General features: G+C 46.0%; 420 protein-coding genes, 11 tRNA genes, 2 rRNA genes, 2 other RNA genes and 6 pseudogenes (1 of these 441 only partly in view). 243 read left to right on the top strand and 198 right to left on the bottom strand.

What is annotated here, in order from left to right:
* The 4 genes from F905_RS07820 to F905_RS07810 form a co-directional block, all read left to right on the top strand.
* On the top strand, positions 1 to 531 hold the 3' portion of the coding sequence (locus tag F905_RS07820) for an NAD(P)H-quinone oxidoreductase (RefSeq protein ID WP_005179333.1). 462 nt of this gene lie to the left of the window's left edge; the window shows 531 of its 993 coding nt (coding positions 463-993); its start codon lies off the left edge, out of view; it ends in the stop codon at positions 529 to 531.
* A 224-nt stretch (positions 532 to 755) separates the two neighbouring features.
* Positions 756 to 926: a hypothetical protein gene (locus tag F905_RS15510; protein ID WP_005179332.1), complete on the top strand. Its 171-nt coding sequence runs from the start codon at positions 756 to 758 to the stop codon at positions 924 to 926.
* A gap of 168 nt (positions 927 to 1,094) precedes the next feature.
* Positions 1,095 to 1,991 (top strand): helix-turn-helix transcriptional regulator, encoded by an 897-nt coding sequence (locus tag F905_RS07815; protein WP_005179331.1) that lies wholly within the window; start codon positions 1,095 to 1,097, stop codon positions 1,989 to 1,991.
* 140 nt (positions 1,992 to 2,131) lie between these two features.
* Positions 2,132 to 2,638 carry a hypothetical protein gene (locus F905_RS07810; RefSeq protein ID WP_005179330.1) on the top strand — a complete coding sequence of 169 codons (507 nt, stop codon included), beginning with the start codon at positions 2,132 to 2,134 and terminating at the stop codon, positions 2,636 to 2,638.
* A gap of 74 nt (positions 2,639 to 2,712) precedes the next feature.
* Here the strand turns inward: F905_RS07810 and F905_RS07805 are convergent, their stop codons facing one another.
* Together F905_RS07805 and F905_RS07800 are read right to left on the bottom strand one after the other, a co-directional pair.
* Positions 2,713 to 4,029: a polyamine export protein PaeA gene (locus F905_RS07805; RefSeq protein ID WP_005179329.1), complete on the bottom strand. Its 1,317-nt coding sequence runs from the start codon at positions 4,027 to 4,029 to the stop codon at positions 2,713 to 2,715.
* Between the two features lie 124 nt (positions 4,030 to 4,153).
* Complete coding sequence (locus tag F905_RS07800) at positions 4,154 to 5,143, bottom strand: LysR family transcriptional regulator (RefSeq protein WP_005179328.1); 990 nt, start codon at positions 5,141 to 5,143, stop codon at positions 4,154 to 4,156.
* Positions 5,144 to 5,780: 637 nt separating this feature from the next.
* Here F905_RS07800 and F905_RS07795 point away from each other — a divergent pair.
* Positions 5,781 to 7,382 (top strand): isocitrate lyase, encoded by a 1,602-nt coding sequence (locus tag F905_RS07795; RefSeq protein WP_005179327.1) that lies wholly within the window; start codon positions 5,781 to 5,783, stop codon positions 7,380 to 7,382.
* Between the two features lie 143 nt (positions 7,383 to 7,525).
* Here the strand turns inward: F905_RS07795 and F905_RS07790 are convergent, their stop codons facing one another.
* Both F905_RS07790 and F905_RS07785 read right to left on the bottom strand, forming a co-directional pair.
* Positions 7,526 to 8,290 carry a copper resistance protein NlpE N-terminal domain-containing protein gene (locus F905_RS07790; protein ID WP_005179324.1) on the bottom strand — a complete coding sequence of 255 codons (765 nt, stop codon included), beginning with the start codon at positions 8,288 to 8,290 and terminating at the stop codon, positions 7,526 to 7,528.
* 178 nt (positions 8,291 to 8,468) lie between these two features.
* Positions 8,469 to 8,933 carry a copper resistance protein NlpE gene (locus F905_RS07785; RefSeq protein WP_005179322.1) on the bottom strand — a complete coding sequence of 155 codons (465 nt, stop codon included), beginning with the start codon at positions 8,931 to 8,933 and terminating at the stop codon, positions 8,469 to 8,471.
* Positions 8,934 to 9,197: 264 nt separating this feature from the next.
* Here F905_RS07785 and F905_RS07780 point away from each other — a divergent pair, with 264 nt between their 5' ends.
* Positions 9,198 to 9,788, top strand: coding sequence for a 1-acyl-sn-glycerol-3-phosphate acyltransferase (locus tag F905_RS07780; protein WP_081401165.1), 591 nt, complete (start codon positions 9,198 to 9,200; stop codon positions 9,786 to 9,788).
* A gap of 151 nt (positions 9,789 to 9,939) precedes the next feature.
* On the opposite strand, the gene F905_RS07775 is transcribed toward F905_RS07780, so the two are convergent.
* Positions 9,940 to 10,272 (bottom strand): hypothetical protein, encoded by a 333-nt coding sequence (locus tag F905_RS07775; protein ID WP_005179319.1) that lies wholly within the window; start codon positions 10,270 to 10,272, stop codon positions 9,940 to 9,942.
* 124 nt (positions 10,273 to 10,396) lie between these two features.
* Positions 10,397 to 11,158 carry a 3-oxoacyl-ACP reductase gene (locus tag F905_RS07770; RefSeq protein ID WP_005179318.1) on the bottom strand — a complete coding sequence of 254 codons (762 nt, stop codon included), beginning with the start codon at positions 11,156 to 11,158 and terminating at the stop codon, positions 10,397 to 10,399.
* A gap of 143 nt (positions 11,159 to 11,301) precedes the next feature.
* Between F905_RS07770 and F905_RS07765 the strand changes: the two genes are divergently transcribed.
* The 9 genes from F905_RS07765 (at position 11,302) to F905_RS07725 (ending at position 18,328) form a co-directional block, all read left to right on the top strand.
* Positions 11,302 to 12,177: an urease accessory protein UreD gene (locus F905_RS07765; RefSeq protein ID WP_005179317.1), complete on the top strand. Its 876-nt coding sequence runs from the start codon at positions 11,302 to 11,304 to the stop codon at positions 12,175 to 12,177.
* A 155-nt stretch (positions 12,178 to 12,332) separates the two neighbouring features.
* Positions 12,333 to 12,635, top strand: a complete 303-nt coding sequence (gene ureA, locus F905_RS07760) for an urease subunit gamma (protein WP_005179314.1) — start codon at positions 12,333 to 12,335, stop codon at positions 12,633 to 12,635.
* A 9-nt stretch (positions 12,636 to 12,644) separates the two neighbouring features.
* Complete coding sequence (locus F905_RS07755; RefSeq protein WP_005179311.1) at positions 12,645 to 12,953, top strand: urease subunit beta; 309 nt, start codon at positions 12,645 to 12,647, stop codon at positions 12,951 to 12,953.
* Between the two features lie 12 nt (positions 12,954 to 12,965).
* Positions 12,966 to 14,666 carry an urease subunit alpha gene (ureC, locus tag F905_RS07750; protein ID WP_005179309.1) on the top strand — a complete coding sequence of 567 codons (1,701 nt, stop codon included), beginning with the start codon at positions 12,966 to 12,968 and terminating at the stop codon, positions 14,664 to 14,666.
* Positions 14,667 to 14,715: 49 nt separating this feature from the next.
* Positions 14,716 to 15,507 (top strand): DUF2971 domain-containing protein, encoded by a 792-nt coding sequence (locus F905_RS07745; protein ID WP_005179306.1) that lies wholly within the window; start codon positions 14,716 to 14,718, stop codon positions 15,505 to 15,507.
* A gap of 153 nt (positions 15,508 to 15,660) precedes the next feature.
* Complete coding sequence (gene ureE, locus F905_RS07740) at positions 15,661 to 16,146, top strand: urease accessory protein UreE (RefSeq protein ID WP_005179303.1); 486 nt, start codon at positions 15,661 to 15,663, stop codon at positions 16,144 to 16,146.
* Entirely contained in the window at positions 16,133 to 16,798 is a 666-nt protein-coding gene (locus tag F905_RS07735; RefSeq protein WP_005179301.1) for an urease accessory protein UreF, read from the top strand. The genes ureE and F905_RS07735 overlap by 14 nt, the downstream gene beginning before the upstream one ends.
* A gap of 145 nt (positions 16,799 to 16,943) precedes the next feature.
* Positions 16,944 to 17,558: an urease accessory protein UreG gene (gene ureG / locus F905_RS07730; protein ID WP_005179298.1), complete on the top strand. Its 615-nt coding sequence runs from the start codon at positions 16,944 to 16,946 to the stop codon at positions 17,556 to 17,558.
* Between the two features lie 338 nt (positions 17,559 to 17,896).
* Complete coding sequence (locus F905_RS07725; RefSeq protein ID WP_005179297.1) at positions 17,897 to 18,328, top strand: hypothetical protein; 432 nt, start codon at positions 17,897 to 17,899, stop codon at positions 18,326 to 18,328.
* A gap of 52 nt (positions 18,329 to 18,380) precedes the next feature.
* Here the strand turns inward: F905_RS07725 and rsmD are convergent, their stop codons facing one another.
* A complete protein-coding gene (gene rsmD / locus F905_RS07720) occupies positions 18,381 to 18,935 on the bottom strand; it encodes a 16S rRNA (guanine(966)-N(2))-methyltransferase RsmD (RefSeq protein ID WP_005179294.1) in 555 nt (184 codons plus the stop codon).
* Between the two features lie 3 nt (positions 18,936 to 18,938).
* A complete protein-coding gene (mrdA, locus tag F905_RS07715; protein ID WP_005179291.1) occupies positions 18,939 to 20,951 on the bottom strand; it encodes a penicillin-binding protein 2 in 2,013 nt (670 codons plus the stop codon).
* A 239-nt stretch (positions 20,952 to 21,190) separates the two neighbouring features.
* Here mrdA and F905_RS07710 point away from each other — a divergent pair, with 239 nt between their 5' ends.
* From F905_RS07710 to F905_RS07695, 4 genes are all read left to right on the top strand, one after another.
* The gene (locus F905_RS07710) at positions 21,191 to 21,709 is read left to right on the top strand and encodes a hypothetical protein (protein ID WP_005179290.1); all 519 of its coding nucleotides are present in this window, start codon (positions 21,191 to 21,193) and stop codon (positions 21,707 to 21,709) included.
* Between the two features lie 62 nt (positions 21,710 to 21,771).
* The gene (locus F905_RS07705) at positions 21,772 to 23,088 is read left to right on the top strand and encodes a DUF445 domain-containing protein (protein WP_005179289.1); all 1,317 of its coding nucleotides are present in this window, start codon (positions 21,772 to 21,774) and stop codon (positions 23,086 to 23,088) included.
* Between the two features lie 82 nt (positions 23,089 to 23,170).
* Positions 23,171 to 23,830: an adenylate kinase gene (gene adk, locus F905_RS07700; RefSeq protein ID WP_005179287.1), complete on the top strand. Its 660-nt coding sequence runs from the start codon at positions 23,171 to 23,173 to the stop codon at positions 23,828 to 23,830.
* Between the two features lie 88 nt (positions 23,831 to 23,918).
* Positions 23,919 to 24,125: a hypothetical protein gene (locus F905_RS07695; protein ID WP_005179286.1), complete on the top strand. Its 207-nt coding sequence runs from the start codon at positions 23,919 to 23,921 to the stop codon at positions 24,123 to 24,125.
* Between the two features lie 93 nt (positions 24,126 to 24,218).
* Here the strand turns inward: F905_RS07695 and nth are convergent, their stop codons facing one another.
* Both nth and F905_RS07685 read right to left on the bottom strand, forming a co-directional pair.
* Complete coding sequence (gene nth, locus F905_RS07690) at positions 24,219 to 24,929, bottom strand: endonuclease III (protein ID WP_005179284.1); 711 nt, start codon at positions 24,927 to 24,929, stop codon at positions 24,219 to 24,221.
* Positions 24,930 to 24,932: 3 nt separating this feature from the next.
* On the bottom strand, positions 24,933 to 25,730 hold the full coding sequence (locus F905_RS07685; RefSeq protein ID WP_005179281.1) for an RnfABCDGE type electron transport complex subunit B: 798 nt from the start codon (positions 25,728 to 25,730) through the stop codon (positions 24,933 to 24,935).
* A 341-nt stretch (positions 25,731 to 26,071) separates the two neighbouring features.
* Between F905_RS07685 and gdhA the strand changes: the two genes are divergently transcribed.
* Positions 26,072 to 27,415 carry an NADP-specific glutamate dehydrogenase gene (gdhA, locus tag F905_RS07680; RefSeq protein WP_005179279.1) on the top strand — a complete coding sequence of 448 codons (1,344 nt, stop codon included), beginning with the start codon at positions 26,072 to 26,074 and terminating at the stop codon, positions 27,413 to 27,415.
* A gap of 78 nt (positions 27,416 to 27,493) precedes the next feature.
* Here the strand turns inward: gdhA and F905_RS07675 are convergent, their stop codons facing one another.
* From F905_RS07675 to rlmH, 3 genes are all read right to left on the bottom strand, one after another.
* Positions 27,494 to 28,255, bottom strand: a complete 762-nt coding sequence (locus F905_RS07675; protein ID WP_005179277.1) for an META and DUF4377 domain-containing protein — start codon at positions 28,253 to 28,255, stop codon at positions 27,494 to 27,496.
* Between the two features lie 155 nt (positions 28,256 to 28,410).
* Entirely contained in the window at positions 28,411 to 29,187 is a 777-nt protein-coding gene (locus tag F905_RS07670) for a dioxygenase family protein (RefSeq protein ID WP_005179275.1), read from the bottom strand.
* Between the two features lie 112 nt (positions 29,188 to 29,299).
* Entirely contained in the window at positions 29,300 to 29,782 is a 483-nt protein-coding gene (gene rlmH, locus F905_RS07665; protein ID WP_005179274.1) for a 23S rRNA (pseudouridine(1915)-N(3))-methyltransferase RlmH, read from the bottom strand.
* Between the two features lie 152 nt (positions 29,783 to 29,934).
* Here rlmH and F905_RS07660 point away from each other — a divergent pair, with 152 nt between their 5' ends.
* Complete coding sequence (locus tag F905_RS07660) at positions 29,935 to 30,897, top strand: M28 family peptidase (protein ID WP_005179272.1); 963 nt, start codon at positions 29,935 to 29,937, stop codon at positions 30,895 to 30,897.
* Positions 30,898 to 31,133: 236 nt separating this feature from the next.
* Here the strand turns inward: F905_RS07660 and lon are convergent, their stop codons facing one another.
* Complete coding sequence (gene lon, locus F905_RS07655) at positions 31,134 to 33,560, bottom strand: endopeptidase La (protein WP_005179271.1); 2,427 nt, start codon at positions 33,558 to 33,560, stop codon at positions 31,134 to 31,136.
* A 126-nt stretch (positions 33,561 to 33,686) separates the two neighbouring features.
* The gene (locus tag F905_RS07650; RefSeq protein WP_005179269.1) at positions 33,687 to 34,307 is read right to left on the bottom strand and encodes a 5-formyltetrahydrofolate cyclo-ligase; all 621 of its coding nucleotides are present in this window, start codon (positions 34,305 to 34,307) and stop codon (positions 33,687 to 33,689) included.
* Between the two features lie 262 nt (positions 34,308 to 34,569).
* Between F905_RS07650 and F905_RS07645 the strand changes: the two genes are divergently transcribed.
* The 8 genes from F905_RS07645 to F905_RS07610 all read left to right on the top strand — a co-directional run bounded on the left by F905_RS07645 (position 34,570) and on the right by F905_RS07610 (position 46,033).
* Positions 34,570 to 35,820 (top strand): YncE family protein, encoded by a 1,251-nt coding sequence (locus F905_RS07645; protein ID WP_005179265.1) that lies wholly within the window; start codon positions 34,570 to 34,572, stop codon positions 35,818 to 35,820.
* A 97-nt stretch (positions 35,821 to 35,917) separates the two neighbouring features.
* Entirely contained in the window at positions 35,918 to 36,427 is a 510-nt protein-coding gene (locus tag F905_RS07640; protein WP_005179264.1) for a hypothetical protein, read from the top strand.
* A gap of 513 nt (positions 36,428 to 36,940) precedes the next feature.
* Positions 36,941 to 38,611, top strand: a complete 1,671-nt coding sequence (gene lldP, locus F905_RS07635) for an L-lactate permease (RefSeq protein WP_171065088.1) — start codon at positions 36,941 to 36,943, stop codon at positions 38,609 to 38,611.
* A gap of 24 nt (positions 38,612 to 38,635) precedes the next feature.
* Complete coding sequence (lldR, locus tag F905_RS07630; RefSeq protein WP_005179260.1) at positions 38,636 to 39,385, top strand: transcriptional regulator LldR; 750 nt, start codon at positions 38,636 to 38,638, stop codon at positions 39,383 to 39,385.
* Complete coding sequence (lldD, locus tag F905_RS07625) at positions 39,382 to 40,536, top strand: FMN-dependent L-lactate dehydrogenase LldD (RefSeq protein WP_005179256.1); 1,155 nt, start codon at positions 39,382 to 39,384, stop codon at positions 40,534 to 40,536. Before lldR ends, lldD begins: the two co-directional genes overlap by 4 nt.
* 95 nt (positions 40,537 to 40,631) lie before the next feature.
* A complete protein-coding gene (dld, locus tag F905_RS07620) occupies positions 40,632 to 42,347 on the top strand; it encodes a D-lactate dehydrogenase (RefSeq protein WP_005179253.1) in 1,716 nt (571 codons plus the stop codon).
* A 48-nt stretch (positions 42,348 to 42,395) separates the two neighbouring features.
* Positions 42,396 to 43,295: a LysR family transcriptional regulator gene (locus tag F905_RS07615; RefSeq protein ID WP_005179251.1), complete on the top strand. Its 900-nt coding sequence runs from the start codon at positions 42,396 to 42,398 to the stop codon at positions 43,293 to 43,295.
* Between the two features lie 1,154 nt (positions 43,296 to 44,449).
* Positions 44,450 to 46,033 (top strand): sensor domain-containing diguanylate cyclase, encoded by a 1,584-nt coding sequence (locus tag F905_RS07610; protein ID WP_034598178.1) that lies wholly within the window; start codon positions 44,450 to 44,452, stop codon positions 46,031 to 46,033.
* Positions 46,034 to 46,242: 209 nt separating this feature from the next.
* Here the strand turns inward: F905_RS07610 and ssrS are convergent.
* From ssrS to F905_RS07600, 3 genes are all read right to left on the bottom strand, one after another.
* A non-coding RNA gene (gene ssrS / locus F905_RS15155) (6S RNA) lies at positions 46,243 to 46,426 on the bottom strand.
* Between the two features lie 97 nt (positions 46,427 to 46,523).
* Positions 46,524 to 46,811: a cell division protein ZapA gene (locus F905_RS07605; RefSeq protein ID WP_005179243.1), complete on the bottom strand. Its 288-nt coding sequence runs from the start codon at positions 46,809 to 46,811 to the stop codon at positions 46,524 to 46,526.
* A 2-nt stretch (positions 46,812 to 46,813) separates the two neighbouring features.
* Complete coding sequence (locus F905_RS07600) at positions 46,814 to 47,365, bottom strand: hypothetical protein (protein ID WP_005179239.1); 552 nt, start codon at positions 47,363 to 47,365, stop codon at positions 46,814 to 46,816.
* Between the two features lie 64 nt (positions 47,366 to 47,429).
* Here F905_RS07600 and F905_RS07595 point away from each other — a divergent pair, with 64 nt between their 5' ends.
* The 5 genes from F905_RS07595 (at position 47,430) to F905_RS07575 (ending at position 53,105) form a co-directional block, all read left to right on the top strand.
* Positions 47,430 to 48,059 carry a UPF0149 family protein gene (locus tag F905_RS07595; protein WP_005179236.1) on the top strand — a complete coding sequence of 210 codons (630 nt, stop codon included), beginning with the start codon at positions 47,430 to 47,432 and terminating at the stop codon, positions 48,057 to 48,059.
* A 47-nt stretch (positions 48,060 to 48,106) separates the two neighbouring features.
* Positions 48,107 to 49,435 (top strand): Xaa-Pro aminopeptidase, encoded by a 1,329-nt coding sequence (pepP, locus tag F905_RS07590; protein WP_005179234.1) that lies wholly within the window; start codon positions 48,107 to 48,109, stop codon positions 49,433 to 49,435.
* A 798-nt stretch (positions 49,436 to 50,233) separates the two neighbouring features.
* The gene (ubiH, locus tag F905_RS07585) at positions 50,234 to 51,442 is read left to right on the top strand and encodes a 2-octaprenyl-6-methoxyphenyl hydroxylase (RefSeq protein WP_005179231.1); all 1,209 of its coding nucleotides are present in this window, start codon (positions 50,234 to 50,236) and stop codon (positions 51,440 to 51,442) included.
* Complete coding sequence (locus tag F905_RS07580; RefSeq protein WP_005179229.1) at positions 51,439 to 52,680, top strand: FAD-dependent monooxygenase; 1,242 nt, start codon at positions 51,439 to 51,441, stop codon at positions 52,678 to 52,680. Before ubiH ends, F905_RS07580 begins: the two co-directional genes overlap by 4 nt.
* 176 nt (positions 52,681 to 52,856) lie before the next feature.
* Complete coding sequence (locus tag F905_RS07575) at positions 52,857 to 53,105, top strand: hypothetical protein (protein ID WP_005179228.1); 249 nt, start codon at positions 52,857 to 52,859, stop codon at positions 53,103 to 53,105.
* A gap of 53 nt (positions 53,106 to 53,158) precedes the next feature.
* Here the strand turns inward: F905_RS07575 and rsmI are convergent, their stop codons facing one another.
* Positions 53,159 to 54,004: a 16S rRNA (cytidine(1402)-2'-O)-methyltransferase gene (rsmI, locus tag F905_RS07570; protein ID WP_005179227.1), complete on the bottom strand. Its 846-nt coding sequence runs from the start codon at positions 54,002 to 54,004 to the stop codon at positions 53,159 to 53,161.
* Between the two features lie 11 nt (positions 54,005 to 54,015).
* Here rsmI and F905_RS07565 point away from each other — a divergent pair, with 11 nt between their 5' ends.
* The 4 genes from F905_RS07565 (at position 54,016) to F905_RS07550 (ending at position 57,026) form a co-directional block, all read left to right on the top strand.
* Positions 54,016 to 54,984 (top strand): penicillin-binding protein activator, encoded by a 969-nt coding sequence (locus F905_RS07565; protein WP_005179226.1) that lies wholly within the window; start codon positions 54,016 to 54,018, stop codon positions 54,982 to 54,984.
* Complete coding sequence (locus F905_RS07560) at positions 54,985 to 55,407, top strand: YraN family protein (RefSeq protein ID WP_005179223.1); 423 nt, start codon at positions 54,985 to 54,987, stop codon at positions 55,405 to 55,407.
* A gap of 61 nt (positions 55,408 to 55,468) precedes the next feature.
* Positions 55,469 to 56,152, top strand: a complete 684-nt coding sequence (locus F905_RS07555; RefSeq protein ID WP_005179220.1) for a BON domain-containing protein — start codon at positions 55,469 to 55,471, stop codon at positions 56,150 to 56,152.
* Positions 56,142 to 57,026 (top strand): alpha/beta hydrolase, encoded by an 885-nt coding sequence (locus tag F905_RS07550; protein ID WP_005179219.1) that lies wholly within the window; start codon positions 56,142 to 56,144, stop codon positions 57,024 to 57,026. The genes F905_RS07555 and F905_RS07550 overlap by 11 nt, the downstream gene beginning before the upstream one ends.
* An 11-nt stretch (positions 57,027 to 57,037) precedes the next feature.
* On the opposite strand, the gene nudC is transcribed toward F905_RS07550, so the two are convergent.
* From nudC to dnaQ, 3 genes are all read right to left on the bottom strand, one after another.
* The gene (gene nudC / locus F905_RS07545; protein ID WP_005179218.1) at positions 57,038 to 57,805 is read right to left on the bottom strand and encodes an NAD(+) diphosphatase; all 768 of its coding nucleotides are present in this window, start codon (positions 57,803 to 57,805) and stop codon (positions 57,038 to 57,040) included.
* A complete protein-coding gene (locus F905_RS07540) occupies positions 57,805 to 59,448 on the bottom strand; it encodes a hypothetical protein (RefSeq protein ID WP_005179216.1) in 1,644 nt (547 codons plus the stop codon). Before F905_RS07540 ends, nudC begins: the two co-directional genes overlap by 1 nt.
* 126 nt (positions 59,449 to 59,574) lie before the next feature.
* Positions 59,575 to 61,062 carry a DNA polymerase III subunit epsilon gene (gene dnaQ / locus F905_RS07535; protein WP_005179215.1) on the bottom strand — a complete coding sequence of 496 codons (1,488 nt, stop codon included), beginning with the start codon at positions 61,060 to 61,062 and terminating at the stop codon, positions 59,575 to 59,577.
* A gap of 206 nt (positions 61,063 to 61,268) precedes the next feature.
* Between dnaQ and F905_RS07530 the strand changes: the two genes are divergently transcribed.
* The 6 genes from F905_RS07530 (at position 61,269) to F905_RS07505 (ending at position 71,363) form a co-directional block, all read left to right on the top strand.
* A complete protein-coding gene (locus F905_RS07530) occupies positions 61,269 to 64,478 on the top strand; it encodes a lytic transglycosylase (protein ID WP_005179214.1) in 3,210 nt (1,069 codons plus the stop codon).
* A gap of 27 nt (positions 64,479 to 64,505) precedes the next feature.
* On the top strand, positions 64,506 to 66,344 hold the full coding sequence (locus F905_RS07525) for an extracellular solute-binding protein (protein ID WP_005179213.1): 1,839 nt from the start codon (positions 64,506 to 64,508) through the stop codon (positions 66,342 to 66,344).
* Between the two features lie 29 nt (positions 66,345 to 66,373).
* A complete protein-coding gene (locus F905_RS07520; RefSeq protein WP_005179212.1) occupies positions 66,374 to 67,444 on the top strand; it encodes a microcin C ABC transporter permease YejB in 1,071 nt (356 codons plus the stop codon).
* Positions 67,444 to 68,457, top strand: coding sequence for an ABC transporter permease (locus tag F905_RS07515; RefSeq protein ID WP_005179211.1), 1,014 nt, complete (start codon positions 67,444 to 67,446; stop codon positions 68,455 to 68,457). Before F905_RS07520 ends, F905_RS07515 begins: the two co-directional genes overlap by 1 nt.
* Positions 68,432 to 70,018, top strand: coding sequence for an ABC transporter ATP-binding protein (locus F905_RS07510; RefSeq protein WP_005179210.1), 1,587 nt, complete (start codon positions 68,432 to 68,434; stop codon positions 70,016 to 70,018). Before F905_RS07515 ends, F905_RS07510 begins: the two co-directional genes overlap by 26 nt.
* 100 nt (positions 70,019 to 70,118) lie before the next feature.
* Positions 70,119 to 71,363 carry an NADH:flavin oxidoreductase/NADH oxidase family protein gene (locus F905_RS07505; protein ID WP_005179208.1) on the top strand — a complete coding sequence of 415 codons (1,245 nt, stop codon included), beginning with the start codon at positions 70,119 to 70,121 and terminating at the stop codon, positions 71,361 to 71,363.
* A gap of 256 nt (positions 71,364 to 71,619) precedes the next feature.
* Here the strand turns inward: F905_RS07505 and F905_RS07500 are convergent.
* The 4 genes and pseudogenes from F905_RS07500 to F905_RS07485 all read right to left on the bottom strand — a co-directional run bounded on the left by F905_RS07500 (position 71,620) and on the right by F905_RS07485 (position 72,953).
* Positions 71,620 to 71,695: transfer RNA gene (locus F905_RS07500), tRNA-Glu, on the bottom strand.
* 44 nt (positions 71,696 to 71,739) lie between these two features.
* Positions 71,740 to 71,815, bottom strand: a tRNA-Glu gene (locus F905_RS07495).
* A 24-nt stretch (positions 71,816 to 71,839) separates the two neighbouring features.
* Positions 71,840 to 71,915: transfer RNA gene (locus F905_RS07490), tRNA-Glu, on the bottom strand.
* 133 nt (positions 71,916 to 72,048) lie between these two features.
* Positions 72,049 to 72,953: pseudogene (locus F905_RS07485) on the bottom strand (alpha/beta hydrolase).
* 165 nt (positions 72,954 to 73,118) lie between these two features.
* On the opposite strand from F905_RS07485, the gene F905_RS07480 reads away from it, so the two are divergent.
* Entirely contained in the window at positions 73,119 to 74,270 is a 1,152-nt protein-coding gene (locus F905_RS07480) for an IS4-like element ISAbe18 family transposase (RefSeq protein ID WP_005176703.1), read from the top strand.
* 50 nt (positions 74,271 to 74,320) lie between these two features.
* Here the strand turns inward: F905_RS07480 and F905_RS07475 are convergent, their stop codons facing one another.
* From F905_RS07475 to pyrC, 7 genes are all read right to left on the bottom strand, one after another.
* Entirely contained in the window at positions 74,321 to 75,739 is a 1,419-nt protein-coding gene (locus tag F905_RS07475) for an amino acid permease (RefSeq protein WP_005179201.1), read from the bottom strand.
* A gap of 113 nt (positions 75,740 to 75,852) precedes the next feature.
* A tRNA-Glu gene (locus F905_RS07470) sits at positions 75,853 to 75,928 on the bottom strand.
* 229 nt (positions 75,929 to 76,157) lie between these two features.
* Positions 76,158 to 76,316, bottom strand: a complete 159-nt coding sequence (locus tag F905_RS15505) for a hypothetical protein (protein ID WP_005179197.1) — start codon at positions 76,314 to 76,316, stop codon at positions 76,158 to 76,160.
* An 83-nt stretch (positions 76,317 to 76,399) separates the two neighbouring features.
* The gene (locus F905_RS07465) at positions 76,400 to 78,925 is read right to left on the bottom strand and encodes a TonB-dependent receptor plug domain-containing protein (RefSeq protein WP_228127897.1); all 2,526 of its coding nucleotides are present in this window, start codon (positions 78,923 to 78,925) and stop codon (positions 76,400 to 76,402) included.
* Between the two features lie 125 nt (positions 78,926 to 79,050).
* Positions 79,051 to 79,126: transfer RNA gene (locus F905_RS07460), tRNA-Glu, on the bottom strand.
* Positions 79,127 to 79,146: 20 nt separating this feature from the next.
* Complete coding sequence (gene rnt, locus F905_RS07455; protein ID WP_075167718.1) at positions 79,147 to 79,806, bottom strand: ribonuclease T; 660 nt, start codon at positions 79,804 to 79,806, stop codon at positions 79,147 to 79,149.
* Positions 79,791 to 80,825 carry a dihydroorotase gene (gene pyrC / locus F905_RS07450; protein WP_034597856.1) on the bottom strand — a complete coding sequence of 345 codons (1,035 nt, stop codon included), beginning with the start codon at positions 80,823 to 80,825 and terminating at the stop codon, positions 79,791 to 79,793. Before pyrC ends, rnt begins: the two co-directional genes overlap by 16 nt.
* A 148-nt stretch (positions 80,826 to 80,973) precedes the next feature.
* Here pyrC and F905_RS07445 point away from each other — a divergent pair, with 148 nt between their 5' ends.
* The gene (locus F905_RS07445; protein WP_005179187.1) at positions 80,974 to 82,245 is read left to right on the top strand and encodes a GGDEF domain-containing protein; all 1,272 of its coding nucleotides are present in this window, start codon (positions 80,974 to 80,976) and stop codon (positions 82,243 to 82,245) included.
* Positions 82,246 to 82,303: 58 nt separating this feature from the next.
* Here F905_RS07445 and argG read toward each other — a convergent pair whose 3' ends face one another.
* The gene (gene argG / locus F905_RS07440; RefSeq protein WP_005179184.1) at positions 82,304 to 83,644 is read right to left on the bottom strand and encodes an argininosuccinate synthase; all 1,341 of its coding nucleotides are present in this window, start codon (positions 83,642 to 83,644) and stop codon (positions 82,304 to 82,306) included.
* Between the two features lie 221 nt (positions 83,645 to 83,865).
* On the opposite strand from argG, the gene F905_RS07435 reads away from it, so the two are divergent.
* The 5 genes and pseudogenes from F905_RS07435 to F905_RS15415 all read left to right on the top strand — a co-directional run.
* Complete coding sequence (locus F905_RS07435) at positions 83,866 to 84,219, top strand: hypothetical protein (protein WP_005179182.1); 354 nt, start codon at positions 83,866 to 83,868, stop codon at positions 84,217 to 84,219.
* 104 nt (positions 84,220 to 84,323) lie between these two features.
* Positions 84,324 to 86,360: an NADPH-dependent 2,4-dienoyl-CoA reductase gene (locus tag F905_RS07430; protein ID WP_171065087.1), complete on the top strand. Its 2,037-nt coding sequence runs from the start codon at positions 84,324 to 84,326 to the stop codon at positions 86,358 to 86,360.
* A gap of 87 nt (positions 86,361 to 86,447) precedes the next feature.
* Positions 86,448 to 86,537: transfer RNA gene (locus tag F905_RS07425), tRNA-Ser, on the top strand.
* Positions 86,538 to 86,710: 173 nt separating this feature from the next.
* On the top strand, positions 86,711 to 86,848 hold the full coding sequence (locus F905_RS15420) for an Arm DNA-binding domain-containing protein (protein ID WP_155756626.1): 138 nt from the start codon (positions 86,711 to 86,713) through the stop codon (positions 86,846 to 86,848).
* A gap of 83 nt (positions 86,849 to 86,931) precedes the next feature.
* Positions 86,932 to 87,081 (top strand): annotated as a pseudogene (locus F905_RS15415) (IS5/IS1182 family transposase); the annotation flags it as partial.
* Positions 87,082 to 87,237: 156 nt separating this feature from the next.
* Here the strand turns inward: F905_RS15415 and F905_RS07420 are convergent.
* The gene (locus tag F905_RS07420) at positions 87,238 to 87,432 is read right to left on the bottom strand and encodes a heavy-metal-associated domain-containing protein (protein WP_005179178.1); all 195 of its coding nucleotides are present in this window, start codon (positions 87,430 to 87,432) and stop codon (positions 87,238 to 87,240) included.
* A gap of 152 nt (positions 87,433 to 87,584) precedes the next feature.
* Between F905_RS07420 and F905_RS07415 the strand changes: the two genes are divergently transcribed.
* Together F905_RS07415 and cueR are read left to right on the top strand one after the other, a co-directional pair.
* On the top strand, positions 87,585 to 90,053 hold the full coding sequence (locus F905_RS07415) for a heavy metal translocating P-type ATPase (protein ID WP_005179175.1): 2,469 nt from the start codon (positions 87,585 to 87,587) through the stop codon (positions 90,051 to 90,053).
* Positions 90,054 to 90,125: 72 nt separating this feature from the next.
* On the top strand, positions 90,126 to 90,518 hold the full coding sequence (cueR, locus tag F905_RS07410) for a Cu(I)-responsive transcriptional regulator (protein ID WP_005179173.1): 393 nt from the start codon (positions 90,126 to 90,128) through the stop codon (positions 90,516 to 90,518).
* A gap of 69 nt (positions 90,519 to 90,587) precedes the next feature.
* Here cueR and F905_RS07405 read toward each other — a convergent pair whose 3' ends face one another.
* A complete protein-coding gene (locus tag F905_RS07405; RefSeq protein WP_005179171.1) occupies positions 90,588 to 91,220 on the bottom strand; it encodes a class I SAM-dependent methyltransferase in 633 nt (210 codons plus the stop codon).
* 233 nt (positions 91,221 to 91,453) lie between these two features.
* On the opposite strand from F905_RS07405, the gene F905_RS07400 reads away from it, so the two are divergent.
* Together F905_RS07400 and epmA are read left to right on the top strand one after the other, a co-directional pair.
* Positions 91,454 to 92,521 (top strand): 4-phosphoerythronate dehydrogenase, encoded by a 1,068-nt coding sequence (locus F905_RS07400; protein WP_005179168.1) that lies wholly within the window; start codon positions 91,454 to 91,456, stop codon positions 92,519 to 92,521.
* On the top strand, positions 92,518 to 93,492 hold the full coding sequence (gene epmA / locus F905_RS07395; protein ID WP_005179165.1) for an EF-P lysine aminoacylase EpmA: 975 nt from the start codon (positions 92,518 to 92,520) through the stop codon (positions 93,490 to 93,492). The genes F905_RS07400 and epmA overlap by 4 nt, the downstream gene beginning before the upstream one ends.
* A 96-nt stretch (positions 93,493 to 93,588) precedes the next feature.
* On the opposite strand, the gene F905_RS07390 is transcribed toward epmA, so the two are convergent.
* The 7 genes and pseudogenes from F905_RS07390 to F905_RS07355 all read right to left on the bottom strand — a co-directional run bounded on the left by F905_RS07390 (position 93,589) and on the right by F905_RS07355 (position 104,261).
* Positions 93,589 to 94,821 (bottom strand): multifunctional CCA addition/repair protein, encoded by a 1,233-nt coding sequence (locus F905_RS07390; protein WP_005179163.1) that lies wholly within the window; start codon positions 94,819 to 94,821, stop codon positions 93,589 to 93,591.
* Between the two features lie 89 nt (positions 94,822 to 94,910).
* On the bottom strand, positions 94,911 to 97,190 hold the full coding sequence (locus F905_RS07385) for an NADP-dependent malic enzyme (RefSeq protein WP_005179160.1): 2,280 nt from the start codon (positions 97,188 to 97,190) through the stop codon (positions 94,911 to 94,913).
* A gap of 135 nt (positions 97,191 to 97,325) precedes the next feature.
* Positions 97,326 to 100,190 carry an EAL domain-containing protein gene (locus F905_RS07380; RefSeq protein ID WP_034597855.1) on the bottom strand — a complete coding sequence of 955 codons (2,865 nt, stop codon included), beginning with the start codon at positions 100,188 to 100,190 and terminating at the stop codon, positions 97,326 to 97,328.
* Positions 100,191 to 100,350: 160 nt separating this feature from the next.
* Complete coding sequence (locus tag F905_RS07375; RefSeq protein ID WP_005179155.1) at positions 100,351 to 101,067, bottom strand: 16S rRNA (uracil(1498)-N(3))-methyltransferase; 717 nt, start codon at positions 101,065 to 101,067, stop codon at positions 100,351 to 100,353.
* 24 nt (positions 101,068 to 101,091) lie between these two features.
* Positions 101,092 to 101,842: pseudogene (locus F905_RS07370) on the bottom strand (methylenetetrahydrofolate reductase).
* A gap of 190 nt (positions 101,843 to 102,032) precedes the next feature.
* Positions 102,033 to 103,415: an adenosylhomocysteinase gene (ahcY, locus tag F905_RS07365; protein ID WP_005179150.1), complete on the bottom strand. Its 1,383-nt coding sequence runs from the start codon at positions 103,413 to 103,415 to the stop codon at positions 102,033 to 102,035.
* Positions 103,416 to 103,748: 333 nt separating this feature from the next.
* The gene (locus F905_RS07355) at positions 103,749 to 104,261 is read right to left on the bottom strand and encodes a tetratricopeptide repeat protein (protein WP_005179148.1); all 513 of its coding nucleotides are present in this window, start codon (positions 104,259 to 104,261) and stop codon (positions 103,749 to 103,751) included.
* Positions 104,262 to 104,496: 235 nt separating this feature from the next.
* Here F905_RS07355 and F905_RS07350 point away from each other — a divergent pair, with 235 nt between their 5' ends.
* Together F905_RS07350 and F905_RS07345 are read left to right on the top strand one after the other, a co-directional pair.
* A complete protein-coding gene (locus F905_RS07350; RefSeq protein WP_005179145.1) occupies positions 104,497 to 105,840 on the top strand; it encodes an amidohydrolase in 1,344 nt (447 codons plus the stop codon).
* A gap of 432 nt (positions 105,841 to 106,272) precedes the next feature.
* Entirely contained in the window at positions 106,273 to 106,533 is a 261-nt protein-coding gene (locus F905_RS07345) for a hypothetical protein (protein WP_005179143.1), read from the top strand.
* A gap of 14 nt (positions 106,534 to 106,547) precedes the next feature.
* Here F905_RS07345 and F905_RS07340 read toward each other — a convergent pair whose 3' ends face one another.
* The 3 genes from F905_RS07340 to lipA form a co-directional block, all read right to left on the bottom strand.
* Positions 106,548 to 106,934 carry a carboxymuconolactone decarboxylase family protein gene (locus F905_RS07340; protein WP_005179142.1) on the bottom strand — a complete coding sequence of 129 codons (387 nt, stop codon included), beginning with the start codon at positions 106,932 to 106,934 and terminating at the stop codon, positions 106,548 to 106,550.
* Positions 106,935 to 107,085: 151 nt separating this feature from the next.
* Positions 107,086 to 109,659 carry an acyl-CoA dehydrogenase gene (locus F905_RS07335; RefSeq protein WP_005179141.1) on the bottom strand — a complete coding sequence of 858 codons (2,574 nt, stop codon included), beginning with the start codon at positions 109,657 to 109,659 and terminating at the stop codon, positions 107,086 to 107,088.
* A gap of 454 nt (positions 109,660 to 110,113) precedes the next feature.
* Positions 110,114 to 111,127 (bottom strand): lipoyl synthase, encoded by a 1,014-nt coding sequence (gene lipA / locus F905_RS07330; protein ID WP_005179140.1) that lies wholly within the window; start codon positions 111,125 to 111,127, stop codon positions 110,114 to 110,116.
* Between the two features lie 213 nt (positions 111,128 to 111,340).
* On the opposite strand from lipA, the gene sthA reads away from it, so the two are divergent.
* Positions 111,341 to 112,756 (top strand): Si-specific NAD(P)(+) transhydrogenase, encoded by a 1,416-nt coding sequence (gene sthA / locus F905_RS07325; protein ID WP_005179136.1) that lies wholly within the window; start codon positions 111,341 to 111,343, stop codon positions 112,754 to 112,756.
* 132 nt (positions 112,757 to 112,888) lie between these two features.
* Here sthA and F905_RS07320 read toward each other — a convergent pair.
* The 5 genes and pseudogenes from F905_RS07320 to map all read right to left on the bottom strand — a co-directional run bounded on the left by F905_RS07320 (position 112,889) and on the right by map (position 117,788).
* Positions 112,889 to 113,854 (bottom strand): annotated as a pseudogene (locus F905_RS07320) (TauD/TfdA dioxygenase family protein).
* A gap of 205 nt (positions 113,855 to 114,059) precedes the next feature.
* The gene (locus tag F905_RS15710) at positions 114,060 to 114,194 is read right to left on the bottom strand and encodes a hypothetical protein (RefSeq protein WP_005179131.1); all 135 of its coding nucleotides are present in this window, start codon (positions 114,192 to 114,194) and stop codon (positions 114,060 to 114,062) included.
* Positions 114,187 to 115,401, bottom strand: a complete 1,215-nt coding sequence (locus F905_RS07310) for an MFS transporter (RefSeq protein ID WP_005179128.1) — start codon at positions 115,399 to 115,401, stop codon at positions 114,187 to 114,189. The genes F905_RS15710 and F905_RS07310 overlap by 8 nt, the downstream gene beginning before the upstream one ends.
* A gap of 154 nt (positions 115,402 to 115,555) precedes the next feature.
* Complete coding sequence (locus tag F905_RS07305; protein WP_005179125.1) at positions 115,556 to 116,647, bottom strand: OmpW/AlkL family protein; 1,092 nt, start codon at positions 116,645 to 116,647, stop codon at positions 115,556 to 115,558.
* 313 nt (positions 116,648 to 116,960) lie between these two features.
* Entirely contained in the window at positions 116,961 to 117,788 is an 828-nt protein-coding gene (gene map / locus F905_RS07300; RefSeq protein WP_005179123.1) for a type I methionyl aminopeptidase, read from the bottom strand.
* A gap of 207 nt (positions 117,789 to 117,995) precedes the next feature.
* On the opposite strand from map, the gene rpsB reads away from it, so the two are divergent.
* From rpsB to F905_RS07285, 3 genes are all read left to right on the top strand, one after another.
* The gene (gene rpsB, locus F905_RS07295) at positions 117,996 to 118,742 is read left to right on the top strand and encodes a 30S ribosomal protein S2 (RefSeq protein ID WP_005179120.1); all 747 of its coding nucleotides are present in this window, start codon (positions 117,996 to 117,998) and stop codon (positions 118,740 to 118,742) included.
* 142 nt (positions 118,743 to 118,884) lie between these two features.
* Entirely contained in the window at positions 118,885 to 119,760 is an 876-nt protein-coding gene (tsf, locus tag F905_RS07290) for a translation elongation factor Ts (RefSeq protein WP_005179118.1), read from the top strand.
* 65 nt (positions 119,761 to 119,825) lie between these two features.
* Positions 119,826 to 120,308, top strand: a complete 483-nt coding sequence (locus F905_RS07285) for a DUF3465 domain-containing protein (protein ID WP_005179115.1) — start codon at positions 119,826 to 119,828, stop codon at positions 120,306 to 120,308.
* 45 nt (positions 120,309 to 120,353) lie between these two features.
* Here the strand turns inward: F905_RS07285 and F905_RS07280 are convergent, their stop codons facing one another.
* From F905_RS07280 to F905_RS07250, 7 genes are all read right to left on the bottom strand, one after another.
* Entirely contained in the window at positions 120,354 to 120,815 is a 462-nt protein-coding gene (locus F905_RS07280) for an Mpo1 family 2-hydroxy fatty acid dioxygenase (protein WP_005179114.1), read from the bottom strand.
* A 410-nt stretch (positions 120,816 to 121,225) separates the two neighbouring features.
* Positions 121,226 to 121,837 (bottom strand): septal ring lytic transglycosylase RlpA family protein, encoded by a 612-nt coding sequence (locus tag F905_RS07275; protein WP_005179113.1) that lies wholly within the window; start codon positions 121,835 to 121,837, stop codon positions 121,226 to 121,228.
* A 292-nt stretch (positions 121,838 to 122,129) separates the two neighbouring features.
* Positions 122,130 to 123,131, bottom strand: a complete 1,002-nt coding sequence (gene mltB, locus F905_RS07270) for a lytic murein transglycosylase B (protein WP_005179112.1) — start codon at positions 123,129 to 123,131, stop codon at positions 122,130 to 122,132.
* A gap of 305 nt (positions 123,132 to 123,436) precedes the next feature.
* The gene (locus tag F905_RS07265; RefSeq protein WP_005179111.1) at positions 123,437 to 124,087 is read right to left on the bottom strand and encodes a hypothetical protein; all 651 of its coding nucleotides are present in this window, start codon (positions 124,085 to 124,087) and stop codon (positions 123,437 to 123,439) included.
* Between the two features lie 20 nt (positions 124,088 to 124,107).
* A complete protein-coding gene (gene queF, locus F905_RS07260) occupies positions 124,108 to 124,923 on the bottom strand; it encodes an NADPH-dependent 7-cyano-7-deazaguanine reductase QueF (RefSeq protein WP_005179110.1) in 816 nt (271 codons plus the stop codon).
* Positions 124,923 to 125,696, bottom strand: coding sequence for an ABC transporter permease (locus F905_RS07255; RefSeq protein ID WP_005179108.1), 774 nt, complete (start codon positions 125,694 to 125,696; stop codon positions 124,923 to 124,925). The genes queF and F905_RS07255 overlap by 1 nt, the downstream gene beginning before the upstream one ends.
* Positions 125,693 to 126,628, bottom strand: coding sequence for an ABC transporter ATP-binding protein (locus F905_RS07250; RefSeq protein ID WP_005179107.1), 936 nt, complete (start codon positions 126,626 to 126,628; stop codon positions 125,693 to 125,695). Before F905_RS07250 ends, F905_RS07255 begins: the two co-directional genes overlap by 4 nt.
* Positions 126,629 to 126,808: 180 nt before the next feature.
* On the opposite strand from F905_RS07250, the gene F905_RS07245 reads away from it, so the two are divergent.
* Positions 126,809 to 126,885, top strand: a tRNA-Arg gene (locus F905_RS07245).
* Between the two features lie 549 nt (positions 126,886 to 127,434).
* Positions 127,435 to 127,653, top strand: a complete 219-nt coding sequence (locus F905_RS07240; RefSeq protein ID WP_005179105.1) for a hypothetical protein — start codon at positions 127,435 to 127,437, stop codon at positions 127,651 to 127,653.
* A 100-nt stretch (positions 127,654 to 127,753) separates the two neighbouring features.
* Here F905_RS07240 and F905_RS07235 read toward each other — a convergent pair whose 3' ends face one another.
* On the bottom strand, positions 127,754 to 127,936 hold the full coding sequence (locus F905_RS07235; RefSeq protein WP_005179103.1) for a hypothetical protein: 183 nt from the start codon (positions 127,934 to 127,936) through the stop codon (positions 127,754 to 127,756).
* Between the two features lie 659 nt (positions 127,937 to 128,595).
* Here F905_RS07235 and F905_RS07230 point away from each other — a divergent pair.
* Positions 128,596 to 128,814, top strand: coding sequence for a hypothetical protein (locus F905_RS07230; RefSeq protein ID WP_005179101.1), 219 nt, complete (start codon positions 128,596 to 128,598; stop codon positions 128,812 to 128,814).
* Between the two features lie 42 nt (positions 128,815 to 128,856).
* On the opposite strand, the gene F905_RS07225 is transcribed toward F905_RS07230, so the two are convergent.
* The 4 genes from F905_RS07225 to F905_RS07210 form a co-directional block, all read right to left on the bottom strand.
* Complete coding sequence (locus tag F905_RS07225) at positions 128,857 to 129,147, bottom strand: hypothetical protein (protein WP_005179099.1); 291 nt, start codon at positions 129,145 to 129,147, stop codon at positions 128,857 to 128,859.
* A gap of 132 nt (positions 129,148 to 129,279) precedes the next feature.
* Positions 129,280 to 129,630 (bottom strand): hypothetical protein, encoded by a 351-nt coding sequence (locus F905_RS07220; protein WP_005179098.1) that lies wholly within the window; start codon positions 129,628 to 129,630, stop codon positions 129,280 to 129,282.
* A gap of 216 nt (positions 129,631 to 129,846) precedes the next feature.
* A complete protein-coding gene (locus tag F905_RS07215) occupies positions 129,847 to 130,542 on the bottom strand; it encodes a hypothetical protein (protein ID WP_005179095.1) in 696 nt (231 codons plus the stop codon).
* 86 nt (positions 130,543 to 130,628) lie between these two features.
* Positions 130,629 to 131,327 carry a putative quorum-sensing-regulated virulence factor gene (locus F905_RS07210; protein ID WP_005179094.1) on the bottom strand — a complete coding sequence of 233 codons (699 nt, stop codon included), beginning with the start codon at positions 131,325 to 131,327 and terminating at the stop codon, positions 130,629 to 130,631.
* 251 nt (positions 131,328 to 131,578) lie between these two features.
* Here F905_RS07210 and F905_RS07205 point away from each other — a divergent pair, with 251 nt between their 5' ends.
* From F905_RS07205 to ahpF (F905_RS07175), 7 genes are all read left to right on the top strand, one after another.
* On the top strand, positions 131,579 to 132,838 hold the full coding sequence (locus tag F905_RS07205) for an alpha/beta hydrolase (RefSeq protein WP_005179093.1): 1,260 nt from the start codon (positions 131,579 to 131,581) through the stop codon (positions 132,836 to 132,838).
* Positions 132,839 to 133,013: 175 nt separating this feature from the next.
* A complete protein-coding gene (gene glyA / locus F905_RS07200) occupies positions 133,014 to 134,267 on the top strand; it encodes a serine hydroxymethyltransferase (protein WP_005179092.1) in 1,254 nt (417 codons plus the stop codon).
* 166 nt (positions 134,268 to 134,433) lie between these two features.
* A complete protein-coding gene (gene rnk, locus F905_RS07195) occupies positions 134,434 to 134,838 on the top strand; it encodes a nucleoside diphosphate kinase regulator (protein ID WP_005179090.1) in 405 nt (134 codons plus the stop codon).
* Positions 134,839 to 135,069: 231 nt separating this feature from the next.
* Entirely contained in the window at positions 135,070 to 135,858 is a 789-nt protein-coding gene (locus F905_RS07190; protein WP_005179089.1) for a hypothetical protein, read from the top strand.
* A 20-nt stretch (positions 135,859 to 135,878) separates the two neighbouring features.
* Positions 135,879 to 137,012, top strand: a complete 1,134-nt coding sequence (locus F905_RS07185) for a toxic anion resistance protein (protein ID WP_005179088.1) — start codon at positions 135,879 to 135,881, stop codon at positions 137,010 to 137,012.
* Positions 137,013 to 137,055: 43 nt separating this feature from the next.
* Complete coding sequence (locus tag F905_RS07180) at positions 137,056 to 137,970, top strand: hypothetical protein (protein WP_005179085.1); 915 nt, start codon at positions 137,056 to 137,058, stop codon at positions 137,968 to 137,970.
* A 200-nt stretch (positions 137,971 to 138,170) separates the two neighbouring features.
* Positions 138,171 to 139,736: an alkyl hydroperoxide reductase subunit F gene (ahpF, locus tag F905_RS07175; protein WP_005179083.1), complete on the top strand. Its 1,566-nt coding sequence runs from the start codon at positions 138,171 to 138,173 to the stop codon at positions 139,734 to 139,736.
* A gap of 135 nt (positions 139,737 to 139,871) precedes the next feature.
* On the opposite strand, the gene F905_RS07170 is transcribed toward ahpF (F905_RS07175), so the two are convergent.
* From F905_RS07170 to arsC, 3 genes are all read right to left on the bottom strand, one after another.
* A complete protein-coding gene (locus tag F905_RS07170) occupies positions 139,872 to 140,126 on the bottom strand; it encodes a YfhL family 4Fe-4S dicluster ferredoxin (RefSeq protein WP_005179080.1) in 255 nt (84 codons plus the stop codon).
* A 3-nt stretch (positions 140,127 to 140,129) separates the two neighbouring features.
* Positions 140,130 to 141,521, bottom strand: coding sequence for a prephenate-dependent tRNA uridine(34) hydroxylase TrhP (gene yegQ / locus F905_RS07165; protein WP_005179078.1), 1,392 nt, complete (start codon positions 141,519 to 141,521; stop codon positions 140,130 to 140,132).
* A gap of 144 nt (positions 141,522 to 141,665) precedes the next feature.
* Positions 141,666 to 142,094, bottom strand: coding sequence for an arsenate reductase (glutaredoxin) (arsC, locus tag F905_RS07160; protein ID WP_005179075.1), 429 nt, complete (start codon positions 142,092 to 142,094; stop codon positions 141,666 to 141,668).
* Positions 142,095 to 142,178: 84 nt separating this feature from the next.
* Here arsC and F905_RS07155 point away from each other — a divergent pair, with 84 nt between their 5' ends.
* Genes F905_RS07155 through arsH form a run of 4 tightly spaced genes read left to right on the top strand, consistent with a single transcriptional unit; the run spans position 142,179 to position 144,731 of the window.
* Complete coding sequence (locus F905_RS07155) at positions 142,179 to 142,496, top strand: ArsR/SmtB family transcription factor (protein WP_005179068.1); 318 nt, start codon at positions 142,179 to 142,181, stop codon at positions 142,494 to 142,496.
* 4 nt (positions 142,497 to 142,500) lie between these two features.
* A complete protein-coding gene (locus F905_RS07150; RefSeq protein ID WP_005179065.1) occupies positions 142,501 to 142,974 on the top strand; it encodes an arsenate reductase ArsC in 474 nt (157 codons plus the stop codon).
* A gap of 3 nt (positions 142,975 to 142,977) precedes the next feature.
* Entirely contained in the window at positions 142,978 to 144,027 is a 1,050-nt protein-coding gene (gene arsB, locus F905_RS07145; protein WP_005179062.1) for an ACR3 family arsenite efflux transporter, read from the top strand.
* Complete coding sequence (gene arsH / locus F905_RS07140; protein ID WP_034598177.1) at positions 144,027 to 144,731, top strand: arsenical resistance protein ArsH; 705 nt, start codon at positions 144,027 to 144,029, stop codon at positions 144,729 to 144,731. The genes arsB and arsH overlap by 1 nt, the downstream gene beginning before the upstream one ends.
* Here the strand turns inward: arsH and F905_RS07135 are convergent.
* Complete coding sequence (locus tag F905_RS07135) at positions 144,712 to 145,137, bottom strand: MerR family DNA-binding protein (protein ID WP_005179057.1); 426 nt, start codon at positions 145,135 to 145,137, stop codon at positions 144,712 to 144,714. The genes arsH and F905_RS07135 overlap by 20 nt on opposite strands.
* 74 nt (positions 145,138 to 145,211) lie before the next feature.
* Between F905_RS07135 and F905_RS07130 the strand changes: the two genes are divergently transcribed.
* Positions 145,212 to 145,838, top strand: a complete 627-nt coding sequence (locus tag F905_RS07130) for a cation efflux transmembrane domain-containing protein (protein WP_005179055.1) — start codon at positions 145,212 to 145,214, stop codon at positions 145,836 to 145,838.
* Positions 145,839 to 145,941: 103 nt separating this feature from the next.
* Here F905_RS07130 and F905_RS07125 read toward each other — a convergent pair whose 3' ends face one another.
* Positions 145,942 to 146,721 (bottom strand): ferredoxin--NADP reductase, encoded by a 780-nt coding sequence (locus F905_RS07125; RefSeq protein WP_005179053.1) that lies wholly within the window; start codon positions 146,719 to 146,721, stop codon positions 145,942 to 145,944.
* A gap of 105 nt (positions 146,722 to 146,826) precedes the next feature.
* Between F905_RS07125 and tsaA the strand changes: the two genes are divergently transcribed.
* On the top strand, positions 146,827 to 147,546 hold the full coding sequence (gene tsaA / locus F905_RS07120; RefSeq protein WP_005179050.1) for a tRNA (N6-threonylcarbamoyladenosine(37)-N6)-methyltransferase TrmO: 720 nt from the start codon (positions 146,827 to 146,829) through the stop codon (positions 147,544 to 147,546).
* Here tsaA and F905_RS07115 read toward each other — a convergent pair.
* Positions 147,533 to 148,798 (bottom strand): MgtC/SapB family protein, encoded by a 1,266-nt coding sequence (locus tag F905_RS07115; RefSeq protein WP_171065085.1) that lies wholly within the window; start codon positions 148,796 to 148,798, stop codon positions 147,533 to 147,535. The genes tsaA and F905_RS07115 overlap by 14 nt on opposite strands.
* 191 nt (positions 148,799 to 148,989) lie before the next feature.
* Here F905_RS07115 and F905_RS07110 point away from each other — a divergent pair, with 191 nt between their 5' ends.
* The 4 genes from F905_RS07110 (at position 148,990) to F905_RS07095 (ending at position 153,340) form a co-directional block, all read left to right on the top strand.
* Entirely contained in the window at positions 148,990 to 150,747 is a 1,758-nt protein-coding gene (locus F905_RS07110) for a type IV pilus assembly ATPase TfpB (protein ID WP_005179045.1), read from the top strand.
* A 111-nt stretch (positions 150,748 to 150,858) separates the two neighbouring features.
* A complete protein-coding gene (locus F905_RS07105) occupies positions 150,859 to 151,215 on the top strand; it encodes a NirD/YgiW/YdeI family stress tolerance protein (protein WP_005179042.1) in 357 nt (118 codons plus the stop codon).
* A 118-nt stretch (positions 151,216 to 151,333) separates the two neighbouring features.
* On the top strand, positions 151,334 to 151,999 hold the full coding sequence (locus F905_RS07100; RefSeq protein WP_005179040.1) for a response regulator transcription factor: 666 nt from the start codon (positions 151,334 to 151,336) through the stop codon (positions 151,997 to 151,999).
* Positions 152,000 to 153,340: a sensor histidine kinase gene (locus F905_RS07095; protein WP_005179038.1), complete on the top strand. Its 1,341-nt coding sequence runs from the start codon at positions 152,000 to 152,002 to the stop codon at positions 153,338 to 153,340. It begins immediately after the preceding gene.
* Positions 153,341 to 153,457: 117 nt separating this feature from the next.
* Here the strand turns inward: F905_RS07095 and hemP are convergent, their stop codons facing one another.
* On the bottom strand, positions 153,458 to 153,628 hold the full coding sequence (hemP, locus tag F905_RS07090; protein WP_005179034.1) for a hemin uptake protein HemP: 171 nt from the start codon (positions 153,626 to 153,628) through the stop codon (positions 153,458 to 153,460).
* A gap of 138 nt (positions 153,629 to 153,766) precedes the next feature.
* Here hemP and F905_RS07085 point away from each other — a divergent pair, with 138 nt between their 5' ends.
* Positions 153,767 to 154,690 carry a thiamine phosphate synthase gene (locus tag F905_RS07085; protein ID WP_005179031.1) on the top strand — a complete coding sequence of 308 codons (924 nt, stop codon included), beginning with the start codon at positions 153,767 to 153,769 and terminating at the stop codon, positions 154,688 to 154,690.
* Here the strand turns inward: F905_RS07085 and F905_RS07080 are convergent.
* The gene (locus F905_RS07080) at positions 154,687 to 155,241 is read right to left on the bottom strand and encodes a hypothetical protein (RefSeq protein ID WP_005179025.1); all 555 of its coding nucleotides are present in this window, start codon (positions 155,239 to 155,241) and stop codon (positions 154,687 to 154,689) included. The two genes, F905_RS07085 and F905_RS07080, sit on opposite strands and share 4 nt — an antisense overlap.
* Before the next feature lie 16 nt (positions 155,242 to 155,257).
* On the bottom strand, positions 155,258 to 157,660 hold the full coding sequence (gene mrcB, locus F905_RS07075; protein WP_005179022.1) for a penicillin-binding protein 1B: 2,403 nt from the start codon (positions 157,658 to 157,660) through the stop codon (positions 155,258 to 155,260).
* A gap of 189 nt (positions 157,661 to 157,849) precedes the next feature.
* Between mrcB and F905_RS07070 the strand changes: the two genes are divergently transcribed.
* Entirely contained in the window at positions 157,850 to 158,758 is a 909-nt protein-coding gene (locus tag F905_RS07070; RefSeq protein ID WP_005179018.1) for an NAD(+) kinase, read from the top strand.
* A complete protein-coding gene (locus F905_RS07065; RefSeq protein WP_005179016.1) occupies positions 158,758 to 159,027 on the top strand; it encodes a YeaC family protein in 270 nt (89 codons plus the stop codon). Before F905_RS07070 ends, F905_RS07065 begins: the two co-directional genes overlap by 1 nt.
* Before the next feature lie 72 nt (positions 159,028 to 159,099).
* On the opposite strand, the gene F905_RS07060 is transcribed toward F905_RS07065, so the two are convergent.
* The gene (locus tag F905_RS07060) at positions 159,100 to 160,101 is read right to left on the bottom strand and encodes a glycosyl transferase family protein (RefSeq protein WP_005179013.1); all 1,002 of its coding nucleotides are present in this window, start codon (positions 160,099 to 160,101) and stop codon (positions 159,100 to 159,102) included.
* Positions 160,102 to 160,529: 428 nt separating this feature from the next.
* On the opposite strand from F905_RS07060, the gene F905_RS07055 reads away from it, so the two are divergent.
* Both F905_RS07055 and F905_RS07050 read left to right on the top strand, forming a co-directional pair.
* Positions 160,530 to 161,879, top strand: coding sequence for a dicarboxylate/amino acid:cation symporter (locus F905_RS07055; protein ID WP_005179011.1), 1,350 nt, complete (start codon positions 160,530 to 160,532; stop codon positions 161,877 to 161,879).
* A 151-nt stretch (positions 161,880 to 162,030) separates the two neighbouring features.
* Positions 162,031 to 163,173: an acyl-CoA dehydrogenase family protein gene (locus tag F905_RS07050; RefSeq protein WP_005179008.1), complete on the top strand. Its 1,143-nt coding sequence runs from the start codon at positions 162,031 to 162,033 to the stop codon at positions 163,171 to 163,173.
* An 85-nt stretch (positions 163,174 to 163,258) separates the two neighbouring features.
* On the opposite strand, the gene F905_RS07045 is transcribed toward F905_RS07050, so the two are convergent.
* A complete protein-coding gene (locus tag F905_RS07045; RefSeq protein WP_005179007.1) occupies positions 163,259 to 163,780 on the bottom strand; it encodes a type 1 glutamine amidotransferase domain-containing protein in 522 nt (173 codons plus the stop codon).
* A gap of 486 nt (positions 163,781 to 164,266) precedes the next feature.
* Here F905_RS07045 and pheA point away from each other — a divergent pair, with 486 nt between their 5' ends.
* From pheA to F905_RS07020, 4 genes are all read left to right on the top strand, one after another.
* Positions 164,267 to 165,376 (top strand): prephenate dehydratase, encoded by a 1,110-nt coding sequence (gene pheA / locus F905_RS07035; protein ID WP_005179005.1) that lies wholly within the window; start codon positions 164,267 to 164,269, stop codon positions 165,374 to 165,376.
* Between the two features lie 64 nt (positions 165,377 to 165,440).
* Positions 165,441 to 166,532, top strand: a complete 1,092-nt coding sequence (gene hisC / locus F905_RS07030; RefSeq protein ID WP_005179004.1) for a histidinol-phosphate transaminase — start codon at positions 165,441 to 165,443, stop codon at positions 166,530 to 166,532.
* A gap of 3 nt (positions 166,533 to 166,535) precedes the next feature.
* The gene (locus tag F905_RS07025; protein WP_005179002.1) at positions 166,536 to 168,782 is read left to right on the top strand and encodes a bifunctional prephenate dehydrogenase/3-phosphoshikimate 1-carboxyvinyltransferase; all 2,247 of its coding nucleotides are present in this window, start codon (positions 166,536 to 166,538) and stop codon (positions 168,780 to 168,782) included.
* 96 nt (positions 168,783 to 168,878) lie between these two features.
* The gene (locus tag F905_RS07020; protein WP_005179001.1) at positions 168,879 to 169,244 is read left to right on the top strand and encodes a hypothetical protein; all 366 of its coding nucleotides are present in this window, start codon (positions 168,879 to 168,881) and stop codon (positions 169,242 to 169,244) included.
* Between the two features lie 114 nt (positions 169,245 to 169,358).
* On the opposite strand, the gene F905_RS07015 is transcribed toward F905_RS07020, so the two are convergent.
* The gene (locus tag F905_RS07015) at positions 169,359 to 169,991 is read right to left on the bottom strand and encodes an alpha/beta hydrolase (protein WP_005178998.1); all 633 of its coding nucleotides are present in this window, start codon (positions 169,989 to 169,991) and stop codon (positions 169,359 to 169,361) included.
* A 135-nt stretch (positions 169,992 to 170,126) separates the two neighbouring features.
* Between F905_RS07015 and yaaA the strand changes: the two genes are divergently transcribed.
* Both yaaA and F905_RS07005 read left to right on the top strand, forming a co-directional pair.
* Complete coding sequence (yaaA, locus tag F905_RS07010) at positions 170,127 to 170,906, top strand: peroxide stress protein YaaA (protein WP_005178997.1); 780 nt, start codon at positions 170,127 to 170,129, stop codon at positions 170,904 to 170,906.
* A 17-nt stretch (positions 170,907 to 170,923) separates the two neighbouring features.
* A complete protein-coding gene (locus F905_RS07005) occupies positions 170,924 to 171,568 on the top strand; it encodes an HD domain-containing protein (RefSeq protein ID WP_005178993.1) in 645 nt (214 codons plus the stop codon).
* A gap of 76 nt (positions 171,569 to 171,644) precedes the next feature.
* On the opposite strand, the gene slyD is transcribed toward F905_RS07005, so the two are convergent.
* The 3 genes from slyD to F905_RS06990 all read right to left on the bottom strand — a co-directional run bounded on the left by slyD (position 171,645) and on the right by F905_RS06990 (position 174,987).
* On the bottom strand, positions 171,645 to 172,127 hold the full coding sequence (slyD, locus tag F905_RS07000; protein ID WP_005178991.1) for a peptidylprolyl isomerase: 483 nt from the start codon (positions 172,125 to 172,127) through the stop codon (positions 171,645 to 171,647).
* Positions 172,128 to 172,261: 134 nt separating this feature from the next.
* Positions 172,262 to 173,548 carry an NAD(P)/FAD-dependent oxidoreductase gene (locus F905_RS06995; protein ID WP_005178987.1) on the bottom strand — a complete coding sequence of 429 codons (1,287 nt, stop codon included), beginning with the start codon at positions 173,546 to 173,548 and terminating at the stop codon, positions 172,262 to 172,264.
* 128 nt (positions 173,549 to 173,676) lie between these two features.
* Positions 173,677 to 174,987 (bottom strand): D-alanyl-D-alanine carboxypeptidase family protein, encoded by a 1,311-nt coding sequence (locus F905_RS06990; RefSeq protein WP_034598176.1) that lies wholly within the window; start codon positions 174,985 to 174,987, stop codon positions 173,677 to 173,679.
* Positions 174,988 to 175,166: 179 nt separating this feature from the next.
* Between F905_RS06990 and F905_RS06985 the strand changes: the two genes are divergently transcribed.
* Positions 175,167 to 176,870 (top strand): M61 family metallopeptidase, encoded by a 1,704-nt coding sequence (locus F905_RS06985; RefSeq protein ID WP_005178975.1) that lies wholly within the window; start codon positions 175,167 to 175,169, stop codon positions 176,868 to 176,870.
* 95 nt (positions 176,871 to 176,965) lie between these two features.
* Here the strand turns inward: F905_RS06985 and paaI are convergent, their stop codons facing one another.
* Positions 176,966 to 177,358, bottom strand: coding sequence for a hydroxyphenylacetyl-CoA thioesterase PaaI (gene paaI, locus F905_RS06980; protein ID WP_005178971.1), 393 nt, complete (start codon positions 177,356 to 177,358; stop codon positions 176,966 to 176,968).
* Between the two features lie 177 nt (positions 177,359 to 177,535).
* The gene (locus tag F905_RS06975) at positions 177,536 to 178,321 is read right to left on the bottom strand and encodes an rRNA large subunit pseudouridine synthase E (protein WP_005178968.1); all 786 of its coding nucleotides are present in this window, start codon (positions 178,319 to 178,321) and stop codon (positions 177,536 to 177,538) included.
* A gap of 406 nt (positions 178,322 to 178,727) precedes the next feature.
* Between F905_RS06975 and icd the strand changes: the two genes are divergently transcribed.
* The 3 genes from icd (at position 178,728) to F905_RS06965 (ending at position 181,231) form a co-directional block, all read left to right on the top strand.
* Positions 178,728 to 179,984: an NADP-dependent isocitrate dehydrogenase gene (gene icd / locus F905_RS06970; RefSeq protein ID WP_005178966.1), complete on the top strand. Its 1,257-nt coding sequence runs from the start codon at positions 178,728 to 178,730 to the stop codon at positions 179,982 to 179,984.
* A gap of 285 nt (positions 179,985 to 180,269) precedes the next feature.
* On the top strand, positions 180,270 to 180,413 hold the full coding sequence (locus F905_RS15500) for a hypothetical protein (RefSeq protein ID WP_005178964.1): 144 nt from the start codon (positions 180,270 to 180,272) through the stop codon (positions 180,411 to 180,413).
* Positions 180,414 to 180,661: 248 nt separating this feature from the next.
* Positions 180,662 to 181,231, top strand: coding sequence for a M23 family metallopeptidase (locus tag F905_RS06965; RefSeq protein WP_005178963.1), 570 nt, complete (start codon positions 180,662 to 180,664; stop codon positions 181,229 to 181,231).
* A gap of 6 nt (positions 181,232 to 181,237) precedes the next feature.
* On the opposite strand, the gene F905_RS06960 is transcribed toward F905_RS06965, so the two are convergent.
* Positions 181,238 to 182,416 (bottom strand): YbfB/YjiJ family MFS transporter, encoded by a 1,179-nt coding sequence (locus tag F905_RS06960; RefSeq protein ID WP_005178962.1) that lies wholly within the window; start codon positions 182,414 to 182,416, stop codon positions 181,238 to 181,240.
* Positions 182,417 to 182,523: 107 nt separating this feature from the next.
* On the bottom strand, positions 182,524 to 183,102 hold the full coding sequence (locus F905_RS06955; RefSeq protein ID WP_005178960.1) for a flavin reductase family protein: 579 nt from the start codon (positions 183,100 to 183,102) through the stop codon (positions 182,524 to 182,526).
* Between the two features lie 135 nt (positions 183,103 to 183,237).
* Between F905_RS06955 and F905_RS06950 the strand changes: the two genes are divergently transcribed.
* Entirely contained in the window at positions 183,238 to 184,065 is an 828-nt protein-coding gene (locus F905_RS06950) for a PhzF family phenazine biosynthesis protein (RefSeq protein ID WP_005178958.1), read from the top strand.
* Positions 184,066 to 184,186: 121 nt separating this feature from the next.
* Positions 184,187 to 186,949, top strand: coding sequence for a M16 family metallopeptidase (locus tag F905_RS06945; RefSeq protein WP_034598175.1), 2,763 nt, complete (start codon positions 184,187 to 184,189; stop codon positions 186,947 to 186,949).
* 141 nt (positions 186,950 to 187,090) lie between these two features.
* Here F905_RS06945 and F905_RS06940 read toward each other — a convergent pair whose 3' ends face one another.
* Both F905_RS06940 and F905_RS06935 read right to left on the bottom strand, forming a co-directional pair.
* Positions 187,091 to 188,158: an amidohydrolase family protein gene (locus tag F905_RS06940; RefSeq protein WP_005178955.1), complete on the bottom strand. Its 1,068-nt coding sequence runs from the start codon at positions 188,156 to 188,158 to the stop codon at positions 187,091 to 187,093.
* 124 nt (positions 188,159 to 188,282) lie between these two features.
* Complete coding sequence (locus F905_RS06935; RefSeq protein WP_005178954.1) at positions 188,283 to 188,678, bottom strand: DUF3144 domain-containing protein; 396 nt, start codon at positions 188,676 to 188,678, stop codon at positions 188,283 to 188,285.
* A gap of 108 nt (positions 188,679 to 188,786) precedes the next feature.
* Between F905_RS06935 and F905_RS06930 the strand changes: the two genes are divergently transcribed.
* Positions 188,787 to 189,419: a hypothetical protein gene (locus F905_RS06930; protein ID WP_005178953.1), complete on the top strand. Its 633-nt coding sequence runs from the start codon at positions 188,787 to 188,789 to the stop codon at positions 189,417 to 189,419.
* A gap of 22 nt (positions 189,420 to 189,441) precedes the next feature.
* Here the strand turns inward: F905_RS06930 and F905_RS06925 are convergent, their stop codons facing one another.
* Both F905_RS06925 and F905_RS06920 read right to left on the bottom strand, forming a co-directional pair.
* Positions 189,442 to 190,917, bottom strand: a complete 1,476-nt coding sequence (locus F905_RS06925) for a CYTH and CHAD domain-containing protein (protein WP_005178952.1) — start codon at positions 190,915 to 190,917, stop codon at positions 189,442 to 189,444.
* Between the two features lie 113 nt (positions 190,918 to 191,030).
* Positions 191,031 to 192,488, bottom strand: coding sequence for a CYTH domain-containing protein (locus F905_RS06920; RefSeq protein WP_005178951.1), 1,458 nt, complete (start codon positions 192,486 to 192,488; stop codon positions 191,031 to 191,033).
* 236 nt (positions 192,489 to 192,724) lie between these two features.
* On the opposite strand from F905_RS06920, the gene F905_RS06915 reads away from it, so the two are divergent.
* The 11 genes from F905_RS06915 (at position 192,725) to F905_RS06865 (ending at position 203,528) form a co-directional block, all read left to right on the top strand.
* Entirely contained in the window at positions 192,725 to 193,108 is a 384-nt protein-coding gene (locus tag F905_RS06915; RefSeq protein ID WP_005178948.1) for an Mpo1-like protein, read from the top strand.
* Between the two features lie 537 nt (positions 193,109 to 193,645).
* Complete coding sequence (thiE, locus tag F905_RS06910) at positions 193,646 to 194,266, top strand: thiamine phosphate synthase (protein WP_005178946.1); 621 nt, start codon at positions 193,646 to 193,648, stop codon at positions 194,264 to 194,266.
* 42 nt (positions 194,267 to 194,308) lie between these two features.
* Positions 194,309 to 195,610, top strand: coding sequence for a glutamate-1-semialdehyde 2,1-aminomutase (gene hemL / locus F905_RS06905; protein ID WP_005178944.1), 1,302 nt, complete (start codon positions 194,309 to 194,311; stop codon positions 195,608 to 195,610).
* Positions 195,611 to 195,747: 137 nt separating this feature from the next.
* Entirely contained in the window at positions 195,748 to 196,164 is a 417-nt protein-coding gene (locus F905_RS06900; protein WP_005178941.1) for a GlcG/HbpS family heme-binding protein, read from the top strand.
* 103 nt (positions 196,165 to 196,267) lie between these two features.
* Positions 196,268 to 197,152 carry a hypothetical protein gene (locus F905_RS06895; protein ID WP_155756625.1) on the top strand — a complete coding sequence of 295 codons (885 nt, stop codon included), beginning with the start codon at positions 196,268 to 196,270 and terminating at the stop codon, positions 197,150 to 197,152.
* Positions 197,153 to 197,186: 34 nt separating this feature from the next.
* Positions 197,187 to 197,540 carry a hypothetical protein gene (locus F905_RS06890; RefSeq protein WP_005178934.1) on the top strand — a complete coding sequence of 118 codons (354 nt, stop codon included), beginning with the start codon at positions 197,187 to 197,189 and terminating at the stop codon, positions 197,538 to 197,540.
* A gap of 164 nt (positions 197,541 to 197,704) precedes the next feature.
* Positions 197,705 to 198,403 carry a phosphopantetheine-binding protein gene (locus F905_RS06885; RefSeq protein ID WP_005178923.1) on the top strand — a complete coding sequence of 233 codons (699 nt, stop codon included), beginning with the start codon at positions 197,705 to 197,707 and terminating at the stop codon, positions 198,401 to 198,403.
* 141 nt (positions 198,404 to 198,544) lie between these two features.
* Positions 198,545 to 199,189 (top strand): RluA family pseudouridine synthase, encoded by a 645-nt coding sequence (locus F905_RS06880; RefSeq protein ID WP_034597840.1) that lies wholly within the window; start codon positions 198,545 to 198,547, stop codon positions 199,187 to 199,189.
* 139 nt (positions 199,190 to 199,328) lie between these two features.
* Positions 199,329 to 202,166, top strand: coding sequence for an RNA polymerase-associated protein RapA (gene rapA, locus F905_RS06875; protein WP_034597838.1), 2,838 nt, complete (start codon positions 199,329 to 199,331; stop codon positions 202,164 to 202,166).
* 185 nt (positions 202,167 to 202,351) lie between these two features.
* Entirely contained in the window at positions 202,352 to 202,618 is a 267-nt protein-coding gene (locus F905_RS06870) for a PAAR domain-containing protein (protein ID WP_005178913.1), read from the top strand.
* 109 nt (positions 202,619 to 202,727) lie between these two features.
* The gene (locus F905_RS06865) at positions 202,728 to 203,528 is read left to right on the top strand and encodes an alpha/beta hydrolase (RefSeq protein WP_005178910.1); all 801 of its coding nucleotides are present in this window, start codon (positions 202,728 to 202,730) and stop codon (positions 203,526 to 203,528) included.
* A 20-nt stretch (positions 203,529 to 203,548) separates the two neighbouring features.
* Here the strand turns inward: F905_RS06865 and fabR are convergent, their stop codons facing one another.
* Entirely contained in the window at positions 203,549 to 204,175 is a 627-nt protein-coding gene (gene fabR / locus F905_RS06860; protein WP_228151050.1) for an HTH-type transcriptional repressor FabR, read from the bottom strand.
* A 207-nt stretch (positions 204,176 to 204,382) separates the two neighbouring features.
* Here fabR and F905_RS06855 point away from each other — a divergent pair, with 207 nt between their 5' ends.
* The 7 genes from F905_RS06855 (at position 204,383) to F905_RS06825 (ending at position 210,765) form a co-directional block, all read left to right on the top strand.
* The gene (locus tag F905_RS06855) at positions 204,383 to 205,453 is read left to right on the top strand and encodes a ferredoxin reductase (protein WP_005178905.1); all 1,071 of its coding nucleotides are present in this window, start codon (positions 204,383 to 204,385) and stop codon (positions 205,451 to 205,453) included.
* A 15-nt stretch (positions 205,454 to 205,468) separates the two neighbouring features.
* The gene (locus F905_RS06850) at positions 205,469 to 206,563 is read left to right on the top strand and encodes a fatty acid desaturase family protein (RefSeq protein WP_005178901.1); all 1,095 of its coding nucleotides are present in this window, start codon (positions 205,469 to 205,471) and stop codon (positions 206,561 to 206,563) included.
* A 513-nt stretch (positions 206,564 to 207,076) separates the two neighbouring features.
* Complete coding sequence (locus F905_RS06845) at positions 207,077 to 207,541, top strand: type IV pilin protein (RefSeq protein WP_005178899.1); 465 nt, start codon at positions 207,077 to 207,079, stop codon at positions 207,539 to 207,541.
* Positions 207,535 to 207,984 (top strand): pilus assembly FimT family protein, encoded by a 450-nt coding sequence (locus F905_RS06840; RefSeq protein WP_005178896.1) that lies wholly within the window; start codon positions 207,535 to 207,537, stop codon positions 207,982 to 207,984. Before F905_RS06845 ends, F905_RS06840 begins: the two co-directional genes overlap by 7 nt.
* Entirely contained in the window at positions 207,965 to 208,402 is a 438-nt protein-coding gene (locus tag F905_RS14965; protein WP_005178894.1) for a PulJ/GspJ family protein, read from the top strand. Before F905_RS06840 ends, F905_RS14965 begins: the two co-directional genes overlap by 20 nt.
* Positions 208,403 to 208,416: 14 nt before the next feature.
* On the top strand, positions 208,417 to 209,136 hold the full coding sequence (locus F905_RS06830; protein ID WP_005178891.1) for a type II secretion system protein: 720 nt from the start codon (positions 208,417 to 208,419) through the stop codon (positions 209,134 to 209,136).
* A 12-nt stretch (positions 209,137 to 209,148) separates the two neighbouring features.
* Positions 209,149 to 210,765: a hypothetical protein gene (locus tag F905_RS06825; protein WP_005178889.1), complete on the top strand. Its 1,617-nt coding sequence runs from the start codon at positions 209,149 to 209,151 to the stop codon at positions 210,763 to 210,765.
* 54 nt (positions 210,766 to 210,819) lie between these two features.
* On the opposite strand, the gene F905_RS06820 is transcribed toward F905_RS06825, so the two are convergent.
* Both F905_RS06820 and F905_RS06815 read right to left on the bottom strand, forming a co-directional pair.
* A complete protein-coding gene (locus F905_RS06820; protein ID WP_373366851.1) occupies positions 210,820 to 211,476 on the bottom strand; it encodes an HAD-IB family phosphatase in 657 nt (218 codons plus the stop codon).
* On the bottom strand, positions 211,434 to 212,639 hold the full coding sequence (locus tag F905_RS06815; RefSeq protein WP_005178885.1) for a DUF1615 domain-containing protein: 1,206 nt from the start codon (positions 212,637 to 212,639) through the stop codon (positions 211,434 to 211,436). Before F905_RS06815 ends, F905_RS06820 begins: the two co-directional genes overlap by 43 nt.
* 439 nt (positions 212,640 to 213,078) lie before the next feature.
* On the opposite strand from F905_RS06815, the gene F905_RS06810 reads away from it, so the two are divergent.
* From F905_RS06810 to F905_RS06790, 5 genes are all read left to right on the top strand, one after another.
* Positions 213,079 to 213,155, top strand: a tRNA-Met gene (locus F905_RS06810).
* A gap of 175 nt (positions 213,156 to 213,330) precedes the next feature.
* Positions 213,331 to 213,552, top strand: coding sequence for a hypothetical protein (locus tag F905_RS06805; RefSeq protein WP_005178882.1), 222 nt, complete (start codon positions 213,331 to 213,333; stop codon positions 213,550 to 213,552).
* 200 nt (positions 213,553 to 213,752) lie between these two features.
* On the top strand, positions 213,753 to 213,962 hold the full coding sequence (locus F905_RS06800; RefSeq protein ID WP_005178879.1) for a cold-shock protein: 210 nt from the start codon (positions 213,753 to 213,755) through the stop codon (positions 213,960 to 213,962).
* A gap of 231 nt (positions 213,963 to 214,193) precedes the next feature.
* Positions 214,194 to 215,213, top strand: a complete 1,020-nt coding sequence (gene dusB, locus F905_RS06795; protein ID WP_265596405.1) for a tRNA dihydrouridine synthase DusB — start codon at positions 214,194 to 214,196, stop codon at positions 215,211 to 215,213.
* A gap of 222 nt (positions 215,214 to 215,435) precedes the next feature.
* A complete protein-coding gene (locus F905_RS06790; protein ID WP_005178874.1) occupies positions 215,436 to 216,026 on the top strand; it encodes a hypothetical protein in 591 nt (196 codons plus the stop codon).
* 69 nt (positions 216,027 to 216,095) lie between these two features.
* Here F905_RS06790 and F905_RS06785 read toward each other — a convergent pair whose 3' ends face one another.
* Positions 216,096 to 217,139 carry an NAD(P)H-dependent flavin oxidoreductase gene (locus F905_RS06785; protein ID WP_005178872.1) on the bottom strand — a complete coding sequence of 348 codons (1,044 nt, stop codon included), beginning with the start codon at positions 217,137 to 217,139 and terminating at the stop codon, positions 216,096 to 216,098.
* 209 nt (positions 217,140 to 217,348) lie between these two features.
* Here F905_RS06785 and F905_RS06780 point away from each other — a divergent pair, with 209 nt between their 5' ends.
* The 3 genes from F905_RS06780 (at position 217,349) to F905_RS06770 (ending at position 219,968) form a co-directional block, all read left to right on the top strand.
* The gene (locus tag F905_RS06780; protein WP_005178869.1) at positions 217,349 to 218,608 is read left to right on the top strand and encodes a putative DNA modification/repair radical SAM protein; all 1,260 of its coding nucleotides are present in this window, start codon (positions 217,349 to 217,351) and stop codon (positions 218,606 to 218,608) included.
* Positions 218,608 to 219,387 (top strand): TIGR03915 family putative DNA repair protein, encoded by a 780-nt coding sequence (locus F905_RS06775; protein ID WP_005178860.1) that lies wholly within the window; start codon positions 218,608 to 218,610, stop codon positions 219,385 to 219,387. Before F905_RS06780 ends, F905_RS06775 begins: the two co-directional genes overlap by 1 nt.
* A 62-nt stretch (positions 219,388 to 219,449) precedes the next feature.
* The gene (locus F905_RS06770) at positions 219,450 to 219,968 is read left to right on the top strand and encodes a hypothetical protein (RefSeq protein WP_005178855.1); all 519 of its coding nucleotides are present in this window, start codon (positions 219,450 to 219,452) and stop codon (positions 219,966 to 219,968) included.
* A 47-nt stretch (positions 219,969 to 220,015) separates the two neighbouring features.
* Here F905_RS06770 and F905_RS06765 read toward each other — a convergent pair whose 3' ends face one another.
* From F905_RS06765 to ahpF (F905_RS06745), 5 genes are all read right to left on the bottom strand, one after another.
* Entirely contained in the window at positions 220,016 to 220,717 is a 702-nt protein-coding gene (locus F905_RS06765; protein WP_005178853.1) for a VIT1/CCC1 transporter family protein, read from the bottom strand.
* Positions 220,718 to 220,809: 92 nt separating this feature from the next.
* Entirely contained in the window at positions 220,810 to 222,021 is a 1,212-nt protein-coding gene (locus tag F905_RS06760; RefSeq protein WP_005178851.1) for a YeeE/YedE family protein, read from the bottom strand.
* A 147-nt stretch (positions 222,022 to 222,168) separates the two neighbouring features.
* Positions 222,169 to 222,915: an IS5 family transposase gene (locus F905_RS06755; RefSeq protein ID WP_005178848.1), complete on the bottom strand. Its 747-nt coding sequence runs from the start codon at positions 222,913 to 222,915 to the stop codon at positions 222,169 to 222,171.
* Positions 222,916 to 223,052: 137 nt separating this feature from the next.
* Entirely contained in the window at positions 223,053 to 223,397 is a 345-nt protein-coding gene (locus F905_RS06750) for a hypothetical protein (protein WP_005178845.1), read from the bottom strand.
* Between the two features lie 193 nt (positions 223,398 to 223,590).
* A complete protein-coding gene (ahpF, locus tag F905_RS06745; RefSeq protein ID WP_005178843.1) occupies positions 223,591 to 225,156 on the bottom strand; it encodes an alkyl hydroperoxide reductase subunit F in 1,566 nt (521 codons plus the stop codon).
* Positions 225,157 to 225,452: 296 nt separating this feature from the next.
* On the opposite strand from ahpF (F905_RS06745), the gene F905_RS06740 reads away from it, so the two are divergent.
* Entirely contained in the window at positions 225,453 to 225,674 is a 222-nt protein-coding gene (locus F905_RS06740) for a DUF1653 domain-containing protein (RefSeq protein WP_005178842.1), read from the top strand.
* Between the two features lie 24 nt (positions 225,675 to 225,698).
* Here the strand turns inward: F905_RS06740 and F905_RS06735 are convergent, their stop codons facing one another.
* Positions 225,699 to 225,908, bottom strand: a complete 210-nt coding sequence (locus F905_RS06735; protein ID WP_005178841.1) for a KTSC domain-containing protein — start codon at positions 225,906 to 225,908, stop codon at positions 225,699 to 225,701.
* 281 nt (positions 225,909 to 226,189) lie between these two features.
* Between F905_RS06735 and F905_RS06730 the strand changes: the two genes are divergently transcribed.
* The gene (locus F905_RS06730; RefSeq protein WP_005178839.1) at positions 226,190 to 227,290 is read left to right on the top strand and encodes a zinc-binding metallopeptidase family protein; all 1,101 of its coding nucleotides are present in this window, start codon (positions 226,190 to 226,192) and stop codon (positions 227,288 to 227,290) included.
* 47 nt (positions 227,291 to 227,337) lie between these two features.
* On the opposite strand, the gene F905_RS06725 is transcribed toward F905_RS06730, so the two are convergent.
* Together F905_RS06725 and ahpC are read right to left on the bottom strand one after the other, a co-directional pair.
* On the bottom strand, positions 227,338 to 227,814 hold the full coding sequence (locus F905_RS06725) for a hypothetical protein (RefSeq protein WP_005178836.1): 477 nt from the start codon (positions 227,812 to 227,814) through the stop codon (positions 227,338 to 227,340).
* Positions 227,815 to 227,970: 156 nt separating this feature from the next.
* A complete protein-coding gene (ahpC, locus tag F905_RS06720) occupies positions 227,971 to 228,534 on the bottom strand; it encodes an alkyl hydroperoxide reductase subunit C (protein WP_005178834.1) in 564 nt (187 codons plus the stop codon).
* 467 nt (positions 228,535 to 229,001) lie between these two features.
* Between ahpC and hrpA the strand changes: the two genes are divergently transcribed.
* The 16 genes from hrpA (at position 229,002) to F905_RS06640 (ending at position 247,528) form a co-directional block, all read left to right on the top strand.
* Positions 229,002 to 232,919, top strand: coding sequence for an ATP-dependent RNA helicase HrpA (gene hrpA, locus F905_RS06715; RefSeq protein WP_005178832.1), 3,918 nt, complete (start codon positions 229,002 to 229,004; stop codon positions 232,917 to 232,919).
* 30 nt (positions 232,920 to 232,949) lie between these two features.
* Complete coding sequence (locus tag F905_RS06710; protein ID WP_005178828.1) at positions 232,950 to 234,065, top strand: beta-ketoacyl-ACP synthase III; 1,116 nt, start codon at positions 232,950 to 232,952, stop codon at positions 234,063 to 234,065.
* A gap of 10 nt (positions 234,066 to 234,075) precedes the next feature.
* Positions 234,076 to 234,837 carry a lysophospholipid acyltransferase family protein gene (locus F905_RS06705; RefSeq protein ID WP_005178826.1) on the top strand — a complete coding sequence of 254 codons (762 nt, stop codon included), beginning with the start codon at positions 234,076 to 234,078 and terminating at the stop codon, positions 234,835 to 234,837.
* Positions 234,838 to 234,964: 127 nt separating this feature from the next.
* Positions 234,965 to 236,386 (top strand): cysteine--tRNA ligase, encoded by a 1,422-nt coding sequence (gene cysS / locus F905_RS06700; protein WP_005178825.1) that lies wholly within the window; start codon positions 234,965 to 234,967, stop codon positions 236,384 to 236,386.
* A 65-nt stretch (positions 236,387 to 236,451) separates the two neighbouring features.
* A tRNA-Gly gene (locus F905_RS06695) sits at positions 236,452 to 236,527 on the top strand.
* Between the two features lie 309 nt (positions 236,528 to 236,836).
* Positions 236,837 to 237,814 carry a KpsF/GutQ family sugar-phosphate isomerase gene (locus F905_RS06690; RefSeq protein WP_005178820.1) on the top strand — a complete coding sequence of 326 codons (978 nt, stop codon included), beginning with the start codon at positions 236,837 to 236,839 and terminating at the stop codon, positions 237,812 to 237,814.
* A 3-nt stretch (positions 237,815 to 237,817) separates the two neighbouring features.
* Entirely contained in the window at positions 237,818 to 238,357 is a 540-nt protein-coding gene (locus F905_RS06685) for a KdsC family phosphatase (RefSeq protein ID WP_005178818.1), read from the top strand.
* A gap of 40 nt (positions 238,358 to 238,397) precedes the next feature.
* Positions 238,398 to 238,940, top strand: a complete 543-nt coding sequence (gene lptC, locus F905_RS06680) for an LPS export ABC transporter periplasmic protein LptC (protein WP_005178816.1) — start codon at positions 238,398 to 238,400, stop codon at positions 238,938 to 238,940.
* The gene (lptA, locus tag F905_RS06675) at positions 238,930 to 239,496 is read left to right on the top strand and encodes a lipopolysaccharide transport periplasmic protein LptA (RefSeq protein WP_005178815.1); all 567 of its coding nucleotides are present in this window, start codon (positions 238,930 to 238,932) and stop codon (positions 239,494 to 239,496) included. Before lptC ends, lptA begins: the two co-directional genes overlap by 11 nt.
* Complete coding sequence (lptB, locus tag F905_RS06670) at positions 239,496 to 240,239, top strand: LPS export ABC transporter ATP-binding protein (RefSeq protein WP_005178814.1); 744 nt, start codon at positions 239,496 to 239,498, stop codon at positions 240,237 to 240,239. Before lptA ends, lptB begins: the two co-directional genes overlap by 1 nt.
* A gap of 142 nt (positions 240,240 to 240,381) precedes the next feature.
* Positions 240,382 to 241,923, top strand: a complete 1,542-nt coding sequence (locus F905_RS06665) for a TolC family outer membrane protein (RefSeq protein ID WP_005178813.1) — start codon at positions 240,382 to 240,384, stop codon at positions 241,921 to 241,923.
* Complete coding sequence (locus tag F905_RS06660; RefSeq protein WP_005178812.1) at positions 241,920 to 244,058, top strand: type I secretion system permease/ATPase; 2,139 nt, start codon at positions 241,920 to 241,922, stop codon at positions 244,056 to 244,058. The genes F905_RS06665 and F905_RS06660 overlap by 4 nt, the downstream gene beginning before the upstream one ends.
* Positions 244,055 to 245,239 (top strand): beta-barrel domain-containing protein, encoded by a 1,185-nt coding sequence (locus F905_RS06655; RefSeq protein ID WP_005178811.1) that lies wholly within the window; start codon positions 244,055 to 244,057, stop codon positions 245,237 to 245,239. The genes F905_RS06660 and F905_RS06655 overlap by 4 nt, the downstream gene beginning before the upstream one ends.
* 100 nt (positions 245,240 to 245,339) lie before the next feature.
* Positions 245,340 to 245,939 (top strand): IMPACT family protein, encoded by a 600-nt coding sequence (locus tag F905_RS06650; protein WP_005178810.1) that lies wholly within the window; start codon positions 245,340 to 245,342, stop codon positions 245,937 to 245,939.
* Positions 245,932 to 246,549, top strand: coding sequence for an acyltransferase (locus F905_RS06645; protein WP_005178809.1), 618 nt, complete (start codon positions 245,932 to 245,934; stop codon positions 246,547 to 246,549). The genes F905_RS06650 and F905_RS06645 overlap by 8 nt, the downstream gene beginning before the upstream one ends.
* A gap of 136 nt (positions 246,550 to 246,685) precedes the next feature.
* A complete protein-coding gene (locus F905_RS06640) occupies positions 246,686 to 247,528 on the top strand; it encodes a universal stress protein (RefSeq protein WP_005178808.1) in 843 nt (280 codons plus the stop codon).
* A gap of 142 nt (positions 247,529 to 247,670) precedes the next feature.
* Here the strand turns inward: F905_RS06640 and F905_RS06635 are convergent, their stop codons facing one another.
* From F905_RS06635 to mutS, 4 genes are all read right to left on the bottom strand, one after another.
* Entirely contained in the window at positions 247,671 to 248,336 is a 666-nt protein-coding gene (locus F905_RS06635) for an O-methyltransferase (protein WP_005178807.1), read from the bottom strand.
* Between the two features lie 132 nt (positions 248,337 to 248,468).
* Positions 248,469 to 249,191, bottom strand: coding sequence for a D-Ala-D-Ala carboxypeptidase family metallohydrolase (locus F905_RS06630; RefSeq protein ID WP_005178806.1), 723 nt, complete (start codon positions 249,189 to 249,191; stop codon positions 248,469 to 248,471).
* 130 nt (positions 249,192 to 249,321) lie between these two features.
* Positions 249,322 to 249,645 carry a ferredoxin FdxA gene (fdxA, locus tag F905_RS06625; RefSeq protein WP_005178805.1) on the bottom strand — a complete coding sequence of 108 codons (324 nt, stop codon included), beginning with the start codon at positions 249,643 to 249,645 and terminating at the stop codon, positions 249,322 to 249,324.
* Positions 249,646 to 249,850: 205 nt separating this feature from the next.
* Positions 249,851 to 252,484 carry a DNA mismatch repair protein MutS gene (mutS, locus tag F905_RS06620; protein ID WP_034597830.1) on the bottom strand — a complete coding sequence of 878 codons (2,634 nt, stop codon included), beginning with the start codon at positions 252,482 to 252,484 and terminating at the stop codon, positions 249,851 to 249,853.
* A 207-nt stretch (positions 252,485 to 252,691) separates the two neighbouring features.
* Here mutS and F905_RS15410 point away from each other — a divergent pair, with 207 nt between their 5' ends.
* Both F905_RS15410 and F905_RS06615 read left to right on the top strand, forming a co-directional pair.
* Positions 252,692 to 252,844 carry a hypothetical protein gene (locus tag F905_RS15410; protein ID WP_155756624.1) on the top strand — a complete coding sequence of 51 codons (153 nt, stop codon included), beginning with the start codon at positions 252,692 to 252,694 and terminating at the stop codon, positions 252,842 to 252,844.
* Positions 252,844 to 253,917 (top strand): maleylacetate reductase, encoded by a 1,074-nt coding sequence (locus F905_RS06615; protein ID WP_005178803.1) that lies wholly within the window; start codon positions 252,844 to 252,846, stop codon positions 253,915 to 253,917. Before F905_RS15410 ends, F905_RS06615 begins: the two co-directional genes overlap by 1 nt.
* Positions 253,918 to 253,992: 75 nt before the next feature.
* On the opposite strand, the gene F905_RS06610 is transcribed toward F905_RS06615, so the two are convergent.
* The 17 genes from F905_RS06610 to F905_RS06530 all read right to left on the bottom strand — a co-directional run bounded on the left by F905_RS06610 (position 253,993) and on the right by F905_RS06530 (position 274,607).
* Entirely contained in the window at positions 253,993 to 255,996 is a 2,004-nt protein-coding gene (locus F905_RS06610) for an esterase/lipase family protein (RefSeq protein WP_005178802.1), read from the bottom strand.
* Between the two features lie 113 nt (positions 255,997 to 256,109).
* Positions 256,110 to 257,018 (bottom strand): ABUW_2363 family tetratricopeptide repeat lipoprotein, encoded by a 909-nt coding sequence (locus tag F905_RS06605; protein WP_005178801.1) that lies wholly within the window; start codon positions 257,016 to 257,018, stop codon positions 256,110 to 256,112.
* A 107-nt stretch (positions 257,019 to 257,125) separates the two neighbouring features.
* Positions 257,126 to 257,935 (bottom strand): serine O-acetyltransferase, encoded by an 810-nt coding sequence (gene cysE, locus F905_RS06600; protein ID WP_005178800.1) that lies wholly within the window; start codon positions 257,933 to 257,935, stop codon positions 257,126 to 257,128.
* Positions 257,928 to 258,782 (bottom strand): RNA methyltransferase, encoded by an 855-nt coding sequence (locus tag F905_RS06595; protein WP_005178798.1) that lies wholly within the window; start codon positions 258,780 to 258,782, stop codon positions 257,928 to 257,930. The genes cysE and F905_RS06595 overlap by 8 nt, the downstream gene beginning before the upstream one ends.
* A 29-nt stretch (positions 258,783 to 258,811) precedes the next feature.
* A complete protein-coding gene (gene dnaE / locus F905_RS06590) occupies positions 258,812 to 262,378 on the bottom strand; it encodes a DNA polymerase III subunit alpha (RefSeq protein ID WP_005178797.1) in 3,567 nt (1,188 codons plus the stop codon).
* A gap of 267 nt (positions 262,379 to 262,645) precedes the next feature.
* A complete protein-coding gene (locus tag F905_RS06585) occupies positions 262,646 to 263,341 on the bottom strand; it encodes a methionine ABC transporter permease (protein ID WP_005178793.1) in 696 nt (231 codons plus the stop codon).
* Positions 263,338 to 264,363 carry a methionine ABC transporter ATP-binding protein gene (locus F905_RS06580; protein ID WP_005178790.1) on the bottom strand — a complete coding sequence of 342 codons (1,026 nt, stop codon included), beginning with the start codon at positions 264,361 to 264,363 and terminating at the stop codon, positions 263,338 to 263,340. The genes F905_RS06585 and F905_RS06580 overlap by 4 nt, the downstream gene beginning before the upstream one ends.
* A 75-nt stretch (positions 264,364 to 264,438) precedes the next feature.
* The gene (locus tag F905_RS06575; RefSeq protein WP_005178787.1) at positions 264,439 to 265,308 is read right to left on the bottom strand and encodes a MetQ/NlpA family ABC transporter substrate-binding protein; all 870 of its coding nucleotides are present in this window, start codon (positions 265,306 to 265,308) and stop codon (positions 264,439 to 264,441) included.
* 506 nt (positions 265,309 to 265,814) lie between these two features.
* Positions 265,815 to 266,366, bottom strand: a complete 552-nt coding sequence (locus F905_RS06570; protein ID WP_034598172.1) for a GNAT family N-acetyltransferase — start codon at positions 266,364 to 266,366, stop codon at positions 265,815 to 265,817.
* Positions 266,367 to 266,584: 218 nt separating this feature from the next.
* Positions 266,585 to 267,868 (bottom strand): phosphoribosylamine--glycine ligase, encoded by a 1,284-nt coding sequence (purD, locus tag F905_RS06565; RefSeq protein ID WP_005178779.1) that lies wholly within the window; start codon positions 267,866 to 267,868, stop codon positions 266,585 to 266,587.
* Between the two features lie 155 nt (positions 267,869 to 268,023).
* Positions 268,024 to 269,598, bottom strand: coding sequence for a bifunctional phosphoribosylaminoimidazolecarboxamide formyltransferase/IMP cyclohydrolase (gene purH / locus F905_RS06560; protein WP_005178775.1), 1,575 nt, complete (start codon positions 269,596 to 269,598; stop codon positions 268,024 to 268,026).
* 91 nt (positions 269,599 to 269,689) lie between these two features.
* Positions 269,690 to 269,959 carry a DNA-binding transcriptional regulator Fis gene (gene fis, locus F905_RS06555; protein ID WP_001086304.1) on the bottom strand — a complete coding sequence of 90 codons (270 nt, stop codon included), beginning with the start codon at positions 269,957 to 269,959 and terminating at the stop codon, positions 269,690 to 269,692.
* 368 nt (positions 269,960 to 270,327) lie between these two features.
* Positions 270,328 to 271,197: a DUF3426 domain-containing protein gene (locus F905_RS06550; RefSeq protein WP_005178772.1), complete on the bottom strand. Its 870-nt coding sequence runs from the start codon at positions 271,195 to 271,197 to the stop codon at positions 270,328 to 270,330.
* Between the two features lie 18 nt (positions 271,198 to 271,215).
* Positions 271,216 to 272,118 (bottom strand): 50S ribosomal protein L11 methyltransferase, encoded by a 903-nt coding sequence (gene prmA, locus F905_RS06545; RefSeq protein WP_005178769.1) that lies wholly within the window; start codon positions 272,116 to 272,118, stop codon positions 271,216 to 271,218.
* Between the two features lie 117 nt (positions 272,119 to 272,235).
* A complete protein-coding gene (locus F905_RS06540; RefSeq protein WP_005178768.1) occupies positions 272,236 to 273,123 on the bottom strand; it encodes a bile acid:sodium symporter family protein in 888 nt (295 codons plus the stop codon).
* A 77-nt stretch (positions 273,124 to 273,200) separates the two neighbouring features.
* A complete protein-coding gene (locus F905_RS06535) occupies positions 273,201 to 274,085 on the bottom strand; it encodes a bile acid:sodium symporter family protein (RefSeq protein WP_005178767.1) in 885 nt (294 codons plus the stop codon).
* A gap of 162 nt (positions 274,086 to 274,247) precedes the next feature.
* On the bottom strand, positions 274,248 to 274,607 hold the full coding sequence (locus F905_RS06530; protein ID WP_005178766.1) for a hypothetical protein: 360 nt from the start codon (positions 274,605 to 274,607) through the stop codon (positions 274,248 to 274,250).
* Positions 274,608 to 274,868: 261 nt separating this feature from the next.
* Here F905_RS06530 and mnmG point away from each other — a divergent pair, with 261 nt between their 5' ends.
* Positions 274,869 to 276,749 carry a tRNA uridine-5-carboxymethylaminomethyl(34) synthesis enzyme MnmG gene (mnmG, locus tag F905_RS06525; protein WP_005178764.1) on the top strand — a complete coding sequence of 627 codons (1,881 nt, stop codon included), beginning with the start codon at positions 274,869 to 274,871 and terminating at the stop codon, positions 276,747 to 276,749.
* Positions 276,750 to 277,075: 326 nt separating this feature from the next.
* Here the strand turns inward: mnmG and F905_RS06520 are convergent, their stop codons facing one another.
* Positions 277,076 to 278,074 (bottom strand): helix-turn-helix transcriptional regulator, encoded by a 999-nt coding sequence (locus F905_RS06520; protein WP_005178762.1) that lies wholly within the window; start codon positions 278,072 to 278,074, stop codon positions 277,076 to 277,078.
* 245 nt (positions 278,075 to 278,319) lie between these two features.
* Between F905_RS06520 and F905_RS06515 the strand changes: the two genes are divergently transcribed.
* The 5 genes from F905_RS06515 (at position 278,320) to F905_RS06495 (ending at position 282,565) form a co-directional block, all read left to right on the top strand.
* Positions 278,320 to 279,870, top strand: a complete 1,551-nt coding sequence (locus F905_RS06515; RefSeq protein ID WP_005178759.1) for a circularly permuted type 2 ATP-grasp protein — start codon at positions 278,320 to 278,322, stop codon at positions 279,868 to 279,870.
* Positions 279,871 to 279,890: 20 nt separating this feature from the next.
* Positions 279,891 to 280,493 carry an alpha-E domain-containing protein gene (locus tag F905_RS06510; RefSeq protein ID WP_005178757.1) on the top strand — a complete coding sequence of 201 codons (603 nt, stop codon included), beginning with the start codon at positions 279,891 to 279,893 and terminating at the stop codon, positions 280,491 to 280,493.
* Positions 280,490 to 281,269 (top strand): transglutaminase family protein, encoded by a 780-nt coding sequence (locus F905_RS06505; protein WP_005178754.1) that lies wholly within the window; start codon positions 280,490 to 280,492, stop codon positions 281,267 to 281,269. Before F905_RS06510 ends, F905_RS06505 begins: the two co-directional genes overlap by 4 nt.
* 30 nt (positions 281,270 to 281,299) lie before the next feature.
* Positions 281,300 to 282,034 carry a proteasome-type protease gene (locus tag F905_RS06500; RefSeq protein WP_005178750.1) on the top strand — a complete coding sequence of 245 codons (735 nt, stop codon included), beginning with the start codon at positions 281,300 to 281,302 and terminating at the stop codon, positions 282,032 to 282,034.
* A 96-nt stretch (positions 282,035 to 282,130) separates the two neighbouring features.
* Entirely contained in the window at positions 282,131 to 282,565 is a 435-nt protein-coding gene (locus F905_RS06495; RefSeq protein WP_005178747.1) for a BLUF domain-containing protein, read from the top strand.
* Positions 282,566 to 282,633: 68 nt separating this feature from the next.
* On the opposite strand, the gene alr is transcribed toward F905_RS06495, so the two are convergent.
* The 12 genes from alr to ppsA form a co-directional block, all read right to left on the bottom strand.
* Positions 282,634 to 283,704: an alanine racemase gene (gene alr / locus F905_RS06490; protein ID WP_005178746.1), complete on the bottom strand. Its 1,071-nt coding sequence runs from the start codon at positions 283,702 to 283,704 to the stop codon at positions 282,634 to 282,636.
* Between the two features lie 45 nt (positions 283,705 to 283,749).
* Positions 283,750 to 285,195 carry a replicative DNA helicase gene (dnaB, locus tag F905_RS06485; RefSeq protein WP_005178744.1) on the bottom strand — a complete coding sequence of 482 codons (1,446 nt, stop codon included), beginning with the start codon at positions 285,193 to 285,195 and terminating at the stop codon, positions 283,750 to 283,752.
* A 209-nt stretch (positions 285,196 to 285,404) separates the two neighbouring features.
* The gene (gene rplI / locus F905_RS06480) at positions 285,405 to 285,851 is read right to left on the bottom strand and encodes a 50S ribosomal protein L9 (RefSeq protein ID WP_005178742.1); all 447 of its coding nucleotides are present in this window, start codon (positions 285,849 to 285,851) and stop codon (positions 285,405 to 285,407) included.
* Between the two features lie 9 nt (positions 285,852 to 285,860).
* Positions 285,861 to 286,088, bottom strand: a complete 228-nt coding sequence (rpsR, locus tag F905_RS06475) for a 30S ribosomal protein S18 (protein ID WP_004719336.1) — start codon at positions 286,086 to 286,088, stop codon at positions 285,861 to 285,863.
* A gap of 11 nt (positions 286,089 to 286,099) precedes the next feature.
* Positions 286,100 to 286,489, bottom strand: a complete 390-nt coding sequence (rpsF, locus tag F905_RS06470) for a 30S ribosomal protein S6 (protein WP_005178734.1) — start codon at positions 286,487 to 286,489, stop codon at positions 286,100 to 286,102.
* Between the two features lie 298 nt (positions 286,490 to 286,787).
* The gene (gene cyoE / locus F905_RS06465; protein ID WP_005178733.1) at positions 286,788 to 287,666 is read right to left on the bottom strand and encodes a heme o synthase; all 879 of its coding nucleotides are present in this window, start codon (positions 287,664 to 287,666) and stop codon (positions 286,788 to 286,790) included.
* A 10-nt stretch (positions 287,667 to 287,676) separates the two neighbouring features.
* Positions 287,677 to 288,006 (bottom strand): cytochrome o ubiquinol oxidase subunit IV, encoded by a 330-nt coding sequence (locus F905_RS06460; RefSeq protein WP_171065104.1) that lies wholly within the window; start codon positions 288,004 to 288,006, stop codon positions 287,677 to 287,679.
* On the bottom strand, positions 288,003 to 288,623 hold the full coding sequence (gene cyoC, locus F905_RS06455; RefSeq protein WP_005178726.1) for a cytochrome o ubiquinol oxidase subunit III: 621 nt from the start codon (positions 288,621 to 288,623) through the stop codon (positions 288,003 to 288,005). The genes F905_RS06460 and cyoC overlap by 4 nt, the downstream gene beginning before the upstream one ends.
* Positions 288,624 to 288,627: 4 nt before the next feature.
* The gene (cyoB, locus tag F905_RS06450; RefSeq protein WP_005178725.1) at positions 288,628 to 290,610 is read right to left on the bottom strand and encodes a cytochrome o ubiquinol oxidase subunit I; all 1,983 of its coding nucleotides are present in this window, start codon (positions 290,608 to 290,610) and stop codon (positions 288,628 to 288,630) included.
* A gap of 3 nt (positions 290,611 to 290,613) precedes the next feature.
* Complete coding sequence (gene cyoA, locus F905_RS06445; RefSeq protein ID WP_005178724.1) at positions 290,614 to 291,690, bottom strand: ubiquinol oxidase subunit II; 1,077 nt, start codon at positions 291,688 to 291,690, stop codon at positions 290,614 to 290,616.
* 297 nt (positions 291,691 to 291,987) lie between these two features.
* Positions 291,988 to 292,782 (bottom strand): RDD family protein, encoded by a 795-nt coding sequence (locus tag F905_RS06440; protein WP_005178723.1) that lies wholly within the window; start codon positions 292,780 to 292,782, stop codon positions 291,988 to 291,990.
* A 66-nt stretch (positions 292,783 to 292,848) separates the two neighbouring features.
* Entirely contained in the window at positions 292,849 to 295,227 is a 2,379-nt protein-coding gene (gene ppsA / locus F905_RS06435) for a phosphoenolpyruvate synthase (RefSeq protein WP_005178721.1), read from the bottom strand.
* Between the two features lie 155 nt (positions 295,228 to 295,382).
* On the opposite strand from ppsA, the gene F905_RS06430 reads away from it, so the two are divergent.
* Positions 295,383 to 296,219 carry a posphoenolpyruvate synthetase regulatory kinase/phosphorylase PpsR gene (locus F905_RS06430; protein ID WP_005178719.1) on the top strand — a complete coding sequence of 279 codons (837 nt, stop codon included), beginning with the start codon at positions 295,383 to 295,385 and terminating at the stop codon, positions 296,217 to 296,219.
* Between the two features lie 183 nt (positions 296,220 to 296,402).
* On the opposite strand, the gene F905_RS06425 is transcribed toward F905_RS06430, so the two are convergent.
* The 4 genes from F905_RS06425 to F905_RS06410 all read right to left on the bottom strand — a co-directional run bounded on the left by F905_RS06425 (position 296,403) and on the right by F905_RS06410 (position 299,487).
* The gene (locus F905_RS06425) at positions 296,403 to 296,972 is read right to left on the bottom strand and encodes an NAD(P)/FAD-dependent oxidoreductase (protein ID WP_005178717.1); all 570 of its coding nucleotides are present in this window, start codon (positions 296,970 to 296,972) and stop codon (positions 296,403 to 296,405) included.
* Positions 296,973 to 297,192: 220 nt separating this feature from the next.
* On the bottom strand, positions 297,193 to 298,188 hold the full coding sequence (locus F905_RS06420; RefSeq protein ID WP_005178716.1) for an LLM class flavin-dependent oxidoreductase: 996 nt from the start codon (positions 298,186 to 298,188) through the stop codon (positions 297,193 to 297,195).
* A 150-nt stretch (positions 298,189 to 298,338) separates the two neighbouring features.
* Positions 298,339 to 298,842 carry a glycine zipper domain-containing protein gene (locus F905_RS06415; protein ID WP_005178715.1) on the bottom strand — a complete coding sequence of 168 codons (504 nt, stop codon included), beginning with the start codon at positions 298,840 to 298,842 and terminating at the stop codon, positions 298,339 to 298,341.
* Between the two features lie 222 nt (positions 298,843 to 299,064).
* The gene (locus F905_RS06410; RefSeq protein ID WP_005178713.1) at positions 299,065 to 299,487 is read right to left on the bottom strand and encodes a glycine zipper domain-containing protein; all 423 of its coding nucleotides are present in this window, start codon (positions 299,485 to 299,487) and stop codon (positions 299,065 to 299,067) included.
* 358 nt (positions 299,488 to 299,845) lie between these two features.
* On the opposite strand from F905_RS06410, the gene prfA reads away from it, so the two are divergent.
* Together prfA and prmC are read left to right on the top strand one after the other, a co-directional pair.
* A complete protein-coding gene (prfA, locus tag F905_RS06405) occupies positions 299,846 to 300,934 on the top strand; it encodes a peptide chain release factor 1 (protein ID WP_005178710.1) in 1,089 nt (362 codons plus the stop codon).
* On the top strand, positions 300,934 to 301,761 hold the full coding sequence (prmC, locus tag F905_RS06400) for a peptide chain release factor N(5)-glutamine methyltransferase (protein WP_005178709.1): 828 nt from the start codon (positions 300,934 to 300,936) through the stop codon (positions 301,759 to 301,761). Before prfA ends, prmC begins: the two co-directional genes overlap by 1 nt.
* On the opposite strand, the gene F905_RS06395 is transcribed toward prmC, so the two are convergent.
* From F905_RS06395 to F905_RS06385, 3 genes are all read right to left on the bottom strand, one after another.
* Positions 301,758 to 302,669, bottom strand: a complete 912-nt coding sequence (locus F905_RS06395) for a bestrophin family protein (RefSeq protein WP_005178708.1) — start codon at positions 302,667 to 302,669, stop codon at positions 301,758 to 301,760. The two genes, prmC and F905_RS06395, sit on opposite strands and share 4 nt — an antisense overlap.
* Positions 302,670 to 302,818: 149 nt before the next feature.
* Positions 302,819 to 303,169 carry a hypothetical protein gene (locus F905_RS06390; protein ID WP_005178707.1) on the bottom strand — a complete coding sequence of 117 codons (351 nt, stop codon included), beginning with the start codon at positions 303,167 to 303,169 and terminating at the stop codon, positions 302,819 to 302,821.
* A gap of 223 nt (positions 303,170 to 303,392) precedes the next feature.
* Positions 303,393 to 304,412, bottom strand: coding sequence for an AraC family transcriptional regulator (locus F905_RS06385; protein ID WP_005178705.1), 1,020 nt, complete (start codon positions 304,410 to 304,412; stop codon positions 303,393 to 303,395).
* Between the two features lie 159 nt (positions 304,413 to 304,571).
* Between F905_RS06385 and F905_RS06380 the strand changes: the two genes are divergently transcribed.
* The 3 genes from F905_RS06380 (at position 304,572) to F905_RS06370 (ending at position 308,596) form a co-directional block, all read left to right on the top strand.
* Positions 304,572 to 305,342, top strand: coding sequence for a 3-hydroxyacyl-CoA dehydrogenase (locus F905_RS06380; protein ID WP_005178702.1), 771 nt, complete (start codon positions 304,572 to 304,574; stop codon positions 305,340 to 305,342).
* Positions 305,343 to 305,520: 178 nt separating this feature from the next.
* Positions 305,521 to 306,657: an acyl-CoA dehydrogenase family protein gene (locus F905_RS06375; RefSeq protein WP_005178699.1), complete on the top strand. Its 1,137-nt coding sequence runs from the start codon at positions 305,521 to 305,523 to the stop codon at positions 306,655 to 306,657.
* 298 nt (positions 306,658 to 306,955) lie between these two features.
* On the top strand, positions 306,956 to 308,596 hold the full coding sequence (locus F905_RS06370) for an AMP-binding protein (protein WP_005178696.1): 1,641 nt from the start codon (positions 306,956 to 306,958) through the stop codon (positions 308,594 to 308,596).
* A 182-nt stretch (positions 308,597 to 308,778) separates the two neighbouring features.
* Here the strand turns inward: F905_RS06370 and F905_RS06365 are convergent, their stop codons facing one another.
* A complete protein-coding gene (locus F905_RS06365) occupies positions 308,779 to 309,279 on the bottom strand; it encodes a pyridoxamine 5'-phosphate oxidase family protein (RefSeq protein ID WP_005178694.1) in 501 nt (166 codons plus the stop codon).
* A gap of 24 nt (positions 309,280 to 309,303) precedes the next feature.
* On the opposite strand from F905_RS06365, the gene F905_RS06360 reads away from it, so the two are divergent.
* The 5 genes from F905_RS06360 to F905_RS06340 all read left to right on the top strand — a co-directional run bounded on the left by F905_RS06360 (position 309,304) and on the right by F905_RS06340 (position 312,596).
* Positions 309,304 to 309,579: a hypothetical protein gene (locus F905_RS06360; protein WP_034597819.1), complete on the top strand. Its 276-nt coding sequence runs from the start codon at positions 309,304 to 309,306 to the stop codon at positions 309,577 to 309,579.
* Entirely contained in the window at positions 309,573 to 310,346 is a 774-nt protein-coding gene (locus F905_RS06355; RefSeq protein ID WP_005178689.1) for a HesA/MoeB/ThiF family protein, read from the top strand. The genes F905_RS06360 and F905_RS06355 overlap by 7 nt, the downstream gene beginning before the upstream one ends.
* A 59-nt stretch (positions 310,347 to 310,405) precedes the next feature.
* Positions 310,406 to 311,704, top strand: coding sequence for an ABC1 kinase family protein (locus F905_RS06350; protein WP_005178687.1), 1,299 nt, complete (start codon positions 310,406 to 310,408; stop codon positions 311,702 to 311,704).
* Between the two features lie 117 nt (positions 311,705 to 311,821).
* The gene (gene folB / locus F905_RS06345) at positions 311,822 to 312,202 is read left to right on the top strand and encodes a dihydroneopterin aldolase (RefSeq protein ID WP_005178686.1); all 381 of its coding nucleotides are present in this window, start codon (positions 311,822 to 311,824) and stop codon (positions 312,200 to 312,202) included.
* Positions 312,159 to 312,596, top strand: a complete 438-nt coding sequence (locus F905_RS06340; protein ID WP_005178682.1) for a 2-amino-4-hydroxy-6-hydroxymethyldihydropteridine diphosphokinase — start codon at positions 312,159 to 312,161, stop codon at positions 312,594 to 312,596. Before folB ends, F905_RS06340 begins: the two co-directional genes overlap by 44 nt.
* A 168-nt stretch (positions 312,597 to 312,764) precedes the next feature.
* Here the strand turns inward: F905_RS06340 and coq7 are convergent, their stop codons facing one another.
* The gene (gene coq7 / locus F905_RS06335) at positions 312,765 to 313,400 is read right to left on the bottom strand and encodes a 2-polyprenyl-3-methyl-6-methoxy-1,4-benzoquinone monooxygenase (protein WP_005178679.1); all 636 of its coding nucleotides are present in this window, start codon (positions 313,398 to 313,400) and stop codon (positions 312,765 to 312,767) included.
* A gap of 4 nt (positions 313,401 to 313,404) precedes the next feature.
* Positions 313,405 to 314,724 (bottom strand): MFS transporter, encoded by a 1,320-nt coding sequence (locus F905_RS06330; protein ID WP_005178676.1) that lies wholly within the window; start codon positions 314,722 to 314,724, stop codon positions 313,405 to 313,407.
* 177 nt (positions 314,725 to 314,901) lie between these two features.
* Between F905_RS06330 and F905_RS06325 the strand changes: the two genes are divergently transcribed.
* From F905_RS06325 to F905_RS06280, 10 genes are all read left to right on the top strand, one after another.
* Positions 314,902 to 317,652 carry an autotransporter assembly complex protein TamA gene (locus F905_RS06325; RefSeq protein ID WP_005178673.1) on the top strand — a complete coding sequence of 917 codons (2,751 nt, stop codon included), beginning with the start codon at positions 314,902 to 314,904 and terminating at the stop codon, positions 317,650 to 317,652.
* 21 nt (positions 317,653 to 317,673) lie between these two features.
* Positions 317,674 to 322,185 (top strand): translocation/assembly module TamB domain-containing protein, encoded by a 4,512-nt coding sequence (locus tag F905_RS06320; protein WP_005178669.1) that lies wholly within the window; start codon positions 317,674 to 317,676, stop codon positions 322,183 to 322,185.
* 107 nt (positions 322,186 to 322,292) lie between these two features.
* Positions 322,293 to 322,652: a hypothetical protein gene (locus tag F905_RS06315; RefSeq protein WP_005178666.1), complete on the top strand. Its 360-nt coding sequence runs from the start codon at positions 322,293 to 322,295 to the stop codon at positions 322,650 to 322,652.
* 271 nt (positions 322,653 to 322,923) lie between these two features.
* Positions 322,924 to 323,193: a hypothetical protein gene (locus F905_RS06310; RefSeq protein WP_005178664.1), complete on the top strand. Its 270-nt coding sequence runs from the start codon at positions 322,924 to 322,926 to the stop codon at positions 323,191 to 323,193.
* Between the two features lie 295 nt (positions 323,194 to 323,488).
* Entirely contained in the window at positions 323,489 to 326,128 is a 2,640-nt protein-coding gene (locus tag F905_RS06305; RefSeq protein WP_005178661.1) for a bifunctional aconitate hydratase 2/2-methylisocitrate dehydratase, read from the top strand.
* Positions 326,129 to 326,199: 71 nt separating this feature from the next.
* Positions 326,200 to 327,573 carry a hypothetical protein gene (locus F905_RS06300; RefSeq protein ID WP_005178658.1) on the top strand — a complete coding sequence of 458 codons (1,374 nt, stop codon included), beginning with the start codon at positions 326,200 to 326,202 and terminating at the stop codon, positions 327,571 to 327,573.
* Positions 327,574 to 327,605: 32 nt separating this feature from the next.
* Positions 327,606 to 327,827, top strand: a complete 222-nt coding sequence (locus F905_RS06295) for a hypothetical protein (protein ID WP_005178653.1) — start codon at positions 327,606 to 327,608, stop codon at positions 327,825 to 327,827.
* Positions 327,828 to 327,951: 124 nt separating this feature from the next.
* Positions 327,952 to 329,175: a sodium/glutamate symporter gene (gene gltS / locus F905_RS06290; protein WP_005178651.1), complete on the top strand. Its 1,224-nt coding sequence runs from the start codon at positions 327,952 to 327,954 to the stop codon at positions 329,173 to 329,175.
* 589 nt (positions 329,176 to 329,764) lie between these two features.
* Entirely contained in the window at positions 329,765 to 331,987 is a 2,223-nt protein-coding gene (locus F905_RS06285) for a DUF6351 family protein (protein ID WP_005178649.1), read from the top strand.
* A 395-nt stretch (positions 331,988 to 332,382) separates the two neighbouring features.
* On the top strand, positions 332,383 to 333,120 hold the full coding sequence (locus tag F905_RS06280; RefSeq protein WP_005178643.1) for a hypothetical protein: 738 nt from the start codon (positions 332,383 to 332,385) through the stop codon (positions 333,118 to 333,120).
* Here F905_RS06280 and thiM read toward each other — a convergent pair.
* The 3 genes from thiM to F905_RS06265 all read right to left on the bottom strand — a co-directional run bounded on the left by thiM (position 333,117) and on the right by F905_RS06265 (position 335,611).
* The gene (gene thiM, locus F905_RS06275) at positions 333,117 to 333,980 is read right to left on the bottom strand and encodes a hydroxyethylthiazole kinase (RefSeq protein ID WP_005178641.1); all 864 of its coding nucleotides are present in this window, start codon (positions 333,978 to 333,980) and stop codon (positions 333,117 to 333,119) included. The genes F905_RS06280 and thiM overlap by 4 nt on opposite strands.
* 11 nt (positions 333,981 to 333,991) lie before the next feature.
* Positions 333,992 to 335,158: a hypothetical protein gene (locus F905_RS06270; protein WP_005178640.1), complete on the bottom strand. Its 1,167-nt coding sequence runs from the start codon at positions 335,156 to 335,158 to the stop codon at positions 333,992 to 333,994.
* Positions 335,159 to 335,353: 195 nt separating this feature from the next.
* Positions 335,354 to 335,611, bottom strand: coding sequence for a hypothetical protein (locus tag F905_RS06265; RefSeq protein ID WP_005178638.1), 258 nt, complete (start codon positions 335,609 to 335,611; stop codon positions 335,354 to 335,356).
* 664 nt (positions 335,612 to 336,275) lie between these two features.
* Between F905_RS06265 and pepN the strand changes: the two genes are divergently transcribed.
* A complete protein-coding gene (gene pepN / locus F905_RS06255) occupies positions 336,276 to 338,882 on the top strand; it encodes an aminopeptidase N (protein WP_005178633.1) in 2,607 nt (868 codons plus the stop codon).
* Between the two features lie 240 nt (positions 338,883 to 339,122).
* Positions 339,123 to 339,338, top strand: a complete 216-nt coding sequence (locus F905_RS06250; RefSeq protein WP_005178631.1) for a hypothetical protein — start codon at positions 339,123 to 339,125, stop codon at positions 339,336 to 339,338.
* Between the two features lie 70 nt (positions 339,339 to 339,408).
* Here the strand turns inward: F905_RS06250 and F905_RS06245 are convergent, their stop codons facing one another.
* Both F905_RS06245 and F905_RS06240 read right to left on the bottom strand, forming a co-directional pair.
* A complete protein-coding gene (locus F905_RS06245; protein WP_005178630.1) occupies positions 339,409 to 339,855 on the bottom strand; it encodes a universal stress protein in 447 nt (148 codons plus the stop codon).
* 106 nt (positions 339,856 to 339,961) lie between these two features.
* Positions 339,962 to 340,405 (bottom strand): universal stress protein, encoded by a 444-nt coding sequence (locus F905_RS06240; protein ID WP_005178628.1) that lies wholly within the window; start codon positions 340,403 to 340,405, stop codon positions 339,962 to 339,964.
* Between the two features lie 284 nt (positions 340,406 to 340,689).
* Here F905_RS06240 and F905_RS06235 point away from each other — a divergent pair, with 284 nt between their 5' ends.
* Positions 340,690 to 341,709 (top strand): alpha/beta hydrolase, encoded by a 1,020-nt coding sequence (locus F905_RS06235; RefSeq protein ID WP_005178627.1) that lies wholly within the window; start codon positions 340,690 to 340,692, stop codon positions 341,707 to 341,709.
* A 25-nt stretch (positions 341,710 to 341,734) separates the two neighbouring features.
* On the opposite strand, the gene F905_RS06230 is transcribed toward F905_RS06235, so the two are convergent.
* The 4 genes from F905_RS06230 to F905_RS06215 all read right to left on the bottom strand — a co-directional run bounded on the left by F905_RS06230 (position 341,735) and on the right by F905_RS06215 (position 345,736).
* A complete protein-coding gene (locus tag F905_RS06230) occupies positions 341,735 to 342,913 on the bottom strand; it encodes a benzoate/H(+) symporter BenE family transporter (protein ID WP_005178626.1) in 1,179 nt (392 codons plus the stop codon).
* Positions 342,914 to 343,021: 108 nt separating this feature from the next.
* Entirely contained in the window at positions 343,022 to 343,675 is a 654-nt protein-coding gene (leuE, locus tag F905_RS06225) for a leucine efflux protein LeuE (protein ID WP_005178625.1), read from the bottom strand.
* 91 nt (positions 343,676 to 343,766) lie between these two features.
* The gene (gene tal / locus F905_RS06220) at positions 343,767 to 344,750 is read right to left on the bottom strand and encodes a transaldolase (RefSeq protein WP_005178624.1); all 984 of its coding nucleotides are present in this window, start codon (positions 344,748 to 344,750) and stop codon (positions 343,767 to 343,769) included.
* A 95-nt stretch (positions 344,751 to 344,845) separates the two neighbouring features.
* The gene (locus F905_RS06215; protein WP_005178622.1) at positions 344,846 to 345,736 is read right to left on the bottom strand and encodes an HTH-type transcriptional regulator AceR; all 891 of its coding nucleotides are present in this window, start codon (positions 345,734 to 345,736) and stop codon (positions 344,846 to 344,848) included.
* Between the two features lie 98 nt (positions 345,737 to 345,834).
* On the opposite strand from F905_RS06215, the gene aceI reads away from it, so the two are divergent.
* Positions 345,835 to 346,269, top strand: a complete 435-nt coding sequence (aceI, locus tag F905_RS06210) for a chlorhexidine efflux PACE transporter AceI (protein WP_005178621.1) — start codon at positions 345,835 to 345,837, stop codon at positions 346,267 to 346,269.
* 104 nt (positions 346,270 to 346,373) lie between these two features.
* Here aceI and F905_RS06205 read toward each other — a convergent pair whose 3' ends face one another.
* Positions 346,374 to 347,885, bottom strand: coding sequence for an acetyl-CoA C-acetyltransferase (locus F905_RS06205; protein ID WP_005178620.1), 1,512 nt, complete (start codon positions 347,883 to 347,885; stop codon positions 346,374 to 346,376).
* A 242-nt stretch (positions 347,886 to 348,127) separates the two neighbouring features.
* Between F905_RS06205 and F905_RS06200 the strand changes: the two genes are divergently transcribed.
* The 5 genes from F905_RS06200 (at position 348,128) to dnaX (ending at position 354,647) form a co-directional block, all read left to right on the top strand.
* Positions 348,128 to 349,519, top strand: a complete 1,392-nt coding sequence (locus tag F905_RS06200) for a 3-oxoacyl-ACP reductase (RefSeq protein WP_005178618.1) — start codon at positions 348,128 to 348,130, stop codon at positions 349,517 to 349,519.
* A 165-nt stretch (positions 349,520 to 349,684) separates the two neighbouring features.
* Positions 349,685 to 350,539 (top strand): MaoC family dehydratase, encoded by an 855-nt coding sequence (locus F905_RS06195; RefSeq protein WP_005178615.1) that lies wholly within the window; start codon positions 349,685 to 349,687, stop codon positions 350,537 to 350,539.
* Positions 350,540 to 350,608: 69 nt separating this feature from the next.
* On the top strand, positions 350,609 to 351,874 hold the full coding sequence (locus tag F905_RS06190; RefSeq protein WP_005178612.1) for a serine hydrolase domain-containing protein: 1,266 nt from the start codon (positions 350,609 to 350,611) through the stop codon (positions 351,872 to 351,874).
* Positions 351,875 to 351,945: 71 nt separating this feature from the next.
* Entirely contained in the window at positions 351,946 to 352,389 is a 444-nt protein-coding gene (locus F905_RS06185; RefSeq protein ID WP_005178609.1) for a copper resistance protein NlpE N-terminal domain-containing protein, read from the top strand.
* A gap of 146 nt (positions 352,390 to 352,535) precedes the next feature.
* Positions 352,536 to 354,647: a DNA polymerase III subunit gamma/tau gene (dnaX, locus tag F905_RS06180; RefSeq protein WP_005178607.1), complete on the top strand. Its 2,112-nt coding sequence runs from the start codon at positions 352,536 to 352,538 to the stop codon at positions 354,645 to 354,647.
* A gap of 24 nt (positions 354,648 to 354,671) precedes the next feature.
* On the opposite strand, the gene F905_RS06175 is transcribed toward dnaX, so the two are convergent.
* Both F905_RS06175 and F905_RS06170 read right to left on the bottom strand, forming a co-directional pair.
* Entirely contained in the window at positions 354,672 to 355,109 is a 438-nt protein-coding gene (locus F905_RS06175) for an acyl-CoA thioesterase (RefSeq protein WP_005178605.1), read from the bottom strand.
* Positions 355,110 to 355,181: 72 nt separating this feature from the next.
* Positions 355,182 to 356,342, bottom strand: a complete 1,161-nt coding sequence (locus tag F905_RS06170; RefSeq protein WP_005178603.1) for an iron-containing alcohol dehydrogenase — start codon at positions 356,340 to 356,342, stop codon at positions 355,182 to 355,184.
* Positions 356,343 to 356,460: 118 nt separating this feature from the next.
* Here F905_RS06170 and F905_RS06165 point away from each other — a divergent pair, with 118 nt between their 5' ends.
* Genes F905_RS06165 through F905_RS06150 form a run of 4 tightly spaced genes read left to right on the top strand, consistent with a single transcriptional unit; the run spans position 356,461 to position 360,206 of the window.
* Positions 356,461 to 356,967: a low molecular weight protein-tyrosine-phosphatase gene (locus F905_RS06165; protein ID WP_005178601.1), complete on the top strand. Its 507-nt coding sequence runs from the start codon at positions 356,461 to 356,463 to the stop codon at positions 356,965 to 356,967.
* A 15-nt stretch (positions 356,968 to 356,982) separates the two neighbouring features.
* Positions 356,983 to 358,020: a UDP-N-acetylmuramate dehydrogenase gene (murB, locus tag F905_RS06160; RefSeq protein WP_005178600.1), complete on the top strand. Its 1,038-nt coding sequence runs from the start codon at positions 356,983 to 356,985 to the stop codon at positions 358,018 to 358,020.
* 15 nt (positions 358,021 to 358,035) lie between these two features.
* Positions 358,036 to 359,163 carry a YdcF family protein gene (locus F905_RS06155; RefSeq protein WP_005178598.1) on the top strand — a complete coding sequence of 376 codons (1,128 nt, stop codon included), beginning with the start codon at positions 358,036 to 358,038 and terminating at the stop codon, positions 359,161 to 359,163.
* Positions 359,163 to 360,206 (top strand): alpha/beta hydrolase, encoded by a 1,044-nt coding sequence (locus F905_RS06150; RefSeq protein WP_005178596.1) that lies wholly within the window; start codon positions 359,163 to 359,165, stop codon positions 360,204 to 360,206. Before F905_RS06155 ends, F905_RS06150 begins: the two co-directional genes overlap by 1 nt.
* Positions 360,207 to 360,247: 41 nt before the next feature.
* On the opposite strand, the gene F905_RS06145 is transcribed toward F905_RS06150, so the two are convergent.
* Positions 360,248 to 361,918: an FMN-binding glutamate synthase family protein gene (locus F905_RS06145; protein ID WP_005178590.1), complete on the bottom strand. Its 1,671-nt coding sequence runs from the start codon at positions 361,916 to 361,918 to the stop codon at positions 360,248 to 360,250.
* Positions 361,919 to 362,180: 262 nt separating this feature from the next.
* Between F905_RS06145 and F905_RS06140 the strand changes: the two genes are divergently transcribed.
* Both F905_RS06140 and F905_RS06135 read left to right on the top strand, forming a co-directional pair.
* Positions 362,181 to 362,867, top strand: a complete 687-nt coding sequence (locus tag F905_RS06140; RefSeq protein WP_005178588.1) for a response regulator — start codon at positions 362,181 to 362,183, stop codon at positions 362,865 to 362,867.
* Complete coding sequence (locus tag F905_RS06135; RefSeq protein ID WP_051065019.1) at positions 362,864 to 364,753, top strand: sensor histidine kinase; 1,890 nt, start codon at positions 362,864 to 362,866, stop codon at positions 364,751 to 364,753. Before F905_RS06140 ends, F905_RS06135 begins: the two co-directional genes overlap by 4 nt.
* Before the next feature lie 4 nt (positions 364,754 to 364,757).
* Here the strand turns inward: F905_RS06135 and F905_RS06130 are convergent, their stop codons facing one another.
* The 3 genes from F905_RS06130 to F905_RS06120 all read right to left on the bottom strand — a co-directional run bounded on the left by F905_RS06130 (position 364,758) and on the right by F905_RS06120 (position 367,082).
* Positions 364,758 to 365,939, bottom strand: coding sequence for a ribosomal protein uL16 3-hydroxylase (locus tag F905_RS06130; RefSeq protein ID WP_005178584.1), 1,182 nt, complete (start codon positions 365,937 to 365,939; stop codon positions 364,758 to 364,760).
* Positions 365,940 to 366,108: 169 nt separating this feature from the next.
* Positions 366,109 to 366,699 carry a Maf family protein gene (locus F905_RS06125; protein WP_005178582.1) on the bottom strand — a complete coding sequence of 197 codons (591 nt, stop codon included), beginning with the start codon at positions 366,697 to 366,699 and terminating at the stop codon, positions 366,109 to 366,111.
* Positions 366,699 to 367,082: a DUF2237 family protein gene (locus tag F905_RS06120; protein ID WP_034597805.1), complete on the bottom strand. Its 384-nt coding sequence runs from the start codon at positions 367,080 to 367,082 to the stop codon at positions 366,699 to 366,701. The genes F905_RS06125 and F905_RS06120 overlap by 1 nt, the downstream gene beginning before the upstream one ends.
* Positions 367,083 to 367,225: 143 nt before the next feature.
* Here F905_RS06120 and F905_RS06115 point away from each other — a divergent pair, with 143 nt between their 5' ends.
* From F905_RS06115 to F905_RS06100, 4 genes are all read left to right on the top strand, one after another.
* The gene (locus tag F905_RS06115) at positions 367,226 to 368,413 is read left to right on the top strand and encodes a phosphoglycerate kinase (RefSeq protein WP_005178578.1); all 1,188 of its coding nucleotides are present in this window, start codon (positions 367,226 to 367,228) and stop codon (positions 368,411 to 368,413) included.
* A 132-nt stretch (positions 368,414 to 368,545) separates the two neighbouring features.
* Positions 368,546 to 368,821, top strand: a complete 276-nt coding sequence (locus F905_RS06110; protein WP_005178577.1) for a hypothetical protein — start codon at positions 368,546 to 368,548, stop codon at positions 368,819 to 368,821.
* Between the two features lie 137 nt (positions 368,822 to 368,958).
* A complete protein-coding gene (fba, locus tag F905_RS06105) occupies positions 368,959 to 369,996 on the top strand; it encodes a class II fructose-bisphosphate aldolase (protein ID WP_005178575.1) in 1,038 nt (345 codons plus the stop codon).
* 111 nt (positions 369,997 to 370,107) lie between these two features.
* Positions 370,108 to 370,962: a DMT family transporter gene (locus tag F905_RS06100; protein WP_005178572.1), complete on the top strand. Its 855-nt coding sequence runs from the start codon at positions 370,108 to 370,110 to the stop codon at positions 370,960 to 370,962.
* Here F905_RS06100 and F905_RS06095 read toward each other — a convergent pair.
* Complete coding sequence (locus F905_RS06095) at positions 370,925 to 371,158, bottom strand: hypothetical protein (protein ID WP_005178570.1); 234 nt, start codon at positions 371,156 to 371,158, stop codon at positions 370,925 to 370,927. The genes F905_RS06100 and F905_RS06095 overlap by 38 nt on opposite strands.
* A gap of 97 nt (positions 371,159 to 371,255) precedes the next feature.
* The gene (nfsB, locus tag F905_RS06090; protein ID WP_005178567.1) at positions 371,256 to 371,909 is read right to left on the bottom strand and encodes an oxygen-insensitive NAD(P)H nitroreductase; all 654 of its coding nucleotides are present in this window, start codon (positions 371,907 to 371,909) and stop codon (positions 371,256 to 371,258) included.
* 248 nt (positions 371,910 to 372,157) lie between these two features.
* Here nfsB and hpaI point away from each other — a divergent pair, with 248 nt between their 5' ends.
* Positions 372,158 to 372,952: a 4-hydroxy-2-oxoheptanedioate aldolase gene (hpaI, locus tag F905_RS06085; RefSeq protein ID WP_005178565.1), complete on the top strand. Its 795-nt coding sequence runs from the start codon at positions 372,158 to 372,160 to the stop codon at positions 372,950 to 372,952.
* Between the two features lie 63 nt (positions 372,953 to 373,015).
* Here hpaI and F905_RS06080 read toward each other — a convergent pair whose 3' ends face one another.
* Positions 373,016 to 373,735 carry a UDP-2,3-diacylglucosamine diphosphatase gene (locus tag F905_RS06080; protein ID WP_005178563.1) on the bottom strand — a complete coding sequence of 240 codons (720 nt, stop codon included), beginning with the start codon at positions 373,733 to 373,735 and terminating at the stop codon, positions 373,016 to 373,018.
* 57 nt (positions 373,736 to 373,792) lie between these two features.
* Positions 373,793 to 374,302: a peptidylprolyl isomerase gene (locus F905_RS06075; protein ID WP_005178561.1), complete on the bottom strand. Its 510-nt coding sequence runs from the start codon at positions 374,300 to 374,302 to the stop codon at positions 373,793 to 373,795.
* A gap of 166 nt (positions 374,303 to 374,468) precedes the next feature.
* Here F905_RS06075 and F905_RS06070 point away from each other — a divergent pair, with 166 nt between their 5' ends.
* Positions 374,469 to 376,193, top strand: a complete 1,725-nt coding sequence (locus F905_RS06070; RefSeq protein WP_005178559.1) for a glutamine--tRNA ligase/YqeY domain fusion protein — start codon at positions 374,469 to 374,471, stop codon at positions 376,191 to 376,193.
* A gap of 140 nt (positions 376,194 to 376,333) precedes the next feature.
* On the opposite strand, the gene F905_RS06065 is transcribed toward F905_RS06070, so the two are convergent.
* Complete coding sequence (locus tag F905_RS06065; protein WP_005178558.1) at positions 376,334 to 376,864, bottom strand: lecithin retinol acyltransferase family protein; 531 nt, start codon at positions 376,862 to 376,864, stop codon at positions 376,334 to 376,336.
* Between the two features lie 84 nt (positions 376,865 to 376,948).
* Between F905_RS06065 and F905_RS06060 the strand changes: the two genes are divergently transcribed.
* Positions 376,949 to 377,797, top strand: coding sequence for a phosphodiester glycosidase family protein (locus F905_RS06060; protein WP_005178556.1), 849 nt, complete (start codon positions 376,949 to 376,951; stop codon positions 377,795 to 377,797).
* Here the strand turns inward: F905_RS06060 and F905_RS06055 are convergent.
* The 4 genes from F905_RS06055 to putA form a co-directional block, all read right to left on the bottom strand.
* Positions 377,784 to 378,038 (bottom strand): hypothetical protein, encoded by a 255-nt coding sequence (locus F905_RS06055; RefSeq protein ID WP_005178555.1) that lies wholly within the window; start codon positions 378,036 to 378,038, stop codon positions 377,784 to 377,786. The genes F905_RS06060 and F905_RS06055 overlap by 14 nt on opposite strands.
* A gap of 166 nt (positions 378,039 to 378,204) precedes the next feature.
* Positions 378,205 to 378,429 carry a hypothetical protein gene (locus F905_RS06050; RefSeq protein ID WP_005178553.1) on the bottom strand — a complete coding sequence of 75 codons (225 nt, stop codon included), beginning with the start codon at positions 378,427 to 378,429 and terminating at the stop codon, positions 378,205 to 378,207.
* Between the two features lie 243 nt (positions 378,430 to 378,672).
* Positions 378,673 to 379,755, bottom strand: coding sequence for a tRNA (uridine(54)-C5)-methyltransferase TrmA (trmA, locus tag F905_RS06045; protein WP_005178550.1), 1,083 nt, complete (start codon positions 379,753 to 379,755; stop codon positions 378,673 to 378,675).
* A gap of 252 nt (positions 379,756 to 380,007) precedes the next feature.
* The gene (putA, locus tag F905_RS06040; protein ID WP_005178548.1) at positions 380,008 to 383,760 is read right to left on the bottom strand and encodes a trifunctional transcriptional regulator/proline dehydrogenase/L-glutamate gamma-semialdehyde dehydrogenase; all 3,753 of its coding nucleotides are present in this window, start codon (positions 383,758 to 383,760) and stop codon (positions 380,008 to 380,010) included.
* Between the two features lie 129 nt (positions 383,761 to 383,889).
* Between putA and F905_RS06035 the strand changes: the two genes are divergently transcribed.
* Positions 383,890 to 384,372, top strand: a complete 483-nt coding sequence (locus F905_RS06035; protein WP_005178547.1) for an Lrp/AsnC ligand binding domain-containing protein — start codon at positions 383,890 to 383,892, stop codon at positions 384,370 to 384,372.
* Positions 384,373 to 384,465: 93 nt separating this feature from the next.
* On the opposite strand, the gene putP is transcribed toward F905_RS06035, so the two are convergent.
* A complete protein-coding gene (putP, locus tag F905_RS06030) occupies positions 384,466 to 385,974 on the bottom strand; it encodes a sodium/proline symporter PutP (protein WP_005178545.1) in 1,509 nt (502 codons plus the stop codon).
* Between the two features lie 424 nt (positions 385,975 to 386,398).
* Here putP and aspA point away from each other — a divergent pair, with 424 nt between their 5' ends.
* A complete protein-coding gene (gene aspA / locus F905_RS06025) occupies positions 386,399 to 387,847 on the top strand; it encodes an aspartate ammonia-lyase (RefSeq protein ID WP_005178542.1) in 1,449 nt (482 codons plus the stop codon).
* Positions 387,848 to 387,936: 89 nt separating this feature from the next.
* On the opposite strand, the gene F905_RS06020 is transcribed toward aspA, so the two are convergent.
* Together F905_RS06020 and F905_RS06015 are read right to left on the bottom strand one after the other, a co-directional pair.
* On the bottom strand, positions 387,937 to 388,641 hold the full coding sequence (locus F905_RS06020) for an SIR2 family NAD-dependent protein deacylase (RefSeq protein WP_005178540.1): 705 nt from the start codon (positions 388,639 to 388,641) through the stop codon (positions 387,937 to 387,939).
* Positions 388,634 to 389,593 (bottom strand): LysR substrate-binding domain-containing protein, encoded by a 960-nt coding sequence (locus tag F905_RS06015; RefSeq protein WP_005178537.1) that lies wholly within the window; start codon positions 389,591 to 389,593, stop codon positions 388,634 to 388,636. Before F905_RS06015 ends, F905_RS06020 begins: the two co-directional genes overlap by 8 nt.
* Positions 389,594 to 389,840: 247 nt before the next feature.
* Here F905_RS06015 and F905_RS06010 point away from each other — a divergent pair, with 247 nt between their 5' ends.
* The 4 genes and pseudogenes from F905_RS06010 to F905_RS05995 all read left to right on the top strand — a co-directional run.
* Positions 389,841 to 391,064: an acyl-CoA dehydrogenase gene (locus F905_RS06010; protein ID WP_005178535.1), complete on the top strand. Its 1,224-nt coding sequence runs from the start codon at positions 389,841 to 389,843 to the stop codon at positions 391,062 to 391,064.
* 388 nt (positions 391,065 to 391,452) lie between these two features.
* Complete coding sequence (locus F905_RS06005) at positions 391,453 to 392,199, top strand: IS5 family transposase (RefSeq protein ID WP_005178533.1); 747 nt, start codon at positions 391,453 to 391,455, stop codon at positions 392,197 to 392,199.
* A gap of 1 nt (position 392,200) precedes the next feature.
* Positions 392,201 to 392,401, top strand: a pseudogene (locus F905_RS06000) (MFS transporter); the annotation flags it as partial.
* Positions 392,388 to 393,056 (top strand): annotated as a pseudogene (locus F905_RS05995) (CaiB/BaiF CoA transferase family protein); the annotation flags it as partial. The pseudogenes F905_RS06000 and F905_RS05995, both read left to right, overlap by 14 nt.
* Before the next feature lie 93 nt (positions 393,057 to 393,149).
* On the opposite strand, the gene F905_RS05990 reads toward F905_RS05995, so the two are convergent.
* Positions 393,150 to 394,058 (bottom strand): alpha/beta fold hydrolase, encoded by a 909-nt coding sequence (locus F905_RS05990; protein ID WP_005178526.1) that lies wholly within the window; start codon positions 394,056 to 394,058, stop codon positions 393,150 to 393,152.
* A 21-nt stretch (positions 394,059 to 394,079) separates the two neighbouring features.
* The gene (locus tag F905_RS05985; RefSeq protein WP_005178523.1) at positions 394,080 to 394,625 is read right to left on the bottom strand and encodes a PadR family transcriptional regulator; all 546 of its coding nucleotides are present in this window, start codon (positions 394,623 to 394,625) and stop codon (positions 394,080 to 394,082) included.
* A gap of 134 nt (positions 394,626 to 394,759) precedes the next feature.
* Between F905_RS05985 and F905_RS05980 the strand changes: the two genes are divergently transcribed.
* The 3 genes from F905_RS05980 (at position 394,760) to F905_RS05970 (ending at position 398,664) form a co-directional block, all read left to right on the top strand.
* Positions 394,760 to 396,784, top strand: coding sequence for an NADPH-dependent 2,4-dienoyl-CoA reductase (locus F905_RS05980; protein WP_005178520.1), 2,025 nt, complete (start codon positions 394,760 to 394,762; stop codon positions 396,782 to 396,784).
* 277 nt (positions 396,785 to 397,061) lie between these two features.
* On the top strand, positions 397,062 to 397,469 hold the full coding sequence (locus F905_RS05975; protein WP_005178515.1) for a nuclear transport factor 2 family protein: 408 nt from the start codon (positions 397,062 to 397,064) through the stop codon (positions 397,467 to 397,469).
* An 82-nt stretch (positions 397,470 to 397,551) separates the two neighbouring features.
* The gene (locus F905_RS05970) at positions 397,552 to 398,664 is read left to right on the top strand and encodes a YheT family hydrolase (RefSeq protein ID WP_005178513.1); all 1,113 of its coding nucleotides are present in this window, start codon (positions 397,552 to 397,554) and stop codon (positions 398,662 to 398,664) included.
* An 83-nt stretch (positions 398,665 to 398,747) separates the two neighbouring features.
* Here the strand turns inward: F905_RS05970 and F905_RS05965 are convergent, their stop codons facing one another.
* On the bottom strand, positions 398,748 to 399,164 hold the full coding sequence (locus tag F905_RS05965; RefSeq protein ID WP_005178512.1) for a hypothetical protein: 417 nt from the start codon (positions 399,162 to 399,164) through the stop codon (positions 398,748 to 398,750).
* Positions 399,165 to 399,389: 225 nt separating this feature from the next.
* On the opposite strand from F905_RS05965, the gene F905_RS05960 reads away from it, so the two are divergent.
* The 6 genes from F905_RS05960 to rodA all read left to right on the top strand — a co-directional run bounded on the left by F905_RS05960 (position 399,390) and on the right by rodA (position 405,598).
* Positions 399,390 to 401,027 carry a CTP synthase gene (locus F905_RS05960; RefSeq protein WP_005178510.1) on the top strand — a complete coding sequence of 546 codons (1,638 nt, stop codon included), beginning with the start codon at positions 399,390 to 399,392 and terminating at the stop codon, positions 401,025 to 401,027.
* Positions 401,028 to 401,057: 30 nt separating this feature from the next.
* Positions 401,058 to 401,915, top strand: a complete 858-nt coding sequence (kdsA, locus tag F905_RS05955) for a 3-deoxy-8-phosphooctulonate synthase (RefSeq protein WP_005178509.1) — start codon at positions 401,058 to 401,060, stop codon at positions 401,913 to 401,915.
* Positions 401,916 to 401,959: 44 nt separating this feature from the next.
* Complete coding sequence (gene eno, locus F905_RS05950) at positions 401,960 to 403,249, top strand: phosphopyruvate hydratase (RefSeq protein ID WP_005178507.1); 1,290 nt, start codon at positions 401,960 to 401,962, stop codon at positions 403,247 to 403,249.
* Between the two features lie 7 nt (positions 403,250 to 403,256).
* Positions 403,257 to 403,658, top strand: coding sequence for a septum formation initiator family protein (locus F905_RS05945; RefSeq protein ID WP_075167982.1), 402 nt, complete (start codon positions 403,257 to 403,259; stop codon positions 403,656 to 403,658).
* Complete coding sequence (gene ispD / locus F905_RS05940) at positions 403,618 to 404,355, top strand: 2-C-methyl-D-erythritol 4-phosphate cytidylyltransferase (RefSeq protein WP_005178503.1); 738 nt, start codon at positions 403,618 to 403,620, stop codon at positions 404,353 to 404,355. Before F905_RS05945 ends, ispD begins: the two co-directional genes overlap by 41 nt.
* Before the next feature lie 106 nt (positions 404,356 to 404,461).
* Positions 404,462 to 405,598, top strand: coding sequence for a rod shape-determining protein RodA (gene rodA, locus F905_RS05935; protein ID WP_005178500.1), 1,137 nt, complete (start codon positions 404,462 to 404,464; stop codon positions 405,596 to 405,598).
* Between the two features lie 46 nt (positions 405,599 to 405,644).
* Here rodA and F905_RS05930 read toward each other — a convergent pair whose 3' ends face one another.
* Positions 405,645 to 406,499, bottom strand: a complete 855-nt coding sequence (locus F905_RS05930) for a YbgF trimerization domain-containing protein (RefSeq protein ID WP_005178498.1) — start codon at positions 406,497 to 406,499, stop codon at positions 405,645 to 405,647.
* Between the two features lie 291 nt (positions 406,500 to 406,790).
* On the opposite strand from F905_RS05930, the gene ffs reads away from it, so the two are divergent.
* An RNA gene (gene ffs / locus F905_RS15145) (signal recognition particle sRNA small type) lies at positions 406,791 to 406,887 on the top strand.
* A gap of 138 nt (positions 406,888 to 407,025) precedes the next feature.
* On the opposite strand, the gene F905_RS05925 is transcribed toward ffs, so the two are convergent.
* The 4 genes from F905_RS05925 to F905_RS05910 form a co-directional block, all read right to left on the bottom strand.
* Entirely contained in the window at positions 407,026 to 407,637 is a 612-nt protein-coding gene (locus F905_RS05925) for a regulatory protein RecX (protein WP_005178497.1), read from the bottom strand.
* 89 nt (positions 407,638 to 407,726) lie between these two features.
* Entirely contained in the window at positions 407,727 to 408,770 is a 1,044-nt protein-coding gene (gene recA, locus F905_RS05920) for a recombinase RecA (protein WP_005178495.1), read from the bottom strand.
* Positions 408,771 to 408,915: 145 nt separating this feature from the next.
* A complete protein-coding gene (locus F905_RS05915) occupies positions 408,916 to 409,356 on the bottom strand; it encodes an RNA-binding S4 domain-containing protein (RefSeq protein WP_005178493.1) in 441 nt (146 codons plus the stop codon).
* A complete protein-coding gene (locus F905_RS05910) occupies positions 409,349 to 410,035 on the bottom strand; it encodes an HAD-IA family hydrolase (RefSeq protein WP_005178491.1) in 687 nt (228 codons plus the stop codon). Before F905_RS05910 ends, F905_RS05915 begins: the two co-directional genes overlap by 8 nt.
* A 12-nt stretch (positions 410,036 to 410,047) precedes the next feature.
* On the opposite strand from F905_RS05910, the gene F905_RS05905 reads away from it, so the two are divergent.
* The 3 genes from F905_RS05905 (at position 410,048) to F905_RS05895 (ending at position 414,736) form a co-directional block, all read left to right on the top strand.
* Positions 410,048 to 410,905 carry a 3'(2'),5'-bisphosphate nucleotidase CysQ family protein gene (locus F905_RS05905; RefSeq protein ID WP_005178490.1) on the top strand — a complete coding sequence of 286 codons (858 nt, stop codon included), beginning with the start codon at positions 410,048 to 410,050 and terminating at the stop codon, positions 410,903 to 410,905.
* Between the two features lie 55 nt (positions 410,906 to 410,960).
* Positions 410,961 to 411,695, top strand: coding sequence for a histidine phosphatase family protein (locus tag F905_RS05900; RefSeq protein WP_005178488.1), 735 nt, complete (start codon positions 410,961 to 410,963; stop codon positions 411,693 to 411,695).
* Between the two features lie 362 nt (positions 411,696 to 412,057).
* Positions 412,058 to 414,736, top strand: coding sequence for a M66 family metalloprotease (locus F905_RS05895; protein ID WP_373366857.1), 2,679 nt, complete (start codon positions 412,058 to 412,060; stop codon positions 414,734 to 414,736).
* Positions 414,737 to 415,018: 282 nt separating this feature from the next.
* Here the strand turns inward: F905_RS05895 and rpsT are convergent, their stop codons facing one another.
* Entirely contained in the window at positions 415,019 to 415,288 is a 270-nt protein-coding gene (gene rpsT / locus F905_RS05890) for a 30S ribosomal protein S20 (RefSeq protein ID WP_005178484.1), read from the bottom strand.
* 212 nt (positions 415,289 to 415,500) lie between these two features.
* On the opposite strand from rpsT, the gene F905_RS05885 reads away from it, so the two are divergent.
* From F905_RS05885 to F905_RS05855, 7 genes are all read left to right on the top strand, one after another.
* A complete protein-coding gene (locus tag F905_RS05885) occupies positions 415,501 to 416,166 on the top strand; it encodes an NAD(P)H-binding protein (RefSeq protein WP_005178483.1) in 666 nt (221 codons plus the stop codon).
* An 11-nt stretch (positions 416,167 to 416,177) separates the two neighbouring features.
* Positions 416,178 to 416,690 carry a ribonuclease E activity regulator RraA gene (gene rraA, locus F905_RS05880; protein WP_005178481.1) on the top strand — a complete coding sequence of 171 codons (513 nt, stop codon included), beginning with the start codon at positions 416,178 to 416,180 and terminating at the stop codon, positions 416,688 to 416,690.
* A 54-nt stretch (positions 416,691 to 416,744) separates the two neighbouring features.
* Positions 416,745 to 417,521, top strand: a complete 777-nt coding sequence (locus tag F905_RS05875; protein WP_034597779.1) for a glutathione S-transferase N-terminal domain-containing protein — start codon at positions 416,745 to 416,747, stop codon at positions 417,519 to 417,521.
* Between the two features lie 123 nt (positions 417,522 to 417,644).
* Complete coding sequence (locus F905_RS05870) at positions 417,645 to 418,001, top strand: hypothetical protein (RefSeq protein ID WP_005178476.1); 357 nt, start codon at positions 417,645 to 417,647, stop codon at positions 417,999 to 418,001.
* 129 nt (positions 418,002 to 418,130) lie between these two features.
* The gene (mfd, locus tag F905_RS05865) at positions 418,131 to 421,592 is read left to right on the top strand and encodes a transcription-repair coupling factor (protein WP_005178472.1); all 3,462 of its coding nucleotides are present in this window, start codon (positions 418,131 to 418,133) and stop codon (positions 421,590 to 421,592) included.
* Between the two features lie 218 nt (positions 421,593 to 421,810).
* Positions 421,811 to 422,245, top strand: coding sequence for an HIT domain-containing protein (locus F905_RS05860; RefSeq protein WP_005178471.1), 435 nt, complete (start codon positions 421,811 to 421,813; stop codon positions 422,243 to 422,245).
* Between the two features lie 83 nt (positions 422,246 to 422,328).
* A complete protein-coding gene (locus F905_RS05855) occupies positions 422,329 to 423,786 on the top strand; it encodes an adenylate/guanylate cyclase domain-containing protein (protein ID WP_171525163.1) in 1,458 nt (485 codons plus the stop codon).
* A 95-nt stretch (positions 423,787 to 423,881) separates the two neighbouring features.
* On the opposite strand, the gene fdx is transcribed toward F905_RS05855, so the two are convergent.
* The 8 genes from fdx to F905_RS05815 form a co-directional block, all read right to left on the bottom strand.
* Positions 423,882 to 424,220, bottom strand: a complete 339-nt coding sequence (gene fdx, locus F905_RS05850) for an ISC system 2Fe-2S type ferredoxin (protein WP_005178469.1) — start codon at positions 424,218 to 424,220, stop codon at positions 423,882 to 423,884.
* A 15-nt stretch (positions 424,221 to 424,235) separates the two neighbouring features.
* Positions 424,236 to 426,095 (bottom strand): Fe-S protein assembly chaperone HscA, encoded by a 1,860-nt coding sequence (gene hscA, locus F905_RS05845; RefSeq protein ID WP_005178467.1) that lies wholly within the window; start codon positions 426,093 to 426,095, stop codon positions 424,236 to 424,238.
* A gap of 39 nt (positions 426,096 to 426,134) precedes the next feature.
* A complete protein-coding gene (hscB, locus tag F905_RS05840; protein WP_005178465.1) occupies positions 426,135 to 426,650 on the bottom strand; it encodes a Fe-S protein assembly co-chaperone HscB in 516 nt (171 codons plus the stop codon).
* A gap of 104 nt (positions 426,651 to 426,754) precedes the next feature.
* Positions 426,755 to 427,075, bottom strand: coding sequence for an iron-sulfur cluster assembly protein IscA (iscA, locus tag F905_RS05835; RefSeq protein WP_005178462.1), 321 nt, complete (start codon positions 427,073 to 427,075; stop codon positions 426,755 to 426,757).
* 37 nt (positions 427,076 to 427,112) lie between these two features.
* Positions 427,113 to 427,499: a Fe-S cluster assembly scaffold IscU gene (gene iscU, locus F905_RS05830; RefSeq protein ID WP_005178460.1), complete on the bottom strand. Its 387-nt coding sequence runs from the start codon at positions 427,497 to 427,499 to the stop codon at positions 427,113 to 427,115.
* Positions 427,500 to 427,601: 102 nt separating this feature from the next.
* A complete protein-coding gene (locus F905_RS05825) occupies positions 427,602 to 428,819 on the bottom strand; it encodes an IscS subfamily cysteine desulfurase (RefSeq protein WP_005178458.1) in 1,218 nt (405 codons plus the stop codon).
* Between the two features lies 1 nt (position 428,820).
* Positions 428,821 to 429,294, bottom strand: coding sequence for an Rrf2 family transcriptional regulator (locus F905_RS05820; protein WP_005178455.1), 474 nt, complete (start codon positions 429,292 to 429,294; stop codon positions 428,821 to 428,823).
* Between the two features lie 111 nt (positions 429,295 to 429,405).
* Positions 429,406 to 430,053 (bottom strand): hypothetical protein, encoded by a 648-nt coding sequence (locus tag F905_RS05815; RefSeq protein ID WP_005178449.1) that lies wholly within the window; start codon positions 430,051 to 430,053, stop codon positions 429,406 to 429,408.
* Positions 430,054 to 430,239: 186 nt separating this feature from the next.
* Here F905_RS05815 and F905_RS05810 point away from each other — a divergent pair, with 186 nt between their 5' ends.
* The 3 genes from F905_RS05810 (at position 430,240) to F905_RS05800 (ending at position 433,149) form a co-directional block, all read left to right on the top strand.
* Complete coding sequence (locus F905_RS05810; protein ID WP_005178447.1) at positions 430,240 to 430,707, top strand: phasin family protein; 468 nt, start codon at positions 430,240 to 430,242, stop codon at positions 430,705 to 430,707.
* A 168-nt stretch (positions 430,708 to 430,875) separates the two neighbouring features.
* Positions 430,876 to 431,148: an HU family DNA-binding protein gene (locus F905_RS05805; protein ID WP_005178445.1), complete on the top strand. Its 273-nt coding sequence runs from the start codon at positions 430,876 to 430,878 to the stop codon at positions 431,146 to 431,148.
* Between the two features lie 129 nt (positions 431,149 to 431,277).
* The gene (locus tag F905_RS05800; RefSeq protein ID WP_005178442.1) at positions 431,278 to 433,149 is read left to right on the top strand and encodes a SurA N-terminal domain-containing protein; all 1,872 of its coding nucleotides are present in this window, start codon (positions 431,278 to 431,280) and stop codon (positions 433,147 to 433,149) included.
* Between the two features lie 70 nt (positions 433,150 to 433,219).
* Here the strand turns inward: F905_RS05800 and F905_RS05795 are convergent, their stop codons facing one another.
* On the bottom strand, positions 433,220 to 434,092 hold the full coding sequence (locus F905_RS05795) for a DUF2797 domain-containing protein (RefSeq protein ID WP_005178440.1): 873 nt from the start codon (positions 434,090 to 434,092) through the stop codon (positions 433,220 to 433,222).
* Between the two features lie 35 nt (positions 434,093 to 434,127).
* Between F905_RS05795 and F905_RS05790 the strand changes: the two genes are divergently transcribed.
* Positions 434,128 to 434,598: a DUF6231 family protein gene (locus F905_RS05790; protein WP_005178437.1), complete on the top strand. Its 471-nt coding sequence runs from the start codon at positions 434,128 to 434,130 to the stop codon at positions 434,596 to 434,598.
* A gap of 107 nt (positions 434,599 to 434,705) precedes the next feature.
* A complete protein-coding gene (locus F905_RS05785; protein WP_005178435.1) occupies positions 434,706 to 435,317 on the top strand; it encodes a YidB family protein in 612 nt (203 codons plus the stop codon).
* 110 nt (positions 435,318 to 435,427) lie between these two features.
* Here F905_RS05785 and F905_RS05780 read toward each other — a convergent pair whose 3' ends face one another.
* The 5 genes from F905_RS05780 to F905_RS05760 form a co-directional block, all read right to left on the bottom strand.
* Positions 435,428 to 436,468, bottom strand: coding sequence for a porin (locus F905_RS05780; protein WP_005178434.1), 1,041 nt, complete (start codon positions 436,466 to 436,468; stop codon positions 435,428 to 435,430).
* A 346-nt stretch (positions 436,469 to 436,814) separates the two neighbouring features.
* Entirely contained in the window at positions 436,815 to 437,228 is a 414-nt protein-coding gene (locus tag F905_RS05775) for an HIT family protein (RefSeq protein WP_005178433.1), read from the bottom strand.
* A gap of 27 nt (positions 437,229 to 437,255) precedes the next feature.
* On the bottom strand, positions 437,256 to 437,531 hold the full coding sequence (locus F905_RS05770) for a YARHG domain-containing protein (protein WP_005178432.1): 276 nt from the start codon (positions 437,529 to 437,531) through the stop codon (positions 437,256 to 437,258).
* Positions 437,532 to 437,613: 82 nt separating this feature from the next.
* Positions 437,614 to 438,486: an NAD(P)-dependent oxidoreductase gene (locus F905_RS05765; protein WP_005178431.1), complete on the bottom strand. Its 873-nt coding sequence runs from the start codon at positions 438,484 to 438,486 to the stop codon at positions 437,614 to 437,616.
* Complete coding sequence (locus F905_RS05760) at positions 438,483 to 439,589, bottom strand: alpha/beta fold hydrolase (RefSeq protein WP_034597772.1); 1,107 nt, start codon at positions 439,587 to 439,589, stop codon at positions 438,483 to 438,485. Before F905_RS05760 ends, F905_RS05765 begins: the two co-directional genes overlap by 4 nt.
* A 137-nt stretch (positions 439,590 to 439,726) precedes the next feature.
* Here F905_RS05760 and F905_RS05755 point away from each other — a divergent pair, with 137 nt between their 5' ends.
* The 9 genes from F905_RS05755 (at position 439,727) to trpB (ending at position 447,465) form a co-directional block, all read left to right on the top strand.
* On the top strand, positions 439,727 to 440,914 hold the full coding sequence (locus F905_RS05755; RefSeq protein ID WP_005178426.1) for an O-succinylhomoserine sulfhydrylase: 1,188 nt from the start codon (positions 439,727 to 439,729) through the stop codon (positions 440,912 to 440,914).
* 80 nt (positions 440,915 to 440,994) lie between these two features.
* Complete coding sequence (locus F905_RS05750; RefSeq protein ID WP_005178423.1) at positions 440,995 to 441,324, top strand: YbaB/EbfC family nucleoid-associated protein; 330 nt, start codon at positions 440,995 to 440,997, stop codon at positions 441,322 to 441,324.
* A gap of 12 nt (positions 441,325 to 441,336) precedes the next feature.
* Positions 441,337 to 441,933: a recombination mediator RecR gene (gene recR / locus F905_RS05745; RefSeq protein ID WP_005178420.1), complete on the top strand. Its 597-nt coding sequence runs from the start codon at positions 441,337 to 441,339 to the stop codon at positions 441,931 to 441,933.
* Between the two features lie 219 nt (positions 441,934 to 442,152).
* Positions 442,153 to 443,295 (top strand): ribonuclease D, encoded by a 1,143-nt coding sequence (locus tag F905_RS05740; RefSeq protein WP_005178419.1) that lies wholly within the window; start codon positions 442,153 to 442,155, stop codon positions 443,293 to 443,295.
* Positions 443,296 to 443,424: 129 nt separating this feature from the next.
* Complete coding sequence (locus F905_RS05735) at positions 443,425 to 443,733, top strand: YcgL domain-containing protein (protein WP_005178417.1); 309 nt, start codon at positions 443,425 to 443,427, stop codon at positions 443,731 to 443,733.
* A gap of 21 nt (positions 443,734 to 443,754) precedes the next feature.
* Positions 443,755 to 444,138 carry a hypothetical protein gene (locus F905_RS05730; protein WP_005178416.1) on the top strand — a complete coding sequence of 128 codons (384 nt, stop codon included), beginning with the start codon at positions 443,755 to 443,757 and terminating at the stop codon, positions 444,136 to 444,138.
* Positions 444,139 to 444,175: 37 nt separating this feature from the next.
* Positions 444,176 to 445,027: an AAA family ATPase gene (locus F905_RS05725; protein ID WP_005178415.1), complete on the top strand. Its 852-nt coding sequence runs from the start codon at positions 444,176 to 444,178 to the stop codon at positions 445,025 to 445,027.
* A 15-nt stretch (positions 445,028 to 445,042) separates the two neighbouring features.
* Positions 445,043 to 446,230 (top strand): vWA domain-containing protein, encoded by a 1,188-nt coding sequence (locus tag F905_RS05720; protein ID WP_005178414.1) that lies wholly within the window; start codon positions 445,043 to 445,045, stop codon positions 446,228 to 446,230.
* 26 nt (positions 446,231 to 446,256) lie between these two features.
* Positions 446,257 to 447,465, top strand: coding sequence for a tryptophan synthase subunit beta (gene trpB / locus F905_RS05715; RefSeq protein WP_005178412.1), 1,209 nt, complete (start codon positions 446,257 to 446,259; stop codon positions 447,463 to 447,465).
* 102 nt (positions 447,466 to 447,567) lie between these two features.
* Here the strand turns inward: trpB and F905_RS05710 are convergent, their stop codons facing one another.
* From F905_RS05710 to F905_RS05700, 3 genes are all read right to left on the bottom strand, one after another.
* Entirely contained in the window at positions 447,568 to 447,999 is a 432-nt protein-coding gene (locus F905_RS05710; protein ID WP_005178410.1) for a CBS domain-containing protein, read from the bottom strand.
* 145 nt (positions 448,000 to 448,144) lie between these two features.
* Positions 448,145 to 448,519, bottom strand: a complete 375-nt coding sequence (locus F905_RS05705; RefSeq protein ID WP_005178408.1) for a DUF2750 domain-containing protein — start codon at positions 448,517 to 448,519, stop codon at positions 448,145 to 448,147.
* 136 nt (positions 448,520 to 448,655) lie between these two features.
* Positions 448,656 to 448,889: an SEL1-like repeat protein gene (locus F905_RS05700; RefSeq protein WP_005178404.1), complete on the bottom strand. Its 234-nt coding sequence runs from the start codon at positions 448,887 to 448,889 to the stop codon at positions 448,656 to 448,658.
* A gap of 224 nt (positions 448,890 to 449,113) precedes the next feature.
* Here F905_RS05700 and F905_RS05695 point away from each other — a divergent pair, with 224 nt between their 5' ends.
* Positions 449,114 to 449,473, top strand: coding sequence for a hypothetical protein (locus F905_RS05695; RefSeq protein WP_005178401.1), 360 nt, complete (start codon positions 449,114 to 449,116; stop codon positions 449,471 to 449,473).
* Between the two features lie 102 nt (positions 449,474 to 449,575).
* Positions 449,576 to 449,911, top strand: a complete 336-nt coding sequence (locus F905_RS15140; RefSeq protein ID WP_005178398.1) for a hypothetical protein — start codon at positions 449,576 to 449,578, stop codon at positions 449,909 to 449,911.
* Here the strand turns inward: F905_RS15140 and F905_RS05690 are convergent.
* Both F905_RS05690 and F905_RS05685 read right to left on the bottom strand, forming a co-directional pair.
* Positions 449,835 to 451,418: a M16 family metallopeptidase gene (locus tag F905_RS05690; protein WP_005178395.1), complete on the bottom strand. Its 1,584-nt coding sequence runs from the start codon at positions 451,416 to 451,418 to the stop codon at positions 449,835 to 449,837. The genes F905_RS15140 and F905_RS05690 overlap by 77 nt on opposite strands.
* A gap of 11 nt (positions 451,419 to 451,429) precedes the next feature.
* Complete coding sequence (locus F905_RS05685) at positions 451,430 to 452,824, bottom strand: M16 family metallopeptidase (RefSeq protein ID WP_005178392.1); 1,395 nt, start codon at positions 452,822 to 452,824, stop codon at positions 451,430 to 451,432.
* A gap of 176 nt (positions 452,825 to 453,000) precedes the next feature.
* Between F905_RS05685 and ftsY the strand changes: the two genes are divergently transcribed.
* From ftsY to F905_RS05650, 7 genes are all read left to right on the top strand, one after another.
* Positions 453,001 to 454,101 carry a signal recognition particle-docking protein FtsY gene (gene ftsY, locus F905_RS05680; protein WP_005178389.1) on the top strand — a complete coding sequence of 367 codons (1,101 nt, stop codon included), beginning with the start codon at positions 453,001 to 453,003 and terminating at the stop codon, positions 454,099 to 454,101.
* Positions 454,102 to 454,378: 277 nt separating this feature from the next.
* Entirely contained in the window at positions 454,379 to 454,972 is a 594-nt protein-coding gene (locus F905_RS05675) for a nitroreductase family protein (protein WP_005178387.1), read from the top strand.
* A 162-nt stretch (positions 454,973 to 455,134) separates the two neighbouring features.
* Positions 455,135 to 455,794 (top strand): DUF2057 domain-containing protein, encoded by a 660-nt coding sequence (locus F905_RS05670; protein ID WP_005178385.1) that lies wholly within the window; start codon positions 455,135 to 455,137, stop codon positions 455,792 to 455,794.
* A gap of 491 nt (positions 455,795 to 456,285) precedes the next feature.
* A 16S ribosomal RNA gene (locus tag F905_RS05665) occupies positions 456,286 to 457,823 on the top strand.
* 61 nt (positions 457,824 to 457,884) lie between these two features.
* Positions 457,885 to 457,961 (top strand) — tRNA-Ile (locus F905_RS05660).
* Positions 457,962 to 458,031: 70 nt separating this feature from the next.
* Positions 458,032 to 458,107: transfer RNA gene (locus tag F905_RS05655), tRNA-Ala, on the top strand.
* Positions 458,108 to 458,592: 485 nt separating this feature from the next.
* Positions 458,593 to 461,373 (top strand): 23S ribosomal RNA (locus F905_RS05650); the annotation flags it as partial.

The following is a 461,373-nucleotide window of genomic DNA, read 5'->3' as shown; positions in this document are numbered from 1 at the left end:
AGCGGTATTGGTACCACAGCGCTGATGTTATGTAATGCGCTGGGCATGAAAACCTTTGCCACTGTCGGTTCAGATGAAAAAGTACAGGCTATTTCCCATCTGACCACCGCCATTAACTACAAGACACAAGATTTTGAGCAGGTGATTAATGAGCAGACTGACAATGGCGGCGTCGATGTTATTTTAGATATCGTTGGCGCACCTTATCTGGAACGTAACCTGAACCTGTTACGCCGTGATGGTCGTCTGGTTTATATCGCGTTCTTGGGCGGTGCCAAAGCCAAAGATGTGAAACTTGGCCCGATTATGATGAAGCGCCTGACCATTACCGGTTCGACCATGCGTGCGCGTAATACTGCAGAAAAAGCTGAAATTGCCCAAGGCTTGCAAGACACAGTGTGGCCATTATTGAGCAAAGGTGAATGTCTGCCGATGATTTTTAAAACCTTTAAATTTGATCAGATCCAGGAAGCGCATGCGGCCATGGATACCGGTGATCATATTGGCAAGGTTGTGGTAGAAATTATTTAATTCGGCATCTAAAAAAGACCGGCTATAGCCGGTCTTTTTTATGCTCATCTCAAGTTAGTACATTGATGTTTATTACTTAAACTGTACAAGTTTTACTAAAAATTAAAACATATGTGATGTATTTGACACAACCTGTCGAAACTGTGTTGTACATTAGCCCACATCCAAAACAGACATCATAAAAATAAACTGGATATTTCAATGAAGAGACAGAGGGCAGAATCATGAGAATTTCATCTACAGCATATACCACCACCCAGAATATACGTGCTTTAAGGCGCATTCATCGGGCCATTATCCGTCAAAAAATAGGTCTGGCAGATATCCACCGGGTGTATAGTGCCATGCTGCATTTAGAGCGTTATGTTGATCGCCTAGATCAGAATAAGCCTTAAGTGTAAGCTGAATGCAGTATTGCGATACGGATTCTGATTTACTTTTAACGTAAATGTATTTAAAGTTTTGGTCTAATTATTTATATGATTTTTATTTAATAAATTTTAATTTACGGTTGTTTAATTGATAGAAAAAACAGTGCCTTAAAACAGCACCATGAGGGTATCATGAAGTGTGTTACTTCAACACATGAACGACTGGCTGAACGGCTGGTCAGTATTTTAACCAAACTCAATGTGGGGCATCAGCTGAGTATTCCGGAACTGGCCCAGGAATTTAAAGTCAGCACCCGCACCATTGAACGTGACTTTGATCGGCTGAATGCCTATCTACCTTTATTGCAGGACAAACGCAGCAAAAAATACTATCTTGATGCTTCCTATTTAGGACGGTTTAAACTTCAGGATATCCAGAACTTTGCCCAGTTGTCGGGCATTAGCGATCTTTATCCCTCGCTGGATATTTCGTTCCTACGTGAGCTGATGGATCATCGTGCCAATCTGGTGTTTTCCGCCAAAGGTTATGATTATGAAGACAGTAGCCAATATGCCGAACATTTTAAAACCCTGACCCAAGCCATTCAGCAGCGTCAGTACATTGGCTTTGTCTATAAAAACAAGTCCCGTCGGGTGCAGCCTTATCGCCTGATTCATCATCATGGCAATTGGTATCTGGCTGCGGTGCATTCGGACACTTTAAAAGTGTATCGTCTGAGCCTGATTGAGCAGATTGAACTCAGCTATGAACTGGACCCGTTTGAGCATGATCCGGCTATTCTGCAACAGTTGGAAGATGAAGAAGGTATCTGGTTTGGTCATGAACAGCAGGAAGTGCATTTATCGGTTGCGGCAGATGCCGCGCTGTATTTTAAACAGCGCCGGCTGTTTCCAAAGCAGCAGATTCTGGAAGAAAAGCCGTGTGGCAGCCTGTTGATTTCCTGCCAGATTCGCCATCATATTCAGCTTTATCCGCTGGTACGCTACTGGATTCCCTATGTCAAAATTGTAGCGCCGCTGCATTTACAAACCGAGCTGGAGCAGAGCCTTAGCCATTATCTGCATTAATTCGTATTGTGGGTATGCATTTGAGTTTTGATGACCATTAAGACTGGCCTCTTATTCCTGTCATAATTGCTACGGAATCTGTCGAGCTTTAAGCGAAATTATGCGAAAATAGTCTTTTACTTTTTGCCCAAGGCTATTTCATGATTGACCAGTCTCCTGAATCTTTAAGCGATATTGAAATTATAGACATCCTTCAGAGTATGAAGAATGATGTGCTCAATAACGAAGCCAAAGAGATTATCCGCAAAGGTGGAAAAGTGGGACGTCAGGAAGCGCATAAACAGGCCTTGGTGGCATTGCATCAATCTTTTGAAGAAAAATTTGTTGAAGCGGTGACGCTGGCATTGAGCCTAAATGAAGCCCAAGCCAAAAAAATCCGCTATAAAAAAGACCGGATTCGTATTTTAAAAGCCCGTCAGATTGATTATCTGGCCATTGATGGCGCAGAAACCGCCCAGGTACTGGCACAAATTGCACAAGCTATTGTCCGTGAAGATGCGATTGTGACCCATGACCTGCACAATATTTTCCCGTTCTGGAAAGAAGGCTGGCCAATGGTGCAGTTCGACAGCGCCTATAAAATTCTGGAAGATGACATTGCCATTCACTATCAGGCGGTGCTGGATGAATTGCTGCGTCAGTTTTAAGTGAATTGCTGCATGAAAAAAACTTTCTAGAGTCTAGAAAGTTTTTTTATCGCTCTTGATTAGAGAAAGATAGATTATTCCTGTTCCGGCGGTTGGTTATTTTCCAGTAAACGTGTCACCAACAGCTGGTCAATTTTAAAATGATCGACATCGACCACTTCAAATTTATAACCGCCATATAACACGGTATCGGCTGGACGCGGAATCTTGCGCAGTTGATACATCATAAAACCGGCCAGAGTTTCATAGTTTTCTTCATCGGGCATCTCTTCAATTTCAAGCGCATGTTTCATGTCTTCAATTGGAGTACTGCCATCAATCAGCCATGAATTATTATCACGTTTAATAATCTGCTGTTCTTCTTCAATAGGGGTTACCCAGTCGCCCATTACGGTAATCATAATATCGGACAGGGTAATGACGCCGACCACCAGTGCATATTCATTAATCACCACCGCAAATTTTTCTTTGGTCGAGCGGAAGCGGTCCAGCACTTCAGACAGAGTCAGGGTATCGGGGATGGTGAGTACATTACGAATGGTTGATTCATTCAGCTGGTTAATTTTCTGGTTATTCAGAATCCGCACCAGAATGTCTTTGGCATCGACATAGCCAATCACCTGATCAATATTTTCATTACAGACCAGAAATTTGGAATAGGGAAATTCGGCCAGTTTCTGGCGAATGCTGTCTTCGGCTTCATTTAGGGTAAAGTACACCACATTTTCACGCGTGGTCATGCTGGATGGGACATTACGTTCTTCCAGTTCAAACACGTTTTCAATAAAGTGATGTTCCTGTTTTTGCAACACACCCGCTTGGGCGCCGGCATCCATCACTGCGGAAATATCATCAAAGGTAATATTGTCATCGCGGATGGTATTGACCTTAAACAGCCGGAACAGCATATTGGCGATGGCATTAATAAACCAGGCCAGCGGTTTGCAGACGGTAATAAATACCTGTACTGGATTGATCACGGAAATAGAAATTTTCTCTGGTGCAATCATGGCCAGGCGTTTCGGCATCAGGTCGGCGAACAGAATAAATAAAGAGGTGACTAAGGTAAAAGACAGCGCGAAGCTGAGGGTTTCGGCCCACGGTCCGGTATAGAAGCGGGTGACAAAATCGTAGAAATACGGGCGAAAAGCACCTTCACCTAAAATACCGCCTAAAATGGCAATCGCATTCAAGCCAATTTGCGAGGCGGCAAAAAAGTCTGCCGAGTTTTCCTGTAAATCCAGCACTTTTTGCGCACGTTCATCTCCGGCTTCAGCCAGAATTTTTAATTTGACCTTACGCGCACCGGCCAGGGCGATCTCGGTCAGTGATAAAAAACCTGCTCCTGCAATCAGTATGAAAATAATAACAATGTTCTGGAAGAGGCTCACGAATCCACCTGCGGATTTTTATTCTGAATATTTTTAACGTCAAAAACATCGAGTAGTGCACCGGGCACTACTCATGTTCATCTTAGTATAAGGTTTAAAAAGAGAGATTTATGAGCATTTTTTGTCAAAATTGAGAAAATTGTGAGTTATTCATTAAAAACTCACGGTTTTCTTCTTCAATCATTTGACGGGCCACATACAGAATCAGCTGGCGTAACCAGCGATGCGCCGGATGATGATGCAGTAACGGACACCAGGCCATCTTCAATTCAAATTCCGGAATATAAAACGGCGGGTCTTTAATCAGCAGATTCTGGCTTTTGGCCTGTAAACGGGCAATTCGGGTCGGTAAGGTGGCCACCAGATCCACATTGGATGCCAATAGTGCCGGCATCTGATAATGACGGGTAAAGACTGAAATCTTGCGTTTTTGACCAATCCGCTCCAGCGCCTGATCAATCCAGCCTAATCCGGCCTGTTTTTCCGGATTAACGCCAAAGCCAACGCCCATACCGGTTTTAGAGACCCAGATATGCTGTGCATCTAAATAGCTTTTTAGGTTCAGGTTGCCGGCCGCCGGGTGTTTCTGATTGAGTAGACAGGAAAAACTGTCACGCCAGACCAGTACCTGGTGGAAACTTTGCGGAATTTCATTAAAGCGGTTGATGGCTAGGTCTACCTTGCCTTGTTCCATGTCACGATAGGAGACATCACTTGGGGTCAGAAAGTCGAGCACCACATTTGGCGCTTCAGAACGCAAGGCTTTGACCAGACGCGGCACCAGAGTGGCTTCGGCATAGTCTGAAGTCATAATCCGGAATACGCGATTAGAGGTATACGGGCGGAACTCGGTACGGGGTTCCAGAATCATGGATAAATCGGACAGGGCATCACGAATACGTGGTTGTAATTCAAGTGCGCGTTCGGTCGGGGTCATCCCTTCAGATGAACGGATGAGCAGGGGATCATTAAATAAGTTACGTAGACGACGTAAAATGTTACTCATGGCGGGTTGGGTAACGCCCAATTGTTCAGCTGCTCGAGTGACATTTTTTTCGCGAAGTAATACGTCCAGGTAAATTAGTAGGTTGAGATCGACCCGCTCCAGATTCATAAAAAAAATACCGAAAATAAACCCAAGAAATTATTTGGATTATGCCATAAGCCTGAAGGCTTGGGTAGAACAATTACCGAAAAAGCCTGTTCCCTGATCGGATCAATTCCTGCATATTTACCGGGTTTTTCGGCCCAATTCGCGCGGGGTTTAAGCGGCTTAAATCAGCGCGTGTCGGGTTGATTCAAACCTCATCGCATCCACCTGCAGAAATGCTTGAGTTGAGCGACTCAACACAAGCATGGTCTTCTTCTATTCACTGTCAGGTTGGCTCTACCAGGCTAAAAATAAGCCGGATATTGCCTTGATTTTGTACGGAAAAAGCCGTACCCGACTTAAGTATAATGAATATAAAAAAAGCAAATGGTGTGTTTTTTAATCGGTTATTTGAATTGTAAAATAAAATTTATTTAATAAAAATCAAATATTTGTTTTGTAATATAAATTTTCGGATACGACTTTGATCTACATATTTTTTAAATAAATAGTGAAGATTCTTTGAGGATATTGGATTAATTTTCTAACTCACTCTAATCTGTACTCAACACGACGAAGTGCTCTAAATCTGAACACATCCAGAGGTATGATTTTAGTCATTTCGTTGGAGAAAATCCTAAAATTAATACAGGAAAATATCATGACTACATACCAAACAGCGATTGATGCAATCCGCGAATTGAAAGCGAAATTCGGTAACACTTGGGCAGACATCAGTCCTGAAGATGCTGCGCGTATGCAGATGCAAAACCGTTTCAAAACTGGTTTAGACATTGCTAAATATACAGCTGCGATTATGCGTCGTGATATGGCTGAATACGATGCAGACAGCAGCAAGTATACTCAATCATTAGGTTGCTGGCACGGTTTCGTTGCGCAACAAAAAATGATTGCGAACAAAAAATACTTCGGTACAACCTCTAAGCGTTATATCTACCTGTCTGGCTGGATGGTTGCTGCACTTCGTTCAGAATTCGGTCCACTTCCTGACCAATCTATGCACGAAAAAACTTCTGTTCCTGCATTGATCGAAGAAATCTACACTTTCTTACGTCAAGCTGACGCAAAAGAATTAAACGATTTGTTCCGTGCACTGAAAAAAGCACAAGACGCAGGTGACACTGCTAAAGCAGCTGAAATCACTGCTCAAATCGACAATTTTGAAACTCACGTTGTGCCAATTATTGCCGACATCGACGCTGGTTTCGGTAATGAAGAAGCAACTTACTTACTTGCGAAGAAAATGATCGAAGCGGGTGCTTGTGCACTGCAAATCGAAAACCAGGTTTCTGATGCGAAACAATGTGGTCACCAAGCAGGTAAAGTAACTGTTCCACACGAAGACTTCATCGCGAAAATCCACGCGCTTCGCTATGCGTTCCTAGAAATGGGTCTTGACGACGGTATCATCGTTGCACGTACTGACTCTGAAGGCGCTGACTTGACTCAAAAAATCCCAGTGGTTAAAGAGCCAGGCGACATCGCTTCTCAATACATCAGCTACTTAGACACTCAAGAAATTGACATCTCTGAAGCGAAAGAAGACGAAATCCTGATCAAGCGTGATGGTAAATTACACCGTCCTAAGCGTTTAGCATCTGGCCTGTACCAGTTCCGTGAAGGCACTCAAATTGACCGCGTTGTACTTGACTGTGTAACCAGCTTACAAAACGGTGCTGACCTGCTTTGGATCGAAACTGCAACGCCTAACGTTGAAGAAATCGCTCACATGGTGAACCGTGTACGTGAAGTTGTGCCAAATGCGAAGCTTGTTTATAACAACTCTCCATCGTTCAACTGGACTTTAAACTTCCGTCAACAAGCGTACGACCGTTGGGTTGCTGAAGGTAAAGATGTATCTGCATACGACCGTGCTAAGTTAATGAGTGCTGAGTACGACAACACTGAATTAGCTGCTGAAGCTGACGAAAAAGTACGTACATTCCAAGCAGATGCTTCTCGTGAAGCGGGTGTATTCCATCACTTAATCACACTTCCGACTTACCACACAGCTGCTCTGTCTACTCACGAGCTTGCTCAAGGTTACTTCGGTTCTGAAGGTATGTTGGCTTATGTTGCTGGCGTACAACGTAAAGAAATCCGTGGCGGTATCGCTTGTGTGAAACACCAAGCAATGGCGGGTTCTGATATCGGTGATGACCACAAAGAAATCTTCGCTGGTGACAACGCGCTTAAAGCGGGTGACGATGCGAAAAACACAATGAACCAGTTCAACGGCTAATCGTTAGACGGTTTACAAAAAACCCTGCATCTGCAGGGTTTTTTTATGCTTGAATAAAAAGAATAAATAAGAAAGAAAAAAGAAGATCAGTACAGCAAGATAAAAAGAAACGGCAGAATAGAAAATGAAAGAAAAAAGAAAAGCTATTTCACCTTAATATAGTCCGCCACCGCATTGTCCGGATAATTAAAGCTGATTTTATTGTAGCGGGTTTGCTGGGCCGGAATAGGTTCTAAAAAGCTTTCATCAACCAGCGCGTTATATTCCTGATAGTTTTGATCGACCAGAATAATATCGCTGACTTTCAGTTTTAGCGGCTGATCTGACTGGTTATGAATACGCATATAGTAGTCATGCGCTTTGACGGTATCGGTAATATCGCGAAAGCTTAAGCTATCAATATGTTCGGCCTGAATGTCGGCATGTTTCAGCGCATTGCTGACTTCAATGGTCGCAACACGTTCCAGTTTTAGTGCTGGCTGTTTGGATGAGGCATCTACAAGTTCCAGCCCGTTTGCTGTGGGCTGCAATTGTTGAATCTGTTGATCAGTACTGATTAATTGGGCAGTCTGTTCATTGGTATAGCTGACCTGACCTTGTGTATTCTGGCTACGCTGACGGCGAGCATAGATACGGGTATCTTGCAGGCTGTAGCTCTGATCCGGATGAATCTTTAACTCAAGAATACGCTGCTGGCAATCATCACAGTCAAGGATGGTTTTGTAGTGACCGGCCAGCGGCTCCGGCTGTGGTGCTGCTGTTTCAGCAGCAGGCATTAGGCTGTCTTGCGGTTGGGTTTCAGTTTGGGCCTGGGCATTGCTCATGGTACTGCTTTTTTCAGCTTGCCCACCGCAACCACTTAAACACAAGGACAAGGTGCTAATTGCAAGAAGAGGACGAGATAACATGGCAACAGATCAATCTTTGGATAAGGTATTAAACATAAACTTTTCGGGCATATTCGCCTAGAGCAGAGGGCTAAATTGAGCCGCTGTTTTGTAGCAAATTTTATCGCGGGTAAAAAACCGTTTTGAAACAAGAAAAGCCACCAAAGTGGTGACTTTTAGCGATGCTAGATCTTGTGCTTTATTGCAGGTCTTTTTGCAGACGATAATTCTGGCTGGCATCAATATTGTCGCCATTGTTGACATCGCGCGCTTCAATAAAGTTTTCACCGACAAAGAATTTACGGTTATTGGCAGCCTGATCCAGAATAATAACGGCAGGATCATTCGGGTCAAATTCAAACGTACCGGTAATTTTGGACTCCTGACCATTGGCACGACCCAGGAATTCTTCACTCAGCTCATAGGTTTTATCCATTTTTAGCTCAAGCTCGGTTTCAATGCCCTGGCAGTCGCTACACGGCAAGACCCCTTTATATTCTCCCGGCCAGTCCAGTGCGGTGGCGGCTGTATCATTGGCGCTCATGTCAGTGGCTGCGGCAGGCGAGGTGGTTTCTGCATCGCGGGCGGTTTCAGGGGTTTTATTGTTATCACAGGCGGCCAGTAACAGCGCCGTGAGGGCAAGGCTCAAAATTTTTATTTTCACCGATCAATCTCCTGACAGGACAGATAGGGTCAGCATAGCCTGATTGTAAAAATTGCCCTGTTGGGTTTCTGTGAGTATTTATTTTCAGTTCCTCGCATCCGGTTTATCTACGAAAAAAATGAAAGATTGGCAGGAATGGCGATTGACGGTTTGGCTAATTGTATACATTTATATATTAATTGCTTAAATATTCAGCAATCTGCTCTTTTTTAAATCTGTTGAGTTGTTAAACTTCGCGCAATTTTTATTGTGTGGATTGTGCTTGTGTTTGAGAAGTTGGCAGAACAGAGCTTGGGGTTGATGGGCTGGGAAATTGACAATCACTGGCCGCTGGATTTGGACCAGTGTGTAATGATTGCCGCGCCGCATACCAGTAACTGGGATGCACTATATGCACGTTTGGCGCTTAAAGCCTTGGGCGTGAATGTTCGCCTGACCATTAAAGACAGTTATATGAAGTTTCCGTTTGGGCCTTTTGTCCGTGCAATGGGCGGAATTGGCATTGACCGTCGTCCGAAGGCAGCCGGTGAGCAGCGTCCGAGCATGGTGCAGCTGATGAGTGATTTGTTCAAGCAGCATCCCAAGCTGGTGATGCTGGTTACGCCAGAAGGTACACGTGCCAAACAGGAACAGTGGAAAACCGGTTTTTACCATGTGGCAGTAACGGCTGGCGTGCCGATTGCATTGGCCTATATGGACTACGCCCAGAAAAAATGTGGGGTGGGTAAAATTGTCTATCCATCGGGAGATATGGAAAAAGACATGGCAGAAATCATGGCGTTTTATGCCAGCATTGCCGCCAAATTCCCGGAACAGTTTAGTGTCGATACCCGTTACTATGCAGAGGCTGAATAATCGTTCATCGTTAAAAAAAGAAGACAGGGCATCGGCCCTGTCTTCTTATTTATATGCTTTCAATATCGCAATTGGCAGTACATCAAGATGCGAGATGCAATCTCTGATCCGTTGTTTCGCTTGATCAAACTTCTAAATATTTGATTTTGATTTAAGGCTGTTCTGCTTTGGGAAAAATCCCACCCAACGATTGGCAGGCTGCGGTATAAAGCTGATATTGCTGCTGCACAATTTCATCCACCGCCAGGCTAGATTGCTGTTCACCTTCCCGATACTGTTCCACATAACGGCTGGCTTTTTGCCGAGCGGCAACCAGCGCATGTTCGTGATAGCTGTTAATGGCACTATGTGTCATCAGTGCGGTTTCAATATTATGGCATTCAAATTGCGCCAGCAATTGTTCAGCGCGTTTTAATTCTTGGGAGTTACCGAACATACAGGCACTTAGCAGGGTGCAGCAGGCCAAAGCAAACAGGGGTTTCATGTTAGCAAAATAGTGAAGAGAGGATGGGCCATAGTCTAGCGAATTCAGCCCACCTCTAGCATGACAAACCGGTTTAACTGCTTAAAAATTAGTTTATTGTGATAAAAGTCACACAAAACTGCAGTTAACCTTTGACCAGACCGCCATCAACAATCAGGTTTTGCCCGGTGACTGCACGCGAATACGGTGACAGGAACATCATAATAGCAGCAGCAAATTCTTCCGGGGTGGTAACGCGGCGTAGTGGCGTCGAGGCAGCAATTAAATCAAATACCGCATCTGGCGTGGCTTTGCTGGCATCGGTGGTTTGGAGCAGACCGCCAGACAACATATTCACGTTAATACCATATTGGCCCAGATCATGCGCTGCAGTACGGGTAAAGGCTAATAGTGCCGCTTTGGCGGTGGTGTAGTCATGATAAGGCACCACCGGATTCTGCACGAGGTTGGTACCAATATTCACAATACGGCCAAATCCGGCAGTTTTCATATCCTCAAGCGCTGCTTGGGTGGTATTGAGGGCAGCCACAACTGCACCATCAAACTGTTGCTGCATGATGGCCGGCGTCAGGTCTTCGACTTTGGGACGGGCATCACCATTAAACTCAAAGTTAATTAAGGCATTGTTGATGACACTATGAATGGCCTGACCAAAACGGGCCTTGGCTGCGGCAAAGAGTGCCTGCACCTGGGCTTTGTCAGTGACATCGGCCTGATAGGCAAAGACCTGCTCAGGATACTGTTGCACCAGCTGCTCGGCAGCAGTGGCACTGTTTAAATAATTTACCACTACACGCGCCCCTTCCGCCAATAAGGTCCGGGTAATGGCCAGGCCTAAACCGCGTGCGCCGCCAGTTACTAAAACAATTTGATCACGAATTTGCATATTGCTCACATCCTCATTCCCTATGCAGATGCACCATAGCAAGAAATGGCAGCCAGCCAAAGCGAAATCTGCGCCGATAGAAATTGGTGCAGTTATTGCTTAATGCCAGGGCATAGACTTAACAAAGATACGAATTGAGCAAAATGAATCAGCTGGTGGCAACAGAAGTAAAGCCTGCGGTGCAATATTGGTTTGCACAGCTCGAACTTGGCTTTAAAGGCGCAGAAAATCGCACCGTATTGGAACATCGTAAACATCATGGTCCTGTTCGGGTGCAAAAAATGCTGTGGCCGGAAAAAACCGGGGTGTGCCACGCCATTATTGTGCATCCACCGGCAGGCATTGCCGGGGGTGATCATTTAACCTTTCAGATGTCGGCAGAGCAGGGCGCACATGCCTTGGTGACCACGCCGGGTGCAGGAAAATGGTACAAGACCAATCAAAAACAGGCTTTCCAACATATTGATATTACAGTTAAAGATACCTCTATTTTTGAATGGCTACCACAAGAAACCATGCTCTTTAATGGTGCGCATGCCAATTCTGAAACCAGAGTTGTGCTGGAGGATTCCGCCAGTTTTATTGGTTGGGATATGCTGGTACTGGGCCGTCAGGCGCGCCATGAAACATTTACCGAAGGCAGTTATCAAAATCGATTCCAGCTGTACCGGAATAATAAATTACTGATTACCGACCGTTTGAGTTTTAGCGGCAATGACCGCTGGCTCAGCTCCTGTTTGGGAATGAGCGGTCATGCAGTCATGGCTAGCTTTTGGGCGGTGCCGCCAGAAAAATTCCGCTCAAAATTCTATTTAGATCAGCAGATTGATCAAATCCGTGAGCTGATCATGCGCATGGATATTAAGGTGACGTTAACCTTGCTGGATGAGGTGGTCACAGCACGTTATCTGGGCGATGACGTGCGTCAATGCCATGATGCCTTTGCCGCAATACGCGCCAAGCTACGCTGCTACTGGTTTGATTTAGATGAAGAATTTCCGAGGATTTGGCGGACATAAAGACCATTCTCCCTCCCTATGGGAGGGAGTTAGAGGGAGGGCTAATACATTGGGTTTATTACCTCTCCCTAACCCTCTCCTGAAAGGAGAGGGAATTTAATTTTTTGAGCACACATTTTGCATTACACCCTTTAGAACAAACTTAGGAACGAGATATGGAACTCAATCCCACTGAAAAAGACAAAATGCTAATTTTTACTGCGGGCTTGGTGGCCGAACGCCGTAAAGCACGTGGGCTAAAACTGAACTATCCCGAGGCGATTGCCTATATTTCTGCCGCGTTGTTAGAAGGCGCGCGTGATGGCATGAGCGTGAGTGAGCTGATGCATTACGGTACCACGTTATTAAAACGTGAAGATGTGATGGAAGGTATACCGGAAATGATTGCCGAAGTTCAGGTTGAAGCGACTTTTCCAGATGGCTCAAAACTGGTCACTGTACATCAACCGATTGTCTAGGAGTCAAACATGATACCCGGAGAAGTGATTACCCCAGACTCAGACATTGAAATGAATGTCGGACGTCAGACCTTAAAAATGACCGTCAGTAATATCGGAGATCGTCCGATTCAAGTCGGTTCACATTTTCATTTTTATGAGGCCAATGATGCTTTGCAATTTAACCGTGAAGCAGCGCGAGGCTATCGTCTAAATATTGCAGCAGGGACTGCGGTACGTTTTGAGCCAGGTCAAAGCCGGGATATTGAACTGGTCGCTTTGGCAGGTAAACGGGAAGTGTACGGTTTTGCAGGTCGTGTCATGGGTCCATTGGATTAAGGAAAAATTAAAATGAAAATGTCACGCCGCGCCTATGCGGAAATGTTTGGTCCAACGGTGGGTGATCGGGTTCGTTTGGCCGATACCGAACTATTTATTGAAGTCGAGCAAGACCTGACCACCTATGGCGAAGAGGTGAAATTTGGTGGCGGTAAAGTCATCCGAGATGGCATGGGGCAGTCACAACTTTTGGCTGATGATGTTGCCGATACCGTCATTACCAATGCTTTAATTGTAGATTGGTGGGGCATTGTTAAAGCTGATGTCGGTTTAAAGAACGGACGTATCTGGAAAATTGGTAAAGCCGGCAACCCTGATATTCAGCCGGATATTACCATTCCACTTGGTGCTGCTACTGAAGTGATTGCAGGTGAAGGACAAATTTTAACAGCAGGTGGTGTGGATACCCATATTCATTGGATTTGCCCACAACAAGTGGAAACTGCACTCATGTCAGGCGTCACCACCATGATTGGTGGCGGTACAGGTCCTGCAGCAGGCACATCGGCAACGACGGTGACTCCGGGTCCTTGGCATATTTCCACCATGCTGCAAGCCATTGACGATTTACCCATGAATATTGGTTTATTGGGTAAAGGTAACCTCAGTCAGCCTGAACCGATTGCCGAGCAAATTCGTGCAGGTGTAGTGGGTTTAAAACTGCATGAAGATTGGGGCTCGACACCTGCAGCGATTGATAACTGTTTGACTGTGGCAGATGAATTTGATGTACAAGTGGCGATTCATACCGACACTTTAAATGAAAGTGGGTTCTTGGAAGAAACCTTGGCAGCCTTTAAAAACCGGACCATTCACACCTATCATACTGAAGGTGCCGGTGGTGGACATGCGCCTGATATTTTAAAAGCCATTGGTCAGCCGAATGTATTGCCATCATCCACCAATCCAACGCGTCCTTATACCATCAACACCATTGATGAACATTTGGATATGTTGATGGTCTGTCACCATTTAGATCCTGCCATTTCGGAAGATGTGGCGTTTGCGGAAAGTCGTATTCGCCGTGAAACCATTGCTGCGGAAGATATTTTGCAGGATTTAGGTGCAATTGCCATGATGTCATCGGATTCGCAAGCGATGGGACGTGTTGGTGAAGTGGTAATTCGTACTTGGCAAACGGCACATAAAATGAAAGTGCAACGGGGTCCTTTAGAGGGTGACAATGCCACGCATGACAATAATCGGGTAAAACGTTATATCGCCAAATATACGATTAACCCTGCCATTACGCATGGTTTAAGCCATGAAATTGGTTCGGTGGAAGTCGGTAAACTTGCTGATTTAGTGCTGTGGAAACCAGCCTTTTTTGGTGTAAAACCATCGATGATTATTAAAGGTGGCATGATTGCAGCAGCGCCAATGGGTGATATTAATGCTTCAATTCCAACCCCACAGCCTGTGCATTATCGTCCGATGTTTGGTGCCAATGCTAGAGGAGTGCATAACACTTGTATTACTTTCTTGTCGCAAGTGGCAATAGAGGCTGGTGTGCATGAAAAGCTCGGTTTGAAAAAGTTGATTAGTCCATGTAAAGGTACACGGGATATTCAGAAGAAAGATATGAAGCTGAATACCTACTGTCCAGTAATGGAAGTTGACCCAGAAATTTATGAAGTTCGGGCGGATGGGAAATTGCTGACTTGTGAACCTGCGGAAGTTTTGCCAATGGCGCAGCGGTATTTCTTGTTTTGAGATATTTTGTGATATTAGTGATCAATCATTAATATCACATTTATAAGCTATGCCAATTACTGAAAATTTTATTGATTTAGAGAAAAGGGAATTTTATTTATACAAACATTGTGATGATTCAGAAGGTGCATTGAATATCTTTAAGGATGGTACATTAAAATTTACTCAACCTAAAAACTTTAATGATCCTTTTGATAGTTATGCGTTTATTGATCCAAGTTTTTTGATAGCTGCGAAGGAACAAACTAAATTTAGTCATTTACATTTTGCAGACAATCTAAATGAAATTGCTCAAAAAATTTTATGTCCTAAAGAGAATACAAAATTATTAGATTCTGTAAGGAATAAAGCTTTTATTTTTTGTTTAAATTCGAATCCTCTTAGTCATTTAATGTGGTCACATTATGCTAGGTTTCATCGCGGATTTATGATCGAGTTTAAATTTCCAGCAAATGTTAATTCTATGCAAGACGATAACTTCCATCCACTAGAAGTCGATTATGTTGAAGAATATCCAAAAATTGGTAGAGATGTATTTGACAATGTAGGAGATACAATTCGAACAATATTCTTGCAGAAGTCTAAAGAATGGGAGTATGAGAATGAATATAGAGTTATTCGTTATGGTACTTTCGAGAGTGAGTTTCAAAGTTATGACCGAGAGAAGTATCTCAGTAATGTAATAGCAGGAATGAACTGTAGTGATGAATACTATGAAAAGTTAAAAATAACTATAAACAATATGAATGATCAACTAGGGACAAGTGTGAAGTTATATCGTGCTGAAAAAATACCAAATCATTATGCAATTACAGTTCCTAATCATCCCCGTTTAAATTGATTAGCCAAGTCAAAAAAGAAAGAATAACGCACCAAGAAAACTCATAATTGGCATAAAAACTGCTTACTTTTGATGCGTAAATTTACAGATGTTTTGCTTTGAAATTGAAAAACATAAGCCAAAGCAAAACATCTTCGTGACAAAAGGAACAGCATGAACATCTACACTCAACGAATAGAACACATTTCAGAGGGAAGCACTTTTGAAACCGTCGAACTCAGTTTTGACACCCGCCAAAAGAGCCGATTTCGTGCAACATTAAAATCAGGCGCCGATATTGGTGCAGACCTGCCGCGTACCGGCATTTTGCGTAGCGGCTCATTTATTGCCACTGAACAAGGCGATGTACTCCGGGTCGATGCGAAACCTGAACACCTGATGCAAGTGGTCGCCCAAACCGATTTCGATTTATTGAAAGCGGCGTATCACCTCGGCAACCGCCATGTACCGCTGATGCTCACGCCAACTGCACTGTATTTTGAACCAGATCATGTGCTGGCTGAAATGGTCATTGGGCTGGGCCTGACTGTGAATGAAGTCGAGCATCCCTTTGAACCGGAAAGCGGGGCATATGCACAGCACAATCATGATCATCGTTTAAGCCCGATCAAGGCTATTCACGCCCATGCCCATCACTAATGCAGCGCAACTGCTCAAGCTGCTGACTCTGTCTTCGACAGCGTTACCGGTCGGAGCGTATTGCTATTCGCAAGGGGTAGAAAGTGCGATTGATCAGGGCCTGATTCAAGATGAAAGCAGTAGCATCGCCTACTTTGAAGAAGTCTTGGAGATGCTACTGGTACGTTTTGAACTACCCGTCTTAAAACGGCTGATGCAATTTTATGATGATGACACACAGTTTGATCATTGGGCGCAGATTTATCGTGCCAGTCGGGAAAGCCGTGAACTTTTAGCAGAATCACAGCAGCTGGCATTTTCTCTTAATGCATGGATTAAAGATGTGCTGAAAATGCCGGTGACGGTGAAAAAACAGCTGGGTTTTGTGCCGGTTTATGCCCAGCTCTGCGGCCAGTTGGGTCTCAATGACGCAGATGTATTAACCGCTTATACCTTTACTGTGCTGGAAAATCAGGTGCTGGCGGCTGTGAAAACTGTCCCGCTCGGGCAGATGAGTGGGCAACGGATTTTATGGTATTTACATGAGCAGGTTCCGGCAGCCATCGAAAAAGCCTTAACGCTGGAAGATGAGCAGCTCAGTAGCGCCTTACCCAATTACGCCATGCTGAGTATGGCGCATGAAACTCAGTATTCACGCTTATTTCGTTCTTAAAGTCTTCCTTTTTAAAGGGAGATTGAGAGGGCTCAAAAATTTAATCAATATTCTCTCTCCCTTTGGGAGAAGGAAATCACCTCACCTTAGCGCAGTATGACTGCTTATCTCCTAAGAGGAGAGGGACAAGAAAAGGAAAATCAACATGACAGAACGTTCTCCATTACGTGTCGGCATCGGTGGTCCAGTCGGTTCAGGTAAAACTGCACTTACTCTCAATTTATGTCAGGCCTTGCGCCAGCGCTATAACATGGCGGTGGTCACCAATGACATTTATACCAAGGAAGACTCCAACTTTCTTACCCGCAACGAAGCCATGAGCCCAGACCGGATTGTCGGTGTCGAAACAGGTGGCTGTCCGCACACTGCCATCCGTGAAGATGCTTCGATTAACCTGGCAGCGATTGACGACTTGTGTGAAAAGTTCGATGGCTTGGAATTGATCATTATTGAAAGTGGTGGCGATAACTTGGCGGCAACCTTTAGTCCGGAATTATCCGATCTGACTTTATATGTGATTGATGTGGCCGGTGGTGAAAAAATTCCACGTAAAGGTGGGCCGGGCATTACCAAATCTGATTTGCTGATTATTAACAAAACCGATTTAGCCCCGATGGTCGGCGCTAGTCTGGAAGTAATGGATCAGGATGCCAAGCGCATGCGTGGTGATAAACCATTTTTATTTTCCAATATGAAAACCAAAGATGGTTTGGAGCAGATTATTGAGTTTATTGAAAAACAGGGCCTGTTTAAAAACTAAATAGCCTAAGCAATATCTCTATTTTTCCCTGATTCTAAAAAGATGGCTATGGCTGTCTTTTTTCTTGTGAGCATTTAACATTTGCACTGCTTAAATATCGAGTCAAAAGCTCATCTTTCTGAACCAATTTTGATCTCCACTTGCAAATAGTAGATCAGGCAGGGCAGATAAAACCTTAACTCGGCAGAAACTTGGCCAGTCTTTTCTTTTATCCACCAGAAAAATAGCCTAGATATGGATGAAATATGAACTTGCACATACAGGAACGCAACAAAAAATTGCCAGTAAATTCATGCTGATTGCTGAAAATGCAGCCATCTGAACAGGGGATAAATTGCATGAAAAAGCTGGCTTTTGTGTCGCTGGTGGCGGTGGCACTTACCGGGTGTGTGGTCACGCCGTATGAGAATGGTCCACGACATAGCGTCTATACCGGATATGATCGAGGCTATTCAAGCTATCCATATACCGTGTCGCGTTGGGAACATGAACGCCGTCCGGTGTATATTCAGCAGCGTCCATCGGTTAAGCCAGTGAATCGACCGCATGCTCAACGTCCGCATGGGCAAAAACCGGGTCAGGCCAATCGTCCTGCACATAAACCGACACAGAGTAAACCTGCACAAAGCAAACCGGTAAAGCCAAATCGTCCAGTGGCCAACAAGCCGCCCGTGAAGAAGCCACAGGTGAGTAATCCAGCTAAGGCCAAACCAGTGACGGCTTTGCCGCCGACTTCTCGAGTGCAGCGTCCATTACGACCGGGCGTATAAATCAAAAAGGATTCCATCTGGAATCCTTTTTTTATAACCGTTCAATCAAACGTTAAAGTGATTTCTGATACAGTCCGGCGCGGACCGTACCGGCTTTGGTTTCCTTGATTTTCTGCCAGGAGGCCGGCAGTTTTAGCTGTTTTAGATCACGGTCGGCTTCGACATAAATCAGGCCTTTATCCTGAATTAATGGATCAGCCAGTTGTGCCAGCTGTTCCCATAAATCCAGACTATAAGGTGGATCAAGAAACACCAGATCATAGCTGTCTTTCAGACTGGCCAGCGCCTGCTGTGCAGTACTTATTTTTAACTGGGCCCGGGCTTTGGTAACTTTTAACAGTTCTAGGTTCTGGGTCAGGAACTGGGCTTGAGTGCGGTCCGGTTCAATCATGGTGACCTGTGCAGCACCACGTGATAGCGCTTCAAAGGAAAGCGCCCCCGAGCCGGCACACAGGTCCAGTACCTTGGCATTTTGCACATCCCACATTAGCCAGTTAAACAGGGTTTCACGCACCCGGTCTGGCGTCGGGCGTAAACCGTCAATACTGGCAAAGGCCAACTGGCGACGTTTCCAGTCTCCACCAATAATTCGTAGCTGGTTTTTCATGGTTTAGTCACTCTCTATTGTGGCAGATGGGGCAGCGGCCGGTGTTACTGGCGCAGATGCAGCGGTGTCCTGAGCCGGAGTAGTGGTGCTACGAGCGCCTTCGGCACTTGGCAGTTCACTTGGTTTCAGGCCGGCGGTCATCAGGCCACCACTAATTTGGGCCGCAGATGGACGAATCGGATTCTTGTCTTTGTTGAGTAGCCAGTAATCCAGAATTGGACGGGCCAGGGCAGTGGCGGCACTCCCGCCACGGCCATTTTCCAGAATCACCGCAATGGCAATTTCAGGTTTTTCTGCCGGAGCAAAGCCGACAAATAAACCATGGTCAAGCTGACGGTCGGTGAGCAGTGCTTCATTATAGCGTTTGCCCTGGGCAATACTTTTGACCTGCGCGGTTCCGGTTTTTCCGGCAATTGAATATTGCAGGCCGCTTTTAATACCTTTACCGGTGCCTGATTGAATGACATCCACCATGGCATCGCGCATTTTAATCCAGTCTTCGTCGGTCCCGTTAAATTCAATGCGGCCATTGGTACCATTATGCACCTTAAATGGCCGTGCACCGCGGCTTTCACGCAGCACGTGTGGCGTGACTTTAAAGCCCTGGTTGGCGGTAATGGCCGTGGCCATGGCTAGTTGTAATGGCGTCGCGGTGAAGGCACCCTGACCAATACTGACCGAAATGGTCTCACCGCGCATCCATTTGGCATTGCGGGTACGCATCTTCCATTCCGGACTTGGATATAGGCCGGTGCTTTCACTTGGTAAATCGACGCCAGTGCGTTCACTAAAACCAAACTGGCGCATCCAGTCATTCATCTTTTCAATGCCCATCCGGTAGGACAGTACATAGAAATAGGTATCACAGGACACCACCTGAGCGGTGTGCATATTGACAATGCCATGCCCTGATTTTTTATGGTCACGGAAACGGTGGCTATCGCCCGGTAAGGTGAAATAGCCATAATCCTGAATCGCGGTGCTCCAGTCGACCAGACCATAATGAATCCCGCCTAAACCAAACATCGGCTTAATGGTCGAGCCGGGCGGATACACCCCTTGCACGGCACGGTTATACAGCGGCTGGTCAATATTGTCACGCAGGGCGGCATAGTTGGTATGGCTGATGCCGGTGACAAAGAGGTTCGGGTTAAAGCTGGGGCTCGACACCAGCGCCAGAATTTCCCCGGTACGTGGATCAAGCGCGACAATCGCACCACGGCGGCCAGCCAGCTGTTCAGAGGCCACCACTTGCAGGCCATAATCTAAGGACAGGTATAGATCATTACCGCGAACCGGATCTTTACGGCCCAAATGACGCAGTACATTACCGTGTGCATCGGCCTCGACCGATTCATTACCCGGTACGCCGTGCAGTAAATGCTCATATGATTTTTCTACGCCAATTTTACCAATCAGGTTGGTGCCGGCGTAGGCATCTTTATCAATCTCTTTCAGCTCTTTGTCATTGATCCGGCCCACATAACCAATCACATGCGCAAACAGCTCACCATGTGGATAGTAACGGGTCATCTGGGTTTCAATATTCACCCCGGGAAACTGGAATTTTACTTCACTGAAACGGGCAATATCGGTTTCATTCAGATTCAGTTTAATGGACACCCGTTCGGTTTTACGCGCGGTTTTAATCCGGCTCTGGAAGCGTTCAATATCTTCTTCAGTCAGTTCCAGAATCGGGGTCAGCCGTTCGATGGTGGCATCAATATCTTCGACATCGGCCCGGCTTAAGGTCGCGGTAAAGACCGGATAGTTATCGGCCAGCAACACCCCATTACGGTCATAGATATAACCACGTGCGGGCGCTAAGGGTTGCAGGCGAATCCGGTTTTTGTCAGATGCGGTGGCAAACTCATCAAAGCTGCTGATTTGCAGATAGGCATAACGTACCACCAGCAGCAGTAAAAAGAAACTGACCAGCCCGATAGAGATGAATACCCGATTGCGAAAAATGCGCTTTTCTTGCTGAACGTTTTTTAAAGGAAAGTGCTGTTTCATATGCAATCGGCTTAAACAGATCAAGGAGATGAGAATAGGGCTGTTATTCTAGCCGATAACACAGCGCTTTGCGTATGCCTGCATGACCGATTCGACACAAATAATGTGATTTAGGTTTTTGACCTTTGCGACAATAAAAAGATCGGCTGCTGTATATAAGAATCTGGGTAAATCTGCTACAGTCAAAAAAATAAAACAGGATTGTTTTACAATTAGAATTAAGGAACTTGGTGAAAATAATGAAAAAAGTATATTCCTTAGTGGCATGTATTGCACTGTGCAATGTGGCCTATGCCGAAGAATCTTCTTTTTTCCCACAGGCAAAATTGACCGGGGAAGATACAAAAACCTGGAATGTCGGGGCAGGAATTACACAAAAATTACTTCATTTAAATGCAGAATGGGTCAATCCCTACGGCATTGCCTATGCCAAAGCTGGGGCATTTTTAAATGGGGATCATGAACCGGGTGGACAAATTGGCTTTCGCTTGCCATATCATTTCACCGGTAAAGATAAAAATGGTTATTATATCGGAGCTTATGCGGGTCATCTTGAATCCAAAGTGGTCGACCAGAAAGAGAAAGCACGTCTGGGCGCTGGTGTAGATCTTGCTTATGTCTTGCTGAGCCGTGAACGGATCAGTACCTTTAGTGTGGGGATTGGTGCAGGTGAAAAACTGGAAGATCGGGCCGGTCGGGTGATTGCAGAAACCGAGCCAAAACTACAATTTTCCTATACTTTAAGTGTGGGTTTATAGCCAGAATAGCGAGTTAAATGCTTTTAGAATCCGGTAATTAGAAATAAATATGGAAAATATGCATGCTTGAGTACATCAATCAGTTGTGGCAAACCTTTTTGAATCGCCCGGATTTTTGGGCTGTGCTCAGCATTATCCCTGTCACCGCTTTTGTGACCTGGGCCCATGTGTGGATGGCACTGAAAATGGTGTTCTATCCCATTAATTTCTGGGGCTTCCATCTGGGGCCGTTGCCGGTAGGCTGGCAGGGGATTGTGCCGAGAAAAGCCGGGCGTATTTCAGGCATTATTACCGACAATACCTTGTCTAAACTGGGCTCATTGCGCGAATTTCTGGATGCCATGGACCCGGAAGATATGGCACGGATTATTGGCGAGCAGGTCGGTTTCGAGCTGGAGCATTTAATTGATGAGGTGATGATCGATCGCAATGCTGTGCTGTGGGAGAACCTGCCGTATTCAATTAAACGCCGCATTTATGCCCAGGCACATAAACAGCTGCCTGCGGTGCTACGTGAACTGGTCACTGAACTGACTTTGAATGTCGAGTCACTGGTGGATATGCGCGAAATGGTGGTACGCCAGATGGAAGGCGACCGCCGTTTAATGGTGCGCATGTTCCTGAAAGTGGGCCAGAAAGAAATTAACTTTATCTGGCATATCAGTGCGTTAATCGGGATGTTCTTTGGTATATTCCAGATGATTGTCTGGTTTATTGTGCCGTGGCACTGGACCGTACCATTCTGGGCCGCCATCTGGGGCTTTTTAACCAACTGGATTGCGATCTGGATGGTGTTCAACCCGATTGAACCGCATTATGTGAAGTATCCACAATTTTTTACGCGAACACAGAGTCGCAAATTTCCGTGGATTAAACCTGTTATTCCGCGCATTGGCACCTATAATGTTCAGGGTGCCTTTATGAAGCGCCAGGAAGAGGTGTCTGATGTATTTGCCAGTGTGGTCACCGAAGATTTAATTACTTTAAAATCCATTATGACCGAAATGATGTATGGCAGTAAAAAAGACAAGACCCGTCGGATTGTTAAACGCCATATTAATGAAATTATGGAAACCCCACTGGTCAGAACCTCTTTACAATTGTCTTTAGGGCCAAAAGAATACGCAAAACTCAAGACAGACTTGATCGATCGCTCAATTGAAATTACGATGGTGCCTGTATGCGACCCAGCCTTTAATGCGAGCCGTGCACAGAAAATCTATCAAATGTTTAGAGAACGTATTCTTGAACTTACACCAAGAGAGTTTCAAAATTTATTGCGTCCTGCCTTTCAGGAAGATGAATGGATCTTGATTGTATTGGGAGGGGTAACCGGTTTTATTGCTGGTTTAATACATTTGTTTGTCGCTTTCTTATAATTGGATGCTGGACAGCATGTCGAACCTGAGTTCGTCATGAACAAAGTGTCATGTACATTGTTAAAAATGAGGATGTTTTTTTATGCGCATTATCTTACTCGGACCACCTGGAGCAGGTAAAGGTACACAAGCTCAGTTGATCTGTAAGCGCTACAATATCCCACAAATTTCAACCGGTGATATGCTCCGTGCTGCGATTCGTGAAGGTACTGAATTAGGTCTACAGGCTAAAAACGTAATGGAAAGCGGTGGTCTGGTTTCAGATGAATTGATCATCGGTTTAGTGAAAGAGCGTATTGCTCAACCTGATTGTGCCAATGGATGCATTTTTGATGGTTTCCCGCGTACCATTCCACAAGCGGAAGCGCTGGAAAAAGAAGGCATCAACATTGATCACGTGATTGAAATTGATGTACCGGACGAAGAAATCGTACAGCGTCTGTCTGGTCGCCGTCAGCACCCGGCTTCTGGTCGTGTTTATCACATCGTTTACAATCCGCCAAAAGTGGAAGGTAAAGATGATGAAACGGGTGAAGATCTGGTACAACGTCCAGATGACCAGGAAGAAACCATTCGTAAGCGTTTAGCGTCTTACCACACTGAAACTGAGCAACTGGTTGGTTTCTACCAAGGCCGCGCAGCGACAGGTGAAAATGCACCGACGTATGACAAACTTAACGGTCTACGTCCAATTGAAGATGTACAAGCGGATCTGTTCGCAATTTTAGATCAGGCAAAATAATCATCCGCTGATTGTTTTGACTTTAAGGGAGTCCTCGGTCATAGTAGGGCTCCTTTTTTATTTGCGTGCGTATAAGGAAACTGCCTCGGTGAAAATTGGTATGTTAATTTTAATGGTGCTGTTCCTGGCCATGTTGGTGGGTCTGTTTTATATCAGCTATAAAATGCTGCTAAAAGTGCGTCAGGAAGAACGTGCTGCAAATGCCAACCAGCCACAGCAGCGTCAATTGCATCCTAAATTGCAGGCACAATTAGAGCAGCAGAAAAAAGCACAGGATAAAGACGCACAAGACTAAGCGGGTTTTTATCGCCCGACTTACATCAGCATTATTGAATGATCTACCTCGAATATGCAGCGCAGGTCATCTTCAAGTATAAAAAAGCTGAATTCAGGATTCAGCTTCAATATTTTTGACTGCAATCTGGCGCGCAGCTCCAAACTCAAACCGGTCTGGCCAGTTACAGACATCGGCCACTACACATTCATAGCATTTAGGCTTGCGGGCAATACAGCAATAGCGGCCATGCAGAATTAGCCAGTGATGTGCATCAACGATAAATTCTTTGGGAATCACCTTCACCAGACGGTGTTCCACTTCCAGCACATTTTTACCCACGGCTAAACCGGTCCGGTTGCCGACACGGAAAATATGGGTATCAACTGCCATGGTCGGTTGACCAAACGCCGTGTTCAGCACCACATTGGCTGTTTTACGTCCGACACCTGGCAAGGCCTCCAGATCGGCCCGATTTTCCGGTACCTGGCTGTTGTGCTTTTCAATCAGGATTTTACAGGCCTTAATCACATTTTCCGCTTTGGAGTTATACAGGCCAATGGTCTTGATATAGTCCTTTAGCCCATCGACTCCCAGTGCATAAATCGCTTCCGGAGTATTCGCTACTGGAAATAATTTGTCTGTGGCTTTGTTCACGCTAACATCGGTGGCCTGCGCCGATAAGGTCACTGCCACCAGCAATTCAAACGGTGAGGAGAAATTCAGTTCGGTGGTTGGATGCGGACGCTGTTCACGCAAGCGCTCAAAAAAGGTATAGACCTGCTTTCGGGTCAAGTTTTTTACCGGTTTGACTGCGCTGCTCATGAATTAGGCCTCTCCCTGTAAGTGCTGTAATTGTTGCTGAAGCTGCGCCAGTTGCGCGCGCTTGTTGGCATCTTCACGCACACTCAGCTGTTTTTCTAATTTTTTGATCTGGGTTCTGAGCTTGGCCAGCTCGATGGTGGTTTTGGCATCGTGGGTGACAGCCGGATGATCGGCTTTTTCAACCATCTGGATTTCCGGTACGGCATCGGTCTGCTGCGAGAACTGGGCGAACAGCGCGGTATCAATCTCAGCACGCACTACCGGCCCTTTGCGGTGCAGGCGGCGCAGCTCTTCACGCTGAATGTGCGCATAATAGCGCTGGCGTAAATCCTTCTGCTCGCTCATCCGTTCCGCGTCTGTGGGTACGGGTTTGACATCTTCAACCAGATCAATACAGTCCACCGGGCAGGGTGGAATACACAGTTCACAGCCGGTACACAGGTCGGTCAGAATGCTGTGCATCAGTTTGCCGGAACCTAAAATGGCATCGACCGGGCAGGCATTAATACATTTGGTACAGCCAATACATTCATCTTCACGAATCACCGCTTTCATACGCTGCGGACGGCCATCGGACTGAATGGGCCAGACACTGGCTTCGGCGGTTAAGCGTTCTCTGCCCAGCAGTTTGGCCAGCGCATCGGCAACCGGTTGACCGCCCGGTACACATTTATTGGCGGCTTCACCTTCGGCAATCGACTTTGCATAGGGTAAACATCCATCCCGATGTCCACATAAACCGCATTGGGTTTGAGGAAGCAGGGTATCAATATTCTGGATGAGAGCAATTTGCGAATTCATGTAAAAACCACGGCTGCGAAGGGCGCAGAGAAAGCGAACAATAAACCTGAGCCGCAGATTCTAGCATGTTTTCAAGCATTAAGCTTGTGTACAAAGTTGGACCATAATCTGCTTTATTTTTGGGCAAAATGGTCAATTTTAAATACATATTTGCTTACAAAAAATGGAATAATTTTTCAATTTTGATCAATCTAATTTATTGAAAATATGGATTAAATAAAGTTTTTTGAAAAAAACTATTGTAGATTGTTAACAAAAGATATTTAATATTTTGCGCCAAAATAAATCATTGATTGAAATTTTGCCCAATTTTGATCCAACATTCTGCTGAGGATTAAGCGTTGAAATATAACAGCCTTAACGATTTCCTAGATTACGTTAAAACACGTGATGCCTATCAACCAGAGTTTCTACAAGCAGTAGAAGAGGTGATGACCAGCCTGTGGCCATTCATTGAAAAGAATCCTCAATACGCTGCACATGGTCTGTTAGAGCGTTTAGTCGAGCCAGAACGTGCGATCCAGTTCCGCGTTTCCTGGGTAGATGATCAGGGTCAAACTCATGTGAACCGTGCGTTCCGTGTTCAATACAACTCGGCAATTGGTCCATTCAAAGGTGGTATGCGTTTCCACCCGTCAGTGAACCTGTCTATCCTGAAATTCTTAGGTTTTGAACAGACTTTCAAAAATGCCTTAACTACTTTGCCAATGGGCGGCGGTAAAGGCGGTTCAGACTTTGACCCTAAAGGTAAATCTGAAGGCGAAATCATGCGTTTCTGCCAGGCGTTAATGATCGAGCTTTATCGTCATTTGGGTTCAGACACAGATATCCCGGCGGGTGATATTGGTGTAGGTGGCCGTGAAGTTGGCTATATGGCCGGTATGATGAAAAAGCTGAGCAATGACACTTCATGTGTGTTCACGGGCAAAGGCTTAACATTCGGTGGTTCTTTGGCACGTCCAGAAGCAACAGGTTACGGTACAGTTTATTTCGCTGAGGAAATGCTGAAAACTCGTGGCGACAGCTTCAAAGACAAAGTCGTAGCAATCTCTGGTTCAGGTAACGTCGCGCAATACGCTGCTGAAAAAGCCATGTTCCTGGGCGCGAAAGTGGTTTCACTGTCTGACTCTAACGGTACTGTGTATGTGAAAGATGGTTTCACAGACGAATTGCTGAAAGAAGTGATGGATCTGAAAAACATCAAACGTGGCCGTATCTCTGAATTTGCGTCTAAACACGGTTTTGAATACTTGGAAGGCAAACGTCCTTGGGGTATCAAGTGTGACATCGCGCTGCCATGTGCAACTCAAAACGAGTTAAACGGTGAAGATGCTGAGGTATTACTGGCTAACGGTGCAATCTGTGTGGCTGAAGGTGCCAACATGCCGTCTACTTTAGACGCAGTTGAGAAATTCGTTGAGGCGAAAATTCTGTATGCACCAGGTAAAGCATCAAATGCTGGTGGTGTAGCGACTTCTGGTCTGGAAATGTCTCAAAACGCATTACGTTTGGGCTGGACGTTTGAAGAAGTAGATGAGCGTTTACACGCAATCATGAAAGAAATTCACCGTAACTGCGTGAAATACGGTACTCAGGAAGATGGTACTGTTAACTACGTAGACGGCGCAAACATTGCAGGCTTCGTAAAAGTTGCTGATGCAATGCTGGCTCAAGGCGTATACTAAGTTTTAACTGCGTATAAGCTGAAAAAACCGAGGCACTGACCTCGGTTTTTTTATGGGTTATTTTTTTAAGATCTGCTGTTAATTGATCCGGCCAGTTTCAACCGTCATATCGTGTACATAGGCATATTTGGATTGATCAGCCGCCGGGTTTTTCAGTTCATAACGCTTGACCCGAATAATCTGGCGTTCATTCGGATTGTGCTGAAAGCCTTCAATTTGGTCATAGAATAAAGTCCAGTCCTGATCAACTTGGGTTTTCAGACCCTGTTCATTGTATTTGACTTCGCGTACCTGCAAGCAGGTTTGTGGAGCAACGCCGGTACAGGCTTTGGTTTCCGGGGAAATTTCCAGGAAGATGGTTTCACCGGCCGACTGGTATTTGGTTTCCGGCGTCATTTTGCCCTGAAAAGTATGTTGCTGGCCATCTGCAGCGGTCAAGATTAAGCTCGGTTGTTGCGTATTTTTCATGTCCAGCTGCACGCTGACAGGTTTTTGGAACAGGACAGCGGCAAAACGTTCCTGCTGCATGGCGCTGGCTTCACAGGCCATTTCGGTACTGATTAACATACCCACCTGTAACTGGTTGTTGTTAATCTGCCAGTTACCACCCATCTGGTTACAGCTGGTGCCAATACTTAAACGGCCATTGTCATTAAAATTCAGGGTCAGGGGTTTGGCTGCACCGGTATCTAAAGACCATTGGTAAGCGCTGACAATCTTATCGGCATTTTGTTGTTGTAATACAGACACTGCAATATCTCCCGCACGTTGCAGATCACTACTCTGGCAAGCGGCCAAGCTTAAAGGGAAAAGTAAAATAGCTAAATATTTGAGTTTCATTTTATAAATAAAGCACTTATCGGAAATTTATCAGAATATAACCGATTTGCTATTTAAAAAAATGGATACATTTGCCCCTTTCCGGTTGCAAAATGTATCCATAAATAATTTTTTGTTAATAAATAATAAAAAGTTATGTTTGGTCGCGCTAGATTTTAGTCAAAGCGGTAAATATCCATACCCAGTGCGCCCATGGTAAAGCTGCTATGCACAATACTAAAACGATGCCCGGTGCCCATGCTAAAAAACAGGGGGGCCAGATGTTCGATGGTTGGATGGTTGCGATGCACATAAGGAATAGTCGGCCAGTCCAGTACCGCATCATAGTCCTGATGCGCCAGTTTGCTGACCACATAATTACGGAAAGTCGAAGCCCATTCTGGCACCACGCTGTGCTGGTTGTCCCAAGATAACTCTCTTAAATTATGGGTAATACTGCCTGAACCAATCAGCAGAATTTGGCGTTCTCGTAACACTGCCAAAGTCTGGCCAATCTTGTACAGATCTGCAGCCTGCAGATGCATCGGCAACGACACTTCAATTACCGGAATGTCCGCTTCAGGATACATATGCAGCAATGGCATCCACACTCCATGATCGCGCGGGCGGGTGCTGTTGGCATGCGCATTAAAACCGGCATTGGCCAGCAGCTGTAATACCTCTTCGGCCAGCTCAGGTTGTCCCGGCGCCGGATAGCGAATCTGGTACAGCTCTTCCGGGAAGCCGCGGAAATCATGCCAGGTTTCTGGACGAATACCGGTGTTGACTTCAAGACTGCGACTTTCCCAATGCGCAGACATCACCACAATCGCCTGCGGTTTCGGCAGATTGGTGCTTAAACGGGCAAGTGCCGGCCCGACCTGTTCAGGATTGAGCGCGAGCATAGGCGAACCATGCGATATAAATAAGCCGGGAAGGGTCTGTAAATTCATAATGAAAGCCTATGTCACGATTCTGATCCTATCATGTCAAAGCGACATGCTTTATTAAACCGGGTCGGGTTCAACAGAATGTTCTAAATACGAAACAATGGGTAGGGTTTTCTTAACCCGCCCGATGATAAGGATGATTATGGTTAATGCTCATGGCCCGATACAGCTGTTCAATCAGCATCACTCGCACCAGTGGATGCGGCAGGGTCAGTTTAGATAAAGACCAGTGCCATGCTGCAGCTTTGCGCACCGCTTCAGAATGACCATCCGGGCCGCCAATCGCCAAGGCAATATCATTGCCTTCCAGCATCCAGCCTTTCATGGTTTCAGCCAGTTTTTCGGTGCTGAATTCACGCCCACCCACTTCTAGTGCAATCAGGGTTTCATTGGCTTTCAGGGCATTTAAGATGCTGTCACCTTCAATCTGCCGGTATTTTAAAATATCGGCTTCTGAATCATTTTTGCCGCGTTTGGCCATCGGCAATTCAATAATCTGGGTTTGTACAAAAGGCTGTATACGTTTGAAATAATCTTCAAAACCAGTCAGTACCCAAGCCGGCATTTTTTGACCAATGGTCAGAATACGAATTTTCATAATAAAACAGGCAAGAAAATGAAAAGTAATTATAACCTTGAAAGCCGCTTGTGCAGGAGAAAAGACACAATTTGAAATTGTAATCTGTATGCTGCTGTTGCTTTAATGAGCCACAGGACAATAAAACCTGCTTTTGTATGGAACAATAATAAATGTGGTTATTTCAACAGATTAAAAACGGTTTAGGGATATTGGGTTGTACTTTGCTGCTGGGCTGGATGCAGCCGCTATCCGCCGCCATTTCATTATATGAACCGGCTGATCCGCAAAATTTGAAAGTCTATTTGCAGCAGATTATCGGGCCGCCGGGCGTGTACCGTAATCATAAAAATATTGAAGAATTGAACCGGGTTTCGGCCTGGATTAAAGAGCAGATGCGTTTATTCGGCATTCCATGCCAGTACCAGACTTATCCGGTGAATGGAAAAAGTTATCGCAATGTGGTCTGTCATTTAAAGGTTGGCCGTTCAGATCGGGTGATTTTAGGTGCGCATTATGATGTGCATGGCAACCAGAAGGGCGCTGATGACAATGCTTCCGGTGTGGCCGGATTAATTGAAATAGCGCGTATTTTAAGCCAGGAAAAAACCAAGCTGCCGCATAATGTCGAGTTTGTTTTTTATACCCTGCAAGAAGCACCGTATTATCAGACCGAGTTTATGGGCAGTCAGGTACATGCCAAATCTATTCTGGCCGAAAAAGAGCATATTCAGGCAGTCTATGTGCTGGAAATGATTGGCTACTATGATTCGCGTTTAATCCAGCAGTATCCGATGGGGTTAAAATGGATTTATCCAAGTCATGGCAATTATATTGCCGCGATCAGTAATTTTCAGTCCAATGCGCTGGGTGAGCAATACTGTCAGCAGATGCGCCTGTTAGATAAATTGCAGTGTGAACGGCTGGTGATGCCGGCGTTTGTCAGTGCAGCCGGGTTTTCGGATCATCGCAGTTATTGGCAGCATGATATTCCAGCACTTCTGATTACCGATACTTCGCATTATCGTAATCCGAATTATCATACCGAAAAGGATACGCTGGATACTTTAAATGTCACCAAAATGGGCCAGGTGATTGATGGGCTGATTCATCAACTGCTCGGGGCAACGCCATAAGCGGCCATAAAAAACGCAGCCCTGAAATAGAGTAGGACTGCGGTCAAACAGGCCATTCATCTGGAGTTTGAATGGCCATACGATGAGCAGGAATAAAGAAAGAAACTTACAGCAATATGCTCTGTATTATTATAGATGGAGATGAACGGAAATTTTTCAAGTGGAACATTTCATCACCCGAAAACAACAAAAGAGAGCCGAAGCTCTCTTTTGTGGAGAAGATATGAAGGCTCCACTTAGTGACGTGCAGCCTTACCTTCTTCTACCGGTTTTACAATTGGTGCTTTCACCAGTGGTTTTGGCATTGAGGTTAATGCCAGCGGTAAAATCTCATCAATGGATTTCACTGCTTTAATTTCCAGACCGTCTTTAACGTTATCCGGAATTTCCGCTAGGTCACGGACGTTTTCCTGGGGAATAAACACCAGTTTAATACCACCACGGTGTGCGGCTAACAGCTTCTCTTTTAAGCCACCAATGCGCATAGCACGGCCACGCAAGCTGGTTTCACCGGTCATAGCAATATCCGGACGGATTGGAATGCCGGTAAAGGCTGATACCAGCGCGGTAGTCAGTGCCAGACCTGCCGATGGACCATCTTTTGGTGTAGCACCTTCAGGTAAATGCACGTGTACATCAGTTTCAGCAAAGACTGAAGATTCAATGCCCAGAGAGTCGGCACGGGTACGCACCACAGTCATGGCTGCTTTAATCGACTCCTGCATGACATCACCGAGTGAACCGGTGGTAATGAAAGTGCCTTTACCTTTCATGGTCGCCACTTCAATAGTCAGTAATTCACCGCCCACAGAGGTCCAGGCTAAACCATTCACGCGACCCACTTCTGCTTCTTCTTCCGCCATGCCGAAGTCGAATTTGTGTGGACCCAAGTAGTCTGGCAAGTTGCCCGCGTTGACCTCAACCTGCAGGTTTTTGGCTTTTTTGCTGACCGCTTCTTTGACCACTTTACGTGCAATTTTGGACACTTCACGTTCCAGGCTACGCACACCGGCTTCACGGGTATAACGACGTACGATGTCACGAATTGCTTCTTCATGTACGGTCAGTTCTTTGCCACGTAAACCGTTATTCTTGATGGCTTTTGGCACCAGATAACGATCGGCAATATTCACTTTTTCTTCTTCGGTATAACCCGGAAGACGAATCACTTCCATACGATCCAGAAGTGCTTCAGGAATATTCATGCTGTTGGCGGTACAGATAAACATCACTTCAGACAGGTCCAGGTCCAGATCTAAATAGTGATCATTGAACTTGTTGTTTTGTGATGGATCGAGTACTTCCAGCATCGCCGAGGCAGGATCGCCACGGTAGTCTTGCGCCATCTTGTCAATTTCGTCGAGCAGGAACAGCGGGTTCTTGACGCCAACTTTGGTTAAAGACTGCACAATTTTACCCGGCATTGCACCAATATAGGTACGACGGTGACCACGGATTTCCGCTTCATCACGGACCCCGCCTAGCGCCATGCGCACAAATTCACGGCCAGTGGCTTTGGCAATTGATTCACCTAAAGAGGTTTTACCAACACCCGGAGGACCCACCAGACACAGAATCGGGCCACGCAGTTTTTTCACGCGTGATTGAACTGCCAGATATTCCACAATGCGTTCTTTGACTTCGTCCAGACCATAGTGATCGGCATCCAGAATTTCCTGCGCTTTATTCAGGTTGATGCTGACTTTGCTGGCCTTGTTCCACGGCGTATCCAGAATTACTTCAAGATAGTTACGGACCACCGCCGCTTCACTCGACGCCGGTTGCATGGCTTTTAACTTGCGCAGTTCAGATTCGGCTTTTTTACGCACGTGTTCTGGTAAATCAGCTTCGGCCAAACGTTTTTCAATTTCCGCAACGTCATCTTCCGCACCGCCATTCATATCGGAAAGTTCGCGCTGAATGACTTTCATTTTTTCATTCAGGAAGTATTCGCGCTGGTTTTTTTCCATCTGGCGTTTGACAGAATCATGCAGGGTTTGCTCAATCTGCTGTTCTTCAGACTGTTGCAGCAAATAGGTCATGAGTTCCTGTAAATGTGCTTCAAACTCGTCGTATTCCAGGAATTTCTGTTTCACTTCGATATTCAGTGGAACGCGGGTCGCCACAAAAAACAGCAATTGCAGCAGGTCATCAATTTTGTTGACCGCAGCAATCAGTTCACGCGCATTACGTAATTTTGCTTCGGCATATTGTGCAAACAGGGCACGCAATTCGAGCACACGTGTGGCCTGAACCTCACTGTCTACCGCAACCGTCATTGGGCTTAACTGATGTTCTGCTTTTAGATGGTCCTCTTCTTCGATAATTTCGACCAGCTTCGAGCGATGTAGACCTTCAATCAGGACTTTGATGCAGTTCTCATCATTTTCGTGATTCACAACTTGCACAATCTTCGCGACAGTACCGTATTGATATAAATTGTCGTGATCAATTTCTTCTGTAAGCGAATCTTTTTGCGCAACTACAAATACTAGATTGTCACTGTTACGAGCCACATCAACTGCATTGATCGATTTTTCACGACCTACAAATAGCGCAATTTGCATGTGCGGATAAACCACCACGTCACGTAGCGCTAAAAGCGGTAATACACTTGGAACCTGAGGCTCTAAGGTTTGTTCATTCATAATAATTTCAGACATGGGCACTCCTAATGAGTGACAACGGTGTTGCCATGTTTTTTATAGTGATGGGTAATTTAAAAATTACAAGGGCCGAAGCCTATAAATTGTTGGAAATTTAGCTAAGTTGATGATTTTAATTCATTGTTAATGATTATAAATCGCAAACTTGCGCTGAAAAGAATACTGGAAATGTGGACTGATCAGGGCATCTAACGGCTGATCCCAGGCCTCACGCGCCAAAGGGACATCCACAATCTGGAAATCATGACACAGCCCGACCCGCAGCGGTGTGGTCGGGGCGCTGGCCAGCGTTTTATCATAATAGCCGCCACCCATCCCAATCCGGGTTCCGTGCCGGTCACAGGCCAGTAAAGGCATCAAGAGCAGATCAAGTTCGGAGACATGCTGGCCACGACTGGCCATCGGTTCCTGCATACCCAAACGATGGTAGGCAAAGCGTTTATTACGATATTGACCTTGCTGGATACGCACCCAGACCAGCCGGTCATTCATATTACAGATCATTGGTAAATACACCTGTTTACCTTGGGCAAAACAGAGTTCAATGATTTTAGTGGTATGAATTTCACCAAAGGCATGTAAATACACGCCAATTTTCTGAGCCTGTCGATACGCCGGCCAAGCACGTAACCGCTGCAATACCTGCTGTTCAGCCTGACGCTGCTGAAAGCGGTTTAACTGGCGGCGTTGTTTGCGCAGCTGTTTACGGAGCTGGATCAGGTCGTGGGTCACAGAGCGGAGCATAAAAATGAGTGGTGCCCGCAGTTTAATCCTTTCTGCATGACTTGCAAAGGGAGCAGGACCGTTACAGATTTTCACTAATAAGATGTATTGCAAAAACCGGAGCTTATTGATGCTCAATTTGCAAGATCAAATGGGCTTCCGTCGGATTTTACAGCAAGCGGATAGATTTCTAGGGCCTGTTGTCTTTATGCTGATGCAGTGTTGATACGTGAGTATGACAAGAACAAATTAAAAATGAACACATGGTTAGGAAAACAATAACATGGACTATAAAAATACCCTGCGTAAATATCTGCTGCCGGCCGTTTGTGCCGTCACGGCATTCAGCGCCAGCGTTGCTCAGGCAGCCTCTACAGAAATGCCTGCACCAGCCAATTCCAAACAGGTTTTCTTTGTTGGCAATAACTGGGATGGAACGGTCACAGTGATTCGTCCTTCCGGTGATTTTGGCAAGATTGGGGTGGTGAATATGATTCCGGACCGCAAAGAACGCTTATTAGAAATTCATTTAAATCCAGTGAAATTAATTGCCTACACTTACATTCAACAAACTGCAGGTGAGGGCAATGACCAGTTGGTGGATGATATGTATTCCACCCCAGATGGACAATCCATTGTAGCTTCACGTCCAAGTTTTGCCGATGTGGTATCCATCAACATTAAAACGGGCAAAATTAATTGGCGTACGCCAGTCGAAGGTTTCCGTGCAGACCACATGGCGGTTTCACCAGATGGGCAGCGTGTTGCTGTGTCGGCATCTTCAGGTAATGTGGTGCATGTCTTAGATATTCATACAGGTAAAGAATTGGGGCGTTTTGCAACAGGGGATAAACCGCACGAAAATATTTACTTTGCAGGTGGAACGAAAATCTTAAACTCTGCGATTGGTAACGTAGAAACCTCAATGGATGCACAGTGGCAAGACTTCACCAAAGGTAAGCGCTTTATTACCATTGCCGATGCCAACAATTATAAAGTTCTGAAAAAAATTGATTTCCGACCTGCTTTAGATGCCTTTGGACGTAAAGATTTATCCAATTCAGTACGTCCTATGGTGTTAAGTAAAGATGAAAGCAAACTTTATGCACAGGTTTCATTTTTTAATGGTTTGGTGGAATATGACTTAAAAACCGATAAAGTCACCCGTATTGGACAATTACCGGGCAGCAGTACAATTCCAAAAGACCGCAGCAAATGGGTAAATGATTCACGTCATCATGGTTTATCCATTAGTGCCGATGGCGAAAAACTCTGTGTGGCAGGTACGATGGATGATTACGCGACCATTGTAGACCGTCAGAGTTTAAAAGCTGGCAAACTGATTCCTGCAGGTAAACCATATTGGGCAACCCGTAGTCCAGATGGAAAAAGCTGTGTGATTTCAGAAAGTGAAACCGATGTGGTCACGGTGATTGACTTCGCTACAGGAGAAAAAGTCCGCAGTGTGCCAGTAGGGAATCACCCACAGCGAGTACGTTTGGGTTATGCACCAAGCGATTGGTCGACGCCGTAATTTTTAAGCCGATCATAACAGGCAAAACATACTAAAGCGCTCAAGATGATATTTGAAATGAGCGCATTTTAGAATGGTTTACCTATGGAGCATGCACATGAAAGGGACTCGATGGCTCGGTATTGGCTTTTTTGTTTTGGCTGTCGCGGTGTTGTTTACCGTGGTGTATATGTTTCAACCGCCGAATAAGACTGTTTCGGAAACAGTATGGGTGAAACCGAACGCAGCTTCCACAGAGATAGAAACAACGCAAAGTCTATTTTCAGATGAATCTGAAAATGTAATTGAAACAAACGCTATGCTAGAGCGTGCTGCGGTATCTGCAGTTGAAATGCAGCAATTAATCCAGCAACGTGATCAGTTGTATTTAGGCTTTGAGCAAATTAGTACAGGGTTAAGCCAAGGGCAAAAACCTGATTTAAACCGTGTACAAAGTATGTTGCTACAGCAGGAACAATTGGTACAAGCAGGCGTATTAAGAGCAGAAGATGCAATGAACTATAGCCAGTTCTTAAAGCAAATTTTACCTGAAATTGCAGGGCAAATTGATTTGCATATTTCGCGTTTAAAACGTCTAAACGTGGGGGGTGACAGGCTAAGCCCATAGATAAGCTTATGATCTGCTGTTATAAATACACGATAATGCCATTGTTGCAGTCAACAATGGCATTATTTTTTTGTCTAAAATATTCTTTAACCAACATGTTTTCTAAACCGAATAGCGGCCACTTGAGCTGAATTTATCTACGATTCATTTTATCAAGCGTTCAATTCATCTTAGGAGAAAGCACACTGATTCCATTGTATTGGACTAAAGTTGTATAAAGCTGTGCGAAATAAATTTGGTTTTTCCCTCCTTTTAAAAACTACAGAAAAAACAAAGTTTAAATTTTTCTTCACCGCATTTTTTATGCTGCAAACATAGATCATCTTAATTTAAATTGGTATGACCATTTAAATAAATAATCAGACCAATATTGACATTTATTTGTATAAAACTATTATCTGTTGCGAATATTGAGGGTATTTTGATTTTTATTTCAATATTGGTCAGACCAAAATTAGAATTTTACCTCTATGCTTAGACCTATGTTTACATTTGAGTGAGCATTTCAAGGAGATGACAATGCTTCAACATTGGCAACAGATCTATGATCCAATGGCAAATATTTGGATTTCGAGTCTTATTGCATCAATCCCGATTATTTTTTTCTTTTTGGCACTAGCTGTATTTCGCTTAAAGGGAAGTGTTGCGGGAACAATTACGGTGATTTTGGCGTTATTAGTGTCTTTATTTGCCTATGGCATGCCTGCACCAATGGCTTTTGCTTCATTGATCTATGGATTTTTCTACGGTTTGTGGCCAATCGCATGGATTATTATTGGCGCATTATTCTTATATAAAATCTCTGTAAAAACAGGGCAATTTAACATTATTCGCTCATCTATTCTTTCGATTACAGAAGATCAGCGTCTCCAGATGCTATTAGTCGGCTTTGCGTTTGGGACATTTTTAGAAGGTGCAGCGGGCTTTGGGGCGCCAGTGGCAATTACTGCAGCTTTATTGGTGGGTTTGGGCTTTAAGCCTTTATACGCTGCGGGTTTATGTCTGATTGTGAACACCGCACCTGTTGCGTTTGGCGCAATGGGGATTCCAATTATTGTGGCGAGTCAGGTTTCGGGTGTAGAAACCATGGAAATTAGCCAGATGGTTGGACGTCAGTTGCCATTTATGGTGCCTATTGTGCTGTTCTGGATTATGGCAATTATGGATGGCTGGCGCGGTGTGAAAGAAACTTGGCCTGCAGTGTTGGTGGGTGGTGGTGCTTTTGCGATTGCACAATACTTGACCTCTAACTTTGTTGGGCCAGAGTTGCCAGATATTACCGCTGCAATTGCATCGTTGGTGAGCTTAACCGTACTGTTTAAATTCTGGCAGCCTAAACATATTTTCCGTTTTAGCGATGCAGACACAAAAGTGGATGCCAACTTAGTTGCAGAACAACAGCAAAAATACAGCATCGGTCAGATTGTCAAAGCATGGTCACCCTTTGCAATTTTAACGGTGATGGTTACGATTTGGAGCATCAAACCGTTTAAAGATTTATTTGCTAAAGATGGTGCAATGCATGACTGGGTCATTTCCATCAAAGTGCCATTTTTACATCAACTGGTACAAAAAATGCCGCCTGTGGTGGCAGACGTCAAAGACTACGATGCCATCTTTAAGTTTGACTGGCTGAGTGCCACGGGTACTGCAATTATGATTGCGGCTTTCATCACCATCATTTATTTAAAAATGAAACCACGTGAAGCTGTCAAAACCTTTGCAGAAACCATCAATGAATTAAAAACACCGATTTATTCCATTGGTATGGTGCTGGCCTTTGCTTTTATCGCCAATTATTCAGGTATGTCTGCGACCTTGGCATTGGCTTTGGCTCATACAGGTAATGCATTTACTTTCTTCTCGCCATTTTTAGGCTGGATTGGAGTATTCCTGACTGGTTCAGACACATCAGCCAATGCGTTATTCGCAGCCTTACAAGCCACAACTGCACAGCAAATTGGTGTGCCAGAAGTGTTACTTGTTGCTGCCAATACCAGTGGTGGTGTTACAGGCAAAATGATTTCGCCGCAATCGATTGCAATTGCCTGTGCGGCAGTCGGTTTAGTCGGTAAAGAATCGGATTTATTCCGCTTTACCGTGAAACACAGTATCACGTTCACCGTAATGATCGGTATTATTATCACTCTACAAGCTTATGTGTTCCCATGGATGATTCCATAACCACATGCACAAGAGGATAGCCGCATGAAAGTTTCCGACAAAGTTGTTCAAGACCTGCGCACACTGGTTGAAAAAAATCAGATGCAAGTCGGAGACCGATTGCCTGCCGAAAGAAAGTTGTGTGAACAACTCGGGGTTTCCCGTTCCTCTTTGCGTGAGGCTATTCAGCAATTGACCAGTCAGGGCATGCTGGTCAGCAAAGTTGGAGCGGGTACTTTTTTGCAACAGCTGCCAACCAATTGGTCGCAATATCAAATTGTGCAACCTTTAAGTAACCTGATTGATGAAGATCCTGCTTATCGTTTTGATGTGCAGGAAGCCCGAATGGTGCTTGAAGGTGGTACTGCATGGTATGCCGCACAGCGGGCAACTGCTGAGGATTTGAAAAAAATCCGTGCCTGTTATGAGCAAATCGCCCATTTTCAAATTTTGGGTGATGACGATCAGGCGGCAATTGCCGATGCCAAGTTTCATTTGGCAATTGCCGAGGCATCGCACAATTTGGTGCTTATTCAAATGATGCGCGGCTTATTTGATTTGTTGCAATACAACGTGGTTTTGGGACGACGTAAAGTTTATACCGAAGCCCACCGTTTCGATCAGTTGCATGATCAGCATTTTCAAGTGATGGATGCAATTGAACGTCAGGATCCAGAAGCTGCCCGTGCGGCAGTGTGTGGACATATTGAATTTGTAGTTCAACAAGTACGCATGATAGACGAGGAAGATGCGCGTCGTCAGCGTGCGAGTCGATTAAACAGGATAGCGCCATGATTATTTCTTCTGCGAATGATTACCGCGAAGCAGCCAAACGCCGTTTACCGCCATTTTTATTTCACTATATAGATGGAGGTGCGTATGCGGAACAAACGCTAAAAAGAAATGTAGAAGACCTTTCACAAATTGCCTTGCGCCAACGTGTATTAAATGACATGTCGGCTTTAAGTTTAGAAACCACGTTATTTAATGAAACTTTGTCGATGCCTGTGGCTTTGGCGCCAGTCGGTTTAACAGGCATGTATGCGCGCCGTGGTGAAGTACAGGCTGCTGTAGCAGCAGACAAAAAGGGTATTCCGTTTACATTATCTACCGTGTCGGTGTGTCCAATTGAAGAAGTGGTGCCTGCCATTTCTCGCCCAATGTGGTTTCAGCTTTATGTGTTACGTGACCGTGGTTTTATGCGTAATGCTTTGGAACGTGCCAAAGCAGCCGGCTGTTCAACACTGGTTTTTACAGTAGATATGCCTGTGCCTGGCGCACGTTATCGTGATGCACACTCGGGCATGAGTGGGCCAAATGCGGCCATGCGTCGTTATATGCAAGCAGTGATGCATCCAAATTGGGCGTGGGATGTGGGCTTACTCGGCCGCCCGCATGATTTGGGCAATATTTCCAAATACTTGGGCAAGCCGACTGGACTGGAAGATTATATTGGTTGGTTGGGCAATAACTTTGATCCATCCATTTCATGGAAAGACCTAGAGTGGATTCGTGAATTTTGGGATGGCCCGATGGTGATTAAAGGCATTTTAGACCCTGAAGATGCCAAAGATGCAGTCCGCTTTGGTGCCGATGGTATTGTGGTATCGAATCACGGTGGGCGTCAGTTAGATGGTGTGCTCTCGACTGCACGTGCTTTACCGCCAATTGCTGATGCCGTCAAAGGCGATTTAAAAATTCTGGTGGATTCAGGCATTCGTAACGGTTTAGATGTAGTGCGTATGCTGGCTATGGGTGCCGATACTTGTATGCTCGGACGTGCCTTTATTTATGCATTGGGTGCAGCAGGTGGGGCAGGGGTGAGTAATTTACTTGAACTGATGGATAAAGAAATGCGGGTGGCAATGACCTTAACAGGTGCTAAGAATATTCAGGCCATTACTTCAGATTGTCTGGTACGACTTGAGCATGAGCTGAAAGGCTAATTTGCCAACATGGGTGATGAATCCATAACTTTAAAAGTTTGGCTTGATTGCTCAATTGTATTTTCTTCACCATTGGAATTCAGGACATGCACACCATGCCACAGACTAACTCATCAACAGCAGAATTTGATGCTGCAGCGACACTCAAAAATTTGGTTGATATTGTGGGGAAATCCAATGTATTGACCCATGAGTTGGATACCCGCTTATATCGTCAAGGGCGACGTTTTGGTGAGGGGAAGGTTTTTGCTGTAGTAACACCTGGCTCGCTGTTGCAGCAGTGGCAAGTGTTGCAAGTGGCAGTGGCGGCTGATTGCATTATTATTATGCAGGCCGCCAATACAGGACTTACTGGTGGTTCGACCCCTTTTGGTGATGATTATGACCGTCCTGTTATTCTGATTAATACACAGCGTTTAAAAGGCATTCAGCTGATTAATGATGCCAAGCAAGTGATTTGTTTGCCTGGTGCAACGCTAGATGCTTTGGAACAACAACTGGCACCGCATCAACGTGAACCACATTCAGTCATTGGTTCATCTTGTATTGGTGCTTCGGTGTTGGGTGGGGTGTGCAATAATTCAGGCGGTGCATTGGTCAGACGCGGCCCTGCCTATACTGAGCTGGCCTTATATGCACAAGTCAATGCATTGGGCGAATTGCAACTCATCAACCATTTAGGGGTGAATTTAGGAAGCTCGCCAGAAGAAATTTTAACCAAACTTGAGCAACAACAATATCGCCCTGAAGATATTGAATATTCAGAACATTGCTGTGCTTCAGATCAGCGTTATGTGCATGATGTTGCCCAAGTCGATGCCGATACTCCTGCACGTTTCAATGCAGACCCGAGTCGTTTGTTTGAAGCTTCGGGTTCGGCAGGTAAAGTTTGTGTGTTTGCGGTGCGTTTGGATACGTTTGAGAAAATTCCGAGTCAGGTGTTTTATATCGGGAGCAATCAGCAGGATGATTTAACCGCAATCCGCCGTTTTTTATTGCGTGGTTTGCCGCGTATACCGATTGCAGGCGAGTATATTCATCGAGATGCCTATGACATTGGTGCAGAATACGGCAAAGACAGTTTCTTGTTTATTGAGAAATTTGGCACCAGTAAAGTACCTGCCGCATTTGCCATGAAAGACAAAGTCGATGGTTATCTGACCCGTTGGGGCATGCGTGGCTTGTCAGATAAAATTTTGCAAATGTTCACGAAACTGTTGCCAAATCATTTACCTGAACGCATGAACCAATTTCGTGATTTGTATGAACATCATTTAATTTTGCGCATTGAGCAGCAAGATGTTCCGGCAGTACAGCAGTTTTTAATGGATTATTTTATCACGCGCAATTCCGGCAGTTTTTTTCTATGTAATGAAGATGAAGGTCGCAAGGCTTTTTTGCATCGCTTTGCAGTGGCAGGTGCTGCAATCCGTTATCGTGATACACATCGAAATGAAGTGGAAGACATTGTTGCTTTAGATATTGCGTTAAGACGTAATGATCAGCAATGGGTTGAAACTTTGCCCGAAGAGTTGGAGCAGGCGATTATACATAAGTTGTATTATGGTCATTTTTTATGTCATGTCTTTCATCAGGACTATATTATTAAAAAAGGTCTAGACCCATTGGCAATGGAACATCAAATGTGGTCATTGCTAGATGCACGTGGGGCAGAGTATCCTGCAGAACATAATGTTGGGCATTTATATGTGGCGAAGCCTGCCCTGAAGCAGCATTATCAAAAATTGGACCCGACCAATTGTTTTAATGTGGGCATTGGACATAGCTCAAAATTAAAAGGTTGGCGTTAAATAGGGATGAAAACTGAGCAGTGAAACTGATTCTAAGGATAGATGGATATGTTTAAGTTAGATAGCAGACTGCTACAGATTTTTTATTATGTGTATAAATTAAAAAATGTGTCTGCTGCCGCAGATGCGTTGGGCATGAGTCAGCCTGCGGTTAGTAACTGTTTAAATAAGATTCGTCAGCATTTTAATGACCCATTATTTTTAAGGGTGGGCAATGAAATGTTGCCAACAGAGTTGGCGAAACAGATTTTTTCACCGATTAGTGAAATTCTTAATAAAATTGAAACGGTTTATAACTTTAAAGTCGATTTTGATCCGACCCATTCCGATCAATTATTTACCTTGGCAATGACCGATGTTTCGCATTTGGTTCTATTGCCAAAGTTGACAAAGTTTTTAAAAGAATATGCGCCTTCGGTACGGATTAAAATTCGTCCTATTAGCCGTGAAACCAGTTATCAAATGGCAAATGGTGAAATTGATTTTGCGATTGGATTTTTACCTGAATTAGAACAGGGTTTTTATCAGCAGCAATTATTTTTACAATATTATGTGGTGATTAGTCGTAAAGATCATCCACGTATTAGTGAAAAAAGTTTAGATGTTGAAGCTTATATTCGTGAATCGCATGTCGATGTGGATACCAGTATAGGTCACTACCATATTGAAAATGAACTAAGCAATCGCGGTTTAAGACGCAATATTTTAATGAGTATTCCAAGTTATTTGGGCGTTGGTTTAATTGTGCAAGAAACCGATATGATTGCGACAGTACCTTATTATTTAAGTGAGGTATTGTTGGCACGTGGGAATTTACAAGTAGTAAGTGCGCCGTTGAATTTTCCAACTTATCCTGTACGACAGTATTGGCATACGTCTTGTCATCACCAAACCAGTCATCAGTGGTTAAGAAAAGTGATTTTTGATTTGTTTAGCCAGCATCCTTAATTAATGGTGTTTAAATTTTTTATACGTTGTTTTTAAATCATCATTCACTAATTCCCTCATCTTTAAATGAAAAGACTAGGTTAATCGGATGAGTGATTTTTATTTGTAATGCAATAAAATTGAATTTCTGACCACGATTTAGATTGCTGCTATTCATTTTCATTTTTCGATATAAATGTCTAAACATTCGCCTGTATCAGCACTACGAATACACTGACCATCGAGATACCATTTTGGTTTCTTTGTCCATTACAATTATAAGCTTCGGCATCATCGCATAATCTTGTTTCTGTTTTCCTGCCACATCTAGGCATTTGCCTTGCACGGTAATGTTTTGATCAGGATGGAAAATAAAATGCGGATGAGTAGCATCATGATAATGCGAAGTCTGAAAGCTAAGTTGATTTCTATGACTAAAATCGACGCAGCGGCAATCATAGGTTTTAATTTTGAGTTTTTTGTTGCCATGTTTGTGTAGGATAAGGCATAGGTGTAGGCACATAAATGGTTTTTGAGCAGGGTGTTCTAGAGGTGTACTGGGTGGAATTTGAGGTTGAATGACGATAGTGGGAATCTGCCCTGATGCTAATGCGTCCACAACAAGAAAGACTAATAAAAAATGAGCAACCGCTTAAATTAAAATAGTGATTAAATAGACCTCTTGCGAAAGTATAGTTTTATCTAATTTTTGAATTGGCTAAAACCTTATAAAATATAGCTTTTTACTGCTTAAAATTTGACTAACGCAAGAAGTCTAATATATGAAAAAAACCTATTTATTAAGTGGTTATATAAATTTTAAGCATGAAAAGATATTTATTTTTTGTAATTTTATGAGTAATTGACCCTAAAAAATTTATCGAATAGACACGGTTTTTAGCAAAAAAATAAGTACGAAAAAACTCAAGTTGTCATTATTTGTTATTAGTCAGTGCATTCTGAGGAAGTGTGTGATAGAAATTGTATTTAGAGGATATATTTCTGATTTAGGGGGTGGTCAGCAACAAACGAACTATCTAATTTATGCAATTGAACATCAAAAATAGACAACTAAAATTCAACTGTATTGCTTTCAAATATGTGATTGAGTTGTAAAATTATGTGTTAAAATTACAATTTGTCGCAGTTTTTTGAATTTTTTGGGGTGGGAACTGTTGAAACATTTTTTACTACGACTCGGATTGGATCTGCGTAAACTTATTTTAATTTCTACAATTTTAAGTGTATCAGGCTTATTTGTCGTAAGTGTTTTTATTTTAAATTATGTAATTAAGCAACAATTAATTCAAAACTCACTTTCTGTGAACGAAAGATATGCAGAGAAAATTGCCACCAGTACTAATCAGCATTTTGCTGATATGTTAAAAGAATTAGAATATAGCGCTAAAGTATTAGAGAAAAATTTTTATAATATAGATTTAAGAAAATCAGAAGTAGAGCGTTTAAAGAATCAGTCTGATAACTTTAATAGTGTTTTACTTGTGGGGGAAAATAAGCATGTTTTTGCATTTTCACCCAGTAGTTTGAATTTTAATTTTGGTCAAGCTTATAATTCATTGGGTATAGTAGAGTCAACTGAAAAAAAGAAAACTTATATTTCTACACCCTACTGGTCTGTAAAAAACAATCTTTTGGTCATGATGTCTCAGCCTATTTATAATGGCAAAGATAATTATTTAGGGATGATCAGTGGTTCGATTTATTTACAACGGAAAAATTTATTAAATACAATGCTTAATACGCAATATGACTATAAAAAAAGTTATATGTATGTGATTGATCAACATAACCGTATTATTTTCCATCCAGATAAAAATCGCATCGGTGAAAAAATTATCAACAATACGGGTTTAGACTTTATTAATCAGCATAAAAATGGCTCAATCCGTTTAAAAAATAGTTTAGGTATAGATAATTTGGCAGGTTTTGCCCATATTCCCAGTGTCAACTGGATCGTGATTTCACAGCAACCAACAGATGCCTTGCTGGCACAAGCGCATACTTTACTGTTCAAAGTATCGGTGGGCATTTTTATTTTCTATCTGTTTATCTTTTTGCTGGTCTGGTGGATTTCCAACTTTATTTCATCGCCTTTAAACCGCTTGGCCAAAATGGCCAGTATGCTGAATCAGCATGATATTCAGGATAAAATTAAAAAAGTCGATCCCTGGTATTTTGAGGTCTTAAAATTCAGAACCTCGTTATTACTTAGCTCGGAAAATTTTAGAAACCGGATTACGGAGCTGAAACAGCATGTCAATACCGACCCCTTGACCGGTTTATATAATCGCCGTGGTATGGAGGTGTTTTTAAAGGAGCTGGTCAATACCCAGACCGCATTTGCGGCCTTGGTCATTGATATTGATTTTTTTAAGAAAATTAATGATCAGTATGGGCATGATCAAGGTGACGTGGTACTAAAAACGCTCGCGCAAATAATGCAAACTAATTTTAGGGAACATGATATTTGCTGTCGTAGTGGTGGCGAAGAATTTTTGGTACTGATGACCACGGCAGATCCGCTTGTAGCACATAAAGCCGCTGAACGACTCAGACTAGCCATGCAAGACAACCAGATTAACCAGATGGGACAAATCACGATTTCTATTGGCATCGCGTTCTGGCCAAAAGATGCCGTCGATGTGGCTGCAGTACTAAAAATTGCAGATAATAAACTTTATGAAGCAAAACATAGTGGGCGGAATTGCATCCGTTCTACAGTCAAGTCGTCTGCTTAAAAATTTTGCTGAACTGCAATCTTGTGAAGATGTTAATCAAATCGATCTTACTGATTTAATTCGGGATGGCGTTCTTTTAAGATGGGTTGTATCTACAAGAGGGCTGAACGGTTAGTTGGAAGCTTTAAAAGATTAGAGCGAGAGAATCATTACTTATAAAAAAGAGGAAATATAGAAATTCTGAGGACTGAATAGAGGATAAATCAGCTAAACCCTCCGACGGTGCCGCTGCATGTGTCGTTACCCTGAACCCGATGAGTTCAAGGTGGACGCGACGTATACTTGCTGGGCTTCCCACTCAGGGTGGGCATGCACTCTAAATATACAGAACGCAATCCATAAGTTTAAGTATCGGCAGGGGAATAGACCTGCTGGCGAACACCTCAGAGTTAGACTCAGTATAAAGGATTCAGCTTTAGACGCAAACCTATCGGCCTACAGAACTGTAAATTTAAGTGTCATTTGCACAGGCTTTATGCAAGTCAAAGCCTTATTCGGTCAGTGTTTCGACTTCTTCCAGAATTGTGGCCAGCAAGCGTTCACAATGGGCATATTCCTGCAGGGACTTGTTCATCGACAGCACTTCCTGCATCAGCTCTAAGGCCACCATAATAATCAGCTTGCTTGGTTCCATACGTGGTGCTTTACGACGGAATTCATCATATTTTTCATTCAGTAATTCTGCTGCACGTTCCAGATCCGCCCGTTTTTCAAGAGTCGTGGCCAGCTTGAAACTGTGTCCTAAAACACGTAAATCTACAGGAATTTGTTCACTCATGCTTAAGCTTCCTCGCTGACATCAGTTGGATGGGCCAATTGCTGAATTTCCTGGGCATTCTGGTCTTGTGCAGTTCCTAAAATGGCCAGACGCTGAATAATTGCCTCGACTTTGGCTTTGGCATGCTCATTCTTCTGCAATAAACGCTCACGTTCTTGCTGCAAAGATTGCACATTCTGCAAAGTCTGACGCTGTTCATTCTGCAGTTTTTCTTTAATGACGCGTAGCTCGTTACGTTCGGCCAGCAATTCCTGAAAGCGGTTTTTGAGATCGGTGCAGCTTTTTTCCAGACGGCTATAACGGTCCGCCAATGCGGTCGCATCCTGATTTAACTGCTGAAATTGGGCCTGACTGGTGCTGAGCTGTTCACTTAAAGACTCAATTTCTTCTTGTTTTTGGGTAATCACCCCATTTCTTTGCACAATTTGTGCATGATGCTGCTCTTCAGCCTGTTGCTTGGCTTCAGCTAAAGATTGAGTTTCACTCTCATAATGCGCAAGTCGTGTTTTTAAAACACCAATATGCGCCTGTAGACGCTGTAATTCTTCTAACATATCGTGGTCGCACAGTCTTGCAAACAAAGGTAATATATACGAAGTATAGAGATTGGATAAGCGAATGCAAGACGATATTTCAGGTTGGTCCGAATGGTACCGCAATTTTTCTATGATTGAAGAAATTTCAAGTCCAAGTGAGTTACATGGTTTACTGACCGGTATAGTTTGTGTGACAAATGCACCAACTGAAGCCGAGTGGCAACAGATTCTGGCAACCCTGAATGTGCCCGAACTCAGCCCGGAAGCGCTGGATATTTTAACCGGTGAAGCGGAAGATGTAGCGCATGCTTTATCTGAAGATGAACTGGATTATCTGCCCCTGTTACCGGATGATGAACACGTATTACAAGAGCGGGTACAGGCGCTGGCTGACTGGTGTGCTGGCGTGGTACTGGGCTTTGGCCTGGCGTCTGGACATATCCGCAGTGATGAGCTGGAGCTGATTGAACATCTGCAAGATGTGGCAGCAGTCGAGTTTGAAGACTCGGACAATGACGAAGAAGGCGAAGACAGCTATCAGGAATTATATGAATTTGTCCGCCTGATTCCGGTCAGCCTGTCGGTTGGCCGCAAGAAAATAGCGGTTGATGAAAGTTCTTTGTTACAAAACGTACATGCCAAGTCACGTCAGGTGGCTGCGCCAGAAAGCGGCAGTATTGTTGAAATGTTTACCCCACATCGTCCGAGCTGATTCGGGCGATACCATCCTCCCTTTATTTAGGCTGCGAAGAAAAATTAATGAAGAAACTGACCCAGGTAGAATTTAAAGAACGTCGTGACCGTCTGGCTGAACTGATGGGACCACACAGTATTGCCATTATTGCCACCAGTCCGGTGGCCATGCGTAACCGGGATGCTGACTATAAATATCGAACGGACAGCAGTTTCTTCTACTTGACCGGCTTTGCAGAACCTGAAGCGGTCGCGGTCATTGAAACCTATGAATCTATAGATGAAGGCTATACCTATAGCCTGTTTTGCCGCGAACGTAACCGGGAGATGGAAATCTGGAATGGCTATCGTGCTGGTATTGATGGTGCCATTGAACAGTATGAGGCCGATGAAGCCTATGCCATTGACCTGCTCGATGAAGAAATTCTGGAAAAACTGCTGGATAAAGACCAGCTCTTTTACCGTATTGGACAGAATGCCGAATTTGATGCGCGGGTGGCCAAATGGATTGCAGCTGCCAATGGCGAAAGCCGCCGTGGCACCTCGGCACCAGCGCAGGTGGTGCAGCTCGACCGTCTGCTCGATGAAATGCGTTTGCACAAAGACACCAAAGAGCTGGAACTGATGCAAATTGCGGCAGATATTTCTGCCGAAGCGCATACCCGGGCCATGCAAACGGTACGCCCCGGCATGATGGAATATGCGCTGGAAGCCGAACTGAATTATGTGTTTGGCCGAAATGGCTGTGTTCCATCTTATAACAGTATTGTTGGCGGCGGTGAAAATGCCTGCATTCTGCACTATGTAGAGAACGACAAAGAACTGAAAGATGGCGATTTGGTGTTAATTGATGCCGCCTGTGAATATCAGTTCTATGCTTCAGATATTACCCGGACCTTTCCGGTGAATGGCAAATTCAGCCTCGAGCAAAAAGCGCTGTATAACCTTGTACTAGATGCTCAGCTTGCAGCAATTAATGCCGTACAGATTGGCAACTCCTATAAAGAACCGCATTATGTTGCGGTACGTATTCTGGTGCAGGGCCTGCTTGATTTAGGCATTATGCAGGGTGATCTGGACGAGATTATTGCGTCAGAAAGCTATCGTCAGTTCTATATGCATGGCACAGGCCACTGGCTGGGTATGGATGTGCATGATGTCGGAACTTATAAAGTTGATGGCGAATGGCGTGCTTATGAAGCCGGTATGGTGGTCACGGTTGAGCCGGGCCTATACATTGCCCCGGATGATGAAACAGTAGATCCAAAATGGCGTGGCATTGGCATCCGGATTGAAGATGATATTGTCGCGACCAAAAATGGTCCACTGAACTTAACTGCGAAAGTGGTGAAAACTGTGGAAGAGATTGAAGCGTTGATGGCTGCGGCCCAATAAAAGCCGTACAGGTCAAAAGCCGGTCAGAAGATCGGCTTTTTTGATTTTGAATCAGCGTTAATGGGTTAAATAGAGATAGACATCCAGACTAATTAACGAAAATATGCCAAACCCATTTAAAAATATTGCCAACGCTATGAGGAAATACATAGCCTAAAACAAAACAGCAAATGACTGTAAAAATTACAATATGGGCTGAGCTTATTGTAAGACTGAGATAGAGGGAGGAAAAAATTGCTAACCCTAAACCCAAAAAAATCCCGGCGACAGCGTAGTAAAATGCTGTAATAAAACGTTCAGTATAATCCATTTATTATCCTAACATTCTAATTATTTTAAGAAATTATAGTATAGCTTTTAGATTGAATAATAGAAGACTTAACTTGCGGCCGGAAAGCCATGAAACATCCATTGTATGCCCCACAACAGAACCAAGATTAAAACGACTAAAAAGATAAGTTCTAATTTCTTCATGTTTTAAATTTTCTACAATGAATAGCATACAGCTGATACGAATTCTTTAATTTATTTTATCTACGTTAGGGCTGTCGCTTGCTCAGCTTAAGTCTAGCGCTCCAGGCTTTGTATAGATGTTATATTGCATACCATTCCAGTGTCATCTTATGGAATAACATCTTTTAAACGGGATTTATGGTCAGAACACGCAAGCGCTGAAGCTCGGAAATTCCAGCCATCCACACGAATCATTATAAAAATCCAATCCCTTGATGTAATATAAAATCAATCATGATTAAGATGTATCTAAACTTTTGAGATACCACAAATAAGGATTCAAGCATGCAACAAGAAGTCATCATCGTGGGCGGCGGTATGGTGGGGCTGAGTTTGGCGCTCATGTTGGCCAAATCCAATATTGCGGTCAAACTGCTCGAAGCAATTCAATACCCGAATTATGATGATGCCAATCTTGCCCCGTATCACTCCAGTTTTGATGCACGAAACAGTGCGCTGTCGCGTCGTAGCGTACAGATTTATCAGGAACTGGGCCTATGGGATGCCTTGCAGGAACATGCTGTCCCGATTCTGGAAGTGCACATTACCGAGCAGGGCAGTTTTGGGAAAGCGCGTCTGCAAGCCGAACAGGAAAAAGTCGAAAGTTTTGGACAGGTGATTGAAAATGCCTGGTTAGGCCGGGTGTTGCTGACTCAGGTGCGCGCAGAGCCTTTAATTGAACTGATTGATGGGGTAAAAGTCACCTCGCTGAACCAAGATGCAGATCTGGCTTATCTGGAAGCGCAGCGTGGAAGTGAAGTCTTAAAACTGCAATCCAAACTGGTGATTGCTGCTGATGGCCGCGATTCATTCTGCCGTAAAGCCCTAGGCATTGGGGTCGATGAACATGATTATGATCAGGTCGCCATTGTGACCACCGTACAAACTTCTAAACCACACAATCATGTTGGTTTTGAGCGTTTCAGTCCTTTAGGTCCGCTGGCGTTATTGCCTTTGCCGGGCGAATATCGTCGTTCGGTGGTCTGGCCGGTGAAAAAAGGCACGGAACATGAATGGGTGGGGGAAGACAATGACCAGCATTTCCTTAATGCCTTGCAGCAGACTTATGGCGATCGGGCTGGAAAATTCCAGAAAACCGGACGCCGTTTTAGCTTCCCGCTTTCGCAGGTGCTGGCAGAAAAACAGGCAGTGGGCCGAGTAGTACTGATGGGCAATGCGGCACATACCATTCACCCGGTGGCCGGACAGGGCTTTAACCTGTGTATGCGCGATGCTTATGTGTTGGTGCGTTATTTAAAAGAACAGCTGGCTCAACAGGCCGATTTGGGCGATGCCGCCATGCTGCAAGATTATGAAAAATCCCGTCTGACCGATCAGCAGCGCGTGATCAAATTCTGTGATAGCGTGGTGCGTGGCTTTAGTAACCAGAATCCGGTGCTGAAACTGCTCAGAAATACCGGTCTGATTGCCTTTGATACCATTCCGGGAATTAAACCACTTGTTGCCAACTATGCCATGGGACTAAAAGCATGAACCAGACAGCACACGTATTAGATGCCGTTATTGTGGGTGGTGGTTTGGTCGGTGGCTTAACTGCATTATTACTGGCCCAAGGTGGGGTACAGGCCACTGTGCTGGATGCCGCACCAATTCTGGATACAGAAAAAACCTTAAGCGTGGCCAATCCGCGCGTACTGGCTTTAAGCCAAGCCACCATCCACCTGCTAAAAAATGTGGGTGTTTGGGATAAACTGGCGCGTCAGCAACCTTATACCGGCATGCAGGTCTGGAATAAAAATGGCTATGGCGAAATCAATTTTGGTCAGCCGGCAGAAAAAACACCAGGAGTGGATCAGGCGCTGGGTTCGATGGTGGAACCCAGCATTTTAAATCTGGCCATTCAGCAAACCATGCTGACGCAGATTCAGGATTATCGTACCCAGGTCAAAGTCACCCGGATTGAGCAGGGCATTGGCGTCTGGCATATTTTCCTGGCCGATGGCACGAAGCTCAGCACCAAATTGTTAATTGGCGCAGATGGGGCCAATTCCTTTGTCCGCGAACAGGCCTTTATTGATCTGGATGTGCTGGATTATCAGCAGGCAGGTATCAGTTGTGCTATTCGAACTGTCCAGCCGCATCAGCATGTGGCGCGTCAGATTTTTCTGGAAACCGGTCCACTGGCATACCTGCCAATGAGCAGCCTCAAGCCTGAACAGGATGGCCATTGGCAATCTATTGTCTGGACGCTACCAGAGGATTATGCAGAAGAATATGCCGCGTTATCCGATCAGGAATTTACCCAGCTGTTGACCCGTGAAAGCCATCATATGTTGGGTCAAGTACTGGAAGCTACACCACGTGCCCGTTTCCCTTTAAAAGCCCGTGCTGCGCAGCACTATGTCGAGCCGGGACTGGCACTCATTGGCGATGCGGCGCATGTGATTCATCCACTGGCCGGGCAGGGCGTCAATATTGGCTGTCTGGATGCCGCAGTCTTGTGTGATGTTCTGCTGCATGACCGGGCACGTGGGGTCTGGGCGCATGAGCAGACCTTGAAGCGTTATGAGCATCGTCGTAAAGGTCAAAATGATGCAATGATGCACAGCATGTCTGCAATAGGCTGGCTGGAAACCACCCAGTTATTCCCGCTGGTCTGGGGACGTAATTTTGGCTTGAAGCAGGTTGAACAGCTGCCGGTGTTAAAGGATGCTTTTATGGCGCAGGCCAATGGTTTGCATCTGCTGAAAGACACGCGGTATGCGGTCTAGCTAGAAATAGTTATTTTTTAAACATTCATTAATACATGATTACGAATTTGGTTAAAAAAGACACGATTTTTTCGTCTTTACCTCTAGGCGAAAGGCGCAGAGATTGATAAATTTCTTCCTAATTGCATGACAACGTTCACCAGGACTCAATTGAGGTCATTTGCGGGGAGATTAAAATGACGGATATGAACGATTATGATGATGTAGAAGATACCACCGTCGATGACGATGAGGCAAAAGCGGCTGAAAAAGGTGCACTGGACAGCGAAGATGCCGTAAACGATGGTGATGTGGCGGAAGCAGAAACCTTAACCGTAACCGCTAAACAGAAGCAACGCCAAGCGTTAGAAGATGAAATTGCGGCCTTCTTGGCACGTGGGGGAAAAATTACTGAAGTCCCACCAGATGAGGCTGCACGCCAATAAGAAAAAAGCATCACTCCGGTGATGCTTTTTTTATTGCGAATCAACAGCCAGAATCAGTCATCATTGTTCTGGTTCAGTTCCAGCGCACGCTGATAGGCCACTTTTTTCTTGATCCCGGTTAAATCGGCGGCCAGCTGTGACGCGGCTTTCACCGATAAATCCTGCAATAGTCGGGTCAGCAGCTGATCCAGCTTTTCCTGCTCCAGATCTTTTTCCGCGGTTGCACCACCCACCACCAGTACAATTTCACCTTTTTGCTGATGATGATCAGCTTCAATAAAACTGACCAGCTCACCCAGCGTCATCTTCTTGATGGTTTCAAAGGTTTTGGTAATTTCACGGGCAAAACCGACCGGGCGCTCGGCGCCAAAAATACTGGCCATATCTTTAACGCTGTCCAGAATCCGGTGTGGCGCTTCATAAAAAATCAGGGTCGCAGTCTGGTCTTTAAGTTTTTCCAGACTCAAGATACGCTGTGACTGTTTTGACGGTAAAAAGCCTTCAAAGCTAAAGCGGTCACTCGGTAAACCAACCGCACTCAGCGCTGCAATTGCGGCACAGGCTCCCGGAACTGGAATCACCCGGATATTATGTTCTTGTGCGGCGCGGACCAGTTTAAAACCGGGGTCGCTAATTAGCGGGGTACCGGCATCACTAATCAGGGCCATATTTTCGCCGTTCAGCAGGCGCTGAACCAATATATCAATTTTGTTACTTTCATTGTGTTCATGGCACGCCGTTAACGGAGTTGATATATTATAGTGCTTTAATAATTGAGCAGAGGTCCGTGTATCCTCTGCCGCAATAATGTTTACAGACTTTAGAACATCAATCGCCCGATAGGTCATGTCGTCTAAGTGCCCAATTGGGGTGGCTACAACAAATAACTGAGCACTCATTAGGTTTCTCCATGTTTAGGCAAATTATTAATAACAATAAAAGACAGCTTCAAAAAGCAATTATCACCACGGCGCTGTTGGGCGCAGGACTTTCAGTCGCCCAGGCCGAGATTCTGGTCATTCTACCTGAATCGGGTCCTATGGCGCGAGCCGGTTTCAGTATTCAGCAGGGTTTTATGCACGCTTATCAGGCATCGGGTGAGAAGATGCCGGTTAAATTGATTAATTCCGAGCAGCGCAAAATTGGACCTTTGTTACGTCAGCATGTTAATGCTAGAACCCGGGTGGTGATTGGACCTTTGGCACGTGCCGATGTGGAACAGTTAATTGCGCTGCGGCCCAAAGTGCGTACACTGGCCTTAAACGAGGTGATCCAGCAGCATCCACGGGTGCTACAGTTTAGCCTGTCAAAAAAAGATGATGCGCAGACCTTAAAGCAGCTGTTCCAGAAAGATCAGATCAATCATTTGTATATTCTGCGTGAACCCGGCACCGAAGCTGAACACGAACTGTTATTGATGTCTTTGGTGTCGCAGCTGGACTATCCGGTGGAAGTGGTGGACAGTCTGCCGAGATGGCTGAAACGTCAGCAAGGGGTGTTATTGCTGGGTTCAAATGGCTGGATCAATCGCCAGAACAGGTTGCCCAAAAAGCGCTTATACAGTCTGGCCAATGCCGTCGAGTCACAGCAGCAGTTACCGCAAGGCCTGCAGTTTTGTGATGCGCCGGCTTTATATCAGTCCCGATGGGCAGATGTACAGGCCGGAATTCAGGCGGCCAAGGCGGAACACTTTTCTTTTCAGCGGCTGGTGGCCTTTGGTGGAGATGCCTGGCAGATCGCCAATTATTATCTGAAACAGCCACAATTAAACCGCATCGAGTTTGAAGGGCGAACCGGTTTAATCCGGATTCAGGACAACCAGATTCAGCGTATTCCAAAATGCTATGTGCAGCAGAAACAGCTGATGCAGATCCTGTAAATGGTCAGTCAGCGCGCGCGTTTGGGGCAGTGGGCTGAGCAGCAGGCCGCAGTATTATTAGAGCAGCAGGGCTATCAGATTCTGGCGGCCAATTACCATTGCCGTTATGGTGAAATCGACCTGATTGCCCGGCAGGATCAGCAATTAGTCTTTGTGGAGGTAAAGGCACGATCTTTTAGCGATTATGGCCGGGCGGTGGAGGTGGTTTCCATCTCCAAGCAGCAAAAGCTGATTAAAACTGCGCTGACCTATTTGAGCAATTCTGCACAATTACAGGATTTTTATTGTCGATTTGATGTGATTTGTTTTGATTTTACTGAACAAATTGCAAAAACAGTACAGCAAGATTTTTCCAATTTCACGTATGATCTGCAATGGATTGAAAATGCTTTTACTTTTGATTCAGAGTTCATTAATCTTTGAAGAGAATTGAAGCAAAGATGCTTGAAAACAGAAATGAATAAGTAATGAGGAGTCTTGCTGAGTGTTAAATCGTATCGCAATCACAGTGCTGTGTGTGGCAAGTTTATCCGGCTGTGCAAGCTTTATTTCCAGTGGTACGGGTTCTGCACCTGTAGGAACGGAAAGTGGCGCACGCTCACTTGGCCAGGTCTTTATTGATAACTCCATTGAACGTACAGCAAAAATTAATTTATATAAGCTGGATGCCCGTTTTAAACAGTCACGCGTTAATATTGAAAGTTTCCACGGCAATGTATTGCTGACCGGTCAGGTGCCAGATGCACATCTGAAGCAGTTGGCGGAAGACAATGTACGCGCCATGAGCGATGTCAAAACCGTACACAACTATATTACCGTGGGCAACCAGATTGATTATAGCACCATCATGCAGGACACCACCGTGACCGCCAATACCCGTGGCCTGATTATGAAAGCGCCGGTGGTTTCTGACAGTAAAGTGCGAATTCACACCGAAGATGGCGTGCTGTATGTGATGGGCCGTTTGAATAATGCGGAAATCGCCGATTTAAATCAGGTGTTACAGCAGGTTGGTAATGTCACCAAAATTGTGACCTTAATTGACAATATTGAAGCCTCACAGGCCACATCTTCTGGTTTTGCCAGCCCGATGATGAATGTACAGCCGGATGTACAAACCCCGGTCGCCATTGATCCGGACCAGATCGAGCCAACGAATGCGCTCTAAGTTGTTCCAGTTTAAAACGCAGCTGCAATATCGTCTGGTTCAGGCCAAAAGTGTATATCAGGAATTCCGCCTGTATGATTTTGGCAGTTATGCCCTGAACCGGTTGACCCCACGCCAGGGCTATACCGTAGAGAACGATCTGGCTTATGGAACGAATGAACGCCATCAGCTGGACTTGTACCGGACTGCCCAGCCACGTCCCCAGCAGCCGTTAATTGTTTTTGTTCATGGTGGTGCCTGGTCACGGGGCGATAAAAAAGACTACCGCTTTGTTGGCGAAGCTTTTGCCCAGCAGGGTTTTGATGTTGCCGTCATTAATTATCAACTGGCGCCGCAGAATATTTTTCCGGTCTATATTGATGACCTGACTTTGGCACTAAACTATATGCATGATCAGCAGGCAGAGTTAAGGATTAACACTGATCAGATTATCCTGATGGGGCACTCGGCCGGTGCATTTAATATCATGTCGGTGCTGTATCATCCGCAGCCTTATGCGCTGAACTGCCGAGACAATATTCGGGCTGCGATTGGCTTGGCTGGTCCCTATCATTTTGACTATAAAGATGATCCGCTTTGTGCCGATGCATTTGATCAGACCATTCCTTATCATGATGTGATGCCGTATTACTTTGTGGAAAGTAATCACATTCGTCACTATTTGCTGGTGGCTGAGAATGACCAGATTGTGCATTTGAGTAATGCGGTTGATTTTGATCATGTGCTAAACAAGCATGGCAATCATAGTCAGCTGATCACCATTCCACGCACCGGGCATGTCAGTATTATGGGCTCGGTATCGAGTCTGTTTAGCCGTTATTTTAAGACCAAGCACACGATTATGCAGGTGCTGGAAGAAACACTAAGTTCCTGAGTAGCGTCTCTTTAGAGCCAGGCTTTGCTGTCGTCTGCGACGGCAGAGCCTTCGGTCACGTGTTTGATCATGGCATGGGCAATACTGCCTTTGAACGGAATATTCGGCAGTTGATCAAATTTAAAGAATTGCGCATCGCTGATTTCTTCTTCCTGTAACTGCAGTTCACCACCGGCATATTCGGCTTTAAAGGCAATCATCAGGTTGCTTGGAAAAGGCCAGGGCTGACTGGCCAGATACTGAATATTCTTTAGCTGGATACCGACTTCTTCCGCGGTTTCACGGCGTACCGCTTCTTCCAAGGTTTCTCCCACCTCAACAAAACCGGCAATCAGGCCATACATATTGGTGGTGTTTCGCGCATTTTTGGCCAGCAGAATTTCATCTTCACCGCGGGTAATGACGGTAATGACACAGGGTTGTACACGTGGATATTGGCGATACTGGCAGACCGGGCAAACCATGGCATATTCGGTGGCATGCGCTTCGGTTGGATGGCCGCAGTGGCTGCAAAAACGGTGATTACGACGCCATTCTAGCAACTGGATTGCACGGCTGGCCTGTTCAAATTCGGCACTGTTCCAGAACTGTAACAGCTGGCGAATTGGCAATAATTGATAGCCTTCAGGAATGGGCTCATCGGGGAGTAAGTCGCGGGCAATCACCTGATTGCCCGTAGACAGGTCACTTGCTAATTTTTCAACTCGGGGCAGTTGAAACTGTTTATCGACCAGCAGTTGCTGTTGGTGAAAAATATAGGCAAGTGAGAGTTCAGACATTAGGCTACAGCTTTCAGTTTTTCGCTACTTGCCAATGCTACATCAAACATCGACTGTAAAACAGGCTGTTTGTTTTTTAAATTGTCAATCAGCATGTCGGCACCGGCCAAGGTGTCTAACACGGCATTCAGCTCGTCACTACTGAGCGTTTCACCGGCTTCGCATTTACGATAGATAAAGTCAGCGGCAGTCAGCAGCGCCTGCTGGCCTTTTTCTTCATTCAGGAACAGCAGGGCACCGGCCACTTCACGCAGCTGGGTACAGGTGTTTTCCAATAAACGCACATCCTGATCCTGAACGTGCTGCACCAGAATCTGCTGAGCTAGATCAATTAAGGTTTTGGTTTCGCTCAGCAATACTTCATGCGCTTCATCTAAACGGTCCAGCGAAATGTGCATGTTGTTAACGCGCAGCTGTAAACGGCTAGAGGTATGATGACGCTCCAGTACCCCAATCGAGTTCATCGCTGATAAAATGGTGTTCATCAGCTGCTGGGCAAAGCTTTCTTCTTTGAGCACTTCGGCCTGACTCAAGGCGTCGGCCTGAACCAGCAGATCACGGTGGGCTTCATTCAGGTTCAGTACTTTAAAGATGTTGGCCAGATCTTTGAGCTTGGCTTGCAACTCCTGGGTTTTTTCAGGGGTCATGTTCTGGTAGTTGTATTCGATGTCATTGCGAATCTGCGCCATTTCGCTGGTCGCCAGAGCACTGATGGTCTGCATGGTTTCAAAATCCGGACCATACAGATGACGGCTGAAGACCTGTAACTGGGTGTCAGTCAGCAGGTCTTCACCAATATTCAGCTGTTCGCGGATATGCTGGGCCACCTGATCTTCCTGGCTAATGCACAGGCTCAGGATGTTGGCCAGATCACTTAACTGGGCCTGGAAGCTGTCTGGTGCGGCAAAGTATTGACGCATATTCAGTTCAATACTGATTAAGGTGCGTAAACGTGGTTCATTCAGCAGCAGGTTATCAATCTGGTTTAACGCCACATAGACCAGATTCCAGTATTGTTGGCTTGGATGCTGGGCGGATAGACCGGCTAAATAGGTGCCGACCAGTTTCATGGCTTGCAGATCCAGCTCGGATTCTTCCTGCTTCAGCAGTTTGTACAGTGACAGTTTATACAGCTGATGCACATAGCCTGATTTTTCCAGACCGGGTGCTTGTGGCAATTTGAATTCCGGGTGAATACAGTCCAGCAGAGATTCAATATGCTGGCCTTCCTGGGTGAGTGGTTTACCCAAGGCACGTTCCAGACGGTTTAAGGTATCGAGCAGGAACTGTGGAATTTTAACTTCGCGCAGACAAATAAATTCGATGTAGCGCTTGAGCATGGTGGTGCCTTCACTTAAGGCAATCACGTCTTCAGTTTTAATTTGCGCCGGATTCCCCATAATCTTGCGCATTAATTCTGCTGAATATTGGGCAATTTTTGCCAGGCTCGACATATCAATCAGGGCCAGTACCTGGGCACATTGCTCAAACTGGTTAAGGGCATCATCAATCCCGAAAGGTAAAGTCTGATCTTCTGCCAAGGTGCTGACTGCGGATTCCACCAATTTGATTGAATTATCAACCTCATTTTTTATTATCAGTAACGCAGTCGGATCAAAATGAATAGAGGTTTGGTAAGACATGTATCTGCACCTTTCCTAGTGTTTTATCTGTTTATGGGCCTGCTGCAAAAACAGCAGACCTGTTTATCTTAACTATAACTGAACTAGGAACAGATTAAATACAAAAAATTACAATCGTCGGTTTTTTTATTTGGCAAAAAAGCAGGGCTGTCCATGCTTTTCTTCAAATTGTTTGACCCAATTCTCATGTGCCTCCAGCTCTGCGGCGGAAGGCAGAATCACCGGCAATTCCACTTCAATGCTGCGACGACCCGATTCACCGCTTTGTTCTTCATGATGAGCTGACAGGGCATCCATATCAAAGGATACCTGGCCACCGGTCATGGCCAGATAGACATCGGCCAAAATTTCAGCATCGAGCAAGGCGCCGTGGAAGGTACGGTCACGCGCCGGAATTTCATAACGCTTCACTAAGGCATCGAGCGAGTTCTTTTGTCCCGGATGCTTGTTTTTGGCCATTACCAGGGTATCGGTGACTTCACACACCGCCGATAAATCGCCTAGACCACAGCGGTTAAACTCCATATCCAGGAAGTTCATATCGAAGGTGGCGTTATGTGCAATAATTTCCGCGCCTTTTAAATAGTCATACAGCACTGCAGCAATTTCGGCATACTTCGGCTTGTCTTTTAAAAACTCATCCGAAATACCGTGCACCACTTCCGATTCACCGACCGGTTTTTCCGGGTTGATATAAATATGAATCGAGCTGCCGGTCAGTTTGCGGTTGACCATTTCAATCGCGCCGACTTCAATAATCCGGTCACCATCCTGATAATAAAAACCGGTGGTTTCCGTATCCAGAATCAGCTGGCGTGGACCATAAGCCTGAACCGTGGCCGGGGTAATCACAATATGGGGATGCGATGACGTGTTTGCTGGCGCTGTTGCACTCTGGTTCTGGGTTTCATCTTGGATCAGGACTTCGTTCTGATTCGGGCTGTCATTTTGACTGAGGGTTTGCGTCACGGTAATGCTGTGCTGGGTCAGACTGAGATGATCCTCCTGCACCATTAGCAGTTCTTCTTCGACTTCAACGTCTAGTTGGCTGTCGTCTAGATCGAAGCCAAAAGGGTCGTCGAGCAACCAGTCAGATTCTGCTTTTTTTTTAGCCGTGCCCGGCGGGATGACTTCAGACTCAGCGCTTTTATCTTCAGTAATGATTTGTACCGGCGTCACTTTGACCTGCTGTGCAAATACCAGATCGGCCCCTTTGTTGGCCAGCTGATCGGCCATTTCATTGCCAGCATGGCCAGCGTGACCTTTAATCCAGTGCCATTCAATTTCACGACCCTGACAGATGGCATCCAGTTTTTGCCATAGGTCCGGATTTTTCACATCTTTCCAGTTTTTCTTTTTCCAGCCGGCAATCCATTCGGTCATGCCGCGTTTGACATAGTTGGAATCGGTCCAGAGAATCAGTTTGGCCTCTGCCGGGCAGAACTGAATGCCTTCAATGGCTGCCGTCAGCTCCATACGGTTGTTGGTGGTTTCCAGTTCCCCGCCATAGAGTTTGTGCTGCTGGGTTTCTGTAATGACATATGCACCCCAACCGCCCAAGCCAGGGTTTCCACGACAAGCACCATCCACATATAGTGTGATTGTTTGAGACATAAGCCAGATCCAAAGAGAGCCAAATAAAAACCGAGCCGCTATTGTATAACGCAATTGCAGATCAGAAACGCCGAAGACGTCAATTTTTTAATTTCTTGTAACATTTATATTAGAATCGCGCTAGAGTAAAACCTTGTGTCGTAGTGATGCTTCACTACAATGTCAAATCTAAAAAATAATTTATAGACGAGTTGTTTGGATTTCCTATGTATAAACCAACCACACGCATGTGGCAGCCTATGGTCCCGGCACTATTTAAAATTACAGTTTTGGGTTCAGCGCTGGCCGCGCTCGGCATCAGCACCGGCTGTACCTCTACACAAAGTGCCAGCAAAGCGTCAACGTCGAGTCAGGTTGGTTCAGGTTATCTGGACGCCAGCAGTTTAGATTCACTGGAAGATTTATTGTCGGCCACCGACATGCGCGCGGTAGAAGGCGACCGTTTACTGATTTTAAAACACGGTGATGTCTGGAAGCGTATGACCGTAGGTTTCAAAATGGATCTGGAACACTGGAATCCGCGTATTGAAGCGCAGCGCGGCTGGTTTATTTCACGTCAGCCGTATATTGACCGTTTAAGTGCGCGTGCTTCACGTTATCTGTATCACACAGTTAAAGAAGCCGAGCGCCGTGGCATGCCGACCGAACTGGCATTATTACCAGTCATTGAAAGTTCGTACGACCCGGCAGCAACCAGTAGTGCTGCTGCAGCCGGTTTATGGCAGTTTATTCCAAGTACCGGACGTATTTATGGTCTGAAACAGACCCCGCTGTATGATGGCCGCCGTGATGTGGTCGAATCGACCCGTGCTGCCTATGAATTCCTCGGTAGCCTGTATAACCAGTTTGGTTCCTGGGAGTTGGCTCTGGCCGCTTATAATGCCGGACCGGGCCGTATTCAGCAGGCGATTAACCGTAACAAGGCTGCCGGTTTACCGACTGATTACTGGTCACTGAAATTGCCACAGGAAACCATGAACTATGTGCCGCGTTTCCTGGCAGTGGCGCAAATTATTAAAAATCCAGGTGCCTACGGGGTGCGTTTGCCGCCAATTGCCAACCGTCCCCATTTCCGTGAAGTGACGGTCGGAGCGGTGAATTTAAATGATGTGGCCAATATTACTGGTCTTAGCCGTGCCGAGTTATATGCACTGAACCCGGGCCATCGTACTGACCGAATTGACAGTGCCAGCCCGATGCGGATTCTGATTCCAGCCGATTTAAGCCCAACAGTCGATGAACGTCTGAAAAACCTGCAAGGTGGTGGATTGCTGGCCAGCAACACTCGTCCTAGTGTGACGACGCAGACCACGACCAGTGCCCCAGCTACAAAAACCACCACACCCGCTTTGACGGCCAGTGTGACTCAGCGTACTGCTACGACTACACCAGCGAGCACAGCCAAAACTGCTAGCAGCACGACTACAACCAGCACCAAACGGATCAGTACGCCACGCGGTTCATCGGCTTTGGCCTCTTTTGCGGCCAATTCAGATATTCCAAGTGCTCCACGTATTCCGGTGGCCATTACCCCGGCACAGAATATTCAGCCGGTGAAGGTCGAACCGCCAATTTCAGCAGCAGAACGTGAACAGATTTTGGCGGCAGTGAAAACTGAAGACCAGAACAAAACGGTAGAAGAGGTGTTGCAGCCGGTGGCCTCTCAGGCTGAACAGGCGCAGGTGGTGGCCGAGTTAAAAGAAATTGCACCACAAGGCACTGAAATTGTCGATCCTTATGATGGCAAGATTAAGCTGACTGCAATTCAGACCAGTCTGTCGGTGGCCGAGCAGCAAGGTAAAGAGCTGACCAAAGGCTTTGCTTACCCGAAAAGTGTTGCGGATAGCACCCGTCCAGATTCAGACGAAGCCCAGCGGAACCAGGGCAAGAACGTAATCAAGACCGACACCGAAGTGGTGGTGGTGCCACCAAAAGGCAAGCGCAGTACCTATACGGTACAGGCCGGCGACACCCTAGTGCTGATTGCCATGAAAAATGGGGTGAATTGGCGTGATGTGGCGAAATGGAACCAGATTGATCCAAACTCGACCCTGTATGCTGGTACCACCATCTATTTATATGATGCCAAGCCACAAGCTGCCGCGCCAGCCAAAGCCAAAGAGCAGCCGGAATCCTATGTGGTTAAAGCTAACGATACCTTAACCGGGGTAGCCAATCAGTTTGGTTTATCGGTCAAGCAACTGGCGGATTATAATAATCTGAACACAAGCAGTGGCCTGTTTGTCGGCCAGAAGCTGAATCTGCAAGAAACAGCAGAGATGCGTGCCAAGGCAGCTGAGCAGAAAGCGGCTGAAACCAAAGTGGCCACGCAAAGCTATACGGTGAAACGCGGTGAATATCTGAAACTGATTGCGGACCGTCATAGCCTGTCCAATGCAGAACTGGCAGCCTTAACTCCGGGTCTGACTGCTGGCAGCAGTTTGCTGGTTGGACAGCGGATTAATGTGCCTGTGAGTGACTCAAAAGCCGAAGCAAAAACTGAAACGGCCGCAGAGAGTCGTCGTGCAGCGCCAAGTACGTCAACTGCTGAGATTAAAACAGAAAACTATACTGTCCAGCGTGGTGACACCTTATCGAGCGTGGCTGCGCAAAGCAAAATGAGTCTGGCTGATCTGGCCGCCTTAAACCAGATTTCGACCAATACCGGCCTGCGAATTGGGCAAACTTTAAAAATTCCCGCCGGTTCGACCATCCCGGATAGTTATACAGTACAGTCGGGAGATACCTTAACTGCCATTGCCAACCGCTATAACCTGAGTCTGGAGCAGATTGCCAGTTTAAATGGCATCAGCCGGACTGCCGGTTTACGTACCGGCCAGCGCCTGAAACTCAGCGGTGAGCCAGCGCTAGTGGAAGAAAGTAAGGTCAGCACAACTGCGGCAAACTCTGATATTCATATTGTAAAATCGGGTGAGACCTTAAATAGTATTGCGCGTAAATATCATTTGCAGCTGAACTATCTGGCCGCACTAAATGATCTGCCACGTACTGCTGCACTGCGGATTGGCCAGCGTTTAAAAATTGAAGGTGATCTGGACAGCAGTAGCAACCGTGCCGCGGAAAGTGTAGCGGTGAGCAGCGCCAGCACGGGTAAAGCAACCGAAGCCTATACCGTTAAAGCCGGTGAGTCCTTAAATGCCATTGCCAGCCGTACCGGTATTTCGGTCGCTGAACTGGCGGCCTTGAATGACCTGAGTCCGCGTGCCGGTTTAAGAGTGGGACAAACCCTGCAATTGCCAAAAACCATGACAGAATATAAGGTCAAGCGCGGTGATACCCTGATTGGGCTGGCCAGCCGTTATGGTCTGGAAACCAGTGAACTGGCTGATATGAACGAGATTAAACCGAATACGCAGCTGCGTATTGGAGAGATCATCAAGGTTCCGAACCTGTAATTGCCGGGCACAAGGAGTCGTGACCGCATGAACAGATCTTTATATGGCTTGAGTGCTGTGGCAACAGCACTGGCCTTGACCTCAAGCTGGAGTTGGGCTGCGCTGCAGACCACGCCGTATATCGCGCTGCACAGCAGCCCGAAATACAGCCAGCTTGCGGCCATGCCCTATGCCAATCCGCAAGCACCGAAAGGTGGCATACTGAGTCAGTCCAGCAATGGCACTTTTGACAACCTGAACAGCATGAACGGTAAGGGCAGTGCGACCGATGGGGTGAATTATCTGTTTGATTCGCTCATGACCAGCTCGCTAGATGAGCCGGGGGTGATGTACCCACTGCTGGCAGAAAAAGTGACTTATGATCCGAAGCAGACCAAGTTTGTCATTTTTCATCTGAATCCAAAAGCACGTTTTAGTGATGGCACACCGGTCACCGCGGCTGATGTCAAATTCAGTTTTGATACCTTCCAGAGCAAATCTAATCCGGGTTTGCAGATGTATATTGCCGATTTGGATAAAACCGAGGTCTTATCCAGACATCAGGTCAAAATGACCTTTAAATCCGATAACAACAGTGAAATGCCGCTGATTTTATCGGCCTTACCGATTTATTCCCAGAAAGACTGGCAGGGCAAGGACTTTAGCCGGATTACCTTGCAGCCGATGCTGGGGTCAGGCCCGTATCTGATTGAACGGATTGATGCCGGACGCAGTATTACTTATAAGCGCAATCCGAACTATTGGGGCAAAGATCTGCCGGTAAATAAGGGCCGTTATAACTTTGACCGGCTTAAATTTGTCTATTACCGCAATATGGATGTGGCCTTTGAAGGCTTTAAGTCGGGCCAATACACGCTGCATGAAGAATATACCGCGCGCAAATGGGTGACGGAATATCAGTTCCCGGCAGTGAAAGCGGGGATGGTGGTGAAATATAAGTTCCGGCATGAAAACCCGGTGCCAACACAAAGTTTTGTGTTTAATACCCGGCGTGCACCGATGCAGGATATTCATTTCCGTCAGGCGCTCAGCCATGCCTATGATTTTGAATGGCAGAATAAAGCCCTGTTTTACGGACAGTATCAGCGTTTGCAAAGTTATTTTAGCAATAGCGAACTGGAAGCCAAAGGTCGTCCAAGCGCGGCGGAGCTGGCACTGTTAAAGCCGTATTTAAAACAGTTGCATCCGGTGCAGCGTCAGGGGGTGCTGGCCAACTGGAAATTCCCGGTCAGTGATGCCAGCGGTTTTAACCGCAGCGGTCTGCTCAAAGCCCGGCAGATCCTGCTGAATGCCGGCTATCGCTTCAAGGATGGCCGTTTGCTTGATCCGAAAGGCAACACCATCCAGCTGGAATTTTTAATTCATCAGGATGGCTTGCAGCGTACTTTAATGCCTTTTGTGCGCAATTTAAAACGTCTGGGGATTGTGGTGAATATCCGTCAGGTCGATGTGCCGCAATATATTGAACGGATGCGCCGGGCAGAATTTGACTTAAGCACCATGGTCTTGCCACAGTCCTTAAGTCCGGGCAATGAACAGGCGCAATTCTGGAGCAGTGCCGCGGCAGATCAGCCGGGCAATTATAATTATGCCGGCATCAAGAATCCGGTCATTGATGACATCATTCAGAAAATTATTTACGCGCCTGACCGCCAGCAGCTGATTGTCCGGACCAAAGTGCTGGACCGCTTATTACGCGCTGGTTATTACCAGATTCCGACCTATGGCAAAGGCGAGCACTGGCTGGCCTACTGGAATATGTACCAACAACCGAAAATAAAACCAAAACTTTCCATTGGACTTGATTACTGGTGGAGTGATGCAGCCGGGGCGCAAAAAGTAGCCCAGTATCTGCGTAAACAATAAGCTGGCTTTGCCACAAGGATGCTGAGCGCATGGGAACCTATATCCTGAAACGTGTGTTGCTGATTATTCCCACACTGTTTCTGATTTTGCTGATTAACTTTATTGTGATCCAGATTGCCCCGGGCGGTCCGGTCGAGCAGGCAATTCAGCAGGCAGAAGCCTTTCAGGGCATGGGCGGGAGTGGCAGTGCCGAAACTGCTGCGGCCGGTTCAACGCCCTATCAGGGCGCCAAAGGTCTAAGTGATGAAATGGTGGCTAAAATTGAAGCGCAATATGGGTTTGATAAACCAATTCATGAGCGTTTCTGGCTAATGCTGAGTAGCTATCTGCAATTTGATTTTGGCACCAGCTTTTTTAAAGACAAGCCGGTGACCCAGCTGCTGTGGGAAAAACTGCCGGTATCGCTGTCTTTAGGATTGTGGAGCACCTTGCTGATTTATCTGGTGTCTATTCCACTCGGGATAAAAAAAGCCCGTCAGCATGGTCTGATCTTTGATAAAGCCACGTCTATTTTGCTGGCCATTGGCTATGCCATTCCGGCCTTTGCTTTTGCGATTTTATTGATTGTATTTTTTGCCGGTGGTTCCTATTTTCAGTGGTTCCCGCTACAGGGATTGGTCTCGGAAAACTTCGATCAGCTGAGTCTGCTGGGTAAAATCAAAGACTATTTCTGGCATATGACCTTGCCGCTGCTGGCGATGGTGATTGGTGGATTTGCCGGGTTGACCTACTTAACCAAATACTCGTTTATGGAAGAACTGAATAAACAGTATGTGCTGGCGGCACGCTCCAAAGGCCTGACCGAATCGCGGGTGCTGTATGGCCATGTTTTTCGTAACGCCATGCTAATTGTGATTGCTGGCCTGCCGGAAGCATTAATTGGGATTTTTTTTGTCGGTAACCTGTTTATTGAAATTATTTTTAACCTCGATGGTCTGGGATTGCTGGGCTTTGAAGCGATTGTACAGCGTGATTATCCAGTAATTTTTGGCACCCTGTTTATTTTTACCTTGTTAGGATTAGTCCTCAGACTGATCAGCGATGTGCTGTATCAGGTCATTGATCCACGGATTAATTTTGAATCACGGGGGGCCAAATAATGTCTCCCTTGATGCAGGCGCGGCTCCAGCGTTTTAAACAGAACCGGCTGGGATTTGGCTGTTTTATCGCCTTTGCTCTGATTTTTATTTTGTCCTTAGCGGCCGAGCTGATCGCCAATGACAAGCCGCTGCTGGTCAAATATGAAAACAGCTTATATATGCCGGTGTTCAAGGCTTATCCTGAAACCACTTTTGGCGGGGTCTTTGAAACCGAAGCAGAATATAAGGACCCGGCTGTGCAGCAACTGATTCAGGACAAGGGCTGGGCCATCTGGCCACTGATTGAATATTCTTATCAATCGCCGAATTTAGAGCTGGCTGTGCCGGTGCCGTCACCACCGACCAGCGATAACTGGCTCGGGACCGATGATCAGGGCCGAGATGTACTGGCGCGGATTCTCTATGGCCTGCGGGTATCACTGCTATTCGGATTTGCCTTAACGCTGGCCTCTGCTGCACTTGGCATTATCGTCGGGGCGATACAGGGCTATTATGGCGGCTGGGTCGATTTGCTGGGACAGCGGATTCTGGAAGTCTGGGGCGGTTTACCAATGCTGTTCATGGTAATGATTCTGGTCAGTATGTTTAGTCCGAGTGTGTACTGGCTGTTTCTGATTATGCTGCTGTTTGGCTGGCCAACCTTGGTCGGACTGGTCCGGGCCGAATTTTTAAGGGCACGTAATTTTGATTATGTCCGTGCTGCCCGCAGCCTGGGTGTGAGCGACCGTACCATCATATTCCGGCACATCTTGCCCAATGCCATGAGTTCAAGTCTGTCACAACTACCCTTTATGCTGACTGCGAATATTACCGCGCTGACTGCACTGGATTTCCTCGGTTATGGTTTGCCGCCCGATGCTGCATCTTTAGGCGAACTGCTGCTACAGGGCAAAAATAATTTAAATGCGCCGTGGCTGGCATTGTCGGGCTTTTTTACCCTAGCGATTGTTTTATCTTTACTGATTTATATTGGAGAGGCGACCCGTGATGCATTCGATCCAAGACGCCAGTAAGCGCACGCCGGTGCTGACGGTACAGCAGCTCCAGATTCAGCATCAACAGCAGCTATTGGTGCACAATTTAAGTTTTGAATTGCACGCTGGCGAAACGCTGGCGCTGGTCGGCGAGAGTGGTTCGGGCAAATCGGTGAGTAGTCTGGCCTTGCTGGGCTTGTTGCCGAGTCAGCTACAGATTCAGGGGCAGGCACTGTTTCAGGGGCAGGATCTGCTACAGCTGAATCCGGCACAACTACGCCAGATTCGCGGCCAGCGCATTGCCATGATTTTTCAGGAGCCGATGACGGCATTAAATCCGCTGCATCGGGTGGAAAAAATTATTAGCGAAAGCCTGCTGTTACAAGGCTATTCCAAGGCGGAAACCCGGCAACGCGTACTGCAATTGCTGCAAGATGTCGGCATTCCCCAGCCGGAAGATAAACTGAAGCGTTATCCGCATGAACTGTCAGGTGGGCAGCGCCAGCGGGTGATGATTGCCATGGCCTTGGCGCTTGATCCGGACATCCTGATTGCCGATGAGCCGACCACTGCGTTAGATGTGACCCTGCAGGCGCAAATTCTGGACCTGCTGCAAAGCTTACAGCGCAGCCGGCAGATGGCCATGATTTTAATCAGCCATGATTTGAATCTGGTGCGGCATTATGCCGATCAGGTCATTGTCATGAACAAAGGCCAGGTCGAGGAGCAGGGGCCGGTTGAACAGGTCTTTCATGCGCCGCAGCAGGCCTATACCCGGGAACTGCTGCATCATGATTTTGGTCAGGCTTTACAGGTAGAGGCGACTCAGCCTTTATTGCAACTGCAACAACTGGGTGTGAAGTTTCCCATCAAGCAGGGTTTACTCAATCGAGTCAAAGATTATTTTGTCGCGGTGGAGCCGCTGGATTTAAATCTGGCCCAAGGCGAATCCATCGGTATTGTCGGGGAAAGTGGTTCCGGTAAAAGCTCGCTGGCGCTGGCGATTTCGCGTTTAACTGCCAGTGAGGGCAAAATTGATTTGCTGGGCCAGGACTTGAACCAGCTTTCGGAAAAGCAGCTGCGGCCATTACGCAGTGAATTTCAGATTGTATTTCAGGACCCGTTTAGCAGCCTGAATCCGCGTTTAAATGTCGAGCAGACCATTGGCGAAGGGTTGACCTTACAAAAGCTGTCAGCATCCGAAATTCAGCAGCGTATTGATCTGGCACTGGAAAAAGTTGAATTGCCGGTCAGTTTTAAAACCCGTTATCCGCATGAACTATCCGGTGGACAGCGGCAACGGATTGCACTGGCACGTGCGCTGGTGCTGAAACCGAAACTGCTGATTCTGGATGAGCCGACCTCGGCGCTGGACCGCACCACACAACGCGCCATCGTTAAACTGTTGCGGCGTTTGCAGCAGCAGGAGCAGATGAGCTATCTGTTTATCAGCCATGATTTGCAGGTGGTCAAGGCCTTGTGTCAGAAGGTATTGGTGCTGAAACATGCCAAGGTGATGGAATTCCAGCGTACTGAAGATCTGTTTGCACAGCCACAAACTGACTATACCCGGCAGCTGATTCAGGCCAGTCAATATTGATCTGTGACTATTTTTGACATTACGAGTTGTCAAAATTTGCTTGACCATTGGGGTAATTCAATGGAGTATTTGCTCTAGACCACAATGTCAGGATTGACCAATGAGCCAGATTGCAGATCAGCTTCAAATTAGAAAGACCACATTTAAAAACCGCATCATTAAAGGCGCTATGAGTGAGGCGCTGGCCAATACGGCTGGTCAGCCGAACCAGTTACATTTGGGCTTATATGAGGCCTGGGCCAAGGGTGGGCTGGGCTGTGCCATTACCGGCAATGTCATGGTGGATATTCGTGCCAAAAATGAACCGGGCGTGGTGGCCATTGAATCAGAACGTGATCTGGCCAAGTTGCAACAGTGGGCACAGATTGGCAAGCAGTATGGCATGGTGCAACTGGTGCAGCTGTCGCATCCGGGGCGGCAATGTCCGAAAGGCCTGAACAAAGAAACCGTCGCGCCTTCCGCGGTACCGTTTAGCCCGGCCTTGGCCACCACCTTTGGCACACCGCGTGAACTGCGTGAAGATGAGATTCTTGATATTATCCAGCGCTTTGCCCGCGCAGCGCAGATCTGTGAGCAGGCCGGTTTTGAAGGGGTGCAGCTGCATGGCGCACATGGCTACTTAATCAGCCAGTTTTTATCACCGCTAACCAATAAACGCCAAGATCGTTGGGGTGGCTCGATTGAAAACCGGATGCGCTTTTTGCTGGAAATTTATCAGGCGGTGCGCGCTGCGACCTCTGAAGATTTTATCATCTCAGTCAAGCTGAACTCGGCGGATTTCCAGCGCGGTGGTATTAGTGAGGAAGATGTGATTCAGGTCTTTAAAGCGATTGATGCTGCCGGAATTGACCTGATTGAAGTATCGGGGGGGACTTATGAAGCACCGGCCATGGCCGGAGTAAAAGCGGAAAAACGCAAAGCCTCGACTTTAGCGCGTGAAGCCTACTTCTTGGAGTTTGCGGAGCGGATCCGCCAGGAAGTTCGTTGTCATTTAATGGTGACCGGCGGTTTCCGGACCGTACAAGGCATGAATACGGCACTGGCCAGCGGCGCCTGTGATTTTATCGGGATTGCTCGCCCATTTGCGGTAGAGCCAGATCTGGCACATCGTTTGCTGGCAGGGCAAGACGTGCGTTATGGTGTCGATAAAATTAAGACCGGCATTCCACTGGTTGATAAAATGGCAATTATGGAAATTATCTGGTATGCCGCGCAGTTCAAGGACATTGCCCAAGGCAAACAGCCGAATCCAAAACTCTCGCCTTTAAAAGTATTTTTTAAATATTTAAAAGGCAATTTGACCGCGGTCATTAAAGGGCAGATTAACTCGCGTAAATCGGCCTAAACAGAAATGGGGAATGAGGGTGATTCATTCCAATTCCCCATCTACGCTTTATTCAGCCTTTTTGAGCATTTCCATCCATATTCACAGGAGATTGTATGAAGTGGATGAGGATCTGGGTGCAGGTGGTATGACTGTTTTAAACGAGTGATAGTATTTTTCATACTTCCCGTTCTGTACAAATAAAAAGTTGCAGCAATAAAAAAGCCCAAGTCGCAATGCTTGGGCTTTTTTATGAATCACGTGTGTGACCCGAATATGGCGTCCCTACGGGGATTCGAACCCCGGTTACCGCCGTGAAAGGGCGATGTCCTAGGCCTCTAGACGATAGGGACAGTGCAGAAGAATATTTTAAACCGCTTCTATTGATTGGAGGAAGTGGCGTCCCTACGGGGATTCGAACCCCGGTTACCGCCGTGAAAGGGCGATGTCCTAGGCCTCTAGACGATAGGGACTTAATAAAATATTACTTCTGAAATTGGCGTCCCTACGGGGATTCGAACCCCGGTTACCGCCGTGAAAGGGCGATGTCCTAGGCCTCTAGACGATAGGGACGTTTCAGAGGTGGGCGTATATTAGGGTGAAAAAAGGAGGGTGTCAAACGCTTTTCTACAATTTTCTGGCTGCAAGGCTTTTAAGCGAATAAATTTAGAACAATTTGCATAAATCAGGTGAAAATTCCCTCAATTTAAGCACTTTCTGGCAGTAACTCGACCAAGGCCTCTAAGACTTGGGGATGCTGTAAATAGCCATAGACTTCATGAGGACGATCTACCGGAGTTTGTACCTGCTGGTTCAGAATGGCCGGTTTAAAATGAAACGGTGGTTCCGACAGTGGAAAGGCGGTCAGAAAATCATCCGGAGAATAAAAATTAATCCAGTCGCCATGCAGGGCAGTGGGGCGCTGAATCGGCTGTTGTAAATGCTCCTGAATCACCCGAAAGGCCAGCGGCGAACCGAGGGTAATAAAGCGTGCAATATTCAGTTCCGGATGCTGAATTAACAGATTATAGGCAATTACCGTGCCTAAGGAATGCGCCAGAATAATATGGGTGTTATCCTGACAGAGCTGGGCATAAATCCGGCTGTGTACCTCTTGAATAAAATGCGGATCGGCCAGGTATAAATAGGCTTCGACCAGAAATTTATGCAACAAGCTGGCATGCAGTTTGGGAAAATAATTGATCAGCCGGGCAAAATCACGCAGTGCAATATCCCGGCTTAAAGCACTGAGCCATTTCAGTTTCTGGTTAAAGTTAAGTGCATCATAGACTTGCAGATGCGGAATATTGCAATCGCCGGGGCGATGTTCTTCCACCACTGTGGTCGGTTTTTGAATTTTGACTGGATGCAGCAGTGGAAAATGCGGCCAGTGCTGCGGCATCCGGGTGCTGGCATTTAAAGTGTTTTGCAGATGATGTTTGGAGAGCAGATCGCCATAAAACGGCATACAGATGGCCTGTTTTAAATCGGCAAAAAATGGGACTGCTGGCTGCGTTTTAAACCCTGCTCCAGTATTGATAACCACAGTCGACGCAGTGAATCGGCAGTCTGGTGTTGCTGATTCATCCCATGAATGCAAATAATATTCATTGTAGGGCCAGCATGTGAATAAGAATGGCTTTATTTAACAGTATAGATAAAAAAAGAGCGGCCGGGGCCACTGCTGTCCCATAGTTTGCTTTAAATAAAAAAACCTGAGTCCTAACAGTTAAAATATGAGTGCAAACAAACACTTTAACGACCAGGATTCAGGTTTTGTCACATCAGAATACCGTATTTCATGAGCTAATTAAACCTGTTGTGCGACAGGATTTTGAACAACTTGCTAAAGTACACCATGTTGGACAGAAATTTAGAGCGGCTTCCCGGTGGGATCAGTTTATTGCCATATTGATGTCTCAATTCTCTTGTAGGCAAAGTCTGAGAGATATTCAATCCAATTTGGAGTGCCAACAGGAAAAGCTGAGTCATCTCGGAGCAAAGTCTATTCCCCGAAGCACGCTGGCACGAATCAATGAGCAGCAGCCTGCTGCCTTGTATCAACAGCTATTTTACAAGTTGCTTAAATACTATGAACACTCAAAAGTAGCTCATAAATTTCGCTTTAAGAATCCCTTGTATTCCTTGGATGCCAGTCATATTGACCTGTCGCTTTCCTTATGTGAATGGGCCAAAGTTCACGACTCAAAAGCCAGCATGAAACTCAGTATAGGATTGAATCACAGCAATGATATTCCTGAGTTTGTTGCAGTTGAAAATGGCAAAGAAAATGACATGGTACAAGGCCGCAAATTCCAGTTTCCTGCTGGCAGCATTGTAGTTTTTGATAAAGGCTATGTCGATTACCAATGGTATGCAAATCTGACTGCTCAAAACATTGGATTTGTCACACGTTTTAGGCCTAAATCTGTGTATCAGGTGATCCAGCAACATCCAGTGCTTGAATCCAAAGGTATTCTAAAAGATGAAACCATTCAGCTGAATAGCGCACATGCCCTAAAAAGAAAAGCCCCAGTGTTAAGAAGAATTGAATATAGAGATCAGCAAAGTGGCAAGCACTTTAGCTTTCTCAGCAATAACTTTCATTTAGCCGCCTCCACCATTGCGGCGATTTATAAAGATCGTTGGAAAGTTGAGCTGTTCTTTAAGGCGATTAAGCAGAATCTCAAATTAAAAGCGTTTCTAGGCCGCAGCAGGAACGCAATTCAGACACAAATCTGGATTGCGATGATCGCCTATTTATTGGTGAGTTTCGCTCGACATTTAGGAAAAACAGGTTGGACAGTTCAACGTTTACTCAGAATAATTCAAGTGAATTTGTTTGAAAGAAGAACTTTAAAAGCTTTATTTTCACCCGATAAAATACCCATAAAACAAGAGGAAGCTCAAATGAGCTTCCTCTTGTGAAAAATTGTGGGACAGCAATGGCCGGGGCCGCTCTTTACTGCAAATCCTGATTAGATTTTTTTATGATAAAAACGGTAATAGCTGATATAGCAGGCTGCAATAAAGATTAAACAGCCAAAGAAACTGATGCGCATGGATGGATCAAACACCATACTCAAACAGGTAATCAGACAGAATACAAAGCCCAGAATTGGCACAATCGGGAACAATGGTGCGGCAAAGCCCAGCTCTTTCACGCTACGACCCTGTTTATACCATTCACGGCGGAAGTTGAAATGACTTAAGCAGATACTCATCCAGACCACCACCATGGTAAAGGCCGCAATACCGAGCAGGTTGGTAAAAATCAGCTCAGGTGCAAACTGCTCAGACAGCAAGCCTGGCATTGCACCCAGCATGGTGACCATCACTGCCACATAAGGAATACCACGCGAGTTGACCTTGGAGAAAACCTGCGGCAACTGCTTCTGATACGACAATGACCACATCATCCGCGATGCTGCAAACAAACCTGAGTTGGCGGCAGACAGTAAGGCGGTAATGATCACGAAGCGGATAATATCTTCTGCGTATGGAATCCCGATGTGCTGGAACACGGTCACAAATGGACTGCTACTCACGCCCTCAGCGGCCAGACCGGCTTCCTGATGCGGCAATAACGCAGTCACCACCAGAATGGTTCCGACAAAGAAAATCAGCAGGCGGAAAATCGCGGTGTTGATGGCTTTTGGAACGTTTTTGGCCGGGTCTTTGGTTTCACCAGCGGCCACACCAATCAGTTCGGTGCCAGAGAAGGCAAAGTTCACAATCAGCATGGTGGTGAAAATCGGGAATAAACCTTCCGGGAACCAGCCCTGTGCGGTTAAATTGCTAAACAGCGGCGCAGATTCATAGCCCTGATAGCCGATCACGCCGAAAATGGCCAGCAGACCGAGCAGAATAAAGGCCACCACGGTCACGACTTTGACCAGTGCCAGCCAGAATTCCGATTCAGCAAACCAGCGGCTAGACACCATATTTAAGGTAAAGACAAATACCCCAAAAATAATGGTCCATAACCACATCGAGATGTGCGGGAACCACTCCTGCATCAGCAGGGCGGCTGCGGTAAATTCAGTCCCCAGGGTGACTGACCAGGTTAGCCAGTACAGCCAGGTGACGGTATAGCCTGTTCCGGGTCCAATATAACGTTTGGCATAAGCACCAAAAGAACCGGATTCAGGCATATGGACAGCCAGTTCGCCCAAACACAGCATAACCATGTAAGCGATCACGCCGCCCAGAAAATAAGCAAGAATGGCACCTACAGGCCCCGTTTGTGCAATGACTTCACCCGAACCTAAAAATAAACCAGTTCCGATTGCACCACCAAGTGAAATCATAACCAGATGTCGAGTACTCATAGCGCGTTTTAAAGGCGCAGAATTGCCCTGATGCGTAGCATCATTCGGAGAATGAGATGTCTGCATAAGAGTAGGAGAATAAAAGAATAGAGAAGCAGGCTATTGTAGAGAAAAACTACAAATCTGCAATCAATAATCAAAACAATTGGGTTAGAAGTAATCGTCTGGCGCGATTTAGATGGCGTCCCTACGGGGATTCGAACCCCGGTTACCGCCGTGAAAGGGCGATGTCCTAGGCCTCTAGACGATAGGGACGTTGCGAGGTGAGGGCTATATTAGGGATTTGCCCCAAAGATGTCAATTTGATGACGGGAATAATTCCATGATTTGGATTTATTTGTCTAAAAAGTATCTGTTTAGGCTGTTGGAAAATTTATCGTTTGATGATGGCCGCCCGGTTTTTAATAAGCACTTCAATCTGCACCGGATTTTAACCCATGAGCATCTGCACGACCCACCGCACCGGAGATAAAAAAGACCACATTTAGTGGTCCGGGGTTTGGTACTCAGGTGCTTGTGGCTGCGGCGCGGCCTGTTCAGCCGGTGTGGGCGCTTGCGGTGCTTTGCTATCACGCGACACAATGTACAGATAAAGTGCCGAAGGCAGCAAAATAATCAGGACCAGAAAAATCTTTTTTAACATTGTCTTATAAAAAAAGCATGGGAAATTACTGCAATTATAGCGGATGCACAGTCTAAAAGCGCAAGCCTGTGCATATTTCCACGCTAGAATTTAAAGGTCACATCGGCAATAAACTGCCGGCCAATGTCGGGCTGGGCGCTGCCGCTGCTGTCAATAAAGCTGTTGGCGCGGTTGGTGACATTGTTAATAGTCAGACCCAAAATGGTTTGAGTATTTTTAACAGACGGAATCCGGTAGCTGGCTTTCAAGTCCCAATAAAACTTGTTCTGGGTGGTGTACGGCGTATAGGCATCATGCTGCACGCCCTGTGCGTCGGTATAGCCTTTGGCCTTACGTTTTAGGGCATCAACTTTACCCTGATAACTCAGGAAATGGCTGAGCGTTAGCGGCAGGCGGTCAAACTGCATCTCCCAGTTCAGACGCACGGTCCACGGCACATGAAACTCATGGGCAGGGCGATCCTCGGCATCAATCAGTTGCCCCTTATAATAGACTTGCGGGGTGGCGGTCAGAATATCGGTACTGTCGTAATGATCAAAATTGCGCGTGGTTTCGGTATAGTCTGCATTCAGGGCCAGACGATGCTGTGCACCTAAAAATGCCAGTGGCGCCAGGTTGCGGATGGAAAGTGAATAAATATCGGATGCAGAGCGACCGCGATTGTCATAGCTATAACTCAGATCTTCCAGATTCATTTTAGTTTTACGTAACTGGTCCTGATTGTCACGGTTGACCCATTTCAGGCTGAATGCGGTATTATTCAGTTTGGAACTCAGGCCAAGTACGGTTTCATCGCTATACGGGGTTTTCAGCTCGGAACGATAGGTGAAACTGGTCTTTCCTGCGGTTTTGGGTGTCCAGCCCTGTTCCAGCTGCGCGCGTGTATATTTCTGCTCAAACTGGTCAATCCGGTCATTCAGTTCATTCACAAACGCATTTAGCCCGTAATAGCGGTTCCAGCCACCCAAAAGGATCAGGCGTTCATTGCCCAAAGGACGGATTTCTAGTGCAGTTCTGGGGGCAACATTGTTCTGTTTATGGATGGAATCATAGTCACTCCGGAAGCCCAAGGTTGCGCTCAGATACTGATTCCAGTGAATCTGGTCTTCAATAAAGGCATGCCAGCGATCCTGACGGATATCCAGTTGACTGGCATAATAGCTGGTTTTGCTGCTTAAATACTGGCCTTGATATTTTCCATCCAGACTTGGCGCAGTATCACAGGCATCATATAGAGTGCCATTATCAGACTGGCAGTCGGCGCCGCTTAAATTTAAAGGCGTGGCATATACGTGGGCAGTTTCAGGGCGTTGCCAGTAAGCAGCATAATGGCCATAGCCGGCCCCGATTTTAAACTGATGCCGTAAAGATGCGGTTTCAATCGGCTCAAACAGGGCTTTAATGGTGTATTCCAGCCGGCTTTCTTGCTGCTTTAAGCCGCCCATATGACCTTCGAAACTATATCTGTCCTTGCCCCAGTTTTTGCTGCTCGAGTTGAGCCAGCTATAGTGGTTCTGGGCGGCCTGACGTCCTGCTTGCTGGCGTTGATAATTTAGCTGCTGGGTCAGCAAGACACTGTCGAGCTGGTTGTTCAGATTAAAATACAGGTTCTGGCTGTTCGAGTGTTGGGTCGATTCAGAATCACGGATATTGGATTTAAAATACAGTCCATCATTTTCCAAAAAGCTCGCGCCCAGCTTAAACGAGGTACGTTCAGAGGGATCATAAAATAATTCCACACCGGCATTGCGGGCCTGACGCTGCTGTTCAAATTGCCCTGATTCGGCAAAATCTGTTTTTAAGGGAATGGCTGAATGCCGGTATGAAGCAAAGGCATTAAAACCCCATTGCTCACTGAGCCGACCATAACTGTTCAGGCTAATGCCCTGTTTGGTGAAGTAGGGCTGTGCCGACTCATCGGTCGAATCTTCAAAAGCATCCCGGCTGTCCTGAGAGGGGAAATTGACTTTTGACCAGGCATCTGAGGTGTAGTCATAACTGAGCGAACCGTGAATTTTGCCAATTTCAGTTTGCGGAGCGCAGGTTTCGGCAGAAACCACGCCGCCGGCAAATTCTCCATATTCCGCCCCGACATTACTGTCTAACACGGTCAGTTTACACAGTAGGTCGGTATTAATGGCAGCAGTCTGTGAATTGCCCATTAGCTGGTTGGGATGATTGGATTGCTGTGCCCCCACCGGATTAATCGTATTGTTGATGGAGAGGCCATTGATCAGAATCTTGTTATCGTAAGCCAATCCGCCATTAATACTGATATCGGCCGCGTTCAGTTCACCTTGCTGCAAGCTGCTGCGAAAGCGGTGACCTAGCTGCACGTTCGGATTCACCTTTAAAAAGTCGGTGATGTTCTTGCTGCTATTCGGGCTTTTCTTTAAATCTTCCTGTTTATAGACTGTTTTTCCCAGCGCATTTTCCTCTTTGGCCTCGACCACAATGGTCGACAGTTTGAGCGAGGGAGAGAGGGTGGTAGGTTCTGATTCTTGAATCTGTTCAGCAAAACTAAGGGAGCTGAAGCTGCTTAAAATGGCCACAGACAAGCTGGAATAGGCAAAACGCATGAGATGTGTTTTTTGTAAAAGATAATGCAAGCGATTATCATTAACCTGATGGGCTTACTCAATAGAAATGAGAATTATTTGCAATAACAGCTTAAATAAACAACAGTGCTGTGCAAAGAAGAATGAATAACAAACAGGAGGGGAGAGAAATGAGATGGCGTCCCTACGGGGATTCGAACCCCGGTTACCGCCGTGAAAGGGCGATGTCCTAGGCCTCTAGACGATAGGGACGTTTAGAAGATGGCGGTATCTTATTGATCCGCCACCAAGGTGTCAAGTAGATGCGGGGTGAGTTTGTTTAAAATATAACAGAACAGTTCCGCGGTCTTTTGTGTGTCGTACAGGGCAGAGTGCGCTTCTTTGCCATCAAATTCAATGCCGGCCTGAATACAGGATTTGGCCAGTACCGTTTGACCGAACATCACCGCGCTTAAGGTTACGGTATCGAGTACGGAAAAGCTGTGAAACGGATTCTGGTTTTTGGTACTGGTACGGGCAATGGCCGCCTGTAAAAAGCCCAGATCAAAATGCGCATTGTGGCCGACCAGCACTGCATGAGTACAGTTCTGCTGGCGACGCACTTCATTCACGGATTTAAAAATACGTTTCAGCGCCGTTTTTTCATCTTCAGCCATGGCCATACGCATCGGGTTGAACGGATCAATCCCGATAAAGTCGAGTGAACGACGGTCCAGATTGGCCCCTTCAAACGGATTAATATGCGCATGATAGGCCTGACCCGGAACAAAATGGCCTTCCGCATTAAACACAATCGGAATGGCGGCTATTTCAAGTAAGGCATCGGTTTGCGAATTAAAACCTGCTGTTTCGACATCGACCACAACAGGTAAGAATCCACGGAAACGCTGACCAATTAAAGGTAGAGTTTCGTCTGTCACACTTTTCTCCATTGGATGGTTTGACCGGCATATAGCGGAACAATCTGTTCACCATCCAAATAGTCTAAACTTGCAGGAATCACTTGGTCTTCTTTAACCAGGGTAATCGTACCAGTATTACGCGGTAAACCATAGAAGTCTGCGCCAAAGTGGCTGGCAAAACCTTCTAGGCGGTCCAGTTTACCGACCTGGTCAAAGGCTTGCGCATACAGCTCAATGGCGGTTGGTGCGCTATAGCAGCCGGCACAGCCGCAGGCATTTTCTTTGGCATTTTTAGAATGCGGCGCGCTGTCGGTTCCGAGGAAGAATTTCGGATTGCCACTGGTCGCCACTTCCAGCAAAGTCTGCTGATGGGTTTGACGTTTTAAAATAGGCAGGCAGTAGAAGTGTGGTTTAACCCCACCAACCAGCATGTCATTGCGGTTAAACAGCAAATGTTGCGGAGTAATGGTAGCGGCCACGTTGCGGTCCTGCTCCAGAACAAAGTGCGCTGCTTCGCTGGTGGTGATGTGTTCTAGCACCAGTTTCAGTTTCGGGAACTGTTTTAATAAAGGTGCCAACACTTCATCGAGGAAGCGTTTTTCACGGTCAAAAATATCGACATGCTGATGGGTTACTTCGCCGTGTAACAGCAGCGGCACCTGATGTTCTTCTAACTGTTCAATCACCGCATAAACTTTACGGATGTCGCTGACCCCATTGTCCGAGTTGGTGGTCGCACCAGCCGGATACAGCTTGATGGCATTGACATGCTCGGAGTCTTTAATTTTTTTCACTTCGGCTGGCGAAGTCTGATCAGTGAAATACAGCACCATGCGCGGATCAAACGCCACGCCTTCTGGCACATGCGCCATAATGCGTTCACGATAGCTGATCGCTTCTTCCACGGTTTTTACAGGCGGGACAAGATTCGGCATACAGATCGCACGTGCAAACTGTTTGGCAAGATCTGGAACTGTACGTTTTAATGCTAAACCGTCACGTAAGTGAGCATGCCAGTCATCTGGCTGTAAAAGAGTAATCGTATTCAAGGTGATGCCGATCGAAAAATAAATGGAATGATAATCTATAAACCTGACAATGATAACGTCAAATCTAGACAAAAGATGCCTTATATTGAATTAATTTTTATCATTTTGTGTTATTTTTAAGCGACTATAAAAATTATATTTTATGTCAATGGAATACAAATATAAGCTTGTCCAATTGCAATACGACAAGGAAAAAATAGAGGCACTGATTGCCCGGCAACGACGCAGCGCAGGTCAGGTGTTTCCGAAACAGCTGGAACAGGAATTTTGGCAGCAGTATTTGGAGCGGGCCCGGCATAATATTAACCAGTATTTCTGGTCGGGGGTGCTGGTCTATTTTATTCTGACCATGCTGGTCATTCCCGGGGATTACTGGATTATCCAGCCGCAACATTTCTGGCATGATTTTATCCGCTGTCTGCTCGGGCTACTCAATGGCGGTCTGTGTCTGCTGACGCTGTTTTTCTTTGCGCATTATAAAATCCTGCGGCGCTATTTTGCCTATGCCGCCATGGCGCTGGTGTTCTGGGCCATCTTGTCGATGACCTGGCTGACCATGACCGTGTATACCGAAGCACTGAAATATCAGGCCATGATGATCATCTGTATCATTTACATCATGGGCTATGTGCTGACCGGGGTAAAACCATTTCATATGCTGCTGACCGGATTAATGGCGGCAGTCATGACCATGGTCATGCTGTTTACCTTTTACATTCCAATTGATGTGATGGTGATGGCGCGGGTGCTCATCGGCAGCGTAGTGATGGGTTTTTTAATGAGTAAAATGCTGTGTACCCGAGAGCGGATGATCTTTCTGGTGATGCAGCAGGCGAAACTCGGCGAGAAAATTAACCGGATTAACAGTGAAGAATTGCTGCATTTAAGCCAGCATGATGCACTGACCAAAGTGTCGAACCGGCGCAACTTTGATGAAATGCTGAACAGCTATTATGAGCAGGCGCGGCATGATGAACGGCCCTTGTCCTTGCTATTTATTGATGTCGATTTCTTTAAGCTGTTTAATGATTTTTATGGCCATCAAAAAGGTGATGAAGTCATTTCATCAGTGGCCAAGTCCATTAAAGACGCGATTCGGCATATGGATTTTGTGGCGCGTTATGGCGGCGAAGAATTTGTGGTGTTGCTGCCTGAAACTGATGCGCATGGTGCTTATGCGGTGGCGTCAAATATTTTTAGGGCAATTGAACGGCTGGCCATTCCACATGAAAAATCCAGTGTGTCCGATATCATTACTATCAGCCTGGGTTTTACCGTGTATAAAGGCGAGCTCGAGATTTCCAAGGATGATCTGATTAGCCGTGCCGACCAGGCGCTGTACCGGGCGAAAAAACTCGGCCGGAACCAGATTTATTATCAGACCGCGCAGGTCAGCGATATTCTGCAAGGTTTAGAATAAATCCCAAACAGCAAGTACAAAAAAACCGCCCCGAAGGCGGTTTTTTCATAGAGACAACTTATTTCTTGTCTTTTAATTGTGGAACAGCAGAACCTGTACCCACGGCCAGTAAACCAGCACCGGTATAAATGCCAAGTTTTTGACGGGTATCGGTAATGTCCAGGTTACGCATGGTTAACTGACCAATACGATCCATTGGCGTGAACATTGAATCACCTTTTTCCATGGTCAAACGCTCAGCTTCATAGGTGAGGTTTTCAGATTCAGTGTTCATGATAGTGTAGTCATTACCACGACGCAGTTCTAAAGTCACTGTACCAGTGATGGCTTTTGCAACCCAACGCTGTGCAGTTTCACGCAGCATCAGTGCTTGAGAATCGAACCAGCGACCTTGATACAGTAAACGGCCTAAACGTAAACCGTTAATGCGGTATTGTTCGATGGTGTCTTCGTTATGAATACCTGTCACTAAACGCTCGTAAGCAATGTGCAGCAGTGCCATACCCGGAGCTTCGTAAATACCACGAGATTTCGCTTCAATGATACGGTTTTCGATCTGATCCGACATCCCCAGACCGTGACGGCCACCAATGCGGTTGGCTTCCAGAATGAACTCTACCGGATCTTCGATACGACGGCCATTCAGTGCAACCGGGAAACCTTCTTCAAAGGTAATTGAAACTTCTTCAGGTGCAATTTCAACGTCATCTTTCCAGAACGCAACGCCCATGATTGGCTCAACAATCTTGATACCGGCATTCAGGTATTCCAGATCTTTGGCTTCGTGCGTTGCACCCAGCATGTTCGAGTCAGTCGAGTAGGCTTTTTCTTTTGACATTTTATAGTCGAAGCCGTTGTCGATCAGGAACTGTGACATTTCTGCACGGCCGCCTAGCTCATCAATAAAGGTCTGGTCTAACCACGGCTTGTAAATTTTGAGCGCCGGGTTGGTCAGTAAGCCGTAACGGTAGAAACGCTCGATGTCGTTACCTTTATAGGTTGAACCATCACCCCAGATGTTCACGTCATCTTCTTTCATGGCAGTAACCAGCATGGTCCCGGTAACTGCACGGCCTAGTGGTGTGGTGTTGAAGTAAGGCACACCACCTGTTGAAATGTGGAACGCGCCACACTGAATTGCAGCAATACCTTCAAGTGCAAGCTGTAAACGGCAGTCGATTAAGCGTGCTTTTACTGCACCATAGGCTTCCGCTTTCTTCGGAATAGCATCGTAATCATCTTCATCTGGCTGACCCAAGTTTGCTGTGTAGGCATAAGGTTCAGCGCCTTTTTGTTTCATCCACAATAAAGCAGCAGAAGTATCTAGACCACCAGAGAAGGCGATACCCACTTTTTTGCCTACTGGTACGCTTTGCAAGATCGTTGCATTATCAGTCATTGCGAGTCCTAACTTATGAATATAGGCAACCAAAATGGTGGCCAAGGAGAATTCGAAAATGGCGCTATTGTAGCACTTTTCCGAAACGATGTTTTCTGAAAAATTTGCTTTCTGAAAAAAGTTAGACTTTTTTCATCGGTTTCAGTTTATTTTCGGCCACAGCAGCCCATTCCTGGCTTGAGTATGATAGAACAATTTATATCCACAGAGAGGAAATGCCGATGCAGCCCAATGTCACACCGCCCCCATTGATCTCCAACAATAACCGCAATGAAACCCTGGCGCTGGTTCATGGTATTTATGCCGGTTTACTCAGTTTTAGTGCGGTGGTGTTCCTGTATCTGGAATATCAGCAGCGCAGTATTGCCACAGTCAATTTAGTGATTGTGATGGCCTTGATGCTGCTGTTGATTTATCTGAATATCAGCGCCTGTTTAAAAGTGAAACGGGGCGATGGTGAAGGACGCACACTGTCGCGTATTTTGGCCGTGCTAATGTTATTAAGCTTTCCAATTGGCACGGTGCTCGGTGCAATTGCACTATGGAAAAGCAGCAGCAAGCAGTGGCAGAACTGACATTGGCAGTTTGTCATGATAATTTTTTGAAAATGCCATAAACAAATAATAAAAAATCGCTACAGTATTATGCAACAAGTTGCAAAGCCAGCGTACAGGAATACATGATGACAACAAGCTATGCACATCTGCTCAGTCCATTACATTTAGGTTTTACTACCCTGAAAAACCGGGTGGTGATGGGGTCCATGCATACCGGTCTGGAAGACCGTTTTTATAATTATCCGAAACTGGCGGCCTATTTTGGTGAGCGTGCCAAAGGCGGCGTTGGCCTGATTATTACGGGCGGGATTTCCCCGAACCGTCAGGGCTGGTTATTACCGGCCGGCGGCACCATGAATACCTTGGGGGATATTGCACCGCATCGACTGGTGACACATGCGGTACATAAGCATGGCGCCAAAATCCTGTTGCAGATTCTGCATGCCGGCCGTTATGGCTATCAGCCTTTTGTGGTGTCGGCTAGCCCGATTAAATCGCCAATTTCACCATTTAAACCGCGCCAACTCAGCGATAAACAGATTTTAAACACCATTCAGGACTATGTGAAAACCGCCAGTCTGGCCAAAAAAGCCGGTTATGATGGCGTGGAAATCATGGGTTCTGAAGGCTATTTGCTAAACCAGTTTTTAAGCCGTCATGTCAATCAGCGCAATGACCGTTGGGGTGGCCCGATTGAAAACCGAATGCGCTTTGCTGTGGAAATTGTCAAAGCCATTCGTGCAGAAATTGGCGATAAGTTTATTATCTGTTTCCGTCTGTCGATGCTGGATCTGGTACATGATGGCAACACTATGGATGAAGTCATCACGGTAGCCAAAGCTTTGGAACAGGCCGGTGTGACTTTACTGAATACCGGTATTGGCTGGCATGAAGCGCGTATTCCGACCATTGTGACTTCGGTGCCGCGCGCGGCGTTTGTCGATTACACCGCAGCCGTGAAACAGCAAGTGTCGATTCCGGTGATTGCTTCTAACCGGATTAATATGCCAGATACGGCCGAAGAAATTCTGGCAGCGGGCAAAGCCGACATGATTCAGATGGCGCGTCCTTTACTGGCCGATGCTTTCTGGGTCAATAAAACAGCCACCAACCGGGTCGATGAAATCAATACCTGTATTGCTTGTAATCAGGCCTGTCTGGATCATACCTTTAAAAACCAGCGCGCGACCTGTCTGGTCAATCCGCGTGCTGCTTATGAAACCGAACTGGTCTATGTCAAAACCAAACAGCCAAAACGGATTGCCGTGGTGGGTGGTGGAGTCGCTGGTATGTCTGCTGCAACGGTAGCTGCAGGCCGTGGTCATCAGGTGACATTATTTGAAGCCAATGCCGATGTCGGCGGGCAGTTTAATCTGGCCAAAGTGATTCCGGGCAAAGAAGAATTCCACGAAACCATCCGCTATTTTAAGGTGCAACTGGAAAAAACCGGCGTAGATGTACGCCTGAATACCAAAGTCAACCGCGAGCAGCTGGAACGTGAAGGCTTTGATGAGGTGATTGTTGCCACTGGCGTGGTGCCGCGTGCACTCAACATTCCGGGCAGCGATTTACCACAGGTTCTGTCTTATGCCGAAGTACTCAATGGCGCGCCTGTCGGTCATAAAGTGGCGGTAATTGGCGCTGGCGGCATTGGCTTTGATGTGTCCGAGTTTTTATTAAAACCGGAGCAGCAGCCACAGCCGCAACCTGTGGAGGACTGGAAACGCGAGTGGGGCGTCGATTTAAATCCACACTATGTATCTGAAGGCGGTATGCAGGCACCGGAAATTCATCCCCCTGTGCGTGAAATTTATTTGTTGCAGCGTAAAACCACGCCATTGGGTGCCGGCTTAGGTAAAACCACCGGCTGGGTGCATCGTGCACAACTGAAAAAGCACGGCGTACGCATGTTACGCGGGGTGCAATATAAAGCCATTGGTGATGAAGGCTTATGGGTAGAAATGGATGGCCATGACCAGTTATTGCGAGTCGATACCGTGGTGGTCTGTGCCGGGCAGGAATCGGTCAAAGAGATTATGCCGGAAAATGGCCAGCAGACCTTGGCGCAGTATCACATTATTGGCGGGGCAAAACTGGCGGCGGAACTGGATGCCAAGCGCGCCATTCGCGAAGGTGCTGAATTGGCCGCCAAACTTTAAACATTTGATGAAACAATATTCATTTGAGTCACTTGAATGTAATTTTTACTTGTCAGATGGAAAAAAGCTTCGTATTATGGCGCACATGGAAGCGTGGCAGAGCGGTTTAATGCACCGGTCTTGAAAACCGACGAGGGTGTGAGTCCTCCGTGAGTTCGAATCTCACCGCTTCCGCCAAACAACACTGTCCAACATTGCTTAACGCAATATAAGCGATTGATTATATTGGTTAAAGTTGGAATACAACGGTACGACGCACGTTGACACTTGACGTAAATCGACGGTTATAAAGTAGTAAGAAATGTAGTAAGTTAAAACTTACTACATTTTTTTTTTGCGTGGTTTTTCTAATGGCACGTACTCAAAATAAGCTCACGGCACTACAAATTAAAAAACTTAAAGCTGATCCTCAAAAGAGCATAAAGATTGGTGATGGTGGAAATCTTTACTTTCGTGTGGCTTTGTTGCATAAATATGTAAGCATCTGATTTAAATAAATTTAATTTTGGATCAAAAAATAATCAAAACTTTTAAAATCATATAGTTATGAAATCTTTGTGCAACAAAGCCGGTTGAAACTAAGATGCATTGCATCAAATTATTAGGAGATAAACTCAGTGCAAGGAGTTTTGATAGCCAAGTGAATGAGATCCATGCACGTGTAGCAGTCCTTAACAGATTTACGGAATTAGGTCGCCCACTTACCCAAGTTACGCCTTAAATTTGGCTCAATTAGGGGCGCTTTGCATTTCAAATCTTTGTGCAACAAAGCCTGTCCCGTTGTCCGTTATAGGTCATTCGTCTTTTGCCGCCTCCCTGATGCCCGCATCACGGAGGCGATTTTATAAACGCTAGCGGTTTTGAGAGTGCCTGGAAATTATTGCACTTCTGGCGGGAAACCATCTTCATTCAGCGCCGCCACCAGCTGATCTACGCTGGCACTGCTGTCAACGGTCACGATTTTACTGTCCAGATCAATGTCAACTTTGGCATTCGGGTCCACATCCTGAATGGTGGCTGTCACACCGCGGGCGCAGCCGCCGCAAGTCATATTGGCAATATGCAGTTTCATTAAGATGCTCCATGAGTCATGTGAAGATGCTTTCAGTTTAAAGCTTGTCATGATGGGAAGGTCAAGCCAAATTTTTATGCGCAGAGACTTGACCTTCCCATGATGTCAATCTGTATGCTGTAGGGAAATCCGGGTATTGGCCGAGGTAGGGCATGAGCATCTCAAATTCATCTGCTGTTTTTCGTGAAACATTGTCTATTCAGGGCATGACCTGTGCTTCATGCGTAGGCCGGGTAGAAAAAGCCTTAAAAAAAGTGGATGGGGTCGAGCAGGCCAATGTCAATCTGGCCACCGAACAGGCCGTGGTTGAATCGTCCGCGCCACTTGACCGGGCTGCTTTGGTCAAAGCCATTGAGCGCGCCGGTTATGATGTGGTCGTCGCGGCACCCATCGAATTGTCAATTGACGGTATGACCTGTGCCTCCTGCGTGGCGCGGGTAGAAAAAGCCCTGAAAAAAGTGCCGGGTGTGCAGCAAGCCAATGTCAATCTGGCCACTGAGCAGGCCTGGGTCGAAGCGGATACTACGGTCAGTGCCGATAAACTGATTCAGGCCATCCGTAAGGCTGGTTATGATGCCCAGCTACAGACCACGACCACCACTGAACAGGCGGATCAGAAAGCCAGCGAGCAGCAGCAACTAAAACGTGATCTGTTAATTTCCCTGGTGCTGGCCATTCCGGTATTTGTGCTGGAAATGGGCTCGCATTTAATTCCGGCTTTTCATATGTGGGTCATGCATCAGATCGGGCAGATGCCGAGCTGGCTGTTGCAGTTCGTGTTGACCACGCTGGTATTGCTATTTCCGGGCCGGCGTTTTTATCAAAAAGGCATTCCGGCCTTGCTGCGTTTCGCGCCGGATATGAACTCGCTGGTGGCAGTCGGAACCCTGGCCGCATACAGCTTTTCGGTGGTGGCGACTTTTATGCCACAGCTGTTACCGGAAGGCACGGTCAATGTCTATTTTGAAGCTGCCGCGGTGATTGTAAGCCTGATTTTGCTGGGACGCTATTTTGAAGCCAAAGCCAAAGGCCGCACCTCGCAGGCAATTCAGCACCTGATCGGCATGCAGCCAAAAACCGCCCGCATTGTACGTAATGGCCAAAGTGTGGAAGTGCCGCTGGCTGAAGTCAGCTCGGGTATGCAGGTCGATATCCGCCCAGGAGAGCGGATTCCGGTGGATGGGGAAGTGCTGGACGGCCGCAGTTATGTCGATGAATCGATGATTAGCGGAGAGCCGCTGCCAGTAGAAAAAATGGCAGGCAGCGCCGTGGTGGGCGGCACCATCAACCAGAATGGCAGCCTGAGCATCCGCGCAACTGCGGTGGGGGCAGATTCGGTGCTGGCGCAAATTATCCGCATGGTCGAGCAGGCGCAAGGCTCCAAACTGCCCATTCAGGCGCTGGTCGATAAAGTCACCATGTGGTTTGTGCCAGCCGTAATGCTAATGGCTGTGCTGACCTTTCTGGTCTGGCTGATTTTTGGTCCTGAACCGGCGCTGACCTTTGGTCTGGTCAATGCTGTAGCGGTGCTGATTATTGCCTGTCCATGTGCTATGGGGCTGGCCACTCCAACCTCGATTATGGTCGGCACTGGACGTGGGGCAGAAATGGGCATTCTGTTCCGTAAAGGCGAAGCCTTGCAGCTGTTACAGGAAGCGCAGGTGGTGGCGGTAGATAAAACCGGCACCTTAACCGAAGGCAAGCCGCAACTGACCGATTTTCATGTACAGGCCGGTTTTGAGCAGACGCAATTATTAAGCTGGGTGGCGGCGGTAGAAGCCAAGTCGGAGCATCCGATTGCCTTTGCTATTGTCGAAGCCGCGCAGCAACAAGGCTTATCTTTACCAGCTGTGAGCGATTTTGATTCGATTGTCGGGTCCGGCGTGAAAGGGCAGGTCAATGGTCAATGGCTGCATATCGGGGCCGACCGTTATATGCATCAGCTGGGTTTAAGTACCACAGCCTTTGATCAGGTTGCGGTACGTTTGGGGCAGGAGGGAAAAACACCACTGTATGTGGCGGTAGAGGATCAACTGGCGGCCATCATTGCCGTGGCCGATCCAATCAAAGACAGCACCTTTGCCGCGATTGAAGCCTTGCATCAGTTGGGCGTAAAAGTGGCAATGATCACCGGCGATAACCGGCATACCGCCGAAGCGATTGCCCGGCAGCTAAAAATTGATACTGTGGTTGCCGAAGTTCTGCCGGAAGGCAAAGTCGATAGCGTACGTGAATTGCAGCAGCAATATGGCCGTCTGGCCTTTGTCGGCGATGGGATTAATGATGCCCCGGCGCTGGCACAGGCCGATGTCGGGCTGGCCATTGGCACCGGTACCGATGTAGCCATTGAAGCCGCCGATGTGGTGCTGATGTCCGGCAGTTTAAAAGGCATTCCCAATGCGATTGCTTTAAGTCAGGCCACTATCCGCAATATCCGCCAGAACCTGTTTTGGGCCTTTGTTTATAACGTGGCCTTAATTCCGATTGCCGCCGGCGTGCTGTATCCGCTGTGGGGCATTTTACTGTCGCCGATGTTTGCTGCAGGCGCAATGGCACTGTCATCCGTGTTTGTGCTGGGCAATGCTTTACGCCTGAAGCGCTTTGCCGCGCCGCTGCAATAGCCGTTGGCGTCAGGACATTTTCGGTTTAAGATCGGAGGCAGGTCTTAAACCGCCGTATTGAGCGAGAAGCATGTGAATATTGGTCAAGCCGCAAAGCAGTCGGGCATCTCTGCCAAAATGATCCGTTATTATGAAAGTATCGGCCTGCTCACGGCTGCCCAGCGCAGTGCTGCCGGTTATCGGGTCTATTCCGAGCAGGATTTAAAAACCCTGAATTTTATCCGTCATGCCCGCGAGCTGGGCTTTTCTACCGAGCAAATGAAAGAACTGATTTCGCTGTGGAAAAATAGCGGCCGCCAGAGTGCAGAAGTGAAAGCGCTGACCTTAAAACATATTGATGAGCTGAACCAGAAAATCCAGCGTTTACAGGACATGGTCAATTTGTTGCAGCAATCTGCGCAGCATTGTCAGGGCAATCACAGCGCGGAATGTGCCATTCTGGACCAGATTGAAAAAGGCGGATAAGCCAGTAAGCAGCAGGAATCGAATTGCAGGAGGATGAATCAATGCAGATTCATCCTCCTTTTTTATGCTTTATTTACGGATTTGAATGGCAAACTGAATCACATGCGACTTCCCCTGATGCAGCTGTCCTTCATGACGTTCCACTTCACCGACAAAGAAATGCAGCAGATGATCTTGCTGGAAGATCTCTAGAAAATCACGTGGATCATACAGCATGTCAGGATTGCCCGGGCCACCGGTGGCATAGGCCAGTTGTGCTTTGGAATAGACCTCGCCAATGAACCAGCCACCGGATTTCAGGCTATGACGCACGCCGTGCAGTAATTTCTGCTGGGTCGGCTGATTGACATGACCAAACACGCAAATCGCATGCTGAAACTGGTTTTCCGGCCATTCTACCTGACTTAAATCCACCGCGGCGGTGTCCAAGGTCAGCTGTTTGGCCTGGGCATGTTTTTGGGCTTTTTCAAGCGCAACAGTCGAATAATCCCAGAGTAGTCCGGCAAACGGCAGTTGCTGTTCACGGGCGCGCTCGGCCAGATAAATCAGGTTACGGCCTTCACCTTCAGCAATGCCCAGCGTAGCGCCAGAAATCGCTAACTGCTGGGCCATCTGCTGAATAAAAACGTTGGCCGCTTCGCCATATAAATGATCGGTGCTGTGGTAGCGTTCATCCCATGGATTGCTAAAGCGAGGTGTCATATGCAGGCCCTTCATTGGTTAAAAATAAACGGGGGAGAAGATTAAGACTGGCCTTGACTATAACATATTATAAAAACATATATTGTTTTATTCGGCTTCGGCAAGTTGTATTTGGGTGAAGCCTGATGGGCCGGCTTTGCTGCGGTTAATATTCAGTGTATTTACTGCAATAGCGCTTCATCCGCAGGGCCTTCAGGCGTTATCATGGACAGATCAAAGCATTGGATTGCCTTATGAAAATTATTGCCGATGAAAATCTGGCCTTTACCGATTATTTTTTTGCCGAGTTTGGTGAAATCTCCCATCGTCCGGGCCGGACCTTAACTGCGCAGGACCTGCACGATACCGAAGCCTTACTGGTGCGCTCGGTAACCAAGGTCAATGCCGAACTGATCCAGCACAGCAAGCTGCGTTTTGTGGGCAGTGCCACCATTGGTACCGATCATCTGGATATTGCCGCGCTGGAACAGCAGCAGATTCGCTGGTCCAATGCCGCCGGCTGTAATGCACAGGCGGTTGCCGAATATGTGATTACCGCCTTACTGCATGTGCGTCCAGCCTTACTGGAAGCAGGCCAGCAGTTCTGTCTGGGCATTATCGGACTGGGCAATGTCGGTTCGCGTTTGGCGGTAATGGCGGAACTGCTGGGCTGGAAAGTGGTGGCTTATGATCCTTTGGTGCAACGTGAAAGTGTGCAGCAACTGGCATTGGCAGACGTATTGGCTCAGGCCGATGCCATTTCGATTCATGTGCCGCTGACCAAAACCGGTCCGTATCCGACCTATCATCTGTTCAATGCCGAAACCCTGGCCCAGATGAAGCCGGATGCAATTTTAATTAACTCAGCGCGTGGTCCGGTGGTGGCAGAGCAGGCATTAATGACCGATATCCAGCAGACCGGGCGTGCGGTGGTGCTGGATGTATTTGAGCATGAACCGGAAATTTCTGCCGAATTATTACATCTGGTCACGTTGGTAACGCCGCATATTGCCGGTTACAGTCTGGAAGGCAAAGCCCGCGGCACACAAATGATTTATGCCGCTTTTTGTGAAGTCTTTGGGCAAGTGGCACATAAACGCTTTGAAAACCAGTTGCCGCCGTGCAGCGATTATTTTAGTGGTCAGCCGTTAAAAGCCGCACTGCAACAGCATCTGCCACAGATGTATGATATTGCCGCCGATGACGCCAAATTACGTGCCTGCTTGAAAGACGGCAAGGTCGATCAGCAGGCCTTTGACCATTTACGCAAGACTTATCCGCTGCGCCGTGAATGGGCTGCGCATGGAGGGCCGGCCGCATGAGCCTGAACTATCAGCCGACCTGTAGCCTTGAGGCCATGCGCGCCCGCGCCAAGATGTACGCCCAGATTCGCCAGTTTTTTGCTGAGCGCGAAGTGCTGGAAGTGGAAACGCCTATTTTATCGCAGGCCGGTGTCACCGATGTACATTTAAGCTCAGTACAGGCCAAGCGTCATGTATTGGGCCAGCAGCAGACGCATTATCTGCAAACTTCGCCTGAATTTGCCATGAAACGCCTGCTGGCCAGTGGCAGTGGCCCGATTTACCAGATCTGCAAGGTGTTTCGTGATGATGAGCACGGCCGCAAACACAATAGCGAATTTACCATGCTGGAATGGTATCGCCCGGGTTTTAGCCTGAAAGAGCTGATGTTTGAAGTCACCGATTTACTCAATCTGACCTTGGCACAGCGTTTTGGTGAAGTGCGTCCCACAGTACTGAGTTATAAACATGCTTTTATGGATCGGCTGGATCTGAATCCGCTGCAAGCGACATTGCAGGAACTGAAAGCCTGCTGTCAGCGTGTCGGGCTAAGCCTCGATTTAGGTGATGATCGTCTGGGCTATATCGACCTGTTGTTCTCGCATATGGTTGAGCCTAGTCTGGGCTTTGATACGCCGGTATTCCTGACTGATTTCCCGCCGGAACTGGCCTCACTGGCCAAAACTCGTGTCGATGAAGATGGCGAACTGGTTGCCGCCCGTTTTGAGCTGTACATTGAAGGGCTGGAACTGGCCAATGCCTATGATGAACTGGCCGATGCCGAGGTGCTCCGTGGCCGTTTTGAAGCCGACAATCAGGAGCGGGAAAAACTGGGCTTGCATGTGATGCCACTTGATGAATATCTGCTCAGTGCCTTGCCTCAGATGCCGCCATGTTCAGGTATTGCGCTGGGTATTGACCGTTTATTGATGATTGCAACCCAGCAGATGCGTTTGGAACAGGTGATTAGCTTTCCGGCCGAACGGTCTTAAGGCGGCTTCATCCAGATCAGCGCAGGGGATGGTTCATCCCTAGGAAATAAAAATACCCGTGTATAGCACGGGTATTTTTAATTTTATGACTCAATTTTAGCTTGCAGCGGTATATTCTGCTTTCAGCACTTCAATGGCTTTAATACGGCGCTGAATCAGCATTTCACCAATATCCGGGCCTTTAATCTCAGGCGGTAAATCCTGCGCTTTAATGCCGCGCACCACCTGCATGGCTTTTAGCACATAATCGGCCTGCGGATAGTCCCGATCTTCCATGCCTAAACGGCCACGCGAATCACATTCACAGGCCTGGACAAAGGCTTCTACCCGTTCCGGACGACGCAACACATCCAGACGCTGTAGCAGACGCCATAAGGTGCCCGGTTTCAAGGTCAGGGCCTGATGGCATTTTAAATGTTCCTTGCACACCGCCAGCGCCAGCTGTTTGGTATAGGTCGGCACTTTCAGGCGGTCACACAGGTCAGTAACCGGCTGAATACCACGTTCTTCATGCATGATATGACGCGGTAATTCATCGGCTGGGGTCAGGGCCTTGCCCAAGTCGTGCACCAGCACGGCAAAACGCACATCCAGACTGTAATTCTGGCGGCAGGCCTGTTGCAGGGACATTAAGGTATGCACGCCGCAGTCAATTTCCGGATGATATTCCGGGCGCTGTGGAATCCCAAACAGGGCATCAATTTCCGGAAACAAAACTTTTAAAGCACCGCAGCGACGCAGCACTTCAAAGTATTCATCGGCATGGTTTTCCTGTAGGGCACGTGCAGTTTCTTTCCAAACCCGTTCCGGGGTTAAAGCGTCCAGCTCGCCAGACGCTGCCAGCGTGCGCATCAGGGCCAGAGTTTCATCGGCCACACGAAAGCCCAGTGCTTTATAACGCGCGGCAAAACGGGCAATTCTGAGCACACGTAAAGGATCTTCAACAAAGGCGTCGGAAACATGACGCAGCACTTTTTGCGCCAGATCCTGCTGTCCACCATAAGGATCATAGACCTGGCCGTTTTCATCCATGGCCATGGCATTAATGGTCAGGTCACGACGGATTAAATCTTCTTCCAGTGTGACATTGGGGGCAGTATAAAACTCGAAACCATGATAGCCCTGACCGGCTTTACGTTCGGTACGGGCCAGTGCATATTCTTCTTTTGATTCAGGATGTAAAAACACAGGGAAATCTTTGCCCACGGGCTGATAGCCTTGGGCTAGAAGCTGTTCGGGTGTTGCTCCGACAACCACATAATCTTTTTCGTGATAGGGGTGCCCCAGCAAATGATCTCGCACCGCACCGCCTACTAAATAAACTTGCATGAAAAAACCTCTATTCTTGAGGTCATCATGCAACAGAATAGAGGTTTTCTCAAGTCAGAATGCCGAGCTTTTCACTCGGCATTCAGTTTTTATAGCGCGTCTTGTTCCGCTTGCTGAATTTCTGCCACGGTTAACGCAGTCATATTCACCACACGACGGGTGGTCGCTGTTGGCGTTAAAATATGTACCGGTTTCGCTGCGCCCAGCAAGATTGGACCAATGGTCACGTTGCTGCCTGAAGTCGATTTCAGCAGGTTAAACGAAATATTGGCTGCATCCAGGTTCGGCATAATCAGCAGGTTAGCTGAACCTTTGAAGCGTGAGTTCGGGAATGCGAAATGGCGAATATTTTCGTCCAGTGCCGCATCACCATGCATTTCACCTTCCACTTCAAGTTCTGGTGCAATCTCAGACAGAATATCAAACACTTTACGCATTTTTTGCGCGCTGGCATCGTTCTGGTCTGAACCAAAGCTTGAATGCGACAGCAGGGCAATACGTGGTGTTACACCAAAACGGCGTACTTCTTCAGCGGCCAGAATGGTCATTTCAGCCAGCTGTTCAGCGGTTGGATTACGGTTGATGTAAGTGTCGGCAATAAACAGGTTACGATCTTCCAGCATCAGGGCATTCAAGGTGAAGAAAGTATTGTGACCTTCTTTCAGACCAATGATATTGCTAACGAAGTCTAAGTGAATGTCGTAGCTTGAATAAGTACCACATAACATACCGTCAGCCAGACCGTGTTTCACCAGCATTGCGGCAATTAAGGTCGAGCGGCGACGTGCTTCACGCTGCGCATATTCAGGCGTTACACCTTTACGCTGCATGATGCTGTAGTAATCATCGGCGAATTTTTCGTAATCCGGGTTTTTCTCTTGGTCAACAATAGTGATATTCACACCATGTTCCAGACGTAAGCCCAGTTTCTTGATATTCGCTTCAATAACCGCAGTACGACCCACCAGAATCGGTTGCGCCAGACCTTCGTCCACTGCAATTTGTACTGCACGTAAAACGCGTAAGTCTTCACCTTCTGCATAGGCAATGCGTTTCGGATCGGTTTTCGCCTGTGCAAAAATTGGTTTCATCATAAACGCAGAGTTATATACAAACTCTGACAGACGTTGATGATAAGCCGAGAAGTCCTGAATTGGACGTGTTGCCACACCTGAATCCATCGCTGCTTTGGCGACCGCAGGAGCAATTTCAAGAATCAGACGCTGATCAAGCGGACGTGGAATTAAATAGTCACGACCAAATGAAGCAGATTTTTCACCATAGGATGCCGCATCTGCTTCTACGTGTGCCATACGTGCAATCGCGTGTACGCAGGCAATTTTCATTTCTTCGTTAATGGTGGTTGCACCGACATCCAGCGCACCACGGAAGATGTACGGGAAGCACAGCGCGTTATTCACCTGGTTCGGATAGTCAGAACGGCCAGTTGCCATAATTACATCATCACGTACTTCGTGGGCATGTTCAGGCAGAATTTCCGGGTCCGGGTTAGCCAGAGCGAAGATGATCGGATTAGCCGCCATCTGCTTGACCATTTCTTTGGTCAGAATACCGGCAGCAGAGAGACCGAGGAACATATCGGCTCCGGCAATCACATCGGCCAGTTGGGTCGCTTCAATATCCTGTACGTAGCGTTTTTTCGACTCGTCCAGACCTTCACGTTTAGTGGTCAATAGACCGCGCGAGTCCGCCACAATAATATTTTCTTTTTTCGCACCCAGGGCGCAAAGCAGATCCAGGCACGACAGGGCAGCAGCACCGGCACCTGAAGCCACAATCTTGATTTCGGCAATATTTTTGCCGTTCAGCTGTAGCGCATTCAGCAGCGCAGAACCGACGATAATTGACGTACCATGCTGGTCATCATGGAACACCGGAATGTTCATGCGTTCACGCAGTTTTTGCTCAATGTAGAAGCATTCTGGTGCCTTGATGTCTTCAAGGTTAATCCCGCCAAAGGTTGGTTCGAGTGCAGCAACGATATCAACGATTTTGTCTGGATCATTTTCAGCGATTTCAATGTCAAATACATCGACGCCGGCGAATTTCTTGAACAGAACGCCTTTACCTTCCATAACCGGTTTAGACGCTAAAGGACCGATGTTCCCTAAACCTAGTACAGCGGTACCGTTACTCACCACGGCAACCAGGTTGCCACGTGCTGTATACAGTGCTGCAGTAGAAGGATCTCGTTCAATCTCTAAACATGGTGCCGCGACACCAGGTGAGTATGCAAGCGCTAAGTCACGTTGGTTGACCAGCTGCTTACTTGGGGTAACGCTGATTTTACCTGGAGTAGGAAATTCGTGATAATACAAAGCCTGCTGTTTTAATGATTGATCGTCCATCTGAATCTCGTATGTTACTGTGTCCAGCGATGCTGGCGGTTTGTGCTAAATCTGCTCGAATATACCATTACTTACGCACTAAGCACAGTCAAAGCTGCGCATTTTTAGAACAAACTTAGAAGTTTAAGCTATAGATTAAGATTCACTAACAATAAGTGGTGTCTGCATTTTTTCACTCAGGAAGCGGGTCGCATCCTGTTGTGGCAGCGGTTTGGAGAATAAAAAGCCCTGGGCGATGTCGCAATCGAGCTTTCTGAGGTACTGAAGTTGATGTTCAGTTTCAATACCTTCAGCGACAATGGTCATGCCCATGGCAATTATGGCACTGACAATGGCTTCCTGCTTGCTGTGGCCAATCTTGGACACAAAGCTGCGGTCGATCTTTAAAACATCTATAGGAAAATCGGTTAAGTAAGAGAGGGAAGAATAACCGGTACCAAAATCATCCAGCGAAATATGAATATGGCGCTTCTTGATTTCTTCCAGAATATATTTGACCTCGTCGGTATTTTCCAGCAACGACGATTCAGTAATTTCCAGTTCCAGGCTTTCACCGGAAATATGATAGGTATTGAGCGCCTCATCAATATCTTCCAGAAAATGTCCGCGTTGTAGCTGCTGCGCCACAATATTGACCGAAACCCGGATGTTATCAAAGCCCAGTGCCTGCCAGTCCCGAATCTGCTTGGCGGTTTGCTGAATTACGATATGGCCAATCTCTGAAATCAGGCTGGTTTGCTCGGCAATTGGAATAAATAAGCCGGGTGGAATCAGGCCTTTTTCCGGATGGTTCCAGCGTACCAAGGCTTCAAAACCGGAGACCTGCTGATCATGGAAATTGATTTTTGGCTGGTAATAGACGATCAGCTCATCATTTTTAATGGCCTGACGTAAATCGCGCTCAATGTGCACGTCCTGCTCTAACAGCTTGGTGGTTTCCAGCGAATAGTATTTGGTGGTATTGCCACCGAGACGCTTGGCTTCCGACAGCGCCTGTTCGGCACAGTTGTTTAAATAATCCAGCTGCCGGCCATGTTCAGGATATAAAGACACGCCCATCGACAGGGTAATAATATGGTCCTGACCCTGGATATTAAACGGCGCCGAGAAGGCTTTGGTAATACGTTCGCAATGCTGCTGCACCGATGGGCGAATATGTGACAGCTCATAAATAATGGCAAAGTCATCGCCATTTAAATGCGCCACCAACAGCGCTTCGGCATTAATGAGGCGTAAACGCTGTGCCACCTGTCTTAGCAGTTCATCGCCGCCATTATGGCTTAAATATTCATTCAGCACCCGGAACCGGTCGATGTTCAGACGAATCACCGCCAGTTGTTTAATCGAATCCTGATGGGACACCAGATACTGATGCAGCTGATAGTTATAATAAAACCGGTTAGGCAGATCGGTCAGCGTGTCATAATTTTCCAGATAGGACAGGCGCTGTTCCTGCCGGCGGCGCTCGGTTAAATCCGAGACAATCCCGACATAATGGGTAGAGCGGTTCTGCTCATTGCTGACGGTATTCATGTGCAGGCGGATGGTCAGCTCTTTGCCCGACAGGTATTTTTCATCCATTTCGCCATCATATTCGCCTTCTTTGAGCAGTTGCTTGACAATGGCATTGTGCATACTGCGCTGCCGTGATTTGTAATTGCTGGCAATATCAAACAGATGTTTGCCAATAATCTGCTCGCGACTAAAGCCGGTCAGCTGTTCAAAGCACGGATTGACCTCAATATAACGCAGGTCCTCATTCAGAATAAAAATCCCTTCTGCTGCCTGCTGTAGTACGCTGGCGGTCAGTTTCAGGCGTTCCTGATCAGTTTTTTCCTGATGGATGTCACGGCGGATACCGACCATGCGTAATGGACGCCGGGTTTCGGGGTCACGCTCAATCACACGGCCAACATCATGTACCCAGACCCATTTGCCATTGCTTTGCTGTACCCGGTAGGTCACTTCATAGCGGTCGGTCTGGCCACGCAGATGCTGCTTCATGGTGTTACGAAAATGCGCCAGATCATCCGGGTGAATCAGTTGCTGCAGTTTGTGATGATGGGCTTTGGAGCCGGACATTTTCAGCTGCTGGTGTTCATTGGTCAGGGTAATCAGGCGATGCTTGATGTCCCAATCCCATGGTTTTAACCCGGCCACTTCATGCGCCAGCACCAGATTGGCCTGTTGATCTTGCAGGGCTTTATGGATTTGCTCCAGATCAAAGGTCCGCTCTTTCACTTTCTGTTCCAGCATCTGGTTATTAAACTGCAACTGCTGCTCAATGTCTTTGGAGCGGTTCATTTCCGTTTGCAGTTGCTGGCATAGCTGGTCGGTCCAGGCCACTTGCTGTTCGGCCTGTTTTTTCAGCTGATTATTCTTGAAATAGACGCTAGATAGCCGGCGATGCATGTGCATGGAGGTATTGGCACAAATCAGCAGACAGATTAAGGCAAAGTTGGTGGCCAGATAAAACAGCGGTTCGGTGTTGCTGTTAAAGAACAGTGGGGAAATTAAATACGGCACAATGGCCGGAATAAATACCAGCGAAAAATAGCTCAGGCGCTGGGTTAAAAAGGTGAGGGCAAAGGTCTGGCTAATAATCACCAGCAAAGCCGCCAGAATAATGGCCTGATAGGTGCTCATCTCCAGACTGTACTTCGGCAGGAAATAGTACAGCAGGGCAATGCCAATACCAAGGCTAATACCAACCAGCAGGCATACCAGCTTGATCCAGCGATGTGCCATTTGAATACTGTATTGACCGGGCTTAAAGCGCATTTCATTAAAGAACAGGCAGCCGGCCAGCCCCAGTTCACTCAGCAGGAACCAGGCATTAAACGCGAAAGTTGAAAAATTAAAAAAGTAGTGAAAAATAAAATAAATATAAAAACAGAGAATGAGGATGCTCAGCAAAAAGAAGCGCATCAGCCGGATTGTATTGGTGATTTGGGCAGCATACAAATACTGCTCCATGAGCTCATCCTGATGGTCTGACATATATCCCCAAAACCCTATAAATTACAGAGTATGTAAAAATCCATTTTATTTTATGAATAACCTGATATTAGGTGAAATTGTAAAATAATATTTTGAGATTAGTCAGTAAACTTTAAAAAAGCAATCATCTGACTCAGCATTCAGCTAAAAATAAGACGAATTACACGCTGAAGTTAAAATTTAAAATAGAAAGTGCGACCACAGGCGCAGTTTCAGTTCTTAACACGCGCTCGCCTATACACCAGTTCACAAAACCTTTCGTATTTGCGCTACTGATTTCAGCCTCGCTCAGGCCGCCTTCAGGCCCAATTAACAGGGCAAGTTCTGGCGTGGCATTGTGTAAGACATTCACTTCATCTTTGTTGGGTGCTAATACCAGTTTGGTGGCTGGCAGATCGGTATCGAGCCATTTTTCCAGCGACATCGGTGGGAGAATTTTAGGCACAATATTCAGACCACATTGCTCACAAGCAGCAATGGCGATACCTTGCCAGTGATCCAGTTTTTTCTGGTCACGGTCGTATTTCAGACGCATTTCGCAGCGTTCAGAGGTGAGGAGCTGAATCTCGGAAACGCCGAGTTCCACCGCTTTTTGAATGGCATAATCCATCCGGTCGCCCTTACTCATGACCTGACCGAGCAGGGCCTTGAATTTAGGTGTACGGTTGCCCGGATTAAAGCTGTTGACCATCACCGTTGCTGTTTTTTTCTGGACGTCGGTAAGGGTCACTTCATATTCGCCACCTTGTCCATTGAACAGGGTGGCTGTGTCGCCCACTTGTGCGCGCAGTACTTTACACCAATGGTGAAACACGGTTTCGGTCAGCGCGAGCTGCGTCTCAACCGTTAATTCAGCTTCAATATAAAAACGTGGCATAAAGTACAACTCGCAAAAAGAAAATTAGGCTAAACCAAGATCAGTCACAAGCTGACGGGTAGGCTCGGTATTGTTCATGGTGTAGAAGTGCAGACTTGGCGCACCACCTGCAATCAGGCGTTCACAGAATTTCAGCACCAGTACTATCGGCAAAGCGAATCAGGTTGCTGGCATTGGTAATTGGCATAATACCCGGCGCCACCGGAATATTGACACCGGCTTGCTGAATACGCTCAACAAAGTAGAAGTAGGCATCCGGATTGAAAAAGAATTGCGTTAAGGCTGCATTGGCGCCGGCATTTACTTTTTCAACAAAATGCTGAATATCTTTATCAAAGCTTTCCGCTTGTGGGTGCATTTCCGGATAGGCAGCCACTTCAATATGGAAATGATCACCGGAATGTTCACGAATAAAGCGGACTAGATCCTGTGCATATGGCAATTCACCCAAGCCAACCTGACCGGATGGCAAGTCACCACGCAGTGCCACAATACGGTCAATACCTTGTGATTTGTACAGGTCCAGCAATTCGGCAATACGGGCTTTATCATCACCAATACAAGACAGGTGAGGCGCAACCGGTGTGCCTTTGCCATTGAAGTCGTTAATGGTCGATAAGGTACGTTCACGAGTTGAACCACCAGCGCCATAGGTCACCGAGAAAAATTCTGGATTTAAAAGCTGAAGCTCTTGGTGTACGGTCTTGAGTTTTTCTGCACCGGCATCAGTTTTGGTTGGGAAGAACTCGAATGAAATCGGAATCTGTTTTGACATGTTGAAATCCTTTTTATAAATACTTTTTATTCACCCACTCCCTGACCTCTCCCAAAGGGAGAGGAGTATTCATTACTGAATAACGCAGAGTCTTGGCTCAAATTACTTAAATTTCACAAGTAAAACTCGTAATGTAAATGATTTGAGAGTTCCCCCTCTCCCTATGGGAGAGGGATGGGGTGAGGGCTAATTAATATTTATAAGCATCCGATTTAAACGGACCTTCAACCGCTACACCTAAGTAGTCCGCTTGTTCTTGCGTCAATTGCGTCAGAACGCCGCCAAAACCTGCAACCATTGCAGCTGCAACTTCTTCGTCCAATTTCTTCGGAAGCAGTTCAACGCGAATCGCGGCTTGTTTTTGATCTTCAGGAAGATCAGCAAATTTCTCAGCGAACAAGTGCATTTGACCTAAAACCTGGTTGGCAAATGAACCGTCCATCACGCGTGATGGGTGACCTGTTGCGTTACCCAGGTTCACTAAACGACCTTCAGACAGCAGGATCAGGTAATCGTTTTCATTTTCTGAACGATACACCTGGTGAACTTGAGGTTTCACTTCAACCCACTTGTAACCACGTAGGTAGTTGGTGTCGATTTCAGTGTCAAAGTGACCGATGTTACATACAACAGCACCTGCTTTTAATGTATCCAGCATGGCAGCGTCACAAACGTGGTAGTTACCCGTTGTTGTTACGATCAGGTCAGTGTTTAAAAGAAGGTCAGCGTTAACGTCTTCTTTCTTGCCGGTTTGAACACCATTTTTGTATGGAGAAACCACTTCATAACCGTCCATGCAGGCTTGCATTGCACAGATAGGATCGATTTCAGAAACACGTACGATCATGCCTTCTTGACGAAGTGATTGCGCAGAACCTTTACCTACGTCACCGTAACCAATGACCAGCGCACGACGACCAGATAAAAGCATATCGGTTGCACGTTTGATGGCATCGTTGAGTGAGTGACGGCAACCGTATTTGTTGTCGTTTTTAGACTTGGTTACTGAATCGTTTACATTGATTGCAGGTACTTTCAGAGAACCGTCTTTCCACATTTCAAGCAGACGTTGTACACCTGTGGTGGTTTCTTCAGTAATACCGTGGATTTTCGCCAAAACTTCTGGGTATTTTTCGTGAACAAGTGCAGTTAAGTCACCGCCATCGTCCAGAATCATGTTGGCATCCCAAGGCGTGCCATTCACGTTAATTTGTTGCTCTAAGCACCACACGTATTCTTCTTCAGTTTCACCTTTCCAAGCGAACACAGGAACACCAGACGCAGCAATGGCAGCAGCAGCGTGGTCTTGAGTCGAGAAGATGTTACAAGAGGTCCAGCGTACTTCAGCGCCAAGTTCAACCAAAGTTTCGATCAGAACTGCTGTTTGGATTGTCATGTGGATACAACCCAGGATTTTAGCGCCCGCAAGTGGTTTAGCCGCAGAGTAGCGTTTACGCAGACCCATCAGGGCTGGCATTTCAGCTTCTGCAAGTTTGATTTCTTTACGACCGAAGTCTGCTAAAGTGATGTCTGCTACTTTGTAATCAGTAAATGAAGCATTAACCGCGTTCATCACGATCTCCTTAATAAAAACAATTGATCATTCAGTTCGCGGATGCCGTTGTTGATCAAAGCGGATGTTTGACCGATGGTCGAGCCTAGCGCTTTTACATTTCGTACCTGTAAAACGTCGCAGCATCCCTCGACTAGCGCAGTATTGTACTTGGAAATTGCCCAGAGTTCCAATCTGAAATTGTTGAATATCTGGCTAAACTGTTCCGGTTTCTCGCTGTAGTGTTCTTTGATCTCCAAAACAATTAAAAATTCCGGCTAATCCAGCGCCTATCTCCATGCATCAATATAAAAAAGCCCATCATCTGATGAGGTTTTGATCGGGTTGAATGGGTTAATCGGCAGCTTTGGCTTTTTCGGCCCAGTAATCTGCCTGTGCTTCATTAATCTCGACCCCCAGGCCATGTTCATAAATACAAGCCAAATCGCGCATGGCCTGTGCATCACCGAGTTCAGCCGCTTGCTGAACCAAATTTACCGAGGTCGGAATATCTTTTTCTACCACATTCCCACGACGATAATAGCCAGCCAGCTCCAGAATTGCGCCTGCATGTTTCTGTTCGCTTGCTTGTTTCAACCAGTAATAGGCTAACTCAAAGTGAGTTTTGGAATCTTCAGGATCATCTTCCTGCACGTCTTTGGCATAAACGGTGTAGCCTTCGCCCAACCAGTACATGGCTTCCAAATGACCATTTTCAGCGGCTTTTAAGGCCCATTCTTCAGCCAGCAGATTGTCATCTTCATACTCGCTTTGCATATACAATTCAGCCAGCTCAAACTGGGCATCGGCTTGGCCTGCAAGCGCACGGTTAATCAGGGCGGGAGGAACTGTGATGGCGTCCGACATGGTCATATCCAGAAAATATTTGCTACAAGCCTAAAAGGTCTGTCGGAAAAAAGCCAATCTGAAATGAAATGTTTTGAGTCATAGCGCAAAATTGCTCGCTAAATTGCGGTAATTTTAAACTTTTAAAATATCAGTATAGTGCAAGTGACTATATAAAATTACAACAATTGTCTTATATTTTAACCCTAAATTCTCCGAAGATAAGATTTTAAACGGTTATAAAAATGGAGTTTCTATGCAGCTCACTAAAATCTGTCTTAGCTTGGGGTTAGCCATGAGTATCTCTCAGTTTGCTTTTGCAGATTGGGTGGATGATGCCGCTACAAAAGTCGAGCAGCATACCATTCAATTGCGTCATCATATTCACGCCAATCCTGAACTTGGCAATATGGAATTTAAAACGTCGGAACTGGTGCAAAAAGAATTACGTTCTTACGGCATTGAAGTGAAAAAAGGCTTTGCCAAAACCGGTGTGATTGGCGTATTAAAAGGTGCAAAACCGGGTCCAATTATGGCCTTGCGTGCCGATATGGATGCCTTGCCGATGGAAGAAAAAGCCCAAGTGCCTTTTGCCAGTAAAGCCAAAGGTATTTATCAGGGTGCAGAAACACCGGTCGCACATGCCTGCGGACATGATACCCACACTGCCATGCTATTAGGTGCGGCTAAAGCATTGGCAGAGAATAAAGATAAAATTGCCGGTACCGTGGTCTTTGTATTTCAGCCTGCGGAAGAAGGTGGTGCCGATATTGATAACTTCCTGAATGGTGATCAGGTCGGTGCACGTAAAATGATTGCCGATGGCGCGCTGAATAATCCAAAACCTGAAGTGATTTTTGGGATGCACGTGATGGCAGGTATGCCAAGTGGCAATATTTTCTATAAAGATGGTGTGGCTTTAAACAGTGCCGACAATATTCGAGTGACTTTAACCGGTCAGCAGGTACATGGTTCAATGCCGTGGAAAGGACGTGATTCTATTGTCGCCGCGGCTGATATTATCCAGAATTTACAGACCATGGTGTCGCGCCGTGCCGACTTGAGTAAAGGCATGGGCGTGGTTAGTATCGGGCAGATTCAGGGTGGTACCAGTGGTAATATCTTGCCTGAACAGGTTTCGATGATCGGAACCATTCGTTCCAATCATGAAGATATCCGTCAAAGCATCTACAAAAACCTGCCAACCATGATTGATCACACCGCGCAAGCCAATGATGTAAAAGCCAAAGTGGAAATTTCACCGTATGCGCCGGTCACCACCAATGATAAAACCTTAACTGAATTGATGGCGCCATCTTTAATTCAGGCCGCGGGTGAAGGTAAGGCGCATGTTTTAGAACATAACCAGAGCGCCAGTGAAGACTTTTCTTATTATGGCCAGCTGATGCCATCTTTATTTGTATTCCTGGGTGCGACACCAGCTGATCAGGATATGAGTAAAGCCGCACCGAACCATAACCCGTACTTTATTGTCGATGATAAAACCTTAAAAACCGGGGTAGAGTCGCATATGCGTTTTATTCTGGATTATCCAAAAGTTGCCAGCCAGGTACAAAGTGCATGGAAGGCTAAAAAATAATGGTCTTGAACCTATAAAACTCAAGAGAAAAACGGAGCAAATCGGCTCCGTTTTTTATGGCTCATAGATAGAACAATCAAATATCCGCTTTGAAATATAAAATTGAGCAGGAGAGAGTTAGGTAATAACGATGGAAGTTTAACGGAACCCATATATCAAAATAGCCTAAGTTATTTAATCTCTTTTACCTCTCAGAACCTGATCATGCGTTAATTATAAAATGAAGATTAAATATTCCTTGTTTGCGTCTGTTATGACTTAGAGAGAAAACCAGGATAAGGGAGTTTTTGATTTATCAGAGGATGGATAACAGCAGTCGATGTAAACCAATTCATCTTTAATTTAAATTACTTACAAAAATAGAGTTGAGCGGAGCCGTAGCATTTTTTAAGTTAGACCCATACAACGGAACAAAAAAAAGAGAAGAAAAAAATGGTGAACTTTCTAACCGCAGAAGATGCAAAAGTGCTTTCGGCGCATGCCAATCTGGACATCAACCTGTATAAAGCGCGTTTAGCCAGTTTAATTGAAGAGAATGCCAAGCAGGGCAACACTGCAGTATTTACGGTATTGCCCAAACATTTGCCTTTGGAAGAAATTCGCAATCTCTCTGCCGAACTGACCCAGCTTGGTTATCAGGTACGTTTTGAAGTCAGTGAATTCTTTTACAGCTTTAATGTGTACTGGATTTAAACTCGCCCGACAATTTACGCGTTGGCCTGATAGTCCTGAATGACTTCTAACGCTGCACGGAAGGCTTCTTGCGTGGCCGGTGCGCCGCAATAGGGCAGGCTATGCAGTAGTACTTCCTGAATTTCTTCCACTGTCGCGCCATTATTTAAAGCCCCGCGTACATGACCTTTTAATTCAGTCGGGCTTTTGAGCGCAGTTAAAAAGGCAATTGTCACCAGTGAACGATATTTGCGCGGCAATACATCTTCACGTTGCCAGGTAGAACCCCAGGCATGTTCATTAATCCAGTCCTGCAAAGGCTGGGTAAACGGCACAGTATTGTCCTGCGCACGTTTCACAAAACTTTCACCCATGACTTCTGTACGTACTTTTAAACCATTGTCATAATCTTGTTGTGACATCTTGTTTCCCTCAATATTGTTTTCGATGTAGCTTAACGGCTTATGTAGTCTATACCATTGGAAGATGGTCGTAGAATGCCTGTCAGAAGTGTCATTTCCAGTCCATAAAAAAGTGGCCTGAAAGCCACTTTATTCAATATTCAGCATATAACTAAAAACGGATAAACGGTTCCGGATCCTCTTTATGATGATCTGTGGCCAGTTGTGCGGTGCCACCGGTTTTCGGTTCTGCTGAAGTTGCCGGAGGATGAGCTTCCGTATCGACACCTAAAGGTTCAATTAAATGCGGATTGTCTAGTGGCAGGGTCTGTTCCAGCTGCATATCGAAGATATCGGTCAGAATACTGTCAAAGCGCTGCGCGTTATAACTGAGTAGCTGGCTAGCTTCTTCGGGTTGAATCGCGCCGGTATTTAGGGCATCGGCAATGTGTTCTTCAAAACTGAGGCCATCAAAACTGCCTTTGGCTTCAGCTTTTTTAAAGCGATCCCACAGCGGTTCAATCTCGGTTAAGCTCTGGAAGGTACTTTCCATCCGGCCAAAGACATCGTCCGGGTCCGTGTTATAGAAAACATGCTGTTTCAGCTGCTGGCGAAAAGCATTGTCCTGCATCATGCTCATGGCCACATCACGTTTCAGCTGATCGCTTGGTGGCTGCAAGGCACGGCCCCACGGGAAGCAGATCAATTTCACGACGCCAGCCGCCAGCTGCATAGGGAAATTATTGAACAGTCCAAAGAAGGCTTCTTGTGCATTAAACAGTGCTTTGTCTAAAGCCAGTTGCGCATGCAGTTGCTCATCTGCGGTTTTTTGCCCATGTGCATAGTATTTTAAGATGGCGGTGGCAATAAACAGCTGCGCATGAATATCGGCCAGGCGTCCGGACAGCATTTCCTTGCGTTTAATATCACCGGCCAATAAACCCAGACACATATCGGCAGTCAGGGCAAAGGCCGCACTAAAACGGTTGATGGTTTTGTAATAAGGCCGGCTAAATTCATCGGCTTGTTGCGGAGCATCGGATGAACCGCCAAACCAGCCAAAGGCAAATGCGCGCGCAGTCCGGTTAAAGGTATAACCGAGATGATGGTAGAACAGTTCATTAAATTGTGTCAGCGCGGCATCTTTATCAGGGGCTTGTAGCAGTTGTAATTCTTCATACAAATACGGATGGCAACGCATCGAACCCTGGCCAAAAATCATCAGCGAGCGGCTTAAAATATTGGCCCCTTCAACGGTAATGGAAACTGGAATGGCCTGATAGGTCAGCGCCAGAAAGTTCCGTGGACCCAACTGGATGGCGCGGCCACCGACCACATCCATACCATGATTAACCACACGGCGCATAGACTCTGTGGCATAGTACTTGGCCATCGCGGTCATCACGGCAGGTTTGCCGCCCTGATTCAGTCCACAGGTCACCAGATAGCGAAAGGCTTCCAGCATATAGGTTTCACTGGCAATATCACTGGTGACTTCCTGTACGCCTTCAAATTTCCCCACCGACAACTTGAATTGCTGGCGGATTCGCGCAAAAGCGCCGACATTTAAATAGGTCATTTCCCCGGCAGCGGTTGACAGTGCCGGTAAGGAAATCCCGCGACCGACGGCCAGACATTCCATTAACATGCGCCAGCCTTTACCGGCATTTTCCACACCACCGATAATCCAGTCGAGTGGAATAAACACATCCTGACCTTCGACCGTGCCATTCATAAATGGTGAACCGGGATGATGGCGCGGCCCGACTTTCACTCCGGCGTGATTGGCCGGCAGCAGCGCACAGGTAATGCCGTAGTCGGTTTTAGTCTTATCGCCGAGTAAGCCTTCCGGATCATACAGTTTAAAAGCCAGACCAATCACGGTGGCAATGGGTGCCAATGTAATCCATCGTTTGGAGAAATTCATTTTCAGACCCAGTACGTGCCGGCCTTCAAACTGGCCATAGCAGACCACGCCGGTATCTGGGATGGCACCGGCATCGGAACCGGCTTCCGGGCTGGTCAGACCAAAGCAGGGAATTTCTTCGCCTTTGGCCAGACCGGGCAAGTAGCGTTTTTTCTGCTCATCTGTACCGTAGTGCAGCAGCAATTCACCCGGGCCTAAGGAATTGGGCACCATGCAGCTGACCGCGGCGGTTAAGGAGCGCGAGGCAATTTTGCTCATAATCCGGCTTTGCGCAAAAGAACTAAAAGCTTTGCCACCATATTCTTTGGGAATAATCAGGCCCAAAAATCCATGGGTTTTAATAAACTGCCAGGTTTCAGGAGATAAATCTTTGTGCTTATGATGGATTTCCCATTCATCCAGCATACTGCACAACTGTTCCACTTCATTGTCTAAAAAGGATTGTTCCTCCGCACTGAGCGTAGGATAGGGATATTGCTCAAAGGTATCCCAGTTGGGCGCGCCCATAAACAGCTCTTTTTCCCACCAGCTGGTGCCGGCATCCAGTGCTTCACGTTCGGTGCTGCTCATGCTTGGCATGGCTTGTGACAAAGCCTTATACGCGGGTTGGGTGATGATTTTCATGCGCAAGGCATCCACCATCACAATTATGCTCAGCACAATTAACGGAATGCCTAAAATTAAGGACCAGGGACTAATAAAAGCAGAGACAATACTGACCACAATCAGGGTCATGGCGCCGCTGTTGCGCGACAGCTGAAAGTAGAAAATCGCCCACAGTGTAAAAACAAGAATGACGATACTGAGTATAAAAAGCATTATTGTATTTCTCCCGGCTGCTACAGCATCACCGTGCCTGCAAGGAAAAATGAAAGAAATACTGCTTCATTTTGTCTGAAGTCATCCGGTGAAGGCTGTTATTGGAACGTCGGTATCGTTTTTTTAAATATCAAGACCATCAAAACGATTGCTAAAAACAAACTCTATGGATGAAGATTGGTTGAAAAATGATCGCCATTCAAGTAAGAACGCGCAACGAAATGTGAAGATAAGTAAGGGATTAGCAGCTAGGTCAAAGAATGATAGAAATTTATTTCTGATTTGAATGGGGTGTTTTTTTAAAGATGAGCCGTCTTTGGATTTAAGAGGAAATAGATGATTTCTCTAAGCTAAAAATTCTGATTCGAGGACGAAGTAAAAATTTAAGTAAAAGATGACCTTGTAAAAAAGCCCCGAATCCGGGGGCTTGTTTTCTCAGCTTAGTTTTCTCAGCTTATGCTTCGATGGTTTGTACACTAATTTTCTTGGCAGGATCAGTCTTGCGACGTACTGCTGGAACTGGCTCACCGTAGTATTGACGGTCTGCAAAATAACTTGAACGCACCATTGGTGCAGACCAGATATTTTTAAAGCCCAGTTTACGGCCGTGTTCTGCATAACGCTCAAATTCTTCTGGTGTTACAAAGCGGTCAATTGGTGCGTGCTGCTTCGATGGCTGTAAATATTGGCCAATGGTTACATAATCTACATCATGTGCTCTCAGATCATCCAATAATGAAATCACTTCTTCTTCAGTTTCACCAATACCCACCATCAGGCCACACTTGGTTGGAATTTCTGGGCAGTATTCTTTAAACATTTTCAGCAGGTTTAAAGAGTGCTGATAGTCTGAACCTGGACGCATGGCTTTATATAAACGTGGCACGGTTTCAATATTGTGGTTAAACACATCTGGCGGACATTCAGTCATGATGCGCAGCGCAATATCCATACGGCCACGGAAATCCGGAACCAGAATTTCCAGCAGGGTATTCGGACTTAAGGCACGGGCTTCTTTAATACAGTCAACAAAATGCTGTGCACCGCCATCAAGCAGGTCATCACGGTCTACCGAGGTAATGACCGCATATTTCAGGCCTAAGTTGGCAATGGTTTCAGCCATATGACGCGGTTCATCCGGATCAAGTGCATTCGGACGACCATGGGCAACGTCACAGAACGGACAGCGACGGGTACAAATATCACCCATAATCATAAAGGTTGCAGTACCACCACCAAAACATTCTGGCAGGTTCGGACAGGCTGCTTCTTCACAGACGGTATGCAGTTTTTGCTGACGCAGTGTCGATTTGATCCGTTGAACTTCTTCTGGTGCCGCCATCTTGACCCGAATCCAGTCCGGTTTGCGCGGCGTTTCAACCGTAGGCACAACTTTTACAGGAATACGAGCGACCTTTTCTGCGCCACGAAGTTTAACACCCTGTTCTGGTTTACGGTTTTCAGACATATTCAACTTTTCCACTGTTTTGACGGGGGAGATATTCGAAAAATAGCGCCTCCATTATAACGGACTTGGGTGCAAATAGGAAAAAAACGATATTCATTTAAAAAATGTGGCTATCACGCAATATATGCTAGGTAAATACAGAAAATCATGATGTTTTCAGTCATAATATGCATATGAGATATAAACAGAATAGATTAGTTTAAGGAGCGTTGAATGCCACGTAAAAAAGAGGTGGTTGCCGGAACTTTCGTTAAATATGATGCGGTGGTCCTAGGTTCTGGTCCTGCAGGTGAAGGCGCAGCAATGAAACTTGCCAAATCAGGCATGCGTGTTGCTGTGGTGGATATGCGTGAGCAACTCGGCGGTAACTGTACTCACGTGGGCACAATCCCAAGTAAGGCGCTGCGTCAGACGGTATCCAGTATTATCCGTTACCAGCGTGATCCGATGTTCCAGAAAGTGGGCGACTGGAAACAGTTCACCATGAAACAGGTGCTGCGTAATGCACATAAAGTGATTCAGCAGCAGGTCGATACCCACTCGCGCTTCTATGACCGCAATAAAATTGATATCTATCACGGTCGTGCTTATGTGCAGGACAAAAATACCGTGCTGGTATTCAGTCCGGAAGGCATTAAGGAAACCCTGATTTTTAAGCAGCTGGTGATTGCAACCGGTTCACGTCCGTATCGTCCAGAAATTTTAGACTTTAACCATCCACGTGTATTCGATTCAGACAAGATTCTGGATCTGGATTTCTCGATTCAGAAAATCATCATTTATGGTGCCGGTGTCATTGGCTGTGAATATGCCTCGATCTTCATTGGTCTGGACCATAAAGTCGACCTGATTAACACCCAGCATAAATTGCTCAGCTATCTGGATGATGAAATCTCCGATGCCTTGTCCTATCACTTGCGTGAACAGGGTGTGTTAATTCGTCACAATGAACAGATTGATCATTTAGAAACCTTTGATGATCACGTGGTGCTGCATTTGCAAAGCGGCAAGAAAATCAAAGCCGATGCCATCTTGTGGTGTAACGGCCGTTCAGGCAATACCGATGGCCTGGGTCTGGAAAATGTCGGCCTGAAACCAAACAGCCGCGGTCAGCTGACTGTAAATGAGCAATATCAGACTGAAGTAGAAAATATTTTCGCTGCTGGTGACGTGATTGGCTGGCCATCTCTGGCGTCTGCTGCCTATGACCAGGGTCGCTGTGCAGGGGCTAACATGAGTGGCGAAGAAAATGTGGCACCGGTGACTGATATTCCAACCGGTATTTATACCATTCCGGAAATTTCTTCAATTGGTAAGACCGAGCAGGAATTGACCGAAGAGAAAATTCCGTACGAAGTGGGTCAGGCTTCTTTCCGTCATCTGGCACGTGCGCAAATTACCGGTGATACGGTTGGTGAACTGAAAATTCTGTTCCACCGTGAAACTTTAGAAGTATTAGGCGTACATTGCTTCGGGAATAATGCGGCGGAAATTATTCACATTGGTCAGGCGGTAATGAACAGCCCGAACAATACCATCAAGTATTTTGTGGAAACCACATTTAACTATCCAACGATGGCAGAAGCGTATCGTGTGGCGACCTTAAATGGTATGAACCGTCTGTTCTAAGCGGTTGCTCATACTGAAAAACCCGTAAACACAGTTTGCGGGTTTTTTTATGGTTAGATAAAAAGGATAAATATCCTGCAGTCAAAGTCCTGAACATCGGTGCATATTCAGTATCTCTAGTTCAGTTCCTGCTTAAAAAGGTCGGCTTCCGGCAAGGCTGATACGTTTTAACAAACGGCGCTGCTCGGCTGGAAATGGACGGCGGGAATGCAGGGTAGCCTGATTATCCCAGAACACAATATCACCGACTTCCCACTGATGCTCATAGGCAAATTCTGGTTGAAGCAGATGGGCACGTAACTGGGTAATCAGTTCGCTACCAGCCTGATCGTCATAGTTTTCCAGTTCCACTTCGGTATGGGTATTGAGCCACAAAGCTTTACGCCCCGATTCTGGATGGGTGCGCACCAAAGGATGTGGATAGGCATGGCTTAAAACCGGTTGATCTTTAAAGCGATACAGCGGACTGTTGCCATAAACGCCGTCTTGCGACGAGGCTTGGGTTTTCTGCCGGCGAACAAAAGGATTGTAAGTAATTAATTGTAGCTGGTCGATATGTGCCTGAATGTCGGCATCTAGGGCATTATAAGCTTTGATGGTATTAATCCAGCTGGTCTGGCCACCATTTTGTGGCAGTTCAATAGCATAGAGCAAAGAGCCAAAGGAGGGCAGCGGTGTCCATTGATGATCGGCATGCGGGCTTAATTCACCATGACCAGTATAATCGCCTTGTCCTACTGCATTGGAAACAGGCACGATATCGGGTGGTACACCGCTATCATCCTGCGCGGCCAGTACAGGCGTGTCGGCAGCGGGACGGAAAATTGAACCGAAATAGGTGGTAAAGGCCAGATACTGTAAATCATCCAGCTGTTGCTGTTTGAAAATTAAAACTAAATGTTCTGCCAAGGCCTGTTTCAGCCGGAAAATGGTTTCACCCGATTGAGCCTTGCGCGCATCTAATCCATACACCACCGCACCAAGAGTCTGGTCAGTGTGTGGAAGAATCCGGATTTAGCTGCCGTCCTGAAATTGATCGGCCTGATGCCAGCGCGGTGCATCATGAATGGCTTGGGAAAGTGGGGTCAGACTGGTCATGTTTAAATTTTTCTCTCAGTGTTATTGCCTCAAGAAAATTTAGAAAAAACCGCAGGCCAAATAAAATCAGAAGAAATGCTAAACTTATGAAAAGGCTATAAAAATAATTAAATATATGATTTATATTCTTTTAATTAAAACAGCAAACCAAATAACTGAATTTGCTGTTTCGGGATTTGCTGTTGATGCTGCGGGTTTTTAAACATTAATGTGCACAAAACGCCTGATTAAAGTATTCAAACAGCTGCGGGGTTTTCATCCATAACAGCAGCGATAAAATAAAAAAGCTGATAATGCACAGGCCAATCAGAATTTTTAACAGCGACATTGAATTAGTCATGCACCACCGCCTGTTCATTCACAAAGAAATGTACCCAGACGCCAAAAGCACTTAGCGCAATCGAGAACATCCAGATGGCATTATAGTTACCGGTTAAGTCATGGTTCAGGCCACCCAGCCAGCCACCAAGGAACGAACCAACCTGATGGGTGAAGAATACAATCCCACTGAGCATGGTCAGATATTTCACCCCGAACATATTGGCTACAATGCCATTGGTCAGTGGCACGGTCGATAACCATAACAGTCCCATAATGACACCAAAGCCATAAATTGTCCAAGTACTGAGCGGTAACAGTAAAAAGGCGATAATGGCAAGGCCACGCAGACCATACAGCCACATCAGTAAATGCGGTTTGGAATATTGGCCGCCCAACCAGCCAGCCGTATAGGTGCCGATAATATTGAATAAACCGACTAAGGCCAGGAAGATGGTACCAGTGGTGGCATTAAACCCATGATCAATTAAATAACCCGGCAAATGAATACCAATAAACACCACCTGAAAGCCGCAGACAAAAAAGCCCAACGATAAAAACCAGAACGGCTTGTGGTTTTTGGCAATCACCAGAATCTGCTTAAATGTTAACGCCGGTTGCGGTTTGTTGGCCGCTGCATTCGGGGCGGTATACATCGGTGCTTTTAAGGTCCATGCCAAAGGAATCAGCAGGGTCATCAAGATGGCACTAACCACCAGTGCACCTTTCCAGCCTAAATTCTGCAATAACAGCAGTGTGGTCGGCAGCATAATAAACTGACCGAAAGAACCCGCTGCACTGGCAATCCCCATCGCCAGGCTGCGTTTTGAAGGATGGGCTGCACGGCCAACTGCGGACAGTAAAATCGGAAAAGAGGTGGCAGAGAGCGCCAGACCTAAAATTAAACCGGCACTTAAATTCAGCAGCCAGCCGGTCGAGCTGACGGCCATAAGTAATAAGCCGAGTGTATATAGTGCGCCACCGACTGCAACTACAATTTTACTGCCGTATTTGTCTGCAAAAGCACCTGTGATGGGTTGGACTGCACCCCAAATCAGGTTTTGCATGGCAATGGCTAAACTAAAGACATTATGTCCCCAACCAAATTCATGGCTCATAGGCACCAAATACAAACCAAATGCATGCCGAACCCCAAGCGATAATGCCAAAATAATGGCACTTCCAATTAACATATAAATTAGAGGTTTGGAAAATTGAGCATTCGACATAAGGTATCCACGTATGGCTAACAGCTTGTTATGGTAGTCGATTCAGCCGCAGATCGCGATAAAATAAAATTCATCAAATGATAAAATTTTTTTATGGCTGCATCAAAAAAGACAGCCTGAAAGGCTGCCTGATGATGGACTGAAAAATTAAAGTCTAGAAACGGATACCAATACCGGCATAGGCCAAAATCGGATTCACTTCAATATCGGCCTTAGAACGAATAAGTTCGCCATGCGTTGCATCGGTCACGGTAATGGTAGTGTCATTTTGCAGATGTGCATAGGACAGCGAACCAACCGCAAACCATTTTTCATTAAAGTCATAGGTAAAACCAACCGTCGCTACCGGTGCGAACGCATCCGAGGCTTCAAGTTCGACTTTCGGATTGGCATTACTTGGTGTGCCTTCCAGTGATGCACCGGCTTGCCCCTGTTTGATATTGGCAATCATATGACCGGCGGCAATCAGATCCTGTTCGGTACGCGGGTTAATTTCCAGTTCGTTAAAGTAGGCATACATTAAACCTAGGCCGACATAAGGACGGAATTTATTTACACCGGTTTTACCGAAGTGATACTGAAACTCAAATGCAGGTGTCCAGGCACGTGCCGAGGCAGCAGGACCATGCGCTTCTAGATCGGTAATTAATAGATCATTTTTCATTGAGATTGCCGGTAAGTCGATACCGCCCGGTATTTGTTCAATTAAATCGATACTCGGGGTGGCAACGGCAGAGAAGGGTGCATAAATTTTACCTTTACCCTGTAAATCGACTTTCGGTGGAATTCCGGCTTTAACTTCAAAAGAGACATTATCGGTAAAGAAGTAGTTGGTCATAATCCCGAGGGTAGTCACATCATCGGCTTCCAGGCCGGTACCCGGGTTATTCCAGCTTTCCAGACCATGAATCTCCGCTGTACCACTCATGGCTGCAGGCAATGTCTCGATGTTAAGCTGATCTAAGAGATTAACAAAGCTTGATGAGAGATTTGGGTCCATATTGGGGTCGATATTACTTTTAACTGCATCAATTGAAATATCACCCACTCTTGCAGTTTCACCTTCTTTTACCGCGGTATTAACCTGAAAGGGTTGTGCCTTGCCTTGTGGCATGACATGCAATGCCCCGACTGAAACAGAAAAACGTTTAAAACCATCACCATCTTGCAGGCTAAAATACGGTGAGGCATAAGAAACAGCAGGTAAGGCCAACAGCGTGCTGGCAAATAATAAGGTCTTCTTCATATAAGGGACTCCATGTCCAATTTGTTGCTCGTTTTTATAAGGGCCATTATTTAATAGTTAGATAAAGCAAGACTGTTGTTTTTGAAGAAGATTGTTTTATTACATTTGTAACATTCTTGAAATAACTTTGCTGCTCTGTGACTTATTTATGACTTGTGTAGCTAGAAATGGTAATACGGTTTTTAGGGATGAAACCTGAATATTGATATAAGTATTTGATTTATTTATTTTAAGTTGAAGTTTTAGGCGATAAAAAAGGCCACATTAATGTGACCTTTCTGACAATTTTTTTAGTTTTTACGCCAATGACAGCTTAAGACTGGAAACGTGACAGGTCTTCTTCAGGACGTGCAGTCAGGACTTCCAGACCGTCTTTAGTCACTAAAATAGTGTGTTCATATTGCGCTGAAAGTTTGTGATCTTTGGTCACCACGGTCCATTTATCGCCAAGTAATTTGGTTTGCCAAACACCCGCGTTTACCATTGGTTCAATGGTAAAGGTCATGCCTTCTTCTAAAATCATGCCGGTATCTGGCTGGCCATAATGCAGCACTTGCGGTTCATCATGGAAGGTTGTTCCAATGCCGTGACCGCAATATTCGCGCACCACACTAAAGCGCTCAGATTCGACATATTTCTGAATGGCATGGCCAATATCACCAATGGTCGCGCCCGGTTTTACAACTTCCATACCGCGGTACATAGCTTCCTGTGCTACTTTGCATAGACGGTTGGCAAGAATAGAAGTTTCACCGCCCACCACGTACATCATGTTGGTATCGCCGTGGTAACCATCTTTAATGACCGTGACATCAATATTCAGGATATCGCCTTTTTTTAATGTCTTGTTTTCAGATGGAATACCGTGACACACCACGTGGTTTACCGAAGTACAGATGGTATGCTGGAAGGCTGGACGACCTGGGGCTGCACCATAGCCCAGGCAGGCTGGAATGGCATTTTGTACATTGACAATATAATCGTGACAAATCGTATCAAGCTCAAGTGTGGTTACACCCGGTTTGATATGTGGCTTGATCATATCCAAAACTTCCGCTGCCAGTCGTCCCGCTACCCGCATTTTCTCAATTTCATCTGCGGTTTTAATTAATCGACGAGGCGCTTGATAAGTACTGTTCATGATCTCTAAAAACTTTTGGAAATTTATATGTGACTATGGTATAAATAGCCGCCCATTTTATCAAATGCTTTTTCGTGAATAAATTTCGCGGGCATTGTGCGATGGGGCAACAAAATCCGCACATATATCGTCACATTACTCTGGGTGCCCTTTGGGGTGGAGAATGCGGATATATGGAGGCCTAACCCAAACTTTAAGGTAAAGAAAATGGCAGATTACAACGTAAGCATGCGCGACCTTCTACAAGCTGGCGCGCACTTTGGTCACCAAACTCGTTTCTGGAACCCAAAAATGCGTCAATACATCTTTGGCGCGCGCAACAAAATTCACATCATCAACCTTGAGCACACTGTTCCTGCGTTAAATGATGCTTTGAACTTCGCTAACCAATTAGCAAGCAAAAAGAACAAAGTTTTGTTCGTTGGTACTAAACGTGCTGCTTCTAACATCATCCGTGAACAAGCTCAACGCGCTGGTCAACCATATGTAGATCACCGTTGGTTAGGTGGTATGTTGACGAACTGGAAAACACTTCGCCAATCTATCAACCGTTTAAAAGATCTTCAAACTCAATCTACTGACGGTACTTTCGCTAAGCTGACTAAACGTGAAGCTTTAGAGCGTAGCCGTGAGATGGAAAAACTTGAACGTGCTTTAGGCGGCGTTAAAAACATGGGTGGTTTACCTGACGCATTATTCGTAATTGACGTTGACCACGAAGCAATCGCGATCAAAGAAGCGAAAAACCTAGGTATTCCTGTAATCGGTATCGTTGATACAAACTCTAACCCAGACAACGTAGACTACGTTATTCCGGGTAACGACGATGCGATCCGTGCAGTAACACTTTACGCTTCTGCTATGGCTGATGCGATCATTGCTGGTAAAGAGTACGCTCAAACCCAAGCAAATGCTCAAGCGAAAGGCGAAGAAGCTCCAGCTTCTGAGGCTTAATGCGTTTTTGACGCAAGCTTGTCATTTTTGCGACATGTGATGGTGGCAAAGTAAGCGTCATGTATGCAGGCGGCCCATGAGTATCCTCTGGGCCGTTTCTGTTCTAAAAAGAATTCATTTTCTACCGAATTAGGAGATTCACATGACTGCTATTACTGCAAGCATGGTTAAAGAATTGCGTGACCGTACTGGTTTAGCAATGATGGAATGTAAAAAAGCTTTGACAGAAGCGGGTGGTGACATCGAATTAGCGATTGACAACCTTCGTAAATCTGGTCAAGCAAAAGCTGCTAAAAAAGCAGGTAACATTGCTGCTGACGGTGCGATCACAATCGCTCAAGAAGGTAACAAAGCAATCCTTCTAGAAGTAAACTGCCAAACTGACTTCGTTGCTAAAGACGAAAACTTTGCTGGCTTCTCTGCGAAAGTTGCTGCTGCTGCACTTGCTGCTGGCGAAACTGACGCTGCAAAAATTGCTGAACTGAAACTTGAAGATGGCCAAACTGTTGAAGAAGCGCGTATTGCTCTTGTTCAAAAAATTGGTGAAAACATCCAGGTTCGTCGTGCGCAAATCATTGAAGGTGAAAACCTTGCAGTTTACAAACACGGTCTGAAAATCGGTGTTGTTGTTGCTTACACAGGTGAAGCTGAAACTGGTAAAGGTATTGCAATGCACGTTGCTGCGTTCAACCCGGTTGCAGTAACTGCTGAACAGGTTCCTGCTGAGCTGATCGCGAAAGAGAAAGAAATTGCTGAAGCAAAAGCAATCGAATCTGGTAAGCCAGCGAACATCGTTGAAAAAATGGTAACTGGTTCGGTTGAAAAATACCTGAACGAAGTTGTTCTTGAGCGTCAAATGTACGTAATCGACAACGAGAAGAAAGTTGCTGATGCATTGAAAGCTGCTAACACAACTGTTGCTCAATTCGTTCGCTTCGAAGTAGGTGAAGGTATTGAGAAGAAAGCAGAAATGAGCTTCGCAGAAGAAGTTGCTGCTGCTCAAGCTGCTGCAAAATAATTTATTTTGCGAAAAAGCCCCGTTTCGGGGCTTTTTTTATGACCAAGACAACAACAGGAAGAACAATGTCGAAGAAAACTAATATGGGCATTGGCGCAGTAATTGCGCTGCTGGTTGCGGCTTATTTAGGTATCGACCTACAACCGCAAAACTCCGGTTCAAATACCTTCACTCAACAGCAGTCTGAAACCACACTTCAAGCTCCCGTTCAGGATGATACCGCCAAAATTGCCCAAGCCTTTCAGCAACGAAAAAATGATGTACAGGTACAAGCTACTGGTACAGTAGTGGCTCTGTTAAGTGATGACAATGAAGGTTCGCGCCATCAGCGTTTTATTCTGGAACTTGGCAATGGGCAAACCTTGCTGGTTGCCCACAATATTGATTTGGCTCCACGCATCGACCGTCTGCAAAAAGGCGATACTGTCGAGTTCTTTGGTGAATATGAATATACCGACAAAGGTGGCGTGATTCACTGGACCCATCATGATCTGCAAAAACGCCATGTTGATGGCTGGTTAAAGCATCAGGGAAGCATCTATCAATAAGCCCTCCAGCACTGGAGCAAAATGCTTCCTGATGTGTAAGCATCTTTAGGTTTGGAAATCCAGATGCGTGGTGTGCTGGCGAGATTTCCAGGATGGTAAAATCTTGCCTAAATAGGCATCCATACACCAGAGCGGTCCAATCAGCAGGAATTGCAGATCTTTAAAGAACGATGGTTTTTTGCCTTCGACCTTGTGGCCATAGAACTGTCCAATCCAGGCAAAAACAAACAGCGCAATATAAAAACCAACACCAACCGGTAAAATCCAGATTAACCAGGCCATCACCAGAGTCAGTGCTGCCATGGCCACGGCCAGTACCAGATCCAGGCGTGCATAAAAAATAAAGGCCAGCACCAGTAACAGGGCAGTAAGCAGGGCGCTGAAATGCGCAATGATGCCAATAATGGAAAAATAGATGGTCGGTACACAGACCCAGTGAATCAGTTTATTGGTCTTGTTTTGATGACTTTCGCTATATTCATCCAGCCATTCTGAAATTGTTTTCATGCAGCACTCCTTTTGCATTATTTTTCTGAGTTTTCAAGAATGTTCTCACTATAAACGAGAAACAGAAAACGGTCAAAATTGGTCGGCAAAAATACCTGAAAATCTCAAAATGAGGGAAATAGGGAAATTCCTGTATAAAGGAATAGGGCTAAATGCGCATAGGATGCGTTTAAAGCGCAGAAAAAAATAAAAAGCTACCTAAGGATTCAAAAAGGATGAAAAGCACGCTAAGCGTGGAAATGAATGCAAATCTGTATTTTTAGAACAGATCATTCACTTTGATGACCAGATCAGCGTATTTAAAATCCAAAAAATGGATAGTGAAGTAAGCGTCTTTCCCTGAATTTGGGCATTAAAAAAGCCACCTGAGGTGGCTTTTGGGTCATATGGTGCAGGAGCTTAAACGGGTATTAGGAGTTTGGACCATCTACACGTTCAATGCTGACTTTGGCTACGCCGGCATTGGTAATGCCTAAACGTTTCGCAGCACCGTAAGATAAGTCAACTACACGGTTACCATGGAATGGACCACGGTCATTAACCTTAACGATTACGCTTTTGCCATTGTTCTTGTTGGTCACACGGATATAGCAGTTCAGTGGCAGGCTGCGGTGTGCTGCAGTCATGGCATTCATGTCGAATGTTTCGCCGCTGGCAGTTTTACGACCGTGGAACTGACGACCATACCAGGAAGCCATACCAGTCTGGCTGAACTTACGAACAGTATTCGATGCTACGGTGTTTAACTTTTCAATGACAGAAGGCTCTTCTTCTGGGATTTCAATTTTTGCAGCGATGGTTTCGCGGCGGATTTTATCGCCAGAACGTTCTGTAATTGAAAGGCTATTTAAATTAGAGAAGTGAGTATTAAAGCTTTGTGCTTCTTTGTTCAGCACACGGGCAGCCAGGCTAGAACTTTCATTGTCGTTATTGAACGATGATGACTGTACCATTTCGGCTTGCGACTGACTTAAGGTAAATACCGTCGACAGCGCCAGTAAATATTTAATTGAAGAATGCATATGTTTAAAACTCCTGCAGCTTGATGCCGTGAATCAACCCTAAGTGGTTGATATAGCAGACATCATGCCTGTTATTTCACTTTTGCAACCATATTTGACGAAATGGATAATATTCATCGTTTACTAAAGGTGTCTAGTCTTTACACGGAAATAACGACAAAAAATACCAAACTTTTACCTCTTTTGGTTAAAAAATAACCAATATTGTAACAAAGTGTGTGAAAAGTCGTTTTTGTGCGCAAAATCTCGTAAAAAAATCTTGACTTTGTAACTTTTGAGTAAAAATAAGTTCTTATCGACTGACAATTTCAGTACCCAATAACCAGAGTGCAGTGGCATACATACGGCTGCGGTTATAGGTGGTAATCACCTGAAAGTTTGGATAGGTGATGTAATAAATTGGACCATAATTTTCTTGTAATTGAATGACATTGACCAGATCGAGGTCATCAATTTTCACAATCGGATTCAGCGGACTGATGCCCTGATTTTTCAGCACACCATACGGGGTAGGCAAGGTTAGATCTTTGGCAATCACTGCATCTGGAGTTGAGCCGCTATAACGGGCAGGGAATGCAATCGGCTGATTACGCTGCCAGCCATGCTGGGCCAAATAGTTGGCAATCGAGCCAATCGCATCTACTGCTGAATTTCTTAAATCAATATGTCCGTTGCCATCATAATCGACGCCAAATTTAGGAATATTGCTTGGCATAAACTGCGGATAGCCAATTGCACCGGCATAGGAACCGACCACAGAATGGGTGGCAACGCCATCTTTATAGCTCCAGGCAATTAGTGCAGACAGTTCGCTCTGGAAATATTCGGCCCGGCGTGGATAGCCAAAACCTAAAGTGGCCAGCGCATCCCGGGTAATAAAAGAGCCTTTATTGGAACCAAAACCGGTTTCAACGCCTAAAATCCCCAGAATAATCGCTTGCGGCACGCCAAACTGCTGTTCGGCACGATTCAGGGTATCGGCATATTGCTGTTTGAAACGCACACCACGTTGAATGGTGCTTTCAGCCAGAAAATTGGTTTTATAGGCATACCACGGTTTGCTTTCACCGGGACGATTCATGATGTTGATAATATTCGGCAGATTTTTGGCACCGCTCATGGCGCGATCAATTTGCTCGGAACTGAGCCCATACTGCTGCATGGTTTTTTGCTTAAAGTTTGGATAGTCCGGATGGCTGAGGAAGTCATTGGCCTGAACAACACTGGATAAGGAAAGAGCACCAACAAGTAAAGAAAGACGCTGTAATTTTTTATAGAAATAACGATTCAACATATTGGTTCAATTTCCCAATGTATTATCAATTTAGTGACAAAAAGCAGATGGTGTTTAAAAATTAAAACAGGTTGAGCAAAAGTGTCGATTTAAAAAGACAGTTCACACAGGCAATTAAGATAACATTCATTCTGGCGCTACAGGCAAGCGCATATACAAAAAGTGACAAAGCCTGTCTAAAAAATGCGCGCTGTTTGTAACAAAGTTCAACCGGGGCTTCATCATCCCTTCTTTATAGAGAAATGTTGCGGGAAAAGTGACATAAAAAACCTGACCGGAGTCAGGTTTATTGAAGGTGTTTCTACTTATGCATGAAACAGGGTGTCGTGATATTCCGCCAGCGCGACCAGTTCATCTTTGGTCAGATTTGGAATAATTTTATCCACCGCAATATGTACAGCTTTAATAACCGCAGCTGAGCCAATATCAGCTGCTTTACGTTTGATCATGCCCAAATCGAGGGTTTTATTAAAGTCATTCATAAAATGACGCACAGTAGCTTCAGCAAACTGTTTATACAACTCGGCCAAAGCAGACTTGTTAATGTCTTTGCCGGCTTTAATTTCGGCATAGGTGTTTTTTAGATTGGTCACCAAGCTGGCATCTAAACTTTCACCGACACGCGTGTTGCCGTCTGCATCTTTAAACAGGCTGCGTTCAGAAAATTCAATTGATTGCTTGACCACATCGTTCGGGGCTTTACTCAACAATTGCTTGAGTAACACCGCTACGGTGGATTTGACATAACCAGCCAGTTTTTCCGCAGTATCGCGTTTGTCACTTGGCGGGAAACGGCGGACAAGCTCGGTTAAAATGGCATCAATGATTTCATCATTAATCATTAATGCTGTTTTATCACGTAATGGATACAGCGGTTCGCTTGAATTTTTTTTCTGCTGCGCAGTTTGAATGGTATTTAAAAGTTCCTCGGAAGGAATAAAACCAAAAAATGGCATCTGTTAACCTCAATGTTTTTTTATTGTCGCGCTAAACGAATAGGGCGAGGCATCCATGTTAAATCCGATACACGACATGGATTAATGTCTAATCCGCCACGACGTGTATAGGTGGCATACACCATCAGTTTTTCAGGATTCAGGTTTTGCCAGATGTCGGCAAACATCTGTTCAACACATTGCTCATGAAAACCGTTATGCTGACGGTAAGAAATAATATAAGCCAAAATACTGCGATAACAAGGTTTTTTACCCTGATAGCGGATAAAAACTGTGCCCCAGTCAGGTTGACCGGTGACCGGACAGTTACTTCTCAGTAAATGTGAATACAGTTGCACTTCGACCTGTTCGTCTTGCTCGGCATCGTGCTGTAATAAGGACGCATCCGGATGATTTTCCAGTCGGGTCGGGCTTAAGTCATCAATACATATGCCTTCAGGATGGCTAATTGCCAGATCATCGACAGATAACAGTTCCAGATTGACCTGTGCCTGTGCCGCGGCTGATAAATCCTGCTCGACGGTATTGATCAGCGCGTCTGTTGAAGCAAAGGTGCTAAAGTTCAAACTGTTGAAATACAGCTTTAAAGATTTCGACTCGATTAAATTTGGTGAGGTGGCAGGCAAGTGAATCCGGCCAATAGCAACTTGCGGAACGCCGGCTGCATTTAACCAGGACATCTCAAAGACATGCCACCAGTCTTTACCTTGCTGAATACCAGCCACATGCGCATATTTTTCCCGCGCTTCAGCACGCGCAATCGGAAACAGCACATCAGGTTGATAAGTTGTTGGGTACTGAGTGTCTTTACCCAATAAAGAATTTTCTACGCTCATTATTCACGCATTCCTGAACCACGGGAGAGTAAATGATAGGCAATGCCATATAACACAGCACAGCATAATGTAATCACGCCTAGGGAAACGGTCACGTTGACATCGCTATGTCCTAAAATGCCATAACGGAAGGCGTTGACCATATACACCACAGGGTTAATTAAAGAAAGGTTTTGCCAAAACGGCGATAATGCACTAATTGCATAGAACACACCACCTAAATAGGTGAGCGGTGTTAGCACAAAGGTTGGAATAATGGAAATATCATCAAATGATTTGGCATAAACGGCATTAATAAAACCGCCTAAAGACAGTAATAATGAAGTGATCAGTACGGTATAAATAGTCACAAACCAGTTGGTAATGTATAGGTCGGTGAAAAACAGGCTCATTAAGGTCACAATAATGCCGACCAGTACGCCGCGACATACTCCACCCAGCACATAGCCCCACAAAATGGCATGTAATGGCACCGGACTCATGATCAGTTCTTCAATGCTTTTCTGGAATTTGGCACTAAAGAAACTAGAGGAGACGTTGGCATAACTGTTGGTAATGACCGCCATCATGATCAGGCCGGGCACAATAAACTGCATATAGCTAAAGCCGCCCATTTCCCCAATACGTGAACCGACCAGATTACCGAAAATCACGAAATATAGACTCATGGTGATGGCCGGTGGTAACAGGGTTTGTGGCCAGATCCGCATAAAACGGCGGATTTCCTTATGAACCAGCGTATACAGCGCAACTCTTAATTGATTAAAGTTCATTGCGCGACTCCTGCAAGATTTTTCTCTACCATCTTCACAAATAATTCTTCAAGACGATTGGCCTTGTTGCGCATACTGCGCACCTGTACCCCTTGTGATTCCAGTAACTGGAACAGCTCATTCACGGTATGGGCCTTGTCCATAGTCACTTCCAGGGTCAGCGGATCGACCAGATTAAAACGTACCCCGATAATATCCAGATGAATGGGCTGAATCGGCTGAACTAGATCGAAAATAAAGGTTTCTTCATTCAGCTGGTTCAGGAAGCCTTTCATGGTGGTGTCTTCTTTAATCACACCACGGTCAATAATGGCAATCCGGCGGCACAGCATTTCCGCTTCTTCCAGGTAGTGGGTGGTCAGAATAATGGAAGTGCCACTATTGTTCATTTCAATCAGGAAATCCCACATCGAGCGGCGCAGTTCGATATCGACCCCGGCGGTCGGTTCATCCAGAATCAGCAATTTCGGTTCGTGCATCATGGCGCGGGCAATCATCAAGCGGCGTTTCATCCCGCCAGACAGCATTCGCGCTTGCGTGGCACGTTTATCCCACAGCCCCAGTTTTTCTAAATACAGTTCGGCGCGCTGCTGCGCCACTTTCTTTGGAATACCGTAATAGCCGGCTTGGGTCACCAGAATATCAAAGGTTTTTTCAAAGTGACCAAAGTTAAATTCTTGTGGCACCACGCCCAGACACTGTTTGGCCTGTGAAGGATGGGTATCCAGATTGTGGCCAAAAATTTCCACGGTGCCCGAGGTTTTCTTGGTTAAGGAGCTAATGATACTGATCGTTGTAGATTTGCCTGCACCGTTGGGACCCAGCAGCGCATAAAATTCACCTTCAGGTACGGTCAAATTGATACCTTTTAAGGCCTGAAACCCGTTGCGATAGGTTTTAGACAAGTCTCTTAACGTCAATGCATCAGTCATGAAAATCTCGCATGGTGTAGGGAGAGGCTATTGTGAGCGATATTGCCCAATAAACCAAGTAATCTACCGGGAATTCTGCATCGTATATTTGGAACGATTGCTTAAAGCATAAGCATAAAAATAAAGAACTTATATATAGTTGCTTTACCTTGTGCATTTTTTTGTTATGATGTGCGACGCGCGCTCGTAGCTCAGTTGGATAGAGTACAAGTTTCCGAAGCTTGGGGTCGTGGGTTCGATTCCCGCCGGGCGCACCAAATTCTGATCAATAAAAAACTATAAAAATTACCAAGATTCAATCATTTAAAACTCTTTACTTCAGTTTTGAACCAAAATCCTTTCCATAATCTGGCTTGAATAACGAATGCTGAACCATCATCGTAGGACAGTGCTTATTGGTCTGCCTTTCTATATTTGGTTAAAAAGTAGTCATTGAACTGCATTTTCTTTGCATTTTTTATCTTTATTTTGATTAAAGAATCATCCTTTCTAGATTTTTATCGCCTCATCACCCACAAAATAGAAACATCCGTTTTAAGCTTTAAACAGGACAGAAAGGCTGAATAAAAAATCTGTTTAATCAGAAAAATCTCGTCGCTATACCAGATCAGTTTAGTGAGATATAGAAGCACCTAAATTTAAATAATCTATATGATTTTAAAATATTTTTTCTTTATATGACTGGCATTGAGATGGCATATCAAAAATAAGCATAACTGTCGGATGAATTCGCCATAGCCGGAAGCGATTTTTCAGCCTATAAATGTCGCAGGGTAAATTACTAAAACACCATAAGAGTCAGAACAATGGGTTATATCGTTAAATTAATTCCTGAAGAAGTCTATTTTGTGCCGAATGATCATGAAATTGGCATGACAGAATCGCGTGAAAAAGCAATTGTAGAGGGTCTGTTTTTCGAATATGCCAATGCGCGGGCAAAAGTCAGGCTGTTTAATAAAGACCTGGTTGAAAATATTGATTACATCATTGAATCGACCAGCGAAGATCCGGTGCAACTCAAGTAAAGCTAGACATAATCCAAGAAAAATAATCACAGAAAAAGGACGCTGAATTGAGCGTCCTTTTGATAAATAGGGGATCAATGAGTCGTATCTAGCTTATTCATTATGGATGATTCGGTTCCTGATACACAATCAGGGCCGTTAAAATAGGAACTGCGAAGGCTGGAATTAACAGCATAATCCAGTACTCGACGCTTGGCATGTTGCTCAAGAATTGATACACGATAAAACCTAGACCTAAAACTGCAAACAGGCAGAATGCAAACAGAATAATAAATTTTTGCATCTTCAATTCCTCTTTTTAATTTAATGTCTCAAGTCCACTATAACGGATAACGCAGAATTTAGAAAAAGACTTATGTTTCATTCTGTTGCCGGCGATTGTTTGCTATCAATCTAGCGATAGAGCAGGGTGAAAATGAGAGCAGATGCGCTGAAAAAATAAGGCTGAACTTCACGACAGCAATATAATAAGCCTGATTAAGTTTTGTTCAATAGTCTTTTTGCTATACAAATGCTGAGAAATGTTAGAAGGCTTGCCAATCCAAGCCGAAGGGGACTATAGTGAACCTACAGTAGGTCGCAAAACAAAGACGCTACGATGTAGTTGGACGGATCAATGACAGCTTGTTGAGTTTGTAACTCCGGTTCAAACAATAGATCTAGCACTAGCCTTCCAACATAAAAAAGCTCGCAGCAATGCGAGCTTTTTCTTGCTTAAAATAATGATGAATTGAGCGTCACATTGAGCAAATTGTTAAGAATAAGAAAAACCGGATAAAATGTTAAACCATAAAAATCAATCACTTATTTTTAATTATACTGACCTAATAAAGCATAGAATTAACATTGTCAAACAAATTAACAACTCTGTTTAGTCAAACTTGAATCAGCTATGCTATAACAAATTGTCTTCAAGAAAACCAATGATAAGAGGAAATAACCATGAGCCAATTAATTGATATTAAAGTAGAAGATCAGTATCAGCACCGTTATGATGCCAAAGCACAGCTGCGTCAGATTGCTGAAAATGCCAAAACAGCTGAATTGCCGTTATTTAAGAAAATTGACCATATTATTGTCGAGGATGAAATTATCCTGCCAAGTATTGAATTATTTTTTGAAAGCCAGAAGAGCAATAATATTTATAAAATTATTGAATAGAAAGAAACTTAGCATTTGCTAAGTTTCTTGTTTTAAGCTGGCCTAAGCGGTTTCAAACTGATTCAGCACATGCGCCAACAGTTGATAAAGCGCCAGACGATTTTTATTGGCCTGCTCAACTTCTGTTTTATTTAAGCGGATTTCTTTTTTCAAACGACCTTGTGTACGTTGTTGTACACAGACATGCTGCGAAGATACCGGATCATTTTTAAGCGTTAATTGGGGGCCTTGATGATAATGAAACAAGGCATGCAAACATTGATCCAAGCTCGGATAAAAATGAGAAATGGTTAAGGCGGTGAGGTTCGCAGACTTAGGGATATGCCGACTCATACGTCTTTACTCTTTATTTATAAGTGACCTGATTCTAAAAGACTTGTGCCCATTTTGCATGCATAAAGTTGTAAAAAGCGATGCTTGATCTTCAAGGACTTCAAAACAGGTGATGATTTCACTCTAACCGCTTTAAATCAGGCCGACATCAACATCGTATTTATGGAACTCCTGCAAAATATTGCGCAGCATCTGTTGGGCGGTTTCATCTGTGGCGTTCAGGATGATTTCCTGATTGCGAGTGCTGTCGAAGCATTCAATCGCCTGAATCAGCCAGCGCTGTTCATGTTCGGTGTTGTGAATGATGATACGGCGGGGCTGTAACTGTGCAGAAACCTGGCGTGGAATGACATGGGTAATGGCCAGCTGAATCTGCTTGAGTTCGTCTTTAGGACTTAAAAAGGTGATGACCCAGTTGCCGACTTTGCTGAGTTGCATCGGATTATCAAAGGGTTCAAATTGCAGGTAGTGCAGGGCAGACATGCTTCATTCCCAACAGAATACAGAGCTGTTGTTATGCCGTGCTGTGGCCAATCTCACTATTGGTCTTAAGTCTTAGTGTTTTAAGAAAGGATTGCTTATTTTTAATTATTTTTCTAAAAGCTGAACAATAACCGCTATTTATAAAGGTTTTTAGCGCATATAAAGAAAATTCTTAGATGAAAAAAGACTTAAAGCAAAGCAAAATTATATGAATCTTCAGGCACTTTGCAGGCTCTGCAGCGAAAAGTTAATCTGCTGTAAAGCATGGTTCAGTTCTTTTGGTGGCAAACGCGATTCCTGTAATTCGGTGATCCACTGCATTTGACACAGTTTCAGGCTACGAATATCCGGTGCAGCCTGAATGCGGAGAATAAGCTGTTTGGCCATTAGACCACAATAACGCTGCAACAAGCTGGCCATTAATTGCTTGGTGTCTTCAAAGCTCAAGGTAACCAGCGGTTCTGGCTCTGGCTCCACTTCTGGCGGTACTTCAATTTCCAGGACCGGAATTTCTGGAGCAATCGCAGCAGGTTCGGCTTCAGCCACTTTGGCCGCTGAAGACGGGGCAATAATATGTTCGACCCATTTTTCCACCAGTTTTGGTACCGGCGTATTTAAGGTGGTTTTAATTTCTGAACGTAGGGTAGAGGCTGCTTCACTTTGCGGTTCGGCTTGAGCTGGCACCAAAATTTCTGCTTCGGCTGGCTCGGTCGCAGCAGAGCTGATTAAACCCATCTCCAGCAATTGTTCAATTAATTCTGGCGTAGCAATACGCTGTTTAAACTGGTCGCCCAATTGCTCGAAATCTTCGGTTCCAATTAGCACCAGAAGACGGCGTTGACGTGCATTCAATTGCCGTTGGCGTTGTTGCAGGGCGTCAATGCCCAACTGTGTTTTATGATAATGAATCATGCCTTAATTTATTCCCTAAATAAATTAAGGCTGACTATAAAGAATGAAAATTACACTAATATGAAGGGTTTATGACATTGTTGGGCTTAGAGTGTGACGATGTTGGCGTTCTCAAGGGCTTTTCTTAAATAAGGGTCAAGTTCATCCTGACGCAGCAACCATTGGATATAATCATTTGGTAAATCGGCAATGGCCGTACCACGATGCTTACCAAAACTCATGACGCGTGGAATACGGGCGTCTTCAGATGCAGCATATAAGGCTTCAATACTGTCAATTTGCAGATGATGCACAATATGCATCAGGATATTGGCGGTCAAAATAATATCCATATCGGCCCGGTGCGCTTTTTTAATCATATCGCGGGCTTTTTCGCTGCCTTTGCTAATCATGTAAATTAAGGCAGAAATGTTGTGTGCTTCAACATCGGGCCAGACCAGACGCGCCAGAGCAAGGGTACAAATCGCTTTAATATGAGAAGTATCAACACCGCATTTTTGAATAGCGCGAATGTCATAATCAATATTGTGACCAATGATATACAGCGTTTCTTCAGGTAGGCAGAAGCTGGTGTAATGCGGCTGATCAATCAGGTCGGATTCCAGAATATGATGCACGGCCATCGCGGCATAGGAAATCGGTTCATCGACCTGATAAAACTGGTCAAAAATTTGCGATTTATCCAGGCTGATTTTGCCCTGTTGTAATTGAATGGGCGCATAGGCAACTTCGATCGGATAACCATTCAGGGTATGGGTTTCAGTGTCGAGAATAATCGCGTGCATGTGCTCATTCGCTTGTTAAGGGATTTAAAAAGCAATCTAACACTATCATGTTGAAAGTTACAGGGCTGTCGGGCGAATAATCGGCATTTGTGGGCCGTTCAGCTTATCTATTTTAAAGATAAGTGACTCTATTTTAATACAATACACTTATATATTAATTGCACTGATATTGCCTGAGCGCAGCAAACAGCGTAAAAGTGAAAATTGCGAAGGACGCAACTTTAGAATAATACCTGTATAAGGATAATCAGATGAGAAAAATATGGCTTAGCGTGGCGTTGGCCAGCAGCAGTTTATTTTTAACGGCATGTAATGATGACAATGACAACAGCGCAGTCATCATTGATGACGGTATTCCGAAGCATAATATTAGCCAGCCGGTAGTAAAAGCTGAACTATATTTAGACCAGGATTCAAATGCGAATATGGTCTTACAGTCGGTTAGTGCTTCACAAACCTTGATGACGTATAAAATGCTAGGAGTGAATGGGCAGGAAACACAAGCTACGGCCTTGCTGTTTGAACCTAATCAGCCTAAACCGGCTGGTGGATGGCCCATTGTGGTCTGGGCACATGGCACTACGGGTGTCGCCGATATTTGTGCACCAAGCCGTCAGGGCCTGAAAGGCAATGAATATTTTATTGCGCGCCTGCTGGCTGAAGGTTATGCCGTGGTCGCTCCAGATTATGAAGGGCTGGGCGAACCGAGTGGACAAGAGCTGCATCCGTTCTTGAATTTAAAAAGTCAGGCTTACTCCATTACCGATGCGGTTGTGGCGGCACATCAACATTTTAACAATAGCGCTGAAACACGCTGGACCGTGGTCGGTCATTCCCAAGGTGGACAGGCGGCTTTAGGTGCAGCGCAATATGCATCCCGGGCGCAATTAAATTATAAAGGTGCGGTGGCCATAGCGCCGGCATCTTCCCTGAGCATGATTCTTAGCGGTGGAGAACAGCAGGCAGCAGCAGAACCAGATCTGAGCAAAAAAATACAGATTCTGGCTCCATTAGATACTTTCACGGCATTAATTACGGCAGGTCTTAGAAATAGTCATCCAACCCTGCAATACTCTGAAGTGTTCAAGAACCCGACCGATCTGCTCGCGGCAGAAGCCGAGTCGCTGTGTAATGCTGATCTTGGCGCAGCATTCGGTGGAGAAATGATGAAGTATGCGCAGACCTATGGCAACTTGGCCGCTTATCCACGTACTCAGACCGACTTTATGACTACGGTTCCTGAAATTAAAGATTTCCTGACCCAGGCATCACAGCCATTAACTGTTAAGATTTCAACGCCTGTGTTTATTTATCAAGGCTCTGCCGACCCGACCATTCCAAAACAGGTCACTGATTTTCTGGTACAGTCTGCACGCCAGCAGGGAACCAGAATTCATTATGTCACCGATCAGGACTTACCTATAGATCAGAAATGGGATCATGGCTCTGTATATGTCGATAATTGGGATGAGATTGTGGCAGATGTGAAATCGATCATGCCTACCCAATAATTTTTTCAATTCCGGTAAAGATAGAATTAATGATATAGCTCATGTTTTTATAAAAACATGGGCTATTTTTATGCAAAACTGATTAAAGTTGATGGGTAAAAAATATAAAGTTCATGTTACAATATGCGCCAATCTTAGCACGGCTTAAAAGCCCTACATGAATAGGACCTCGCTAATGTTTGCCAATATCTCTATTGCTGACTTTGATCCAGATTTAGCTCAAGCAATCTCTAATGAAGATGCGCGTCAAGAAGCACATATTGAGCTAATCGCTTCAGAAAACTATTGCTCACCTGCAGTAATGGAAGCTCAAGGTTCAAAACTGACCAATAAATATGCAGAAGGCTACCCAGGCAAACGCTATTACGGCGGTTGTGAATATGTAGACGTTATTGAACAATTGGCTATTGACCGTGCTAAAGAACTCTTTGGTGCTGACTATGCTAACGTTCAGCCGCACGCAGGTTCTCAAGCAAACTCGGCAGTTTACTTAGCATTACTGAACCCGGGCGACACAGTTTTGGGTATGAGCCTGGCTCACGGTGGTCACTTGACTCACGGTGCAAAAGTTAGCTTCTCTGGTAAAACATATAACGCGGTTCAGTACGGTTTAAACCCTGAAACTGGCGAAATCGACTATGAAGAAGTTGAACGTCTGGCTTTAGAACATAAACCACGCATGATCGTTGCTGGTTTCTCTGCATACAGCCAAATCGTAGATTGGCAGCGTTTCCGTGACATCGCAGACAAAGTAGGCGCTTACCTGTTTGTGGATATGGCACACGTGGCTGGTCTGGTTGCTGCAGGGGTTTACCCGAACCCGGTACAAATTGCTGACGTCACTACAACCACTACCCATAAAACACTACGTGGTCCACGTTCTGGTTTAATCCTGGCTAAAGCCAACGAAGAAATCGAGAAGAAATTACAATCTGCTGTGTTCCCAGGCAACCAGGGTGGTCCATTGGTTCACGCGATTGCTGCAAAAGCAATCTGCTTTAAAGAAGCAATGGCGCCTGAATACAAAGCCTATCAACAACAAGTTGTGAAAAACGCACAAGCGATGGCTGAAGTGTTAATCGAACGCGGTTACGATGTGGTATCTGGCGGTACGAAAAACCACTTGTTCCTGTTATCTTTAATTAAACAGGACATCACCGGTAAAGATGCGGATGCTTGGTTAGGTGCTGCTCACATCACTGTGAACAAAAACTCTGTACCAAACGATCCACGTTCTCCATTCGTCACTTCTGGTATCCGTATTGGTACACCAGCAGTAACCACACGTGGTTTCGGCGAAGCTGAAGTACGTGAACTGGCTGGCTGGATCGCTGACATCCTAGACAGCAAAGGGGATGAAGCTGTAATTGCTGATGTCAAAGCAAAAGTTGAAGCTGTTTGCGCGAAATTTCCGGTTTACGCGAAATAAGCCCACACTTGAGAAAAAGCTCCCTCAAGGGAGCTTTTTTTATAGGTGCTAAAAAACAAATTGCAATTATTCAGCCGGATTAAATTCTGCTATAACAGTTGCATAGCACTTGTGAAATAGATCAATTATTTTTATTTTTTGGCTGATAACGATAAAGGAACAAAGAATGGATAAACCGACAATTATTTTGTCTGAACAAGACTTGCACCGTTTAGAAACCATGCTTGAACATCAGTCTAAACTTACCCCGACCATGGAACATCTGGAAGATGAGCTGGCGCGTGCCGAAGTGGTTGCACCGCAAGATGTGCCAAGCAATGTGGTGACTATGAATGCCCGCGTGCTGGTGACCATTGCACCTTTCCCGGAACCAACCGAAATTACGCTGGTGTATCCGCATGACTTCCGTGGCGATAAAGGCCAGGTCAATGTACTGGCACCTGTCGGGGCGGCTATTTTAGGACTGGCTGAAGGGCAGGAAATTGAATGGCCACAACCCGATGGTCATATTATGAAAGTCCGTATTGATAAAGTGTTGTATCAGCCGGAACGTGAAGGTGATTATTTATAATCTCCGCTGCGCGAAAAATTAAAGCCCTCAGTTGAGGGCTTTTGTGTCTTTGCAGTTTGGCTTAAAAATTTGATAAGTATGCGCGAAAAGGAGAGGATTCACTCTCTGTCATTGATCGGTAAAATATTGTTAATTTTAAATATTCCGCTTTTACTGCATTTGCAAAAAGCTACAGCTTGCTTTATATAAAAGTCTTAGTATAAAAAATGATTTGATCAAGCTGATGATGTTATGCCGCAAATAGATGTGTTAGAACCATTAACAGAGCTGGAGCTGAACCGGGATACCATTCTCTCGATCAAGCGTCATGAGCTGGTGCCGGTATTAAGTGACCAGTACAAATTAAATCATTATGCCGATGCCCTCATTCAGTCGCAGGCAGTGCTGTTAAACGGGGTTGATCCGCACATGACCCAGCAGCTCAGTCAAACCATTGAAGAATTGATCCGCATGCTGGCGGATTCCAAAAAATATCTGAAAAAACGCAAATTTAATGCACTGCAAAAATGGCTGGGGATTGATCTGGAATATGGTTCCAGCCAGGTGGAATATTATAAAAAGCTGGACCGCTTACTCGATCAGGCCAATCATTTAAGCCAGAAATTACAGATTGAAATTCAGAAATCTCAAGCGCGTTTTCAGCAGTTACGTGGCTTAAGAGAGCAGATGGCGCAGCATATTGTCGCCGCTGAAGAATTTTTGACTGAATATCCAAGTTTTGTGAAACATCAACATCCTTTAGATAACTTCTCGGAACGATTATCTAAAAAAATAAATACACTGCGCACACTGCAGGCGAGTAATGATATTGCCATTACCCAGATGCAGCTGAGCCAGCAGCTGTCATTTACCTTGTTGGACCGGTTTAAGGAAGCGCAGCAGGTGCTGATTCCGGCCTGGCAATATCATGTCAAACAAAGTCAGCAAAGCAGCTCGACAAGTGAGCTGGAAAAGCTTGATAATAGTCGGGAAAATCTGATTAAAACGCTAAAAAAATCACTCGAAAACAGCTCTAAATAGAATCAAATATAAGGTGACGTATGACCCATCCTGAACAGGTAAATGCCGTGGTGGAAGCCATAACCGAAGAAAATCAGCAGAAATTCCAGGCGCTCAATTTACAGGAAATTGGCTTGCAGCCATCCGATTTCAATGAGGTCATGGCCGCGCGTAAAGAACTGGCCGACTTAAGCCATAATTCGGTGGCGGAATATGGGAAAAATATTGCCACCAAAACTTCGACTTATACTGATGAACTGCTTCATCTGGTGCAGAATAAAGATCTGGATGCGACCGGGCAAAAGCTGAATCAGGTGGTACAGGTGGCGCAGCAGTTAAATACCAGCAGTATTCTCAACAAATCGAAAAGTTCCGGTTTTTTTGGCAGCCTGATCAGCAAGTTTAAAGGTGCCAAGCAGAATTTTGACCAGCACTTTAACAGCACCAAAGAACAGATTGATGTACTGGTCAAGGAAATTGAAACCTCGCAAAACGGCTTAAAAACCCGTGTCGATACTCTGGATAAAATGTTTGAAGGCGTGCAGGAAGAATATAAACAGCTGGGGATTTATATTGCCGCTGGCCAGCTCAAGCAGCAGGAAATCCAGCAGCAGATTGGCCAGTTAACCACCCAGGAACAGGACCAGAGTACCACCCAGAAAGTTTATGATTTAAATCATCTGGCCAATAATCTGGAAAAACGCGTCAGTGATTTACAGGTGTTGCAGCAATCGGCCATGCAGACCCTGCCAATGATCCGGATTATCCAGTCCAATAACCTGATGCTGGTCGACAAGTTTTATGCAATTAAAAACATTACCTTACCGGCCTGGAAAAACCAGATTAGTCTGGCAATTTCCTTAAATGAGCAAAAGAACAGTGTGCAGCTGGCCAACAGTATTGATGATGCCACCAATGAGCTGCTACGCCGTAATGCCGACCTGTTACATCAGAACTCGGTCGATACCGCCAAAGCCAACCAGCGTTCAGTGATTGATATTGAAACGCTTGAACATGTGCAAAACACCCTCATTAAAACAGTCAATGATGTGATTCAGGTGCAAAAAGAGGGAATGCAAAAGCGTGCCGAAGCAACCACGCGTTTACGTGTGCTGCAAGATAACCTGAATCATCTGGTGCTTGAATCAAGTTCGAGCGGTTCCAATCCTTCCTGAGTAAACTCTGGCTCGGGAGTATTGCAAACGTAAGGAGAATACATTGCCCTTAGATGATTATGTGGTACCGACCGAGCACATCAATAGCGGTGTGCTGGCGCTGAAAAAGCGCCAGCGCAATCTGATGTTGCTGGGTATAACCTCCAGCACGGTGTTCATTGCCTCCATTATTGCTTTTTTTGTACAGCAAGATTTTGTCTATGGCTTTTTTGGCCTGACCACACAGGTCGAACAGCTGCACATTCCCTTAAGTGTTGATGCAAACCTGGCGATTTTAGAGCAGCAACCGGATTATTTTCTGGGGCTGTTGTCCTGGTTTGGCTGGCTGTTTCTGAAATTATTGCTGTCGTTTATTGGCGCCTTTTTTGTGGTGCATTTTCTCAAGAAAATCCGCTTTTTCTATGTGCGCTTTCAGTCCTTTATCCTGAAGTTTGTCGGCTGGTTAATTGCCTTTATCATGCTGTGGTCAGGTCTGACCTATCTGCAATATGACCTGAAAAATGATGACTATGATGCGCAGCAAAAAATTGTCTATTACGACAAGCAGCTGGCAGAAAGTGAGCTGGCGCGTTATCTGGCAGATGCACCGCTGGATACACCAGTCAAATCCTATTTACTGGCGCAAACCGCTTTGTTGCATCAGCCACCGGATAAAGCCGCAGCCATTCCGCATGTGTTGAATCTGGTGAAGGCCGAGCAGCAGAATCCGGATTTTATTCAGTATGGCTTTAAACCGGAACAGCTCTGGTCAATGCAGCAACAGGTTTATGGCAAAACCCTGACCCCAATGGCAGAAAGCGTGAATAAACAGGTGGTTCAAGCCGAGCGTTTAAGTCAGTTTGTACAGATTCTGGTGATTACAGCGGCGATTGTGTCAGCCATTTTCAGCCTGATTTTCTTTGTGTTGGCACAAAGTTTTAAAAAGCGGGCATTAAGAATTGAGCAGCGGATTTTTTAATGCTGATGATGAGGCTCCTGTGGGAGTCTTTTTCTGGTAGATGATTTTTATCGCGTTGTTACAATTTAGATTGATCCATCCATAAAAGACAATGATTTATAAAAACGATCATTAATATAAAAACAAACTGTTTTATCTATTTTTAAATTTGGCCTATGATAGCGGTATTGAAAAATTTGACTCCTTAGGAGACATTAGCAATGTTAGATCAAAATACTACAGCCCAATTAAAAGCCTTGTTAGAACGCCTTGAAGGTCCAATCGAATTAGTGGCCACTTTAGATAGCTCTGACAAATCAGACAAAATCAAAGAACTGGTAACTGAAATTGCCGCCCTGTCTGATCAGGTGACTGCACGCTTCGATGGTAACAACAAACGTGCACCAAGCTTTGGTGTCGCCAAAGCCGGTGAACAGCCGCGTGTATTCTTCGCAGGTTTGCCAATGGGCCATGAGTTCACCTCTTTGATTCTGGCATTGTTACAAACCTCAGGCTATGCACCAAAAGTGTCTGATGAAGTGCTGGCTTCTATTAAAGACTTGGGTATCCAATCGGATTTCGATGTATTCGTATCGTTAAGCTGTCACAACTGTCCAGACGTGGTGCAGGCATTGAACCTGATTGCGATTTACAACCCGGGTACTACTGCCACTATGATTGATGGTGCATTCTTCCAGGATGAAGTGGAAGAACGCAAAATCATGGCGGTACCGATGGTATTCCAGGACGGTAACCACATCGGTCAGGGTCGTATGACACTGGAAGAAATCATTGCCAAATTAGACACCAACTCTGCAGCCAAAGAAGCTGAAAAGTTAAATGCCAAAGCGGCCTTTGATGTACTGGTGATTGGTGGTGGACCTGCTGGAAACACTGCAGCGATTTATGCAGCACGTAAAGGCATTAACACCGGTATCGTGGCGGAACGTTTTGGCGGTCAGGTGATGGACACCATGGACATTGAAAACTTCACTTCAATCAAGAAAACCCAAGGTCCAAAATTTGCCGCTGAAATGGAAGCACACGTACGTGAATACGGTGTCGACATCATGAACCTACAACGTGTATCTGACATTAAAGGTGCAGATGAAACAGCCAACGGTTTAGTTGAAGTGACCTTGGAAAACGGTGCCAAGCTGGAATCGAAAACTGTGGTGCTTTCAACCGGTGCACGCTGGAGAGAGATGAATGTCCCAGGTGAAGCAGAATACCGTACCCGTGGTGTGGCGTATTGCCCGCACTGTGATGGTCCTTTATTCAAAGGCAAACGTGTTGCAGTCATTGGTGGGGGTAACTCGGGTGTAGAGGCCGCAATTGACTTGGCCGGTATTGTTGAGCATGTAACCTTAGTAGAATTTGATACCAAATTACGTGCCGACCAGGTATTGCAAGACAAGCTAAACAGCTTGCCAAACACGACTGTCATCAAAAATGCGCTTTCGACAGAAGTGGTCGGTGATGGTTCACAAGTGACAGCGCTGAAATATAAAGACCGTGCAACAGATGAAGAGCACACGGTTGAACTGGCGGGGATCTTTGTACAGATCGGTTTATTACCAAATACCGATTTCTTGAAAGAAACCGCAGTTGAGCTGAGCAACCGTGGCGAGATTGTGATTAACGACCGCAACGAAACCAATGTCAAAGGTGTATTTGCTGCTGGTGACTGTACTACAGTACCGTACAAGCAGATTATTATTGCCACAGGTGAAGGCGCGAAAGCATCGTTGTCTGCCTTTGATTACATCATCCGTTCTGGACAGTAAGTAAAATTAGAATAGGGCCTGAGTTCCCCAATACCCAGGCCCTATATGCGGTAAAATATCAAAAAATAGTTATTGTTTTTTTACAGGAACTGAGATCGCTAACAGCTCAGTTCCTTTTTTTGTTGTACCCCAGTTTTAGGGATGAAGCAAGTTTAAGCGCTTGAACTTCTCAGTCAGTTCTTCCGGACTTTCCCGATGCTCAGGATGCGGCACAATACATTCAATCGGGCATACCGCAACACAGGTTTGATGATCATAAAAACCAACGCACTCGGTGCAGCGGCTGACATCAATCTCGTAGATTTTGTCGCCTTCATAAATGGCATCATTCGGACATTCCGGCAGGCACATATCACAATTGATGCATTTATCGGTAATCAGCAGCGCCATGAGTTAACCTGCCTGATAGGCCAAGGATGATGCTGAAATATCAACAGTGGAGTTCGGTAAATTACGGATCAGCAGGGCATAGCGCATATCGACATCAGCCGGGACCGGAATTTCCACAATATGACCAGAGCCTTTGGCTTCCTCAATTGAATTGCCTTTTTTGTCTTTGATTTCAGTGAGGATAAAGCTGATATTGCCTTTGGTGGTCATCAGTTCTAAAGAATCACCCACGACAAAACGGTTTTTGACATCAATTTTAATGTAGTCGCCATTGCGCTCCAGTACTTCGCCGCAGAATTGCTGATGATCAAAACTGGATGAACCATTTTCATAGTTCTGATATTCGCTATGCACATGGCGGCGCAGGAAACCTTCGGTATAACCGCGATTGGCCAGACCTTCGAGCTGGGTCATCAAGGATGGATCGAACGGTTTGCCGGCTAAAGCATCATCAATCGCTTTACGGTAAATTTGTGCAGTACGGGCACAGTAAAAATAGGATTTGGTGCGGCCTTCAATTTTCAGTGAATGTACGCCAATTTTGGTCAGACGTTCTACATGTTGTACCGCACGCAAATCTTTGGAGTTCATGAAGTAGGTGCCGTGCTCATCTTCTTCGGCGGCAAACATATCTTCTTCATTGCGTTGTAACAGCACCGGTTCATTAAACTGGTGCTGGGCTTGCATGTGGAGCGCATCAGCATCTTGCGAGCAACAGCCTGCGTCCAGATTTTTTACCGGAATTACATCGCCAGTTTCATCCTCTGCGGCATCCAGCACTTTGTATTCCCAGCGGCAGGCATTGGTGCAGGCGCCCTGGTTGGCATCGCGTTTGTTCATATAGCCTGATAGCATGCAGCGGCCGGAATAGGCCATGCACAGGGCACCATGTACAAACACCTCAATTTCCATATCGGGAACTTGGGTTTTGATTTCTTCAATTTCCTCAATGGACAGTTCGCGCGACAGAATCACCCGGGTCAGGCCCATATTTTTCCAGAACTTGACCGTGGCCCAGTTGACCGCATTGGCCTGTACCGACAGGTGGATATCCATGTGCGGGAAGTGTTCACGCACCATCATGATCAGGCCCGGATCGGACATGATTAGTGCATCAGGCTGCATGGCCACGACTGGCTCAAGATCACGGATAAAGTTTTTCAGTTTGGAGTTATGCGGCTGGATGTTGACCACCACATAGAATTTTTTGCCTAATTCATGTGCTTCTTTAATGCCAATAGCCAGATTGTCATGATCAAACTCGTTATTCCGGACACGTAAACTATAACGCGGCTGCCCGGCATACACGGCATCTGCTCCATAGGCAAAGGCATAGTGCATATTTTTTAAAGAACCGGCAGGAGAGAGAAGTTCGGTAACGGGATGAAGATGCATGATCAATCAAAAAGGCATAAAAAAATTGTGGCTTTATTGTAGGGATAAAATTTTTCGATTCAACCTAGTAAAAAACTCGGGATTATCAGGCACTCAGCCTGCTAGCGCTGAGAGATGAGCGGCAGCAGGCGAGAGGAAAAACGGTTAATTGACACGCTGACCGTGCTCATCAATCACCAGTTCACCATCTTCTTTACGAAAGGCCTTGAGCTGCGGCTGGGTCAGTAAATCCAGTACCAGTTCAGAAGGTCGGCACAGTTTAACGCCGCGTTCAGTCACCACAAAAGGACGGTTAATCAGCAGTGGATGTTGTACCATCAGGGCAATCAGTTCTGCATCGCTCAGATCACGCTCGGCCAATTGCAAGGTTTCATACGGCGTTACATTTTGACGGATCGCCTCGCGTACGCTTAAACCGGCCTGCTGAATCATGTCGGCCAGCACTTCGGCTGTTGGTGGATTTTTTAAATATTCAATAATTTCAGGTTCTTGTCCAGTATTACAGATTAAGGCCAAAGTGTTGCGCGAAGTGCCACAGTCAGGATTGTGAAAGATTTTAATTGGAGCCGCCATAGTGCTAAAACTCAGGTAAAAGAGGAATATTGCTTTTATATATGGATATGCGTATATTCGCAAGTATAAATATGGGGAAGCTGTATGAATCAAACTGATTTTTTTAAGTGCCTGTCCGATCCGACCCGTCTGGATATTTTGAAACTGGTGCTGGCCAAACAGAATATTTGTGTCTGCGAGCTGACCGAGGCATTAAATTTAAGCCAACCTAAAATTTCCCGTCATTTGGCTTTGCTGAGAAATTTATCGGTTTTACTGGACCAGCGTCAGGGGCAGTGGGTGTATTACCGCCTGAATCCAGATTTACCCGAGTGGGCAGTGAGTGTGCTGAATATTATCGCGGAGCAAGATGTCAGTCCGATGAATTCGCTGACAGCAACGCTTTCAAGTTATTGTGAGTAAAACCATGAAATTCCTCTTCTTATGTACCGGAAACAGCTGCCGCAGCATTTTATCTGAAGTGTTATTTAACAGTCGTGCTCCAGAAGGCTGGACAGCCTATAGCGCCGGCAGCAAACCGACCGGTCGTGTCCATCCTCTGACGTTAAAGACGCTGGAAAATCTGGGCCTGTCGACTGAAGGGCTCTCCAGTAAAAGTATTGATGACTGTGAGCAGTATCAGCCCGATGTGGTGATTACCGTATGTGATGCGGCTGCCCAAGAAGCCTGTCCTTTGTATTTGGGCGGCGCGCTTAAAGCGCATTGGGGACTTGCCGATCCATCGCATCTGGATTTGCCGGAAGCGGCCAAGTTGCAGGCCTTTTTAGAAACAGTCGCGCATATCAACAAGCGTCTGGATGCACTGTTTGCGTTACAGCCTGAGCAGATGACCCGTCCCGAACTGATTGCAGCCATCAACAACATTTCCCATATCGAGTAAGTCATGGCCAGCACCCGCAAACTTTCCTTTTTAGACCGCAACCTGACGCTGTGGATTTTTATTGCCATGGCACTCGGAATTGGCATTGGGGTGTATTTCCCGCAGGTGTCGAGCAGTCTGGACCAGATGAGTATGGGCAATGTCAATTTACCAATTGCCATTGGCCTGATTCTGATGATGTATCCACCGCTGGCCAAAGTGGACTATGCCGCTTTACCGCAGATTTTTCAGGATAAACGCACGCTGCTGTTGTCGCTGGTACAAAACTGGCTGATTGCACCGTGTTTGATGTTCGCACTGGCACTGATTTTCCTGCAGCATTATCCGGAATATATGACTGGCCTGATTCTGATTGGACTGGCACGCTGTATTGCCATGGTACTGGTCTGGAATGATCTGGCCTGTGGTGATAACCAGTATGTCGCTGCCTTGGTGGCCTTTAACAGTATTTTCCAGATTCTGTTTTTCAGTACCTATGCCTGGTTGTTCTTAAGTGTGTTACCGCCTTATTTTGGTGTGGCCGGTCAGGTGATTGATGTCAGTTTCTGGACCATTACCCATGCGGTGCTGGTCTATCTGGGCATTCCGTTTTTGCTGGGCTTTCTGACCCGGCTGATTCTGGTGAAAAACAAAGGACTGGACTGGTATCAGCAGCGTTTTATTCCCAAAATCAGTCCACTTAGCCTGCTGGCGCTGCTGTTTACCATTGTCGCCATGTTTAGCCTGAAAGGGGCCGATGTGGTTGGGTTACCTATGGATGTACTGCGCATTGCCATTCCATTGACCATCTATTTTGTATTGATGTTCTTTGTCAGCTTCTTTATGAGCAAGTGGATGGGCAATGACTATCCACGTACCACGGCCATTTCTTTTACCGCGGCCGGCAATAATTTTGAACTGGCTTTGGCGGTAGCGATTGCAACCTTTGGTCTGGCATCACCGGTGGCATTTACCACCATTATTGGCCCGCTGGTGGAAGTGCCTGTGTTAATTGCCCTGGTGAGTGTCTCGCTGTGGCTGAAACGTAAATTTTATGATGGAACAGGTGGATGATGTCACTTCCCAATCTTGATGTAGACTTAATTGAACAGCCGAGTTTTGAGCAGGTTCAGGCCAGAGCATTGCCGCATCCGCCGCGAATTTTATTGCTGTATGGTTCAAACCGCGAACGTTCCTATAGCCGTTTGGCGGTGATGGAAGCCGGCCGGATTCTGGAGCACTTCGGTGCCGAAGTTAAAATTTTCCATCCCAAAGGTTTACCATTGCCGGAAGATGGCGATGCTTCACATCCTAAAGTTCAGGAATTGCATGAATTGCTGGCCTGGGCAGAAGGCATGGTCTGGTGCAGCCCGGAACGTCATGGTGCCATGAGTTCTATTTTGAAAGCACAGATTGACTGGATTCCTCTGGCTGCCGGTGCCATTCGTGCGACCCAAGGTAAAACTCTGGCGCTGATGCAGGTCAGTGGTGGTTCGCAATCCTTTAATGCGGTGAATCAGATGCGTATTTTAGGGCGCTGGATGCGGATGATCACCATCCCGAACCAGTCCTCGATTCCGAAAGCCTTTTTGGAGTTTGATGAAGCCGGACGTATGCAAGCCTCTTCCTTATATGACCGGATTGTCGATGTCATGGAAGAGCTGTACAAGTTCACTTTATTGACCCGCGGGCAGGCCAGCTATCTGACCAACCGTTATTCCGAGCGTAAGGAATCGGCTGCGGAACTGTCGAAACGGGTTAATCAGAAGTCGATTTAGGCGTTTCATCCGCCTCTAGCTGTTTTAAAATTTGGCAATGGTCGATGGTGGTTCGGGCATTGCAAGACTGCCGTAATTGCTGCAGTTGCAGCTGAAAATGCTGTAACTCAGCAATTTTGCTTTCGATTTGTACTAAATGATGATCAAGCAGTTCATTTACCGCCTGACAGTCCTGATCAGGCTGCTGTTCCAGTGCAATTAGGGTTTCAATTTCTTTTAAGGATAAATCCAGTGCGCGGCAACGTTTAATAAAAATTAGCCGTTTTAAGGTGTCATCATCATAATAACGATAATTATTTTCGGCCCTTAAGGTGGGTTGGATGAGCGCTTTCTTTTCATAAAAACGCACCGTGTCTGCACTCAGACCGGTTTTTTTGACCAAATCCCGAATCAGATAATGTGCCATGACTTGACCTTGGAGTTAGACCATAGTTTCTAATGAGCATAATACAGTCATAGAAAAATGCAACAGGAGGCTTTATGGCCTGTCAATGTCAGCCTGCACCGGTCAAACCCGATGGCCGTTTTCGTACTGCACTCTGGATTGCCCTGATTATTAATTTGCTGATGTTTGTGGTGGAACTGTTTGGCGGGATGTATGCCCATTCGGCAGCACTCTGGGCCGATGCGCTGGATTTCTTTGGCGATGCCGCCAACTATGCCATTTCACTGGCCGTGCTAGGGATGAGTCTGTACTGGCGTGCCACTGTGGCTTTATTAAAAGGCATTACCATGGCCACGTTTGGCTGTCTGGTGTTGGCCAAAACGGTCTATAACTATATGCAGGGCATTCCCCCGGAAGCGATTACCATGGGGGTAATTGGTGGACTGGCCTTAGTGGCCAACGTAGTGGCAGCCGTGATTCTGTATCGCTTTCGTGATGGAGATTCCAACATGAAATCGGTCTGGCTGTGTAGCCGTAATGATGCAATTGGCAATGTTGCGGTGATTCTGGCGGCAGTAGGGGTGTTTGGAACGGGTAGTTTATTGCCGGATATTATTGTCGCGGTGATTATGGCAGGGCTGGGTTTAACTGCGGGTTATCAGGTGATTAAAAAAGCCTGGGCGGAGAGACGGGAAAGCCGAGCTGTAGATCAGTGTGCATAAGGACGTTGATATAACATCAAATCAATGGGTGATATAGAACTCGACTCATTGAGACAAATAAAAAACCGGTCAATCTGACCGGTTTTTTTAGTTCTGGAAAAGCTTATTTTTCCACGAATGCACGTTCAATCACGTAATCGCCTAAAACGCCCATACGTGGTGATTCTTTTAAGCCGTGTTGATCAAGCAGCGCAGCAACATCATCCAGGAAGGCTGGGCTACCACACAGCATCGCGCGGTCAGTTTCCGGGTTAAAACGTGGTAAACCGATTTTCTCGAACAATTGACCAGATTCAATTGCAGTGGTGACACGACCTTGAGTATGGAAATCTTCACGTGTTACCGTTGGATAATAAACCAGTTTTTCTTTCGCGCCCAGTTCCGAGAAGAATTCGTGGTTTGGAATTTCGTTCAGAATCAGGTCCTGATACGCCAGTTCAGAAATATAACGTGTACCATGAACAACAATGATTTTTTCAAAACGTTCATAGGTTTCCGGATCACGAATCACCGACAGGAACGGTGCAAGACCGGTACCTGAAGACAGCAGGTATAAGTTTTTACCCGGATTTAAGTCATCGAGTACCAGAGTTCCGGTTGGTTTGCGAGAAACCAGCAGTTCATCGCCCACTTTAACTTTTTGCAAAATCGAGGTTAATGGACCATCTGGCACTTTAATCGAGAAGAATTCCAGCTCTTCTTCATAGTTGGCACTTGCAATCGAATATGCACGCATCAAAGGCTTACCATTCACTTCAAGACCGATCATTACAAATTGACCGTTTTTAAAACGCAGTGCAGTGTCACGAGTCGTTTTAAAAGAGAATAAAGTGTCATTCCAGTGGTGGACGTGAGTAATCTTTTCGACGTTAAAAGCAGCCATTAAAGGTCTCAATAAATTATCAAATTAGAACAGGTTGCTATTCTAATCTAAATTCATACTCGATAAACTGAATATATTTAATTGAGCTTATCAAAAAAAGTGATTATGACTGATCTGACCTTGCCAATTATCGGGATTATGAAATCTCCTTATAAAGAAAAGTTTGGCATCCCGCGGCAGCCGAATCTGGTTCAGGTCGAATCCTATATTGACATGCTGGAACCTTATAACGATTTGCTGGCCTTTGAGGGCATTGAAGCATTTAGTCATTTGTGGTTGCTGTGGCAATTTCATGACAATAAAAACCAGCAGCAGACAAAATTCCGTGCTCAGGTGCGGCCGCCGCGTTTGGGTGGTAACCAGAAAATTGGAGTATTTGCGACACGCAGTATGTACCGGCCGTCACCGGTGGGCTTGTCAGTGGTGCAATTAAAACAGGTGAAAAAAGTCGGCAAGGCAGTACGGGTTTATGTGACCGGGAGTGATTTACTCGATGGTACACCGATTTTAGATATCAAGCCTTATATCCAGTATTCTGATGCGGTCATGGAGGCGCAAAGTGGCTATGCGCAGGATGAGCCTGAACGTAAACAGGTGGTGTGGACAGAGCAGGCCGCTGTACAAAAACAGCAATTGTTGCAGCAGCATAAAATTAGCGCGCAGATGCTGAGTGAGCTGGAACAGGTGTTGTCTTTAGACCCGCGTCCGGCTTATCAGGAGGATGAAACCCGGCTCTATAAAATGCACTTTGCCAATATTGATGTCGGATTTCTAGTACAGCCAGATCAGGTGCTGATTCAGATGTTAGCGCTTAAGCCGGCTTAAACATAAAATAAGCCATCGCAATCAGCACCGCCATATGCAGAATTTGGGCCGGTGCAAAATACAAGGCAAAGCGTGGTCCGCCAATTAAAAAGGCATTCACGCATTTGGCCAGTGCATGTGCACCCAGACCCAAAATCAGCGCATAAAACAGGGTTAAATTGCTGGGCGAGCCTTGGGTAATTACCGCGGCAGCGGCAGCGTGAATTTCAAATAAGGATGCCAGGAAGGTTCCGGCAATTAAACCGGTGCTGCCCAGTGCCTGATCCAGTCCGTAGACCATGGCTTGAATCAGGGTGAGCGTGACCACAATAATCGCGGCCTCTTTGAGGCTAAACATGCGGCTATCGGCTTCTTTGGCTTTTTGCTGTGAGCCGGTATTTTTTCTGAGCAGCCAGTAACCCACCGCCACCAGAATCATAATCGCCACTGCACTCGGTACCACAAATACCTTAAACCAAGACAGATTAATCCCCACAATAATAATCAGAATCTGCAACAGTGTCGCCACGCAGGACATGAGCGCCGCGCCCGCATTAATCTGGGCATCGCCGCGGCCGGAACGCACTTCCATGCCTAAACTGGCAATGGTGGCGGTACTGGACACAAAGCCGGACGCAATTGAGGATAGCATCAGTGCATTATTGGTGGACAGCAGGCGCTTGGCGATATGCGCCAAAGCCTGTACCGATAAAATCAGAATCAGCAGTTTTAAAATCACATAAGGATTGAGCACATTGCCCCATAAGGGGGTATCTGGCGTCAAAGGCAGGGCAATCAGAACCAGTGCCAGCAGGAACAGACCATCACGCAGCTCTGCTTCGGTAATCCATGTGCTGACAATGCCGTGCATCAGGTGTTTGGTCATGAGCAGACCGGTTAAAATAACCGCCAGACCAGCCGCCAACGGAATATTCCACAAACAGAGCGCGCCAATAAAATAGGTCATAATAAAGGCCAGTTCGGTGGTCGCACCCGGGTCTTCAACCTGATTTTTAAGCGAAAACAGCCCAACTCCGCCAATAATCACGGCCCCGACAATACCAAAAACTGGCCCTAGCAAAAAGCAGATCGCACCGAGCAAGGCACACACGGCAAAGGTGCGCACCCCGGCAAAATGATGGTTGGCTTCATTGTGCTTGCTGCGTTCACGTTCCAGACCAATTAACAGGCCACAGCCAAGTGCGGCTGCAAGCATAGTCATCAGCTCCTGAAAAGAGGTACTCAAGATTGAAGGGGCAGTTAAAAATTCCATCTTTATATCCCGCGGCAGTGGGGCGACGTCTCCATCATATAATTGATTCTGTGAAGATTGCTATGCGGAACTGTATGTTTAATTTGCAGGAGCTGCGCTTGATGCGTATCTGCATCAGATTTTCCAGTGGCAAAGGCAGGCGGGAAAAATAAACTCTGCTATAGTGTGCTGATGTTGGGGGAACAAAAACAATGAATTTTAATTTTGAAATTGATACCACCTGGTGTTTAGAGCAATTATTAAAAGATGGCCGGATCAGCGAACGCGATAAAATGCTGGTACAGACCACGCATCGCCAGCGTGAGCAGCTGAAATGGCATCCGTTGCAATGGATTGCGCATTTTAACCTGACCGATCAGCAACATCCCCAAACCACATTGACACTGAACCGTTTATGTCAGTGGCTGGCAGAAAAGACCGAGCTGCCTTTTTATGTGATTGATCCGTTAAAGGCCGATGTGGCCGCTTTAACCGCGGTGATGTCCCAGGAATTTGCCCTGCGCAATAAAATTCTGGCGGTAGAGATTCAGCCCGATGCGGTGTTCATTGCCACCGATCAGCCGTTTATGACCGATTGGGTCGCCAATTTAGAACACAGTTTATTGCCGCGTAAAATCCAGCGCGTGCTGCTGAGTCCAGAGCAGTTACAGCGTTATCTGGTAGAATATTATCAAGTCAGTCGTGCGGTCAGTGGTTCACAAAAAGCCGCAGCACATGACCGTGAAAATAAAGGTGTCGAAGCCTTATTACAGCTGGGCGATACCCAAAACCCCGATGCCAATGACCAGCATATTGTTAAACTGGTGGACTGGGTGCTGCAGTTTGCTTTTGAACAGGGCGCCAGTGATATTCATTTGGAGCCACGTAAAGACAAGGGTAAAATCCGTTTCCGGATTGATGGCGTACTACATACCATTTATAACATGCCGGCCAATACCTTAACTGCGGTCATTTCACGGATTAAAATTCTCGGCCGCATGAATGTGGCAGAAAAACGCAAACCCCAAGATGGCCGTTTAAAAACCCGTACTCCCAAAGGTCAGGAAACCGAATTGCGTCTTTCGACTTTACCGACGGCTTTTGGTGAAAAACTGGTGATGCGTATTTTTGACCCGGAAGTGCTGGTACGCAGCTTCCAGCAGCTCGGTTTTGAAGAACGTCTGTTACAGGGCTGGCAAAGTCTGACCGGTCATAGTCATGGCATTATTCTGGTCACCGGGCCGACCGGTTCGGGTAAAACCACCACGCTGTATTCATCACTGAAACAGCTGGCCACCGATGAAGTCAATGTCTGTACCATTGAAGACCCGATTGAAATGATTGAACCGAGCTTTAACCAGATGCAGGTCAATCAGGGCATTGAGCTGGGCTTTGCCGATGGCGTGCGCGCGCTGATGCGTCAGGACCCGGATATTATTATGGTCGGGGAGATTCGTGATCAGGATACGGCCAATATGGCCATTCAAGCGGCATTAACCGGTCACCTGGTGTTATCGACCTTGCATACCAATGATGCGCCGTCCAGTCTGACCCGTTTGCATGATTTAGGTGTGCAGCCTTTTTTAACTGCAGCCACCATTCTGGGGGTATTGGCGCAGCGTCTGGTGCGCAAGCTGTGTCCGCATTGCAAACAGGAAGGCATGATTAATACCAATGAATGGGAACATCTGACGTTTGACTATGTCATGGAGATGCCGGAAAAAGTTTATAAGCCGGTGGGCTGTGAAGCCTGCCGTCAGACCGGCTATAAAGGCCGGATCGGGATTTATGAGTTTATGCCGCTGAGTCTGGACACCAAACAGCTGATTGGTGCCAATGCTGATCTGACCCAGTTACGCCAGCAGGCCAAGAAAGAAGGCATCGAGCCGCTGCGGATTGCCGGGGCGCGTAAAGTCATGGCCGGTATTACCACCTTAGAAGAAGTACTGCGGGTGGTGCCGTTAAACTAAAACCCCAAAAAGTGAAAAATTTTTGAATATGAGGAAATCTTAAGATTCAGCTCATCTTGCTTTGTTTTAATGACTACATCGAAACGAACAACACTGAATGAGGAAAGACAGATGAACCTATTTTCAAAAGCACTTTTAACTGCAGGTCTAGTGGGCGCAACTACATTTGCTGTTGCAGATACCGCAGTGAACCAGTCTGCATTGGCGCAAGCAACCACGGTGAAACAGGCGTTAACCATGAAAGATGACAGCAATGTCCAGCTGAAAGGTTATATCGTAAAAGCCATTGGTGATGAAAAATACCAGTTCCGTGACAGCACTGGCACCATCACAGTAGATATTGATGATGACCTGTGGAATGGTAAAGCGATTTCTGCCAAAACTCCAGTGGTGATTACCGGTGAAGTGGACATCGATTATAAACCATCTAAACGTGTTGAAATTGATGTCGAGCAGGTTCGTTTCTAAGCCGACCTTTTAATCAGATTGATTGCAGCTCCACGCAAAACCACATGCTCCATGCATGTGGTTTTTTTGAATCTTGTGAAAAATCAGGCATGATGTAAAAAAGGCTAGAGTAGAACCAATGCGTATTTTACTGGCAGAAGATGACGCCTCTCAGGCAGAAAGTATTAAAACCTGGCTGGAAATGGACGGTTATAACGTCGATTGGGTCGAGCGTGGCAATCATGCCATTTTGGCCATTGAGCAGCATCACTATGATTGTGTGCTGCTGGATCGTGGCCTGCCGGGCAATACCGGCGATGAAATTCTGACCGCTTTGCGCCGTAAACAGTTGGATACCCCGGTGATTTTTATTACCGCCAAAGACAGCATTCAGGACCGGGTCGATGGACTGGATTTAGGCGCCAATGATTATCTGGTCAAGCCTTTTAGTCTGGAAGAACTGTCAGCACGGGTGCGCAGCCAGTTACGCACCCGGCAGACTCAGCCCGATCATCAGATCCGTTTTGCCAATTTGCTGTTAGATACTCAAGCCAAAACCTTAACCCAGGATGGCCACGCGGTGAATTTAACCGCTAAGGAATTTCAGATTCTGTATAAATTAATGCAAAAGCCCGAGCATGTGGTAACCCGGGAGCAGCTGGAAGAATCGCTGTATGCCTGGGGTGATGAAATTGAAAGCAATGCCATTGAAGTGTTTATTTATCAGCTGCGTAAAAAAATTGGCAGCCATTTAATTAAAACCATTCGCGGTTTGGGCTATCGCATGCAGCAGGAACAGGCGTAAATGAAGCAAACGGGTGCGGTTTCTTTACAGAAAACCCTGGTCAAAACCTCGGTACTGAGTTCGATGATTGCCGGCCTGCTGGCACTGGTGCTGCTGTTTGCCGTGTCAATTTATCAGACCATGCAGCTGCAAGATGAAATCATGGATGAAGCGGCCGATATGCTGTTATTGCAGGATATTAGCAGTGGCGCTGGCGAGCAGGTTGATGAACTCACTGAACAGTTCAAGATGCATTATCAGCTGCGACTGGGTCAGCAGACCTTAACCGAAACGGAAGATTTTCCCTTAGCACCAGCTACAATCACACAGCAGGAAGAGGGATTTTCCTTTGTCTGGGCGAATCAGCGTTTATGGCGCGTTTATGTGGCCAGTGATGATGACTTAAGCGTATTGATGACCCAGAAAATGAATGTCCGTTTTCAGGAAATCTGGGCCACCGGTCTGGGCTATGCCGCGATTTTAATTTTACTGTGGCTGATTCAATGGGGCATTGTGCATTTTGCCATTCATAAACAGTTCCGCTCTTTACAGGCCTTATCTGCGCAAATTGCGCAAAAGCATGTGCAGGATCTGAGTCCGGTACAAAGCACCCAGCCAGAATTGCTGGAATTACAGCCGATGGTGCAGCAGTTAAACCGTTTGCTTAGCCGGCTGGAACATTCTTTAGAAGCCGAGCAGCGTTTTACTTCTGACGCCTCACATGAATTGCGTTCGCCGCTTTCCGCCATTCAAATGCGTTTGCAGGTGTTAAAACGCAAATATCAGGATCAACCGCAATTAGCGGAAGATCTGGCCCAGATTCAGCGCGATGTCAACCGCGGCACTCAGGTACTGGAGAATCTGCTGTTACTGGCGCGTTTAGACCCGGCACATCTGCAAGACTTGCCTATAACCGAGGTTGATTTACAAAAGCTGGTGCTGGATGTGCTCGAGGCCTTGGCACCGTTTAGTCTGGAAAAGCAGATTAAACCGCGCTTGCAGTTACAGCCGGCGATCATTCAGGCCAATCCGGAATTGCTATATACCTGTATCCGTAACCTGATCGACAATGCCATCCGCTATGCCACACAGCAGGGTGAGGTGGTGGTCAGTATCAATGGTGATGCTGAACAGGTGCAGCTGTGTATTGAAAATAATGGTCAACAGATCAGTGATGAGGTGTTACAACGTCTGGGTGAGCGTTTTTATCGGGCGCTGGGCACACAAACCCAAGGCAGTGGTCTTGGTATTTCGATCTGTAAAAAGATTATCAGCCTGCATCAGGGCCAATTGCAGTTTAGCCGTTCAGCTTTAGGCGGTTTACGGGTGGAACTGAGTTTGCCCGGTGTGAATCAAAAATAACAAAATCGAAAATAACAACATTGAGTTCAATCTTGAGATACGCATGGGCAGTTAAAAAGCAGTATGCGCTGATTCATACTGCTGCTTCCCACGATTATTATTATTCAGATATTGTTCTTATTTGGTGAGAATAAGGCGATTATTACGGGTAAGGCGTAGGCGGTATTCTTCTCCGGCATGCATGATGCGAATTTCACGACCGAGAGCAAACAGGTTATTAGAATGTAACATTGGTAAGGCATACTGTTGATCTGCATTACGGCTAAACAGGCTAAATGGTGCGTTCATTCCTTCGACTCCGTGGTGTATGTTGAACGATATAAATGATAATCATTATCAAATATATCTGTCAACGCTTGATTTGGGGAATTTATAAAAAGTATAAATTTGCTTACACTTGCTCATATTTCAAAAACAGGACGTTTCATGTCAAAGCCACATCTACATATCGCGATTGGGATTTTATTGCATCAGACCCAGGTCCTGGTCGGCTGGCGCGAAGCCAAACAGCATCAGGGCAATAAGCACGAATTTCCCGGCGGCAAGGTAGAGCAGCATGAAACGCCAGTGCAGGCCTGTCGCCGTGAAGTGCGCGAAGAAGTAGGCATTGACCTGATCCAGTGGCATGAGTTTGATTTTATCCGGCATGAATATGAAGATGTGATTGTCAATTTGCATGTGTTCCATGCCTTTGTGCCGGCGGCGTTGCTCTCAGACATCCAGCAACCGTGGACCTGGTATAAACGGCAGGATTTGGCTCGTTTGAATTTCCCGCAAGCCAACCAGCGTATGCTGCAACGCCTCTACTGGCCTGAATGTATCAAAATTAGTGAAGACTTAAACTGTCTGGATACCCCGGATACCCAGCAACTACTGTATTGGCGAGTTGCGCCGGCACCGGAACGCAGTATTGAGCTGGCCGAGCAGAATATTGGCTGTTTAAAATCATTAATTGTTAATCTGGAACTGTGGAAGCAGCTGAATAGCGTGCAGCAGGTCTCGGTCGCTGCCATCCATTTAAAGCAGCAACAATGTCTGCAATTGCACAAGGGCAGCCTGCAGGCCGGTCAGCGTTATATTGCTGCCTGTCATGATCTGGAATCGTTACAACATGCGCAGAATATTGGCTGTGATGCTGCAATTTTAAGTCCAGTGCTGCCAACAGCCAGCCATCCGGATACTCCGGCATTAGGCTGGGCACAATTTCAGAACTGGGCCAAACAGGTCGATATTCCGGTGTTTGCCTTAGGCGGGATGCATCGGCAGGACTTGGCGCAGGCCCAGCAACACCATGCCTATGGTATTGCCGGGATCCGCTTTATGGATGCGTTGGATAGCGCTTCAGCCTAAAGTTGTTTCAGCGCTTGCTGTGCCTGTTGCACGGTACGGCTATTGTTTTGTAGCTGGCCGGCTTTTTGAATAATCAGCCATAATTGGCGTTTCATCGCCGGTGTTTGTGCATAGCTCAGACCACGGCGGGCCAGGGCTTCTGCATTTTTCGGCTGTTTTTTCTGGTTCGCCACCAGCCCTAAATACATATAGGTTTCAGCCGATTGCGGTGCCAGACGCTGTGCCTGTAAGGCGGCAGCTTCGGCACGCGCCCATTGTCCCTGACGATAAGCCGTCTGGGTCTGCTGCATCAGTTTCTTAAACGCTGGTAAAGAGCGGCCATCTTCAAAACGCTGCTGTACTTTTTGTTCAGGAACCACGACCTGTAATTTCTTGCGCTGAATTTCTTCCTGTTCATAAGGATGAATCACCACGCCGGTGGGTGTGCGAATGGTTTTTCGTTCAGTCATTTTTTCTTGGTCCGGTTGCGGTGCCGGCTTGGATTCCGGCAGGCTTTGACAGCCCACCAGTCCAGCCAGTCCCATCCCCAAGATCAGATATTTCAAGGTCATTTAATTAAGGGTCCACTTATTGCGTATAACTGCCGCTTGAAATGATGCGTGCATCATTTTCGGAAAGTTGTCTTTCCATCTCGGCTTCACTTTCCTGGATATAATTCTCGATACTGTCACTGCTTTCAGGTACAGCTTGGTAATATTCGGTATCCGGATTGTAAACCGGCTCAACCTGATAATGCGGTAAACCACAGGCGGTGGCCTGACGCGGCACATGATTGCGATAAATCGGAATATACATCGCACCAGCACAGCCTTGAGCCGACAAGTGACCAGAGTCACGGTCAATCCAGTGCCACTGTACGCTGTCCGGCTGGCGTAGATTCACCGGCTTCTGGCGCAGCTGACGCATCACATTGCTCCACACCGGCAGGGCACCCGATGAACCTGTCAAACCGGTGACTTTGTTATCATCCAGCCCTAACCAGACCACGCTTAAATAGTTACCCGAATAACCGGCAAACCAGGAGTCGCGGGTATCATTGGTGGTGCCCGATTTACCGGCCAGTTTTAAATCGCTGGACAGGCTGTTATAGGCTGCACGTCCGGTTCCTGCACTCATTACCTGTTGCAGGCCATAATTCAGCATATAGGCCGCAGACGGTTCAATGGTCTGCTGTACTGACAGGCCATAACGCTCGAGCAGACGACCATTAGAATCGACCACCGCGCGAATGGCTTTGGTTGGATACTGGAACCCACCGGTGGCAAAGTTGCCATAAATATTCATCACCTGCATAGGCGATAAATCGACTGCACCCAGATAAATGGACGGATACTGTGGAATATTTCCGCTGCTGACGCCAAATTTAATCAGATGGTTACGGAAGGTTGATAGACCAAATTCCTGACCTAAACGTACCGCCGACAGGTTATAGGAATTGGCCAGCGCTTGCGCCATCGGGACTACGCCATGTTCGCTGCCGCTGTAATTACGCGGTGTCCAGGACTTGCCGGCAGATGGAATACTGATTTCGGTATCCTGTACCGGACTGGCCCAGTTATAGCGACCCGATTCCAGCGCGCTTAAATAGATGACTGGCTTCAATAGCGAGCCGACCTGACGTTTGGCATCCAGCGCACGGTTAAAGCCGGTAAAGTCTTGGGTAGAGCCGACTGCAGCCACCAGTTCACCATTTTCAGGATGGGACACCAGCACCGCACCTTGCAAATCTTTTAAACGGCGCGGATTGGCATTGGCCAGACGGTTTACTGATTCTTTAAATGCACTTTGTACCTTGGTCTGTGCAATTGGGTCTAAAGTGGTAAAAATCCGTAGTCCCTGATTGGTCAGATCACCTTCCTGATATTCAGCACGTAACTGACGACGCACAATGTCCAGAAAATCCGGGAAGCGGGCAGGGCCCATGGTCGGTTTGGCAATCACATTTAACGGACGCGCGGTTTCGGTTTCATACTGTTCCTGCGTCAGATAGCCCATCACCAGCATATTGTTCAGTACAATATTACGGCGTTTTTCTGCCGCTTCCGGATTACGCCATGGATTATATAAAGACGGTCCCTGCACCAGACCAACCAGAAAAGCCTGCTGGGCAATATTCAGTTCACGCAGCGGCAGACCAAAATAGAACTGTGAGGCCAGACCGTAACCATTAATAGAATAGTTGCCGTTTTGACCCAGGTTCACTTCATTTAAATAGGCTTCCAGAATTTCATCTTTGTCATAATGCAGCTCAATTAGCATCGCCATCAGCGCTTCATTGGCTTTACGCTTTAATGTACGTTCCGGGGTCAGATAAAAGTTTTTCACCAGTTGCTGGGTCAGGGTCGAACCGCCCTGACGTTTCCCGCCGGTAATATTGCTGACAATGGCACGCGCAGTCCCGCGAATCGACACGCCATGATGCAGATAGAAATTACGGTCTTCGGTGGCAATTAAGGCTTCAATTAACGGTTTTGGCACCCGGTTCAGTTTAATCAGCACCCGGTCTTCATTGTGCTGCGGATAAATCCCGCCAATCAGCATGGGCTCTAAACGGGCAATACCGGTAGTCGATGGTTTGGTTGCACTGACTTCAGCAATCTGGTTATTGGCAAAGCTGACTTTGAGCACCTGTTCCGGTTCAACACTTTCACCAAAATCGAAGCCGCGGGTATGTACAAACAAGGTATCACCCGCATCGACATAGCTGCCGGTTTTGTTATAGCTTTCTGCGCTTTTATAGCCTAAAAGTTTTAATTCCTGCACGAAATCGGCTTTATTGAGCGGTGCATTGGTATAGATTTCCAGCGGACGAGCAAAGACCTTGGCTGGAATGTCCCAGCGCTGTCCTTCAAATTTATCTCTAACAATATTATCTAATCGAATCAGGTAGATACTTAATGCCAGAAATGCCCCAATCACCAGTATACAAAATAGAAGTGCAATAATACCTATGCCACGTTCAGACTTCATAAATCGCAATAAAACCCTAAGAAATTAGGCTAATCATGCGAAGCTTTTACATAATTTGCAATATTTAATCTGTGAATGAAGCGGCCAATCGAGGAGAAAAAACGGTTGGATTCAGATTTCTAAAGTTTTTTTAAAACATTCGGGTTAGTGCTATTATAGTCAACGGATCGTAGCGGAGCGATGTCGTAGGTGCAAATTTCACACAAGAACTTTCGTAATATCGGATTGATTGGACGTCCTGGCAAAACTTCGGTCGTAGAAACGCTCAGTTTAATTCATGATCATCTGCTGAATTTAGGCCTGCATCCGGTATTTGATGCAGAAACAGCAGAACTGGTCCCTTATCCGAACACCCAAACCGTCAGCCGCGCCTTGCTGGGCGAAGTGGTTGATCTGGTGATTGTGGTCGGCGGTGATGGCTCGTTGCTGCATGCAGCGCGCGCGCTGGTCAAATACAATACGCCGGTCATCGGGGTAAACCGTGGTCGTTTAGGCTTCCTGACCGATATTAAACCCACGGAAGTCATCTTCAAGCTGGATCAGGTATTAAAAGGCGAGTTTCAGCTGGACCGCCGTTTCCTGCTGGAAATGGAAGTGCGCTCCAAAGGTGAAGTCATTTATGAAGCAGTGGCTTTAAATGATGTGGTGCTGCATTCCGGTAAATCGGTACACATGATTGATTTTGACCTGAATATTGATGGTCAGTATGTTTATCGTCAGCACAGTGACGGTTTAATTGTATCCACGCCTACTGGTTCTACCGCCTATGCCTTGTCTGGTGGTGGCCCGATTGTGCATCCGAGTATGGATGCGATTGTGCTGGTACCGATGCATCCGCATACCTTGTCTTCACGCCCGATTGTGGTGGGTGGACAAAGCGAAATTAAAATCCAGATTCGTGAAAACCGTGTCTTGCCAATGGTCAGTGCCGATGGTCAGCACAGTGTTTCACTCAGTGTCGGGGACAGTTTGCATATCCGCAAGCATCCCTATAAGTTAAACCTACTTCATCCACCGGGTTATGACTTCTATATGGCATGTCGTACCAAGCTCGGCTGGAACCAAGATTTTGATTCTTTGCAACAGCAGGATTTATGATGAATATTGAACAGATGCTGGCCGTACTCAATCCTGAAATTGTTGGTCGTCTAAAAACCGCGGTAGAGATTGGTAAATGGCCGAATGGTGTGGCGTTGACCAAAGAGCAGCGCGAAATTTGTATGCAGGCCGTGTATGCCTGGGAAATCCAGCATTTACCGGAAACTGAACGTAGCGGTTATATCGACCGTGGCACCAAGGAAGAAGGTGAACAATGTGATGATGATCATCACAAAAATGAAGATTTCCAGCCGATCAAGTTTATTTAAACTTTAAGGAAACGGATTCATGCAAAAAAGGTAAGCCGCGGCTTACCTTTTTTATTGGCAGTCTTTTGTGGCTTAAGCATTTAAACGCGCAGCCCAGAATTGCTGTGCTTTGTCCATGGCTGCTGCAAAACTGTCGCAGACGCCCATGGTATACAGCGCGATGCCCATGGTTTCCACCACCGCCACTTCACCATAGTCATGCGATTGCTGGCCTTCCCAGACGGCTTTAAATACCGCCAGGTCCAGTTCTTCTTCAATCGGGCTGCGGTTGTCGGTCAGCTTTGGCAATTCATGTTCATACAGCTCGCCGTTACGAATGCCACAAATTAAGGTTTTGGCATCCGGATTCCGTTCAAACTCGCCGCCTTCACCTTTAATCACCGCACTGTTCAGATAGCCCAGTTTAAACGCCGACTGTTGATGGGAACTGCGATAGGCCGGATGGAAAATGGCCTGTACCGTGGCTTTGGCATTAAAGGGGTTAATCAGCCGGGCAAGAGTATGAATAGGTGAACGCAGGCCCATTACATTCCGTAGCGCAATCAAATCGGCCAGCACCGGAGAAATCACGTCTAAAGGCAGATAGGCAAAATGACGCTGCTGTAATTGCTGTTCGACTTCCGTATCTGACTGGCAGATTGGATAGCCTAAGTATTCCAGCACCTGTTCGGTATAGACCCGGTTAATGGTATGCCCAGCAGCGCCGTGCATGACAATATTAAAACCCTGTTTGGCCAGAGTCAGCGCGGCCAGTAAAAACCACGGATAATGTTTGCGTTTCCCGGCATAGGAGGACCAGTCCAGATCTACATCTAAAGCTTTAAACTGCAACTGGTCACGGGTGGCCTGAACAAAGCCGGCCAGTTCATCGACCGATTCTTCCTTGACCCGCAGCAGCATCAAAAAAGCACCGAGCTGAACATCGAGTACTTCCTGTTTCAGGATCATGGAAAAGGCCTGATAGGCTTCTTCATAGGTGAGGGAACGTGCACCATTTTTGCCTTTTCCCACAATACGCACGTACTGGGCAAAAGGATGTTCAACGTCTTTATAAATGTTTCTTTTCGTGCTCATGTAACTGCCTGAATCTCAAATAAATGGCGCCGGTCGCTTCCCACAATATACACATGTTTGCGGCTTTTTAAAAACCGTATGCTTTGCTCGGATTTAGACTAATGTCTAAGCTGCTTCTGCTTTAAAGTTCGCCAGTTCTCGCTGTTTTTAGCAGCACTACATTTGAATTTTAGGTAAAATTCGCAGCGTTTTATATTGTTTTTTATTTTTACTCATCTCCTGTTCTAAAAAGCCGCTTTTGCGTTTGAGCCTGTTTATTCTGGCGGCTCAAAGTAAGCCCGACTTTTGCCGATGAAAATAAAGCGTTGAATGTTTTGAGCTATCGCTCAAGGCAGTGTATGCCTGTTGTTTTAAAAACAGGCAGAACAGGTCGTGGGTAAAAAATCAAGGGTATTTGTCCTCGGGACAAGAACAAAAGTAGATCTGTTATGGCCAAACAACCTATTTATAAATCCCTGTACTTTCAGGTGATTATTGCAATTATTGCAGGTATTCTCGTCGGTCATTATTCTCCTAGTGGCACACAAATTATTAATGGCGTGGAACAGTATGTTCCAGGTCTGGGTGAGCAGCTGAAACCCTTAGGTGATGGCTTCATCCGTTTAATCAAAATGATTATTGCGCCGGTGATTTTCTGTACCGTGGTGAGTGGTATTGCTGGTATGGAAAGCATGAAATCGGTCGGTAAAACCGGTGGCGTGGCATTACTGTATTTTGAAATTGTCTCTACCATCGCCCTGATTATTGGTCTGGTGGTGATTAACGTCTGGAAACCAGGCGTTGGCATGAACGTTGATCCAGCTTCTTTGGATACCACCGGTATTTCAAAATATGTAGAAACTGGTGAAGCGCAATCTACAGTCGAATTCCTATTAAATATCATTCCAAATACCGTGGTCGGTGCCTTTGCCCAGGGTGAAATCCTGCAGGTGCTGATGTTTGCCATCCTGTTTGGTTTTGCCTTACACCGTTTAGGGCCAGCAGGTAAGCCGGTCTTGAAACTGATTGATCAGATTTCGCATGTGTTCTTTAACATTGTTAACATGATCATGAAAGTTGCGCCAATTGGTGCTTTCGGTGCGATGGCCTTTACTATTGGTAAATACGGGATTGGCAGTCTGGCGCAACTGGCGCAGTTAATTATCTGCTTCTACCTGACCTGTGTGCTGTTTATTTTTATCATACTCGGCAGTATTGCGCGCATGACCGGTTTCAGTATCGTAAAAATGATCCGCATGATTCGCGAAGAATTACTGATTGTATTGGGGACCTCATCTTCAGAATCAGTACTACCGCGTATGTTGAAGAAACTGGAAATTGCCGGCTGTGAAAAATCGGTGGTGGGTCTGGTCATTCCAACGGGTTATTCCTTTAACCTGGATGGTACCTCGATTTATTTAACCATGGCCGCAATCTTTATTGCTCAGGCCACCAATACACCTTTAGAACTGCATCATCAGATTACTTTATTGCTGGTGCTGTTGATTTCTTCTAAAGGCGCAGCAGGGGTGACCGGTTCAGGCTTTATTGTGATGGCGGCAACACTGGCGGCTGTGGGTCAGATTCCGGTGGCCGGTCTGGCGCTAATTCTGGGTATTGACCGCTTTATGTCTGAAGCACGTGCTTTAACTAACCTGGTGGGTAACTCATTGGCAACCATTGTTGTAGCGAAGTGGGTCGGTCAGCTGGATCAGGAAAAGCTGCAATATGCATTAAATAATCCGGAAGAAATTGACCGCAAGATGGCAGAACAAAACCAGCAATCTGCTTCGGCTTAACAGCAGGGCGGTGACTAAAGGAAGCTTCGGCTTCCTTTTTTATTACTTGGCAGTCAATAAAAAAGCCGGGAAAAGCCATGACAGTACGCTTTAAAATGCATAGCATGGGGCTGAATGTAAAACAAGAATGTATACCCTACAAGGATGGACTATGCTGGCTTATGATGCAGATTTAGAATTATTCCGTGACAACTTCCGCCGCTTTATGAGTGAACAGATTGCCCCGCATTATGAACAGTGGGAACGGGAAGGAATTATGCCGCGCTCGGTCTGGAACCAGCTGGGTGAAAACGGCTTTTTATGTGTAGATGTACCGGAACAGTATGGCGGCTATGGCGTACCGACCCATTATTCGCTGATGCTGGTGGAAGAATCGGCACGTGCTGGTTATAGCGCACTGTCTACCGGTATTTCCTGTCATTCAGAAATTGCTGCGCCGTATATTTTAAATATTGGTTCAGAAGAACAGAAACAGTACTGGCTGCCCAAAATGGTTAGCGGTGAAGTGGTCGGTGCGATTGGTATGACCGAGCCGGGTGCTGGTTCTGACTTGCAAGCCATGCGCAGTCATGCCATTTTGCAGGATGATCATTATATTTTAAATGGTTCTAAAACCTTTATTTCTAATGGCCAACATGCCGATCTGGTGGTGCTGGCAGTAAAGACCGATCCGCAGGCACGCGCCAAAGGCGTGTCTTTATTATTAGTCGATACCCATCTGGATGGTTTTAAGAAAGGCACCAACCTCGACAAGATTGGCCTGCACGCTCAGGACACCTCGGAATTGTTCTTTGATAATGTAAAGGTACCTAAAGAACAGTTACTGGGCCAGCCGGGACAGGGCTTTGCCTATTTAATGCAGGAATTGCCACGTGAACGGACTGCGATTGCCGCCACCGCCTTGGGCGCTATCCGCGGTTCGATTGACATCACCACGCAATACGTCCAGGAACGTCAGGCCTTTGGTCAGAAAATTGGCCAGTTCCAGAACAGCCGTTTTGTTTTGGCGCAGACCAAAATTGATGAGCTGGCCACGGCTGCGTTTTATAACCAGAATGTCGAGCTGTATATGCAGGGCAAACTGGATGTCGAAACCGCAGCAGCACTGAAAAGCTTCTCGACCGATATGCAGATGAAAGTGGCCGATCAGCTGCTGCAGCTGTTTGGTGGTTATGGTTATATGACTGAATATCCAATTTCTCGTTTCTTTGTCGATGCCCGTATCCAGCGGATTTATGGCGGCACCAATGAAATTATGAAAGAGATTGTGGCGCGCGGTTTATTGGGCCGTTAAGTCCTGTACATCAGACCAAATGAAAACACCCGCCCAGCATCGACTGGGCGGGTGTTTTTTGGTGGGTGTGTTTCTGAGACTGATTTTAATGCAGGCTGAGCACATGCAGACTTTCCCGAATAAAGATCGGCAAGTCTGCTGGTGAGCGTGAGGAAATATACAGGTTATTGTCATTCACTACCGCCTCATCAAAATACACGGCGCCGGCATCCATCAGTTCCAGCATCACCGGGGCAATGCTGGTCATGCGCCGGCCTTTGACCACACTGGCATGGATCAGCAGTTGCGGACCATGACAGGTGCTCATAATCGGTTTCTGGGCATTGGCAAAATTTCGGACAAAATCGACAAAACGCAGATCATCACGCAGTTGTGCCGGAGATTGGCCGCCGGGAATCAGCAGCGCATCAAAATCATGAATGGTCACATCATCTATACTTTGGTCGATGGTCACCGAGCTGCGCCGTTGATAACCATAGACAATATTGCCGGCCTTGTTTTCAACATTTACCACGCTATGCCGCGCTGCACGGAAGGCGTGGATCAATTCTGGATAGTCTGCATCTTCATAATCATGGGTAATCAGCACCGCGATTCTTTTTGACATTATTATTCTCCGAATTGCTTTAAATAAAAGAGTAAAGGGGAAAAAGCAAAATTTCATTGCTGCTTTGTAACCAGTTTTCTTATTTCTTTTTCAAGTTAAAATTTCTGGAATTTTATTCAATATTTATGGGCGTTATTTTCTATGTAAGTAATTATGACGCCTGTTCAGTTTACGCAATAAACTTGCAAAATCCTATCACTATTCATCGAATTCAGATGCAAAAGCTATCGGCTGATTGGAAAAAGGCCCTGTTTCATCTGCTTAAATTCGCTACACTCTGGATGGAAAAACAGGCAAAGCGTCGTGACTTGTTCAGAATTATTCATGAGCCATAGCTGCTCAATTGATAAACAATCTCATAAGTTGCAGAGAGTTTAACCAACTGTTTGTTTTTAAGACTGAATCAATCAAAGTTGTATTGCGCAACATTTGAAAGCTAACTATTGTTATACTGTTTGCATACCGTTTATGAAGGGCGACATAACAATGATCAACGACGATCAAAACACAACGACTTCTCTTGACCTGAACAATATTCGTGAGGAAATTGACTCTGTAGACATGCAGATTCAACAACTGATTAACCGTCGCGCACGATTGGCAGAAGCGGTGGCCAAAGCCAAATTTGCCGCTGAAGAGAATCCGCTGTTTTACCGTCCGGAACGTGAAGCACAAGTTTTACGTAATGTTATGGATCGCAATGAAGGCCCATTGTCGGATCAGACCATGGCGCGTTTATTCCGTGAAATCATGTCGGCCTGTCTGGCACTGGAAGCACCGCAAAGTATTGCCTTCCTGGGGCCTGTTGGGACTTATACCCATTCTGCGGTACTCAAGCATTTCGGTCATGATGCCCTGGTGCGCCCTTTACAAACCATTGATGAAGTCTTCCGTGAAGTGGAAGCGGGTAGTGCGCATTATGGTCTGGTGCCGGTAGAAAACTCCTCTGAAGGGGTGGTGAACCATACCTTAGACTGCTTTAAAACTTCGAATTTGAATGTGATTGGCGAAGTTGAATTGCCAATTCATCATCAGTTCCTGATTTCTGCAAATACCCGTAAAGACAGCATTAAACAGATTTATGCTCACCAGCAAACGCTGGCACAGTGCCGTAAATGGCTAGATGCGCATTATCCTGGGGTGGAGCGTGTGGCTTTAAGTTCCAATGGTGAAGCGGCGCGCCGTATTCGTAATGAATGGCATTCTGCGGCCATTGCTTCTGAAATTGCGGCAACCATTTATGATCTTGAAATCATGCACAGCAATATCGAAGACAACCCGGAAAACACTACGCGCTTCTTGGTGATTGGCCGTGAGAAAGTGCCACAAAGCGGCAATGACAAAACTTCATTGTTGGTGTCTGCACATGACCGCGCTGGTGCCTTGCTGGAAATTCTGGCGCCATTTGCCAAACACAACATTAGTCTAACCAGTATTGAAACCCGTCCGGCTTTACCTGAAAAATGGGCCTATGTGTTCTTTATTGATCTGGAAGGTCATATTGAGCAAGACAATGTTAAAGCTGCGATTGAAGAAATCCGTCCATTGGTGAAAGAAGTCCGTGTACTCGGCTCTTATCCGGCGGCAGTTTTATAAAATTCTCTGGTGGCCGTGTGCGCTGCATGCGGCTGCTTTTCACCTGTAAATCTGGAAGTAAAAAATGTCGTTTGTCCCAGCCAATGAAGGCATCTCTAAGTTAAAGCCATATCAACCAGGTAAGCCGATCAGTGAACTTGAGCGCGAATTGGGTATTACCGATATTGTGAAATTGGCATCCAATGAAAACCCGTTGGGCTGTTCAGACAAAGTCAAAGAGGCCGTGGCTGCCGAGCTGGCAGAAATTGGTCGTTATCCAGATGGCGGTGGTTTTATTTTAAAAGACCAGATTGAAGCGCAGTTTGGTTTTGGTCATGAACGGATTACTTTGGGTAATGGTTCAAATGACCTGCTGGAAATGTTTGCCCGCGCTTTTGTGTCCGAGCAGGACTCAATCGTATATAGCCAGCACGCCTTTGCGGTTTATGCACTGGTAACTCAGGCCATTAATGCACAGGCCATTGAAGTACCAGCCAAAGGTTTCTCGCACGATTTAGAGGCGATGGCTGCAGCCATTCAAGCCAACACCAAGCTGGTGTTCATTGCCAATCCGAATAACCCGACTGGCACCTGGTTTGAAGAAGCTGAATTTGAAGCCTTCATGCAGAAAGTACCGGCCAATGTAATTGTGGTACTGGATGAAGCCTATGTGGAATACTTCCCGGAAAACTTCAACAGCCTGAAATATCTGGATCAGTATCCAAACCTGATTGTTAGCCGTACTTTATCGAAGTGCTATGGTCTGGCAGCGCTACGAGTTGGTTTTGCTCTGGCCTCTGTACAGGTGACTGACTATTTAAACCGTATCCGTCAGCCATTTAACGTGAACCATTTAGCTATGGTGGCAGCTGTAGCAGCGCTGAAAGATGAAGCCTTTATCGAAAAATCACGTGAAGTGAACAAGGCTGGTATGGCGCAGCTGGAAGCGGGCTTTAAGGCACTGGGCCTGAACTATGTGCCTTCACGTGCCAACTTTATTCTGGTTGATGTACAGGCTGATCCGGCACAAACCTTCAATGCCTTGCTCAAAGAAGGCGTGATTGTACGTCCGGTTGGTATTCCAAACCATCTTCGTGTATCGATTGGAACAGAAGCAGAAAATGCCAAATTCCTGACTGCACTGGCGAAGGTGTTAGGTCTGGACGCAAAGGCATAAGCCATGACGCAACCCCTGTTTGAAAAAGTCGCTTTTATTGGACTTGGGCTGATTGGCTCAAGTCTGGCGCGTGTGATTCAGGCTGAACAGCTGGCTCATGAGGTAGTGGCATCGACCCGTTCGCAAAAAACGCTAGAAGATGCCAAAGCCTTGGGTTTAATTGCTGCCGGTTATAGCGATCCGGTCGAAGCGGTAAAAGATGCTGATCTGGTGGTACTGGCCTTACCGGTACGTGCCACCGAATATGTGTTGCAGCAGATTAAACCGTATTTAAAACCTGATGCAATCCTGACCGATGTCGGCAGTACCAAAGGCAATGTGGTCGATGCAGCCAAAGCGGTTTTTGGTGAACAACTGCCTGCCGGTTTTGTGCCGGGGCATCCGATTGCTGGAGCCGAGCATACCGGGGTCCATGCCGGTAAGGTCGATTTATTCGCCAATCATAAAGTGATTTTGACTCCATTACCGACCAGTGCGGATTGGGCGGTCAATAAACTGATTCAACTGTGGGAAGCAGCCAAAGCGGAAGTGATCTGTATGGATGTGGACAAGCACGATGAAGTGCTGGCACATACCAGTCATCTTCCGCATTTAATGGCATTTAACCTGGTGGAGCAACTGGCCAACAGGGAAGACAATTTAGATATTTTTCGCTATGCTGCAGGCGGCTTTCGTGATTTCTCGCGAATTGCAGCCAGTGATCCACAAATGTGGCACGACATCTTCTTTGCCAATAAAAAGGCAATTTTGAATGCAGTCGATGGCTTTGAACAACAGCTGGCAATCTTGCGCCAGCTGATCGAACAGGAAAACTCGCAGGCTTTAATGGGCCTGCTGGGACATGCTCAAGCAGCGCGTCAGCATTTTAATCATATGCTGGCCAAAAAACCGTTGATGGAGAACAATAAAGTGACACAACAATTTACGATTTTACCGGGCTCTAAAAATTTCCAGGGTAAATTTACTGTGCCAGGTGATAAATCTGTGTCACATCGTTCAATCATGTTTGGTGCAATTGCAGAAGGCACCACCCATGTCACCGGCTTTTTGGAAGGTGAAGATGCACTGGCGACCTTGCAGGCTTTTCGCGATATGGGCGTCAGTATTGAAGGCCCAAAAAATGGTGAAGTGACCATTCACGGTGTGGGGATGCAGGGCCTCAAAGCTCCAGCTGGTGCGCTGTATATGGGGAACTCTGGCACCTCCATGCGTTTGCTGTCAGGCATGTTGTCGGCGCAGGCCTTTGATTCGGTGATGACCGGTGATGCATCCTTGTCCAAGCGTCCAATGGAGCGTATTGCCAAGCCATTACGTGAAATGGGTGCACAAATCCAGACCACAGGTGAGCGTGGTACGCCACCGGTGTCAATTACGGGCAGCCAGCAGTTAAAAGGCATTCAGTACGATTTACCAATGGCCTCGGCACAGGTGAAATCAGGAATTTTACTGGCCGGTTTGTGGGCCGAAGGTGAAACTGCAGTAACTGAACCGGAACCAACCCGCGACCATACCGAGCGTATGCTGCGTGCTTTTGGTTATGAAGTGAAAACCGAAGGCAACCGTATTTCCCTGCAAGGCGGCGGTAAACTGGTGGGAACCAATATTCAGGTGCCTTCAGATATTTCATCTGCAGCGTTCTTTATGGTGGGCGCGGCCATTACTGAAAATGCCGATGTCACTTTAGAAGCTGTAGGCATTAACCCGACCCGTACTGGTGTGATTGAAATCCTCAAGCAAATGGGCGCAGATATTACTGTATCCAACGAGCGTATTGCCGGCGGTGAACCGATTGCCGATATTCGTATTCAGGGCAGCCGTACCTTAAAAGGTATTCATATTCCGGAAGATCAAGTGCCACTGGCGATTGATGAATTCCCGGCGCTGTTTATTGCAGCCGCCTGTGCGGAAGGCCAGACTGTACTGACTGGTGCGGCTGAACTTCGCGTCAAGGAATCTGACCGGATTCAGGTGATGGCAGATGGCTTGAAAACCATGGGTATCGACTGTACCCCAACTGAAGATGGCATCATCATTGAAGGCAAGGGCAAAGCAGGTGACTGGTCGCCTGTGTTCACCGGCGGTGAAATTGAGTCGCATCATGACCACCGTATTGCCATGAGCTTCTCGATTGCCGGTTTACGTAACTCGGAAGTGATTAAAATTGTAGGTACAGAAACGGTCGCGACCAGCTTCCCGACCTTTACCCAATTGACCGCTCAGGCCGGCCTGCAGATTGAAGTGACCGAATAAAGAGAAAAATAACCCAAAACAGCCAAGCTTTTGCTTGGCTGTTTGTTTTATATTGCTTATGCTAAATATACAACAAGAACAGCAGTAGGGTCGTTTATGAAAACACTCCAGTTTACCGCACAATGTGATAACAAGGCCGAATTACAGGACTGTAAGATTGCCCAGGACTATGTGGCAGATTTGCTGGCCCGACAGTTAAACCAGCACGGCTTTGAAACCTTGCCGCAAAGTGGCGCACAAATTGCGGTTAGTGTGGAAGATCATCCTTTGCCCTTAAGCGTGAGCTGTGAAAGCCGCGATGCCGAAGGACGACTGGTGTGTGAAATCCTGTCTTATCCGGAAGAAGAGCAGGACTGGTTTGACCGGATTGAATCGCAAAGCTTGCTAAATCAGCTGGCCCAGGCGGTCGAGCAGACCTTAAAACAGGATGAAAACTTTACTGCCTTTGAATGGAAAAATTAAAACAATCCCAGATCGAAATCGCGAAGCCATTTCGTCTGTATCCATTTTAAAATTAATAGTACTGTTACAGGTTTCTTTCCAATAAAAAACCCATCAGCAGATGGGTTTTTGTCTTTAGCCTAAGGCCAGGAAGCGGGTAATTGCAATCCGCAGCTGTTTTAAATAGCCGGTAAAGAAATGGTTGGCGCCCGGTAAAATGGTAACCAGATGACGCTGTGGTTTGGCCCAAGTAATCATGTCCGAGAGCAGGGTCACATCATCGGCTTCGCCATGAATAAACAGGATGTCACCTTTAATTTCAGGGGTTACATAGTGACGTACACCAGCTACTGTCGCAGTTGGGAGGCCGCATAAAATAGTCTGTTTCGGCTGTAATTCAACCGGTAGCGCTGCATAACTCTTTGCCATCACATGCGCACCAAAGCTGAAACCGCCGGCATAGAACGGCAGGCCAATGTGCTGGCTACGCGCATATTTGATGACTTCTAGAATATCGTCCGTTTCGCCAAAGCCTTCATCATGCACACCTTCACTCTGGCCTGAACCACGGAAGCTTGGGCGATATACCACGCAGCCGCGCTCTAGGTACATTTGTGCTAATAATGCAGGAACTTTGTGTTGCGGGGTGCCGCCTTGCAATGGATGGGGGTGGCTGACAACCGCGAATCCTTTCACTTCACCCTGTGGATAATCTACGAAAACTTCAATTCGACCCACAGGACCTGGAATGAAAATTTGCTCGGACATAAGATAATCGAATAATGGCAGGAGAATCGATTATTTTACCGATTATGTTTAGGAAAAACACAGATTGGCATTAAAATAAGCTGACTGTTATAGTTTGATTAATTATTTTTTAACCACTTTTTGATCAGGATGTGTATGCTCGCCTTAATTTCTCCTGCTAAGACTTTAGATTATGAATCTGCATTACCCACCGACAGCCACACCTTACCAAGACTATTAGCGCATTCACAAGAACTTATCGACGTTAGTCGTACGCTATCTGCTTCAGAAATCGCCAATTTAATGAGTGTGAGCGAAAAAATTGCCAATTTAAACGTAGAACGCTTCCGCGACTGGCAGGCCGATTTTGATTTTTCCAATGCGCGTCAGGCGCTGTTTGCCTTTAAAGGCGATGTCTATACCGGTCTGGATGCCTACAGCCTGAAGGATCAGGACATTGATTACGCACAGCAACATTTGCGTATGTTGTCAGGCCTGTATGGCTTATTGCGCCCGCTGGATTTAATGATGCCGTATCGTCTGGAAATGGGCACCAAGCTGAAAAATCCGCGTGGCAGCAATTTGTATGAATTCTGGGGCACCATCATTACTGATCTGATCAATGAAGATCTGGCTGCGGCCAAGTCTGAATTGCTGGTGAATATCGCTTCGGATGAATATTATAAATCGGTGAAAGAAAGTAAGATTCAGGCAGAAATCATCAAGCCGGTATTTTTAGACCAGAAAAATGGCAAATATAAAGTCATCAGCTTCTATGCCAAAAAAGCCCGTGGTTTGATGGCGCGCTATATCATCGAAAATAAAATTGAACGTGCTGAAGATTTAAAAGGCTTTAATAGCGATGGCTATTATTTCGATGCTGACAGCTCCCTAAAAGGTGAGCTGGTGTTTAAGCGAGATGAGCAAGCCGCATAAACAGGGGAGTGCGTGCCATGCAACCAGAACTTGCTGATTTTCAGTTGTATTGGCAACGCTGTGCTCAGCAGTTTGCGCTGAATCGCTGCCAGACGCAGCAGCTGTATGCGCGGCTGCTGGCGGCCTATAGTGAGCCGCAGCGGCACTATCATGGCGTGCAGCATATTCTGGAATGTCTGCAGCATTTCGATCAGATTCGCACACAGTTGCAGCAAGCATCGCTGGTCGAGCTGGCGTTATGGTTTCATGATGCGGTCTATCATCCTAAAGCGCAGGACAATGAAGCACAAAGTGCGACATTGTGCCAGCAGTTATGTGCAGATTTTTTAACGGCAGCACAACTGGAAACCGTGAGCCGCTGGATTCTCGCGACCCGGCAGCATCAGCCCAGTGATGAGCCTGACTTAAATGCCTTGCTGGATATTGATCTGGCGATTCTGGCTGCGCCGCCAGCACGTTTTGCTGAATATCAGCAACAGATTCGTCAGGAATATGCCTGGGTCGAGCAGAATCTTTATCAGCACAAGCGCCGTGCGGTATTGATGCAGTTTTATCAGATGCAGCCGCTGTATCAGACCCGGTATTTTGAGCAGCATTATGAAGCACAGGCCAAACACAATCTGGCCCAGGCTTTGTCTACAACGGGCGAATCAGCATCGTGATGGTTTATTCACCCACTAAAATTCAGGCATAAAAAAAGGCAAAGTCAGACTTTGCCTTTTCCATCTTGTCACAAGATTAGTGGTGATGACCGCCAACACCATGTACGTGACCGTGGTCTAACTCTTCTTGAGTCGCTTCACGGATTTCTACGATTTCAACTTCAAACGTCAGGTCTTGACCAGCAAGCGGGAAGTTTGCATCAACGATTACGTTTTCGCCTTCAACTGCTTTAACCGTTACGATCTGTACGCCGTCATCAGTTTGTGCTTGGAACTGCATGCCAGGCTGAATACTGTCTACGCCTTGGAACATTTGCGCTGGAACTTCTTGAACCAGGTCAGGGTTGTATTCGCCATAACCTTCAGCAGCAGGTACGTTTACAGTGAATTTTTCACCCACAGTTTTACCTTCTAGGGCTTTTTCAAGACCAGGGATGATGTTACCCGCACCATGCAAATAGGCAAGTGGTTCACCTTGAGATTGGTCGAGAGTTTCACCCTCTGCGTTAGTCAATGTGTAGTGGAAAGAAACCACGAGGTCATTTGCAATAGCAGTCATGTTATAGATCCATTTAGTTTTCTAAGGGTACATCATAAAGTGAAAAGGCAAATTTGTTGAATACTTTTACTCAAAAAACTCACATTTGGCTTTTTTATGACATTTTCCCAGATATTGGGGCAGTCGATAAAATTTCAATGCAATTTTATTTTAGGGCCAATTTTTCTGCCGAGCATGTCTTTGGCGGTCAGCACCCCGGTATGGGTATAGCCATGAATGGTGGCCTGATGTAGCCGGTATAAAGACACATACATCGATTTGGCGACCATACCCTGTACATTGACCCGACCAAGTAATTCACCCACGGCCGTATGCTGGCTTAAAGAAATCAGCGAGCCTTTGTCGGAAAACTTAAACATCGGCAGTGGTTTCCCATTCACGCGCTGGCTCAGGGCACGAACCAGAAAGCTGGCCTGCTGACTGGCCACCTGCGCACGCGGACCCAGCACCGGTTCATCGGCTTTGGGCTGGCAATGGGCACAATCGCCAAAGGCAAAAATGTTGGGGTCGGTATAAGTCTGTAAGGTGGCATAGACTTTTAAACGGTGCAGATGATCTTTTTCAAAATCTTCCCACTGTTTAAAAATTTCCGGGGCCTGAATTCCGGCAGCCCAGACTTTAATTTCTGCTTCTAGCGGATTACCTGCAGCAAAATAAACCTGTTCTTCATCGACCTTGGCCACCCGATGCTGGGTCAGCACTTCAATACCAAAGTGCTCCAGCTGGGCTTGGGTATGCCGGGAAATCTGCTGTGACAGGGCCGGTAAAATCCGGTCGGCAGCTTCAATGAGCGTAATCCGAACCTGCTGCGGGTCAATCCGGTTTAAACCATATTGGGCAAAAGTCTGTTTGGCCTGATACAGCTCTGCCGCCAGTTCAACACCGGTAGCACCGGCGCCAATAATGGCAATATTCAGGGCACGGCTTTGCGGCTGATTTTGGGCTTCTAAATACAGGTGCAGCAAGTCCTGATGAAACACCGTGGCTTGGGGCAGACTGTCCAGAAAATGACAGTGCTGTTTCACCCCTTCGGTATGAAAGTCATTGGAAGTGGAGCCCAGCGCCAGCACCAGTGTGTCATAATCCACGTCAATCTGCTTTGGTGGCTGTTCTTTTTTGGAAAATTGCGGTGCCTGCAACTGAATCTTTTTCTGGGTCCGGTCAAGGCCAACCAGGGTGCCTAATGTAAACTGATAATGATGCTGGGCAGCATGGACAAAATAGTTGGTTTCTTCCTGATGCGGATTGAGCGTGCCGGCTGCAATTTCATGTAGCAGCGGTTTCCAGATATGGGTCAGTTTCTGATCGACCAGAGTAATCTGTGCTTTGCCCGATTTACCCAAACGATGACCGAGTTGGGTAGCAAGCTCCAGACCGCCGGCGCCGCCACCGACAATCACAATACGATGTAATGCTGACATGATGAACCTATATTGTTATTTTTAATGCAAGAACAGGCTCAATTTATGCCATCTCCCGGTCAGGAAAATGGCTCAGATTGTTCGACAACTTACATCATGTAGCATTTCCACTGTGCTTGTTCACAGGATTAAACCAGCGGATAAGTTTTGGCTGTGGTTTCATCCTTGGAGGAAAAGCTAAACAGGCTTTTTAGCCAGATCAGCAGTTTTTCAAACAGGCTGGCTTCGGCAATATGTACTTCTTCTTCCAGATGAATGGTATTGATCAGGCGGTTATTCTGATAAACATGCACGGTGGCCAGCTGCATCACCTGTGCCAGCGGGGCCGTCAGTAACTTTTCTTTCAGCTCGACATTCAAATGGGTTTCGGTCTGGGTTAAGGGTTCAATCAGTCGGGTCTGACCGAAGGTATCGTTAACAAACAGGCGCTGCTGGGTCACATCAAACTGTTTTAAATCAATCGCGCTATTTTCGCCATATAAAGACGTGGTGACAATTTTCGGTTGCTGCACTTCAACCTTGAACATTTTCAGGGTCGACTTTACCACTGGCAACTCAGCAATCAGCTGCTTGTTTTTTAAAGCCACTTCGTTGCGGGTGTAGGCATAACTGATGTTCATCAGTTGCTGGGCAATTTCAGCGCGTTTAAATGCACTTTTGGCACCCAAAACCACCACAATTAAACGCCGGTTCGGATCATCAAAATTCTGGGTGAGACGGTTGGCCGTCAGCGCCAGGTTATAACCGGCGGCACGGGTATAACCGGTTTTCAAGCCATCCACCGTCGGGTCCTGTTTGAGCAGAATGTTAGTGGCACGGTGATAACGCTGGTTATAGGTAAAACTGGTCTGTTTGGAATAAGCGAGATAATCCGGAGTGTCATTGACGACCGCCTGTGCCAAACGGGCCAGATCGGCCGCGGTAGAATAATGTTCCGGCATGGTAATCCCGGCCGGATTCTGGAAATGGGTATTTTGCATTCCCAAGGCCTGTGCTTCCTGATTCATACGTGCCACGAACTGCGGTACGCTGCCAGAAATCCGTTCGGCCAGAGTTAGGGCGGCATCATTGGCAGACATCACAATTAAACCAGCTAGTAGCTGATCGACAGAAATCTGCTCACCTTCTTTCAGGTACATCTGGGATTCATCCCACATCACCTGTTTCACCACCGACGTTGCGGTCAGCACATCTGCCACGTTCAGCTTGCCGGCCTGAATGTCCTTGAGCACAATATAGGCCACCATCATCTTGGTCAGCGAGGCCGGGGCGCGCTGAATCTGGCTATTGTGTTCTGCAATGACCTGACCCGATTGTGGATCAAGCACGGTCCAGGCTTCTGCTTCAACCGTTTCAGGATTAAAAGATAATAAGGTGGCATGCGCAAGCGAGCTGCATAGCCAGCACAGCAGCGCAATCAGGTAGATGACACGTTTCAAGGGGATTCCTTTTTTAACCAGTCCGTTGGTCATAAACATAAAAATTTTAGGCATGCTATGCTTTTTTTTGCCGCCTGACTAGCGATAATTTTCGACAATGAAGACGACTGCGCATTGCATGACAAAAAAATGTTAAGCTAATTGATAAGTTATCTCTTTGATCTTTTATATCGCCCATTATGTTGCATTATCAAATCGAATTTGACGATTATCGTCAGCATCTTATTCATGTCACTTTGCGCTTTCTGGCCAATCCGACACAGGTTCTAGCTTTACCGACCTGGATTCCGGGCAGCTATCTGATTCGTGAATTTTCCAAACATATTGAAGCGGTCAAGGCTTATGATGAAGCCGGGCGTATTTTAAAAATCCAGAAATTTGAAAAGAACAAATGGCGTTTGTTTAATACCGATCATGAACTGATTACGGTGGAATATGATGTTTATGCCTACGACCTGTCGGTGCGTGGTGCCTATGTTGATCAGACCCGGTTATATGTCAATCCGGCCTGTGCCTGTTTAGGACTGGAAGGTCAGGAAGATAAAGCCATTGAAGTCGAAGTGTTTCTGCCCAATGAGCTGAAACATTTCCAGCTGGCGACCGGACTGGCGGCCAAAAGTCTGGTGAAAGGGCGTTATACCTTAAAAGCCAAAAACTATGCCGAACTGATTGATGCGCCGTTTGAGCTGGCCGAGCAGACCCGTTTTAGTTTTGATGCAGCAGGCATTCCACATGAATTTGTGGTATCGGGCAAACATGCCATGAATGCTGCGCGAATGCAGCAGGACCTGGAAAAAATCTGTGCCACTGAAATTGCCATGTTCGGTTCTGCACCGTTTCAGGATTATACCTTTATGACCATGGCGACCGGGAACAGCTATGGTGGTCTGGAGCATCCGAACAGTACCAGCCTGATTACCCCGCGCGATGACTTGCCAAAAGCCAATGAGCCGGAAGAGCCATCGAAAGAATATCAGCGTTTTCTGGGGCTGTGCAGCCACGAATATTTCCACTCCTGGCTGGTGAAATTTATCCGTCCGGACAGCTTTGTCAATTATGATCTGAACCGGGAAGGTTACACCTCCTTGTTATGGATTTTTGAAGGTTTTACCTCGTATTATGATGATCTGATTTTATTACGCAGCGGCGTGGTTAATCAGGAATCTTATATTGCTTTATTAAAAGCGCAGATTGACCGTTATTTGCAAAATCCGGGTCGGGCAATTCAAACCGTGGCTGAATCGAGTTTTGATGCCTGGGTCAAATTCTACCGTCAGGATGAAAACTCCAACCATGCCGGCACCAGCTATTACAACAAGGGCTGTTTGGTGGCCTTGTGTCTGGACCTCGGTTTACGTCTGCGTGGCTCCAGTCTGGATGCCTTAATGCGCAAGCTGTATGACAATGCGCAGCAGGGGATTCAGGTGCATGAGCGCACGATTTATGAATTGTGTCAGGAATTAACCGGTGATAGCTGGGCTGAGCAGATTAACCATCTGATTAACACCACTGAAGAATTACCGCTGGATCAGCTGTTCCCGGAATTTGGTCTGAGCTACAGCTTAAAAAATGACAAGCGTTTGCCATTGGGGTTAAAACTGGCTGATAAATCGGAAGGCGTACTGGTACAGGCCGCACGCCGTGATGGTCAGGCAGCGCAAGCCGGTCTGTCGGCGCATGATGTAATCATTGCCATTGATGGCCTCAAAGCCAGCAGCAAACTGATCGAGCAGTATGCCAAACAGAGCGGCAGCTTTACAGTACATGCTTTCCGCCGTGATGAACTGATGCAGTTTGAAGTGAATGCAGCAGGTTCTGAACTGACTGAAGTTGAATTAAAAGTTGAAGATCAGGCCAAACTGGATCGCTGGTTAAAAGTGTAAAATCACAGTCTGAAATCTATACTATAAAAAACCGATGCTCAGGCATCGGTTTTTTTATGCAGATCTATCGTCATAAACCCTATCGTAATCACACCTTATTTGATGATCAGGCGGGAAGTACCGCGAAACTCCGCCACAATCTGCTGCTTCTGGTTCGTGACCCGAATATCATAAATGCCGCTGCGGCCACTGCTGGCCTTATGTTCTGCCACCGCAGTCAGGGTATCGCCGAGCAGGCCCGGTTTTAAATAATGAATACCGCAGTGCTGACCCACCGCCGGATGTTCGCCGGTGTTGCAGGCAATGGCAAAAGCCGCATCCGCCAGCGCAAAAATCACCGCACCGTTACAGGTTTGATGGCCTTGTAAATGCTGCTCGGTAATTTTTAATTCAATCTGTGCGCTGTGTTCACCAAACGACACCAAATGGGCGCCCAGATGCTGCATTAATCGGTCCTGATGAAACATGGGATTAACTTGCTGATCCATAGCAGACTCCTTTTTTAAGATACGTTTTATTTTAAATTTAAAATTATGTGAATCATAAATAGCATTGTGATGCTGAAAATACAAGCAAAAAAATAAGGCCCCGTTGGAGCCTTATTTTCATCGTCTATTCAACGCATCTTTGCAACAGCTTTTTTAGCTATACAGATGCCAGCCCCATTAACGGGCACGACGACTACGTGATTTGGTGTTGGGACGGGTGGTGCCATTGGTCTTGCGACGTGGCTTTTCACCTTCTTCCATTTGCCAGATGCGTGGTGTGCCGGATTTTTTCTTGGCGGTACCATCTTTGTTGACTTTTTTCTGCATCGGTTTGCCACCAGTGCCGCCCGGTTTCTTCACATAAGAACGTGAGCGATACGGCTGTTCGGCTGGTACATCTTTAAAGTCGCTATAGAGCAGTGGTTCAATTTCACGGGTTTCACCCGGTTGCAGGCCCAGCTGAACCAGATCAATCGAACCGATTTTGGTGCGAATTAAACGCAAAGTTGGGAAGCCGACCGCAGCGGTCATGCGGCGCACCTGACGGTTACGGCCTTCACAAATTGAAATTTCAGCCCAGGAGGTCGGCACCGAAGCGCGGTAACGTACCGGCGGATGACGTTCCCATAACCACTCCGGTTCAGCCACTTTAATCGCTTTGGCCGGCAAGGTCATGCCATCATTCAGTTCTACACCTTTACGCAGCTGTTCTAGCGCTTCTTCGGTAATGTCACCATCGACCTGGACCAGATAGGTTTTAAACTTTTTATTGGCCGGGTTGGTAATAAACTGGTTTAAACCGCCATGATCGGTCAGGAACATTAAACCTTCTGAATCCATGTCCAGACGACCGGCAATCCGCAAATCCGGATCGTCAATGAAGTCGGCCATGGTTGGGTGCTTTTCATCGGGACGAAACTGCGACAGCACATCATAAGGCTTGTTAAGAATAACTATTTTCACTGTAACCTACTAAAAAATATAACAAAATCTGGGTGTGGTTCTTATGCTACCTGTAATAAAACCCGGCATGGGAGAGAAAGGGTGACAATGAGCAAAAAGAAGGTCCACAATATCCGGCTACTATAGCAGATTCTGTCTGATCTGCCTGAACTTTATGGCAAAGCTGAGCAGATGATTTTGATTGGAAATGTAAAACTTGCTGAGAGATGCCACAGGATATATGCCGATTTATTAAGCACAGAAATAAGGCCATTTCCCTTATAAATCCCGGGCTGGTTAAATTTTGATTAAACTGAAAAGATCATCGAGTTAAAAATACAATTAAGCAGACAGCCAAAAAAGACCGGTGCCGGGCAAGAATAGTATGGATTTGCCCGCCCACCAATCACAGGGAGTAGCAAGGATTATGGGTTATCAGAAAATCGTCGTGCCTGCAGATGGCAGCAAAATTACGGTAAATGCAGATTTATCCCTGAATGTGCCGAACAATCCGATTATCCCTTTTATTGAAGGTGACGGGATTGGGGTGGATATTACCCCGACTATGAAAGCCGTGGTGGATGCGGCAGTACAAAAAGCCTATGGTGGCAAACGTGCGATTGAATGGATGGAAGTGTATTGCGGCGAAAAGGCCAACAAGATTTATGGCACCTATATGCCGGAAGAAACCTTTGAGGTCTTGCGTGAATTTGTGGTGTCGATTAAAGGGCCGCTAACCACACCAGTTGGTGGTGGGATCCGCTCATTGAATGTGGCCTTGCGTCAGGAACTGGACCTGTATGTCTGTGTGCGTCCGGTACGCTGGTTTGAAGGCGTGCCTTCACCGGTGCAACATCCGGAACTGACCGATATGGTGATTTTCCGGGAAAACTCGGAAGATATTTATGCCGGGATTGAATGGAAAGCCGATTCACCGGAAGCGAAAAAAGTCATTAAATTCCTGAAAGAAGAAATGGGTGTCACCAAAATCCGCTTTGAAGAAAACTGCGGTATAGGCATTAAACCGGTCTCCAAAGAAGGTACTCAACGTCTGGTGCGTAAAGCCATCCAGTTTGCGATTGATAATGACAAGCCAAGTGTGACTTTGGTGCACAAAGGCAACATCATGAAATATACCGAAGGCGCTTTTAAGGAATGGGGGTATGAAGTGGCGCTGGAACGTTTTGGCGGCGAATTGCTCGAGGGCGGGCCGTGGGTGAAGCTGAAAAATCCGAAAACCGGCAAAGAGATTATGATTAAAGATGTAATTGCCGATGCCTTTTTACAGCAGATTTTAATGCGCCCGGCAGATTATTCGGTCATTGCCACCTTAAACTTGAACGGGGATTATATTTCAGATGCGCTGGCGGCAGAAGTTGGCGGGATTGGCATTGCACCGGGAGCCAATATTGGCGGCGCAATTCATATGTATGAAGCCACCCATGGCACCGCGCCAAAGTATGCCGGGCAGGACAAGGTCAATCCGGGGTCGATTATTCTGTCTGCGGAAATGATGCTGCGCGATATGGGCTGGACTGAAGCGGCCGATCTGATTATTCGGGGTGTATCCGGTGCGATTGCAGCCAAAACGGTGACATATGATTTTGAACGCCTGATGCCAGATGCCACCTTGCTGCGCTGCTCTGAGTTTGGTCAGGTGATTATTGACAAGATGGACCAATAAAAACGCTATCTATTTGATGTAACCGCCCGCGTTTAACGCGGGTTTTTTATGCCTTATCTTCTCATCCATTTGTGTCAATGTAATGACAAGTAACCACAGTGATGCTTTGGGTGACTAAGGTAAAATAGTAAAACTATTTTCACTTGATTTGTAATGGATAATCCTGTGCCCAATTACATTGAGGCAATTTGATACAGCTTATGACTTGGGCAAAAAACAAAACCCGGTAGAGTAATACCTGTACATATTGTGCGACATATCGAACTGATACAGGAGTGATATGAAATGGCTAATCAACAAAACCAGCAGAATCAACAGAATCAGCAAAACCAACGTCAACAAAATCAGCAGCAGAATGACAATCAACGTCAACAGCAGCAACAGCCTCAGCAACAAAATCAAAAACAGAAAAACCAACGTCAGCAATGATGTCGCACCCCCAATTTAAAAACTTTTTCATCGCCTAAAGGCGCAGATAGGTTTTTAAATTGATTTACTGACAAAGGCTCTCATGATGAGAGCCTTTGTCATATCTATATAGCCCATGACGATCTAGATCGGAAAGCAGCAGAGGAATCATCTCCAAACCCAGATCAGCAAAACCTGTACAAAAACCGTGTTTTATCTACCCCTGAGCAGACCTTAAGATCAAGTCATCCCTTGATGATGCAGGTGCCATGAATATCTTGATTTCTAAACGGCTCGCCGGTCTGGCGCTTGGCTTAAGTTTGAGTGTGCTGCTGGTCGGCTGTCAGCCACCGCCTTCGGGTGATGCCGCCGGTATGCGCTATCCGATGCTGTATCTGAAATTGCAACAGCAGGAATTCATGGCGCCTTTACCGGTCCCGGTAGAAGGTGTGCAGGCCAGGCAGATCAGTGATACCTGGGGTGCGGCGCGCAGTGAAGGGCGTCGGCATGAAGGCACTGATATTTTTGCCAAACGCGGCACGCCGGTACGCTCAACCACGGCTGGAATTGTATCGCGGGTGGGCACCAACAACCTTGGGGGTAAAGTGGTCTGGGTGATTGGTCCGGGCTTAAGCCATCATTATTATGCACATTTAGAGGATTATGCAGCGGAGATTCAGGAAGGCGACTGGATTGAAGCCGGTGAAATCATTGGTTATGTCGGTAATAGCGGCAATGCTCAAAATACACCGCCACATTTGCATTATGGGATTTATCTCAGTGGTCAAGGCGCCGTGAATCCTTATCCCTATTTGGTACAAGAGCTGACCGATGAATAAGCTAAATCAGTTTACCTCGGCTGTGGAAACCGGTGTTTTGGTGGCCGGCAGGCTGCAAATAAAATATAGATTTCCCAGTGCCAGAACCGCACCGGCCAGTAAAAACTGCTGCGGATAAGACCAGCCGGCGACTTGTAAGCCGCTAAAGCTTAAGCCTCCTATCAGCTGCACGCTGGCGAAGCATAAAGTGGCCATGCCCCATAACTTTTTATAGGCCAGTCCATACAGCTGGAGCAGGGTATAAGAGGTCAGAAACACCACCGCCGGATTCAGCAGGCCGGTAAAAAAGGAAGACAGAAAAGTCATCACTGACCAAGGCGCGATTGCCGCTAAAATGGCCGCCACATACAGGCAATACAGAATTTTTAGGGCTTTGAAATTGCCGAGCTGTTTTGCCAGAAAATAGGCACAGGCCGCTCCGCAGGCACTGCCCAGACCATATAAAATCCAGTGGCTATTAATCCAGAACAGGCTGAGTTGTTGCACCTGACTTAAATAGTCAATCCAGAAGAGTGAGTGTGGTACATAGGAAAACGCGCTACAGCTATACACCAAGAGCAGGCTGGCAAAGACCTTTTTATTGATGGGTACAGCAGCAGCGCTTTGAGGCTGGCTTTGGATGTTAACCGGTAGGGCTTTGGGTTTGAGCAGGATTAAACCCAGACTGCACAGCACGGCAAAGGCACATAAAATCAGCCAGGCGCTTGAGGTGGAGATATGATCTAAATAGGGCAAAAATAATGTGGCGAGCAGCACACCAAGTCCGATGCCACTAAAACCAATCACATTAATTTTAAACCGATGCTGCAATTCACAGTGCTGCGCAACCACGCTCGGCGCCAGAATCATCAGCCAGCCACCGCAGATGCCGGACAATATTCGCCAGAACAGATACCAGCTGCCCTCAAAACCGGCGAACGCACAGCAGAATAAACTTAAACTGCCGAGAAAGGCCGCGGCCTGAATCCAGCTTAATAGCTGCCGGTTTAAGCGCATGGCCCAGACCGCACCAATTAAATAACCGAGTAAATTGGCGCTGCCCAACAGGCTGGCAAACTCGCTACTCCATTCAAAAGCCAGACGGGTACTGGGTAATAAGGCGGTATAAGAAAAACGAAAAATACCGATACCTAAACAGGTGGCCAGCAGTAAAAACAGGCTGAGGCGGCGTTGCTGTGCATCCATGCAGATTCCTTGCGCTTTTTATTATGCGTAAAATATTGTTGTATGGCGCGCGGGCTATTACAGTTGCGCGCTGATCTGGCCAATTTGTTTGCTAATCTAACAACTGTTTATTCCACTGAAACCGGCTGGCCAATGCTATAAAAATGCCCGCCGGCAATATGGTGGATACTTTTCCATTCATCGGCCACTTCATGATAATACCAGTGCCCGTCACGAAATACCCGCTGATCGGCATAGGCTGTAATGACTTTGCCTATAAACAGGTCATGGGTTTGCTGGTTGTGCGGCTCCGGAATAAGTTCACAGATCAGCCAGGCGGCGCATCCGGCCACTGTCGGCACAGGAGAATGCTCAAACTGGAACAGCTCGACCCCACAGCGGTCCAGCTTGTTCGGCTCCTGAAACAGGCTGATGCTTCCCAGTTGATGCACCATCCTGAGCTGTTTTAAGGTCGGCACCTGCAAGGCAAAATAACCTGACTGTTCAATGATGGCACGGGTTTTGGTGCTTTTATCCAGCACCACTGTAACTTTGGCGGGATTAAACTCAAGCGCACAGGCCCAGGCTGCAGCCATGACATCGGTTTCTTGCTGATCTTGTGCAGACACCAGCACGGTCGGACCATGATTGATCAAACGATAGGCCTTTTCCAAAGGCACGGCTTGCAGATCAGCAGGGAGCGTCATATTTTTTATTCCTCAATCAGAGATCATTCTTGAGATATGCAGGAAAACAACAATTCTGCATTGTACCGGGTGTTAAAACTTATATCATTGATGCATGCTTGGGAAAAAGCACAAAATACAGCGGGAGACAGATTCATGAAAATGTATCAGGTTGATGCATTCACAACAGCATTATTTAAGGGAAATCCGGCCGCAGTAATAGTGGTCGAAGACTGGCTTGATGACGCTTTAATGCAGAATATTGCACTGGAAAATAACCTTTCCGAAACTGCCTTTGTCAAGCCGATGGATGCTGAAAATTTCGAGATTCGCTGGTTTAGCCCCACAGTTGAAGTCGATTTTTGCGGCCATGCCACTTTGGCCAGCAGCTTTGTACTGTTTAAGGATTATACCCGCGCCAAAACCATTCATTTTCATGTCAAAAATTTAGGTCTTTTTATTGTCACGCAAGATGATGATGGCAAAATCCGCATGAATTTTCCAACCCGTGTGCCGGTACTGCAAGATGAATTTCCGGCGCAATTGCTGGATGTGATTGATCAGCCGGTTAAGGAAGTCTATTTAAATGCACAGGCCTATATTCTGGTACTGGAATCTGAGCAGGCAGTGTTAGCCGCCCAGCCCGATCTGGCCAAAATCCGGCAGATTGCAGAGCTGCATCAGGTCAGCACCGCAATTACCGCGACAGACCTAGATGTGGCCTTGACCGCGCCCTCTCAGGACTATGACTATATTGCTCGCTACTTTGCCCCGCATAAAGGGATTGATGAAGATCCGGTGACTGGTTCCATGCATACCGGTCTGGCGCCGTTATGGGCAGAAAAAACCGGCAAAACTGAACTGGTGGCTTATCAGGCTTCGGCGCGAGGTGGAATGCTGTACTGTGCCTTACAAGCAGAGCAGCGTATTGAAATTTCCGGTTATGCCAAATTATATCTGGTGGCCGAGTTATTTTTAGATTAAAACAGAACAGGGAAATCACGCTGGGTATGCCGGTGATTTTCAAACATAAGTCACAACAACAAACAATTTAATGCTGCAGTCATGCAAGCGGCTGCAGCAGGTAAAAGGTATTGAAAAAATTATGTTAATGCGGTTTAAACAGCTCAGCCTGTCTTTGCTGATCATGGGTGTGGGGGCTACGACATTTGCCCAGCCGGTGTTGGTAAAATCTGAACAGCAGATTGAAGAATACCGGCTGGATAATGGTTTTCGGGTGATTCTGGCGCCGAATGCCAAAGAAAATAAAGTGGTGATGAGTACCATCTACTTTACCGGTTCCCTGAATGATCCCCAAGGCAAAGGCGGTATGGCGCATTTACTGGAACATCTGGCGTTTAAAGGCACCCAGAATGTCCCGGGAGATGAATTCCAGCGCCGTTTAAACCAGTACACCTTAAGCAATAATGCCAGCACCGATTACTACTCGACCAAATATCTGAACACCATCCGCCCAGATCAGACGGCCATTAATGAGATGATTTATCTTGAAGCCGAGCGTATGGACAAGCTGGTGCTGCAAGAAAAATTTGTGCCGGCAGAAATTGCGATTGTGAAGCGTGAACGCGAAGTGCGTATGGATCAGCCCTATGCGGTGTTAATGGATCAGGTCTGGAAAGCGGCCTATGGCAACCAGTATCTGGGCCGTTTACCGATTGGTGATTTGAATGAGCTGCAGTCGATTCAGATGCCGGAATTGCAGCGTTTTTATCGCAACTGGTATGCACCGAATAATGCCGTGATGGTGCTGACCGGCAAGTTTGATAAAGCGCAGGTACTGAAGCAGATTGATCAGCACTTTAGTCCGCTGGCCAAACGCCAGATTCCGGCACAGGTCAAGGTGCCAGTGCTGGATGCCCGCACCATCAAAAACCGGGATTTTTTAGTGCAAAAAGGCAGCCAGCTGGCCAAGTTCAATATCTATTTAAATGGTCAGAACGGCCAGCATAAAACCGCTCTGGCGTTGGCGCCGTATTTATACACCATGCAGCCGAGCGGGCATTTGTATCAGGGCATGGTTGAAACCGGTATCAGCACCATGGTGCAATCGACCACCTGGCTGGATCAGGATTTTAATCTGGTCTTTATGGGTGCCTTGTATGCACCGACTCATAATGCCAAGCAGGTTGAAACTGCCTTGCAGCAGGGTGTCGAGCAGGGCAAAAATTTTAATCAGACCGAGCTGAACCGGGTCAAAACCCTGATTCGTAATAGCCAGGACAGTCTGTTTAGCAATGCCAGTGCTCTTGCCGGTATGCTAAGTGATTATGTGGTATCGGAGCAGGGCAACTGGGCACAGTATTTTGTCCATCAACAGGAATTACAGGCCTTAACGGTGGATCAGGTCAATACACGTTTACAGCAATTCCTGATTCCTGAACATCGTATGCGCGGGCATATTCAGCCGACACCAGAAGAGCAGAAAAAGGCCCAGCAACAGCAGGCTGCTGAACCGCTGAAAACCCTCGATCAAATGGATGTACAGGCCGAGCCACTCAAAGACATCAGCAGCTATGAGCAGGAAATTCAGCAGTATCTGCACACATCCAAACAGGCCTTAAGCCAGACTGAAGCCAAAATCCAGCGTGGCACACTGGCCAATGGCATGAAATATGCACTGTTTCCCACCTCGACCCGGGACGATAAAACCTACGCCACCATTATAGTCGATTTTGGCAATGAAAAATCGCTGTTTAATCAGGGCGAGATTATTGACCTGATGGCCTATTTAATGCTGCGTGCCTCAGATCAGTACAGCCTGCAGGATATTGCCGACAAATCCATTGACGCCGGTGGTTCAGCTTCGGCACAGGCCAATAGCAATGGCGTGGCCATTTCGATTGTGGCCAAAAAAGATAAATTTGATGAGTTTTTCAGATTTGTCTTGGAAATCATGAAAAAGCCGCTGTTTGAACAGGCCCAGTTTGATCTGATCAAGGCACAAAGTCTGGCCAGTCTGGACCGGCCGTATACCGAGCCGGAAACCGTGGCTGCCTTAAATATGGCACGTTTGATCGAGCGTTATCAGCCGGGAGATTTGCGTTATCACTTCGAGCCGGAATTTGCCAAGCAGCAGTTGACCCAGGCCAGCAATGAGAAAGTCAAACAGCTGTATCGGCAGTTTTTTGCCATGGATCATGCCCGGATTGCCATTACCGGCGATTATGAGACCAAGCCGGTTCTCAAGCTGTTGCAACAGCAGTTTGCCACTTGGAACGGAGCACAGCCGTATCAGCGTTTAAGCGTGCCGTATAACAGCTATGCGGCGCAAAAACAGCATGTACTGTCCGAACAGCGTGAGTTTGGCAGTTATCAGGGCGTGATGACCCTGCCCGTGGGAAATGATCATCCCGATGCAGCCGCATTAATGGTCATGAGTCATATTTTAGGGGACTCACAACTGACCTCACGTCTGGCGCAAGAGCTGCGTGAAAAAAATGCGCTGGTCTACAGTTTTGGCAGTTCGCTCAGTTTAAGCAGCTTTGAAAATTCCGGTGCCCTCAGTGTGAGTGCCAACTATACTGCCGGTAAAGCGGCGCAGTTGTCGCAGGCGGTACATAAAGTCTTTCAGGAGTTGCGCAAAAATGGCGTGACTGCACAGGAAGTAGCGGCGGCCAAGGCTGACATTCTGAAACAGCGTGTCACAGCGCTGGAAGATGAGCGCCGTATTCACCGGATGCTGGTGGCACAGCTGGAACTTGACCGTGATTTACCGTATCGGGAAAAACGTGATCAGGCCATTGCCCGACTCAGCAAAGCCGATATTGATGCGGTGGTCCAGAAATATCTGCTGCCGCAACATTGGGTCGAAGTCATGGCTGATCAATATGGTCAGCCGGTAAAATAAGTGCTGATTACAGATCATTCATATAAAAAATCTCCCTAAACGGGAGATTTTTATGAAGCCGGTTATGTTGGCACTGATCCCATCTGCCAGCAATCCTTATAGGTGCTATGAGTAAGTATGAGGTGAATTTATCATAGAGAATTAGAGCCGATAGAATTGTTTGGCATTATCATGGAACACCTGCGCTAATGCCTGCGGATGATACGTCGCCACCACATCGCTAAAGGCATCAATAATCGTGACTAAGTCGCTACTGACCCGATCCATCGGGAAATTGGAACCAAACATCACCCGATACATACCAAAACTTTTTAGCGCATGCTGAATCAGCGGGGCAGTTAAATCAATGATTTCCTGTTTTGAGGCCAGCCGTTGCTGCTGATGAAACTGATGACCCAGTACCGGCATGAACAGCCCGGACAATTTGGTATAGACATTCGGGCAGCGCGCCAGTTCTGCCAGGTCTTCCTGCCAGCGAAACAGGATATTGTCGCGCGCAGTTTGGGTAATACCGGTATGCGAGCCGACCGGACCAAACAGACCGGCCGGTGTACCGAGGTGATCCAGCACAATTGAGGTTTCCGGAAACTGTTTTGCCAGGACAATCACATCTTCCAGCTGGCTGGAATAGACCCAGGCATCAAAACTTAAATTATGCTGTGCCAGTAGTTCAAAGCCTTTCAGAAATTTTTTGTCACGGTATAAATGCGGATCATCGGCCCAGGCATAAATGTCTTTATCTTCATGAACCGCAGCCATTTTACGAATCCCGCGAAAATGTTGCGGCGCCGCTTTCTGATGCATTTTCAGAATCTGCTTGAACTGGCTGTCACGCGGGTCGGCCGTGGCCACCACTGCACCCAGCTGGATACCATTTTTGGTAAAATCCAGCGACTCAATAAAACGGGTTTCTCCAACCACACCTTTGCCTTTGTGGTCATGCCAGCTGGCCTCCACATGCACCACTTTTTCAACCGGATAAAAGCCGACATCGCGGCAATAATGCTCGGGCAAATAGGGGGCAGTGACATGCTGGGTATGTCCCAGGGTGTCAATCAGCGCTTTGGATTTTAGCGTACGGATGGTTTTATCCAGTAAGCGTGGATATTTCCCTAGCAGCTTGACCGCCAAGCGTGCGCTGTGTGGTGTGTTATACGGGTCCCATTGATGAATATGCGCATCAATCAGTGCAAATCCAAGATTTTGCATAGCAGGTTGGTTTGATCCTTGAAGATGTCTATTTTATTCAAAGCCAAGTCTGCAAAAAAGAAAAGGGTATTTATCGAAAAGATGACATTAAAAAAGCCCAACAGGGTGGACTTTTTTTAGCAATTTAATGATCGTGATCATGTTTGTGTTTATTGCTGTGAAATTCTTCATTACGACGGAAACGTAAATAGTTCTCGAACTGTTCACAGTATTCATCATAATTGTCTTCCAGCATCATCTGGAACTGCTGCAAAATGTAGGACATGACCTGATCTTTGGCAGCACGCATTTCCTCACCATCTTTGAAGTTATTGGCTGCGACCCAGGTATTAAAACGCGCCGTGCCGAACAGCATGGCAGCACTGACCTGACCGCGTTTTTCCGCCGGTTGTTCCTGTGAGCCTTTTTCGACGCGACAAAATTCGTTGGCCTGTTTGATAAATTCATCAGCACGTTCAAAGAAAGCAGCATTTAACGCTTCTTCTTCGGTAACATCGGTTGCTTCAATCTTTTGAACCATGAATTTTTCCTAAGCTAAAATCATAAACAATAATTATAGGCAAAGCCTTGCAGAAACTAAACCTTTGTCTTACTCTAAAAATAGCCTAAGCAAGAAAAAGGAATCACGATGCAAGATGCAATTGCGGTTCAAAGTCTAAAAAGTGATATTGCGCTGCTGCGACAAAACATCTGGCCGCCGGCACATCTGGTCAATGTAGAAGGGCTGCCAATTTATTATGGCAATCCGGCTGAAGTTGAAGCCTATTTCCAGCAATGGTCCGGATTGATTGAGCGGGCACAAGAGCTGTTTCAGCCCTTTATGGAAGATGAAGTGCTGGATGCCATTCATCTGCCAAGTCACTTAAACCTGCCTTTATTTTTCTTTCATGTTGACCGAATCCGGATTAATAAAACCCGGGCCAAAGAATCAAAAACTTTTCGCGGTCTGGCCAGCTTGATGGAAAAGTGCGGCCAGTTTGATGCTACGCAGATGCTGACGATGAAACAGTGGCTGGAGAGTGACGACAGCGCCGCACTGGTGGCACACCGTGAGTTTATTGATTTGCGTACCTATGTGTTTCAGCATGGGCAAAGTGAATACACCCGCACTCGTTTTTATGTCAACGGTATTGTGCTGAGTGTCGAACCGCATTTTCAGCTGGTGGATGCCCGGGAAAAACCGCGCAAGCAGCGGAGCGATAGTTATCATGATCCGCTGGCCGATAACGGTACCTGGAAGGTATTTGGCAAGTACCGCTAAATGATTATCTCCGTGCTGGGCTTTAGTCCGACCAGAAGGTTTTGCTGCGGGTAAATTCCAGCAAATGCTGCTGGGCTTCGGCCAGAACATGCTTTTGCTCGGCAGCAATCCAGCCCAGAACAAACCAGGCCTGCGGGTTTTGCTGAACCTCGTGTTGAAACAGGGCTTCGGCCACCACCAGATCATTAAACTGCCCCAAAGATTCCTGTGCCGGTTTCAATGCTTTCAGATACTGTTTGACGGCATCGGCTTCAAATAAAGAGGCAATAAACTCGACCGAATAACGCAGGCGTTTGACCCGTTTACGGGTGCGATGCTTCTGTTCACTGTCCAGATGTTCAAACTGCACGGCATCCTGACAAATTTGCCGGTGCATTTTTGCAAGCTGTTTCCGTACCTGCTTTTTCAGCGATTGATCATCTTCATGTGCTGTGCACTGGCTAAACTGTAGCAGCTCCAGCAAGAGGCGCACTGTTTCTGGCGCGCGAAACAGTGCATCAATTTCATCGCTGCTTTCGCTACTTGCTGGCAGTTCCGCGAGGGGAGAGCCGGCCTTGGCCAGACGTGGCATCAGGCTTTCACTCAGCGCATCGCGGTCGCGGGTGGAACCAAGTTGCCGGAACAGTTCTGCCAATTGCGCTTGCCATTCGGGTTGTACCTGTTCGGACCAGTGACCAAAGATTTTCAGCGCGCTGCGTAAACGGCGAATGGCCACACGGGCCTGATGTACATGACCACTCTGATAATGATTGTCGGCAATCGCCGTGGCATTTGGTAATAAATGAGTCAGACAGTTGCTGACAATTTTGGCCAGCGCGCGGCTACTCGAATCATGTTTATCGAGGCTAAAAGGTGTTTGATGTTGAACGGGCAAGATGTCCTGCTGATTCTTGAGCATCTGACCGCGCTGTGATTTGCTGCGAACATCAAGCCAGAGCTGATAGCGTTTTACCCATGGCTGCACAAAATCAATCAGGTCGCTAACATCGCCATGTTTCAGTTCAAACTCGACTTCGTAAATATCGCTTTGTGCTGTTGGTGTGCGGACTTCGCCCTGATCAAAGGCCAGTTCAATTGCACTGTCTTTGATTTGTTCAAGCACAATCAGGCGTTGCACATCGGTTTCAAATTGCAGCTCCAGACCGGTATTTTTTAAATCGGCCTTTTTCAGCTCCAGCGCCTGTTTTAGCAAGGTTTGCGCCTGTTTATGTTCCTGATACAGGCTTAGATCCAGCTGCTCCGGTTCATCCGGGCCGAGGGCCAGTTCCAGTTCAAAACGCTCAAAATGATGCTGCCCCGGTGCTTTTAAGGTCTGACACCAGCGTTGACCTTCCAGACGCTGACGCAGGGCGATGGCATGCTGTGCCAGCTGCTGCTCAGGACTGTCATAATATTTGGCCCACAGCTGCATTGGCACGGCTTTTTTCTTGGCAATGGCTTTTTCAAAGGCGCGGCGCTGATGCACCGGCACCTGAAATTTCAGTTCGATTTCCGCCATAACCAACTCCTGCAATTTTTATTCTTGATTGACCTTACTATAGGCCAAGCCATGCATAAAAAGTAGCCATAAAGCGTATTCTTTTGTCTGGCCGGAGCGGGGAGTGGCTGAACTTACTTAATAAACTTGCGACTCACCAGGAATTGTTCGGTGGCATCCAGCAAGGCTTGCGCATGGACTTCCTGTTTTGCGGTCAGCCAGCCGAGTACAAACCAGTCGCTGGCTTCCAGCTCGGTTTGCTGGATATACAGCGCAGCGGAGGAAAGAATCTGATATTCCTGCGCGGCCAGCTGGGCATCGTTCAGGGCTTTGCTGTACTTTTGCAGGTTTTTAACATTATAGATCGTGGTGAGTACCGGGAAAATAAATTTCAGGGCATTAATTTTCTGCGCCAGCTGATCCAGACTGTCAAAATCGGTCTGACTGGTCTGGTTTAGCTGTTCTTGCAGTAATTTATATTGATGCTGCAAAGTCTGCTGAGCGGCCTGTTTTAAATCCTGCGCAGGGTGGGAGGCATCTTCATCCAGGCTAAACATCAACAGTTCCAGATAATGATGTACATTCTGGGTCGATTTCACCAGATTGGCCAGTTTCTCTTTAGCATATAAAATATCTTTGGCCAGATTCGAGGCGGTATTCGGATTCTGCAAAAAGGTGCCGAGGGTATTTTGCATGTGCTCTAAATGTTGCAGCTGATCAAACTGCTGTCTAAACGCCAGTAACTGATTGGCCCATTTTTCCGAAATAGACGCACTCCAGTCTTTGAGCAAATGCACGGTTAAATACAGCTGATTCAGTGCATTTTGCGCCTGTACAATATGCTCGGCTTCATTAACACCCGCTGAAATAGCCGCAATGTTCGGTAGTAAATGCTGCAATTGCTGGGCAATTAACAGTCTTAAATTCTGATCGGCTGAGGCTTTTTTATTTAAACGGAATTCTTCAGCCAGACGCGGCGGGCTGACTTGTAAGTCTAAAGCCAGCAAATTGCCCATTTCGGCCTTGCTGCGTACATCTAACCAGAGCTGGTATTTCTTGACCCATTCAAAACAGAAGGCCAGCAGGGCCTGCACCGAACCAGATTTTAATTCAAACTCAACCTCATGGACGGGATATTCACGCTCGCCGCTGCGAATACAGCCTACATCTAAACTGGCTTCAATCTCGACTTCATCTAGCTGGATAACACGCAAAGTACGTGTCATATCGGTTTCAAATTGCAGTTGCAGCGGGCTTTCAGTCTGACTGAGAACTGCATCTAATAGCTGTCTGGCTTCGGGAGCGGCATCGTAAATGCTTAAATCAAGCGCAGGTGGCTGGTGCAGTTCGCCCAGGTCATGATTATGTTCAAAACGTTCAATATGGGTTTTGCCGGCTTTCAGTGTTTGCACCCAGCGCGTGCCTTCCAAGCGTTGTCTCAGCGCAATACCATGCTGTGCTAGTAGGCGGTCGGCAGTGTCATAATATCGGGCTTGCAGCGAAATGGTTTCAGATTTCTTAGGATCCAGCGCTTTAAGTAAGGCATTACGGCGCGCATCAGGAATTTGAAATTTTAATTCAATCTCGGTCATTCAATTGGTCCTAAAAAATTGAGCAATACAGCAAAAAAGTAGCTTTCTGGCAGATGACGCCGCTATACCAAATTATTATCAAGCGTCCAGAAAAGGCGTTCATTGTTTAAGGCTTCTGATTGTAACCAAAATCTGTCCTGAAAAAAGTAGCCAGAAAAATAGCGCGAACAAAGTGGCTTTTATTTGTACAGAAAATGCGGTAATTTGAGCAAGAACAGAGCATCAGGATGATGAATATGAACGCACCCCTCAACACCGAATGGGCGAAAAAACCGGATGACACGCCTCAAGGTCCAATTCAAAATTATCACGAGTTTTATCGTTTTTATTTAACCGAACACCGCAATATCATGAGCCGGCGTCTGCATATGCTGGGCAGTGGTATCGGCCTGATTTGCCTGACGCAAATGGTCAGGCAGCGTAAGCCACGTTACTTTGTCTATGGACTGGTGGCCGGTTATGCCTGCGCCTGGGTCGGTCATTTTTTCTTTGAAAAAAACAAGCCGGCCAGCTTTAAACAGCCGCTGTATAGCTTTATTTCTGACTGGCGAATGTTTGCCGACATTCTGCGCGGCAACCTGAGTCTTAAAGACCGCGCACTGGATAAAATTGACAACTAATCTTCATTTTTCGAGCAAAACTAAAACTTTCGGTCAAAAATAAGATGAATGGTCAAAAAATTCATTGAAATTGTAGAGTGAATGTTCTATTAATTGAAGCAATGCAGAGTGTATGAAACTTTGATGACATCAGTTTTTAACTTTCCAAGCCTGGAGTGACCTTTCTCCGGGCTTTTTTTATAGCTGGAATCATTGAAATAAAAAGAATGAAGAGAGTCAAAAGAGTGTGGACGTGCTAGCGTTTGATCACATTTCCCCAAATGCGTCCTGGCATCAAATTCTAGTACGTCCATGAGACCATGAATGCACGTTGGTTGTTATTGATATAAAAAAATAAAAAACAACAACTTATATCGTTATTATTGTGAGTCTTAGTAAATACCGAAACCGGCGCTGACTCTATCCCCAATACTAGGGATTTTGCATAAAAATCTGAACTGAAACAAAGCATCAGCGAAAATACAGGCAAGGCCTGCTCTTGAGCTGTAACTATGTAATAATGAGAGCCAATTTTTTGAGGTGTTTCAGGCAGGCAAAATGCGTGGCTTATATTTAATTACCAATGATGATCCGATTGAACTGCTTTTAGCCAAACTTGAAGGTGCAATGGCGACCTATGAAGTTGTAGTCTTGCAATATCGCCGTAAAAAGGTGGCAAAAGAAGATCAGGCTTATGAAATTGAATATATGAAATCATTGTGTGCACAGTACAAAGTGCCATTTGTGATTAATGATGATTTGGAAGCTGCGGTAAAATATGGTGTCGGCGTGCATTTGGGTCAAGATGATGGCTCAATTGTCGAAGCCGCAGCACGTTTACCGAAGAATGTCCTGATTGGCCGCAGCTGTAACAATTCACTTGAACTGGCAGAGCAGGCCATTGCCGATGGCGCTAACTATGTGGCATTTGGGGCAATTTTCGCCACCGATACTAAGCCGGAAGCTGGCAATATTGGTCTAGAAACCTTAAAGCAGGCCAAAGCAAAACTGAATGTACCGATCTGCGCGATTGGTGGGTTAACCGTGGAAAATGGTCAGCAGGTGATTGATGCTGGTGCCGACCTTTGTGCGGTGATTAGTGATATATTAGGTCGTCCGATGCATACCGTTGCTCAACGCGTATATGACTGGTCTGAACTATTTAAAAAGGCGGTTTAAGCCGAAATTTTTGTCTGATTTTATTTTGAGTTGAGTCGATTCATGAGCCTATCTCCAAAGCAAGAACAATTATTTAAACAAGCCAGCAAACATATTCCAGGTGGCGTGAACTCACCGGTGCGTGCGTTCAATGGTGTAGGCGGCACGCCGGTCTTTATTGAAAAAGCCCAAGGCGCATATTTATATGATGTAGATGGCAAACGCTATGTCGATTATGTTGGTTCATGGGGGCCAATGATTTTGGGTCATGCCCATCCAGCGATTATTAAAGCGGTGCAGGATGCTGCAGTAGACGGTTTAAGTTTTGGTGCGCCAACTGTTCATGAAACGACGCTGGCCGATATTATCTGCGAAATCATGCCATCAATTGAACTGGTGCGTATGACCAACTCCGGTACAGAAGCCACCATGACCGCGATTCGTCTGGCACGTGGTTATACCGGCCGTGACAAGATCGTGAAATTTGAGGGCTGTTACCACGGTCACTCAGATTCATTACTGGTGAAAGCCGGTTCTGGCCTGTTAACCAAAGGTGAGGGTGAAGCGACCTCTGCCGGTGTTCCTGCGGATTTTGCCAAACACACCTTAACCCTGCCATATAACGATATTGCCACCTTAAAAGAATGCTTTGCCAAGTTTGGTTCAGAAATTGCCGGGGTAATTGTGGAACCGGTTGCCGGTAACATGAACCTGGTTGCGCCAATTGAGGGTTTCTTGCAAGCCATTCGTGATGTCTGTGATGAACATGGCTCGGTGTTTATTATTGATGAAGTGATGACCGGTTTCCGTGTCGGCTTAGGCGGTGCGCAGGCGCATTATGGCGTTACCCCAGATTTAACCACCTTGGGTAAAATCATTGGTGCCGGCTTACCGGTCGGTGCTTTCGGTGGTAAACGCGAAGTGATGGAATGTATTGCGCCACTGGGTAAGGTGTATCAGGCCGGAACATTGTCGGGGAACCCGCTGGCGATGCGTGCCGGTATCGAGATGTTTAAACATCTGCGTGAGCCAGGCTTCTATGAAAAATTAAGTACACAACTGGAAAAACTGCTGGCCGGTTTACAGGCAGCGGCAGATGAAGCCGGTATTGCGTTTAAAACCCAGCAAGTGGGCGCGATGTTTGGTCTGTACTTTACCGATCAGGAAGATATCACCAGCTTTGACTCGATGCTGAAATGTGATGTCGATGCTTTCCGTAAATTCTTCCACGGCATGCTGGAGCGTGGCGTGAACCTGGCACCATCTGCATTTGAAGCTGGCTTTATTTCAAGCGCGCACAGCGATGAAGATATCGAGTTTACCATTCAAATGGCGAAAGAAACTTTTGCGGAAATGAAAGCTTAAGTTTGAAATCCTCCCTAACCCTCCTTTGGAAAAGGAGGGAATATTCATTTCTAATTTTGAAATTCCCCTCTTTTCCTTGCGCCATATATGGCTCAGGGTTAGGGGAGATTAAATTCTAAAACTAGGGATATTTATTCATGCAAACCAAACATTATTTGACTTTAAGTGATGCTGAATTTCTATTAAATGAAGCTCACCAATATGCGATTCAGAACAACTTTAATGTCAGCATTGCAGTTGTGGATGAAACCGGAAGTTTGCTTGCGATGAAGCGTATGGATGGTGTAGCGCCCATGACTGCAAATCTGGCAATCGAAAAAGCCAAATGTTCTGCCATGAGTCGTCGTCCGTCAAAGCTGTTTGAAGATATTATTAAAGGCGGTCAAATGGGGTTTCTGACGATGGAGACTTTCTCTGGCATGCTTGAAGGCGGTGAGCCGATTCTGTATCAAGGGCAGTTGGTCGGTGCAATGGGTGTGTCAGGTGTGAAGTCTTTTGAAGATGCAGAGATTGCTCAAGTCGCGATTGGGAAGTTTTTAGAACAAGTAGAGTAAAATGAAATTTTTAAAGATAAATGAATACCGAAAAAATTATTAAATTTTAAATAATTATGATATAGAAATTATACTATTTTTAAAAATTAAAGAAAGGAGAAGTATGATGGGGATGCTCATTGCTAAATGTTATCCAACAAAATTATTTTTAAAAGCTGCTGATCATACCTATGTTACATGTGGAAAAAGTGGAAAAAGCTGGGGATGTTGGGGAGGTAAGCAAGGAGGTACTGAGCTAACAATAGGTCAAGGAAGTACCAAGCGTGCTGATACAATTGCGGAACCAAATGAAAGGGCAGGAATTAAACGATATCTAATTGATGGTGTATGCCATCAAGCTGCTAATCGTATTCTACTTCCTGCTAAGATTTTAGTATCTCAGGCTAGAGGTTATCGTCTATCTAGTGCTGTATTTGGTACTTATGGAAAATCACCTTTTAATCAATATCCTGATATTTCAGGTGACCTTCCCGCATGTGATACTGGGGAAAATATTCATTCAATTAAGGAGGAAATAACTTTCTCCAAAAATGAGAACCTAAAAATTATATCTGCCAATCTGGAAATTTATAATAAGTATGCTAAAAAAAGTTTATTAACAAGCAATAATTTAGAAGAATTTTCGAATAATTTTTTTAATATGCAAATAGAAATTTTTACTGAAGAGGTGAAGATTTGGGTAGGTGAGTATATTTCATCACAGCAATTATTAGCATTACAGAAAGCTAAAGAATCTTTGGAACATAAACTATTAATACAAGATAGTTCATTATTGCTGAGTAACTCTATAAGTATGCCTGAATTTATTCGTTCATTCGAAAAAGTTACGAATGAATTTCAATCTGACATTGCAGACATATTGAGTGATTTTGAATATGCACAATTATTACAACTAAATCGTAATGAGCGTTTATCATTAATTGATCCATTATCTATTGATATAGCATTTGGAGAAGGTACATATAAAAAAGCATTTCCGGAAAGTTAACTGACTTAAGTTACTGTAATAAAAAGGTTGTACTATGTCATTCCATGGTCGAAAATTAACTCAAGAGGAGTATGAATACTTTATTACTAAGTTAATTGAAGAGCATGGAGACATCAATAGTGAAGTATTTGTACGTAAAGAGTTAGAACTTACTATTGATTATAGATTAGGAGTTGATTTTCCTAAAGATCGTCGTGAGGCATTATGGTTAGTGCATCAAAAAATTGAAAAAAAAAGGAAAAGAATGTTAGTTCGAAGCTTAATAGTAAACTTACTACCTCATTTAATGGGACATCACATAGCTTCTAGATTTATCAACTATATGTTGAAGGAATACTCGCATGTTTTATCAAATGATGAAATGAAAGATTTATTTATTGATAAATAACCTTATTATTTTAAACCTTGATTTTTTTATTTATTATAAAAAGTTGGACTTAATTTGTCCAAATGCTCCCTAACTGAGTTTCTAAACTTATCAGCCAATTCTCAGTCTCAGTTAGCATATACAGTCACCAGAAAAGCTGTCTGTCTTAAGCCAAAGAGAATCCCATGCTTTATCCCATGCCCAAAAAAATCCAATTTTCTCCCTCACAAGCCAAATGGCAACTGGCATCAGCACAATCAGTATTAGTTCTTGTAGGCTTACAAAATCTACGCATGATGCAGGGGATTCAAGACAGCCCACTGATGCAGAACCTGATTCAGATCAGCAATAAAGCCAAAGCTTTAGATATTCCAATTGTGGACTTGTATGGCGATGACCTGATTCAAGGCATGCAGCAACTCGGTGAATATGCCTCAACGCATCCGCAGCTGATTTTTGCCGGGCAGGTCACGCCGATGCTCAAGCAAATCTTGCCACATCTGCAAAGTGTCACCGAGCAAATCTGTGTAGTTGATGATGCAATTTTATTATCAAATCAAGATCAGCATATTCAGTGGATTGAAAATATTTCGGCACAGGGGATACATCACTTAAATACCTATAGCCTGACTCGCTTATGGGATTTAAGCGCACCTTCCGAATATGTATTGTCGACCAAAGGTATTATGTTGGCTATCGCAGAACAGCTGGATATGGATGCGCTGGATATCGACCCGCATGAAGATCTGCGTCACTATGGTTTGGACTCGGTAAGTATGGTCAGTCTGGTCGGTTTATGGCGTGCCAATGGCGCCAATATTCGCTATGAAGATATGCAGTCCAAACCCACACTACACGGATTGCTGCAGATTTTAACGGGCTAAATTTGCCATTTTCAGAAAATTGACATTTTTATTCAGCAAAATCGGAAAAAACGTCTGCAATTTGCGCAAATTGCATTGTAATTGTGGTGCAAGGTTTTTATCATTGCCGCCTTATTTTCGCGATCAGCCTGGAAGTGTACTTTGAGTAATTTTCTAACCGAACACCTGATTTATCGAGATGAAGATTTTATGCTCATCCATAAACCGGCCGGCTTACTCACAGTGCCAGGAAAAACAGCAGATTTACAAGACTGCCTGATCAGCCGTTTGGTCGCCATTGAGCCTAAAATCCTGTTAATTCATCGTCTGGATCGCGACACCTCAGGCATTTTGGTGTTTGGTCTTAGCCGCTTGGGGCAAAACAAGATTTCACGCCAGTTTCAGGAACGCCAGACCGATAAGCATTATCAGGCAGTGGTGGCCGGGCATCTATACGGCGAAGGCACCATTGATGTGCCGGTGGTCTATGATCCAACCCGTCCACCGTTGCATATGGCCGATCCTTCTCATTCGAAACCGGCGCTTACCCACTGGCAGGCGCTGGAACAGTTTGAAATAAATGGACAGGCGGTTACGCGGGTCAAACTCGTTCCCATTACCGGCCGTTCGCATCAGCTGCGGGTGCATATGCAATATCTGGGACATCCGATTATTGGCGATACCCTATATGCCACGCCAGAGCAGCAACAGCTGTCTTCACGCCTGTGTTTACATGCGGCGTATTTAAGTTTTCAACATCCTCAAACGGGAGAAACACTGGAGTTTAATTGCCCGGTGCCGTTTTAAGGGAAACATATCCTCATGAATTTAAGCTCACTTTTTGGTGGGCTTTATGTCAAAATATATTGCTTTACGATGTCAAATTTTGCTCAAATGGCAAGCAGTCCTTGAGTGATAACGCGACAGTCCTAACTTCTAGAAAAAGGTGGAAAAATTGCAGCAGTTTGCTATTGGTCAACGTTGGTTGTCAGATACAGAAACAGAACTGGGCTTAGGCGTTCTTATTGATGTAGATGAACGTTCAATCAGCATTTTATTCCCCAAGAGTGACGAAACCCGTGTCTATGCACGTAACAATGCACCTTTGTCCCGTATCGTGTTTAATGCGGGCGATGAAGTACAGGACCAGGAAGGCCTGAAATGGACGGTTCAGAGTCTGGAAGATCGCGGTGGCGTGGTGCGTTATAACGTGGTACGTCAGCTGGAAGATGGTTCAGAAGAACAGAAATCGCTGAATGAAACCCGAATTGGCGCGCAAATCCAGCTGTCTAAACCCTTAGACCGTTTACTGGCCAGCCAGATTGACTATAAAGAATGGTACGACCTGCGTATTGAAGCGCTGTTGATGCAGGCCAATATGCACAGCAGTCCGCTGCGTGGCCTGATTGGTTCACGCGTTGGCCTGATTCCGCATCAACTCTATATTGCCCACGAAGTCGGTAAGCGTTTTGCACCGCGTGTATTACTGGCCGATGAAGTGGGTTTGGGTAAAACCATTGAAGCCGGTCTGATTATCCATCAGCAGCTCAAAACCGGCCGTTCTGAACGTATTTTAATTTTGGTGCCAGATTCACTGCAATATCAGTGGATGATTGAAATGCGCCGCCGTTTCAACCTGCAGTTCTCTTTATTTGATCTGACCCGTACAGCGTCAATTAAAGAACACGACCCGGATTTAAACCCGTTTCTGACCGAGCAATGCATTATTGCCTCCATTGACCTGATGATTGACCACGAAGATCTGCGTGAGCAGGCACTTGAAGCTGGTTTTGACTTACTCGTGGTCGATGAAGCGCATCACCTGATGTGGTCAGAAGAAGAAGGCGGCAATGACCGTTATGATCTGGTCGAAGAATTCGCTGAACAAACGGCGGGTGTGCTGCTCTTAACTGCAACCCCGGAACAGTTGGGTGTTGAAAGTCACTTTGCCCGTTTACGCCTGCTCGATCCGCAGCGTTTTAGTTCGTTGGACCGTTTCCTGGATGAAGAAGCGCAGTATCAGCAAACAGCCAAAATTGCTGAAGTACTGATGTCCGACATGCCACTGGAAGAAGGTCATCTGGCTGCTTTGGAAGGCTTGCTCGGTCATCGTATTGAAGACCATCCGGAACAGCGTTTCCGCGCCATTCATGAACTGTTAGACCGTCATGGTACCGGCCGTATTTTATTCCGTAACACCCGTGAAGCGATTCAGGGCTTCCCGGGCCGTGACTGTCAGCCAGCACCACTGCCAGCCCCAGACCACTGGGCCAAAGAGGGCAAGCTACGTGAACAGATGTGGCCAGAAGAAGGCCAACTCGACGGCGCGTGGATGGAAACCGATCCGCGTGTAATGTGGCTAATGGAAAAACTGCGCAGCGATTTAAAACACAAAAAAGTGCTACTGATTGCACGTAGTGGGCCGGTGGTGGAAGCGCTGGAAAATGCACTGCGTTTACATGCCGGTATCCGTACCGCGATGTTCCATGAAGGCATGAGCCTGCTGGAACGTGACCAGGCAGCGGCGTATTTCGCAGAAGATTCCTATGGTGCGCAAATCCTGCTCTGTTCGGAAATTGGTTCAGAAGGGCGTAACTTCCAGTTTGCATCAGATTTAATTTTATTTGATTTACCGGCGAACCCGGACGTACTGGAACAGCGAATTGGCCGTCTAGACCGGATTGGTCAGGAAAATCGGATTCAAATTCATGTGCCGTATTTACTCGGTACGGCGCAAGAACGCATGTTCCGCTGGTATAACGAAGCGTTGAATATTTTCAGCAATATTTCCCCAACGGCGCAGACTTTGCAGGAAAACTTCATTGTTGAATTAAAAGACTGCTTACTGGCAGATCAAGGCCAGCAGTTTGAAGAATTGCTGGAAGTAGTTAGCGTACAGCGCGAAGCTTTGGAAGCTGAATTGCAGGAAGGCCGTGACCGCCTGCTGGAATACAACTCTTGCCGTCCGGTGGTGGCACAGGAAATTGTCCAGGCGCTGGAAGATTATGATGACAACACCACTTTGCCAATGTTCATGAAGCGCTTTATGGCTTCAACCAACATCGACTTTGATGAACAAAGCAATGGCACAGTCATCATCAAGCCAACAGACCAGATGCAGGTACAAGGTCTGACTTTAGATGAAGAGGGCATGACTGCGACCTTCTATCGTGATCAGGCACAAATCCGTGAAGATGCACAATATCTGACTCTGGAACATCCATTTACCGAAAGCGTGATGGAAATGATCAATACCCAAAGCTTTGGTAGTACCAATGTGGCGGTGTTAAAGTCAGCTGCATTACCGCAAGGATCGGTGCTGCTGGAAGTGTGGTTCAAGGTTGATGTGATTGCACCGAAAGCGCTGAACTTGCCATCAAGCTTGCCGCAGCAATTGATTCGTGTATTGCTGAGTGAAAAAGGTCAGGATCTGTCGCAAAAAATTGCCCCTGAAATCTTAAAACCATATTTACATCATTTAGATGGCAATAGCTGCCGTCAGGTGGTAAAAGCACGCCGCGAGGTGATTGAGCAGCGTTATGCACAGGCATTGGACATTGCCAAAACTGCCTTGCCGAGCTTAAAAGAGCAGGCCAAAGAAATGTATGGCGCGAAATGGCAATATGAAATTGACCGTCTAACGTATCTGAAGCAATTTAACCCAAGCATCCGTGAAGATGAAATCAGCCGTTTGCAGAAATTGCAAAAAGAAGGTTTAAGCCTGCTTGACGGTATTGCGGTTACCCCGGAAGCGATTCAGGTGATGGTGGTGGTTAAACCATAACAGTCGTAATTTTTAGAAAAGCACCTTCGTGAACTGCACCCCGAAAGTTGGACACTTTTAGTCTAATTTGAAGGGTGCTTTTTTATGCTGATTTGCCTGACATAAACAGCCCGGCGATCAGTGCACTAGAGTCCGGTAAAATGTTCATGCTAAGATGAGCCAAATTTTTAAAAGATATAACAACGATGGGTAAAGCATTAGTCACTTTAGGCTCTAAAACTTCACATGGCGGTGTGGTTGCTGAATGTGAAAGTTCATTTGTTATTAATGGCATTGCCGTGCATTTAAATGGCATGAAGCATTATTGTCCAAAATGTAAAACTACAGTAGCGGCCATTGCGGCCGATCCAACCACCCAGGTCAAAGGGCGTGGTGTGGTGATTGTTGGTGATAAAACCACCTGCGGCGCAACTTTCTTGCCTAGCCAGAATCTGGTGGTGTCGGCTAAATAAATATATTGGTCAGGCGTAGAGTGTTGAACCAGCCTGGCTGATCTTGAGAATCGCAGCAAAAAATTAAAATTACCTCCTGCAAAATGGATTATCTGCTTCAAAGACCTTTATGACCAAAACTGTTGTTTATTTTGCCCATGCCAATGGCATCGCCAGTCCTTGCTATCAGACCTTTTTTGATTATTTTGATGCCGATATTGAGCTGAAATATATTCCGGTCATTGGCCTGAATCCGGACTATCCGGTTGAGCCAAAATGGGAAAAACTGGTGGCGCAGGTCATTGCCGATATCGAGTTACAAACACCAAAACAGGCGGTGGTCGGTTTGGGGCATTCTTTTGGCGCGCTGGTGTTGCTGATGGCATCTTATCAACGGCCAGATTTATTTAGCCAGCTGATTTTAATGGACCCGCCTTTTGTGATTGGGAAATCGGCGCCGATATTCGAGTTATTACAAAAGCTGGGTTCAAAACAGATTGACCGTTTAACCCCGGCTGGGCTGAGTCTGAAACGTAAAGATACCTGGTCTAGCCGTGAGCAGGCCTATCAGCAGTTACGTGGCAATGCCTTGTTTAAACAGTTTGATGAACGCTGTTTTCAGGATTTTATCCAGCATGGTCTTAAAGAAGATGAGGCCGGTATCAGCTTACAGATTCCAAAACATATTGAAGCCAATATTTTTAGAACTGTACCAAGCTGGTGGTGGCGTTGGCCACGTAAAGCCCCGAATTTACCGGTGCATTTAATCACGGCAGAGCAGAGTGCTTTTTATAAGCAAGGTTTTCCGCAAGGACTAAAAAAGATATATGGCATTGAGTTTAGTGTTGTAGCGGGCGGGCATATGTTCCCGCTGGAATCTCCTGAGCAGAGCGCACGCGATGTGCAGCAGCGGATTCGATCAGCACTTTAAATAAGCAGTTTAAAATCCAGTTAACGGATTTGTGCTTCATCTAAATGGCGCGCGCCTTCGAGCAGCATCCGAATCATGATCATGGTTTGCTCGGCAATGATTTTACGTTCATTGGCGGGCATATCAATCACTTTGGCACCCATATTAAACACCAGCTGGGTAATGGCTGAAGAAACAATCTCCGGATGGGACAGTTTGCTGTTATTCAAACGCTCCAGACGAATCAGGTCATCTTTTAGTTCCTGCTGGAAATAGTTCAGCTGACGTTCCACTGCCTGCTTATAAGACGTCGATCCGGTATAGCCTTCACGCAACAGCAGACTTAAATTACCTTCATCAGCATCTAGCTGTTCAATAAAGACTTCAACCGAGGTGCGGATAATGCTGTTCTGTTTGGATGCTTTTAAACGTGCCTGATTCAGAATCTGACGCAGCACATGGCCGGCCCGGTCAATCAGGGCAATGGCCAGCTCATCAATATCTTTAAAGTGACGATAAAAACTATTCGGTGCAATACCGGCTTCGCGCGCGACTTCACGCAGGCTTAAAGAGGCAATACTTTTTTGGGGTCCGATTAGATTCAGTGCAGCCTGAAACAGCTCTTCCTTGGTAATGGTCGCTTTCCTGCCGACCGTACGCACCGTCATGGGTTCACGGATGTTGGGAACATCTTGGGCAAGAACATCATTACTTATTTTCATGGCAGGCTGAGTCATAGGGTCCAGAGCTGAAAGGCTTTTCAGTAGTATAGCCGTTGTGTGTGAACTTGTGAAATGAATAGAAACAATACAAGCGTATATACAAATATATATACATGTGTATAATAATTGAGAATTCATCGCGTGGTGTAGGCTATGCACGTTATCGAAAAGTCGAAATCTCCCCTCAAATCTCTTGCGAGTGCGATTGTTGATCCGTACTCGGCAAACTTCTGGTTACAAAAAATCAATCCGTTGTGGTCTGTGAATCAGGCATTGGGCAAGATTGTGCAAAAGCAGCAGACCGCGCAGGACACGGTCAGCCTGATGGTGCAGTTCAATCAGAAATTCCAGCTTGGACAGGCGGGCCAACATCACCCGGTCTTTGTCACCATTGAAGGAATTCGCTATGAGCGTACCTACAGCCTGACGCAACTGGATACTCAGCATGTGCTGTTAACCGTTAAAAAAGTCGATCAGGGTAAAGTCAGCAGCTGGTTGGTCAATCAGGCCAATGTGGGCGATATTCTGGAATTTGGCCAGCCTTATGGCGATATGTTGTTGCCTGAAGCGACACAGCCACTCATTTTGCTGGCTGCCGGTAGTGGTATTACCCCAATGTATAGCCTGGTCGATGCTTTGGCCAAATCGGGTCAATTAAAGCAGACCCCGGTTAAACTGATGTACTGGGTAAAAACCTTTGCCGATGTTGCTTTTAAAACCCAGTTTGAACAATGGGCGACACAATATCCATACTTTAGCTTTGACGTGTTTTATACCCAGGCAGGGGAAACACCGGCACAGCGTCTGAATGAAAGCCATCTGCAAACCTTTGAGCAGATTGAACAGAGCGCAGTCTATGCCTGTGGTCCATCGGGTTTTGCTGCACGGGTAGAAGAACTGTTTGCGCATGCACAGCAATTAAAAACTGAAGCCTTTAGCATGAGCCCAATGCTCAATGAAGAAGCTGGTTTTGTACAGGTGACCTTAACCCAATCGAATAAAACCGTGACCATTCCCAAAGGCCAATCTATTTTGACCAGCCTGGAGCAGCAGAATATTCAACCGAAGCATGGCTGCCGTATGGGAATTTGTAATAAATGTGCCTGCAACAAAGTCGAAGGCTCGACCAAAAATCTGGTGAATGGTGCGCAAAACACCGAACCGGGTAATTTGCTCAAGCTTTGCGTGAATTCGGCACAAACAGACTTAGTTATTGACTTATAAGCGGGTACACTCACTATGAATATGCCAGTAAAATTTGAATATTTTAAAAATCCTAAAAACCGCGAATTAACCCAATTAGAACTGGATGAATTGGCGCGTGAATTAGACGCCATCAAGCAGGAAGTGCTGGATGATTTAGGCGAAAAAGATGCCAAATACATCCGCCGTGTATACTCAACCATCCGTTATGCCTCTATTGCGGGTCGTGCCTGCCTGTTTGCCGGCTGGTTCCCACCAGCCTGGATTTTGGGGACAGGTCTGCTCGGCTTTGCCAAAATCATGGAAAACATGGAGCTTGGTCATAACGTTATGCACGGTCAGTATGACTGGATGAACGATCCAAAATTCAATGGTCAGACCTATGAGTGGGATATTGTCGGTACTTCTGAAAACTGGCGTCAAACCCACAACTACAAGCATCATACCTATACCAATATTAAAGGTATGGATGATGATATCGGCTATGGTCTGGTACGTCTGTTCCCAGAACAACGCTGGAAACCGGGTCATCTGCTACAACCGATTTACAGTATTCCATTCTGTTTACTGTTCCAGTGGGGTGTGGCGATTCAAAACCTGGAACTCGGTAAAGTGTGGATGGGCCGTAAAACCAAGGCTGAGCTGAAAGAAGAGTGGAAACCTTTACAGAGCAAAATCTCTAAACAGCTGTTTAAAGACTATGTGTTCTTCCCGCTGATTGCTGGTCCTGCAGCGTTACCAGTATTCACTGGCAACCTGGTGGCCAACGGAATCCGTAACATCTGGACCTTCAGTATTATTTTCTGTGGTCACTTCACCAAAGATGTTGAGGTATTCCCAAAATCGGTATTGAAAAATGAAAGCCGTGGTCACTGGTATATGCGTCAGATTCGTGGTTCTTCTAACCTGACTGGTTCAGAAGCGTTCCATATTCTGACTGGCCATTTAAGCCATCAGATTGAACACCATTTATATCCGGATGTACCGGCACGCCGTTACCGTCAGATGGCGCCAAAAGTACAGGCAGTATGTGAAAAATATGGTTTGCACTACAACAATGCCAGCCTGTTTAAACAATATGGCAGTGTACTGAAACGGATTGCCAAGTATGCGTTTCCGTTTAAAAAATAAGTATAAAATGCGTTAAGAGAAAAAAGGCAATTTTTATAGGAAATTGCCTTTTTTATTGTATAGAAAGAGCCATAAAAACTAAAAACAAAGCAGCCAACTCGGAAATCTGGAGAAAAAGGTTATTTGGTATGATTTTTGTTAATTGTTTATAAAATAATTCACATAAATGATTAACTTTGAGCATTTATGCCAATTACTTGATAAGTACAATGATATCCAAGCTTATATACTCTATGTGAGTATAAGTATATAGTTTTGATGAAAATTTAAAGCACAACAAGATTGATGACACTCAGTTAAATATGTATATGAAAAACATGTTAATTATTTACACATTTTAACAATTGGTAAAAATATTTAGGATTAAACATTTTTTAATTGAAAATCATAATCATAATCATAATTAAAATGCAGTGAATTATTTCTAAACAATTTGGAGGTTTATACAACATATACTAAACAAATCCTATGCTAGTTTTATAGAAGTAAGTATGCTTTTGGTAAAGAAGGAAAATGTATAAAAAACAAGGCTCGAACTTCCACACATCTAGCGCAGGTTTTACGCTCCTGGAATTAATGGTGGCCGTCATTATTTTGGCTATTCTCGCAGCCATTGCCATGCCTATGTATTCAAATTACATCACCAAAGCCAAAGCGCGTAGTGCCCAGTCAGATTTAGTTGCGTTAAGTTTGGTATTGGAAAGTATGTATCAGCGCAACTTAAGCTATGCAACCCCTACACCAAATCCAACTACAGATAATACGGAAACTCAAAATCACGCAAAAGGCTGGCAACCCGCGGCAGCAGATACCTTTAAATATACAGTAGAAATTAAAGATATTGATTCAAAACCTGGTTATGAGTTGATCGCTACGGGAGAGGGGAGGAATGCCGGATGTGTACTGACCTTCAGAAGTAATAATTATAAAAATATTGCTGAAACTAGTAATGGCTGTGGCGGGTTAAGCTCATGGTAAGGCAACGTGGCGTGACCCTCATCGAATTGATGATTGGGATTGCTTTGCTTGCAATTCTTGCTGTGGCTATTTTCCCATTGGGCCGGGCTTGGGTGGCGAATGCGCAAATTACCAAAACTGAAAAAGAACTATTGGAAGCATATGCGCGTGCTAAAAATGAAGCGTTAAGAAACCCGAATGCTGTCAAGGAAGGAATTAAGGCTGCCAGTCTGGAAGTGACTTCTACTACAGTGGTGGTAAAAGACAGTAACAATGCGACTATTTGGAGTTTCAATATTACTCCAACGGTCACAATTCAGTTGTCAACTTTACCAGCCTCAGCAGCCTGTGACTCAGCAACTCAAAAGGTTGAATTAAATAATAATGCGTCTTTACAGACAAACACATGTACCCAGTATTTGATTCAAGCGTCAGGAGGTCAAGATGAAGCAGGTTACTTCTAACGATCTTGGAATACCAAAGTATCAGCAGGGCGCGACTTTAATCGAAGTATTGGTTTCAATGGTGCTGATGGCAATTATTGGTTTAGGCGCTGCTTATATTTCTGGTCGAACAGCAGTGGTGCACCGTGATCAAAACTTACATCTCCATACAGTGAACCAGATGAGACAGTACCTTGAAAAAGGGGGGTGTCCTTCTGCTGCTGATGATGGCGTGAGTTATGTTAATGCACAAGATATGAAGGTCGCAGTGGAATGCGAAGTAATCTCAAAAACTTTTGAGATTCATAGCAATGGTTCCAATACGAATCAAGAGGTTGTCATACAATATCCAACACTTAGTGTAATTGAGGCGGCAAGCGAAGCTGATCTAGCAGATGGTCAGCTAGTTCCAGCTATCCCAGTTAAGATATCACCGTAAGAAGGAGAGCAAAAATGACGAGTTTAAAGCTTTCACAGCGCGGTTTTACTTTAATTGAAATTTTGATTGCATTAACGCTCTCAATTATCATTATTTTGGCTATGCTGCGTGCATTCGTGACTACGGGGAAGGTTACAGCCGAAGCATCATTTGGTGCGAAAACCGATAGTAGTTTAATGTTGGGTTTGATAGCAGTTGACCGTGTTTTGCAAGGTGTAGGTTACAATGTTAACAATCCTGCTATTAAATCTCATACTTTTCCAGAATCTGCTGATGGTGCTGAATATCTTGTTTGGAAAATCACTGATACTGAATGTAGAGCTTTAAAAAATGTCAAAGTAACTGATAGTGCTGATGGTGGATTGTATGTGTATGGTACAGATAGTTCAGGTTATGGATGTAGCGACACTCTGGCGAAGCCTGACTTAGTAGCAAATCCTACACTTAAGGTGGAGCGTTTAGTTCATATTGAAAAAGTAATAAAGACATCAAAAATTTCAAATGATTCTAATAAAATTGGTTCAATAAACATAGAGCTTAAAGATTTAGGTAGTGAAAGATGCACCCCTTTTGGTGTTGCCATAGCATCAGCAGCAAGTGAAGCGGCAGCAAGTGAGCCAGTAGTAAGCGGTGGTAAATATCAGGTTGTTATCAGTATCAATACTTACGCTGCAAGTACAGAAACTACAGCACGTACAATTGAAAACACAACATGCCTATTTAACTTTAAATAGGGAGGATTAGTCATGCAAAATGTTATGGATATGAAAAGAAATAAGCCAGACATTATTTCTTTTATAAAACAGGCGGGCGTATCCTCTCTGCTGTTTATTGTATTGGTTGGTCTGTCCTTAACAGTGTTAACTGTGGGTTATATGTCGACAATGCGAAATCTACAGTCCAGCGCAACCACGACTCACGCGCAAACTCAAGCACAAATGCAAGCCATGATTGGTTATCATGCTTTTTCTAAATATCTAAATCAATTAAGTAAAGAAGATAATGGGCTTAGACTAATAGATCAACTTTGTAATGGTGAAATTGAAGAGTCTAATCCAGAAACTCAAATAAAATTTGAACGTGTTGGTGCTTGTAATAATCCAGTGCTTAAAGATCAATATAAGTTTGATATCATTGGTAAAAGTGGCGGTGCTTCTGCTATTTTGCGCGCGAATTATAATATTACGAGTGAGCTTTCTAAGGAGCAGTTCAAAGGCTCAGTTTTTGAGGGTGGATTACAGGTAAATAAATTGGAGAGCTTAATTGCTGATGGTGTAACTTTAGAGGTTGGAGGAGGAAATATTTTACAGCAAAGTGGAACACCTTGGAGCAGCAAGGAAATTAGTGAAGCTGGCATTACCCTTAAAGCCTTTTCGCAAAGAGATTTCTTAAACCCAACAGATGTAAGAAAAGATGCTAATTATATTTTTTATACAGATGGAAATAATATTCCACAATGTAGAATCAATAATGTGTATAAAGGTGGTGCTGAAATAAAAACTGAAACTGTAATTGGTACAAATGGTCAGGGAGCTGATTGTAATATCGGGGGAGTTTCATATGATGCATCAAATAAACTATGGATTGTTAATAGTAATGCAAGCAATAAAATTCCAGGTGTTTTGTGGTTCGATGGTAACGTTAAAGTAAATGTATGGAAGAGTAAGCTTATACTCAAATATACGGTTGAAGGAGTCACCTCCCAATTAGTAACAAATTACCCAGGAAATATTCTAGTAAATTCAATTGTTGCAACGGGAAAAATTGAAAGTTCTATTGTTGAACAAAGTAGTGATAGTACAATTAAAGATGGTTTTGATGCATTAAAAAATCAGTTTAAAGCTATACCTAATATACCGAATAATATTAAGCCTGAAGAAATTGTTGGTTATGACATTTTTGCTCCACACCACTATATTTTAGATGCAGTTAATGATACGGATAGGGCAAGTCGATTAGCAAAAGTGTGTCCAGCTGAATACCCACTACAATACTGTCAGTCTCAAGATGCATTAAAGACACAGAGTCAACTCGAAGATTATCCAGCAAGTATAGCTAATGTTTTGTATCTTGCTCGAAATTTAGAATTAATTGGCGGTAAAGATGGTGGGACTCTTGTCTTAGTTAATTATTATGGCAATTTACTTGCTAACTCTGCTGCAGGAGGTACCGGAGGGGCTTCAGGTAAGTTGATTGGTACTGGCACGGTCAGAATTGAGGGTAATTTAATGGTTGTCGGTACTACGGATATGACAGAAATGTCAGGTGACTTTAAACTTAATTTAAGTAAGGCAGATGATCCTGGTAACTTCGTTCCAGTCTATAAAAAGACTTTTGGTATTGGCGGCATCCGCTACATGTAACCTCCAATCTATAAAAAACCCACGAAATGTGGGTTTTTTTGCGCATAAATAAATTTAAGCCAATTTTTTATAATCAATAATTTTAGGCAATACTTGATCGACACCCGCCATATAAGAATAAGTTGCTAAACTCAGCATGGCTTCATCTTCATCACTATTGCCATACGCGTAAATAGCAGCATAATTTTTTAAATCGTATTGTTCTAAAATCCGAATTTGCTTTTGTTCCCGACTACAATCAGCTGTAGAGTATCGTCCTGTAAATTGCTGATTTTCAATTTCTGTTTCGGTACAAATCAAACCAACATTTAACTGCTGACAAATATACTGTAAATAAATATCCACACTCGCAGAAACCACCACCACATCATCACCATTGAATTGATGTTGTTTTAATTGCTGTAACAGTTGTGGGTTTAGATCATGCATTAAATCTGCTGCATAGCGTTGTGCAAGTGCTAATATTTCAGTTGTACTTGCATCTTTGAACATGGCATTAAACAATTTAGGACGCATGGCATGTGCAGGGTAAACTTTTAGGTAATAGGCTTGAATCCAAGGTAAGATTTTAAGTCCTTGCTTAATAATATGCCGCTTAGATAAAGCATAGAAAATAAACCCTGTAAAACTGTCTTTGCTGCACAGGGTGCCATCAAAATCAAATAAGGCTAGATTTTTATATTTTTGGCTTTTTGCATGCATGTGGTATATCGCCCGTTGACCCGAGTAGCAAACCAGTTGGTATTATAATCACGGCTGAGTTTTGGCCCAGAAATTACCACCTCTGGCATCATCGCATAAAATGGTTCTTTGCCTGTTTGTTCCTGATAGAGTTTTAATAAGGCGCGATACGAAGCGGTATCTTCAAAATCCTGCTCTTTTTCTTTTTTCAGATCGGAGCGGATTTGACGTGGGGTGAGCACAATATTATGTTTGGCAAAAACACTAATCAGCTCGCGTTCAGATTGACTCTTGGCACTGCGAACACCGCCATCTTTGCTATAGAGCAGTAAATCACCATCTAGAGATAATTCGGCTTCGGTTAAATCATTGAGCATGCTCTGAAAAGCGGCATTACGGCTGGAATACATACCCGAGTTATAATCGGCAAAGCGATATAGCGGTTTATCATAGTCGGCCGGATACATCATCAGGCGGTGAATACCATAATACAGGCCACCATATTGGCTGTATAAATCGGTGCGTAATTCTGCAATATTGCCGCCTTGGCGTTTATGTTCCTTGGCATAGCTGATATGCACCTGCATCGAACCTAAAGTGGTAATCGGATTCAGCTTTTCTCCAATATTTTGACCAAACAGCTTGGCTGCACCGGTCAGGGCCGATACATGATAATGCTTGGCCATATAGTCAAAAATTTCACGATAAAGTTCATCCAGTTCCCGTTCGGTTTTGACCCGGCGCATCTGGCTTAAATAGTTATCTTCCGGGCTTGGATGGTTTTTCAGTACATCCTGAAAATAGCCGGCAATGGTGCCTCCAATGGCTTCACCGAGTTTATCTTTAAACTTCTCGTCTAAGCGTTCCTGGACTTCTTTAACCGCTTTTTCACCTAAACCATAAACCTGCGGATCGGCAACAAAGTTGGATTCCTGATCGACCACGGCGACAATGGTACACATATTTTCCTTGGTCTGCGGAATACCCAATTGTTCACTAATATCGTAAATATCTTTGGCCCATGAATCACGATCTTTCACGCGGGAAGGAATTAGTCGTTTGATCTGATCTGCATCTAGACTTGGCTCATCGCCTTTATTCCACCAGGCGCTGTCGCCACAGGCAGCTAAACTTAAAGATAACGCAATCAGGCTTAAAGGTTTGATTACAGATGACAGGAAGGTGTGTTTCATAAACAGGAAAACTCGGTCCAGACGGGTCAGCCTACAGGGCAGATGAAGTATACAGAAATTCGGCTATACAGGTGTGAATATATATGTATACGGCCTACGTTGCACTGTCAATTTTTATCTGCAAGATGCCAGAGAATTGAGTGGCTCAAAAAGCGGATATTGTAGGGTTAGATACTGAGTTCTATTTCAAAATAAAGCACTGATTTTAATTTGATGATCTTCTGTTATTTTAAGAAAATATTTAAATAAATAAGGGAGATGCTGTATAAAATCATCTGAATTATTTTTTAAAATATTATCTGTTATTTTTTAATGATTGCAAAATTTTCTAATCAAAATAAAGGGAATTATTTTAGCGTAGAACCGTGGTTATTTTAGTGTATATTTTAAATAAACCTTGTGTTTAGCAAATATAGGGCGTATAAAGCTAACTCTCCTTTGCGGGGTGGAGCAGTCTGGTAGCTCGTCGGGCTCATAACCCGAAGGTCGTTGGTTCAAATCCGGCCCCCGCATCCAACTTTTAATGCTTATAGTGATTGAATATTTGTCCATAATTGTGAGAATTGGGACAGTGAAAAGTTTAAAATAATCAAATTTGATTGTGTTTTTATCCGATTTTTGAAAGATGAAATTTTAATAAAATGGAACAGCTTTCTTAAATGATCACCTAAGCTCATATAATGAGTCAGTTATGTTGAATAATGTAGAAAATTGGCAGTTGGCCACTGCAGTCAATGGTCAGGAAATTTTTGTAAAAGTAATGCCGCTGAAAAAGAAGCAGCGCTCGAGCCAGGGTTTTATCTGGGTGGAAGTCGGTAAAATGATTGAGCTTCAGTCCGGACAGCAGGTAGAATTTAACCTGGATGGTAAAAGTTTTTATATTGCTTTAAATCAGTTATATAAATTGAATTAATTTATTTTTATTGCATTCAGAACAGAAGTCTGTATAGTGGTCGTTAACTAGAAGAATTACTATTGTTTCAGCAAATCTTTTCCCTCCGTCGTTTTTTAATATCCTTCGTAGTATCAGATTTTTAGTTTCAAAGTCATTTTCCAGTTAATTATTGGTTTATCTATGACCAATTTAAAAGTTTTTTAATACAGGATTATCTTATGTCAAATACAGTTACTGGTACTGTGAAATGGTTTAATGAAACTAAAGGTTTTGGTTTTATTCAGGCAGATTCAGGTCAGGACGTTTTTGCTCATTACAGCGAAATTACCAACCAGGGCTTCAAAACTTTACATGAAGGCCAGCGCGTTGAATTTACCATCGTAGCGGGTAAAAAAGGCGACCAGGCCAGCGGTATTACTGCAATCTAATTGCCGGTTTCGCTGCAAAAAGCTCATCTTCTGATGGGCTTTTGTTTTTTTAGCATCTGCTAAAAACAGATGTGCTGTGGTCGGTACAGATGCATAGAAATTTTGGTCAGAAGGCTTTAAACTAGCTCGGTTTTTAGCGCCGTATCCAGTTTTCTCCCATCTGAAAGATTCGCTGCGCATTTTCTGTTTCCCGAGGTTCCTACATTGAGTTCACATCCTGTCATTCAAGAACTGTTTGATCGTCCTATTGAGCGAAAGCTGTGGGTGGCACCAATGGCAGGTGTCACGGATCGGCCGTTTAGAACGCTGTGCAAATATTTTGGCGCAGGCCATGCAGTCAGTGAAATGATGACCTCGGACAAGACTTTGCGCATGAGCAAAAAAAGTCTGTATCGGGCCAATTTTGATGGCGAAATCGCGCCGATTTCTGCACAAATTGCCGGCTCCGATCCGGCTGATCTGGCTGAAGCTGCGCGTTATCAGGTGGCCAATGGCGCACAGATTGTTGATATCAATATGGGCTGTCCTGCCAAAAAAGTATGTAACAAGCTGGCTGGTTCGGCGTTGTTGCAAGATGAAGATCTGGTCGCCCGGATTTTAGATGCAGTCGTAGAAGCAGTCGATGTGCCGGTGACCTTAAAAACCCGACTCGGTTTTTTAAACGGTCAGGAAAATATTCTGCGTGTGGCCAAGCGTGCGGAGCAGGCCGGTATTGCAGCGCTGGCCCTGCATGGTCGTACCCGCGAAGATATGTACCTGAACACGGCGCGTTATGAGTTAATCAAGCAGGTTAAGGCCGAGCTGAATATTCCCCTCATTGCCAATGGCGACATCGACAGTCCGGAAAAAGCTAAAATGGTGCTGGATTATACCGGTGCAGATGCGATTATGATTGGCCGTGCGGCACAAGGCCGTCCCTGGATTTTCCGTGAAATTGCCCATTATCTGACGACCGGTGAACATTTGACTGCACCGAGTATTGAAGAAGTCAAACAGGTATTGCTTGGGCATTTATCTGAACTTTATAGCTTTTATGGAGAATATTCAGGCTGCCGTATTTCACGTAAACATATTGCCTGGTACACCAAAGGACTGCGTTCTAGCAATGAATTCCGCCAGAATATGTACCGTGTGGAAAGCACGGCCGAGCAGTATCAGGTGGTGGAAAACTATTTTAATCAACTGTTAGAACATGGCAACATCATGAGTGATGTGCAGGTTGAACAGGTGAATCTGTTAGAAACCAAATAATTAAATATCTATCATAATTGTGGCGCATTAGAGCGCCATTTTTTATCCCCGATTTTATCCGTTTACAATCTCTACAGACCTGAACACAGGGCAACATACGCTCACTGAACACGGACAGGACTTGGACATTGCAGGGCTTGGCTTGCTCTATGCTAGGTAAGTCTTCACTTGGCAAGATGATATTCCAGTCTTGTTAATAACAATGATCCAAGGAGTTTCAACATGACCAATACTAATCGTCCTGTGACTGAATTTAGCCATAAGACCTCAACAGAATTACCACAAGAACGAAGCCAGGGTTTAAATGTCGACCCGACCGATGTCAACGCACGTCCTGATTTGGACACCAATCGTGTCCCGGATATGAATGAAGCAGGCGATCATCCTGTGGGTACTAGTGTCGGTGTATTAGGGGGTGCGGCAACCGGTGCGGCCGTCGGTGCTGCAGCTGGACCGGTCGGTGCCGTAGTAGGCGGTATTGCCGGTGGTGTAGTGGGTGGATTGGCCGGTAATGAAATTGCCGATGCGATTGATCCGACTGCAGAAGATGTATACTGGCGTGATCAGTACCAGAACCGTCCATATTATAATGAAACCCGCAGTGTCTATGCCGATGTCGACTATGATCGTGATTATCGCGGCGCCTATCGACTGGGCTATGAAAACCGTCCTTTATATGAACAAAATGTCGATTTTGACCGGGCCGAGCCAGAACTGCGCACCAAATGGGAACAGATGAAAGGCGATTCCCGTCTGAACTGGGAAGAAGCAAAATTTGCAGCCAAAGATGCCTGGCAACGTGTCACCCGTTAAAGCATTCAAGACACTATCAGGCCAATAAAAAACATCTCCGCGGAGATGTTTTTTGTTTATTGTTCGCGCTTAGTGACTGGTCATTTCCAGCACCAGTTGATTAATTAAATCACCGGCTTCCATGTCACGAATCAGACCGACATTGGCACCGGCCCAGAATGCACCAAATCCCTGTTCACCTTGCTGGCTAGCTGCGGCATGTAACTGCTTGCCAATATCATAAGTATACGGATAGGTCGGTACCGGCGGACGGTTTGGCGTATCCACCAGACGGTGCCACTGATTGACCAGACCACGTGCCGGACGGCCGGAAATTGAATCGGTAATTTGGGTACAGCTCTGGCTAAATAAAGCCTTGCGATACGCCTCATTGGCATTGGAAGATTTACATTGCACAAAGGCGGTCCCGAGCTGTACCGCGACTGCGCCAAGGTTCAGGACACGTTGTGCATGTTGACCATTCATAATTCCACCAGCCGCAACCACCGGAATCTGACAGTGCTGGGTCAGTAAAGTCACTAAATCTACCGTGCGGATACCGCCATCAATAGCGGCATTAAACAGGCCACGATGACCGCCAGCCTCTACGCCTTGGGCAATAATAATATCAATACCCGCCGCTTCAATGGCTTGTGCTTCGGCCAGATTGGTGGCAGAGACCATGGTGATAATCCCGGCCTGTTTTAGCGCCTGAATCTGATGGGCGTGCGGAATACCAAAATGAAAACTCACCGCCTGAGGACGGGTTTCCAGCACCAGATTCAGATAATCATCATTGCTTAAAAAACTAGGATACAGATTTTTGAGCTGGGTCGGCAGCGCTACGCCATAATGGACAAAATGCGGACTTAAATAATCCAGCCAGACCTGAGCAGCAGCTTCATCCAGCGGCTCGGGTTGATGACAGAAGAAATTGACCTGAAAAGGGCAGTCGGTCAGGTCCTGGGTTTTTAAAATCTGTTCTCGGGCAGACGCCACTGAACTGGCCCCTAAACCCAGTGAACCCAAGCCGCCCTGGTTGGAAACTTCGGCAGCCAGTTCAGGTGTCGAAACACCGGCCATCGGCGCTAAAAAAATAGGATGTTTAATGCCGAGCTGTTCCAATATAGACATGCGATTTCTCCTTATTCTTCCTACACTTTGCCCAAGCTGAACAAAATTAGCAAATCATAATCATTATTTATTTTTTAAATAATCTGCCGGTTTTTACACAGCAGTTACATTCGTTGCGACAAGCTGGGTCGTGCTAACGCATCGGCTTGCTAGGCGCAACATTTTCGCTTTTTTATAATCAGCTTATCTCCTGATTTCTGCTGAAACGCATGTCTGAACGTATCCGTGAAAAACTGCAAATTTTAGCCGATGCTGCCAAATATGATGTGTCCTGCTCATCGAGTGGCAGTCGGCGCAAAAATAAAGACCAAGGGCTGGGCAATACCGGTAATGGCATCTGTCACAGCTATACCGAAGATGGGCGCTGTGTTTCGCTGCTTAAAATCCTGTTCTCCAATGTTTGCATTTATGACTGTGCCTATTGCGTGTCGCGGCGTTCCAATGATGTGAAACGCGCAGCCTTTACCGTACAGGAAGTGGTCGATCTGACCATAAATTTTTACCGGCGCAATTATATTGAAGGGCTGTTTTTAAGTTCCGGTATTTTTAAATCGGCCGATTACACCATGGAACGAATGCTACAGGTGGTGAAAAAGCTGCGGCTGGAAGAAAACTTTAATGGATATATTCATTTAAAAACCATCCCGGGCGCATCTCAGGAAATTATTACCGAAGCCGGTTTATATGTTGACCGGATGAGTATTAATCTGGAAATGCCGACCGAAGCCGGACTACAGCAGTTTGCCCCGGAAAAAAGTCATGCCGAAGTGCAGAAGGATTTGGGTATTGTCCGCGATCGCCTGATTCAACTGAAAGATGAATCGAAAATCATCAAATCGGTACCGAAGTTTGTTCCGGCCGGACAAACCACGCAGATGGTAGTGGGTGCACATAATGAAACCGACCAAGACATTATTATGATGGCCGATCGGCACTACAAAGAATTCAAGCTAAAACGGGTTTATTTTTCTGGTTATATTCCAATTAATACACAGGAAAAGGCCTTGCCCGCTGTCGGTTCAGCGCCGCCGTTGCTGCGTGAAAACCGGCTCTATCAAAGTGATTGGTTAATGCGTTTTTATGGTTTTGCTGCGCATGAACTGGTGGATGATCAACATCCCAATTTAGACCTGGATGTCGACCCGAAATTGGGCTGGGCACTGCGTCATCCAGAGGCTTTTCCGGTAGATATCAACCGTGCCGACTACCAGTTGATTTTACGGGTGCCGGGTATAGGCGTGCGTTCGGCGCAGAAAATTGTGCAGGCGCGCCGGTTTGGGCACATTCATATAGATCAGCTAAAACGCATGGGCGTGGCCTATAACCGTGCCCAGCATTTTATTCGCTGTGCCGACAGCCCGAAATTTAAAAAAGAGCCGCCAGCGCAGCAGATTCGCCAGCAGATTTTACAGTCGGGGCAATCCAAATATCAGCAGCAGCTCTCGCCACAACTGGGCTTTGCTTTTTAATGGCCACCTACTGCTTTGATGGCACGCTCACCGGCTTGCTTTGCTGTGTGTTTCGGGCATTTCGCTTTCAAGAGTTTGATGTACACATTACCGCCAATCCGCAGTCCCAGCATGGCCTGTTTGATGAGTTTATTGTCGTGTCTTCACAGGATGTGCAGGGGCAGCGGGTCTGGCAGGGCTTGAAACAGAAAATCCAGCCCGGCAGCTTGCGTCAGTTTTATCTGTGCTTTTTGTCGGAGCAGGAACAGGCCTTTCAGCATCTGTTTGATTTTTGCATTTATGTTTTTCAACACGGCCATGCGGTGGATGGTAATTATGGCCATCCGGCGGTGTTGGGCATGGCACAGTGGGCCAAGCAGGTGGGCCGGGAAAAACATCGCATGGAAGCTTTTGTACGCTTTAAAAAATGTCAGGATGGTCTGTTCTTAAGTCTGGTGCGGCCAGATTTTAATGTATTACCGCTGATCGAGCGGCATTTTAAGGCGCGTTATCAGGATCAGCGCTGGCTGATTTATGACGAACAGCGTGATTACGGCATTTATTATGATCTGGATGATGTGCATCAGGTTCAGATGAATGCCCGGCAGCTGGATCTCCAGCTGGGCAGTGGCCACAGTCAGGCCTTTAGTATCGAGCTGGATGCTGAAGAATTTTTATATGACCAGCTGTGGAAAGATTATTTTCACAGCGTCAATATTCAGGCACGGCAGAACATGAAGCTGCATATTCAGTATGTACCGAAACGTTACTGGCGCTATATGAATGAAAAGTCGCTCTAACTTTCATCCCGGCCGGTTTCATCAGTATAATGCCCGGGTTGTATCGTGGAAAAGGTAAAAGCATGAAGGGGTATGTAGGGGCTGTTTTGCTCACAATAACAGGTTTGACAGCATGTGGACCACATGAGGCAGAGCAGGTACAGGTCCAGCCTGAACAGTACCAGGTGGCCAGTGCAGAGCAGCTACAGCAGCGCTTTAGTGCCTTAAACCGTCAACTGGAAGCCGATTTTCAGCAGTTTAAGCAGCTGGAAAGTATTGCCTTTGCCCAGCAGTTTCCTTTAGATGCCGATAATCTGATGACCTTGAACCAGCATCTGGTCAGCAGTACCGCCTTAAAGCCGACCAAAGCCGGCTATTGCGATATGATGAATGGCTATTTTGCCGAGATGTATCGTCTCGGACATTATAATCTGGAACTGCTTGATCAGATCCAGCTGCCCCAGGCTCAACAGGAAAATTTAAAGCAGAATTTTGCCAATGCCGACAATTTTTACGATTTTATTTTAAACCGCTATACCAGCTATCGTCAGGTGCAGCAAACCATGAATTATGGCTGTAACCTGAAAGCGGCTTTACAGTAAACACAGCCCTAAGGTAAAAAAACCGCCCGATTTGCTTGGCGGTTTTTTTATAAAGGTGTGACATGGAACAACGAGCCAATCCAGTGTGCGAATAGCATGGCCACCACGCCCCAGACCGTGACCCGCAAGCTGCCTCTGAGCATGGAGGTGCCGGCAAAATAGCTGGACAGGGCACCGAGTAAGGCCAGCGATAAGACACCTACAATCACAATGCTTCGGTCCAGATATTCCACCGGACTAAAGACAATGGTCAGTAAAGGCAACAGCGCCCCTAAAGAAAATGCAATCGCCGAGGATGCCGCCGCCTGTACCGCATTGGCGGCAGTATTTTCATGAATGCCGATTTCATCGCGGGCGTGGGCGGCTAGGGCATCTTTGGCGGTCAGCTGTACCGCCACTTCATGCGCTAGCTCAGGCGTCAGGCCGCGCAAGGTATAAATATGGGTCAGTTCTTTTAGTTCCAGATCGGGGTTTTTACGCAGTTCTCTGGATTCCATGTGCAGATCAGCCTGCTCGATATCTTCCTGGGATTTGACCGAAATATATTCGCCGGCAGCCATGGAACTAGCGCCTGAAATCAGGCCGGCAATACAGGTAATCAGCAGGGTCTGGCTGGAAGCACCACTGGCCGCCATCCCGATCACCAGACTGGTCACTGAGATAATCCCATCATTGGCCCCCAACACCGCAGCCCGTAACCAGCCCGTTCTTAAAATATAATGTTTTTCATGATGATGTGAATAACTCATAGCCCGCCTGATTTCTTATTGTATGCGGCTATCTTAACCCAGAGATGCAAAAAGCCCCAACTTTTGGGGCTTTTTTAACAGCGAGTCAGGAATTAACAGCCGGTCAGCTTTTCCGGTTGTGGGCGTTCTTCCGGGAAGAAGAATGGACGCAGTTTGACCCCAATGCCATTGCCAATAAAGGCAAATACCAGCCACAACCAGCCATGTAAACTGCCAGAGGCAATACCACTGAAATAGGCGCCAATATTACAGCCATAAGCCAGGCGTGCGCCATAACCTAACAGCAAACCGCCAACAATCGCTGCCATCAGCGAGCGTTTTGGAATATTAAAGTTCGGTGCGAATTTACCGGCCAGACTGGCTGCCAGCAGGGCGCCGAGCATAATCCCGAAGTTCATCATCGAGGTAATATCAAACCATAACGACTCTGTCAGTGCTTTGGCATTGGCTGGTTGCTGCCAGTAGCTCCAGGAGGCTACATCAACACCCACAAAACTGGCCGATTTGGCGGCCCAGACGGCCAGCGCAGAGGTTACGCCCCAAGGACGTCCAGCCAACGCAAGAGTAGCGAAGTTCAGCAGGGTCAGGATGATACCGCCCCACACCAACGGCCACGGGCCACGTAAGAAGCGTTTCCAGCCCTGATACTGTGCAGCCGGTTCAACCTCCAGACTGCCATGACGTTTCTTTTCATACCATACGGTAACCAAGGCAATCAGGGCAAACAGCACAAAGTTCAGCAATAACGCCGGCATCACACCTAAGCTGGTGACCAGTGAAATAGGTGCCAGATGCGGCAGGTTAAACCACCAGTCTAAATGCGTGGTGGCAATCAGTGAGCCTAAGCAGAAGAATACCAGTGTTACCAGCATGCGTGCGCTACCACCACCCACGGTATACAGCGTACCAGAAGCACAGCCGCCGCCGAGCTGCATGCCAATACCAAAAATAAAGGCACCAATCATCACCGACATTGACACTGGGCTAACAAAACCATTGACCGGATTGCCAAACAGTTCACCTGCACCTAAGGCTGGGAAAAACAGCAGTACTGCCAGACCAAGCATGATCATTTGTGCACGCAGACCGCGACCACGACCTTGCTTGATAAACACCCGCCAGCTTGAGGTAAAACCAAAAGAAGCATGGTACAGGGTCATCCCCAGTGCACCACCAATCAGGAATAATAGTGCCTGGTTAATGCCCACCACCTGATAGGCGCCAATACAGCCAATAAACAATAACACCAGCGCGACCCAGATCGAGCGATTCGACCGGTCGGCTTTTGCAGCAATAATAGACATAGACAATAACAGGGAGAGAAATCAGAATCCTGAGTATTTTAGTGGAAATTTAAACTTTTAACCTGATAGAAACAGTCATTTAAGCTATTTTTAATTTGAAATTTCTAATTTAAAATATTAGTAAAATGAATAGGGTCTGTTGACATTTCATAATGGTAGCCAAATAAAGATACAAGCTAAGGCAACAGAATTTTCATAGCTTTGCTTTAGCTTGTCATAGCGTGTGGCAATTCCTCTAAATTGCTTTAATCTAGCAAAAGCATTCTCAATTAAATGTCTGATTTTATAAAAATACCAATCCACATGATCATTATTTGAAAGTGTATTGGACTTCTTGGGAATATTAGCTTGAGTTCCCGTTTTTTCTATCTGTTCTCTCAAGGATTCAGAGTCATAACCATTATCGGCACAGAGAATTTCTGTCTCGTGCAGGTCTATATTGTTAACTAATTTCGGTGCCACTTTTACATCATGGGTCGTACCATCCTCTATCAAAAACTGAACAGGGTTCCCATGAGAATCAACTGCCAAATGAATTTTAGAACTATTTCCACCGATACTTTTTGAGATAGCCTGATCCTTGATTCCTGTAGCATGCTGATGAGCCCTCACATGGCTAGCATCAATAAATACCCACTCTAGATCAGCATCAGATGAAATTAACTTAAATATTTTTAATAACTTATTGTCTTTCGACCACCGGGAAAATTTCTTGAATATGGAGTTTGGCTTTCCGAAGGCAGCAGGTAAATCCCGCCACGGGCAGCCTGTACGGATTCTATAAAGAATAGCTTCAATAAAATTTCGAAGATTTTGTTTGAGATAAATACGAAAATTACGGAAAATGTTTTCTAACTTAGACCAGTGTTGATCAGTCAACATTGTACGAGGCATAGCGAGGAGTAGATTTGGTTTGGCGATTAAATTCTACTTTCTCGCTATTTTTTTTTGCACAGTAAATGTCAACAGACCCTAGTAAAATGAATAATAAAAAAGCTCCCGGAAGGGAGCTTTTAGTGAGGAAGTGAATTTTATTGCTGGGCTTCTTCACGTACGTTCGCAGCACCTTGTTCAACAGCACCGGCTGCGGTTGCAGTTGCATCTTTGGTGGCTTCCTTGGTTTCATCCCAAGCCTGACTGGTTGCCGCAGCGGCATTATCCGCGGCCTGATCTAACTCTGCAGCAGCTTCATCCGTTGCAGCATCCATTTCAGCTGAAGCTTCTTCAGCAGCACCGGAAATATCATGACCTGCCTGTTCAGCAGCATTTTCCAGATGCTCGCCAGTGGTTGCACCTGTTTCAGGCGCCTGATCACGGTTACAGCCCACTAAAGCAACGGTAGCAGCAAGACCTAAAGCAACAAGTAATTTATTCATTGTCATATTCCTTTTAATTCTATTCTCAAGGCAAATATCCACAACAGCAGTGAATATTCAAAAATATAAACCAGTTCCGATCTGGCAATAGATAACAAATTGTTGATTAAATGTAAGAAAATGAAATACAAAAAAAGCCTATAGCGTAGTGCACGCTATAGGCTTGTGGTGTTCTAGAGTTAATTCAGCAGAATTATTGCCCCGAACGGATGATGTAATCAAAGGCAGACAACGATGCTTTCGCGCCTTCACCTGTGGCAATAATAATCTGCTTGTACGGTACTGTAGTACAGTCACCGGCAGCAAATACACCTTTGACGTTGGTTTCGTTGCGGTCATTAATCACAATTTCACCACGGTTGCTCAGCTCAACTGCTGTTTCTTTCAAGAAATCGGTATTTGGTAACAAACCGATCTGTACAAAGATCCCCGCCAGTTCAACCGTATGCTCTTCATCCGTTGCACGGTCTTTGTATTTCAGCGCTGTCACTTGTGAACTATCACCGACCACTTCTGTCGAAAGCGCATTTTTAATCACTGTGGTATTTGGCAAGCTGTTTAGCTTGTCTTGCAATACCTGATCCGCACGTAACTTGGTATCAAACTCTACTAAGGTCACATGCTCAACAATACCCGCCAAGTCAATCGCCGCTTCTACACCCGAGTTACCCCCACCAATGACTGCAACACGTTTGCCTTTGAATAAAGGACCATCACAGTGTGGGCAATACGCCACACCACGGGTACGGTATTCTGCTTCACCTGGGACATTCATCTCTCTCCAGCGTGCACCGGTTGAAAGCACCACAGTTTTCGATTCCAGCTTGGCACCGTTTTCCAAGGTCACTTCAACTAAACCGTTGGCTGTTTCATCTGCACCTTTAATGTCAGATACACGTTGCAGGTTCATGATGTCGACGCCGTATTCACGTACGTGTGCTTCCATTTCGGCTGCGAATTTTGGACCTTGGGTTTTCTTGATTGAAGTGAAGTTCTCAATGTCCATGGTGTCCATCACCTGACCACCAAAACGTTCTGCCACGATACCGGTGTTAATGCCTTTACGTGCTGCATAAATCGCTGCAGTATTCCCGGCAGGTCCACCACCAATCACCAGTACATCGAACGCAGCTTTGGCATTTAACTTTTCAGCTTCTTTGGCTGCAGAGTTGGTGTCTAACTTGGCAATGATTTCTTCCAGTGTCATACGGCCCTGACCGATGTGGTTACCGTCCTGGAACACCATCGGTACCGCCATGATCTTACGTTCTTCCACTTCATCCTGGAAGAATGCACCATCAATCATGGTGGCAGTAGTACCCGGGTTGTAAATCGCAATCAGGTTCAATGCCTGCACCACATCTGGACAGTTGTGACAGCTTAACGATACGAATACATCGAAATCCGATTGGATACCCAAGTCTTTAATAGAAGCCAGCACTTCATCAGACACTTTTGGTGCATAACCTGAAGTTTGTAACAATGCCAGAATCAAAGAGGTGAACTCATGGCCCATTGGCAAACCTGCGAAGAATACACGCGGTTGCTCACCGGCTTTGGCGACACCAAAGCTTGGTGCACGTTTGTTGTTGCCATCGAAGCGTGCAGTCACCTGATCAGACAGGGCGGTAATTTCAGTTACCAGTTCTTTGATTTTGTCTGATTTGTCAGAGCTATCTAAAGTGGCCACTAATTCGATTGGACCTTCAAGGCGTTCTAACAAGGCTTTTAATTGGGCTGTAGTATTTTGATCTAACATTGCTAACGTCTCCAGAGGAGTAAAATGTATTTGATAAAGACATGATAGGAGAAAATATTTAATTGGTGAAACGGTTTGTTTTTATTAAAACAATCGGTTTTTTAAATCAAATAATAAAAATCATGTATTTATGCGGAAGTTGCACATAAAAATGTATGGCTTTATCTTCTAAGATGTGGCTTGTCACTGGAATTTTCAAGAATTGACAATAAGAAAATCAAAGATTTGCTATTTGTGACTAAAACTAGGCATTATCCTGAGCAATGGCATTTAAAATTACAAAGGTGAGTATCAAGATGAGTTTAAGCCGAGGCATTTATCAGCATTATAAAGGGCAGTTGTATCAGGTGTTGCATGTGGCCACGCACAGTGAAACCGAGGAAAAGCTGGTGGTCTACCAGTGTTTATATGGTGATTATTCCATTTGGGTTCGACCACTGAGCATGTTTACCGAATCGATCAGTCTGGAAGATGATCGTGAATTACCGCGTTTTAAACTGGTTCAGGAAATGATGTGAGAGGTGAAATTGCTGCACCTCAATTCAAGGTCGCAACGAGACCTTGTTAAAGTGTAAATCGTACTCCAGATATTTTTGCACAAAAGCAGCTTTATCATGACTGCGTAGCAGATTGTTATAGATAAATTCTGGCACAGGATGATAAAGCTCTGCCAACCCATTGTTATAAAATATTTTTAAGTAGCGTGTTGAGGTATTGTATTTGCAGAAGGTTACAGTCAGGACAGTTTCCATTAGCCATTCCTCCTTTATTGTGTTTGGAATCGTTATAGTTTGACCATATGCCAAATGCAGAGCCGGATGTATTACTGATTTGTAAGAATTTTCAACTTTATCCGCGAAAGTCGAGTGTTGTGTGCCAACCTTCCCGGTCAAAGCGCAGCGTATGGGGACAATCTGCACCACGGTTGCAGCAACACTAAACATTCACTGCAAAAAAACTACACTCAGAAAAATCAGAATCTTCTAAGCTTAGCGGCATCTCTGTAATAAAAACAATCGACTGAGCCATTCTCATGCAACTTTTTCAGTGCAGTTATTGTCAGCATCCGATTTATTTCGACAATACCCAGTGTACCGTGTGCCAGCATCATTTAGGTTTTGATGCGCAATATATGCATATGCTGGCGTTGCAACCGGGTCAGCGGGCAGGGGAATTTGTTGAAGCGGTCACGCAAAAGGCTTACCGTTTTTGCCAGAATCATCAGCATCAGGTCTGTAACTGGATTATTCCGTTTGACAGTCCGGAGCAGTTTTGTCCGGCCTGCCGTTTAAACCGGATTATCCCGGATTTAAACCAGCCGCAATATTACTGCCGCTGGCAAAAAATCGAGTTGGCCAAGCATCGCCTGGTCTATGCCTTGCTGCGCTGGAATTTGCCTTTACTGAGCAAGCTGGAAAGTCCTGAACGTGGGCTGGTGTTCGACTTTAAGGCCAATCCGAATGATGATCGTGCTCCCAAAGTCATGACCGGCCATGCCAGCGGGGTGATTACTTTAAATATTGCCGAAGCCGATGATGTCGAGCGGATGATGGCCAAGCAGAATATGGCCGAAGTGTACCGGACTTTGCTGGGGCATTTCCGGCATGAAATTGGCCATTATTATTGGGATGTTCTGGTGGCGAACAGTGATTATCTGGCACGCTTTCGGCAACTTTTTGGGGATGAGCGCGCCTGTTATCAGCAGGCGGTGAAGGACTATTATCAGCACGGCGCACCAAGCAATTGGATGGATGCCTATATTAGTGCCTATGCCACCATGCATCCGTGGGAAGACTGGGCGGAAAGCTGGGCGCATTATTTACATATTGTTGATGTGCTGGAAACGGCAACTTCTTTTGGCATGAGTATTCATCCGCAAATTGTGCATGAAGAGCAGCATTTTATGTACTTCAAGCAACGTGAAAATCCGTATTTTTTGACCGACTTTAACGAGATTTTTCAGGCCTGGTTGCCAGTGGCTTTTGCCATGAATAGTGTGAATCGGAGTATGGGGCAGGAAGATTTTTATCCCTTTGTGATTAGTCCGAAGGTGATGGAAAAATTACAACTGATTCATCAGGTGATCCATGGTTTGCCGCCAGTTTCGGACAATCCAATTCCTGTAGATGGTTAATGCTTGATCCATCATCAAACCCTCATCTATCATAAAATCATCCCACCTTATAAACGGCGGCATTGTCCTGTTTTATCGCCCTGTACCGTGTTACGTCCACCCACCGGTGGTGTCGCGTTATTTTCACATTCCAGATTGCCATCGACCTGATTACGGCTAATATTCAGCGTACCCCGATTGTTTTTGAGCTGGATATTGCCATTTACACGGTTATTGTGCAGCTGGGTCAGCTTGCCGCGTTCCAGTTGAATATTGCCTTCAATGCGGTTATTGGTCGCCACCAGCTGTGCAAAACGGCCTTTGGATTCCAGATTGCCATCAATATGGCTGTTTCGGAGAATGGCTTTGGCACCATCGGCCAGCATGACATTGCCATCGACCTGCACATTAATTAAGGTGCATTGCTTGCCAACGAAAATATTGTCGGAAATCGAACGATCTTTTAAGCTGCCGCTACACTGCACATCAGCCCAGGCCGGCAGGGACAGGGTGGTGAATAAGGCTGCAATTAATAGGGTTTTCATCGGTCTATCCATAGCGCATTTTTCAGTAGCTTAATCAACGCAGATGAAAATAAAAAGAATCTACAGCAGCTAAAATTGAGTAAAAATGTAAGCGCATCAATAAAAAAACCACGCGATCAAGCGTGGTTTTTTTCAATCAGTTTAATCTAATACAGATTAGATTTTACCAACTAGGTCGATTGAAGGAGCAAGTGTTGCGTCGCCTTCTTTCCATTTTGCTGGGCAAACTTCACCTGGGTGAGCGTGAACGTATTGAGCAGCTTTTACTTTGCGAAGAAGTTCTTGCGCGTCACGGCCGATACCACCCGCGTTGATTTCGATGATCTGGATTTTGCCTTCTGGATCGATGACGAAAGTACCACGATCAGCAAGACCGTCAGCTTCAATTAATACTTCGAAGTTTTTAGACAGTGTCCAAGTTGGGTCGCCAACCATTACGTATTGGATTTTTTTGATTTCTTCTGAAGAATCGTGCCAAGCTTTGTGCGTGAAGTGAGTGTCAGTAGAAACTGCATAGATTTCAACGCCTAATTTTTGGAATTCAGCGTAGTTGTCAGCAAGGTCACCAAGCTCAGTTGGGCAAACGAAAGTGAAGTCAGCTGGGTAGAAGAATACAACTGACCATTTGCCTTTAAGATCAGCTTCAGTTACTTCAACGAATTGACCGTTGTGGTAGGCATTTGCTTTAAATGGTTTAACTTCAGTATTAATTAAGCTCATCATTGTCTCCATGATTGAGGTTTGTTTTGAATTTCAATTAGATTATAGAAATTTGCTTTATTGCTGAAATGGTATTTTTACATTACCACCATCGGAAAAACCGAATTGATGATTGTTTAAGCCATATTCAGGCGGTGTGTATTATTATGTAGCCGAAAAATATGATGACCACATGACAATTAAAAAGTACACCTTTTTCATTCCTCATCAAACATGATGTCAAGCTCGGTAAAATTCAAGGGTAAAGCAAAAATATTTTTTATTTTTAGGCAGACTGCTTGGAAATGTTCGTCATCGTCACAATCTAGAAGCCACCGTACTCAGTTTGCGGACAGCGGATTCGCTGCAAAAGCAGACAGGCTGGAGGGTCTGTTCGTTCATTTCATGGGCGGATTCTTCCGCTGGCTGTCATTACAGCGTAAAATAGCCGATTGATATTTTTTTATTTAAATTAGGAATCTTGTTCTGTGCAGAGTCATTTAAATGTAGATCAACTCGTTATGGCGCGTGACCGTCATCCTTTAAATCGACTGCGTAAAGGAAAAGATGCAAATGAAAAACAATATTCTGAGCTATTTGAAAAATCCAATCTGAAAGTTCGGGAACGCCTGGGCCGTATTCCAAACATCAAACTGAATCAGGATTTGCCGGTCACCCAATACGCCGACAAGCTGGTTGAGGCAATTCAAAAACATCAGGTGATTATTGTGGCGGGGGAAACCGGTTCGGGGAAAACTACCCAGTTGCCGCAAATTGCCATGCTGGCCGGGCGCGGTTTAACCGGTCTGATTGGTCATACCCAGCCGCGTCGTCTGGCCGCGCGCAGTGTCTCGCAGCGGATTGCCGAAGAAGTCGGTGAAAAACTTGGTGAATCCATTTCCTTTAAAGTCCGTTTTAATGAACAGGGCTCGCAGGATTCGCTTGTCCGCTTAATGACCGATGGTATTTTATTGGCAGAGCTGGCCAATGACCGTTACTTAAGCAAATACGACACCATTATTATTGATGAAGCGCATGAACGTTCCCTGAATATTGACTTCATCATGGGTTATTTAAAGCAGCTGTTGCCACGGCGTAAAGATCTCAAAGTGATCATTACCTCAGCGACCTTGGACGTAAACCGTTTCAGCAATTACTTTAATGGCGCGCCGATTTTTGAAGTTGAAGGGCGCAGCTATCCGGTCGAAGTGCGTTACCGTCCCATTTCCGAACTGAGCATTGGCGGCAGTGATGATGATGAGTTTGATGACTTTGAAGAAAACCTGCCGCGTGCGGTAGTGCAGGCGGTGGAAGAATGCTTTGCCGATGCACAGGAAAAAGGTCATCCTGAACATGCCGATATTCTGGTGTTTGCCAGCACCGAGCAGGAAATTCGTGAATTACAGGAAACCTTGATCAAGCATGGCCCGCGCCATACGGAAGTGTTGCCGCTATATGCACGTCTGGCCCTGGCCGAGCAGCAGAAAATCTTTAATCCATCGGGCGGTGGCCGACGGATTATTATTGCTACCAACGTCGCGGAAACGGCGTTAACTGTACCGAATATCCGCTATGTGATTGACAGTGGTTTTGCCCGGATTTCACGTTATAACTATCGTTCACGTGTACAGCGTTTGCCCATTGAAGCAGTTTCGCAAGCCGCAGCCAATCAGCGTAAAGGTCGTTGTGGCCGTATTGCACCGGGTGTCTGTATCCGTCTGTATTCGGAAGAAGATTTCTTAAGCCGTCCGGAATTTACCGAACCGGAAATTAAACGCACCAACTTAGCTTCGGTGATTTTGCAGATGCAAAGTCTGGGCCTCGGTTCGCTGGAAGATTTTGATTTTATCGAGCCCCCAGATCATCGACTGGTCAATGATGGTCGCAAGCTTTTGATTGAGCTTGGCGCAATGACGGAGAAGAAAGCGAATCCGTCTAAAGCGACTGACGAAAATAATAATCTCCCTCTGTCTAAAAGAGGGGTTGGGGGAGATTCCTTAACCAAAATTGGCCAGCAAATGGCAAAAATGCCGATTGATCCACGTCTGGCACGAATGATTCTGGGCGGGGCACATTTTGGTGCCTTAAATGAAATTCTGGTAATTGTGGCGGCACTGGCGGTGCAGGACCCACGGGAACGCCCGGCCGACAAACAGATGCAGGCCGATCAAAAACATGCCTTGTTCCGTGAAGCCGATTCCGATTTCCTGTTTTATCTCAAACTCTGGGATGCCTTGCTGGCCAATCGTGACTTGAGTGAAAACAAGCGCCGAAGCTTTGCCCGTAACCATTTCCTGAGCTGGTTACGTTTACGTGAATGGAAGAAAACCCATGAGCAGCTGGTCGATCTGGCACAGGGGTTAAAACTGTCTTTCAATGAAAAGAAAGCCAGTTATGAAAATCTGCACCGGGCTTTATTAACCGGACTGTTATCGTTTATTGCCAATAAAACCGATGAACGTAATGTGTTTATGGCGGTGCGTCAGCAAAAAGCGCGGGTTTTCCCAGCCTCAACCTTGCATAAGACCAATACCCCGTGGGTGATGGCCTTTGAGATGGTGGAAACCTCACAGGTGTATTTGCGAACCCTGGCCAAAATTGAGCCGGAGTGGATTCTTCTGGCGGCGCGTGATCTGTTAAAACATCATTATTTTGAACCGCACTGGTCGAAAAAAGCCGGAGTGGTCAATGCCTATGATCAGATTTCACTGTTTGGTTTAATCATTGAACCGAAACGTCAGGTGAATTATGAAAAGGTCGATCAGCCGGCGGCGCATGAGATTTTCCTGCGCGATGCCTTGACTACCGGTAACTTGGGAATTATGCCGCCGTTCTTAAAGCATAATTTACTCAAACTGGAAGAAGTGGAGCGGGTCGAAGACAAGCTGCGCCGCCGCGATCTGGTGGTAGATGAAGAAACCATCTATCAGTTCTATGCCGCAAAAGTGCCGACAGATGTGGCCAGCCGCCGTTCTTTTGAAGACTGGCGCGCGACCGTCGAGCCGAAAGAGCCACGTTATTTATTTGTTGATGATGATGCCTTGTGGCTGAATGATCGCCCGACCACGCAGCAATTCCCGGATTATCTGCGTAATGGCGAATTGCGTCTGGCGGCTAGCTACCGTTTTGATCCGAGCCATGATGAAGATGGCGCAACGGTAAAAATTCCGGTTCAGGCCCTGCCACAGGTCGATGAAAACATCTGGTCCTGGGGGATTCCGGGCTGGCGTGAAGAGCTGATTGAAGCGCTACTTAAAGCCTTACCGAAAGATAAACGCCGTAACCTGGTGCCAATTCCGGATACTGCGCGCAAACTGACTGCGCGAATTGATGCGACACATCTGCGTGAGCATATTTTCAGCTTCCTAGCTTTTCAGCTGCGCGGCGATCAGATCACTGAAAAAGACTTTAGCTTTGAACGGATCGATCAGTATCTGCTGCCGTTTATTAAAGTGATTGATGAAAAAGGCCGAGTCATCGAACAGGGCCGTGACCTGAGCGAGTTGAAAGCCCGCTGCCGCACCGAAACCCATAGTCCGGTGAAACAGCTGAAAGGTGAATTTAAAACCTTCCCTGACAACTTTGTGTTTGAAGCCTCGCAAAAAGTCACTGGCGTGGTGGTCAAGCAGTATCAGGCGCTGGTACCGACCAAAGACTTTGCTGCGCTGGAACAGAAAGATGAATCTGGTGTGGTGATTCAAACCTTTAATGATCAGGCAGAGGCAATTAAACAGCATCGGGCCGGCGTGATTCGCCTGATTCATATGCAGCTGGGTGATTTAATCCGCCAGCTGAAAAAACAGATTTCTAAACCGCTGGCGCTGGCTTATTCTCCGTTGGGCGATAAAGCACAGCTGGAACAGATGCTGGTCTATGCCACCTTGCAGATGTCAATTGATGACTTGCCAGTCAACGCTGAACAGTTCCAAACGCTGCTACTTGAGGTAAAAAAATCATTCCTCAGTCATGGACAGAAAGCGCTGTTCAGCTTTAATGAGATTTATATTCAATGGCAGGATATCCGCCGTAAACTGCTGATGCTGGATGAGTCGGTCTTTGCCAAAAATATGGATGATATTGAAGATCAGCTGGACCTCATGAACCTGGCCGATTTCGTGTATAACAAGCCAGCAGACGTCTGGAGCGAATATCCACGTTATCTGAAAGCGCTGGTGCTGCGTTTGGAACGTTTGCCGAATAACCTGCAACGTGATGATGCCGCCATTGTGCAGATTGACCCGTGGATGGACAAACTGTTCAAGTTTAAAAATGACAGCCGCTTGAAAGAATTGTACTTTATGGTGGAAGAATTGCGCATCTCGTTATTCTCGCAGCCAATGAAGACCAAGATGCCAATTTCGCCAAACCGGCTACAAAAAGTATGGGAAAAGCTGGGAATCGGTTAAGATAGAGAGAATTTCAAAAAGGAGTTTTACATGGGCATTCGCATTACCGGTACGGGCTTATTCCATCCTGAAGATGTCATTACCAATGAAGAGTTAGTTGAAAGTTTAAATGCTTATGTGGAACAGTATAACTCGGCCAATGCTGACAAAATTGCAGCGGGCGAGTTAGAAGCACGCCGTGGCTCAAGTGCAGAATTTATTGAAAAAGCCTCTGGCGTGAAACGTCGCTACGTGTCAGAGAAAACCGGTCTGCTTGATCCAAACCGTTTACGTCCACATTTAAAAGAACGCGCTGATGATGAAATCTCGCTTCAGGCCGAGTGGGGCGTAATTGCAGCCAAACAGGCAATGGAAAATGCCGGTGTCGCGGCTGAAGACATTGATGTGGTGATTCTGGCCTGCTCGAATATGCAGCGTGCCTATCCGGCGGTGGCCATTGAAATTCAGACTGCACTCGGGATTCAGGGCTATGCCTATGACATGAACGTGGCCTGTTCAGCAGCAACCTTTGGTTTAAAACAGGCGTATGATGCCATTAAAAGCGGTGCGCGCCGTGTCTTGCTGGTGAATGTCGAAATTACATCGGCACACAATGATTTCCGTTCGCGTGACAGCCACTTTATTTTTGGCGATGTTGCCACTGCGTCAATTATTGAAGACACCGACAGCAAAACCGGTTTTGAAATTGTGGACACTCAGTTATTTACCCAGTTCTCGAACAACATCCGTAACAACTTCGGTTTCCTGAATCTGTCTGAAAATGCCGATATTGATGACAAGCGTTTCCGTCAGGACGGCCGTAAAGTCTTTAAAGAAGTGTGTCCACTGGTTGCGAAAATGATTACCGCGCAGCTGGAGAAAAATGCGATTGCACCAGCCGATGTAAAACGTTTCTGGTTGCATCAGGCCAATGCCAGCATGAACGAACTGATTCTGAAACTGGTGGTTGGTAAAGCGGCTGCGGAAGCAGATCCGGCGTTGGTGCCAATTATTCTTGATGAGTTTGCCAATACTTCATCTGCCGGGGTCATCATTGCCTTGCATCGTACTGCGCATGAAGTGAATGATGGCGAATATGGCGTGTTATGTTCATTTGGTGCCGGCTACTCGGTGGGCTGTATCCTGGTACAAAAACACGTGGTTTAAGGGGCAGAGATTGCAGGTCCAGCATGATGCAAAATGGATCAAGACGCTGAGCGCCTTATCTAAACGCTATTTCACGCCGACCTTTTTAGGCAGTGAATATATTGATGCATCCCGACCTGCCATGTATGTGGGCAATCATTCCCTTTACGGGATTTTTGATGCCCCCGTTATTATTGATTATCTGTTCAATGAACATCAGGTGGCTGTGGTTAGTATTGCCGACCACAGCCATTTTTATTTGCCAATCTGGCGCGATATTGTCAAAAAGTTCGGCGCAGTCGATGGCCAGCGTGAATATGTGCGTGCCTTGATGCAGCAGGGCTATTCGATTCTGGTCTTTCCGGGTGGCGGACGTGAAGTGCTGAAACATCCGGGTGAGCAGTATCAATTGATCTGGAAACAGCGCTACGGCTTTTTACAGTTGGCACAGGAATTTCAGTACGACATTATTCCTTTTGCTGCCTTTGGCCCTGATGATATTTTCGAGTTTGGTTTTGATACCAGAACCGTGGTGCAGCATCGTCTGTTTCAGAAACTGCTCAAAGTCCCTCAACTGGATAAATTATTACGTCATGGCGATGTGATTCCATCATTACCGAAACACCTGATTCCCAAGCGGGTACCTTTTTATTTTCAGTTTTTGCCACCGGTAGAGGTCGGGCAGAGATTAGGTTCTGAAGATTTGACCACGCTGCGAGAGGAAATCGCTCAGCAAATTTACCAGAGCTTAGCGCAGCTAAAAGCCCGTTCAACTGGGCACTCATCCTCATAATAGCCGGGTTGTGCCTGAGTTTAAGCCCGCATAAGTGATTTTTGATAAAAATAACGAGAAAACTTTATGAAAAATAATGCTTAGGTTAAGATGAACCATCCTTTTATTTGAAGTCTTTTGAACAGCTATGCAACCATTTGTTCTCTATAACTCAGAGCAGCGCAAAAAAGTAGAATTCGTGCCACGCGTCGATGGACAGATCGACATGTATGTCTGCGGTATGACCGTGTATGACTACTGTCATATTGGTCACGCGCGTGTCATGGTTGCATTTGACTACATCATCCGTTTCTTGCGGAGTCAGGGCTGGAAAGTCAAATATGTGCGTAATATTACCGATATTGACGACAAAATTATCAAACGTGCCAATGAAAATGGCGAGAGTATTACCGCTTTAACCGACCGCTTTATTCAGGCCATGAATGAAGATGCAGAAAGCCTTGGCTGTCTGGCTCCGGATGAAGCACCGCGTGCCACTGACTATATCGACCAGATGCAAAACATGATTGGCAATCTGGTTGACAAGGGCACCGCTTATCCGGCTTCAAATGGTGATGTTTATTTCCAGGTTGAAAAATTTGCAAAATATGGCCGTTTATCCGGTCGTAAACTGGAAGATATGCAGGCTGGTGCTTCAGAGCGTGTCGATGTCGAAGTAGAGAAAAAACATCCATTTGACTTTGTGCTCTGGAAACATGCCAAAGAAAATGAACCGGCTTGGCCATCACCGTGGGGCAAAGGTCGTCCGGGCTGGCATATTGAATGTTCGGCGATGTCGACCTGCTGCCTGGGCAATCATTTTGATATTCATGGTGGTGGTTCAGACCTGATGTTCCCGCATCATGAAAATGAAATTGCCCAGTCTGAAGCCTCTACCGGTGAGCAGTATGTTAATTACTGGATGCATGTGGGCTTTATTAATGTCGATGGCGAGAAAATGTCAAAATCGCTCGGCAACTTCTTCACCATTCGGGATGTGATGGAGAAATTCCATCCGGAAGTGATCCGTTATTTCATCGTGTCTTCACACTATCGTAGTCCGGTGAACTTCTCGGATGTAGCACTAAAAGAAGCTAAGACGGCGCTGTCCCGTTTCTATCATTCATTTAAAGCCTATCAGGCCGTGTATGGCGACAAGCTGTTAGAAACGCTAGATGACACATTGGTCGAACGCTTTAATACCGCAATGCGGGATGATTTTAATACCGCGGAAGCGATTGCAGTGCTGTTTGAAGTCAATAAAGAACTGAACCGCGCGGTGAAAGAAGAAAATGCCGAACAGGCAGCAATCTTCTATGCTACCTTGCGTCATCTGACCAATATTCTTGGTTTAGTACAGCACAATGTCGATGAATTCCTGAAGTCAGACATTGGCCAGGATGCACTTGGTTTATCTGAAGAACAGATTGAAGATCTGATTCAACAGCGTAAAGATGCCAAAAAAGACAAAAACTTTACCCGTGCCGATGAAATCCGTCAGTCTTTGCTCGATCAGGGCGTAGTGCTGGAAGATACCCGTCAAGGTACCGTTTGGCGTCGTGCTGATTAAATCGCCACTTGGAAGCATAAAGAGTTGACAGTTGTATGAAACTCTCTATAATGCACTTCCATATTGCGGGAATAGCTCAGTTGGTAGAGCACAACCTTGCCAAGGTTGGGGTCGCGAGTTCGAGTCTCGTTTCCCGCTCCAAAATTTTAAAAGCCTCAGTCAAATGATTGAGGCTTTTTTTATGCGTTTTTATCCAGATATGAAACATTATCCATTATCTACACTCAAACTTAGCTTAACTGCCTGAGCTAAAAAATGAGACTCATGTTCACCATCTTCCTGTGCTGTGGTTTATCAACAACAGGCGGAATCATGAAGAAATCGTGTGAAATCTTATACATTTAAAAACGTGACATTTGCATAGATATGCTAAAATTGCGAAAATTAATTTCTGCTTGAATGAAGACCGTTCAGCCCTGAACGAAGGTTAAAAATTTGAATTCTGAAAACATGTCAAACCCGATTGATTTTCAAGGTGTGGCGCTCAGTACCTTGCGTATAGAAGAACAAGCTCTGCAAACACTGGCCACACAAATTGACGAGCGCTTTAGCCGCGCCTGCGAAATTATTTTGCAATGTAAAGGCCGTGTGGTGATCACCGGTATGGGGAAATCCGGGCATATTGGCCGTAAAATGGCGGCGACTTTTGCCTCGACCGGTACACCTTCATTCTTTATGCATCCGGGCGAAGCAGGACATGGCGATTTAGGCATGCTGGTACGGGGTGATGTGCTGATTGCCATCTCCAATTCTGGCAAAAGTGATGAAATCATGATGCTGATGCCGCTCATCAAACATCTGCAAGTGCCGTTAATTACCATCAGCGGAGATGACAGCGGCCCAATGCCACAAAATGCCGATGTGGCTTTAACTTTAGGGAACATTCAGGAAGCCTGCCCACTGGGTCTGGCACCGACCTCGAGCACCACCGCAACATTGGCCTTAGGGGATGCACTGGCTGTGGCCTTACTTGATGCGCGTGGGTTTACCGCAGATGATTTCGCCCGTTCCCATCCTGCGGGTGCTTTGGGTAAACGCTTGCTGTTGCATGTCAAACACTTAATGCATACCGGCGCCGAGCTGCCAAAAGTCGCGCCAGAAACCCCAATGAACAAAGTGCTGTATGAAATTTCCGACAAGCGTTTGGGGCTGACCACGGTGGTGGATGAACAGGACACCTTATTGGGAATTTTCACTGATGGTGATTTGCGCCGTTTAATCGACAAACAGCAGGGCTTTGATATTCATCTGCCGGTGGCTGAAGTCATGATCAAGCAGCCTGCGACCATTTCTCAGGAAGCCCGTGCGGTTGAAGCACTGGCACAGTTACGCGATAAAAAAATTAATCAATTTGTAGTGGTCAATGATGCACATCAGGTGATTGGTGTGATCAGTATGCATGACCTGATTCAGGCCGGGGTAAATTAAAAAATGGCATCGTATATTTTATTGGAACAGGCACGTCACGTTGAGGCTTTGGTTTTAGATGTCGATGGTATTTTAAGTGATGGCTTTGTTACCTTAACCAATAGCGGTGATGAAATTAAAAACTTTGATATTCGTGATGGTCTGGGCATGAAACTGGTGCAGCAGGCCGGGGTGAAAGTCATCATCATTACCGGGCGTACCAGCCATATTGTTGAAAAACGTATGAATGCCTTGGGTGTGGACCTGATTTATCAGGGCCGTGAAGATAAAGGCGTAGCTTTACGTGAAGCCTGTGCCCAGCTGAATCTGGCACCAGAAGACTGTCTGTATATGGGCGATGACTGGCCAGATTTATCTGCCTTTGCCATTGCCGGGATGAAAGTCACGGTGCCGAATGGTCATGTTGAAGTGCGTCGTCGTGCTGATCTGGTGACTCAGGCGCAGGGTGGCCGCGGTGCGGTACGTGAAATCTGCGATATGATCCTAATGTCAAAAGGCGTATACGAACAGTTACTTGAAAAGTATACCGCGATCCCTCATTAATAAGATATTCCTCTGATTGAGTTGAGTTAAAACCCCACTTATGGATACCCGAGTTTTATATATTACTGCGATTGCAATTGCAGCTGTAAGTGGTGGTTATTACTATTACAGCGGTAAAGGCAATAAACTGGATACCGAGGGTTCCAGAAGTATGACCTATACGGCGGAGCAGATTAACCTGACTCAAACCGATGAACAGGGGAATTTATATGTTCGCGCTCAGGTTGACCGTTTAGAGCAGGATATGCAAAAGCAGACCTCTCAATTACAGAACCTGAATGCGTCGATGTATAAAGAAGGGAAAGTTGATGCCACTTTTTATGCCAAGCAGGCACATGGCTATAATGACAATGAAAAAGTAGTGTTATCTGACCAGGTACGTGCCACCAAAATTTTAGCGCAAGGTCAATTAGAACTGCAGACGACAGAATTGACGGGCTATCCGGACAGTCGGGAAATTGAAACCGATAAACAGGTGATGGTGCAGTCTCCACAAGCTGAATTTGTAAGCCAAGGACTGAAAGCCAATTTGAATGATGGTCAATACGAATTTTTTAATATTCGAGGAACATATGAACGTTAATCCGAAGCTTGCAACACCTCGTACTTTCCTGAAGAAAGCCGCGCTTGTAGGTTTGGCAGTATTGTCCTCAGCTACAGCCTGGGCCTTGCCTTCAGACCGGAACCAGCCAATTACCCTGGTGGCTGACCGTGCGACATTTAATGAGCGTACCGGTATTACCACCTATACCGGTAATGTGATTATCGAGCAGGGCACAATGCGCTTGCAGGCCAATTCAATTGTGGCCAATCTGAACAGTAAAAAAGAAATCAGCACCATTACCGCCAATGGTAGTCCGGCACAGTTCCAGCAAAAGACTGACCCGAATAAAGGTCTGGCCAAAGGTCAGGCGCAGAAAATTGTCTACAATGCGGAAACCGGTATTATTACTTTGTCGGGCGGGGCATTTTTACAGCAGGATGGGGCCAGTATTCGCGGCAATACCTTGCGTTATAGTATGAACAAAGGCGATATTGAAGCCATTGGTACGCCAAACAACACCGGATCATCTTCAGGTCGCGTACAGATTGTGATTCCACCATCCAGTTCAAAATCATTCCCGGGAGCACGCGATTAATGGATCAGGTCGTACAGCCACAAACTCTGACAATCAAACACCTGGCCAAAAACTACAGTAAGCGCTGGGTGGTGAAAGATGTTTCTTTCTGTATGCAAAGTGGCCAGATTGTTGGACTGCTTGGCCCAAATGGTGCTGGTAAAACCACCAGCTTCTATATGGTGGTTGGCTTGGTACGTATGGACAAGGGGGAAATTCATCTGGATGAACTGGATTTATCTGACCTGGCCATGCATGAACGTGCGCGCAAAGGCATTGGTTACCTGCCACAAGAGGCGTCAATTTTCAGAAAACTGACCATTGCTGAAAATATCATGTCGATTCTGGAAACCCGTAAAGACTTAAACAAGCAGCAGCGTCAGCAGCGTTTAACCGAACTGCTGGCTGATTTTAAAATTACCCATATTAAAGATTCACTGGGCATGAGTGTCTCCGGTGGTGAGCGACGTCGTGCGGAAATTGCCCGTGCTCTGGCTGCCGATCCGAAATTTATGTTGCTGGATGAACCTTTTGCCGGGGTGGACCCGATTTCTGTCGGGGATATTAAAGATATTATTAGCACCCTTAAAGATCGCGGAATTGGTGTATTAATTACCGATCATAACGTGCGCGAAACATTGGCAATTTGTGAGCGTGCTTATATTGTCAGTGAAGGTGCAGTGATTGCCGAAGGAACCCCACAGGAAATTCTGGAAAATGAAACTGTGAAACAGGTCTACTTGGGCGAAGATTTTAAGGTGTAGTTGGTGAAAAACACATATAATTGTTATTTGTTGTATGTGTTTTATCCTGAAAGCGTTTTATAATTAACAAAAGTATAAAAAACTAGCTTAAAAACATTTACAATTTTAAAAATATTTCAAAATATTAGTTTGAATGACGACAATGATGGGTTGCAAGAGCTTAACAGTTCATAAAAATAAATTATTCAGGCAGACGCTACTGTGGCAGGCTTTATGGCTGAGCGGACTGCTGAGCCAGTCGCTTTATGCTGAAACGACGACTTCAGAACGGCAAACACTTCAACAGAGCGTGGCACGTTTATTTACCCCGCAATCTGACCAGAATTTTACTCGTGTCCGTATTAGTGAACTGAGCCAGTTTCAGCTCGATACACAAAATATTCAGGAAATGCCCCGGGCAGTACCAGCATCATCTGTTTCAGAAACAGCGGCATCAGCCCGATCCTCTGTGCAACAGCCTTTAAGTTTTAATGACACCATTCGGACCGCTGTTCAGCGTCATCCTGAAATTACCCAGGCCATTTCCACTTTGGCAGCCCAGAATGCCAGTATTGATGTGGCGAAGTCCGGTTATTATCCGCAATTATCTGGTGGTATTTCCACAGCAGACCTGACCAAAGGCGAGCGCGGCCGTCAGCTGCTGAGCCTGAATGCCACGCAAATGCTTTATGATTTTGGCAAGGTCAAAAGCAGTGTCAACTTGGAACAGGCCCGTTTGGCCGCAGAGCAGGCCAATGTGCTGGTCAGTATTGATGATATTGCTTACCAGACTGCCAATGCCATGATTAATATCAAACGCTATCAGGAAATTACCCGTATTGCTGAAGAGCAGATTCAGGGGATTGCCCGCATTGCGGAAATCACCAATTTACGTGCCGAGGCCGGGATTAGTACCCAGGCCGACCCGATTCAGGCCCGTTCCAATCTGGAAGCTGCGGAAGCCAATTTAATTGTGCAGCAAACCCAGCTGCGCCAATTTCAGCAAAAGCTGCGCACCTTGGTCGGGTTTGAGGTTCATCAGCGTAACTGGCAGATTCCAGAGCGGCTGGTGAAAGAGGCGCAATTATATTCAGAGCCGGTTTTTCAGCAGATTCCCGGACTAATGGCTGCTCAGGCTGAAGTTGAAGTGGCCAAATTACGTAAGCAGCAATCACGTTTAAGTGCTTATCCCACTTTAAATGTGAAAGGTTCTATAAGTCAGGCCATCAATGGTCGTAATCCAAATAACAATGAAGATGATGGCCTCTATAATTCGATCATGCTGGAAGCCAATAGCAACTTTTATCAGGGCGGCGCAATTGCGTCACAAACCCGGGCGGCCAGTTATGCAGAAGAAGCGGCCAAGGCACGGGTCAATAGTGTGTATCTAGAGGTGCTGGATGAAACCCGCATGCTGCGTGAAGAAATCCAGAACAAGCAGCGCCAGATGAATATTCTGGTCAAGCGTCAGGCCACCACCATCCAGACCAAAGAGCTGTATCAGGAACAATATAAATTAGGCACGCGCTCAGCTGTCGATTTACTGAATGCCGAACAGGCAATTCATAGTGCCGCCCAGGAAATTGAAAATACGCGTTTTGATATTTATGCCGCCATTGCGCGCTATATCTCCATTACCGGACGGACACGCGATATTTATGATTTAAACCATATATCCATTCAGGGGCTTGAAGTTCAGCCATGAGTACTAAAATAAATTATCAACCGTGGCTTCAAGCAGTGCTGAGCATTGCCAAGCATTACCGGATTGAACCATCCGCAGAACGTATCCGCTTGCAGCTGGACTGGAATCCGAACCAGAATATTGATGATATTTTAAATCTGATTGCCCGTCAGGTGGGCCTAAGTCTGCGCAAAACCGACTTTAGCGCCGAAGTGATCAATCCCTGGCGTTTGCCGGTACTGGTTGAATTCCAGGATGGTCAGGTGGGCGTAATTGACAAGGTCGATGCTGAGGGTAACCTGAGTATTCAGTTCAGTGGTGATCAGGGTTTGTCACAAATGCTGGCCAGCGACACCTTGACTGAGCATGTGCGGCATGTCTATATCCTGCGTCCGGAAAAATCGGTTCCCGATGCGCGGGTAGATGAATATGTCAAACCCTATGAAGACAACTGGTTCTGGTCAATTGTGCTGCGGGACTGGAAACGTTATATCGATGTAATGTTTGCCTCCCTGATGGCCAATATTCTGGCGCTGGCCACCATCCTGTTTTCGATGAATGTCTATGACCGGGTAATTCCGGCACAATCGGTTCCCACTTTGTGGGTGTTGGCAGGTGGGGTGCTGATTGCGGCCATTTTCGAGTTTAGTTTAAGGGTCGCACGGATTTACCTCTCCGATATTATCGGCAAGCGCGCTGATCTGCGTATTTCAGATCGGGTATATGGACATGCGCTACGGATTAAAAACAGTGAACGCTCTAAATCGACCGGGACCTTTATTTCACAAATTCGTGAACTGGAAGGGGTGCGTGAACTGGTGACGTCGACCACCATTTCTGCAATCGCTGATTTGCCTTTCTTCCTGCTGTTCCTAGGCGTGTTCTGGGTGATTGGCGGGAACCTGTTCTGGGTGATGCTGATTGTGGTACCGCTCATGATTATTCCCGGTATTCTGGCGCAAAAGCCTCTGGCTAAACTGGCTAATGAGGGGATGCGTGAAGGAGCAATCCGCAATGCCATGCTGGTGGAATCGGTACAGGGCATTGAAGACATCAAGTTATTACGCGCCGAAGCCCGCTTCCAGAACCAGTGGAATCATATGAATGAAGTCTCCGCCGATTTTGCTATGCGTCAGCGTAAAATTGTTGGGGTGATGACGGCCTGGACCCAGAAAATTCAGGGGCTGACCTTTGCAATTGTGGTGCTGGTCGGCTGTTTTGCGGTGATGGATGGAGAAATGACCACCGGTGCTCTGGTGGCTTGTTCAATTTTATCTTCACGGATGCTGGCACCAATTTCACAGATTGCCGGCGTGCTGGGCCGTTTGCAACAGGCCAAAGTGGCGAAACAGGGACTGGATGAATTAATGAAAAAACCGGTTGATCAGCCGGAACATAGCCACTTAATTCATCGTCCGGTGTTAAATGGTCATTATGAATTAAGCGGGGTCAGCTTTAAATATGGCGAAGATGATCCTAAACCGACCTTGATGGTGCCCAAGCTCGAAATTAAAGCTGGTGAAAAAATTGCCATTCTGGGTCGTAATGGTGCCGGGAAATCTACCTTGTTGCAGCTTTTTTCCGGCATGCAAACCCCGAATCAGGGCAAAATTAAACTCGATGGCGTAGAGTTGGGCCTGATTGATCCTGCTGATGTACGCCGTGATATGGGGCTATTGAATCAGAATGCACATCTGTTTTTTGGCACGGTACGGGAAAACCTGACTTTGGGTGCACCATTGGCCAATGATGACGATATTTTACAGGCACTTCGAATTACCGGTGCGCTGGCCTTTGTGCAGGAAAAGAAAGAAGGGCTGGACCATCTGATTCTGGAAGGTGGTGTGGGGTTCTCTGGCGGCCAGAAACAGGCCTTGCTGCTGGCACGTTTGCTGCTACGTCAGCCGAATATTTTATTGCTGGATGAACCGACGGCTGCAATTGATGATGTCTCCGAGAAACAGCTGATTGATCATTTGAAAATGTGGCTTGGGCACCGGACTTTGGTGGTGGCCACCCATCGCCGTGCAGTCTTAGAGCTGGTGGACCGGATTATTGTGGTCAATGATGGAAAAATTGTGATGGACGGGCCACGAGACCAGATTCTCAATCAGTCTGCATCTCAACCACGTCAGATGGCAGGAGCGAAGTCATGAGTGAACAATTAAGCAAACGTTCAATGCAGGTGACCGAGCTGGAGCCGCCTTTACCTAAAGCCAGCCTGTTTATCTGGATTATCTGTATAGGCTTGGCAGTTTTGCTACTCTGGGCCTGGCTGTTTAAGCTGGAAGAAGTATCCACCGGCACCGGTAAAGTGGTGCCATCTTCGAAAGAGCAGGTGGTACAGTCTTTAGAAGGCGGGATTCTCACCACCTTGAATGTCCGTGAAGGGGAAATTGTTAACCGTGGGCAGGTGCTGGCCCAGCTGGACCCGACCCGGTTTGCTTCTAATGTGGGTGAATCGGAATCTTTGCTGGTATCTTCCTTGGCCACTTCGGCCCGGTTACGCGCTGAAGTAAATGGCACGCCTCTGGTTTTTCCTGAAGAAGTGCTGAAAGAGCCTAAACTGGTACAACAGGAAACTGCTTTATACAATTCGCGCCGGGCCAATCTGGAAGAATCTTTGGCCGGTTTACGGCAGGCTCTGGTGCTGGTCGAGCAGGAATTGCGTATGACCGAACCCTTGGTGGCCAAAGGTGCGGCCAGTGAGGTGGAAGTGCTGCGTCTGAAACGCGAGGCCAATGACCTGCGTAACCAGATGAATGATATTCGTAACCAGTATTATGTCAAAGCGCGTGAAGAGCTGTCCAAGTCCAGTACCGATGTACAGACCCAGCAACAGGTGGTACGTGGCAAGTCCGACACCTTGAACCGCACAGTCTTCAAGTCGCCGGTACGGGGTGTGGTCAAGGAAATTGATGTGATGACCATTGGCGGGGTCGTACCGCAAAATGGCAAGTTAATGACCATTGTGCCTTTAGATGAACAGCTGTTAATTGAAGCGCGGATCTCGCCGCGAGATATTGCATTTATTCGCCCAGACCAGGAAGCACTGGTCAAAATTACCGCCTATGATTATTCGATTTATGGCGGTTTAAAGGGTAAGGTCACGGTGATTTCACCGGATACCATCCGTGATGAAGTCAAGCAGGACCAGTTTTATTATCGGGTCTATATCCGGACTGATACCGATAAACTGACCAATAAATCTGGCCAGCAGTTCAGTATTACCCCCGGAATGGTGGCCACGGTTGATATTAAAACTGGTTCTAAAACCGTACTGGATTATCTGATTAAACCGTTTAACAAGGCCCAGGAAGCATTACGCGAGCGTTAATCGTCAACTCAACATAACCTCCCAGTTTGGGGGGGGGTATTGCCAAAATTTGCCTGAAAACACGTTATAATTTCAGAGATTATTGCATTTTAGCTGTGTTATGCCATTTACCATTGCCTCCCTTGTTCGCTTTGAAGAAGATATTAAAAAGAGCCGTTTTGAGGCCATTGCCGTACCGGTAGAAAACGAACAGGCGGTTAAAGATTTTCTGGAAGCCAACAAAGACCTGACCACTACCCATCAATGCTGGGCATGGAAAATTGGCCATCAGGTGCGTTTTAATGATGATGGTGAACCTTCTGGCACTGCCGGCCGACCTATTCTGGCTACCATTGAGGGCAATGAGCTGACCAATGTGCTGGTGCTGGTCAATCGCTGGTATGGCGGGATTAAACTTGGCACCGGTGGCCTAGTGCGTGCCTATGGCGGTTGTGCCGGGCAATGCCTGCTGCTGGCAGAAAAAATTGAACTGATTGAAAAGAAAAAAGTCGAGTTTCAGTGCCAGTTTAATGAATGGGCCATTTTTCAATATGAACTGAATAGCCAGAATATCGAGTTTCAGGAACAGTACGGGGCAGATGGCGTGCAGGTCAATGCCTTATTACAGGTGCATCAGATTGAGCCTTTGGCCTTAAAAATTCAGGACGTTACCCGCGGCCGGGAACAGCTCAAAGTCATGGAGGAGCCAGCAGATGACTGAACATGATCCTTTGCTGAAATATCGGGAACAGCATAAACATCGGCTGAATTATATGCCATGGCTGTACTGGTCGCTGAAACCGAAAAACCGGGTTTGGGCCGAAGCCTGGCAAAAAGACTATCAGGCCTATTTGATGGAGATGGAAACGGTAGAAATTGGCGAGAACTGCTTTATTTCACCGCTGGCGCATATTTTTGCCGAACCGGGACGTAAAATTATTATTGGGGATAATACCTTCATTGCTGCAGATTGTACCTTGCATGGCCCGCTGGACATTGGCAGTGAAGTAGCAATTAATCATCATAGTATTCTAGATGGGGGCCGGGTCGGGATTAAGATTCACGATCAGGTGCGTATTGCCGCCTATTGCCATTTATATGCCTTTGATCATGGCATGGATTTGGCTCAGCCGATTTACCAGCAGCCGGTGCGTTCGCAGGGCATTGAAATTGAACGCGATGTCTGGCTGGGTGCTCATGTCGGCGTTAAGGATGGTATTAAAATTGGTGCCCATGCGGTTGTCGGCATGCACAGCATGGTCACCAAAGATATTGAAAGCCGGGCCATTGTCGCGGGGAATCCGGCACGTTTGATTCGTTATCGTGATTAATTTCAGACATAGCTCTCTATCTTCAAATGTCTGTGTTTTATTTACATTTTGTCATGTCATCCGCTGAGGACTTATGCTAAGTTTTAGATAACAATTAAAACGAAAGCCTGGCAGACAGGCAACAAGAGAGGCGACAATGAAACGAGTAATTGCCTGTATTGATTCTTCACCCTGTATCAATGCACTCGCGGAAGCCGCAGCGTGGATAGCCAAGCAGACCCAGCGGGAACTGGTGCTGTTACAGGTGCTGGACTATTATCCGGCCAGTTATCACTTAGGTGAAATTAGCGGGGTCATTGGTTTTGAAAGCAATGCCATGTTATTGAAGGAACTGGCCGAGCTGGAACAGAAGCAGAGCGACATTGCGCTGGAATATAGCAATAATCTGCTGCGTCATATTTCCGAGATGGTGCAGCAAAAATATAATATCGTGCCGACCCAGATTCAGGAAAAAGGCGATTTTCTTGAACAAAGTTTTAATGTCTTGCAAGAAGATGATATTGCGGTCATCGGCCGGGTTGGGGAGCGTTCCGCCGAACGCAATAAAGCCCTGGGCAGTAACGTCGAAAACTTTATCCGCGGGGCCAATTGTGCCGTTATGACCGTGGGCGAGCAGTTTAAGCCGCCAACCCGTTTTATTTTCGCTTATGAATATTCACCAACCTGCTTAAAAATCATGAAGCGCATCACCCAAAGTGATTTGCTGCGTCTGCTGCAATGTCATTTGCTGTATGTGGGTGATCATCCGGAAATATTGAATGAGCCGACCCAGTATTTAAAAGCCGCTGGTTTAGATGTGGTGGTGGAATATCGTTATGGAGATGTGGCGGAGAATATTCTGGATTATCAGCGTGAACATGGTATTCAGCTAATTTTGCTTGGGGCCTTTAGCCACAGCAAAATCCATCAGTTTTTCTTAGGCAGTATTACCACCACCATTTTCCGGAATTCCAATGTGCCGTTACTGGTGGTGAAATAAAGCCCAAATATCTTACACGCATCTGATGAATTACTGTCCAAGGTTATCCGCATTTATTGTGGATAACTATATGGACAGTATATGTAAGTTTATAAAAAATAAAATAAATATTATTTTGTGTGTTTTTTGTTCTGTTTGGGCCTTATTTAACGATGGCCAAGGCAAAGCCATCATGCCCTTTGCTGCCTACCGTTTGCAAGGCAGTTGAGGACAATAAACGTGGATGCTCCTGCATCAGCTTAAACATCTCGCGAATGCCTTCAATGCTGGGCTTGTGATTGTCCGGATTGATGATGTCACCGGCGCGAATTACATTGTCCAGAAAAATTAAGGTGCCGGAGCGTGACAGATTCAGGCTCAGTTCCAGATATTCCGGATAGCTCTGTTTATCCGCATCAATAAAAATAAAGTCAAACGGGGCAGTATCAGCTGGCAGGCTTTTTAAAATATCGGCGGCGCGGCCCACACGCAAATCAATAGTCTGTTTCAGCTTGGCCTGATCAATATTTTCCTGTGCCACGGCGGCGTGTGCATCACGACCTTCAATAGTCAGAATATAGCCATCTTCCGGCAAGGCACGCGCCAGCCACATGGTGCTATAGGCAGCAAAGGTACCAAGTTCCAGAATACGTTTACAGCCGTTCATCTGAATTAACATCTGTAACAACATGCCCTGGTTGGGCGCAACAGCAAGGTGATCCGGATAACCCCGATCATCGGTATGTTTTAAGGTTTGGGTCAGAATCGGATCTTCAGGAATTAAATGTGTTTCGATGTAGTGGTCGAGGTCGGTCCACATTTGTTTCATAGTCGGGGGCACCTTTGTTGCAATGCATGCATTTTAAACTTTTCCCCCTAGAGTGCAATTTTTATCGGGAGAGTTGCAGAATTAATAGACATAAAAAGAGGCGCCGCAGCACCTCTGTATTCAGATCCGGATTTATTCGTAATAGCACATTGACGAATAGCGGCTTAAATCCGGTCCCCAGGTACGATAGCCCTGCGTATCAATATGGATTTGCCCTGAAGCATACAGTCCCAAGCCCATATTCAGGCTTTGACCATACTGGGTCCAGAACTGGCACAGTCTGAACTTGGTATTTTCAATAAAGGCATAATCTTGCGGCTGTGGAAATTCCGGCCCAATCCGGAAATCAATAGCGGAATTATATAAATGCCGTGAGGAACTGGCACCACCGGCGCACTGGTTCAGCGGTAAATCGCGATAGACTGAAGTGACTTCAAAATCGGTCAGGACTTTGGAGGCCACCAGATATTTAAAGACTTTTAAGGTTGGAATCTGATTGCGCCATAATTCGCGGTTGGGCACCATGTATTGCGAGCGGCCACATTTTTGCCAGTCACGTGCGGTGCGCAGTAATTCAAAACTTGGAATAATATTGCCGACGCCTTCAGCATTCAGGAATTTTTCATATTCGCGGACCTGGCGCAGGTTATCGGTCACGGCAATCCAGCTGTTATAGGCATAGGGCACCACTTTTGGTGCGACCTTGCGTTCATAGCTGATTTTTTCTTGTGGGATATAAATCCGTTTTCCATCAGGCGAATGAATCGTTTTCCCTTTCTGCGGTGTGGTTGTACATCCGAGCATGATCAGGGGCACGATGCTGAGCGAGAGCACCGCCTTGAGAAATTGCGTCATTATGCAAATCAAACGTTTACTAAAATCCTAAGCATTCTAATCTAAAAGCTTCGGTAAAAATTGAAAATATTGCAATCAAATGTGTGTTTTAGGTATAAAAAAAGATCAGCTTTTGCTGATCTTTTTAAAATTACTTTTCTAAGTATTGTAATTTGTCCGGCTTGCCATTCCATTCTTCACGGTCAGCAGGCTGTTCACCAATTTGCGTGATATTTGGCCATTTTTCTGCCAGTTCAGCATTCAGCTCGATAAATACTTCCTGACCTTCTGGTAGCTCATCTTCCGAGAAAATCGCATTGGCTGGACACTCAGGTTCACACAGTGCGCAGTCAATACATTCATCCGGGTTAATCACCAGGAAGTTTGGACCTTCATAGAAACAATCTACAGGGCATACTTCTACACAGTCTTGATATTTACATTTAATACAGTTTTCAGTGACAACAAATGTCATGGCGACAGCTACCTAAAAATATGGTTCTAATAACTAAGCTGTATTTTAGGCAAAAATGATGTGAACTAACAATTGCTTTTACTGATATTTGATATAGACAGTGCTACTAAATTTGATAAAAGTGCTATAAAACCATCAAAAAAACTTATAAATGAAAAAGACTCTCAAATGAGAGCCTTTCCATATATGAAATTCAAGTCTTGAATCAGGTGTTTAGCTGCTCTTTCAGGGCATACAATTGCTCTAGAGCCTGACGTGGGGTGAGATTATCGACATCCAGTTGGCGTAAGGCTTCGAGGGCCGGTGATGGTTTTTCAACTTCGACAATCCGTTCAATCACTTCAGTTTCTACCACCGGTTCACTGAATAAATCATGCTGGACCGATTTTTGTACTGACTGATGTGACTGCTTTTCCAGAATCTTCAGGCGATTTTGTGCTTCTTTAATCACATTGGCAGGAATACCGGCCAGTTTGGCCACCTGCAAACCATGACTCTGGCTGGCCGGACCCTGCTGGACTTTATGCAGTAAAATCAGGTTGCCATTGAGTTCTTTGGCCGTAACATGATAATTATCAATACCTGATTCTTTGCCCAGCTCGGTCAGCTCGAAATAATGCGTAGCGAACAGGCATAAGCATTTGATCCGTTTGGTTAAATCCAGCACACAGGCCCAGGCCAGGGACAGGCCATCATAGGTACTGGTGCCACGGCCGACTTCATCCATCAGCACCAGTGACTGATTGGTGGCATGATGCAGAATTTGCGAGGTTTCGGTCATTTCCACCATAAAGGTTGATTTACCGGTAGACAGGTCATCGGCCGAACCAATCCGGGTGAAAATCCGGTCAATCGGACCTAGCACCGCAGCTTGAGCCGGCACATAACTGCCACAATAGCCAAGCAGGGCAATTAGTGCGGTCTGGCGCATAAAGGTCGATTTACCGCCCATATTCGGCCCGGTAATAATTGCCATACGATGGTTAAAATCCAGTGTGGTGTCATTTGGGGTAAATGCGGTTTTGCTCAAGGCTTCCACCACTGGATGACGGCCGGCGACAATCTTGACTCCAATTTCCGGTGAAAATTCCGGACGGGTCCAGTTTTTCAGGCGGGCCTGATGGGCAAAGTTGGCCAGCACATCAATCTGGGCAATGGCGCTGCTCATCATCTGCAAATTGCCAATGTCCTGACGCAGCTCATCCAGCAGCATTTCAAACAGCATTTTTTCCCGTGCCAGCGCGCGTGATTCACTCGATAATACTTTGTCTTCAAAACTTTTCAGTTCTGGGGTGATATAACGCTCGGCATTTTTTAAGGTCTGACGGCGAATATAATGCTCCGGTGCCTGTTCAGCCTGCGCACGGGACAGTTCAATATAGTAGCCACTAACGCGGTTATAGCCAATTTTAAGCGTGTTGATGCCAGTACGTTCACGCTCCTGAATTTCCAGATCAATCAGGAACTGGCCGGTATGATCACGGATTTGACGTAACTCATCCAGCTCGCTGTCAAAGCCTTCGGCAATGACATTACCATCACGCAGCAACACCGGTGGCTGTTCCACAATGGCCGCCATTAAACGCTGGTAAAGGCCCTGAAAATCGCCCAGTTCTTCATTCAGCTGTTGTAAATATTTGGATTGGCCGGCACTGACAATCGGCTGCACGGCATGACGTAAATACGGAATCTGGGCACAGGCCTGACGCAGCTGCACCAGATCACGTGGGCGCGCACTGCCTAAAGCGACCCGGCTCAGCACACGTTCAATATCACTAATTTCTTTCAGTACCAGACGAATTGGTGCATCGTGATAACCGGTTAAAATCGCTTCGGTCGCATCCAGCCTTGCATCCAGCAGTGCGGTATCACGTAGCGGTTGCATTAAGGTGCGGCTAAGTAGACGACCACCCATCGCGGTCTGGCAGTCATTAATCAGCTGAAACAGTGAGGTGCCGTGTTCAAATAAAGGTTCAATCAGTTCCAGATTACGCCGGGTCACCGGGTCTAGCGCAATAAAATCGCTACTTTGTTCCAGCTGAATCGAGCGGATATGCGGCAACGCCGTTCTTTGGGTTTCTTTGGCATAGTGAATCAAGGCGGCGGCGGCGGCTTTGGCCAAAGGCAAATGATCAATCCCAAAGCCAGATAGGGTAGCTACGCCTAGCTGGTCACACAGGGTTTTCTGGGCATTATTCAGGTTAAAATCGACATTTGGACGTTTGGTAACCGGGCAATCCAGCTGTTTTTTAACAGACTCGATGATATTCGGATCGACAATATCTTCATCGACCACAATTTCGCTTGGCATGAGACGCGACAGTTCAATCGCCAGCTGTTCCGGTTGATACTCCTGCTGCTGGACCTTGAAAATACCGGCACTTAAATCTAGCAGTGCAATCCCGATCTGGTTCTGCTGTAAACAGAGCGCGACCAGATTGGAAGATTGATAGCTGTTGAGCAGGGCATCATCGGTGAGTGTGCCGGGGGTAATAATCCGTACTACGCCACGTTCCACCGGGCCTTTGCCAGTTACCTCGCCAATTTGCTCGCAGATCACCACGGTTTCGCCTTTTTTGACTAGTCGCGCCAGATAACCTTCGGCAGAATGATAGGGCACGCCGGCCATCGGAATTGGCTGGCCATTGGCCTTACCGCGATGGGTCAGGGTAATGCCTAACAGTTTGGCCGCCTTGTGCGCATCATCAAAAAATAATTCGTAGAAATCACCCATTCGATAAAACATTAAAGAATGTGGATGTTGTATCTTCACTTTTAAATATTGTTGCATCATCGGGGTATGCGAAGATAAGTCAGCCACAATTTCTTGCATGTTCATGTACATTCAGTTCCTTCAATTAACGCATGGGTGTTGGAATGGCTTTCACCGCGTGGATGTCATTTGGGCCAGCTGGAGCAGATAAAACATCGTGTTTAAATCCTGCACGTCGATGCTGTTGACGACCCAACAAGCGCTTCATCTTAACAAATTTAGCTAGGCGGAAAAAACCGATTCTGGAAAATCTGTGCTGAAACTGAGCAGCTTATGGCGGAGAAAATTAAGCGAGCAATACAGCTGATGAAGATTGCAGCAGAGAAGACCAGGAAATATGGAAAGCAGCGTTGCAGCAATGCGCTCGAAGCAGCAGGAGAGGCACTCTATACTGGGGTAAAGAACAACATGAAGATGAGCCCATGATGCCCAAATTCTATTATCAGGCTTTGCCAGTACAGGTGTATTTTGGTGCGGGGGAAGCCAAGCGCACGCAGGATATTCTCAAGCAGGCCGGTTATCACAAGATTCTGCTGATTGCCACGCCCGGCCAGCAGAAGGCCGCTGAGCAGCTGGCCCGGCAACTTGGTGATTTGACCGTTACGGTTTATGCTCATGCGGTAATGCACGTGCCGGCAGAGGTGGCACGGCAGGCGGTTCAGGCAGCACAAGAATTACAGGTGGATTGCTGTCTGGCTTTGGGTGGCGGTTCGGCTATTGGTTTAGCCAAAGCCATTGCACTGGACACCCATCTGCCAATTGTGGCAATTCCGACCACCTATGCGGGCAGTGAAATGACCCCGGTATATGGTATTACGGAAAATCAGCTGAAAACCACCGGCAAAGCTGCACAGGTGTTACCGAAAATCGTGATTTATGATCCAGCGCTTAACCTGAATCTGCCGGCAGAGATTTCTGCCTGTTCGGGCATGAATGCCATGGCGCATGCGGTGGAGGCTTTGTATGCAGAAAATAAAAATCCGGTGATTAGCCTGATGGCGCTGGAGGCGATTCGCTGTCTAGCCACCGCTTTACCGGAACTGGTACAACATCCGAAAGATATCCAGCTGCGTGAACAGGTCAGCTATGGCGCGTGGCTGGCTGGGATTTGTCTGGGTTCGGTGGGTATGGCGATTCACCATAAAATCTGTCATAGCCTGGGGGGTACCTTTAACCTGCCTCATGCACAAACCCACGCGATTATACTGGCCTATTCGGTGCATTATAACCGCCATGCCGATGTACAGGCGATGGATCAACTGGCCGCTGCACTGGGTGTTGACAGTCGGGAGGAGCTGGGCCGTTTTATCTATCAATTAAACCAGCGCCTGCAAATTCCTTTGGCCTTAAAAGACTTAGGGTTACCGGAACATGCCCCGGCGGACATTGCCCGGATGATTTGTGATTCGCCGTATTATAATCCGCGTGAATATGACGATGACGAATTAAAGCAGCTGTTGCTGCAGGCTTATGCCGGTTTGCCTCCTGCCACACTTTAATATGTGGCAATATGTAGCCATCTTCCAGAGATAAAAAACCGAAGCGGTTGAAGGCTTCGGTTTTTTATTGGCAGGTTAAGGTTTATATAAACCCAGCTCCTGCAAATGTAAGCGTAAAATCCGGCGCAGTTCTAATACCGCCTCCGGGGTTTCCTGAATCGAGTGGCCGCCGGTAATAATTTTTTCAGACTGGGCCTGTTTCAGATGCGCACTTTCATAGGCCACAATATCATCGGTGATGAGAGCAGGGTCGTTACTCTGACTGGTATTGCCCATAATACTATGATATTTCAGTCCTTTACGTGGCTGAATATCTTGAGTTAAGGCAATAAATTTGGATTGATGGCTTAAATCGCTTGGGCCATTTTGAATCAGGCCTTTATCTAGTTCATTGACCAGATCTTTCAGGCTCGGGTCTTCATTTAACAATGAATCGGTGGCCGCATTTAAAAATGCCCCCGGTAAACGGATAATTTTACGCGCCACTTTGGTAAACCAGCGATCGGCATATTCGGTGCCGCGGTGCGGAGCGGCCAAGAAAATTGCCCGGTTAAAGTTAGGAATATCCTGCATAATCAGGCGCTGCTGAATCACGGGAATACGGCGGTATTTGGCCAGTTGTCGGCCACTCATCATCGACAGGGCTTCTTTGGACACATCGGCATCACTGACCAGGAGTCGGGCAATAATCCCGCCCATACTGTGGCCGACCAGCACCGCATCTTTTTTCGCCGCGGCTTTGGGATTGACCTGCTGGAAGGCTTGGGTCAATAGAGCATGAATCTGGAAACGGCTTTCAATAATTGGCATATTGGTCGAATAAAACACCTGCCAGACCTGATAATGCTCGCGTAACACTGGATCACCCATAATATCGTTGGTTAAGCGAATCCAGGCTTCCGGACTACTGGCCAGACCATGCACCAAAACCAGCACTTTTTTATTTGGATTATATGGTTCCAGAAAATATAAATGCGGCATGGCCAGCTTGTCATCACGGTCAATCAGTGACAGATAAGCCGATTTCAGCAGATTATTTTCCGCCAGCCACAGTCCATAAGGCGCAGAAAAATTAGCCGCCAGCGGATAGTTTTTATTGGCAATGCGGGCCTGTTCATATTTATAGGGATCATAGGCGCGCAGGCGAAAATCCTTGTTCAGGATATCCTCTACATTGCCAAACTGCTGCGGTTCAGCCACCAGGGTTGCCGCCAGATAACGGGCCTGATGGATATTCGGATTCTGATTGTTTGGATAACGATGGCTTAAAGGATCAATAATATAACGGGCTTTCTCTGGCTGATCTGCGCGTTGCTCCGGCAGAATGACCAGAAATTCCGAGCCAAAACCATCACGACGGGTAATGGAGCGCAAGCCTGAAAAGTTCAGGTCATAGGTGGCTCTTAACTGCTCGATTTTTTGCTGTTTTAAGGTTGGAAAATAATTGAAGTCAATATGATAGGTACTTTCACCGACCTGAATCTGGCTGGCCACCACATCTGGTTGATAGCGCAGGGTATAGCTGGACACCAGTTTGGCAATGGCCTGATTATAAAAGTCGCGGATTTGTACCTGACGGTTGTCAAAAATCCGGTCTTGTGGCGCCCGTTCGGTTTTGAACATATAGGCATAGCTATAACGGATACTTTTATCCAGCATAAACAGCTGCTGGTCGAGGCATTTTTGATAGTTCTGCTGCTGTAATTGCTGTTTTTCTTCGGACTGGTGTTTGCTTAAAATTCCGATTTTACAATTGGAAGAATCGGCCAGTTGCATGGCTTTGGCCAGATAAACTTCGCTGGCAGTGGACAGCAGCTGTTCATCCAGAATTTCCGGAATCTGCTTCAGTTCATCAATACACTGTTTCGGGTTTTCGGTACAGATTTGCGCTTCACGGCCAGTCATGGACAAGACATTGAGGCTGGCCTCGCTCAAGCGGTCACGAGATAAAATACTTTCCCGTTCGTTGGCAATGCTGACATTTAATGCTTGCTGTTTAACACTGACCGTTTGGCAGCCAACGAGAATGGAACTGCTGAGCGCGGTGGCCAGCATCATCTTATACGTCATAGTGGTCATGTGAATTCGCATCGTATTTTATAAGTTTTTTTTAATCATACTGAATTTCTTGGTTTTTTCAATTGACAAAAAAATAGGCCATATAACATGACCTATTTTTTCTTTCACCAGACTTAAGCCTTCGGTGTCATGATTTGCCAGACATTCCAGCGGCCCTGTTTTTCAATTTCAGTAATTAAACGGTCTGCCACAGCTGCTTCTTGCGGATACTTGATCTTGTAGTTTTTCAAGGTCTGTACCGCATTTTTCTTTTGCTCTAAAGCAATATAGTTGTTGGCAGCAGCCAGATAGGCTTCCTGTACGCCGGCTTTCATGGCTTTATCTAAATAAGAAATTGCTTCACGATGACCACCACCTTCAGACAGGGCAAAACCAAACCAGAAATTGGCTTCGGCATCTTCCTTGTTAATTTTCAAGATGCGCTGCGCATAAGCCAGAGAACGGGTGGTATAAATTGAACCTAAGTCCAGGTTACGTGCCATTACGCTGGCTTTAAAGGCACGAATCAGCACATCAAAAGAGGCATTTTCCTGTACCGCCAGGCTGTCCAGTTGTTGGGTGACTTCTTTGAGTTTAGCTTCAAAACCGCGGCGTTCCTGACGGTCAGTAAAACGTGGTGGATAGTGACGTGCTTTACCTTCGACCATCTGTAAAAAGTCATCAATTTCGGTGATGTCAATTTCATTTTCACCGGCCAGCACCGCAAACTTCAAGCTGCGCTGGTTGTTGTTGATGGTCGGAATAATCAGACGGTTGGTGTCTAAAGTAATTTTTTTCGATGGATTATCCGGGGCAGTTACTTCCATTTTAGTCACTGGCTGGGCCGCAGCCTGTTGCAGGTTCAGTTCAAATGGAGGAGGTGCATCATAATTAAACGGATTTAAAGCATAAAATGGAGGGGTCAGATCAGGCTCGGTAAACACAATTGGTGCATTGGCTGGGTTTTGTTGTTTTGGTGCAGTGGAACAGGCTGAAACTAAAGTGGTCGCAATCAGAGCAAATGCCAAAGGCTTAAGCGTCATAATATTCATCCGTTAATTTATTTTAAAATGGCTGAGCATGTTCGTCAGTCTAAAAAATCTGTGACGAACATGCAAGAGAAGGCAAGAAGTTTGCTGTTACCGTGTTGTTAAGCTTTGGACTGGCTGCTTTGTGCTTCACATTCACGGCGCACATCTTCAATAATTTTTAATTCTTCAGCACTAAACGGCTGTTCGTTTTGCTGCTGCTTTTTAAAGCTTGGGTCGAGTAAAGACAGACGCTGGCATAAGGTATTCATGCGTTTTTCATTGTGCTGAATACGGTCTAGCAAGACCCGCATGCCGTCTAGAATCGGATCGGACTGATCCTGGGTAGCCGCATACGGCTGGAAACCGATGCTTTCGGCATAGTCACGGCGGCGTGCTTCGGCTTCATCTTTTGGCTGATCTTTGGTAATAAAACGTGCCGGATTGCCGACCGCAGTGGTATTGGCCGGTACCGCTTTGGTTACCACTGCATTGGAACCGACTTTGGCATTTTTACCCACGGTAAATGGCCCGAGAATTTTCGCGCCAGCACCAACAATCACGCCATCTTCTAAAGTCGGGTGACGTTTGCCTTTGTTCCAGGTGGTCCCCCCAAGAGTCACGCCATGATACAGGGTCACATCATCGCCAATTTCGGCTGTTTCACCAATCACCACACCCATACCGTGGTCAATAAAAAAACGGCGACCAATTTTCGCACCTGGATGAATTTCAATACCGGTGGCAAAGCGGCTAAATGAAGACAGCAGGCGCGCCGAACCCTTGCAGTCTTTGTTCCAGAGTTCATGTGCAACCCGATGCATGATCAGGGCATGAATGCCGGGATAGGTGGTTAAGACTTCCAAGGTATTGCGTGCAGCAGGATCGCGCGCAAAGACAGCTTGTATATCTTCTTTGAGCTGTTTAAGCATTATCTTGATCCTCGTCCTGTGTCGATGTTGTTGATGATTTTTTCCATGAACCGTTATTCAATGCCTGTACGCGACTAAAAATGCCACGTAATAAGTGATATTCCATACGATCTAATTGTATACGTCCAAAAAGCCGACGCAAGCGCAAAGGTAATAATCTTGGATTTTTCGGATCCATAAATTCAATCTCGGCCAGCATTTTTTCAATATGCGGATAGAACTGTTCCATCTGGGCATGGGTCACCAGAGGCTCATCCCATTCCATTTCAATGCCATCAAGAACCTGCATGGTGGCTTTAGGGTCTGGCTGCTGTTCTACCCGGGCCATGGCTGCCATCCGCATTTCATAACAGATAATCTGAATGGCCTGGGCCACGTTTAACACGCCGTAGTCGCTATTCACCGGAATGGTGACATGGTAATTGGCTAGGGCCAGTTCTTCATTGGTCAGACCACGATCTTCACGGCCAAAAATCACCGCAATTTCCTGATGCGATGCCGTGACGGCCTGCATGGCTTTTTCCGCAGCCGGGCGGACATCCAGCAGCGGCCAGGGAATGGTGCGGCTGCGCGCACTGGTACCAAACACCAGATGACAGTCCTGAATGGCCTGTTCCAGGGTGTCGACAATTTCAATCTGTTCAATCAGATCGGTGGCACCGGCCGCCAGTGCGTCAATATCCGGATGCGGATAGGTCTTCGGTGCGACCAGCACCAGTTTGGACAGGCCCATGGTTTTCATGGCGCGTAAGGCGCTGCCGATATTGGCGGGCAGAGTGGTATTGACCATGACAATACGCACATGGGAGAGATGTGCTGACAAGGCAGCATTGTCGACTTGACTCATACAAGGTCCAGAATAAAGAAAATTTTAAATTAAGAATATTGACCCATTTCGGCCTGATATAAATCGAGCGCATCATCCATGCTCATGTCCGCTGGAGGTGCCGGAACGTGGGCAGGCTTGGGCTCATGCGCCACCGCTTGGGCGGCTTTAGATTTCACCTGATATTCGATATGCAGAGCATCTTTACCAAAATAATCACGTAGCTTGATCAGCAGTTCATCCATTGGCGCGACTTTCCATTGCACGCCTAAATGCAGTTCAGCAGTGGCATAACCATAATCTACATACAGAATCACAGGAATATGCGTGCTCATATCAATATTGGTATACGGCATCAAAATCTGCTGTACATCACGACTCAGCGTTTTACTGTCATGTTCGGCAGATAGCGTAATCTTGATACTGTTAGCCCGTTTCTGACGGATTTCATTCAGGCTAAAGGCTTTGGTCAGACGCCCCATTGGACGGTCAAAACCTTCGCGCTCATAAATTTCGCCTTCAATCACCACCACTTTTTCAACCTGGATGATGTCTTTAAAGCGCTGGAAACGCTCGTGATTGGCTGATACTTCAATTCGTGCGGTGCCATCATCTAAGGTCACCACCACCCGGTTCGGGAAGTTGGCCACATCCAGCACCAGTCCGGCAAAGACTGTGGTGACCCCACGGCGGGTCGGACTCAGTTCATTAATTCGCGCCGGAATAAAGGATTTCAGCTCAGCCCGGTATACATCAATCGGGTGGCCGGTCAGGTACAGGCCTAAAGTATCTTTTTCACCTTTTAAGCGGACTTCATCGGACCACGGTTTAACCGGTTTGGCCGGTTTGCGCTGCACTTCTTCGACTTCACCAAACAGGTCCATAATCCCGGTTTCACGGTTAGAACGGGCCTGTTCTGCAGCTTGCACCGCTTCCGGTAACTGCACCATCAGGCTGGAACGTTCAATGCCTAAACAGTCTAGCGCACCGGCACGAATCAGGGCCTCTAAGGTGCGTTTATTGATTTTTTTCAGGTCAATCCGGTGACAGAAATCAAACAGGTCTTTATATGGTCCTTGCTGGATACGCGAATCAATCACCGATTGCATGGCCTGTTCACCCACGCCTTTAATTGCGCCTAAACCATACACAATGGTTTTGTCATCGGTGGCATGGAAATGATACAGCGACATATTCACCGACGGTGGTAATACTTCCAGACCATTGTGGCGGCAGTCATCAATCAGGAACACCACGTTATCGGTGTTCTGCATTTCCGAGGACATGACGGCAGCCAGGAACTCAGCCGGGTAATGGGCTTTGAGCCAGGCGGTCTGGTAGGCCACTAACGCATAGGCAGCCGCGTGTGATTTGTTAAAACCATAGCCGGCGAACTTTTCCATATAGTCGAAAATATGGTTGGCGGTGGCTTCATCAATATCTTTTTGGGCTGCACCTTCAATAAAGATTTTACGCTGCTTGACCATTTCTTCGGGTTTTTTCTTACCCATGGCACGGCGCAGCAAGTCTGCACCACCAAGCGTATAGCCGGCACAGTACTGTGCGGCCTGCATCACCTGTTCCTGATACACCATAATCCCGTAAGTTGGCTCCAGTACGCCTTCGAGCAGCGGATGCAGGTATTCAAATTCACCGCCATGCATACGATGAATAAAGTCCGGAATCAGGTCCATTGGACCCGGACGATACAACGATACGAAAGCAATAATTTCTTCAAATTTACTCGGGCGTGCTTCTTTCAGCATCTTTTTCATGCCCACGGATTCAAACTGGAACACCGCGGTGGTATTGGCATTGGCAAAGACCAAATAGGCATCTTTGTCATCCAGCGGAATATGGGCAATATCCAGCGGGATCTCGGGTTTAACCCGTTTATTAATATTCTGCACCGCATCTTCAATTACAGTCAGGTTACGCAGCCCCAGGAAGTCGAACTTGACCAGACCAGCGGCTTCAACGTCATCTTTATCGTATTGGGCCACCCGGCCGGTGCCATCGGCATCGCACAGTACCGCAGAGAAGTCGGTAATTTTGGTCGGTGCAATGACCACACCACCGGCGTGTTTACCGGTATTTCGGGTAATGCCTTCGAGCTTTAATGCCATTTCCCAGATTTCAGAAGCATCGTCATAGTCCGGATTACCCGGATTGGTGACAATATCTTTTAACTGCGGTTCAGCCGCCAGCGACTCTTCCAGACTCAGACCCAAAGGTTTGGTCGGAATCATTTTGGAAATACGGTCGGCCAGACCATAAGATTTACCCAAAACCCGGGCCACGTCACGAATCGCGCCTTTAGCGGCCATGGTACCGAAGGTGGCAATCTGCGATACCGCATCACGGCCATAGGTACGGGCCACGTAGTCAATCACGCGGTCACGGCCGGCAATACAGAAGTCGACGTCAAAGTCGGGCATCGAGACACGTTCCGGGTTCAGGAAACGTTCGAACAGCAGTTCATAGCGCAGCGGATCCAGATCGGTAATTTTTAAACTGTACGCTACCAGCGAGCCGGCACCCGAACCACGACCCGGACCGACCGGCACGCCGTTATTCTTCGACCACTGAATGAAGTCCATCACGATCAGAAAGTAACCCGGGAATCCCATCGAGTTAATAATATTAATTTCGTATTCAATCCGCTCATCATACGGTTTGCGGATTTCAGGCCAGTCTTCATCGCGCTGCGCTACCGGATAAAGATGGTTCAGGCGCTCTTCCAGACCTTCCTTGGATAAATGCGCAAAGAAGGTTTCAATGGTATGGCCTTCCGGAATCGGGTAATCCGGCAGGAAGTATTTGCCCAGTTGCAGCGTCACATTACAGCGCTTGGCAATGTGATAGGTGTTTTCAATGGCAGACGGAATGTCGGCAAACAGCTCGGTCATTTCTGCAGCGGTTTTAAAATACTGCTCCGGGCTGTAGTTTTTTGGTCGGCGGCTATCGCCCAAAACATAACCATCGGCAATACAGACGCGCGCTTCATGCGCTTCAAAATCTTCACGGCTGATGAAGTGCACATCATTATGTGCCACCACGCCAATATTATATTTTTTCGCCAGCTGTACCGCTTCATAAATGAAGTCTTCTTCATTCGGGCGATTGGTGCGGGTCAGGGCCAGATAAACCCGGTTTCCAAACTTGGCAATCCATTCTTCAAGTAAAGGTTCGGCTTTTTGCGGGTTAGAGGTACAGAGCATTTTACCGACATCGGAGTGAATGCCGAGCAGGGCGATTAAATCGTCATGCTGCTCCAAGACCCAGTCTTTCTGTACGCAGGGAATATCCAGCTGCTGGCCTTCAATAAAACCGCGCGACACGATTTCGGTCAGATTACGCCAGCCATGATTGTTCATGGCCAGTAAGGTCATGCGATGTTCGGCATCATTCAGGCGGATTTCCGAACCCATGATCGGCTTGATGCCTTTGCCCAGACATTTGCCATAGAATTTGACGGCGGCATGCAGGTTGGACAGGTCGGTGATGGCCAGGGCAGGCATTTCTTCACTGGCTGCGGCTTTGACTAAATCAGGTATACGTACGATAGATTCTGTAATCGAAAATTCAGTATGAATACCAAGATGAACAAAGTGCATAAATCAGTCCCTGCAAAAACCACTGCACATTTTAGCACGGGATTTTGGCTTTCAGTTTGAAATTAAGGGGAAATGGCGAAGTTTTAGATACTCAAGCCAACGTAGCGGATTGGTTTCTCATCACTTGAACAGTAATCTGTATAGGCCGGAAACCGATGTTTTCGAGCTGCTACGAGGGTGATTAACAGCCAAAAATAAAACCCTCCGTAGAGGGTGATTAATTTGAGGATTGATGATCTGTCCCGCGCTGGATAGAGAGGTGAACCCTTATCTGAGTTTAGCCAGCCATTCACCCAGCATCTGCACAATTTGCACCAGAATCAGCAGCACAATGACGGTCAGAATCACCACGCTGGTATCAAAACGCTGGTAACCGTAAGAAATGGCCAGATCACCAATTCCGCCGGCACCGACGGCACCGGCCATTGCGGTTGCACCAATCAGGCTGATGGTGGCAGTGGTCAGGTTTAGAATCAGCGAGCTACGTGCTTCCGGCAAAATAAACTTGAAAATAATCTGCAGCGGTGTGGCACCCATCGCCTGTGCCGACTCAATAATCCCTTCATTGACTTCCAGCAATGAGGTTTCAACCAGACGGCCAATATACGGACCGACATAAATGGTCAGCGGGACAATGGCAGCCCAGGTGCCAATTGAGGTACCGACCAGAAACTTGGTTAAAGGAATAACGGCAATTAACAGGATAATAAATGGCAGGGAACGTAGCGCATTTACAATCGGGTTCAGGCCATGATAAATCGCGCGGTTCGGTAAAATACCGCCCGGACGGGTGGCGACCAGGGTAATCCCCTGAATAAAGCCCCAGATACAGCCAAACAGCATGGCAAAAAACACCATGTGGAAAGTTTCTTGTAAGGCTGTGACAAACTGGTCCATCGACAGGGCGCTTTTCCAGAACGGCGCGGTCAGGCTGGTGAGCCACTGGACAATTAAATCTCTCATCCTTCTACTCCTGCTTGTTCAACCTGAACCCCATTTTGTTCGAGGAACTGAAGTGCTTGCTGAATAATGGCCGGGTCCCCTAGCAACTGAATAAACATCTGCCCAATCACCGCGCCATTAATTTCAGTCATGTTAGCAAATAAAATATTCAGGCTTAAATCAAACTGTTTAATTACTGCCTGAATCACGGTTTCCTGCGCCGATTTCCCTAAAAATTTCAGGCAGTAAATACTGTGCTGATTCTGGTTTTCCAGATTGTTTAAAATATTCACCGGTAACTGCTGTTGCAGCACGGTTTGAATAAAATTCTTGGTGGTTGGATGCTGCGGCTGGCTAAAAATGTCCAGGGTAGAACCGGTTTCAATCACCTGGCCATGTTCCATAACGGCCACATAATCACAGACTGATTCAATTACATCCATTTCATGGGTGACCATGACAATGGTAATGCCTTGTTCACGATTAATTTTTTTTAGCAGTTCCAGCACCGATTGCGTGGTTTGCGGATCCAGCGCACTGGTGGCTTCATCACAAAGTAAGATTTTAGGATGATTGGCCAGGGCACGGGCAATCCCGACCCGCTGTTTTTGACCGCCAGACAGCTCATCTGGATAGGCATCTTTTTTATGTTTCAGATCAATAAATTCGAGCAGTTCATTCAGGCGTTTTTCACGCTCTGCCGCCGACCAGCCGAGCAGTTTCATCGGCATTTCAATATTGGCCGCTACGGTTTTGGTTTGCAGCAGGTTAAAGTGCTGGAAAATCATGCCGATATTGGCACGTTCCTGACGCAGCGCCTTGGCACTTAAAGCGGTAAAGTCAGTGTTATTGATGATTACCTGACCTTCATTCGGGCGCTCCAGCAAATTAATCAGACGAATGAGGGTACTTTTTCCTGCACCACTATAACCAATAATTCCAAAGATACTGCCATCTGGAATTTGCAGATTGACCTGATCCAGCGCGCGAATGGTCTGGCCTTTAAGCTGATAATGTTTGGAAATATTCTTAAATTCGATCATAGCGTCAAGAAACTGTACAAAAATGAAAAACAGGCAAAGTACACTTTGCCTGTTTGTTAACTCAGCATTATATGCTTAATTGGTTTCAGTTAAATAGCTGACAGGTTTATTTACCGCAACTTTTGTGCCACCGAAGTTTTGATCTACATACTGTTTCACCGCTTCAGTGTGATAAAGCTCACCGACTTTTTTCAGGATCGGGTCATCTTTACGTGCTTCTGCAACTGCCAATACGTTGACGTTCAGCTTGGTACTCTGGTCAATTGGTTCGTAGAAGATTGAATCTTTCAGTACGTTTAAACCGCCTTCCATCGCTAGGGTATTGCCTAGCACAATGGCATCCACTTCATCTTTAACACGAACGGCTGTCGCCATTTGAATTGGCTTGATCACAATTGCTTTGGCATTTTCAGTAATGTCATTTGGAGTGCCCGTTGCAGGAGAGAAGTCTGCTTTCAGCTTGATCAGACCTGCAGATTGCAATAACAGCAGGGCACGCGCTTCATTGGCTGCATCATTCGGAATAGCAATGGTCGCGCCGTTCTGGAACTCTTCCACTTTTTTCACTTTGCTTGAGTAAATCCCCATTGGCTCAAGATAGGTGGTCGAAACCGGCGCAATCTTCTGCTCATTGTTGGCATTGTAAGCCACCAGATAAGCATAAGACTGGAATGCGTTCACATCAATTTCGTTGTTTGCCACAGCGGTGTTCATTGAAACGTAATCGGTGAAGTTTTTCACTTCCAGCTTGATACCCGCCGCTTCAGTTTCAGGCAAAGTCGCAATATAGCGCCAGATGTCAGCATCGGAACCGGTAGATGCCATGGTGACGGTTTGTACAGTTGCAGCATCAGTTTGTGCGGCGTCAGTTGCCGGCGTTTCCTGTTTTGCACAGCCAGCTAAACCAACAGAAAGACCTAGAACCAGGCCAAGGAACTTTTTCATGTGTCCATCCCAAATAAAGTGAAGCAGCCAAGCTGTTACTTTATTGATAATTTTAAGCGCCGGGATTTCACTTGAGCCGAAAGAGGCGAGATTCAAGTCCATCCAGTGCGCGAATTCGTTTAGGCTTTCAGCTATCTGCTGTATTTTTCAATTGACTTTAAAAGCGCTTAAAGCCATGTAATTGAAAACTTTATTTTTAGAAGATAGCGAAAAAATGGTCTACATCATAACAATAAATTGATATACAAAATAGTGTATAGAAACTAGACCTTTAGCCGTATTCCTGCATAAGTAAAGTTCATAAAATAAGAAAAGAATAAATAAATCAATTTACTATTTTGAATTGAAAGGGCTAAATCTATGAAAAAATCTTATAGATGTTTATATAAAAAATTATACAATCTAAATCGTAAAAATAGATATAGCACAGATGGGGTAGGATGATAGATCTTTATAATGATTATTTCCTTCAATCCTATGACAGTTTTCATCCAAACTTGAGATTTTTAATGCGCTTGCAGATAGCTTTGGCGATCAATTTGATAGAGCACATGCATGAGTAAAGGATGATCTGCCGGCACCAGCGGATGCGCAAAGGTTTTGACTTTGCTTAAGCCAATTTTTTGCATGACTTTTTCCGAGGGCGTGTTGAGCACGGTAGTAAAGGAAACTACGTTGTCCAGCTGTAGCTCACGAAAAGCATAATCCAGTACGGCTTTTGCGCCTTCGGTGGCATAACCGTTGTGCCAGTATTGCTTGGCTAGTCGCCAGCCAATTTCAATACATGGGGCAAAATCATAGTGTTCTAGATGCTGATGTAAACCAATAAACCCGATAAATTCACCGCTACTTTTTAGTTCGACAGCAAACAGGCCCCAGCCGTGTGTGGCAATAAAATTCTGGATGCGTTGCATAAAAGCCAGACTTTGCTGCTCGGTCAAGGGATTGAGGAAATAGCGCATGACTTCAGGATCGGCACACATTTGGATAAATGGGGATGCATCACTGTCTTGCCATTGGCGGAGGATCAGGCGAGGGGTTTGGAGGTGGATTTTCATGTTAAAATGATTAATAAGCTCTTGATACATCATAAATGCATTTATCAAGAAAAGAATGATAATTTCCGTAATGAGATAAGACATGAAATCCCTTCTGCCTTTAGGGTGAGGGTTTTCACCTCTCCCTGACCCTCTCCTGAGAGGAGAGGGAAACCTTCGAAGCATAAAAAACCCCGCACTCAGCGGGGTTTTTTTTACTTAATCAATCTAAGAGAGAATTAAGCATTTTCACGCGCAATCGCACGGTAACCAATATCTTTACGATATTGAACGCCGTCGAAGGTTACTTTTTGGCAAAGTTCTAAAGCTTTTGCTTGTGCTTCACCAATGGTGTTGCCTAGTGCAGTTACGCAAAGTACACGACCACCAGCAGTGACAATCTCACCATTTTCATTGGCTTTAGTACCGGCATGGAACACTTTGGCATCGGTCATTTCGGTGTTTAAACCAGAAATCACATCGCCATTGCTAGACGTTTCTGGGTAGCCTTTAGATGCTAAAACAATACCGACAGTCTTACGCTCATCCCATTCAGCTTCTGCTGGCAAGTTACCTGCAATACCAGCCTCAACCAGATCAACCAAAGATGATTTTAAACGCATCATGATTGGTTGAGTTTCAGGGTCGCCGAAACGACAGTTAAACTCGATCACCTTTGGTTGACCTTGTTCATCAATCATCAAGCCAGCGTACAAGAAACCGGTGTATACGTGACCATCTGCTTTCATACCGTCAACGGTTGCGCGCATTACTTCTTTCATCACGCGCTCAAATACGTCTGCAGTCACCACAGGCGCAGGAGAGTAGGCACCCATACCGCCTGTGTTTGGACCTTGATCGCCTTCAAAAATACGTTTATGGTCTTGAGAAGTGGCCATTGGCAAGATGTTGTCGCCATCAATCATACAAATGAATGATGCTTCTTCACCTGCAAGGAATTCTTCGATGACTACGCGAGAACCGGCATCACCAAATTTGTTGGCTGCCAGCATGTCATCAATGGCTGCAAATGCTTCTTCGTTGGTCATCGCCACGATTACGCCTTTACCTGCAGCAAGACCATCCGCCTTAATCACAATCGGCGCACCATTTTTTTCAACAAAGGCTTTGGCTGCATCGACTTCAGTGAATACGTCATAGAATGCAGTTGGAATGTTGTGGCGTTTTAAGAAATGCTTGGCAAATGCTTTAGAGCCTTCAAGCTGCGCTGCAAACTGGGTTGGACCCCAGATTTTTAAACCTGCTTCACGGCAAGCATCCACCACACCATTGACCAGCGGTGCTTCAGGACCAACCACGATTAAATCTACCGCATTGTTTTTTGCAAAGTCGATAATCGCCGCATTGTCTAAAATGCTTAAATTGATGTTTTCACATTTAGCTTCGGTTGCTGTACCTGCGTTGCCTGGTGCAACAAAAACTTTAGCAACTTTTTCATCTTGTGCGATTTTCCATGCCAATGCATGTTCACGACCGCCATTACCCAAAACTAAAATGTTCATTTAAAAAATCCCTCAAAATTGAATCCCTCCCAACCTCCCTTTAAGAAAGGGAGGGGAATCGCGAAAAACACTGTTCTCTTACGCGAAAAGTCCCCCTTTTTACAAAGGGGGATTTAGGGGGATGATTAAATACGACTTCTAATTAATTTAGTTAATTAGTGACGGAAGTGACGCATGCCAGTGAACACCATGGCAATACCAGCTTCGTCAGCTGCTGCAATGGTTTCTTCATCACGCATAGAACCACCCGGCTGGATAATGCATTTGATCCCTGCTTTCGCAGCGTTATCAATACCATCACGGAACGGGAAGAATGCGTCAGATGCCATCACTGCACCTTCAACCACGAGGCCTGCATGTTCAGCTTTAATTGCTGCAATACGCGCAGAGTTTACACGGCTCATTTGGCCTGCGCCCACACCGATGGTTTGACGGTTTTTCGCATACACAATCGCGTTAGACTTCACGTATTTCGCCACTTTCCAGGCAAAGATCATGTCGTCAATTTCTTGCTCGGTTGGAGCACGTTTGGTCACCACTTTAAGATCATCTTTGGTGATCATGCCCAAGTCTTGGTCTTGCACCAGCAAACCACCGTTGACACGTTTGTAGTCCATTTGTGGCGCACGTTCGTCAATTGCTGGTAATTCGCCACAGACCAGTACACGTACGTTTTTCTTCGCGCCAGTCACGTCCAAAACACCTTCAGCAACGCTTGGTGCAATAATCACTTCAACGAATTGACGGTCAACAATGGCTTGTGCAGTTGCAACGTCTAATTCACGGTTGAATGCAATGATGCCACCGAATGCAGATTCAGGATCGGTTGCATAAGCCAAGTCGTAAGCCGCTTGAATGCCGTCTAAAGATACCGCAACACCACATGGGTTGGCGTGTTTTACGATCACACAAGCAGGTTTCGCGAATGATTTCACGCATTCAAGCGCAGCATCAGTGTCGGCGATGTTGTTATAAGAAAGTTCTTTACCTTGCAGCTGTTTAGCTGTTGAAACAGATGCTTCAGTTGCCGCTGGGTCTACATAGAATGCAGCCGATTGATGCGGGTTTTCACCGTAACGTAAATCTTGTGCTTTGTTCAATTGTGTATTGAACGTACGCGCAAATTTGTCTGCTTCGCCTTGTTCTTTACCTACGCGAGCGCCTAAGTAAGATGCGATCATGCCGTCGTATTGTGCAGTATGTTCAAATGCTTTCACTGCCAGGTCAAAACGGGTTGCGTATGACAGGCTGCCTTCAGCTTTAAGCTCGGCAATAACAGTCGCATAGTCAGATGCGTTGACGACGATACCGACAGACGCATGGTTTTTCGCCGCAGCACGAACCATGGTTGGACCACCGATGTCGATGTTTTCAATCGCATCTGGCAGGGTGCAGTCAGGTTTTGCAACCGTTGCTGCAAATGGATAAAGGTTCACTACTACCAAATCGATTGCATCGATGTTGTGTTCTGCCATTACAGCTTCGTCTAGACCGCGACGAGCCAGAATGCCGCCATGAATTTTAGGATGTAAAGTTTTTACACGACCATCCATCATTTCTGGAAAACCGGTGTGCTCTGAAACTTCAACTACAGCGATATTGTTGTCTTTAAGCAACTTATATGTACCGCCTGTAGATAAAATTTCTACCCCAAGAGCCACTAGATTTTGTGCAAATTCAACAATTCCAGTTTTGTCAGAAACAGAGATTAAAGCGCGTTTAATAGTCATGATTTTCGTCACAGTTATCAAAAAACAGATTAAAACATTAGCAAAATGCGGTTAAAAAAAATGCCCACGAAAGCCGCGAGCATTTTATCATTTATTCACTCATTAAACCGTGAGCTTTTAACTTTTTACGTAAAGTACCACGGTTTAAGCCTAGAATCTCGGCAGCACGTGTCTGGTTACCACGTGTATATTCTAGAACTACAGATAAAAGAGGTTTCTCCATTTCTGCTAGCACCATGTCATACACCTGAGAAGGTTGCTCGCCTTGCAATTGAGCAAAGTAATGGCGAACTGCGCGATCAACGTGGATACGAAGAGCGACATCAGATTGTGCAGTAAAAATAGGAGATTTGCTATTCATGCGAATTAATCCGAAAAATCAGATATCACTTGGGTAAAGTGATATATAAATGTGGTCTATAAATAAATGAACCCCGTTTTAGATCCTAAAACGAGAGTTCTAAAACTGGAACATTTAGCTTGCCACAACTCACAGCGCTGGTCGAAAAATAAGCGTAACAATAGATTAATAATTGTTACAGACCAAAAATCGAAACGAAAAAACCTGCTCAATACGCGTTATTGAAAATAAGGCGCATTCTGCGAGTTTCTATTTGTTTTGAATTACTGAGGAGTATGCAGCACTAAGCTTACGTGGCGCGTATCATACCATTGTCTTAGAAAAAGTGAGCAAGAAAACTGCACTTTTTTTACATTTTTTTTTAATTTTTAAGGCTTGATAATTTCTAAATTATAGGTATCAAAGCTTTTTCGGGTCACTGGCAGCTGAATTTCAAACTTGAATGGGGTATTTTTTGGAATCCGCTCAATGCTGGCCAGACTTTTAATTAAATACTCTTTCGGTTCGAGTACATAGGTCGCCACTTCTTCATTATCATCTTTTAAGGTGATTTTCAGTTTTGGCAATACCAAACTCTTGTCATGAAAATTGATCAGCTCGCCGGAGAACAAGGTATGTTCATGGTCATAGCGTTTCACCCGCACACGGTTAATTGAAATCAGGCTGTACTGCTTTTCAAAGGTTTCACAGTTAAACAGCTGGCAGACCCCGTTAAAAGCCACAGTCAGGGCAGGGCTGTTGTTCATGAATTTCGGGTTAAACCATAGAATCTGGAAAATCAGCAAACCGACCAGACTAAAATTGACAATACCCCACAGCGTGTAATAGCCCGCACCATGTTTCTTGCGTTCTTGCTGCAGTTCATTTTCAGACAGATTCATCGAGGGAATACTGGCAATCGGTTCGGTGCTGAAATAATTCAGATTGTTTAAGTAGGTCTTTAAATCAATATTGGAATGTTCAACCTTACGGTCAAAAATATCCAGCAGATGGGTTTCATGTGTGTCGTCAAAAGCCAGACCATGATCGGCCAGAACCGGCGAACTGACCTGTCCACCAGTAAAACCGTTGTATTCGAGCTGGGTTGGCGCAGGCTTTGGCTGCACCAGATGCGAGAGTGCATTAAAGGTAGAGGCACATTTGGGACAGCAAACCATGCCCTGAGCCACTGTAAGCTGTGCAACAGAAACTTTATAGGTGGTTAAACACTCGGGGCACTTGGTCTGCTTTTCACTCATAAGATCTATAGAGGTTGATTAATGCGGCTGGCGCTTCCCGGAAATTCGGCACCAGTTTTCTTCACGTTTTTCGACCTCTAATATATCAAAAAATTCAGAATAAACACTAGAAACTTCAGCAACTTGCTCTTCGATTACACCTGCAAGTGCGAACTCTCCCTCAGATTTGGTTAAAGTTGCGAATTCAGGCGCAAGCATCATTAACGGGCCAGCCAGAATGTTGGCAACCAGTACATCGGCTTTCTGATCTTTTAAGGTTTCATTAAACTCTTCAGGCAGACCGACAAACAGACGATCCAGTACGCCATTCAATTCAGCATTTTGCTGGGTGGCTAAAACCGCTTGTGGGTCAATATCAGTGGCATAGACTTTTTTCGCACCTAAAAGTAGGGCAGCAACACCTAAAATGCCAGAACCGCAACCATAGTCGATGACGATTTTATCTTTAACATCGGTTTTACCTAACCATTGCAGGCACAGGAACGTTGAGGCATGGTTACCGGTACCAAAGGCCAGACCCGGATCCAGTTTAATATTCACCGCATCTGCTTCAGGGGGCTCTAGCCATTCCGGTACAATCCAGAATTTTTCAGCAATCTGGATTGGCTCGTAATAATCCATCCATGAGCGTTCCCAGACCTGATCTTCCAGGAATTCGCTACGCATTGGTGCATCTGGCAGTTGAGTGCGAATGAAAGTTTCCAGCGCAGCCACATCAATTTCTTCGTTTTCGTCCTGTGCATAAATACCGGTCACAATCACCTTGTTCCACAGCGGTGTTTCGCCTGGAAGTGGTTCAAGCAAGTCCTGATTTTCAGCATCATCCAGCGTTACACTCACGGCGCCAAGTGAGCTGAGTAATGTTTCAGTAAAGTCGACTTGAGCTTGATCAACAGTAATATGTATTTGTAACCACTTCACAGGAATAACCTAATTTGTTTTTTCAAAAGGATATTGTAGCGGAAGGCAATCGGTTTCGCCTACCAATGTACAAAATAAAAAGGATGTCAGTGCGACATCCTTGGGTGAAAAAAGTACTTAACTGTTTGCCACCACAGGCTTGGGTTCGGTAATCGGCACAAAGCGGTTTAATAACATGCCGAAGATGGCAGCGAAGATATACATGAAAATAGAATAGACTGCCGCCGGCATGGCCACGGTTGAACTGGCCATAACGGTTAAGGCAATGGTCATGGCAAGCGTGCTGTTATGAATCCCGATTTCAAAGGCACTGGCGCGGGCCTGGGCGCTATTAATCCCAAACAGGCGTGGGACGAAGTAACCAATCACCAGACTGGAAATACAGAACAGTGCGGTAGCCAGGCCAATATCACCAATATAATTCAGGATATTGTGTCGCTCCTGCACAATGGCCCCAATGATAATTAAAATCAGAAAGATCACTGCAAAAATCCGTAACGGTTTATTCAGTTTCTCGGTCAGTCGCGGGGCATAATGACGAATTAGCATACCAATAATCACCGGCACAATAATAATCCCGAATACCTGCAAGATTTTACTGAATTGCAGGCCAATGCTTTGGTCAGCCTGTAAAAAGTGGGCAATTGCGAAATTGACGATAATGGGTAAGGTCAGTGCTGCAATCACCGAGTTAATTGCGGTTAAGGTAATGTTGAGCGCCAGATCGCCCTTAAATAAATAACTGAACAGGTTGGCGGTACTGCCACCCGGCGAAGCAGCCAGCAGCATCATGCCGACGGCCAGTAACGGCGGTAGTGCCAGAATTTTACATAATAAAAAGGCAATCCCGACCAGCAATACCAGCTGGCAAAATAGTGCGACCAGGACTGCTTTGGGGTGTTTGGTAACGCGTGCGAAATCTTTGGGCGTGAGTTCCAGCCCCAGCCCAACCATAATAATGGCCAGCGCCAAGGGCAGCATAACGGTAATAATGCCTGAATCCATATGACCTTCCTGTCAAATTTATCCTTGTGAGAAAAGACAGTTGCTTCATGCAAAATATCTTTTACTGTTTATTCAAATTACTCTATGACTTTCTGTTTTACCGAATTTAACGGCATTCGTCTAGCCAGTAAATGTCCAAAGATCAAGGCAAACATATACATGAAGATGGTGTAAATGGCGGCAGGAATGGCAATCTGGGTGCTTTGTAGTACCGACAGTGCCAGGGTTAAAGACAGCGCGGTGTTATGAATACTCATAAAGAAACCGCAGGAGCGTGCCTGCTGTTCGGGAATGTCCATCAGCTGTGGCAGCACATAACCAGCCACCAGACTGACAAAAGCATACAGGGCGGTGGCCAGTCCAACCTGTTCCATATACTGCGCCAGCTGATAGCGCTCCTGAAAGAGCGCGAAAAAGAACAGGGCAAAAATAAAATATACCGACATGCGTCGAATTGGTTTACTCAGCCGTTTGGCCAGCTCTGGAAAAGAGGAGCGAATGGCCATCCCTAAACAGACTGGTACTAAAATTAGCAGGAAGGTATAGGCAATCCGCTCAATTGGCATGTTGATTTCGGTCTGATCGGCCATGAAATAGCGCATGGCAATACTAATCACAAAAGGCAGGGTTAAAATGGCCATCACCGAATTGATGGCGACCACGACAATATTTAAGGCCACATCACCTTTATAGACATAGCTGAACAGGGCAGAGGTGGAACCACTAGGGGTAGCTGACAGCAACATTAACCCCACTGCCAGCAAAGGAGGTAGTTCTAAAAACAGGCAGAGAATAAATGCCAGTCCAACCAGCAAGACCTGCCGGGTAAACAAGGCAATAAAAATGACTTTCGGTTGCTGATTGACCCGAATAAAATCTTTAGGGCTGAGTAGCAAGCCCAAACCCATCATTAATACCGCCAAGGTTAGCGGTAGAAAGAAGGTAAAAATGCCGCTTTGCATGGCATCATCCTATTTAATTCTTATTTTCCCCAGTTTCAGTGTAATTGAGTTGAGTTTTAAATCAACCATAAAAATAATAAAAACAGCCATTTACTTGGTAATAAATGGCTGTTTTCTTGATTGAGTTCACATATTTTGGCTAGATGTGAATCGGGTTGGAGTTTACATTTGAGCAGGACGCGGCGGGGTAAATCCAAGGGCACATTTACCACGAACTTCTGCACCGGAAATGGTTGCCGTGGTTGCATTCATGTCTTGGCCACAGGTGGTATACAGTGCAGCTTCATCACCGTGAATATCGAGTTTTCTGTCTGCCGGGAAGAACTGTGGCTGGCAGGTACCGTTCCAGATAATGCCACGATAGGCAAAGCTGACCGCAGCACCTTGAGATTTGCCTTTACAGACATTCTGATAGCGCTGAGAATCGTACACTTTTTCAACTTTGTCATTTGCCTGTACAGCTGCAAATGGAGATAAACATAAACCGCAGAGGATGGATGAGAGGAGTATCTTCTTATTCATAATTCGTACCTGTGCTTGTTTGTAATGAGTACATGATTTAGGATAAAAAATAATCAAAATAAAACAACCTATATCTGGTTAATTTTTAATATGAAATGTTTTTATTTGCGGTATATCTGCAACGTTCATTTACATTGCCAGGCAATCAATCAGGTGAAAAACCACGAGAAAATCCAAATAAAATTGACTTAATCTGTCAACTTATACGCCGGCTTTTGCTATAATATTCTGTCATTTCTTTTTATCTCTCAATTTACCACTATGCATTATCCTAAAGTTTACGATGTCATTGTTATCGGCGGCGGTCACGCGGGTACGGAAGCGGCTTTGGCTGCGGCGCGTATGGGCCGACAAACCTTGCTCTTAACTCATAACATTGAGACTTTGGGGCAGATGAGCTGTAACCCGGCCATTGGTGGTATTGGTAAATCGCATCTGGTGCGTGAAATTGATGCCTTGGGCGGTGCGATGGCGCTGGCTGCCGATAAAGGCGGGATTCAATTCCGTATTCTGAACTCGCGTAAAGGTGCTGCAGTGCGTGCCACACGTGCACAGGCTGATCGGGTTCGCTATAAAGCTGCCATTCGTGAGACTTTGGAAAACCAGGCCAATTTGGATATTTTCCAGCAAGCGGCGGATGACCTGATTGTAGAAGGCGATACCGTTAAAGGTGTGGTCACCCAAATGGGCATTCGCTTTGATGCCAAAACGGTAGTATTGACTGCCGGGACCTTCCTGGGTGGTGTGATTCACGTCGGTCTGGAAAAATCCAGCGGTGGTCGTGCCGGTGATCCACCCTCTATTTCTCTGGCACACCGTTTACGTGAATTGCAGCTGCCGGTGGGCCGTTTAAAAACCGGGACTCCACCGCGTATTGATGCACGTTCAGTTGATTTTTCGGTGATGACGCCGCAGCCGGGTGATTTCCCGTCTCCAGTGATGTCATTTATGGGCGATGCGTCGATGCATCCTGAACAGGTTAACTGCTATATCACCCATACCAATGAAAAAACCCATGACATTATTCGTGGTGGTTTGGATCGTTCGCCAATGTATACCGGCGTGATTGAAGGGGTAGGTCCACGTTACTGTCCTTCGATTGAAGATAAAATTCACCGTTTTGCCGACAAAGATTCGCACCAAGTCTTCTTGGAGCCTGAAGGCTTAGATACCCACGAGCTGTATCCAAACGGTATTTCAACTTCACTGCCTTTTGATGTGCAGTTTGAATTGGTACGCTCAATCCGTGGTATGGAAAATGCCCATATTCTGCGTCCGGGTTATGCGATTGAATATGATTACTTTAACCCACAAGCGTTGAAATTCACTTTGGAAACCAAAGCCATTAATAACCTGTATTTTGCTGGTCAAATCAACGGGACTACTGGTTATGAAGAAGCCGGTGCGCAAGGTCTGCTTGCAGGTTTGAACGCTGCACGCCGTGCCTGGGATCAGGAACAGTGGACGCCAAAACGTGATGAAGCGTATATGGGCGTACTGGTTGACGACCTGATTACCTTGGGAACCAAAGAACCGTACCGGATGTTCACCTCACGTGCCGAATACCGTTTAATGCTGCGTGAAGATAACGCAGATCAGCGTTTAACAGCGATTGGCCGTGAACTGGGTCTGGTGGATGATGCACGCTGGAATGCTTACTGTGAAAAAATGGATGCAGTTGAGCGTGAGAAAGGCCGTTTACAGCACTTGTGGGCTGCGCCAAATAACCCGATGGGTAAAAAATTCGTTGAAATGACGGGTGCAGACCTTTCTAAAGAGTGTTCTGCAATTGACCTGCTAAAACGTCCAAACATCACTTTTGCGCAAATTGCCGAACTGACTGGTTCAGAAGTATCGCAGCAAGTCGGTGACCAGATTGAAATTGCGGTGAAATACGAAGGGTATATCAACCGTCAGCATGAAGATGTAGCGCAGATGAAACGTCTGGAAGAAACCAAAATCCCGGCTGATTTTGATTATGACGGCGTATCTGGTCTGTCGCGTGAAATCACCATGAAGCTGAAACAGGTATGGCCGGAAACTCTGGCACAGGCCAGTCGTATTCCAGGCGTGACTCCTGCGGCAGTTCAATTGGTGATGATCACCATTCGTAAAAATGCTCAAGCCCGTAAATCTGCTTAAAAGATCCTAATTTGTGAAAAAGCCCGCGGTTGAGATCGCGGGCTTTTTTTATGTGCTGAATAAATAAAGTGGAAATTGAGTTTAAGAAAAAAACAGATTTAAGCTGCAGATCTTATGATTTCACAGATGATGTTGGAAGCGTTACAGTCATCTTATCCAAACAGAGAGGAGTACACGATGACCTTAAAAACCATTCGTTATAATACGGCTGAACTGGCATGCTAACGGCAATCGCATCCTGTTCAACTTCCCTAAAAATCAGCAGCGATAACAACAAAATTGAAAAGAAAATAAGTAAATGTTAGGTCCCAGACTTGGGACCTTTTTTATTCATTGATTTGATGCACAGCGTCAGACACTTCTGCCGGCTCAATCTGTACCAGTTTTTTGCCAAAACTGCGCAGCCACCACACCAGTTGCGAGGTAAACGGCACATTGGAAATGACCTGATACAAGCCATTGTCCAGCTGGATAATCTGCTGGTCTTTGCTTAAACGGGTTTCTTCAAAATAATGTGCATCGGCTTCTGACATGGTCAGTTTCAACTCGATATTTTCAGTCGGCTTGCTGTAATCGACTCTAAAGCCCAGCGCGCCGGATTCAATATAGGCATCAATATCAAAATTAACCGGATGCAGGGCGCGGGAATTTAATACCTCCGCCGATTTAAAGCGATGCAGTGCAAAGGTCTGAATATCGGTTTTGTCGTGTCGGGTGCAAATCAGATAAATCACTGCACCTTTTTGTACCAGTGCCAGCGGATTCAGAATATAGGTTTTCTCTTCCGAAGCCGTGGTACGTGGATGGTAAACGCATTCCAGCTGTTTGTCCTGTAGCAGACCTTCATAAATAGCCTGTTGTGCGCTTTTATCGACTACCGGCGGAATCAGCGGCTGAATGGCCGGCACAATCCGCACCCGGTTAATCCACTGACGGACATTGTTCTGGGTCGACAGGCTGCGCCGTGCCAGATCAAACCACGGGGTCATTTCCTCAATCAGGCTAGGCGGTAACAGATGCTTGAGATGTTCTTCCACCATCATAAAGGTAACTGCCTGCGAGCTGGTCATGTGCGGCAGGCTTTGTAGCGGTGCATCGGAGCGCCAGCGCCAGCCTTGCGGGACGGTGCCATTATTTTCAATCGGGAAGCGCTGCGAAATCTGGTTTAAATCGCGCTGGATGGTACGCAGGCTGATATCAATGCCTTCACGTTGCAGAATTTCCTGTAATTCACGGGTACCCATCCATTTTCCGGTAGAAAGGCGGGACAGGATTTGCCACTGGCGATAGAGGCTATTGGACGTTTCTTTTTCTTGTGTCGACATATTGGAATCAGCGCTGAGATAAATATTGGAGAGTACATGGCTATAGTCCACACAATAAGAAATGTCATGCTTTTTGGCAAGTGGCAGGCACGAGGTCTGGCGATAAATTGATACAAGATGAAGCAAAATAAGATTTGTTTTATCTCTAGAGATCGGCGATAAAGAAAGAGTGAATGCTAAGTCACAATTATTGGCACTGGAATTGCTTATATAAAATTAGAAAGGATAACAATGATGAGGTTTGTATGCTGAAAGAAAATCAAGATACAAATTCAATAGATACAATAACATCAGACCATCTTTTAGAGCGGGTGCAGGTCTCGGTGACCGATATTTCGCTGCCGCAGCAAAAATCATCTGTATTATTCGAACAATTGAAATCTGAATTTTTTAATGAATTGTCGGGCGAACAGAGCCTTGCCGATAGTGCCGCGCAGAAAATCGAACAATGGCTGACCCAGCACAGTTTAGAAGAACTGACAGCACTGAATGATGCCGCCAAAGCACATTTTCTGTATCAGGGAATTACCTTTACCGTGTATGGCGATCAGGAAGGCACCGAGCGCACCATTCCTTTTGATATTATTCCGCGGGTTATGGCCCGGCAGCAATGGAATACAGTGGCCTTGGGCTGTGCCCAGCGTACCCGGGCGCTAAATCTGTTTTTACATGATATTTATCATCAACAGGATATTCTAAAAGCCGGTATCGTACCGGAACTGCAGGTGCTGACCCACGAAGCCTATCAGCCACATATGCTTGGTCATGGTCTGAAGGGTAAGGTCTATAGTCAGATTAGTGGCATTGACATTATTCGTGATCAGCACGGTGAATTTTTTGTGCTGGAAGACAATTTAAGAACGCCATCGGGTGTGTCTTATATGCTGGAAAGCCGCAAGATTAGCCAGAAACTGATTCCAGAGCTGTATCAGCAGAATAATATTCAGGGCATTGAGCATTATCCACAGCTTTTAAAAGAAATTCTGGCCGAAAATGCCTATGTCGATCAGCCTTTTATTGTGGTGCTGACCCCGGGGCGCTATAACAGTGCCTATTATGAACATGCATTTTTAGCCCGTGAGATGGGTGTACCTTTGGTAACATCGAGTGACCTGTTTGTATTAAATGACAAGGTTTATGTGAAAACGGTGCGGGGCAAACAGCAGGTTGATGTAATTTATCGCAGGGTAGATGATGCATTTTTAGACCCGCTCTGTTTCAGACCGGACAGCACCCTGGGTGTGCCGGGCCTGATGTCGGCCTATTTACAGCATCACGTCGTCATCGCCAATGCGCCGGGTACCGGGGTGGCCGATGACAAATCCATTTATCCTTATGTCGATAAAATGATTCATTTCTATTTGGGTGAACAACCAATCTTAAATAATGTCCCGACCTATCAGTGCCGCGAAGCAGATGATCTGGCCTATGTGCTGGAACATCTGGAACAGTTGGTAGTGAAAGAAGCACAAGGTTCAGGTGGATATGGCATGCTGATTGGTCCTCAAGCCTCCGAGGAGCAACTGGCCGAGTTTAAAATGAAAATTCTGGCCGCACCGCAAGCCTACATTGCCCAGCCGACCCTGAATCTGTCGGTGAGTCCGACCTTAACCGAACAGGGCATTGCCGAACGGCATATTGATTTACGTCCTTTTGTGCTCAGCTCGCCTTATCGTACTGAAATTGTTCCCGGTGGCTTAACCCGTGTGGCCATGCAGGCCGGTTCGCTGGTGGTCAATTCATCTCAAGGTGGTGGCATTAAAGATACCTGGGTGGTTGATCCCTTACATTCATAACAACTCCCAAGGAGAATCATGTGATTTTACTGAGTCGTAATGCACAGCAGATTTTCTGGTTGGGTCGTTATTTGACCCGCATCCAGTATTTATGCAGTCAGTTTCCATTTAAATATAATGATGATGCCTTGCAGTATGCACACGCCTTCTGTTTGCCAGCCTTTGATGCGGCATCTTTAAATGAGCTGATTCTAAATCCGGAACAGCCCGCCTCTTTTCATCAGCAGTTTCAGTATGCCAAAGATAATATTCAGGATTTACGCGGGGTCTTGTCGGCACATGCCTATGCCGAATTAAACCAGTACATTAAAAATGCCAAAGAAAATCCGGCCTATATCTGTGATGTGGTCGGAGATTGTCATGAAGTCTTAGAAGCTGAAGCATCTGATATTTTTCTGTTCTTTAAATTGGGCCAGCATCTCGAGCAACTGGACCGGCAATTGCGCTTAAAGCAGGATATTCAGGGCACGGTCTATTATATTGAAGTGGTGGTGGGATTATTGACCCAAGCCGGCTGGGATTCTTTATTCGAAATCTGGATGAAGCTGAAGCAGCAGCCCGACAGCATGCATTTTTACCAGTTTAGTGACCATATCCAGCAACTGTTCGAGGCCGATGCATGAGGCTCATGATTAATCACCAGACCCATTATCATTATTCGGCACCGGCCTGTAACAGTATTCAATATATTAAAATGACCCCGCCGAACAATGCCCATCAACAGGTTCATCATTGGGCGATTAGTGTGCCAGGGGAATCCGAGATTAAACAGGATGCTTTTCAGAATATCTGGATGACCAGCACCCAGCGCTTTAGCTATCAAAGTCTGAGTATTATGGCGCAGGGCATTGTCGAGTTGCGTCCGCAGATGCGATGGGGCCTGCAAGATCAGCTGAATCCCTATCTATTTTTACAACCAACAGCCAGCACGCTGTGCAGCCCTGAAATGCAGTGTTTTGCACGGCAGTATGTGTTGCAGGTGAATCGTGACAACCTGATCCGTTTGTCAGAAGCGATTTTAAGCCATATGCCATACCGTCCGGCCCAAACTTCGGTGCAGACCACCGCCATTGAAGCCTTTCAGGCCAAACAGGGCGTCTGTCAGGACCATGCCCATGTGCTGATTGCCATGTGTAAATCTTTAGGCATCCCGGCACGTTATGTTTCCGGTTATTTATATAGCAGCAACAGTTCACATCTTGCCAGCCATGCCTGGGTAGAGGTATTTTTAGAACAGCACTGGTACTGTTTTGATGTCAGCAATCTGGCTTTTCAGCCAGACTCGCATGTCTATCTGGCCGTCGGGCGGGATTATTGGGATGTGGCGCCGGTCCGTGGCGTAAGAGAAAAAGGCGGCATCGAGCACATGCAGACCATGGTGCAGGTTCTGGCCTGCTAAGTAATGGATGACAATTAAAAGGATAATGCTATGACGTATTGCTGTGCGCTGCGTTTAAAAGATGGTCTGGTGTTTATTAGTGATTCGCGTACCAATGCCGGGGTCGATCACATTTCGGTATTTCGCAAGCTGTATACCTTTGGGGTGGAAGGCGAGCGCCTGATTACCATTCAGACCTCGGGCAACCTAGCGACCACACAGGCAGTCATCGGTCATTTAAAAAATCATCTGACTTTAAACCAGGAACCGCATTTATATAGTGTCAAAACCATGTTTGAAGTGGCAGAATTGGTGGGTTGTTTGCTGAAAAAAGTCATTCAGGATGTTACCGACGATAAAGACGAGCAGCATAATTATTATTGCAATTTGCTGGTGGGCGGGCAGATTAAAGGCGAGCCGATGCAGCTGTATCATATTTATCCGCAAGGCAATTTTATTTGCGCCACGCGTGATACGCCGTTTTTCCAGATTGGAGAAAGCAAATATGGCAAACCAATTCTTGACCGGGCCTTACGCTATGATATGTCGCTGGAAGATGCCTTACGCTGCGGCCTGATTTCTTTTGATTCCACTTTACGTTCCAATGTGTCCGTGGGTATGCCGCTGGACTGTATGGTTTATCATAAAGACAGCCTGCATATTCCTTTGGGCAAACGTATTTGCGAAGAAGACCCGTACTTTGAATATATTAGCAAGCAGTGGTCCGATACCTTAAGACGCGGGTTGCAGGAATTGCCGGTGCCAACCGAAGATTATTTGACTTAAAAGCTCAGTCCCTTTATTTTAATCAAGTTTTCCTTGAATGATAAATCCTTAAGAAAATCAAAAAATATTCGTACAGATCATGATGAGGACTTGAATATGTTTCAGCTTTGCTATGCCAGCCAGAGTACCTCGACGGCTGAAAATTTACTGCAAGATTTACGCAATATTCTGATCGAAGCGCGCAATGCTAATACCCAGCATCAGGTATCGGGTGTGCTGTGCTATGCAGAGGGTTATTTTTTTCAATGTCTGCAAGGTGATGAACAGGCCGTTCAGGAAATTTTTGCCGGGATTGTTGGTGATCCGCGTCATCAGAATATCCAGATTTTTACCGAGAATCATGTTGTCCAGCAGCGTTTTCAGGATTGGGCTATGAAATATGTGATGCGTAATAGCGAGATCAAAGCCTATTTCCAGCAACTCGGTCATGCGCAATTTTTACCGCATCAATTAAATGCCACACAGGTTGATGGATTGCTTCAGGTGCTATATGAGGCGCTAAATCATTCGGTGGTAGATGAGGTGGCTTAAATCTGCTGCCTGCGTTATAAAAAGAATAAAAAAAGAACCTCCATTGAGATTCTCTTTTATTGAAAAGATTAAATAACTTTACGGTCCGGACGCTGGGTTAAGCGGCACAACAGCTCATAACCAATGGTGCCATTGGCCGCTGCGACATCATCCACTAATCGTTGCTTGCCCCAAAGCTCGACTTCCGTGCCTAACTGAACATCCAATCCCGTTACATCAATAGCAATCATATCCATGGCAACACGACCGACTACAGCTGCTTTTTGGCCTTTAATGGCGACAAAATTCTGCGCAAAGAAGGCACGTGGATAGCCATCACCGTAGCCAATGGACACAATAGCCAGTTGCATAGCTTTATCGGCAGTAAAGGTCGAGCCATAACCAACCTGTTCACCGGCCTGAATCTCATTTAAGGCAATAATTTCTGCGCTAAAGGTCATCACCGGTTTTAAATCTAGTGCATAAATATCTCGGTCTGCAAACGGAGTTGCGCCATAAAGCATGATGCCGGGACGGACAAAATCAAAATGCAGTTCCGGATATTTATAAATAGCAGCAGAATTACAGCACGAAGCTAAAATCGGTGCGCAGTCGTTTTTTACTTCCAGAAACTGACGGATCTGTTCATCATTCAGTGGATGATCAGCATCTGCATTGGCAAAGTGCATCGCCAGAACACAGGTAAAGCCGGCCGATTTTAATTGCTGAATGACCTCTTTAATCACCTCAAGTTTAAAGCCCAGACGGTTCATGCCGCTGTTGAGCTTAACCCAGACTTTCAGATTTTTAGAGATATAGGCATCTTTGTGCGCAATGAGCCATGTAACCTGTTCAGGCTGATGCACCACAATCTCGATATTCTGTTCAATGACAATTGGCATTTCATCTTCAGTGAACACGCCTTCAATCAAGGTGATGGGTTGCTGGAACCCCAGTTCACGAATTTCCAGTGCTTCTTGTAAACAGGCGACACCAAAGGCATCACTGTTTTGTAAGGCTGCTAAGCAGTCTTTAACGCCATGTCCATAAGCATTGGCTTTGACCATACTGACAATTTTGGCAGTCGGGGCAAGTTGTCTGACACGGTTTAAATTATATTGAAGCGCAGCGCGATCAATATAAACTGTAGCTTGGCGCACCCTTATTTACTCCTACAGGGTCATGAAAAGGCAATGATGGCTGAATTATTCATCATCATCGTACTGAGCATAAAACTCAGGGGAAAGGTTACTAAAGCGGGTGTATTGGCCTTCAAACGCCAGACGCACGGTGCCAATCGGGCCGTTACGCTGCTTACCAATAATAATTTCGGCAGTACCGGCTTCTTTAGATTCCTTGTTATAGACCTCATCACGGTAAATGAACATGATCAAGTCGGCATCCTGCTCAATCGCACCCGATTCACGTAAGTCGGACATCACCGGGCGTTTGTTGGGACGGTTTTCCAGCGAGCGGTTGAGCTGGGAGAGGGCAATGACCGGACATTGCATTTCTTTGGCCAGGGCTTTCAAGCTACGCGAAATTTCTGAAATCTCGCCGACACGGTTATCGCCCATGCCCGGTACTTTCATCAGCTGCAAATAGTCGACCATGATACAGCCGAGTTTGCCGCCGTGCTGTTTGGCAATTCGGCGCGCACGCGAACGTACTTCGGTTGGAGGGAGCGCTGATGAGTCATCAATGTATAAATGCTTTTCTTGTAGCTGTAAAATGGTGCCGGTGACTTTGGACCATTCATCGCCGCTGAGTTTGCCGGAACGTAAATTCCCCTGATGCACTTTGCCATACGAGGAAATCAGACGCATGGCAATTGAATCGGCTGGCATTTCCATGGAGTAAACCAGCGCCGGCAGGTCGTTATTGAACAGTACACTTTCAACCAGGTTCATGGCAAAGGTGGTTTTACCCATTGACGGACGGGCCGCAACAATAATCAGGTCGCCAGCTTGCATCCCCGAAGTTTTATTGTCCAGCTCGACAAAGCCGGTGGTCAGACCGGTAATGTTGCCATCCATTTGCGACAGTTCATTTAACTTGTCGAAGACATCGGCCACGACGGTATTAATGGCTTTCGGACCGGCATTTTTCTTGTTGTTATTGTGCTGCTCGGCAATCTGGAAAATATTGGTTTCAGCGAGGTCTAGAATTTCACTGACAGTGCGGCCTTTGGTGTCATAGGCATTTTGCAGAATTTCCGAGCTGACTTTAATCATGTTTCTTAAGGTCGAAAACTCTTTAATTTTAGCCGCATAAGTTTCCAGGTTATAGAAACTCGATGGTGAATCGGCCATCAGCTGCATGAGATATTCTTCACCACCAATGGCATCAAGCAGATTGTGCTTGATCAGCCAGTCATTGACCAGAACGGCATCATAAGGGGAGTTTTCTTTGGCCAGGGTATCAATGGCACGGTAAATATATTTGTGTCGCGTGGCGTAGAAATCGGATTCCTGTAATACATCTCCGACCTGTTCCAGTGATTCGGCCACGGTCATGAGGGCAGCCAGAACGGCCTGCTCAATGGCCAGGTTATGCGGCGGGGTGCGAAACTCTTTGAGTGCACCGGAATCGTTGCTGGAACTCTCTGTTTTGACTGGAGTTGGTTTGGTGTTGGCCAGCGCCTGTGACATATAATTCCCTGATTTTAATACGATGAATACCAAATAAAACCGGTGGTCTTATAGCATGAATTCAATAAACGGTGTAACCACAAATCATACGCGCTCTGGCAAAAAAAGCGAGCAGATTTTAAGAACGGATAGCTTACAAAAAGGTGAGGAGATTTTTACAGAAATAAAAAAAGAGCATGCCAAGGCATGCCCTTTTTTCTTGCGAGAAATTACTCAGATACGATAGTAACGAGAACTTCAGCAACAACATCATGGTGCAATTGGATTGCGATGTTGAATTCACCAGTGTGACGAAGCGCACCGTTTGGTAAACGAACTTCTGAACGGTCTACTTCTAAACCAGCGTTCGTTAACGCGTCAGCGATGTCACGAGTACCGATTGAACCGAATAATTTACCTTCGTCACCCGCTTTCGCAGTGATTACGATATTTACTTCGTTCAGTTGGTCAGCACGTGCTTGAGCAGCAGCCAATACTTCAGCTTCTTGCTTCTCAAGTTCAGCACGACGAGCTTCAAAAGCAGCAGTGTTTGCTTCAGTCGCAGCAACTGCTTTACCTTGAGGGATAAGGAAGTTACGGCCGTAACCAGCTTTAACTGATACTTTATCGCCTAATTTACCAAGGTTTTTAATGCGTTGTAATAAGATAATATCCACAGCTCAACCTCACTTATGATTGTCAGTGTAAGGGATCAACGCTAAGTAGCGAGCTTGTTTGATCGCAAGCGCTAATTGACGTTGGTAACGAGCTTTAGTACCTGTAATACGGCTAGGAACGATCTTGCCGTTTTCAGTGATGTACTGTTTTAAAGTATCGATATCTTTGTAGTCGATGTACGTAACGTTCTCAGCTGTAAAGCGGCAGAACTTGCGACGACGGTAAAAACGTGCCATTGATGTTCTCCTTATGCTTCAGCAGAGTCTTGGTTAACTTGTTGTGCTTCTTCACGTTGAGCTTTACGCGCACGTTTTTCTTCAGCACTCTTAGCCAGTAAAGACTCTTCAGTGATAGCGTTTTCACGACGGATGATTAAGCTACGAAGGATCGCGTCGTTATAACGGAACAATTCTTCAAGTTCATCAAGAGTCGTTTGACCACATTCAACGTTCATTAAAATGTAGTGCGCTTTGTGAATTTTGTTAATTGGGTAAGCCAATTGACGACGGCCCCAATCTTCTAAACGGTGAATTTGACCTTCAGCTTCTTTGATGTGAGTCAGGTAACGTTCTACCATACCCACAACTTGATCGCTTTGGTCTGGGTGTACCAAAAGTACGATTTCGTAGTGACGCATTGTCAGCTCCTTACGGTTTATGCAGCCCCTGACCAAATAGCCAGAAGCAAGGAGTCACAACCAGGGTTGTGTCGCAAAATTGCGAAGCGTGAATTTTAGTGCTTTTGCTAACGAAATACAAGCCATTGAACAAAGAGCTTGATCACTTATTTCAACAAAAGAGTGAGGTGGGGGAATTATGGTAATAAGCTTACTAATAGAGAGTAAGTATCTATAAATCAGAAAAAGAGATCGAAGAAAAGAAAACCGGAAGCAGAAAGGGGAGTCCCATCTTAAAAGATAGAGAGGGCTCTATCTTTTAAAAGAGGATGATTGAATTTGCAGGAGCTTGCGCAGTAATGCTGAAGCTTAAACTGATCACGGTAATTAAAATTACAGAGAACAGGAAAAAGCGCTTTGCCCACAGCTGATCATTTTCTGCTTTAAAGCCGAGGATGGCAATGTACAGCCAGTAAATACACAGGGCATTTAAAATCAGCAAATATAACCAGTTGGCATATCCAAATACAAATAAGGCATTCATGACCACCGTAAACAGAATCACATAAATTAGCGACTCTACTTTGGTGCGATACACAGAACGCGCCACAGGTAAAATTGGAATACCTGCATTTTTGTAGTCATCGAAGCGGTAAATGGCAATCGCCCAGGAATGCGGCATTTGCCACAGTGCATAGCCCAGAAAAATAAGCAGGGCAGCCAGGTCAAACTGGTTTGCAACCGCAGTATAACCAATAACCGGTGGGCTTGCGCCCGAAATACTACCAATAATGGTCTGATGAATGGTGGTGCGTTTGGTCCATAAGCTATAAAAGCCGACATAAACTACAAAACCAATCACGGCAAAAAGGAAAGCGTACGCATTTACCCCAAACCATAAAATGCTAAAACCCAGTACACCCAGTACTAAAGCAAACGCTAAAGCAACCGGAACTGAAATGGTTTTTTTTACCATCGCACGATTTTGTGTACGTTGCATTTTTTGGTCGATGTCTTGGTCAATTACGTTATTAACCACACATCCAGATGCCACTACCAGGGTAGTGCCCAGAAGGGTAAGAAGCAGGAGAAGGAAATCTACAGAACCTTGAGTGGCTACAAAGTAGCCACCCAAAGTGGTAACGAAGTTACCGAAGAGAATTCCTGGCTTAGTCAGGAATAAATACTTTTTCAGCATGACAACCAGTTTAGATCATCATGTTGTAGTGAAGGTAGTTCATAATCCATACTGAACCGACTAACAGAATAGCGATACAGAGGATTGTATAAATAAACGCAATCACGTTCCAGCGTTGTTCTGAAGACGAGTTCATGTGCAGGAAGTAAACTAACTGTACAAGAACCTGAGCAACCGCAGTAATCGCAATAACTGTGACCAGCAGACCGCGGCTAAAACCACCTGCCATAACCATACCAAAAGGAATAACGGTTAAAATAACAGACAGGATAAAACCAACAGAGTACTGCTTGAAGTTACCGTGTGATGCGCCAGCAGCGTTGTGATCGTGACCCATTATAGAACTCCCATCAAGTAAACGACGCTGAATACACAGATCCATACGATGTCAAGGAAGTGCCAGAACAAGCTTAGGCAAGCAAGACGACGCATGTTAGGTAGAGTCAAACCATATTTCTTGATTTGAATCATTAACACGATCATCCATACCAGACCAGAAGTAACGTGAATACCGTGCGTACCAACTAAAGTAAAGAACGCAGATAAGAACGCACTAACGCTTGGGCCATGACCAGCGTGAACTAAATGATTGAACTCATATAGTTCCATGCCAATAAAGATCGCACCGAAGATCCATGTGATGCCTAACCAAGTTAAAACTTTAGCAACATCTTTTTTGTATGCAGCCAGAACTGCAAAACCAAAGGTTACTGAAGAGATCAGCAGGGCGAAGGTTTCAGTTAAAACGAAACCTAAAGACTCGCCAAAAAGATCTTTTGCACTTGGAGTACCAACTGGAACGTGGCTGCTTAATACAGCGAATGCAATGAAGAGTGTACCGAAAATGATCAAGTCACTCATCAAGTAAGTCCAGAAACCAAAGACAGTGATGTCAGTATCATCGTGATGATGATGCTCATCGTGTCCGTGGTTGTCGTGATGAAGTACCTCAGCCATTGTCTTAGTCCTTCTTCAAGTGTTTTTCAAGTAAGGCATAACGTTCGTTTTCAATGCGTTCTACTTCTGCTGCAGGAACATAGTAGTCCACTTTCTTCGTGAACGAGCTCACGATGAACGAAATGATAGACGCGATAAACGTTACAACTACTAACCACCAGATGTGCCAGATAAGTGCAAAGCCCATTACTGTGATAAACATAGCAATCACAAAGCCCGCAGCACGGTTGGTTGGCATGTGGATGTCTTCGTACTTCGCTGGTTTCGCGTAAGCTACGCCATTCTCTTTGTCAGTCCAGAAAGTATCAATACCATTGATCTTTGGAAGATGCGCAAAGTTATAGAACGGAGCAGGAGATGAAGTCGCCCATTCAAGGGTACGGCCATCCCAAGGGTCGCCAGTGTGGTCAAGACGCTGGTTACGTTGCAAGAAGCCAACAATGATTTGCATTAAGAAGCATGCAATACCAATGGCAATCATTACCGCACCCACCATCGCGATCATGACATATGGGTCCCAATCTGGGTTGTCATATGTGTTCAGACGACGCGTCATACCCATGAAACCAAGGATATACAGCGGCATGAACGCAAAGTAGAAACCTAAGAACCAGAACCAGAATGCAGCTTTACCCCAAGTTTCATTCAGTCTCCAACCAAACATTTTTGGCCAGTAGAAAATGATACCTGCGAACATCGCGAATACTACACCACCAATAATTACGTTATGGAAGTGAGCGATCAGGAATAAAGAGTTGTGTACCAGGAAGTCCGCTGGTGGAACTGCCATTAATACACCTGTTAAACCACCGATACCGAAAGTCACTAGGAAGCCAAGTGTCCACAGCATTGGAGTTGTGTAGGTGATGCGGCCCTTGTACATGGTGAATAACCAAGAGAAGATTTTCACACCCGTCGGGATCGCAATAATCATGGTCATGATACCGAAGAACGCGTTAACGTTGGCACCTGCACCCATGGTAAAGAAGTGGTGAACCCATACAACGAAAGACAATACAGTAATTGCTACAGTTGCATACACCATTGATTTGTAGCCGAACAACGTTTTACGAGAGAACGTCGCCACAACTTCTGAGTAAATACCAAATGCTGGTAATACCAAGATATAAACTTCAGGGTGACCCCAAGTCCAGATCAGGTTTACATACAACATTGGGCTACCACCCATGTCGTTTGTAAAGAAGTGGAAACCGAAGTAACGGTCAAGCGTTAACATTGCAATTGTTGCAGTTAACACAGGGAACGCAGCAATGATCAGTACCGCTGTACATAAAGATGTCCAGGTAAAGATCGGCATGTCCATTAATTTCATGCCAGGCGCACGCATCTTGATGATGGTAACGAAGAAGTTAACACCCGTTAGAAGCGTACCTAAACCAGAGATCTGTAATGCCCAGATGTAGTAGTCCATACCTACGCCTGGAGAGTATTCAATACCTGACAGTGGAGGATAAGCCATCCAACCTGTTGCAGCGAACTCACCAAGTGCAAGTGAAACCATCATCAGACCCGCAGCACCAGCGAACAGCCAGAAGCTTAAAGAGTTTAATAATGGGAAGGCAACGTCACGAGCACCAATCTGTAAAGGTACAGAGATGTTCATCAAGCCTACTACAAGACCCATTGCCACGAAGAAGATCATGATCACACCGTGCGCGGTGAAGATCTGGTCGTAGTGCTCAGGGTGTAAATAACCTTCGCCACCACCTCGTGCAAGGAATTGCTGAAGACGCATCATGATCGCATCGGCGAAACCACGCAGTAGCATGACCACAGACACGATGATATACATGATACCAATTTTTTTATGGTCTACAGATGTGAACCATTCATTCCACAGGTAACCCCATTTCTTGAAGTAGGTAATACCCGCAACAAGAACGAGACCGCCCAGGATCATCATTACAACTGTAGCCTGTACGATTGGATCGTACGGAATTGCATCTAGTCCTAACTTACCAAACATGTCTTATTCCTCTACAGAAGCAGTCGCATGTTCAACGTTTACATGAGCTTCTGAAGCAGGCGCTTCAAGCGCAGTTTCAGCTTGAGCTGAATGGTCTGCACCATGATAGTTACTCATGTATTTATTGATCACAGATTCAAACAAGCCTTGCTCTACAGAAGAGTAATAAGTCACAGGATGTGGCTGAGTCTTATAAGGACCTTCTGCTTCAGCAGTTGCAGCAAGTTTTTTCTCTAGTTCTGTTTTCGCGTTACGAACCATTGCATCAATTTGTTTCTGTGAACGGTTACCGTCACGTAAAGATGCAAATTCAGCTTGATCTAGAACTGTTTTTTGAACAGCTTCAGGATTGATCGTTGTGCCTTGTCCGGCTTTAACCGCAGTTACCCATTGATCAAAATCGGCTTCAGTTACAGAGTGAGCAAGGAAGCGCATTTGAGAGAAACCGTAACCTGAGTAGTTAGACGAGAAGCCGCGGTATTGACCGGTGCTGTTCGCTAATAGGTTCAGGTGAGTCTGCATACCCGCCATTGCATAAATCTGACCAGACAATGCAGGGATAAAGAACGAGTTCATTGTAAAGTTAGATGTTAAACGAAGGCTTACCGGCGTTTGCTCTGGGAAGCGGATTTCGTTAACAGTCGCAATGTTCTGTTCTGGGTAGATGAAGATCCATTTGAATTGTTCAGCAATAACCTGAACAGTTAATGGAGCCTTATCTGACTCGATTGGACGGTATGGGTCATACTTGTGGGAACCCCACCAAGTTAACCAAGCTAGAATACCAATAATAATAACCGGGATACCCCAAACCACGATTTCAATCGCAGTAGAGTGTGCCCATGTTGGTTTATAGTCTGCATCTTTATTTGATGCGCGATATTTCCAACCAAACCATAATGCCATGATGATTGAAGGAATCACCACTAATAGCATCAAGTAGATCGCAGTCATCATCAGGTTCGATTGACCTTCAGCAACTGGACCTTGCGAGTTTAGAAGTACCATATCACCACCACACCCGGTTAAGAGTGCAGCCATCGTAGATAAAGACAATACAGCTAAAATCGTTTGTCTCATTTTACAACCTCGGTGAAGAGTCCCATTCCCTAATTTAATTATGGGATAGCGATTATAGGGTCGCATGATTGATAAGTATTTTTTTGACGCAAAAATCCTTGTCAATCATGATACACCGCTACGTTGTAGGGCATTATGCCTGATATCGACAAACTAAGCTACTCAAAAAGCGGCTTTAAATGACTGTAATAAAAACCGATTCTGTCACTCGGAATTAACTTTTTTACGAAATATTTTTATTTGTATATCAATGTAATGAATAAAAAAGGGATGAAATTTCATCCCTTTTTTGATCTTTTATTTTTCTTGCTTTACGACTTTGGTTTTGGCCAGTTTGTCATGCAAAGTCTGACGTTTTTCACCCAAAGCGAAGATATAATCGGCAATTGTAATAAATGGCATGAATAACAGATTCAAAATAATGAAAACCAGGGTACGCAGCGCAAACACGCGGGTCAGGCCTACTTTGCTGTGGTCTTCAGCGTCGACAATCTTGATTTTGGTTAAACGTTTACCAATACTCTGGCCACTTTTGGCCAGCAGAAACGCCTGAATCCCGAGCATAATCAACAGGTAAATGGCCATCATTTGCCAGGCATCGGCAGGAATCAGGCGAAACAGTTCCGACTGTAATTGCACCGCCTGATCAGAGCTGGTGGCTGACTGCATTTTCTGTTGCAGTTCAGACAGTTGACCAAACTGGTCCTGCGTTAAAAAGAAAGATGGAATGGCGGCAGCCGGTAACCACAGCAACAGGTCAATAATTTTCGCCAGTGCACGCGTACCGATAGAGGCCAGTTCAGTTTGAGCAGCTTTTGCTTGCGGCTGGTTCAGGCTTGAATTGTTATAGCTGGCGGTATTCTGTGGCTGCTGAAACGATGATGCTTCTGGTGTGGCCGGCGCAGGCTCGTAGCCTTCAGGTTGATATACAAGTTTACCTTGGGTGAGCTCACCTAAAGCTTTCCATTCTGTCATCCCTTGATGCCATGCAAGATCTGTCAGTAACACTTGCTGGCTGGCAAGCATCTGGTTCACTTGCTCCAGGGTATATGGACCGGCTTGTTGATTATTTCGTGCCAAGTAAATCTGCATAAAGTTTAAATCTCAAATCTATAAATAAAAAAGACCCAATGAATGGGTCTTTTTTAACATGTTTTATTAAGCTTGTTGAGCTTTTTCTTCAGCAAGGAAGAACCAGGTGTCTAATACTGAGTCTGGGTTCAGCGATACAGATTCAATCCCTTGTTCCATCAGCCATTTTGCCAGGTCAGGGTGGTCAGAAGGACCTTGACCACAGATGCCGACATATTTACCGGCTTTACGGCAAGCATGAATCGCCATCGACAGCAGGGCTTTTACCGCTGCATCACGTTCATCAAACAGATGAGAAACAATACCTGAGTCACGGTCTAAACCAAGGGTTAACTGGGTCAAGTCGTTTGAACCGATTGAGAAGCCATCGAAGTGTTCAAGGAATTGCTCAGCCAACAGGGCGTTGGTTGGTAATTCACACATCATGATCACTTTCAGACCATTTTCACCACGTTTCAGGCCATTTTGTGCCAGCAGTTCCATCACGCGTTTCGCTTCAGCCACAGTACGTACAAATGGAATCATGATTTGTACGTTGGTCAAGCCCATTTCATCACGGACTTTTTTCAGTGCGCGACATTCAAGCTCGAAGCAGTCACGGAAGTTGTCTGATACATAACGGCTTGCACCACGGAAGCCCAGCATCGGGTTTTCTTCTTCCGGCTCGTATAACTTACCGCCAATCAGGTTAGCATATTCGTTTGATTTGAAGTCAGACATACGCACGATGACTGGCTTGTCTGCAAACGCGGCTGCCAGCGTTGAAATACCTTCCACCAGTTTTTCCACATAGAATTCAACTGGAGAAGTATAACCCGCAGTACGTGCCATTACGGCTGCACGTGTTTCACGTGGCAAGCTGTCAATATTCAGTAGTGCTTTTGGATGCACACCAATCATACGGTTAATGATGAACTCAAGACGTGCCAGGCCAATGCCTTCGTTTGGAATTTGCGCGAAGTCAAACGCACGGTCCGGGTTACCCACGTTCATCATGATCTTGAACGGCAGCGCAGGCATCGACTCGATTGAGTTGCGTTGTACTTCAAAATCTAAAGCACCTTCGTAAATGAAACCGGTATCACCTTCAGCACAAGATACTGTCACTTCCTGACCGTCAGTCAAGACTTCAGTGGCATTACCACAACCTACAATTGCAGGAACACCTAATTCACGCGCAATAATCGCAGCGTGACAGGTACGACCACCACGGTTCGTGACAATCGCAGCGGCACGTTTCATCACTGGTTCCCAGTCCGGGTCGGTCATGTCAGAAACCAGTACATCACCGTCTTGGACTTTGTCCATTTCTTTAATCGAGGTTACGATGCGAACTTTACCAGAACCGATACGCTGACCAATTGAACGGCCTTCACACAACACAGTGCCGCGTTGTTTCAGCAGGTAGCGTTCCATGGTGCCCACGTTTTGACGGCTTTTCACTGTTTCCGGACGCGCCTGAACAATGTAAATTAAACCGTCATCACCATCTTTGGCCCATTCGATGTCCATTGGTGCACCATAGTGCTCTTCAATGATTAACGCCTGTTTTGCCAGTTCTTGCAGTTCGTGATCGTTTAAGGCGAACTGTTGACGGTCGGCTTTTTCAACATCAACCACAACCACAGATTTACCAGCCGCACCTTCTTCACCATAAATCATTTTCTGGTGTTTAGAACCGAGGTTACGACGTAGAACTGCGTGTTTACCTGCTCTTAACAGTGGCTTAGAGATATAGAATTCGTCCGGGTTGACCGCACCTTGTACCACCATTTCACCCAGACCGTAAGAAGCCGTAATAAAGACTGCATCACGGAAACCAGATTCTGTATCCAGGGTGAACATTACACCTGCGGCACCTGTTTCTGAGCGCACCATGCGTTGTACGCCAGCAGACAGGGCAACAACATCATGGTCAAAGTTTTGGTGTACACGGTAAGAAATTGCGCGGTCGTTGTACAAAGAGGCAAATACTTCTTTAATGGCAATCAGGACGTTGTCGATGCCACGGATGTTCAGGAAAGTTTCCTGTTGACCCGCGAAAGAAGCATCTGGCAAATCTTCTGCGGTAGCAGATGAACGAACGGCAACCGCGATGTCAGGGTTGCCGTTAGAAAGTTCTGCGAAAGCATCGCGGATTTCTTTTTCAAGTTCTGCCGTAAGCGGAGTGTCGACAATCCATTGACGGATTTTTGCGCCTGTCTCAGCAAGAGCATTGACGTCATCTACATTTAACGTTTTAAGCTCGGCTTGAATTTTAGCGTTTAGGCCACTTTGCTCGAGAAATTCACGATAAGCTTGAGCCGTTGTCGCAAAGCCACCTGGTACAGAGACACCAGCATTAGACAAATGGCTGATCATTTCGCCCAGAGATGAGTTTTTCCCACCTACGAGCTCAACGTCGTGTTTCCCTAATTTTTCTAGACCAATTACGCGCGCTTCCAAAGTTATTACTCCACTTTTGCAGTATTAATCACTATCTTGGCATGAAATTATATTGAATATGCTTAGCTTTTTGATTTAACTAAGCGACAGTCATGTAAGATCAGTTTACTATAAAGATTATATAGCACTAAGACAAATGTTTAAGGAGAATTTTAATGTCCGAAGGTAAACAAATTAAGCGGAGTGTGTTCTTTATTTCCGATGGAACCGCAATTACAGCCGAAACCTTGGGACACTCCCTTTTAGCGCAGTTTCCGAATGTCGATTTTGACATTCATATTATTCCCTATATCAGCTCGGAAGAAGCAGCCACCGATGTGGTGTCAGAAATTAACCGACGTGCTGAATTAGACGGTCAGCCGCCACTGGTATTTGATACGTTGGTCGATCCGTATGTGCGCGATATTATCAACACCGCCAATGCCGTCAATCTGGACGTATTTGAGGGGTTGATCAGCAAACTGGCCGATGAGCTGGGCACACAGCCAACCACGCTGGTGGGGCAGACCCATGCTGTAACTGATTCAGAATCGTATAAAGCGCGAATTGATGCGGTACATTTTGCTTTGGACAATGATGATGGCGCACGTACCCGTCACTATGACAAAGCTGATCTGATTCTCATTGGCGTATCCCGTTCTGGTAAAACCCCAACCTCGATTTATTTGTCATTACAGTTTGGTATACGTGTGGCCAACTATCCACTGACCGAAGAAGATCTGGACGATAACCGCTTGCCAGCCGTGCTGCGCCCACATAAACATAAATTATTCGGTTTGATGATTGATGCCGAGCGTCTGGTGGCAATTCGTACCGAACGTAAAGCCAATAGCCGTTATGCCAGCTTTAACCAGTGCCAGATGGAATTACGTGCCATTGAAGGCATTTATATTTCTGAAGGTATTAAATACCTGAACGTGTCTGAAATGTCGATTGAAGAAATTTCCACCCGTGTCCTGCAAATGACCGGTCTAAAACGTCGTATTGGTTAAGTAATTGTTATTAAAACTGGAATACTGCAGGCTGCAGTATTCCAGTGGATATTAGACTGAAATCAAATTAAAAAACTAAAAAAACGGTCTAAAATCCTGTTTCATCCATTGCTCTCATCGGCTTGAAAATTAATAACACTTTTCTCTTAATTTACCGCTCTTTTAATTTACTTGTACCTGTATTTACTTTTCCGGATTACGGTGAGTCGTAATAATCACATCGACCTTATATTCACTGCCATCAATGGTATAAATACTGTGTTCTGCAATTCGGGCAATGGGCCAGGTAATTAACTGGCAGTTATCACGTTGCAGCGCAGCATAATAACTGTCCGATTTAAAATAGGCGTGCTGGGTATCGGCAATATTCGGGGTTAGCTGACGTTTTAGCCAGGTATCTACCACCTGCGCATCTAAAAAGCGCAAGGCCAGAATATTCTTGACCCGGTTGTTAAACAGCCGGCGGTTTTTAAATACCAGTGGATGGCTGATTAAACGATGGATACCGCGTTCGGTACTCGGTAATACAAAATGCGGTTCAATCTGAAAGACTTTAACCTGACTGGCGACCTGGGCAATTTTGTCCAGCTGCGAGACACTGTCCTGATTGGCACCAATAATCGCCACGCTGCGTTGACTGAAGTCATGCTGTTTGCTGTCTTTGGCACTGATGCAAAGCCCCTGAAAGGCATGAAAGTCTGCTGCACAATTTTCAAAAACGCTTTTGCCGGTATCCTGCTGTTTAACGACCATGAGGGCATCCTTTCATTCTTGGTTTTATCAATTTAGATGTTTTACTCTATTTTTAGTCAGCTCTTGCTGGAAGGTAAAGCGCTTTAACTATCTGGCCAGTCATTTCGGTCACGGTGACGAAAATATCAGTGCAGGATGGGGCGAGAATAGATTCACCGTCACAATAAAAAAAGCCTGTAAATCCACACGGTTTACAGGCTCCATTACAGCTCGATGAAACTTATTTGAGCTGCATCAGGTAGTCAAAGTTTTGCAGACGTTTTTCAGTGTCATAGACATCACAGGTAAAGATAAACTCATCGACCTCATAACGGCTCAACAACTGTTCTAAGCCGGCTTTAACAGTCGAAGGTGAGCCAATTTGACCCATGGCATAGAAGTTATCCACCGACATTTTTTCAGCCGGTGACCATAAACCGTCCATGCTGGCGACTGGCGCTTTCAGTTTCAGGCTCTGACCACGCATTAAACCTAAAACCCGCTGATAGGCACTGGTGGCCAAAAACTGCGCTTCTTCATCGGTGGCCGCCACGACCGTTGGCACGCCCATCGATACATAAGGCCGATCTAGATATTCAGACGGCTGGAAGTTATCCCGATACAGCTGAATGGCCTGACCGAGCATCCGCGGCGCAAAGTGTGAGGCAAACGAGTAGGGCAGACCCAATCGGGCTGCCAGCTGGGCACTAAACAGGCTGGAACCGAGTAACCAGACCGGAACATGGGTACCTTGTCCCGGCGTCGCTACAATGCGTTGCTGCGGTTCAGGTTCTTTGAAATAGTGCAGAATTTCCAGCACATCTTGCGGGAACTGGTCTTCAGTTTCCTGACGGCCACGTCGCAAGGCACGCATGGTGGTCTGATCAGTGCCGGGCGCACGACCAAGACCCAGCTCAATCCGGTCCGGATAGAGTGTAGCCAGTGTACCGAACTGTTCTGCCACCACTAAAGGGGCGTGGTTGGGCAACATAATCCCGCCAGAGCCGACTTTTAAAGTCTGGGTGTTGGCCAGAATGTAGCCGAGCAGCACCGCTGTGGCCGAGCTGGCAATGCCGTCCATATTATGATGTTCAGCCAGCCAGAAGCGGGCATAGCCCAGTTTTTCTGCCCGTTGCGCCAGCTCTAGCGCATGATGCAGGGAAAATTGAATGGTTTTATCGTCACGAACCGGTGCCAGTTCCAGAATGGAAAATTGTGTGTCTTTTAAACTGCGCATTGGCGTTCTCTATTCACATATCTATGGCTCACAGCATACGTTGTGTCCCGATGTTTGTATATCGCTTTTTTTCGATATAAGGTTTCATCGTGTAAAACAACACAAGCACCCGAGGGTGCTTGTGATAGGTTTAGATTCTGAACTTTGAAATTAACGGCGTTTTCCGTTTTTATAATGACCCAGATGCAGGCCATTATCACTGCGGTAACGGTCATTATAACGATAGTCGTTGTAACGGTAGCCACGGCTGTCGTAGCGACGATCATAACGGTCATCATAACGGCGATCTTCGCTGACTTTGGTACCTAACACTGCACCGGCACCACCACCTAAGGCTGCGCCAATATAACCACCATTGCTGCCGGCCATGTTTTTACCGACACTATAACCACCAGCGCTACCTAAAGCGGCACCAATGGCTGCACCATTGCGGTCACGTTTATCGGCAGAGACTGCTGCACCACCGGCACCACCCAAGGCAGAACCAATTAACGCACCGGTTGAGCCGCCCATTTGCTGGCCAATGGCTGCACCGACCACACCACCTAAAGCGGAACCTACTGCGACACGGGTGTTGTTGTCGGCGTGTGCTGTACCCATCATAAGCGCTGAGCTGGCCAGTACTGTACTCAATAAAATTTTGTTGATCTTCATGGTTACACTCCAAAGAGCACATTCAATTTGTCTTGACTTTAATGTAGAAAAACTTTGAGAAAAGATCGTGGAGGGCACAGGTGTCAAAATGCTAATTTTGGTCAACGCTGTGTAATTTTTCTGTCGAATCTCTTCATAATTGCCTCCTCATCCATCTACTGAAAAAATGAAATCCCAGGCGTAAAAAAAGCATCCTGAAGATGCTTTTTTACAAGGGGAGAATTAACGACGACGTTTTTTCTTCCATTTACGTTCCTGGTAACGGTCGTATTCTTTATCTTTGGAAATCTTGTTACCCAGCGCTGCACCACCGGCTGCACCGAGCGCTGCACCAATATAACCACCATTCGTACCGCCCATGTTCTGACCCACGGTATAACCCGCACCGCCACCTAAGGCACCGCCAATGGCAGATTCAGTACGATGGCGTTTGTTACTGGCTACAGCCGCGCCACCTGCACCACCTAAAGCCGCACCAATGGTTGCACCCGTGGTACCGCCCATGTTTTTACCTAAGGCTGTACCTGCGACACTACCTAAGGCACTGGCTGCAGCTACACGGGTCGCATTGTCAGCATGTGCATTCACCGTCATGAAAGAAGTGGCAGCAAGCGTTGCACTTAATAAAACAGCATTGAGTTTCATATTCACTCCATGTCCAAGAGCGGACTTTTTAATGTCATTTGATGGCAGTAAATGTAACAAAAGGATTCCCTGCAAATATGGAGAGGCACCTTCATAATTCAGTGCTTTGGTTTCGGCTTTGTATAAGTTGTATTAAAACTGTCGATTTTATCGGCAGCCCAGACTTTAAATTGAAAGAGGCTGGATGCATCTCTTGCACGCTGTAGCGTATTTGCCGGATTTGGCCATCAACCGCGCAGTTTCTGCTACGAATAAAGATGTTATTTGCCGGCCAGAATCGTTAAACTATGGCAATTTTTTGATTTCGCTGGCCTTATTGAATTAGGGTGACAGCCTGTATATTGAGATAATTTGCACAATGAAAGAATCGTTACGTTTACGATTAGATCAACTTTCTGACCGTCACGAAGAATTAACGGCACTCTTGGCCGATGCTGAAGTCATTTCCGATAACAAACGCTTTCGCCAGCTGTCGCGCGAACACAATGACCTGAGCGAAATTACCGAAGTCTGGGGCAAATATACCCAGGCCGAAGCCGATATTGAAACGGCTGAAGCAATGCTGTCCGATCCTGACTTTAAAGAGATGGCGCAGGAAGAGATCAAGGAAAACAAGGCATTGATTGAACAGCTGGAAGCGGATTTAAACATCCTGATGATTCCTAAAGACCCGAATGATGCCAACTCTGCCTATCTGGAAATTCGTGCCGGCACCGGTGGTGATGAAGCGGCAATTTTCTCCGGCGATTTATTCCGCATGTACAGCAAATATGCCGAATCTCAAGGCTGGCGCATTGAAGTGCTGTCAGAAAACGAAGGCGAACACGGCGGTTATAAAGAAGTGATTTGTCTGGTTAATGGTGACGGGGTCTATGGCCGCCTGAAATTTGAAAGTGGCGCACATCGTGTCCAGCGTGTTCCGGCAACTGAATCGCAAGGCCGTGTACATACGTCCGCCTGTACCGTGGCTATTTTGCCTGAAATTGATGTCGATACTACAGTTGATATTAACCCGGCAGATTTACGTATTGATACCTACCGCGCGTCGGGTGCCGGTGGTCAGCACGTCAACAAAACTGACTCTGCGGTGCGTATTACCCATATTCCAACCGGAACGGTAGTGGAATGTCAGGAAGAACGTTCGCAGCACAAGAACAAAGCCAAAGCCATGGCCTTATTGGCCTCACGTCTGGAAAATGCCAAACGTGCTGCAGCAGATGCTGCCACTTCGGAAATGCGTCGTGACTTGGTCGGTTCCGGTGACCGTTCCGAGCGTATTCGCACCTATAACTATCCGCAAGGGCGGATGACCGATCATCGTATTAACTTAACTTTATATAAGTTAGATGCAGTGATGGAAGGTGATTTAACCGAATTGCTGGACAGCCTGCACCGTGAATATCAGGCCGATCAGCTGGCTTTACTTGCCCAGCAAAATGGTGGCTAATGAAAATTTCCGATGCACTGGCCATTCGTGGCGTAGCAGACAGCTACGAACGTCAGGAAAATCTCTGGCTACTGGAGCATATTCTAGGTTTATCTGCCTTGGCGCTGAAATATCAGGCCGATCGTGAGCTAAGCCCAGAACAGGAACAGCAATATCTTGCGGGTATTGCCCGGATTGAAGCAGGTGAACCCTTGGCCTATGTCACCGGTTCACAGCCATTCTGGACACTGGATTTAAAAGTCACACCAGATACCCTGGTGCCAAGACCAGATACCGAAGTACTGGTAGAAAGCTGTTTGCAACTGGATTTACCGGCACAAGCGGCGATTATCGACTTGGGTACCGGCACCGGTGCGATTGCCTTGGCCTTGGCATCGGAACGTCCGGATTGGCAGGTGACTGCAACCGATATTTATCCGCCGACTCTGGCGGTTGCCAAAAAAAATGCGCAGACGCATAACTTGGAGCGGGTAGAGTTTAAGCTGGGTGTCTGGTTTGCTGCTTTAGGCGTTCCTGCCGAGCCGAGGTTTGATCTGATTGTGTCGAATCCACCGTATATTGCGGCTGATGATGTACATATGAAAGATTTGGCCACCGAACCTGAACGGGCCTTAGTGGCGGCCAAGCAGGGCTTATCTGATCTTGAGATTATTATTCAGCAAGGCAAGCACTGGTTAAAACCGCAAGGCTGGATTGCTGTAGAGCATGGTTATGATCAGGCAGTAGCTGTGCAAAATATCTTTAACGATGCCGGTTTTGTTGCGGTACGCACCATTCTGGATTATGGCGGTAATGATCGGGTGACTATCGGCCAACTCGGCGATTAAGTCAGGTTGCCTTTAATCGCCTGAATGGCCGGAGGTAATTCTTCACCCAAGGCACTCAGCATTTCCCGTTCGATTAGCCGGACCATGGCACTCAGTGGCAGGTCATTGTCTTGCAGGCCAAACGGTTCTTCCAGCTGTTCGCTTAAGGCATCCAAGCCCAAAAACAGATAGGCAATCAATCCCACCAGAATGGGGGTCCAGATACCTAAATTCGCCTCTAAACTAAAAGGCAGAATAAAGCAGAAACAGTACACGGTGCGGTGTAGCAATACCGAATACGAAAACGGCAAAGGTGTGGTCAGAATCCGGTCACAACCGGCCTGAATATCCCCTAAGCTGATAATGTGCTTGTTCAGGCCATGATAGACAATATCTGACAGTTCGCCGCTGTGCAGGGCCTTGACCAGATCTTTCTGAATCTGTTCCAGAATAAACTGGGCGGCATTAATATGCCCAAACAGCGCCTGATAATCGGCCGGGCTTAAATTGACCTTGTTATGATAAAAATCAATCGGCTCATTCTGGGTGCGCAGCCGGTTTTTCAGTAAATTGCTAAACAGCATTACCCGATACATCAGCACCTGACGTTCGGCGGGCGGCAACACATAGGAATCACGGGCAAGATGGCGTGAGGTGGCAATCAGCTGCCCCCATAATTTGCGGCCTTCCCACCAGCGTTCATAACTGGCAGTATTTCTGAAACTGAGGAAAATCGACAGGATAACCCCGAAAATGGTAAAGCCAATCGCGGGCACGGCCGGCGCCTGTACATAATGATGCGAGGACAGATAGACCAGCACGGTGGAAATGAACACCACCATCATTAAGGCCGGCATGACCTTGGGCAAGATGGTGCCTGACCATGCAAAAAGTAATGCGAAACTGTTGCTTTTATCCCGAATAATCATAGTGCTTCTGCGCGGATGCTCAGCCGTAGTGTTCCATAGCCGGACAAGGCAATGCAAGCCGTATACGTTGGGATGATTCAGTATAATCCAGTCAAAAAAAGTGACGCCGTAGCGTCACTTGAATAAGGCGTTGGGTAACTGCTCAAGATTTACATTGGATAATCTTGCAGACAGTCAGATACTTCCACTTGAGCCAGGCTATCGGTTTCTAAAGCCAGACACAGCGCTACAATTTTTGCCGTTTCGCTCAGGTTTTCATCTTTAAGTGCTAAGCCTGCTTGTAAGGCGTGCAGATCTTCCTGAGGAATATCTAAGGCTTGTGCCGCTTCTAGCGCATCTTCACGATCAAAAAATGCCGCCATCGCATTACGTAACTGATCTTCAGAGGTGTTGAGAATGCCTTGATTCAGCAATTCATCAAGTTGCTCTGAAGGAGTAGAAAGTGCGTGATTAAAATTTTGAACCAGATTTTGTGCAAGCACATCAATCATCTTAAGCATGGGAACCTCTAAAGATGGAGTACAACAAGGAGGAGGAGGGATTACAGCCAAAATTGCATAGAATCTATGCGATAAATTGAGTGAAAATTAATCTATTTTGGTGTGATTGGCAATGCTGTTACGATGAATGACCGGTTCAAATACTGCACTTGAAATGCCAAGTGCTTCATATTGCAACTTATATTTAAAAGTTCTGAGTTAAAAATATCAGCATAAATAACGGCTAGCTTTTATTCTGCCGGTAGGCCCCCGGATTTAAGCCAGTCCACTTTTTAAAGGCTCGGTGAAAGGCACTTGGATCATGAAAATTCAGCCGTTCACTAATATCTTGTAGCGATAGCTCGGTTTTCGAGAGTAGTTCAATCGCGGTATCGCGGCGGATTTCATTTTTCAGTTGCTGATAGCTGGTACCTTCCTGTTTTAAACGGCGCTGAAAAGTGGCGCCTGACATATTCAGCTGTCGGGTTAGTTCATGCAGTTCCAGCCATTCGCCCGGTGGGCGCTGCATCAGTTGTTTGCGAATCATCGTGCTTAACGCATGCGGATTTTTAAAACGCACCAGCAGGTTATACGGGGTTTGCTGTAAAAAGCGTTTCCAGCTGCGCTCATCCTGCTTGATTTTTAGACCCAAAGCCTGCGCATCAAAATAGATTCGGTTGTCGGGTTGTTCATAGCGAATGTTTTCACAAAAGCGCACCCGATAATCTGCATCATCGCTTGGAGCCGGGCATTTTAGTTCGATTTTTTGAATGGCAATGCGCTGTCCACTGAGCCAGCAGATCAGGCTATGCACCAGCATTAAATAAGTCGCATAACTGAACATGGCTTTGGGCTGCGCCCGATCATGAAGGGTCAGCACAGCAGCATCTTTGTTGAGCTGCAGCTCCCCGCGCAGATCATCCAGAATCAGGTTGAAAAACTTTAGAATCTCTTTCAGTGCGGTTTCAATGGTATCGGCAGAGTAGACCCATTTGGACAATAAACGATAACTGCCACGGCGCAGCGGATGGCTGTCCATACCAAAAAACTCATCATTCATGGCATCGGCCAGGGCAATCCACAGCTGCCCATATTGCAGCACCGACACCCGCGCTTTGGCCGAATGCATCAGCTCCAGCGGAATACCGGCCCGGGTCAGAATGGAGTGAATTTCCACCCCTTGCTGCTGGGCGGCTTGCAGTGCTTCATGCACCAGTGCAATAGAAATGGTGCCTTTACTATAATGCAAATGGGATGGCGTCATCGCGTGTCTATTCAATTTAAAATTATGTTAAAAATGCTATTGTTCAAAGGCATCATGCAGGATGCTGTATTTGGAAATTGTACTCAAGCTGGAGTCTGATTACTCTGCATCTTAAGTCGAGTATGTGTCATTGATAACAAAACTATTTGGGAAAATAAAATGAAGATTCAAGGAAAAGTATGTGTGGTTACCGGTGGTGCATCTGGTTTGGGCGCTGCTACTGCACAGTATCTGGTGGAGCAGGGGGCCAATGTCATTCTGGTCGATATGAATCAGGAGCTGGGTACGCAAATGGCACAGCAATTGGGTGAAAAAGCCCAGTTTAAGGCGCTGGATGTGACCGATGAAGCCGCGGTAGAGCAATTCTTTGCCGAGATTGAGCAGCACTATGGCCAGTTAAATGGTCTGGTCAACTGTGCCGGCATCGCACCTTCAGCCAAAGTGCTGGGCAAAGAAGGCTTACATAGCTTAAGCATGTTCCAGAAAGTGCTGGACATTAATGTCAGTGGCAGCTTTAACATGATTCGTTTTGCTGCGCAGCTGATGGCCAAATATCAACTGCAAGCTGGTGAAGAAGAGCGCGGTGTAATTGTCAATACCGCTTCAGTGGCGGCGTATGAAGGACAGATTGGTCAGGCGGCCTATTCTGCGTCCAAAGGTGCGATTGTGGCGATGACCTTGCCGCTAGCGCGTGAACTGGCCCGTGAATCGATCCGCGTGATGACCATTGCACCGGGGATTATGGAAACACCAATGCTGAAAGCCTTTCCACAGCATGTGCAGGATGCTTTGGGGCAGATGGTGCCATATCCACCGCGTCTGGCTAAGCCACATGAATTTGCCCAGTTGGTAGGACAGATTTTTGAAAATGGCTATTTGAATGGTGAGGTGATTCGTCTGGATGGTGCGATCCGGATGCAGCCTAAATAAGTACAATGCTTAAAAAAGCAGCCCTTTGCTGGGTTAAATAAATAGCCTAAGTAAATAAAAATAAGATAAACCCATCTGGTCTGGTTGTCGTGCTGATGCTGCAGCTAGACCATCCCCCAAGTTTTTAGATCAGCCAGCGTACTTCAGCCGAATCCAACGTAATGAGAACGAGAAAGCAATGATTTTAAATGAACAACAAAAAATGGTTCAGGACATGATGCGTAGCTATGCGCAGGAGAAATTGAAACCGACCGCAGCCGAACGCGATAAAACCGCACAGTTTCCGGCACAGGAACTGAAAGAGCTGGGCGCTTTAGGTGCACTGGGTATGACTGTATCGGAACAGTGGGGTGGTGCCGGTCTGGATTATATCTCGCTGGTGCTGGCTTTAGAGGAAATTGCCGCAGGAGATGGTGCGATTTCGACGATTGTGAGTGTGCAAAACTCTTTACCGTGCGGCATCATTCAGCGTTATGGCACTGAAGCGCAAAAACAGCATTATCTGACCAAACTGGCGACCGGTGAATGGTTAGGCTGTTTTTGCCTGACCGAACCGCAAGTCGGTTCCGATGCTAGTGCCATCGAATGCAAGGCTGAACGTGATGGTGACAGCTGGATATTAAATGGCACTAAGCAGTTTATTACCACCGGTAAACACGCCCAGCTGGCTTTGGTCTTTGCTGTGACCGATAAATCTGCTGGCAAAAAAGGCATTTCCTGCTTTTTGGTCCCGACCGAGAACCCCGGATATATCGTATCGCGTTTAGAAGACAAAATGGGGCAGCATTGTTCCGATACGGCGACTATTGTGCTGGATCAATGCCGTATTCCAGCTGATCATCTGCTCGGTCAGGAAGGCGAAGGCTATAAAATTGCTTTGTCCAATCTGGAGTCAGGCCGGATCGGGATTGCTGCCCAATCGGTGGGGATGGCGCGTGCTGCTTTAGATGCCGCCGTGGAATATGCCAATGAACGTAAAGCCTTTGGGGTTGAGATCGTGCAACATCAGGCAGTGGCTTTTCGTCTGGCCGATATGGCCACGCAAATTGAAGCGGCGCGTCAGTTGATTTTGCATGCAGCCAGCTTAAAAGATGCCGGTTTACCGTGTTTAAAAGAGGCTTCGATGGCCAAACTATTTGCTTCAACCATGGCAGAGCGCGTCTGCTCCGATGCCATCCAGATTCATGGCGGTTATGGTTATGTGTCCGACTTCCCGGTAGAACGGATTTACCGCGATGTTCGGGTTAGCCAGATTTATGAAGGCGCTTCGGATATTCAGCGTTTGGTGATTGCCCGGGCTGTGACCCAGTCTTAAACCGGCGTTGATACAGCAATATGTCCAAACACGGCATCACGATTGAGGCCAATGGAAATTGCAGTGGTGCCCTCCTTATGCTGAACTGAAGCATAAGATGTTATTCATCATCTAACCCATCTCCCATGTGAAGACCGCTTTGCATGGGTACAATCTAAAAATAGCCGTATAAGAAATAACCCTGCAGTCGGATGGACTGCAGACCATCAGCCCGATGGCATGAAAACAACAAGGAACACGTTCTGCAATACGGATGTTTTTGCAGATCAATCGCCCCGAAGGATAAGAGGTTGCCCCCATGAAAACGTTGCAAGACGCCTATCAAGATTTTAATTTGGAACAACTGATTGCTACCCAGTTAAAGGGAACGGCACAGGCGCTGAATGCCTATACCGAATGCTGTGGTCGATATTGCGGACAGCAGCACACCGCTTTGATCTGGGAAGGTAAGCAGGGTGAATCAGCCCGTTGGAGCTTTGATCAGCTGGCTGAGGCTTCGGGCAAGCTGGCCAATTATTTTCAGGCCATGGGTTTAAAAGCAGGCGACTGTATTGCCGGTCTGCTGCCACGTACTCCGGAATTACTGATTACCGTATTGGCCACCTGGCGCATGGGCGCGGTCTATCAGCCGCTATTTACGGCATTTGAATCGAAAGCGATTGAACACCGGCTGGAGGCTGCCAATACCCGCTTTATTGTGACCCATACCGAGCAGCGCGCCAAACTGAGTTCGTTGCAGCAGATTGGTATATTAACCGTCGGTGCCGAAGCCGCTGGAACAAGTGATGCCGATTTCTGGCAGCAGCTGAATCAGCATTCTGCCAGTTTTGAGCCGGTACTGCGCAGCTTTGAAGATGACTTCCTGATGATGTTTACTTCCGGTACCACGGGTCTGGCAAAATCGGTGCCGGTGCCTTTAAAAGCCTTGCTGGCCTTTAAAGGTTATATGCAGTATGCGGTCGATTTACGTGCTGAAGATTCGTTCTGGAATCTGGCCGATCCGGGCTGGGCCTATGGGTTGTATTATGGCATTACCGGGCCGCTCAGTCTGGGGCATAGTATTATCATGGATGAACGACCATTTAGTGTCGATCATGCACTGGAAGTCATTCAAAAATATCAGGTCAGCAATTTGGCCGGTTCGCCAACAGCCTTTCGTATGTTCTTTGGCTTTAAAGAAAAATTTGCCGGTGTACCTAAAACCTTGCGCGTGGTCAGCAGTGCCGGTGAGCCACTAACCCCAGAAGTTATTCACTGGTTTAAACAGGATCTCGAGGTCAATGTTTACGATCAGTACGGACAAACTGAACTGGGCATGGTGATTGCCAATCATCATGCGCTGGAACATCACAAAAAAGTGGGCTCGGCCGGTTATGCCATTCCGGGACATCGTTTTGCGGTATTAAATGCACAGCATCAGGAAGTTGCCGCGGGTGAAATTGGCACGCTGGCGCTGGATGAATCACAATCTCCATTAATGTGGTTTAAAGGCTATGCCGGACATAACCGTAAATCCTTTGTGGGCCAGTACTATTTAACCGGTGATACGGTGCGTTTAAATGAGCTGGGCGGAATTGATTTTATTGGGCGTGCAGACGATGTCATTACAACTTCGGGCTATCGGGTCGGACCGTTTGATGTCGAAAGCACCTTGCTGGAATGCGAGGAAGTGCTGGAATCAGCCGTGGTGGGTAAACCGGACCCGGCGCGTACTGAAATCGTTAAAGCCTTTGTGGTGCTAAAAGCACAATTTGCTGCAAGTCCGGCACTGGAACAAAAACTACAGCATTATGTGCGTTCACGTTTATCCAAACATGCTTATCCGAAAGAGATTGAATTTGTCGAGGCTTTACCTAAAACCTCCAGCGGCAAGATTCAACGCAATATCCTTAAGCAGCAGGAAATTGATAAACAGATACTGTTGGAAAAAGTCAGTTAAGAGGAGATAGAAGACAATTAAAATTATTTAATTTATGTAATTTGTATGTCATTACATTTGGTTTCTTGATATTGATTTTTATCAGTTTTATTTTTATCTATAAAAAGTCACGCAAGAATCTGCAAAATACAGGTCAAAGCGTGACTTTTTTTTATGGCTATTTCAAGGCGTATATGTGGCTGTTATAAATCCATTTTCTGGTGTTCAGAATTGGGTTCACCAGTTTTACCGGTCAGATTGCCTTTCAGTACTTTAAATAACTGGGTGACTTTATTGTCGGTGACATTCCAGTATTCGGCACTAATCGCTTCTGCCACCAGAACACGTACCGAAGGATCATCCTTGCCATTAAACCAGTTTTCCGCCCATGGATTCCAGAGCTGATCAATCAGGGCGCGATCGGTACTGATTTGCGCATGCGCACTCATCGACACATAAATCCCATCTGAAGGTTTGGAGAACGCCAGACCAATCTGGTTACGGCCGCTGGTCACTGCTGTAACCAGATCATTGCTGTCACGCAAAATAAAATACAAATTCTGACGTTCATGCAGCTTTTCAGAATTGAGCATGGTCATTGGCTGTGCATGAATTTCTTGGGTTTCGGTGTGGTGACTGATCATGGTGAAGCGTACATCTTTAATCAGTTCCCATAATTTGTCGCGGTTATGTTGATCGTTCATGTGCTTTGCTCCTGATGTCAGTAAATGCGCTTTTACGCAAAAGAACTCATTCACAAGCAGAGTAAAACGATTTTTGTGCTTCGCGTAGCGGTCTCACCTAACTCATACAGATTCAGGGTAAAACAATATCTGCGCTCAACAAAAGCGCATCAGGCAAGACAGTTGTTTACATATCATCCAGACCAAGAGGTTATACATAAAATGAAAAGCAGTGAAATCGAAAAAACAGCGGGTAAGGCTGTTAAAAAAAATCAATCGAATTACACTATAGCCAGCAAAAAACAGGAAGATAAATGGTGACACTTGAGGATAACTGGCAGGAACTGAGCGATGCAGAAATGCATTTATATAGTCGCCAGATTTTGCTGGATGGCTGGGATATCGAAGCGCAGGAAAAATTAAAACTGGCCAATGTGCTGATTGTCGGCTGTGGCGGTATCGGCTGTAGCAGTGCTGAACTGTTGGCGCGCGCCGGGGTCGGAAAAATCACCCTCATTGATGCCGATACGATTGAAATCAGTAATTTGCAACGTCAAATTGCCTATAGCGCAGAAGATTTAGGCTTCTATAAGGCCGACATTCTGGCCAAGCGTCTGCAAAAGATTAATCCGCATATTCAGGTACATGCCATCACAGCCAAACTGGATGACAGCAATGCTATCGGACTGATTGCCCAGCAGGATCTGGTTTTAGATGGCTGTGATAATTTCAGTACCCGTTATCTGGTCAATCGTGTTTGTGTGCAGCATCAGGTGGCGCTGATTAGCGCCTCGGCTATTGGTTTTCAGGGCCAGCTGTTTATGGTGGAAGGCGATTCGGCTTGTTATGAATGCCTGTTTCCAAAAGAAGATCAGGCCAATGAAAGCCTGCGCTGCGCCGATTCCGGTGTGCTGGCCACGACTCCGAATGTGATGGCCAGTTTACAGGCACATCATGCCTTGATCTATTTAGGACTGGGAATTGCTGCGTTAAAACAGAAGCTGCTGCTCTGGGATGGGCTGAGTTTAAAACAGCGCCTGCTGGCATTTGAAAAAGACCGAAATTGCCCATGCTGTCAGGCAAGATAAATCTATCTGACATCAATTTTTTGCTACACTGACTCAAATTTAATTTCATCGAAGACATTATGAAAAACAATATCTGGTTAGATGGCCTTCGTTCCATGGCGCGTATGGGCGAAACGGCGGTCGTGGCGGCCAAAGCCGGCCTGAAATATGCGACTGAAAAACCCAGCAATGCCAAACTGATGCGTGAAACCTTTGAATCGCTCGGTTCAACCTATATCAAGCTGGGACAGTTTATTGCCAGCACGCCATCTTTGTTTCCACGTGAGTATGTGGAAGAGTTTCAGGGCTGTTTAGATCAAACTCCATCATTGCCGTTTAGCTATGTACAGCAGGTGCTGGCTTCAGAATTCGCCGGGCGTGATTTAGGCGAAATTTTTGCCTCGATTGATGAAACCCCGCTGGCTTCGGCTTCCATTGCCCAGGTGCATGCTGCCAAGCTAGTCTCGGGCGAAGATGTGGTGATTAAAGTCCAGAAACCGGGTGTGGAAACCATTTTATATACTGACCTGAATGTGCTGCACTGGGCCACCAAGCTGCTGGAAAAAGCCGTACCAAAAGTAAAATTCGCCTCTCTGGCCGATATTGTCGAAGAAATTAAAGTCCGTATGGTGCGCGAAGTCGACTTTATTGAAGAAGCCAAAAACCTGGATGATTTTGTCAATTATCTGAACCTGACCCAGAATCAGGCTGCAACAGCGCCGAAGGTTTATCATCAGTATTCCACTCGCCGGGTGTTGACCATGCAGCGTCTTTTCGGGGTGCCTTTAACCGATTTTGAAGTGGTAAAACAGTATGCCAAAGACCCGTCGCAGGTGTTAATTACCGCCATGAATACCTGGTTTGGCAGCCTGATGATGTGTAACAGTTTCCATGCCGACCTGCATGCTGGCAACCTGATGCTGCTGGAAGATGGCCGCGTCGGTTTTATTGATTTTGGTATTGTCGGGCAGCTGAAGCCTGAAGTCTGGACGGCCTGTATCGCCTTTATGGATGCCTTGCAGAATACCGACTACACGCTGATGGCGGAAAACATGCTGAAAATGGGCATGACCGATACCCAGATTAACACCCAAGTGCTGGCGCAAGATTTGGAACGTCTGTTTAGTGGTGTACTGCTGGCCGATCCACAGGAAATCCTCAGTTCAAATCCGGCCGATTTAAATGACATCATGATGGATATGGTGGCGGTTGGTGAACGTCATGGCATCCGTTTCCCGCGTGATTTCGCGCTGCTGTTCAAGCAAATGCTGTACTTTGACCGTTTCATGCGTATCCTGGCGCCGTATACCGACATTTATGCCGACCAGCGCTTGCAGATGGTACAAAGTATGGACCCAAATCTGCTGCTCAAACATTAATTTATAGACATCGCCCAGCTTTTATATAACAAGCTGCTGCTACATCGCAAAGCGACACACGTGATGCTGATGTAGCAAGCAGGTGATGATTCACGTTATACACGCCCGAGTAATCCGATGGACGCAATTATTATTGAAGGCTTAAAGGTCGAAACAGTGGTGGGCTGTTTTAACTGGGAGCGTCAGATTATCCAGCCTTTGCTGCTGGACTTAACCATTCAGTGCAGTCTGGAGCAGGCTGCCTGTTCTGATGAACTGGAAGATACCCTGAACTATGCCGAAATTTGCGAAATTTCTGCGCAAGTGATTCAGGCCGCTCAGCCAAAATTGATTGAACATGCAGCAAAGCTGGTGCTGGATGCACTTTTTGCTCACTATCCTACAGTTGAATCGATTATGATTAGCATCCGCAAGCCTGCCATTATCCCGCAAGCCCAATCTGTAGGAATTCGTCTTGAACGCCACCGAAACGATTTTCGCCCTAGCACTGGCGAGTAATTCTCATCCTGAACAGCATTTTCAACAGGCATTTGCTGCGCTGTCGCGTTTGGGGCGTTTGCAGTGTTCCTCGATTTATCTGATTCCGTGCCGGGATGGGATTGGTGCGGATTACTGGAATGCCGCCTGTCTGCTCAAGAGTGAACACAGTGTCGAGCAGATTCTGGCCTTGCTAAAACAGTTAGAAGCAGATTCCGGGCGGGTACGACCTTCACATCAAATCAGTTTAGATGTGGATTTAATTGCTTGGGGGACAAGCCTGGAGCAAATGCAATTTAATCCAAAGAAATTACCGCTGGCGCTGGATGTAAAAATCCCGATGTTTGAGCTGTGGCACAATGCGGCATTTGCCCACCAGCCCCATCCATTTCCTGTGATTCAATGTTCAGCGTGAAGATGACATGACTCATCAGCAAGCCCGGTTTTATACCGGGCTTTTTAAATTAAGTAGATAAATTGGTCGTGTTGATTTTACTTAAGCTTGCACACGCATGATAAAACAGCCTGCGAGGATGCAGGCTGTTTTTGGAATCTTTCATCAAACATGATGAAGATAAAACGCTTAAATATAATAACTAGTCTTGGTCATCAGTTTTGAAATACCGGTCATAGCAATACGTACAGGCGCAGGGAGATCAACCCCGCCTGCATTTAGCGCCGTATCACGATGATGCAGCTCATCCTCGTTCATTTGTTCCAGAATTTTGCGCGAGCGTTCATCATGTGCTGGCAATTGACGAATATGATCTTCTAAATGCAGGCTGACCTGACGCTCAGTTTCAGCGACAAAACCTAAGCTATATTTGTCTCCGGCAATTCCGGCAATAGCGCCCATGCCAAAAGATAGTCCGTACCAGACCGGATTGAGCAGGCTGGTATGGCTATCCAGTTCTTTTAAACGGTCTTCACACCAGGCCAAATGATCCTGTTCTTCAATGGCGGCCTGTTCCATTTCGCGGCGTACATTCGGGAGCTTCGCTGTCAGTGCCTGACCATGATACAGCGCCTGCGCACAAACTTCACCACTATGATTGACCCGCATTAATCCCGCCACATGACGCGCTTCACTCACTGCTAATTGAGTTGGAGTATTTTGCCCAGGATTATCGCGCTGAGCCGAGGTGACGCCCGGAACCAGGCTGCGTAAGGCCTGATCAAATGAATGAATAAACTTGTCGAGACCGGTGTAATGACGCATGAATTTAATCCTCCAGAGGGTCTGCTGCAGTATCAAGCATAGACTTGAGTTTAAACAAGAGCCAGATGGTGAATATGGCGCTTAAAACAGCAGTAATGCAAAACAGAATTTTAAGGTCAATTTGCAGCACGCTTAAAATAATAATCGAGAAGATGGCTGAAGAAACCATAAAAATCGCATTTAAAATGTTATTGGCTGCCACCACCCGGGCACGATGCGAGCGCAGTGAATAGGCCTGCATCATGGCATATAGGGGCACAATATAAAAACCGCCACTAATACCGAGCAAGGTCACGGCCAGCATCACATGATAATAACTCCAGCCTTGCTGAAAGACTTCGCTTAAGCCCAGTAGTTCACCAGTTTGTGGTGGTACAAAGGCCAGTGCAGCAGCCAGATAAAACGCAAATACGGTTAAACCGACCGCACCAATCGGCACCATCTTGATATTTACCTCGGTGCCGCCAATTTTACGACAGAGTAATGAACCGACACCAATCCCGACCGAGAAGAAAGTTAGCAATAAGCTGACCACATTTTCAGAAGCATGCAGGTTTTGCTGGGTCAGCTGCGGAATTTGGGTCAGATACGTCGCGCCATAAAACCAGTACCAGGAGTTACCGAGTAAAATCAGAAAAATCAGCGGCAGGTTTTTGGCATATTTTAAGGTTTGAATACTGGTACGGAAAAAGTTCCAGTCCACCTGTAACTGCGGTGCAGCAATCGGCTGTTTTAAAATAAAACGGCTGGCAAGATAACCGACCACGGCAATAGCCAGCACGGTCAGGCTGATCCAGAGTAAATTACCAGCGGAGAGGGAAATCACCGCGCCGCCTAGAATCATCCCGACCAGAATGGCAATTGAGGTGCCGGACTGGAACAGCGCATTTCCCGACATCAACTCATTCGGTTTCAGGATTTCTGGCAAAATCGCATATTTGATGGGACCAAAAAAGGTCGACTGGGTGCCCATTAAAAACAGGGCAAACATCAGCAGCCATAAGTTGCCAATCAGGAAGCCGACCGTGGCCAGTAACATCACCGCAATTTCCAGCAGTTTTAAATAACGCACCAGCTGCGAGCGTTCATATTTATCGGCAATTTGTCCGGCTGTGGCCGAGAAAATAAAATAGGGCAAAATGAACAGCAGTGCCGCCAGATTATTCAGGGTGCTGATACTGCCAGATTGCTGACTGATCCAGCCATAGGTAATCACCAGCAGCAAAGCCTGCTTAAACACGTTGTCATTCAGCGCGCCCAGAAACTGGGTACAGAACATGGGCAAGAAGCGTCGTGTGGCTAGCAAATTTTCATTTTTTTCCATAAGAAGTGGACTTCATTAGTTTTATTAAGAAATGTGACCAATTGATATAATTGCCCGAAAATCATGTATGATATTTTGCAGTGTTTTCACTGTTGAAAAAATCCAATAAATTAGAGTCTGTTAGCGAACATTTCATTGCGGATTTTTCCATTAAAAAGATTAAATTTAGAGTTTTCTATGCTTGTGAACCGAACTTTTAAAAAGTCTGCGCTGTCTAACAGTATGCATGCCATAATTCAGTGGAGGCATTCCAGACAACTTTGTCTGAGCATCTTTTTAAGTTTAGTCGCACAGCAGGGCTTTAGTCAAAATCCTCCCGCAGTGGCGGAACCGGCGAGCGATCCGGTCGCATCGGCCGACATGAAACAGGAAATTCGCGATCTGGCGCTCAGCCAAGGCAAAGATACCCCTGAAGAATTAGAAAAAATTGAGAATTTTCAGGTGCCCAGCACTGAGCCGGACAGTCTGGAGATGTTGCAACAGCAGCAAAATAGTAGTGAACCGATAGCCGCTTTTCAGCCAATTGAACTGGAAAATCTGGATGATTTACCGGTAATGCCGGTCGATGCCAATATGGCCGCAGAAATTTTCCAGATCGCTGAACAGGCCAAACAGGAAGCACGCCAGTATCGCGCCGAGCAGAATACCGAAGTACTGATTAATGATGCCACCCAGCAGGAACTGGCCGAAATTAACCAGTCTCCGGTCAATGTCGACCAGCTCATGGACAGTATTCGCGCCGACAGCCAGATTGTGGTGGAAGCGAATACCTCCGGCCGAACCCTGACTGAATTGGGCCTGAATACAGAAGTGGCCGATGCCGATAAACCGGGGTTTTTCCGGCGCTTGCTGTATAAGGTACGTCCACCGCGTGAGTTAAATACTGCACGGGTGCCCCGGATTAGTGCCGATGTGGTGATTACCGGCGCCGAAAATAGTGGTGAAGTTTCCGCAGAGGCCTATGCCACGGCACTGGAAAATCTGCGTGCCAATGTGCGCGGCAAACTGTCCAGTTTTACCCAGGAATCTTTTGCCGATTTTCCCTCGGCTTTACCACAGCTGCGTTCTTTATCTAATCAGGCGGCACAGGCCGTCGGCTTTTATCATGCCGAATTCAAGTTTGAAAAGCTGAATGACAGCCGGGTGCGGGTTCTGGTCACACCAAATACACCGGTGCGTGTGCAGGAGCAGAATATTGAATTTAGCGGCCCAGGTGAGAATCTGGCACAGTTCCAGGTAATTCGCGTCCTGCCCGATCAGGATGTGGGCGATGTGTTTCACCACGGTCTGTATGAAGAGACCAAAACCCGGATTAATGATGCTGCCTCCAATAACGGTTTCTTTGATGGCTATTGGCGCCTGCATGACGTGAAAGTGGCGCAGCCGCAAAATACTGCCGATATTAATCTGCGCTATGAAACCGGCGAGCGTTATACGTTGGGGCCGGCCCAGTTCCGGATGAGCGATTCGAGCAAAGAATTTCCTCTGGATATGGATATTCTGGAAAGCATGGTGCCGTGGGAAGATGGCGCCGATTATACTTTCTGGCGGGTCAACGGTCTGGCCAATAACCTGACCAACTCACGTTATTTTAACTATACGTTGGTCGATACCATGCGTCCCGATCCGCTGGAACGCCCAACAGAGTTGCCACCGGATATTCAGGCCCTGGTTGATCAGCGCAAACTTTCCGCTGAAGACTTCCAGCCGGTTCAGGACCAGAAAGATTTAAGCTCGACTGAAGAAGTGACCCAGTCAGTGGTGGATGAAGACCAGTTTGCCGGCACTCAGGAAGCCGAGCAGAATGAAAACATCCGTCAGCTGCGGGTCGAACAGGAAACCCAGCAGTCAGAAGAAGAACGGCTAAAAGAACAGGCACGTCTGGAAAAGAAAATTCCGGTGATTGTGACTTTGAACGCCGACAAGCTGAACAGTGCAGAAGTCGGTGCCGGTTATGGCACAGATACCGGAATGCGTGTACGTGGCCAGTATCGCCGGGCCATTGTTAACCGTCGTGGTCACTCCTTCGATGCCAACCTGGAACTATCTGAAATCCGCCAGTCTTTAGATGGCCGCTATAGCATTCCCTATAATCATCCACTGAATGACTATATTACTTTGGTGGCCGGTTATGAGCGTGAAGAGCGTAGCGATGTTTCTGCCGGCAATGACCTGTTAATTGAATCGGCAGTGGCCGGCGCCGACCGGATTATTAAAAACCCGCGTGGCAGCTGGCAACATGCTTATGGTCTGCGTTACCGTCTGGACCGTTTAACCCAGAACGGTGTGGTCGATATTGACAAGATTCCTGACGCCTTTATTGGTAATGGTTCCACCGAACAGCAGTCTTTACTGTTCGGTTATGAACTGTCGCGCACCGACAGCAGCCCGCGTGTCAATCCGACCCGTGGTTTCAAGCAGATTTATAAAGTTGAACTTGGCAGTGAAAGTCTGTTGTCCGATGCTGATATGGCAATTTTGAATGCCGGCTGGCGTTTTATTTATTCTCTGGGTGAAAATAACGATCATCAGTTTGTCGGTCGTGCCGATTTGGGTTATATCGTGACCGAAGATTTTAGCAAAGTGCCTTATAATCTGCGTTACTTTGCCGGTGGGGATCAGACCATTCGCGGTTTTGACTTTAAGAGCCTGTCTCCGCAAATTGATGGCTTTAAAATTGGTGGACAAGCACTTGGGGTGGGCTCACTGGAATATAACTATCAATTCAGGGAAGGCTGGCGCGCAGCAATTTTTAGCGATTTTGGTAATGCCTATGATGCCGATTTTAGCAATCCGACCGAATACAGTGTCGGTTTAGGGGTACGCTGGGCATCACCAATTGGCCCGATTCGGGTCGATGTTGCTTCGGGCATTTCGGATGAGAATCATCCAATTCGTCTGCATTTCTTTATTGGCTCGCAATTATAAAATTAAGATTTAGAGAGAACTATGGCTGAAGTTGAACAGCAACCAAATACACCCGCGCCTGTACCCAAAAAGCGCAGAATAGTCAGAAGTGCCTTGTTGTCACTGCTGTTTATGGTGGTGTTGCTGGTATCGGCTTTGGCAATCATGTTCTCGACCGACCGTGGCAGTAAATTCCTGCTTGACCGGGTGCTGGAACGTCAGCAGATCATTCAGTATGAATATGAAGGCGGAAACTTATTACGCGGTATTATCCTGCGCAATATTCTGGTTACGCTAAAATCAGTCGATGTCAAAATTGACCGCGCTGATGTCATGCTGGGCTGGCGCGCCGTGCTGAATAAGGAAATCCATTTTACCCATGCCGATGTGCGTAATCTGCAAATTACCACCAAAGGACCGCCAAGTGATGGACCATTCAAGTTTAATGAAATCCGTCTGCCTTTTGTACTCCGGCTTGATCATGCCGATCTGGACCGTTTGCTGATTCAGACTTCAGGTGGCAGCAAAGTCAATTTTTATGATGTGATCCTGAACGATGCGCTGTGGTCGGGCACCAAACTGGAATTTGAAGATTCCAGTATGCGTATGGATTATCTGTCGGTCAAAAATGCCAGCGGCGATATGGATTTTTATGGCAAATATCCGCTGAATGCCATTGGCGATGTGAATTTACCTTCGTTAAACAACAGCCTCAATATTCATGATATTAAAGTCGTCGCCAAAGGGTCTTTAGATACCATTCAGGCCGGGGTGGCGACCTATACGCCCGATTTGCTCACCGGTTGGGTGGTGCTGCATCCGATGCGTAAAAATGTGCCCATGTTTGGCGAGCTGCAGTTCAATCAATACCATTGGCCGCTGTTACAAGATTGGGAGCTGTATACAGAAGACGGCACAGCCAAGTTTAAGGGTGATATTAAACGTCTGGATTTAGATGTCGCTACCGATCTGACGGGTAAAGATCTTCCAAAAGGACAATATACCGCGCTTATGCATACCGATCTGGTCAATCAGCTGAACATCAGCAACTTAAATGGCCAGCTGATGCAGGGCGCCGTGAATGTGGCTGGTGTGGTCGGCTGGAACGAGCGCGTCAGCTGGGACCTCACCGGTCGCCTGGACAAGATTAATCCGAAAGACCCACTCATTCCGCAGGTGGTGCAGGATTTTCTGCCGCCAAGTCTGGATGCTCAAATTGCCTCTAAAGGCCATTTAGAAAATGGAACCCATCTGACGGCGCAGGTCGATTTTGACCGCTATGAAACCTGGAACCTGAAACTGGATCAGAATGCGCCGAAAAACCGCCAGCCAAACCCCATGGTGCTGGATGTGCGCTGGAACAATATTGACCGCGCGATGCCTTATATTGGCTGGTTATCCAGTGAATCGGGTGATGTGCAGATGGCCCTGGTCGAAGGCCAGCAGAAGATTTTTGTCGCAACCCAGGTGGCACAGCATGAGCAGGGTGCTTTACCAGCGGGTATGTACAAGGCCGAGCTGAATCTGAAGAACAGTAATCTGGATGTACCAAGCTTTAGCTATAACGCCGGCGCCAGCACCTTAACGGGCCGTGCGCTGATTGAACTGCCAACCGACAAGCGCCAGCTCAAATGGAATGCTACCTTAAACGCGGACAATTTTAATCCGCAAATTATTGCTGATGCTGCTCCGGTCAATCTGCTGAATGGCCGTTTGCAGGCCAATGGTTTTGCCCGTCCAAACCAGCAGATTATTCATTTAAACAATATTGATTTACGCGGGCGTCTGGTCGAGCAGGATGAAACAGTGCATTTGACCGGGAACAGTACCGTGGCCTTGCTGTTCCATGATGAACGTGCGGGTGGCGGCTTCAAGAGCTTCGCGGTCAATTATGATGGCGCGCTCAACAGCAGTCTGCTGGAAGCCAGTCAGGGCAGTTTAAAGCTGAAACTGTCCGGTACACCGGAGCTGATCAAGATTTCAGACCTGCGTCATGACGGTGTGGCCGGGCAGATTCTGGCCAATGGTATGCTGAACCTGAAAAATGGCATTGGCTGGAACCTGAACGCCTCTTTAATCCGCTTTAAACCGCATTATTTTGTTTCGAGTGTGCGCGGCGAGCTGTCGGGCAATGTACGTACCCAAGGGGTTTGGTCAGATCAGCTTAAACGCATCAATATTGAAAAGCTCAATTTGGCCGGCATGATCAACAATAAACCGGTACGTGGTACCGGTAATCTGGCCCTGTTGATGGATGCCAATCAGCAAGGTTTCCTGCCGCAGCAGTTTGAGGCCAATAATTTATATCTGGCCTATGCCAAGAACCAGATTCAGGCTACTGGTAATGCACAAAACCTGAGAATCAAACTGAATGCACCAGCACTGTATGAACTGTATGCCGGTTTGCGTGGCCGTGCTTATGGCTATTTAAATGTGCAGTCGCAACCACGTTTGCAGGCCACCGCCAATCTGGTGGTCGATGATTTTGGTTTAAATAACCTGTTTAGCGTGCGCAAAATGCGTTTACGCGGTGAATTGCCGACCTCGGAAAATACCCCAACCTTGCTTACGGCCAGTCTGGAAAATTTACGTAGCGGCAACCGTGAAATTCAAAAAGGCGAGATTTCACTGGCCGGTACCCGCCAGGCGCATCTGCTGAAAGTGAAAGCGGAAAACCGTTTAAGTAGCTTCTATGTGCAGCTGGCCGGCGGCTTTAATGCTGAAAATAACTGGCTGGGTCAAATCCAGAAAGGTGATTTTGACTCCTTAAGAACCCGTCTGGTGCAGCGTCAGAATGCCTCGGTCATCTTCCAGACCAAAACCAGTGATCTGTTTGTGGGTGCGCATTGCTGGATGAGCCAGCAAAGCCAGTTGTGTTTTGACCAGCCAATTCGGGTCAATAAAAACCGAGGCAATGTGTCCTTTGTAACCCGCAATGTCGACCTGAACGATTTTGCCGCCTTTATGCCGGAAGGTCTGGCGATTACCGGTAAAGTCAATGGACATGCCAAAGCCTCCTGGGCACAAGGCCAGCGGCCAAAAATTGATGCACGTCTGGTAACCCGTAATGGGGTCATTGGTCTGGCAGGTGATGACCCGCAAGAACTGGGTTCGACCTTAAGCTATGATCAGGTGGCTGTGGTGGCTAAAAGTATTGCCGAAGGTCTGCAAATTCGACTGGATGTGAAAACCCCGGAAATTGGTGCCGGTTATGCCAATGTTATTATTGATCCATATACCGAGCGTAAGCCGATGCGCGGTGAAATTGCCTTTAATGAAGTGCAGTTAAAAGTCTTTAAGCCGTTTATTGCCGATGTGCGTTCTATGGCCGGGGTATTGTCCTTTGCCGGTAAGGTCGGCGGTACGTTAACCCAGCCATTACTGACCGGTGAAATGCGTCTGAAAGATGGTGCCATCAGCATGATTTCCCTGCCGGTGAACCTGACCAATGTGCAGCTGTATTCCTCGATTCGACAGGATTCGGCCACAATTAATGGCGCATTTAACAGTGGTCAGGGCGTGGGACATTTAACCGGTCATGTTGACTGGAAAGGCGTACCGAAAATTCAGCTGAACTTAAAAGGGGATAATCTGCTGGTGCGTCAGGCGCCGCTAATTACTGCCATTGTGACGCCGGATTTATCCATGGAGGTTTTCCCGACTCAGAAACGTTTAAGCTTAAATGGCAAGGTCGATGTGCCGCGTGCGTTAATTTCCATGCCTGAGGCTTCCGATCCGGTGGTGAATCTGTCTTCGGATGTGCGTGTGGTGCATGAAGGGCAAGACCAGCTGGCGGTATTACGCTCTGCGCGTCCTTGGGATATTCGTGCCGATCTGGAACTGAATCTGGGCGATCAGGTCATCTTCCAGGGCTTTGACAGCCGTATTCCACTGGTGGGCCGTCTGTATCTGAGTCAGCGTGGTCTGGAAACCGCCATGCGCGCCAATGGTGCAATTGGGGTTAGCCAGCGCGTCAAGATTGAAGCCTATGGCCAAAGTCTGGATTTGAACCGTGCAATTGCGCGTTTTAATGGCCCAATTTCTAACCCAACTTTAGACATGGATGCCAATAAAAACGTACAGGGCAGTATGGTCGGCTTTAGAGTCACAGGCACAGCCAGTAGTCCGAATATTCAGGTCTATAACGATGCAGGCTTATCTGAACAAGAAGCATTAAATGCCTTGATTACAGGTCGTATCAATGAAGGTGCCAGCGGTTTAAGCCAGACCGAAAGCTTTAAGTCAGACGTCAACAATACCATTGCCGCGGCTGGTATTAGTATGGGCTTAGGGGGTACACGTGCCCTGACCAACCAAATTGGGCGTACCTTCGGTTTAAGTGGGTTGGCTTTAGATGCTCAAGGTACGGGTGATGATACCCAGGTCAGCCTGACCGGTTATATCACTCCGGATCTGTTTATCCGTTATGGCGTGGGCGTTTTTACCCCGGTGAACAAGCTGACCTTGCGCTATCAGATGAACAAACGTCTGTATCTGGAAGCCAGTCAGTCGTTGGAACGTGCCGTGGATATTTTCTATAACTGGCGTTTCTAAGCCGTCTAATCTGAACTTGAAAATGCGCTCAACACGAGCGCATTTTTTCTGGCTGATTTCTCATTCACGATAACTTTGATTATCATAACGGAAATAGGAGAGTATGCATGAACAAACTATTCGCTTTGGCTGCCGTAATTGCATTGGCCGGCTGTGCAGAGAAAAAGCCCTTAACCCCGGAAGAGCAATGGAAAGGTTACTGTACCAGTGTTGGCAATGCAGCACGAACCATCATGCTGGATCGTCAAAATGCCATTGAAAAAGATCAGGCACTGGCTCATGCGGACAAAGTAGAAGATGAAACCACACGCAAATTTATCTTTGAAATTATTGAAACGGTCTATGCCATGCCTGAACAGGAAGTGAAGGGCGATGTAGATGCCGCGCGTGAGAAAATTAAAGCGCAATATACAGAAAAATGTCTGGCTACGCCGTATGACGAAATGCCGGATTATCGACGTTTTTAAGTCATGAACCTAAAATGCCAGATGACATATCCGTAATCTGGCATTTTTTTGTGCTCACTATTTCTGCATATAGATAACAATAATCAAAATTCGCTGCGTTGATTTATATTTTAAGCAGATATTGAGTCTGCTATTTCTTCCTCTACTTACTTCTAAATAGCCTAAGCAATATAAATATATATTGTGACACTTTTCTTTAGCACCAATATAGAAAAGCTTATCTTTTTAATGAATAATGGATTTAACAATAGCCAGAAGAAAGGAGCACATCATGGACGTGATTGGTTATCTGCATCATGCAGATTTGCTCTTGGAAGATGAACAGGGCGTGACCATTATTGGCAATAGCAACTATGTGCTCAGTATTGGAGATAAAGTCTATTTTCAACAACTTATTGATGCTGACAGCAAGCGTTATCAGGTCAATATCTCCTTTGCCAGTGCCGGGCATAGTACCCTGCATGAAGATGAAATTCAGGTCAAATTTGAGGGCAGTCGCGAACATCTGCAGCAATATTTAAACAGTACAACGGTACACTAAGGTTGAATAGTAATTGGAACCCGGAAAAGGCAGCATAGTGTTGCCTTTTTTCTATTTAGAATTCGGTTAAAGTGGATTAAAAGCAGCAATGACGGGTCTAAACGTGCTCCGCTTGATTATTGTATAAACAATATGAACATCATTTAGTTATAAAATAATGAGCATCACAAAGAAACACCTTCCTTGCATTAACTTTTAACTGGAATTTTAGTAAAATTTTGCAGTCCATATTACTTGTGAAGCTTTGAACAAGCTGGAATTCACAGGTAATTTTTTAAAAAAGAGGAATAACACCGTGCTAGAAGCTTACCGCCAACACGTTGAAGAACGTGCCGCACTCGGAGTCCCACCGAAGCCACTTGATGATGCTCAAACCGCTGCATTAGTTGAATTATTAAAAAACCCGCCAGCTGGTGAAGAAGCTTTCTTGGTTGATTTGCTTGAAAACCGTGTTCCAGCGGGTGTAGACCAAGCTGCTTATGTAAAAGCTGCTTTCCTGTCTGCTGTTGCAAAAGGCGAAGCGACTTCTCCATTAGTTTCTAAAGAACGTGCGGTTTACTTACTAGGTACTATGCTTGGTGGTTATAACGTAGCGCCTTTAGTTGAGCTTCTGGAAAATGCTGAACTTGGTGGTTTAGCGGCTGACGCTCTGAAGAAAACCCTGCTTGTATTTGATGCATTCCACGACGTTGCTGAAAAAGCAAAAGCGGGCAATGACAATGCGAAAGCAGTACTTCAATCATGGGCTGAAGCTGAATGGTTCACTAGCCGTCCAGACGTTCCAGAAGAAATCAAACTGACTGTTTTCAAAGTAACAGGCGAAACGAATACTGACGACTTGTCACCTGCACAAGACGCGTGGAGCCGTCCAGACATTCCATTGCACGCAAATGCAATGCTGAAAAACGTTCGTGATGGTATCAACCCAGAAGTTCCTGGTGAAGTTGGTCCATTAAACCAAATTAAAGAACTGATCGCGAAAGGCAACCAGGTTGCTTACGTTGGTGACGTTGTTGGTACCGGTTCTTCTCGTAAATCTGCAACGAACTCTGTGCTTTGGTTCTTCGGTGACGAACTTCCACACATTCCAAACAAAAAAGATGGCGGTTACTGCTTAGGCGGTAAGATTGCTCCGATTTTCTTCAACACCATGGAAGATGCGGGTGCATTACCAGTTGAGATCGATGTTTCTAACATGAACATGGGTGATGAAATCACACTGAAAATCGATCACGCTGCTGCAAAAGTAACTGCGTTCAAAAACGGCGAACAAATTGCTGAATCTGAACTGAAAACTCCAGTACTTCTAGACGAAGTACGTGCCGGTGGCCGTATTAACCTGATCATTGGTCGTGGTTTAACTGGTAAAGCACGTGAAGCTTTAGGTCTTGAGCCATCTTCTTTATTCCGTACTCCAGTACAACCTGCCGACTCTGGCAAAGGCTTCACTTTAGCGCAGAAGATGGTTGGTCGTGCATGTGGTCTTCCAGAAGGTCAAGGCGTTCGCCCTGGTACTTACTGCGAACCTAAGATGACCACTGTTGGTTCTCAAGATACAACTGGTCCTATGACTCGTGACGAGTTAAAAGACCTGGCGTGCTTGGGCTTCTCTGCTGACCTGGTAATGCAATCTTTCTGTCACACAGCTGCGTATCCAAAACCAGTTGACGTGCAAATGCAACACACACTACCTGACTTCATCATGAACCGTGGTGGTGTATCTTTACGTCCAGGCGACGGTATTATCCACTCTTGGTTAAACCGTATGCTTCTTCCAGATACAGTAGGTACTGGTGGTGACTCGCATACTCGTTTCCCAATTGGTATTTCATTCCCGGCGGGTTCTGGTCTGGTAGCGTTCGCTGCTGCGACTGGTGTTATGCCACTGGATATGCCTGAATCTGTACTTGTGAAGTTCAAAGGTAAAATGCAGCCTGGTATCACTCTACGTGACCTGGTACACGCGATTCCTTACTACGCAATTAAAGAAGGTGACCTGACTGTAGAGAAGAAAGGTAAGAAAAATATCTTCTCTGGTCGTATCTTAGAGATCGACTTAACAGAAATGGAAACTGACTTAACTGTTGAGCAAGCATTCGAATTGTCTGATGCTTCTGCTGAACGTTCTGCTGCAGGCTGTGCGATCACGCTTTCTGAAGAGAAAGTTGCTGAATACCTACGTTCTAACATCACCATGCTGAAGTGGATGATTTCACAAGGTTATGGCGATGCTCGTACTATGGCGCGCCGTGTTGAGAACATGGAAAAATGGTTAGCGAACCCATCACTGCTGAAAGCTGATGCTGATGCTGAATACACTAAAGTGTATGAAATTGACCTTGCCGACATCAACGAACCTATCCTGTGCTGCCCGAACGATCCAGATGATGCGAAACTGCTTTCTGACGTTCAAGGCGACAAGATTGATGAAGTATTCATCGGTTCTTGTATGACGAACATCGGTCACTTCCGTGCAGCTGGTAAACTTCTAGACAAAGTTCCTGGTGGTTCTTTATCTACTCGTCTGTGGTTGGCTCCTCCAACGCGTATGGACGAACACCAGTTAATGGAAGAAGGTTTCTTCAACATTTATGGTAAAGCTGGTGCGCGTACTGAAATGCCAGGTTGTTCATTATGTATGGGTAACCAAGCACGTGTTGCACCGAATACGACTGTAGTATCTACCTCTACACGTAACTTCCCGAACCGTTTAGGTCAAGGCGCGAATGTATACTTGGCTTCTGCTGAGCTTGCATCTGTTGCTGCGGTTCTTGGTAAATTACCAACTCCAGAAGAGTATCAACAATACGCTTCTCAAATCGACAGCATGTCTGCTGACATTTACAAGTACTTGAACTTTGATCAAATGTCTGAATACACAGATGCTGCTGAAAATGTAGATACGAAAAAAATTGCTGCTGCTCAATTAACCTAATTTATTGAAAAATAAATTAAATTGAGTTAGAAATAAGGGCTGAGTAATCAGCCCTTATTTTTTGCTTATTTATGAAGAATTTTTTTTACAAAAAAGTTTTATGCGTATTTGCACTTTTTAAAAGTTTTTTTTTACAAAGATCATTATGGTTTTATGTGGGGCCAATTCTTGCCGTAGTAATGATAGTTTATTCTTTTTATTATTTTAATAATCCATGGGGAAATAATTTAAAGAACCTATTTAATAGCCTTTTATTAAATCATTTTACCAATAAGAATGATATTTATGATGAAAATTCAGCTTTGTTTTTACCAAAGAATCTTTCTATTAATGAACAAGACTCTTTTATTATTCACATGGGATATCTTGGAGATTTCTTATCAGGAACATTAGGAATACTCTTAAGTTTTATTTCTATAATTTTTGTTATAGTAAGTTTAGTCAATCAAAATAAAAGGCAGGATATAGAAAAAGTAGAAAGCAGAATTTTTAAATTAATTGAACTTTTAGGTGAAATCAAAAATAGTAATAACTTATCTGAAGCATCTAAGATATTTATTAAGAAATATGGGAGTGAAAAAGATTTAGTTTTTTTAAAAAATAGAATAGATTTGGAGATTAAAAATTTTTTAAATTTTTATTTAATCGTTTTTCAAACTTTAAAATATTTAAACGATAATGAAAAAAATATTACTGACAAGATTTTTTATCAAAAGACAGTTGATGATCAAGTTTTGGGCTATATCAATATTATAAAAGCTTATATAGAGCCAGAATTACTTTTATGTTTAGCGATATATGGGCATTCCATACAGAAAGATAGATCATTAAAAATTAAAAAATTATTTGAAAGATATAATTTCTTTGAAAGTATATCTACTTTGAATGAGAGAGCTTATTTTTCAAATATAATGATTAGTATCTATTTTATTTATAAAAAAAATGCTTTTGGAAATGACAGTTTTTATGAATCAATAAAGTTTTTAAAAAATTATCTCACTGATAATGAAAGTATAAGCTTGGGTGAAGCTTTTTTTAAGTTTTTAGCTAAAAATGGAGGAAAATGGGACTATAAGACAGGGGAGTTGATTTGTAATGATTCTGTTTCTAAAGAAATATATTTAAGTGTAAAAGAGGAGTCTAGTAAATCATTTGAGCTCATGATAATAGGTCATGATTTTAATAATTTAAAAGATCTGAAGTTTATTCTAGGTCTTGATGAGGACGGATTATTTAATATAGTTTCAGATAACTATCATGATGACTCAAAATTAATAATCAATAAGGGTGAAATTGTAATTAAATTTTCTCCTAATTTAAAAGAAAATGATTATCAAAGTATAAATTATTATGATAATTATTCAATTATAATTAAAATTCTTAATGAGAGGAAAATAGATGTAGAATTTGTGGAAAAGGTGATTTACTTTAAAACTTATAATTAGTTTATATTTCACAATGGTGTAAAATTTAGACAATGTCTCCACAATCCCGATTCCTCTGTATTGGTGGTTTCCTTAATGGAACACAAGTCAAAGACCAAGGCGACAGTTTTGTCTGCGTCGAAAATGGTAAACAGGTGAATTACCATAAAAAGGAAATCTTCCATCAAGATGCTTGGGATCATGATTATTATGTTTGTGAAAGTACGACAGACCAGCAAGCACACAATTGGGTTTATGATATTCCATTGTATTAATTGAATCTATTTAGGACATAAATTAAACAATTACTAGAAACAATAACTTGCATAACATTTCTAAAATTGATTTTTCATACTATTTTCCTAAAACTGTATGAAAATAAAGCTAATAGGGAATGTTATGAATTATGAAATCGATGCCTTTGGCACCTTGGTGATTGCAGTATTTTTTCTTTTTATTGGGCGGTATCTTGTTAGTAAAATTGGCTTCTTTAGAAACTATAACTTACCTGAACCTGTAATCGGCGGTCTAATCGCAGCGATTACAGCTTTTATTCTCTATAAATTTTTTAATATCAGTGCCACATTTGACTCAGAAACTCAAACCATTCTGATGCTGATGTTCTTTACCTCTGTTGGTTTAAGTGCAGACTTTACCAAGCTCAAAGAAGGTGGGAAATCACTGCTGATCTTTCTGGTCTGTGTCATTCTATTTGTAGTTGTACAAAATGCGGTTGGCATGAGTTTAGCCACAGCACTTGGGCTTGATCCATTGATTGGTCTGATTGTCGGTTCTGTTACCTTAACGGGTGGACATGGTACTGCCGGTGCTTGGGGTGAAGTGCTTGAAACTCAATATGGAATACAGGGGGCAATTGTCCTCGGAATGGCAAGTGCTACTTTTGGTTTGATTATTGGTGGGCTTGTGGGTGGTCCGGTTGCCAAATTTTTGATTAAACGAAATCAGTTGGCAGAGACAGTAGCGCAAGAGACCAATGAACAACAACTCGATACTAGCATCAACACCGCACCCTTCGAATATCCAAAGAAAACCCGGTTGATTACAGCCAGTAATGCAGTGTCGACTTTGGGGATGTTTGCGCTATGTATTTTTGTTGCGAATGAAATGACAGAGATCAGTCAGGGAAGATGGTTTGAACTGCCGACCTTTGTCTGGGCTTTAGGTACAGGAGTAATTGTACGTAACTTTCTGGAGCATGTACTGAAAGTCGATATTTTCGACCGTGCCATTGATGTATTTGGCAACGCGTCATTGTCCCTGTATTTATCTATGGCTTTACTGTCACTGCAACTCTGGTTGCTGGCCGATTTGGCAGGCCCGCTCATTACCATTTTGTTTGCGCAGACAGCGGTACTGATTTTATTTACCGCAATTGTGACCTTTAGAATCATGGGAAAAAATTACGATGCAGCCGTATTGGTAGCAGGGCATTGTGGTTTTGGTATGGGAGCAACCCCGACTGCGATTGCCAATATTCAGGCGGTCACCAATAGCTATGGTCCATCACATAAAGCCTTTTTAATCGTACCGCTGTGTGGTGCATTTTTTATTGATATTGTGAATGCTGTGGTGATTCAGAGTATCATTGCATTTTTCGGTTAAATTTTAATACGACTTCAAAATCATATAGACATTAAAAAGCCCCATGGTTAGGGGGCTAGTCGTATGCACATCTGAGGCACATACTGTAAGAGGCTCATCTCATACTGAGCGTATTAAAGCACACTCTTTTACTTCAACCTACGAAAGTTTTTCTGATCTGCTGGTTATAAATGAAAGGTCATAGCCAAAAGTGGGAGGAGGAGAAAGTTTTATTGCTCAAAAATAAGCATTTTTTATCTGGAACTTGGATGTTTTGAATTTCTCATTTAATCGTTAAATGGTTACAAAAATTTTCCAATAAGACGGAAAATATTACACGGGAATAAAAGAATTTAATCATTTACTAAGTTAATTAAAGTAAAAGTTATATAACTATTCATCTTTTTAGTCATGCAAAATAGCTTGAAATTAAATCAGATATTCAGAAGCAGAATTTGGTTTTTATCCCTGATTTTGGTGATTTTTTAAAACAGCCCGTAAAACAATAAATAACAATAATGACAATGGTTGTTGTCAAATTATCTTTATGCTCATGAATGAAGTTATACATATAAAAACTTCAGAAAAATAATAATTTATGGATGAGCGTATGAAAGGAAAACTGGTATTCAATAGCCTCAATATTGCGGTGTGTAGTGTCATATTGTATGGCTGTGGTGGCGGAGGTGGAGATTCTTCCGGTTCAGGAACATCTTCAAAAGTAGAACGGGAAATGGTGGAGGTGTTATCCACCCGGCCAGATTTAATTACAGACTCGGATGTATTGCTGAAACTGAATCTGCCCGATGATATTCAAACTACGGCATTGAAAGTGTCCCTGAATGGACAAAATATTAGTGATGCATTTGCCAATGAGCAGCGCCAAGCCTTAGTTGAAGGACTTAAACTGGGCGATAATCAACTCAAGGTTGAAGCAGGGCGTTATTATCAGAATTTAAGCCTGATCAATCATCCTTCAAGTGGGCCGTTACTGTCTGGCCCGCAGTTAAAGCCCTGGACCTGTACCAATGCGTCGACCGATCAGTTCTGTCAAAAGGCTGTGCAATATAACTATTACTATAAAGATCGTTTGGGACTCATTAAAAGTTATGACCCGGCACAACCGCCGGCCAGTCAGAATATTGCCACCACCACTACCGATGAAGGACTAACGGTGCCATTTATTGTGCGTGAGGAAGTGGGCTATCAGAACCGCGATGAATACCGTTTTGCGGTGTTGTATGATCCGAACCAGCCGTGGACCGCCTTAAAGCCACAAGCGCAATTTAACCATAAACTGGTGGTCACGCATGGCCAAAGCTGTGGTAATGATTACCAGTCTGCCTCTGCGCCAACGGTCATTGCCACTTCAAGTTCCATTTTGCCGGATGTCACCATTTTGGCTTTAGGCCGCGGCTTTGGGGTGATGTCGACTGCACTGTCTCATAGCGGTCATAACTGTAATCTGGCGATTCAGGCAGAATCGCTGATTATGGCCAAAGAGCGTTTTATTGAGCAGTATGGCACCTTGCGCTATACCATCGGGCAGGGCTGTTCAGGTGGTGCGCTGGCAGCACAATGGGTGGCCAATGCCTATCCGGGAATTTATCAGGGGATTTTACCCACTTGCTCATTCCCTGATGCCTGGAGTACCGCTTCACAGTTCGCCGATTATCACCTGATGATTAATTATTTCCAGACTCCAGAAGGCCGTTTAAGCTTCTTGCCGCATCAGATTGCGCATGTTCAGGGACATATTTCTGAAATTAATGGCTATGTCAGTGAGCTGGCCCAGTTTGATGTGGCGCGGCCAAATACCATCTGCAAGGGAATTTCATCGGCGCAGTTATATCATGCCACCAATAGTCCTCAAGGCATTCGTTGCTCGATTCAGGATGCGGCAATTAATTTGCTAGCCCCACGCCCAACGGAGCTGTGGACCGAAACTGAGAAACGCATTGGTCGCGGTTTTGCTGGCCTGCCGATGGATAATGTCGGAGTACAATATGGGCTGGACAGCTTGATGAAAAACATCATTACCCCAGAACAGTTTGTACAGTTAAACGAAAAAATAGGCGGTGTGGATATTGATATTCAGGCGGTGCCTGAACGTCTAGAAGCCAATTATACGGCGCTGAACAATGCCTATCGCAGTGGCTTAATTAATGTTGGGAACAACCTGAATAAAGTGGCGATTATTGACTGTCGAGGTCCGGACCCGGCGCTGTTCCATGATTCCTATCGTGCCTTTGCCATTCGGGCACGACTGGAAAAAGCGCATGGCAATTATAATAACCATGTGATTTATGGCGGTGATCTGGTCATGATTGCCGATGCCAAATGTCTGGAAATCAGCTTTAATGATATGGACCGCTGGTTAAGCAATGTCGAAAAAGACTTAAGTGATTTGCCTATTGCCACCAAACTGACCCAAAACAAACCGGCAGATGTAAAAGATGCCTGTATTACTGCAGGCATCATTAACCGCGAGAATCTGTGCAGCACGCTCAGATTACCGGTATATGGCACACCGCGTATGGTGGCCGGGGACAGCCTGACCACCTATGCCAACAAGTGTCAGCTGAAACCTTTAAATGTGTCGGATTATGGCAATACGGTCCGCTTTAGCAATGAACAGCTCCAGCGATTGCATCGGGTTTTCCCGCAAGGCGTGTGTGACTATAGCCAAGCCCCAGTTGGCTTTGCTGACACCATTGGCTGGATGAGTTATCAGGATCGGCAGGGCAGCGTAGTTTATGGAGGACAACCTTTGCCTGCGGTCAGTTCATCGGCTGCACGCGGCTGGGCATCTAAAGCTTTCCAGTTGTTTTAATTCTTCACACATTTTTTGTTTCACAAAAACCAGTGATTTTTCACTGGTTTTTTTATGATTCATTTTGATTTTTAGTTGAAAATTCATGTAATATAACGACGGTTATTTCGCCGTTGTGTAGATGGCAGGCAGATAACCTTTGGTCGAATTAAAATGTTAACCAGATCTCATTAATTCGCTGAATTATCAGGTTTTTTAGCGAGAAAGCCCAGATAAGCGTTGTAAAATCATTAGATTAAATTTACTCACAATTATTGTAATTATATGGAATTATTTCATATAATTACAATGATTTATCACAAAATGGACAAATCCAGGAAAATAGTGATAACTGATTCCGGGTTGTGACACTAAAATGAGTCTAAAAAATTAAAACAATCATAGGGTGAAGGATTATGGATATCACTGAGACGGTGTTTGACTTCAAAGCCTTATCCACACAACAACAAGATTATTTTTTTGAAAAAATTGCCGAGTTTGATCAGCAGGTGTTTACGTTAACCTGTGAAAAGGAGCTAAAGAAATATCTGTATGACCCGCAGGCAATTTCGGTCACTATTATTCAATATCATCATCGTGGCAAACTGGTCGGGCAGACCATTATTCCACTGTTGGCCTTAACCCTGTTACATCAGCCAATTCTGGTGGTCAACTCACGCGCCAGTTTTTTAAAAAGCTATCGCCATCAATACAACCATAAAATCATCAACAGTGCGCTCAAAGCCATGCTGAACCAGCGCTTTAAATATCCTTTAACGCCCATGTGGTTTATTGCCACCATCAACCAGCCGAAGCTTTATGCACATTTTGTATCACGTGTTCGGGGCTTTTATCCACGCAGTGATATCCGGATGCCGGAGGATTATTTAAGCGTGTTGCAGGTGATGGCCAGCCGGCAACACGACATCCAGAAGCGTGATGAAGATATTTATGTGCATCAGACCTGTGTGCCGCTGCGCAGTGAAGAGGAGCTGCAACAGTTAAGAGTGCATGCCAATCCGCATTGCGATTTTTTTCTGCAACACGCACCGGACTATTTTGATGGCATCGGCCTGATGTGTATTTGCCGTTTAGACAGTAAAACCCTGACCGAAACGGCACTCAACTTTGCTTTGGACTGGAAGGTGTCTTAAGGCGCCAGAAATTTTAAATCGGCATGTTCACGGATGGTGTCCGCATCCAGACTGAAAATTGCATCTATAAACGCCACATTAAAACTGCCAACCTGTGAACTTTGCGCGTGGGCCAGTTTTCCGGCAATGGCAAAATGGACATGCGCGGCAATGGTGGCAATGGTCACCGGACTGACCGCGGCATACGCTGCAATTAAAGCGCCTAGGGCACAGCCGGTTGCGGTGACTTTGGGCTGTAATTCCGAGCCACCATTCACCTGCACCACCTGTTCAAGCTGTCTGGACAGAATAAAATCGGATTCACCGGAAATGGCAATACATTCGGCATGCGCCAATAAGCTTTTGGCCTGTGCATATACCGCGGTGCTGTCCAGGGTCGAATCAACACCTTTGGATTCTACCTGTGCGCCGGCCAAGCCGCCAATTTCCGACGCATTGCCGCGAATCACACTCGGTTGAAAGGCCAATAGCGCATCAACCATATCTGAGCGCCATTTTAAGACGGGCCCATAACCGACCGGGTCCAGCACCCACGGTTTGGCAAGACGCTGGGCCGTTTCTGCCGAAATCTGCATGGCCTGCATCTGTTCGCTGGTCGGTGTGCCCAAATTAATACTTAAGGCGCTGCAAATACTGCTAAAGCTTTCTGCTTCAAAAGTATTATCAATCATGGCCGGTGATGCACCGGCAGCCAGCAGAATATTGGCGGTGTAATTGGTGGCGACACTGTTGGTGATACATTGCACCAGTGGTTGCCGGGTTTTAAGCAGGCTCCAGGCTTCAATAATTTTTTCAATCATTGCCGCGGTTTCATCGGGCAGGCTGCTGTCAAGAGTGGAAAGCTGTTCTGGATAATTCATCAGTTACCCCTTTATTGGGTAAAGTAGTGGTCTTGCTGTTTACAGCGACGGCAGAACAAGGACACATAATGCTGGGCATCATAATCGACATCCAGTTCATCCGAGCCGCAGTGCATACAGCGTTTTAAGGCATAAAATTTTAAGCGCGGTTCAATCTTTTCCCAGATTTTCCAGATCGGTTGTACAAAGATCATTTCATCATAATTGAGAAAACGGAAAAATAGAATTTCCACCATTTTGCTCATCGGTAGTTGTGGTGGATGTGGCAGCGTGGTGGTCATCCATTTTTCTTGCAGGCCACGTTCACGGTACTGTTCTACGGTTTTTTTCAGCAGATTGGTATTAATGAATTTTTCATTGCGCGGCTGTAATAATTTCTGGCCATGCAGATAATCCAGCGCGGTTTGCACCAGATAAAAAATCTGACCCGCTGCCAGGCTGTCCAGCAGGCGAAAACACAGGCTTTTAAAACTGTTATTGCCAGAAATTTGCACCTGCCAGATGCGGCAATAAAACTGCATGAACTGCACCACTTTTTCATACATCAGTTCATAGATGGCATCTTTGACTTCATCTGAACTGTGAAAGGGCACGCCCTGACTCAAATTCTGGTAAAACCATTGTCGAAGCTGATGGGTAATACTGAACAGGCTCGGCTCCGAATAACCGTCCAGCCGCACATTCACATAATACTGGCCGGCTTCATCGGCAAATTCCTTGGCCACCAGAATCTGCTGGTCAAGCAGCTGTTTGATCAGCTGTTTCTGATATAAATAGTTGGGTGAAAAAGGCTGGAATTTAATTCGCTCCCAGTAAATATATTCATCATGCTGGGTATTTTCATGTACCTGATCGTCCAGCATCGACAATAAAAACAGTTTCTGGATAAAGCTTAACTGATTCAGCTTGTGCTCAATCATGTCTTTATCTTTGCCTTTATTTTTGAGCTTGCGGTTTTCCTGTACCAGCGCTTCTTTAATCAGCTGTTTGCGTTTTTTTTCACAGGCCGGGCAATGACAACTGTGCAAATTGCCCGGATACACTTTATGTTCGCAGTAACTGCACTCGTGATAGCTCAGCTCCTGATCGTACTGTTCGGCTTCCACCCAATACATGGCAGCGCGGCACAGCGGACACGAGGTGCTTTCATCTAACTGTTTTTGCAGAATCTGGAGCATATTCAGGTGCAGTCATCATTTTAGAAATAGGATGTCTGGATTATACATGGCTGGGCCGCATTGGTTTGCTCAAAAAAACATAAAGCAGAAAACTTGGACACTATGCTGAATTTAAACGCCCTGACTTGAACAGCTCTTTTTCATAAAAAATACGGCAGGACGCCGTATTTTAAATGGAAGTTAGAGGAGAGAAGATTATACCGGACACGGTAGCGAATCATCCTCCTCACCAAGTTGCTTGGCCTGAATCAGCGCCTGTACTTTTTTGCTTGGGATTTTCTTGCTGCCCAGGGCATCATAGGTATTCAAAATAGAGGTAACTTCATTGGTCTGCATGGGAATGCCTTCACAGCTCATAAAGAGGGCAATCACTTTATGGTCGATGTTGGCCTGATCGAGGGTTTGCAGGGTTTTAATATTTTCTACACGGACGATATGCTCTTTTAAATACATCTCACACCTCTTCTCGTTTTTTCATCATTGTTATCATGCGCTCGGCGCCTTTAAATACAAGCAAGAAGCGTGCACAAAATGTAGCCGATTTGAAAATAATGTAATGACCTACGCTGAAATGGCGATCCATCCAACTGAAAGCGTCATTTAGCCGATAACTGTTTGACTCTAGAAGCGAAATTGAAAAGCTAAATTTGAATAAATCTCCCTTCGCAAATGCTGGCAAATTGTCACCGGATTTATCTTGACGAAGTCTAAATAAGCCTCTGTTTAGACTTGGGAAATTATCCGGTTTTATCTCGCAGTATATTTTTAGCTGCACAGATCACAGGTCTTTGATTACAGAATGTAGTCAAGTGGCAGCTTTATGTAGGAACTTGTATCTCAATAGCGCAGAATTTCAGGTCAGATGGGCAGAACAGCACCAACATGGCGCAACACCAGCGCGAGAAGATTTTAGCGGGCAGATTAAGCTGTTGGATTCGCTGCATAATTCAGCATCTCTGTATTTTTAAACAGATTTAATTGAATGATGAATTGAAAAGTTGTGGCCGGATGCCCATATTAGAACAGAAGCGCATTCAGCAGACAGACTGAAAAAGTTGGCGTATGATCAAGACATCATCCGCATAATGCCCCGGCGTATAAACAATTAGGACATGATATGAATATCGCAGCAAATCCAGTGGTTGAAGCAGACCAAACTATTTATTTAAAAGATTATCAAAAACCTGCATTTCTGGTGGATTCAATTAATCTGGATATTCAGGTGTATGCAGACCACACCATCGTCAATGCTATTTTGGAGATGCAGCGCCAGACCGAAGGTGATCTGGTGCTGCTGGGCCGTGACCTTGAGCTGAAATCTATTCATCTGAACAGTCAGCAACTGACCGAAAATGACTATCAGCTTGATGCTGAACAGCTGGTAATTCAGAATGCGCCAGATCGTGCACGTATTGAAACCCAGGTGGTGATTCATCCGGAAAGCAACACCATGCTGGAAGGTCTGTATCAGGCTGGTGATCTGTTTGTGACCCAGAATGAGCCGGAAGGTTTCCGTAAAATTACCTTCTATCCGGACCGTCCGGATGTGCTGTCGGTATTTACTACCCGGGTGGAAGCCGATAAAAAATATCCGGTGCTGCTGGCCAATGGTAACCTGATTGAAAAAGGCGAGGTCGATGCCCAGCGTCATTATGCGATCTGGCAGGACCCGACCAAAAAGCCAAGTTATCTGTTTGCCTGTGTGGTCGGCGATTTAGCGGTGCTGAAAGACAGCTATGTGACTTCTGAAGGCCGTAATGTGGCACTGGAAATTTATGCGGTAGAAAAAGATATTCCTAAATGTCACATCGCCATGGAAGCGTTAAAACATTCCATGCGCTGGGATGAAGAATATTATGGTCTGCCGTATGACCTCGACAACTATATGATTGTGGCGGTTAGCCAGTTCAATATGGGCGCGATGGAAAACAAGGGCCTGAACATCTTTAACACCTCTTGCGTGCTGGCCGATGAAGAATACACCACCGATGCGGCAATTATGCGGGTTCAGTCGGTCATCGCACACGAATATTTCCATAACTGGACCGGTAACCGGATTACCTGTCGTGACTGGTTCCAGCTGTGTCTAAAAGAAGGCTTGACCGTTTTCCGTGACCAGTCGTTTTCAGAAGATTTACAATCGGCCGCAGTACAACGGATTGATGATGTCGCTGTATTAAAAGCGCATCAGTTCCCGGAAGATTCTGGCCCATTGTCGCATCCGCCACGTCCAGATCATTTTGTTGAAATTAATAACTTTTATACCGCCACGGTGTATGAAAAAGGGGCGGAAATTAACCGCATGATGTCGACCTTGCTCGGCAAGGAAAAATTCCGCGCGGGTACCGATGAGTATTTCCGCCGTCATGATGGTCAGGCGGTGACGGTCGAAGACTGGGTTGCGGCACTGACTGCCGGTTCAGGCGTTGATTTATCGGCATTTTTAACTTGGTATAACCAGCCGGGTACTCCAAAACTGCAGACACATGGCGAGTATGATGCTTCGACTCAAACCTATCGTTTAAGCTTTAAACAGAGCCTGAAAGCGCATCCGAAATATCCAGACCTGAAAGCCGTGCCAATTCCGGTGGCTTTGGCGCTGTTTAATGCTGAAACCGGCGAGCAATATGCGCTGCAATCTGAGGCCCTGTTTGAAAATGGCGTAAAAGATGGCGTGTATCTGTTTGATCAGGATGAGGCAACCATCGAATTTAGCGGCATTAATGCCAAACCGGTGGTGTCGCTGTTACGTAATTTCTCGGCGCCGGTAAATCTGGAATTTGATGCCAGTGATGCCGAGTTGGCCTTCCTGATGCAGTATGAAACCAACGGCTTTAACCAGTGGCAGGCGACCCAGACCTTGCTGGAGCGCATTTTGCTAAATGGTCATGCGGTAGAAAGTTATCTTCAGGCCATGAAAAACACGGTGCCGGCACTGGTCAATCAGGACCCGTTACTGGCCTCACGAATTTTTGATGTACCAAGTGAAGGTTATTTGGGCAGCCGGATTGATCAGCACTATAGTCCGGTGGACATTCAGGAAAAACGTGAAGCCTTGTTAAATACGCTGGCGCGTGAATTGGGTGCTTTCTGTAAGGAAACTTACTTAAGTCTGGACCCGGACCTGCAAAAAGAGTTTTCACAGGCCATGGGCGTGCGTGCGCTGAAGAATATTATGCTCAGTCTGATGGCACGTCAGGGCGATACCGAAGCCTTTGATCTGGCGCATCAGCAGTATCAGAATACTGGCAATATGTCAGAACGTTTAGGCGCGCTACGTGTACTGGTCTGGAATGATGCACCGCAAGCCGAATCCTGCCTGCAGGATTTCTATGACCGCTTTAAAGATGAAGCGCTGTCTTTAGACCAGTGGTTTACTGTACAGGCCTCCCATCCAAATGCAACGGCTGAAACCATTCATACCTTAACCCAGCATCCGGACTATGATCTGGGTACGCCAAACCGCATTCGTTCGGTCAGTGGTGGTCTGAATATGAATCCGGTAAATACCTGGAGTTTTGGGGTGCAGCATTATATCCATCTGGCCAAATACCTCGATGAAAAGAACCCGATTTTAGGTTCACGTTTGCTGCAGGTGCTGTCACGCTGGTATACGCTGGATGAACCACAGCGCAGTCAGGTACAGGTGGCCCTGGAAACCTTGAAGCCCTTGGTGAAATCGAAAAACGTGGTTGAAACTTTAAACAGTATGCTGAATGTCTAAACCGGTGCAGCTTTCGCTCGAAAAAATAGAATAATGAAGATTTATTTTATTTTCTCGGTATTTAGCTGTAACTTTATGTGAACTTTCCCGCATATTCGCGGGGAGTATGCTAAATTAAGGCTGAAACGTGTTTAGATAATTTAAATAAAAAAGCTCATCATTGTGGTGGGCTTTTTTATTTTTAGCCTGGAAAGGTTCAGGTGAAAAAGCCGGGTTCTGGCGTGAACAAGAGGTTGAGTGATGCTGGTTAAAATTGAAGATGGTTTTTACTTGAATTCACGACATATTATTGCGTTAAGAGTGAACAGAATATTGAATGAAGAGCGTTTTATGGTGTCTATTGAATATACACCACACTCGATGCAGGACAAGGGGCTGTATCAGCGCATCTTTCCGAATAAAATTGAAGCAGAACTGTTTTTACAGGCATTGCATCAGGAAATTTCCAAACCCTGACCGCTGTTCAGCAGATTTAAAAAAAACTCCTCACGTTGAGGAGTTTTTTTATGGCAGCTTTAGATTTACTTTAGACTTTTACAATTAGCACCGGAATAGGCGATTGGGTCAGCACGTTTTGCGCTACGCTACCCAGCATCATTTTCTTGAAACCGGTCCGGCCATGTGAGCCCATAATAATCAGATCGGCACCGACTTCATCGGCAATCTGCATAATGCCATCTGAGGGTGAAACGCCGTGCGCCAGTTTCTGATCGACCTGCACGCCTTCACGCTGGAAAGAATCAAGAATTTCCTGCAAGCGCAGTTTGGCATTTTTTTCGGCCTGCATGAAATAGTCGGTAATGGCCGGAGCAACTTTATAAAAATCGACGCCGACAAATGGGTCAACCGCAATCACGCTCATTACCGTGACCTGGCAGCCTAAATCTTTGGCCAGACTTAAAGCCTGTTCTACAGCAGCATAAGAAATCGGGGATTCATCCACTGGAACAAGAATATGTTTATAGCTGGTCATGACAGTTTTCCTTATTTTTACATATGAATATCGCGGGCTTTATTGAAACTGACAGTGAATGAAAGTACATCAAAAGCATTCAGGATTCTGAACTGTAGTAGGGCAATTAGGCCTTAATGACCAGCACCGGCAATTCAGAACTGCGCAGTACATCCTGAGCAAAACTACCGAGCAGGAATTTCTGGAAGCCTTTACGACCGTGTGAACCCATCACAATCAGGTCAACGCCCATTTCTTGTGCAGCTTCAACCACATGCTTGGCCGATACTTCACCTTCCACAATTTTAGTACTTACAGTAACGCCTGCAGCTTCGGCAATTTGCTGGCCTTCTTTCAGGGCTTTTTGTGCATTACCGTGTGCCTGCACAAAGTATTCTTTCATGATGGCAGATGAATAATAGAAATCGGCATCAGTGAACGGGTCTTCCGCCACCAGACTCACCAGACTCAGCTGACTGTTAAAGGCACGGGCAATTTCAGCTGCATGTTGCACCGCAGAATAGGAAATTTGAGAACCATCGACCGGAACGAGAATATGCTGATACGCCATGGAGAAACTCCTTATTGATATAATGAACTTAATGTTTAGCTATACTCTATAGATAGCACATCACCGGGGGGCATTCAATTTATTCCGGTGTTCTGTCTGCAAAAAAGATACAGATTTTCAATCACAATACCACTTAAGTAGGTCTTTGATTTAACAAATAATTCTGACTGGAATACTCTACATTGTCAGATCGCATTGTCGTGAAAAACCGGGTTCCATCTGCGCGGCGGCTGCTTTATAGTGAAGAAAAATAAAACAGCTGTATAAACAGGAAGATGGGTGAAATGAAGTATCTGATGTTAAGTCTGTGCATGAGCTTGCTGCTGGTGCTGAGTGGCTGCCAAAGCACAGCCGGTAATAGCCGTATTATTGCTGGCGCATTTAATCTGACCACCCAATTGCAACAGAAACTGATGGATCGGGATGCACCGCAGCAGGTACGGGTGCTGGAAAATATCCAGTATCAGCAAGATCCGGATTTAAGCCTGGATGTCTATTTGCCAGCACAGACACCTGATGATACCGGATTACGCCCGGCCGTGGTCTGGATTCATGGCGGTGGCTGGATTTCCGGTTCCAAAGCCCATGCGCGCGGTTATTTTAAACGGCTGGCAGATGCCGGTTATCCGGTGTTTTCACTGCAATATCAACTGGCGCCAGCGGCGACTTATCCCACCCAGTTACACCAGATTAATCAGGCACTGGCCTATATTCAGGAACATGGCGCGCTGTTTGGTGTTGATGCCGAGCAACTATTTCTGGCTGGAGATTCTGCCGGTGCCAATCTGGCCAGCCATTATGCAGCCTTGTTGAGTAATCCGGAATTTGCCGCGCATTCGGAATTTGTGCCGGTTCTGGCCTTAACACAGCTGAAAGGGGTGATTTTGCACTGCGGGATTTATGATTTACCGTATTTTATTAAAACCGCGCCGGATGAAATCAAAATTGTCGAGTGGGGCATTTATAACATGGTACAGGCCTATACCGGCGACCGCAAACAGGATGCGGAATTTCTGCAGCAGATTTCACCGATTCAGCATATTACTCCCGCGTTTCCACCGGTATTTTTAAGTGGCGGCAATAAGGATTTTCTGACTGATACTCAATCTTTACCGCTGTTAGAGGTGTTAAAGCAGCAGCAGGTGCCAGTAAAAGCAGTATTTTATCCCGACTCTAAACGCTGGCTGATTCATGAATATCAGTTCTTAATGCATCTGCCCGAAAGCCAGCAGACTTTTGAGCAGACCCTGTCATTTCTGGCCGATTATAGTAAAGCGGATCAGACAGATAGATCCGCGCCCTAAAATCTGCTGGTCATCATGTTAGTCTTTAGGATTTGGCTTTCCAGTGAAATTTCATCACCAGTAACACCACCAAACCGCAAACCAGTCCCCAGAAGGCCGAGCCAATGCCCCAGAACTGGATGCCTGAAGCGCTTAGTAAAAAGGTCATTAATGCGGCTTCCCGGTCATCGGCCTCTTTAAAGGCAATAAAGGCGTTATGGCCAATGGTGCCAAACAGGGCGATACCGGCCAATGCAGTAATCAGCACTGCCGGAAAAGACATCAGCAGGCTGGTTAAGGTGGCGGCAAACAAGCCCATCAGGATATAAAACAGGCCACAGCTCATGCCGGCAATATAGCGTTTTGATGGGTCCGGATGCACCTGATGATCCAGACTAACGGCGGCACTAATCGCTGCAATATTCACGCTATAACAGCCAAAAGGCGATAACACGGCCTGCGCGGTACCGGTCCAGCCGAGCAACTGATTAACATGCGGCTGATAGCCATAGCTTTTAATAATGGCGATGCCGGGTAAATATTGCGAGGCCAGATTAATCACCAGCAAAGGTAAAGCCAGACCTAAAATAGCGGGCAGGCTAAATTCCGGACTGATCCACACCGGTTGCGCCAATGACCAGCTCACCACAGGAAAATGGAAATCCAGTACCAGCGGGCACAGCAGCATCGCGGCAATTACGGTCAGCACAATGCTATAGCGTGGCCAGAAGCGTTTTGACAGTACATAGGCTGCTAGTAAAGACAGGATAAATGCCCATTCATGCTGAATGCTGGCGAACAAGGCAATGCCGAATTTTAGCAGTACGCCGGCCAGCATGGCGCTGGTCAGGCTTTGTGGAATATAGCGAAACAGACGTTCAAAAATCCCGAAAAAACCCAACAGTGCGGTCAGCACGCCGCACACCAGAAAAGCCCCAATGGCCTGATTCAGGCTATAACCACTGCCCGTGGCAATAATCAGGGCCAGCCCGGCGGTTGACCAGGACGTCGACACCGGATATTTGTATTTCCACGAGAGCAGCAAGCCAGACAGGCCAATGCCCAGACCCAAAGCCCAGAACCAGGAGGTAATCTGTTCGGCTGTGGCCCCTAAAGTTTGCGCCGCCTGAATCACCAGTACGGCAGAAACACTAATACCAATTAAAAAAGTGATAAATCCAGCAAAAACAGCCGGAATAGAAAAATCATGTATAAGCTTTTGCATAATCCGTTGCACAATAAAAATGGGAGAGAAAGCCGATAAATCATACGCCTTTCAATGGCCATCTAAAAGTTCAAATCTTTATCAGAAGTTAAAAATTTTGCTTGATTTTTATAGGGTCGAGCTGGCCAGTTTTAAGCCAAAACCACAAAACAGCAGGCCAACTGCGGCCACACCGCTCGCGGTAAGGCGGTAATTCCGGTTGAAATAGGTCGCCAGTTTCATTCCGGAAATAATCAGAATTGACAGATAACTCATGCTGATGATTTGCAGAATAATGGCCAGCAGGGTAAAAGTCAGCGCCGGATAAGGATAGGCCGGATCAACAAATTGCACAAAAAAAGACAGATAAAACAGAATCGCTTTCGGATTTAAAATACTAATGGTTAATGCGGTGCGAAAAGGATGAACCTGTTCTGGCGTACTGCTGCTATTCTTGGTTTGAGTCGAGCGGCTTTTTTCGGGCTGCCAGGTGCGATAGGCGGCAATCATCAGGCGTATGCCCAAATAACTTAAATACAGCGCGCCAATCATTTTCAGCGCTATAAACAGCCACGGAAAACTGTGTAGCACTGAAGCCGCACCAAAGGCAGTACACAGAATTAAAATCAGGTCACCGGTATAAACGCCTAAAGCGCCCAGATAGCCGGCTTTAATGCCAAAGCGTGAGGCAATTGACATCACATATAAAGAGTTGGGGCCGGGCAGGATCACAATTAAAATGGTTCCAATAATGAACGTCATTACGTCAGTGATACCAAACACAGGAAATCCAGAGAACTAAAAAGGCCGATGCAGCATTATATAGCAACATCGGCCTGGAATACGCGCACAGCGGCGCGGCTAAACAGAAAAATTAAGCTTTAATTTCGGCATCAATACCAAAGCCTTGGCGCAATAACTGGCTTAACTGTTCACGCGCTTTAATAAAGCCATCAATACCGCTTTGCAGTAACTGGAAGGCCATTAAGTCATGTTCCAGCTGCTGTTTAAATTTCTCTTTTGTGATCGGCTCCAGCTCGCCTTGAGCTTCAATCGTGTCACTTGAGAGTTGTGCTGTGACTTCACGCTCATCCTGTTCCAGTTCGGCCAGCAGGTTGGGTGAAACGGTTAACAGGTCACAACCGGCCAGCGCCAAGACCTGATCAATACTGCGGAAGCTGGCACCCATGATTTCAGTCTTCACCGCATGCTGTTTGTAGAACTGGTAAATCTTTTTCACGGACAGCACACCCGGATCTTTTTCAATTGGGTAGTACATGACATTTTCGGCTTTTTTGTACCAGTCCAGAATACGCCCGACAAAAGGGGAAATCAGCGTGACGTTGGCATCAGCGCAGGCATGTGCCTGATGCAGACCGAATAGCAAGGTTAAATTGGTATGAATGCCTTCTGCTTCCAGCTGTTTTGCGGCCTGAATGCCTTCCCAAGTTGAAGCAATTTTAATCAGGATGCGTTTCTGATCAATACCATATTCTTTATATAGCGCCAGCAGTTCTTTGGCTTTGGCAATAGTGGCATCTGTATCATAAGACAGCGAGGCATCTACCTCAGTCGATACACGGCCATCAATCAGTTTAAGAATTTCTACCCCGAACTTGACGGTTAAAATATCAATGGTGCGTTCAATCAGTTCGTCTTGCTGATAACCTTCTGCTTTGGCCTGATCAAAGGCTTCGGTTAAAAGCGGTTTACTGTCGGCCTGTTCAGCCGCCGCGGTAATTAAAGACGGGTTGGTTGTTGCATCTAAAGGACGAAACTTTTCAATGGCAGTTAAGTCACTGCTGTCGGCCACAATAGTTGTTAAGCGTTTTAATTGGTTTAAGGCGTTCTGTGTCATTGAATCCGCTTCTCTAGTTGTTCGGTTATTGCTTATGCAATTATTTATAACACAAACTGGATTTAACCCAAGTGAAAAGCGTTACAGATCAGTGTCTAATTTGTGCTTTTTCGTTGATTGCGCAAGTGATTAATCAAAAAACGAGCAGCCAGCCCCAGTTTGCTTTCACGGCTCCAGACCAGATCGACAAAATATTCAAACTTGGGCGAGAAATCCAGAAAGTCCAAAACCTGTAGTTGCTGCTTTAAGTTCGGGTTTTCATTCAGCATTTGCAGCGGCAACACACCCCAGCCCAGACCCTGTAAAATTAACGAGCAGGCAGTATGATGATTATCAGTGCGCCAGTACTGTTTGGAAAATAACAGTTCCGGCTGAATACGACGGTCACGGCTGGCCACCACAATTTGCCGGCTGTGCAAAATAGCTTCAAAGCTGACCGGTGCCTGTTGAGCCAAGGCAAAATCTCGGGCCGCCACCGGCACCAAGGCTTCGCGTTTCAGTTCTACAAACTGCTCGCCACTGTCGAGCTGTTCACGTTCAAACATCACTGCCAGTTGCGCCGACTGTTCGACCAGCATGTGCATGGCATCTTCCTGTGGCGCTGAAAATATATTGATCTGTAGCGTTGGAAATTCCTGCTGCAGCAGGGCAATGTACTGAGTCCAGTCGCTATGAATCAGCTCGGAAACCACCACAATATTCAGTTCTGATTCCAGCCCTTCACTTAACGCTGCGGCATGCTGTTTCCACTGGTTCATTTCAACCAGCAGTTGCTCGGTCTTTTCATACAGGGTTAATGCCTGTGCGGTCGGCACCGGTTCACGCCCGATGCGTTGAAATAGATTCAAGTTCAGGTCAATTTCCAGATTGGCAATTGACATACTTACTGCAGATGGCACTTTTCCCAGTTGCCGCGCCGCTGCGGAAAAAGAACCGCATTCAATCACGGTTTTAAAGATGATCAGCTGTTCCTGGTTCACATTCATGGGTAGCAACCTGTCAATAATATTGAAAAATTCTAACTCGATTTGTCGATAATTTAAAAATAAGATGGCAGCAATTGATGAAATAGATACGGTTTAACATGTTGCTGTCGAAAAGAAGATTAATTCATGCCTTGAGTTATGAACTGATTTTACTGGTGATTATTGCCCTGGCTTTAAGCCTGATTTTCAAGATGCCGCTGGAAGTGACCGGTAGCCTGGGTGTGGCCATGGCAGTAACCTCGGTCTTGTGGAATATGCTGTTTAATCATTTTTTTGAAAAATTTGAAGCACGCAGACAGCTCCAGCGTACGGTGAAAGTACGGATTTTACATGCCATTGGTTTTGAGGGTGGCTTAATGTTAGCCACCATTCCAATGGTGGCCTATGCCATGCAGATGAGTCTGCCCGAGGCCTTTTTGCTGGATTTAAGCCTGACCTTATGTATTTTGGTCTATACCTTTATCTTCCAGTGGGGTTATGACGCGATTGAGGTACGTTTGGGCTATGCACCGGCCTATCGTGAGTCTGTTTAAAATACGTCTGATGAATTTAAGAGCAGACAATAAAAAGGTAATAAAACGTCCATAAAAAAAGCCACTGCACCAGGCAGTGGCTTTTTCAGTGAAGGCAGGGGAAATTACTTCTCGACAATCGCTGTTACACCTTGACCGCCTGCAGCACAGATTGAAATCAGCACACGACCTGAACCTTTTTCATTCAGCAGTTTGGCAGCAGTCGCCAGAATACGTCCGCCGGTTGCAGCAAATGGGTGACCAGCAGCCAGAGAAGAACCTTTTACGTTCAGCTTGTTACGATCAATTGAACCCAATGGTGCTTCTAGACCTAAGCGATCTTTACAGAATTTTGGATCTTCCCAGGCTTTTAAGGTCGACAGCACTTGTGAAGCAAAAGCTTCGTGAATTTCATAGTAGTCAAAGTCTTGTAGAGTCAGACCGGCACGTTCCAGCATCCGTGGTACGGCATAGGCTGGCGCCATAAGCAGGCCTTCTTTCTTCCCGACAAAATCAACTGCAGCCGTTTCCTGGAAGGTTAAGTAAGCCAGTACGTCATGACCATTGGCTTTGGCCCATTCTTCAGAAGCAAGCAAAACACAAGATGCACCATCGGTCAGTGGGGTTGAGTTGCCTGCGGTCATGGTACGCGCATCACCTTTACCAAAGGCTGGTTTCAGTTTAGCCAGTTTCTCTACTGAAGAATCCGGGCGCAAGTTGTTGTCACGCTCTAAACCTAAGAATGGTGTGATCAGGTCATCAAAGAAACCTGCTTCATAGGCGGCTGCCATTTTCTGGTGTGAAGATGCAGCAAGTTCATCCTGCGCTTCACGCGAGATGCCCCATTCCAGCGCAGTAATCGCCTGATGGTCACCCATTGACAGACCGGTACGTGGTTCACCATTTTTCGGTGCATCCATCAGGTCTTTGATATTGATTTTGGTCAGCGCTTTTAAGCGGTCTTTACCGGTTTTGGCAATATTCAGCTCCAGCAGGGCTTTACGTAAACCGTCACCAAAAGCAATCGGGGCATCGGAAGTGGTATCGACACCACCAGCAATACCGACTTCAATTTGGCCCAGAGCAATTTTATTGGCCACTAAAAAAGCTGCCTGCAAACCGGTTCCACACGCTTGCTGAATATCGTAAGCAGGTGTTTCAGGAGCCAATTCCGTGTTCAGTACACACTCACGAGTCATGTTAAAATCACGGCTGTGTTTGAGTACGGCACCGGCAACGACTTCACCGAGGCGTTGGCCTTCTAAACGATAACGTTCTACCAGACCATTTAAAGCGGCGGTGAACATATCGATGTTTGAGGCAGTGAAGTAAGCGCCATTTGAACGTGCAAATGGAATGCGGTTACCACCGATAATCGCAACGCGACGGACAGTATTTGGGCTCATGGTATTATCCTGTTGACCAGATGTTTCAGTTGTAGTTTCAGAAGGAGGAGGGGTTGTACTTTTTTTACGGGTAGATGCCGCACGGGTGCGTGCAGGTTTAGCCGCAGGGTTTGCTGACGAATTTGCCGTGCCAGAACTTTTGGTTGTACGCGTTGTACTTTTTGATGTATTTGACACAGTTTCTGTAGCAGAATTTTCGACCGCCGGATTTTCTTGAGTTGTTTTGCTCATAAGGCTTTTCCAAGCATGTTGATGATCTTCTTAGGGGTTACATTAGCATAATCTAGAATAGCCTGAATTGACTACAATGACATTGCAGAATGCTTTCAGGTCAAGTCATCTGTATATGATCTCAAGTATTATTCATAACAAACTGATCGATCTATTGAAATACAAAGTATCTGACATCATATTGAAGCTAAAGGATAACTTTAGATTAATCACAAATTCATTTTGTCTGAGAGATAATAATCATGACTGACCAATACCAAGCTTTTGCAAAATCTCCAATTGGTAAATTTGTCATTAAAAATTTAGGCCTGCCATCCCCAACTTTCCTTGAGCGTTTTGACATCTCGACGCCTGTGGTCAAGGGTGCAGTTTTGTTGGGCGCAGCGCCGGAAAGCACATTATCAGGTGCAATTGCCCAGGTTCTGGCCAATATCCATGCCAACAGCTATGCCGGCAATAATGCAGAATTACAGCAGGCTGCTGCACAAGCCGGTTTAAACCTGTGTGCTTTTAACGCGGGCGATAAAGAATCTAAATTTAAAGCGGTGGTCTTTGATGCCTCAGGCATTCAGAACTCTGAACAGTTAAATGCGCTCTATAACTTCTTTAATCCGGTGGCGCGCCAGATTCAGGCCTCTGGCCGTGTAGTGGTGATCGGCACCACACCGGAAACCGCCAAAACGGTAAAACATGCAATTGCACAGCGTGCGCTGGAAGGCTTTGTTAAATCGGTCGGGAAGGAGTTTAAAAAAGGCATTGCCGCCAATCTGATTTATGTTGATGACGGCGCTGAAGCGAACCTGGAATCGAGCTTACGTTTTGCCTTGTCACCGCGTTCGGCTTATGTATCGGGTCAGGTGATTCGTGTTTCTAAAGCAGATACAGTCGATGTGGATTGGGCTAAACCACTGGCAGGTAAAACCGCGGTTGTGACTGGTGCCAGCCGTGGTATTGGTGAAGCGATTGCGCATGTATTGGCACGTGATGGTGCGCATGTGATTTGTCTGGATGTACCACAGCAACAGGCCGACTTGGACCGTGTTGCCTCTGAAATTGGTGGCTCAACCCTGGCGATTGATATTACCGCCGCTGATGCGGGCGAGCAGATTAAAGCGGCAGCTGCTGCACAGGGCGGTCTGGATATTATCGTACACAATGCCGGTATTACCCGTGACAAGACACTGGCCAATATGAAGCCTGAACTGTGGGATCTGGTGATTAACATTAACTTGGCTGCTATTGAACGCGTGAATGACTATCTGCTGGAAAATGACGGTCTGAATGCCAATGGCCGTATTATCTGCGTATCGTCTATTTCAGGGATTGCCGGTAACCTGGGCCAAACCAACTATGCAGCATCAAAAGCAGGCGTGATTGGAGTGGTGAAATATACGGCACCGGTGCTGAAAAATGGTGTGACTATTAACGCTGTGGCTCCGGGCTTTATTGAAACCCAAATGACTGCGGCCATTCCGTTTGCCATTCGTGAAGCGGGCCGCCGTATGAACTCGATGAGTCAGGGCGGTTTACCGGTTGATGTCGCAGAAACCATTGCCTTCTTTGCCTCAACTGCATCTACCGGTTTAAATGGTAACGTGGTGCGTGTTTGTGGTCAGAGTCTGTTAGGGGCTTAATATATCCCTCACTCGGAATCCCCCCTAAAATCCCTCTTTAATAAAGGGGGACTTCTCCTCCCTTTTTGAAGGGAGGTTGGGAGGGATTTGAGGGAATTAAAATAGAAAACCCAATTCTTATTAAAGAAAGGGTGATTTAAAAGATAAATATTCCAAAGGTTCAGTATGAATACTCGCCATTTTAGTCAACTTCCCAAGCCGTATTTAGCCTATCCAAAAGTGATTCAGGGCTTAATTTTTAAAAAGCCGAAGGGTGAAAAAGTTCTGCCGCAAGTTGAATATGTGGTGGATTCATTCAAGGTCGACCAGAAACATCTGAAAGCCTATAACGAAGTCTGTGGTTTTAAAAATAACGGCTATATTCCGGCCATTTATCTGGCGGTGTTATCGCAAAGCCTGCAAATGCACATGATGACTGCGGAAGCTTTCCCATTTCCGATTTTAGGTCTGGTGCATATCCGCAATCAGCTCAAGCAATACCGTAAAGTTGGCGTGAATGAGCAGCTGACTTTATCCTGCAAGTTTGGTGAATTGCAGCCACATGACAAAGGCGTACAGTTTGATTTTATCACCACTGCTAAAGTTGGTAATGAAGTGGTGATGGAAGGTTTAACCACCTATTTGTCACGTCAGAAAAGTGGCAACAAGCCCGCGGCCAAAGCAGCAGAAAGTGCCGTACCGGATTATGTACCGGCAGGACAATGGGATGTGTCGGAAAATACCGGTCGCCGTTATGCGCTGACATCGGGAGATTTTAACCTGATCCATATTCATGCGTTAACCGCCAAAGCCTTTGGTTTTAAACAGGCTATTGCACATGGTATGTGGAGTAAAGCCAAAGCGCTGGCCAATATCCAGTTGCCAGATGCGTATGAAGCTGATGTCTGGTTTAAGTTGCCAATGTATCTGCCATCTCAGGTGGAATTCTTGACGGCACAGCAGGCACAAAATACTGACTTCCTGATTCGCAGCAAAAAGAATCAGAAGCCGCATGTCAGCGGTAGCATTCGCGCACTTTAAGTCATAGCGCCTAAGTCCAAACCGGATTTAGGCTTTTTTCATTGTTCATCTTGTTGCTGGAAAGGATGCATGAACAGCATAAAAGATTATCTGCGTGCAGATATTCAGAATTATCGTGGTTCAGTGGAAGAACCATTTAAAGATTTAGCCCATCTGTTTAGCCGTTTTCAGGATGCCCGCTCAACGCAAGGCGGCGCTGCGCTGGTGGTTTATTTTCAGGGTCATAAAGTCGTTGATATTTATACCGGTCAAAAATCTGCCAATGAGGCCTGGCAGCCGGATAGTCTGTCGGTCTGCTATTCTACCGGAAAAGGCGTGCTGGCCACGCTGGCACATATTCTGGTGAGTCAGGGGCGGCTGGATTATGATGTGCCGGTGGCTGAATATTGGCCAGAATTTGCGTCGCAGGGCAAACAGCAGCTGACCTTAAGAAATATGCTGTGTCATCGCAGTGGTTTATACGATATCCGTAATCTGATTGCCGATGCCTCGGAAATGGCCGACTGGTCGCATATGCTGGAGGTCATTGCCGCGGCCAAACCACGTTTTCTTCCGAACAGTGAGGCAGCCTATCAACCCTTGACCTTTGGCTGGCAGGTCGGAGGTGTCTTGGAAAAAGCCTGTAATGAAAGCCTGGCTGTGCTGATGCAGCGTCATTTAAGCGAACCGTTGGAATTAAACGGAGCTTATTTTGGCGTGCCGGTAGAGCAGTTGGCGCGGGTAGCACGACCGTTTGCCACATCTCAGCCCGCCCAATCTGCCCAGCCTCCCAAAAAGCAGCCTGCTGCTAAACCTGCACGTACGGCATCGCCTTTAGAAAAGCTGCTGGCCTTCAGTGGGCAACATCCGCAAGATTTTCAGGATGCCATGATTCCCAAAGGCATGAAGAAATTTTCATTCTTTAGTGATGCCGGTTTACAGGCGATTGTGCCGGCAGCCTCCGGGGTATTTACCGCGCAAAGTCTGGCCAAAATCTATGCCATGCTAGCGCAGGGTGGCCAATGGCAGGGGCAACGACTGATTTCACCACAGGTGTTTCAGGCCTTAAGTCAGGTGCAATATACCGCCCGTGACCGGGTGATGCCGCTGCCGATGCATTGGCGTTTGGGCTATCACCGCATTCTGAGCCTGGGCAAGTCGGCATCGTCGGGCTTTGGTCATATTGGTTTTAATGGCTCAGGTGCCTGGTGTGATCCAGAGCGGAATTTAAGTTTTGCTTATACCCATAATTTTCCGACCGGTTCCATCACCGGCGATTATCGCTTGTGGGGATTAACCCAGGAAACCTTACGCTGTGCCGATGGTGTGTTAAAAGGCCGTAAGGGCTGGTTTTAAACAGTTTGAGATGATTTTTGGTCCAGCCTTGTGCTATGTTCTGGCACTAGTCAATTTGATGTTGTGCAAAGATGAAAAAAGTCATTTTGATTCCGCTGGTGGCCAGTTCAGTTCTACTCGGATGTCAGGATCAAAACTCAAGCCAGTCACAGACGGTGGTGGAATCTAAGAGCGCAATTCCTGCGTGGGTTGGTGAGTTCAAAGGCACTACGCCTTGTATGGGCTGTTTATCGCGCTGTGATGATTGCCCGGGAATGGCGGTGTCTTTAGAACTTCATCAGGATGAAACCTATACCTTGGTGCGTGAAAGTATGAGCCGGCACAATGCACCGGAAGTGATTCAAGGGCGGATTCGCTTTGCAGATGCATCGCGTCAGCAGCTTGAACTGCTGCAAGTCAACACCCGAAATTTGCTGTATATCGATCTTGAAAAACAATTGCTCGAGATTCGTGTAGATCAAACAGGCAAACGCTATCAAATGCAAAGTGATTTTATTCTGGCCAAGTCTGTTTAAATACTGGCTAATCATCTGCTAAATATACTGATTTTTAATCCCTTTTTTGCTGGCGCGAACAAGGGATTTTTCTTTGGATGCGCCCGTCATTTATTTCACTATTTACTAAAAAAACAGTATGCTTAGACCTGTAAAAAGGAGCATACATGTATCAGGTACTTGCGCGTAAATATCGTCCACGTAATTTTAATGAGCTGGTGGGACAAAATCATGTTTCTCGTGCACTGACCAGTGCCTTAGAGCGTGGCCGTTTACACCATGCCTATCTGTTTACCGGGACTCGTGGGGTCGGGAAAACCACCATTGCGCGTATTTTGGCCAAATGCCTGAACTGTGAAACAGGGGTGACCTCCACACCGTGTGAAGTTTGTCCGACCTGTAAAGCGGTCAATGAAGGCCGTTTTATTGATTTAATCGAGATTGATGCGGCATCACGTACCAAAGTGGAAGATACCCGCGAACTGCTCGATAATGTGCCGTATGCACCAACGCAAGGCCGCTTTAAAGTCTACCTGATTGACGAAGTGCATATGCTCTCGACGCACTCTTTCAATGCCTTGCTAAAAACGCTGGAAGAACCGCCAGAGCATGTTAAATTCCTGTTTGCCACCACCGATCCGCAGAAGCTTCCGATTACGGTCATTTCACGCTGCCTGCAATTTACCTTGCGTCCTTTGGCAGTAGATGAAATTACCGAGCACCTATCTTCAATTCTCAGCAAAGAGCAGATTCAGGCCGAGCAGGATGCAATCTGGCAAATTGCTGAATCGGCACAAGGTTCATTACGGGATGCCTTGTCCTTAACCGATCAGGCCATTGCCTATGGTCAGGGTGAAATTCATCATCAGGATGTCAAAGACATGCTGGGGCTGATTGACCGCACCATTATTTATGACCTGATTCTAGCGATTCATCAGAACCAACCTGCACGCGTGAGCGCACTGTTAATACAGTTCCGTCAGCAGGCGCTGGATGTATCACTGGTGCTGGATCAGCTGATTTCGACCTTGCATGAACTGGCCTTATTGCAATATCTGCCAGATTTAAGCCTGAAATATAGCGCCGAAATTAACCAGAAAATTACCCAGCTGTCGCAGTGCATTTCGGCTCAGGATTTACAGCTGTATTACCAGATTGCCAGCAAAGGTCGCGCAGATTTACAGCTGGCGGTTACCCAGGAGCAGGGCTTTGAGATGTGCGTGCTGCGTCTGCTGGCTTTCCGTCCCTTACAGCCAAATGAAGTGCCCTTGACGCAGGTCAGCGCACAAAGCAACGCAGTTGCTGCAGCACCGGTAGTCGAGTCAGCTACCGCGCAGCCTGAACCGGTGCATCCCGTTGTTTCAGCTGAGGATGAATTAGAAGCTGAAACTGCTGCTATAAACCCACCCGTTGCTGAACCATCATCAGATGATTTTCTGCAGGATGAAGCGTTAGAGGTTGCTGAAGTTGCATCTCCATCCGAACCAGACCATCCGGTGACTACACCGGCAGAAGCGGCATCTGCGCAGATGATTTTTGATCCGGCGGCAGATGAAGTGCTGTTTGATTTAGATGAAGATGATCGTGCTGATCAGCCGGCAACGCAGGATGAGGCCAGCAGTGATGATTTCCTGTTTGATGAAATTGCACCTTTACCGGAAACGGCCGTTGCGCAGCCAACTCAACAGCCTGCTGAACTTGCAGCACCGGTTTCGTCTGTCGCACAGCCTGAGCTGACCCATCCACAGGATTCCAGTCCGCAAGACAGTTTATTTGCGCAGCCAGCACGGACGTCATCCGTCAACCAGCCTGTCGTTGCTGCTGTAGACAATACCGCTATTCCACGTGCTGATCAGCGCCTGATGCCGCAAGATATTCTGCAACTGCCGGTGCAGTCCTTAGAGGGCGAATGGAGTGTGGAAAAATGGGAATACTGGTTCCGTAATAGTGATTTATCACCGGCAGTTCAGGAACTGGCCCAACACGGCCTGATGACCGGCCAGATTGAAGCTGAGTCGGTTTTCCATATTCCGGAGCAGTATCAGCAATTGTTAAATTCGCAGTTACAGCATTTAGAAGCAGCGCTGAAACAGCAGTGGCCGAACAGCTTCCTGAAAGTGCAGTATGGACAGGTCACAGAGGTGACACCGTATAGCTTGCAGCAGGAACGTAAAGTACGTGCTTATCAACGCGCCAGTGAGCTGCTGCATCAGGAGCCGCAGGTTAAATCGCTGCTCGAAAGTTTTGATGGCGAATTGCAGAATATCCAGTTGAAATAACCACCGTCAGACCATTTCAACCGTTTATTGAGAACGCAGATAAGGCAACAGGGCATTCCGCATTTCGCTTGGAATCGGGGTGCTTTTACGTTGCTGCGCATCGACAAAAACATGCACCATATGTCCTTGAGCTGAAGCCTGCTGTTGATGCTGCTTGAAAATTGCCAGATCATATTTCAGCGAGCTGTTGCCCAGCGCTGCAATCGCCACACCGACCTCAATCACTTCTGGATAACTCAGCTCGGCTAAAAAGTTGCAGCCAGAGTCTACCACCAGTCCCATAATCTCGGCCTGATGAATATTCAGTCCGGCTTTCTCAATCAGCAGCGCATTGGCAGCGGTATCGAAGTAGCTGTAATACATGACATTATTGACATGACCATACATGTCGTTGTCTGACCAGCGGGTTTGAATCGGTAAAAAGAAGGTATATTGATCGCGGGTTTTGGCTACCGGTTTCATAAAAAGACGTCATCCCTGAATAGATCGAAAATTTATATTTTTGATTTACCACAACTTTAAATAGCTTCAGCCTTATTGATAAATCGCCTGATAGATGGCCAGCGCATCCTGTTTTTCCATGTCGCGTGGATTATTTTGCAGCAGGCGGGTTTGTAACATGGCATCCTCGGCCAGCTGTTCCAGCATGTTTTCAGGTACATTCAGGGCATTCAGTTTTAAGGTCAGACCACTGCGGTCCAGATAGTTTTGCATGTGGTCAATAAACAGATCACACAAGCCATCTACACAGCCTTTGCTGGATGGGTCGAGCAGGGTCATCAGTTCGGCATACTGCTGCTTGGCGGCTGGTGCATTAAATTTCAGCACTTCGGTTAAGACCAGCGCATTGCTGTGCCCATGCGACAAATGAAAATGTCCACCCAGCGGATAGGCCAGTGCATGGACTGCTGCCACCGGTGCATTGGCAAAGGCCTGTCCGGCCAGCATCGAGCCGACCAGCATATTCTGACGGGCTTCCATGTTGTTACCATCTTTTAGCACCAGATGCAGATTCTGGTTCAGCAGTTTAAGTGCCTGAATCGCCAGCATATCGGCATAAAAGTTCTTTTTGTGTTTGGAGGTATAGGCTTCAATGGCATGTACCATTGCATCAATACCGGTGGCGGCCGTAATGTGCGCCGGCAGGTTTTGGGTAAAGTTGGCATCTAAAATGGTGACATCGGCATATAGGGCAGCAGATACAATGCCGGTTTTGGTGGTTTCGCCGGTGGTGACAATGGAAATGGGCGTGACTTCCGAGCCGGTGCCGGCCGTGGTTGGAATCAGAATAAGAGGCAAACGCGGTTTTTGCGCCTGATTGACGCCATACATGTCATGCAGTTGCTGTTTTTGTTCAGGATGGGCCAGCAGGGCAATAATTTTGGCCACATCCAGCGAGCTGCCACCCCCAAAACCAATGACTGTATCTATCTGGTTTTGCCGGGCGAATTCGGCGGCTTCCAGCACAATATGTTCCGGTGGATCGGCCTGTACGCTGGCATAAATGCGGTAATCACATTCGGCAGCTTCGAGAGTTTCCAAAACAGGTGCATGCAATTGTAATTGCACCATTCCCGGATCGGTCACCAGCAGCACACGTTGATTGTTCTGTTCAGTCAGGAGGGCTTTGAGCTGTTGGATGCTGCCCAGTCCGGCAATAATGTTGGGCACAGTCTGGAATTGAAATGGGCTCATACGCTTTATCCTTAATTTTTATACTTAAATCAACATTTATCTATAGTGACAATATAGGATTCATCCTGCAAATAACTTAACATAAGACACTTTAAAAGAAAGCAGTTTTGAGGTTGTTATGTCATCCAGAACGCCATACAAGGTGTTATGTGTCTGTTTGGGCAATATCTGCCGTTCACCTACCGCGGAAGTGGTGTTCAGACATTATTGTGATGCACAGCAACTGAATATCTGGGTCGATTCTGCCGGCACCAGTAATTATCATCCGGGCAAAGCGCCCGATGCGCGCAGCCAGCAACATGCCTTGCAGCGTGGCTATGATTTATCTGCCTTGCGTGCCCGTCAGTTAACTACGCGCGATTTTCTGGATTTTGATCTGATTCTGGCGATGGATCAGGAAAACCTGCAAAATATTCAGCATTTAAAGCGTCATGCGGCCGAAGAATATGGTGCAGAACTGCTACGTGCAAAAGTGGCGCTAATGAGCGAACATGATCCACAATATCCACGTCATGAAGTGCCTGATCCTTATTATGGCGAAGCCGATGGCTTTGAACGCGTGCTGGATCAGTGTGAGTCCAGCGCACAGGCCTGGATCAATATTTTAAAAACAGAATTGGCTTAAATCAGGTTTAAGAATATGAACATTCAACATCAGGTCCAGCTTAAGCCTTTTAATACCTTAAATCTGGCTGCAAATGCGTCTCATTATATTAAGGTGCATTCTACCGATGATTTAATCGCAGCCTTAAACTATGCCAAGTTACAGCAGCTGAATGTGCTGATTTTATCGGGCGGCAGTAATATGCTGCTGCCAGAGCAGATTCAGGCGCTGGTGTTACATATGGATATTCAGGGCATTGAATTCCTGAATGAAGATAATGACTTCAGTACCATTCGCGTCGGTGCGGGTCAGGTCTGGCATGATTTTGTGCTCTGGACCACCACGCAGCAGTTATTTGGCCTGCAAAATCTGGCCTTAATTCCCGGTCTGGTCGGTGCATCGCCGGTACAGAATATTGGTGCCTATGGGGTTGAGGTCGGTGAATTTATTGAATCGGTACAGGTTTATGACCGCTATAACGGTCAGTTTAATTCGATTCTGGCCAGTGACTGCCATTTTGCCTACCGTCACAGTATTTTCAAAGAAAATCCAAACCGCTATATCATCACCCATGTCACGTTCAAGCTGCGGAAACAGCCGGACTTGAAACTGAATTATGGCGATTTAAAAACCGCGGTGGGTGATGAGCAAACCGCGGAAAACCTGCAACGCCAGGTGATCCAGATCCGTCAAAGTAAACTGCCAGATCCGCAGCAATTTCCAAATGTTGGCAGTTTCTTTAAAAATCCGGTGGTGACTGCCGCGGTCTATGAACAGCTGGCGATTCAGTTCCCGAACATGCCGCATTATCCGCAACCCGAAGGCCAGGTCAAAATTGCAGCTGGCTGGCTTATTGATCAGGCTGGCTGGAAAGGGAAGCAGCTGGGCATGGTCGGTATGTTTCACAAGCAGGCACTGGTGCTTGTCAATTATGCCAATGCGACCCTGGCCGATGTTCAGGCAACATATCAGGCAGTACAGCAGGACGTGTACCAAAAATTTGGGATACACTTAGAACCAGAACCGGTGCTGTTTAATGACGCCGGGCTGATTATTCCCCACAATACCTTTTAATCAGGTTAGGCATTTATGAATAGAACTCACTGGATGGTGCGTATCGTACAAATGGCGGCTGTGCTATTTGTGCTGATGGGCTGTCTGGTGGTTTTTATCTATTCGCCGTTTTATTCCAAGTTTGTGATAAAAGTGCTGAATACCATTGTGCCGGTGGAGGTCAATGAAGTGGCTGCACAAAGCCAGCAGATGGGGGCACTGACCGATCAGGAAAATCTGGAACCTGGCTCGAATTTGTGGATTGCCCGGCAAGCTTATTTAAAAGTGATGGAAGAAGAGATTCAGGCCAAAAATTCACAGAATCTCACCATCATTCAGGCACGCTATAAAGCCTTGCAGGCTTTAATTCAGGATGAGCAGCGCAGTCAGCAGGAACAAGAGCAGGACAGCACACCGCAAATTCCATTGCTGGCCGATGTTTCCGCATCTGAGACGCAACTTGCACAGCCTTCACAGCAGTTACAGGATTTATTGGAGTTAGACAGCTCTGAAAATCAGGCCCTAATGGAACAGTATCTGAAATTTTTAAGAACCCATGAAGTGGCAGCGGTTGAAACCGTACCGGTTGATGAAGAAATTTTTCAGGATATCGCACTGATTCAACAACAAAATAGCCAGAAGCCGCAAATAACTTCCCAGCCGTATGCAATTGTGGTTCTGGGCGGCGGTCTGACCTTACATGAAAATCAAAAAGATATTATTGTGAATAACTACACACGACTACGTTTAGAAAAAACCTTAGAAATTGAAAAACAGTATAAATTACCCATTGTGCTGAGCGGTGTTGAAGCACCTTATATGCAGAAATGGCTGGCAGAACGCGGGGTTGAAGCCAACTTGCTGGAAGATCGCAGTATGAACACCTGTGAAAACTCGCGTTTTAGTTCCTTGCTGCTACAGAAAAAAGGCGGCGCACCAACGGTGATTTTAATCACCGATCAATATCACATGCCGCGCACACGCCGTTTGTTTGCCTTAAACGGCATTGAAACCGTGCCGGTGGTCGCGCCAATTCCAACCGAGTTGACCCAATGGCAGCCTAGTGAGCAGAACTATGATCATAGCCGCCGTGCCAATTATGAAATGCTGGCCACCATCCGCGATATGCTGTTTGGTTCGAGCGACTGCCGGGAGGTGCCATAATGCCGAATATCCCGTTTTTAAATCCGAGTGTGCTGAAACAGCTGGATTTACCGGTTCCTAGCCGCGATACCACGCCGCAGGTGCTGGAGCCTTTAAACCTGAACCGGCCTTATGCGCCCACGGTGGATATTCAGGCCTATCGCCAGCTTTACGGTTTTGACAGCTTAGAGTGCGAGCATTGGCAGGGTTATGTGCAAATGCCGCTGTTTAAACTGCATGTGCAGGTGTTTCAGCCTAAACTTGAAGCGGGCAAGCTGGAAAAAAGCAAAGGTACGGTGTTTTTACTGCATGGCTATCTGGAGCACAGCGGCATTTATCAGCCGATTGTCAAAGAAATTCTGGAGCAGGGCTTTAGTGTCTTGACTTATGATTTGCCCGGCCATGGTTTAAGTAATGGCTCGCCCGCCAGTATCCAGAATTTTGATCATTACCAGCAGGTGCTACACGCCATTTACCAATATGTGCGCAATGCCGATCAATTGCCTAAGCCTTGGCTAGGGGTAGGGCAAAGTACCGGTGGTGCGATCTGGATGCATCATTTACTGGAATTTGCCGAGCGCCGGGAGAATCCGTTTGTTGAGCGGGTGTTGTTATTATCACCTCTCATCCGTCCGGCCAAAAGTGCCTGGTGGCATAATTCGGTGGGCCTCGGAATTATCCGCCGGATTAAACGCGAAGTGCCGCGCCATTTTAGACGCAATAACCATAACCCGGAATTTTTACGTTTTGTGCGCTTAAAAGATCCGTTACAACCACGGATGATGGGCATGGACTGGATTCTGGCCATGTCCAAATGGATGCTGGAAATGGAACAGCGGCCAGCGTGTCGAATTCCGGTGTGGCTGGCCCAAGGCGCGCAGGATCAGACTGTGGACTGGCGTTATAACATCGAGTTTATCCGGCGTAAATTCCGCCTGCAAACCTTGCTGATGCTGGAAGAAGGGTCACATCAACTGATTAATGAGCGCCCGGATATTCGTGCGGCCTTAACCGGTTTGATTCCAGCCTTTTTGCATGCTTCGAATTCCAAGACTTATTATTAAGCTTTCCTCCATTTCATAAAAAAGAGGCGGGTGCCTCTTTTTTAAAATTCTTCCGCTTTGGCCAAATTCCACATGCGAAAATAAAAGTTTTCTTCATCTTTATTTTCACAGCTCAGTAATTCGCCTTCTTTGAGCCAGAAATGCAGCTGGGCATAGTTTTTAATTTCCCGGTCGTTAATTCGCTGCGCCAGATGATGGGCACGAATATCGGCCGGGTGTTTTAAACCGGCTGCCGCAATCATTTCCGACAGGGCATGCATGGTATTTTTATGGAAGTTGTAGACCCGTTCTGCTTTGGAGGGTACATGCAGTGCTTTTTGACGGTCTTTATCTTGGGTGGCGACACCGACCGGACATTGGTTGGTATGACAGCTTTGTGCCTGAATACAGCCAACGGCAAACATAAAACCGCGAGCGGAATTGACCCAGTCTGCGCCTAAGGCAAAGGTACTGGCAATATCAAAGGCACTAATAATTTTACCACTGGCCCCGAGCTTGATTTTACTGCGCAGGCCCGCGCCAACCAAAGTGTTATGCACAAATAGTAAGCCTTCACGCAGCGGCGTACCAATATAGTCACTAAACTCAATCGGGGAGGCGCCGGTACCGCCTTCTGAGCCATCCACCACAATAAAGTCAGGCACAATTTTGGTCACCAGCATGGCTTTGACGATACTCATAAATTGCCAGGGCTGGCCAATACACAGTTTAAAGCCCACCGGTTTACCACCCGATAAATCGCGTAACTGCTGTAAAAACTGCAGCATTTCAATTGGGGTGCTAAAACTAGGATGGCGCGAGGGCGATACACAATCGCGGTCACGTGGCACACCACGAATCTGCGAGATTTCTTCTGAAATTTTATGTTTCGGCAAAATACCGCCATGGCCCGGCTTGGCACCTTGAGAGAGTTTGAGTTCAATCATCTTGATATTCGGATTACCGGCCTGACGGGCAAACTTTTCCGGATCAAATAAACCTTCTGCGGTGCGGCAACCAAAGTAGCCACTGGCAATTTGCCAGACAATATCGCCACCATATTCCAGATGATACGGGCTAAGGCTGCCTTCACCAGTGTCATGATAAAAGCCACCGAGTTTGGCACCTTTATTTAAGGCACGGATGGCATTGGCACTCAGGCTGCCAAAACTCATGGCAGAAATATTTAAAATTGACGCGCTATAAGGCTGGCTGCATTGTTCATTGCCAATATGAATCCGGAAGGTTTTTGGATCAGCCGGTGGGCAGGGGCGCAAGGAATGCACAATAAAACGGTAGTCGGCTTCGTACACATCCAAAATCGAGCCAAAGGGTTTATCGGCATTTTCATTTTTGGCACGTTGATAGACCAAACTGCGCTGCATGCGGGAAAAAGGCTGGGCATCCTGATCGGCTTCAATAAAATACTGGCGAATTTCGGGGCGGAAATCTTCAAAAATAAACCGGAAATGACCCATAATCGGGTAGTTTTTCAGAATGGAATGCTTGGTCTGAATGACATCATACAGACCGACCAGACTCAGCAGCGTGGTGATCAGCCAGAGCGAGTTAATTACGCCATCGGACAGAAAATAATAAATATAATGTGGCTCATAAAATAGCCTAAGCCATGTAATCCCCAGCGCAATTAAAATACAGGCAAACCAGACCGAGTGACGGGAGAAAAAAGTATTTAAAAGTTTATGGCGAATGGCTTGGGCTGGACTTGGCATTGTTATGATTTTTCCATTGCGAATTCAATCTAGTATTACTGTGCAGATTCTGAATAGGGCATACAAGTAATGATTTGTGAAATTTGGCAAGGGCTTTAGTACAGCTTAAAAATGAGCAATAAAATCTATAAAAATTAAAAAATAGCTGCTATGCTGAAATCATAAAAATAACAGTGCTAACACTCTGAAATTCCTTAATTCTAGGGATAGAGAACCGTTTAATAATATCGCTATATTGAAAGTTAAAAGATCGGGGAAGACAGTGGACATTACAGAATCAATATTACCGGCCCCTGTGCTGATTGTGGAAGATGAACCCATGATTCAGTCACGCCTCAGACATATCCTCCTTGAAATGGGCTACAGCAATGACATGCTGATTTTTGTTAGCCATTTAAAAGCAGCATTACAGAAAATTGAAGAACAGCCGGTGTCTTTGGCACTGGTCGATTTGGGGTTGCCAGATGGCAATGGGATTGAACTGATTGAACAGCTTCGGGCCAAAGACAGCAGTGTACTAATTTTGGTGATTTCGGCCTGGAGTACACAAAACAGTCTGTTTTCGGCTATTCAGGCGGGCGCCACCGGTTATGTATTAAAAGAACGCGATGATACTGAAGTGATCATGGCCATCCGCAGTATTTTAAGAGGCGGCGCACCGATTGATCCCTTTATTGCCCGGGAAATACTGTCACAGATTTCAGTACAGAAGCCGCAGGAAATTGCCAAGCCGTTTAAACAGCCCGATGACGATATTGAACAGCTGACCAACCGTGAACATGAAATTCTAAATCTGGTCGCGCAGGGCCTGAGTAACCGGGAAATTGCCGAGCAGCTGTTTGTGTCGCGGTATACCGTGGAAAGTCATATCAAGCATATTTATCGCAAGCTCTCGGTGAGTAAACGTACCAAGGCAGTCAGTACAGCGCGCTCATTAGGCATTTTATGATCTACAGATTGCTCCAGTTTTGGTGCGGCTGTAGTCTTTATCTTTGTCTATCGAGTGCGTATGCAGAGCAAAGCTATGCCATAGACCCGTATTGTCAGGTTAATATTCAGTCGGTCAGCACCGTACAGACACCGGATATTCATAGCCATCCACATACAGGATGGCAACCTGTGACGTTGCCTGATCGCTGGAATGAACGCTGGCCGGATTATAACGGTGGGGTGTGGTACAAAATTGTCTGGAACTGGTCCTGTCAGGAACCGGCCGTGCTGGACCAGTCAATTGTGTTTTCTATTAATTATTTAAATAGCGCGGGTGCGGTGTTTTTAAACCGCGATTTAATCTGGTCAAACCGGCATCTGGAAGAACCACTCTCCAAAAGTTGGAATATGCCACGCTACTGGATTTTACCGATTAGTGGCTTGCGTCCCGACCAGAATGAAATTTTAGTCTATGTCCGGGGCTATGCCTTTCAATCTGCCGGTCTCGGTGATGTTTCCTTCCAGAATGTCTATAACAGTTATACGGAATATCAGCAACAGATCTGGGATCGCCGTACCTTATTTGTGATTAATGCGATTTTATCGGCAACCCTGGGCGTACTGTGTCTGGTGATCTGGCTGTTTCGGCGTAAAGAAGTCAGTTATGGCTGGTTTGCCTTAAGCTGTTTGCTGTGGCTGTTATTTGTCTCCAATATTATTAGTACAGAAACCTATCCCTTCCCGAATACGCTGATAGCGGCACAGGCCAATATCGCCTTTTTTGTGCTGTATATTCTGTCGTTTATTGTCTATTTACTGCGTTTTGTTGATAAAAAATTTCCGATACTGGAAGAAACCGCCTTTATCTGTTCGGTGGCGGTGATTTTGGGGATTTTCGTGACGCCGCTCGATTATGCACAAACCGTTTTCGGGCTGGTGTTTTTAGGCTATAGCCTGCTATTTTTCGGGGTTTTCCTGTACCTGCTGCGTTTAACCTTCCGCGTACCACGTGTAGAAAATATCCTGCTGGTGATCTGTTTAAGCCTGATTATTATTTTTGCCGCTTTAGATATTGCACTTTTGGCTGCACCGTTTGATACCGATTTAAAGCCCTTATCGCCGTATACCTCACCGGTGGTGACGCTGTTTATTGCCTTAATTCTCGGGATTCGCACCACCAAAAGCATGCAGAAAATTGAGCAGTTTAACCAGCAACTTGAGTATCGCGTGTTTGAGGTTCGTGAAGACTTAAAACAGAGCATGTCGGAAAAGCATTATCTGGAATTGGAAAATGTGCGTTTGCAGGAGCGGATTCATCTTTCGCATGATTTGCATGATGGCCTGGGTGCTTCGCTGGTACGCTCGATGATTATGGTCGACCAGAGCGAGCAGCCCATGAGTAACCGCCAGTTTCTGTCGATCTTGAAATTGCTACGTGATGATTTGCGGCAAATTATTGACAGTGGTTCCTCAATTGGCGCCAAAGTACCGGAAACGCCGGTGTTATGGATTGCGCCGGTGCGTCATCGTTTTAGCCAGCTCATGGATGAAGTTGAGATGCGGGCCACCTGGAACATTGCCAGTGAATGGGTAGTGCAACCGACACCGCTGCAATGTCTGAACCTGATGCGGGTGCTGGAAGAAAGTCTGACCAATGTGGTGAAGCACAGTCAGGCCAAGCATGTGCAAGTGACACTGGATTTTCCCGATGAACAGACTTTATGTTTAAGTATTCAGGATGATGGAATTGGATTTGATACCCATGGGGTGCTCGATCACGGGATGAGTATTGGCGTACGCAGTATGAAGCTGCGTCTGGCGCGGATAGGTGCAGAGTTAAAGGTGAACTCTACACCCGGTTATACCTTAATCAAGGCGATTTTAGTGGTATCACCTCAGGATTAAGCCCTTATTCGGCCTCATCTTCTGCATCTTCAGCTGGCAGCAGCATCAGCACAGAATCATTGAGTAACTGGGCTACATCTTCCAGAATGTCTTCATGGTACAGGTCTTCATTCAGCTCGACGAGTTCACCATCAGCAATCTGCTTCAGTAAAGGCGCAAACTCATCCGAAATATACAGACCTTCACCGTTGGCCCAGAACAGTAACTCGCCATCTTCTTCGGTATAGAGCAGGCGTGAAGCCGGTTCTAAAATCAGTTGATAGCCCTGATCTAGCGCATCTTCCAGATCGCCAGTACCAATTTCTTCTGCTTCTGGAATATTGTCCGGATATTTTGGCTCTGACATCAGGCTCATGATGGCATCTTCCAGCACGGTCGAGTTGTGCAGTTGTGCCAGCAATTCGGCTTTTAAATATTCCAGTTCCGGCTGGGTAATTTGTCCAATCGGGCTGATCTGGTCGCGGATCAGATCTTGCAACGGATTTTTTAGCAACTGGTTGTCAGAAAACTTGTCACTGACGCGATCCATCATGTCGCTGATGTTTGGCATACGGAAACCGAAAGAGAAGGTCAGACAGTCATCTTCGGCCACGCCATAGTGCGATAAACCTGGTGGCACGTAAAGCAGGTCACCCGGTGCCAGCACTTCATCAAAATTGACATCCATCTCTGGCAGTAATTTCAGCGGCTGACCTGGAACAAATTCGGTTTCGGCATCACACATCTGGCCCAGTTGCCAGCGGCGATGACCATAGCCCTGCACCAGAAATACATCATAGAAGTCGAAGTGTTTGCCGACCGAACCGCCTTTTGGCGCATATGACACCATAATGTCATCACGGCGCCACTGCGGAATAAACGGGAATTTTTTCCACAGTTCCGCCAGATCAAAAGAGTAGTGATCTACCGCTTGGACCAGCAGCGTCCACAGCTTTGGCATTTTCTGGAAATCGGCTTTTAATAGCGGTGAAGATTTTACGGACCACTGGTTCGGATCACGATCTTTCTGCTTGATTAAGCGGGCGCTGATATTTTCGTCCAGTGCCAGCTCCATGACATCACTCGGCTCAAGAATATTGGCAATTTCAGGCAGAGCATTACGCACCAGCAGCGGTTTTTTTTGCCAATATTCGGCAAGGAATTGTTCAGCGGTGATTCCGCCTAAAACGTCTAAAGGTTGAGACATGTCAAATAACTACAACATAAATTTAGCTGTTATTGTCCCTTGAGTTGTGCGGTGGTGCAAGTGATGAACTTCATCTTAAGGAAATTTAGAAAAGTGGCAGAAGGGAAAAGATGGCGAAAAAAATGATCAGGACAGGCACCTGATCATTTTGGGTATTGCATTACCGTGTTTAGGGAATCTGCAGATTAAGCTGGCGGAGAATCTGGCACAGCTGAATCATTGGCATACCCATCAAGGTGGTCTGATCCTGACCGATCATCTGTTCAAACAGGCTAATCCCCAGACTTTCGCATTTAAAACTGCCGGCACAATGCAGCGGCTGTTCCAGTGCCACATAGCGCTCGATTTCATCCAGACTCAGTTTACGGAATTTGACTTTGTAGTGTTCGACAAGGGTCTGTTCAAAACCGCTGGATTTTTGCTGTACGCTCAGCGCAGTACTAAAGTAGACAATTTTGTCCGAGTTGGCCTGCAGCTGGCGAATGGCTTTTTCCGAGCTTAAGGGCTTGCCAATAAAAATATCGGGCGCACCTTCACGCCACGCCACCTGATCGGAGCCAATCACAATGGCTTCAGGATATTGCTCGGCAATACTCTGGGCTTTTTCAAAAGCCAGCCGTTTGGCCAGATCATCGGCATGGTTTTCACCTTGCGGTGATTCATCAATGTCGGGTGTCATACACTGATAGTCGAGCTTTAAACGGTCCATCAGCTCTTTACGGGTCTGGCTGCTGGACGCCAGAATAATCGGACGCTTCATTAGACAGCATATTCCATCAAAATATCTAAGGGAACGTAAGACAGTACCGCCTGATGGCAGGCCTGAATTTTTACGGGTGGTGCTTTACCGGCCTGATAGGCTTCAACCCAGCGGGTCACACAAATACACCAGAAATCACCCGGTTTTAAGCCCGGAAATTCGACTTCAGGCAACGGTGTGATCAGGTCATTGCCAATTTTCTGGGAAAAGTTCAGAAATTCCGAGGTCATTTGTGCACAAACAGTGTGCTGGCCCAGATCCGTGGGCGCCGTATGGCAAAAGCCATTACGAAAATAGCCGGTAATCGGGTCAAAACAGCAGCTGGCCAAAGGCTCGCCTAAAACATTTAAACGGTTCAGGGTTGGATCTGGATGTATAGACATAGGCATAAAAATTATCAGGTCTGTTTTTTTTCTATCATAACAAAACTTTGGCAATCGTTAGCTTTTCTGCAAAAGAAGCTAACCTTTTTCTGCATAATCATTTAGAATCTTGGCGATTTTAATATCTAAAAAGTGAGCTATACATGAATTTTCAGCGTATGACTGACCTCGACCTGGCACAAAAGCGTGTTCTGATCCGCGAAGACTTAAACGTGCCGGTGAAAAATGGTGTGATTACCAGCGATGCGCGTTTACGTGCTGCCTTACCGACAATTAAAGCGGCTTTGGAAAAAGGCGCAGCCGTAATGGTGTATTCTCACCTGGGTCGTCCTGTTGAAGGTGAACCTAAAGCTGAACAATCACTTGCGCCTGTCGCAGCTTACCTGACCGAAGCACTGGGCCAGGAAGTCAAATTATTGACTGACTACCTGGATGGTGTAGAGGTAGAAGCAGGTCAAGTGGTGTTACTTGAAAACTGCCGCTTTAACGTGGGTGAAAAGAAAAACAATCCTGAGCTGGCAGCAAAATATGCAGCGCTGTGTGATGTATTCGTAATGGATGCATTTGGTACTGCGCACCGTGCAGAAGCGTCAACTGAAGGTGTGGCGCGTCTTGCCAAAGTTGCCGCAGCAGGTCCTTTACTGGCTGCTGAACTGGATGCACTTGGCCGTGCACTGCAAACACCAGAAAAACCAATGGTGGCGATTGTTGCCGGTTCTAAAGTATCCACCAAGCTGGATGTATTAACGTCACTGTCTGACATTTGCGACCAGTTGATTGTGGGTGGTGGTATTGCCAATACTTTCCTAGCCGCTGCAGGTTACAACGTGGGTAAATCACTGTGTGAAAATGATTTGATCGACACAGCCAAAGCCATTGCTGCCAAAGTATCTGTACCACTTCCAACGGATGTAGTAGTTGCTGATGCATCTGAAATCAACTTTGATGACTTCTTGGGTTCACTGGCAGCTGCCAAAGCAACCGTGAAAAAAGTAGAAGATGTGGCAGACAACGACATGATTCTGGATGTTGGTCCAGAAACGGCAAAAGCATTTGCTGAGATCTTGAAAACTTCTAAAACGATTCTCTGGAATGGCCCAGTTGGCGTATTCGAAGTGGATCAGTTCGGTGAAGGGACTAAAGCCCTGTCTTTAGCGATTGCTGAATCAGAAGGCTTCTCAATTGCAGGTGGTGGTGACACCTTGGCTGCCATCGACAAATATGAAGTTGCAGACAAAATTGGTTATATCTCTACAGGTGGCGGTGCTTTCCTTGAGTTTGTAGAAGGCAAGACCTTACCAGCAGTTGCCGTATTGCTAGAACGTGCTTAATTCGCACACGCTTGCAAGATGACAAAAGGTTGACCTCGGTCAGCCTTTTTTATGCACTTCATTTTTTAGTCATAAAACTGTCATGTTTCTGAAATATTATGATCAAAAATCACCGGGTTGTAGGATATTCTGATGAACCAAAAATTAACTCTTGCCGCGTTACTTGCTGCATCTTTAGCTTTCACTGCATGTGCTAAAAAAGACGACAATGCAACAGCGACCACTGCAGATGCATCAGCAGCTGTAGCGTCAGAGCAAATTTCTGCAGAACAGCAAGCGGCGATTGATGCAATTGATCAGCCAGTACTTGATGAAAACAATACCGATGTGCCTGAAGAAGTGGCCAATGCACCAGCAGATGCCGCAACCCCAGACAGCGCAGCAGCGCCAGCATCTGAAGCGCAATAATCCTAAAAGCTCCACAAATTGTAGTAATTTGTATAAAAGTCCCTGCATTGGCAGGGATTTTTTTTAAATACGACGTTTTGTTGCTGAATTGAAACAAATCCCCATGTAGAATATGCAGCATTACCTGGGAGGATATTATGGCTCTTATTTCAATGCGCCAGCTATTGGATCACGCCGGTGAACACGGATACGGCGTACCAGCGTTTAACGTAAACAACTTAGAACAAATGCGCGCAATCATGTTGGCCGCAGATGCGACGAATTCACCTGTAATCGTACAGGCATCTGCAGGTGCCCGTAAGTACGCAGGCGCACCATTCTTACGTCATCTTATTTTGGCTGCAATTGAAGAATGGCCACACATTCCGGTGGTGATGCACCAGGATCACGGTACCAGCCCTGACGTATGTCAACGTTCTATCCAGCTGGGCTTCTCATCAGTCATGATGGATGGTTCACTGGGTGAAGATGGTAAAACCCCAACCTCATATGAATACAACGTAGATGTGACCCGTCGTGTGGTACAAATGGCACACGCATGTGGCGTTTCTGTTGAAGGTGAAATCGGTTGTCTGGGCAGCCTTGAAACAGGTATGGCCGGCGAAGAAGATGGTGTTGGTGCAGAAGGTGTACTGGATCACTCTCAATTGCTGACTTCAGTTGAAGAAGCACGTTCTTTCGTAGCAGACACCAATGTAGACGCACTGGCAATTGCAGTGGGTACTTCACACGGTGCATACAAATTCACCCGTCCACCTACAGGCGATATTCTGGCGATTGACCGTATTAAAGAAATTCATGCGGCGCTGCCAAATACGCATCTGGTGATGCACGGTTCAAGTTCTGTGCCACAAGAATGGCTGGCAGTCATTAACCAGTATGGCGGTGACATCAAGGAAACTTATGGTGTACCTGTTGAGCAGCTGGTTGAAGCGATTAAGCACGGTGTACGTAAAATTAACATTGACACCGACTTGCGTCTGGCCTCTACTGGTGCAATGCGTCGCTTCATGGCTGAAAAACCAAGCGAGTTTGACCCACGTAAATTCTTCGCTAAAACTGTCGATGCAATGAAAGATATTTGTGTTGCACGTTATGAAGCGTTTGGTACTGCGGGCAATGCCGACAAGATCCGTCCAATTTCTTTAGAGAAAATGGTAGATCGTTATAAATAATTCCTGGTGAAGTATTTATAAAAAAAGCCCACATTGCGTGGGCTTTTCTGTATCTGAACCGCTATAGTGCAGCAGAGCAGATCACATAATGCATATAAATAAGAGTGGATCATGGAACTGATTTTAGCAGCGGCCATTTGTAGTGTGGTGGTGTCGATTCTCTTGAAAGTCGCAAAGAATCGCGGCTATTCACCTTTGCAGATGATCAGCTGGAATTATGCCTCGGCCAGTGTGCTGTGTTTCTGGTGGTTTCAGCCTAATGTACAACAGCTGTCCCTCACCGAAACGCCGTGGCTGCTGATTCTGGCCTTAGGGGTATTATTGCCAAGCGTATTCCTGTTTTTAGCCAAAGCATTACAAACTGCCGGAATTTTAAAAACCGAAATTGCCCAGCGGCTGTCGGTGGTGCTGTCTTTAACTGCGGCCTATTTTATTTTCCAGGAACTGTTTAATAGCCTGAAAATTGTCGGGATTGCGTTGGGGATTGCAGCGGTACTGTGTATTTTATATTCGCATCGTGGCGGTGCATCGTCCGCCCAGGCGGGTATGCTGTATTTGGCTTTGGTCTGGGTCGGTTATGCGCTGATTGATGTGTTGCTGAAATACACCACCGGTTTAGGCCTGCAGTTTGCGCTGGTATTGAACCTAATGTTCATCTGCGCTTTTATTTTATCGTTGGGGTATATTCTGATTCAGCACAAAAGCTGGGGCAGTGGCAAAAATATAGTGGCAGGCTTAATTTTGGGGATGCTGAATTTTGCCAATATCGCGTTTTATGTCAAAGCACATATGGCTTTAAAAGATTCACCGGCGGTTGTATTTGCCGGCATGAATATTCTGGTGGTAATTTTAGGGGTAATCAGCGGTTTGCTGTTCTTTAAAGAAAAATTAAAACCCAGCACCGCCATCGGGCTGGGGCTGGGCATCATTAGTGTGATGTGTTTAGCTTATGCGATGACGGCTTGAATTTGATGAAGCTGGCAGCAAAAATCAGCGGATGTTTGATCAGGTCCTGAAGTTCGGCAATGCCCAGTAACAGACCGGCTTTCTGGCAGCTCGGACAATGAGGATAATGGCGTTTTTCCTGCTGATATTGATGTAAATACAGTTTATTGCATTGACGACATTCAAACTTCATTGGGAGCTGGGCAAGGATAGACATCTTTCTTCTCCGGTCTATTATTATTGTGTTGTGAAAGGGAAAGCAAAAATCAAGCCGAAATCAGGGACTTTCGTCCCTGTATTATGTAATGTAGTTCTTACAATTTGGTGAAAATTTCATCTTTATTCAGGCGTGACTTGGGAAGTTTAGCATTAAAGTCCTGCTCACTGCGATAGCCCAAGGTCAGCAGCACCGATGGAATTAAACCCTTGTCCTGTAATTCTAGTTCTTCCGTCAGAATCTGTTCATTAAAGCCGCCAATCGGGGTGGCATCTACACCTTCAATACCGGCAGCCAGTAACATCTGACCCAAGGCAATAAAGGTCTGGTTTTCGGCCCAGCGCTGAATATCACCTTTTTCATTGCGGTAATAATCCACATATCCGCTACGGCTGTCTTTCTGGCCCTGCTTGGCGCTGGCATCTTTAAAACGGCCGCTGACATCATCTTGCTGCAACAAATTGTCCAGATGTTCATCGCTAATATCGGCTTTGGTACAGAACAAAATGGTGTGAGAAGAATCTAAGACTTTAGGCGCATTGTAGGCATATTTCCCGACCAGGGCTTTGGCAATGCGCTGCTTGGCTGCATCATGCTCGGCAATAAAGAAATGCCAAGGCTGGATATTAATAGAAGAGGGGGTAAAACGGAGAATTTCGAGAAAGCGTTCAAACTGCTCTTGAGGAATTTTTTTTGCAGGATCATAGGCTTTGGTGGTATAGCGGCTGCGTACGACGTCGAGCAAATCCATAAAGATACTCCAGCAATAAGGATAAATTGAGAAAGGCTGAACCTTCAGCATCATACGCCATTTTGATGGCTTTGATGGCATATTCGCTGCAATTTTATTGTCAAAATTAACCTTAAAATATGCTCATCGTATTTTCAGTTATTGCCCGATTAAGTGTTAAATCAAATCACAACAGTGGTTTTGAATATTGGCAATTTTTAAAAATCGGCATTTAATGGAGACAGGTGTGGACTATAGCGAGCCTGTTGATGGACTATCGTAATCACTTTAAACATAAATTAAAAACCCAGCAGCAGCTTGGTTTATGGGTCGGTCTGGCCGATGCCTATGGCACTGAAATTGCGGCCAATGCCGGTTATGACTGGTTGCTGATTGATGGGGAACATGCGCCCAGTGATTTAAGAACCACACTGGCCCAGCTGCAAAGTATTGCGGCCTATCCGTCACAGGCGGTGGTCCGTCCGCCAATTGGCAGTGTGCAGCTTATTAAACAGTTGCTGGATATTGGCGCACAAACCTTATTGATTCCGATGGTGGAAACCGTGGAGCAGGCCGAACTGATGGTTAAAGCAGTGCGTTATCCACCGGAAGGGATTCGCGGTGTAGGTGCGGCTTTGGCACGTGCCACACGCTGGAACAGTATTCCGGATTATTATGCCACTGCACATGAAAATATCTGTTTGCTGATTCAGATTGAGTCAGTTACAGGGCTGGAAAATCTGGATAACATCTTAAAAGTCGAGGGCATTGATGGGGTATTTATTGGCGCAGTAGATTTATCTGCCACTATGGGTTATGAAGGCAATCCGAACCATCCTGACGTGCAAAACGCAGTGGTTGATGCAATTCAACGAATTCGCGCATCGGGTAAAGCGGCCGGGATTTTATCGACTCAACATGACGTGACGCAAAAATATATTGAACTGGGTACCGAATTTGTCGCTGTCGGTGTCGATACCAGCGTATTAATGAATTCCTTGCGTGAGCTGCTGGCCAAATATAAAACCGGAGCGAGCTGGGTAAAACCTGAAGGGGGGTATTAAGCGGTCATTATTAACCTGACAGATGATGCAGGAGGTGGGGATTTATAGTCATCCACCTGCTGCTTAATAGGTCCAGCGTTTCAGTTGCAGGTGAGTGGTAGGCTGTTCAGGATCAATTTCCAGAATCAGTGCCTCATGCGCACGCCAGTCCCCCAGCACAATCCGCTTTTTGCCATTCAGCTCATGGATGGCTGGTCGATGGGTATGACCATGAATCAGTACATCCACCTCGGCCAAAGCCTGCGTTACCGCAGCCGGATTCACATCCATCACTTCATACGATTTAACTTCTTTAGAAGCGCGGCTTTGTTTGCGAAAACCGTTGGCCAGTTTGCTGCGAAAGGACAGCGGAGTTTTTATTAACAGACGCAGCACGAGCGGATGACGGATAACTTTTTTAAAGCGCTGATAGGATACATCATCGGTGCACAAGGCATCGCCATGTTCCAGACGATAGCGGGTCTGGCCAATAGTGAGGGTGTCAATTTCAGGTAATAATTGCCCGTTAAACTGCTGTAAAAAAACCTCATGCAGTGCGAAATCGCGGTTGCCGACCTGAAAATACAGCTGATTGCCTGCGGCATTAAACTGTTTTAAAGCGCTGACAATTTCATCCAGCCAAGGGGCGGTGTAGTCATCGCCAATCCAGGCATTGAACCAGTCGCCTAAAATATACAGCTGGGTGTTTTGATCCTGATAAGCACGTAATAAATCTAAAAACCCCCGAACGAGTCGAGGGTGATCAGGTGACAAATGTAAATCTGAAATAAACAGATAGGTCACAATCTTTTCCTTGGAATCTCCCAACGCCCTTAAATAACGGGAGGTTGAGAGGGATTCTTATTCAGAAATGATCTTGGCAGATTCGATGACCACATTTTCTAGTGGAACATCAGCGTGGTAACCACGGTTGCCTGTACGTACGCCTTTGATTTCAGCAACTACATCCATACCTTCAACTACTTTACCAAATACGGCATAACCCCAACCTTGTGCAGTTTTGCCCGTGTGGTTCAGGAAGGAGTTGTTTTTCACGTTAATGAAGAATTGAGCAGATGCAGAGTGCGGAGCCTGGGTACGCGCCATTGCAATGGTCCCTTCGTCATTGCTCAGACCGTTGTCTGCTTCGTTTTCGATTGAATCACGGGTTGCTTTTTCTTTGAAGTTTTCATCAAAGCCGCCGCCTTGAATCATGAAACCATCGATGACACGGTGGAAAATTACGCCATCATAGAAACCGTCACGAACGTATTGAAGGAAGTTCTCAGCAGTTTTAGGTGCTTTTTCAGTGTTAAGCTCAAGAACAATACGACCTTTGTTGGTGTTTAATTCGACTTGAGGAAAACTCATTGTGTTATCTCCTAATCATGGACAAAAAAGCCATGGGTTTTTTGGTTGAGAGAAGCATAAGCAAACTGTAAACTACAAGGCAAGTAAAAACGTTATTTTCTTTGTTAAAAAGTGGGAATAGCGTTTTAATTATCCTAAATTTTTATCTAGAAGTGATTTATTAACTATGAAGCCGAATGATGCTGTTTCATCTCTGCCTAACACCCCGACACCAAGTAACCATGCCTCTGTCGATGCTGCGCAGCAAGAACAACAGCCGGGCTTAGATTTTGTGCGTCAGGTCATTACCGATGATCTGGCAGCAGGCCGTACTGAAAAAGTGATCACACGTTTTCCACCAGAACCGAATGGTTACTTACATATTGGTCACGTGAAAGCAATTTGCCTGAATTTCGGGATTGCCGAAGAATTTAACGGTTTATGTAACTTACGTTTTGACGATACCAACCCGGATGCCGAAGAACAAGAATATGTAGATGGTATTGCCAACGACGTGAAATGGTTGGGCTTTAACTGGAATGGCGAGCCACGCTATGCATCAAGCTATTTTGACCAGCTGTATAGCTGGGCGGTGCAGTTAATTGAACAGGGTGATGCCTATGTCGATTTGCAAACTCCTGAAGAAATCAAGCTGAATCGTGGTTCATTTGTCGAGCCGGGCAAAAACTCACCGTATCGTGATGCGTCTGTAGAAGACAACCTGGCGCATTTTGAACAGATGCGTAATGGTGAGCTGGGCGAAGGCCAAGCGGTATTACGTGCCAAAATTGATATGGCATCGCCAAACGTACATATGCGTGACCCAATTTTGTACCGTGTGCTACATTCCGAGCATCACCAGACCGGTGACAAATGGAAAATGTACCCAATGTACGACTATGCGCATCCATTATCCGATGCGATTGAAGGCATTACTCATTCACTGTGTACGCTTGAATTCCAGGATCACCGTCCGTTCTATGACTGGGTGGTGGAAAAGGTAAAATCAGCGGCGGTACCACGTCAGTATGAATCCAGCCGTTTAAACGTCGATTACACCATTACCTCAAAGCGTAAGCTGCGCCGTCTGGTGGAAGGTGGTTTTGTTAAGGGTTGGGACGACCCGCGTATGCCAACTGTAGTGGGTATGCGTCGTCGTGGCTTTACTCCGGAAGGCTTGCGTGATTTCTGTAAGCGCGTTGGTGTGTCGAAGTCTGACGGGATTGTCGATGTGGCAATGCTGGAATACTGCATCCGTCAGTCGCTAGAAAATACCGCAGCGCGTGGTATGGCCGTGCTGAATCCATTAAAAGTGACGTTAACCAATCTGCCAGCAGAAATGGATCTGACTCATTCGCGTCATCCAAACGTAGATATGGGTGAGCGTGTCATTCCGCTCACCTCTGAAATCTATATTGACCGTAAAGATTTCGAAGAAGAGCCACCGAAAGGCTTTAAACGTCTGATTCCGGGCGGTGAAGTGCGTTTACGTCATGCTTATGTGATCAAGTGCGACGAAATCATTAAAGATGACAAGGGTGAAATTATTGAGCTGAAATGTTCAATCGACCCTGAAACTTTAGGTAAGAATCCGGAAGGCCGTAAAGTAAAAGGCGTGATTCACTGGGTATCTGCCACTAAAGGCGTGAAAGCTGAAGTGCGTATTTACGACCGTCTGTTCACCGAATCTGACCCAGAAGTCGGCGATGACTTCCTGGCGAATCTGAATCCGGACTCATTGAAAGTGGTACAAGCGGTTATTGAGCCGGCTTTAGCGCAAGCGCAAGCAGAAGATCGTTTCCAGTTTGAACGTGAAGGTTATTTCGTGGCGGATCAGTATGATCATTCCAGCGAAACGCCAGTGTTTAACCGTATTCTGGACTTAAAAGACAGCTTCAAACCGGGCAAATAAAAGCGCATTTTGCTAGATGATTGAAAAAGCCTGCTGGACTCAGTGGGCTTTTTTATGCGGTGTTGAAAATGGAAAGTAAACGTTGAAAGGAAGTAGCACGTTAAATTAAAAAAAATTTGATTTACAGATGATCCGGTGTGTTATTTCTTTTCATCGCGTTTATAAAACAGATGGGTGGGCATCTGCATTTTGGCTTTGTCGCGCAATTTCTTTTTAATATACAGTACTAGGGCAAAACAGGTGGTGGTCAGGGTCAGCATCATGCTGTTCATGTAGCTCATTAAGGAGCTGACATAGCCAATGGTGGTTAAGCGGTTCATCATCCGGAAGACTTGCGGACTGCTTTCCACGCCGGTAATGGCCCAGGTGCATAAATGTTCGCAGTTGTTGATAATCAGGTGATAATTATTTTCATGCATCCGTGAACGCATCCGGCGCACCACTTTACGGCCTTTATATTTGGGTTGATCATAATGCTGCACATGCACCGGTTTGCCATGACTGAACTTGTCTAGGCTGGTGATTTCGATGGGATGTTTTTTAAATAAATGCGCAAAACCGGAATAATGAATAACACGACCACGTCCGGCATAAATCCCGTGGTGGGTATAGCCGAAATGTTTGACAATCAGATGCGCCCCTAAAGGGAACCGTGTGTTCTGCTTGAGCATTGTGACATTAGTAAAGTGACAGGTGTATTTTAAAGCTCTAGTGTACTGCTTCTTGGCACAAGAATCGACAGGGTGGCGACAAGAATGGCTGAATTATACAACGATGAACAGGGAACAGATGCAATGAAAAAGTTAGGACAGTACTTTGCACGAGTTACTGCCAAACCGCTGTTAAAACTGCTGATTCTGCTGGGTGCTTGCAGTGCAAACTGGGCACAGGCACAGCCGAAAATCTACAGCTGGCAGCTGAAACATAGGCTGGGTGATTTTGATGTCACGGAAATCCGATCAATGGCGCAGCTGAAGCTGGTATTAAAGAATACAGCACAGCAGCCCTATCGTTATTTCACTGCGCTCCAGGATGATCTGCAACCGTGCCAGCAGCTGGAATTTGCCATGAATGCCGGGATGTTCCATGCTGATTATGCACCCGTCGGGCTGTATATTGAAGAGGGCAAGAGGGTAAGCCAGTTAAATACCCAGACCCAAGGCTGGGGCAATTTTCTGATTCAGCCGAATGGGGTACTGGCCTGGGACAAGCAGCCACTGTTGATGACCACCCAGCAGTATCAGCAGGCCAATGTGCAACCGAAATATGCCACCCAATCTGGCCCGATGCTGGTGATTGACGGAAAAATTAACCCAAACTTTATTCCGGATTCCGATTCCAGAAAAATCCGCAATGGCGTTGGGCTGAAGGATTCCACCCTGTATTTTGTGATCAGCCAGCAGCCAATAAATTTTTATGACTTTGCCCGGCTGTTTCAGCAGCAGCTTAAGACACCGAATGCGCTGTACTTGGATGGTTCAGTATCTTCTGTGTATATTGCGGCCTTAAAACGCCATCGCCAGTACCGCGCAGTTGGCCCGATGCTGGCGTATATTGATGATTCAGCCTGCGCGACTGAGCCAGAAAAATCTACTGGCCAATAATGCCCAGGGTCTGGGTTTGCTGGCTGCAGAGGCGTTTGGCATCTTCAGTCGACATTTCTTTGATTCCGGCCTCAAACTGTTTTTTCTGGAATTGACGTTGTTCTTCCGAAAGCCCCATTTTTGTGCTCAAGCTTTCCATCTTGTCCCAGGCTTCTTCACATTCTGCCGGCATACGGTCGCAGCCTGTGAGGGCCAGGCAGAGCAGTGGAAGGGTAAGAGCGCCGATCATTTTGTTGTTCATCATGGTGTCCTTATTGTTATGTATTGAATTAAAAATACGATCAAGACTGATCTAAGCCCTTGAGCATACATGAAAAAAATGTCAAAACTAAGAAATCTGATTAAAATCAGACCAATAAAAAAGGCACCTAGAAATTCTAAATGCCTTTTTCTGTGGTCAGACTCTGCTATTGCAGGGGTAAATGTTGAAGTTCATTCAACTCTTTACGGCTATAGCCGCGCGAAGCGAGAACCTTTTTAATACCGATAATCACATCTTCATCTGTCGCTTTTGCTAAAGCTTCAAGAAGCTGTTCATTTGTCTTACAAGAGCAATCATTTTCAACACAAGCAATCTGATTCTTATGCTCGTTTTGCTGTTCCTGAGCGAACAGCTTTTGCCAAAAACTCATAGAGCCTTCATTTGCAACCTAACATAGCTCGAAATATAGCCAATTTAAAAATTAATGCAAGTCGACTAAAGTGATAAAAGCAGCAAACAGACTCTAGAAATTTCGATAGCTTGTAACAGTTTAAACGTAATTATGATGGCTATAAGCCTTGATTATAACTAAGTTGCTTATTTTTATAAGAAAAAAGGAAGATTAAAAAATCTTCCTTTTCGGACTGAATAATATAATTTGAAACAAATTGTTTTAGATCTTTTCCAGTAAGACACCAGATTCCACATGATGGGTATAAGGGAATTGGTCAAACAGGGCAAATTGGGTGATCTTGTGGGTGCTGGCCAAAGTCTGCAAATTGTCATGCAGCGTATCCGGATTACAGGAGATATAAATAATCCGCTCAAAACGCTGCAACAGTTTTAAGGTTTCGGCATCAATACCGGCACGTGGTGGGTCTACAAACACGGTATCAAACTGATAGCTGGACATCTCAATGCCGGCTTCCTGCAAACGGCGGAATTCACGCTCGCCGTTGTAGGCCTGGGTAAATTCTTCGGCAGATAAACGCGCCACCTGAATATTGTCAATCTGGTTCTGCTCAATATTCCACTGCGCCGCATAGACTGAAGATTTGGCCAGTTCTGTGGCTAAGACGCGATTAAAACGGGTCGACAGTGGCAGGGTAAAGTTACCATTACCACAGTACAGCTCTAACAGGTCCTGATTAGAGTGTCCGGCAGCCGTACAGGCCCATTCCAGCATGTGCTGGCAAACGCGCGCATTCGGTTGGGTAAAGCTGCTTTCAATCTGTTTGTATTGATACTGGCGTTCAAAGACCTGCAGTTCTTCCACCACAAACTCATCGCTCAGTACCAGTTTCTGGCCACGGCTCCGGCCAATAATTTTAATCTGTAGTTGCTCGGCCAGCTGTTTGGCCAGCGCTTCCCACTCTGCAGTTAATGGACAGCGATAAATCAGTGAAACCAGCATTTCACCTTTTAAGGTCGCCAGAAAATGCACTTCAAACAGGCGATTGGATAACAGCGGTTCTGCTTTTAAGGCATTCAGCAGTACCGGCATTAACTGGTTGATGCTGGCATCGGCAATTGGAAATTCATCAATACGAATGACTTTTTTGTTCTGCTGCTCATTGCGTTCAAACATGGCATAAAACAGGTCATCTTCGGTATGCCAAATCCGGAATTCTGCACGCATACGGAAATGCTGTTCAGGCGAGACAAACACCTCCAGCGTTGGAGGATTAAATTCGGCAAACTGTGCAGAAATACGTGCAACTTTGGCATCAAGTTGTTGCTGATAAGATGAAGTCATATGCAGTAAAAATCACAAACCCATTGAGACAGGGGATGGTAACAAAGTTTCAGGCAGATGCCTAAAGATATTCTGTGCAAACCTTAAATTGCGATAGTGTGACGGGAGAAATCGAGCTTCGGCTCAACAGATCGGCAGATTAAAGCCGGGAAATAGATCACTTGCGAGAGCAAAGATAAAAAAAGCCAAACCAACAGAGACCAGGGAGAGTTGGTTTGGCAAAGAGGAATAACACCATGAAAAGGGGTGGCTTTAATCCAGCGTCATCAGGCTGGCGTTCCCTCCAGCTGCAGCAGTATTAATGCTGATGGCCCGTTCAATCACCAGACGTTCCAGCGGAATTTTCGGATCATTCGGTTTGAGATGGCTGATGCCGACAATTGCTCCGGCACGCTGCGCTACCGTTTGCTGTAATTCCAGCAATTGTACCGAACTACCATGATGCAGCACTGCATCGTAATCGCCATGCAGCAGGTCTGGGATCACGCGAATCCGCTGGGCAATCTCTGGCGGCATTTTCGGCAGATATTTCAGCATGAAGCGGTTTTCTGCCAGAACCACCGGCTGACTGCCGACTGCAAAAATTGCCAGTAACTGATGAATCTGATCCAGCTCCTGTTCAGCCAGGGATAGCACGGCATGACGTGGCAAAATCGTATACTGATTACTTTCACCGGTTGGACCAGTCAGATTGAAGCTCTGACCCGTGGCAATTTTCTCCGGCAGCTGAATTAGCTGCTGCGGGAACTCAGCCTGTACCCAGTCCACCAGTTGGCTATACAGGGCAGGCATTGCTGCTGGATGCAGAGCCTGCGCCGCAAATGGTTGAGCCAGTTTTTTCTGCGAGCAGTATTGCATTAAGCGGTAGAGATACAGCGGTCCACCGGCCTTAGGTCCGGTCCCCGACAGGCCTTCGCCGCCAAAAGGTTGCACCCCGACCACAGCACCGACAATATTACGGTTGATATACAGGTTGCCGACTTCGGCCTGGGCAATCACGCTATGAATGGTTTCATCAATACGGGTATGCAAGCCCATGGTCAGGCCATAACCTTTGGCATTGATTTGCGCCAGCAGTTGATCAAGCTGTCCATAACGGTAGCGAATCACATGCAGTACCGGGCCAAACACTTCGCGCTCCAGATCATCCAGATGCGGCAGTTCAATCAGCGTTGGTGGTACAAAAGTGCCGTGTTGCAAGCTTGCATCGCTTTGCTTATTCCACATCAACTGATGCACCGGATAGCCCTTAATGCGCATTTTTTCAATATGACGCTCAATATTGTTCTGCGCTTCCAGGTCAATCACCGGACCAATGTCGGTTTTTAGCACATAAGGATTACCCACGCGTAACTGCTGCATGGCACCTTTGAGCATGGTCAGCACCGTGTCGGCATTATCTTCCTGCACACATAAAATTCGCAGGGCCGAGCAGCGCTGACCGGCACTGTCGTAAGCAGAGCTGACCGCATCCAGAATCACCTGTTCAGTCAGGGCTGAAGAATCGACAATCATGGCGTTTTGCCCGCCAGTTTCCGCAATGAGCGGAATGGCACCACCAGTCTGGCTTAAACGTTTGGCCACGGTCTGATTCAGGATTTTGGCGACTTCAGTCGAGCCGGTAAACATAATCCCCTGAATCCGTTCATCCTGACTCAGCTGCGCACCGACTGTTTCACCGCGTCCCGGCAGCAGTTGCAGTACATTTTGCGGAATGCCGGCATCCCATAAAATCTGCACCGCTTGCGCTGCAATCAGCGGGGTCTGCTCGGCCGGTTTGGCCAGAACGGTATTGCCAGCCACCAGTGCCGCGGCAATCTGGCCGCTAAAAATCGCCAGCGGGAAATTCCACGGGCTGATACACAGCACCGGCCCTAGCGGAATGATCTGGGTATTGATGTCCAGATCACGCATTTGCGCGGCATAGTAGCGCAGGAAATCAATTGCTTCACGCACTTCGGCAATGGCATTGCCATAGGTCTTGCCACTTTCGCGGCAGAGGAGCAGCATGAGCGGTTGCAGGCGTGCCTGCATTAAATCGGCAGCACGTTCCAGACATTGTGCGCGTTCATGTTTGGAAATATTGGCCCAGACGGCTTGTGCCTGTACCGCATTTTCTAGGGCCTGATTGACCTGTGCTGCTGTGGCTTCCTGTACATGACCAACAATATCCTGATGTTGAGCCGGGTTTAAAATCGCGTGTACATCGGCACTGTCTTCGGTGGTTAAGCCTTCACCCATGGGCAGGGCAGTCCATTGATGCTGATGCAAACTCTGCGCGGTTGTATTTAATGCCGCCAAGTCCTGATCATTGGCTAAGTCCAGGCCAGCAGAGTTGTCGCGCTGCTCGCCATATAACTCATGCGGTAAGGGAATCGCCGGATGTTTCTGGCCGACTTTCTGTTTCTGTTGAGCCGTGGCTAAAATAGTCTGATGTGGATTTTCGATCAGATCTTCAATGTTCAGGGTCTTATCGGCAATACGGTTGACGAAAGAGGTATTAGCACCATTTTCCAGCAAACGACGTACCAGATAAGCCAGCAGGGTTTCATGGTTACCGACCGGCGCATAAATACGGCACGGCACGCCGAGCTTCTGCTGCTGTTTCGAGCCGACCACATTTTCATATAATGGCTCGCCCATGCCATGCAGGCATTGGAATTCGTATTGGCCAGCGTAGTAACGCGCCGGATCGGCCAGATGATAAATCGTGGCCAGCGTCTGGGCATTGTGAGTCGCAAACTGCGGATAAATCTGTTCCGGTGCCGCCAGTAATTTTTTCGCACAGGCAATATAGGACAGATCGGTATGCACTTTACGGGTAAACACTGGATAATCCGACATGCCATCAATTTGCGCTTTCTTGATTTCGCTGTCCCAATAGGCGCCTTTCACCAGACGGATCATCAGGCGTTTCTGGCTGCGTTTGGCCAGATCGACCACATAATCTACCACATAGAAGCAGCGTTTCTGGTAGGCCTGAATCACAAAGCCAATGCCTTTCCAGTTATCCAGTGCCGGTTCAAAACACAGACGCTCCAGCAACTCTAAAGACATTTCCAGTCGTTCAGATTCTTCGGCATCAATATTCAGGCCAATATTATAGTCTTTGGCCAGCACCGCCAGTTGCAGCACCTTGTCATACAGTTCGGTATGCACGCGGTCAATCTGGGCACGCTGATAACGTGGATGCAGGGCAGAGAGCTTGATCGAAATCCCCGGGCCGGTATAAACATCTTTATCTTTAGAGGCCTGGCCAATGGCGTGAATGGCATTTTGATAGTCATCAAAATAACGCTCTGCATCGTGTTCGGTCAGGGCTGCTTCACCGAGCATGTCATAAGAATAACGGAAACCTTTTTCTTCTAAAGGTTCGGCGTGTTGCAGGGCTTCGCTAATGGTTTCGCCGGTGACAAACTGCTCGCCCATCATCCGCATCGCCACATCTACCGCTTTACGGATAATACCACGGCCACTGCGCGCCAGCAGGCCAGTCAGAATACCGCTTAAGCTGTTCTGTTTCGGGGTTTCCATCAGCTTGCCGGTCAGCATTAAGCCCCAGGCCGCTGCATTCACAAACATCAGGTTACTTTGACCTAAATGCTCTTTCCAGTTGCCCTGGTTGATCTTGTCGCGGATCAGCAGATCACGGGTTGCGGTATCAGGAATACGTAATAGCGCTTCGGCCAGACACATCAGGGCGATGCCTTCTTGTGAAGAGAGGGAGAACTCTTGCAACAGGCCTTGCACCAGACCGGCTTTGCCGCTGGAATTTTTACGTTCACGCAGGGAGTGGGCCAGCTGAAAAGCCAGCTCATAAATCTGGCTGTTCAGTGCATCAGGAATTTCACTGTGCTCGAGTAAATGGCTGACACATTCACTTTCAGGGCGACGCCATGCCGTATTAATGGCAATTTCTGCCTCATTTTTTTCTTTGAATTCAGTGATGTAATCCAAATGCGGTTTTGCGTCGTCGAAATGGGTTTCGCTATCCATCATGTTCATGCCAACATCCTGTGACGATATATTTTAGTTGAACGGTGTACCTTATATAATTTATGATCACAGAAAATATGCCAAATAACTCACTATAATTTTTGTTATTTTTAGAGATAAATACGGATTATGAATGGAATGATGAGCCTGGATCGCACTGACATTAAAATTCTGGATATTCTGCAAAAAGATGGCCGGATTTCAAATATTAAACTGGCAGAAGCCGTCAATTTATCGCCAACTGCTGCGCTGGCGCGGGTACAGAAACTGAGTAAAGATGGCTTTATTTTGGGCTATGAAGCCAAGCTGAATCCGGAGTTGCTGAATAGCAGTTTTGTGGTATTTGTGGAAATTCTGCTGGATAAAACCACGCCGAATGTACTGGAGGAATTTTCAGATGCGATTTTGCAGCATCCGGAAATTGTGGAATGTCACATGATTAGTGGTGGTTTCGATTTTGTAGTCAAAATCCGCTGCGCCAATATGGAAGAATTCCGCAAGATTTCCGGGCAAATTTTATGGCAGTTGCCGGGGGTGAAAGAAACCCGCAGTTATCCGGTGATGGAAGTGATTAAGGAAAGCTCGCAATTGAAACTGAAATATCAGCACAAGGCCAAATAAACCGTCATCTTTGTCTGTATTTTCCATTAAAACCCAAAAGGAGCCGAAGCTCCTTTTTTTATGGATGATCAATCAATTCGGTAGATTGCTGTGCTAGCTGTTCATTTCCTGCATGGCTTTTTTGTACTCGGCATCTGACTGTTCAAAGCGTTCAATCACCTCTGTACTTGGTGTCCGGTCGAGCAGACTGACTATTACAATACTCAGGCTGGCCAGAATAAAGCCGGGAATAATTTCATAGAGTCCGGTATCGGCCATGACATTTTTCCAGACAATCACGGTCATCGCACCGACTAGCATCCCGGCAATCGCGCCTTTCAGGGTCATGCGTTTCCAGAACAGCGACAGAATAATGAGAGGACCAAAAGCCGCGCCAAATCCGGCCCAGGCATAGGCCACCAGCCCCAGGACTTTACTCGATGGATTGCTGGCCAGCCAGATTGCCAGCATTGCAATCAACAGCACCATAAAACGGCCGACCCAGACCAGCTCTTTTTGTGAGGCATTTTTGCGTAAAAAGGCTTTGTACAAATCTTCAGTTAAGGTACTGGAGCAGACCAGTAACTGGCAGCTGAGTGTACTCATGACCGCGGCTAAAATGGCGGCCAGAATAATCCCGGCAATCCACGGATTAAACAGGATTTTGGTCAGCTCCATAAACACGGTTTCAGGGTTCTGATTCACCACAGCCGCCAGTTCTGGAAATTGCTGGAAATAGGCAATGGCAATGAAACCGGCACCCACCGCGCCGCCCAAGCAGAGGATCATCCAGCTCATGCCAATTTTACGCGCCGCTGGAATGGTTTTGACCGAGTCGGCTGCCATAAAGCGAACCAGAATATGCGGTTGTCCAAAATAGCCTAAGCCCCATGCCAAAGAAGATAAAATAGCAATAAAACTTAAACCGGACAGCATCTGCGTGGCATGTGGGCGCGCAGTTTCCAGTAACAGACCAATCTGCTGGCTATGATTACCCAGTGCCAGATAGGTCATGATGGGAGTAATCAGCAGGGCAAAAATCATCAGCCCGGCCTGGAAGGTATCGGTCCAGCTAATTGCCAGGAAGCCGCCAATACAGACATAGCTGATGGTGGCTATCGCGCCAATCCACAGCGCCGTGGTATAGGACCAGCCAAACAGGCTTTCAAATAAACGCGCACCGGCCACCATGCCGGATGCACAGTAAATCGCGAAAAATACCAGAATCACCAGTGCTGAACTGACGCGCAAAATTTTCTTGCGGTCGCCAAAACGGCTGGTGAAATAATCCGGCAGGGTCAGGGCATTGTTTTGTACTTCGGTATGAACCCGCAAACGCTCGGCGACCAGAAGCCAGTTTAACCATGCACCAATAATCAGGCCGATGGCGATCCAGGCTTCAGATAATCCGGCCAGATAGATTGCACCGGGTAAACCCATCAGCAGCCAGCCGCTCATATCCGATGCGCCGGCAGAAAGCGCAGTCACCACGCTACCCAGACTGCGGCCCCCAAGAATATAATCCGAGAAATCTGTGGTGGCCTTGTAGGCATACAGCCCGATACCGATCATGGCCACGATATAAAATATAAAGGTAATTAATGTGGGATTCAGTTGACTCATATGCCCATCCTTTGTCTGTAAGCGTTCATCCATCCGAGATGATTTTTTGCGCATTTTTTCAAGGAGCTGATTCAAGCATGGAATTAAAATTACGTTCTGTAACATTTAGACGGGATTTATAGCGGTCTTGTGTTGCAGTTTGTAGCTTTAGATACAATTGAAAAAATGGGAGCAATGAGCGGAAAATTATTAAGTCAAAATTTTGAATAAAGCGGTGAATATTTTTATTTTTGCAAATATGGAGAGAATCTGTTAAATCTGGCTTAAAAATGGAGTAAATTTACATTATGTTACATCCCGTACATTTAGAAAGAATATGTAATTAAATATTTCAAAAAGCGTATCAATCTTGTGTAGTTTCAGGCTGGCACAGGTTTAAGATTTTCTTATGCACAATATTGGTGCGAAATAGTGAGTAAACAGTGTGATTACGGTTCAGACAGAGAAAACAAGAATAGAGCATGATTTGCTAGGTGCTAAAGAAGTGCCGGCAGACAGTTATTATGGTATTCATACCTTGCGTGCCTTGGAGAACTTCCAGATCTCCAATCAGCAGGTCGGTGAAAACCTGCATTTCATTCGTGCTTTGGCGCAAGTGAAAAAAGCATCTGCACAAACCAATTTACAGTTTGAGAAAATCTCCCCGCAGGTGGCTGAGGCGATTCAGTATGCCTGTGACCAGCTGATTGAACAGCCTGCTGCATGGCGTGCGCATTTCCCTTTAGATGTTTATCAGGGCGGTGCCGGAACATCGATTAATATGAACAGTAATGAGGTGATTGCCAATATCGCCTTAGAACATCTGGGTCTGGAAAAAGGCAGTTATTTTTCCATTCATCCGAATGATCATGTTAATAAGTCGCAATCCACCAATGATGTCTATCCGACAGCCTTGCGTTTAGCCACGTATTACAGTCTGGATGATCTGTTCGTACAGATGCGTAACCTGATTGACAGTTTCTACAAGAAAGTAGCTGAATTTCAGTATGTGCTGAAAATGGGCCGGACCCAGCTGCAAGATGCCGTGCCGATGACCTTGGGGCAGGAGTTCCGGGCTTTTGCCACCCTGTTAAAAGAAGATTTAAAACTGATTGACCGGACTCGTCAGTTGTTATTGGAAATTAACCTCGGCGCTACCGCGATTGGTACGGGTGTAAATACCCCTAAAGGTTATGCCCAGGAAGCGGTACAAGCGTTAAAAGAAATTAGTGGTCTGCCGTTAATTGGCGCAGAAGATTATGTTGAAGCCACCAGCGACTGTGGGGTTTTCATCATTTTATCCAGCACACTGAAACGTCTGGCAGTGAAATTATCGAAAATCTGTAATGACCTGCGTTTATTAAGTTCTGGCCCGCGTACTGGTCTGGGGGAAATCCGGTTACCGGAGTTGCAGGCCGGTTCTTCGATTATGCCGGCCAAGGTCAATCCGGTCATTCCGGAAGTGGTGAACCAGATTGCCTTTAAAGTGATTGGCAGTGACCTGACCGTGACCATGGCGGCCGAAGCCGGGCAGTTGCAGTTAAACGTGATGGAACCGGTGATTGCCGTGTCGATTCATGAATCCATCCAGTTATTGACTCAAGCCATGAAAAGTCTGGATGAGAAATGTATTCAGGGCATTCAGGCCAATGAACAGGCTTGCCATGATGCGGTGATGCGTAGCGTCGGTATTGTCACTTTGCTTGATCCGATTCTAGGTCATGCCAAATGTGATGAAATCGGGAAACTGTGTATTGCTGAAAACAAAACCATTCAGCAGGTGGTACTGGAGCAGGAATTACTGACTCAGGAACAGCTGGATGAAATTTTTGCCCTGCATAATCTGGTCAGTGAGGTAACACCACCGGAAGCAGTTTTTGCCCAAGTCAGCTAAGACACTGACTGCTTCAGTAAAACAGCAAAGGCTCAAGGTCATATATTGGTTTTGAGCCTTTTGTGTTTGACCGATGGTTTTGATTCAACTTACAGGGCCGCCAGCAGACGCGGCTTTAACTGTGCCAAACCTTGGGTTGCAGTGGCGGCAATACATTCATATTGTGCTGGTAAATGCTGCTGATTGGCTTTCGGATCAATATAAAAGGCCTGACAGCTGGCCGGAATTTCATGAACCAGACCAGCCACCGGGTAGACTGCCAGACTGCTGCCAATCACAATAAAAATGTCGGCATCCTGCACCCATTCAATCGCTTGTTCATAGGCCGGTACCGCCTCACCAAACCAGACCACGTGTGGCCGTAGCGGATAACCCGCATCACAGACATCGCGTTCCAAATCCAGCTCGGCGCCTTCAATCGGGTAAAAGCGGGTAGTGGTTTGTGCATCGGGACCGGAGGTTTTGGCCAGCCGGATATTGCCATGCAAATGTAATACCTGCTGGCTACCGGCACGTTCATGCAGATCATCAATATTCTGGGTAATAACAGCCACATCAAAATACTGTTCCAGTTCGGCAATCAGTTGATGTGCCGCGTTGGGCTGGGCATTCAGAATATTTTTGCGTCGTTCATTATAAAAACGCTGCACCAGCGCCGGATTTTTGGCCCAAGCTTCCGGTGTGGCCACATCTTCCACCCGATGCTGTTCCCACAATCCATCACTATCACGGAAGGTATTGATCCCGCTTTCGACACTCATTCCGGCGCCGGAGAAAACAATCAGTTTAGGCATAGGCAGATTCCTGTGTGGCGATACTGTGCGTGACTTCCTGTTGCATCCATTCTACAAATTTCTGAATTAAAACTGAATTTTCCTGACTAGAATGCACCAGATAATAGGAGCGCCGGCCGCTGAGCTGCTGATCTGAGGCCAGTACCAGTTCACCGCTGGTTAATTCCTGCTGAATCAGCATTTGCGGGATGAGCGCCATGCCCATGCCATGACTGGCGGCCACAGCCAGCATCGAAAACAGTTCATGACGCTGTCCATCATACGGATGGGCATGCTCAATCTGCTGGGTCTGAAACCATTCCTGCCAGATGGTCGGTCGTGTGGTTTGCTGTAATAAGGGCAGTTGCTGCAATTGTTCAGCAGCCAGGTTATAACCATAGCGATGGCTTTTTTGTGCCGCAGGAAAATGCCGGGCAATCAGCTGTGGTGAGCACACCGGCACCACATCTTCCTTCATTAAAAAATGGGTGTGGATTCCGGGCCAATGATCAATCTGCTGCTGCGTGCCCGCATAAATGGCCGCATCAAAAATATTTTCATTAAATAAAAACGGCTTGGTGCTGGTTTCCAAATGGATGGTAATTTCCGGATAGCGCTGGTTAAAACGATGCAGCTTCGGCACCAGCCAGCGCGTGGCAAAGGTCGGTACCACACCCAGTTTTAAGGTGCCACCTAATCCTTTATGCGACATCACATCGAGCGTGCTTTGCTCCAGCCCCAGTAAATAGGGTTTGATACTTTTATAATAATGCTGTCCTGCAGGTGTCAGTTCGACTCCATGCCGGGTCCGGATAAACAGGCTTAAGCCAAGAAATTCTTCCAGCTGCTGGATTTGCCGGGAAACCGCACTCTGGGTAATAAACAGTTCTTGCGAGGCATGAGTATAACTGCAATGCTTGGCTGCCGACTCAAAGCAGAGCAAGGCCTGTAAAGAGGGAATATTACGCCGCATTTCAGATCATCCTTTATCTGCACAGGTATTTGAAAATAGCATAGATGAAGGCACTATGATCGCCAATTTGTTTATTTTTTATTGTTTCTTCACAGGTTTTAGAGCGATGCGCAGCTCCAGTATGAATATGCTTATTTAAGATATGCGGAGAATGCATATCTGCATTAAAAAATCTCGTTTGAAAATATTATTTTTCACACATAGTATCAACACAAACAACGAGAACATCATTCAGGCAGAGGAAGCTATGAATCAAATGGTAAATTCACATTCAGGCCGTAAAGTACATTTTGACTGGAAAGACCCATTCCTGCTGGAGCAGCAGCTGACTGCAGAAGAACGCATGATCCGTGATACTGCTGCGGCCTATTGTCAGGACAAGCTGATGCCACGTGTACTGGAACAGTTTCGTCATGAAAAAACCGATCCGACCATTTTCCGTGAAATGGGCGAGCTAGGCCTACTAGGCCCAACCATTCCGGAACAATACGGCGGTGCTGGTTTAAATTATGTCAGCTATGGTCTGATTGCCCGTGAAGTTGAACGTGTCGATTCAGGCTACCGTTCTATGGCCAGTGTACAAAGCTCGCTGGTGATGGTGCCAATTAATGAATTTGGCTCGGAAGAACAAAAACAGAAGTATTTACCAAAATTAGCTACGGGTGAATATATTGGCTGCTTTGGTCTGACCGAACCGGATCATGGTTCTGACCCGGGCAGCATGATTACCCGTGCCAAAAAAGTCGATGGCGGTTATCGCTTAACGGGCGCAAAAATGTGGATTACCAACAGCCCAATTGCCGATGTATTTGTGGTCTGGGCCAAAGAAGTTTCACCTGAAGGCAATGTCGGTGACATTCGCGGCTTTATTCTGGAAAAAGGCTGGGAAGGGCTGTCTGCGCCTGCGATTCACGGCAAGGTCGGTTTACGTGCTTCCATCACCGGTGAAATTGTAATGGATAACGTATTTGTCCCAGAAGAAAATGCTTTCCCAGAAGTCCGTGGCTTAAAAGGTCCATTTACCTGTCTGAACAGTGCCCGTTATGGCATTGCCTGGGGTGCGATGGGTGCGGCGGAGTTCTGCTGGCATACCGCACATCAGTACACCATGGACCGTAAACAGTTTGGTCGTCCTTTGGCTGCCAATCAGTTAATCCAGAAAAAACTGGCCGATATGCAGACTGAAATTGCTCTTGGCTTGCAGGCAGCATTACGTTTTGGTCGCATGAAAGATGAAGGTATTGCCTCGATTGAAGGAACATCTTTAATCAAGCGTAATAACTGTGGCAAGGCACTGGATATTGCCCGTTTGGCCCGTGACATGATGGGTGGTAACGGCATTTCTGATGAATTTGGTGTAGCGCGTCATCTGGTGAATCTGGAAGTAGTGAATACCTATGAGGGTACCCATGACGTACATGCCTTAATTCTGGGCCGTGCACAGACCGGAATTGCTGCATTCTGTAATTAATGTCATAGAAAAATAGCCAGGATGTTCAGGATGAACATCCTCAGGATAGTTGTGTCTAAAAAATCTGATTCATAACGTAAATAAAGGATTCATCGGCAGACTCTCGGGTCTTGCTGTGGGCGAGTTTTGGCTGTCATGCGCTACTGAATAAAAAAGAATAAAAAGCAGAAAGGCAGAACCCATAGCAAAAAATACCGGTGACTCATTTGGGAAAATGAGGTAACGACAAGATGAAAAACGATATACACGCTGAAGCCGGAACACTGGGCTTAAAACTGCCATCGAATGTGGGTACCGCCCATCGAATTAGGGTCTGTTGACATTTACTGTGCAAAAAAAAATAGCGAGAAAGTAGAGTTTAATCGCCAAACCAAATCTACTCCTCGCTATGCCTCGTACAATGTTGACTGATCAACACTGGTCTAAGTTAGAAAACATTTTCCGTAATTTTCGTATTTATCTCAAACAAAATCTTCGAAATTTTATTGAAGCTATTCTTTATAGAATCCGTACAGGCTGCCCGTGGCGGGATTTACCTGCTGCCTTCGGAAAACCAAACTCCATATTCAAGAAATTTTCCCGGTGGTCGAAAGATAATAAGTTATTAAAAATATTTAAGTTAATTTTATCTGATGCTGATCTAGAGTGGGTATTTATTGATGCTAGCCATGTGAGGGCTCATCAGCATGCTACAGGAATCAAGGATCAGGCTATCTCAAAAAGTATCGGTGGAAATAGTTCTAAAATTCATTTGGCAGTTGATTCTCATGGGAACCCTGTTCAGTTTTTGATAGAGGATGGTACGACCCATGATGTAAAAGTGGCACCGAAATTAGTTAACAATATAGACCTGCACGAGACAGAAATTCTCTGTGCCGATAAGGGTTATGACTCTGAATCCTTGAGAGAACAGATAGAAAAAACGGGAACTCAAGCTAATATTCCCAAGAAATCCAATACACTTTCAAATAATGATCATGTGGATTGGTATTTTTATAAAATCAGGCATTTAATTGAGAATACTTTTGCTAGATTAAAGCAATTTAGAGGAATTGCCACACGCTATGACAAGCTAAAGCAAAGCTATGAAAATTCTGTTGCCTTAGCTTGTATCTTTATTTGGCTACCATTATGAAATGTCAACAGACCCTAATAAAAACACCTGGAAACTGGCCTTTATTTTTGCCTTTGTATCTTTGGTGATTGATGGCGTAGACATCATGCTGCTGTCTTTCAGCTTAACCAGTTTAAAAGCAGAATTTGGTTTAACCACCTTTCAGGCCGGAATGCTCGGCAGTGCATCACTGGCCGGCATGGCCTTGGGTGGCGATTCAGGCAGCATTATTGGCGCGGCATCATACCGGACGTGGACAATATATTGATCTGTCTTTATTGGATGTTCAGGTGGCAACGCTGGCCAATCAGGGCATGAATTATCTGAGCAGTGGCCAGTCACCGCAGCGCATGGGCAATAAACACCCGAATATTGTGCCGTATCAAACCTTTAAGGCTAAAGATAAGGAATTTATTATTGCCTGTGGTAATGACAAACAGTTCAAGGACCTATGTCTGGCCATTGGTTATCCGGAATTATTGAACAATCCGAAATTCTTACGTAATCAGGACCGGGTCAAATACCGCGATGAGCTGATTCCAGCTCTGGCTGAATTTTTCCTGAGTCAGGATGCGGAGGAATGGGTACGCCGGATTCATGCGGTCAAAGTACCGGTCGGTGTAATTAACTCGATTGAAGATGCCTTGGCTGAGCCGCAAATTCAGCATCGGCAGATGCTGGTCAATTTGCCGCACAGTTTAAATGCGCAATTTAAAATGATTGCATCACCAATCAAGCTGTCAGATACACCGGTCGAATACCGGCAGGCACCACCGCAACTGGGTGAACATACGGCCTATATTCTGTCCCGCTTTAAATCTGCTGAAGAACTGCAGGCTTTAAAACAGCAGGGCATTATTGATGGGAAAATTGCCTAGTGCTTTGCCTTGATTGTTAGTCTTCACTTGCTTTTTGCCGAACCTTACACCGTTCGGCTTTTTTTATTCAGCTATAAATATTGATGTAGATATTTACTGATGCTGCAATAAAAAGCGTTTAAGTTCGCGGGTAAATTTCAGCGGCTCAGTCAGTAGCGGAGTATGCCCTGATTTTTCAAACAACACCTGCTGTGCCTGTGCCACACTTTGGGCAATCAGGGTTTGTCCCTGTACCGGATAGAGCACCGATTGCACCCCGCTAAAAAACACCGTAGGACAGTTCAGCTGGCTTAAGGCTTCACGATAATCTTCGGCATGTTCTAAATAGTTGCGGATATACCAAGTCATATAGTCCAGTCGAGATGAGGGTAACAACAGATGTTGCAAACGTGGCTGTTGCAGGATTTTACAAAAGATGGCTCGCTGGCGAGGGTTGTTATTTTGCAGCTCAATAAACTGCATCCATAAAGCAAACAGTTGATCTTTGGCTGTGTTATTTAAATCGTGAATCCACTGAAGATGTGCGTGTTTCGTAAATAGCGCGGACAGTTCAGATAAAATCTGTTTAAAGCGGCTGTGCTGCTGACCAAACAGGCCATAAGCCCAGTGTTCATCTACCAGGATTTTTGGGGTCTGATCAATATGCAGATAGGCTTTTAACTGCGTTGCCAGCTGTCCATATTGCATGCCATGCATGGCGGTGGTCGCGCCCATCGAATAGGCAATGATTATAAACTGTTGCAGCTGCATTTGCTGAATTAAGGATTGCACATCCTGCCAGTGGCTGGAAATGGCATCCAGCTCCGGAATCCGGCACTGTTTCGAACCGCCAAAGCCGCGCCAGTCGGGAATAATAAAACGGAACTGTTTGCGTAGCGGCCACAAAAACGGCAGCCATTGCCAGCTGTGCATGCCCAAACCGGACAGCACCAGCACCGGTTGGCCCTGACCAAATTCACGTACAAATAAACCTTCGCCATCGGGCATGACATAATACGGCATGAGATTTCATTCCTTGAAATTTTATTGTTGTTGATCAAAAGCTTTTAGCGCAGGAATCACCGCGTCCAGCCAGCGAATCCAGCCGATTTCCTGCTCGATACCCAGCTGTAAAATCATTTTATGAATATATAAGGTACGATTTTCGTCGGTCTGCTGGGCAAAGTCTTTGGCATAAATGGCCTGATACAGCTGCAATTTTTCCTGATGCAACTGTAAATGCCGCTCTAGCTCGGGCAAAACCTCATTACCGCCGAGTTGTGCTTCGGCCCGTAAACGCACCATCAGTTCTTCACGGAGCTGCGCCGGAGGACCTTGCTTGACCATCCAGTCGGCCAGTTCGACCCGGCCTGCGGCCTCAACCTGATAGGTTTTTTTACGGCCTTGGGCATCTTCTTCAGCCAAAGTGGAAATCCAGCCTTTGCTGAGCATGCTGTTTAATTCACGATAAATCTGCTGATGGGTGGCATTCCAGAAAAAGCCCATCGAGCGATCAAAGCGCCGGGCCAGTTCAATGCCCGTACTGGGTTTTTCAATCAGGCTGGTGAGTAATACATGGGCTAAAGACATAGACGAGATCATGCAAGTATGAATCTAAAATATTATGCAACATGTTGCATAAAAGTCAAAATTCGCATATAAATTTATGCAACAAGTTGCATTAACATAAAAATAGCCCGCTTTTGGCCAGCCAAGGAGAGAATATGTCGAATTATCCGCATCTGTTAGCCCCGCTTGATTTAGGCTTTACCACCTTAAAAAACCGCGTACTTATGGGTTCTATGCACGTGGGGCTTGAAGAAGCACCAAATGGTTATGCACGGATGGCAGCATTCTATGCAGAGCGTGCCAAAGGCGGCGTAGGCCTGATTGTAACCGGCGGGATTTCTCCAAATGATGCCGGCTTAACCTTTGCAGGCGGCAATAAACTTGACACCCTGGCCGAAGCTGAAAAACATAAAGTGGTCACCCAAGCCGTGCATGAAGCGGGCGGTAAAATCGCCTTGCAGATTTTGCATACTGGACGTTATTCCTATCAGCCGGATATTGTGGCGCCATCCGCGATTCAGGCGCCTATTAACCCGTCTAAACCGCATGCACTCACCTCGGCCGAAGTACAGCAGACCATTGCCGATTTTGCCAACTGTGCCAAGCTGGCCAAATATGCTGGTTATGACGGTGTTGAAATTATGGGTTCGGAAGGCTACTTGATTAACGAGTTTATTGCCAAGCGTACCAATCATCGTGATGATGAATGGGGCGGCAGCTATGAAAACCGGATTCGCTTTCCAATTGAAATCGTGAAACGTACCCGTGCTGAAGTGGGTGAAAACTTTATTATTATCTATCGTCTGTCAATGCTGGATCTGGTCGAAGGCGGATCAAGTTTTGAAGAAGTGGTGCAGCTGGCCAAAGAAATTGAAAAAGCCGGTGCGACCATTATTAATACCGGTATTGGCTGGCATGAAGCACGTATTCCGACCATTGCCACCAAAGTGCCGCGTGCGGCTTTTAGCTGGGTCACAGAAAAGCTCAAAAGTGAAGTCAAAATTCCTTTAATTACCTCCAACCGGATTAATACCCCAGAAATGGCAGAGCATGTACTGGCGACTGGCCAGGCCGATATGGTGTCGATGGCGCGTCCATTTTTGGCAGATGCCGATTTTGTAGTAAAAGCCGAGCAGGGCCGTAGCGATGAAATTAATACCTGTATTGCCTGTAACCAGGCCTGTCTGGACCATATTTTCTCCATGAAAATTGCCTCCTGTCTGGTCAATCCGCGTGCCTGTCATGAAACTGAACTGATCTTTAAAGAAGCCAGCCAGCCGAAAAACATTGCGGTGATTGGAGCGGGTCCAGCCGGTTTAAGCTTTGCAATTTATGCGGCAGACCGTGGTCATGAAGTGACGATTTTTGAAGCCTCTAACCAGATTGGCGGGCAGTTTAATATTGCCAAGACCATTCCGGGCAAAGAAGAGTTTTATGAAACCTTGCGTTATTTCAAACGTCAAATTGAGTTGCAGCCACGCATTCAGCTAAAACTAAACCATACGGCCAGCTTTGATGAGCTGAGCAAAAGCAGTTTTGACGAAATTGTGGTGGCAACCGGGGTGACTCCACGTCAGCTGGAGATTGAAGGAATTGATCATCCTAAAGTTCTGAGCTATCTGGATGTGCTGAAAGAGCGTCGACCGGTGGCGAAACGGGTTGCGATTATTGGTGCTGGTGGAATTGGTTTTGATACCGCAGAATACTTAAGTCATGCCGGTGAAAGTGGCAGTCTGAATCCGGAAAAATTCTATGATGAATGGGGGATTGATACCGAATATGAGCATGTCGGTGGCCTGAAACCGGCACAGGTAGAAGCCTCCAATCATGAAATCTATTTATTGCAGCGTAAAGCATCTTCGGTGGGAGCAGGCCTGGGCAAAACCACCGGCTGGATTCATCGTACCGGCTTAAAAAACCGCGATGTTAAAATGATGGCAGGCGTAAGCTATCAGAAAATTGATGATCAGGGCCTGCATATTACGGTCAATGACCAGCCGATGCTGCTGGAAGTTGAAAACGTGGTGATCTGTGCCGGACAGGAATCATATACCGCCATGTACGATCAGCTGCAAGCTGCGGGTAAAAATGTGCATCTGATTGGCGGTGCCAAGGAAGCCGGTGAGCTAGATGCCAAACGCGCAATCCGTCAGGGCGCAGAGTTGGCGGCGAAAATTTAATCTAATTCCTTCTCCCTCTCCCTATGGAAGAGCGCTGGGGAGAGGGTGAATAACCGCCTCTGCCCTGTGCAGCAGGGTTGCTCATCTTCTGGAAGCTGAGGGAATTCACTGAATAGAATCAACTCCTTCCTTTGAAAAAGGGAGGTTGGGAGGGATTCTTGTAGAAAAACCCTTCTAAATCCCCCTTTCTTGCACTTCGTTTTAAAGCAATGCTTTAAAACTTGCTCAGGGGGAGTTTATATAGCAATGAAATATCAAAACAAAAAAGGACCCCAAAATGACCTTACACATCACCAAAACCGCGATTGCCCGTTGGCACCAGATGCTTGAACAGCGTGATATGGCCATCCTGAATGAACTGCTGGCCGATGAGGTGGTGTTTCGTTCTCCGGTGGCCTATCGGCCTTATGCCGGCAAGCAGGTGGTGTTTTTTATTCTGACCAATGTAATTCAGGTCTTTGAGAACTTTAGCTATCACCGTGAATTTTATGCTGCAGACGGTAACAATGTTGTGCTTGAGTTTTCTGCCCAGGTGGGAGATAAAAAACTCAAGGGTATTGATATGATCCGCTTCAATGATCAAGGTCAGATCATTGATTTTGAAGTGATGATTCGTCCTAAAAGCGGCCTCGAAGCTTTGGCTGCCGAGATGGGACAACGGATGGCACAATTTATGCCCACCTGATCTAAGCCCTGAACTCAACTGACTTCATAACATGAGAGAACTAGCATGATATAAGCCAAACCATAAAAGGGGGGAACAAAACATGAAATTTGTGATCCAGAAAATGGCCCAGCTCACCCAGCGCTTGATTGATGAATGGACCGGCGCCGCAGAACCGACCTTATATTTTAATCCCGAAGGTCAAATCCGGCGTTGTATAGATGTTTTACCGCAACTGAAACAGAAATACCGGCCAACCCCGTGGCTGTCCAATACCCATGCGCATCTGCTTTATTTTGACTTAATCAAGAAAAAAACCATCTGCCTGCATTACGATGCCATTGAGCAGCTGAACATGTCCGATGGTGGCGTAACGGCTATTGCCTGGTACGGTCTGCATCTGCCACCACGCACCCCAACCATTATTGTAATGCACACCATTGTCGGAACTGCCGAGAGCATGAGCGAGCTGGTGCGGGATTTACATCAGCAGACCGGCTGGCGTATTGCCTTATGTTTACGCCGTGGTCATGCCAATTTGCCTATGCCGGTTCCGAAAATCTGCCTGTTTGGTTCCACCGAAGATTTACGGGAACAGATCCAGTTTATTCAGAAAAAATTCCCGGTTTCTGCCCTATATGGGGTAGGTTCATCGGCCGGTACCGGTTTGCTGGTGCGTTATTTAGGTGAAGAAGGCGACAAAACGCCGCTAAAAGCCGCTTTTGCACTGTGCCCGGGGTATGACACTGAAATCGGCTTTAATCATGTTCATCCGTTTTATAGTAAGGTCATGACCAAAAAGGTGATTCAGGCCTTTATTGATCCTTATCGGAGTAGCTGGCAGAAAACCAAATCGCTGGCCAAAGTCATTACCGCGCAAAACCTGGCCGAATTTGAACAGGCCTATTTTGAGATGGCCGGCTATCATGATTATGAAAGTTATAGCAAAGCCATTAACCCGATTTATGTGTTCCAGAATGTCAAAATTCCCCTGATGATTTTAAACGCCGAAGATGATCCGGTTTGTCATATTAAAAATCTGGAACCGTATAAAGAAAGTATTCAGAAAATGCCAAATATTATGGTGGTGACCACCAAAAAGGGCAGTCATTGCGGTTTTTATGAAGGTTTAGGTGCGCCACAGTCCTGGGCCACACGTTTAATGGCTGATTATTTAAAGAACCAGCATCAACAGGGTGAACGTTCTTATTCCTGAATGGAACAGCTTCATAAAAAGGCCAATAAAAAACCCAGTACATGGACTGGGTTTTTTTATGCAACAGTGCTTGAAGGCTGAAATCAGTTTTCAAGCGCTGGGGTTGCTGCGGCAATGGCTGCGGCAACAGCGTCATCTTGTGACTGGCTGTCCGGGTCCGGGTTGGCTGGACGGGCTTCTACCGGCTTGTCTTCAGCAGGAGCGGCCTGAGCTGGCTGAGGGGCTGGCGCAGGTTCACGTGGCGTCACTTCACGACGAATTTCAGTTGTGGTGTTTTCAGTTTCAGTACGTTCAACTTCGTATTCCACTGGCGCTTCAGTTTCAGACACTTCTGGCGTTTCTGCTTCAAGTGGCTCGAACTGGGCTGGCTCAGTGATTTGCTCAGTTTGCTGAACCTCAACTTCAACCTGTTCTTCTTCCTGAGGTGCTTCTTTTTTAACACAGGCACTCAGGAATAAACTGGTTGCAATTGCACCACAAATCAAAAATTTTTTGTTCATAATCTAAAAAAGGAGGGTTCAACGAGATGCGCGTATTATAACAGCAAAAAATCAGATGAAAATCCTATGAATAAAATCTAATTTTTTATCGGAAATGCTGATAGAATAGCCAATTGTTTATTGTTCTATGAATTGATGCGGAATGACTTTGCTTTATAGGTGCAGAGTAAAGTAAAATTGCGCAACATTGCAGGCCAGTTTAGGCTCGATTGTACGAGAAACCCAATGACCCATTTTATTTTCGTGACTGGTGGTGTTGTTTCATCACTAGGTAAAGGTATTTCAGCTGCTTCAGTTGCTGCACTTTTAGAAGCCCGTGGTTTGAAAGTAACCATGGTCAAAATGGATCCATACATCAATGTCGATCCAGGGACGATGAGTCCTTTCCAACATGGTGAAGTTTTTGTCACAGAGGATGGTGCTGAAACTGACTTAGACTTGGGTTATTACGAACGTTTCTTGCGTCGTGCGAAGATGACGAAGTTAAACAACTTCACATCAGGTCGCGTGTACCAAGACGTCTTAAATAAAGAGCGTCGTGGTGATTATCTGGGCGGTACCGTTCAGGTGATTCCACACATCACAGATAATATTAAAGAGCGTGTCCTTCGCGCAGGTGAAGGTTATGACGTTGCCATTGTTGAGATTGGCGGCACGGTCGGTGACATTGAATCTCTCCCATTCATGGAATCGGTCCGTCAGCTCATGGTTGAGCTCGGTCATAAACGTACCATGCTGATGCATTTAACCCTGTTGCCATACATCAAGTCTGCAGCAGAGTTAAAAACCAAGCCAACCCAGCACTCGGTTAAAGAATTACTGTCAATCGGTATTCAGCCAGATATCTTAATCTGCCGTACTGAGCACGATGTAGACGCAGATACTACCCGCAAAATTGCACTGTTCACCAACGTTGAAGCGCGTGCAGTGGTGGTGTGTAAAGATGCCAAAACCATTTATCAAATTCCACGTACCTTCTATGAGCAGGATGTGGATGATCTGATCTGTGAACGTTTTGGTTTTGATGTGCCAGAAGCAGACCTGTCTGACTGGGATAACGTGGTTGAAGCCTTACTGAATCCGGAATATACCGTGCGTGTAGCGATGGTTGGTAAATACGTTGAACTGCCAGATGCCTATAAATCGGTGAACGAAGCGTTATTGCATGCTGGTATTCAAAACCGTGTCAAAGTACAGATTGACTATGTCAATGCAGAAGACCTGGAAAGCCAGGACGTTGCAGCCGTACTGAAAGATGCTGACGCAATTCTGGTACCAGGTGGCTTTGGTGAGCGCGGTACTGAAGGCAAAATGGCGGCCATCCGTTATGCACGTGAAAACGGTGTACCATTCCTGGGCATCTGTTTAGGTATGCAGCTTGCCGTGATCGAATACGCACGTAACGTTGCCGGTATTGCAGATGCGACTTCAACTGAATTTAACCGCTCAACCAAATCTCCATTAATTGGTCTGATTACCGAATGGTTAGATGAGCGTGGTGAAGTACAGCAGCGTTCAGTTGATTCTGACCTCGGCGGTACCATGCGTTTAGGTGCACAAAAATCAGAACTGGTTGAAGGCACCAAAACCTGTGAAGTGTACGGTTCAGCAGAAATTATTGAACGTCACCGCCACCGCTATGAAATGAATAACCGTTATATTCCTGTTCTTGAAGAAAAAGGCATGAAAATCTCAGGTTATTCACCAGTACAGCACTTGGTGGAAACAGTTGAAATCCCTCAACATCCTTGGTTTATTGCGGTACAATTCCACCCAGAATTTACCAGCTCGCCACGTGATGGACATCCGCTGTTTGCAAGCTTTATTGATGCTGCCAAAAAGCAGTACCAAAACAAGCACTAAGCGGTAAAAGGAATAAACCAGGAAGTTTAAATGTCACAATTAAAAGCACAAGAAGTTGTACGTTTAGGCGATATACAAATGGCAAACCACTTGCCATTTGTACTATTCGGCGGCATGAACGTACTTGAGTCCAAAGATTTGGCCTTTGAAATTGCAGAAACCTATATTGATATCTGCACACGTTTGAATATTCCTTACGTTTTTAAGGCCAGCTTTGATAAAGCCAACCGTTCAAGCCTGAACTCGTTCCGTGGCCCAGGCCTGGAAAAAGGGATTGAGTGGCTGGCAGACATCAAAAAACACTTCAATGTTCCGATTATCACCGACGTGCATGAGCCGTATCAGGCTGCGCCGGTGGCTGAAGTTGCTGACATTATTCAGCTTCCTGCCTTTTTAAGCCGTCAGACCGATTTAGTTGAAGCTATGGCCAAAACACAGGCCATCATCAACATTAAAAAAGCCCAATTCCTTGCGCCGCATGAAATGCGTCATATCCTGCATAAATGTCTGGAAGCCGGTAATGACAAACTGATTCTTTGTGAACGGGGCTCGGCCTTTGGTTACAACAATCTTGTGGTCGATATGCTGGGCTTTGACATCATGAAAGAAATGAATGTGCCGGTATTCTTCGATGTGACCCATGCGCTGCAAACGCCGGGTGGCCGTGCCGATTCAGCAGGTGGTCGCCGTGCGCAAATCACCACACTGGCGCGTGCCGGTATGGCGACCGGGCTTGCAGGTTTATTCCTGGAAGCGCATCCAGATCCGGATGTGGCCAAATGTGATGGCCCGTGTGCGCTGCGCCTGTCACAATTAGAGCCATTCTTGGCGCAATTAAAAGAATTGGATACTTTAGTTAAAGGATTCAAAAAGTTAGATACTCATTGATGCCCGCAACAGCATCTATTATTCAATCAACTGAGGAATTGTTCATGAGCCAAATCGTTGACATTCGTGCACGTGAAATTTTGGACTCTCGTGGTAACCCAACCATCGAAGCAGACGTAATCTTAGCATCTGGCGTAGTTGGCCGTGCATGTGCACCATCTGGTGCTTCAACTGGTTCTCGTGAAGCTTTAGAACTTCGTGATGGCGATAAAACACGTTACTTAGGTAAAGGTGTGAAAACTGCCGTAAACAACGTTAACACGCTAATCCGTGATGCGCTGGTGGGTAAATCAGTATTTGAGCAAAAAGACATCGACAATACGATGATTGCTTTAGACGGTACTGAAAACAAAGAAAAATTAGGTGCAAACGCAACGCTAGCCGTATCGTTGGCTGCTGCACGCGCTGCTGCTGATGAAAAGAAAATTCCTCTTTTCCAATACATCGCAGATTTACGTGGTCAAACCATTTTGACTATGCCTGTGCCAATGATGAACATCCTGAACGGTGGTGCGCACGCAGACAACACTGTTGACATCCAAGAGTTCATGATTGAGCCAGTGGGCTTCACTTCATTCGCTGAAGCATTACGTTCAGGCGCTGAAGTATTCCACGCGTTAAAATCAGTATTAAAGAAAAAAGGTTTGAACACAGCTGTAGGTGATGAAGGTGGTTTCGCGCCGAACTTACGTTCAAACGAAGAAGCAATTACCGTAATTCTTGAAGCAATTGAACAGACTGGCTACAAGGCAGGTTCTGACATGATGCTTGCGCTTGACTGTGCATCTTCTGAATTCTACAAGAACGGTCAATACGTACTGGAAGGCGAAGGCAACAAAGCATTCACCAGCAACCAGTTTGCTGACTATTTAGCTGGCTTGGTAAACCAATATCCAATTATCTCAATTGAAGATGGTTTAGATGAATCTGACTGGGAAGGCTGGTCTTACCTGACGTCAATTCTTGGCGACAAGATCCAGTTGGTCGGTGATGACCTGTTCGTGACTAACCCTAAAATCCTGCAACGCGGTATCAACGAAAAAGTGGGTAACTCGATTCTGATTAAATACAACCAGATTGGTACCTTGACTGAAACTTTAGATGCCATCTACCTTGCAAAAGCCAATGGTTACTCGACTGTTATTTCTCACCGTTCAGGTGAAACTGAAGACTCGACCATTGCCGATCTTGCAGTAGGTACAGCAGCAGGTCAAATCAAGACTGGTTCTCTATGCCGTTCTGACCGTGTAGCGAAATATAACCAATTACTTCGTATTGAAGAATTGACGAATGCTGCATATCGCGGTAAAGCTGAGTTTAAAGGTTTAAACTAAGCGACAGATGTCAATGTTAAGTGTATTCGACTCGAAATCGAGTAAAGTACTGTTGGGCCTTGCGATCGTTCTGATCGCAGGGTTTCAATATTTATACTGGTTTGGTGAAGGTGGTTATCGTGAACATCAGGAACTGACCCAGAAAATACAACAACAAACCGAACTCAATAATGAATTAAAAGAACGTAACCGGGTTTTGGCCGCGGAAGTTTATGATTTAAAAAATGGTGTAGAAGCCATCGAAGAACATGCCCGTCTTGATCTGGGCTTAATTAAACCACATGAAACTTTTGTACAGATGAGTACCATCAGTACCCAATATAAGCCGATTTATATCAATCCGAATGCCCAGGTAGATTTACGTACCAATGAAGCACCACAGCCAGCTGCAACAACCCCTACACCATAAACTTTGGGCCGTTATTCCGGCAGCAGGCTCGGGCAGTCGCTTTTCCAAATCCGAACTCAAGCAATATCAGATGATCCAGGACCACACGGTGCTGGAGCATACGGTAGCGCGTTTAAATCAGTTGCCGCTGGCAGGTTATGTGCTGGCCATTGGTGCGCAGGATGATGTGGCCCAGCGTTTGCCGTTTGCACATCAGGATAAAGCTCATTTTTGTCTGGGTGGCGCAGAGCGGGTCAACTCGGTACTGAATGCCTTGCAGTATTTATCTGCTATTGCATCGGATGAAGACTGGGTGCTGGTGCATGATGCCGCGCGTCCCTGTGTGGCGGTTGAAAACTTATATGCGCTGGTGAATCAGGCGGTACACAGCAACCAGAGTGCCATTCTGGCCATTCCGGTCCGTGACACCCTCAAGCGCGTAGAGACGCAGCAGCAGATTCAGACCACAGTAGACCGTGCCCAGCTGTGGCAGGCGCAAACCCCGCAAATGGCGCGCTTAGGTGAGCTAAAACGCGCGATTGAACAGGCATTGGCGCAAGAGGTGAATATTACCGATGAAGCCAGTGCGCTGGAGCATGGTGGCTATCCGGTACAGGTGGTACAGGGACGCTCGGACAATATTAAAATTACCTATCCCGATGATCTGGAGCTGGCGCGTTTAATTCTGCAAGCCCAGCACGCCGCAACCACTGCATAAAAAATCTTTGCTGAAATCATGAGTCGAGTGTGTATTTCCGATTCACTCTGCGCATGGTTCATCCTATAATTGCCGATGATTTGTTATCTGGATTGAATGGGGCGCAATGATACCTTCTCAGCAGTATCGTTTTTTACGTCACTCTTTACGTGATGGAAGAAGCATTAAAAGCGATACCTCTCGCTGGACCAAACTACACCTCGATCCCTGGCTATTATGCTTCCTGATCCTGAATGCAATTTTAGGGCTGATGGTGGTGTATAGTGCCACCGCACAGGATATGGGAATGGTGATGCGTCAGGGCATCAGCTTTGGTATCGGCTTTATTGCCATGTTTATCTGTGCGCAGATTCCGCCCAAGGTCTATCAGGCCGCCAGTCCCTATTTTTATGCCCTGGCCGTGCTCATGCTGGTACTGGTGCTGCTGATTGGTGAAACCCGCATGGGGGCCAAACGCTGGATCAGTCTGCCCGGTATTGGCAGTATGCAGCCCAGTGAATTCATGAAATTTACCATGCCACTGATGATGGCCTGGTATTTTGCTCGTAAACCGTTTCCACCCAAATTCCTGCAAATCGTCGGTGCGCTGGTGCTGCTCGGCATTCCTTTTGTGCTGGTGGCGCTACAGCCGGACTTGAACATTGGCCTGATTATTCCGGGCATTTTTGTATTGTTTCTGAGCGGCATGTCCTGGCGTTTAATTGGCGGGGCATTTGCGGCGATGGCCATTGTTGCACCGCTGGCCTGGATGTTTTTATTACAGGAATATCAAAAGAAACGGATTTTAACCCTGTTTGATCCGGAATCTGATGCACTCGGCGCTGGCTGGAATATTATTCAATCTAAAATTGCCATTGGTTCGGGTGGTCTGACCGGTAAGGGCTATCTGGAAGGCACTCAGTCGCATTTGGGTTATTTGCCGGAGCATCATACTGACTTTATTATGTCGACCTATGCTGAAGAATTTGGCTTCTTTGGCGTATTTTTACTGTTCGCGCTGTTTGCTGCAATTATTATCCGCTGCCTGATTATCAGCCTGAGCTGTTTTCATAATTTCGGTCGCCTATATGCCGGTGCAGTTGGCTTGACCTTCTTCTTCTTTGTGTTTTTAAACTCTGGTATGGTCAGCGGGATTTTACCGGTAACCGGCGATCCATTACCGTTAATGAGTTATGGCGGTACGGCTGTGGTCAGTCTGCTGGCCGGGATGGGCATTGTTATGTCAGTACATACCCATCGTTAAACACGATCCTGCTGTTATAAAAAAAGCCTCATCTGAGGCTTTTGGGTTATGAGCTTTTCACAAAGCTGGCTTCCTGGGAAGACGGGTATTTGGTCAGCAGGGTGCTACGATACTGCGCGGCTAGTGCATCATTCTTGTCGACATTTTTGGCAATGCTATACAGACGATACACCGCATTAGAGGCTTTAGACGAATTTGGATATTTGCTGGCAACAATTTCAAAATTCTTTTTGGCTTCGCTGTAATTGGTCGGTTCAATTGCCAGATTAAACTCGGCCAGCCAGAAATAGGCATTGCTGATATACACGCTATTCGGATGGTTTTTAATAAAGTTCTGCATCGGGGCAATGGCTTTTTTTGCACCGCCTTGTTTATAGGCATCCAAAGCGATGGTATAGGCCGCTTTTTCCAGTTCTTCCGTCGAGCTTTGTGTGCTAACCACGGTGGTCGCTGCTGGTGCTGGGGCAGCGGTATTATTTACGGGGTTACTGGTGGGTTGGCTGCTGCTGGCTGTACTGGGAGAACTATCCTGTTGATTATCCTCCTCTACAGCAGGTGCTGCTTCCGGATCAATTTTCTGGTTCAGCAGTTCAAGACGCTGGTCTAAATCGGTATAACGGTTGGTCAGTTCATGCTTGAGCTGGGCAATCTCGTTTTCCTGTTCTTCCATTTTGCCACGCAGGGTGCGAATATCATTTTCAAGCTGCTGGTTTTTTTGCATTAATTGCCAGTTCAGGTTGGTGGTGACCGGAGCGCCGCTATTGGAGGCGCCAATGGCCGTCGGGGTGCTGGTACTACCGCTGTTCTGGCTTAAGCCGCGTGATTCAATGGGAATATTGGCCAGTGCTGGCGCAGAGCAGAGCAGGGTGAGTGCACAGAGCGTATGCTTTTTTAGCATCATTTTCATATCCATCTTTTATCTTTACTGGGAATGAGCGGGCAGGAAAGAGCTCATTCCAAATCATCATCATGTGCACATTAAAAACGGCCCGAACCCGAATTGCAATAAGCTTTTACAAAGTTGTCATGAATTAGGCATCTGTCAAAATTCTCGGAATTCTGTTGCAAAATAACCAATTAAATACAAACTGTTTTTTTAATAATCAAATAGATGGCTGATTTATATAAAAGCGCAATCAGGACTTGCAAGTTCAATAAAATTGTCTATACTCTGTTTCTGCAATGGTAGCCCTGCCGGTTACTTCGCAATTTCACCCTGTGAACCCCGCCAGGACCGGAAGGTAGCAACGGTAGCAGACGTGGGATGTGCCGAAGCTTTGCTGGTAGGGTTGCCACCATTTTTATAATTCTTAGAATATCGCTTTTTTCTTTTTAATTTCCTTTCGATTTAATCCCTATATTATTTTCTTATATTTGTCGATGTTTCATCCTAGTTAGATGCTTATCTACATCTCTAGATTCAGTTTTTAATCTTCTGCTTTACGGTTAATCGCCTTCATAATCGCATCCATTTCAAAACCACGATACATTAAAAAGCGGATCTGTCTGGCTTTCAGTTTCGGGTCTTTCGTGACATCAGGACCAAACTTTTTAACTTTTAATTCGTAGGCTTGCTGCACCCAGTCGGTTTCTTTCAGTTCTTCTGAAATTAAAGCGGTATCAATTTTTTTGCTTTTCAGCTTCATTTTAATCTGATTGGGGCCTTTGCCTTTGCGCTTTTGGCTGGACAGCAGGGTTTCGGCCACACGCTGGTCACTCTGGTAATTCTCGCGTGACAGTTCATCGACCAAAACGACCACTTCTTCACGGTTTTCTGCATACAGCGCCAGTTTCTCAATCAGTTCAGCTTTGGAATATTCTTTACGGGTCAGGACTGCAAAGGCATAAGAGCGCAAACGTGAACCGCTTAAACCGGGTTTGTGTTCCTGACTGTTATTATGATCGAATAAACGTTCTTCAGGATCAAATTCAGGCGGGGCAGTTGCAGATACAGATGGTGCTGGCTGATCTTCTGCATCGCCAAATTGCTGCTTTAAGGTTTCATAGTCCAACAGTTTAGTGAATTTCGCATCTGACATAAGCATCTCGCAGAAAAGGGCCATCAGCATAATAACAAAACGCCCCGTAGGGCGTATTGTGTAATGTCTAAAGTCTCAACAGTTGAGTCTTACAGATCTAATGAAAAGTCAGGTTCCTCTTCGTCTTTTTCTTCAACCACGTTGCCTGTGGTTAATAGCTGTTCACGAATCAGTTTTTCAATGGTCTGTGCCAGTTCAGGATGTTCTTCCAGATGGCGAATGGTATTGTTTTTACCTTGGCCAATCTTTTCACCTTGATATGAATACCAAGCACCAGCTTTTTGCACAATCTCTTGCTGCACAGCCAGGTCGACCAGTTCACCTAAATGGTTCACACCTTTGCCGTACAGAATCTGGAACAGCGCTTCACGGAACGGAGGTGCCATCTTGTTCTTCACCACTTTTACTTTGGTTTCAGAACCGACAATTTCATCACCTTCTTTGACCTGACCAACACGGCGAATATCTAAACGTACTGAGGCATAGAATTTCAGTGCGTTACCACCAGTGGTGGTTTCCGGGCTACCAAACATCACACCAATCTTCATACGGATCTGGTTAATGAAGATCACCATACAGTTAGAACGTTTGGCATTACCGGTAATTTTACGTAGCGCCTGGCTCATCAGACGAGCCTGCAGGCCCATATGTGAATCACCCATTTCGCCTTCAATTTCGGCACGAGGGGTCAGGGCTGCAACAGAGTCGACAACGATCAGGTCAATTGCGCCTGAACGTACCAGCATGTCGGCAATTTCCAGCGCCTGTTCACCGTTGTCCGGTTGCGAGACCAGCAGGTTATCAATATCTACACCCAGTTTGCGCGCATATTGAGGATCAAGAGCATGTTCGGCATCAATAAAGGCACAGGTGCCGCCGGCTTTTTGACATTCCGCAATGGCTTGCAGGGTCATTGTGGTTTTACCTGAAGATTCAGGGCCATAAATTTCAATAATACGGCCTTTTGGTAAACCACCAATACCGAGCGCGATATCCAGCGTTAATGAACCGGTAGATACTGCTTCTACAGCTTGTACGGTATTGTCACCAAGACGCATTACTGTGTTTTTACCAAACTGTTTTTCAATCTGGCTTAGGGCAGCATTTAGCGCCTTGCTTTTATTCTCATCCATCTTACAACCTCAATACGATGTCACCAAACAATATACTCAAGTGGATGTATGTACTTCAAACTCTTTCCACCCGAGTATAGTGACAGAATTTATGTTTCTCTTCTATGAAAATCAGTGGCCTTGCGACACATTCTGACGCCCAAAATTAATCATCATGATATGACCAGGACTGGTCATAGGACTGATCATTTTCTTGTTTAAATTTACTGATTTGTCGTCGGTCTTTTTTACTTGGACGATGATCAGGCCGTGCTAGATTATGCAACTTTCTTTGTGATGCAATCAATTCCCGACGAGCAATACTGACCTCAGTTTCTTCATAAAGTTGCTGGGCCACCGGTGCCGGACCGCGGACTGCTGATAAAGACAGCACTTTGACCGTTTTGCGGTCAAAGCCCTGTTGTACGGTCAGCTCCATGCCAACCCGGATTTCCTTGGAAACTTTGACGCGCTCACCATTATGATGCACCTTGCCGCCTTCAATGGCTGCTTTGGCAATTGAACGGGTTTTAAAAAAGCGGGCCGCCCAGAGCCACTTGTCAATACGCATGCTTTCTACAGCTTCGTGTTGAGCAGATTTAGGCATATATTTTGTTTTCCTCAGCGTGTTGCAATAGGGGAATCAGGTCGGTCAGCGCATGCAGCATCGGATAACGGCTGTCTGCACGGGCTGCTTTGCCTGATGAAGGCTGCTGAATGGTCAGCAGCTGTTGAATACCGAATTTTGCTGCACCATTGAGTACTTTTTCGGTATCATCAATAAAGTAACAGCGGGCAGGATCAAAAGGATGCTGCTGTGCCAGGTGTTGCCAGAACGCGACAAATTCTTTGGCATGTCCAACGCTTTCACTGCTGATCATGACATCAAAATAGTCGGCCAGACCAGTCTGCTCAAGTTTAAAGGCCAGGCCGGCGCAGTCGGCATTGGTGGCCAGCCAGATTGGATAGCCATTGGCTTTTAGGTAATCGAGCAGCTCGATACAGCCCGGTCTTAAAGCCACCTTATGTTTGTGCTCAATCTGCATGGCCAGTACATCGACCCCGACTTTACTGGTCCAGAAGCGCGATGAATACCAGTTGAGGGTATGGTTGTGTTCCTGATAAAACTGGAACAGGGTATCCCGGCTTTCCGCCAGACTGCATTGATGCAGCTCGGCATAGCGCACCGGTAACAGCTCATTCCAGATGAAATCATCATAGGCAAGGTCAAGCAGCGTACCATCCATGTCAAAGATGATGGTGGGTTGATCAGAATAATTCGACATATAAGGCTATCTATGTTTAAAAAAACCACAGCACCACAAGATCCACTGATTTTGCAGCTGATGCCCATTGTGACACAGGCATGTGAAATCTTGCGAGAAGAATATCAGCGTTATTGTTCCGGTGCCGATTTTGATATTGAACACAAAAGCGATGAATCGCCCGTAACCCAGGCCGATTTTCGGGTGAATGCCTTCATTACAGAACAGCTGGCCCAGCAGTTTCCAGATGTGCCGCTACTGTCAGAAGAAGGCGCAGTTTATGATCGGGCGCGGTGGGACACGTTCTGGCTGCTTGATCCACTCGATGGCACCAAAGAGTTTTTACATCAACGTCCGGAATTTACCATTAACCTGAGTCTGGTCGAAGGCATTCATACCACCTTTGCCATTCTGGCGATTCCGGGCGAGCAAACGGTGTATATCTGCCCCAAACAGGGCCTGCCGCTACGGTTTAATATCCAGCAACAGCAATGGTACGCCTATCTATATGTAGACAGTGGTCCGCAGATTCAAGTCGGTTTAAGTCAAAGTAGCCAAAATAAACCGGTCTATGAGCAGTATCTACAGGCGCTCGCTACGATTGAACAGGACTATACGGTTTTTCGTGCTGGCAGTGCTTATAAGTTCTGCATGATGCTGGAAGATAAAGTGGATTTATATCCGCGTTTTCACCCAACCAGTGAATGGGACACCAGTGCTGGCCAATGCCTGATTGAACGGATTGGCGGTGGCCTGATTGATTTTCAGGGACGGCCATTTTTATATAACCATCGTGATACGCTGTTAAATGGCAATTTTATTGCCTATAAAAATGCCGAAATGAAAGAGATTGCCTTGCGTGCTCTAGCACTTATGGCGAATGAACATTGAGCTAATTTGCCAACATGCTATAGTGGGCTTAACACCTTTGTATTTGGCTTGATCCATGGCGTTAGAGCTGCTTCCACCGAGTATGTTAAAGGCAATTGATTTGTTGCCCGATGTGCATACTCCCGTGACCTTGTTTACCCGGCATTCCATTCGTGAAAATGTGGCTGGACAGGGACTGGCGGGCTATGATTTGCAGTTAACCGGTCCGGGACGTGAACTGGCGCAAAAATGGGGGGCTTATCTCATTGACCATAGCGGACGCGCCATTCAGCATTGTATCTCTAGTCCGATCCAGCGCTGTGTCGATACTGCCGCTTTAATGATTGAAGGCGCAGATTCGGTACATATTGCGCCAAATACCCATCATATTGAAATTGTCGAGCAGGGCTTGCTGGTCGAGCCAGGCAGTTTTGTGCTGGACATCAAGCAGGCTGGTCCGTATTTTCGCCAGCAGGGTGCGTTGGGCTTTATTAACAGCTTTGTCAATAATGCCTTGCCGGGCATGAAACATCCGATTCATGGCGTGGTGGATGTGCTGGAACTGATTTATAACACTCATCCTAACAGTCCGGGCGGCCTAAGTCTGGCGGTCAGTCATGACACCATTCTGGCTGCGATTATTGCGGTAATTTCAGGGCGTAATGAGGTGTCACAGGAAGACTGGCCACAAATGATGGAAGGGCTGTTTGTCTGGTTTGAAGGTGAAAATTTTCTGGAATCACAGTTGAAATGGATCTGGCGCGGCAAAGTACATACCTTGGATATCTCGCAGTTTCATCAAAAAGTTTAATATAAATTTGCGCTGGGGATGGTTTGTGAAGGTGAGCTATGGCTGGCTTTAATATATCTTGCTCACACTCAAAAAAAATCCACCTAAAATGACTATGTGTTACGCCTATTTCTATTGGGGTGCAAGAGTCTTGTTTGTCTAAAAACCGCCTAAATCAAAATTTTCTTTTCTGCTGCATTTTTGTCCATCATTTAAAAAAAATAAAAATAAGCTGTCTCTTTCTCTGTCCAATAAAGTACAACACATTGCTTTAGATTTTAAATTACTCTAATATAATTTCTTAAATAATTGAAAAATATGTGTTTATTTTTTTATTTTAGTCATAAATTGACATTGGGGTAAAATAAATAGTGAAAAGTGTGATCAAGTTTCCGCTTAGTTTGTTAAGTGTAAGTATATTGTCGTTTATGCTGACGGCATGTGGCGGTGGTGGTAGTGATGGAGAAAATCAACAGCCGAACAATGGGACAGCACCAGATGCTCCGCTGCATGGAAGTCATTATCCTGAGCCAACGCAAGATGTGGTAAGTCCATCTGTTTTGGGTTTTTATGATTTTAATGCCCAGTCTGAATCACGTGAAGTGCGTAATGATTTAACAGGTTCTTTGCAGGCGATGGTGCAGTTTGCCCAAGGCCATGTGGTTGACCCGAATGGTAACGAAGAGAAAAAAATGCCACGTTTAACCGCAGAACGGGAGGCATTGTTATTAATCACACCGATGCAGGAGATGGATCAGATTAATGCACTGCAGGTTGAGGTGTATCAGAATGAACGGCTGTTACGCCGTATCAACCTGGCTGATCCGACTCAAATTCCGGCCTCGGACCAGAGCAATCGTGATGGCCGTGCAGAAGTGCGCTACAGTAAACGGGCCTGGTCAGCGCGCTTAAACTGGGATGAAGTACGTCCGGGCTTAAAATTACGGATCATTGACAGCAAAAACCGCAGTGGTGATTTACTGGCAGAGCAGATTGATTTTGCTGCGCCTGGTGAACTGGTACTAAATAATATCCGGATTGGACTGCTCACTGCGCCGCCACATTCAACAGGACATGCCATGCTGCTTGAACCGGAAAATTCAGGCACAGACTATTTCCAGACCATTCCGGCAGCGCACATGACGGTGGCTAAATATGATGATATTCAGCTGGATCGGGTGATGGTGGCCAACGGCACCATCTACGACAGTCAAAGTGCAGACGAAGGCGGTGTTTATTCGGGGGATATGCGTGAAAACACGGCGAAATCGACCTTTAGTGTGGGAATTAACTTGGCCAACTGGGGGGTGACCAGTGCTTCGATGCTCAGTCAGCAACAGCCTCAACTGACTCAAACTGTGGTAACTCACCATGCGCGGGGTAAATATAGCAATGGTGAACAGACCCATGGCTTGAGTGGCGGTAACGGCATGTTGACCCTGTATAACTCGGTGGGTAACGAATTTAGCCATGAAATTGGCCATCATTATGGTTTAGGCCATTATCCGGGCTCTTTTAAAGTAGATGATACCACCACCAATTATTTCTGGTCGGCACATCATGCCGATAGTGGCTGGGGCTATATAGGCTATCGCAACAAAATGCGCGGTAATTTGGCTTGGCAATCCTCCAATCTGGGCGATGGCAAAAACGGGGTGCCAAATTTCCTGAAACTGTATCCGTATGGTTGGGATGCCATGTCAGGCGGTGCCACCAATAGCAGTATTTCACGTTATACCCATTACACCGGTTATAGTACCTTTTTGCGTATCCAGCCGCATTTTACCAATCGTCATGTGTGGGATGAAAGCTCGCCATCCGGCTATAAACGCTGGAATCCGGACAGCCGCCAGATGGAAGTGGTCTATCCGAAAGTGCCGAATTCAAGCGAGGTCTGGTATAACAGCGCCGATGGCTATTATTTAAAACCGCGTTTATTTGGGGTGCCGGTGATTACCATTATTGGCGGCTATGATCCGGAAACCCAGCAAGGGGTGTTGTATCCGGCAGCACGCAGCAACTGGGGCAATGTCTATGATTTGCCGGCTGCACAGCGTGGCGCAGAGCAGGCGGCTTGCTGGTTAGATGTTCAATATACCAATCGCAGCCAGAACGTGGCTTTGGCACCTCATCGTATGCGTGGTAATGCCAATAAGCTGCATGTGAACCTGGCCATTACAGATCAGCCGCAACAGGTTAATTTGTACTGCAAAAAAGCCAATGAAGCCGAGAAATTATTATCGACACTTACGATTCCTCAATACGGCACTGCCATTTCAGCTGCTGTAAAAATTGGACGTGAGGATGGTTATACGGCGCTTAGAAAAGTGGAATTGCCGGAATTCCAGCAGCAATTGGAAGCACAGGCCAATCAGGCGGTGATCGCTTTAAAGCCAGCTGCACAATTACTATATGATTCTTATGCAGAAAATCGTCATGAATTGAGTGCACTAGCTCAGCAGCAGTTGCAGCGTTATGAACAGCAGCAACAGAACATCTACCGTTTGAATCGCTGGATGAATGTCTACCGTGCCGATCTGGAGCATGCAAAACCTGAAGCGCAAACAGCGCTGGAAGGCTTCGTGACGCAGTTGGGACTGGCCAATGAAGATCTTCTGGCTGAAGCAACGCTACTTAAAAACAGAAATAACTGTTTGAAAGTGGAAACTCTGGCGACAGGTCAGAAAAATGTCTATATCAGTGGTGCAAGCGCCTGTACCGGAGATGACACCGAGCAATGGATTTATGATGGTTTGGGCCGGATTCATAGTAAAGCCGAGATAGATTTGTGTTTAAGCAATAACAGCAATGTGGTAACACTGGCCAGCTGTAGCACCACACAGGACAGTCAGGTGTGGACAATGCATACAGAAACCGGAACCATCCGCCAGGGTGCTCAATGTTTTGATCTGGAACATGGCTATTTAAAAGACAATCGTGCCCGTTTAATCCGCTATGGCTGTACCGGTGGGGCTAACCAGCAATGGACCCAGTTAAGCGCTAATAATAGTCTGCAACTGGCTTATTTAACCCCAGAAAACTTAAGACTGATGCTGAAATAACAATTCATATTCAACATTCTAAGTCTGAATTACATAAACATCTTCTAAGTAGTTTAGGAGGTGTTTTTTTATGGGGGATGTTGTGGCAATCAAAAATATAGGGGGACAGATTTATTTTCTAGTGATGGTAGGTCGTGTGATGGTTAGATGTTTTTTAGACGGTTTAGTGTGGAATTGAGATGGAATCGATCGGGACGTAAACGTATTGAGGATAAGATCGGACCAAAATAAAATCTACAGATACAAAAAAAGCCCTGAATCAGGGCTCTTTCTGCTTTGCGATTAGTTAGAAGCTAATGCTTTAACTTGCGCGTTCAAGCGGCTCTTATGACGAGCAGCTTTATTTTTATGGATGATGCCTTTATCAGCCATGCGGTCGATTACAGGTACAGCTTTTTTGTAAGCTTCTGAAGCAACAGCATAGTCACCAGCAGCGATAGCAGCTACTGTACGTTTAAGATAGGTACGAACCATAGAACGCAAGCTTGCGTTATGTTTACGTGCTTTAACGTTTTGACGAGCACGTTTTTTAGCTTGAGCAGAGTTTGCCACTCGTGCACTCCTTGAAATAGATTGGTCTGGGCGGGCCGCAATTCAACTGAAAACCACATCAGCAGAATTTCACCAGCCCGTAAACAAGTGCCATATTTTGATTAAACAATGCGTCGAAGTCAAGTCTTGACAAGCTTTGACAACATTTAAGATGCAGAAAAAAATGAAAGAAAACGTTAGATTAGTGTGAGTGCCTGAATATTGGATAAAAAATGACTCAAATCATAAAAAAAGCCATTGTTATTGGATCGACCGGTTTGGTCGGCCGGGCGCTGGTTTCTGCCTTAAATGATCATCCTGCCTGTCAGCAGGTTACGGCGGTGGTGCGTCGCCCGGATACAGCCTTTGAACAGATGGCCAAAGTACAGCCATTGGTGCTGGAAGATTTACTGATGCTGAATGATCAGGATGTCAGCGAGCATAGTCATGGCTTTAGCTGTTTGGGTACCACCCTGAAAAAAGCCGGCTCAAAAGATAACTTTTATGCGACTGACTTTACTATCAATGCCCATTTTGCCGAGCTGTTGCAGCAAACCTCTGCCCATTATCTGCTGGTCAGTGCCTTGGGGGCCAATGCCAGATCGCCATTTTTTTATAATCGGGTCAAAGGTGAACTGGAACAGTACATTCAGAACTTATCTTTAAGCAAAGTTTCACTGCTGCGCCCATCTTTATTGCTAGGCGAGCGTCAGGATGCACGTTTTCTGGAAGATCTGTCACAGCAGCTGTTTCAGCGCTGTTCATCTTTTTTGCCTAAAAATTTTAAACATCGGCCAGTGACAGCCGGGCAGGTGGCTCATACTATGGTCGAGGCTGCCTTAACTCAAACTGAAAAGTTTGAAATTTATGATAATTTACGCATACAACATACAAAATGAGGGAAACACACGTGTCTACAGTCGCTTTCGTTACTTGTGATTTGCTGGATGATAACCCGGATAAACAGCTGCAAGTGGTCACCCCATCAATGGATGGCAAATTTTTCAAAAGCTATGGCGCGCGTAAAAGTTTTGGCGGTCAGGTGGTGACGGTAAAATGCTTTGAAGATAATTCGCGTGTAAAAGAATTACTGGCGACTGAAGGCCGGGGCAAAGTGCTGGTGGTGGATGGTGGTGCGTCAATGCGCTGTGCACTTATGGGCGACCTGATTGCCGAATCTGCAGTAAAAAACAACTGGAATGGTGTGATTATTTACGGTTGTGTACGTGATGTCGATGCCATTGCTGAACTGGATTTAGGCGTACATGCGCTGGCAGCAATTCCACAAAAAAGTAACCGTAAAGGCGTGGGTGAGGTCGATATTCCGCTCAGCTTTGGTGGTGTGAATATTCAGTCGGGTGATTATATTTATGCCGATAATAATGGTATTGTGGTGGCCAAAGAAGCATTGGTGGAGCTGTAATCAACCCGATTCGGCATTCATCTTCTAGAACATAACAAGAACAGGAAGGTCATGATGTTGCATCATCAAATTAAAGTGGTACAGGCATTGGCTTCTGCTTTGACCGAAGGCGGGCGCGGAAGCAATGGCACAGCATTTCCCAAGCAACCTGAGCAGCCGCTCAAGTTGTATGAGTTTGAAGGTTCACCATTTTGTCGACGTGTACGCGAAGTCATGACCTTGCTGAATCTGGATTATGAAGTCTATCCCTGTCCTAAAGGTGGTAAAAAATACCGTCCGCAGGTCAAGGAATTGGGCGGTAAACTGCAATTTCCATTTCTGGTAGATGAAAATACCGGAGATCATCTCTACGAATCGCAGCAGATTATTCATCATCTGTTTAAACACTATGGCAAAAGCGGGAAAACCCCGCGGCGCTATGCACATTATCCAAAAATTCCATTTGTGGCCTTTGCTGGTACGTTGCTCAATGGCGCACGTGGGGTCTGGGTCAAGAAAAAGATTAAAAACCGTGCGGCGCCAGAGCAACTGCTGGAGCTGTGGGGCTTTGAAGCCAGTCCGTATACGCGCATTGTGCGCAGTACCTTAACCGAGCTGGAATTGCCTTTTATTTTTCATAATGTGGCCAAAGAGCGCTGGCAAGATCAGGGGCTGGCCAAATTACGTTTAAAGCCAGGTAAATATGTACCTTTAAAGGGCGGTAAACGTGAGAAAGTCTTGGCACTGATGGGAGAGAATATTCAGGTGCCTTATCTGGTCGATCCGAATACCGGCGCTCATATGTTTGAATCGGATGATATTGTGCATTATTTGCAGCGCCAGTATGGTTAAAACTCTCAAGTTAAAAGCATCTTCGGATGCTTTTTTGTTTTTATGAAGATATCCGCGTTCAAACGCTGGATCTCCATGCTAAAGCCGATACACTAGGCACAGCGAATTTCAGGATATAACCATATGTTCAATAAAGTGGCGCAACTGTTTAAAAGCAAGCCCTCTCCAGAAGCAGAATTTCTGGCTGAACATCAGATTCAGTTTGATCCGCAACACGGCTATATCGTCGATGGTATTGTGCTGAATGATGCTTTATCGGAGCGGCTGGAGTATTTGTCTAATCGGCGTATGAACCGTTTTGATGACCTGAAAGAACTGTATTTTACCGCCATGCTGATCAATGAAAAAATTGATCTGGAAATTGCCACGCAAAGCTTTGTGACGCGTTTGGGCAACACAGAAGAAAACCTGTTGCAGTTTAAAAGTATCGTGAAACGCCTGAATGATTATTATCGTCAGTTTTTGCGTGAGAAAAAGTAAGCTTCAATCCATTTTTCAGCCAGATGCAGTCTCATTTTTTCAGATAAAGATTAAGAAAAATTAACGTAATGGATGGAAATGCTCGTGTTAGTATAAGCCGCATGTTGATTAGACCTAAAAGCTATATACATGTTCCAACACGAAAGCTCCCAACTCAATCTGAAACAATTAAAAACGGGCGAAAAACGCTGGGTGGGCAATTTGCAGGGCTCATCCGCGGCCTTGCTGATCAAGCAGCTGAGCACCCTGCATAAACAGTTATTGATTGTGGTGGCGCGTAACAGCCAGCATTTGGGGCAGTTGGAAAGCGAATTTGAGTTTTATGGTATTCAACCGACCATTTTCCCGGATTGGGAAATTTTACCTTATGACCGTTTATCGCCGCATCAGGATATTGTCTCTGAGCGTCTGGCGATTTTATCGAATATGCCACAGCAGGGCGTACTGCTGGTGTCGGCTGCAACCCTGGCGCAGCGTGTGGCGCCAACCTCTTGGGTCTTAGGTGAGCATTTTGATATTCAGGTTGGCCAGAAGTTTGAACTGGAACAGCAAAAGAAACGCCTGATTCAGGCTGGTTATCATCTGGTCGATACAGTCTATGACCATGGTGAATTTGCGGTGCGCGGCAGTATTATGGATATTTTTGCTTCAGGGCAAGAAGCACCAATCCGGATTGACCTGTTTGATGATGAAATTGAAAGCCTGAAGTTTTTTGATCCGGAAACCCAGCGGACTACCCAAACCATTCAGCAATTTTCAGTACTACCCGCCAAAGAGTTTCCTTTAAAAGAAGGCCGTTCGCTGTTCCGCGATCGTTATGCAGAATTATTCCCAAGTGCAAATCCAAAGAAAAGCCCGGTGTATCAGGATGTGCTCGATGGCATTGCCTCGCCAGGGATAGAGTTCTATTTCCCATTGTTCTTTAGCGCTCAGGCAATGGCTGCCGAAAGTACCTTAATGGCGTACTTACCCGAGAATGGTATTGTCATTACAGATAAGGGACTGGAAGAAGGTTTAAATAGCTTCTGGCAGGAAGTAAACCGCCGTTATGAAGATCGCCGGCATAATATTGACCAGCCTATTTTACCGCCAGAGCAACTGTTTTTATCATCGCAGCAGGTGCTGGGACAGCTGAACCAGTTTGGCCGCATCATCGCCTCGGCAGATCATTTTGCTGAAAAAGCCGGTGTGGTAAATCTGGCCACTGAAGCACCGCCTAAATTGCCGGTCGATCCGAAACGGGAAAAACCGTTCAGTCTGGTCAAAGAATATATTAACGCGGCCAATCATCCGGTGTTGCTGGTCGCAGAAAGTGCTGGTCGCCGTGAAACTTTGAAAGATGCTCTGCGTTCCACTCTGGGAGAAATCCCAACGGTTGAGAACTTTGCTGAATTCCAGAAATCTTTATACGCCGTTGCCATTACCAACGCTCCTTTAGATCGTGGTCTGGTAATTCAGGGCCAGCTTTCGGTCATTTCGGAAAACCAGCTCTATGAACATCGTGTGGTTCAGCGTCGGCGTAAACGTCAGCAGGAAGTCTCGGAAGAGTTTTTAATTCGCAGTCTGACCGAGCTGAGTATTGGTGCACCGGTGGTACATATTGATCACGGTGTGGGGCGTTATGCCGGACTGGTGACGCTGGAAATTGATCAGCAGGATCATGAATTCTTGCAGCTCGATTATGCCGATGGCGCCAAAGTCTATGTGCCAGTGACCAATTTGCATTTAATTAGCCGCTATAGTGGTGGCGATCCGGATTTGGCGCCGCTACATAAACTTGGCACTGATGCCTGGAACAAGGCCAAGCGTAAAGCTTTGGAGCAGATTCATGATGTTGCAGCTGAGTTGCTACATATACAGGCACGCCGTCAGTCCAAGCCGGGCTATGCCTTTGAGCTGGATGAAAAACTGTATATGCAGTTTGCGTCCGGGTTTGCCTATGAAGAAACGCTGGATCAAGCCAATGCCATTGAAGCGACCTTATATGATATGCAGCAGGCAAAACCGATGGACCGTCTGGTCTGTGGGGATGTTGGCTTTGGTAAAACCGAAGTGGCCATGCGTGCCGCCTTTGTCGCCGTGCAAAATAATAAACAGGTAGCGGTCTTGGTACCGACCACCTTGCTGGCACAGCAGCATTATGAATCCTTTAAAGACCGTTTTGCCGACTGGCCGGTGCGTATTGAAGTCCTGTCGCGTTTTGGTTCATCCAAAACCCATACTAAAATCATTGAAGATTTGGCCGAAGGCAAAGTCGATATTGTGATTGGTACCCATAAAATTTTGCAGGAAAATGTCCAGTTCAAACAGCTGGGCCTGATGATTGTCGATGAAGAACACCGTTTCGGTGTGCGCGATAAAGAGCGGATTAAAGCCTTGCGCGCCGATGTCGATATGCTGACCTTAACGGCAACCCCTATTCCACGTACCCTGAATATGGCCTTTAGTGGCATGCGCGATTTATCCATCATTGCCACACCACCAGCGCGTCGTTTAGCCGTAAAAACCTTTGTGCAGGAACAGACTGGTGATTCAGTCAAAGAAGCGATTTTGCGTGAATTGCTGCGTGGCGGTCAGGTGTATTTCCTGCATAATGAAGTCGATACCATTGAACGTGCAGCAGAAAATATTCGCCAGCTGGTGCCGGAAGCACGGGTAGCAGTCGCACATGGCCAGATGCGTGAGCGTGAACTGGAGCAGGTGATGCAGCAGTTCTATCATAAAGAATATAATGTGCTGGTCTGTTCCACCATTATTGAAACCGGGATTGATGTCCCGAATGCCAATACCATTTTAATTGAACGCGCCGACAAGCTCGGCCTGGCGCAATTACACCAGCTACGCGGCCGGGTCGGACGTTCGCACCATCAGGCTTATGCCTATTTGCTGGTGCCGTCGATTAAAGGCTTAAAAGGTGATGCTGAAAAACGTCTGGATGCGATTCAGCGTGCATCGACCTTGGGTGCCGGTTTTATGCTGGCCACCGAAGATCTGGAAATTCGTGGTGCCGGTGAACTTCTCGGGGAACAGCAAAGCGGTTCGATGCAGGCCATTGGTTATAGCCTGTATATGGAAATGCTGGAAAAAGCCACTAAAGCCATTCAAAAAGGCAAAACCCCAAATTTCGATGCGCCGTTGTCGTTAACAGCGGAAATCAACCTGCACATGCCAGCCTTGATTCCGGATGAGTATCTGGGCGATGTGCATCAGCGTTTATTATTCTATAAACGTATCAGCAATACCGATACACAGGAAAAACTCGACAACATCCGTATGGAACTGATTGACCGTTTTGGTATTCCACCACAACCGGTAAAACAGCTATTTGCCGTGCATCAGCTGCGTCTGAAAGCCGAGCAGCTCGGTATTACCAAAATTGATGTGGGTGCTAATGGCGGCAATATCGAGTTTTCACCAGATACCCCGGTGCAGGCCATTAGTATTATCCAGATGATGCAAAAACATCCGACCTATTTCCGGATGGATGGCGGACAGCGTTTAAAAGTCATGGTGCTGTTGGATGAACATCAAAAACGGATTCAGTTTATTTCCGATTTGCTGGAGCAACTGCTGCGTGAGCTGCCAGCCTGAGTTAGCGCTCAGTCCTGATGCAATTCCTGCTGTTTATTTAATCGCTGACTGCGCAAAGAAGTCTTGATTATTTAAGGAAATTTATTGAAGATAGGGGATTGCTCTGGCTGGCTGCAAATAGTGTGTTATTTGTGGTGAAACGGCCGTTATAGAATATTCACGTCCTTTGGGATGTGGTAGTATTAGCCATCATTCTAATTTGCGTCATTTATAAAGATATGTTTAGTTTGCATCCACAACTTGCTCAAGATACTTTTTTTGTAGGCGACTTTCCCCTGTCAACATGTCGTTTAATGAATGATATGCAATTTCCTTGGCTCATTCTTATTCCACGTGTGCCGGGCATTACCGAACTCTATGAATTAAGCCAGGCCGACCAGGAACAGTTCCTGCGTGAATCGAGCTGGTTATCTAGCCAACTGTCACGTGTATTCCGTGCCGATAAAATGAATGTCGCTGCACTGGGCAACATGGTGCCACAATTGCATTTCCATCATGTGGTGCGTTATCAAAATGATGTGGCATGGCCAAAACCGGTCTGGGGAACACCAGCAGTACCGTATAACAATGAAGTGCTGAACCATATGCGCCAAACGCTAATGTTGGCATTGCGCGGTCAGGGCGATATGCCATTTGACTGGCGAATGGACTGATATTCGTGTTTGCATCATGCAGGGATGTATGGTGTGACCAGATCCGCTAAGGAGAGTAGAGTACGGTGTCACTAGGTTATTGGATGGATCGAGATCCTACGCAATTTGATTACCTGCATCGGGTCATGGGCTATGCGAGCTTATCGCTGATCCTGATTGTCTATCATTACACCTATCCAGACACCCAGTACCAAATTTATATTCCGGTTTTATTGGCATTTTTGCTGTTTATTACCCCGAAACTGTCGCGCTGGCTACAATCTAAATATAACTATCAGATTAAAAGAAATATCTTATTTATTATAGATATTATGATTGTGGCCATCTGTCTGTCGGCCGTGCATTTAAATCTGGTCCTGACCTTTGCGGCTATTTTTGCCTTGCTGTATACCGCCATTAACGTCAAAGTGTCGTTCTTTTTGGTGTCGCTGGCGGCTTTATTTGCAGCGTCGGTATTCTATCTGTGCAATATTTTCGTATTTGGCTTTGGTGAATATTTTGAATACACCACCAATGAGCTGACCATTCTGGCCTTCCTGTGCATGATCGTGTATTTCGGGATGGGCAGTGTTTATCAGACCCGCCGGATTCGTGCCTCTAACCATAAGCGTGAACATTATTATCAGCAAATGAACCGCTATATGGAGTTTGCCAACCAGTTGAGCCGTTATGCGCCGCTTCAGCTCTGGCACTCGATCATGAAAGGCGAGTCAGAAGCCAAAATTGAATATAAACGTAAAAAACTCACCATCTTCTTTTCCGATATTCAGGGCTTTACCGAGCTGTCTGAAACCCTGATTCCAGACGATTTAGCCTACCTGCTGAATGATTATTTGAGTCATATGACTGAAATTGCCAAGCAGTATGAAGCCACCGTCGATAAGTTTATGGGGGATGCCATCCTGATTTTCTTTGGTGATCCAAGCAGTCAGGGTGTAGAAAATGATGCCAAGACCTGCGTTGAAATGGCCATTGCTATGCGCCAGCAAATGAAACTGCTGCGTGAACGCTGGATTAAAATGGGCTATCCGCCGTTACATATCCGCATGGGCATCAGTACCGGTTATTGCCACGTGGGTAACTATGGTGCGGCGCATCGGATGGCCTATACCATTGTCGGCCGCGATGCCAATCTGGCAGCGCGTTTGCAAAGCGCAGCCGAAGTTGATGAAATCCTGCTGTCAGATGATACCTATCAACTGGTGAAAAATGATTATCTGTGTGCGCCGAAAGCGCCAATTTTCCTAAAAGGTATTCAGGGTCCGGTGAAAACCTGGCAGGTCATGGAAAAATATGCGGCCAGAAAATCCGATTATCAGCGCTGGTTTGACTATGAATACAAAGGTTTTCATCTGTTGCTGAATCTGGATGAAGTGCAAAACTTTGAATATCCGGAACTGATTGGTGTGCTGGAAAAAATGATTAAACGGATTCAGACCCAGCAAAAACTGACCAACTCGCAGGGTATTGTGAAATTAAAACTGGAAGATGAAGTGATTGAAGAAGTCGAGGTTAATCGACCAGATCGGGAATTTCATTAAATTATAAAGATAGATGATCTGCTTGATCGAAGATTGTTGAGTGTTCTATCAAGTCAAAAAAACCACGCCGGAGCGTGGTTTTTCTGTTTTAAGTCTTAGTGATTTTCAGAAGCATGGTTAATGGTGTATTTTGGAATTTCAACTTCCAGATCTTCATCAACCACCTGTACCTGACATGATAAACGTGAGTCAGGTTCTAGACCCCAAGCACGATCTAACAGATCAGCTTCGACATCATTCATTTCTTCCAGGCTGTCAAAACCGCGGCGTACCACCACGTGACAGGTGGTGCAGGCACATGACATATCGCAGGCATGTTCAATTTTAATGCCGTTTTTTAACAGGCTTTCGCACAGGTTGGCATTTTGTTCAACTTCAAACTCAGCACCTTCTGGGCAGAATTGCGCATGTGGAAGTACTTTAATACGTGGCATAGTCTTTACCTTAAATTAGTTTGAGTTTGACCAGTCGTCGAGCTTGGTGCCTTTAAGAGCAGCATCAATATGCTGGTTCATGCGAAGCGCAGCAAAAGCATCACTGTGTATTTTAAGCTGTTCAACAGCCTGTTCAATAGCCTGAATATCGGTTGTTTCAAGCTGGCTGTACAAATGGGTTTTCGCACTATTCAATGCGTCCAGTTGCTCTGCGCTCAATAGCTGTGCATCAACTTTTAGTGCCTGCTCCAGAGCTTCCAGTTCACGCTGTGCTTCGACCTTGGTTTCCTGTAAATGACGCAGGTGTTTGTCTTCTTCTGCGTATTTGAAACCGTCAAGCAGTAAACGTTCGGTATCTTCGCTCGATAAACCATAAGACGGTTTAATGTCGATATGCGCGGAAACGCCAGAAGTCGTTTCTTTGGCAGAAACACTAAGCAGGCCATCGGCATCGACCTGAAAGGTCACTTCAATACGCGCCTGACCGGCAGTCATTGGTGGGATACCATGCAGGACAAAACGGCCTAAACTACGGCAATGCTCAACCAGATCACGTTCACCTTGCACCACATGAATCAGCATGGCGGTTTGTCCATCCTGATAAGTGGTGAATTCCTGACGACGCGCAACTGGAATTGCAGTATTACGTGAAATTAAACGTTCGACCAGACCGCCCATGGTTTCCAGACCTAAAGACAGTGGGGTAACATCTAAAAGCAATGAACCATCTTTGGTATTACCAATCAGCTGATTGGCTGTAATAGAGGCGCCAATCGCAACCACTTCATCCGGGTTAATAGTACACAGCGGTTCCTGGTTAAATACCTCACGGACAGCTTTTTGCACCGCATAGGAGCGGGTAGAGCCGCCAACCAGTACCACGTTTTGAATATCGGTCAGTTCCAGTTTGGCATCGCGCAGTACGCGTTTGCAGACGCTAATGGTCTTGTCTAACGCCACCTGAATAATGCTTTCAAAAGTCGCACGATCCAGTGTCAATGTTTGATCTAACAGTTGTAGTTCTACCGATTCCGCATCCGACAGCGCTTCTTTGGCCTGACGCGCTGCGACCACAAAGTGGGCATATTCAGTATCATTTAATGTGTCAATATTCAGCTGTTTTTTCGCCCATTTGACAATTAAACGATCCAGATCGTCACCGCCTAATGCAGTATGACCACCGGTCGCCAGTACTTCAAATACACCTTGCGAGAAACGTAAAATCGATACGTCAAAGGTACCGCCGCCTAAGTCATAAATCACATAGTTGCGATCGGTACTTAAATTGCTGTCCTGATCCAGACCATAGGCTACTGCAGCAGCAGTCGGTTCATTGAGTAAACGCAGCACATTCAGACCGGCCAGTTGAGCTGCATCACGTGTGGCTTGACGCTGGGCTTCATCAAAATAAGCCGGAACGGTAATTACTGCGCCATTGACCGGATTTTTCAGGCTGTCTTCAGCACGGTCTTTCAGCTGTTTTAAAATTTCAGCCGAGATTTCTACTGGTGTTTTACGACCCTGCGCAGTTTCAAAAGCCGGCATTTCATTGGCTTCACCCACTAAATCGTAAGGATGCTGAAATTTGATGTCTGCCTTGGAGCGACCCATAAAACGTTTTACTGAAACAATGGTATTTTTCGGATCGCTGGTGATAAACGGTTTGGCATCGTTGCCATATTGCGTGGCATTTTCGGCATAATGAACAATTGAGGGAAGTAACACACGACCTTGTTCATCATGAAGGACTTTGGCTTGCGCCGAAAGAACAGTGGCCACCAGTGAATGTGTGGTGCCTAAATCAATTCCAATCGCAATGCGATGTTCATGCGGTGCGCTTGATTGTCCTGGTTCTGCAATTTGCAAGAGCGCCATTGTGTTACATCCTTTGCACGTTAATTTGAAAAAATAAAATTAAAAATCGTCATCTAGGTCAAAGCTGTCGTCGTCGAGGAAACGATCTTCAGCCTTGTCAATATCGGTCATGACTTTCTGGAAGAAACGCAATTTACGTACTGTATCGCGTGCTTCGCCCCAGTCTTCATCTGCATAATCAATTTTAAATTCGCGAACCAGACCATCAATCCATTGCTGGACTTCGGTTTTTAGGGAAGCCAGTTCATCGGCAGAGTGGGCATCATCCAACTGCTCACGAATTTCGAGGGCAGACTGTAAAAACTCAAAATCACTGATTGACTGATCCAGATGATAGTCCTGTTTTTTTAAGCTCAGTAAATAACCTGCGCGGCTGTCAACTTGAGATAAAACTTTATACGCCTGGTTGATTTCGCTGGACTGAATCAGGGCCTGGTCTTTATCTTCGGCTTTATCGGGGTGATATTGTTGCTGTAACTTTAAAAATTCTGCTTTTAAAGTAGCCAAATCAATATCGAGTGCTACAGGCAGGTTAAACAGCTCAAAATGATTCATGGGAGAGATAATCCGCGATTGATTGCAAAAAAGGACTGCATAAATGCGATTAAAACAGTGTGCAAGACACTGTTTTAATCTGCAAAAGAAGGGAAGGTCGGGAGTTAAACCGTGAAGGATTCACCACAACCACATTCACCTTTTTTATTCGGGTTATTGAATTCGAAGCCTTCATTCAAGCCGTTTTTGACATAGTCCATCTCTAAACCTTCAAGATAGACTAAACTTTTCGGGTCAACGAATACTTTTACACCGTGCTGTTCAAATACCTGATCGTATGCATTGACGTCATCAACAAACTCAAGCACATAGGCCAGACCTGAACAGCCGGAAGTTTTCACGCCAACGCGAATACCTTCACCCTTACCGCGATTCTTTAAGTAATTGCTGATATGAGTTGCAGCATTTTCAGTTAAATGGATCATGAAAACTCCGTTAATCTGTCTTTAAAACGAGAAACAATTAAGCTTTTTGCTGTTTGGTACGATAGTCTTCAACAGCCGCTTTAATCGCGTCTTCTGCAAGTACAGAGCAGTGTACTTTAACTGGTGGTAAAGCCAGTTCGTTTGCAATATCAATGTTTTTGATGGCTTGAGCTTCGTCCAAAGTTTTACCTTTTAACCACTCAGTTACTAGTGAGCTTGATGCAATTGCCGAACCACAGCCATAGGTTTTAAAGCGTGCTTCTTCAATTACACCGTCATTATTCACTTGAATCTGTAAACGCATTACGTCGCCACATGCTGGTGCACCGACCATGCCTGTACCTACGTTGTCTGCATTTTTGTCTAAAACACCAACGTTGCGTGGGTTTTCGTAATGATCAATTACTTTTTCGCTATATGCCATTTTGCTTCTCCAAACCTCGGGGTCAGCGTTAATATTAATATGGGGTCAATATTCGTTTTATCAATGAGATGAAGCTGAATAAAGCCTCATCTCAGAGTCGAATTAGTGTTCCGCCCACTCAACTGTAGAAAGGTCGATACCTTCCTTATACATATCCCAAAGCGGAGAAAGTTCACGTAATTTCTCAACAGCAGCTTTGGTAATTGATAACACATGATCAATATCTTCTTCAGTGGTGTATTTACCAAAGCTGAAGCGAATTGAACTGTGCGCAAGCTCGTCAGACAGACCTAGCGCACGCAGTACATAAGATGGCTCAAGCGTTGCAGACGTACATGCAGAACCTGAAGATACTGCTGCATCTTTAAGTGCCATCATTAACGATTCACCTTCAACAAAGTTGAAGCTGACGTTTAAATAGTTGGCTACGTTTTGAGTCGGGTGACCGTTCAGGAATACCTGTTCAAGATCTTGCAGGCCATTCCAGAGTTTGTCACGTAACACGCGTAAACGGGTTTGTTCAGCTTCCAGGTTTTTACCTGCCAGCTCAAATGCTTCGCCCATACCTACGATTTGATGGGTCGCCAGCGTACCAGAACGCATACCGCGCTCATGACCGCCACCGTGCATTTGCGCTTTCAGACGCACACGCGGGCTACGGCGTACAAATAAGGCACCAATGCCTTTAGGGCCATAGATTTTGTGTGCAGAGAAGCTCATTAAATCAACTTTTAAGGTTGAAAGATCAATCTCGACTTTACCCGCAGCCTGTGCAGCATCAACGTGGAAGAAGATTTTGTTGGCACGGGTAATTTCACCAATTGCAGCAACGTCAGTCACGGTACCAATTTCGTTGTTCACCATCATCAGGGAAACAAGAATAGTATCTGGACGAATTGCGTCTTGAACCATTTCCGGGGTAATTAAACCGGTTTGTGGTTGTGGCTCAAGATAGGTAATTTCGAAGCCTTCAGACTCAAGCTCGCGGCAGGTATCTAAAATTGCTTTGTGTTCAATTTTAGAGGTAATGATGTGCTTGCCTTTAGATGCATAGAATTGAGCCACACCTTTTAGGGCAAGGTTGTCAGATTCAGTTGCGCCTGAAGTCCAGACAATTTCACGTGGGTCAGCTTTGATCAAGTTCGCAACTTGTTCACGTGCATATTCCACTTTTTCTTCTGCTTGCCAGCCATAGGCATGTGAACGAGATGCTGCATTACCGAAGGTGCCTTCGAAAGTTAAGCATTCCATCATACGTTCTGCAACTTGAGGGTCTACAGGAGTTGTTGCTGCATAGTCAAGATAGATCGGACGTTTCATGTCAAATACCTGTAACCGATAAAAGGGCTGAATCAAAAGATGCTGAATTTTGGCGAATTGCAACGGCTTGAACGTTGTCACGAGCTACAAGGTCAGCAAGGGTGATTTTTGCAAGATAATCGGCAATATGGTGGGAGAGTTCTTGCCATAAATCATGGGTTAAGCACATTGCACCATTCTGGCAGTTGCCTTTATGGTCACAACGGGTGGCATCAACCGTTTCATTTACAGCTTCAATGATTTCTAATACGGTGATTGTATCGGCACTGCGCGCCAGGTGATAACCACCATTGGCTCCACGAATACTGGAAACCAGGCCGTGACGCTTTAATTTCGCAAATAACTGCTCAAGGTAAGCGACAGAAATAGATTGTCGAGCTGCAATTTCTGCAAGAGTGATCGTTTGTTCAGTTGGCTGCAAAGCTAGATCAAGTAGAGCAGTCACTGCGTAGCGACCGCGAGTGGTTAAGCGCATGATTCGATACACATGGTTGGACTAGATGTGTAGATTCTATGAATCCTGACTAAAATAGTCAAGTTTTTTTATTATTCGGATATTCGATTCAATCGCAGGGAAATTAAGGATTTAAACGATCCATAAATTATACACTAATAACGCAATTAATAGCAGAGTAATTAGACTAAAAGCCAGATTAATTCGCTTTTGGTTGCGTTGCATGCGACGAATGCGGTTTTTATACTGTTTAACTTCTACTTGCAGGGTATTAATGGTCGAGCGTTGCAGGTCAATTTTCTCTAGCAGCGGGGCAATTCGGCGTTTAGAGGTTTCCAGTTCCTGCTCGTGTTCAGGATCGGCCAGCCATTGACGCCAGTCTGACAGCACCTTAGGAATACTAAATAAGGTCAGCAGATCACGGAATTCATCTTTTAAAGTCGGGTCGCCTTCAATGCGCATGGCTCGAATACTGCGGCGATTCCCCAAGACAAAAATCTTAATCAAATCCAGCAATGTGGTACGGACATCTAATTCGACGGCTTTTTCAGGTGCTTTTAGATCAAACAGGATGCCGTGTTCGCTAAACTGCACATAGAAGTCGAAATAGGGGATATAGCTGTTAATTTTGACTGCAATTTTCTGGTCTACAAATTTTTTGGCCTGAAGTGCAACGACACGATCATATTTCAAGATAAAGCTAAAGATTGTTTCCAGAACAATCATCACCATCGTCAGCAACAAATGTGATTCATTTTGTCTTTGTTGCGATTCATTCATACAATTTAGTCCCTAACCAGATCGAGTCATGCATATCCAAGCGGTGCATTACCAGGAAGTAATACATAATATTCTTGCTTTGTAGAACAGTTTAACAAAACGTTCAAGTGCTTAATTTGCTATTATAAGAGCATTTTGTTGGTTTATGATATTGAATGGTATACAAAATAAGCAGGAGAAATGCGAATGGATGAAGCAGCAGTAGAATCGCCAGAACCACAAAACGAAAATGAAAAAGCGTCTAAAAACAAAGCAAGAGTACGTTCTGGGCGTAAATCGGCGCTGGATTTTCGCAAATATACCAAACAGATCTGGCTGGCCGGCTTAGGCGCATTTTCCCGTGCTGAAGAAGAAGGCAATAAATTATTTGACTCACTGGTCAAGGTGGGGGAAGAACTGGAATCCAAAACCACCGAAATTGCCGATCAGACCGTAGAAAAAGTTTCTGAAAAGGCCAAAGAATCGGTGGTCGATACCAAAGATAAGGTCGAACGGATGATTGACCATAGTGTTCATCATTCCTTGAACCGTATAGGGCTGGTAACCGTGAAAGATATCCAGCATTTAGAGCAGCTGGTGCTGCAACTGCACAGCAAAGTCGATGCTTTAATTGAAGAAAATAAGCAATTAAAAGAACAACTCCTGAAAAAGTGAAAATCTCGACAGCTTTGGCATTTTTTGGCAGATTTTTGCAACTTATTTTGTATAAATGCGTCTGGAGAGTATTGCTTTTACCCTCAAAGCATTGCTATAAAGGCATTACGGTAACTTAAACGAAATCTTTGGACCTTAAATAAACGATATTAAGAGGACGTAATCTTCATGAATAAATCAGAATTAATTGATGCAATTGCAGAGAAAGGGGGATTGTCTAAGACTGACGCTGGTAAGGCTTTAGACGCTACAATTGCTTCAATCACTGAAGCGCTGAAAGCAGGCGACACAGTGACTTTAGTGGGCTTCGGTACTTTCAATGTGAAAGAACGTGCTGCTCGTACAGGCCGTAACCCACAAACTGGTGAAACACTTGAGATTAAAGCAAGCAAAGTACCTAGCTTCAAAGCGGGTAAAGGTTTAAAAGATTCTGTAGCTTGATCTTTTAAGCAGTATTAAACGCGCCTCCTGGCGCGTTTTTTATTAATAATCAGAGTTTCGGGTTTTAATACATTCATTCGCTGAGGGTTTTCGGTTAAAATCCTGCACAAGTAAAATATTGGAATACTTATGGAATCTTTTCGTAATGTTATTAAGGGCTGGTTGGGCAAGGTTTTGCTCGTTCTGTTTCTGATCCCTTTAGCACTTGTAGGTATTGAAGGATATTTTAGTGGCGGCAATTCTGCCGACTCGGCAAAATCAGTAAATGGGCAACAGGTTTCCAAACAGGAATTAGAAGCCTTAACCAACTCATTAAAACAACAATATCTCAGCTATACACAAGGCGATGAGACCTTGTTGAATCAGGCGTATATTGAAAATAAAGCACTCGATACTCTGATTGCACGTACCTTGCTGTTACAACAGACGGAACATTTGGGTATTTCCTTAAGCGATGCGCAAATTGAGCAGATGATTGCCCAGCAACCAAGCTTTCAGGAAAATGGCCAGTTTTCTGAAGCACTGTATGCCAATTACCTGCGTTCAGTGGGCATGAGCAGTCAGGCTTTAATCCAGAACCTGCGTCAGGATCATGCCTTGAAAATGCTTAGCGCGAGCTTTATGGATCATGCCTTGGTGAGCGAGCTGGATATCCAGCAGATTGCCAATTTACAAACCGAACAGCGTACCTTGCATTTATCCAGCATTAAACTGGATGAATATAAGAAAAATATTCAGGTTTCAGCGCAAGAAATCAGTGATTATTACAATAAACATTCGACCCTGTTTAAGCAGGTCGCCAATGTTGATGTCGACTTTATTGTTCTGACGCCAGCACATATTTCCGCGACTGAAGCTGCAATTACCGATGCAGAATTGCAACAGGCCTATGACAAGTTTATTGAAGCCCAGCAAAAAAATGCAGCGCGTGAGGTTAAACATATTTTAATTACCACCGATGCACGTGATGATGCAGCTGCCAAAAAACTGGCGGATCAGGTGTATGCTGAAATCCAGCAGGGCACCAGTTTTGCCGCTGCTGCACAGAAATATTCAGAAGACCCGGAATCTAAAGACAAGGGTGGCTTATTTGAGGCTTATGACGTGGGTGCCTTTGGCAATGCCTTTGATCAGGCAGTCACCAGTCTGAAATCAGGTCAGATTTCTCAGCCGGTGAAAACCCAATATGGTTATCATCTAATTCAGGTTGAAACCGATGCAGTTCAGGTGCCTTCTTTTGAAGCGGAAAAAGCCCGTTTAACTGCAGAACTGAAAAAGACCAAACAGCAAAATGCCTTCTCGGATACGGTAAATAGCCTGAATGAGATGGTGGTGGGTAGTGATGCGCTGGATGTGGTATCTCAGGAAGTCAAAGGCACCAAGGTTGAATCGGTAAAAGGCTTTAGTCTGGCTTCTCAGCATCCAGTATTATCTGATCCAAGTGTGAAGGTGAAACTGTTTAATGATGATGTGAAAAACGGCGATCGTAACGCTTCAAGTAACATTCAAATGGCCAATGGTAATGTGGTTTGGGTGAAAGTACGTGAGTATCATGCTGCGGGTGTGCAAACCCTGGCTGAAGCAACACCACGTGTACGTGCCAAACTGATTGAAGAAAAAGCCTTTAATGCAGCCAAAGCCAAAATCCAGAAATCACTGGATGAGTTCAAGACGCAACCGGCTGCAGAAGTCTTGGCTCAGCAGCAAATCCGTTTTGAAGATGCTGGTGTATTTACCCGTGCTGAAGGTCGTTTAAAGCGTGAAATTGAGCGTGCTGCATTTAGCTTGATGCCACCGAAGCAAGGGATGTGGTCTGTGACCACGGCAGCTTTGCCAAATGAACTGGTGGTCGTGGCAGTATCGAATGTGAACCGTACCACTTCAAATGCTTTAACGCCTGAACAGTTACAGGAGCTTGCCAAGTTGTATCAACAGCTGCGCGCCCAGCAAGAACTGGATGACTATACCCAGTATCTGAAAGCTAAAGCAGATATTGAATAAGTCTGACTGCATAATAAAAAACCGGCGCAAACGCCGGTTTTTTTATTGTGCTTATATTTTGGTGAAAAGTTTATTCAGTACGGATAATCAGTTCATAGCCGGTATATTTACGGATATTAATTACGCCAGTATCTAAAATTAAATATTGTCCTTTAATCCCGAAAAGTTTGCCGCGAATCACCGGGGTCTTATCCAGATTATGCGATTTAATTTTTTCAGGATACTGTTCCACCGGATAAATAAACTCACGTGGACGTTCCTGCTCCATCAATTCCAATGTTTCATTAAACTCAAGATTCTGGTTAAATTCTTCACGAATGGTGCTGATTTTTGGTGCAAATTCTTCAATCAGCTGGTCACGGGTCGCAATTAAATCGACCGGTTCAGCTTCACCTTTGAGCAGTTTGCGCCAGTCGGTTTTATCGGCAATTTGTGAACCAAACATGATTTCCAGCTGGCCAGATAAACGACGAGAGCCGACTTTCATAATCGGTAAGGCCTGAGTCGCCCCTTGATCCAGCCAGCGTGTTGGCATTTGGCCAATACGGGTAATCCCGACCTTTAAGCCACTGGAGTTGGCTAGGTACACCACATGCGGCTGGAAGCAGACAGATCGTGCAAATTCTTCTTCGCGGCAAGTGCCTAAATGATAATGGCAGGTTTCAGGTTTCATAATGCACATGTCACAGGACGCTTTGGTTTTAAAGCATTTAAAGCAGTGACCTTGTGAATAGGATTTTGGTGTTTTACTGCCGCAAGAAACACAGTAAATATTGCCGGTCCATTCAATTTCTATTTCTTGACCCAAGCGAAAAGGCAGTTCGATTTCTGAGCTATCCAGAATAAATTTATATTCAACATTTGCCCGGTGTGTCTGTTGATCAGTTACACTAAGGTCCTTTAGACCTGCATGCATTTTATGGCAAATGCCTTGTAGTTCCATAAAAAATACTCACTTTCATCATAAGGAATGCAGTCATGGCTGAGATGAATGTCATCACTTCTATGCTAGACGATTTAACCCAGGAGCAGCCAGTTTCTACTGCATTGTGTATTGGTCAACATCTTGAACAATACGATCATCATCAGACAATTCAATGGCAATATTTTAACGTAACTACGCTCTTAAATCTGCCTTTTACCCAGCGTTTTGATTTGGCTTTTGTACTACTCGATACTGAAGAAATGGCAGATTTGAGCAGCGCGCAGAAATCGCAGCTTTTGGTGAAACTGCGTGATTTGCTGGCCAAACGTATGGTGGTGGTGACTAAACGTCAAGATGAACCTTTATTACGTGCCTTGGGCTTTACCCAACTGATGGATAAAAGCCAGCCGCAGCATGACCTAATGTTGTGGCAATTTAATATTTTGACCTATAAGCATGTACCGGACTGGTTTAATTCCAAATTCTGGGCTAACCCGGAAAACTGGGATAAATATCGCTGGTAATGCTCAGCTTTTCTGCGGTTTTTGCAAAAACATAACAATTTCGGATGTTTCAAATGAATGAAGCATCGTATGCTGAGTGAATGTCATTAAAGGAAGAAATAAAAATCATGACAAACTTAAGCAATATTGTGGAAATTTTGGCGAAACAGGCCTTAGGTTCAAATTCTAATCAGCAGCAATCCCAACAAAGTGCTGGGCTAGGCGGTATTCTCGGTTCAGTTCTAGGTCAACTGGGAAATAATCACCAGCAGAGTGGGCAAAGCCAGCAAGGCGGTTTGGGTGGGATTTTAGGCTCTGTGCTGGGCCAATTCGGTGGTTCCAGTCAGGGGCTAGGTGGTAGTTCTAAAACTTCTCTTCTGGTTGCGGTATTGCCTTTGGTGCTGGCCTGGATTCAAAAGCAGGGTGGTTTGCAAGGTGCATTGGACAAATTAAAAGGTCAGGGCCTAAGCAGCCAGGTGGATGACTGGGTTTCGACCGGGCCGGGCGAGAATGCCAGTGTGAATCCGCAAGAGGTACAGAACCTGTTTGATGATGAAGAAGTGGAACAGGTGGCGCAGCAAACCCATGCTCCTAAGCAGGATATTTATGGCGCAATTTCACAGGTGTTGCCACAGATTATTGACTCTTTAACTCCACAGGGTGAGCAGACCAGTAAAACTGAAGCCAATAATGATATTCAGAATGTACTGAATATGGTGTCAGGTTTCCTGAAAAGATAAGTCTGTTTATATAATGAAGCCAACCTGAGGTTGGCTTTTTAATCTAGAAATCTGGATATAAAAAAACACGCCGAAGCGTGTTTTTTTTGCTTTTTAGGTAGAGGTTAGACTTAGAAGTCGTAACGGAAACCTAGAGAAAGACCGAATGCATCTTCGCCATCAACACCGCCTACGCTATTTGAGCGTCCTTGAGACCATGGAGTCAGATTTGAGTTTTCATCATTCAGTACAGTAGCCAAGTTACCATATACACGTACTGCTTTGTCTAGGCGATGTTCAAGACCCACTGCAAGAAGAGTTGCATTTGCATCATCTGCATCTACATCACGGTGGAACACTTGACCACGTAAATAAGTTTTTGGCGCAAACTTATAATCCGCTGCTACACCAAATACTTGAGCATCTGGGTTGTCAGCATCGTTATCATGCGTTAAATACTGATATAAACCACCGAAGTTTAATTCAGGTGTGATTTTATATGCAGCTGCAACACGGAAGCCATCACGTTCACCACGGTTTGCATCTTCTTCATAGTGTTCATACGCAGCAGCAAAATCAACTGGACCTTCTTTATATGTTAAAGCAAGGTCATAAGCTTTATCTTTATTTGCTTCGTTATCTACGCTGTTATCTTCGTGTAGAGATAATGCACCGATTACATTAAAGCCACCGCCAAATTTTGGTGATTTATATTCAATCGTATTGGCATTACGTTCATCAAAACGTAAGTTACCTGCACGTGTTACGTTACGGATATCACCTAATTGGTCACCAAAGAAGTTGACTGGACCGCGAGCAACTTTAAACGGGCTGTCAAAGCGACCTACACGTGCCTGACCAAAATCACCTTTTAAACCAACGAAAGTATCGCGAGTTGCAAACTCTAAATCATCGTTTGCTGAACCGCTAGCGAAGTTAATTTCTTGTTCGATTTGACCAAAAACAGTCATGCCGTTTTCTAATTTTTGTTCAGCTTTGAAGCCTAAACGAGAAGAGTTTGAAGATAGTCCAACTTCGTTGTAGTCTGCACCATCATCAAGATAGTCTAAAGATACGTGTGCACGACCATATACTTTTACATCAGCAGCCATAGCTAATGCTGGTGTAAATAAGGTTGCCCCAACTGCTAATGCGCAAAGCGTTTTTTTCATGTGTAGCTCCAATACAGACTATTGTTTTTAGTCCTAAACATTGTTCAGAAGTAGGATTGATCTACCCCCGTTCTCTATTGGTGCTAAGTATTCCTTACAAATGCGACAGTAATATTAAGGAAATATTTCAAAAATATTAAAAAGTACAAATCAGATCAAAAACTTACTTTTAATAGCATTGTTATAAAAAGATAAATTTAAAAATCTGGAAGAATTTTTAAAATGAATTACTTAATTGCAAGCGAATTGACACCTTAGTGTCATAAAAATAGGTTTAGCAGAAGTTCTGCTTAAAAAAATGGAGCAGTCGCTCCATTCATTTTTACATTTCACTGGGGAAAATATTTTAAAGCACTGCCTTAATCTTTTCAGCCAGTTGCATGATTTTTTCCTGGTCACCCATCTGCGCAGCATGTTTGCCGAGTTGATGTACCGAGGTGGGAATGAGGTGGAAATGAACATGCGGTACAGTTTGTCCCGCAGCAGCGCCAGACAGCTGCATTAATACAATTCCATCTAGTCCTAAGGCTTTTTCCATGGCTTTGGCAACTTTCTGCACCACCTGAATGGTGTAGGCTGCGACTTGTGGATCTAAGTCGAGCAGGGTAACCGCAGGTGATTTCGGGATGACCAGTGTATGACCATCTGCCTGAGGCATGATGTCCATAAACGCAAGAACCTGTTCATCTTCATAGACTTTAATTGCAGGCAGTTCTCCACGCAGGATTCTTGCAAAAATATTTTGATCATCGTAAGCCATGATATTTCCTTTAATCAATGCATTGAATTATTTACAGTTCAATTCTTTCTGACGCGCCTTGATTTCGTCAAGTCGTTGTTGCTCTCTTTCAGAAAATTTTGGCTTGGTGGTATAGCAGTTGTCATTGCCAAATTTGGCTTTGGCTTTGGCTTCAGGATCTTTAAAGCAGAAGCCTTTTGATGCATAAATCACATCATGATCATTTTTCAGCTTTTGACATTCCTGTGCTGAAGCAAAAGCAGTGGTATTTGCCCCAATGAATGTTGCAAGACTAGTCAATAATGCAACAGTGAGCTTATTCATACGAGTTTCCTCTGTAATAACATTGTGGGTAAGCATCTACTCACAATATTAGGTTTTATTCTGATTATTCAATGGCCAGATCTTACTCAATTGTAATCTTGCTCCAGGCCTCATACATTTTAACGGCACTGGAGAAGTCGCTATCTGGTTCAGCAGTAGCATTGGCAGCCTGAATCAAACTTTGGGCCAGTCCGAGTACCGGTGCTGAAAGTTTTGCATCGCGTACCAAGTCTAAAGCAATTCCGGTATCTTTGGCCAGTAGTGGCAGGGCAAAGGTTAGTGGAAATGCGCGATTAAGAATACGTTGAGGTAGCACCATTTCCGTTACCGCGCTTTTGCCGCTTGAGGCATTAATACAATCCAGCGCTTCGTTTAAGTTTACCCCATGCGCTTTTAAGGTGGTAAATCCTTCGGCAACGGCGCATAAATTGACAGCCATCAGCATGTTGTTAATGGCTTTAACAGCAAAACCAGCGCCCGGTTCACCGACATGCTTGATCAGTTGCCCAAAAGCCTGCATCACGGGTAGGGCTTTTTCAAATGCTTGCGCATCCCCGCCCACCATCACGGTTAAGGTGCCTTTTTCTGCACCGATGGTTTGCCCACTGACAGGTGCATCCAGAAAATCTACCTGTTGTGCTTTGAGCTGCGCAGCCACTTTTTGGGCAGAATCTGGAACACCGCTGGTACAGTCCACCCAGATAGAGCCGGCTTTTAGCGTCAAACCCTCTAACAGATGTTCTACATCCTGGCTGGTCGGCAGGCAGGAAAAAATCACATCGGCCTGTACGGCCTGTTCAAGCTCAACCGCCTGTGTAGCATATTCCGCTGCGTGTTGCTCGGCTTTGGCAAAATTACGGTTCCAGACATAGACTGTATCAAAATGCTGGGGTAAATGTGCGGCCATGCGGTATCCCATAGCGCCCAAACCAATAAATGCAACGGACTGAATCATGCGGTTTCCTTGTGTATTTTTGTTGATCTTTGCTCGAGCCAACGGGTCAGCTTGGGCCAGAATTCATTGGCACTTTTCTGGCTGGACATCAGGCCTAAGTGACCACCCGGAATAAGAGTAAACGTGACATCTGTACTACTTGTCAACTGGCTTAAAGGCTGTGCAGCGGCAGCCGTCACAATCTGGTCGCTTTGCCCGGCCCCGACAAATAAAGAACAGCGAATATTTTTTAGTTCAATATGTTCATCCTTCAGGCGGATAATGCCGTTTTTTAACGGATTTTGCAGCCAGACATTCAGTACCATGTCCTGATTAATCCCGCCCGGATAATCGATCATATTGTTCAGGAAATTCCCCAGCGTGGCATGTTCATGCAGTATTTGCGGATCATGCAGGTTGAGAAACAGCTGGCGCTGACTGTCCAGCCAGCCTTTAGGATCTAGAATTTTAAAACCTAAAGCGTTGATGATGCCGGGTGTATGAATGAAATGTGGGGGAATAGAGCCCTGATGTAAGGCCTGTTTTAATTTGTGATTACGTGAAATCAGCTGGTTGCTGCGTTTAAACAGCTGGCCGATACGACCGGAAGCATAACTGTCCACCGGGCTGCCCAGCACCATCAGGTTTTTCACAATCTGAGGTTGACGATAGGCGGTATACAGCATCACAAAGACGCCGGCCATACTCCAGCCATGTAGGGAAATCTGCTCACTATGGGAATGCTGTCGAATCTGTTCAATACAATGCGGAATTGCGGCATTAATAAAGTACATAAAATTTAAATGACGATGGGCATAGTTTAAACGTCCCCAGTCAATCAGGTAGACATCAAAACCGCTATGCTGGAAATGCTTGATTAAAGAGCGATAGGGATACAAATCATAAATCGCCATATTAATCGCCAGCGGCGCAACAAAGACCAGCGGCTCCTGATAGGCTTTATTGGGTGAAGCGTAATAACGGATTTGTGCGTGTTGGTATTCGCCAATGATCTCATACGGTGTGGTTTGGGAGAGCACCAAAGTCTTGCTGTTAAAAAGCCGGGTCGATAAGTTTTTTAACTTCTTGCGTTGATCTGCAAATTTTTTCTGTACTGGGTTCATAGCCTCTATCTGCTTGTCATGACGCTGAGTTGGATGAAGTCTAAGCGATATTTCCATATTTTACCTTGACCTTAAACACCTTGGGCGCTCAAAATGTTGGCAATTCTTATAACGGTAGTCTAAGGGCGAAAATCGAGATGAGCGAACAAGACGAGATCGAATATCAGTTAGATACTTTGGCAATTCGTACTGGTCATGACCGTACCTTCGAGGGTGAGCATAGTGAACCCATCTTTTTAACATCGTCTTTTGTTTGCGAAAGTGCAGCTGATGCAGCCGCCAAATTTTCTGGGCAAATTGAAGGGAATACCTATTCCCGTTATACCAATCCGACTGTCCATACTTTTGAAAAACGCTTAGCAGTGCTCGATGGCGCAGAACGTGCCGTGGCCACCAGTTCAGGTATGGCTGCAGTACATGCAATTACCCTGGCCTATTTAAAAGCCGGCGATCATGTGGTGTGTTCACGCGCGGTATTCGGTTCGATCATTTCATTATTTGAAAAATACGTCATGAAATTTGGCGTAGATGTAACCTTTGTTGATCTGGAAGATTTAGCGGCCTGGCAGCAGGCGATTCGCCCGAATACACGTTTACTGTTTATTGAAACCCCATCTAATCCATTGGCGCAAGTGGGTGATTTGCAAGCGATTGCTGATATTGCCCATGCAGCCAATGCCTTGTTTGCCGTTGACAATACCTTCTGTACCCCGGTTTTACAGCAGCCGATTAAATTTGGTGCGGATTTAATCATTTATTCATCAACTAAATATATTGATGGTCAGGGCCGTGCCTTGGGTGGTGCAGTGGTCGGTAATCATCAGTTATTGGAAGAAATTAATGGCGTGATTCGTACCCTGGGTAACTCGATGAGCCCGTTTAATGCCTGGGTCTTCCTTAAAGGTCTGGAAACCCTGAACCTGCGAATGAAAGCCCACTGTGCTAGTGCACAGAAGCTGGCAGAATGGCTGGATGCCCATCCAAAAGTGGAAACCGTATATTACGCCGGTTTGCCGCAGCATCCAGGGCATGAGTTAGCGAAAAAACAACAAAGCGGTTTTGGCGGTGTTGTATCGTTCGTGGTGAAAGGTGAGCGTGAAGGCGCATGGACCGTCATTGATAACACGCGTTTCTTATCCATTACCAGTAACCTTGGCGATGTAAAATCTACGATTACCCATCCTGCCACCACCTCACATGGCCGTATGTCTGCCGAAGCCAAACAGCAAGCCGGTATTTCAGAAGGTTTAATTCGTGTTTCTGTGGGTCTGGAAGATATTGATGATATTATTCGCGACCTTAGCCGTGGTTTAGACCTGATTTAATTTATAAATTCTGACATCTTTTTGCTGAATTTTCGTGTAGAGTGCTTAGCCAAAGATGTCAGTTTTGTTCGGAGATTTTTATGAACATTAATATGTTAATGCAGCAAGCGCAGCGCATGCAGAAAGAAGTAGAAAACAATATCAAGAAAGCCAAAGAAGAACTGGCACAAACTGAAGTGCATGCCGAAGCGGGCGGTGGTCTGGTCAAAGTAACCATGACCTGCCGTAACGTGGTAAAGCGTATTGAAATCAATCCTGAACTGTTACAAGACGATCCAGACATGATTGAAGACCTGATTGCTGCGGCCATGAATGATGCAGCGCGTCAGGCAGAAACCATTTCTGAAGAACGTATGAAAGCAGCGAATTCTGGTATGGGCTTACCACCAGGTTTGGCAGGCATGTTCTAAGGTAGCGCATCTGTGTTCAGCGATCGTTTTGATCAACTGGTACAAGCCTTGCGTATTTTGCCAAGTGTTGGGCCAAAATCGGCCCAGCGCATGGCCTTGCACCTGATCATGAAAAACCGTGAAGGCGCGCTGGGTCTGGCTTATGCCTTAAATGAGGCGACCACGCATATTCACGAATGTTCCATCTGCCATTCTTTAACCGAAGATGAAGTGTGCAATATCTGCGCATCTTCGGAACGTGATGAAGAATTACTCTGCGTGGTGGAATCACCAGCCGATGTCATGGCAATTGAACAAAGTGGCAGCTTCCGCGGTAAATATCATGTCTTGGGCGGGCATTTATCGCCGCTTGACGGGATTGGCCCGGAAGAAATCGGGATTCCAGCTTTAATTCACCGTTTAAGCTCGGGTCAGGTCAAAGAAGTGATTCTGGCGACCAATGCCACGGTAGAAGGTCAGGCGACGGCGCATTATCTGGTCGAAGCGACCAAGCATTTACCGGTGCAGATGACCCGGATTGCCCAGGGCGTGCCGCAAGGTGGTGAACTGGAATATATCGACAGTCACACTTTAAGTCAGGCTGTCCATAACCGTATGCGCATGAAATAAGTACTCCGGTGCTTATTTCATCAGATTTCAACTTTTTAAATTGGGTCTTAATCAAATATTGAAACTTTAACTAAGATATAAAAAATATAAACTTTTGTTTATCTTGAGCTTAAACTTTAAAAAAATCAGCAAAATATACCGTAAGTTTTATTTTTTTATAGCTAAATTATATTTATTGGTTAAAATACCCCTTGAGAAACTTTAACGACTCTCTCTGCTATGTTCCAATTTATTCAACAGCAACAAGACTTTGAAAATGTTTTAACATTAATGAGTCAAAACTCTACCTATGGACTGGATACCGAATTCATCAAGGTTGATACCTTATGGCCCAAATTGGGGGTGTTCCAGATTAATGTCGCAGGAAAAGTTTATTTGCTGGATGGAACAACGCTGAATCTTTCGGCGTTCTGGGAAAAAATCTTCCAGGCGCAGCAGAATATTTTCCATGCTTGCGGCGAAGATATTGACCTGATCTATCATTATGCCCAGCAAAAATCACTGAAAAATGTATTTGATACCCAGGTTGGCATGTCCTTTTTGGGCTATGGTCTGCAGGTCAGCTATCAGAATGCTCTAAAGCAGGTGCTAGAGGTCGATATTGACAAAGACCAGACCCGTTCGGACTGGCTGGCGCGACCATTATCACCGGAACAGTTGCAATATGCAGCCAATGATGTGCTGTATTTAATGCAACTGGCAGAAAAAGTACAGCAGGACTTGCAGCAAAAATCGTTACTGAATCTGGTGGTAGAAGACTGCCGTCATTTAACCCAGGAAATTGGGGAAGATACACCGCTAGAGCGTCTGTATCAGGATGTCGGTAATTACCGCCATTCACGCCGTCAGCTTATGCAGTTACAGCAATTGGTGGTCTGGCGTGAACAGATGGTTAAGGCTTTAAACCAGCCACGCAGCTTTATTCTGAAAAATACCACCTTACTGGATCTGGTTGAAAAAAATCCGAAAAATAATTTTCAGCTGTCACACGTGAAGGAGATCCGTCCGAATATTTTACGTGAACATGGCAAAACCATTTTAGACCTGTTGAAATTCCTGCCCGATCCAGAGCACTGGCCGCTGCGCATGGCGCGTCCAATTCGCTATTCTTCCAAAGAGGTGGGACAGCACATTGAGCAGGTGATTCAGCGCGGCGTCAATGAAACCGGTATCCCCAAAGAAGTACTGATGCGGAAAAAATGGCTGAATGCCCTGTATCAGCATGTGGTATTTAAAAATGATGAGCAGGATTTACCAAGCTATTTATTGGGCTGGCGTTATGATCTGCTGACCAAGCCGCTGATTGAAGTGCTGCATCAAGATCAGCAGTATTTATCCAATCATATGAAAGTGATGGATTAAAAAAACAGCAAACTGCTGCCAGAATTATGATTTGTACACAATCACGACTGATGCGTTAATAATCACTAATGTATCCGTCTTTTTTTTGATGTATGCTTTGGCCTGAGTTAAACGAGTATTGTGCTGAATATGTTCTGTTCAATTTATAAATCGAGCAAAAAAGATGAAATGTATCTTTATGTCGCTCGTATTGAAAGCCAAGATGATCAAGCAGAAGCGGCAGATCCGCTTGAAGTGGTACCGGAAGTACTGCGTACTGCATTTGGTCGTGCAACGTTTGTTATGGATTTAGAATTGCATGAAAACCGTAAACTCGCGCGGGCCAATATTCTGCATGTCATGGATTCGATTCAAACCAAAGGCTTCTTTATTCAAATGCCGCCAGAAGGTTTAATTAATCCGAATGCGGTTGAGCCAGAAGGCTTACGCGGTGCCTAAGTTAAATTCAGGAGTTGAGTGATGGAAAATTTAATGACTTTTTTAGAATCAATTCCTGAAAATACCATTGCCGTTACGGTCTATCTATTGGGTAGCCTGATTATTTTATGGTGCTGGTATGAAATTGCCAAACGTCTGCCTCATCCACTTGGCGGCGTAAGCTGGATTGTGGTCTTTGCCATCTTGCTGACGCCTACCATTTCCGAAGGGCATAATGCAGGTATTGCACCGGCCACCTTTGGTTTGCTGTTTGGTGTATTAACCAAGGAAATGCCGTTGGTCTGGTCCAATTTATCTGCCATTCTGGTGGTGATTGGCTTAGGACTGGTGGTTGGTTATTTCTGGTCTAAATATAGCCAGCGTAAAGCAGGTCTTGCTGCCAAGAACAACAGCGCAGCGCTTTAATTACAAAAATAAGTTTAAATTGAAATAAGGTTATCTCATGTCTGTAGATACACAACACTTCACTGGTACTGATCAATACATCGCCACTGACAGCTTAAAGCTGGCGGTGCAGGCGGCACGTCGTTTACAGAAACCGCTGTTAATTAAAGGTGAACCGGGTACCGGTAAAACCTTACTGGCCGAGCAGGTCGCGCAAAGCCTAGGACTGAAACTGATTACCTGGCATATCAAATCGACCACCAAAGCCCAGCAAGGTCTGTATGAATATGATGCCGTGTCGCGTTTACGTGATAGCCAGCTCGGTGATGACCGGGTTTATGATATTAAAAACTACATCAAGCCGGGCAAACTGTGGGAAGCGTTTAACAGTGAAGAGCGCTGTGTACTGCTGATTGATGAAATTGACAAGGCCGATATCGAGTTTCCAAACGACTTGCTGCATGAGCTGGATAAAATGTCCTTTTTCGTGTATGAAACTGGCGAAACCATTAGCGCAACGCAGCGCCCGATTGTGATCATCACCTCCAATAATGAAAAAGAACTGCCCGATGCCTTCTTGCGTCGCTGTTTCTTCCATTATATTGATTTCCCTGATGAAGCCACCATGCGTGACATCATCAATGTACATTTCCCGAATATCTCCACGACTTTGGTGTCAGAAGCTCTACAGGTGTTCTTTAAATTACGCCAGATTCCAGGTCTGAAAAAACCGCCTTCAACCTCTGAGCTGATTGACTGGCTAAGCCTGTTAATGGCGGATGACATGCCGGACGATATTCTGCGTAATGCTGACAAAACCAAAGCCATTCCACCGTTGTACGGTGCGCTGATTAAAAACGAGCAGGATGTTCAGTTACTGGAACGCTTAGCCTTTATGGCTCGTCGTTAAGGGAGTAATCGCCACATGTTTGTGCGATTGTTTTATACCTTAAGAAAATACGGCGTCCCGGTCACCACTCGTGAACTGATTGACCTGAACCGTGCAGTGGCAGAAGGTCTGGTCTTTGCCAATCAGGATGAGTTTTATCATCTGGCCAAAACCATTATGGTCAAGGATGAGCGCTTTTTTGACAAGTTCGACCGGGCCATGAAAGATTACTTTGATGGTATCTCGACCTTTGATCTGGATGAATTGCTCAATCAAGTCCATAAATTACCCAAAGACTGGTTCGATCTGGAGCTACTGGAAAAGCATTTAACCCCGGAGCAGCGCGAAGAACTGAAAAAAGCCGGTTCATTGGAAGAGCTGATGAAAATGCTGGAAGAGCGTTTACGCGAACAGCATAAAAAGCATCAGGGCGGTAACCGCATGATTGGGACCGGTGGAACCTCGCCGTTTGGTGCCTATGGTGATCATCCTGAAGGGGTGCGTATAGGCGGGCCGGGCCGTAAACGTTCAGCGGTTAAAGTCTGGGAACAGCGTCAATACCGTAATCTGGATGATGACCAGCTGCTCGGTTCACGCCAAATGCAAATGGCGCTGCGCCGTCTGCGCAAGTTTGCCCGTCAGGGCGCGGCTGAAGAATTAGATGTCGATGGCACCATTCGTGAAACCGCCAAACAGGGTATTCTGGATGTGCAACTGGTACCCGAACGGCGTAACCGGGTTAAAGTGTTAATGCTGTTTGATGTCGGCGGCTCCATGGATGCGCACATCGCCCAGTGTGAGAAGCTGTTTAGTGCGGCCAAAACCGAATTTAAAACGTTGGAATATTTTTATTTTCATAACTGCCTGTACGACTATGTCTGGAAAGACAATGTGCGCCGTTCACACACCCGTATGAACACCTGGGATTTATTCAATACCTATGGACGCGACTATCGTGTGATTGTGGTCGGGGATGCCAGTATGGCACCTTATGAGCTGAATGCCGTTGGGGGTTCAGTGGAATATATGAATGATGAGGCCGGGCAAGTGTGGTTGCGCCGTTTACGCCAGCATTTTGATAAAACCGCCTGGCTGAACCCGGAACAAGAGCAATATTGGCACTACACCCAGACCATCGGTTTAATTCAGCAAATTTTTGAAAATCATATGTATCCCATGACGTTAAAGGGGATTGAAGATTTAACCCGTTATTTGGCGCGTTAAGCTTCATAAAATAGAAGGAATACTGCATGAACTCTCAGATGAATGGCGTTGCCTTACCCAATGAAGATGGCTTTTTTGGTGAATATGGCGGGCAGTTTATTCCACCGCATCTGAAAGCGGCGATGGATGATATTAAAGTGGCCTACGAAGAAATTCGTCAGACTCCGGAATTTCAGCAGGAACTGGCTGAGCTATTCGCACATTATGTGGGTCGTCCAAGTCCGCTATTTCATGCCAAGCGTTTATCTGAGCAGTTGGGCGGGGCACAAATCTATTTAAAACGTGAAGATTTAAATCACACTGGTGCACATAAAATTAACCATTGTTTAGGTGAAGCCTTGCTGGCCAAATATATGGGCAAAACCAAAGTCATTGCCGAAACTGGCGCTGGTCAGCATGGCGTGGCATTGGCGACCGCCTGTGCTCTGGTGGGTATTCCATGCGAAATTCACATGGGTCAGGTCGATATTGAGAAAGAACATCCCAATGTCGTAAAAATGAAAATTCTGGGCGCCAAGCTGATTTCCGTGACCCGCGGCACTGCAACCTTAAAAGATGCGGTAGACAGCGCCTTCGAAGAATACTTAAAAGATCCGAAAAACTATATTTATGCGATTGGTTCGGTGGTGGGACCGCATCCATTCCCGATGATGGTACGTGATTTCCAGGCCATTATTGGTGATGAAATTAAAGTTCAGGCGCAGGAACGTTTTGGTGCACAGCCGGATTATATTGTGGCTTGTGTCGGTGGTGGTTCTAATGCTGTGGGCGCTTTTACCGCGTTTCTGAATGATCCGGAAGTAAAACTGGTTGGTGTTGAGCCAGCCGGTCATGGCCTGAATACCGATATGCACTCTGCAACCCTCACCTTAGGTAAACCGGGTCAGTTACACGGTATGGCCTGTTATGTGCTAGAAGATGAGCAGGGTGAGCCACTCCCGGTACACTCGATTGCATCTGGGCTGGATTATCCGGGTGTAGGACCACAGCACAGCTTCCTGAAAGATGCTGGTCGTGTCGAATATACCACTGCTACTGATCAGGAATGTCTGGACGCCTTTATTCAGCTGTCTCGGGTTGAAGGGATTGTGCCGGCACTGGAAAGCTCGCATGCGGTCGCATGGGCGATACGTGAAGCACCAAAAATGTCTAAAGATACCAATATTGTGGTAAACCTGTCCGGTCGCGGCGACAAAGATGCGGACTATGTGGCACAAAAGCTAGGGCTGAATTAATCCTGTTTAGTCTCTTTTAAACGAGCAGTTTTAAAAAAGATCGTTTTTTAAAAGACTAGCCATAAAAAACTCTCCTGAAGGAGAGTTTTTTATATTGTCTGTTTAGCTGGCAATATATTGTTGTAGCTGGTCGATCAGTTTACGTTGATCATCCATTACTGCTTTTACCAAGTCGCCAATCGATACTAGTCCAACCAGTTTGCCATCTTCTACTACCGGTAAATGACGTAAATGACGATCGGTCATCAGGCTCAAACAGTCTTCTACACTGGTGCTTTGGGTCACGGTCAGTACCTTTGCGGTCATAATCTCATTGACGGTGGTGTCATAAGAAGAGCGTTCCATCAACGCAATTTTACGGGTGTAGTCACGCTCGGATAAAATCCCGACCACTTGGCCTTCATGGGTCACTACAAGCGCCCCGATGCCTTTATCGGCCATAATTGAAATTGCTTCGAGTACAGTTGCTTCTGGACTAACGGTGTATATTTCCTGGCTATGCTTATCTTTTAATACGTGTGTTACATTGGTCATTCTGTCTGGTCCTTGCCATTTTTGTTCTTGGTATGGGTTCTAACTTAACCTCAATTTTGAAAAATGCCAATAGTTTTATCATTAGAGGCCATAATCAGCAGTCATATTGTTTTCATTGAGGTTTAATGGTGCATGAATCTCTACGTTAAGCGGTCTTTAACTGGGCGTCATTAAAGAAAAAGTGTTTCATTTGCTGTGTGGTCAGCTTGAATTGCTGGCTGGAACAATGACACAGCGCCGGTGTAACTTTTAAACGGGTTAAGGTCGGTAGCAGGGAATTCTGAAAATCCTGCGGGCTAATCTGGCGCGGAGTGTAGTTTGGCCAGTGTTTCTTGGCATATTTATAGGCTTGGACACCGTTTAACCAAAAGGGAAAAATAAAATCATCCTGATCGGAGGTCATGGCCCAACCCTGATGATATAGCCCCCAAAGTACCCCGCAATACATCATTGATTTTAGAATACTGATTTTCATGTGAATATCTTGGGCAGCGGGTTTTAAAGACTTAATCTGGTTCATGTCATATAAACACTAATGTGGTGCCTGTATTGTAGGAAATTCAGATGAATAAAGCGTTTAAGCTTTGCGTTAAATCGTAAACAAATATAAAAAACAAATTTCAGGCATTAAAAAACGCCACCTAGGTGACGTCTGTTTATGCTTGCATGGTGGCCATATTCTGCCAATACTGTGCTTTGAGTGAATCGCGTTCTACGCGGAAGCCTTGATAGTACAGTTCAGCTAAGAACATAGCGGCTTTGCCATGACCCGCGCGGGCAACCTGTTCAAGTTCAGCCACAGCATCTTGGAAGTTCATCTGTGATTGAATGGTGTTAACCGCATTTGCATATGCAATTTCAAGATCATGGTGAGAGATACTCTGAATCATATAAAACTCCTTTATTTTAATTATGATTGCAATAAAGACTGTATAGCCAGTCTAAATAATAGTTTATCGAGGTTGTGTTAAACTAATATTACACATTCGTGGAAATGTCAACTAAGAGATGGGGCAGATCCGTGATATTTCAAGTTTACATGATTAAACATTGAACACTCTATAATTTTATTATGATATGCATATAAGAAAGGTAACATAAAAAGGAGAGCCACATGACAAATACAATAGACGGTTTTAACTTTGATCTGCCTTTACGTGCGGAGCAGATTATCGAGCTGGCCCATCATCACCGTAAAAAACTCGATGAGGCGGTGTTCCATCAGGAAATTCATTTAGGTGAGTATTGTCTGGCGCAGCGTAAACGTGTGCATGACTTTACCAGTACACTCGATCCACAGCAGCGTGAAGAATTCTACCGTATTTATAATGGTGAGCTAATCAGCATTGCCGATGATGATGAACTGCATCCGGCTGATGCCGAAAAAGGGGTCAGTATCTTTGCCATCTTCATTGTGCTGGCCATTGTCGCGGGTATTATCCTGTATACCGTATTCCGCGCGCTGATGACTTAAGCAGCAGTGGCTCAATTTTACTCGCCAGTTCGGGTAAAATTGGGTCATCTATCTTGTGCAAATACCGCTAGCATCCTACACTACGGCTATTCGAGGTAGGCTATGCATGACGCAATACAAAAAATTTCTCAATTATTCATTCAATTAAAATCACGACTCACGTTAGAGCAAATTTATAATGGGGTAGTGGTCAGCATTATTGTCATTATTCTCCTGTTATCTTCCATTGCACTTTATCGCCCGGTCGGGTCCGTACAATTTCAGAATATTGAGTATCTGTCACAGCAGTCGATGTATCCTGAAACTCAGGAGATGGCTGTGCGCTTAATGCAGCAGCCACAGGTGCGTTATGGGCAATATCTTAAATTGATGCAGGCCCATCAGATGGAACTGGGTCAGGCAAAACAACTTCCTCCCCTGGATGTGGAGGCATATTAATCGCCGGAATATCTTCAACCTGAGGAAGCGATTGACCGCCAGTGGTCTGTAAATTGTACTGCAACAGTTGTTCTAAAGCCGCCTTATCTAAACTTTCACTCACTACAATCACGGTCAGATGTTCCGGATGCAGATGCCGGCGTACCACAGCTTGCACATCTTCGGCGCTAATTTTACTGAGCTGCACTGAATATTCACTCAGGCTCTGTGCCGATTGTCCATAAAATCCCAAACTGCCGAGCTGAGCATTAATACTGGCATTGCTGCTGTAATGGTTGGGATAGGCTCTTAACAAGCCGTTTTTGGTTTCTTCCAGCTGTTTCGGATCAATCGGTTCACGGACAAAATCGACCAGTGCCTTATGCGCGACACGAATACTGTCCATCAGCTGATCTTGCCGGGTTGAGTAGCTGATGCGAAATACACCCGGTGCCTGACTAAAGCTCATGCTGCTAGATGCGCCATAGGTATAGCCACGTTTTACCCGCAGTTCTTTCATCAGAACAGAATGAAAACCACTACCGCCGAGCATACGATTGGCCACTTCTAGAGCCAGCCGGTCTGGATCATGACGTGTGGTACCAATATGACCGAGCACAATATGCGCCTGACTGGACTGATAGGGCATGTGTACAATCTGAAAGCCATTTGCTGTGATAGGTGTGGGGAGTGGTGCAGCCGCCTGACCTTGCGCTAAGTTGCCGGCAATGCGTTCTGCCAGATTTAAAGCTGCTTTGGCCTGCATTTTTCCGGTAATAGCAATATTCATATTCTGCGCCACCAGAAACTGCTCACGGAACTGTTGCAGATGTTTGGGCTGAATCCGCTGAATACTGCCATTGGTGCCGTTAATTGGCTGGGCATAAGGATGTTGCCCATATAAGCTGCGATACAGTTGAATCTCCATCATCCGGCTGGGATTTTCTTTCAGCTGTTTTTGTCCCAGCTGGTTATTGCTGACCACCATGCCAATGCTCTGTTTTTCAAAGGTGGTATGTTTGAGCAGTTCCATCATCATGGCTAAAGCCGGTTCCAGTTTTTCCGGGTCAGACAGCACCCGTAATTTGACAATAAACATATCCCGATAGGCTCGCGCGCTAAACTGCGCGCCGACCTGCTCAAACACGGCAGCCACTTGTTGTGCATTATATTTGGGCGTGCCTTCATCTAAGAGCTGGGCGGCCATATTGGCCACGCCGTATAAGCCGCTTTCAATTTCCCGATCACGCGCGGCACCGGCATTAAAGGTCAGCTGAATATCCAGAATTGGCAAATCCTGTGTTTCCACAAATAGGGTTCTGACCTGATAACGGTTATTCAGGTCATGCACATAAGGCGCGCGATAATCCAATTTCTGCTGATTAATATTTCTGAGACTTTGCAGCAGCGGCAGAGATTGTAAGGTATTTGGATTTTCATCCACTTCGGTGGTGGTATTGACATTGGCCTGCGCAGAACTGATCGCAAATAAGCTGGCCACCAGAACGCAGGAACGGAAATAGGGCATGTCGGTATCCTTTAGGGTGACTTGCTGTGTGGACGCAAATATAAGGTGGTCAAATTGTCACGCACAAAATAGACATTGGCGACGCGTTGAATGTCTTGCGGGCGTACGGTTTCAAAATGCTGAGGTAATTCATCCATCAGGCGATAACTCAATCCGTTGACTTCCAGATTGCCCATCATCTTGGCCTGTCCAGCCAGATCATCCTGACTATAAAGCAAATTCGACACAAACTTGGCTGTCACGCGTTTCACTTCCTGTTCATGCACCAGCTCGGTTTTTAGGCGTTCAATTTCAGCCTGAATCGCCTGTTCAGCTTCGGCCAGATCCACGCCATCCACCGGTAAAGCTGAAATGGTAAACAGGCTGTCGCCACGATTATACGGATCATAGCTGACGCTTAAGGCACTTAAGAGTTTTTGCTCGCGAATCAGACGCTGTTGCAGGCGCGAAGAAATACCGCTGTCTAATAAATGCTGAATGATGGTCAGTGCATAGGCATCTTGCGGATTGGTCGCAGTCGTTAGTGAACGGACATTCCAGGCCATATACAAATTCGGCACCTGAACCGGAAAATTCAGTTCCATGTGCCGATAGCCCAGACGTTCAAATTCGCGGACATCATTGCGGGCCGGCAGGCTGCGCGCTGGAATATCGGCAAAGTATTTTTGCGCCTGCAGCAAGGCCGCTTCAGCATTAACATCGCCGACAATAATTAAAATGGCATTATTCGGGCTATACCACTGCTTGTACCACTGACGTAAATCCTCCAGCTGGATATTTTGCAGATCTTTCATATGCCCAATAATTGGCTGGCGATAATGACTGGTCGGGTAGGCAATCCATTTAAACCGTTCAAAAGCCAAAGCGCGTGGATTGTCATCGGTACGCTGGCGCCGTTCTTCCATCACCACTTTGATTTCGGTGGCAAAATCCTGCTGGCGCAGCAATAAATTACGCATCCGGTCGGCTTCAAGCTCCAGCGCCATCGGAAAATAGGTTTTTGGATACAGCTGATAATAATTGGTGTAATTGGTAAAGGTCGAGGCATTGACCCGACCGCCGTAAATCCGGCTGAGTCGGGTAAACTCATCATTCGGCACTTTATGTGTGCCTTTGAACATCATGTGTTCCAGTGCATGGGAAATACCGAGTAAATTTCCCGACTCATCACTGCTACCAACTTTGTACCAGATTTGAGTCATCACCATCGGCGAACGATGATCTTCACGAATAATGACTTTTAAACCGTTTTTTAACGTGGTTTCAACGGTACTGCGTGCCAGCTCGCTTTGGGTACTGGCCGCCAAAGCGCTCGATGAGAAACCGATCAGAAGTAGGGTAAGGGCGAAACGTTGTTGTTTTAAATGATGAACCACAGCAGGCAAAATTTTATTGTTCAGTATCACAAAGATGATCCGCAATGCATCTGTATTTGCTTTCATTCTTCAGAAACGGGGCAGTGAAAGCAAGGGAATCCTGTAACTTTTTGCAGCCTGCGACACATGATTGGCAATGACAAGTCAAAGCGGGCAGTTTATGTTAGAATCCAACTTTTTAACGCACTGCTTTTCAAGGATTCGGCATGCAACAGCAATCTAATGGGCAAAATAAATTTTTGATTGATGCTGATATCGGGGATGACGATGTCACTTTACCAAGTTTACCTGCGGTAAATGTACCTATCGTTGAAATACCTAAAGTAGAACAAGCACCTGTTTCTGCGCCTGTAGCCACAGAAGCAGCTGAAGAGAAATCAAAAGGCGGTTTCTTTAGCCGTATGAAAGAAGGGTTAACCAAAACCCGTAAAAACTTTGCCGATGGGATGGTCAACATCTTAATTGGTGGCAAAGAAATTGATGATGAACTTTTAGAAGAAGTTGAAGAGCAATTGCTGGTGGCCGATATTGGTGTTGATGCCACCAAAACCATTATTGCCAACCTGACTGAACGTACTGCGCGTGGTGATCTGATTTATTCACACTCGTTGTATAAAGCCTTGCAGGAAGAGCTGGTGGCTTTACTGGCGCCGCGTGTTAAACCGTTGCATATTGATTCGAATAAAAATCCATATGTCATTCTGGTGGTGGGCGTGAATGGCGTGGGTAAAACCACCACCATTGGTAAGCTGGCCAAACGTTTACAAGGTGAAGGCAAGAAAGTCATGCTGGCCGCTGGTGATACCTTCCGTGCCGCAGCGACTGAACAGTTGCAAATCTGGGGCGAGCGTAATGATGTTGCTGTGGTCGCGCAAGGTCATGGTGCAGACAGTGCCTCGGTCATTTTTGATGCCTTTGAAAGTGCGCGTGCCAAAGGTATGGATGTCTTGATTGCCGATACTGCAGGGCGTTTGCATAACAAAGGTCATTTGATGCAGGAACTGACCAAAGTCAAACGCGTGATGCAAAAAATTGATGCCACTGCACCGCACGAAGTAATGCTGGTGGTAGATGCCGGTACCGGTCAGAACGCGATTAACCAGGTTGAAATGTTTGATGAAGCGGTTGGATTAACTGGCTTAACTATTACCAAACTGGATGGTACCGCCAAAGGTGGTGTACTGTTTAATATTGCCAGCCGTACCCATGTGCCTATCCGCTTTATTGGGGTGGGTGAAAAAATTGATGACCTGCGTCCATTCTCAGCCAAGTCCTTTGTGGCGGCGCTGTTTGAAACAGACAAATAAGTAGCTCAAAAAACTCCGCGATTTGCGGAGTTTTTTTTATATATCCTTTAAACTGGAAGAAAACCTAATAATTGATCTAAACCTAGAGTAGGGATTGTGCTCAGACAGCTTTGATGCGCTTTAAAATTTAACTTGTTTTCATAAAATCTACGATAAGCGCGGTTATTGTTCCATAAATGCAACACATTGTTATAAAACTGGGGCTATTTTCCAGCCCAGGCAGCCGTTAGGATAAATCCATCTGTTATAAACACAAGACCATACCAAGGAAAAAGATATGTCATTTAAAGATCATTTACTTAAACGCCGTACCATTTACTCAATTGGTAAAAATGTGGCGCTAGACGAAGCGAAAATTGAAGAAATTATTAAAGAAGCCGTTCGTTTAAGCCCATCTTCGTTTAACTCGCAAACTTCACGTGTGGTGATTCTGTTTGGTGAGTCACATGCCAAATTCTGGGAAATTGTACGTGAAACCTTGCGTAAAATGGTGCCGGCTGAAAACTTTGCATCAACTGACAGCAAAATCAGCAGCTTTGCCGCAGGTTTTGGTACTGCGTTATTCTATGAAGACCAAGATGTCGTGAAAGAACTGCAAGAACAATTTGCACTATATGCAGATAACTTCCCGGTATGGTCAGAGCATTCAACAGGGATTGCCCAGTTTGCAACCTGGATTGCGCTGGCAGAAAACAACATTGGTGCATCGCTACAGCATTACAACCCGATTATTGATGAAGAAGTTGCGGCGACCTTTGACGTACCAGCCAACTGGAAATTAAGAGCGCAACTGGTGTTCGGTTCAATTGAAGCACCAGCGGGTGATAAAGAGTTTATGAATGATGCAGATCGTTTTAAAACTTTTCACTAAGTTGCATAGCTAAACCAAAGAAAGGGCGCATTCAGCGCTCTTTTTTATGGCAAAACGACACTAAAAAGAGAGAAATTGGGCTTTCCCCATTTTTGTCATAAAACTGTCATTTCAGCGCTGCATAGTGCAACTAAAATTGAACAATCGACTAGAGTGAACAGCATGGCTTTACGTTTATCCTTCGCAGCACTGGCTTTAAGTTTAAGTAGTACAGCTTTTTCCGCAGTGACCATTACGGCACCGGAAGAAATTAAGGTTGAAGGTTTAAATGGTCAGGAAGTGAAAAGCCGTCTGTTTAGCAGTAATCATAACTATAGCGTGCAGCCTGGCGAGAATGTGCTGAGCGTACGTTATGTACAGTTTTTTGAAGAGCATCCGGGCATTGGTTCACACGATATTGTACGTTCGGGCATCGTGCATATTAAAACTCCGGTTTTACAAGATAAAGCCACATACCGTTTAGGGCTGGTGAATCCACCAAAAACGCATGATGATGCCAAGGAGTTTGCCAAGCAGCCGGTATTCGGTTTATTTGATGCGAAAAATCAGCTGCTGGTGCAGCAGGCTGGAGCCAAAGATTTAAACCGTGGCATTTTACAAAACTTATTTAGTACTTCTTCAACAGAATCTGCGCAGGCCGCACCTGTATCGGTGACACAACCAGCAGCGGTGTATAGTCCGCAAGCAGTCGTGACAACCAAACCCGTTGCAACTGTTAGCAATGTTGCCGGTGCAGATCAGCAACTGATTCAGCTGTGGCAACAAGCGTCTAAAACAGAACGACAAAAATTTATGTCGTGGCTGGCAGAACAGGCCAATTAAAAACCGCAATAAAATGAAAAGATTATAAAACCAGCTTCGGCTGGTTTTTTATTTATAGATTTAAAGTCTAAGTGGACTACTTTATTTTTATAATTACTTAGCTAAACTTAGTAATACAGATGAAATATGCAGTAATCTGGTTTAAAAATAACCAGACAGGTACTTTTTTCTTAAAACTTTATAAAATGTGCTTGCAATGATTCTGAAATCCTCTAGAATGCACCCCATACCGACGAGATAGACGGAAACGAACGAAGCACGAAGTGCTGAGTTGTTAAGTTTATTAAGTCCAGCTTCTGGCACTGACGAGGTGTTGGAAAGATCATTAAGAGATTATGAAGAACAACTTGTGTGGATTTTTACTGGTTGATTGATCGAATATATTTTCATTAATTGATTGGTTTAAATTACTCGAAGTTTATTTGAGCGAATTTAAGTCAGTAATTGATGAGCCAGATTTGGTCACTTCGAATAAAGTGACAAAATGATTTTAACTGAAGAGTTTGATCATGGCTCAGATTGAACGCTGGCGGCAGGCTTAACACATGCAAGTCGAGCGGGGATAGGGTGCTTGCACCTGATTCCTAGCGGCGGACGGGTGAGTAAAGCTTAGGAATCTGCCTATTAGTGGGGGACAACATTCCGAAAGGGATGCTAATACCGCATACGCCCTACGGGGGAAAGCAGGGGATCTTCGGACCTTGCGCTAATAGATGAGCCTAAGTCGGATTAGCTAGTTGGTGGGGTAAAGGCCTACCAAGGCGACGATCTGTAGCGGGTCTGAGAGGATGATCCGCCACACTGGGACTGAGACACGGCCCAGACTCCTACGGGAGGCAGCAGTGGGGAATATTGGACAATGGGGGGAACCCTGATCCAGCCATGCCGCGTGTGTGAAGAAGGCCTTTTGGTTGTAAAGCACTTTAAGCGAGGAGGAGGCGCTCTAGGATAATACCCTAGATGCGTGGACGTTACTCGCAGAATAAGCACCGGCTAACTCTGTGCCAGCAGCCGCGGTAATACAGAGGGTGCGAGCGTTAATCGGATTTACTGGGCGTAAAGCGCGCGTAGGTGGCTAATTAAGTCAAATGTGAAATCCCCGAGCTTAACTTGGGAATTGCATTCGATACTGGTTAGCTAGAGTATGGGAGAGGATGGTAGAATTCCAGGTGTAGCGGTGAAATGCGTAGAGATCTGGAGGAATACCGATGGCGAAGGCAGCCATCTGGCCTAATACTGACACTGAGGTGCGAAAGCATGGGGAGCAAACAGGATTAGATACCCTGGTAGTCCATGCCGTAAACGATGTCTACTAGCCGTTGGGGCCTTTGAGGCTTTAGTGGCGCAGCTAACGCGATAAGTAGACCGCCTGGGGAGTACGGTCGCAAGACTAAAACTCAAATGAATTGACGGGGGCCCGCACAAGCGGTGGAGCATGTGGTTTAATTCGATGCAACGCGAAGAACCTTACCTGGCCTTGACATACAGAGAACTTTCCAGAGATGGATTGGTGCCTTCGGGAACTCTGATACAGGTGCTGCATGGCTGTCGTCAGCTCGTGTCGTGAGATGTTGGGTTAAGTCCCGCAACGAGCGCAACCCTTTTCCTTACTTGCCAGCATTTCGGATGGGAACTTTAAGGATACTGCCAGTGACAAACTGGAGGAAGGCGGGGACGACGTCAAGTCATCATGGCCCTTACGGCCAGGGCTACACACGTGCTACAATGGTCGGTACAAAGGGTTGCTACACAGCGATGTGATGCTAATCTCAAAAAGCCGATCGTAGTCCGGATTGGAGTCTGCAACTCGACTCCATGAAGTCGGAATCGCTAGTAATCGCGGATCAGAATGCCGCGGTGAATACGTTCCCGGGCCTTGTACACACCGCCCGTCACACCATGGGAGTTTGTTGCACCAGAAGTAGGTAGTCTAACCTTAGGGAGGACGCTTACCACGGTGTGGCCGATGACTGGGGTGAAGTCGTAACAAGGTAGCCGTAGGGGAACCTGCGGCTGGATCACCTCCTTAACGAAAGATTGACGATTAGTAAGAATCCACAACAAGTTGTTCTTCATGACGATGTATCTGAGGGTCTGTAGCTCAGTTGGTTAGAGCACACGCTTGATAAGCGTGGGGTCACAAGTTCAAGTCTTGTCAGACCCACCATGACTTTGACCTAGATTGAATAAATCAAGTTACAGGAATTGAAGATACATCGAATCACAGATGATAAGCTGGGGACTTAGCTTAGTTGGTAGAGCGCCTGCTTTGCACGCAGGAGGTCAGGAGTTCGACTCTCCTAGTCTCCACCAAATTTCAAGATCAGAAAAACAACGTTTTTCCTTGAAATTTAAGCAAGAAGCTATGCTTCGCGCAGTATGTAATCATACGATAGCGTGAATGTTTAGTTCCTAAGCGATCAAGTGTTTAGATCCTAGAGATTAACAAGTACAAGCGTTATGATACGCGCACTTGATAACCTCTGTGATTTATCACAGTTGACTGCAGTCCGACGAGGATGCAGTAAATCATTAACAGATTGGCAAAATTGAGTCTGAAATAAATTGTTCACTCAATCAATATACGTTAACGCGTTGTTATGACGGGTTGATGAACGTAGATTGAATTGAGAACTAGCAAATTAACTGAATCAAGCGTTTTGGTATATGAATTTAGATTGAAGCTGTACGGTGCTTAAGTGCACGGGACTTCGAACTGTAGATTAAATAGATAATTGATTATTTATTTAATTGTCTTAATCCTACTTGTAGGGATTAACGACTGTTTGGGGTTGTATAGTCAAGTAATTAAGTGCATGTGGTGGATGCCTTGGCAGTCAGAGGCGAAGAAAGACGTGATAGCCTGCGAAAAGCTCCGGGGAGGCGGCAAATATCCTTTGATCCGGAGATGTCTGAATGGGGAAACCCACTTACCATAAGGTAGGTATCAATACATGAATACATAGTGTATTGAGGCGAACGAGGGGAAGTGAAACATCTCAGTACCCTTAGGAAAAGAAATCAATTGAGATTCCCTCAGTAGCGGCGAGCGAAAGGGGAACAGCCCATTAAGTTATGTGTGTTTTAGTGGAATGCTCTGGGAAGTGCAACCATAGTGGGTGATAGTCCTGTACACGAAAGGGCACACATAATGATGACGAGTAGGGCGAGGCACGTGAAACCTTGTCTGAATATGGGGGGACCATCCTCCAAGGCTAAATACTCCTGACTGACCGATAGTGAACCAGTACCGTGAGGGAAAGGCGAAAAGAACCCCTGTGAGGGGAGTGAAATAGATCCTGAAACCGCATGCATACAAGCAGTGGGAGCCGACTTGTTCGGTGACTGCGTACCTTTTGTATAATGGGTCAGCGACTTACATTCAGTAGCAAGGTTAACCGCATAGGGGAGCCGTAGGGAAACCGAGTCTTAATAGGGCGTATAGTTGCTGGGTGTAGACCCGAAACCAGGCGATCTATCCATGAGCAGGTTGAAGGTTGGGTAACACTAACTGGAGGACCGAACCCACTGTCGTTGAAAAGCCAGGGGATGACTTGTGGATAGGGGTGAAAGGCTAATCAAGCCTGGTGATAGCTGGTTCTCCCCGAAAGCTATTTAGGTAGCGCCTCGGACGAATACCATTGGGGGTAGAGCACTGTTTCGGCTAGGGGGTCATCCCGACTTACCAAACCGATGCAAACTCCGAATACCGATGAGTACTATCCGGGAGACAGACTGCGGGTGCTAACGTCCGTAGTCAAGAGGAAAACAATCCAGACCGCCAGCTAAGGCCCCAAAATCATAGTTAAGTGGGAAACGATGTGGGAAGGCATAGACAGCTAGGAGGTTGGCTTAGAAGCAGCCACCCTTTAAAGAAAGCGTAATAGCTCACTAGTCGAGTCGGCCTGCGCGGAAGATGTAACGGGGCTAAAACTATGTGCCGAAGCTGCGGATGTATACATTGTATACGTGGTAGGGGAGCGTTCTGTAAGCCGATGAAGGTGGATTGAGAAGTCTGCTGGAGGTATCAGAAGTGCGAATGCTGACGTGAGTAACGACAAAACGGGTGAAAAACCCGTTCGCTGAAAGACCAAGGGTTCCAGTCCAACGTTAATCGGGGCTGGGTGAGTCGACCCCTAAGGCGAGGCCGAGAGGCGTAGTCGATGGGAAATTGGTTAATATTCCAATACTTCAGTGTAATGCGATGAGAGGACGGAGAAGGTTAAGTCAGCCTGGCGTTGGTTGTCCAGGTGGAAGGCTGTAGGCATGCATCTTAGGCAAATCCGGGGTGCTCTATGCTGAGAGCTGATAGCAAGCTAGTTTACTAGCGAAGTGGCTGATACCATGCTTCCAGGAAAAGTCTCTAAGCTTCAGTTACACTGGAATCGTACCCGAAACCGACACAGGTGGTCAGGTCGAGTAGACCAAAGCGCTTGAGAGAACTCTGCTGAAGGAACTAGGCAAAATGGTACCGTAACTTCGGGAGAAGGTACGCTGTTGACGGTGATGGGACTTGCTCCCTGAGCGGTTGACAGCCGCAGAAACCAGGCCGCTGCAACTGTTTATTAAAAACATAGCACTCTGCAAACACGAAAGTGGACGTATAGGGTGTGATGCCTGCCCGGTGCTGGAAGGTTAATTGATGGGGTTAGCGTAAGCGAAGCTCTTGATCGAAGCCCCAGTAAACGGCGGCCGTAACTATAACGGTCCTAAGGTAGCGAAATTCCTTGTCGGGTAAGTTCCGACCTGCACGAATGGCATAATGATGGCGGCGCTGTCTCCAGCAGAGGCTCAGTGAAATCGAAATCGCTGTGAAGATGCAGTGTACCCGCGGCTAGACGGAAAGACCCCGTGAACCTTTACTGCAGCTTGACATTGAACTTTGACCTTACTTGTGTAGGATAGGTGGGAGGCTTTGAAGTTGGAACGCCAGTTCCAATGGAGCCGTCCTTGAAATACCACCCTGGTAATGTTGAGGTTCTAACTCTGTCCCGTGATCCGGGACGAGGACCATGTCTGGTGGGTAGTTTGACTGGGGCGGTCTCCTCCTAAAGAGTAACGGAGGAGTACGAAGGTGCGCTCAGCGTGGTCGGAAATCACGCGTAGAGTATAAAGGCAAAAGCGCGCTTAACTGCGAGACCCACAAGTCGAGCAGGTACGAAAGTAGGTCTTAGTGATCCGGTGGTTCTGTATGGAAGGGCCATCGCTCAACGGATAAAAGGTACTCTGGGGATAACAGGCTGATACCGCCCAAGAGTTCATATCGACGGCGGTGTTTGGCACCTCGATGTCGGCTCATCTCATCCTGGGGCTGAAGCAGGTCCCAAGGGTATGGCTGTTCGCCATTTAAAGAGGTACGCGAGCTGGGTTTAGAACGTCGTGAGACAGTTCGGTCCCTATCTACCGTGGGCGCTGGAAATTTGAGAGGATCTGCTCCTAGTACGAGAGGACCAGAGTGGACGAACCTCTGGTGTACCGGTTGTGACGCCAGTCGCATCGCCGGGTAGCTATGTTCGGAAGGGATAACCGCTGAAAGCATCTAAGCGGGAAGCCTACCTCAAGATAAGATTTCCCTAGGA

Origin of the sequence: Acinetobacter sp. CIP 53.82, from assembly GCF_000369465.1 — a bacterium.
Lineage (GTDB): Bacteria > Pseudomonadota > Gammaproteobacteria > Pseudomonadales > Moraxellaceae > Acinetobacter > Acinetobacter indicus.
Note: the sequence above shows the minus strand (reverse complement) of the source record. Positions and strands in the feature narration are given on the sequence as shown.

Bases quoted from the DNA above. Each gene is read 5' to 3' on its own strand.
- F905_RS15510 (WP_005179332.1), top strand. From the start codon at position 756: ATGAGAATTTCATCTACAGCATATACCACCACCCAGAATATACGTGCT.
- F905_RS07815 (WP_005179331.1), top strand. From the start codon at position 1,095: ATGAAGTGTGTTACTTCAACACATGAACGACTGGCTGAACGGCTGGTC.
- F905_RS07810 (WP_005179330.1), top strand. From the start codon at position 2,132: ATGATTGACCAGTCTCCTGAATCTTTAAGCGATATTGAAATTATAGAC.
- F905_RS07800 (WP_005179328.1), bottom strand. From the start codon at position 5,143: ATGAATCTGGAGCGGGTCGATCTCAACCTACTAATTTACCTGGACGTA.
- F905_RS07795 (WP_005179327.1), top strand. From the start codon at position 5,781: ATGACTACATACCAAACAGCGATTGATGCAATCCGCGAATTGAAAGCG.
- F905_RS07790 (WP_005179324.1), bottom strand. From the start codon at position 8,290: ATGTTATCTCGTCCTCTTCTTGCAATTAGCACCTTGTCCTTGTGTTTA.
- F905_RS07775 (WP_005179319.1), bottom strand. From the start codon at position 10,272: ATGAAACCCCTGTTTGCTTTGGCCTGCTGCACCCTGCTAAGTGCCTGT.
- F905_RS07770 (WP_005179318.1), bottom strand. From the start codon at position 11,158: ATGCAAATTCGTGATCAAATTGTTTTAGTAACTGGCGGCGCACGCGGT.
- F905_RS07765 (WP_005179317.1), top strand. From the start codon at position 11,302: ATGAATCAGCTGGTGGCAACAGAAGTAAAGCCTGCGGTGCAATATTGG.
- ureA (WP_005179314.1), top strand. From the start codon at position 12,333: ATGGAACTCAATCCCACTGAAAAAGACAAAATGCTAATTTTTACTGCG.
- F905_RS07755 (WP_005179311.1), top strand. From the start codon at position 12,645: ATGATACCCGGAGAAGTGATTACCCCAGACTCAGACATTGAAATGAAT.
- ureC (WP_005179309.1), top strand. From the start codon at position 12,966: ATGAAAATGTCACGCCGCGCCTATGCGGAAATGTTTGGTCCAACGGTG.
- F905_RS07745 (WP_005179306.1), top strand. From the start codon at position 14,716: ATGCCAATTACTGAAAATTTTATTGATTTAGAGAAAAGGGAATTTTAT.
- ureE (WP_005179303.1), top strand. From the start codon at position 15,661: ATGAACATCTACACTCAACGAATAGAACACATTTCAGAGGGAAGCACT.
- F905_RS07735 (WP_005179301.1), top strand. From the start codon at position 16,133: ATGCCCATCACTAATGCAGCGCAACTGCTCAAGCTGCTGACTCTGTCT.
- ureG (WP_005179298.1), top strand. From the start codon at position 16,944: ATGACAGAACGTTCTCCATTACGTGTCGGCATCGGTGGTCCAGTCGGT.
- F905_RS07725 (WP_005179297.1), top strand. From the start codon at position 17,897: ATGAAAAAGCTGGCTTTTGTGTCGCTGGTGGCGGTGGCACTTACCGGG.
- rsmD (WP_005179294.1), bottom strand. From the start codon at position 18,935: ATGAAAAACCAGCTACGAATTATTGGTGGAGACTGGAAACGTCGCCAG.
- mrdA (WP_005179291.1), bottom strand. From the start codon at position 20,951: ATGAAACAGCACTTTCCTTTAAAAAACGTTCAGCAAGAAAAGCGCATT.
- F905_RS07710 (WP_005179290.1), top strand. From the start codon at position 21,191: ATGAAAAAAGTATATTCCTTAGTGGCATGTATTGCACTGTGCAATGTG.
- F905_RS07705 (WP_005179289.1), top strand. From the start codon at position 21,772: ATGCTTGAGTACATCAATCAGTTGTGGCAAACCTTTTTGAATCGCCCG.
- adk (WP_005179287.1), top strand. From the start codon at position 23,171: ATGCGCATTATCTTACTCGGACCACCTGGAGCAGGTAAAGGTACACAA.
- nth (WP_005179284.1), bottom strand. From the start codon at position 24,929: ATGAGCAGCGCAGTCAAACCGGTAAAAAACTTGACCCGAAAGCAGGTC.
- F905_RS07685 (WP_005179281.1), bottom strand. From the start codon at position 25,730: ATGAATTCGCAAATTGCTCTCATCCAGAATATTGATACCCTGCTTCCT.
- F905_RS07675 (WP_005179277.1), bottom strand. From the start codon at position 28,255: ATGAAACTCAAATATTTAGCTATTTTACTTTTCCCTTTAAGCTTGGCC.
- F905_RS07670 (WP_005179275.1), bottom strand. From the start codon at position 29,187: ATGAATTTACAGACCCTTCCCGGCTTATTTATATCGCATGGTTCGCCT.
- rlmH (WP_005179274.1), bottom strand. From the start codon at position 29,782: ATGAAAATTCGTATTCTGACCATTGGTCAAAAAATGCCGGCTTGGGTA.
- F905_RS07660 (WP_005179272.1), top strand. From the start codon at position 29,935: ATGTGGTTATTTCAACAGATTAAAAACGGTTTAGGGATATTGGGTTGT.
- lon (WP_005179271.1), bottom strand. From the start codon at position 33,560: ATGTCTGAAATTATTATGAATGAACAAACCTTAGAGCCTCAGGTTCCA.
- F905_RS07650 (WP_005179269.1), bottom strand. From the start codon at position 34,307: ATGCTCCGCTCTGTGACCCACGACCTGATCCAGCTCCGTAAACAGCTG.
- F905_RS07645 (WP_005179265.1), top strand. From the start codon at position 34,570: ATGGACTATAAAAATACCCTGCGTAAATATCTGCTGCCGGCCGTTTGT.
- F905_RS07640 (WP_005179264.1), top strand. From the start codon at position 35,918: ATGAAAGGGACTCGATGGCTCGGTATTGGCTTTTTTGTTTTGGCTGTC.
- lldP (WP_171065088.1), top strand. From the start codon at position 36,941: ATGACAATGCTTCAACATTGGCAACAGATCTATGATCCAATGGCAAAT.
- lldR (WP_005179260.1), top strand. From the start codon at position 38,636: ATGAAAGTTTCCGACAAAGTTGTTCAAGACCTGCGCACACTGGTTGAA.
- lldD (WP_005179256.1), top strand. From the start codon at position 39,382: ATGATTATTTCTTCTGCGAATGATTACCGCGAAGCAGCCAAACGCCGT.
- dld (WP_005179253.1), top strand. From the start codon at position 40,632: ATGCCACAGACTAACTCATCAACAGCAGAATTTGATGCTGCAGCGACA.
- F905_RS07615 (WP_005179251.1), top strand. From the start codon at position 42,396: ATGTTTAAGTTAGATAGCAGACTGCTACAGATTTTTTATTATGTGTAT.
- F905_RS07605 (WP_005179243.1), bottom strand. From the start codon at position 46,811: ATGAGTGAACAAATTCCTGTAGATTTACGTGTTTTAGGACACAGTTTC.
- F905_RS07600 (WP_005179239.1), bottom strand. From the start codon at position 47,365: ATGTTAGAAGAATTACAGCGTCTACAGGCGCATATTGGTGTTTTAAAA.
- F905_RS07595 (WP_005179236.1), top strand. From the start codon at position 47,430: ATGCAAGACGATATTTCAGGTTGGTCCGAATGGTACCGCAATTTTTCT.
- pepP (WP_005179234.1), top strand. From the start codon at position 48,107: ATGAAGAAACTGACCCAGGTAGAATTTAAAGAACGTCGTGACCGTCTG.
- ubiH (WP_005179231.1), top strand. From the start codon at position 50,234: ATGCAACAAGAAGTCATCATCGTGGGCGGCGGTATGGTGGGGCTGAGT.
- F905_RS07580 (WP_005179229.1), top strand. From the start codon at position 51,439: ATGAACCAGACAGCACACGTATTAGATGCCGTTATTGTGGGTGGTGGT.
- F905_RS07575 (WP_005179228.1), top strand. From the start codon at position 52,857: ATGACGGATATGAACGATTATGATGATGTAGAAGATACCACCGTCGAT.
- rsmI (WP_005179227.1), bottom strand. From the start codon at position 54,004: ATGAGTGCTCAGTTATTTGTTGTAGCCACCCCAATTGGGCACTTAGAC.
- F905_RS07565 (WP_005179226.1), top strand. From the start codon at position 54,016: ATGTTTAGGCAAATTATTAATAACAATAAAAGACAGCTTCAAAAAGCA.
- F905_RS07560 (WP_005179223.1), top strand. From the start codon at position 54,985: ATGGTCAGTCAGCGCGCGCGTTTGGGGCAGTGGGCTGAGCAGCAGGCC.
- F905_RS07550 (WP_005179219.1), top strand. From the start codon at position 56,142: ATGCGCTCTAAGTTGTTCCAGTTTAAAACGCAGCTGCAATATCGTCTG.
- nudC (WP_005179218.1), bottom strand. From the start codon at position 57,805: ATGTCTGAACTCTCACTTGCCTATATTTTTCACCAACAGCAACTGCTG.
- F905_RS07540 (WP_005179216.1), bottom strand. From the start codon at position 59,448: ATGTCTTACCAAACCTCTATTCATTTTGATCCGACTGCGTTACTGATA.
- dnaQ (WP_005179215.1), bottom strand. From the start codon at position 61,062: ATGTCTCAAACAATCACACTATATGTGGATGGTGCTTGTCGTGGAAAC.
- F905_RS07530 (WP_005179214.1), top strand. From the start codon at position 61,269: ATGTATAAACCAACCACACGCATGTGGCAGCCTATGGTCCCGGCACTA.
- F905_RS07525 (WP_005179213.1), top strand. From the start codon at position 64,506: ATGAACAGATCTTTATATGGCTTGAGTGCTGTGGCAACAGCACTGGCC.
- F905_RS07520 (WP_005179212.1), top strand. From the start codon at position 66,374: ATGGGAACCTATATCCTGAAACGTGTGTTGCTGATTATTCCCACACTG.
- F905_RS07515 (WP_005179211.1), top strand. From the start codon at position 67,444: ATGTCTCCCTTGATGCAGGCGCGGCTCCAGCGTTTTAAACAGAACCGG.
- F905_RS07510 (WP_005179210.1), top strand. From the start codon at position 68,432: ATGCATTCGATCCAAGACGCCAGTAAGCGCACGCCGGTGCTGACGGTA.
- F905_RS07505 (WP_005179208.1), top strand. From the start codon at position 70,119: ATGAGCCAGATTGCAGATCAGCTTCAAATTAGAAAGACCACATTTAAA.
- F905_RS07475 (WP_005179201.1), bottom strand. From the start codon at position 75,739: ATGCAGACATCTCATTCTCCGAATGATGCTACGCATCAGGGCAATTCT.
- F905_RS15505 (WP_005179197.1), bottom strand. From the start codon at position 76,316: ATGTTAAAAAAGATTTTTCTGGTCCTGATTATTTTGCTGCCTTCGGCA.
- rnt (WP_075167718.1), bottom strand. From the start codon at position 79,806: ATGGAGAAAAGTGTGACAGACGAAACTCTACCTTTAATTGGTCAGCGT.
- F905_RS07445 (WP_005179187.1), top strand. From the start codon at position 80,974: ATGGAATACAAATATAAGCTTGTCCAATTGCAATACGACAAGGAAAAA.
- argG (WP_005179184.1), bottom strand. From the start codon at position 83,644: ATGACTGATAATGCAACGATCTTGCAAAGCGTACCAGTAGGCAAAAAA.
- F905_RS07435 (WP_005179182.1), top strand. From the start codon at position 83,866: ATGCAGCCCAATGTCACACCGCCCCCATTGATCTCCAACAATAACCGC.
- F905_RS07430 (WP_171065087.1), top strand. From the start codon at position 84,324: ATGATGACAACAAGCTATGCACATCTGCTCAGTCCATTACATTTAGGT.
- F905_RS15420 (WP_155756626.1), top strand. From the start codon at position 86,711: ATGGCACGTACTCAAAATAAGCTCACGGCACTACAAATTAAAAAACTT.
- F905_RS07420 (WP_005179178.1), bottom strand. From the start codon at position 87,432: ATGAAACTGCATATTGCCAATATGACTTGCGGCGGCTGCGCCCGCGGT.
- F905_RS07415 (WP_005179175.1), top strand. From the start codon at position 87,585: ATGAGCATCTCAAATTCATCTGCTGTTTTTCGTGAAACATTGTCTATT.
- F905_RS07405 (WP_005179171.1), bottom strand. From the start codon at position 91,220: ATGACACCTCGCTTTAGCAATCCATGGGATGAACGCTACCACAGCACC.
- F905_RS07400 (WP_005179168.1), top strand. From the start codon at position 91,454: ATGAAAATTATTGCCGATGAAAATCTGGCCTTTACCGATTATTTTTTT.
- epmA (WP_005179165.1), top strand. From the start codon at position 92,518: ATGAGCCTGAACTATCAGCCGACCTGTAGCCTTGAGGCCATGCGCGCC.
- F905_RS07390 (WP_005179163.1), bottom strand. From the start codon at position 94,821: ATGCAAGTTTATTTAGTAGGCGGTGCGGTGCGAGATCATTTGCTGGGG.
- F905_RS07385 (WP_005179160.1), bottom strand. From the start codon at position 97,190: ATGGACGATCAATCATTAAAACAGCAGGCTTTGTATTATCACGAATTT.
- F905_RS07380 (WP_034597855.1), bottom strand. From the start codon at position 100,190: ATGTCAGACCATCAGGATGAGCTCATGGAGCAGTATTTGTATGCTGCC.
- F905_RS07375 (WP_005179155.1), bottom strand. From the start codon at position 101,067: ATGCCACGTTTTTATATTGAAGCTGAATTAACGGTTGAGACGCAGCTC.
- ahcY (WP_005179150.1), bottom strand. From the start codon at position 103,415: ATGAACGCGGTTAATGCTTCATTTACTGATTACAAAGTAGCAGACATC.
- F905_RS07355 (WP_005179148.1), bottom strand. From the start codon at position 104,261: ATGTCGGACGCCATCACAGTTCCTCCCGCCCTGATTAACCGTGCGCTT.
- F905_RS07350 (WP_005179145.1), top strand. From the start codon at position 104,497: ATGCAGCTCACTAAAATCTGTCTTAGCTTGGGGTTAGCCATGAGTATC.
- F905_RS07345 (WP_005179143.1), top strand. From the start codon at position 106,273: ATGGTGAACTTTCTAACCGCAGAAGATGCAAAAGTGCTTTCGGCGCAT.
- F905_RS07340 (WP_005179142.1), bottom strand. From the start codon at position 106,934: ATGTCACAACAAGATTATGACAATGGTTTAAAAGTACGTACAGAAGTC.
- F905_RS07335 (WP_005179141.1), bottom strand. From the start codon at position 109,659: ATGCTTTTTATACTCAGTATCGTCATTCTTGTTTTTACACTGTGGGCG.
- lipA (WP_005179140.1), bottom strand. From the start codon at position 111,127: ATGTCTGAAAACCGTAAACCAGAACAGGGTGTTAAACTTCGTGGCGCA.
- sthA (WP_005179136.1), top strand. From the start codon at position 111,341: ATGCCACGTAAAAAAGAGGTGGTTGCCGGAACTTTCGTTAAATATGAT.
- F905_RS15710 (WP_005179131.1), bottom strand. From the start codon at position 114,194: ATGACTAATTCAATGTCGCTGTTAAAAATTCTGATTGGCCTGTGCATT.
- F905_RS07310 (WP_005179128.1), bottom strand. From the start codon at position 115,401: ATGTCGAATGCTCAATTTTCCAAACCTCTAATTTATATGTTAATTGGA.
- F905_RS07305 (WP_005179125.1), bottom strand. From the start codon at position 116,647: ATGAAGAAGACCTTATTATTTGCCAGCACGCTGTTGGCCTTACCTGCT.
- map (WP_005179123.1), bottom strand. From the start codon at position 117,788: ATGAACAGTACTTATCAAGCGCCTCGTCGATTAATTAAAACCGCAGAT.
- rpsB (WP_005179120.1), top strand. From the start codon at position 117,996: ATGGCAGATTACAACGTAAGCATGCGCGACCTTCTACAAGCTGGCGCG.
- tsf (WP_005179118.1), top strand. From the start codon at position 118,885: ATGACTGCTATTACTGCAAGCATGGTTAAAGAATTGCGTGACCGTACT.
- F905_RS07285 (WP_005179115.1), top strand. From the start codon at position 119,826: ATGTCGAAGAAAACTAATATGGGCATTGGCGCAGTAATTGCGCTGCTG.
- F905_RS07280 (WP_005179114.1), bottom strand. From the start codon at position 120,815: ATGAAAACAATTTCAGAATGGCTGGATGAATATAGCGAAAGTCATCAA.
- F905_RS07275 (WP_005179113.1), bottom strand. From the start codon at position 121,837: ATGCATTCTTCAATTAAATATTTACTGGCGCTGTCGACGGTATTTACC.
- mltB (WP_005179112.1), bottom strand. From the start codon at position 123,131: ATGTTGAATCGTTATTTCTATAAAAAATTACAGCGTCTTTCTTTACTT.
- F905_RS07265 (WP_005179111.1), bottom strand. From the start codon at position 124,087: ATGCCATTTTTTGGTTTTATTCCTTCCGAGGAACTTTTAAATACCATT.
- queF (WP_005179110.1), bottom strand. From the start codon at position 124,923: ATGAGCGTAGAAAATTCTTTATTGGGTAAAGACACTCAGTACCCAACA.
- F905_RS07255 (WP_005179108.1), bottom strand. From the start codon at position 125,696: ATGAACTTTAATCAATTAAGAGTTGCGCTGTATACGCTGGTTCATAAG.
- F905_RS07250 (WP_005179107.1), bottom strand. From the start codon at position 126,628: ATGACTGATGCATTGACGTTAAGAGACTTGTCTAAAACCTATCGCAAC.
- F905_RS07240 (WP_005179105.1), top strand. From the start codon at position 127,435: ATGGGTTATATCGTTAAATTAATTCCTGAAGAAGTCTATTTTGTGCCG.
- F905_RS07235 (WP_005179103.1), bottom strand. From the start codon at position 127,936: ATGCAAAAATTTATTATTCTGTTTGCATTCTGCCTGTTTGCAGTTTTA.
- F905_RS07230 (WP_005179101.1), top strand. From the start codon at position 128,596: ATGAGCCAATTAATTGATATTAAAGTAGAAGATCAGTATCAGCACCGT.
- F905_RS07225 (WP_005179099.1), bottom strand. From the start codon at position 129,147: ATGAGTCGGCATATCCCTAAGTCTGCGAACCTCACCGCCTTAACCATT.
- F905_RS07220 (WP_005179098.1), bottom strand. From the start codon at position 129,630: ATGTCTGCCCTGCACTACCTGCAATTTGAACCCTTTGATAATCCGATG.
- F905_RS07215 (WP_005179095.1), bottom strand. From the start codon at position 130,542: ATGATTCATTATCATAAAACACAGTTGGGCATTGACGCCCTGCAACAA.
- F905_RS07210 (WP_005179094.1), bottom strand. From the start codon at position 131,327: ATGCACGCGATTATTCTCGACACTGAAACCCATACCCTGAATGGTTAT.
- F905_RS07205 (WP_005179093.1), top strand. From the start codon at position 131,579: ATGAGAAAAATATGGCTTAGCGTGGCGTTGGCCAGCAGCAGTTTATTT.
- glyA (WP_005179092.1), top strand. From the start codon at position 133,014: ATGTTTGCCAATATCTCTATTGCTGACTTTGATCCAGATTTAGCTCAA.
- rnk (WP_005179090.1), top strand. From the start codon at position 134,434: ATGGATAAACCGACAATTATTTTGTCTGAACAAGACTTGCACCGTTTA.
- F905_RS07190 (WP_005179089.1), top strand. From the start codon at position 135,070: ATGCCGCAAATAGATGTGTTAGAACCATTAACAGAGCTGGAGCTGAAC.
- F905_RS07185 (WP_005179088.1), top strand. From the start codon at position 135,879: ATGACCCATCCTGAACAGGTAAATGCCGTGGTGGAAGCCATAACCGAA.
- ahpF (WP_005179083.1), top strand. From the start codon at position 138,171: ATGTTAGATCAAAATACTACAGCCCAATTAAAAGCCTTGTTAGAACGC.
- F905_RS07170 (WP_005179080.1), bottom strand. From the start codon at position 140,126: ATGGCGCTGCTGATTACCGATAAATGCATCAATTGTGATATGTGCCTG.
- yegQ (WP_005179078.1), bottom strand. From the start codon at position 141,521: ATGCATCTTCATCCCGTTACCGAACTTCTCTCTCCTGCCGGTTCTTTA.
- arsC (WP_005179075.1), bottom strand. From the start codon at position 142,094: ATGGCGGCTCCAATTAAAATCTTTCACAATCCTGACTGTGGCACTTCG.
- F905_RS07155 (WP_005179068.1), top strand. From the start codon at position 142,179: ATGAATCAAACTGATTTTTTTAAGTGCCTGTCCGATCCGACCCGTCTG.
- F905_RS07150 (WP_005179065.1), top strand. From the start codon at position 142,501: ATGAAATTCCTCTTCTTATGTACCGGAAACAGCTGCCGCAGCATTTTA.
- arsB (WP_005179062.1), top strand. From the start codon at position 142,978: ATGGCCAGCACCCGCAAACTTTCCTTTTTAGACCGCAACCTGACGCTG.
- arsH (WP_034598177.1), top strand. From the start codon at position 144,027: ATGTCACTTCCCAATCTTGATGTAGACTTAATTGAACAGCCGAGTTTT.
- F905_RS07135 (WP_005179057.1), bottom strand. From the start codon at position 145,137: ATGGCACATTATCTGATTCGGGATTTGGTCAAAAAAACCGGTCTGAGT.
- F905_RS07130 (WP_005179055.1), top strand. From the start codon at position 145,212: ATGGCCTGTCAATGTCAGCCTGCACCGGTCAAACCCGATGGCCGTTTT.
- F905_RS07125 (WP_005179053.1), bottom strand. From the start codon at position 146,721: ATGGCTGCTTTTAACGTCGAAAAGATTACTCACGTCCACCACTGGAAT.
- tsaA (WP_005179050.1), top strand. From the start codon at position 146,827: ATGACTGATCTGACCTTGCCAATTATCGGGATTATGAAATCTCCTTAT.
- F905_RS07115 (WP_171065085.1), bottom strand. From the start codon at position 148,798: ATGGAATTTTTAACTGCCCCTTCAATCTTGAGTACCTCTTTTCAGGAG.
- F905_RS07110 (WP_005179045.1), top strand. From the start codon at position 148,990: ATGAATTTTAATTTTGAAATTGATACCACCTGGTGTTTAGAGCAATTA.
- F905_RS07105 (WP_005179042.1), top strand. From the start codon at position 150,859: ATGAACCTATTTTCAAAAGCACTTTTAACTGCAGGTCTAGTGGGCGCA.
- F905_RS07100 (WP_005179040.1), top strand. From the start codon at position 151,334: ATGCGTATTTTACTGGCAGAAGATGACGCCTCTCAGGCAGAAAGTATT.
- F905_RS07095 (WP_005179038.1), top strand. From the start codon at position 152,000: ATGAAGCAAACGGGTGCGGTTTCTTTACAGAAAACCCTGGTCAAAACC.
- hemP (WP_005179034.1), bottom strand. From the start codon at position 153,628: ATGAACGCACCATTTAGCCTGTTTAGCCGTAATGCAGATCAACAGTAT.
- F905_RS07085 (WP_005179031.1), top strand. From the start codon at position 153,767: ATGTCAAAGCCACATCTACATATCGCGATTGGGATTTTATTGCATCAG.
- F905_RS07080 (WP_005179025.1), bottom strand. From the start codon at position 155,241: ATGACCTTGAAATATCTGATCTTGGGGATGGGACTGGCTGGACTGGTG.
- mrcB (WP_005179022.1), bottom strand. From the start codon at position 157,660: ATGAAGTCTGAACGTGGCATAGGTATTATTGCACTTCTATTTTGTATA.
- F905_RS07065 (WP_005179016.1), top strand. From the start codon at position 158,758: ATGAATATTGAACAGATGCTGGCCGTACTCAATCCTGAAATTGTTGGT.
- F905_RS07060 (WP_005179013.1), bottom strand. From the start codon at position 160,101: ATGAGCACGAAAAGAAACATTTATAAAGACGTTGAACATCCTTTTGCC.
- F905_RS07055 (WP_005179011.1), top strand. From the start codon at position 160,530: ATGGCCAAACAACCTATTTATAAATCCCTGTACTTTCAGGTGATTATT.
- F905_RS07050 (WP_005179008.1), top strand. From the start codon at position 162,031: ATGCTGGCTTATGATGCAGATTTAGAATTATTCCGTGACAACTTCCGC.
- F905_RS07045 (WP_005179007.1), bottom strand. From the start codon at position 163,780: ATGTCAAAAAGAATCGCGGTGCTGATTACCCATGATTATGAAGATGCA.
- pheA (WP_005179005.1), top strand. From the start codon at position 164,267: ATGATCAACGACGATCAAAACACAACGACTTCTCTTGACCTGAACAAT.
- hisC (WP_005179004.1), top strand. From the start codon at position 165,441: ATGTCGTTTGTCCCAGCCAATGAAGGCATCTCTAAGTTAAAGCCATAT.
- F905_RS07025 (WP_005179002.1), top strand. From the start codon at position 166,536: ATGACGCAACCCCTGTTTGAAAAAGTCGCTTTTATTGGACTTGGGCTG.
- F905_RS07020 (WP_005179001.1), top strand. From the start codon at position 168,879: ATGAAAACACTCCAGTTTACCGCACAATGTGATAACAAGGCCGAATTA.
- F905_RS07015 (WP_005178998.1), bottom strand. From the start codon at position 169,991: ATGTCCGAGCAAATTTTCATTCCAGGTCCTGTGGGTCGAATTGAAGTT.
- yaaA (WP_005178997.1), top strand. From the start codon at position 170,127: ATGCTCGCCTTAATTTCTCCTGCTAAGACTTTAGATTATGAATCTGCA.
- F905_RS07005 (WP_005178993.1), top strand. From the start codon at position 170,924: ATGCAACCAGAACTTGCTGATTTTCAGTTGTATTGGCAACGCTGTGCT.
- slyD (WP_005178991.1), bottom strand. From the start codon at position 172,127: ATGACTGCTATTGCAAATGACCTCGTGGTTTCTTTCCACTACACATTG.
- F905_RS06995 (WP_005178987.1), bottom strand. From the start codon at position 173,548: ATGTCAGCATTACATCGTATTGTGATTGTCGGTGGCGGCGCCGGCGGT.
- F905_RS06985 (WP_005178975.1), top strand. From the start codon at position 175,167: ATGTTGCATTATCAAATCGAATTTGACGATTATCGTCAGCATCTTATT.
- paaI (WP_005178971.1), bottom strand. From the start codon at position 177,358: ATGGATCAGCAAGTTAATCCCATGTTTCATCAGGACCGATTAATGCAG.
- icd (WP_005178966.1), top strand. From the start codon at position 178,728: ATGGGTTATCAGAAAATCGTCGTGCCTGCAGATGGCAGCAAAATTACG.
- F905_RS15500 (WP_005178964.1), top strand. From the start codon at position 180,270: ATGGCTAATCAACAAAACCAGCAGAATCAACAGAATCAGCAAAACCAA.
- F905_RS06965 (WP_005178963.1), top strand. From the start codon at position 180,662: ATGAATATCTTGATTTCTAAACGGCTCGCCGGTCTGGCGCTTGGCTTA.
- F905_RS06960 (WP_005178962.1), bottom strand. From the start codon at position 182,416: ATGGATGCACAGCAACGCCGCCTCAGCCTGTTTTTACTGCTGGCCACC.
- F905_RS06955 (WP_005178960.1), bottom strand. From the start codon at position 183,102: ATGACGCTCCCTGCTGATCTGCAAGCCGTGCCTTTGGAAAAGGCCTAT.
- F905_RS06950 (WP_005178958.1), top strand. From the start codon at position 183,238: ATGAAAATGTATCAGGTTGATGCATTCACAACAGCATTATTTAAGGGA.
- F905_RS06945 (WP_034598175.1), top strand. From the start codon at position 184,187: ATGTTAATGCGGTTTAAACAGCTCAGCCTGTCTTTGCTGATCATGGGT.
- F905_RS06940 (WP_005178955.1), bottom strand. From the start codon at position 188,158: ATGCAAAATCTTGGATTTGCACTGATTGATGCGCATATTCATCAATGG.
- F905_RS06935 (WP_005178954.1), bottom strand. From the start codon at position 188,678: ATGGTTCAAAAGATTGAAGCAACCGATGTTACCGAAGAAGAAGCGTTA.
- F905_RS06930 (WP_005178953.1), top strand. From the start codon at position 188,787: ATGCAAGATGCAATTGCGGTTCAAAGTCTAAAAAGTGATATTGCGCTG.
- F905_RS06925 (WP_005178952.1), bottom strand. From the start codon at position 190,917: ATGGCGGAAATCGAACTGAAATTTCAGGTGCCGGTGCATCAGCGCCGC.
- F905_RS06920 (WP_005178951.1), bottom strand. From the start codon at position 192,488: ATGACCGAGATTGAATTAAAATTTCAAATTCCTGATGCGCGCCGTAAT.
- F905_RS06915 (WP_005178948.1), top strand. From the start codon at position 192,725: ATGAACGCACCCCTCAACACCGAATGGGCGAAAAAACCGGATGACACG.
- thiE (WP_005178946.1), top strand. From the start codon at position 193,646: ATGCGTGGCTTATATTTAATTACCAATGATGATCCGATTGAACTGCTT.
- hemL (WP_005178944.1), top strand. From the start codon at position 194,309: ATGAGCCTATCTCCAAAGCAAGAACAATTATTTAAACAAGCCAGCAAA.
- F905_RS06900 (WP_005178941.1), top strand. From the start codon at position 195,748: ATGCAAACCAAACATTATTTGACTTTAAGTGATGCTGAATTTCTATTA.
- F905_RS06895 (WP_155756625.1), top strand. From the start codon at position 196,268: ATGATGGGGATGCTCATTGCTAAATGTTATCCAACAAAATTATTTTTA.
- F905_RS06890 (WP_005178934.1), top strand. From the start codon at position 197,187: ATGTCATTCCATGGTCGAAAATTAACTCAAGAGGAGTATGAATACTTT.
- F905_RS06885 (WP_005178923.1), top strand. From the start codon at position 197,705: ATGCTTTATCCCATGCCCAAAAAAATCCAATTTTCTCCCTCACAAGCC.
- F905_RS06870 (WP_005178913.1), top strand. From the start codon at position 202,352: ATGGGTAAAGCATTAGTCACTTTAGGCTCTAAAACTTCACATGGCGGT.
- F905_RS06865 (WP_005178910.1), top strand. From the start codon at position 202,728: ATGACCAAAACTGTTGTTTATTTTGCCCATGCCAATGGCATCGCCAGT.
- fabR (WP_228151050.1), bottom strand. From the start codon at position 204,175: ATGACGGTGCGTACGGTCGGCAGGAAAGCGACCATTACCAAGGAAGAG.
- F905_RS06855 (WP_005178905.1), top strand. From the start codon at position 204,383: ATGCACGTTATCGAAAAGTCGAAATCTCCCCTCAAATCTCTTGCGAGT.
- F905_RS06850 (WP_005178901.1), top strand. From the start codon at position 205,469: ATGAATATGCCAGTAAAATTTGAATATTTTAAAAATCCTAAAAACCGC.
- F905_RS06845 (WP_005178899.1), top strand. From the start codon at position 207,077: ATGTATAAAAAACAAGGCTCGAACTTCCACACATCTAGCGCAGGTTTT.
- F905_RS06840 (WP_005178896.1), top strand. From the start codon at position 207,535: ATGGTAAGGCAACGTGGCGTGACCCTCATCGAATTGATGATTGGGATT.
- F905_RS14965 (WP_005178894.1), top strand. From the start codon at position 207,965: ATGAAGCAGGTTACTTCTAACGATCTTGGAATACCAAAGTATCAGCAG.
- F905_RS06830 (WP_005178891.1), top strand. From the start codon at position 208,417: ATGACGAGTTTAAAGCTTTCACAGCGCGGTTTTACTTTAATTGAAATT.
- F905_RS06825 (WP_005178889.1), top strand. From the start codon at position 209,149: ATGCAAAATGTTATGGATATGAAAAGAAATAAGCCAGACATTATTTCT.
- F905_RS06815 (WP_005178885.1), bottom strand. From the start codon at position 212,639: ATGAAACACACCTTCCTGTCATCTGTAATCAAACCTTTAAGCCTGATT.
- F905_RS06805 (WP_005178882.1), top strand. From the start codon at position 213,331: ATGTTGAATAATGTAGAAAATTGGCAGTTGGCCACTGCAGTCAATGGT.
- F905_RS06800 (WP_005178879.1), top strand. From the start codon at position 213,753: ATGTCAAATACAGTTACTGGTACTGTGAAATGGTTTAATGAAACTAAA.
- F905_RS06790 (WP_005178874.1), top strand. From the start codon at position 215,436: ATGACCAATACTAATCGTCCTGTGACTGAATTTAGCCATAAGACCTCA.
- F905_RS06785 (WP_005178872.1), bottom strand. From the start codon at position 217,139: ATGTCTATATTGGAACAGCTCGGCATTAAACATCCTATTTTTTTAGCG.
- F905_RS06780 (WP_005178869.1), top strand. From the start codon at position 217,349: ATGTCTGAACGTATCCGTGAAAAACTGCAAATTTTAGCCGATGCTGCC.
- F905_RS06775 (WP_005178860.1), top strand. From the start codon at position 218,608: ATGGCCACCTACTGCTTTGATGGCACGCTCACCGGCTTGCTTTGCTGT.
- F905_RS06770 (WP_005178855.1), top strand. From the start codon at position 219,450: ATGAAGGGGTATGTAGGGGCTGTTTTGCTCACAATAACAGGTTTGACA.
- F905_RS06765 (WP_005178853.1), bottom strand. From the start codon at position 220,717: ATGAGTTATTCACATCATCATGAAAAACATTATATTTTAAGAACGGGC.
- F905_RS06760 (WP_005178851.1), bottom strand. From the start codon at position 222,021: ATGTCTATTATTGCTGCAAAAGCCGACCGGTCGAATCGCTCGATCTGG.
- F905_RS06755 (WP_005178848.1), bottom strand. From the start codon at position 222,915: ATGCCTCGTACAATGTTGACTGATCAACACTGGTCTAAGTTAGAAAAC.
- F905_RS06750 (WP_005178845.1), bottom strand. From the start codon at position 223,397: ATGAATAAATTACTTGTTGCTTTAGGTCTTGCTGCTACCGTTGCTTTA.
- ahpF (WP_005178843.1), bottom strand. From the start codon at position 225,156: ATGTTAGATCAAAATACTACAGCCCAATTAAAAGCCTTGTTAGAACGC.
- F905_RS06740 (WP_005178842.1), top strand. From the start codon at position 225,453: ATGAGTTTAAGCCGAGGCATTTATCAGCATTATAAAGGGCAGTTGTAT.
- F905_RS06735 (WP_005178841.1), bottom strand. From the start codon at position 225,908: ATGGAAACTGTCCTGACTGTAACCTTCTGCAAATACAATACCTCAACA.
- F905_RS06730 (WP_005178839.1), top strand. From the start codon at position 226,190: ATGCAACTTTTTCAGTGCAGTTATTGTCAGCATCCGATTTATTTCGAC.
- F905_RS06725 (WP_005178836.1), bottom strand. From the start codon at position 227,814: ATGAAAACCCTATTAATTGCAGCCTTATTCACCACCCTGTCCCTGCCG.
- ahpC (WP_005178834.1), bottom strand. From the start codon at position 228,534: ATGAGCTTAATTAATACTGAAGTTAAACCATTTAAAGCAAATGCCTAC.
- F905_RS06710 (WP_005178828.1), top strand. From the start codon at position 232,950: ATGGGCATTCGCATTACCGGTACGGGCTTATTCCATCCTGAAGATGTC.
- cysS (WP_005178825.1), top strand. From the start codon at position 234,965: ATGCAACCATTTGTTCTCTATAACTCAGAGCAGCGCAAAAAAGTAGAA.
- F905_RS06690 (WP_005178820.1), top strand. From the start codon at position 236,837: ATGTCAAACCCGATTGATTTTCAAGGTGTGGCGCTCAGTACCTTGCGT.
- F905_RS06685 (WP_005178818.1), top strand. From the start codon at position 237,818: ATGGCATCGTATATTTTATTGGAACAGGCACGTCACGTTGAGGCTTTG.
- lptC (WP_005178816.1), top strand. From the start codon at position 238,398: ATGGATACCCGAGTTTTATATATTACTGCGATTGCAATTGCAGCTGTA.
- lptA (WP_005178815.1), top strand. From the start codon at position 238,930: ATGAACGTTAATCCGAAGCTTGCAACACCTCGTACTTTCCTGAAGAAA.
- lptB (WP_005178814.1), top strand. From the start codon at position 239,496: ATGGATCAGGTCGTACAGCCACAAACTCTGACAATCAAACACCTGGCC.
- F905_RS06665 (WP_005178813.1), top strand. From the start codon at position 240,382: ATGATGGGTTGCAAGAGCTTAACAGTTCATAAAAATAAATTATTCAGG.
- F905_RS06660 (WP_005178812.1), top strand. From the start codon at position 241,920: ATGAGTACTAAAATAAATTATCAACCGTGGCTTCAAGCAGTGCTGAGC.
- F905_RS06655 (WP_005178811.1), top strand. From the start codon at position 244,055: ATGAGTGAACAATTAAGCAAACGTTCAATGCAGGTGACCGAGCTGGAG.
- F905_RS06650 (WP_005178810.1), top strand. From the start codon at position 245,340: ATGCCATTTACCATTGCCTCCCTTGTTCGCTTTGAAGAAGATATTAAA.
- F905_RS06645 (WP_005178809.1), top strand. From the start codon at position 245,932: ATGACTGAACATGATCCTTTGCTGAAATATCGGGAACAGCATAAACAT.
- F905_RS06640 (WP_005178808.1), top strand. From the start codon at position 246,686: ATGAAACGAGTAATTGCCTGTATTGATTCTTCACCCTGTATCAATGCA.
- F905_RS06635 (WP_005178807.1), bottom strand. From the start codon at position 248,336: ATGAAACAAATGTGGACCGACCTCGACCACTACATCGAAACACATTTA.
- F905_RS06630 (WP_005178806.1), bottom strand. From the start codon at position 249,191: ATGACGCAATTTCTCAAGGCGGTGCTCTCGCTCAGCATCGTGCCCCTG.
- fdxA (WP_005178805.1), bottom strand. From the start codon at position 249,645: ATGACATTTGTTGTCACTGAAAACTGTATTAAATGTAAATATCAAGAC.
- mutS (WP_034597830.1), bottom strand. From the start codon at position 252,484: ATGAACATGCAAGAAATTGTGGCTGACTTATCTTCGCATACCCCGATG.
- F905_RS15410 (WP_155756624.1), top strand. From the start codon at position 252,692: ATGGCGGAGAAAATTAAGCGAGCAATACAGCTGATGAAGATTGCAGCA.
- F905_RS06615 (WP_005178803.1), top strand. From the start codon at position 252,844: ATGCCCAAATTCTATTATCAGGCTTTGCCAGTACAGGTGTATTTTGGT.
- F905_RS06610 (WP_005178802.1), bottom strand. From the start codon at position 255,996: ATGACCACTATGACGTATAAGATGATGCTGGCCACCGCGCTCAGCAGT.
- F905_RS06605 (WP_005178801.1), bottom strand. From the start codon at position 257,018: ATGACGCTTAAGCCTTTGGCATTTGCTCTGATTGCGACCACTTTAGTT.
- cysE (WP_005178800.1), bottom strand. From the start codon at position 257,935: ATGCTTAAACAGCTCAAAGAAGATATACAAGCTGTCTTTGCGCGCGAT.
- F905_RS06595 (WP_005178798.1), bottom strand. From the start codon at position 258,782: ATGAGTCAAGTCGACAATGCTGCCTTGTCAGCACATCTCTCCCATGTG.
- dnaE (WP_005178797.1), bottom strand. From the start codon at position 262,378: ATGCACTTTGTTCATCTTGGTATTCATACTGAATTTTCGATTACAGAA.
- F905_RS06585 (WP_005178793.1), bottom strand. From the start codon at position 263,341: ATGAGAGATTTAATTGTCCAGTGGCTCACCAGCCTGACCGCGCCGTTC.
- F905_RS06580 (WP_005178790.1), bottom strand. From the start codon at position 264,363: ATGATCGAATTTAAGAATATTTCCAAACATTATCAGCTTAAAGGCCAG.
- F905_RS06575 (WP_005178787.1), bottom strand. From the start codon at position 265,308: ATGAAAAAGTTCCTTGGCCTGGTTCTAGGTCTTTCTGTTGGTTTAGCT.
- F905_RS06570 (WP_034598172.1), bottom strand. From the start codon at position 266,366: ATGAAAATCCACCTCCAAACCCCTCGCCTGATCCTCCGCCAATGGCAA.
- purD (WP_005178779.1), bottom strand. From the start codon at position 267,868: ATGAACATTTTAGTTTTGGGTAATGGCGGTCGTGAACATGCATTGGCA.
- purH (WP_005178775.1), bottom strand. From the start codon at position 269,598: ATGACTATTAAACGCGCTTTAATCTCTGTTTCTGACAAAACTGGAATT.
- fis (WP_001086304.1), bottom strand. From the start codon at position 269,959: ATGAATAGCAAATCTCCTATTTTTACTGCACAATCTGATGTCGCTCTT.
- F905_RS06550 (WP_005178772.1), bottom strand. From the start codon at position 271,197: ATGAGTGAAAAGCAGACCAAGTGCCCCGAGTGTTTAACCACCTATAAA.
- F905_RS06540 (WP_005178768.1), bottom strand. From the start codon at position 273,123: ATGGATTCAGGCATTATTACCGTTATGCTGCCCTTGGCGCTGGCCATT.
- F905_RS06535 (WP_005178767.1), bottom strand. From the start codon at position 274,085: ATGCAAAGCGGCATTTTTACCTTCTTTCTACCGCTAACCTTGGCGGTA.
- F905_RS06530 (WP_005178766.1), bottom strand. From the start codon at position 274,607: ATGAATAAGAAGATACTCCTCTCATCCATCCTCTGCGGTTTATGTTTA.
- mnmG (WP_005178764.1), top strand. From the start codon at position 274,869: ATGCATTATCCTAAAGTTTACGATGTCATTGTTATCGGCGGCGGTCAC.
- F905_RS06520 (WP_005178762.1), bottom strand. From the start codon at position 278,074: ATGTCGACACAAGAAAAAGAAACGTCCAATAGCCTCTATCGCCAGTGG.
- F905_RS06515 (WP_005178759.1), top strand. From the start codon at position 278,320: ATGCTGAAAGAAAATCAAGATACAAATTCAATAGATACAATAACATCA.
- F905_RS06505 (WP_005178754.1), top strand. From the start codon at position 280,490: ATGAGGCTCATGATTAATCACCAGACCCATTATCATTATTCGGCACCG.
- F905_RS06500 (WP_005178750.1), top strand. From the start codon at position 281,300: ATGACGTATTGCTGTGCGCTGCGTTTAAAAGATGGTCTGGTGTTTATT.
- F905_RS06495 (WP_005178747.1), top strand. From the start codon at position 282,131: ATGTTTCAGCTTTGCTATGCCAGCCAGAGTACCTCGACGGCTGAAAAT.
- dnaB (WP_005178744.1), bottom strand. From the start codon at position 285,195: ATGTCACAGGCGCTGGCCAACACCAAACCAACTCCAGTCAAAACAGAG.
- rpsR (WP_004719336.1), bottom strand. From the start codon at position 286,088: ATGGCACGTTTTTACCGTCGTCGCAAGTTCTGCCGCTTTACAGCTGAG.
- rpsF (WP_005178734.1), bottom strand. From the start codon at position 286,489: ATGCGTCACTACGAAATCGTACTTTTGGTACACCCAGACCAAAGCGAT.
- cyoE (WP_005178733.1), bottom strand. From the start codon at position 287,666: ATGCTGAAAAAGTATTTATTCCTGACTAAGCCAGGAATTCTCTTCGGT.
- cyoC (WP_005178726.1), bottom strand. From the start codon at position 288,623: ATGGCTGAGGTACTTCATCACGACAACCACGGACACGATGAGCATCAT.
- cyoB (WP_005178725.1), bottom strand. From the start codon at position 290,610: ATGTTTGGTAAGTTAGGACTAGATGCAATTCCGTACGATCCAATCGTA.
- cyoA (WP_005178724.1), bottom strand. From the start codon at position 291,690: ATGAGACAAACGATTTTAGCTGTATTGTCTTTATCTACGATGGCTGCA.
- F905_RS06440 (WP_005178723.1), bottom strand. From the start codon at position 292,782: ATGCAGATTTACTTGGCACGAAATAATCAACAAGCCGGTCCATATACC.
- F905_RS06430 (WP_005178719.1), top strand. From the start codon at position 295,383: ATGTCCGAAGGTAAACAAATTAAGCGGAGTGTGTTCTTTATTTCCGAT.
- F905_RS06425 (WP_005178717.1), bottom strand. From the start codon at position 296,972: ATGGTCGTTAAACAGCAGGATACCGGCAAAAGCGTTTTTGAAAATTGT.
- F905_RS06420 (WP_005178716.1), bottom strand. From the start codon at position 298,188: ATGCGCAGTTTAAAAGACACACAATTTTCCATTCTGGAACTGGCACCG.
- F905_RS06415 (WP_005178715.1), bottom strand. From the start codon at position 298,842: ATGAAGATCAACAAAATTTTATTGAGTACAGTACTGGCCAGCTCAGCG.
- F905_RS06410 (WP_005178713.1), bottom strand. From the start codon at position 299,487: ATGAAACTCAATGCTGTTTTATTAAGTGCAACGCTTGCTGCCACTTCT.
- prfA (WP_005178710.1), top strand. From the start codon at position 299,846: ATGAAAGAATCGTTACGTTTACGATTAGATCAACTTTCTGACCGTCAC.
- prmC (WP_005178709.1), top strand. From the start codon at position 300,934: ATGAAAATTTCCGATGCACTGGCCATTCGTGGCGTAGCAGACAGCTAC.
- F905_RS06395 (WP_005178708.1), bottom strand. From the start codon at position 302,669: ATGATTATTCGGGATAAAAGCAACAGTTTCGCATTACTTTTTGCATGG.
- F905_RS06390 (WP_005178707.1), bottom strand. From the start codon at position 303,169: ATGCTTAAGATGATTGATGTGCTTGCACAAAATCTGGTTCAAAATTTT.
- F905_RS06385 (WP_005178705.1), bottom strand. From the start codon at position 304,412: ATGACGCCATCCCATTTGCATTATAGTAAAGGCACCATTTCTATTGCA.
- F905_RS06380 (WP_005178702.1), top strand. From the start codon at position 304,572: ATGAAGATTCAAGGAAAAGTATGTGTGGTTACCGGTGGTGCATCTGGT.
- F905_RS06375 (WP_005178699.1), top strand. From the start codon at position 305,521: ATGATTTTAAATGAACAACAAAAAATGGTTCAGGACATGATGCGTAGC.
- F905_RS06370 (WP_005178696.1), top strand. From the start codon at position 306,956: ATGAAAACGTTGCAAGACGCCTATCAAGATTTTAATTTGGAACAACTG.
- F905_RS06365 (WP_005178694.1), bottom strand. From the start codon at position 309,279: ATGAACGATCAACATAACCGCGACAAATTATGGGAACTGATTAAAGAT.
- F905_RS06360 (WP_034597819.1), top strand. From the start codon at position 309,304: ATGCGCTTTTACGCAAAAGAACTCATTCACAAGCAGAGTAAAACGATT.
- F905_RS06355 (WP_005178689.1), top strand. From the start codon at position 309,573: ATGGTGACACTTGAGGATAACTGGCAGGAACTGAGCGATGCAGAAATG.
- F905_RS06350 (WP_005178687.1), top strand. From the start codon at position 310,406: ATGAAAAACAATATCTGGTTAGATGGCCTTCGTTCCATGGCGCGTATG.
- folB (WP_005178686.1), top strand. From the start codon at position 311,822: ATGGACGCAATTATTATTGAAGGCTTAAAGGTCGAAACAGTGGTGGGC.
- coq7 (WP_005178679.1), bottom strand. From the start codon at position 313,400: ATGCGTCATTACACCGGTCTCGACAAGTTTATTCATTCATTTGATCAG.
- F905_RS06330 (WP_005178676.1), bottom strand. From the start codon at position 314,724: ATGGAAAAAAATGAAAATTTGCTAGCCACACGACGCTTCTTGCCCATG.
- F905_RS06325 (WP_005178673.1), top strand. From the start codon at position 314,902: ATGCTTGTGAACCGAACTTTTAAAAAGTCTGCGCTGTCTAACAGTATG.
- F905_RS06320 (WP_005178669.1), top strand. From the start codon at position 317,674: ATGGCTGAAGTTGAACAGCAACCAAATACACCCGCGCCTGTACCCAAA.
- F905_RS06315 (WP_005178666.1), top strand. From the start codon at position 322,293: ATGAACAAACTATTCGCTTTGGCTGCCGTAATTGCATTGGCCGGCTGT.
- F905_RS06310 (WP_005178664.1), top strand. From the start codon at position 322,924: ATGGACGTGATTGGTTATCTGCATCATGCAGATTTGCTCTTGGAAGAT.
- F905_RS06300 (WP_005178658.1), top strand. From the start codon at position 326,200: ATGAAGAATTTTTTTTACAAAAAAGTTTTATGCGTATTTGCACTTTTT.
- F905_RS06295 (WP_005178653.1), top strand. From the start codon at position 327,606: ATGTCTCCACAATCCCGATTCCTCTGTATTGGTGGTTTCCTTAATGGA.
- gltS (WP_005178651.1), top strand. From the start codon at position 327,952: ATGAATTATGAAATCGATGCCTTTGGCACCTTGGTGATTGCAGTATTT.
- F905_RS06285 (WP_005178649.1), top strand. From the start codon at position 329,765: ATGAAAGGAAAACTGGTATTCAATAGCCTCAATATTGCGGTGTGTAGT.
- F905_RS06280 (WP_005178643.1), top strand. From the start codon at position 332,383: ATGGATATCACTGAGACGGTGTTTGACTTCAAAGCCTTATCCACACAA.
- thiM (WP_005178641.1), bottom strand. From the start codon at position 333,980: ATGAATTATCCAGAACAGCTTTCCACTCTTGACAGCAGCCTGCCCGAT.
- F905_RS06270 (WP_005178640.1), bottom strand. From the start codon at position 335,158: ATGCTCCAGATTCTGCAAAAACAGTTAGATGAAAGCACCTCGTGTCCG.
- F905_RS06265 (WP_005178638.1), bottom strand. From the start codon at position 335,611: ATGTATTTAAAAGAGCATATCGTCCGTGTAGAAAATATTAAAACCCTG.
- pepN (WP_005178633.1), top strand. From the start codon at position 336,276: ATGAATATCGCAGCAAATCCAGTGGTTGAAGCAGACCAAACTATTTAT.
- F905_RS06250 (WP_005178631.1), top strand. From the start codon at position 339,123: ATGCTGGTTAAAATTGAAGATGGTTTTTACTTGAATTCACGACATATT.
- F905_RS06245 (WP_005178630.1), bottom strand. From the start codon at position 339,855: ATGACCAGCTATAAACATATTCTTGTTCCAGTGGATGAATCCCCGATT.
- F905_RS06240 (WP_005178628.1), bottom strand. From the start codon at position 340,405: ATGGCGTATCAGCATATTCTCGTTCCGGTCGATGGTTCTCAAATTTCC.
- F905_RS06235 (WP_005178627.1), top strand. From the start codon at position 340,690: ATGAAGTATCTGATGTTAAGTCTGTGCATGAGCTTGCTGCTGGTGCTG.
- F905_RS06230 (WP_005178626.1), bottom strand. From the start codon at position 342,913: ATGCAAAAGCTTATACATGATTTTTCTATTCCGGCTGTTTTTGCTGGA.
- tal (WP_005178624.1), bottom strand. From the start codon at position 344,750: ATGACACAGAACGCCTTAAACCAATTAAAACGCTTAACAACTATTGTG.
- F905_RS06215 (WP_005178622.1), bottom strand. From the start codon at position 345,736: ATGAATGTGAACCAGGAACAGCTGATCATCTTTAAAACCGTGATTGAA.
- aceI (WP_005178621.1), top strand. From the start codon at position 345,835: ATGTTGCTGTCGAAAAGAAGATTAATTCATGCCTTGAGTTATGAACTG.
- F905_RS06205 (WP_005178620.1), bottom strand. From the start codon at position 347,885: ATGAGCAAAACAACTCAAGAAAATCCGGCGGTCGAAAATTCTGCTACA.
- F905_RS06200 (WP_005178618.1), top strand. From the start codon at position 348,128: ATGACTGACCAATACCAAGCTTTTGCAAAATCTCCAATTGGTAAATTT.
- F905_RS06195 (WP_005178615.1), top strand. From the start codon at position 349,685: ATGAATACTCGCCATTTTAGTCAACTTCCCAAGCCGTATTTAGCCTAT.
- F905_RS06190 (WP_005178612.1), top strand. From the start codon at position 350,609: ATGAACAGCATAAAAGATTATCTGCGTGCAGATATTCAGAATTATCGT.
- F905_RS06185 (WP_005178609.1), top strand. From the start codon at position 351,946: ATGAAAAAAGTCATTTTGATTCCGCTGGTGGCCAGTTCAGTTCTACTC.
- dnaX (WP_005178607.1), top strand. From the start codon at position 352,536: ATGTATCAGGTACTTGCGCGTAAATATCGTCCACGTAATTTTAATGAG.
- F905_RS06175 (WP_005178605.1), bottom strand. From the start codon at position 355,109: ATGAAACCGGTAGCCAAAACCCGCGATCAATATACCTTCTTTTTACCG.
- F905_RS06170 (WP_005178603.1), bottom strand. From the start codon at position 356,342: ATGAGCCCATTTCAATTCCAGACTGTGCCCAACATTATTGCCGGACTG.
- F905_RS06165 (WP_005178601.1), top strand. From the start codon at position 356,461: ATGTCATCCAGAACGCCATACAAGGTGTTATGTGTCTGTTTGGGCAAT.
- murB (WP_005178600.1), top strand. From the start codon at position 356,983: ATGAACATTCAACATCAGGTCCAGCTTAAGCCTTTTAATACCTTAAAT.
- F905_RS06155 (WP_005178598.1), top strand. From the start codon at position 358,036: ATGAATAGAACTCACTGGATGGTGCGTATCGTACAAATGGCGGCTGTG.
- F905_RS06150 (WP_005178596.1), top strand. From the start codon at position 359,163: ATGCCGAATATCCCGTTTTTAAATCCGAGTGTGCTGAAACAGCTGGAT.
- F905_RS06145 (WP_005178590.1), bottom strand. From the start codon at position 361,918: ATGCCAAGTCCAGCCCAAGCCATTCGCCATAAACTTTTAAATACTTTT.
- F905_RS06135 (WP_051065019.1), top strand. From the start codon at position 362,864: ATGATCTACAGATTGCTCCAGTTTTGGTGCGGCTGTAGTCTTTATCTT.
- F905_RS06130 (WP_005178584.1), bottom strand. From the start codon at position 365,939: ATGTCTCAACCTTTAGACGTTTTAGGCGGAATCACCGCTGAACAATTC.
- F905_RS06125 (WP_005178582.1), bottom strand. From the start codon at position 366,699: ATGAAGCGTCCGATTATTCTGGCGTCCAGCAGCCAGACCCGTAAAGAG.
- F905_RS06120 (WP_034597805.1), bottom strand. From the start codon at position 367,082: ATGTCTATACATCCAGATCCAACCCTGAACCGTTTAAATGTTTTAGGC.
- F905_RS06115 (WP_005178578.1), top strand. From the start codon at position 367,226: ATGAATTTTCAGCGTATGACTGACCTCGACCTGGCACAAAAGCGTGTT.
- F905_RS06110 (WP_005178577.1), top strand. From the start codon at position 368,546: ATGAACCAAAAATTAACTCTTGCCGCGTTACTTGCTGCATCTTTAGCT.
- fba (WP_005178575.1), top strand. From the start codon at position 368,959: ATGGCTCTTATTTCAATGCGCCAGCTATTGGATCACGCCGGTGAACAC.
- F905_RS06100 (WP_005178572.1), top strand. From the start codon at position 370,108: ATGGAACTGATTTTAGCAGCGGCCATTTGTAGTGTGGTGGTGTCGATT.
- F905_RS06095 (WP_005178570.1), bottom strand. From the start codon at position 371,158: ATGTCTATCCTTGCCCAGCTCCCAATGAAGTTTGAATGTCGTCAATGC.
- nfsB (WP_005178567.1), bottom strand. From the start codon at position 371,909: ATGGATTTGCTCGACGTCGTACGCAGCCGCTATACCACCAAAGCCTAT.
- hpaI (WP_005178565.1), top strand. From the start codon at position 372,158: ATGGACTATCGTAATCACTTTAAACATAAATTAAAAACCCAGCAGCAG.
- F905_RS06075 (WP_005178561.1), bottom strand. From the start codon at position 374,302: ATGAGTTTTCCTCAAGTCGAATTAAACACCAACAAAGGTCGTATTGTT.
- F905_RS06070 (WP_005178559.1), top strand. From the start codon at position 374,469: ATGAAGCCGAATGATGCTGTTTCATCTCTGCCTAACACCCCGACACCA.
- F905_RS06065 (WP_005178558.1), bottom strand. From the start codon at position 376,864: ATGCTCAAGCAGAACACACGGTTCCCTTTAGGGGCGCATCTGATTGTC.
- F905_RS06060 (WP_005178556.1), top strand. From the start codon at position 376,949: ATGGCTGAATTATACAACGATGAACAGGGAACAGATGCAATGAAAAAG.
- F905_RS06055 (WP_005178555.1), bottom strand. From the start codon at position 378,038: ATGAACAACAAAATGATCGGCGCTCTTACCCTTCCACTGCTCTGCCTG.
- F905_RS06050 (WP_005178553.1), bottom strand. From the start codon at position 378,429: ATGAGTTTTTGGCAAAAGCTGTTCGCTCAGGAACAGCAAAACGAGCAT.
- trmA (WP_005178550.1), bottom strand. From the start codon at position 379,755: ATGACTTCATCTTATCAGCAACAACTTGATGCCAAAGTTGCACGTATT.
- putA (WP_005178548.1), bottom strand. From the start codon at position 383,760: ATGAACATGATGGATAGCGAAACCCATTTCGACGACGCAAAACCGCAT.
- F905_RS06035 (WP_005178547.1), top strand. From the start codon at position 383,890: ATGATGAGCCTGGATCGCACTGACATTAAAATTCTGGATATTCTGCAA.
- putP (WP_005178545.1), bottom strand. From the start codon at position 385,974: ATGAGTCAACTGAATCCCACATTAATTACCTTTATATTTTATATCGTG.
- F905_RS06020 (WP_005178540.1), bottom strand. From the start codon at position 388,641: ATGCCTAAACTGATTGTTTTCTCCGGCGCCGGAATGAGTGTCGAAAGC.
- F905_RS06015 (WP_005178537.1), bottom strand. From the start codon at position 389,593: ATGCGGCGTAATATTCCCTCTTTACAGGCCTTGCTCTGCTTTGAGTCG.
- F905_RS06010 (WP_005178535.1), top strand. From the start codon at position 389,841: ATGAATCAAATGGTAAATTCACATTCAGGCCGTAAAGTACATTTTGAC.
- F905_RS06005 (WP_005178533.1), top strand. From the start codon at position 391,453: ATGCCTCGTACAATGTTGACTGATCAACACTGGTCTAAGTTAGAAAAC.
- F905_RS05990 (WP_005178526.1), bottom strand. From the start codon at position 394,058: ATGCCGTATTATGTCATGCCCGATGGCGAAGGTTTATTTGTACGTGAA.
- F905_RS05985 (WP_005178523.1), bottom strand. From the start codon at position 394,625: ATGTCTTTAGCCCATGTATTACTCACCAGCCTGATTGAAAAACCCAGT.
- F905_RS05980 (WP_005178520.1), top strand. From the start codon at position 394,760: ATGTCGAATTATCCGCATCTGTTAGCCCCGCTTGATTTAGGCTTTACC.
- F905_RS05975 (WP_005178515.1), top strand. From the start codon at position 397,062: ATGACCTTACACATCACCAAAACCGCGATTGCCCGTTGGCACCAGATG.
- F905_RS05970 (WP_005178513.1), top strand. From the start codon at position 397,552: ATGAAATTTGTGATCCAGAAAATGGCCCAGCTCACCCAGCGCTTGATT.
- F905_RS05965 (WP_005178512.1), bottom strand. From the start codon at position 399,164: ATGAACAAAAAATTTTTGATTTGTGGTGCAATTGCAACCAGTTTATTC.
- F905_RS05960 (WP_005178510.1), top strand. From the start codon at position 399,390: ATGACCCATTTTATTTTCGTGACTGGTGGTGTTGTTTCATCACTAGGT.
- kdsA (WP_005178509.1), top strand. From the start codon at position 401,058: ATGTCACAATTAAAAGCACAAGAAGTTGTACGTTTAGGCGATATACAA.
- eno (WP_005178507.1), top strand. From the start codon at position 401,960: ATGAGCCAAATCGTTGACATTCGTGCACGTGAAATTTTGGACTCTCGT.
- F905_RS05945 (WP_075167982.1), top strand. From the start codon at position 403,257: ATGTCAATGTTAAGTGTATTCGACTCGAAATCGAGTAAAGTACTGTTG.
- ispD (WP_005178503.1), top strand. From the start codon at position 403,618: ATGAAGCACCACAGCCAGCTGCAACAACCCCTACACCATAAACTTTGG.
- rodA (WP_005178500.1), top strand. From the start codon at position 404,462: ATGATACCTTCTCAGCAGTATCGTTTTTTACGTCACTCTTTACGTGAT.
- F905_RS05930 (WP_005178498.1), bottom strand. From the start codon at position 406,499: ATGATGCTAAAAAAGCATACGCTCTGTGCACTCACCCTGCTCTGCTCT.
- F905_RS05925 (WP_005178497.1), bottom strand. From the start codon at position 407,637: ATGTCAGATGCGAAATTCACTAAACTGTTGGACTATGAAACCTTAAAG.
- recA (WP_005178495.1), bottom strand. From the start codon at position 408,770: ATGGATGAGAATAAAAGCAAGGCGCTAAATGCTGCCCTAAGCCAGATT.
- F905_RS05915 (WP_005178493.1), bottom strand. From the start codon at position 409,356: ATGCCTAAATCTGCTCAACACGAAGCTGTAGAAAGCATGCGTATTGAC.
- F905_RS05910 (WP_005178491.1), bottom strand. From the start codon at position 410,035: ATGTCGAATTATTCTGATCAACCCACCATCATCTTTGACATGGATGGT.
- F905_RS05905 (WP_005178490.1), top strand. From the start codon at position 410,048: ATGTTTAAAAAAACCACAGCACCACAAGATCCACTGATTTTGCAGCTG.
- F905_RS05900 (WP_005178488.1), top strand. From the start codon at position 410,961: ATGGCGTTAGAGCTGCTTCCACCGAGTATGTTAAAGGCAATTGATTTG.
- F905_RS05885 (WP_005178483.1), top strand. From the start codon at position 415,501: ATGACTCAAATCATAAAAAAAGCCATTGTTATTGGATCGACCGGTTTG.
- F905_RS05875 (WP_034597779.1), top strand. From the start codon at position 416,745: ATGTTGCATCATCAAATTAAAGTGGTACAGGCATTGGCTTCTGCTTTG.
- F905_RS05870 (WP_005178476.1), top strand. From the start codon at position 417,645: ATGTTCAATAAAGTGGCGCAACTGTTTAAAAGCAAGCCCTCTCCAGAA.
- mfd (WP_005178472.1), top strand. From the start codon at position 418,131: ATGTTCCAACACGAAAGCTCCCAACTCAATCTGAAACAATTAAAAACG.
- F905_RS05860 (WP_005178471.1), top strand. From the start codon at position 421,811: ATGTTTAGTTTGCATCCACAACTTGCTCAAGATACTTTTTTTGTAGGC.
- F905_RS05855 (WP_171525163.1), top strand. From the start codon at position 422,329: ATGGATCGAGATCCTACGCAATTTGATTACCTGCATCGGGTCATGGGC.
- fdx (WP_005178469.1), bottom strand. From the start codon at position 424,220: ATGCCACGTATTAAAGTACTTCCACATGCGCAATTCTGCCCAGAAGGT.
- hscA (WP_005178467.1), bottom strand. From the start codon at position 426,095: ATGGCGCTCTTGCAAATTGCAGAACCAGGACAATCAAGCGCACCGCAT.
- hscB (WP_005178465.1), bottom strand. From the start codon at position 426,650: ATGAATCATTTTGAGCTGTTTAACCTGCCTGTAGCACTCGATATTGAT.
- iscA (WP_005178462.1), bottom strand. From the start codon at position 427,075: ATGATCCATTTAACTGAAAATGCTGCAACTCATATCAGCAATTACTTA.
- iscU (WP_005178460.1), bottom strand. From the start codon at position 427,499: ATGGCATATAGCGAAAAAGTAATTGATCATTACGAAAACCCACGCAAC.
- F905_RS05825 (WP_005178458.1), bottom strand. From the start codon at position 428,819: ATGAAACGTCCGATCTATCTTGACTATGCAGCAACAACTCCTGTAGAC.
- F905_RS05820 (WP_005178455.1), bottom strand. From the start codon at position 429,294: ATGCGCTTAACCACTCGCGGTCGCTACGCAGTGACTGCTCTACTTGAT.
- F905_RS05815 (WP_005178449.1), bottom strand. From the start codon at position 430,053: ATGAATGAATCGCAACAAAGACAAAATGAATCACATTTGTTGCTGACG.
- F905_RS05810 (WP_005178447.1), top strand. From the start codon at position 430,240: ATGGATGAAGCAGCAGTAGAATCGCCAGAACCACAAAACGAAAATGAA.
- F905_RS05805 (WP_005178445.1), top strand. From the start codon at position 430,876: ATGAATAAATCAGAATTAATTGATGCAATTGCAGAGAAAGGGGGATTG.
- F905_RS05800 (WP_005178442.1), top strand. From the start codon at position 431,278: ATGGAATCTTTTCGTAATGTTATTAAGGGCTGGTTGGGCAAGGTTTTG.
- F905_RS05795 (WP_005178440.1), bottom strand. From the start codon at position 434,092: ATGGAACTACAAGGCATTTGCCATAAAATGCATGCAGGTCTAAAGGAC.
- F905_RS05790 (WP_005178437.1), top strand. From the start codon at position 434,128: ATGGCTGAGATGAATGTCATCACTTCTATGCTAGACGATTTAACCCAG.
- F905_RS05785 (WP_005178435.1), top strand. From the start codon at position 434,706: ATGACAAACTTAAGCAATATTGTGGAAATTTTGGCGAAACAGGCCTTA.
- F905_RS05780 (WP_005178434.1), bottom strand. From the start codon at position 436,468: ATGAAAAAAACGCTTTGCGCATTAGCAGTTGGGGCAACCTTATTTACA.
- F905_RS05775 (WP_005178433.1), bottom strand. From the start codon at position 437,228: ATGGCTTACGATGATCAAAATATTTTTGCAAGAATCCTGCGTGGAGAA.
- F905_RS05770 (WP_005178432.1), bottom strand. From the start codon at position 437,531: ATGAATAAGCTCACTGTTGCATTATTGACTAGTCTTGCAACATTCATT.
- F905_RS05765 (WP_005178431.1), bottom strand. From the start codon at position 438,486: ATGATTCAGTCCGTTGCATTTATTGGTTTGGGCGCTATGGGATACCGC.
- F905_RS05760 (WP_034597772.1), bottom strand. From the start codon at position 439,589: ATGAACCCAGTACAGAAAAAATTTGCAGATCAACGCAAGAAGTTAAAA.
- F905_RS05755 (WP_005178426.1), top strand. From the start codon at position 439,727: ATGAGCGAACAAGACGAGATCGAATATCAGTTAGATACTTTGGCAATT.
- F905_RS05750 (WP_005178423.1), top strand. From the start codon at position 440,995: ATGAACATTAATATGTTAATGCAGCAAGCGCAGCGCATGCAGAAAGAA.
- F905_RS05740 (WP_005178419.1), top strand. From the start codon at position 442,153: ATGTTCCAATTTATTCAACAGCAACAAGACTTTGAAAATGTTTTAACA.
- F905_RS05735 (WP_005178417.1), top strand. From the start codon at position 443,425: ATGTTCTGTTCAATTTATAAATCGAGCAAAAAAGATGAAATGTATCTT.
- F905_RS05730 (WP_005178416.1), top strand. From the start codon at position 443,755: ATGGAAAATTTAATGACTTTTTTAGAATCAATTCCTGAAAATACCATT.
- F905_RS05725 (WP_005178415.1), top strand. From the start codon at position 444,176: ATGTCTGTAGATACACAACACTTCACTGGTACTGATCAATACATCGCC.
- F905_RS05720 (WP_005178414.1), top strand. From the start codon at position 445,043: ATGTTTGTGCGATTGTTTTATACCTTAAGAAAATACGGCGTCCCGGTC.
- trpB (WP_005178412.1), top strand. From the start codon at position 446,257: ATGAACTCTCAGATGAATGGCGTTGCCTTACCCAATGAAGATGGCTTT.
- F905_RS05710 (WP_005178410.1), bottom strand. From the start codon at position 447,999: ATGACCAATGTAACACACGTATTAAAAGATAAGCATAGCCAGGAAATA.
- F905_RS05705 (WP_005178408.1), bottom strand. From the start codon at position 448,519: ATGAACCAGATTAAGTCTTTAAAACCCGCTGCCCAAGATATTCACATG.
- F905_RS05700 (WP_005178404.1), bottom strand. From the start codon at position 448,889: ATGATTCAGAGTATCTCTCACCATGATCTTGAAATTGCATATGCAAAT.
- F905_RS05695 (WP_005178401.1), top strand. From the start codon at position 449,114: ATGACAAATACAATAGACGGTTTTAACTTTGATCTGCCTTTACGTGCG.
- F905_RS15140 (WP_005178398.1), top strand. From the start codon at position 449,576: ATGCATGACGCAATACAAAAAATTTCTCAATTATTCATTCAATTAAAA.
- F905_RS05690 (WP_005178395.1), bottom strand. From the start codon at position 451,418: ATGCCCTATTTCCGTTCCTGCGTTCTGGTGGCCAGCTTATTTGCGATC.
- ftsY (WP_005178389.1), top strand. From the start codon at position 453,001: ATGCAACAGCAATCTAATGGGCAAAATAAATTTTTGATTGATGCTGAT.
- F905_RS05675 (WP_005178387.1), top strand. From the start codon at position 454,379: ATGTCATTTAAAGATCATTTACTTAAACGCCGTACCATTTACTCAATT.
- F905_RS05670 (WP_005178385.1), top strand. From the start codon at position 455,135: ATGGCTTTACGTTTATCCTTCGCAGCACTGGCTTTAAGTTTAAGTAGT.